Here is a 461,373-nt window from a genome sequence, read left to right on the forward strand (position 1 = left end):
TCAAAGACTGCTTGGACTTGGTCTTGAGACAAGTCTTGACGGTTTGAGATTTGTAGGAATATTTCTTTCATATCTGTTTTCCTTTTAAAAACTGTTCAATGTTTTCTGATGCACGCGAGAGATTTTGAGCGTAGAAAAATCTAGTCCAAAGACTGTCCAACTAGCCTGCAACAATTTTTACGAAATTTTCAACCATCTTAAGCCCATCTGGACTTCCGATACTTTCTGGGTGATATTGCAAACCGTAAATAGGTAGCTCCTTATGTTGAATGGCCATGATTTCTTGATCATCAGTTGTGATAGCTGTCACATCAAAGCCCTCTGGCATTTGATCAACAACAATGGAATGATAACGCATGATTGGGACATCATTGTCGATATCCTTGAAAATAGGCGATGGCGTTTCAAAAGTGATGTTACTTTGTTTTCCATGCATGACATTTTTAGCCAAGCCGAGCTTACCGCCAAAAGTTTCCGCAATAGCCTGATGCCCCAAGCAAATTCCCATCATCGGTTTTTTACCAGCGAAATCCTTAATCAAGGCTTCCATTTTACCCGCATCAGCTGGCCAACCTGGACCCGGTGAAAAGACTAGCCCATCAGCTTTTTCCGCCTCTTCATAGAGGTTCTCATCATCGTTACGCAAGACCTTTACCTCTGTAAATGTCCCTAGGTATTGTGCCAAATTATAGGTAAAAGAGTCATAGTTATCAACTAATAAAATCATTGGGCATCTCCTATTCTTGTCATAGCTTTCGCCTTGTTAATCGTTTCGTAAAATTCATTTTCAGGAACACTATCGTAAACAACACCTGCACCTGCTTGAACATAAGCTTTTTGATTTTTGAGAATCATAGTACGGATAGCAATGGCAAAGTCCATATCTCCTGTCGCAGACAGATAACCAATAGCTCCCGCATAAATACCACGTTTTTCCTGCTCAAGCTCATAGATACGACGCATGGCACGAATCTTAGGTGCTCCTGACACGGTTCCAGCTGGAAGGGTTGATTTTAGCGCATCTAGTGCTGTCAATTCCGGCAAGAGTTGTCCCTTAACCACACTAGTAAGGTGCATCACATAGCGGAAATACTCAACCTCCATATACTTGGTCACCTTGACCGTACCATTTTTAGCAATCTTACCAATATCATTACGTCCTAAGTCAACCAACATACGGTGTTCCGCAGTTTCTTTGACATCATGTGAGAGTTCATCTGCCAAAGCAGCGTCTTCCGCCTCATTAGTACCACGAGGGCGAGTTCCAGCAATCGGATTGGTTACCACTTCTCCATTTTTCACTGAAACCAAGCTCTCTGGGCTGGCACCAATTACCTGATAATCTCCAAAATCGTAGAAATAAAGATAGTTTGATGGGTTGGTCACACGCAAGTTACGGTAGTAATCCAAAGGATCTCCCTCAAAGTCCGCCGAAAAGCGTTGGCTAAGCACACATTGGAACATATCTCCCTCACGAATAAGTTTCTTGGCCTTAGCCACCATATCCATGAAGACTTCTTTTTCGATATGATTTGAAAATTGCAAGGCTTGCAAGGCCTGAGGTGTAAACTCGTTTGGCGCCTGAGTCTGGAGATTGGTTACCACCTGACCAAGAGCTTGACGCACCGCATCGTTGTCACGACCAGAGTAGATATTGTCCTCAACCACATAGACCTTTTCTTTCTTGTGGTCAAAAATCAAATAAGACTCATAGATGAAGAAATGCATATCAGGTGTACCAATCGTATCTTCAGGAATCTCACCGATATTTTCATAGAGACCAATCATGTCATAGCCTGCAAACCCGATAGCACCACCTGCGAAAGGTAGGTCAGACTTGATGCCCTTGACTGTTACTTGGTCCAAGTATTCGAAAGGATCTTGATCAATCGCCTTACCATTTTCATAAAGAACACCATCCTTGAAGGTTACTTCAAAGACTGGATTGTAGGCAACAATAGAAAAACGTGCATTTTCCTTCTCACGAGGAATAGATTCAAGGATAACCTTGTGTTCCCCCTGAACACGCATATAAGCCAAGATTGGTGTTAAGGTATCGGCTGGTAAAATTTTTCTCATAATATTTCCTTTCAAACTGGTTTATCGAGAGTAATAAGACTGATGCAAGGCTCCTTTATAGGAGGTATTGGCACCATATTATTCTTTGTTCACTTTCTCTTCCAAAGCAATAAATGCTTTAATCATGCTTCTCCAAACACTTTCAGCCACATCTGGCGATAAGCCAAGCTCTAGTGCCTCCTTACGACGGTTTGCTATCACTTGGGCAACACGATCACTAGCCTGGACAGCAACCTTGTCTCCCTTGGGCTTAAGCCGTCCTGCCTTTTCCACAAGTATTTGACGTTGGGCCAGTAGTCGAAGCAACTGTCTATCAATATTATCAATATCAATTCGAATATCGCTTAATGCATCCATAAATACCCAACCTTTCATTGAATAATGAAATAATACTTCTTTAAAGATAAAAGTAAACAAAAAACCTCACAGAGAAAAACTCTGTGAGGGCATTAAATCTAGTTTAACACGGTACCACCTCAGTTAATGGTCTCCAAAAAAACGACCATCATCTCTATCTCCTCTAACAAGGAGTTGCACGGTAAGGGGTGCCAACCGAGAAGAATATGTATTACCTTCTCATTATCATCCAATCAGCCCAATGTTCGCTCATCTCGATTACCTACTCACAATCACCGCAGGCTCCCTGAAAATCTAAGACCAGTTACTTTCTGATTTACTAACTATTGTACTCCTTTTTAGAGGGATGTCAAGAATTTTCTGTTAATTTTGACAATTCCTCCCTTATAAGATTCGTCTATACCTAATTCAGAGAGTGAGATAGTCTTGTCACCACACTTTACAAAATAAAAAAGCCCCAAAAGGGACTTCTCGGTATGATAAACAACGGCAGGGTGACAGTCCTGCATCTCTTTCAGACCCGAAGGTGCGGCGGCTGCCTCTTCCGCCCTCGTTGTTATTTGTTATCTATATTATATCACATTTTCTTAACTCTACCAGCATTTAGATAATTTTTCAACTTAGAATCTTTAATTACAAACATGGTACGGACATTAAGTTTATCGCATAATCTGACCGCTACCAGAACATTACCATCAATACGTTTGATGTATTCCAAGGACTGGCCATTAGGATGGCGACCGATATAGTCCGGATGAGCAATAATCTCTGGAATACGTTCATAGGTGGCATCAAAATCACTGAATTCCTGGCGATGTTTTTCCATATGCTTCTTACGTTGTGCAGACAGCGTGATTTCTTCACCAGGCTTGTAGTCCAAATCAAAAGCTTTAATGACTTTTGGCGTCAAGTACCCTACTGTTTTCATGCCTCTATTGTACCACACCTCATGTATATCAAGGCTTTTCCTACTGTTGAGGTATCACAAAAAACTCAAGCCTGTTACCAAGCTCAAGTTTTGACTTATTCTTTTTGGAAAGCACCTTGTTTGTAGCTGATCCAGAAGAAAAGCGGTGTACAAATAGCCATTGCTACCAGATAGATTGGTAAGGTGTAGCTATTAAGTGTCGAAATTTCAATCACATCTCGAAGATAGTAAGAGCTGATTAAGAAACCAAAGACTGAGTAAATAATCAAGGCCACACGTCCCTTATTCAACGGGATACAAGCACGAATAACAGCAAGGACACCCGTTGATCCCATCATATAGTAAGACAGCGTCAGCATGTCCGTATTGCTCATACCAAGATAGACCTGAGATAGATGGAAAATAAGAACACTGATAACCAACATCAAGGCATTAGGAATAGACAACTGGAGCGAACGTCTGAGGAAATGTTTCTCAACAGGTCGAATATTACGTTCGAAGGTCAAAATAAATGGTGGAAGACCCTCGATAAATTGCCCCGCTAAAGTCATCTGAACCTGAATGAATGGGAAGACCAAGAGGTACTCTGCCTTTCCAAAAACAATACTGGCAATACAGATAAGTCCCAAAAGGAAGGAATAGACCGTTTTAATGAGGAAAATAGGTGCAATGTGGGCAATATTATTAACCACACGACGTCCCTCAAATAGAATTTCAGGAATATCCTTAAACTCGGAATCCATAAGCACCAAGTTGGCAATCTGACGCGTAGCGGGATCCCCTTCAGCCATAACAATCGAACAGTCCGCTTCACGTAGTGCCAAGATATCGTTGACACCGTCACCAGTCATAGCTGTGGTATGCCCATTGGCATTAAGCGTTTGGATTAACAACTTCTTCTGATGCGGAGATACGCGACCAAAGATTGCCGTATCTTCAGCCAAAGCCTCTAACTCCTCATCACTGACCTTAGAACAGTCAATATAGCTTTGATAATCCGCAAAACCAGCCTGGTGGGCAATATGAGAAACCGTCACAGGATTGTCACCAGAAATAATCTTAAGCGTCACATCTTCTGAACGTAGGTATTCCAAAGTTTCTGCAGCATCCTCACGAATCGGATCGGCAATTTCGAGCAAGGCCAAGCCTTCAACATCATTCGGCAAACTCATAGTCTCTGTATCAACCGCTGACTGACTCCATGCCAAAATCAAAACACGAGAACCACGAGCCTGCGCCTGATCGACTGCTTTTGGATTTTCCTCAAGAAGCATCTCAGGCGCTCCCAAAAAGAGAGTTCCGACTCCATCAATGCTCATAGCACCCCATTTACGATCACTTGAAAATGGAATAATATCCCCTACCTGATAGTGATGCTCCAGACCTTCATAGGCATTTCGAATTGCCTGAGCCGTTGCATTGTTATCCTTGCTATGCTCCATATAAGCCGCAAGCAGGCGCTCCAACTCCTCTTTAGTGAAACGCTCTGACAGTAGTTTCAGACCCTTAACGGTCATCTTTCCTTGCGTAATTGTCCCTGTCTTATCTAAACAAAGCACATCGACACGCGCCAAGGTTTCGACAGAGTACATCTCCTGCACCAGGATATGTTTCATTCCAAGCTTAATAACGGCTGTTAAAAGAGAGGTAATTGTCAGAAGGGCAATCCCCTTAGGCAACATTCCCAGAAGGGCTGTCGAACTGGTAACTACCGACTCTTGAAGAGAGAGCTGTTTAATCAAGTAAGCCTCAAAAAAGAGTGCAAGCCCAAACGGTATCACAATCTTGCCCGTAAACTTAGCAATCTTATCCATATTATAGAGGATACGTGACACGATTGGCTTATGCGTCTTGGCCTCTAGCATGAGCTTATTGGCATAATTGTCCTCGGCTACGTTAATAACCTTAGCATAAACCTGACCACTCACAAGATAAGACCCCGAGAGCAACTCCTTCCCATCCTTCTTGAGAATAAGGTCACTCTCACCCGTCAGCATAGCCTCATTGAGCTCAGCCATCCCATCAACAACCACGGCATCACTAGGCACCTGTTCACCCGCAGACAAGAGCATGATATCATCCAAGACAATGTCCTGAGGATTAATAGAAGTAACCTCGCCATCACGCACCACACGGATCTGATCCTTATTCATGAGATTGAGCTTATCAATCATGCGACGGGCACGCAACTCTGTCATCATCCCCGTAAAGGCATTAAGCACAATGATTCCGAAGAAAAAGAGATTCGACCAAGCCTGAACAGCAATCAAGGCCACAAAAATAGCAAAATTGAGCATATTAAAGGAGTTAAAGACATTACGCCTAAAAATCTCCCAGTTGCTGGAGCCAGTTTTTGCTTTAAAATGATTTGTTTTACCGGCATCTATCCGCCGCTTGACCTCCACCTGCGTCAAGCCTTGTAACTGTTTTTTCATAACTTTCATAGTAGCATAAAAATGAGGTGTTTTCAAAGGTTAGCCGTCATGGATAGCCAGGAAATAGACCTATTATATCGAACCACTCTCCCAACTATTTCACTCAACCTAAACTACTTTCAAATAGTAAAGGCAAGAGTCCCTACAAAACACTTCTATGCTATCCTTTTCTCTAGTTAAACCTACTTTGATAAATTAAATTAAACAGCCACTGAAGATTGATCAAGGGTTTTGTTTGAGCATCAATCACAGGTTGAACGGTCTCTCTAATTTCTTTTATGACTTTTCGTTGATTATATTTAATCTTGTGATAACGTTTGTCAAAAGCATGTTGGATAGAAAAATGACGATTAAGAAGATACATATCATCTGACTCCGAATGAAAAAATAGAGTATCACCTGTAAGATCTAATACAGACGTTTTAGTTCCTTTTTCTCTAGTTATAGCATACGACCCATCATCATCATAACTAATACCATCTATTTCCGGTGTATAAGCCCAACCCATATTCTCCATCAGCATAATGATGTCCGGCTCTGTCCCCTCCTTATGAGGAATATGCTGAGCATAATAAACAGAGTTAAATTTTATATTAATAAAGGTAAATAGGCTCATCCCCAAGACTGTATACAGCCCTATAACTAGTCCTACAAGAATCCCTAAAATATTGCTTTTTTTCATTGTCATCTTCTCTTTCCTTTTCTCTAATTAAACCTACTTTGATAAAGTAAATTAAACAACCACTGAAGATTGATTAATGGTTTTGGTTGAACCTTCATAATTGGGGAAAAATCTTTCCTGATCTCTCGTTTAATTTTTGATTCATTAACTTTAGTTCTTTTTGCTTCTTCTGAAAAATAACTGACGTCCTCAAATCTAAACGTACTGTCAAAACCGATAGTCATATTATCTTTATCATATAAAAAACTTCCTGAACTTTTTGTTAAAAAAGATTTGCTTTTAGTATTTATAATAGCATTTGTTCCATCATCGACGTATCGAATACCATCAATCTCCGGTGTATAAATCCATCCCATATTCTCTACCAACATAACGATATCTGGCTCTGTCCCTTCCTTATGAGGAATATGCTGAGCATAATAAACAGAGTGGTATTTTAAATTAAAAAAAGTAAATAGGCTCATTCCCAAGACTGTATACAGCCCTATAATTAATCCTACAAAGAGCCCCAAAATATTTCTTTTTCGCATTCTTGCCTTCTCTTTCTTTTTCTATCTCCAATCAATTTTTGACTGGATTGACAATAAACCATTGTACCGTATTTATCATAAGTCTTACAATTTAATGATTTGTAATTGCTCTAACATTTGTTATGAATAAAAAAAAATCAAGTCTTTACAAATTTCTCCAACGCCTCTCCCCACTTTGTCAATCAAGCTAAACATGGTATAATAGTTAAGATTTTTATACTACTCATTTCTGGGCAGAAGTGGGCAGTAAAATTTAAGAAACAGGGGCTAAACCCCTTGATATGAAAGGAATCTAGAAAATATTATGATGAACATGCAGAACATGATGAAGCAAGCTCAAAAGCTTCAGAAACAAATGGAAAAAAGCCAAGCTGAATTGGCTGCTACAACCTTCACTGGAAAATCAGCACAAGACTTGGTTGTTGCTGAATTAACTGGTGACAAAAAAGTGGTTAACATCACTTTCGCTGATGCTGTCGTGGATCCTGATGATGTGGAAACACTTCAAGATATGACTGTTCAAGCACTTAACGATGCTCTTGGACAAATTGACGAAGCGACTAAAAAATCAATGGGTGCCTTTGCCGGTAAATTGCCATTCTAAAAAATGAAAAGGAATCTCGCGGTTCCTTTTTTCTATTAACAATTCAGTCATAACATACAAAAGACTTGGACAAGAAATCCAAGTCTTTTTGTGATAGTCATTTAAAAATTTTATTCTTCAACCAAAGCAAGACCTGACTGTGCGTCTTCTTCGTTGGCCAATTTATAGCGATTCTTTTGACCTAAGTAGATGCTCGCTGAATTTAATGAACTTTCTAAAGTAGGGTAATTCACATCTTCGTTCGCTGTTTGGGTAGGTACAGGTCCTGAAATTAATAGCTCATCATCATTCTTGACATAAATCTGGTATTCCCCAACTTCGCTAGTTTGAGCTAAAATCTCATTCAACAAGTTTGGGTCGAGCGTTTGAGCGACGCCATCAACCACTTGATTAGAGTCCTGCTTATGCTCCGACGAATCCACTACTTCAGTGATAACGATGTAATCAGGAGTTTCCTCATCTGAAGTCTTAGATCCTTCAGTTTCTGGCTGTTTTTGTCCAGATGTATCTTGTTTCTTCGTATCTTGAACTTGCCCATCATGAGTCTTCAATTCCTCATCACTAACGGTTTGAACCTTAGTTTGATTGGCATCTAAATCAAGTTTTGGCGCTTCTTTAACGTCAGCTGAAGCTCCACTGGTACCCATGAATAGAGCTAGAGTCCCCAAAGTAGTAATCAAGCTGATTATTGCTTTGCCGATAAAACCATTATTTTTTTTCTTAATCATAAATCCCTCACTATTTGTTTGGTTAGCTCTAACTGGCTAACAACCGAGTCCAATTTGCTGCTGTAGAAGGTAAAAGGTTGATTGAGCTGTTTGACCATCCCTTCACCCAGATAACAATCTTAGCATGCAAAACCCTTGATTTCAAGCATTTCTTTAATTTTTAAGCATTTTAAATAAATGACAACTTCATGTCTTAAAATTGATGACAATCTATTATCAGATTAGCTTTTTTAAGCTATGCAAATGGTAATTTCTTTAAGTAGTACTTAGGGAAACAATACTTGTTTTTTAGACAGATTCTTCAAAAACCACTTTTGCTGACTCATCTCCCCAAAAATTTTATCGGATAGCAAAATTCTGTCCAAACACTTTCAATGTAACTATAAAATAGAATTCTTGTGTCAGGAAGTGGAGTTTTCAATATCCTAAAATAAGATTAGAAACTAAAACTCCTCAATTAGTTCAAAGAAAGCTAGAACAAAAGGATTTATAAACAACTTTATAAAACACATCCCAATAAACAACTCATTCTAAAGATAAACACCTCTCATTTAGATAGCTATTTTTAAGGTATTTACAACTTCTTAAAAATAACTAACACACAAAAAATGATTACAAAAAGGCCGCTATTTCCCCATGAATAAATTAACCCATATAGAAAATGTAGCCTCCAAATTCAAAAAAAATGGTGGTATTCTGGATAGATCCATGCTTGAAACTATGAAAAAATCTTTATCCATCATCAACTCTGACGCAAAAAGCAGATCCCCTATGACTACCCTATAATGAAACATTTACCGACCTAAACTCTCCGACAATGATGGAAATTTGGAAAAACAGTAAATCTACTCAGTAAAAGACTAAAAATAACCTAACTTTATAACTATTTCACCAAATTTTCACCTCACTCAAAGCTCATCTAGAATAGTTTTTTCTCATGTGTAAACGCTTCGCTCAAATTTCTGTCACATGTAAGAAAATCTTATCGTCTTTTAAACCTTTTTTTGCTTCAAAACCTAGATATTCCAAGGAAAATCCGTTACAATAGAGTACGGAAAGATAGGTAATTATCAGCATCATTATTTTCGTATGAAAGGGAAATTCATGGCTTATATTCAAATGAAGCATAGCTATAAACGCTATAAAACCGGTGATCTGGAAATTATCGCAAACAACGACGTAAGCTTTGATATTGAAAAAGGGGAGCTTGTCGTCATTCTCGGTGCCTCTGGTGCAGGGAAATCAACCGTTCTTAACATCTTGGGTGGTATGGACACCAATGACGAAGGCCGCGTCATTATTGATGGTAAGGATATCTCTGAATACACAGCTAAAGAACTGACAACATATCGTCGTGAGGACGTTGGCTTTGTGTTCCAATTTTACAACTTAGTTTCAAACCTTACGGCCAGGGAAAACGTCGAACTAGCATCTGAAATCGTTCCAAACGCTAAAGATGCTACTCAAACACTCGTCGAAGTCGGTTTGGGAGGCCGCTTAGACAATTTCCCATCACAACTATCTGGTGGGGAGCAACAACGTGTCGCTATTGCACGCGCCGTTGCCAAAAATCCAAAGATTCTTCTTTGTGATGAGCCAACAGGGGCTCTGGATTATCAAACAGGGAAACAAATCCTGACCCTCCTTCAAGAAATGGCTCGCAAACAGGGAACAACTGTTATTATCGTGACCCATAATGCTTCTCTAGCTCCAATTGCCGATCGTGTCATTCGAATGCACGATGCCAAGATTAAGAGTGTGGAACTTAATCCTAATCCACAAAAAATCGAGGACTTGGAATACTAGAAAGGAGCACCGTCATGAAAAAAACAACTTATTGGAAAGATGTTTGGCGAACCTTTGTAGCTTCTAAAGGGCGTATGCTCTCTATTGCCTTACTTATGGCACTGGGATCCTTTGCCTTGATTGGTCTTAAAGTAACTTCTCCTAATATGAAAAAAACTGGGGAACACTTCTTCAAGACGCATCAAACAGCTGACTTGAGCTTAATCAGCACTTACAGTATCAACCAAACCGATCAGGACCTTCTCAATTCGATTAAGAAAAAGAATGTAGACATCGAGTATGGTTATTTCAAAGATGCTGTCATCAAGGGGACGAATACGGCATTTCGTATTTTCTCTAAACCTAAGAAAATCTCTACTTACGACCTTATTGAGGGGAAACTTCCTACTAAGGACGGGGAAATCGCTCTTTCCTCAACTTATAAAGAAGAATATAGCGTCGGAGATAAGATTAACTTTTCTGAGCCAGTAGATAGCTCAGGGCAAAAACAGTTAAAGGAACAAACATATACCATTACTGGTTTTGTTAATTCCTCTGAACTTCTCTCTAGGAACCGCCTTGGTAACGCCAGCGCTGGTACGGGGAAACTGGATGGCTATGCCATTGTTCCAGAGACGGACTTCACCTCTAATGATTACATGATTGCCCGCATCCGCTACAAGGATTTGGAAAACGTTAGTCCTTTTAGTGAGGAGTACGCAAATAAGATTTCTGAACGAAAGGCTGAACTCAAGGAACTCTTTAAAGACGAACCTGAGAAACGCCTCGCTGAAATCAAGTCACAGTCTAAAGCTCAAATTACTCAAGCTAAACAAGAACTTGAAACAGCACTCGCACAGACCCAGCAAATGGCTACAAGCAACCCATCCGAAGCCGCTAGCGTTAAAGAAGCTACTACCAAAATTGAAGCCAAGCAAAAAGAACTCGAAGAAAGTCAAGCAATGGTTGATAATTTACCAGCGCCTAGCTATCAATTCTACTCTCGTCGAGAGATTCCGGGTTCTGAGGGATATGTTGCTTATGAAAGTAATATTAACATCATTCACGATGTGAGTAACATCTTCCCTGTCGCTCTCTACTTTATGGCAGCTTTGGTTACCTTTGTAACCATGGGACGCTTTGTTGAAGAGGAACGTGGTAAGGCTGGTATTTTCAACGCCCTAGGCTATAGTAATTCGCGAATTATCCATAAATTCGTCATTTATGGTTTGATAACGAGTATTACTGGTACAACTGCAGGTGTTATTACCGGTCATACACTACTTCCGATTCTAATCCACAATACTTATAAGAGCGATTTGCAGCTTCCTGCTTTCGAATTGCACTTCTACCTAGGACTTACTCTTGTGGCCTTCCTTTTAGGTCTCTTATCTGCTGTGCTACCTGCCTTTGCGGTTGCCAAGAAAGAGCTCTGGGAAAAACCTTCCCAACTCCTCCTTCCAAAACCACCTCGTGCAGGAGCTAAGATTGTCCTAGAGCGCATCACACCTCTTTGGAAACGTCTCAGCTTTACGGAAAAAGTTACCATGCGTAATATTTTCCGCTATAAGCAACGGATGTTTATGACCCTCTTTGGTGTCGCAGGTTCTATCGCACTGCTCTTCGCAGGTTTAGGAATTCGATCTTCTGTATCTAACCTTAACCAGCAACAGTTTGAAGACATCATTCACTATGATATGATTGTTGCCAAGCAACCAAATACGTCAAGTGCTTTGGATGAGGAACTCACTAAACTCCTCGATAGCAAAGACGTTAAAGAATACTTGAATGTCCATTTTGAAACCTTGCAAAAAATTGCCGGTAGCAACAAGGACACTCAAGAAATCTCAACCCTTGTCTTTAACGACCGTGACGATAAACTCGTTGATAGTTACGTTAGCTTGCATGACCGAGACCGTAATAAGACTCTCAAGCTATCTAATGACGGAGCTATTATCTCTGAAAAAATGGCAAAACTCCTAAACCTAAAGGTTGGAGATACCATTACTGTGCAAAACAGTCAGGATGAATCTGTCAAGATTAAGATAGCTGGTATCACTGAAATGTACATGGGGCATTTCCTCTTTATGAATGCTAGCTACTACCAAAAAGCTTTTGGGACACCTTCAGTGAATAATGCCAACCTTGTTACTCTCGCTGAACCAACAAAGCAAAATGTTGAAAATATGGCAGCCAAATTCATCAACTTACCAAATGTTTATGGTGTTGTTCAAAACAACAGCCTTAAACTGCAAATCAGCACTATGGTCAATTCATTGACACAGGTTATTGGTATCTTGATTACGGTTTCCATTCTCCTTGCTGTGGTTGTTCTCCATAACCTCACTAACATCAACGTTTCAGAACGTATCCACGAACTTTCAACCGTTAAGGTTCTTGGTTTCTACAATAACGAAGTATCCCTCTACATCTATCGTGAAACCATTTACCTTTCAATCATCGGTATCTTCGTAGGGTTCGGTCTTGGACAGGCACTTCACCATTATATGGTAAGCATCATTCCGCCAGATCGTATCATGTTTGATCCATCTCTCGGATTGGCTACCTACCTTTTACCAGCTGTTCTTATCGGCATAATCCTTATTATTCTTGGCTTCGTCGTCAACAAACGTCTTGCCAAACTTAACATGCTTGAAGCCCTAAGCTCAGTTGAATAAGCTAAAAACGCCTGAGAAGTAATTCTCAAGCGTTTTTTATGTTCGATAACCTATTTTGTTTTAGTCTTAGCCAACTCTAGACAGTAGGACTTCACATGACAATGAGGACAAGTCAGCTTACGAGTCCTAGGTGTATGACCTGCAAGAGCAAACTCTTTAGAACTAGGATCAAAGGTCCTATGACAATTAGGACAGAGGTAGTCGAACTGCTTTCTATAGTGAAACACCACTAAATTCATTACTAAAATATAAGCAGGACAGACAATAAAGATACCTCTGGGATCCTTAAAATAATAAATGACAACCAGTAGGCTCATCAGATAAAGCAGAAAGATTAGAATGCCACTCCCATACATTCTCAACTGCAAATGACGCCATGATTTTTGATTTTCCATAAGACGTGAAATGTCTGACAAATCTTCCAACGAAAGTTGACGCCACTTAGCAGTTGCTTTTTGCAAGTGACGGGCACGTTTTAGTTTGACCTCTATTTCCTTCGAAGACTTTTCCAAGCTTTCAATTTGGTCTGTCAACAACAGCTCTAAAACCTGCTCCCTATTCTCTTCTTGCAAGAGTTTTTGGATTTGTTTGATTGAGAAATCCAAATCTCTTAAGAAACAAATGACTTGCAGTCGTTCCAAGTCTGATTCGTGATAGATTCTCCGACCACCCTCTGTGACTTCAGATGGCGTCAAGATCCCTCGTTGATCATAGTACTGGACAGTCCTAACAGACACTTCTGCTGCTTTAGCCAACTCTCCTGTTGAAAACTGCGACATCTCAGTCACCTCCTTTTAAGATTTTCTATCAAAGAAGGTCTTTCACCACCTTTGATACCTAGATTCTACCTTATAACGCAAGGTAATATGCAAGCCCTAACCCTAGAGGATTTTCTTTTCTTACAGAAAAAGTTAGCTATCACTCTTTACAACCTTTACAGCTCTTGTAAAGCTTTAGTCGAAAAGGCCACCCAAACCTAAGGCAGCAAAAGGATTGTTACTGACTTCCTCCTGTTGCTCCAAAAGTTTGGCATTCTCATCTAATTCGAGAAACTTCTCGTAAATTTGGGCGGTCATCCGAGCATCATCCAAGCTGTTGTGACCATGTCCCTTAATTCCAAAGAAATCTGCCACACTAGTCAACTTAAGGTTAACAATACCGTTCAAATCAGAAGCACGACGGTCAAAGGCCTCATCAAAAACATCTAAAGCATATTGCTCTTCCAAGTCCAAACCATTTTCCGACAAAATAGGCAAGTCCGACTTAAGGGCATTGTAACCGATAAGTGGAGTGTCACCAACAAATGATTTAAAATCCGTCAGAACGGACTCTAGCTTTGGTGCCTTGGCAATCTTGTCCGCTGTAATCCCCGTCAAACCATTGATAAAGGACTGTAAAGGAACGTCCGAATAGACAAAAGAGTCAAACTGATCCACTTCCTCATGCTGATCCATCTTAATGGCCGATACTTGGATAATATGACTAACCCCATCCACCGTGTTAAACTCCAAATCAAAGGCAATATAAGTTTCTAAATTTTCCATTTTATCTCCTATAATAGTTAAAGCTGAGACTGAGTCCCAGCTTCTTTTTTATTTTCCAAATAGACGTCCAAAGAAACTTTTTTTTGAAGCTTCTTCTTGTTTGGTCTGGATTTCTTCCACTTGGGCCTTGGCTTCATCAACCTCAACCTTAGCCTCATCGAGTTCCAGTTTAAGCTCTTCCTTGTCCTTCATCGCAGTCAAGGTCAATTGCTGCTGTTGATCGATTTGCTTATCCTTTTCAGCGATTTGAACGTCTTTGACACGCAATTGATCATCCATGTTAGACAACTGCTCATCCTTAGCCTTCAACTGAGCATAAAGACGGGCAATCTCAGAGTTTTTCTCGTCTACAAGAATCTCTAACAACTCACGTTGCTTTGTTTCTTCATCGATTGGCTCATCGTCAAAGATGGTTTTCTTGTAGATTTCCTCCAACTTAATCAAGCCACTGCGTTTAACGACAGTAACCCCTTTAGCATTTTTTTCTAGATCTTCTTCTGGAAGTTGTTTGACACGATTATTGACCGCTTGACGACTAACGCCAAGGATTTCAGCAATCTCGCTGACTGTCTTTTCAATACTCATAATAGCCTCATTTTCTCTTGAAATGTCTTACTATGAGAATATCACAATCACTCCTTTCTGTCAATTTGACTAGTTATTCTGGATACCTGAAGGGCTCTTTTTAAGTCACTTTTTCCTTTCACTCTTCAAACAATTTACTTGATAGGAAGCTAAGCTTTTGGTAAACTATGTGTGGGTATAAATGTATATAGAAGGAAAGTCTTTGACTTAAACAATCGGTACTTCCAAATTGGCTTTGGTCGGTATCAGATCTGTTGTATCTAGGAATGGTGGGAACAATTCCACAAGGTTTGGGATTTTCATTCTTGCTCCAATTATGGGTGGCATTCGAGCAACTTTGGTTGCAAAACTGCTTAATATTGAAGCATAAATCACATTATCTTCAACGGTTTGACTGTTGGAGTTTTTTTATTGTCAATCCACTCGCTCACTATAGTCTCATATTGCCATCCGAGATTGAAAAAAGCCCTAAATTGTGCCATAATAAACAAAAGCAAAATAGAAAGAATGAGTCCTATGAAAAACTTCCGTGATGATATTAAGGTCAATGATTTGGCCCAGCCCTTCTTAGAGCCAATCGTTGAACAAATGACCACTGTATTCGACCCTGAGATTGAGCTAGATATTTACAACCTTGGTTTGATTTATGAAATCACCGTCGATGAAAATGGCCACTGCTACTTCCTTATGACCTTTACTGATACTGGGTGTGGCTGTGAAGAGACTATGCCTTATGAAATCGCTGAAAAGCTAAAATCCATTGACGGCATTAACTCTGTCAAGGTGGAAACCACTTATTCACCAGTCTGGAAGATGACACGTATTAGTCGTTATGGACGTATTGCCCTTGGTATCTCACCTCGAGGCGGAAAATAAAAGGAAAACCGATTGGACATTTCCAACCGGTTTTTTATATTGAGCTAACAGCAGATAGACGATCACTTGTCATAATGCTGCCATCAACCGTCTCAGGACTTAACATCAAAAAATCACATCGCACATATGTCCGGTGTGATTTCTTTTATATTAGTAAATTAGGCTTTACCTGATTTATCCATGTTCCAAAAGTCGGTAACTGCACCACGAGATGCTGAAGAAACGATGTGAGCATACTTACCGAGGACACCACGGCTATAAAGTGGTGGCAACTCAGTTTTAGCTTTACGTTTCGCCAACTCTTCGTCTGAAACGTGCATAGTAATTTCTTTGGTATCTTGGTCAACTGTAACCATATCACCTGTACGGAGGTAGGCAATAGGTCCACCAACCTGAGCTTCAGGAGCAATGTGACCAACAACGAGTCCGTAAGTACCGCCTGAGAAACGTCCGTCTGTCAAGAGGGCAACCTTGTCCCCTTGCCCCTTACCAACAATCATTGATGACAATGACAACATTTCTGGCATACCAGGACCACCCTTAGGACCTACAAAACGTACAACAACTACGTCGCCATCAACGATTTCATCAGAAAGAACGGCTTCGATGGCATCTTCTTCTGAGTCAAATACTTTAGCAGGACCAGTAATGTTACGAACTTTAACCCCTGATACTTTGGCAACCGCACCTTCTGGAGCCAAGTTACCTTTCAAGATAATCAATGGACCATCAGCACGTTTAGGATTTTCAAGCGGCATGATGACTTTTTGACCTGGTGTCAAATCATCGAAGGCCTCCAAGTTTTCTGCAACAGTCTTACCAGTACATGTGATACGATCACCGTGAAGGAAACCATTCTTAAGAAGGTATTTCATAACGGCTGGCACACCACCGACGTTGTAAAGGTCTTGGAAGACATATTGACCTGAAGGTTTCAAGTCAGCCAAGTGAGGTACACGCTCTTGGAAATCGTTGAAATCTTCAAGTGTCAAATCAACATTAGCAGCGTGAGCAATAGCGAGCAAGTGAAGTGTCGCATTGGTTGAACCACCAAGTGCCATTGTGACAGTGATGGCATCTTCAAAGGCTTCACGTGTCAAGATATCTGATGGTTTAAGACCTAGTTCAAGCATCTTAACAACTGCACGACCTGCTTCTTCGATATCTGCTTTTTTCTCAGCTGATTCTGCAGGGTGAGATGATGATCCTGGAAGACTCATCCCCATTACTTCGATGGCTGTCGCCATTGTGTTGGCAGTATACATACCACCACAACCACCAGGGCCAGGGCAGGCATTACATTCAAGTTCTTTAACCTCTTCAGCGGTCATATCACCGTGGTTCCATTTACCGATACCTTCGAAAACAGAAACCAAGTCGATATCCTTACCGTTAAGATTACCTGGTGCAATGGTACCACCATAGGCAAAAATCGCTGGAATATCCATGTTAGCAATGGCAATCATAGAACCAGGCATGTTCTTATCACAACCACCGATTGCAACAAAGGCATCGACGTTGTGACCACCCATAGCTGCTTCGATTGAGTCAGCAATGATATCACGAGATGTCAATGAGAAACGCATCCCTGGTGTCCCCATGGCAATACCATCGGCAACGGTAATCGTACCAAATTGAACCGGCCAAGCACCCGCGTCTTTAACACCCTCTTTGGCAATTTGACCAAAACCGTGCAAGTGGATATTACATGGTGTGTTCTCAGCCCAAGTTGAGATAACCCCAACAATAGGCTTTTCAAAACTATCATCCGTCATCCCAGTCGCACGAAGCATGGCACGGTTAGGTGATTTAACCATGCTATCGTAGACAGATGAACGGTGTTTCATGTTATTTTCAGACACGATATTTTCCTCCATAGTTAATAACTATTCTAATTTAAACTTCTACTCCTATTCTAACATAAATTGTCTAAAAAAACTGACCATTTACCAACTATTCTCCCTTTTTAAATTATGCTAAAATAAAGGCATGAAACATTTTGATACTATCGTTATTGGTGGAGGGCCTGCTGGCATGATGGCAACCATTGCCTCAGCCTTCTATGGCCAACAAACCCTCCTAATTGAAAAAAACAAACGTCTCGGAAAGAAGCTGTCTGGTACTGGTGGTGGACGTTGTAATGTTACTAACAACGGGACTTTAGACGACCTTCTAGCAGGCATTCCTGGTAATGGACGTTTCCTCTATAGCGTCTTTTCACAATTTGATAACCACGATATCATTGCTTTTTTCGAGGACAATGGTGTCAAACTCAAGGTTGAGGATCACGGACGTGTCTTCCCTAAGACAGATAAATCACGGACCATCATCCAAGCTCTGGAAAATAAAATTCAAGAACTGGGCGCTAGTATCCTTACCAATACAGAAGTTGTCTCCGTCAAAAAAGTTGATAAGCAATTCCAAGTTAAGTCTTCAGACCAGACTTTTACCAGTGATAAACTCATCGTCACAACTGGAGGAAAATCCTACCCATCGACTGGTTCAACTGGTTTTGGACATGATATTGCCCGCCATTTTAAGCTCCATGTCACTGAACTTGAAGCTGCGGAAAGTCCACTCCTAACCGACTTTCCTCACAAGGCTTTACAGGGAATTTCTCTTGACGATGTCACTCTGTCCTATGGCAAACACAAGATTACTCACGACCTTCTCTTCACCCATTTTGGCCTATCTGGACCAGCCGCCCTACGTCTTTCTAGCTTTGTTAAGGGTGGTGAGATTGCCCATCTGGACTTTCTTCCCAACCAAAGCCAAGAAAATCTCAAGACTTACTTTGAGGAGAATCGCGAAAAATCTGTCAAAAACACCCTCAAAGCGCTTGTGCCTGAGCGTGTTGCTGAATTCCTAGCAGAAGATAAGGCTGACAGCAAGGTTAAACAACTACGCCCCAAGGACTTGGAAAACATTATCAGTCAGCTTAAGGACATGGAAATCCCAATCACAGGTAAAATGTCACTTGCCAAATCCTTTGTGACTAAAGGTGGCGTTGACCTTAAGGAAATTAATCCCAAGACCCTAGAAAGTAAAAAAGTCCCTCACCTACACTTTGCAGGAGAGGTCCTTGACATCAATGCCCATACCGGCGGTTTTAACATCACTAGCGCCCTCTGTACTGGTTGGGTAGCAGGTATCCAGAGCCCTTGGGATTAGAAAGATTTTTCAATTAAGGACAACAAAAAGTTCCCTTCTGTCATAGAAGGGATTTTTTGTCTATTTCTCAAAGGAGAGGAGGGGATTCGAACCCCCGAGCCCCGTTAAGGACTACACGCTTTCCAAGCGTGCGCACTCGGCCTCTATGCGACCTCTCCACATCAAACGATTAGCCTATTAATGGCTAATCGTTATTTTTAATCAAGTTTTCAAGAGTTAATCTTTAAACTGGGCCTCTACTCGATAGATGACCTGACCTTTTTCTGAGAACTTACGCTCGTATTCAGTCATGACGTTGCCTTCATAATCACTGGCATGAAGGTCCAACCAAACTTTGTTGAGAACCATTCCATACTGTGAAAAGCTCGCCAAACTGTATTCAAAAAGTCCACGATTGTCTGTCTTAAAGTGAATCTCTCCATTTTCAGGCAAAATTTGCTTATAAGTATCTAGGAAAGTCTTGTATGTCAAACGACGTTTCTCGTGGCGACTCTTAGGCCATGGATCTGAGAAATTCAGATACATCATATCCACTTCGCCATCTTCAAAATAATTGGTCAAGGCTGAACCATCCACGCGCAAGAGTTTGACATTTTCAGCACCCGAAGCCAAAACCTTATCCAAGGCATAGCTCAATACAGACAGCTGAATATCAATACCAATGTAGTTGATGTCAGGGTTTTGTTGGGCCATACCAGTAATGAAGGCCCCTTTACCAGATCCTACCTCGATATGGATAGGATTGTCATTACCAAAAAGCTCATGCCACTTACCTTTAGCAGCCTCCGGCTCAAGGATAACGTACTGAGGATGGTTAGCTAGGTGTTCCTCTGCACCTTTACGTTTTCTAACTCGCATGTCTACTTTCTAATATCTGTGCAAGGTCTCTCTGAATTTACGAAGTTCATAAATTTCTCGGTTGGCATGTTCCATATCACGACTATCAAAGAATTTTGAAATCTGTGTCAAATATGAAAACTGCCCATACCAATAAATCTTGTCCATCACAAGGTCGTTGTTCTTATAGCCATAGTATGACAACCACTGTGGCCAATGTGCCAATGGAATGTAATGGCTGAGGATCTGCGCCACATCATACATACGATCTGTTAGACGTACAGAATCCCAATCAACCAAATAAATCAATCCTGAGGTTGTGATGACAAAGTTACTATGACGAGCATCTCCGTGAACAATTGTTGCAATTTCCGCACGAAACTCTGGAAGATGACGTTTCAAATCTCTAACAACGTCTTGAAGGAAGCCATTTTCACGCAATTGGTAAGCGGCATTTTCCTCCCACTCGTGTAGAAGATCGAAAGGATTTTCAATATGATAATCCAACTGCAAGAGTTGATTAACCAAGTGTTTAGAGCGGTGCAAATTACCAAGAATTTGGATAATCTGTTTACTGTTCATGTCATGTTTGGTCAAAATACGACCATCAAGCCACTCCTGTGCACTCATCATGTCACCATTTCCCAGACGCTTAGCCCACAAGAGCTGTGGTGCAATCTGTTCCTTGGCAAGAGCTGCCAAGATTGGTGTTGTATTCATCTTCACAAAGACGCGATCTCCGTTTGGGTAAGTTCCCATATAGGCCTTACCACTATTTCCTTTGAGAGGAGTCAGGCTCAAATCTTTATCTGTTGATGTCACCTAGGCATCTCCTTTTTCTTTAGTCATTCGTTTCTATTTTAACTTATTTAATAGGTGTTAGTCAATCATCTTCTTAAGCTTGGCTGGTAGGTAAACAAGGCTCAGAACTAGCATCATTCCAACCAAAATCAGGCTAAACTTAAGGTCGAAGAGACAAATAGCCTGTACCAGAGTCATCCCAAGTACAATCTGGCTAATCAAGCGCTTAAGATTGCTTACCTGCATGTCTTTTCCAACTGGCATAAGGTTAGCCATTCTCTGATAAGCAAAGTGCGATTTAAGTGCCGTGAGCTGAAAGAGCAAGAGGTAATCAAAAACAACCACAAGCACCATAGCCAACCATTTTTCAGGAACCAAAAAGATAACTAGAAGTGTTAGGGCAAACAGGCGTAAACTAAGGGCAAAGTAATCCCCAGAACGCAAGAAGGCTCTTAGGTAAAGATTGTACCAAGTATGTTCCTTGTCTTTCTTTGTACGTTTGAGAATACCATCCAAATAAGCACGGCGTTTAACACTCGACGTAATCCCTTTAACATTGGTAAAGAGTGAAAAGAACTTCAGAATCGATTGTTGACGCTTATTTTCCGCTGCAATAGCCTCAGTCCAATTCAGTCCAGACTGCTTATAAAAAGGTTGAGCCTTTTTCTGAAAAATGAAGTACTTAAGAATAGCCATAGCCACAGCTACAAGGATAACTCCCCAAACTGGAAGTCCCAAGGCTAAAAAGAGCGGAATAACCAAAATAAAAATCAGGGTTTGTACTATTACCCAAAATCTAAAAGCACGCCCTGTTGCCTTCTTAACATGGTCTAGCACCTCTTCTTCCTTAACCAAAAGGTAGTGCTTGTCCGCAGGTTCTAGATAAGTCGCAATATTCCCCCAGAAAGGTAATAACAGACAAAGCACAAGCAAGCCAAGAATGATTGCCCACGGATTTTTTGGAAAATGCTTCAGCAACTGGCTATACTGAACCAAGACAAAGCCTAGCAGAAAGAGAAGAACCAAGATAAAATGATCATTAAAAACGTAGCGACTATACTTAGCACAGCGGGCATTAAATCGCTTGCTACGCTCCTTAAATAGCTTAGCTATCATGACAATTCTCCCTTAGTTAACTGCATGTAGATATCGTTAAGACTAGCACTATCGTCGCCAAAAGTCTGACGGAGCTCCTCGAGAGTCCCCTGTGCTAAGACTTGACCGTGATGCAAGATCACAAAGCGATCACACATCTTCTCAGCTGAATCCAAAACGTGGGTAGACATGAGAATCGCCTTACCCTTAGCTTTTTCCTCAGCTAAAAGCTCAATTAGGTCGGAGATTGCCAAGGGATCCAAACCCAAGAAGGGTTCATCAACAATGAAAAGACTGGGGTTAACAATAAAGGCACAGATAATCATAACCTTCTGCTTCATTCCCTTTGAAAACTGAGTCGGGAACCAGTCCAATTTTTCATCTAATCGAAAGATTTTGAGGTACTTGTCCGCACGTGCCATCCCCTCAGTCACATCAAGACCATAGGCCATCAACACCGTTTCCAAATGTTCACGAAGCGTCAACTCTTCATAGAGACTTGGCGTTTCAGGAATATAGCCAATCTTCTGACGATAGCTAGCTGGATCTTGTTGAATAGTTAACCCATCAATGGCAATCTGTCCCCCATAAGGTGTTAAGAGACCAATAATCTCGTTAATTGTTGTTGATTTCCCAGCACCATTAAGACCAATGAGACCAACCAATTCACCATCAGCCACCTCAAAAGTCACATCTTTTAGGACGGGAATATTAGCGTAACCACCCGTCACCTTTTCTAATTTAAGCATTATCTTTTCTCTCTTTGGTATGATATAATCTATTATAACAAAAACTCATGGAAAGGTCGTTATTATGGATAATTGTATTTTCTGTAAAATTATATCTGGAGAAATCCCTTCATCAAAAGTCTACGAGGACGACAAGGTTCTAGCCTTCCTCGATATTTCACAAGCTACAAAAGGACATACCTTGGTTATTCCTAAAGAGCACGTTCGTAACATCTTAGAAATGTCTGCTGAGACTGCTGAGACTGTCTTTAGCCGTGTTCCAAAAATTGCTCGTGCCGTGCAAAAAGCAACAAAAGCTATCGGCATGAATATCCTTAATAACAACGAAGAAGTTGCTGGACAAACCGTCTTCCACGCTCATATTCATCTCGTTCCTCGTTACGGTGCAGACGATGGTATCCACATGGGATTTGACGAACACGAACCAGACTTCGCTGCCCTGGCCGACCTTGCTGACAGCATCGCTAAAGAGGTAACAGAATGAAAATCGGACGCTTTCTAGCTCTTGGAACTCTTGCCTACGGTGCCTACTACGCCTATAAACGACGTGAAGACATCAAAGAGGAAATCCTAGACCTCAACCAATCACGAGAAAATATCTCTCACGATCTGGACAATATCAAACGCAACCTTGACATCATCAAGGAACAAAACCTTGTTCTCGCTGACATCAAACAAGACCTCAACTATAAAACACGCGTCTTCAAAAAAGACCTCGAACCCCGACTCAACATCATCCAAGAACGCTTGAAAAAATATCAGGGTGATGATAAAGAATAAAGGGCTCTTTTCTACCATTTGTCAAGTCTATCAAGGCTTTAAGTAAAAAAAGAGATAAGACAGTAGCTATTCTGAGGTTACTGTCTTATTTTTAACCCTTTTTTATCCATAAATGGGCATGCTAAAAAAACACCTCATCTGGTATTTTTTGAAACAAGGTGTTACAATAATACGGCATAGACAGCCTTATCGATTTTGGGTCAAAGAGTAATCGTAAAGTTTGTTATGCGTAATGAGGTAATACATTGTTCGAATGAGACGATGTATAGAGGCAATCGTATGTGGCTTAGTTGAAGCTATTGTCGATTGTCTTTTTCGTTTCTCATAAAAGTCAGCGATATGGCAGGGATTGGTATGACTAGCTGAAGCGATGTTGTGAATGCACTTGAACAAGATTTTTCTGGCATAGGGATTACCTCGTTTAGTGATGTGTTCCTTGGCGAGAAAGTTCCCAGATTCGTAGTGTTTCAGGTCAATGCCAATAAAAGCGTTGATTTGATTGGTAGACTGAAAGCGACGAATATTTCCCAACTCGCCAATGATAGATGTCGCTGTGGTTTCTGCGATGCCAGGAATTGACCGTAAGATGTCATACTCTGGTAAAGGCTGAGCTAGAGCTACCATGTCGCTTAAGACAACTTGTCTGCGTTCAGAAAGACGAAGCAATTCTTGAGCATAGTAACGAACCTCTTCAAGCATTGGAGAGGTTTTCTTGACCGCACAATAAGACTGATTAGCTAGTTTTATAAGCTTATCTACTAAGTAAGTTACACGTTTTTCAGAGATGCGTTTTGATGTAGACTGACGGATAATCTCACACAAGTTACTTTGAGATAGGCTTAATACAAACTCTTTGCATGGAAAAGCCATCACTAAGTTCCAATATTGCTCTCCAGTAGGTGTGGATAATAGATTTTCCAATTCAGGAAAGGTGACTTGTAGAACCTTGTGCAGACGGTTTTTAGTTCGAACAAGATCTTCTGTCATATTTTGATAGAAACGGCTTAAATCACGCAGGTGTTGATAAACTTCTTCCTGCACGTAAGTTGGTTTACGATTGTGCACAAGCTGAGATTTAGCCAACTTTTCAGCGTCAATTTTATCTGTTTTACGAACTCGCAGACTGTCCAATTGCTTCTTAGCTTCCAGTGGATTTAGCCGTGTGTAAGCGTAACTATATTCCTCAAGAAAGGCTTGAAGACGTCGAGAATAGACACCTGTAGCCTCAAATATAATCTCAGGGTTATGAACAGTTTTCAAGTCGCCCAACAGGCGATTGAATCCAATGGCATCATTGAGTATGGTGTAGCCATGAACCTTCTCACCGTTGACTAAAATGGCCACCTCAGAACTTGTTTTACTGACATCAATTCCAAATACTGCACGCATGACATTACCTCTTTTGTCTTGAATAATTCCATGTTTTAGTGATTTTATTTTCAATACGCGACGTTTAGCGTCCTACATACTTTGATCAAACTCCACCTAAAACAAGGTGTCTTGCCAGTTTGTCAAGCGACGTCTAGCGCCATAGAGCCCTACGACTTTACAAGACACCACTACTTTAACATAAAGAAAAAGTAGTGAGTACTCTCTCCCGTCGGAGATTTCTTCACTACTAATCTTAGTATGTTTGTCAACTGTAGTGGGTGACGAAAAGCTAACATCTAGAGAGGACCGGATAGGTCCTCTTTTTATGTATGTTCAGAGTGATGAAGACACGCTTCTTAAAGTTGATGAAGTTTCTGAAATCAAATCCTAGACGTTTGATGTCTTTGATCAACTTATTAGTCGCTTCGAGTTTTGCGTTTGAATAGTCCGTTTCTAGGGCGTTTTTGATGTATTGCTTGTGTCTAAGAAAAGTCCTAAAGACAGTTTGAAAATCATGATTGACGACATTTAAGTTTTCTTGAATGAGCTCAAAAAACTCATCTACTCTTTTCTCCTGAAAGTGAAAAAGTAAAAGCTGGTAAAGAGTATAGTAGTTGGTGAGTTCTTCTGAGAAAATCAATGTCTTCTCAACAACTTCATGTGGTGCTAAAGTTTGGCGGAAAGTCTTTGAATAGAAAGAGTTGAGAGATAACTTACGGCTGTCCTTTTGGAAGAGTCGCCAGTGATTTTTCAAGGCTCGATAGGGTAGTGACTTCTTATCAAACTGGTTCATAATCGCAATTCTTGTCTTTAAAAAGGCACGTCCAAGGTGCTGGATAATGTGGAAACGATCAAGAACGATTTTGGCGTTTGGAAAGAGTCTGCGGGCTAGTGGGATGTAGGCTCCAGACATATCCATTGTGATAAACTGCACCTGTTGTCGTACTTTCAATGGATACTTCAAAAAATAGTTTCGTATAAAGGTTTGGCGACGATTATCAAGGATGGTTATGAGTTCGTTTGTCTCATAGTTCTGTGCCACAAAAGCCAATTCACCTTTCTTGAACCCAAACTCATCCCAGGACATAATAGCTGGGAGTTTGTCATAATGTTCCTTGAAAGTAAACTGATCAAGCTTACGATAGACAGTGGACGTTGACACACGAAGCCTTCTGGCAATATCAGTTAGTGACACCTTCTCAGTTAGGAGTTGTGTAACCTTTTGTCGGACTAGATTGGAGATTTGGCAGTTTTTCTCAACGATAGATGTCTCAGCTACCGTGACTCTCCTACAATTTTTACACTGGAAACGACGTTTTTTCAGACGTAGTAGAGTTGGAGTTCCAGCTTGCTCGAGAAGAGGGATTTTAGAGGTTTTTTGAAAGTCATATTTGATCATCTTTCCTTGGCAGTGAGGACATGATGGTGCAGGATAATCAAGTTTTGCTTGAATCTCGATATGAGTGTCAGATTCAAAAACAAGTGAAATCTTGATATTTTGGTCTTTAATTCCGATTAATTCTGTGGTATTCTTAATAAGTCTCATAAGTTCTTCCTAATGATGGTTTGGTCACTTTTCATTATAGTTCTTATGGGACTTTTTGTGTACACTCAAAAAGCTCTATAATCTCTACAGTGGTTTTACCCACTACAGAAATTATAGAGCCGAATAAAGGTAAGTAGTTTGTGCTACTTACCTTTTTTACTGATGAAAAATAGACAACTACTTGTACTCTGTAAAAATCAATTTAGCATCGTCAGCCTTTGTTGACTCGTCATATCCACTATAATTAATACTTAAAACTTGATTTTTCTTTAATTTAACAACAACATCTGTATTGCCTGGATTATATTCTTGGCTTTTTGAAGTATTTGAATCTAAATCTTCAATAGTGAGACTCCAACCAAGATTACTAAATTCTGGATTAAGATTAACGTTAGTACTTAATTTGTAGGTTCCTTCCTTAATATCTCTACCTACAATAAATTCTCCCTGACCAAGTTCATTACTTGGCTCAACTTCCTTAGGTACCGCATTAAATTTTACTTTAGAAATATTTTGTAATTGAAGAGTATCTCCATCAAATAAAATAAGTCTAATCTTTGAAGCATCATTTGTAATATTCCCAACTGCACCTGCAACAAAGTTTATAAAAAGACCATCTTCAGACTTTCTTGTTCCTAAAATATTCCCTGAACCACCCGTAACTTCAATATCATAGATTCCCGGCTCAACATCACCTTTTTTGCCTACAGTAATATCATCAGTAACATAAATTTCATCTGTAGATTTAGAGCTATCAATAAGTTTTTGGAAAGGATCTGATTTAGCAGTATGAACCTTTGATTGTTTTACCTTTGGATTTCCCTCTGACTTTTTACTATCATTTTGGCATCCCACTAATCCGATACCAACGAACATCAAAAGAACAAATGTGATTAACTTTTTCATAATCTTTTCTCCTAAAATTTATTTTTTACTTTGAACTGTTACTGTTGCTTCAGAATCGATTGATTTGATCAGCGAAGTATAATATTTTTCTGCTGACTCCTCTATTATACTTCTGTGCTCGTTTAAATAAGATTCCTGTTCCTTATTAGAAAATCCTTCTGCTACTGCCTTACCAGTATCAATATTAGGGGTTGAGGCACTCAATATACCCCCACTAGTGTCATATAATTGATATGGATTATCTTTATCTAGTCCTACACCAATGGATTCAAACTTAGACAAAGTCACGAGATAATGGTGTTCACCTTCTTTACTAATAGAAACACCTTTTTTGATACCGAATTTTGCAGTATAGTTGAGAATAATAATCGCTCTCTTTTCAGAACCAGGAATCACAAATTTAGTACCAAATAACTTTGTATTATCTTTAATTGTCTTAACTTTCTGTATACCAACATTTAACAAAACCACTTCTTGAACTTTTTCAATTTTTTTGATTGTTGAGTATGTATTTGTAGTTTGGTTCGATTCACTATTGGCTTTAGAAAAACTAATATATAATCCTAAAACTAAACCCAGTAAAGCAATAAGTCCAATACCTACTACTTTCCAAAGTAAAATCTTTGTTTTAAAAAATCTTTTTACTAATTTCATTTACATTCTCCTATACTCCTACTTTTTAAAAAATAACTGAACTAACAGTGCTAAAATTACAATACCAGCTGCAATTAGGGGGTTCAACATTGCTATTCCTACAAGAAGTAGAATAGCCAAAATCCACAAAACTACTTTTAACATTATTTCTCCTTATCAAATAACAAAAGATTGTAATATTAAACCCAAGAAATCACTAACTAAAATTTAATTTTACACAAAAATTATATAGCGATATGAATGCGTTGTCAACGCTTTCTTGAAAATAGAATATATTTTTAACTATTTATCATATTATCATAATTTAAACAATTTTATCTCATCTTATATTTAAGAATAAATATGCAAGTCACAGCTATACACAATACAAGACTTTCCGCTGTGCTAAAAGTGAGAGAAGCAATAATGTTTCCCTCACTCGGAAGATTTGAGACCCAGGCTCAAATCTTAGGAATGGAATCCGCTAGGAAGTCACTTCCGTCCCTAGCACCCAAGGAAAGTCTAAAAAATTTATAAAAAGAAAAGCAGAGACGTTTAACATCTCTGCTTCATAAATAGGATTAGGAGGCTTTATGCTTTTTATTTAGCATCTTTTTCTTTGATAACCAAGACACCATCTTCCATATCAGCTTCTAGGTGTTTAGCATCAAGGTTATCCAAGTGGAAGTCTGTGACTTTGTCACGGATTTGTTGTTCAACCACACGGCGGAGTGGACGAACACCCATGACTTCGTCGTAGCCTTCTTCAGTCATGTATTCTTTAGCAGCTTCGCTAACTGCCAAGTCAATGTCTTTCTTAGAAAGCGTCTTGTTAACTTCAACCAACATAAGGTCTACAATCTTAGAAAGATCTTCTTTGCTCAAGTGTGAGAATTCGATGACAGCATTGAAACGGTTAAGGAATTCTGGACGGAAGTAAGGTTTCAAACGATCCATAAGTTCTGGTTTATCAGCATCTTCTGTCAAGTTAGCTTCGTAACCAAAGCCAGCGTTTGAAGTTGCGATAATCACAGTATTCTTGAAGTTTACAGTGTTACCTTGACCATCTGTCAAACGACCATCATCCAAAACTTGGAGGAGAAGGGTGATGACTTGAGGGTCAGCCTTTTCAATTTCGTCGAGAAGGACGATTGAGTATGGGTTACGGCGAACACGTTCTGTCAAAGTATTGCTATTGTCATCATAACCAACATAACCAGCTGTTGTACCAATCAATTTAGAAACGGCTGTGCGGTCGCTGTATTCTGACATGTCCAAACGGATGATAGCATCTTTTGTTCCGAACATATCAAGAGCCAATTGTTTAGCCAACTCAGTTTTACCAACACCAGTAGGTCCTACAAAGAGGAAGCTACCAATTGGACGGTTACCTTCGTCAAATCCTGCACGGTTACGACGGATAGCACGTGCCACTGCTTCAACGGCTTTATCTTGACCGATAACTTTAGTTTGCAAACGGTGGCCCATATCTTTCAAACGTTCGATATCAGTTGCTCCCATTTGCGATACTGGGATACCAGTCATACGTTCTACAGATTCAGCCACATCGTTAACAGTTGCAGTGACTTTAAGGTCTGCTGTATGGTTAGCAATTTTCTTTTCAAGTTCTTCAATACGAACCTTAGCGTTTAGAGCTGCTTCGTAGTCTTCTTTGGCAGCTGCAGCTTCTTGTTTAGCTTTTTCTTCTTCAATTTCATGTTCAACAGCATTCACATCAGTCACTGGGTGTTGAGCAGCCAAGTGAGCAGCTGTTACATCGACAAGGTCGATAGCCTTATCTGGCAAGCTACGTTGTGGAATGTATTGTACAGAGAAATCTACCGCTGCCTTCAAAACATCATCTGGCAAGATAACATTGTGGTGTTTTTCATAAAGATCACGGATACCTTGGAGAATCTTGAAAGTATCTTCAGCAGAAGGAGCATTGACCTTAACTTCGTTGAAACGACGAGCTAGGGCAGCGTTCTTCAAGATAGTGTTACGATATTCATCTTGAGTTGTTGCACCAATCACTGTCAATTCACCACGTGAAAGAGCTGGTTTCAAGATATCAGCAAGACCTTTAGACCCTTGACCATCACCAGTGCTTCCGGCACCAAGAATTTGGTGGATTTCATCGAAGAAGAGGATAATGTTTCCAGCTTCTTTGACTTCGTTTACCAAGTTTTGAATGTTTTCTTCAAAGCTACCACGGTATTGAGTACCAGCTTCAAGTCCAGAAATATCAATTGAAATGATTTCTTTATTCTTGATAGCAGCTGGGACATCACCATTGACGATGGCTTGAGCCAAACCTTCAACTACGGCTGTTTTACCAACCCCAGCATCCCCGACAAGGACTGGGTTATTCTTGGTACGACGAGCCAAGATTTCGCAAGCTTCTTGGATTTCTTTGTTACGTCCGATAACAGGATCCAATTTACCTTCACGAGCTTCTTCAGTCAAGTTACGACCAAGTTTAGCAATAATACCATCTTGTTTAGGTCCTTTACCTTGATGTTGAGTTGGGTTCACTGCTTCACCTTCATTACCAGGCAATTGACCTGTTTGACGGTAGATAGCAAATTCTTCAGGTGTCACTTCACGACCGTTAATCATGTAGCGACGGTTTTCTGAACGGTAACCACCCATGTTACCCATCAATTGATTGAAAAGATCATCCATATTGTTAAAGTTGTTGTTCATATAATTACCTCGTTTTGTGTTTTCTTGTGAAATTTTTTAAGTGTTATTTTTATGTTAATGTGTTTTTTTGACTTTTACTGACCAAAATCCTAAAAATTTTTAGTAGCTTTAACTACTCTTCTAATAATTTCAGGTTTTGCTCTTGGTAGGAGACTGAGAACTTTCACAGTCTTAAATAAATTGTCATTTAGCATAAGAGCCACCTTCTTTCTGTGAATCTCTCAATATAGCTAACTCCCAAGCCTCTTTCAAAACTATGAAGAGTTTCGACGAAAGAAACTTGTACATTAAGGAATCCTTTTTCCTTATAGTTTTATCATATACCTTTCATTTGATCAGGTCAAGAATTTAGTTTTGACTTTTACTGACCTTTCAGATGAAAATTTTTGCAGACTAGCTGCAATCCTTTTTTATTGGTATATGGGCTATTTACACAGCCTTCATAAGGATTTCATTTCCTTATGTTTATATTGTACAACATTGGTCAGTAATAGTCAATAGTTTTTTTGACTTTTTTTGACCTTTGTTATCATTTTTTTGTAGCCAAACCAAAATAACTTTATGACAAGTATTTAGGCTAGCACTACAAGATTTATAAGGAAGATAAATCCTTATGTGACTATCATACACTATTAGTCAGTAAAGGTCAATGGTTTTGTTTGATCTTTTTTGACCTTGTTGAGAATATTTTCCGAAAAGTAAAAAAGCCTACCAAGGGTAGACCTTCTATAAAACTATTTTACTCTATGCGGTATGCGTCCGAAGTTTTGTTCGGAAAGCTCGAGATTACCTAATTGATAAACATTATCCGCTTGTTGTGTAAGCATATCCCAAGGCTCCCTTCCAATCCGAGCCACTATATCCACAGACTTTTTCACAGATTTGAGATGAGCCTGCCCTTTTTGAGAAAATCCAAGCACATGAATAGATTCAGGTAAAGGATTTTCCACAGCTCCAACCAGGATATAGGTCAAAATACGACGTACCCGTGCTTTTGTATAGCGTTTAGTCGCCACCTTATCCACTAGTTCCTCCACAGAAGAAACCTCACGAATAGCAGCTTTTAAACGACTGGCAATCTCTTCATTCACCTGGAAAACGCTAGTCAAATCAGGGTTTGTAAGAATCTGATAAACCAACAATTGGAAATAATTATCCCAAGAGACCTGTGGAGAAGTCTGAAAAAGTTTGCTATTGGGCATGAACTTATCCACAAAATCACTATCTTGCTTGTGGAGACGTAGACTGGTCGCTGAGGCGAAAGATACTTTCTTGTCTGAGGAATGATAGCCAGCTCCTTGTCTCTGAATAGGAGTCAACTTAATACCCTTACCAGCACAAGCTTTGGCATAGGCTAAGCCTAGGATATGGTTGGGTGTGTTGCCAGTAAAGTCCACACCAGCAAACTTTTCCCACATTTTTTGAGTCTTCTGTGGATAAGACAAATCACTAGCCAAACTTTCCACAAAGTCTTCCATTTCCTCTGACTTTTCAGCATAGACATCTGCTATCGCCTGGTAGTCTAGGACTTCTTCCGTACCAAAAGTAAGGCTATCAATTCCCAGTCGGGACAAGATTTCGACGGCTCCAGCCGCAAAATAATCGGCAGACTGGACTGATGTCAAGAAAGGCAACTCCACCACGAGGTCTGCCCCATTTTCCAAAGCCATCTGAGCTCTAGTCCACTTATCCACAATAGCTGGTTCACCTCGCTGAACAAAGTTCCCAGACATGGCAACGATTTTTACGCCTTCGGCATGATCTAGGAGATACTTGTGGCCGTTATGAAAAGGATTGAACTCAGCAATAATACCTATAACTGTCATTTTATACCCTTTGTCTGTTAAATTGAATCTATTATATTCTGTAGACTCCGTTTTTGAGTGGTTGTTTCCTCAACGAATTTAATTGACCATTCTTTTAAGTAATTGTGTCTACTAAAATACCAGCCATTTACCCACTTATTTATCAAACATTTTTCATCATCTGTCAACATGTTATAATTTTTTCTTTCACCTATCTTCCAATTAGATACTATACTAGCCTCTAATTTTTTTATACTTTCAAAATCACTTATTGACAAAATATTTACGCCTATGTTATCAAATATTAAAAATTGCAAAGTGAAGTAGAAGTAAACTTCATTTGTTAGTGAAAATCCTAATACAGATTTACTTCCTCTGCTGCCTTTGTCACAGATAAAGTATTTAAAACATGTACTAATTCTCTCTGCGATATCTCCCATTCTCCTATACTTTTCATCTATACTTTCTATAATTGGAATACATAAATTTTTGAAAGTTCTTTCTTTCTGTATCGTGAAAAGTGCATTCATAAAAGTTCTGTGGGAACTAATATTATTTCTATCTGCTTCAGACCACTTAACTAATATCTGTCTTTGAAGTTTATCATCTAGTTGATTAATACCTACTGCAGCAAAGTATTCTTGGAAAGAACGATGAGAGAACTTTAAACTAACACCTTCTTGAAGCATCATGCAAGCACTGTGAGTCGCATCATAAACTATATCATTCGTCTTTAATTCAAAGTTATTTTTTAAACAATATTTAGTAATTATATCATCAAGTGTAGTTCTATCGAAATCTACTTTCCCATCAAAGAATGTTTTCAAACCAATGTATGCTAATATATTTCGAAATTCCTCAGGGGTTAATTTTGCTTTTAGTTCTCTTTTGTATCCTGATTTAGATGCATCATGTCTTTGGTACAATGTATAAAAGGCCTGATTGTAAAAATCAGTTAAATTATTTGGAATAGAAGCCCCAGCTTCATAAGTCATTAACATAATCGTTAACAGGAGTGGGATAGAGGCAAAAGATTTATGAGTATCATATAAATGACCATTTAATTCTTTATGAAAACGTTTTTTTACTTTTTCATCATACTTAAGTTTATTGATTAAAGCTAGTGCCTGCACCTTATCCATTTTACTAATTTCATACTCAATAAATTGATTCCATCCTATAAATTCCTCAGACGGTCTTGAAGATAAAACATACCGATTTTCATTGTATAAAGTTACAAACTCTTTAATCTCTCTATCTAACCACGAACGTTTTGACGGATTTACTTCATCTAATCCGTCAAAAATTATTGTATATCTTCCAGCATTTAAAGTCACCTCAAAATATTGCTTTTCTAAATCTAAATGATGGCTTCGAATCTCATGATAAATAAAATCAATTAACCTGTTGTCCAAAAACTCAAAATCATTAAGAGATTTTAACTCAATAAAAATTGGAATTGATGTAGCTTGTTGTATTTGGTCGATAAAAATATGTTTTACAAGCATTGATTTACCAATCCCACCAGTTCCTGTCAAAATAATATTAGACGACTTATTAAAAATCTGCTCAGTATTATCAGTTTCTAGCTTTTCTAAATCAGCGCTATTCAAATAAACATGTTCATAGAAATCATATATAAACTTACCTTCGTTTTTATAAAGCAATGTTTTAACTTTAGAATATTTATCATAAGTAAATTTTAAATAATTCTGATAAACAACACCTAACTCCTCTTCTGTTTTAAACTGTAAGTCCTTATAAATTTGCTTTAACTTTTGATAAATTTTGGGTATATTGGTAATCACTTCTTTTTCAATAATTTCACCAAATGGTACTGGTATACTCATTTTTCCTTACCTCCTAAGCATAAGATTAACAATATTTTATTTACTTCTGTGCCACAAAGAACCAACGTGCACTAGTTTCAGTAGGTTCCTTATCCTCGAAATCGGCGTAAAGCTTGAAGGATTTGAAGCCAGCCTGCTCCAGCAAGATATCATAAGTCAAGACCTCATAGGTACGCTCCTCATGCACCTCATCATGACGGCTAAAGCTCCCATCTTCCTCTTGAACAAAGAAGGTCAATTCATGGACGATAGAATGCGGAGCCGCATCCTCGTAAGTATCCCAAAGCATAGCAAAGTCTTCTGCATTTTCATGATAGGAATAGCCAGGGAAAACCTCATCTGTCTGGTAGGTCGAATGCACATCAAAGATAAAGACACCATCTTCATTAAGTGCATTGTAAACCTCTTTGAAGACGTCCCCAACCTCTACTTCGTCTTGCATATAGCAGATTGAGTCTGAATAACAGGTCACAAAATCATACTTGCCAGCTTGTGATAAATCCAGCATGTTGCCTTCAATAAAATCGATTTTCTGCTTGGCAGAAGACGCACGCTTCTCCGCAATCTTCAACATATCAGCACTCAAATCAAGTCCAGTGACATCAAAACCAGCTTGAGAAAAACGTACCGATTGAATCCCTGTTCCACAAGCCAATTCAAGCAATTTCTTTTTGTCCTTAGTCTTTGGCAAATGACGGAGGGAAAAATCCGTCCACAAATCGTAAAGACTGTCATCCATAACAGCGTCATAGACCGCCGCAAAAGTTTCATAAGTAGCCATAAATCAAGATACAAAGAGCGTCAAAAGCACAGAGAAAATAGGAAAATTTCTGCCGTATCGCCAGTACAAAGAAAGTTTATCTTTATCTCACAGCTTTTAGCTCGTGTTCAGTTGACAAATTAACTAAACACGAGGCCCTATCCTTTCTTTCCATTAGATTTTCAATTAAGCAACAAAACCCAGTTGTCGCCAACTGAGTTCAATTTCTTATGCCAAATAAGCTGACACATCCACCATTGGTGCTTCATGCCAGAGTTTTTCGAGGTTATAGTGTGCACGCTCATCTTCTGTAAAGATGTGAACAACGACGTCGTTAAGATCCAAAAGAATCCAACCACCCTTATTGTCACCTTCCATGTGACTAGCGTCCACACCAGCTTCTTTAACTTTCTCACGAATGTTGTCCGCAATAGCTTCCAACTGACGGCTATTCATGGCACTCAAAATAACAAAGTAATCTGTTAGGCTAGTAAGACCATACAAATCTAGGGCAACGATGTCTTCAGCTCGCTTTTCATCAGCAGCTTTGACAACCAATTCAAGTAATTCTTCTTTCATTTAATCCTCTTTCATTAAAAAATCGTTTTGTAATCTAAGACATCCGCAAAACGCTCATCCCAAATGTTCTCATAAAATTCATTAATTGTTTCTGCCGGAATGTCATCTCCATCAAAGGTTGTAACAGCACCTTCAGGAATTACTAGCTTGTAGCCGTGTTCAAAAGCAACTTTAACGGATGTATCGACACAATATTCTGTTTGCATACCACACAAGACTAGTTGTTTAATTCCTTGTTGCTCCAAGTATTCTTTTAAACCTGTCTCTTTAAACATACTATTGTATTGCTTCTGAAACACCTTTTCATCAGGTTGTCTCTTTAATAGTGGCGATAATTGCCAATCTTCAGAGGTTAGAGCCTCATTTGTTTCAATATGTTGAATGTAGATGATTTCAATCTGCTGTTTTCTAGCCTGATCTTGTAAATAAGAGATTTTCTCTAACAGCTTTTTTGTTTCAAAACCTGTTTCTACTAAGATATTTTGTACATCAATAATGATAAAAGCAGTTTTCACTCATTGATCCTCTTTCAAGTACTTCACAAAAGCATTATAGGTTTCCAAGGTTTGCGGGAAAATCGGTAAGGCCTGATGAGCCAAGTGTTCCACGGTATGAACTGTCTCAAAAGCAACGGCCTTATCCAAGGATTGCTCTGCTACTTGTCTAGCTTCCTCTACCAAAGGGAAATTACGGTTATGCTCAATATAATCAGCCACATAAACTATCTTATCTAGGGTTGACATTTCATGGCTTCCGACGGTATGAATTTCAACACTGCGTAGAATTTCGGGATCAGTCAATCCCAAATCTTCTTGGATTTTGTAAATCCCAACCATGCCATGCCAGACATTGTTTCCCCATTTTTTCAATGCAGGATCAAGCTTATATTTATCAATAAGCCCCAAGAATTCCTGATCTGGAAGTTCCTTGGCATAATCATGAAGCAAACCAGCCAATCCGGCTTTCTCAGTATCATATCCGTACTTTTCAGCAAGAGCAATAGCAGCTCGCTCAACACCCAGGACATGATTAAAGCGTTTAGGGCTCATGACCGCTCGAATCTTTTCAAGAAGTTCTTCACGAGAATAGTCTAGATATTTTTCATAGGTCATTTATAGAGCCCCGCTTTCTTGATGTAGGCAAGTACAGACTGTGGCACCATAAAGTTAGGTGTGCGATCCTTCTTAATGTAAGCTCTAACTGCACTCGAACTAATATCCATAAGGGGCACATCCACCCAAATAACTGGGTAAGAGGTTCCAGCCTTATACTTAGGACGCTGAACACCAACAAATTGTACCATCTCGATAAGTTCATCAATACGATGCCACTTAGGTAGGTATTCGACCATATCCGCTCCAATAATAAAGTAATAATCCGTATCAGGATTAGCCTCTGTCAAGAGCTTCATGGTGTCATAAGTATAGCTAATTCCCTTACGTTCCAACTCAATGGTTTCGATGTCCAATCCTTCGATACCGTTAATAGCCAACATAAGCATATTAAGTCGGTGTTTTTCATCAATGGTTTCTTTTTTATCTACATGAGGTGGCTCATATTCAGGCATGAGAAGAACTTCATCGAGACCTAATTGCTGACGCACCTGGTCAGCAACAACCAAGTGGGCATTGTGGACAGGATTGAAATTTCCACCTAATATTCCTACTTGCTTACGACCTGTATCCTTGATTTCTTCCTCTAGTTGAACCTTTGTAAATGGGGTTACGAGATCTAGTGCCATGTACGCCTCCTCTTTCTCAAGCATTATACAACTGACTTAAGGCTAGCTTTAATGCTTCAAAAGTGTTCCTATACCTTAGTTTGTCCTTCACCAAGCAAAGTCAGCAACTATTTTTGGATAGCCTTGACCTTTGGTGACAACTTGCGATTTTCTTTTTTAGCTGATTCTTTATAGAGAATCAAGATACGTCCAATCTTAAGGACTGTATCACAGCCAATTTCTTCTTCCAAGATTTCAGCAACCTCATGAATATCTTCCATAGTATTTTGGAGTAGGGTTACTTTGATCAATTCACGGGCATCAAGGGCGTTGCGAACGCTAGTTTTGATATGGTCGTTAAGACCGTTTTTCCCGATTTGTACAATAGGTTTAAGTGTGTGTGCTTCCGATTTGAGGAAGGCACGTTGTTTTGATGTTAATGACATGTTTATTCCTTTTAACTACTTAATTAAGTTTAAATAATCGCTTTTCGTACGACAACGCCAACTCCTTCTGGTGCCCAAGCAGCAACGATGGTTGGTTGGTCTGCTTTTCCTTGGACACGGATCCATCCTAGTCCCGAGAAGACAATGTCTGTCTTATCTTTGACAGTGAACTCGTGACGAACAAGTTTTGGAAAATCGGCAAGATCCTTTGGCCCAGGAGGCATGAGGAGACTTCCAACATGCTTATCATAGAAGGCATCTGCGCCTTCTAGTTTGGTACGATGAAGCTTTAGATTATTGTCAAAGAAGGCTGTAAATCCTTGTTTATCACCATCAATAAAGTCAAAACGTCCTAGTCCACCTAGGAATAGGGTTTGGCCTGCATTTAACTGATAAGTCTTCGGTTTGATTTCCTTCTTAGGACTAACGTACTTGAGGTCCTTAGCTGACAAATAGTGCGCCATCTGGTGTCGGTGAATAATTCCTGGTGTATCAAAAATATAGCTACCGTCATCCAATGGGATTTCAATCTTATCAAGGGTCGTTCCTGGAAAACGAGAGGTTGTGATAACATCTTTATCACCAGTAATTTCTTTGATAATGGCATTGATTAAGGTTGATTTACCAACATTCGTCACACCAACAACATAGACATCACGACCCTTACGGAGGTTTTCAATACGTTGGATTAGCTCTTTAATGGCATGGTGATTTTGGGCAGACGTCAACATGACATCCACCGGACGCATGCCTTCTTCGTGGGCACGTTCTGTCAACCATTGGGTTACCTTACCATCTTTAACAGATTTAGGCAGGATATCCTTTTTATTTCCAACCAAGAGCACATCATTACCCGAAACAAAGCGTGATAAGCCTGGTATGATTGATCCATTAAAATCAAAAATATCAACGACATTGACAACGAGGGCATCACTATCACCAACTTCATGAAGCAATTTTAAAAATTCATCATCTGTGATGTGGACATCCACAATCTCATTGTAATGACGAAGACGGAAACAGCGTTGGCAGTATAACTCACCTGTTTCTTCGGCCTTTTTAATAGAGCTAGCAGGTGTGAAACCTGCTTTTTCTTTATCTTCTGTTTGAATTTGGGCTCCACACCCAATACAAAATAATTCTTCCATTAAATTCCTTTGTTGAAGGTCATTGGACCATATGCTTTTTCAATCTTTTTCCACATGCGACGTTCACGCCAACGGTTAAACTTGGTTACCCAAGCATCTGATTTCACCAAAGGCTTGACCAAAATCGATCGAATTCCAGCTCTGTGGCTAGCTCTGATGTCAGTCATTAGCTGGTCCCCCACCATAACGACCTCGTCTCGGTTAAAGTGGTAACGCTCAATCGCTTCATTAATGCCTTTAGTGAAAGGCTTCATGGCACGACTCACGAAATCCACATGGAAATTGGCAACCGCACGTTCAACACGTTCATATTTATTGTTAGAGACCACAACTACCGGAATATCAGCCTCTGTCATCTCATCCAACCAAGCACGTAGCTCAGGAGTCCCATCAGGGTTGTTCCAAGCAATCAAGGTATTGTCCAAATCGACCAAGACGGCACGAATACCGTGTTCACGTAGCTGGTCAGGTTTCAAATCATAAACAGCCTCCACCATAAAATGGGGCCTATAATCGTCTATAGTCATTTTCTCTCCAAAATGTTAGTTTACCTCTTATTTTACCATATTTTTAAGGTTTATGTGTGAGACTTAAGTCCTATTTTTTAAGAACATCCTTTACAGAACAATAAAGAAAAGAGCCACGATCACTCAGGCTCCAATCTTATCTTTGAATTTTTTCTTGTTTTTTAAGTGCAACTAAATTCTTAAGCGATATGATGATAACAGCAAGAACAATTAAAAACATTCCAACCACATCAATGGCAAAGAAGCGGTCCCCCATAATTAATACGGTCAAAATGACCGATGCTATAGGTTCTACCGAAGCCAAGAGACTCCCTTTGACAGCTCCAACCATGGTTGTCCCCTTAAGAAAAACGGTGTAAGCAAAGACTGTCCCAATGAAGATCAAACCAAAAAGCGCTAAGAGATTTCCCCCAGTCAAAGAAAGCTTATACTTCCAGGCTTGGATAACAATCGGAAAGATTAAACCACCGATCAACAGACCTAAACCAATGACAATCAAACTACCCCATTTTTCAATAGCCTTAGCAGGCAGTAAGATATAAAGTGCATAGGTCACCGCCGAAAAGAGACCCCAGAACAAGCCCAGAGGTGTAATCGCCAGCTCCCTTATCTGACCATGCGTTGCGATGGTAAAGGTTCCCACAATAGCCATGATAATCGCCACTAGCTCTGCTGCTGTTGGGAACCTACGATATTTTGCACATACAAAAGCCAGGATGATAACTGGGGTGACATACTGCAAGACCGTCGCTGTCCCAGCATTAGTGTATTGAATAGCACTAAGATAGGCGTACTGATTTAGTACCAGACCAAAGAGAGCAAATAAGGCGATACTTACTAAGGTTTTTCTATCTTTAATAGCTTGTACTAATTTGTCTCGCTGCCTAAAAAAGACCGAAGCCGTTAGTAAAATACCAGACAGAAGCAAACGTAAACTCGTCAAAAGATTGACATTAACACCATGAGCCATTAGGTATTGACCAGAAACTCCTGAAAATCCCCAGGCAATTCCTGCAGTTATGACCATCAGACTACCTTTTAGCGTCTTTGACATAGTCGCCTCCCAAATCTATTTGTTTCTGTTATTGTAACACAAAAAGGTCGAAACAAAACGGTTTCGACCTTTATCTATTCATTCGACCTTTATAAGCTTATTCTGGTTCAACTAAGATCTTAATTTGAGATTTATCTTGGGTCAATTCAACAAATCCTTCTTCAACGATATTCTCCAATTTAATTTTCTTAGTAACCAATTTATCAGCAGGGAAGTAGCCTTGTTCCATCAATTCCAAAACTTTAGGGAAGATGTGACGGTAGGCAATAATTCCTTTGAGAGATTTTTCTTGGATGGCGAATTCATTTGGATTGATGCTGGCTTCACGTTCCCAGATAGATACGACCATACATTCCCCAGCTTTATGAACAGCTGCAAGGGCTTGGCCTAAAACAACCGGAACCCCAGTAACTTCGTAAGAAACATCTGCTCCACCGCCTGTCAAACGATGGATAGCCTCTACGACTGTTTCCCCTTCTTCTGGGCGAACAACAATTGCTCCCAATTCTTCTGCTTTCGCTTGGCGTTCAGGAGACAATTCAACCGCATAGATTTTTGATGCGCCTGCTGCACGAAGGGCTTCAACGATCAAAAGACCAATTGGACCCAAGCCAAAGATAACAGCTGTATCCCCAGCTTTCAAAGCAGATTGACGGACTGCATACACAGCTACAGCAGCAGGTTCTGTAAGAGCAGCTTGTTCATAGCTCAAGCTATCTGGAATCACATGGACAAGATCACCATCAAGGACACAGTATTTCGCAAAACCACCATCTGCAGCGAGGCCGACGAAGTTCAAGTTTGGATCAAGGTTATAATCACCAATCAAGTTGTGCTCTGCAAGAATTGGTTCGATGGTTACACGATCGCCAACTTTGACACGAGTCACATTACTTCCGACTTCTACAATCTCACCAGAGAATTCATGCCCCAAAGTAACCGGTGCTTTTTGACCAGAATACACATGTTCTTCTGTTGGAATGAAGATTGGTCCATCCAAATATTCATGCAAATCTGTACCACAGATTCCTGTGAACTTGACTGCCACTTTTACTTGATGAGGCTGTACTTCAGGTACTTCCACTTCTTCGATACGAACGTCTTTCGCTGCATGCCAGCGAGCTGCTTTCATAGTAGCCATATGATGATCTCCTTGTTTTCACAATTTTTGGTTTTCTTTTCAGGAAACTTTATACATCAAATTGTAAACGTTTTCTTTTTACTTGTCAAGGAAAAACTGGACAAAAGAGATTAGGGAAGCACCCCATAAGATACTTCCCTAATCTCAACTTGATTTGTGTTATTTCTTTTTGATTCGAGACACCTCTAGCCACCAACCGACAATCCAGCCAAGGACTAAAAGATAATTTTCAAGAGCTCCTATGGCGTTGACTGAGTGATGATATTGAAGATAGCTAAGGAAATGATTGGTCCCAATCCCGAGGCCTCCAATAATCAAAGCTATCAGTACAGCTCTCAGATAAAACCAATCGTACTTGAAGTTTACGGCAATCAGGATGACAAGGACTGCCACATTCCAGATACCAATCTCCCTCTGCCAGCCAACTGAAATACCGTACCCCGAATGACCTCCCATATAAGTTGGGAAGAACAGCTGAAAAATAATAGCACCAGTCATGGCAAGGATAACGAGGATAAATAGGACTCTTAAGAATTTGTTCATGGGGTTGCTCCTAAACTCTTTTTTTAATGTTCCCAACTAGTCTAACACAAATATTGCAGATAAAAAACCAACCTTTCGGCTGGTTCTTTATCTATTATTCTTCTTTCAACTTCGCCAATTCTTGGGCAAGTAGCTTGAGGGCTACTTGTGGGTTGGCTTGGCCTTTGGTTGCTTTCATGAGGAAGCCTGTAAAGGCCTTGTCAGCATTCCGTTTCCCTGACTTGAAGTCGGCTACGGCTGCTTCATTATCTGCAAAGACTTGGTGGATGATTGGGATCAAGACTTCAGGGTCTGAAATCTGTACCAATCCAGCTTTTTCGACGTATTCACGCGCACCGCCACCGTTTTTCGCCAAATGAACGAAGACTTTCTTGGCAATCTTAGAGGAGATGGTTCCATCTTCAATGATGGCAATCATTTCTACCAAGTTTTCTGGTGTCAACTTGATTTCTTCAAGCGTTTTACCTTCTGCATTCAAGAATTGCGCTACTTCACCTTGGAGCCAGTTAGACACTTGTTTGGCATCGCCACCAAGGGCTACGGCTGCTTCAAAGAAGTCAGAAGTAACTTTCGTCGCTGTCAATTGGTTGGCATCATAGTCAGACAAGCCAAGCTCTGCCACATAGCGAGCACGGCGGTCTTTTGGAAACTCAGGCAATGATGTACGCATTTCCTCAATCCACTCATCTGAGATTTCAAACAAGGGAAGGTCTGGTTCTGGGAAGTAACGGTAATCCGCTGCTCCTTCTTTGACACGCATAAGAATCGTGCTCTTGTTGGCTTCATCGTAACGGCGTGTTTCTTGACGAATGACACCACCCGAACGCAAGATTTTCGCTTGACGCTCCACTTCGTATTCAAGACCTTTACGGACGTTTGAGAAAGAGTTCAAGTTTTTCAACTCCGTCTTGGTACCAAATTCCTCTTGACCGTAGGGGCGAAGGGAAATGTTGGCATCGACCCGCATCGATCCTTCTTCCATCTTGACGTCTGAAATACCTGTGTATTGGATGACTTCTTTCAAAGCTGTCAAATAAGCATAGGCTTCTTCCGGAGAACGCATATCTGCTTCAGATACAATCTCGATCAATGGCACCCCCTGACGGTTGAGGTCTACATAAGAGAAACCGTCTGTTCCGTGGGTGTTCTTACCGGCATCTTCTTCCAAGTGGGCACGTTCAATCCCGATTTTCTTGGTTGAGCCGTCTTCCAATTGCACTTCAATCCAACCGTTGTAACCAATTGGCTCGTCAAATTGTGAGATTTGGTAGGCCTTTGGATTATCAGGGTAGAAATAGTTCTTACGGTCAAAGTGCATGTGCTGATGGATATCCATATTCAGGGCCAAAGCAGCCTTAATACCAGCGTTCACAACACCCTTGTTCAAAACAGGAAGCACCCCTGGGAAAGACCAGTCGATCACATTAGTATTGGCATTTTGCTCGTTCCCAAAGTGGGCAGAGGTTGGTGAGAAAATTTTTGAGTTTGTATTCAATTCAACGTGGACTTCAAGTCCGATGACTGTTTCAAAGTTCATTAATTGTCACCTCCGAAAATAAGGGGTTGTTGCTTATGGTAATCCGTTGTTGCTTCAAAGGCCGCTGCAGCTTGGTAGATGGTTTCTTCCGAATACTTAGGACCGATCAACTGCAAACCAACTGGAAGTCCTTGCGCAAAACCTGCAGGAATCGAAATCCCTGGAAGACCTGCCAAGTTAACTGGAATGGTCAAGAGGTCCGCCAAGTACATGGCAACCGGATTATGGTTGAGCGAATCCAAATCAAAGGCTACACTTGGAGCTGTTGGACCAAGGATAAGGTCGTAATCCGCAAAGACTTTTTCGAAGTCTTGGATAATGAGGGTACGAACTTGACCAGCTTTCTTGTAGTAAGCATCGTAGTAACCAGATGACAAACTAAAGGTACCAAGCATGATACGGCGTTTGACCTCATCACCAAAGCCTTGACTACGAGTGTTCACATAGATGTCATCCAAGTTTTTAGCATCGTCTGCACGGAAACCATAGCGAATACCGTCGAAACGTTGCAAGTTTGAAGAGGCTTCAGATGAAGCGATGATGTAGTATACGGCAACCCCGTATTTAGAATGAGGCAGGCTAACTTCTTCGACCGTTGCTCCCAATTTTTCAAAGTGTTTAGCAGCGTTAAGGATAGTTTCCTTGACTTCTGGGTCAATCCCTTCACCGAGGTATTCCTTAGGGAGGGCAATCTTCATGCCTTTGATGTCTTGACCAATCTTAGAAGTGAAGTCTGCTACACGAACAGGTGCAGAAGTTGAATCCTTGGCATCTTCACTGGCAATGACATTGAGTAATTGGGCATTTTCCTTAACCGTCGGTGAGAAAGTACCAATTTGGTCAAGTGAGCTACCAAAGGCAATAAGACCGAAACGAGAAACCGTTCCGTAAGTTGGTTTGAGACCTACGATTCCGTTGAAGGCAGCTGGTTGGCGGATAGAACCACCTGTATCTGAACCAAGTGACAAGCGGACTTGTCCTGAAGCGACAGAAGCTGCTGAACCACTAGAAGATCCACCAGGAACCTTACTGTGGTCCCAAGCGTTTTTAGTCGCACCATAGTATGAAGTTTCACCAGATCCACCCATGGCGAACTCGTCCATATTGGTCTTCCCGATGACAATCATATCCTTGGCTTTAGCATTGGCAACAGCTGTCGCATCAAAGATTGGCTCGTAGTTATAGAGCATTTTTGAAGCCGCAGTGGTCAAGATGCCATCTGTTGAGATATTGTCTTTGACAGCGAGTGGAATCCCTGACAGGAGGTTGTCTGCATCGATTCCTTTTTCATCAATGGCCCTAGCTTGAGCGAGGGCAGCTTCTTCGGCCACCGTTACAAAGGCATTGACTGCTTCTTCACGCGCCTTGATATCGTCAAGCGTCGCTTGTGTCAATTCCGTTGCCGAGATTTCCTTAGAGACAAGGAGGTCGTGCAACTCTTCAATGGTTTTATTGTTGAATGACATTAGGCATCTCCTCCATCTTCTAGGATAGCTGGTACCTTGATGTAATAGTTATCTTTTTCAGGTACGTTTTTAAACAAGCGGTCACGGTCAGTCCCTTTTTCAGCAACATCCGGACGTAATACGGTCTTGCGGTCAGCCATGGTCGTTGTTGGGGCAACACCTGTTGTGTCCACTTCTTCCAACAATTCCACCATGTCGACAATTTTAGACAAGGTTGTCGCAAACTCAGCTGTCTCTTCTGGAGAGAATTTCAATTTTGAAAGATTGGCAACGTGGGTTACCTCTTCTTGCGTAATTTTCATCTTGCTTCCTTTCGTGAAATGATGATTTTTCAATACGTTCTATTTTACCATAATTAGGCCTATTTTGCTTGGAGGATAAAAAAACTGTAGTAACTTTTTTGTTACTACAGTTTACAGAGATAGAGCTTTTTCAAAACACTTATCGTATGGCTATCAAGAGCTTTCTCCAAGCCTCTAGGATTTCTGGTTTCAAATACTGTTTTGCCAGGTCATATGAGACTTGGTGCATAGACTCAAGATCACTTTCTAAGGCAAATACAATCTTGTCGGCCATCTGAGAAACAAGTAAGTTCTCATCCATAGTTTCGCTATAAGGAACCAGAAAGCCGTTTTTACCATCTTTGATGAAAGTTGGATTGCCATAACGGGCGTCAAAACCAACCAAGGCTAGACCTGCTCCCACCGCTTCCATCAGAGTCAAGCCAAAGGTCTCCCACTGAGAGGTGGTGACATAAAGTTCATACTGTGGGTAAACTTCACGCAAATCCGCATGACCCCGAAGTTGGATGAAGTCACCTGCCCCAAGAGTATCAATCAGATCTTGTAGATTCTCTTGCTCGCCACCTTTGCCGTAGATGTCAAAGTGAAGATTTGGCTCTTTTTCATGAGCAAGGGCGACTGCTCTTATAGCTAAATCCAAGCGTTTACGTGGGTCCAATCGCGAAGCCGTCATCAAACTAAGAGGCTTCCTCTGCTCCTCTGGAAAACTAAGGTTATCCAAATGTCCCACTGCTAGGTCATGAATACTAGCATCTGTTACACCTTGCTTTTTCAAGGTATTCTCTAAAACAGCCTTTTGTGCCTCCGTAGCTGTAATGAAGAAATCAAAACGTTGGGCGTACTTAAAGATGTAATAATACTCATAGTAGAGGTCGCCATTTTCAAACTCATGCTCTGAATGAAAAACGAAGCCTAACTTTGTAGGTGTATCCAATTCATAAATCGGTCGCATAAACTCCATCAAAGAGGCCCTATCCAGCAACAAGGTATCCGCAGTTGTCAGTGGAAGTCTTGCTAGAAAACGACGCATGACCTCTGTTTTTGTTACTAAAATCTCAGTTCCCAACCTATATAACCAGCTGGTCCCTTGCTTGAGTTCTTCAAAGGCGATGCGACCATCTTTATTGTGATAACTTCTCCTGATGATAATGCCTTTTTCAAAGTATTCTGTGACTAATTTACTTGTTCCATACCACTCACGTTTTAAAAGCATACCATTGACGTGGTAATCCACATACCGCACACAACCTTTTTGGTAGGAATCCATCTTGAAGACTAAAGAAGTGCCATCAGAACAGACATAAACAGAGTCTGTTTCGCTTTGACTTTTCAAATCTAGACGTGTCAACTTAAATTTTTGCTGCAAGGCCCCCACTGTCAAGGATGGGATATGACTGTCTTGATCTGTAAAGCTAAGATAGGCATGGAGGAGTTCCTCGTAGCGATGCCCTAAAGAAAGATAATAGTCTAATTTATAGGGTTGTGGCCAGGTCGTAAAGACAAACTTAGCAGGCTCATTTAATTCACGTAGCATCAAAGCTCTCGACGCCTGGGCCACGTCCACACCATTAGGCTCAAAGCCCACCAATAGGTTAAAGGTGTAAATTGTCATCTTCTTCCCCCTTCAATCTAGTAAAGAAAGCTAAGATTTCTTCTCTCTCGGCGAGTTTCAAAACCTCTTTCTGACTTTCAAGAGCCTTAGGGTAAAACTCTGGTTGCTGTAAGAGTTGTCGGAAATCTTGCTCTAGTTCCTCTAAGGAAGTATAGACCGTTGGTAAGTCCTTATAGTAGTGACGATGAACCGTTGATTCTAAGCCATAAAGTAGTTGCCCATTTTCAATCGCATCCAATGTTGCATCAGATACTTCACTTCCATAATTCAAGTCTAAATAAATGAAACATTTCCTTAGTAGCTCTTGGTATTTCTCCTGACGAATCCCTGGGTAAAGATGGACATTTCCCTTATCTTCGAGACAAGTCAATTTAGGTCCCATACTAGTTTGGGCTCCGATGTGAAAGTCAATATCCGGAAAAGCATCAACCAAGTCAGCTAGTCCCTCAATATTTTCAGAAGCAGTCATCACCATGGCTTGAGGCACAAAAGTCTGAGAACCCTCTTGTTTAGCACCAGCTAAATAAATCATGCCTGACCAACGTTCCTCTTGTGGATAATAATTAGTAATCAAAACATGATTCACTTGACTTTGAATAAACTCAAGACCATCATGACTGTCGGAGCAATAGACCAGACGATTAGCATTCAAGGTCTGCAAAATCGGGATTAGATTGGAATCCATACAGATGATAGCTTCGTCTGACTTTAGGATTTGATTCAAAACAACCTTAGTTAATTCTTCCCTACCCGAGAAAATCCTATCTCTTCCTTCAGATCCCTGATCAATCAAGTACCCATCTTGAATATAGTGAAGCAAGACCTCTTCTTGATTACGATTAAAGTAAGTATCCATAATGCCTTGTCCCTGATCATCCAGAAGACGCTGTTTGGTACGCCAGCCATAGCGATTATAGTCGTCTATCGCAACAACTTTCTCCCCTTGTCCAAACCATTGGACTTGTTTGACCGTACGTTCCTTTAGATTGTCACGAAAAATGACACTAGCACGACGGTCTTGACCATCAAAAATGTAGGTCGTAATCCCCAAAGTCCACAATTCCCAATATAGAGGAACTGACAAATCGTTAAAAAAGAGTGGTTTCCCTTGATAATCTTCCTCAGAGGAATAAATAAATGACGATGCTAAACTAATAGTGTCCTTATCAATATCCGTTTCAAAATTCGTGTAAAACACACGCGACTGAATACCAAAAGAGTCTAGTAATCTTCTCAGTTTTTCCGTTGCCTGACTGGGTTCTTGTGCAATAATGAGCATAGTTATCCTTTCTGACTAATCCAAGCTATAATAGCTTAACCCTCGACCTTTATTGCTCCAAAAATCTCAAGTTAACCTGCGCCGTCTTATAGGTCTCAGTATCTTGAAGATTAGCTTCTTCCATTTTTTCAATCGCCCGTTTTAGACGCGTCTTATAAATATAACGGTGCCAGGTCAAATCATAGCCCAACATACCTAGCAAAGCTAGTTTTTCATTCTTAGCTTCCATCTCATCTAAAACACGCTTCTCAGTCCAGACCTGTGACAGCGTATCCTTACGACCCACTCGGTACCAGTAGATACATTTCTCAGTATGAACCACACGATTGGCCTTTAACAAGAGTTTGTACATCAGGAAATTATCTTCAACATTTTTACCGACAGGAAAACGAAGATCCTCGAATAAGGAAATCTTGTAGAGTTTCATCATGGCACATGCCCAAGCCATATCTCGTGTCTCTTGAATGGCATCCTGATCTATGATGTCTCTTCCTTCATAGAGGGTTTCAGAAAAATCGTTCTCCGTCACCTTAATCAAAAACTTACTTGTACTCTCATTGAACAAGTTATAGTTGGCAATAGAAACATCTGCTTCATACTTTTTAAGCTGAGTGTATAAGGTCTCCACATAATCCTCTGTTACCCAGTCATCTGGGTCTACAAAAGTGATGTAATCACCTGTGGCTAGGTCAATCCCTGTATTTCGAGCTGCTGATAAGCCCCCATTTACCTGTCGCACATAGCGAATACGCGAATCTCTCTTGAAAAATTCCTTGCAAATCTCCTCTGAAGTGTCAGGAGAACCATCATTGACAAGAATGATTTCAAGGTTTGGATAAGTCTGATTCACTATCGTTTCCAAACACTGCTTCAGGTAAGCTTCCACATTATAAATGGGAATCACAATACTAACTACTTCTTTATTTTCCATGGTCTATCTCTCAATCGTATCTATATAGTCTCGAACTGCCTCTACCATTTGGTCTACTTGGTCATTCTTGAACACTTGATTTTTCCCAGTCTGGTCATGATTGGTCCCTTCAAAAGAGAAAATTGGAAGACCCAACTGATGAATCGTTTCTGTGATATGATCAACCTCGTCAAATGGGTTGATATCCAAATAAAAATCTATTTTTTCCAAAACCTTTCGACTGGTCAATGGATCAAAGGACGGATAGAGAATAAGGTTTGGATACTGCTCCAATTTCACCAAATTAAACCCGAAATGAGAATGAGCCAAAACATGAAAAGCTACATCTGGAAGAGCCTGCAGTAAATGTTCCAATTCAAAGATGTCTGCCGTATTAGTATAAATAGCCGTATGGTAAGGAAAATCACCGACCATATCACTAAAGCTAAGCTTTAAGGATGGCTTTCTCAATAAGATGTCTTCCCAAGATAGGGCATAATAAAACCACCAAATATCTCTGAAACGATTGAAACGCTTAGAGGTCCAAGGTTTATTGTGAGAGGTGTAATGAATAACCGCTGGCACCCCTTTAAAAACATCATACCAATCCAAGTCCCCATATCTGTACTGATCCTTGTCAGAGCCTACTTGGAGATTATAAGTCCATGGAAGTTGGTGCCAGGCGTCTTTAAAATAAAGATTCAAAATCCCTTGATCCCCATAAACATTTTGGTGATGTTCCTTAGTTAATTCAAAAAGAGACTCTGTCACCTTGTGTTGTCGCCACCAATCGATGTCAATAACCATCAAACCAGCATTAAAACCTTCTGTCGTCGTCGGACGATCCACTACCGCTCCAATACCAAATCCGCCCAGATCCACTTCAAAAAGTGGTGACAAATCCTGCGTAAAAATCATATCACAGTCTAAATAGAGAACACGATCTTCTTGAACAAACTCAGGAATCGCATAACGGAAAAAAGTCGCATAATGAATATGCGCACTTGGAAGCGAAAATTGTTTAAAGCTTTCTGCAGACACACGACAATTGAGAATTTCAGAATCAATAGCTTCTAAACGACGATTCATCAGCGTAAACCATTCTGTTGGTAAATTCTCATTTAGCACATAAATTTTCCACTGCCCTTTATGTGCACACAAAGATTTAAGAGCTACCTCTAACTTTTCCATATAGGATAGCTCAGCTACAAATACAACCGATTTTTTACCCATGTTTTCTTCCTCTCAAACTCTAACAAGAATATCATTTTTTAGAAAACATTACAATTTCTATCCCTTACAAAAAAAGCCAACCCTAAGGCTGACTTTAAATGGAGATCAATTTTCTCTTAGTGCTCCTTATATGCGTAAAACAGGATTCAGACTAGCACATGGCTTAGAACACCCAACACCTCTCAACTCATAGATGTCATTAGTCGAGAACTCACACCCTATTCTACAGAGGCACCGTTACTTGCGATAACTTCTTTGTACCAGTTAAATGATTTCTTCTTAGAGCGTTTAAGGCTACCATTACCATCGTTGTCACGGTCCACATAGATAAAGCCATAACGTTTCTTCATTTCACCAGTTCCAGCAGAAACAAGGTCGATACAACCCCATGTTGTGTAGCCCCAAAGCTCTACACCATCTTCATTGATAGCATCACGCATGGCCTTGATGTGGGCTGCCAAGTAGTCGATACGATAATCATCTTCGACATAACCATTTTCATCTGGTGTATCCACAGCACCGAGACCATTTTCAACAATAAACATCGGTTTTTGGTAACGATCCCAAATGGCGTTAAGGGTAATACGAAGACCTAGTGGGTCAATTTGCCAACCCCACTCTGAAGCTTCCAAATATGGATTTTTAATAGAGGCAAAGATATTTCCAGCGGTCTTTTCATTAACTTCTGGATCACCTGAAGCCACACGACTTGCATAGTAAGAGAAAGAAATAAAATCAACAGTATGCTCTTTAAGAAGGGCCAAATCTTCTTCAGTCATCTCAAGCTCAATGCCATCACGTTCCCACTGTTTCTTAGCATAATTTGGATACTCTCCACGAGCTTGAACATCAATAAAGAAATAACTACTACGGTCTTCTTGCATGGCTGCCCAGTAGTCGCGTGGGTGGGCTGTATTTGGATAATACTGACCTGCTGCCAACATACAACCGACCTTATTTTCAGGGTCAATCTCATGGGCCAACTTGGTCGCCATAGCTGAAGCTACCAACTCATGGTGAGCTGCTTGGTATTTAACCTGTTCCTCATTCTCACCCTCTTCAAAGCAGAGTCCTGCTCCCATAAATGGTGCATGGAGAATCATATTGATTTCATTGAAAGTGAGCCAGTACTTAACCAAACCTTTATAACGTGTGAAAAGGGTACGGCAAAGATTTTCATAGAAGCCAAGCATCTTACGGTTACGCCAGCCGCCATACTCGGTAATCAAGTGCATGGGACAATCAAAGTGTGTAATCGTTACCAAAGGTTCAATACCATACTTGTGACATTCCTTGAAGAGGTCCTCATAAAAGGCAAGCCCAGCTTCATTTGGCTCAGCCTCATCCCCCTTAGGAAAAATACGTGACCAAGCAATAGAAAGACGATAGGTCTTAAATCCCATTTCACCAAAAAGAGCAATATCTTCCTTGTAACGATGGTACATGTCGATACTTTCCTTAGCTGGATAGAAATAGCCATCCTCAAAATCAAACATCTTACGACGTCCAGTGATAATAGAAAGGCGATCCTCACCAATTGGCACCACGTCAACATTGGCTAGACCACGCCCATCAGCATCATAGGCCCCCTCACATTGGTTGGCCGCTGTCGCCCCACCCCACAAAAATCCGTCAGGGAAAGTCATTTTTTTAGTCATTCTTCTACCTCTTATGATTCAAGATTATTTCAGTAATAGTATATAGTAATCTGGAATCGTTTTCTTATAGTAAACTACGAAAAACTGATACTATCCTATGATTTTTGACAAAAAACAAGAGTAGGACAGATTCCCACTCTCGATTATAATTCTTATTACTCCACAATTGTTGCTCCAAGAACATTCTTAAAATGCCCGATAGCAAAGTCATGAGCTTCAGGCGTCAAGGAAGCTGTTGCACTCGCTACAACCTCGATATCATAGCCCAAATTATAGGCATCAATGGCTGTATGTAGGACACAAATATCCGTTAAAACTCCTGTCAAAACAACTGTCGTCACACGACGCTCACGCAAACGAATATCTAAATCCGTTCCCGAAAAGGCTGAATAGTGTCGCTTGTCCATCCAAAAGACACGATTATCATCCTTGATGGCATCATATACACCAGCTAACTTTCCATAAAGTTCTCGCCCAGATGTCCCTGCAATATTGTGCGGTGGAAAGAGCTTAGTTTCAGGATGGAAGGTATCTCCTTCATCATGTCGGTCCATAGCAACGAAGATATAATCCCCATTATCATAGGCCTCTTGAGTTACCTGGGCAATGCGGTCTTCAATGGCTTGGGCAGGCTTTCCAGCCGTCAACTTCCCATCATCTGCCACAAAATCATAAGAGTAATCAATTGATATCAATGCCTTTGTCATATTACTTTCTCCTTTTAAAAAAAGTGGGGCAGGTTCCTCCTACCTCACTTTCCTTCAGTATTCTTCTTATTCGTATTCTTTCAATTTATCGTAGATACCTTCGTTAAGGACTTTAAGATAAGTCCCTTTCATACCGAGTGAACGGCTCTCAATAATACCAGCTGATTCCAACTTACGAAGGGCATTAACGATAACTGAACGTGTGATTCCAATACGGTCAGCGATAACAGACGCTGTCAAGCGGCCTTCCAAACCGTCCAACTCATTCAAGATAGCTGAAACTGCCTTGATTTCCGAGTAAGACAAGGTATTAATAGCCATGTTAATAGCTGTCTGTTTACGAATTGTTTCTTCCAAGTTCTCTGTTTGAAGATTCAACAACTGCAACCCAACTACTGTAGAGGCAATCTCAACCAAGATAAGATCTTCATCTACAAAGTCATGATCGTTACGCCAAATGATGAAAGAACCAAGACGCATACCACCACCATAGATAGGGGCAATTGTAGTCAAACCATCTGGGAAGTCGTCTTTTGATTCCACAGGGAAAATGGTCAAGTCACTGTCAATACCAATGTTTTCTTGAGTGTCATAAACACGGCTGATACCACGTGTATACTCTTCTGGAAGCTGTTTGGCTTCAAAAAACTCTTCTACACGATCATTGTTGGTTTTGTACTTCATGGCAAAACCAAGGAGAGCACCACCACCATTAACGATAGCAGCGTTACAATCAATGATATCTGCCAATTGAGCAGCCATATTGTTGTATGGAAGATCTCCTTCCAAGCTGTCTACTGAGCGTTGCAAGATAGATGTAATTTTACGTGTTTTAGCCAGCAAATTTGCCATATTTATTGTCTTCACTTTCTATTGTAATCATAATAATATCAAGCCTTGTACTAATCTTCTGCGTCAAGACCTACTAGCCCTATCATTATAGCACACTTAACCCAGAAATTGCAAACAATTGTCTGAAAATTATTTATTATTTTACTATTCATTATATTATGTATATTATGGCATTTTTAGGAAAAATGTTCGGATCTTGCTCAAATACTTCCTCTTTTTAGAGACAATAGAAACTGGACAAGCCTTTTTGTCCAGTTTTTCAAGAAATTAGCGCTTGTAATATGACAAGACTCGTTCGATTTTGTTACCGAGATCAGCCAACTCTTCCACACGAGGAAGGTAGACAATACGGAAGTGATCTGGTTCATTCCAGTTAAAGCCTTTACCTGGAACTAGGAGAACCTTCTCTTTCTTCAAGAGACGAAGACAGAATTCTTCATCATCTTCAATATCATACATGTTACGGTCAATCTTAGGGAAGATGTAAAGCCCTGCATCTGGCTTAACAGCTGATAGTCCTGGAATAGCGTTTACGGTATTCGTGATAAACTCACGTTGTTCATAGATACGACCGCCAGGAATCAAGAGCTCATCCACAGATTGGTAACCACCAAGTGAAGTTTGAATAACGTGCTGAGAGAGCACATTAGCACAAAGACGCATGTTGGCCAACATATTAAGCCCTTCAATATAGCCTTTGACATTCTTTTTAGGTCCAGAGAGAACCATCCAACCTACACGGAAACCACAGATACGGTGAGACTTAGAAAGACCATTCATAGACACACAGAAAACATCTGGTGCAAGACTAGCAATCGCAGTATGCTTTTTACCATCCATAACCAAGCGGTCATAAATCTCATCCGCAAAGATAATCAAATCATTTTGTCGAGCAATATCCACAATCTGTTCAAGAACATCCTTAGGATAGAGCGAACCTGTAGGATTATTGGGATTGATGACTACAATTGCCTTAGTATTTGACGTAATCTTTGATTTGATATCATCAATATCTGGATACCAGTTAGATTTTTCATCACAGACATAGTGTACGGCATTACCGCCAGCTAGACTGACACAAGCTGTCCAAAGAGGATAGTCTGGCATTGGGACCAAGACCTCATCTCCATCATCAAGCAAGGCCTGCATAGACATGGAAATCATTTCTGAAACACCATTACCAATATAAATATCATCAATATCTACATTTGGGAATCCCTTTAGCTGGCAGTACTGCATAATCGCCTTACGAGCTGAGAAAATCCCCTTACTATCCGAATACCCTTCACTGTTACGAACATTCATAATTAAATCACGAATGACTTCATCCGGTGCTGTAAAGCCAAATTCCGCAGGATTTCCTGTATTAAGACGAAGAATCTTTTCACCATTGGCAATCATACGGTTGGCTTCATCCAAAACTGGTCCACGAATATCATAGGCAACGTGATCCAACTTTGATGATTTATCAAATGTTTTCATAAGTTAATCCTTTCAAAAGATACTAAAAGTAGATACATCTAGCAGAAAATAAGAAAATTCAACACCTGATGGGGATTTCCACTTTTATTGACACCAACTTTAGGCTTGGCCATTTGGTATCATTTCTGAAGACTTGTCTTCCTCTTTTTTAATTATCATGTTTCTTACGAAGCTAATAACAGATTGTATTATACCTCTTTTTCAAGCAATCTTCAATTTTTAGATAATACTGAAATCTTCACATTACCAAGAGCATCCTAAAGTAAGCAGTCAAAAAAAGATTTCAGAAAATCTATAACAACGCTTTCATTTTTTAGATTAAAGGAGTATAATAAAGCTAAAGATAGGAGGTAGAGCTTATGTCTCAACAATATGAACGTATTATGGTAGCTATCGACGGTTCTTACGAATCAGAACTGGCCTTTATTAAAGGTGTGCACGTTGCAAAACGTAATAATGCTCAGTTACTATTGGTACACGTTATCGATACACGCGCCCTTCAAAGCGTTGCGACTTTCGACTCTTACATCTATGAAAAACTAGAAGACGAAGCTAAAGCTGTTTTGGCTGACTTTGAACGCCAAGCCAGAGAAGCTGGTTTAACCAAGATTCGCAAAGTTATTGAGTTCGGTAATCCTAAGAGCCTCTTGGCTGTTGATATCCCTGATAAGGAAAATGTTGACCTTATTATGGTTGGTGCCACAGGTCTCAATACTTTTGAACGCTTGCTTATTGGTTCATCTTCTGAATACATTCTCCGTCACGCAAAAGTTGACTTGCTCATCGTTCGTGACTCTGAAAAAACACTTTAGTCACCTCTCACAAGCACCTCTGGTGCTTTTCTCATATGAAAAAGAACCGAGATCCTAAATCTCAGTTCTTTTTTTGTTCTATTTTTCAGACTTTGCTGATTCAGACATTACTTCTGACTCTGAAGTTGACTGGCTTTCTTCGGCCAAGTCTTCACTAGCAGATTGACTTGAGGCACCTGCTTGCTCCAAAGCAAGACTAGTTGAAAGGCTCTCACGCTCTGCTTCCTGACTAAGGCTAGCTTCAACAATCATGAGTTCCTTTTGACGTTCTGTTTCACGAAGATATTCACGTTCTTCAAGTTCTTCCTGACGACGTCTTTCCTGCTCACGTCTTTGGGCCTTTTGACGCTCACGCTTAGCATGACGTTTTTGCGTCTCATCAATCAAGACCTTAGTGTTGTCTTTAATATGCATCCACTTAATAAGACGAACCAAGAGTCTCCATAGGAAAACAATAATTGACTCTGCAAAGAGAAGAATCTCAACCAGAATAACTCCCAACAAGCTCCAAGCCATGAAGAGTGTAATCAATAATTGCGTGAAAATCTTCTTCAAGTCACCCAAATGATTATTGTGAATATTAAGGGTTTCAAGGAAAAGATCTAAAATCCCTTGCAAGAGGTGTGATTTAACAGATTTGTCTCCCTCTAGGCTCAAGTCCGTTTGAACTTCTGCCGGAGTAACAACTGTCAAGTCCCCATCTTGGTAGACATCTATACGGTCTCCTAATTTTATGTCAAAATCAAAAAGCGTGCGATCTATTTTCTTAAGTCGCCCGTCAGGATGACTGAGATAAACAAAGTCATCATCAAATTTTAAAATACGAAACATAATTTACCTACTCTTTATTGCTCCCTAAATAATAGCAAAGTTAAAAAGCTCTTGTCAAGAGCTTCTTTTTCAATCCAAGGTTTTAACACCGATACGATTTTTATACTCTTGATACGTTTCAGTGTGCATGAGAGCTTTGGCATTTTTAACCCGATCTGCCGTTGGTGGTTTGACCCCTTCCAAAGGATATGGAATACCGAGCTCACGCCATTTGAACTCACCCATTGTATGATAGGGAAGAATTTCAAATTTATCGACATTTTTCAAGGTCTTTACAAACTCACCAAGCTTAACCAAGTGTTCGTCAAAGTCTGTCAAACCAGGTACCAAAACATGGCGAATCCAGACTGGAACTTGTTTATCAGACAGATATTGAGCAAATTCCAAAATATTCTTATTAGGTTGACGGGTCACAAACTTGTGTTGTTCAGGATCAATCTCTTTGATGTCAAGTAGGACCAAGTCAGTAACAGCCAAAAGTTTGTCAACGACTTCATGATACTCAGGAGTATTGCGGTAAGCAAACCCACAAGTATCAAGCGTACAGTGAATTCCTAGCTTCTTAGCCTCTGTAAAGAGGGCAGTGACAAAATCAATCTGAAGCATAGCCTCACCACCTGATACAGTAATACCACCATGCTCACCCCAGAAATGACGGAAACGAAGAGCCTCATCTAAGACATCTTCAACTGTACGTTCAACAGCCTTATTTGACTCCATAGCCCAAGTATCTGGGTTATGACAATATTGGCAACGCATCTTACAGCCTTGCATGAAAACAATAAAACGGATACCCGGACCATCTACGGATCCAAAACTTTCGGTTGAATGAACAAGTCCAGTCACCTGACTGTAATCAATTTCTGCCATGGCAGCCTCCTTGAAAACGCTTTTTACATGTTTTTATTATACCTCTTTTATCAGAAACATGCTCCATATCTGCCTGAATTCAAGCAAAGGTTATACTATAATACATCTGAAATTAAGGGAAATCTATACTATACCAGAAGAAAAACAAAAAAACTGGAAAAATCCAGTCTTTTATCATCTATATTATTAGGCACGTTTCTTAAGACCCAAAAAGGCTGCAGCAACAAGGAAGAATGTTCCTGCCATTGTCAAGATTACTGTTGATGCTTCACCAGTCTTAGGAAGTGTAACTTCCTTACCTTTAGCATCTTTACCAGTCAATGTACCGTCAGCGTTCACTTTGAATCCTACTGTTTCAGGAGCAACAACACTTGTTGTACCGTCAGTGTTAGCGATGACAATTTGGCTATTTTGTGTAGACACAATTGTTTGGCCAGCTGCAGTGATAACTGGAGCTGTTGGTGTTACAGTAACAACAGGTTGTCCATTAACATTCACTGCTGGAATTTCAGGGTTTTGAGGTGCTTCGCTTGTCCCTTTATCAGTTGCTGAAGCTGGGTCTTCTGGCTTATCGACTGGTTTCTCAGTTGGTTTATCAGCTGGTTTTGTTGATGAATCAGCTGTTGGAGCCGGTGTCGCAGGTGTTTCTGGAGTTGCTGGTGTTGTTGGCTCAGCTGGTACTTCAGGAACTGTAGGTGTTGGTGTTGTTGGCGTTGCCACACCAGTGTTTGAATCATTGCTACGAGCCAAGTCACCATCACTTGGGGCTGTTGAAGGACCAGTTACTGCACGATCTGTCGTTGGTTGTGTAAGAACAGCATCATTTGTCGCAATACCATCGTCCGCAAAAGAAGTTACTGGTACAAAAGCTCCTAGGGTAAAGGTGAGTAAAAGCAAGCTACTATATATAGATTTTTTAGAAGCCATTAAGATTCTCCTTTTTTCATTTATCAGTTAATTTATATTCTACCATAAAAAAGTAATAAAAGACTGTTTTAATTAAAATCTTATTTATTTTTATTCTGAATCTATCAATACGCTAAAATATGTTAGAACATCTCCAAAATTATGGTTGTTTTCCTGACAAAGTCTGGCAGTTTTGATAGGTTAAAAAGGCTTTATGACGTGTTTTATAGACGTTTTCTAATCGTATTATTTTGATAAGCTGATATTCCAAGATAGATAAGAAAAAGCACTTTCACTCATAATGAGAGAAAGTGCCTAATTAGTAAATAGTCGCTTTTAAGTTCCAATATTTTCTAATAAAAACATGTAGAAAACTATTCTTCTGCCTCTTCTGGAGCTGCCGTGATGATTACCTTAAGTTTGGTTACACGACCATCCTTAACCTTATCATTGATAAATTCGAGGTGTTTGTCCTTGTTGATAACTGCATAGTGTTCCTTGACTTCTTGAGTTGGAATGGCTCCCACACCAGTCAAATAATAACCTGCGATAGTATCAACGTCATCACTCTCAAGTTCTGTATCAAAATGTTCATTGAAGTCGTTAAGAGTCATAGCTCCCTCGACAATATAGGTATTCTCACCAATTTCACGAACTTCCACACTAGATTTATCTGTTTCGTCGTCAATCTCACCAACGATTTCTTCCAAAAGGTCCTCGAAGGTAACAAGACCAGCAACGCCACCGTATTCATCAAGCAAGATAGCCATCTGATTATTGGTGTTACGAAAGGCTGCCAAGAGATCATCTACGAAGATAGTCTCAGGAACAAAGAGTGGTTCATTCATGATTCGACGAAGTTTGATATTTTCAAAACCAAGTTCAAAACCTGCTTTTAGAAGGTTTTTAGTATGAATGACACCGATAATCTTATCCTTGTCATCTTCGTAAACAGGAATACGAGAGAAACTTTCCTTGAGAATAGCTTGGATATTTTCTTGAGTGTTGTCTTCAATATCAATCATGAAGGCATCTGTACGAGGAACCATAACCTCACGCGCCATCAATTCATCAAGAGAGAATACCCCTTGGAGCATTTCAATTTCTTCAGCCTCAAGTGTATCCTCACTCTTTGTCAACATGTACTCAATCTCATCACGTGTCATCTGTTCATCTGCATCATCAAAGGTCGCAGGTGTCAAACGAGACAAAAGATTGGTTGACGCCGAAAGAATCCAAACAAAGGGACTAACAATCTTACCTGTAACAATAATGACAGGTGCCGAGTAGATGGCTAGATTTTCCTTGAGATTCATAGCGATACGTTTTGGATAAAGTTCCCCAAAAACGATAGAGATATAGGTCAAGACAACCAAAGAAATCATGCTACCCGCTGTCTTAGCCCAAGCCACATGACCAAACCAAGTCGCTATCACTGCACCTAGTGACGCAGAGAGACTGGCCCCCTGTAAGAGGCTAATAAAGGTAATACCAACTTGGATAGTTGATAGGAAGTTGTTTGGATTTTCAAGAACCTTGAGTAGGCGAATAAATTTCTTATCACCTTCTTCTGCCTTTTGCTCTACACGTGAGCGGTTAAGTGATACGAGAGCCATCTCAGATGCTGAGAAAAAGGCTGTAAGCAAGGTTAAAATTAGTAGTAAAATAGATTGAAATAATAAGGACTGACCACTCGAGTCTTCCATTTTTTCTTCTCCTCTAAAAAAAAATTCTGACTTTCATTATACCATAATTTCCCAATAAAGGTGTCTATTTTATGCTATAATTAGAGTAATTTATCATCAAAGGAGAGACTTATGTCACTTATACGATTAGAAAATGTCAGTTTGGCCCGCCAAGGAAAAACACTTTTGTCTGGCCTTAACTGGACAGTTGAAAAAGGTCAAACTTGGGCTATTCTGGGACTTAACGGTGCTGGAAAATCAACCCTCCTACGTTTGTTGACAGCTGAATTCTTTCCTTCTGAGGGAAAGGCTGAGATACTAGGCTACACCTTTGGGAATGGAGACATCACAGGTCTTCGTCAACATATCGGTATCGTCAGCTCCTTCATCACTGAGCGTCTTCCTCAACATATGACAGCTGAAAAAATCGTCCTTACAGGTAAATACAAGAGCTCAATCCTCTACAAAGCCTATGGAGACAAAGAGCTACAAGAAGCCAAGGATATGCTGACTTCACTTGGTGCTGGTGATTTGATTGGTCGTAAATACCGTGGTCTCTCTCAGGGAGAAAAGCAAATCTGTTTAATTGCTCGTAGTCTGATGGAAGATCCCGACATCATCATCCTTGACGAAGCAACTGTTGGCTTGGATCTGTTTGCCCGCGAAAAGCTCTTACGTCAGATTGACCGTATCACCTCGCTTCCTCACGCACCACTGGTCCTTTACGTCACCCACCATGCTGAAGAAATCACTGAAAAAATGGACCACATCCTCCTACTCCGTCAAGGAAAAATCGTGGCACAAGGACCAAAAAATGATATCATCACACCGGAAGTTTTAGCTGACTTCTACCAAAATCCTGTTCAAATTATTCCAATTGATGACCATCGTTTTTACATTAATCCTCTTCTATAAAAATCACTCAAAGAAACAAGTCCCCCAGATAATGTCTAGGGGACTTGTTCTTTTATCACTACTCCTCTTTTATTTTCGATACGCCATACAAAATTAAGGCTGGAACGACAAGCTGTTCTATAAAAATATATGAACAAGAAGCCAAAATTTTTCTTGGCTTCTTTTTGTGATAACATTCATTGCTTAAGCTCGACCTCGAGCCAGATTAATCATATCATAGGTTAACGTGTTGCTAGTTTCTTTGAGAGAGTAATCCTCCAAAGTATTGACTTCCTTACGAAGCTGCTTGGCATAACGGCTAGAAATAAGTTCAGCCTGCTCGTACTCGTTGATAACCTTACGTTCCAAATAGTAGCCACGCAACATTTCATCAATATTGTCTGGATGAAGATGGGTGATAACCCGCTCAACAAAGGCACCTGATTGAATAATCTCAGCCTCTTGAAGGCGACTGCGTTTCAGATAAGACAAGAGATCTGAATGATAAACACCTTCCAGATTACTCAGGGCTTCCAAAATCTGCTCAGTATTTGTCAAATAGAGCTCAGTCATATGGTCGCGGTTTTCTTCCGTCAACCTAGGACCTCTTCTCGTTTCATCCTGATCAATATGAAACTTGAAAGTAAGAGCTAAGTGTAACAATCTACGAAGGCCACGCACAAAGACAGCTAGGGCGTAAGAAAGGCTAGAGACAAAACCACGGTTGATACGACGTTCCAAGCCCTTGATATAACGTTGGTAGAGATTGTATTCGAGTTCTGAAATCTTACCCTTCTTGTAGGCATATTCCAGACCCTCACTCTCAATTTCCATAATCATTACTCGGATATTGGCCAACTCTTCTTTGACATCATTTGATTCCTGCTCCAAGATTAAATCTTCCAAGCGTTGATTGTAGTTGTCAATAGTAGCATAGACAGCCCCTTGATTGGTAGACTGTTTTAGATCTTTTTCCAACTCATCGACCACATCATTGAGAATGGCAATCTGCATATAATGGTTGGTCGTGTGCGCTGGTCCAGTCGCTAGCTTAGGTAGGACTAAAATCCCTGTTAAGAAGCTCAGCAAGGTCACACCCGCTACCGTAAAAAGCAAAAGACTATGTTCCAGAGCAGTCATATTGGCAACTGGAAGCAAAAGGATGGTTGCAATGGAAACCGTTCCTTTAACACCTGAAAAGGTTAACAGAGTAGCACCCTTCCAGATTTTTTTTAGTGATCGTTTGGCCCTCCAAGCTCTTTGAGCAAATACTGCACTAATCATAACAAAACGAATACCAAACATGGTCGCTGTTAGAAGGATGATAGCAAGAAGCATCCAGAGATTATCGTAAGTACTGCTACGCAGTACTGGGGCTGCTAGGGTTGGAAGTTCTGTTCCCAAGAGGAAAAAGACCATGCCATTAAGCATGAAGGTAATGGTTCCCCAAATCGTATGAGAAACACTATCCAACTTAGCATCAAAAACGGTGATTTTTTTGAAACGACTGGCAAGCGAAATCCCTGCTACGACAACAGCAATAATTCCAGAAGCATGAATTTCCTCGGCTACAAAGTAAGAGGAAATCGGTAGTACCAACTCTAGTAAGAGAGCACCTGTGACATCAGCAGCATCCATATTGTCCAAAATGGTTAAAAAGAGACGATTAAATAAGGCTGTAATCAAGCCAACTAAAAAACCACCAAGCACAGAAATAACCAAATTCCAGCTCGCCCCAAGGAGAGAGAAGGTACCTGTGGTCAATGCAGTCACCGCCACCTGAAAGGCGACCAAGCCAGAGGCGTCGTTCAGAAGACCTTCCCCCTGCAAAATGTAGCTAATCCACTTTGGAAAACTGAAACGTTTAGAAATAGCTGAATAGGCCACTAAATCCGTTGGCCCAAGAGCCGCCCCAATGGCTAGGCAGGCAGACAAAGGCACAGCAGCAGGCAAGACGGCCTTAGCAAGATAACCGATTCCCAAGGTAGACACAAAGATAACTGGAAAAATCAAAAATAGAATAAGTTTCCAGTTACGTAGAATACTGGTGATATCACTTTCTTCACCCTCCCGAAACAGCAAGGGAGCAATAATGAAAGCTAGGAAAAGTTCTGTTTCAAGCTCGAAAGCGCGTCCCTTCAAAAGAAAACCAATACCCACTCCAAAAATAATTTGAATCAAAGGTAGGGGAAGACGTGGAAAGACACGATTGATAACATTCGATAAAATCAAGCTAAAAAGAAGAACAAGCAAAGCTAATGATAAATGCATAGCTCCTCCTACCCTTCCTTATGACAACAGTTTGAGAATAGTTCTTTTTGCTTACTAATTTTTTTATCAATGGCAGTGACATCTTCTTTGGCCAAAAGTTTATGGCAACGTTCAACCTCAAGACTAGCTAACTTTTTCTTAATTTTAGCCGTTTTACGATTATCAACCTTTTTTAAAGTATCCTCGGCACTTTGCTTATCTATATATTTGGCCTGCATATCTGCAAGCTTCTCTTTAATATCTGTAATCATTGTAATTTCTCCAACATCACCAAAAATGGTGGGGTATTAATTTGATTAAGGGGTTGGTAAAGCATGGCTGTAAAATCACGCTGGTCCAAACCGATAACGTACTCAAGCACAGCATCCTTCTCCATATCGCCGCCATCATGACCATAGTAAATCATAATAGCTAAACGACCACCCACCTCTAAGCGGTCAAGAATTTTCTCAATGGCCTCAAGAGTCGTGTGGGGTTTGGTGATAACACTCTTATCTGCAGATGGCAGATAGCCCAGATTGAAAATAGCTGCACGAATCGGTTCCGTGACATAACGGTCCAGATTTTCATGACCATCTAAAATGAGTTCCGCATTTTCAATTTCCAAGTCCGACAAGCGTTGACGAGTCTTTTCGAGCGCCTGCTCCTGCACGTCAAAGGCATAAACCTTCTTGGCAAGACCAGCCAGAAAGGCTGTGTCATTACCGTTTCCCATGGTTGCATCGACAGCAACACTCTCATCATCCAGCACTTCTGCTAGAAAGTCATGAGACAGATGAATTGGTCGTTTAATCATGCTTTTTCCTCCTTCTCGTTAGCTACTTTGCACCCTTGCCATGAGTCACGACGTTCCATCTCTTTGTCAATGGCATTGAGGACTTCCCATTTGTTGAGACTCCACATAGGACCAATCAACATATCTCGCGGTGCATCACCTGTGATTCGATGAATGACGATATCCTCAGGGATGATTTCCAACTGGTCACAGATGATGGACACATACTCTTCCTGACTCAGCAATTTAAGACGACCCTCGTGGTAGTCCCTTTGCATACGCGTATTGGTCATCAGGTGGAGGAGGTGGAGTTTAATCCCCTGAATGTCATTGTCCGTCACACAACGGCGAACATTCTCCACCATCATCTCGTGGGTTTCCCCTGGCAGCCCATTAATCAGATGCGACACAATCTCAGCCTTTGGCGCACGCTCACGCACACGCTTAACCGTCTCCACATAAAGATCATAGCTGTGTGCTCGGTTAATGAGTTCTGACGTTTCTTCATAAGTCGTCTGCAAGCCAAGTTCAACGGTCACATGCATACGTTCTGTGAGTTCTGCCAGATAATCAATCACATCATCTGGCAAACAGTCTGGGCGGGTACCGATATTGATACCAACAACACCAGGCTCATTGATAGCCTGTTCGTAGCGTTCCTTGATAACTTCAAGCGGCGCGTGGGTATTGGTAAAGTTTTGAAAATAAACCAGATATTTCTGAACTTCTGGCCACTTGCGGTGCATGAAGTCAATCTCATGGTAAAACTGCTCACGAATCGGTGCCTCAGGAGCTACAATGGCGTCCCCAGACCCCGATACCGTACAAAAGGTACAGCCACCATGAGCCACTGTGCCATCACGGTTGGGACAATCAAAACCCGCATCTATTGGTAGTTTGAAAATCTTTTCGCCAAAAATTTCACGATAGTAATCATTGACTGTTCTATAACGTTTTTTCATAAAGACTATTATAACACTTTGACCTAAAAAAGAGAGTAAGACTCAGACAAAAATCATGGATTTCTGCCTGCCCTACTCTCTCTTCTTATTTAGTCTTTTTCAAATAATCAATGGCTTCTTGAGCTGTTTTAACAGGGACGATTTTCATCTTGGTTCCCAGTTTCTTGGCAGCTTCCTTGGCCTCTTGATAGTTGGTTTTGGCATCCGGATCAGCCTTTTTCATTTCCTTGGTTACCGGATTATTTGGTACAAAGAAAATGTCTGCACCACTATCAGCCGCTGATTTCACCTTAAGGTAGGCACCACCGATATCACCGACAGAACCATCCTTTTCAATGGTTCCTGTTCCAGCAATCTTACGACCAGCCTTAAGATTTTGACCAGACACCTGATCGTAAATAGCTAAGGTAAACATAAGACCCGCACTTGGGCCGCCAACACCATCAAGTTTAAACTTCACATTTTCAGGACTTTTGACCTCGGTATGATCTGTCAAACCGATACCAATACCATTTTTACCATTGGCAATCTTGATAATCTTACCAGTGGCAGTCTTTTCTTTGTCATCTGTCGTATAAGTGACCTTGACTTTTGAACCCAGCTTAAGTCCTTGAACGTATTTAATCAAGTCAGCAGAATTATCAAAGGTCTTGCCATTGACAGCTGTCACCGTATCCGCAATATTGAGGACACCCTTGAAGCTAGAATCATCAGCCACCTGAAGCACATAGACACCCATATACTCCAAGCTAGCCTCCTTACCGGCCAGAGTCAAGCCCTGATAAATCGCTTGGTTTTGGGAAGTCTCCATGTAAAATTGGTTGATACGCATGAAATCTTCATCAGAGTAATTTCCAGTTGCCTCTTCAGCTGTTTGAAGCTTTGCAAAATCATTAAGCTGAGCATAGAGCATCAAGGCCAAAGTCGCCTTGGTTTGAGCCACTGCCACAAAATTGTAGGATCCTTTTGAATCATCAGCTTTCTTATCTACAGTCAAGACTTCCTTGGTATCAAAAGCACCACCCGGAAGCTCAACATAATAATTATTTAGCGGGAAAAAGAGGGCAAATAGGAGGAAAAGTACCGTAAAAATACTTAACAACCACCACTTAATCCGCCAAAGTTTCCCTAATAGTGATTTAGATTCGTTCTTGTTTGCCACGCTTGGCCTCCACTTCCTTAACAACTGCTTGAGGAACATAAGAACTAATGTCTCCCTCAAAATAAATCAACTCACGCACACGACTTGAAGAGACTGGTGTTACCTCATGACTGGCAATCAAATAAACTGTTTCTAACTCAGGTGCCAACCCCTTATTGAAATAATCCATATTGGCTTCATAGTCGAAATCTGTCGCATTACGAAGGCCTCGAACCAAATAAGTCACCCCAAGATCTCTAGCTACATCTACAGCCAGACTATCGTGGGCCGTTATAATCTTGACATTGGGAAGATCTGCCACAACCTCTTCCAGGATACGCTTGCGAGTCTCCACATCCCAGAAGCCCTGCTTATTTTTATTATAAAAGAGACCGATATAAAGCTCATCAAAGAGCTTGCTGGCTCTGGCAATAATATCCATATGCCCATTAGTAATCGGATCAAAAGACCCCGTAAACATAGCAATCTTTGTCATAGCATTCCTTTCTACAACTTCCCTATAAAAGGCTAACGCACGTAAACGGTCACCTTACTGATACCATAGGTTTTCTGTTTCCAAATCCCAAAGTTTGAAATTTCTTCAGGCAGGTCCACAGCCTTATCAGTTTCACAAACCAACATAACTTCCTCAGCCAAGAGTCCTTGCTCCTCTAACTGAGTAATATTGGCCACAATCTGCTCTTTGGCATAAGGTGGATCTAAAAGCACCAAGTCAAACTTTCCTGTCAATTGTGTCAGCGCACGTACTGCATCCATCTTCAAAAGCTGGAACTGTTTCTCACTCTTTGTCATCTTAATATTTTCCTGGATAACAGCCTGTGCCCGACGATCCTTTTCCACGAGGACAGCAAAAGACATGCCACGACTAATTGCCTCAATGGCCAGACTACCGCTCCCCGAGAACAAATCCAAAACACGTCCTCCATCAAAGAAAGGACCAATCATATTGAAAATGGCACCCTTGACCTTGTCCGTTGTTGGACGAGTCGTTTTGCCTTCTAACGTTTTAAGCGGACGCCCGCCAAATTCACCTGCTACAACACGCAAGTCGGTCACCTCGTTTTTACTGATTTTTAGTAAGACTTTTCTATTATAACAAAAAATCACACTTAGATGTTGGTCCAAAGGGGACTAGACAAGCTAAATCCCCCCAAGAGAACACAAAAAACTCGAGAAGCTCCCGAGTTTTCATTCATTTTACTTATCACCAAGTGCAGTCACGTAGTTATAAGCTTCGATACCAGCTGTGGCACCATCACCTACGGCTGTTGTAATTTGGCGAAGGTCTTTCTGACGGACATCCCCAATGGCAAAGATACCAGGAATACGTGTCGCCATCTTATCATCTGTAATTACCCAACCGTCCTGGTCAGTGATGTCGAGACCTGTCAAGTAATCTGAAACAGGATCAAGTCCCACATAAACGAAGACACCGCCAAATTCGTGGTTAGTCACCTCACCAGTTTTGACATTCTTGATATCAACACTGCGAACCTTGATGTCATCACCCTTGATTTCTTCAACGACTGAGTCCCAGATAAACTTAACCTTTTCATTGGCGAAGGCGCGGTCTTGAAGAACCTTTTGGGCACGCAATTCATCACGACGGTGAACAATGGTCACGCTATTAGCAAAGCGTGTCAAATAAATTCCTTCTTCAACGGCAGAGTCTCCACCACCAACAACCAAGAGGTCTTGATTACGGAAGAAGGCACCATCACAGACCGCACAGTAAGACACCCCACGGCTGTTATACTCTTCTTCGCCAGCAACACCAATGTGGCGGTGTTTGGCACCAGTCGCAATGATAACTGTCTTGGTTTGGTACTCTTCATCACCAGTTTTGACAACTTTATAGTCACCCTTGTCTTCGATACCAGACACGATACCATAAAGATTTTCAACGCCCAATTTTTCCAAAGGTTCGAACATCTTCATTGACAATTCTGGACCAGAAATACTTTCAAAACCAGGGTAATTTTCAATATCAGACGTATTATTCATCTGTCCACCAGGAGCACCTTGCTCCAAAGTTGCCACTTTAAGGTTGGCACGTGCTGCATAGAGTGCTGCAGTCATCCCCGCAGGACCAGCTCCAATAACAATTGTATCGTACATGAGTAACTCCTTATATGATTTTCTTGTAGAGATATCTTACACCTAATGTGCCAACAAAGCTAGAATTATGCATTCAGCACGATAAGAATCGCCATAAAAGCAAATGCCAAAACGGGAATCGAAACCATCGACATCATAATAGCATCATAGAGGGCACCTTGACGCTCCTTCACAGTTTTGTCCGCACGACGTAAAGCACGCCATCCAAGCCAAATGGCACCAATCACCAAGCACACAAAGAAAGCAATCACAAGGCCTAAGAGGTAAAATTTAAAAATATTTAATAACATAAATCATCCTAAAGTGAGAAATAGAAAAGGCTGAGATAACATTCTCCAACCTCTAAATTCGACTAGTAATAACTGCACGATGCAGTCTCTGATTGGACACTTAGTCGCCTTTGAAACATTCAAAAGTTCCTAATCATCCTTGTGGGACTTTGACTATGGACTAAAGTATCGTCCACTCCCACTACCTTTTCTATTGTAACAAAAATCCCATCTTAAAGATATTGTTTTGAATAAGAAGCGAAAAATTCTTTTGTTCGTTCTTCTTTTGGATGGTTAAAGATTTCATCAGGTGTTCCCTGTTCAAGGATACGACCTTTTTCAAGGAAGAGCACCTTGTCAGCCACTTGATAAACAAAGTTCATGTCGTGACTGACCAAAATCATGGTTTGACCTGACTTAGCCGCATCAGCGATTGATTTTTCAACCTCACCAACCAACTCAGGGTCAAGAGCAGATGTTGGTTCGTCAAGCAAGAGCACATCAGGCTTCATTGCAAGGGCACGGGCCAAGGCCACACGTTGTTTTTGACCACCCGACAAGTGACGTGGGTAGTGATTTTCACGATTAGAAAGCCCAACCTTAGCGAGCTCTTCTTTGGCAATCTTGGTAGCTTCTTCGTCAGAAAGTTTCTTAACAATCTTAAGACCTTCCTTAACATTATCCAAGGCTGTACGACGTTCAAAGAGGTTGAACTGTTGGAACACCATGGCCAACTTACGACGAAGAGTAAGGATTTGTTCTTTGGTAATTGTTTCAAAATCTACCTTGAAATCATCAATGATAATGGTACCAGAATCAGGTTGTTCCAAATAGTTTAAGCTGCGAAGAATTGTTGATTTCCCTGCACCAGAGGCACCAACAAGAGCTACAACTTCACCCTTTTCAATGTCGATATCAATACCATCGAGAACCTTTTGACCTGAAAATTCCTTGGTCAAATTTTTGATACTAATCATTAGCGGTCACCTCCAATTCCAGAAATGTCAGTCACTTCAGGCGCCTTAATGGCCATGTGATTTTCAACTGAACGACCAATGTACTCAATCAAGATTGAGATTACCCAGTATACAAGGGCAACTGAGATATAACGTTCAAAGTAACGGTAGTCGGCACCACCCAAGATTTGAGCCTGTGCATACATTTCGACGATACCAGCACTAAAGGCAAGTGATGTTCCCTTAGTCAAACCAATCAAACTGTTAATCAAACTTGGAGTTGCAATAACTGCCGCATTTGGGATAATGACACGACGGTAAACCTGTGCTGATGTCATCCCAAGAGAACGGGCAGCTTCGATTTCCCCAGCATCAACAGCCTGAATCGCTGCACGAATGGTTTCACTCATGTAGGCTGCTTCGTTAAAGGCAAAGGCTGTAATGGCGAAAATAGCTGGTGGAATCTCATTAATATTCCAATCCAAACCAAATTCACCATTCAAATAACGAAGGAAGAGTGGAATACCATAGTAAGTCAACATGAGTTGTACAAGGATTGGTGTCCCACGCAAGAAGCTCACAAAAACTGCTTGAATTGGATAAAGGATACGTACTCGATTGATCTTAACGACCGCAAAGACAAGGGCCAAAATCAAACCGAAGAAAGCACCTGCAATGGTCAATCCCAAAGTCAAAGGCAAGCGTTCCACAATCTTAGGAACAGCATCAAAGACTGCCTTCCATGAGAAGAGCTTACCAGCTGGCATCCAAGATGAGATCCACTTGAAGACAATCGTAACCAGTTGCAAAACATAGCCCCAAAGAATTTCTACTAGCCAAGACAGGGGAATGGCTAAAGCAACTGCTACTGCCAAACCAACCAAACCAATGATAACTTGGAGATACCAAGGTGACCGATTAAATGCTTCTATACTCTTTTTCACAATGTCGCCCTTTCTTTCTAAAAAAGTAGGTTAGCCTAGTGCTAACCGTTCAAATATCTTATCATAATTTTATAGTATTCATTTTAGCACGACTCAGAAAGTCTGTGAAATAGTCTTTTCTTATCATAGTGATAAGAAAATCGTATCACTGATAATAATACCTTGTTAAGACCAAAAAGATTTGAACTCATTCCTTATTTTACGAACAAAGTGAGCATAAACCGAGGCTTTCCGGCGTGAGAAAAACACCTGAAACTTTAAAGTTTCAGGTGTTCGGAAGTTTTGAGACCTTAGGCTCAAAACTTAGTCATGGAGCTTCGACGAAGGTCGCTGACGTCCGTCATCACCTCAGGAAAGCCTCAAAAGAAAGCTTTGTGTTAAATCCAAAGCTGGGACAGCAGTCTCAACTTTTAACAGTCTTATTTCAAATCACTGACGTAATCGCCACCGAAGTATTCCTTGCTGAGTTTTGCAAGGGTTCCATCCTTCTTAAGCTCTTTGATACGTTTATTGACAAAGGTCTTGAGTTCCTTACCTTGCTTATCATTTGAGAATAGAAGATATTCAAGACCATCAGTCTTCATACCGATATCGTCTTTAATCTTGTTTACAGCTAGCTTATAGCCTTGATCTTTGACAATGTACTCAGATGAAATGGCATCGTAAAGGATAAAATCAATTTTTCCTTCTTGAATGTGTTGAATACGTGTTGAAAGACCAGTTGAGCTAGAAGCATAGTTGATAGTAATTGGTGTCTTGTCCGCATTGGCATGGTTCCAATTTTCAAGCAACTGAGCATAGTTAGAGCCAGGAAGCACCTCTGTTGTCTTACCAGACAAATCATCTAGGCTAGTATACTTGGTACCCTCAGCACTAGTGATGGCATAGTTAGAACGTGAAATCGGATCTGAGAAACCATATTTCTGCGCACGTTCTTCATTGTAGTTGAAGTCGTTAGCCGCAATCTGATAACGTCCAGAATCCACCCCTGTCAAGATGGAATCAAAAGGTGTCGTCACAAACTTGACCTCATACTTGTCCGAATCCTTGAAAATAGCCTTGACCAAATCAATATCATAACCCTTGAAGTCGTCGCCTTTTTTGAAAGTGAAAGGCGCCGTATCAGAGTCTGTCGCAACAGTAATCGTCTGCTTTTCACCAGATGCCTTACTGTCACTCTTGTTCCCACAAGCAGCCAAAGTCAAAACCGACAAGCCAAGAATCCCTAAACCTGCAAGCCATTTTTTCATATCTATAATCCTCGATACTTTCATTAATAGTTAGTGATAACAGTTTATCATCTTCCTACAAACTCGTCTAATAATAAAATCCTAAGAGGTGATAGATAAAGGTTATAGGGGAATCGATACAACGAACAATAAGAAAAGAGCTGCCACTGGTGTGACAACTCTTCTCGCCCAAAAAAGCTTTCCGTACATGTTTAACATCAAATGCAATAAAACTCTATTTTTCCTTACTTGATGACTTACTGCTTGAATCGCTACTGTCTTCAGGTTGATAATCTGATAAATTCTTATGGATGCGTTCAGCGTAAACAGCTCTGCTTCCTGATTCATCATGATCGACCAAAGCTTCGGCAAGCTCTTTATAATCTTCTATAGAAATAGTCCAGTTGCCTCCATCATCTTTGGTTAGCTTGAAGGTCTTTTCTAGATCATCAGCACCGGTCAAAGGTGTATAGGCCATTTCTTTATCAATATCCTTAAATTGTGTCAAATCTCCGTTAAAGTTTTCACCATAAAGGAATTTCGTTGTGAGATCTTTGGCTTTACCTTTTTCCACATCGTTGTTATCAGCTTGATTCCATTGTTTCAACTTGTCAATGTCGTTGTCATAGAGACTCATAAGGAGAGTACGAACAGCAGCTGCAGCTCCATAGGCACTCACAGAACGTGAAGTAAAGGTAACTGTCGCATCATTTCCCTTAACTTTGACATCCTTCAGCTTATAGTCCTGAATCTTACCAATCATATTACGACGAACCTTAAGGAACTTAGAAAGTACTTGAGTTGGTGTCTTGGCATCATAGCCTTCAATGTATTTAAACGTATACTTTTCTTCCGGTGTATACCCCTTCTCTTCAATAGTGTCTGCAACCTGTTTTTCAAAGACATTCGTTTCAGTCCATGTTTCGTAATTTTCTCCGTAGAGTTTTGAAAAACCGTTACTTGATTTTCCAAGCATGGTGTCAATCAAAATCGTCGCATCAGCCTTGGCACGTTCTGTCGGTGTTGGTGTGGCCTTTTTCTTTTCCGCTGGCTTGTTTGACGCACAGGCTACGAGAATCAGACAAGCTGCTAGGACGAGTCCTAAGTAAGTAAACAGTTTTTTCATTAAGATTATTCCCTCATTTCTATTGGTTACTATTTAAGATAGCATAGGTCTGATGATTCTTCAAGGTCACTTTTCAGGGTATGAAGCAAAACTCTACCTATTATATTGTTTTTAAATCATGACTCCAAATCATCCAAATCTAACTGCCTGCCCTCTTGGTCTTCCAAACCTGTCAGGGTAACACCTAAGAGACGAACACCACTGCTATTTTCCTCCAGCTGGTCGAAAATGGTGTGAGCAATCCTTTCGATGGTGTCGAAATCCTGGGTCGATTTGTCCAAGGTCATACGCTTGGTTAAGGTTGAGAAATCCGAATAACGGACCTTGATGACAATAATTCGACCGACTTTTTTAGTTTTCTGAGCACTTTCAGCCACCCGTCTAGCATTCTTAGTCAACTCAGCCTTGATATCATCTTCATTATAAAGAAGTTTGCCATAGGTTCGCTCACTTCCGATAGATTTACGGACGCGATTGGGCCTAACAGGACTATTGGAAATCCCTCTAGCCTTACGAAAGAGATCAAATCCGAAGCGTCCAAAACGATCAATCAGCGTCATCTCAGGAATCTTCAGAAGATCGGCACCGGTGTATATTTCCATGTCATGAAGACGTTCAACTGACTTTTTACCTACCCCATGAAACTTTTCAATAGGTAGCTTTTCCAAAAATTCCTGAGCCTCCTCTGGAAGCACCACCGTCAAACCAGCAGGCTTTTGAAAATCAGAGGCTAGTTTGGCGATAAATTTATTGTAGGAAACGCCTGCTGAACAAGTCAGGTGAAGTTCCTGCCAAATATCATACTGGATAAGTTTGGCTATCTTAACCGCCGATTTGATACCAAGTTTATTTATCGTCACATCAAGATAGGCTTCGTCGATAGACATAGGCTCTACCAAGTCGGTATAGCGTTTAAAAATCTCACGAATCTGCATTCCTACCTCTCTGTAATGACTATAATTTCCTGAGATAAAGACAGCATTAGGACAACGTTCATAGGCTTCCTTAGAAGACATGGCCGAATGGACACCATATTTTCTAGCCTCGTAATTACAGGTTGATACCACACCACGACCCCCTGTTTTTCTAGGATCGTGACCGATAATAACCGGTTTGTCCTTAAGACTGGGGTCATCCCTCATCTCGACCTGAGCAAAAAAGGCGTCCATGTCAATATGGATGATTTTCCGACTGGTATCATTTATTAGAGGAAACTCTAACATGGCTCCCTGCCTCCTTTCTCAGATTTATCTCATTGTAAAGCTTTTCACATAAAACTTTGGGACTACAAAGCATTCTCCCCTTATGATACCAAAATCTACCAAAAAACAGAAATTTATAATACAGATTTGTCGTTTTCAAAACTGTATTATAAAAGAATGTCTCTAAAAACACAGTTTTAAAGTTGTGTAAGCGGTTACTGTGTGATAGAATACTTCTAGAGAATGTAACAGATAATTTTGTTACTAGAATTATAGGAGATTCAAACTATGGCAACGGTTAAAACCAACACAGATGTTTTTGAAAAAGCGTGGGAAGGCTTTAAAGGAACTGACTGGAAAGAAAAAGCTAGCGTTTCACGTTTCGTTCAAGCAAACTACACACCTTATGATGGTGACGAAAGCTTCCTTGCAGGACCAACTGAACGCTCTCTAAAAATTAAAAAAATCGTAGATGAAACTAAAGCAGGCTATGAAGCTGAAGGACGCTTCCCAATGGATACTCGTCCAACTTCAATCGCTGACATTGACGCAGGATACATTTCAAAAGAAGATGAACTTATCTATGGTATCCAAAATGATGAGCTCTTTAAATTGAACTTCATGCCTAAAGGTGGTATCCGTATGGCGGAAACTGCTTTGAAAGAACACGGTTATGAACCAGACCCAGCTGTACACGAAATTTTCACAAAATACGTGACTACAGTTAACGATGGTATCTTCCGTGCTTACACTTCAAACATCCGTCGTGCACGTCACGCTCACACAGTTACTGGTCTTCCAGATGCTTACTCACGTGGACGTATCATCGGGGTTTACGCTCGTCTTGCCCTCTACGGTGCTGACTACTTGATGCAAGAAAAAGTTAACGACTGGAATGCTATCAAAGAAATCGACGAAGAAACTATCCGTCTTCGTGAAGAAGTTAACCTTCAATACCAAGCACTTCAAGACGTTGTTCGCCTTGGTGACCTTTATGGTGTAGATGTTCGTCGTCCAGCCTTCGATACTAAAGAAGCTATCCAATGGACAAACATTGCTTTCATGGCAGTATGTCGTGTAATCAACGGTGCCGCTACTTCACTTGGTCGTGTGCCAATCGTCCTTGACGTATACGCAGAACGTGACCTTGCTCGTGGTACTTACACTGAATCAGAAATCCAAGAATTCGTTGATGATTTCGTTATGAAACTTCGTACAGTTAAGTTTGCTCGTACAAAAGCTTACGACCAATTGTACTCAGGTGACCCAACATTCATCACAACTTCTATGGCTGGTATGGGTGCTGACGGACGTCACCGTGTTACTAAGATGGACTACCGTTTCTTGAACACTCTTGATAACATCGGTAACTCTCCAGAACCAAACTTGACAGTTCTTTGGACTGACAAATTGCCTTACTCATTCCGTCGCTACTGTATGCACATGAGCCACAAACACTCTTCTATCCAATACGAAGGTGTAACTACTATGGCTAAAGACGGATACGGTGAAATGAGCTGTATCTCATGTTGTGTATCACCACTTGACCCAGAAAACGAAGAACAACGTCACAACATCCAATACTTCGGTGCTCGTGTTAACGTACTTAAAGCCCTTCTTACTGGTTTGAACGGTGGTTACGACGATGTTCATAAAGACTACAAAGTATTTGATATCGATCCAATCCGTGATGAAGTTCTTGACTTTGACACTGTTAAAGCTAACTTCGAAAAATCTCTTGACTGGTTGACTGACACTTACGTAGATGCCCTTAACATCATCCACTACATGACTGATAAGTACAACTATGAAGCTGTTCAAATGGCCTTCTTGCCAACTAAACAACGTGCTAACATGGGATTCGGTATCTGTGGTTTCGCAAATACTGTTGATACATTGTCAGCAATCAAATACGCTACAGTTAAACCAATCCGTGACGAAGATGGCTACATCTACGACTACGAAACAATCGGTGAATACCCACGTTGGGGTGAAGATGACCCACGTTCAAACGAATTGGCAGAATGGTTGATTGAAGCTTACACTACTCGTCTTCGTAGCCACAAACTCTACAAAGATGCAGAAGCTACAGTTTCACTTCTTACAATCACTTCTAACGTTGCTTACTCTAAACAAACTGGTAACTCTCCAGTTCACAAAGGGGTATACCTCAACGAAGATGGTTCAGTGAACTTGTCTAAATTGGAATTCTTCTCACCAGGTGCTAACCCATCTAACAAAGCTAAAGGTGGATGGTTGCAAAACTTGAACTCACTTGCAAGCCTTGACTTCGGTTATGCAGCTGACGGTATCTCACTTACTACTCAAGTATCGCCTCGTGCCCTTGGTAAGACTCACGACGAACAAGTTGACAACCTCGTAACTATCCTTGACGGATACTTCGAAAACGGTGGACAACACGTTAACTTGAACGTTATGGACTTGTCAGACGTTTACGAAAAGATTATGAGCGGTGAAGATGTTATCGTACGTATCTCTGGATACTGTGTAAACACTAAATACCTCACTCCAGAACAAAAAACTGAATTGACACAACGTGTCTTCCACGAAGTTCTTTCAATGGACGACGCTTTGGGATAAAATAACTAAAGAGCTCGCAATAGCGGGTTCTTTTATTTTTGCCAAAAACTAGTTTTCATTATATTTTTCTAAATCTGCTATCATTTACATTTGACTTTTCATCAGATTAGCTATAAAAATAGAGCGTTTCCGTTTGGTATCTCCAAACGCTTCCTTCTCAGAAGCACCTTAGAGAAACGATACTCAATGACTGTTAAACGGATGGTTTCTAATAACACGTAGACTATCATTGTTATAAGATTAAAGAGTATAAGGAGGACAAATGAATAAGAAAAGTTTTAAGATAATTGGATTAGTCTCTCTCGTAGCAAGCACTGTCCTACTCGTAGCCTGCCAGTCTGATACAAAAAACGAATCCTCAAAGTCCAAGGACGTTCAATGGGGTTATACTGGTGCTACTGGTCCAGACCATTGGGATGACCTTTCTAAAGATTATGAACTCAGCAAAAATGGTAAAGAACAATCTCCGATCAATATCACCGGAGCTGAGGACGTTGATCTTCCAGAACTAAACCTTAATAATCAAGAATCAGAAGCTCAAGTTGAAAATAACGGGCATACGATTGAAGTCAGTTTTAAAAATCCAAAGAATACCCTAACGATTGGTGATGATGTCTATAAATTACAGCAGTTTCATTTTCACGCACCTAGTGAGAATGAAATTGATGGTCAGACTTATCCTCTAGAGGGGCACTTCGTCTATAAGACAGATAATGGAAAAATCACAGTTATCTCAGTTCTCTATAATTATGGCGATGAAAATCAAGCCTTAAAACAAATCTGGGATAAAATGCCTCAGGCGGCCAATACAGAAACCGAGCTTCCTCAGGCTATATCACTAGACGATTTCTATCCTGAAGACAAGGACTACTACAACTTCGAAGGTTCCTTGACAACACCTCCATGTACTGAGGGTGTTAACTGGATTGTCTTCAAGAATCAAGAAACCGTTAGCAAAGAACAAGTGGAAAAATTCACCCAAACCCTTGGATTTGAAAATAACCGCCCTATCCAAGATACAAACGGTCGAAAAATTAAAGAATAAAACAAGATCAAAAGCTTGATGATACCTCCTCGCATCGAGCTTTTTTTCATTGACAACTAACTATAGACTTTGTTACACTTGCCCTATGATTATCAAACATACAAGAGACACACTCTCAGAAACTTACCTCGATGCCGTAGCCATCCGAAACACTGTTTTTGTAAAGGGTCAAGGCGTTCCTCGCTCCATCGAGATTGATGCGAATGAAGCCTACTGCATCCACTTTGTTCTATATGATGACAAAGGCAAGGCTGCAGCAACCGTACGCCTACTACCGAATAAAGACTTGACTCAGGTCACCCTTCAACGTATGGCGGTGCTCGATGCCTACCAAGGTCAAGGTCTAGGGAGCATTCTCCTAAAAGAAGTTGAAGATTTTGCACAAGAACAAGGCTTCCAGACTATTTCTCTCCATGCTCAACTCGGTGCACTTAAGTTCTACCTCAATAATGGCTATCAAGAAGTCGGTAACATCTTTGAAGAAGCTGGTATCCAACACATTACTGTTGAAAAATCCTTAATAAGTAAAAAAGCTTAAGCAGTTGACCTACTGCTTAAGCTTCTTCTTTTGTCGCAAATATAGGATAACCATGCTCGACAGCTAGAACTGTCACATTTTTTCTAGCTTTTAATGTCTCTGTGATTTTTTTCCAGCTACGATTTCCCATAATGATAACGATCATCGTTACCATATAAACTAAAAAAGCAGGATATCTAGCAAAGTCGGTAAATGTCAATTTTAAGGACTCCAGAATTTTCCTGAGTATAAAGGCGTAACCAATCACAATATGAGTGAGTCCACAAAAGTACCCTAAACCTATAAGCAAATACTCTATTTGAAGCTTCTTGGAACGCCTCTTGTAGAGCAACTTATAGTCTTGACCATACTTTTCAAACACAGGAAAATGAATATCAAACCCTCTTCTCATACGAAGGACTTTTAAATCGGGTTGGGCACGATACCCAAGGCAATGAATCAGTTTGTATAGTAGTTCTCTTATCAAAATATAAAAAGAAATAATAGGGTTAGATAACAAGCTAATAAATACCAAAACTACAAAAGAGTCTACATCTCTATCGGTCGTCAAAAAAATGATCACCACTGTAAAACACATACCACAGACAAAGAGACTACTCCCGTTAAGCATGCAAAAGAGCAGACTCAGAAACCAGGAGACAAATCTACTTTGTTTAGGTGGCTTAAGCGACCGTTGCATTATGAACTCCTTCTTCATGATTCCAATCAAAACATGGTAATTTTTGATTAACTTGGTGAGCCCTTCGTATAAGCTTCACTTTAGTCTTTATTTCTTTAGAAAAATAGGGTAAAAATACTCCTCTGAGATAACTTTTAAGTTAAAATAACGGACAAAGTGACTTTTCAGATGTATGAGCCATCTTACAGAAAAAATCAAAACACCACATAAGAGCAAGAAGAGTATATAGCCAACTTTTCCTAAGGTGAAGCTATAACCGATTAGAACGACTAAGATGATTAAGAGATAGAGTCTACCAAGAGTCGCTAGGAAATAAAGAAATTGATGTCTAAGAGAGCGCTTATCATATAGTATTTTGTAGGCATCTGTCGTTTTTTCAAAAAATACTATATATGACGTTCTACCTCGGTAATCCTCTTCTCCAAAGGGGCGGGCATGGTAACCACAGAAATGAAAAAGTTTAAATAAGATGCCATTCCACATCCTATAAAATGTCACAACCAAAAGTATGACAGCAATAACTTTTGGAATATCCACCTCTTGCCCGACCTGACCAACACCAAATAGATGCTTCAGCCATACAAATGTCACATAAGAAAAGACTATCAAACATATCTTCAAAAAGATAAACAATTGTGTCGCCCCGACACTAATCTCACCTTCTAGAGGATTAAAAGATGCCCCTCTTCTATTTTTATTTGTCAGAATGTACCAACTCCTTCTTCATTATCTCAATTAAAACATCTCTGTCCTTAATCCATTGAGCTCTCTCATCCTTGTAGTAAGTACGATTACTGAGGAAGATCGCCGCACGTTGAGCTGGGATATTGATAAGCACAAAGGTACCTGTATAACCAGTATGAAGAATCCACTCTCCTTGAAGGTCCCAAGCGACACTGCGTTCCTTATTGGATTGGCTGATATTTTGCGTCAGATTTTTAGCAAAATCGTCCGCCAAATAATGGTTAACAAAAATCTCTAAGTCTTTTAGGGTTGAAAAGAGACCTGCCGAACCCGTATGTTCTTTGAGAACTCGAGCCTTGGGATCATGAACAGTCCCACCCGGAACCCCCTCAACCGTTGGAACAGCAACCTCAACTGGTCCAAACCCTGTTTCAGACATACCAAACGGTTGGAAAATTTCGGAGTCAAAAAGCTTATCCAGTGTTTGTCCAGAGACTTTCTCAAGCATCAAGCCTAGGAGAATAAAATTAATATCTGTATACAAGAAAGGTTTATCAGCCTTAACTTTGATGGCATTAATAGCAGCAATCAAGCCAGCTTGGTCTAAGTCATCACGATTTGGAATAAAAGGATCAATTCCGCTACTGTGAGAAAGAAGCTGACGAAGGGTCAGCGTCTTATCCACCACTTCAGGATAATAGGTCGATAGTTTCTCATCCAAGTCCAATTTTCCCGCTTGTAAGTAGAATAGACAGAGAGTCCCAACTCCGACTACCTTGGAAACACTAGCCAGATCATAGGTCAGTCCTGGAACTACCGGAATAGTTCCATCCTGAGTTCCTAGATAATGCTCCTGCCAATCTTGTCCATCATAAAGTGCAAGGCTGGCACCCGGAAAGATGTCAGCCTTGATGTAGTCTGTAATTGTTGACAATGTTTGTTGAAAATTAGTCATTACTTTGTAAACCAAACCTCAATATTGCTCATGTCAGTGAGTGCGAGCAAGTTTCCTTTGCTGTCTAGGTAACTAGAGAACTGTTCTTTTTCAAGTTTATCATGCAAGGCAACTAAGTCATAGTCTTCTGCCACCTTAAACTCTAGAATTTCCAAATCCCAAGTCTGGTCTGGACTCACTTGGAGGTCAGGACCTTCTGCTTTTTCAAAGTGGATAGACAAAGGCAATTCTTCGCCAAAAAGATTATCGTAGAAGAAAGCTGCTTGAGCTGTATCAACAACGTTCAAGGTCAAAGACTCAACCGTAAAGTCTGACACTCCTTTGAAATCTTCTTTTTCTTCAACATCTGCGTATTCAACTGTCTTAAGAGTAGACAAGTCATCTTCAGCATGCATCAAAATAAGACCATTCTCAGGTGAGATTGTTTCAAAGGCATAGCCCTTTTCCCCTTGGAAAATAGCCTTGGCTTGGTGATCATCACGCGCCAAAAGGTACTCAATTTCAAGTGGATTTGAAACTTTAATGACCACTTTATTAATTTTCTTAGGACCTTCAACAGCGCGACAACGATAAGCTGGTGACTCCTCAATCACAAAAAGTGAGTTACGGTCTGTCCAATCTGTGAAGACCGCAAGGGCATTTTCCTCAGTCAAAAGCTTAAATCCTAATGTATTTTGGTAAAAATCAATATTTTCCTGTCTATTATTCACACGAAAGATTGGTGTGTGAAACTTAAAATTCCCTGATTGCGTCATGACAACCTCCATTCTTCTCTATTTTATCCGAAAAGAGCTTGTGTGACAAGGATTTTCCTAAGAAAAAACAGTATTGTAATTTTTTCACTTTCTTTCACACAAATTATGAAAATCATTACATTATCTTTACTTTGGGGCTAGCATTTTCCTCATTTTAGAGTATAATAGAGTCTATGAAAACTCTTGTCAATAATCTGGCATTTAGACATGCCTATCAGGGATTTTTTTTACTGCTGATGATAGCTATCCCAAACATCACCTTAGGTATGACAACCTTATATAACAATCAGACTGGATTGACTTTTACGAAGCTTGAAAGCTGGGGAGTCATCGCTATCAATCTCATCATTTTTTACCTTACCTATCTCTGGGCAAAGAGTGAAGGATTGATGACTCGTTTTAGACTAGACCTCAAGGATGCTAAAGCAATTATCTGGGGCTTTCTCACTATCTTCTTGATGGGAGTCATTGGCAGTAATCTTATGCTACTAACCCATACCAACTACCATGCAGAACTTCAAAAGACGCTCACAACAACGCCTATCCTTCCAGTAGCCATTGGTATGATTTCGGCAGCCTTCCTCCAAGAAATCCTCTTTCGCAAGTGGATTTTCACCTGGTTAGCTCCTTATTCGAAAACAGCTGTGCTAGTCAGCACTGGGCTCTTTTGTCTCTTTCATATGCCAACTAATCTTGCCTACCTCACTCTTTATATCGGAATGGGCTTGGCTCTCTCTATGGTCTACCAAAAAAGAGAAAACTTATCTGCAAGTATCACACTTCATGTTTTATGGAATCTTTACACCTTAGGTGCTACCATTCTAGTAATGACTAATCCAATGTGACTGAGAATATTTTCTCAGTTTTTTATTACTTTCAAAATTTTAAGCATAAAAAAATCTGAAGCACTAACTTCAGATTTTTTGTATTGATTAAAGGTAGAGGAACTTGAACAAAGCTATAGCTAAAACTCCTGCTAAGATTGGAGCCACAACTGGAACCCATGCATACCACCATTTAGAATCACCTTTGTGCTCACCAAGAACTGTTGTTGGCAAAATGTGGTGGAGAAGACGTGGCATCAAGTCACGGGCTGGGTTAAGAGCTGGACCTGTTGCACCACCAAACGAAATAACCAAGGCTGCAACCAAGAAACCAACACCGATGTGGGCAACCGCAAGTGCACCATTAGCCATTTGACCTGTTACAGCTTCTTTATCATACCCATATTGAACTGCTTGTGAGACTAATTTGTGACCAAAGTAGTTGTTAGTCAAGGCAAGAGCACCAAAGAAGAGAAGGAATGAACCCGCAAACTCATTGGCAAAACCATTAAGCCAAGCACGTTTGTGATTTTCCTCTGAGTCTGAGTTATCATCAACAGCAGAGATTGTAGAGAAGGTACCGAGGATGTTGTTTGGATTCTCAGTTTGAAGATAATAAGGTTGGTGAACCCAAACCACGATAGCTTGTCCTAAGAAAGCACCGAGAAGTTGAGCAATCAAGTAACCTGGAACGGCTACCCATGAGAACAAGCCAGATGCAGCAAGTCCAAGTGTGAAGGCTGGGTTGATGTGGTTACCAGAAACATCACCAAACATAAGTGCTGGCATCATTACCGCAAAACCATAACCAAAACCAATAACAAGCCATCCAGACTTACTACCCTTAGTCCCTTTAAGCTCAACATTGGCAACCGAACCATTACCAAGTGCAACCATCAAAGCTGTCCCAATAAACTCAGTAATGTACTTCATAATCCAATCATGACTGAGCGCTTCTTTTAGAAAATCATTCATTTGTCTCTTTATTTCCTTTCACATTTTACAATAATTTAGACATCTATCATTTTATCAAGTATAATGTCTGATGTAAAGATATTTCTGAAATGTTTATGTATTCTTTTTGAGGTTTTTAAATATGAAATTTAACCAGTTTAGTTACATCCCTGTTAGTCCTGAAATTGCTTGTCAGGAACTTCGTTCTTTAGGCTTTGAAGTCTCTCTAGATGCCAGTGCCAAAGCCAATTTTGAGGCTTTTGTTCGCAAGCACTTCCTTTTCTTTGAAGATACTGATTTGGCTTTGAAAAATTGGATCGCTGATACAGAGACTGATCTCCTAACCTTCTTCCAATCAGACCGTCCTTTGACTGCTGACGTCTTTGGTTTGGTAGCTCTTCAAATGCTAGGATTTGTCCCTAATGTGGACTTTACAGACAGTGCTGCTTTCCTAGAGGAAATGGCTTTTCCAATTACTTTTGATGGTAGCCTTAATAACCTCCATCAATTGCTAGCAACACGCACACAGTCTGGCAATACCTTAATTGATCAGTTAGTAGCTCAGGATTTGATTCCTGTAAGTAATAACTACGTCTTCTTTAATGGTAAGAGCTTGGCAACATTTGACACTAATCAGCTTCACCGTGAGGTGGTTTATGTCGAAACACCTGTAGATACCGATCAAGATGGACAGTTAGATTTGGTCAAGGTAACTATCTTACGTCCTGATGTGGACTTCCCAGTTCCAGCCATGATGACCGCAAGTCCTTATCAACAAGGGACTAACGAGCCTGCTTCAGACAAGCTTACCCACAAGATGGAAGGTGATTTGCTCGTCAAACCAACAGGTGAAATCTCCCTTAGCCAACCAGAAATCAAGACACCAGAGGCAGACCTTACGCCTATCAATCCTGTCACGAAGGCTCAGGAGCGTTTTGCTCACACAGATACCTACACGCTTAACGATTACATGTTGGCTCGTGGTGTGGCTTCTATCTATGTGTCGGGTGTCGGTACCTTCAATTCTGAAGGCTTCATGACCTCTGGAGACTATCAGCAAGTTCTGGCCTATAAAGCTGTCATCGACTGGCTCAATGGTCGTGCACGCGCCTTTACTAGCCGTAGCAGACAGCATACCATCACTGCAGATTGGGCATCTGGTAAGGTGACTACTACTGGACTTTCATACTTGGGTACCATGTCCAACGCCCTTGCTACAACTGGTGTTGACGGTTTGGAGATGGTTATCGCTGAAGCAGGTATTTCTTCTTGGTACGACTACTATCGTGAAAATGGACTCCTCGTCAGTCCTGGAGGCTATCCTGGTGAAGATCTCGACACCTTGACTGAATTTACCTATTCTCGTGCCCTATTAGCTGGAGAATACCTACGCCACCAAAAAGACTACCAAGCCTACCTCAAAGAGCTAAGCACAGCCATTGATCGTAAGCATGGTGATTATAGCCAGTTCTGGCATGACCGTAACTATGTGCAGTTCGCAGACCGTGTTAAAGCTACTGTTGTCTTTACACATGGTAGCCAAGATTGGAATGTCAAACCGATTAACGTCTATCAAATGTTCAATGCTCTTCCAGACTCTCTTGAAAAACACCTCTTCTTCCACAATGGTGCCCACGTTTACATGAATGCTTGGCAGTCTATTGACTTCCGAGAAAGCATGAACGCCTTGATTTGTCAGAAACTCCTTGGTTTGGAGAATGGCTACACACTGCCTACTGTTATCTGGCAAAACAACCAGTCTGAACAGACCTGGGAAGTTCTCGATAACTTTGGACACGACAATGGTAAAAGCATTCAGCTTGGTGAGACTGAAGCCAGCATCGCTAACCATTATAAAGAGGAAACCTTCACCAAATACGGTAAAGCATACCAAAGCTTCAAGGATGCCCTCTTTGCAGACAAAGCCAATGCCATTACCTTGGACTTTGAACTGGACCAAGACATCCAGATTAATGGCCGTGTCCATCTAGAGCTCAAAGTCAAATCTAGCACAAACCGTGGTCTCATTTCGGCCCAAGTTCTGGAAATGGGTGACAAGAAGTATCTCGCACCTATTCCCGCACTCAAACGCATGAATTTAGATAATGGCCGTCTCTTCAAGGAAGAAGCCTTACGTGAATTGCCATTCAAGCAGGCAAAATACCGTGTCATTACCAAGGGACACCTTAACCTGCAAAATCGTAAAGACCTCCTCACCATTGAGGATGTCACTCCAAATGAATGGATGACTATCGGTTTGGATTTGCAACCAACCATCTACAAACTCAACAAGGGCGACAAACTCCGACTTGTTCTCTATACCACAGACTTTGAGCACACCATTCGTGACAATAGTGACTACGAATTAACTGTGGACCTAAGCCAAAGTCAGATGACATTGCCTTATTAGTCTTTATCGCAAAAATCCCATAGGATGAGAACTCCCATGGGATTTTTTTATTGTGTGGAAATAAACAAGATTTAGTCTTCAATTTTTACGATTCATTTTAATGTTATTTAAACAAATGATGTAGCCAAGACAGTGGAACAACACAAAGATATGCCAGTAAAAATAAAGCATAAAGCTATCAGATTTAGTCAGCGTATAAAAAAGTAAAATGGCAACTAACAAAATGGAGAGCCACAGCGTCTTCTTAAAGAATAAAAAGTATTGATGCCATATCTCTTTATCGCCCAAAGTAACTTTAGATTTTTTGATTAGGAAAAGATGCATCAAAATCTCTGCTAGACTGCTAAGTACTGTTAAAACCAGAATCTTACTTAGAGGAATACCTAAAAAGAATCCCATCCACTCAATAAGCAATTGGGACAAAACAATGGCCGTAATGGCACGTAGATTTTTTGACATAAAACTTAAACCTCACAGTTCTCTCAAACAGAAAGTTTTCACAACACCTAGAAAGTTACCAAAGCATAGATAAGAACTTACAGCATCGCAATTTTTATAGGCGTGTCTATCATAAACTGAATTCTAGCCTCGTTCACTTTGTTTAATAACTTTAAGCACTCTAGGTGTCAGAAAAGCTAGCAAACAAATATCCAAAACAATCACAACAATAATGATTAGACGCCATTCGGCATCTCTCACCGTCAGCAAACGATAAATACCAGCTAAAATTATAGCCAAATGCGCCAAGCCCATACCAGCGTAAATTTGTTTAAGAGTAAACTGTCGTTCTTCAAGTGGACGACGGTCAAGCTCTTGCTTAATCAACAGGGGCAACACAAGTAAAAAGATTGATAGCAATGCCAGAGGTAGCCAAATCCAGATTGGATGCTGACTAGATAGAGTATTTAAAGCTATATTCCCAATGACTACTCCTAGGATTGCTGATACGACACGTAACGAACGTAACACAGCAGAACTAAATTTTTGTAATATCACCATTTTAACTCCTTTTTTACTAGGACTATTTAAACAAATTATAAGGTATTATCATAGAAATGATTGGCTATTATTTCTGAATCTAGAATAGCTAAAACCTCGTAAATATCACATTAATCGTGACAGATTAGAGTAACGACATCACTTCTCATTTCTACAAATCAGCTGACTAAGATCATCAGAGAGCGATGAAGAAACATAAAGTGACAAGGTATAAAATAAAAATGTTCTTTCTTGATGCCAGAAAAATGTTATCACACATTGAATACAGACAGCCAAAATAACTTGCACGATAAATTTAATATATTTTCTAGAAATAACAAATTGTTCCAATAGTAATCCTCCTTTCATGACATTTTTTGAAGACCCAGACCCTGCAAGTTTTGTCTATACGATAGAAGAATATCCTTCAAACATTGGAAATTCACTCTAATTTTCACATGTTTCATTAATCACTTTCTTATTATAACACTTTTATGCAACGTAAATTGAATAATGTCACAAACGGTTACTATATTTTCTGAATGGTGGGGTTAGAGTGAGCTTTAGAGTCTTTTCCTCTCAAGATAGTGACAAAACACAAGTAATCGGATTATCTAGGACTCAACATTATTTCTTAAATTGTGTCCATTTTTTAAAAAGCAGACTATAAAGAAGCAAGGTTAGCCCCAACAAGTTAATGGTATGGTGGACTGCATCCAAACTTCTAAATAGATTAGCGAGGCCCATTCCGATGAGAATGGTAGCCAGTAAATACGGTTTTGAGTTTTTGAACATACTTTTCTCCTTAAAGTGTTTTTAGCTTTCTGTGCAAAGCTATGATTTTTATTATAGATTGGAAGCCGATAAAAAAGTAGTGACATAAATGTCACTACTTGTCTGACCTTATATCCTTGATAATCGTACACATAAGAAAGAGAAAAAGACATAACCCAATAATATTTAGGCATTGAAGTCCAAAATTCAGTTTTTCTCCCAAGTTATGTAAGGCAACAAGGATGAAGCCCATAGACATCATTAGAGATACTAGGTGTTTTTTAGTCATGATTATAGATACCTTTTATCTTTTAAAATATTTTTTGACTTGCAAATAAGCTAGAAAATCACAGAGGATTAACAAAAGCATTAATACGGCTAGTACTATACGGTCTGTGGTATCACTGAATGTAAGTAATGTGTAAAACTCTACACAAAGCACTAGAAATGAGATGACCAGAAAGACAATGAAGGACTGCCGTATTGTTAACGGATTCACTGAATCTGGACGCTTCTTAAGAATATGGTAGAGCAGCCCATTTACAAAAATGACTACTAAAGCTAGTGCTCCGACTGCTAACCAAATCTCTGGAGAGGTCTTGCTTTTGTAGAGAGAAATACTGGTACTTATAAGGAAAACTGCCAGTACAGCAGTGACGACCCTAGAAAATCGCAATACTCTCGAACTAACATTCTTTAACTTCATGATAAAACACCTAAATTATGAATAACCTCAGTCAGTCTTGTAAACTGAATAAGCTATTACATTAAACTCTATTCCTTTCTGTATTTTTTTATACTGCTGTAAGATCTCAAAAAAGACCTTAGCGATTACATTCTACTGGAGATGTAATACAGTAGCGTCATTAGTACTGATACTTTAAATAGGCGAATATACATATCTTTGTTTTTTCTATTACTAAGATATGCAATCAAATATAATATAATCTCCGCTATTATCAGCAAGAATAATTTTACTTCGGGAACATCAAAAATAAGCATTTGCAAGCCCCGAAGTAGCACATATCATAGTATAACCCCCTGCGGAAACAGGTCCTGCTGCCCATGCCATGAGCATACCACCTAGACAGCCACCAATTACTGCTCCAACTTTCCCACCACCAGAAATAATTTCTAGCTCAGCATCGCACATCTTATTATACTTAGTCACATTCATTTTTTAACCTCTCTAAAAGCTCGCTCCGATACATGCTAGCCCACCAGCAACTGCTCCAACATGTGCTCCTACAAATGCTCCTGGAAATGCTGTAACACCAAATGCTGCCATACCACCTGTAAATCCAGCACCTGCGCCAGTTAAAGCTCCTCCAAAGATTAAATCTTTACATCTATTTCCACCTTCAACGTTTGCAAGTGCCTCGAGATCGAGTGTTTCAAAATTGTTCATTGTTTGTGTTGTCATTCTAACAACCTCCTAAAATATTATTTTTTAGCTTTTTCTCTTAAGCTATGGTTTTATTATAGGTTGCAAGCCAACAAAAAAGTAGTGACATGTATGTCACCACTCGATTTTGATTTTTAAGAAATCTTTTCGAATATAGAATCTATGGTCTAGATTAGCTTACTCTCCTTCCATTGCACCTGCTTGTAGGCTGTACATCTTGTGGTAGGTGCCGCCGAGGGCTAGGAGCTCCTCATGGCTACCGTGTTCGATGATGCGGCCCTTGTCTAAGACATAGATGCAGTTGGCATCTTGGATTGTCGATAGGCGGTGGGCAATGGCAATGGTTGTGCGTCCTTGACGCATTTTTGCTAGAGAATTTTGGACAATAGCCTCTGTCTCCGAATCAATATTGGCTGTCGCTTCATCCAGAATCAAAATCTTAGGCTGGCTAGCAACGGTCCTAGCAAAGGCTAGAAGTTGGCGTTGGCCAGTTGAAAAACTTGAACCTCGTTCAGAAACTGGAGCATCGTAGCCTTCTGGAAGTTTGTCGATAAAATGATTGGCATCCACAAACTCAGCGGCTGCTTTAATCTCTTCATCAGTTAAATCCTGATACATGGCAATATTGGATTTAACCGTGCCATGATAGAGAAAGGGTTCCTGAAGAACAAGACCAATGTTCTTACGCAGCTCTGCCTGACTATAATCGCGAATATCCACACCGTCAAGAAGAACTCGGCCTGATTGGAACTCATAGAAACGCATAAACACGTTGATAATAGAGGATTTCCCGGAACCTGTAGAACCGACAAAAGCGATGGTTTCTCCTTTATTGACAGAGAAGGAAATATTATCCAAAATCTGGTGCTTGCCATCATAGGAGAAGGAGACATTTTCAAAGCGAATATTCCCCTCAGTAACCTTGGCATCTGTGCCTCTCTGCTCAGGTTCATAGGTGCGCTCGTCGATCAAGGCGAAGACCCGACCTGCTGAGACCATCGAGGTTTGCAAGGTTGAGAAGTTTTGTGTCACTTCAATCAAGGGATCAAAGAGGCGGTTAATGTACTGGATAAAGGCATACATGGTCCCCGCTGTGATGCCCAAATAGATACCTCGGTAGCCAAAGTAGGCCATGAGAACAGCATAGCCCAGGAGCTTCAGTAAACTCATGGCTGGGCGTAGAAAGAGAGAATCCAGTGACATGGAACGGCTGGCGTAAATCAGGTGTTCCTCATTAATGGCATCAAACTCTTTTTTGAGGCGTTTCTCTTGGTTAAAGGCCTGAATGATGCGAATCCCTTCGATACTCTCTGACAGTTTGGCATTTATATCTGAAAGCAAGGCTCTGGTCTTTTCAATGATGACCACTGATTTTTTGCGGTAGAGATTAACCAAAAGAACAATCAGAGGAAGAAAGAGCACAATAAGCCCGGTCAGACGAATGTCCAAGATCATCATGGTGTAAAGGGTGGTAACAAATATAAAGATAGCCGAAATAAAGCTAGACAGAATCCCTGAGAACATCTCACTAATAGTCTCTGTATCATTGGTCAAGCGGGAAACGATAGAGCCTGCTGGAGTTTTGTCAAAGTAAGACATGCCTAGTTTCTCCATATTGGCAAAGGCATCTCGGCGAATATCCCTGACAATGCTGTAGGACACACGCGCAAAAAAGAGATTTCCCAAATACTGAACTAGTGTCTGCAAAAGATAAAGACCATAGTAACCAATCAGAATTAAACTTGCCGCCTGATTCATATCATGAAGATAGTGGTCAATAAAATAAGAGGCCACAAGGGGAATAATACTCTTGATAACCGTTGTGGACAAGAGGAAGGCTAAAGCTAGAAAGGTCAAGAATTTGTAAGGCTTGAGATAGGTCAAGAGACGCTTAAACACAGACCATTGGTTTTGATTAGGCATCATCTTCTTCTCCTCCTTCCATTTCTAACTGTTGAGACTCATAGGTCTTGGCATACCAACCACCCTTAGCTAGCAAATCCTCATGACGGCCACGTTCAATGATACGACCATCCTGCATGACTAAGATAAGGTCAGCGTGCACCACCGCACTCAGACGATGGGCGGTAATGATAGTTGTCTTGTCCTTGCGGGTATGTTTGAGATTGTCAATAATAGCATATTCTGTCTTGGCATCAACCGCAGATAGGGAGTCGTCCAAAATCAAAATATCTGGATCCAAAATCATGGCCCGACTCATGGCCAGACGTTGTTTTTGACCGCCTGATAGGCTGACACCCTTTTCACCAATGATTGTTTCAAAGCCTTCAGGCATATCCTTGATGTCATCATAAACTTGAGCTAACTTAGTCGCTTCTTCTACCTTGTCAAAGGAGAGATCCGGATTACCAAAGCAGATATTGTCTAAAATGGAGCTGGCAAAGAGAAACTGGTCTTGAGGAACATAGCCCATCAAGCTACGCAAGTCTGATAGGCGATAATCTCGGATGTTATGACCATTCAAATAGATGGCTCCTTGATTAACATCGTGCTCCCGCAAGAGCAACTTGACAAGGGCCGTCTTTCCTGAGCCAGTCTGTCCAACCAAACCAAGGGTTTGCCCCTTGTCCAAGGTGAAATGAATATCTCTCAAAGTATCCTCATCCTCAAAGGCAAAGCGGTCAATCGCATATTCTAAGCGACCATTTTCAATACTTGGGAGAGGGTGCGCAGGATCTTGAACATCTGATTCCTGCTCCAGAAGATTTTCAATACGTTGGTAGGACACATTTCCTCTCTGTGTGATATTAAAGAGGAAGCCAATGGCCATTAGAGGCCAAACCAGCATGTCCAAATAGGTAATGAAGGTTACCAAATTTCCGACCGTTATCTGACCAGCCTGAATCATAAAGGCACCGACAAGAAGGGTCAAAACATAGGATGAGCCAACAAAGAGTAAGACCAAAGGATCAAAAAGGCTATCATACTTCATGGTATGCATATTCTTTTTAAAGGTCATCTTATTGGTCTCTTGGAAGGACTGAAGCTCAGCCTCCTGATAGCCAAAAGACTTGGTTACCTTGATACCTGATACCGACTCTTGGACCTTATTATTAAGTTCTGAAAAGGCTGCCTGGGATTCTCCAAAAGCTTTATGGGTCTTGCGTCCTAAACGACTTGTCGCAAAAGCCATGAAGGGGAGGGGTAAGACAGCCACCAGTGTCATCTGCCAGGAAATGCTGAAAAACATGGTGATTAGGGTTACCAAGGCTGTGATAGAGGCATCCACGGCTGACATGACGCCCCCGCCAGCCAAGCGGGTTAAAGAGTTGATATCATTGGTTGCATGGGCCATGAGGTCCCCAGTTCGGTACTTTTGATAAAAAGAAGGCGACATCTTAGTAAAATGCTCAAAAAGGCGTGAACGCATAATCTGGCCTAAGCGATAAGAAGTCGCCAAGATATACATGCGCCAAACATAGCGCAAATAGTACATCCCCAGAGCTGCCAAAAGCAAATATACGAGATTCAGAAGCAAGATCTGATTGGTCAATTTTCCCGATGTGATAGCATCAATGACCCGCCCCATAACCATAGGAGGAATCAGATTGAGAACCGAAACCAGACTCAGTGCCAAAATCCCGACAATATACCGGCGTTTTTCTAACTTGAAAAACCACCAAAGTTTTGCAATGATTGATTCTTTAAAAGACAAGTTACTCCTCCTATCCTTACAAATGGTTAATAATAGACCTCGTATAAGTCTCGTATGATAAGGTTACTTCCAATAGCGATAGATTGTGCCATCTTCTAACTGAAAGTGACCAATATAAGATAACTTCCCAAAATCAGTAGACTCTGGCAATTGATAAGCAAAGGAATCAAAATTATAGACCTTGTGCCCATCATCCATAGAGTAGCTATCCTTATCATGGATAACGGATTCATCTTTCTTAGGGTTCCAAATGCGTCTGATTTCATCAGATGTCTTATACTCTCTGACAAAATTGTACAATTCAAAGTTAGTTGCCTCACTGAGATAGCGACCATCGGTGTTGTAGTTAGCTAATTGAGGCTCTCTCTTAGCCTCAGAATAATTCCAAACCTGTCCTCTTTCTCGCATGATATCGGCATCACGGCCACTTTGATAGGTATCTGCCTTAACCATCGTCATTGTTACTCCTAACGTTAATACGGTGACTACTGTCATCATTAAATGTTTCATTATTTCTCCAAACGTGTTTATTCATTTTTCCCTCTTTTGAATGTGTTGTATTTGTATGATAGAAAATAAGTGAAACCTGAGACGCGTAAGCTCCCAGGTTTTTTACTCTTTAAAATGCGTTTGAATCAGTTTCACAAGGAGGCGGTAGGCAGCTAATGCCAGCAAACCTCCTAAAGTATTGGTCCATAAATCATCTAACTCAAAGACACGATTAGCATCAATGAGAAGGTCTAGAATGACTTGTCCAACCTCAATCGTCAAAGACATGACAAAGGTCGCTAAAAGGACCTTTTTCCAAGACCTGAATCTGGGGTACAAGGCTAAAAGCCCTAAAATCAGCGGACTCAGTAAGAAAATGTTGGTCACATTTTGCCCAAGGACAAAGACAATCTCCTTAAGACTATCCAGCTGATAAAAGTTGGTCAAACTATTGAATGGGGTTAATAGGACCACAACACGACCAAAATGTTGAATACCAGGGGTGTCAACACCTTCAACTAGCCCGTACTGGGGTGTCCAACACAGGAGCACTAAACAAAGGAGATAAGTATAGACCAAAACTCGGCTTAGCTTTCTTCCTTTTGGTGTTAGTTCTCCATCCTTATCTACCCAAGTCTTAAGCTGAAACATCTTACTTACCTTCTGATTTACCAGAAGCTTCTGCTACAGCCTTTTGACGGTCGCGTTTCATAGTGTTTGAACGCAATTGTCCACAAGCAGCATCGATATCTGTACCGTGCTCTTGACGAACCACGCAGTTAACCCCATTTTTCTTGAGCACATCGTAGAAGGCCGCCACACGTTCTTTCGTTGAACGACTATATTGGTCGTGCTCTGATACTGGGTTATATGGAATCAAGTTGATGTATGACAACTTACGGATTTTCTTAGTCAAATCAGCCAACTCTTGAGCGTTTTCAGGGTGGTCATTGACCTCATTAAGCATGATATACTCAAAAGTTACACGACGGTTGGTTGTTTGGATGTAATACTCGATAGCTTCAAAGAGTTTTTCAAGTGGGAATGAGCGGTTGATACGCATAATGCTTGAACGAAGGTCATTGTTAGGCGCGTGAAGTGATACGGCAAGGTTAACTTGAACACCTTCGTTAGCAAATTCCTTGATTTTTGGTGCCAAACCAGATGTTGATACGGTAATGTGACGCGCTCCAATGGCAAGACCATTATCATTGTTAATGGTACGCAAGAAACGAAGCACATTGTCATAGTTATCAAATGGCTCACCGATACCCATAACAACCACGTGGCTGACACGTTCACCGTCGCCACGATCGTCAAAGTATTTTTGTACCAACATGATTTGCGCCACAATCTCACCAGCCGTCAAATCACGTTGTTTCTTAATCAAACCACTGGCACAGAAAGTACAACCGATGTTACATCCAACCTGAGTTGTCACACAGACAGACAAACCATAGTGTTGACGCATCAAAACCGTCTCAATCAACATACCATCTGGCAATTCAAAAAGATATTTAACAGTACCATCTTTAGATTCTTGAACGATACGTTGTTTCAATGGGTTCACACAGAAATTCTCATTCAATTTAGCAATGAAATCCTTAGAAATGTTGGTCATTTCTTCGAAAGATTGCACACGCTTCTTGTAAAGCCAATCCCAAATTTGAGTAGCACGGAATTTCTTTTCACCGTGTTCCATAGCCCAATCAATCAACTCGTCACGAGTAAGACCATAAATAGAAGGTTTGTAGCCTTCCATATCCTCTAACTTCTGACGTTTACGACGTTCTGGTTTTGCTTGTGTTGTTACTTCTGACATAGTTTAATTTCCTTTTTTTCTGATTGTAAAATGCTGACCATCTGACTTGGTCTGACTTTGTTTCTTCGATGAGGTGTTTTGACCTTTAGATTTTGGAGCTTGCTTCTGACTCTTCTTGAAGTTAGGCTTACGCTCACGACCACCGTCCTCGGATCTAGATTTGAACTTAGGGCGACGCTTGATTTTCTCAAAGCTTGGACCCTCTTGATCCCTATCTCTTCGTTTGGACTTGTCTGGCTTTTGCTTAGCAGAAGCTTTTTGCCCCTTATTCTTTTGAGAAGCATTGCGCTCTCTATCTCTAGATTCCTGAGAAGAATTACGACGATTATTAGAACGACGGCGCTTGCGACGAGGCTCCGTCTCCTCTTCAAAGACGATTAATTGCGGCTCTTCATTTTTCAAAATAAAGTAGGCGCAACCAAAGGCACAGTATTCACGCAAATACTCTGACAATCGGCTAATGCGGTCTGTCTTACGCGTATTAGGGCGCTCGTCCTCGTAAAATCCCTTAAGACGAAGCTGATCATTAGACCAGTCCCCAACGATATAATCATACTTGAGCATGATTTCAGAAAAACGTTGCCCAAAGCGGGTAGCGTCTAAAGCATCCTTGTGATTTTCAAGAACTGTAAACTGACAGGCATCTGATTTCAGAAGATCAGCCACATACACAAAGTCTGGCCCTGGATATTTATTATAATTAAACATTTCTGGCAAGATTTCTTTACGCATGTGCCATCCTTTCTGCTCTCTCTTATTTTCTATCCTGATGCTGTAATAATGTCTCTATATCTTATCCCAATTGGCACCATTTTTTCCTAAATACTTGGCCACAAGTTCCCTTAACAAATCTGGAAAAAGAAGAGTAACTTCCTTTTCCTTAATTGTAGGGAAATAAGAAGCAAAGTAGTACTGGTCCACAAGGACCAAACTAAACTTCTCATTGGAATCTACAACCCTTCTATTATACAACAAATTACCGTTTTTGTAAGCAAAATTCCCTGTGATTACTTCACCAAATGTCTTCCCTCTGAATCCCATACCTTTAATAGCTTGATTTTTAAGGAGTTCAGCCTTAGTAAAAACTTCCTGACAGATTTCTTTGAGTTCTTGTCCTGTCACGACTAGACGTGCCATCCGCATCTGGTGAGGAAGGGCTTCTTGCAGGTCTGCCATGGTCACTTGAGGACCTAGTGTTTTCATGATAAGTCCAGTATTTAAAAGCGTTAATTGGCTATCGGTCTCCTGACAAACAGCCTGTAAAACCAATTGACAGGTCTCATCAAAATCTAGTTCTCGACCTAGATTAGCTACTTTTTTCTGAGCTAAACGACGATGGCCTTCCTCACGCATAGCCTTGATAAAGGTTTCGTCCTCCTTGTCTAAATCCAAGATGTAGGACTTGGTGGGGATAGCCTCAATCTGACATTCTATCAATCGCCCATTTTCCACAGTAAGGTCAATACAGCCAAGATAATAGCCATATCTGTCAGCAGCTGCCAAATAGGTTTCATTGACTAATTTCCCCTCTTCAAAAAGGTGATGCGTGTGGCTCCCGATGACAAGGTTTACCTGTGGATAAGTCTCTGCAATCTGCTCATCATAACGTACACCTAGGTGGCTAAGAACGACGACTATATCTGCATCCTTTACCTCAGGACGAGCCAAATCCTCTTCCAACCTAGCCATAGGCTCTAACACCTGCCAACCATTGGGAGCATAGGTGATGTAATATGGGAAGGTATAGGCTAAGAAAGCAATGTTTGTACCTGCTTTAGTTTTGTGGATAAGATAGGGCTTAGCCCATTCAGGTTGTCTCCCCTCATCCTTGAGATTTCCTATGATTGGCTGAAACTTAGCCTGCTCATAAAGACAGTCTAGCTCCTCCTTGGCCAGACCAATCCCCTCATTATTTCCAATAGTCGCATAGTCTATCCCCAACTCATTCATCAGGGCTACATTAAAACGCCCGGCTGTCGCATCAGATAAGGGATGGGACTTATCCACATTGTCCCCAAGATCTACCTTGATCAACTCTCTATCCGTCTGACTCAAATCATCCACAGCTCGCTTGAGTTGTGGATACTGTTCAAAATGAGAGTGTAAATCATTGATATGAAGAATTCGAATCGTGTCTTTCATGACTCCTATTGTAGCACTTTTGCTATAAAAAAACTTGACAATCATTCTGCCAAGTTTTTACATGCTATTTTTCAAACAGGAACGTATTCCTAGTTAACTTTCTTTTTAACATATTCTTCTGCGAGATGATAGACGTCATCTGCTAGGGATATACTGACATAGATGCACACAATTGAGAAAATTTCTCCTCTAAAGTGTTGCCAAGCAAAGAATATAAGCCCATAAATTAGTAGCGCAAGTACTATTTGGCCAAAAAATTGACTCAGTAATCGCCTAATAACGACAAATAAGGCCATAAGTAATCCCATCTTTAATACCATAACCAATACCCTTTAAGGCTGCACCTTGCCAAGTACCTGTTTGAATACCACCTTTAATGGCTCCTCCAACAGCCCCGACGCCTACGGCAGCTGTAGCTCCCCAAAAACTACATGCTCCACCCTTAACAGTAGAAAGATCTTCGGAATTAAGTGAGTTAAAATTGTTAATGATTTGTGTTGTCATTAAAACAACCTCCTTTAAAATATTTTTTAGCCTTTTCTCAAAAGCTATGATTGTATTATAGATAGAAAGTCAACAAAAAAGTAGTGACATAAATGTCACTACCTGATTTTGAGAGTTGACTCAACTAATAACCTCAAACTTACACATTATTTTACTTTAAACGGAAAGCTTCTTAAAAATGGCTGTGATAAAACTATTTAAAATCTGTCATAGTTTCAGTTCTTAAGACAGCCAATTATTTTGCGAGTGTAGTGAGCATATACTGAGACTTGTCGCTGTGATAATGACGACTAAGACTTTGTAGTCATAAGCGTTGGGAAGTTTTGAGACCTTAGGCTCAAAAGAAAAATATATCTTCAAACTAAATAAGGTCTTTTGAGTTTCCAAAAAGTTTGATAATAATCAAAAAAGCTGAAACACTTTGGTTTCAACCTCTTGAATTTTTAAATTAAAATTTGCTCTCACCTAGAAGCCAATGCTTAGAAGCTTTGCTTCTTAGCTTTACGCTCAGCACGCCCCTTAGCACGATTAGCCGCACGACGCTCACGTTTGCGTTTTTCGTCAACCTTCCACTGAATTTTCTTCTTATAGCCAGGCTTGATTTTTTTCTTTTTCTTCTTAACCAAACCGATCATTTCCGTATCAAGTTTTTGATAGGCTTTTTCACGGTTGGCACGACGGTCACGGTCATAGGTATCTTGAAACTCGCCGTCCTTATAGACTTTAGGGTCAAAGGTAATCCCCATCTTTTCAAGCTCACGAATATCGGAGTCGTCACTTGGTTGATAGAGGGTGATGGCTGTTCCTGACAAACCATTACGTCCTGTACGCCCTACACGGTGAACAAAGAAGGACAAATCTTGAGGGATGGCATCATTGATAACATGGCTAACCCCTTCAATATCAATTCCACGCGCTGCAAGGTCAGTCGCTACAATGTACTCAAAATCAAGCTTCTTGACTTGATTCATGATACGCTTACGTTCACGTGGTGGAATACCTCCATGAATTTTGGCAACCTTAAGACCATTTGACACTAGGTAGCTGTGCAAATCGTCAGCACGTTCCTTGGTATTAACGAAAATCATTGCCAGGTATGGTTGCATCCCCTTAAGCATCTCAAGAATCTGTTCATTCTTGTTGCGCCCCTTGGTAGATACCAACCAGTTATCAATGGTATCTGCAATAACTGTTGAAGTTTTGATTTGTTCCATGACTGGATTGGTCAAATACTTCTTCAAGAATGGTTGCAATTTTTGAGGAATGGTTGCTGAGAAGACCAAAATTTGCACTTCTTTAGGAAGACTTGCCGCAATCTTATCCACAGTATCCAAGAATCCCATGTCCATGGTCATATCAGCTTCGTCAACAACAAAGGTATGGGCCTTGTGGATAGCCAAGTCACCAGACTTAACTAGGTCATAAATACGACCTGGTGTTCCGATAACAATATGGGGTTGGGCTACCTTGAGCTTCTCAATCTGACGTTGCTTGTCTGTACCACCCACATAGTTGACCACACGAATTTCAGTCTCAGAGTGTTTGGCAATTTGTTTTGTCGCTTGGTAAATTTGTGTCGCCAATTCACGTGATGGTGCTGTAATAACAACCTGAACATCACCACTCTTTGGATTGAGTTTCTCAAAAATTGGCAAGAGGAAGGTATGTGTCTTCCCTGAACCCGTCTTTGATTCACCAACCAAATCACGACCTGAACGGACTACAGGAATCAATTTCTGTTGAACAGGTGTTGGCTCCTTAAACTTAATCTCGTCAAGAGCCTCCTGAATAAATGTTTTAAAATTAAAATCTTTAAATGACATGTTTACTTCTTCTTTTCTATCTAGTCTATCCCTATCATTATAACAGAAAAAGAGCATTTCTGCTCTCTTCATTTATTTCATAACGTTTCCAAGAACTATCCAAAGGGTAATGGCACTTGCAAGTGCTCCAACTGTCCAAAGGAAAACATCAACCTTCCACTCTGACCATTTGTCACCCTTACCTGAAAGACCACCCAACTCGAGGTGATGGTGGAATGGTGTCATACGGAAAATACGACGACCTTCACCATACTTACGCTTAGTGTATTTGAAATAGCTGACCTGTAGCATGACAGAAGCTGTCTCAAAGACATAAACCACACCAATCAAGAGTAGGGTCCACTCTACACGTAGGGCAATAGAGATAACCGCAAGCATAGCTCCAAGTGACAAGGAACCGACATCTCCCATAAAGACCTTGGCTGGCTTGTGGTTAAAGACGAAGAAGCCAAGAAGTGCCCCAATCATAGTGATAATGATAGTCAAGATAGCGAACTCACCCTTGACAAAAGCGATAATCCCATAGGCAATCAAGCTGATAACCACAGAGATAGAAGCTAAACCATCAATACCGTCTGTCAAGTTCACAGCATTTGAGAAACCGACAATCCAGAATAAAACAAATAGAACATAAAAGACACCGAGATGAATGGTTAATCCACCAATAGCTAGGCTATCTGTCCCACTAGGGAGTACGTGAATAAAGTAGAAAAGCAAACCCGCAATAATCTGCAAGGCCATCTTTTGCCAAGGTTTAAGTCCCTCATTGATTTGACGAAAAATCTTAAGGAAATCATCAAGGAAGCCGATAATTCCATAAATCAAAATTACAAAGAGAATCCCTACTGTAGCACCATAGGCTTGGTGGCCCTCGCTAAAGACGTGGAAGTTAAAAATCAAGCTAACCAAGATGGCAACCACTAGGAAGACTGTCCCTCCCATAGTTGGTGTTCCAGCCTTAGCCAAATGCTGCTTCACATCTTCATGCATTTGTTGGCCACCGATTTTCTTGATTTTGTAGTAAGTAATAAAGTGAGGCATGGCGAGCACCGTCAACACAAAGGCGGCCACACCTGCTATCAGACTCATAGTCATCTTAGTCTCCTAAAGTAATGGTAATCTTCTTGGTTTTAGACAGGGCTTTTCCTGCCGCAACACTTTGTTTGGTAACAGTCCCTGACTTGCCACCCTTATAAGTAACTTTAATGCCTTTCCATTTGGCAAAGGTTTCAACGTTCTTCTTGGTCCAACCATACATGTCTGGAAGTTCTGTGAAATCATTGGTCATGATAAGAATCTGTTCATTAGCCTTGATATTGGCTTTGGCATCTACAGAAACCTTCTCAATCTTATCACCAACACCCAGAACAATCGGATGAATCAAGTTTTGACGAAGGGTGTTAGCTGTCTCGCCCGGACTCTTACCGATAATATCGCCGGTTTGATAGCTCGTTTCCTCGGTCTTTTCACTACCTTCAGACACAGAAGTATCTAGGGTGTCTCCCATAGACATGGCTTCTTCCAAAATCGGGTTAACCACAGTTGCATAAAAATTATTATCCCAAGTCTTAGGCTCCAGCACAGTCACATACATGATATATTCTGGATCATCTGAAGGCACCATGGCAACAACTGAGTTGAGCGTTTCATTGGAACCAACCTTATACGTTCCAGTCTTTTCATCGGCAACTTGGGCCGTACCAGACTTAACCGCTACATCATAGTTACCAACCTTGATAATAGGTGCCCCTTCAGATTTATTGTAAAGGGTACCGAACTCTGGATCCGTACCAACGGAAATCATATAGTTACGCGTTTCAGAGGCAGCTTGCTTAGAAACTGGCTTACCGATAACTTCCTTCTTAGCTGTACGAGCTGTACCTTGGTTAACATCGGCAACTTGTTTGATAAATTGAGGTTCCAACATTATACCGTTGTTTGAAATGGCGGTAAAGGCTCGAAGCATTTGGACCTGAGTCACTGAAATCCCTTGTCCGAAGGATGATTGAGCTATATTAACAGAGTTTCGAGAGACAACCCCTGAAGACTCACCAACCATCCCAAAACGGGTTGGAAGACCAAATTTGTAAAGAGATAAGTAGTTAGACCAAACTTTATCTCCCATCTCTTGTTCCAACATGGTCATACCAACGTTACTTGAATAAGAGAACCCTTGGGCAAATGACATGGTACGACCTGTTGAGATACCTTCATTGATTGACCAGTCATTAATTTCAACGTCGTCAACCTTAATACCATTAGCATTACTGTAGGTCGCATTCGGGTTGAAGCTTCCATTGTTAATAGCAGCTGACAAGAGCATGACCTTCATGGTCGATCCAGGCTCATACTGGGCTTCGTAAAGACGGTTAACCCAATCATAGTTCTTCTTAGCCTGTCCCTCAAGGGTATCAGAATTATAGGTCGGACGTTGTGTCGTCGCAAGAATCTCACCTGTCTTAGCATTAACAACTGTCGCTGAAGCATTTACCCCTTGCGTCTGCTCCATAAAGGTATCCATCTGCGTTTCTAGGAAGGTTTGAAGAGGTGCTGACAAGGTTGTATAGATGTTCTTACCATCAATAGCTTCCTTGGTAATGGTTTCCGTACCTAGAAGCGTGTTACCGTTTTTATCCTTCTCATAGATGGCCTCACCATCTGTCCCAGTCAAGAGGCTATTGAGCGAGCGCTCCAAACCAGTTTGACCAATCAAAGAATATGAGCCGTCTTTTTTATTTTCAACAGCTTCGGCACGACCAAGAAACTCTGACGCGAAGGTCCCATTAGGGTACATACGTGACGTTGTTGCTTCAAAGGCCATCCCCTTAATTCCCGCATCTTTAAAGGCTTTCTCTAGTTCTTCTTTAACAGAGTAGGTAATTCCCTTCCCCTTTAGTCCAAAGGAAACCTGATAGGCACCCTTGGTACGTAATTGGGCCAAGGCATCACTCTTTTCAATTCCTAGCTTATCCTTTAAAATATCGGCAACCTTGTCAAACTGACTATCTTGGACATAGAGTTTTTCTTGAGTTGCTGACACATAGCTGGTCGACACAATAGCGTAAATGGCATAACTGGTTGAATCCTCAGCCAAAACATTTCCATTTCGATCGTAAATCGTTCCACGCTTGGCAGCCACTGTGGTCTTAGTGTTATAAGACTTAGCAGCCTGGGTCGACAAATCGACACCAAACTTACTGTCTGTTCCGATAATCACGACAAAGTTGATAATAAAGACAAAAAAGATAAAGATACTGAGAACCATAAGGTTCTGACCAACGTGCTGTCGGTTCTGGGCTGGCTTTCGCCTATCCCTAACGACATAGTTTAGAAATAAATGTTTAAGTTTTCTTAATCTGTTCATTGGCTATTTCACACTCTTAATACTATCGTTATTAATAGACAGGCCTGCCTTATTAGCAATCTCTTTAATACGGTCAGAGTTAGTCAACTCATTAACCGCCTGCTTAGCATTGTTAAGCTCTGTTTTTTCATCACTAATCTTGCTATTAAGGTCTGTGATTTGTTGCTTGATAGCCTGATTACGCCCTTGTAAAAATACAACAGCGATACTCATCACAATAGCTGTCAAAACAATTGCCGAATAGAAGGCCTTTTCCATACGCGTCATAAAACGAATATGGTTTCTAATGGCTCTATTAACAATCTGATGTTCCTTATTTTCCATAATTATTTCCTGATTTTTTTAGCCACACGCAATTTAGCAGAATGCGAGCGGTTATTAGCTTCTAATTCTTCCTGACTAGGTAGGATTGGCTTACGATTAACTAAGGCTACCTTAGGTTGGAGGTCTTCAGGAATAAAAGGTAGACCTTTAGGCACATCTACCGTACTGGCTTCCTTGAAAAGCTGTTTAGTCAATCGATCCTCCAAAGAATGGAAGGTAATGACCGAAATACGACCATCTACAGCAAGTAAATCCAAGGCCTCTTGAATAGACTCATCCGCAGCACCAAGCTCATCGTTCACTTCGATACGAATAGCCTGGAAAATTTGCTTGGCTGGATGGCCCTTCTTCTTCAATTCCTTAGCAGGCTTAGCCGATTTAATGATTTCCGCCAGTTCCGTCGTGGTCTCAATTGGTTTAACCTGACGAGCCTGTTCAATTTTACGTGCAATTTGTTTAGAGAACTTGTCCTCACCATACTTGAAGAAAATACGCACCAAATCATTGTAAGGGTAGGTATTGACCACATCATAAGCGGTAAGACTCGCTTCCTCATTCATGCGCATATCTAGCTTAGCATCCTGTTTATAGGAGAAACCACGCTCACGCTCATCCAACTGTGGGCTAGAGACACCCAAGTCATAGAGAATACCATCAATTTCAGACACCCCTAAGGCTTCAAGGTTGGACTTGAGATTACGGAAATTATCCTTGATGAAAGTCACCATGCCCTTATCAATATAATCCTTGAGACGCACTTGAGCATTATCAATAGCCTTTTGGTCCTGATCAAAGCAGTACAAATGGCCCTTTTCAGATAATTGCGACAAAAGATAAGACGAATGTCCTGCGCCACCCAAGGTCGCATCAACATAGATACCATCGGGCTTGATATCAAGTATATCAACAGTTTCGTGTAAAAGAACGGTTACATGGTGAAATTCATTAGTCATAACTTTTATTATAGCACAAGAATAGAGAAATTGTCTCGTTCTGTAAGTTGACAGAATAGTAAAAGAGCCAGACCCGAGGCCTAACTCTTTAGTTACTATATCATCTGATAAGATTAATCCACTCTGTAAAAATAGCTTTCCTCAGATGGCACTCCATTCGTCGCTAGAATACGGTCCTTACTGTTATCTCCCGCATCACTTGCATCACTAACTCCCTTAGGACAAAGCTGAATTGGAGTATTCCCAACTGGACTAGAATCAACATAAGTTAAGGTATATATACCAGACACATACTGATTCGGTGAGACTTTGTCGATAGGATAAGTATAGCCCCAGAAATCCAACTGTCCATCCGAAGTAATGGTGATGGTCTTTCCATTTGAAGACTTCCATGTTCCTACGGCTGACTTATAGTTACCATTTTTCAATTCATCAGCGTTAAGTGAGGTTGAGCTTGTTTTATCTTCCGACGATGTTTTAGAACTACTATTACTTGAAGCACTACTCAAGTCCTTCCAATCCCAACTAGAAAGGTCCGCTTTCTCAGCACCCGAATCACTGTCATCTTTTACAAGAGACTGGCCATCCCTACTAAAGTGGTAGCCAGAACCTCCACCAGCCATAGCACCAGCACTACCATAGTAGCTAAAGGTGTTATCCATGAGGTAGGCCAATGTCATACGCTCACCCAGCATGCCCAGTTGTGGACCTTCTGTCAGACGAATGACCTGACCACTATCCTTAGAGATAGTGTAAATATCCGTAATCATATGCTCTTTAAAAAGTTTCCCCGGCTTAAAAGCAAGAATCAACTCATCAACACCATTACCATCCAAATCACGATAAGTATAGACCGTTGAGGCAGGACTTGTTTGAGAATTAGCATAGGTCACAATAAGAGAATTAATTGAGGCATCCGTTTGGTTGTTGGCCACAGCCGTTTGGTACTTACTAATGATGCTATCATAGGCAGAGGTATCTACCTTTTTCTCTTGACTAGAGCTTGAACTTGTACTTATGCTAGAGCTTTCACTACTACTTGATTGTGACTGCTCTACTGATGAAGATGAAGTCGTCGAAGTCAACCCATTTTGCTGGTTTGAACAAGCTGCTAACAGGACTAAACTAGACAAAGCCGTCACTAACACTAAAACTTTACTTTTCATTTTTAGTCTAACTTTCCTTCTCTTTGACTCTTACTCTGCTGTCCCAGAGCTGACATCTGCACTGTAGGCAGGAGCTGTGTAACTTGGAGCCTCACTATGTGACTCGGTATAAGTTGTTGGTGGCACATAGTTATACTGAGGAGCTTGATAAGTCTCTTGTGCTGAAGAAGGCGTTGGAGCCGATGCTACCGCAGGAGTTGAGCTTGCTTCTGTCTGACTAGCTGCTTCTACCGTTGAGCTTGATGACGACGATTCGCTTGAAGACTCACTTGAAGTTGAAGAAGATGATGACGAACTTGAGCTCGATGACTTGGATGAAGCTTTGGGTTTGCTTGATGATGATTGCTTAGTCCCCACCTTAACTTGGACCTTAGCATGATTCTGCGCAGGTTGCAAAAAGACAATAGCCAATGCCAAAAGAATAGCCGGTAGGGTAAATGCCAAAATAAGGTAACGTTTTTCTTTTAAATGACAAAGTAGTTTCATAGTGTGTTCACATTTCTTAAATTATATTTTAGTATTGATTAGTCTCAGATAAGATTATATCAGAAATATTAAAATGTTCAACATTAACATAAAACTTTTTTGACATCAGAAAAACCAACTCAAAGAGTTGGTTGATTGTCATTATTGCTGTGGGTTATCGACGTTGTTCAATGGCACTTCTACTTCTGTTGGTTGACATAGTAGAAAAATAAGGATAAAAATACCGACAAATGGAATTAAAGGAATAATAATATACGGCCAATTATAGCCAGCATCACGTAAACGACGAACCGTTAGAGCAATACCAGGTAAAACCGCAGCAACACCATAGGCAAAAAAGATAAGTAGGAAAATCACTTCATTAGTAAGTAAGGATATTTCATCTACCGCCATTCTTTGAAACACTGCTAGGAGCAAATAAGAAGCAAAGAAAATCAATACATGTGCCGAATATGCAAGCCAGTAATCCGAGGGTGTTGAACGGCCCTTAAAATCAACATAGCCCTTCCAAAATTTTTTGTAGGCTTCAATCATAATAAAATCCCCCTTTTTTATGTTACTCCCAGTATAACAAGAGAAGAGAAGCTTGACAAATCAACTAAAAAACAGCCTAGCTAGGCTGTTAAGTCATTATTATTGCTGTGGATTATTGAAGTTGTTAAATGGATACTCAACTTTAGTTGGTTTACATAGTAAAACAATGAAGATAATAGGACCTACAAATGGAATAAATGTAACAAAAATATACGGCCAATTGTAGCCAGCATCACGTAAACGGCGAACTGTTACAGCAATACCAGGTAAGATGGCAGCAACACCAAAGGCAAAAAAGATAAATAGGATGATGAATGAAATAACAGCTAAAAAGCTTGATTCTGTAGCACCTGCAATGCCTCCAAAGATTGCCAGCAACACATAAAAAGCAATAACTGTTAACATATTTGCCAAATATGCAAACCAGTAATCTGAACGTGTTGAACGTCCCTCAAAATCTACGTAGCCCTTCCAAAACTTCTTATAAGCTTCGATCATAATAAAATCTCCTCATTTTTTGATACTTATACTATACCAAAAGACTGGTCTTCTGGCAAATCAACTAAAAAACAGCCTAAGGAGGCTGTTAAGTAACTATCATTGCTGAAGATTATTAAAATTGTTGAAAGGAAATTCTACTTTTGTTGGTTGACAAAACAAAACCAACAGAACGATATCGCCTATAACAAAGGCAAAACGTAAAAAAATCAAGGCCCAATGATAGCCCGCATCACGCAAGCGACGGACCTGAATAGCAATAGATGGGATAAAGCTAGCAGGAAAATAGGTCATTACAAGCAGATACAGTATGTTGAGAATAATATGGTAAGGACTATCGGGACTATCAAAAACAATTACAACTATAAGTATGCTAAATAAAATGATAGTTACGATAGTATTTGCTAGAACTGCCAACCAATAATCTGAGCGACTTGAACGTCCCGTGAAATCGACATAGCCCATCCAATACTTTTTATAAGCTCTAAACATCACAAAAGCTCCTCATTTTTGATACCCCCAGTATATCAGAAGACCCTTGGTCTAGCAAACAGACAAAAAAGCCCCATGAGGAGCTTTTTGTTTATTCTCTAACTTGACCTCGGCCGTTGATATAGAACTTAGTTGAGGTTAGGGCCTCAAGTCCCATTGGGCCACGGGCGTGCATTTTTTGGGTTGAGATTCCGATTTCAGCCCCCAATCCAAAGACGAAGCCGTCTGTGAAGCGGGTTGAGGCATTGACATAGACAGCTGCAGCGTCTACGTCGTCTTGGAATTGCTCAGCACGACTGATATCCTGAGTCACGATAGCCTCTGAATGCGATGTCGTGTAAGTATTAATCCAACCAATAGCCTCGTCAAGGCTGTCTACCACTTTAACTGACATGATATAATCAAGAAACTCTGTCGCAAAATCTTCAGGTGAAGCGGGTACAGCTTTTTCCATAAGTTTCAAAGCCCTTTCATCCGTACGGAACTCAACAGACTGAATTTTTGAAATAGCTTTTTCCAAGTTAGGCAAGAACTCTTCTGCAATATCAGCATGAACGACGAGAGATTCTGCAGCATTACAAACGCTTGGTCGCTGTGTTTTGGCATTGATAACAATCTGTGTCGCCATATCTAAGTCAGCATATTTATCCACATAAATATGACAGTTGCCAACACCCGTTTCGATGACAGGAACCTTGGCTTTTTCTTTAACCGTTTGAATGAGACGGGCTCCGCCACGAGGGATGAGCAAGTCTACATACTTAGTCGCCGCCATAAGTTCTTCTGCTACCTCATGAGAGGTATCTTCAACCAGCTGAACGGCATCTGCTGTGATACCCGCATTTTCCAAAGCCTTACGAGCTACCGTAACCAAGGCCTTGTTGGAATTGATGGCATCACGTCCTCCACGAAGAATGATAGCATTATTGGTTTTAAAGGCAAGGCTAAAGGCATCGATTGAGACATTGGGACGGCTCTCAAAAATCATAGCGATAACACCCATAGGAACACGCTTTTGAACGATTTTGAGACCATCTAGATTCGTATAGCCACGAACTACTTGACCGATTGGGTCCTGAAGATCTGCCACCTGACGGACACCCTCAGCAATCCCTGCGATACGGTCTTCCGTTAAGAGCAAGCGGTCTTGCATAATCTCTGAAATACCATTTTCCTTGGCATTGGCCATATCCTTAGCATTTTCAGTGATAATATAGGCACTCTCAGCTACTAGAGCTTTAGCTACCTGATTTAAAAGGTCGTTTTTAGCTGCTGTTGATAATTTAGCAATCTGACGACCTGCCACCTTGGCCTGTTGACCTAGTGTATCGATATATGTCATCTTAGTCCTCCTGTTTAAAGAGTGTACCAATCTTGGCTCCTTCTAGGACACGAAGGATGTCACGTGGATTTTCACCATTCATCAAAACCATTTGGCTTTGATTTTCAAAAACCATCTGAGCTGACTTAATCTTACTCATCATACCACCTGTACCAAATTTACTACCGGCACCACCAGCTGATGCTATAATTTCCTCTGTAATCTCTGGGACATAGCTACGAAGGGTGGCATCCTCATAGACATTTGGGTTCTTATCGAAGAGCCCATCAATATCTGACAACATAATGAGTAGGTCAGCACCAACAATCTTAGCTACGATAGCTGACAAGCGGTCGTTGTCCCCAAACTTAGTCGCATGGTCCATTTCATCTACGCTGACAGCATCATTTTCATTAACAACTGGAACAACTCCAAGCTTGAAGAGGCTCTCGAAGGCATTGATGGCATTGGCCAAACTCTCAGGATACTCGACCACATCACGGGTCAAAAGAAGCTGAGATACCTTAGTTTGGTAATGTGAAAAGACCTGAGAATAGAGGCTCATCATGGCTACCTGCCCTACACTTGAGACGGCTTGTTGCTTACCGACTTCAGCCGGTCGCTTGTCTAGGTCTAGGACATTGAGCCCGAAGCCCATGGCACCAGAGGATACGAGGACAACCTCAATCCCTTTATTATGCAGGCTAGAAATGACAAAAGCTAATTGATCGATTTTTTCAAGATTAATTTTTCCTGATGGTAAAACCAGAGAGCTAGTCCCGATTTTGATAACCAGGCGTTTTACTGAGTCAAAATTTCGTTTCATGTTTATGATTATACACTAAATTCAGGTTTTTTAACATATATAATGCATAAGTTTACATATTAAAGATTTTCAGTAAAAAAGAATCCCTCCAATCGGAGAGACTCTTTAAACAGTTTGTTCTAGGCAAAAAACATGGCTCTAATACGTTTCCAACGTCTGCGATCAACAAAGAGATAAACGATTAGGACAACTAAAGCTATAAGCCCAGATACTATGGCATTGACTACTAGGGCAATCCAGAACTTACTTGCAAAGAAGACAATACCTCCTAGCAAGGCAGCGATGAAAATTGTAAGAATAAAGATACCCATATAGAGCCACTGTCCTCCACCTCGATTGAAGAGCTGGGTAACTTCCTGCCAATTCACTTCCAACAATTTAAGGTCACGTTCAAAGTAATAGCCACCTACAAGATAGGTTGTTACGAGAAAACCAAGAGTGAAACTTGCTACCAAAATAGGATGGAGATGAGCCAAGAATATTAAACCAAGTCCTCCTAATAAGAGGGAAACACCGACTTGCAAGCTATAGAAAAGCCAGAACTTTTGACGAAGATAGTCACCCGTATTGATTGGTAGGCTACGAATAAAGTCAAAGTTTGTCCCCTCTAAGGATGTTGCTACACCAAGAAAACTTGTTGGTTGAGCTGAAAAGAAACCAAAGGCAATTCCGACCAAAAGCAGGAGTCCGAAATAGTCTGGACCTAGATCTTTCAAAAAGACCGCACCCCCACCTAACATGATCATATAGAAGACCGGCACCACATAGGTATTGATAATGAGGGTTGAATTCCCCAAAGTAGATAAATGATGGCGGACCAAGACCTGTCTTTGGCTTCGAGTAACAGCTTTGGCCTGAGGCTTTCTAGCCTTTTGGTTATAAATGGCTTCGTGGAAATAACGAGGCATTCTGACTTTATAAAACCAATAGCCCAAGATAAGCACTACGAAAAGAGGAAGATAGAAATTTAGTAGAGCCTCCGGAGATAGAGGGGCAGCTACGACATCATAGTAACCTCTTAGATAAGGAAGCAAGGGAAAATCGGCATGTCCAGCACCATCAACATAGCCTTTAATAAAACCAACCATCATAATAGGCAACATAATCAATAGGGTTGACAGGGTCATCAAAATGGTTGAATAGAGCTTTTTATGAGAACTGCGAACAATCAGCGTTCCAATACTATTAGACAGAATCACTGAAAAAACGAGATTGATAAAGAGAGAAACGATAAAGGTCAGAAGTCCAACGACTATCCCCAGTGGGCCAATAAATTGCCAGTAAGCTAGAATGAGAAGACTAAGGATAGGTACCATGAAGGTCATCCCAACCATAGAACCTGACAAGGTCTTGGCCAAAAAAACTTCCTCTGGCTTCAAGGGAAGAGGCAGATAAGCCTTGCTATCCTTACTGTCATAAAAGGTACTATAGAGAGCCGTAAAGGTCTGGAGAAGCCCCATTATTGAAAATGTCAAGAGATATAGGGTTAAGACTCCAGGATTAGCCTTATAATCGACACCTACAAAAAGATAGCTATAGACAACCGTAAAAACAACTAGAATCAAGAGTTGTTGTCTAAGCATGGCATTAACGATGGAGAAATTGGCTTTTTTCTTTTTCTCCTGACGTTTCTGTAGGTTAGTTACTGCTTGAGGATTAGCGTAGAGGAGATTAATTTTAAAAAGCTCCCAAACATGATTCCAGTTCATGACTATACCTCCTCAATCTTACGTCCAGCCATTTCCAGATAAATAGTTTCCAAATCCTTGTCAGGGTACTGAGCTTTCAGTTCAGCTAGAGACCCTTGGAAGATAAGTTTTCCTTTCTTCAAAATAGCAATCCGATCACAGAGCTGCTCAGCTACACTTAGAACGTGGGTTGAGAAAAGAACACTATTACCTTCCTTGGCATGATGACGCATGGCTTCCTTCAAGTCAAACGATGCCTGTGGATCCAAACCAGTCAGAGGCTCATCCAAAACCCAAATCTGTGGATTAACCAAAAGGGCACCGATAACAACAACTTTCTGACGCATACCGTGAGAAAAGGAAGAAATGAGGTTATAACGACTCTCCGTCAAGTCAAAGGTAGCCATGAGATTAGTCAAACGTTCCTCAACCTGACTAGCTTCCAAATCATAGATACGTGTCAAGAAGTACCAATAGTCATTGGCCGTCAAATTTAGGAATAGGTCCGGTGAATCTGGCACATAAGCGATTTTTTTCTTGATGGCATCACGATGTTGACTGAGGGCCATATCATCAACGTAAACTTCACCGTAGCTAGCTTCAATGATAGACGTCAAAATGGAAATGGTCGTGGTCTTACCAGCTCCATTGTGACCAATCAGCCCAAAAATCTCACCATCTCGAATATCGAGGTTAAGATCTGAGAGAGCATCTTTATCTTCATAACGTTTCGTTACGTGTTCAAAACGAATCATCTTTTATCCTTTCTTGAGAATCTATTTAACAATAGTCTCATTTTACACTTTATATTAAATTATAAATTAGAATTATTGCTATGTTTTTTATGAACAATACTCTAATAATGTCGACAATAGGTTTAGATAAGGCTATTTCGTTGTCTTCTCATTTATTGTATCATTTCAAAGGTACAATTTCAAGAAAACGTTTGTAAAAACGGGACAATTTTGCATTCGGTCTTTGATAATGCTAAACTTATAGTATTTAGAACAATAGGAGGAAAATCACTGGTGCCAACTGGAATTATCATCAACTCGCTATCTATTATCTTAGGAGGAATCGCTGGAGGACTCTTTGGGGATTATCTCAGAGACGATTTCAAGGACAATCTTAACCTTATCTTCGGCCTAGCCTCTATGGTTATGGGGATTAGTGCTATTATGAATATGGTTAATATGCCTGCAGTTATCTTTGCAGTAGTTATCGGTACCATTATTGGACTGGCCCTAAAGTTTGGAAACCTCATCAACAAGGGAGCTGGACTTATGGAAAAAGGCTTGTCTAAGATTACGCCAAGCAAACAAACAGGATTAGCTCACGATGAGTTTTATGCACAGCTCTTGACAGTTATCGTCCTTTTTTGTGCGAGTGGTACAGGAATTTACGGGAGTCTTGAGTCTGGGATGACAGGCGATGCTTCCATCTTGATTTCCAAATCTATCCTAGATTTCTTTACGGCCATGATTTTCTCTTGTAGTCTAGGCTACATCGTCTCCATGATTGCCATTCCACAATTTATCGTTTTCTTCCTCCTCTTTGTGAGTGCTGGTTTCATTCTTCCTCTAACAACAAAAGCTATGATTGGTGACTTTAAGGCTTGTGGGGGCTTTCTCATGATTGCGACTGGTTTTCGTATTATGAGACTTCGCCAATTTCCAACCGCAGATATGATTCCAGCCATGATTCTGGTTATGCCGATTTCCTGGGCCTGGGTCAATTGGGTGGTGCCTTTGATTAGTTGATATTAGGATTAAAATAAACTAAAACCGTCAGTCTAATGTTGGCGGTTTATGTCTTTCTTTTATTACTATGGTGCCCTTCAACTATTAGAAAATAGTAGTATTTATTGTGTACATTTCTAATTTTTCTAACCTTGTTTAGATTAAGATGAGTCTGTTATAATAGCCCTTGTAGGCCTAAGCAACCTACAAGATACTTTTTTTCATAACTATTTCCATCCTCTAATATTTTAACGAACTTACAATACTGATGGAAATCTATCGAAAAAGGCTGGTGTGTGCACACCAGTCTTTTTTGATAGGTTTTGAACGCAAAAACCACTCTTTCACTGTGAAAGAATGGTTATGCTATAGCTTATACTTCTACGACTTCCAAGTCTTTTCCACCTAGGAGAATAAGGTATTTGTCTACCTTATCCATTTGATAGGCTTGACTGAGCGCTTTAGCATAGAGACTCATTTGTCCTTTGTAACGCTCCTTAAGCTCACTAGGATGGGTGAAGCGGTCGGTCTTGTAGTCAAAGAGGACGATACGATCTTCAAGAAGTAGGTAGCCATCGATGATACCACGGACGACAAACTCTTCCTTACTAGTTGGATCTTCTGCCAACATAGCAAACGGTGCTTCACGGCGCAACTTATCACGGTTGGCTAGAATGAGCTTCCCAAGATCTGTATCAAAGAATCCTAACAGCTTTTCCAACTGCACACGCGCCTTGACTTGATCATCAGCTGAAACCCGACTCAAGGCCTGTGTCAAATCTTGGAGGGTCACCTTGTCAGAGAGAATCAAGCGTTGCATGAGTTCATGAGTGGCTGAACCAACTGCTGCTCCTGTGACCTTGGTTTTTTGCCCAAAGTCTGGAAGCTCAAAGCTAGTGGTAGTCTCAAGAGGTTGAACCTCCTCTTTCTTGTCCATGATATCCACACCCTCTGTATCCATGACAGGTTCGTAGAAGGCTTTGAGCTGGCTCGGCGTACGCACAGATGGCAGGTCAATCGCTGGTGCATAAAGTTGGTTGAGCTTTTCAACACTTTCTAAGACAGTTAGGGCACGTTTAATGTCTTCCGTCTGACGATTGTTAGATAGATCATCAGCATCTACTGCCGCTTGAACTTCAACCCGACCAATAGCCTCTGGGATCAAGTCCTCAGCCTCAACAAAGCGAACAGTAAACTTGAGATCCTTTCTCATAAAGGCGGTATCCAAAGCCATAACCCAATCCTGATAAGTAGCGATTTGGTCACGTAGAGCTACTGGTAGGCGATTATTTTCAACATCCGTGCCAAATTGCTGGGTCAATTTCTCCTTACTGCCCTTACCAACTAGGTAGAGTTTTTTCTCTGCACGGGTCATTGCAACATAGAGCAGACGCATCTCTTCTGAGATACTTGCTCGACGCTCTTCCCTACGATTTTCCTGGAAGGTTAAGGTCTCGAGAACAACATTTAACTTAGGCAAATTGGTGTTTATCTGGTCTTTGAGGTCAGCTAGATACTTAATGCCTAGTCCTTTTTCACGGTTAATGATGTACTTACCACTTAGTCCGTCCTTACTGTGACCAATGAACTTGCGATTCATCTGCAAGACAAAGACATACTTGAACTCTAGTCCCTTGGACTTGTGAATGGTCATGAGGCTAACAGCATTTTTGGGAACCAAGTCTGTTACTTCCTCTAGGTCGTTACCGCTAGAAATGATCTTATCAATCATGCCAATAAAACGGGAAAGTCCCTTAAAGCCAGTCTTTTCATAGGCATTGGCACGCAAGGCAAGGGCGTAGAGATTGGCCTGACGTTGCTCAGCTCGTGGAAGACTGCCAACATAATCATAATAGAAACGATCGTCGTAAATCTTCCAGATGAGGTCATAGAGCGAGTGCCACTTACTGTAAGCACGCCAATCTGCCAGAGTTTCAATGAAGAGAGTCAACTTTGCCTCAAGTCCTTGGGTGACAACTTCTGGATGAAGTCCTGATTTAGTATGAGATGCAAGAAGCTTGTCATAGAATTGTCCTTTGTCAGCCTGAACAGCAATCCGAGCCAGGTCGTCCTCGTTGAAGTTAAACATAGGTGAACGAAGGAGGGCAACCAAGGCGTAGTCATTGAGAGGATTATTGATGGCACGAAGGGTGTCCAACATAATCATAACTTCTAGTGACTCTAGGTAGCTTGACTTGTACTCATCAGGAACCAAGGGAATTCCGTGCTCCTCAAAGCTTGCCATCAAGTCCAGATAGGTGTTGCGAGTTGGTGCTAGGAGGGTAATATCCTCAAAACGTACACCCTGCTCGTGAAGTTTGATGATTTCTTTGATAACCAAGGAAATCTCGCCGCTACTAATAGGTTGATCAGCACCTTCTTCGTCAGGAGTCACACTCGCTTCATCACTATTGTAAATCAGAACCTCTGTCTCATTTTCAGGATGGGGTTCTTTTTGCTTCTGGCTACCCGCTACCAGCATGTGAGTCTTGTCATAGAGGATATCCCCGATTTCCTGGTCCATGAGGTGGCTGAAAACACCATTAGTCGCATCAAGAACTTCAGATTGACTACGAAAATTCTCTTTAAGGAGAATCAGCTTACCTGCATCTGGATTTTCAAGGAAAAGCTGGAACTTACCATTAAAAATCTGAGGGTCTGCCTGACGGAAACGATAGATGGATTGCTTGATATCTCCCACCATGAATCGGTTGTGGCCATTAGAGAGGAGCTCCAACATGCGTTCTTGGGTATGGCTATTGTCCTGATACTCATCTACCATCACTTCATGGTAACGGTCACGGTAGCTAGCTGCCACCTCTGGATTATCCTCCAAAATACGGATAGCAAAATGGGCAATATCCGAGAATTCAAAGGCATTTTCCTGAATCTTAGCCTGTAAATACTGGTCCGAAAAATCAAGTACAAAGGCCTGAAGCAACTCCAACAGAGGTAGGATGTCATCATTATGCTTGGTCAAAACCTCGAGGACCGTTAGCTGGGTATCAACCTCTCGCAACTGGGCCACAAACTCATTTTTGGTCTTGTTGTAAGCTTCCTTGTAGGCCTTGAGTTCCTCGTCTTTAGGACGGGTCATATTGGTCAAACCAGTCCCTCCTGACAAAGTCAAGAGTTGTTTGAGCAAGTCCTCCATATCCGTTTGGTCATTGGCCAAGGCTCCCTCAAGAAGGCTAATGGCATCTGACACATTATTTAGATATTTGGCCTTGGCAAATTCACGCTGAGCTAGACCTAGATGGTCTCTTAAGAAGTCTAAGAAATCAGCCAACAAGCCATCTTTGAGACCCTCTAAAAGCTCAGCTTTAGCCTTGTCTGGATTGGCCTCTGCCTGCCCTTTTAAAAGATTTTGACGTAGCCATTTTTCAGGACCTGCAGTAGCCTGAGAAAAGTTATAGACATCGTAAACTAAATCACGAAAAGCCTTACTAGTCTTGCCATTTCCTACGAAGTTGCGGACCAATTTTTGGAAAAGTTGGGCATCCTTTCCTTGCATATAATCGTTAAAGAGATCAGCATAAACCTCATTTTTCATGAGTGTCTGCTCGGCAGGATCTGTCATAATGCGGAAAATAGGTGACACACCCAGAAGATAGCCATACTGATTGACCAATTTCTGGGTGAAGGCATCCATAGTTCCAATATCAGCCGTCCCAATCTTGGCAATCTGATCTGAAAGAAAGGCACGCTCTTCATCCGTCTCAACTTGTCCAAGTTGCTCTGTCAGACGCTTTTCCAGACGCTCTTTTAACTCACCTGCTGCCTTTACCGTAAAGGTTGAGATAAAGAGTTGGTCAATGCCAACACCACGTCCAATCATATCAAGGATACGCTCAACCATAACAAAGGTTTTTCCTGATCCAGCCGAAGCTGACACAAGAATATTAGTACCATTACTGTAAATGGCCTCAATCTGCTCAGGTGTTAACTTGCGTTCCTTGTCAGAAGCTGCTTCTTGGGCAATACGTTCCTTAATCTCTGTTGGACTTAAAAAAGCTTTAGTCAACATGGTTGTCCTCCTGGTCTTTTTTGTCTGCTGTCACAGCTTGATCAGTGACTGGAAAGGGGACGATAGTTTCAGCAACTTGCATCTCATTATCGTCCTCATCTTTTGCCATCAGCTCCAAATAGGCTTCCTTCTTGCCCTTACTTGGTAAACGCAGGAGCTTTCGAGCCTGTCCCATGTGGCGGTCAGCCTCAAAATGAGTAATAGCCTTGATTTGATCCCCTTGAACAGACTTGCCATCCTCAGTATAAGGATTGACCGCAAAATTCCCGCTTCGAATAACTTCAGCAGCACTTGTAAAGAGCTTAATATTGTAATCGAGCAAGGTTTCTAGGTCCTCCTTGTCATAGGTGACAGTCTTTTGTAAATCATAGTTTCCACCAGCCAGATGCTCCGTTTCTGAAGCCACAAAAAGTCCCTTATAGGTCAATTCCTTATGAGCCTGAGCTGCTAGTTTATCCAAACCAAACTGAGCTAAGTTAAGCTGTGGGTCCTGCATGTGAAGATACATGGCACCAAAAAGCTGATCAGCATCGACTTTATAGGTCTGGCGAAGGGCTTCTAGATAGGTTACCAACTGCGGACTGAGGCCATTGTAGAATTTTTGAATGTCAAAGACATTTTTACCTGACTTGTAGTCAACGACACCCAGAGCCCCATCCGTTAAACGGTCCACACGGTCAATAATCCCTGTAATCTTGATGCTATTTGCTAAAAGCAAATCAAACTTGGCTTCCTCACGCTCAACCTTAACAGCCGCATTGTCACGCAAAACACTGGCAGTTGAACGGGCGATATCTTCCAAGATCTGACGAGACAAGCGACTCTCTTGGTCCTCGGTATAGAGAATTTCAAAGGGTTGTTCCTGATTGGTCTGAGCAATAGCCTTTTCCAATTTATCATCGAAGTTTTCTGACGAAGAATCACCCATCACACGCTCAAAGACACGGTGTAAATAAGTCCCGTGGTGTCGGGCATCTGGATGGATGGACTCCAACTCTTCAAGTCCCAAAACATAACGCAAGAAATAAAGATATTGGTTGTTATAGAAGGTCGTCAGAGCCGAAGCTGATAATTTTAGTGGTTCTTCCCCCGGAAAGACCAGCTGCATGACCTGATTATCCACCTTGGTCGTCGTCACATCGTCAATCACATTTGGAATCAAGACTTGGTCCTTATCAAGTCGCTTACGGAGATAACGCACAGCAACTGACCAAAACGTCTGCGTTTCCTTGTCCAAATCAGCATCTAGATGGCTGCTGTTAAGAGCAATGACAGTCGATAGGAGGTCCTTGTAGTTCCCAATCTGGTCACCCTTAGCCTCGAAACGATTACGTCCCTTTTCAACCAAAGGAAGACCAAGGTCAAGAAGTTCCTTCAAATAAACCGACATGTCATCCTGCGTCTCATTGAGAATTTGTGGCTGACTAAGCACCAATTGTTCACTAGCCGCATTGAAAAGCGACATGGCCACAAAATGCCCCCGCTGACTATTGCTCTGCGTGACAATATCCAAACTTCTATGCTCATCCGTCGCCTCATTGATACGACTGCGTTCCTCGTCAGACAGGAGACTCTTATTTTGCCCTACCTTTGGAAAATGTGACTGGGTCATTCCCAAGGCAAAAACATAAGGAGCTGAATGTGGTTGAATCAAATCGTATTTCTTCACATTGACCACATCAACAGTGGCTGGAACCGTACGGTAATCACAGGCCAACATTCCCGAACGCAAAATGGACAAAAAGTCGTCCACTGACAGCGTTTCTTCTCCAAAAATAGTCTCAACCTGCTCCAAGAGTTGGGTGAAAGACTTCCAGACCTGTTCATTCTGCTCTTTTTCAGCTTCACTGGCCTTGACAGTCAAAGCAGCCATCTGATTTGGCACTTGTACAGCCCCTAAAAAGACCGCAAGTTTCTTAAGCAGACTAGAACCCTTTTGTTTGCGACTGTTAAGCAACTTGTCCAAAGGCTCTACCAGTTGTGAGCGCAAGGCATTAAGCTGGTCTAAATCATACTTATCACGACTATTGGCCGTAAAATCAGACAAGAACTTGTGACGCCCCTTGATGTCTGCAAAATTGACATAATACTCAAAAAGGTCTAAGTCCTCTTGAGTAAAACCGCCATAGAGACCTGATTTTACGAGATTAAGCAAATCCTCAGCACGATAATTATAGCGCTTGATACGCTCTAGCGAATCCACAAACTGCACCAAAGGATGGCTAGACATGGTTTCTTCCTTACCGAAATAATAGGGAATATCAAATTTTCGGAAAATCTGACCCACCTGAAGCTTATAACTCTCCTCATCACCAAGCAGGACCAAGATATCCTTGTAGCGCTTACCATCCGCCAGCAACTGACGAATACTCTTGGCAACCTGAGCCACCTCTTCCTTTTGGTTGACCACTTCCCAGACCTGCAAGGCTTGCTTGTCTTGATCAGTAACCTTCTCATCTACCGTACTAAAATCATGACGGCTCTCCAAAAGACGACTAATACGTGCAAAAGAAGGATTGCCCTCTTTGTCTGTCGTCACGTAGTCAGGTGTCACCTTATAGGTCTGAGCCAAAGTCCTCAAAAAATCCACTGAGGCCTGATAAACATTGCCATAAACAAAGTTAGCCTTATAAGCTTTTTGACTGGCATAGGTCCCAATGACAATCTGGTGGCACTTATCATTCAAAAGACCAACCAGCGCCTCCTCCTCGGCAGAGAAACGCGTAAAGCCATCAATGACCAAAACCGTGTTACTCAAGGCCTTATCTAGGTGGCCTGAGGTAATCTCCTTGAAGAAGGTACTGAGTTTTGATTGATTGTCGAAATCTCCCGCCAACAAGAGATCCTGAGCCGCACTGAAAATCCTTACCAAATCCTCTTGTTTCTCCGCCTGATCCAAATGCTGCAAATCCAGAACTGTCATATTAGCCTGCTGCAACTCTTTGTAAAGGTCCACCAATTGATTAATAAAGTTACTATCCTTGCGTAAACGACCATAAACCTTGAGCTCATCATCGTCCATATGTGACAAGACCTTATAAAAAATCATGGCCAGACCAGTATCATCCAACTGAGTTTTTGGGTTACTCGTATTGAGAATAAAGTACCTAGCCATCTGAGTAAAACGCGTCACCGTAATCTCAAAGGACGCTGACTGAGGCAGGTATTCCAAGACCTTACGCTCCTTCTCAAATGATAGGGCATTAGGGGCAATATAAAAGACCCTCTTTCCCTTTTGAGCATAGCTAGTCGCCTGCTCCGTCAGAATTTCTGTTAAATCCTGAGACATATCCGTATAAAGTAATTTCATAAGACGTCCCTTTCTTGTCTCTACACCAGTCGTTAGGCTAAGCAAGTCGTCATTCACTTAGCGCTAAGAACCACTAATCCTTGCTATTATAACACAGAATGAAGCAACAATCAGACTCCTCCCTCACCCCTTCCTCCTCCGATGTCCTAAGCTTCGGACATAAGCATAAGCTCAACAGCAAAGAGCCCTACTTTATGGATCTGTAACGAAAAAAAGAGCCAAATCCTTTGATTTAGCTCTATATATTTATTTAAAAATCAATTCCTGTTTGAAGAGGTAATCACCACTGCTTGTAATCAGATTGGCATCACTATACTTCCTAAGAATATCCTTGGCTGAGTGAAGGTTAAGACCAGAGGTCTTCTTCTGATTTTCTTCCTGCATAATGGCATCAAGGTCAACTTTTTCTTCTTGCGTCCTATTTTCCATGACGAAATGGTAACTCCCATCCTTATCATGACGATAAAAACTAAAATTGATTTGACTGGCAGGCACCTGCTTACTCTCATCAATCGCATTACTAAAGAAAATGGACACCAGCAAGGTCAAGTCAACCACGTTCATGGTAAAGCCTGAAATCTCCTCAGGAATATCACAAGTCACTGGAATATTACTACGTTTAGCCTCCATCATACGAGCCGAAAGAAGACTACGTAAGGGCAAGGATTGAATATTTTCTAGCTTAGGATTATCAATGACACGGAAACGTTCAAACTCCTTGGCACTCTCTCTAAGAACATTCTGATACACCTGTTCAGCAAGAGCCTCTTCCTGGTCACGCACTTCCTCTGAAAATTGTTCCACAACCGTCTGATAAGACTGTCTGTATTGTAACAATTCATTGTAGAGAAGATCAATCTTTTGGTTGGCCTTGGTCAAACTATTCAAATGCCGTTTTTCCTCCATGGCCAAACTCTCTTCCAAATACTGCCTAGACAGTTGATTAAGATGAGCAATTAGGAAAATGAAGGCCACTGCAGACAAGAGAACCCAAAGCATCCGAAATCTCAACTCCACCTCTGAAGAATAGCCAGGGAACCAACTGTCTAAGTTCACACTGAGATAGATTCCCAATAAATAAATGGCCATTGCTAGAGCAACCCTTCTAGAAATCTGGAGATTATGAAAAGAGTCATCGCTATAGACCTTCCAACGCTTCAAATCCAAGCCCAAGAAACGGTCAAATACAAAATAAAGTGGCAAAATCAAACCGTAAGATAAGAGATAGAAAAGAGCATTGGACCCTACCTCAGCGACAGGGAGATTTAAGAGGAGGGGAATAAAGAAGAGTCCCAATAAGCGATAAAGTAAATCTGACGTCACCACTGGAAACAAAGTATGAAAAGCATACTGGGTCACCGACCAGGTCTTCCCTTTAGCAAGAAAGGCCAAAATCATCAGGATCAAGACATCAAAAACCATAATCATGTTAGTAATATTATACTGAATGACTACATCTAACAGGGCTAAGGTCAAGAAGACCGTCCAGGAGATACGAATGTCTGTCATTCGTTTGAAAATGGCACAATTTATCGTCAGAGTTAAAATAAGCTGAATGGCTAGAAAGGCATCTGTATCATAGAGATTTAAAAAATTTATTCCCAAAAACGATTCAAACATCGAATCTCCTTTCTATATATTTTTTTACAAGTTTTTAGTATTCAAATTGCTGTCTATAGATCAACTTATCATTCTTAAAGCTAAGTTTAGACTGAGGGTAACGCTCCATAATATCTTCGAGCTGCTCATTGATTGATAAGTGACTCTCATACGCCTCGTGGGGCGCCTCGGCACTATCTTGCGAAAGGGTTGTCTCTACAGAGAGGACCTGGACCTCACCTCTTTGGTAATAAGACATACGAACTAAACTATTTTCTTGACCATGAGCTCTCAACAAGGCATTGTCCAAGAAGGTCGTTAGAACAGCTGATAAATCCACCACATCGATATGAACTGGGGATATAGGGTCTGGAACCTCCATGATAAAATCAACGCCAACAGCATGAAACTCCATATACTTACTCTCAATGACGGAACGTAACAATTGAGAAAGCAGGTTAGAAATATCTGGCATAACCTTGCTGAAGGGAACCTCTTCATCAGATAGGTTCTGAGTGTCTCCCTCTTGACTAGTAGCCAGAACGGTTTTAGCCTTCTTAGGTACGACTACCTTAGGCACTCCATCACGGTATAGCTCCTGATAAAGATGGAGGATATGCCTACTAGATTCCTGTAAGCTCTGGAAATGACGCTCCTGCTCCTCTTTCAACTCCAGAAAAAGTTCATCCTTAATCCACTGGTTAGCATAGGAAACAACAATGAAGAAGGCTCCTGTTGCTAATAGAACGATCAACTTGGCATAATTGTTAACCACTTCCACAGGCCAGATACTAGCAAAGTAAGGCATGAAATCATTTAGAAGCCCGTATGAAAGAAAGGCAAAGCTAACCCCAATAACAATAGGGGTGAAGTGAATGCGTAAGCGCTCCTTTTCCTCGACCTGCAAATATTCATAACCAATAAAACGGTGAACCAAAAGGTAAAGAGGATAGGTAACTACCACACATATAAACTCCGTTAAAGATTCTGGAATACGGCTCATCAAGTCGGCTCCCAAAAGTAAAGGAAAGACGATTAATGACAAGCCTCGTATAATGATATTGGTTGTCCCCCAGGCATAAAAACTATTAAATACCGGCTCTATCCATGGCAAGTCTGGACGTTTGTAATAACTAAAACAAAATAAAATAAGAGGATTAAGTAAAAACTTGAATCCCATAGGAAGAAGAGGAGTCACAACAACTGACAAAAGACCACCTAATAAAAGTAGCCACCAAGAAATCTTGACCCTACCAGCTGCATGAAACATCAGATAATTGACAAAGAAAATCAAGAGCGTGTCTATAGATACCAGCCAATGAAAATCTTTAAAAACAGCAAGTAGCGATTCAATAATAGAAGTCATTCTTTTCCCCCTCTCCCTCTAATCTGATTTAAGAAACTTCCTCAAAAATCCCCTAGGAAGCCCTTTTTACAACACTACTCATTATATAGCTTTTTGTAAGTTTTCACAATAATTAATTTTCTAATAAAGTCTATAATACCTCTAAGAATCCATTTATTTATAGAAGATAGACTAACTATTAAATTAAAGTTACAAATGTAACATAAAAAGTTGAGACAATTTTATCTCAACTTTTTCATTAAAGACATATTCTTTTAGAAACTTTCTTTAGGTGACTAGGGACCTCTGCGACCTTCATAGAAGTTCCAAGACTTATTTTTAAACCTAAGATCTAGTCAGCCTTGTAGTAGAATTGTTTGGCGTCAGATTGTGCATCCCCTGATTGGGTCACTAGGATACGGTCTTTAGTATTATCTGAAGCATCAGGATTATTTCCTGACACATTCGGTAATGTCGTACCTTTCGGGATGAAATAGATTATTGCGCCATACATTCCTGTTCTTAGGCTCGCTCTCAGGTAGCCATTTTCAAGACTGGAATTAGCATTTTGAACCTCATAATCTGTTGGTGCAGTTACTTGATTCTTAGAAAATGTCAAACTACTACCATTCCCATTCTTCCAAGTCCCTTCGAGGCTTTGGAAGTTATTATCTTTGATAGCATTAACATCCATGCCTGTTTGCTCGGTCTTGGTTTCCGTTTTTGATTCTGTCTTAGCTTCTGATGAGCTTGATGATGACTCTGATGATTGTGAAGAACTTGAAGATTCTGAGCTTTCAGATGTGCTAGCACTAGAGTAATGCTTGAGCAACTCTTGGTAAGCCTCTTGCATGTCATCTGGTGCTACCTTATAGGTCTGAACAGCCTTCTTATCGTAATTACCCTTCCAGTAGTTCGTCACATAATAAACGGTACCGTTGGAGCCTAGAACGATTTGGTAAGAATCCTTATCTTGGTCAACCAAATCCTTATAGAGCTTGTTGTAGCCATTATAATTGCCACCAGTTTTGTCATCAGCTGAGAAGTCCTTAAAGAGGGCTTTTTGTTCAGCAGCATCGTCTTCATACATAGCATGTTTCTTATCCTTCAAGGTATAAAGACGGAAGGATGATCTTGGACTATAGTCTGCGGTCTTACCACTATTGTCATTAATCCCTAAAGCAAAGGAATCAACCGTGTTTTTATAATCCTTGAAATCATAGTTTGAGACTTCCTTGCCATTGATGATACCACTCGGAACACCAGTAATATGTTCATAGCCATCCGCATTGATGAGATTAGCAAGGATGGTAATCGTTTGGCTGCTACCTTTTTCCTTAGGTGCCTTAAATGACAGGAAGGTTGGACTACCATCATTGACCTTGGTGATACTGTCAAAGCTGCTTTGAACTAAAACAGCATCCTTGGCATAATCAGACTGATAGAGCCATTTCCCAAAAGCTTCTGTGATAGACTTAATGTCTTCGGTCGAATAGTCTGCAATATAAGTGGTTTCCTTATCACCATTGACATCAGTCTTCGTCTTGATATCTGCATTTGGCTTATTTGGATCGTTAGAAGAAGATTCTGAGCTTGCATCGCTACCAGAGGACGAGCTACTTGATTCCAAAATATCCTTAATAATGCTTTTAACTTGGCTACTTGAAGAACTAGACGAAGCCTCGCTAGACTCAACGACTTCAGAGCCTCCCTCAACCTGAGTATAGGTATCTGATTCAGTCATTTCAACCTTCGCATCTCCTCCAGGTACCATACTTGGTGTGATACGGATAGTACCGTCTGAGCTACCGTTAGTTCCAGGCAACTTAAAGCTCAAAGAACGGTCTTCCCCGGATTGAGCATTAGCCTGATAAGTATCCCCGGTCTCCGTATTTTTGACTTCGTATTTGTCTCCCTTGATCTTACGAACTTCAAAACGCACCTTGTTCCCGGTATTCTTATCGACAACGGTTGTGGCATAAACTCTTGAAGACGATGTAAAAGCCGTGCTCTGAGTGTATTTTCCAAGTACCATGAAGACCAAAAAGACAATCAAGGCTAAACCGATAAACTTTTTATGTTTAAACTGTTTCATGAGGTCCTCCTAGATAAATAGATAGCCAACAACATAACCAAAAAGAGCAATACAAATCAAGAGCAAAATTTCCAAAACTAAAAACCAGCTAAACTTGAGATCACCCAAACCAACCTTAGACAAAACTTGTCTGAATTTAGAATTTTTCTGTCTGCTCAAGCCACTAGAAAGAGCAAAACCAGTCTTAGCAGCTTCTGCGACTTCCTTATCACTTGGCTTGCGGCCATGCTGCACTTGGAAGTCAATCAGCCATTCATCATATTGTTGCATTTATTTCTCCTTCTTCTGAAGTGTGACGAAAAAGAGTAGGGCATAAACGAGGCAATGAAGCACCAAGGCCCACCATTGTCCCCAGAATTCGCCTGTAGACCCTTGAAAGGCCTCTAACTGGCTCTTAGGGACAGGAACATGGTACTTAGCCAAACTAGATGGCAAGTCTGACAAGTCACTAGAAATCCCAAAAAGCTTGTGGCCATAACCTAGATAGACAAATTTTTGTACCCAATCAATGGCTTTTGGCAAAGACAGGATAGTTCCTGATAACGAAAATTGCATGATACCCACAACGACTGCTAGGATAACAGAGGTAATCTCAGATTTGCCAACCAAGGCTGAGATAAAGAGGGCAATAAAATGCGACGCCAAGAAAACCAGGAGCACTGTAATCCCAACTTCCCAACGGTAGGAACCAAAAATATGACCAGCATCTGGAAATTCCTTGTCAAAGAACTTACTAAAGACAGAGTAAGATAGGATAAAGACAATGGTTTCCAAAACGGCAAAGAAGGCGTGAATCCCCATACTAGCCAAGGCGAAGGCTGAACGACTCAAACCTGAGAAAAAGTCACGGTTGAGGACCGAGCGTTCCTTAGAAATATAAATACTGTTTTGAACCACAATCAAGAGACTGGTTGAGAAAAGCAAGAGAAAGAGGGTCATTCGAGTTGTTTCGAAATCTTTCAAAAATCCCTTGTCTTGGATATAGAGAATTAAGCCTTCAAAAGCGACAATGCCCAGAAGAACCTTCACAAAATCCATGTAGTGGTGTTTAAATTTATACCAACTTAATCGTAATGCTGCGTTCATAAATCTCCCTAAATCTTGTAAATACGTGTTGAAGCATTGAGCTCTTGGTAGACATCTGCGATATTCATATCCATATATTTACGAATCATATAAGGATCGCTAGTCTTGTATTCCAAAAGCAACTCTTCATAGGTTCCTGCAAATGTCGGACGTCCCTTAGATAAGAAGATAATCTTGTCAAAAATAGCCAAGTTTTCTGTATTGTGAGTAATAACCACAATAGACTTGTTAGCTGATTTAGCCAAGATTTTCAAGGTACGTAAGAGATTTCGGTCACTAAGGGCATCCAAACCTGAAGACGGCTCATCAAGGATAAAGTAGGGACTAGGGCTAAGAAGCTCGATACCAATAGAGACACGACGTTTTTGCCCACCAGAAAGCTCTGAGATCTTCTTATTGGCAAATTCCGTCAACCCTAAATCATCCATGATGCCTGCAATGCGATGCTTTTTAGTCAGCTTACCACTCCCTTTCAGATGGTGGTCCGCATAAAAATCAAAGGTCTCAGATACCTTGAGGTACTCACGTAGGAGATTTTGTTGGGGCACATAGGACCAAGAGCGTGAACCCGCAGTCACAGGTTTGCCATTTTCTAAAATACGAAATTGTTGGCAAGTCGGTTTAAGCTGGCCTAGGAGAATCTCTGTTAAAGTTGTTTTCCCTGAACCAGAAGCACCCAAGATACCGACAACTTGACCAGTCTCCATAGTAACATCCAAATCTGTAAAGAGCTGGTTATCATTTCCCTTATATTTGAAACAGATATGTTCAAATGTTAATTGATTGGTTTCCATTAATATCTCCTAAGACATAAGTAACATCAAAGCCACAATTAGAATGGCTCCGATAATAAGAACGATGACATTGATATTGAAGAAGAGAATCAAACTTAGTAGAACCACAAAGGCGAAGGCCGCAAAGAGGTAATTTTTAAGAGGTGACTCTTTGGTCTGAGTCACCGCAACAGGTTCAAAAGGGATTTCCTTTTTACCTGATACATTGCTAGCATCAGTAGTCGTCCCTTTCTCAACTTCCAAAGCCTTTCTCTGAGCCTGCCTAAGTTTTCGGTCATATTGTAACTTCTCATGGTCTGAGAAAAAGATTGAGCGAATCGTGTAGAGCTCACTGCGCAAACGCTCCCCTTCTTTATCCAAGGTACCATTTGTCCAGAGCTCCTCCAGCTCCTCACGTAAAAAGGAAAGGGCCACGAAACAATCTTGAGCCGACATCTCTGGAGAGATACGGTTACTGACCTCTCTTAAATAGGGCACTGCCTGTCCTGTCTCTGTATCAATTGCTTTGTAGTAGTCTATCATGAGATGAATTTAGCAAAAATAGCTTGAAGTTCTGACAAATCTTCCTTAACCACTTCTTGGGTTTGGTTGACTTGTGCATTGACTGAAAAGCGTGCCACAACAGTATTGCTTCGAGGGTCCGACACTGTCACAGTAACAATTTGTTCTGAGTCAAAGGCATAGGTGACTTGCGCCAAGAGCTCGCCTTTCTGACGAGGTTGTGGCACTTGCCCTTCCACTTGTCCTAAAATCTTCACAGCAAATGGATTCTCGTAATTTCCTTCTGTGATACGAAGCTTGAACTTGCTCTGTCCATCCACGACCGCAAAGAGATCCTTGGTAACAGCCAAAGGCAAGACCGAGTTACGTGGGACCACGACACTATTATAGTAGTCACCCACAAAGCTGTAGTTCTTGTTTGGATTTTTCTTGAAGAGCAGACCGATTCCCTGAGAGGTCACATCCTTGACAACCACTCTATCTGTCTCAGTTGTCTTACCATCCTGGTGCTCAGAGAAGCTAACCTCATTATTGACGATAAGGTCAGCCAAAATAGAAGCCCCTTGTGCCACGATAGTGTCTGGATTAAGGTCAAACTTAGGTTCCAAACCACTCATCAGGCGAATCATCTGACGAATCATTGGCATACGTGTTGATCCACCCACAAGGAGAATATGGTCAATCTCTTCCCATTTTAAGCCAGATGCTTGAAGAGTAGATTGCACCTTGATTTCAGTATCTTTGAGGAGGTCCAAGGTAATTTCATTGAAAATCGCTTGAGTAATCAAGACACCGTAACCTTGACCATTGACATAGTGCTCATAGAGAGCTTGGTCATTCACAGATAGACTAGTCTTAATCTGTTCAGCCTTATATTGAAGTTGAATTTTTTCCTTCTCGGAAAGGTTAGTCATATTGACCCCTTGTTTTTCCAACTCCTGCATGATGTAGCCCACAAGACGCTTATCAAAGTCAATCCCACCAAGGCGTGAATTCCCATCAGTTGCCAAAATATCATAGGCATGATCAGCCACGCGCATGATGGTAACGTCAAAAGTTCCTCCACCAAGGTCGAAGACCAAGACATTTCCTTGAGCATTTTTAGTGTGGGCATAGGCAATGGCCGCAGCTGTAGGCTCATTGATAATACGCAAGACATTAAATCCTGCAATACGACCAGCATTCTTAGTTGCCGCACGTTGATCTGACGTAAAGTAGGCAGGCACTGTGATAACAGCATCCTTGATACCATCTGCTTGACCCATCTCCTGACCAACGATATAGGCACGCTTACGGAATTCGTTCAAAACCAAGGCAGAAAGAATAATAGAATTGACACGTGTGTGGTCTGGTGTATCACTGGCAATTGGACGCCCAATATCACGTTTAAAGTCAAATTTAAAGTTTTCTGTACTTCCGATTTCTGTCCCACGCTCAATGGCTTCCTTACCAAAAGATACATGGTTTTGGCCACTAATATTTGAGAAATAAACCGCTGAACGTAAGACCTGATCGTCATTCGTCCCCATCGGAATAATCTCTGGCACATCTTCACGAACAACAGCCATAACGGAATTCGTTGTTCCTAAATCAATACCAATCGCTTTTTTTCTCATAACAATTTCCCTTCTAGCCTCATTTTGAGTTTACTTGACTATCACTCCAAGCGGGTATCCGCTTAGATTGTCTCCATGCATCGCTGTCACATAAAACTCCAAAAGAGTAAAGTTATTCCAGTCTAGTTTTTTCACTATACTATATTATCACAAAAAAAGAGACTATAAAATAGGAAAAAAGGGAGTAGGACCGAACAACTTTTTAAAAATTGTTCCTTGTCCCACTCCCTTGAGTATTAGTTGATTTGAAAGACTTGATGAACTTAGAGATCCCAGAGCTATTGCCCTCCTAAATTGTCATGTTTATAGCAACTTCTCTCCTAACTTAATCAATTGAACTCTCACCAACATAGATAATTTCTAAATTACCCAAGGAAACATCTCCTTTGATGTAGAAGTCCTTGCTGGTCAAATTGCTAGGATTTTCCTCATGCTGTACAGCTGAGAGAGAATTATCCACATTCACATGTACTCGCCAATCACTGGGCACATAGAGGCTAAGACTTCCAAGAGAAACGTCCACATCAAACTGGGCAGATGGCCCCTCAATACGGCAATTATCAAAATAGACGGAAGCCTGTCCTAAACTAACATCTGCACTCCCATGCGTAAATTGCTTGTCATTGAGATATTTGGTCACTGCTGAAAAAGTGACATCAATATCATTTCCACCATTATTAGCGTCTGAACCAGTTTCACCCAATCCAAAACGATTCTTTGTTTTACTAGAAGAATGGAAGAGAATGTTCAAGCCAATAACCGCAAGAATGGAAGAAAAAATAAGGACCGAATTAGATACTGGAAGAAAATGGAACTGTCCATTGAGTGAGAAAAGAGCCACAATACCATAGGCGAAACCAAGACCAAAATGTCGCTTCAAAAGACTAGAAAGGGATAAAATAGCTAATAAGACCACCCAGGCCAACATCCAAATACTAATTTCCCATTTTATAAAGTAGTCCTGTACAATTACCAAAGCTGCCAAAAGGATTAAGAGGATCCCAATTAATTTCTTTCTCATTATCTTACCTCATTTCGTTTAGTCGTTCTTTTAAAACTTGATAGTAGCGTCTTGATACATGGACCTGCTTGTGGGTCTGATAGAAATTCACCGTGCTGGTCCCTGAAAAAGACTTTTCCAAAGAATAAATCTGCTTAGCATTAACAATCGTCGATTTGGAAATCCGACAAAAGGCAATCGGAAGCAATTCCTCCAATTCGTAAAGCTTTTGCTTCACCTCATAGGCCTCATCCTTAGTATGACCATAAATTTTCTCCCCGTCTGTTTCAAAAAAGAGAATATCTGCCAAATCCAGAAAATATTCGCTGCGATCCTTATAAAAGGCTAAAGGAACTAACTTTTGCTTTAGAATAGACTCTTGGAGCTGTGATAATTCCTGTGTTAACCGAGGAGCTCGAATCAAGATTTCAGGCTCATCCATGGATGGGTCTAATTCGATTCTAACTTTCATAATACTCCTTTCCTGTCCTTTTGATGCTTCCATTATAACAAGTGCTTTACACAAAACAAGGCCTTTTAGGTAAGTGGCACAGTTTAGCCCCTAAGAGGTAAAAACGGGCAAACAAAAGAACCTGGCAATTACCAGGCTCTCATTTTTAGTGTGGAGGTCTAGCCTCCTATTTGTAATCTGTTCAATGTTAACCAACTGAGAAAGTAACTGTTATTTCACAGTATTTTCACGGCTCACATTTTGCGATTCACCAGCCTTGCCGTTGATACGATAGTTGCTGTAGTCAGAACTGCTACTGCTAGAATCGCTATCATCATCTCCAACGTATTCCACATTACATGACCAAGAGATTTTATCTTTGATATCTCCTGATGACTTGAATTTCGAATCATAACCATAATAGAAATCATAAACTGCTGTAAAGGTCACCTTGAAGGTCTTCTCACCAGTTTGAACGACTTCTGTGACGTCAACATCTGAGAAAGAAATACTATCAGCGGCACGGTTTTTAGCACCTGTAGTATTTTTGTCAATATCAGCCGTTACATCCTTGTACATGGTATCATCAGTACCATTAAGGAAAATGTCAGATACACCATCTGGTGTCGTGTTATGATTAGAAGCGTAGCTACCAAATTTACCGTAGGCAGCGGTCAAGAGACGATCTGCCGTATCACGATCAAGAACACCATCAGCATCTAGAGTAACCGTTTGACCTTCAGAGATTTTCTTAATAGACAGTGTCTCTGTCTTGATAGAGCTACCATCTTCGAAATTCTTCTTGACATAAACGGCTGATGAACCAGCTACTGCTACCTTGTTAACGTCTAGTTTCCCTGAGTTAAGGGTTCCAATCTTGGTACCACCAACGTAGAGGTCTCCATCCTTAAGATTAGACTTAACAGTAAAGCTGAGATACTCTACAGAAAGGTTGACTTCTGTTTTAGAGGTCACATTTTCCTCAGATGAGACAGTGATATCTTGATCATTGACCTTACCAGAAGCCACAAAATTGTAGGTTCCTGGATAGAGATGATTCAATTTAGCCGTGTAGTTATTGCCATCTGTGGTCGCGTAAGAAACCCCGTTAATGGTCACATTCAAATCAGCTGTATTAACAGTCAAATCAACCGTTCCAGGATCTACCACGACTCGCCACTTAGGAAAAATAAGGAACTGACGTCCAACCTTTTGCATACGTTCGCCAGACAGGAGTTGGCTCTTGCTATAGGCTTGTGTACTTTTAGTGTCTGTGTACTTGACTTCAGATGTTTTAATTTCCTTTTTAGTATCAGACCATACTTGGTATTCCAAGCTATCTTTAAAGCTCTTCTTGGCTGCTGCTTCATAACGTTCTGCTACTTGACCACGTGAGTAGTAATAAGAACCAAAGCCGTAACCAGCAAGTGCTAAGACTGCTGCAACAACACCAGCAATAATCAGGATTTTCTTTCCTTTAGTCATAGCTGGCTTGGCTGGTTTCGCAGCCTTACCATCTGAGATAAATTGATGGATGGTTGACACATCATAACCTGAAGACTTACCAAGTAGGAATTCCTCAGGAAGAGGTTGACGCCCAACATAGGTTTTAAAAGCCTTCATCCAGATAGCTTGTGCTTCTTTAGAAGCGGCTTCGGAATTTTCTTCAGCTTGACCTTGATCAGCTTGAGATACTGGTGCAAGCTCCTCTGTTTCTAAAGGAGTCGTTTCCTCTTCGTCACCAAGCGGTACATCTTCAAATACTTCCTCGGCAACGTCATACTCATCCACTTCTTCTGTTGGTTCAGAAGGAGTGGCTTCTTGGTCCAAGCCCATTGCCGCAATGCCTTTAATAGCCTTTAAGTCAAAGTCTGCTTTCTGGCCTTCTTCAATCTCCAAAGCATGGGGCGGACGACCAACTGCCTTTTCAAATAAATCAATCCACTTTTCTTTTGTTGCCATAAAGACTCCTATAAACTTACTTTTTCAAAAAATGCTAGAGGTTTACTTAGAATAAAAGACCTATTAAAAATGATGACATGATAGCAAATACGATTGCAAACAAAATTACCAAAATCACACCATTCAACAGTGCTGCCAAGATCAATTGATAGAACTTATCAGCCTTCCAAGCCGTTTTTACAGGTACAATTGTAAAGATGTTAGCCAGTACAAACAAAACACTAACGATATTAAACAAGAAGCTAGGGAAGCCAACAAGTCCAATAGCTCCGAACAAGATTGTTACGAGCAAGATTGGCAAGGCCAATGATGTCAAGCGACCAAAACGGTCAAAGCTATTCAAAAAAGTAGTCTCAGGATCACGGAAGATGGCCTTACGTGTCACAAATCCTGCCAAGATAAAGGCAAAGATGAAGAGGAAGGCAGCTAGGATACTTGCGAAGAAAGCTCCAAAACCAATGCTAGACGTATGACTTGAAATTGAAGATGAATAACTATCTGTTCCATAAGAACCAAACAGACTAGACAATGCGTTTGTTGTTGATACAACTGAGCTAACAAGTTTACGTGCCATAGCGCTCAAAATTGCAAATGATGCAAATCCAGTGAAAAGTGACAAGAAGATATAGTTAAGCCAACCATTGTGTTTACCATAATCTGTCATGTCAGCTGGACGACGCCATGCATTAAGCAACCATGTCCAGTAGTTTTTGAAAGTTGTCGCAAATGCTGATGGTTGTGCTGGAACAACTACGGCTTGTCCATTGATAAATTGAACGTTTTGACCTGGTTGAAGAGGTTGACCGTTAGCAAAAGCTGCTTGTTGACCAGCTTGTGGTTGCGCCGCTTGATTTGGTACTCCTTGTACTGGAGCAGCTTGAGCACCCGCAAAGGTTGGTTGTGGTTGTGCTGCCTGAGCATTTGCAAAAGGAGCTTGCGGTTGTGCGTCTTGTGCACTCGCAAAAGTCGGTTGTTGTTGCGCTTCTTGGGCACCAGCGAAAGTTGGCTGTGGTTGCGCTTCTTGGGCACCAGCGAAAGTTGGCTGTGGTTGCGCCTCTTGGGCTGGTGTTTCTTGAACATTAGCGAAAGCTGGTTGCGCTGGCGCTTCTTGTGTTGGGGCAGTTTCTACTGCTGGTGCGTCATCTTGGAACTCACCAGCTGCAAGTGCTGCTGCAATTTCTTCTTCAGTCGCTGAACGACCATTGATGGCTTCAAAAAAGTCTAACCAATCTGCTTTAGTCATAATAATCTCCTTAAAAATACATAGAATGTCTTTATTTTATCACAAATAAATACATTAATAAATGTCATTTTTATTAGAAAAAGGCTTGGAGCAAACTGTCCAAACCTTTATATCTTCTTACTTATTTCTTTGTAGAGATTTTTGAATCTGACGATCCAGCTCTCGTTTAATGTGTGGTTCTGGTGCAAATCGCTCTTCCCAGTCACTTGGTTTAAGAATTTTGTGGGTCACGGGATCAAAGTGAGCCTTGCCATCGGGGAAAATTTTCCCCATATTAGCCTCATGAACTGTATCAAAGAAAGGTTTAGGATCCACCCCCATAAGAACAAATGAACCATAGGTCAAGTAAAGCAAGTCAGTCAAAGCATCCACCTGACCAACCATCGTTGACTCTGAGTGCTCTTTAGAACTAACTTTGAGAGCTGCCTTATCAAGAGCAGCATGCAAATCCAGAACAGCCTGACCAAAGACACGCTTGTCCCCACCTGATGAAGCATAAAGAAATTCGACGATTTCTTCCAACTTGAAGTCCGCACGGTGACCAGCTTCCTCGATACCGTAAACACGAGGCATGTCGTTAGTTGAGCCATCCATCAAATGGTGGAAATCCTTAACCTTGTTGAAGTTGCCATCATCACTGGTAAATGAATTTTCTGTCTCAAAATGAATCAAACCGTAGTGTGACAAGGCTTTGGCAATCCCATTCTGGTTATTAGTATCAGTGACATGGGTAGCCTGGTCTTTCAGCTCGTCTTCACCATTACCCATGGCAACACCAATGCCGACGCCAGACAGCATTTCTAGGTCATTTTCCGAATCCCCGAAGGCCATAACCTCACTGAGTTCGAAACCAAAAACCTCACCTAGATGAGCGATACCTTTCAACTTAGATTGGTCCGCTGAAATAATATCGGCTGAATAAGGGCTTGAACGGGTAATCTTCACATGAGGAAACTTTTCTTCAATATCTTCTGTTTCCCCCACCGTCGCTACCATAACCACCTGATAAATAGGCTCACGCATGATAGTCTTAAGAGTCTCAATACTTTGTGGCTTGAAACGACGAATCAAAGACTTGAAACTACGTTCCACCATCTTAGCCCAGGACTTAGGGACAATACGGCTGACGATTTGTCCAAACTTACTCGTTCCCATACTAATAATATTGGAACCAACTAGACCTGTGCTAGTCCCTAGAGAAATCTCTCTACGGTGCTTGGTGGCATAGCGAATCAAGTTGTAGACTGTTGATTTAGGGAGCTGATTTTGATACAGGACCTTGTCATGAGTCAAAATATATTGACCATTATAAGTGACTGCAAAATCCAGACCCAGATTGTCCATGAAAGGCTGAACAAATCCTGGACCACGACCTGTTGCCAAACCAACCAAGATACCATCTTCCTTCATTTGACTGATAGCTTTTTTGGTTGAACTTGACACACGTTTTCGGTCATTTAGAAAAGTCCCATCAATATCAAAAAAGACTGCTTTAATGGCCACAGAGCTCCCCTCCTTCTAACATATTATGCTAAAATAAATTATAACATATAATATAATGGTGAGTAATATAAATGACAAAAAAAATCCTAGTCCTTCACACTGGAGGAACAATTTCCATGTCAGCGGATAATGATGGCAAGGTCAGTCAAAACGATGATAATCCTATGAACCATGTGGGACTTGATTTAGACAATTTAGAACTAACCGTTCTCGATTTTCTTAATATCCCTAGCCCACATATCACACCCTACCACATGCTGGATATTTACAAAAAAATCAAGGAAACAGCTGGTCAATATGATGGTGTGGTCATCACTCATGGGACAGATACCTTGGAAGAAACAGCCTACTTCCTAGATACCATGGCCGTCCCTGAGATTCCAATCGTTCTAACTGGTGCCATGCGTTCGTCAAACGAGCTAGGAAGCGACGGGGTCTACAACTATCTATCAGCCCTACGTGTTGCCAGTGATGACAAGGCCGCTGACAAAGGAATCCTCGTCGTGATGAATGATGAAATCCATGCAGCCAAGTATGTGACTAAGACCCATACCACAAACGTGGCAACCTTCCACACACCAACCCATGGTCCACTAGGTATCATCATGAAGCATGATATCCTCTGGTTCAAAACTGCTGAGCCTCGTGTTCGCTTTGATTTGGAACAAATTACAGGAACAGTACCAATCATAAAAGCCTATGCAGGGATGGGTATTGGAGATGGTATCATCAGTCTCCTGGATCCTGAGAAGATTGACGGTGTCGTCATCGAAGCCCTGGGTGCTGGAAACCTCCCACCACTAGCTGCAGGAGAAATCACAAAGCTTATGGAAAAAGGTGTCCCTGTTGTGCTCGTTTCCCGCTGCTTCAACGGTATCGCCGAACCTGTCTACGCCTATGAAGGAGGTGGGGGCAAACTCCAAGAAGCTGGCGTAATGTTTGTTAAAGAACTCAATGCACCAAAAGCTCGCCTCAAACTCCTCATCGCACTCAGTGCCGGACTCAAAGGTCAAGAATTGAAAGACTATATCGAGGGATAAGACATGAAACTTAGTATTGAAGCAACCGATAAATTGGAAAATAAAGATTTCCACTATGAACTAACCATCTCAAAAACACATATCGCCATGGTCTGTGGTACCGTGCTAGCCAGTCTAGCCCTGGTCGCATGGTTGAAGAAAAAATAAAAAGCTTGAAGCATGGTCACCAGAAAGGTGACTGAAATGCTTCAGGCTTTTAGTTTTCTTCGTCAGGTCTATATTCAAGAATATCTCCTGGTTGGCAATCTAACTCTTTACAAATAGCGTCCAGTGTTGTAAAACGGATTGCCTTGGCCTTGCCTGTCTTAAGAACCGAGAGATTGGCTGGGGTAATACCAATCCGTTCTGCCAGCTCACCCGAGCGCATCTTCTTCTTGGCAAGTTCAACGTCCAAATTGACAATAATCATAAGCCCCTCCTAAATCGTATACTCATTTTCCTCAGCAATGGCATTAGCCTTAGTCAAAATCATAGCAACAGCATAGAGGACAAAGCTAACTAGCAAATAACTGATATTAAAGAAACTATAACTCTGGTTGCCTGTTCCAAATGTAAAGATACCATTATTGATAAAAGCCCCAAGAACTAGCAAATGCGCTGACCAACGAACCAACTTGGCATTTTTAGCGATGAAAATATCAGAACGATAAAGGTTAATCAGAAAGGCACGTAGGCACAACAAGAAACCTATGTTGACTACCATACGAAGGAAATCAATGGTTGCTGCAAAAAGCGTCAGACTAGGACCCTTGCTTTTCACGGTAACTCCCGACCCAAGAAGCATACGCAAACCTTGTTGTAAGAGTCCTTCATGACCAGTCAGAATAAAGGCGTCATTAAGAATGGTAATAACAAGACTTAAAAAGCCCGCAAAAAGGAGGACATTAACGAACAAGAGAACACTACGAAGTCGTTTTTGTTCTTGCGTTTCCTGACGATTTTTAGCACTTTTAGCCGATTTCCAACCATAATAACTAGAGCCAGCCAAGGCTAGGACGATTAAAAAATAGAATAAGATAGTTGTCATGTGTTACCTCGATTGTAAATACATTTTGATTTTTTGGGAGTATAGACTAGAAAAAGCCAAGGTGCCTCTAGGAGTCCTTAACCTTATACTAAATCAGCAGCTAACTATTAACAGTATCAATTATATCGAATATCAATATAAAATACTAGTTTATAGATAAGATTTTACTACTTTTCAAATAAGATTCCTTCAATTATTTGACAGCTGTTTGTCCCTTACGAAGACGAACAGCATCACAAGCTAGAGAGACCAAGAGGAGCCAGACTGATGTGCTGAAGTCCACTACAAGGTGATTAGTCGTTCCCAACTGTAAGAAGATATTCAAGGCTGATGGCACAAAGGTTAGAAGAGCAGCCTTTTTCAAGAAGAGAGAAAAATCTTCTGTCCAAAATGCCTTCCAAGTAAAGTCTTTAAACTCTTTACGAAGGAGACAAATCAAGGCAAGATAGAAGGCAAATTGTAACTCTGATACAAGCCAGTAACCCCATCCAGAAAGGTAATGAACCTCAGCACCTGGGAAAAGATTAGTCACATCAACAAAAGGAAGGATAAGTAAAGCAAGCATTGCAAGACCGTAGATTGCCATAAGAAGAATAAGAACTGCGTTGATGATTGATTTAAGTGTTTTCATGATAAGTATTTCCTTTATTAAATAGTTTTTGGTATATAATTTCTCTTTTTCGCGAATAAGATTATCTTTATCGAAAACTTATTATCGTTTATCGATAATTATATATTACACTCTTTATTTCTCCTTGTCAACACATTTTTATCGTTTTTCGATATTTTTTATCTAAAATTCAAAAAATAAAAACCAGTCAAGAAAATCTCAACTGGTTAGCTTACTTATGTTAATCGCCTAGACTGGTCATGCTTCCGTCTAGACTTTTTATGAGTTTAAGAAGAGGGATTCTACGTTATGAAAAAAAGGAAAAAAGGGATTTTGGAAAATGAGGGATGAAAGTTGTAGAATATGGGTAAATTTAGCCTCTTCCTAGCATCAATACTAGTTTTGATAAACCTTAAAGTCTTGAGGATGCTTCTGGAAATTTCGGTTGTAGGTTACTTTAATTTTTACTGTCATTGTTTTGTCCTCCTTCGTAGGAATGGTTTGGCTAAGCCAAAACGTTTTATTATCAAAACCTATCTCGTTTTGATGGTTTTATTATAGGTGTCCTAACTTAAAGAAAGCTTGTAATAAGCTTGAAGGAAACTTAAAACTCTCAGTAAGTTTACTGAGAGTTTTTCTGTCTAAAGCATGGATAAAAGATTCCCCAAGACCAGAGCCACCCAAACGGCATAGCGAATTGTCGCATGATAGCGGTAACTTTCAATAACCTTGGGTAGCTTTGTAAAGAGATAGGCAATGTAAGCAACTATGGAAAGAAAATACCCTTTAAAATTCCAGGACGAGCCTAAGATACTAAAATCTTCGAATAGGGGCACAAGCATCAGTACAGCCGTAAGCATACACCAGACCGGCAAAAGCGTCCTTTCCTTTTGATGCTGTATATGTATAATCAGCTGAGCTATAAAACCCGCGACGTACATAATCAGTAATATCGAACAAGCTAGAGAGATAAGAAGTGAATAAAAATATAGGGTATGAAAGTCCGTCTTTCCTTCTATCAGCTTTGCCAATTCGGTAATAAACCAAATCAAGATGAAGGCGAAAAAATAAAACAGGAGACCTAACATCATAAGAAATAAGGGATGCAAGATAGCAAAAAAATCGATTTTTAACCGTTTCTTTTTCATGGGTTCCCTCCTCAATCAAACTCGCCTTGGCTTCTCAAATGAGCTCCTAGCACCTGCCAATCAGGATTCTCGCGCCAGTTAGGGTCAGATACAATTTGGCTGGCCACACGCCTTGCTTCTTCTAGGATATTATAGTCTTCCACAATATCAGCCACTTGAAATTCAGGAATTCCTGACTGACGTGTTCCAAAGATTTCTCCTGAACCACGCATTTTAAGGTCCTCTTCTGCTAGAACAAAACCATCCGTAGTCTCACACATGGCCTGCATGCGTTTTTTCCCGGTATCATTTTTAGGATTAGCCACTAAAACACAGTAGGACTGCTTATGGCCACGACCTACACGTCCACGAAGTTGGTGAAGCTGGCTAAGTCCAAAGCGGTCGGCATCCATAATGACCATAACCGTAGCATTTGGCACGTTAACCCCCACTTCGATAACTGTAGTTGATACTAAAATCTGAGATTTTTTATCCTTGAAATCTTGCATAATTTGGTCTTTTTCATCATTTTTCATGCGACCGTGCATCAGAGCTACTGTAGCTGAATCACCAAAGAAATCTGTGAGTTCCTGATGAAGGGCCACCGCATTTTTCAAATCGAGAGCCTCAGACTCTTCAATCAGAGGTGAAATAAAATAGACCTGAGCATCTTTGTCCAACTCGCCCTTGATCCAAGTCAGTACGGTATCTAGTTGCTCATGTTTAACCCAACGGGTAATAATGGGCTTACGTCCAGCCGGCATCTGGTCAATGATTGACACATCCATCTCTCCAAAGGCAGTGATCGCCAAGGTCCTAGGGATAGGTGTCGCTGTCATCATAAGGACATCAGGATTGTCACCTTTCTCACGGAAAATACGACGTTGATTAACCCCAAAACGGTGCTGCTCATCAGTAATTACTAGCCCAAGCCTGTGATAAGTCACAGCATCCTGAATCAGTGAGTGAGTCCCCACGATCATCTGAGCCTCCCCAGATTCGATTTTGGAAAGAGCTACTTTTTTGTCCGCCGCCTTCATCCCAGAAGTTAGGAGCACTACCTCTAGCTCAGGAAAAAGCCCCTGTAAACTTTGATAGTGCTGCTCTGCTAAGATTTCCGTCGGTACCATGAGGGCAGACTGCAAGCCTGCCGTATAGGCTCCATACATGGCAAGGCTAGCGATAACTGTTTTCCCTGAGCCCACATCTCCTTGTAAGAGACGGTTCATATGAGCCCCAGATTTCATATCAGCTAGGATTTCCGATAAACTGCGCTGTTGGGCTTCTGTCAAGGGAAATGGTAATTCTGCAATTTTGTCTTTGATTTTAGCTTCATCGTAAGCAATTGCTAGACCATTGGTTTCGGACTTATTCTCAGCCTTCAGTACCTGTAAATTCATCTGGAAATAAAAGAGCTCCTCAAACTTTGTCCTACGTAGAGCCTGCTTATATTCAGCCAAATCTTTCGGAAAATGCATGGCACGCACAGCCTCTTGGCGTCCCATGAGACGATACTTGTCCATAAGCACCTGTGGGAGACTCTCCTCCAACAAATTCAAGGCCCCACTATCAAAAGCTGCCTTTATAGCCTTTATCAGCTGGGCCTGACTAACACCCTGGGCCACATGATAGACTGGCTGCATATCGTCCTCAACTTGAGCCAAGACTTTCATGCCAGTCACTGCAGACTTCTTCTGGTCCCATTTGCCAAAAATAGCCACTTCTGCCCCCATCTCAATCTTGTCTACAAGATAAGGCTGGTTGAAGAAACTAATGGCAATCACTGCTTCTCCTTGCTTGATTTTAAAACTCAGACGATTACGTTTAAAGCCATAATATTGCACATTAGCAGGGGTCACCACCGTTCCCGTAATAACAGCCTTTTCGCCATCCATCAGTTCAAAGATAGACTTACTCTTAAAATCTTCATATCGGAAAGGAAAATAAAGCAAGAGGTCCCCAACCGTGTGCAAATCTAATTTGGTAAATTTTTCAGCGGACTTAGGACCAAAACCTTTCAAATCCGCAATTGGTGAATCTAGTCGAATCATATCCTCTATCATTTCTATCGTGTTCTTCTCCTCGTGAAAGAGGAAGCCTTATCAGCTATTATAACACATGAAAATGGTCTTCACTAAAATCAAAAAATCCAGTATCAAACTGGATTTCTCTTTATTTATATTAGTCATAGCTACGAGGTACACGATCACTAAGCAAACAAAGGACTTCGTAGTTGATAGTGCCACGTTTTTCAGCCACCTCTGTCGCAGTGATGCTTGCTCCCCCATTTTCCCCCATAAGAGTGACAGGAGTTCCTAGGGGATAAACCTTAGGAAGTCGAACAGTGATCTGGTCCATAGACACACGCCCAACAATAGGACAAAGCTGGCCATCCACAACAACGTGGAAACCTTGTAAATCTCTGGTCCAACCATCCGCATAGCCAATCGGAATGGTTCCAATAACCTCATCAGCTGTCGTCGTATACGTTGCACCATAACCCACATCTTGACCTGCTGGCAGGGTCTTAACATGAACAAGTGCTGTCTCCAAGCTTAAAGCAGGACGAATGTTATAGGGAAGGTCTAAAGCACTGCCACTAGGATTGAGACCATAGATGACGACACCTAGACGTACCGCATTAAAGACTGTTTCTGCATGCCAGATACTTGTCGCAGAGTTGCTAGCATGTACCAAGCGAGGGCGGTCCACCAAGTTATTAACCAAATCCGTGAAGAAGGCCAATTGACGCTTGAATTTACTATCATCTGCCTCATCAGCTGTTGCAAAATGGGTAAAAATACCTTCGACATCCGCACCAAGTGACTTCAGACCAGCAATCAAACTATCTGCATCTCCTTGGCTACGCACCCCAATGCGTCCCATACCTGAATCAATCTTAATATGACAGGTCAAACCAGTCAAATCAAGCCCTTGCTTCTTAGCTATTTCCAACCACTCAAGCGAAGCTACCGTCAGAGTGATGTTTTCTTGAATAGCCAAAGGAACCTCGTCTGGCAAGACGACTCCTAAAATAAGTATCGGTTGCTCTAAGCCAGCCTGACGGAGTTCAAGTGCCTCGTCTAGGTTGGAAACACAAAAACCATCTACCTGTTTAGACAAATGCTTGGCCACCGCAACAGCCCCATGACCATAAGCGTTGGCCTTAACAACTGCAAAAGTCTGCACCTTTTTAGGAATGTGACTAACCACTTGTTCAATATTTTCTGAAATTGCTGATAGATCAACCTTTGCCAAGGTTGGTCGATGTAAACTTGAAATCATAAGCTATCCTCTTCCAACATCTATCTCTTAGTTTTTTTCTAAAATGACACTTGCCTGAACAAAATCACCGCTATGAGAAATCGAGATGAAGACATTGCCTTCAAAAGGCGACTGGGTCACCACTGGCGCGCCCTTGTCATTGGTCAAAATTTCAATATCCTTAAAGCCGACTGCTCCAATACCTGTACCCCAGGCCTTTGAAAATGCTTCCTTACCGGCCCAGCGACCTGCTAAATAGGATATCTGACGATTGCCAGAAAGGGATTCAAAACGCTCCCACTCTTTTGGTGTCAATACCTTTTTTGCAAAACGTGGATTGCGGTCATAAGCCTTTTTAACAGCTGAAATTTCCTGCAAGTCTATACCATGTCCAAAAATCATAATTGTTACGAAAGTCGATTGTGGATTTCACGAATAAGACTATCTGTCTTATCCCAACCAAGACATGGATCTGTGATTGATTTACCGTAAACTTCAGGTGTGTCTTGACGACCATCCTCAAGGTAAGACTCAATCATAAAGCCACGCACGGTATCCGCGATACGCTCATCCCACTCACGGTTAAGAAGGACTTCACGCACAATGCGAACTTGTTCCATGAAGTTTTTACCAGAGTTATCATGGTTTGTATCAACAAGAATAAATGGGTTTTCCAAATTAAATGCACTATACTTGTCCAAAGCCTTAACCAAGTCTTCGAAATGGTAGTTGACAATGTTCTGACTATTTTCATTGTTGGCACCACGCAAGATAGCGTGAGCGAGTGGGTTACCATCTGTTTTAACTTCAGCGCCATTGTAAAGGAAATGCTGTTGGTTCTGCGCAGCATAGATACCATTAAACATGACATTCAAATTCCCTGACGTTGGGTTCTTCAAACCAATTGGCACATCAATACCTGAAGCTACAAAGCGGTGTTCTTGGTCCTCAACCGAACGTGCTCCAACAGCGTGGTAGCTAAGCAAATCATCAAAGAAGGAAAGATTTGACGGATAAAGCATCTCATCAGCGATTGGGAGGCCTGTTTCAGTAATAATACGTGACTGAAGGTGGCGAACCGCCTTAACCCCAGCAAGAAGGTCTACATCACCCTCTGCATCTGGCTGGTGGATAAGCCCCTTATAACCGTCCCCATTAGTACGTGGTTTAGCTGTATAAACACGCATAACAATAAAGATTTTGTCCTTCACTTCTTCCTGAAGTTTGGCCAAACGGTGAGCATAGTCAAGAACGGCTTCTTCATTATCAGATGAACATGGACCAATAACCAAGAGAATACGTTTGTCCTCACCCTTGATAATTTTTGCCAAGGCCTCATCATTAGCCTGTTTAGTTACTAGTGCGTCTCCCGTAAGAGCATGCAATTTCCTTACTTCCGCTACATCAATCAGCGGACTATTTTGATGAATTCCCATCTATTTCCCTCTCTTTGTGAAAAGAGAGCGAACCGCTTGGTCATCCAAACGGTTCACTCCCCATATATGGTTTCTGTTACCTTATTATTTTGACAAAGTATCGTGGATTTCACGAATCAATTCTTCTGTCTTATCCCAACCAAGACATGGGTCAGTGATTGATTTACCATAGACATCTGGCGCATCTTGACGGCCATCTTCAAGGTAAGATTCAATCATGAAACCACGTGCCACTTTGTTGATTTTTTCATTCCAATCACGGTTAATCAAGGTTTGACGAACGATACGGATTTGTTCCAAGTAACGTTTACCTGAGTTATCATGGTTTGTATCAATAACGATGAATGGATTTTCAAGGCCCATTTGTTCATAGTGTTCGATTGTTTCAAGAACATCATCATAGTAGAAGTTAGGCACGTTTTTACCATATTCATTCGTTGAACCACGAAGAATAACGTGTGCCAATGCGTTCCCTGGAGTTTCAACTTCTTCACCGTTAAAGAGGAAGTTTTGTTTGTTTTGTGCGGCGTAGATACCATTAAACATGACGTTAAGGTTCCCTGATGTTGGGTTCTTCATACCAGTTGGAACATCAATACCTGACGCAACAAAACGGTGTTGTTGGTCTTCTACAGAACGTGCACCAACGGCAATGTATGACACAAGGTCATCTACCAAAGGAAGGTTTTCTGGGTAAAGCATTTCATCAGCAGTTGTGATACCAGTTTCAGTGATAACACGGTAGTGAAGATTACGCACAGCCTTGATACCGTTAATTAGGTTTGGTTTCCCTTCAGCATCAGGTTGGTGTACAAGTCCTTTATAGCCATCACCATTTGTACGAGGTTTAGCTGTATAGACACGCATAACCATAAAGACTTTATCTTTAACTTCTTCTTGAAGTTTAGCCAAACGGTGAGCATAATCAAGAACAGCTTCTTCATTATCAGATGAACATGGACCGATAACCAAAAGCGTACGGTCATCTTCACCCTTGATGATTGCTTCAAGCTCTTTATCACGAGCTTGTTTCTTGGCAAGGGCTTCACCTGTTAATGTCGTTGATTCTTTAACTGCATCAAAATCAATTTTTTCACTTACTGCTTTAAAAACCATAATAATTACCTATTTTTTCCTAAAATTGTTTACGACCGTGACAATTTTTAAATTTCTTACCAGAGCCACATGGACAGAAGTCATTACGACCAACCTTACTAAAGTCAATTTCTTGACCATTAGCATCTGCTTGGTGGGCCTGAATATTGCCTGTTGCTGTTGTCGAAACACGTTCATTCACATTTTCACGAGATTGTTCATGAATTTGTGCTTTCATCATTGTACGTGTCACATCATATTCAATTGCCCCAATCATATCTTGGAACATCTTGAACCCTTCAGATTGATACTCAACGATTGGGTTGTTTTGTGCATAACCACGCAAACCAACGGCATTACGTAATTGATCTAGAGCATCGATGTGGTCCGTCCACTTGTTATCAACAACCATCAAAATCAAGACTTTTTGGAATTCACGGATAGCTTCCTCTGAACGCAATTTCTTGATTTGACGAGCATAAACATCATCTGCTAACTCATTCAAGTAAACTTTAATAGCGTCATAATTAACACTACGTTTCGTTACCTCTCCCACTTCTTGTAAATCTTCAAGTGAGATGGCATTCTCAGGAACCAAGGCCTGACGAGCAAAGTTCAAGATACCTTTAAGAGCTTCCTCTTGATCATTGCGGCTGTGACCATCTACCGTACGGTTAATCGTACGCTTAATCATAGCCTTAATCTCAGGTTCAAGGTCACGTTCCGCTGTGATAACATCATAACGCTCAGCGTAGATGATTTCACGTTGTTCACGCATAACGTCATCGTACTGAAGGACTTGTTTACGAGTATCGTAGTTATTTCCTTCGACACGTTTTTGAGCCGCTTCCACTTGGCGTGTCAACATACGTGATTTGATAACAATATCTTCATCATCAGCATTCAAACGTTCCAAGACTTGTTTGATACGATCAGAACCGAAACGACGCATCAATTCGTCTTCAAGTGAAAGATAGAATTGAGATTCTCCTGGGTCCCCTTGACGTCCCGCACGACCACGCAACTGGTTATCGATACGACGGCTTTCGTGACGCTCTGTACCAATGACACAGAGTCCACCAAGGTCAAGAACCCCTTCACCAAGTTTGATGTCGGTACCACGACCGGCCATGTTGGTCGCAATTGTAACGGCACCACGTTGACCCGCATTCATGATAATATGCGCTTCTTTTTCGTGGTTCTTGGCATTAAGCACTTCATGAGGAATACCTGCTTCAACCAACATCTTAGAAATCAAGTCAGATGTTTCAACGGCAACCGTACCAACAAGGACTGGCTGTCCCTTTTCATAACGACGTTTAACATCTTGTACCACTGCGCGGAATTTAGCATCCAAGGTAGGGTAAAGAAGGTCATCGTGGTCAATACGTTGAATTGGACGGTTAGTTGGAATCGGAATAATTCGCATGTTGTAAATTTCACGGAATTCATCTTCCTCAGTTTTACCAGTACCAGTCATCCCTGACAATTTCTTGTACATACGGAACATATTTTGGTAAGTGATTGAGGCAGATGTCTTCGTTTCTTCTTGAACTGGCACACCTTCTTTTGCCTCAATGGCTTGGTGGAGCCCATCTGAGAAACGACGTCCTTCCATGGTACGACCTGTAAATTGGTCAACGATAAGAATTTCTTGCTCAGGACTGACCACATAGTCAATATCATGCAACATGATGTAGTTGGCACGAAGGGCGTTGTCAATATAGTGAGTCAAGGCAACATTATCAATATCGTACAAGTTGTCCAAGTTAAAGAATTCTTCAGCCTTGTCAATACCTGAGTCATTCAAACCAATCGTTTTTGTTGGAATATCAATGGCATAATCATCCTCTGTCAAGGTCTTAACAAAGGCATCCGCACGGTGATATAACTGATTAGTTTCTGAACTTACAGGACCTGATACAATCAATGGTGTACGAGCTTCGTCGATAAGAACTGAGTCAACCTCATCGACCAAGGCATAGTTCAATGGACGTTGTACCATGTTTTCCTTACGAACAACCATGTTATCACGAAGATAGTCGAAACCTACCTCTGAGTTGGTTGAGTAAGTGATGTCACAGTTGTAAGCTTCACGTTTTTCAGCTGGTGATTTGGCTGAAAGGTTAATCCCTACTGACAAACCAAGCCAACTATAGAGCTCACCCATTTCAGTCGCATCACGCTCTGAAAGGTATTCGTTAACGGTGATAACGTGTACACCTTCACCTGAAATAGCATTTAGGTAAACAGGCATGGTCGCAGTCAGGGTTTTCCCTTCCCCTGTACGCATCTCTGGTACGTCACCATGGTGAAGAACGATACCACCCATGATTTGCACACGATATGGGAAAAGTCCAAGGACACGTTTTGCCCCTTCACGAACAACTGCAAATGCCTCTGGCAAGAGTTGGTCTAGGCTTTCTCCGTTTTGATATCGTTTTTTAAATTCTTCTGTTTTTGCCTGAAGTTCTTCATCTGAAAGAGCCGCCATTGCATCAGCATAGCTCTCGACTTTCTTGGCAGTTTTTTCTAGTTTCTTAATTTCGCCTTTATCATTTTCAATGATTTTGCGTAATATATTTGCCATCTTTTTTCCTTTCGACAGTCTTTATCTCCATATTTTACCACAAAAGCCCCCTTTAAACAAGAAATCACTCAAGGATTGACAAAGAAAAAAGCCCTAGTTTAAGGGCTTTCACAATGGATTCGCAAATAAAGTAAAACTTTTTTATTAGATTCACTGAAAATATCGACAATAATACTTTAAACCTACTTCTCAGAGTTTTCTTGGCTCTCTAGAATATCCTCAAAATCATGCAAAAGATTTTCAAAAGCCTGCTCAAAGAAAGCATGGTCGGTGCTACTATAGGCCTTCATTATCATAGGACTAGCTTCAAAATCAACGTAGAATTGATAGTCCAAGACACCATTTTTCCAGTAAAATTTGATGCTAGGGGAAGCTGTTTTTTCACCACACATACCAGGAATTGCCCGTTGTAAGCCATAAATGTGGTCGCCATAGTCTTTCAGACGATAATAAGCTCCCTCAAAATAATAGGATTTGTTGATTTCAATACGCTCAAATAGGGCCGCTAAAACTTTTTCATTACTCATACTTAAGCCTCGTTAGGGTGACTGACAATCATCTCCAATTGTCCATCAATTTCCCAATCTGTTACATCATTTGGAAGAATGAAGTGATCGCCTTTTTTTAGACAATAAATGCGTGAATCGATAGTCATGGTCCCATTGCCAGAAAGTACGGAACAAAGCAAATAGGGTGCTGATTGCTTGAAGTCAACCAAGCCACTGAGTTTCCATTTATACACAGTAAAAAAGGAGTTTGATGTCAAACAAGTCGACTCTAATTGCAAGGTCTTAACAGTTGCTGGGACACTATTTTCAGGATTCCCTAGATTCAAGACATCAAGAGATTGTTGAATATGAAGTTCACGTTTATTACCCTGATTATCCCTACGATCAAAATCATATACACGGTAAGTAGTATCACTAGATTGTTGAGTCTCTAAGATAAGGATACCTGGACCAATAGCATGCATGGTACCACTTGGTACAAAGAAAAAGTCACCTTTCTTAACAGGAGTTTTCGACAAAAGTCCATCCCAATCACCTGCTTCAATCAAGGATGCCAGCTCTTCCTTTGTCTTAGCCTTGTGACCATAAATAATTTCTGCACCCTCTTCAGCATCAATAATATACCAACATTCTGTCTTTCCTAGCTCACCTTCATGCTCTAGTCCATAAGCATCATCAGGGTGTACCTGCACTGAGAGCCAGTCATTAGCATCCAAAATCTTGGTCAACAAAGGAAAAACACTAGTCTTGGGGTTCCCAAAAAGTTCTGGATTATCCTTGTAAAGCTCTGCCAGGTGGAAACCAGCATATTTTCCATTTTTGACATAAGATACACCATTAGGATGGGCAGAAATTGCCCAATATTCACCAGTGTGTTCACTGGGAATATCGTAACCAAACTCTGTCTTGAGGCGATCCCCTCCCCAGATTTTCTCATGCATTGGTGAATCTAAAAATAAAGGTTCCATTACTTCCTCCTGTATAGAGCAAAACGCCTTAAGATTATCTCTTAAAGCGACTTTACATATTTTGTTTATTTGTTTGCATGCTTGTCGGCTACGTCCTTAGCAAGTGCGAAGTTACCAAGCGTCGCAGAACCATTACCTGAAACAGCAGGTGTCACAATATACTCATTTACATCTGGTACTGGAAGGTAACCATTCAAAAGAGCTGTGAATTTTTCACGAACACGACGAAGCATGTGTTCTTGCCCCATAACACCGCCACCAAAGACGATAACTTCAGGACGGTAAAGGACTGTTGCTTGGACAGCCGCTTGAGCAATGTAGTAAGCTTGGACATCCCAAACTTCAGAGTGCTGATCAATCAATTCACCACGAATACCTGTACGAGCTTCGAGCGATGGTCCAGCAGCCAAACCTTCCAAACATCCACGGTGGAATGGACAAGTTCCGTTAAATTCATTAGAAACATCATTTGGGTGAAGAGGTACATATACGTGACCAGCTTCAGTATGACCCATACCACCAATGAATTCACCATTTTGAATAGCTCCAGCTCCGATACCTGTTCCGATAGTGTAGTAAACAAGGCTCTTAACACCTTTACGAACAAGTGTCTCACCATAAGCAGATGAGTTAACATCAGTCGTAAAGTAGAAAGGAACATTGAACTCTTTAGCAATCAAACCAAGAAGGTCGACATTTGACCAATGTGGTTTTGGTGTTGAAGTCACAAAACCATATGTTTCAGAGTTTGGATCAACATCAATTGGACCGAATGAACCAATAGCGATTCCAGCCAATTGGTCTTCATAACGTTTGAAAAATTCAATCGTACGATCAATTGTTTCATAAGGTGTAGTTGTTGGGAATTGAGTTTTTTCAACGACTTGGAATTTCTCATCACCGACAGCACAAACAAATTTTGTACCACCAGCTTCCAAGCTTCCGTATAGTTTAGCCATAGGTAAAGCTATCTCCTTTTATGATCAATAATAACTATTTATACTATTATAAAGAAAAGCTAGGCAAAAGACAATCTAAATGAGACCTTGTTTGAGGAGGTACAGACTACTCTGCTTCATACTTTTCTTTATGAGCCATTTAACTAAAAAAGCCGAATTGGCTTCGACTTTTCTAGCTTATTATTTAACTGCGATGAAGTCTGCACCTTCAGCAACTGAACCAGTCGCTACTGATGAAACATCTTCGAAGTCTGCAGTGTTTGTAACGATAACCATAGTTGTATCGTCAAGACCTGCTTCAGTGATTACTGAGCTATCGAAGGTAGCCAAGACATCACCTTTTTTAATACGTTGATTTGCTTGAACTTTAGCATCAAATCCTTTACCGTCAAGTGAGACAGTGTCGATACCGATGTGGATAAGCACTTCAGCACCTTTATCAGATTTAAGACCGTAAGCGTGACCTGTTGGGAAGGCGATTTGCACTTCACCATCAAATGGTGCGACTACTTGGTTACCTGAAGGTTTGATAGCGGCACCTTTACCCATAGCTCCTGATGAGAAGACTGGGTCATTAACATTTTCCAAAGCTACAACTTCACCTTTAAGTGGTGCAGCGATTGTTTCAGCTTGCAATGCAACTGGAGCTGATTCTGCAGATGCAATATCTTCAGCAACAACTTCTTTTTGAGCTTCAACTTCTTCCTCTTTGTAACCGAAAATCCAAGTAAGAACGAAACCAAGAGCAAGAGTGACAAGTACCATAAGAACATATTTAAGTACTTGACCGTTAAGGTAAAGAAGTGTACCAGGAACGATTGTTACACCAAATCCTGTACCAGCAAGGTTAAGGATTGATGCCAACCAACCACCAGCAGCACCGGCGATAAGACCCATGATAAATGGTTTACCGAAACGAAGGTTAACCCCGAAGATAGCTGGTTCAGTGATACCAAGTACCGCTGAAAGAGTTGCAGGGAAAGCAAGTGCTTTCAATTTAGCATCTTTAGTTTTTACACCAACTGCAAGTGTCGCACCAGCTTGTGCAGTCATAGCAGCTGTGATGATTGCGTTAAGTGGGTCTTTACCAGTATTAGCAATAAGGTTAGCTTCAAGCAAGTTGAAGACGTGGTGAACCCCTGTAACGACGATAACTTGGTGAACACCACCAATAACAAGACCAGCAAGACCAAATGGCAAGTTAAGAATCCATTCTGTAGCAGCAAGAACATAGCTTTCAACAGTATGGAAGACAGGACCAATAATAAAGAGGGCCAAAGCTGACATTACAGCGAAGACGATAAGTGGACGCAAGAGTAGGTCAAGAACGTCTGGAACCCATTTACGAACCCATTGCTCAAACTTAGCACCTAGCAAACCTACGAAGAAGGCTGGAAGAACTGAGTTTTGGTAACCTACTACAGGAATAAAATCAAAGAAGTAGATTGGTTTAGCTGCACCTGATGCAACGTCCCAAGCATTTGGAAGGGCGTTATTAACCATCATCAAACCAAGAACCAAACCAAGAAGTGGTGAACCACCAAAGACGTTAAAGGCTGACCAACAAATCAAAGCTGGGAAGAAAGCGAAGGCTGTATCTGTCAATACAACTGTGTAAGTATAGAAATCTGTAGCAGCAAAAGCTTTAGATGTTGTACCGAACAAACCAAGAACTGTATCGTTATTGATTGCTCCACGGATACCCATGAAAAGACCAGTCGCTACGATAGCTGGAAGCAATGGAACGAAAACGTCACCGAATGAACGGATAGCACGTTGGAACCAGTTCCCTTGTTTAGCAGCTTCTGCTTTTTGCTCGTCTTTAGATGCTGTTGGAAGACCTTGAGCAACGACTTCGTCGTAAATCTTGTTAACAGTACCTGTACCAAAAATCATTTGGTATTGACCTGAGTTAAAGAAAGCACCTTGAACTTTTTCAATGTTCTCAGCCTTTTCTTTATTGATTTTGTTTTCATCTTTGACCATCACACGTAGACGAGTCGCACAGTGAGCAACACTGTTGACGTTTTCACGTCCACCGAGGGCATCGATGACTTCTTTTGCAATTTGTTTGTTATCCATTTGCAAAATTCTCCTTAATAAAATTTGGTATGAAAGCGTTTAGCTTTTCTTTACGATAACTATTTTAGCATCTTTCTGCCATATGTCAACCGTTTAGCATATTTTTTTATTTTTTGTTATAAATCGTTGATTTTTATAGGTAAAACGTTTACTATATTATTAACAAATAGATTAGGAGATTACTAAATATGAATCTACCAACAGAAGTTCGTTACCGTCCATACGCAGATTGGACAGACGAAGAAAAAACAAAGATTAGAGAAAATGTCGCTAAATCACCTTGGCGTGCAAGTTACCATATCGAACCAGAAACAGGGCTTCTTAATGATCCAAACGGTTTTTCTTACTTTAATGGTAAGTTCCAACTTTTCTACCAAAGTTGGCCATTTGGAGCTGCTCATGGTTTGAAACAATGGGTGCATACTGAAACTGAAGATTTGGTTCACTTTACAGAAACTGGTGTCAAACTCTTGCCAGACCATGAAAATGATAGCCACGGTGCCTACTCAGGTTCTGCTTATCAAATCGGTGATAAACTCTTTATCTTCTATACTGGGAACGTTCGTGATGAAAACTGGATTCGTGACCCACGTCAAATCGGCGCTTGGATGGATAAAGACGGCAAAATCGAAAAATTCGACAAGGTTCTTATCAAACAACCTGCTGACGCTACTGGGCACTTCCGTGACCCTCAAATCTTCGATTACAAGGGACAATTCTACGCTATCGTAGGTGCTCAAAACCACGATAAACAAGGTTATATCAAACTTTACAAGGCAGTAGACAATGATGTCGAAAACTGGGTTGAGGTTGGTAATCTTGACTTTGGTGGCACTGGGTCAGAGTACATGATTGAGTGTCCTAACCTTGTCTTTGTAGATGGCAAACCTGTTCTTCTTTATAGCCCACAAGGTCTCGATAAAGCTGAACTTGACTACGGTAACATCTACCCTAACACTTATAAGATTTTCCAAGATTTCGACACAGAAAAACCTGCCCTCGTTGATGGCACACCAATTATCAACTTGGACTACGGATTTGAAGCATATGCAACTCAAGGCTTTAATACTCCAGATGGTCGTGCCCTTATTGTCAGCTGGATCGGTCTTCCAGATGTGGACTATCCAACTGACAAATACGACTACCAAGGGGCTATGAGCTTGGTTAAAGAATTGTCTATTAAAGATGGCAAACTCTACCAATATCCAGTCGAAGCCATTACAAGCTTACGTGCTAGCCAAGAAGATTTCTCTGAAAAAACGGCAACAACTAACACTTACGAGCTTGAACTTAACTTTGAAGCTAACACTCAAACAGAACTTGTCCTCTTCGCAGACCAAGAAGGGAATGGCTTGTCACTTACAGTTGATACTGAAAACGGAAAAGTTATCCTTGACCGTTCTAAAGCTGGTGAACAATATGCTACTGACTTTGGAACAAGTCGTGAATGTACACTTGATGCCGGTCATGCTGCAACAGCAAACATCTTTGTAGATAACTCAATCGTTGAAATTTACTTCAACAAAGGTGAGAAAGTCTTCACTAGTCGTGTTTTCCCAAGTGCAGAACAAACTGGTATCAAAGTAACATCAGGAAACGTTTCTGGGCACTACTTCGACTTGAAATACTAAGGTGATTTATGGTCGCAAAGCTTACTGACGTTGCCGAACTGGCTGGTGTGAGCCCAACCACAGTTTCTCGCGTCATAAACAAAAAGGGCTACCTCTCACAGAAGACCATTGACAAAGTTCACGCTGCTATGCAAGAACTCAACTATAAACCAAATAATTTAGCTCGAGGTCTTCAAGGAAAGTCGGCCAAACTCGTTGGCTTGATTTTCCCAAATATTTCCAATATATTTTATGCCGAACTTATTGAACGTCTTGAGGATGAACTCTTTAAGCAAGGCTATAAAACCATTATTTGTAATAGTGAGCATGATCCTAACAAGGAGAGAGACTATTTGGAGATGCTTGCCGCCAACCAATGTGACGGCATCATCTCGTCTAGTCACAATCTTGGTATTGAGGATTATGAGAAGGTTGAAGCTCCCATCGTTGCCTTCGACCGTAATCTCGCTCCAAAGATTCCCATTGTTTCGTCTGACAACTTTGAAGGTGGCAAGTTAGCCGCAAGAGCTATGGTCAAGGCTGGCTGTCAACGCATTGTCATGATTACAGGCTATGATAATTCGGATTCTCCAACAGGACTTCGTCAACTAGGTTTTAATTATGAATTGGACAAGAAAGGTATTATTTGTCCTGTTCCAAACGATTTGTCTCTCATGCGACGAGAATTAGAAATCAAATCTATTATCTCTCGTGAAAAACCAGATGGCATCTTTGTTTCGGACGATTTAACAGCTATCTTGGTTATGAAGATAGCTAGACAATTGGGACTTTCTATCCCAGATGACCTAAAAATCATCGGTTATGACGGTACCGCCTTTATCCGTCACTTCTACCCAGAGTTAGCAACTATCCAACAACCTTTGGATGAAATTGCTAAGCTTTGTGTCGAAATTCTTCTCAAGAAAATTAAAGGCAAAACAGTTAATCGTGATTATGTACTTCCAGTGAGTCTGATTGCTGGTGGCAGTATATAAATGAAAGTCGCAAGAAATCTCCGCTTGCGACTTTTTCTTGTTACATTTGTAGAAAAAAAGAAGTTGAAACAACGTTCAACTTCTTTTGCTTATGCTTCATCTGTCACAAACTGACTAAGTACACCATTAATGAACTTAGCAGATGTTTCATCAGAATATTTTTTAGCGATTTCAATGATTTCGTTAATAGCTACACGTCCTGGTGTTTCTTCAAATGACGTGATTTCATAAAGTCCCAAACGAAGGAGAGTACGATCTGTCACAATCAAACGTGAGAGGCTCCAACCCTCTTTCAACTTTTCTTCAATTTGACTATCAAGTTGGGCCAACTCTTCACGGACACCTGTTACTAGGCTAAGAAGAAAGGCTGGTACATCAACTTCAGTTTCTTCGTCAATTGGCTTGTCATAAGTGTAAGCGAAATGTGCTTGTTCCAGAGCTTCTCCACCAAATTCAAGGGCAAAAAGCGTTTGAAAAGCACGCTCACGAAGGTCACGACGTGAATCTTTAAAGATATTAGTCATTCAAAAAATCCTCGTTAAACAATTCAGCCAAGTCTGGTTTTTGTGACTTTTCAGTAACAATAGATTCAACGTGAACATTGACTTCTGAAATTGCCACTTCTGCCATATCATAGACAGCTGCTTTAACAGCCTTTTGAATTTCAATTGAAACCGCTGGTACGTTAACCCCATACTGAAGTGAGACGTAGATATCAGCATTTACAGTACCATCTTCTTCTGTTCGGAGGTAAACACCACGTCCCAAGCTTGTTTTGCTGAGACTATCCGTAACATTTTTATTTTGAAGGGCGTAAACACCTTCCACTTTAGTTGCAGCGATACCTGTAATCACTTCGAGCACGCGAGGGGCAATTACAATTTCACCGATATTTTCTGTAGTCATCGCATGTTTCCTTTCCGTTAGTTTGGAAAATAAAGCCTTCAAACCAGTGGTTTGAAAGACTTAGTCGGGCTTAGGCACGTGATACGTAAGTACCTTCAGCTGTGTTGATAACCAATTTTTGACCAGCTTCGATAAAGTCTGGAACGTTAACCACAAGACCAGTTTCAAGTGTTGCAGGTTTACCTGAACCTGTAACTGTTGCACCTTTGATTGATGGTTGTGTTTCAGTAACAGTCAATTCAACAGTTGTTGGCACTTGAACACCAATAACTTCTGTTCCGTAGAATTGGATTTTTACATCTGAGTTTTCAAGGATAAATTTCAATTCTTCTTGAACGTTGGCTACTGGGATTTCATATTGGTCATATGTTTCAGTGTTCATGAAGTATGCAGTATCATCCATTTGGTACAAGTATTGCGCTGGTACTGTTTCGATGATTGCTTGTTCAAATTTTTCTTCTGGACGATAGCTAGTATCAAAAGTTGAACCTGAACGAACATCACGCAATTTCATACGCATGATTGTGTTACCTTTACCAGGTTTGTGGTGGCTAGCTTCAAGAACTTTGATCAATTTGCCATCGTTAGTTACGAAAGTCATACCCGCACGGAGTTTACTTGCTTCAATCATTATTAAATACCTCTTTGTAAAAAATTATTATCAGTTTATTTTACCATAAATGATAGCATGGCTCAAATGTTTTATAGATTCAAGCCCAATCCTCAGGCTTTTTTCAAAGAACAAACTAGTCATCCATTCCTAAGTGAACCTCTGGAACATCATGTTGCAAATAAGAAACGCCTTTTTGTTCCATCAATTCAATCGCAAAGGGATGGGGCCTATAATTGGCCTTGTATGTAATCTTAACAATACCAGCTTGCAAGAGAGCTTTGGTACAGTTGATACAAGGAAAATGAGTCACATAAATCTCTGTATTTTTGGTAGAAATCCCCTCTTTGGCACATTGGATAAGGGCATTCATCTCTGCGTGTACCGTACGAATACAATGACCATCTTCCATATAGTGGCCTACTTCGTTACAGTTATCAGTCTCAGAAACTCCGCCGTTATAACCTGTAGCGATAATACGCTTGTCCTTGACTAAAACAGCTCCAACAAAGGCACGGTCACACGTAGAACGCTTAGAAATCAGCTCTGCATTAGCCATAAAATAATCTTGCCAAGATAAACGGTTTGGCATAAAGTATTCCTCCAAATCTTAGAGAACAATCAATTCCTTAGGCGCAAGGGTAATCAATTCACAACCATTTTCTGTGATAATGATGTCATCTTCGATACGAACACCGTATTTATCAGCCAAATAAACACCTGGCTCGTCCGTCAAGACCATACCAGCTTCGATAGTCTCATCAGAGTTACCAAAGTAAGGAATCTCGTGAATGTCAAGACCGATACCATGTCCAATACCATGTGTAAAGTAGTCACCGTACCCCGCTTCGACAATAACATCACGCGCAACCTTATCATAGTCACGACGTGTCATACCAGCCTTAGCTGCGTCAATCAAGGCCTGGTTAGAACGTAGAACGATATCATAAATTTCACGCTCCTCATCAGTGGTGTCACCAATATGGATAGTACGAGTCATATCGCTAACGTAGTGGTTGTAGTAGCAACCAAAGTCCATCGTTAAGGTTTCACCAGATTGGATAACCTTTTCTGAAGCAACCCCATGAGGCATAGCAGAACGGTAACCTGAAGCAATGATAGACTCAAAGGAAACCCCTGAAGCTCCGTACTCACGCATACGGAAATCTAGGAAGTTTGCCACTTGTAGCTCTGTTGTTTGACCGGGTTTAATGAAATCAAGCACATCTGTAAAGGCACGGTCTGAGATAGAACAAGCCTTACGGATAGTTGCCAATTCTTTTTCGTCCTTGATCATACGCAACTCTTCCATGAAGTTGCTTTGTGGTGATAAAGTGTAGCCTTCAAAAATCGCTTGAAGACCTTGATAGTAAGCAAATGATACCTGATTATCAAATCCGATTATTTCCAGTTTATCAGCCTCGATAATTTTAACAATATCCTTAAGCGGATCCTTACTTTCGATAATATCAAAGCCATGCACAGATTGTTTGGCAATGAGGGTATAACGTGAATCCGTTAAGAAGAGGCGACGATTCTTAGTAATGAAGACAGTCGCATTTGTCCCCCAGAAATCTGTTAAATAATAGATATTTTTTTGTCCTGTCACCAACAAGGCATCAAGGCCTGATTGGGCAAGTTTGGCATCAAATCGTTCAAGTCTAAGTTGCATTATGAATTACTCCTTTGGTATTTTAGGTTAATTATACCAAATTTTCAGACTTTAAAGGATTAAATTGGCATTTTAGAGTGTTTTTTTGATGTCATAAAGAAAAAGCCAGATGAAACTCTGACTTTATTAGCATTATACAAAGGCTCGCTTTTCGTAGATAGTTGGCGCAAAGAAGAGCAAAACCAGAGTCCAAGCAAACAAAACAAGGGCTTCGCGAAGACTGAAGAACTGTTGACCGCTAGTAAAAACTGCTCGCATAAAACTAAATGGCACATAAGTCATCAGCTTAGTCATGGTATCCCCTAAACTAGCCAAATAGAGGGTGAAGAAAGTCATTCCTGTTACTCCAAAATAAGCCGTTACAAAGGCTGTCAAGGTATTTTTTACAAACAAGACAAGCAAAGAGGAAACCATATAAATAAAGGCTCCATAGAGTAGGAAATCAATATAGATGTCTCTGATATAATCCCACAAAGAAAAATCTACATGCTGCACAGAATACTTGTAGAAGGCCAACTCCAAAACCAAAATAGTAGCAGCAACTATAGATAACACAAGGAAACTTAAGAGTTTTCGAAGAATAACCTCGCGTCCAGATAAGGAAGACACCCGAATCATATTAATTGTTCGATTCTGAAATTCTCGTCCAAGACTAGATACTGCTAGATAAGCAAAGACGATATCCACGATAAAGGAATAACTGGCAATAATCGCTGATGGCCCAAGGTAATCTCCCTTATAGCCATCACATAAGATTACAATTGCACCAATCAAGGCTACCAATCCAAGACAAATAAAAACACTCCTCGTCACACATTCCTGCTTTAAAAATACCGTTCTCAATTTACTTTTCATTGAATAGCACCTCACTTAATCCTTCTTTTTCATAAGTAAAAGGAATCCCCTCCCGATCCATAACCTGCTTAACAGCTGCTAATCCTTTGACTAAGATGTCATGCTTTTGTCGTTCAAAAGATAGACCATTTAATTTGAGCAGAGACATCAATGACTTCAAACTTAAATCCTCAGTATAAATCTTGTATTTGACATTATTACTGTCATCTAAGTAAATCAGCTTATGATTCTTCAACAAAAAGTTTTTCGTACAAACCTGTTCAAGGTTAGACAGGATATGACTTGAGATAATAAAGGTTAGGCCATGATTTTTAGCTAACTTTTTAATTAATGTGAGGAGACTGTTGATTCCATTAGGGTCTAGACCATTTGTAGGCTCATCAAGAAGGATGAGTTCATCTGAAGCAACTAAGGCGATAAACAAACCCACACGTTGCTTCATTCCCAAAGACAATTTGGAAGCCTTGCGTTTAAGATAGGCTGCTACCTCCAACTCGTCCTTATAACGGTCAATCAACTCATAATCCTTACTGTACAATTTACAATAAAATTTAAGGTTTGCTTCAACAGTCATGTTAGGATATAGGGCTGGAGCTTCAATCAAGGCTCCTACAGTTCTTGTTTTTAAGTCAATAATATCCTTGGGTCCTGCCAAAATACCTGAAACTAGTTTCATCAGGGTTGTCTTCCCTGCACCATTATTACCAATCAAACCGGCAATATCCCCCTTCTCTAACGTGAACGAGATATTATCCAAAACGGTTTGCTTTCCAAAACTATAGGTTAAGCCTTTCACCGCTAGCACTGTCATGTATTTACCTTTCTTTGTTTAAATATATTTCTAATATAAATCTTTAACATCCAAGTGAATAGTTCACTTGGACGATGAAAACTTATAACGCTTATTCTTTTTAACTCTCATGAAAATAAGAGTTATTTAATAATCTGCTATCTTATTTTTCTCAGTTTTAAAATCTCAACTGCAATATAACTTACTTGTCCAACTCCATAACCAATGTCATATGCTACATTTCCCCCAACAATTTCAGAAAGCTTATCAAAGGTTAAAGAATCAAATTTATCCATCATCATTGTATCCATATACATTTTCCCTTAACCTCTAAATCCATCTACAAATCCACGACCAAAATCATAAACCGTGTGAGTAACTACTCCGACTCCATATCCTACAGATGAGTAAATACTTCCACCAACTACAATTGCTAAATCTTTAATATCAATTTTTTGAAATGTATTTTTCATGTTCTCTCCTATTCTTTATTTCATTGACTTCGACTACCTACCACGCTTGACGAAAACCTTTTACAAATTCGTTAATAACGTACTTACCATATTTAACTGGATTGAAACCACCACTGATTTGTTCTAAATCATCATTGGACAACACCGTAAATAATTGTTTTTCTTCTAACATTACAAAGCTCCTTTCTAAATAAAATTCTAAAGTTAGCTTTCTCACCAGCTCTTAGCTACTAAGTCCAAGCTATGACTTCATTATAAGAGCTTAACAAGATAAAAAATAGTGACATAAATGTCACCATTCCATAGAATTAAAGACAAAAAGAAAAGGCTAAGCAAAGAAACTCAACCTAAGACTATAACAATTAGCAGAGAAAATCATTTCTCCTTATCCTTACCCGCTACCCTAAGCGCAAACAAAGAAAAAGCTAGCGAAAGTGTTGACCAGACGAGACAATGGTCAATAAAGGCAACGCCTTCGGTGAGACTTAGCGTAGCATTTATGATCACAATAAATAGCCAGACAATCACGATAACAATGCTTAAACTTCTAATAAGATTATTCTTCTGTTTATCCATATTTCTCTTTCCCATATTTGGTACTCATGGTAACTTCTAATCGCCATAAGGAGGTCTTCTTTTCAACCACCATTTGTTCCAACCCAATCGTTCAGGTAAGGTTTGAGGTCTAGATACAAAATCACCCCCTGTGACATTTTCTAACGTTTCAGCAGTGAGCTCTTCGCCATATGCCTTAGTTCGCATTCTTATTTCTCCTTTCTTGTCAAAAATAAATACAGCAATAACCACTTGGACTATTCAAAAACTAATTGTCTTGATAACCTAGTGGGTTTGGCTATAAGGTCATTATAGGTTCTCTCTTTTCAAAAAAATAGTGACATAAATGTCACTATCACTCAACACAAAAATCCAGGCCTTTATAAGACCTGTTCCAAAACTTGTTTATTTCTACGGTGTTTCAGAATAAGATAAATAATAACCTCAAAAAGGAGAAAACTAAAATAAAGTCCTAAAACGTAAAGCAAAGTCTCCCATTTATCTGTTGCTGATTGAAAATGGCCGTGATGATCCACTGTACGGATGCTAATCAAAAGACAAACATCTAGAAATAGGGCTAGAAGAATACCATTAAAGCCTATAAAAAAACGCTTTTTAACCATAGTCTGACTCCTGTATGTTTTTTCTTAACCATAGAATAGCAAGCTCAACTTAAACCAGCCTAAAGCAAAAAAAGACTCAAAGAGTCTTTTTACTTTATGTCAATTTTTCTTTCAAATATTGTCCTGTGTAGCTTTCTGGAACGGCTACTACCTCTTCTGGAGTCCCTGTAGCTACGATAGTACCTCCACCGACACCACCTTCAGGACCCAAATCAATAATATGGTCTGCGGTCTTAATAACATCCAAATTGTGCTCAATCACGAGAACCGTGTTACCATCGTCCGCAAAACGCTGAAGTACCTTCAAGAGACGAGCAATGTCATCTGTATGGAGACCAGTCGTAGGTTCATCGAGAATGTAGAAAGACTTCCCAGTAGAGCGTTTGTGAAGCTCACTAGCCAGTTTCATACGCTGAGCCTCACCGCCTGATAGGGTTGTGGCTGGTTGCCCCAGGGTCACATACCCGAGCCCCACGTCCTTGATGGTCTGCACCTTACGAGCAATCTTAGGGATAGCCGCAAAGAAATCAACCGCATCATCAACTGTCATATCCAGAATTTCAGCAATATTCTTCCCCTTATAACGAACTTCTAAGGTCTCAGAATTATAGCGTGTGCCATGACAAACCTCACAAGGTACATAAACATCGGGCAAGAAATGCATCTCAATCTTAATAATCCCATCACCAGAGCAGGCTTCACAACGGCCACCCTTGACATTGAAAGAGAAACGCCCCTTCTTGTAACCGCGAATCTTGGCCTCATTGGTTTGAGCAAAAAGATCACGAATATCGTCGAAGACGCCTGTATAGGTTGCAGGGTTGGAACGTGGAGTACGCCCGATTGGACTTTGGTCAATATCAATCAAACGTTCGATATGCTCGATTCCAGTCACCGATTTATGTTTCCCAGGTTTCTCGCTGTTTCGATTAAGCTCTTGGGCAATCTTTTTCTTGAGAATACCGTTAACCAAAGTTGACTTCCCAGAACCAGAAACACCTGTCACTGCGATTAATTTCCCAAGTGGAAATTTGACAGACACATTCTTAAGGTTATTTTCACTGGCTCCTTTAACCTCAATAAAACGACCATTCCCTACACGGCGTTCCAGAGGAACAGGAATTGATTTAGCACCTGACAGGTACTGACCAGTAATTGATTTTTTGTTTTTAGCCACTTCCTCTGGGGTTCCCGAGGCCATGATTTGCCCACCAAAGGCACCAGCACCAGGTCCCACATCAATAAGCCAGTCAGCCTCACGCATGGTATCTTCATCATGCTCCACCACAATCAAAGTATTGCCCAAGTCACGCATCTTTTTAAGACTTGAAATCAAGCGATCATTGTCACGCTGATGAAGCCCAATAGAAGGCTCATCCAACACATATAGGACTCCAGAAAGGTTAGAGCCAATCTGTGTCGCCAAACGGATACGCTGACTCTCACCACCTGAAAGGGTTCCAGCCATACGAGAGAGAGTCAAATAATTAAGGCCTACATTATTTAAGAAAGTCAAGCGATCCTTGATTTCCTTAACAATTGGACGAGCGATCACTCCCTCGTTTTCACCTAATTCAAGGTTATCGATTTCCTTAAGATGATCTGAAATAGACAAATCAGAGATTTGACCAATATTGAGGCCATTCTCACCACCAACACGAACCGAGAGTGCTGCTTCGTTAAGACGATAGCCATGACAAGTTGGACATGACAGCTCATTCATATAACCTCGCATGACATTGCGAGTGAAATCACTATTGGTCTCGTGATAGCGACGATTGATATTAGTCACAACCCCTTCAAAAGGAATGTCAATATCACGCACCCCACCAAAATCATTAACATAATGGAAATGGAATTCACGATCCCCAGATCCGTAGAGAATCAAATCTTGTTCTTCTTTTTTAAGATCTTCAAATGGCGTATCCATATCCACGCCGAACTGCTCCATAGCCTGCTCAAGCATGGCTGGATAGTAGTTGGACGAAATAGGATTCCAAGGCGCCAGAGCACCTTCACGTAAGGTCTTACTAGCATCAGGGATAACCAAATCCATATCAACTTCCAGTTTATTACCCAAACCATCACAGGTCGGACAAGAGCCGAATGGCGCATTGAATGAAAAGAGACGAGGTTCTAACTCTGGCACTGTGAAGCCACAAACCGGACAAGAATAATGTTCTGAGTAAAGCAGCTCATTATCATCCATGGTATCCACAATCAAGTAGCCATCTGCTAAACGTAGGGCCGCCTCAACCGAATCAAAGAGACGACTACGGATACCATCCTTATTCACCAAGCGGTCCACAACCACTTCGATATTATGCATCTTAGACTTAGACAACTCTGGCACTTCTGTGACATCGTAAATCTCACCATCTACACGAACACGAACATAACCGTCCTTTTGTACACGCTCAAAAACGGCCTTGTGTTGCCCTTTTCTACGACGAACAATCGGCGCTAAAATCTGCATACGCGTACGCTCAGGAAGAGCTAGAACCTCGTCCACAATCTGTTCCACAGAGGACGACTGAATGGCTCCATGACCATTAGGACAATAAGGGACACCCACACGCGCATACAGAAGACGAAGATAGTCATTAATCTCTGTTGCCGTTCCGACCGTCGAACGAGGGTTTTTGCTTGTTGTTTTCTGGTCAATGGAGATGGCAGGACTCAAACCATCAATCGAGTCCACATCAGGTTTCTCCATATTTCCCAAAAACTGGCGGGCATAGGCTGAGAGACTTTCCACATAACGACGTTGCCCCTCTGCATAGATGGTATCAAAGGCCAAGGAAGACTTACCAGAACCTGACAAGCCCGTCACCACCACCAGTTTATCACGCGGAATCTCCACATCGATATTTTTTAAATTGTGAGCTCTTGCTCCATGAATCACTAACTTATCTTGCATATTTTTAAGAGGCCCTAGCCCAAAAGCTACTGCCGCTCCTTTCTACAGACGGATGGAAAATCCATCCCGACTTTCTCTCATAATTATAACAAAATTTCAATTTATCCAGCCCAAAAATGTTTCAAATGTAGTATAATGGTGGAGTGTCTAAAAAAGGCAAGGAACATCATCCCAAGCCTCTTTTGACAGCACTAAAAAAGTTAAGAGCAGTGTTAATTGGACTTAAAAGCGATTCTACAAATCCTTTTATAATCAAGACGCTAGCGCTTACTTAATGACGAAGGAGGGGTTCCCATTGAAACAGATGTTCTTATCCACCGGAAAAGAATTCAATGAAATTGAAACATTCGAGCCTGGTGCTTGGATTCATTTGGTGAACCCTTCCCAAGAAGAAGCCATGAAGGTCGCAGAACGGTTTAACATTGATATTCAAGACCTCCGTGCCCCTCTGGACGTGGAAGAAACTTCACGTATCGATGTCGAAGATGACTACACCCTAATTCTGGTCGACGTTCCAACCCATGAAGAGCGTAATAACAAAAGCTACTACGTCACTATTCCATTGGGTATCATCGTTACCGATGAGGTGGTTGTTACTACTTGTCTTGAGGACATTAGTCTCATGGATAACTTCCTCAACCACCGTGTACGTAACTTCTACACCTTCATGAAGACCCGTTTTGTCTTTCAGATTCTCTATCGCAATGCTCAACTTTACCTAACTGCCCTACGCTCTATCGACCGTCAGAGTGATAAATTGGAAGCTCAGTTGGAAAATGCGACTAAAAACGAGCACTTGATTGACATGATGGAATTGGAAAAATCCATTGTCTATCTAAAAGCCTCACTTAAGATGAATGAGCGAATTGTCAAAAAGCTAACAGGTAACGCCTCTAGCTTGAAAAAATATATCGAGGACGAGGATCTCTTGGAAGATACACTGGTCGAAACCCAACAGGCCATTGAGATGGCAGGCATCTATGAAAATGTCTTGAATGCCATGGCTGAAACCTCTGCCTCTATTATCGGCAATAACCAGAACACAATCATGAAAACACTCGCTCTCATGACTATGGCTCTGGACATCCCAACCGTTATCTTCTCCGCCTACGGTATGAACTTTAAAAACAATTCTATGCCTCTAAACGATTTAGATAACGCCTTTTGGGTCATCTTCTTCATGGCAGCCTTCGGGTCATCCTGCGTTGTTATCTACTTTATCAGGAAAAAATGGTTCTAACATAGAGCCTCTTCTTTTCCCTAAACTACAAAACTAAAAAAATAATACTATTTATCGAAAGGTCATCTCATGGACATCCAAAAACTCACCAAGAAAAACCAAGAATTTATCCACATCGCAACTAACCAACTCATCAAAGATGGTAAATCAGACCAAGAAATCAAAGACATTCTTGGCAATGTCATTCCTGAACTTATCGAAAATCAAAAAAAAGGAATTACAGGACGTGGACTCCTTGGTGCTCCAACTGTTTGGGCTGCTAGTTTCTCTCCTGAAAAACACCATAAACCTGAAACTGGTAAGCCTAACAAAGAAGTGCCAGAAACAGATAAAACACCTTGGAAGATGTGGCTTGATACCTCACTCTTCCTTCTAGCCATCGTTGCTATCATGAACGCAATCTTTGGTTTCTCAGGTACACAAACTAGCTACGGTCTCACAACCCTTCTTTCAGTGTCATTCATTGGAGGCCTTGCTATGTATACCCCTTATCACTACATCTACCGTCACAATAACAAACCAAAAGAAGAACGTCCAAAATGGTGGTTCAGCATGACCGTCATCACACTCTCTTTTATTGCATGGTTTGCTCTCTTTAGTCTTACAGCCCTTCTTCCAAGCTACCTTAACCCTGGTCTTTCACCAATTGTGATCCTTATCATTGGTGTCATCGCTGGTGTTGCCAAATACTTCTTCAAACGTCACTACAACGTTCAAAGTACTTACGCACCTGCATCTTAATCATTCTCAACCTCAAGCACCTTTATGGGTGCTTTTTTACGTCAGAAATCTTGACACAGTTGGCTATTCTATACTAAAATGTTAAAGTTAATAGACAAAAGAAAGAATTCCAATAGATGCGTATCAAATTCCCTCTACTAATCATTGCTTGCTGCCTACTACTTATGGCTTGTGGCCACAAGAATACTCAGAAAAACTATCAAGCTTACTATAGTTTTAACAATGTGACGACTTCTACTCAGGAAAAACAGCTAGCAAAAGCCTTAAAAAGCAAGGGCATTCCGACAAAAGACTGGGACAATCTAGCCCCTTATATTAGTCGTTACAATCAGGAAAATACAAACCTCCAACCTGTTGTCAAAAAATGGACCCAAAGTAAAATCGGCAAGGATCAAAATCAATTTGTCACCTTCCTTAATGAAAAAACTTTCGAAGATAACAAATCACATTTTACTGATGACTTAAACTGCCGACGAACATCGTTCCTCCTTCTTCATGATCTTATTACAAGTTCAGAGGACCTCACCAAATTGGACCTCCCCCTTCAAAACGAATTTATAGATCTTAAGTCACGCCACAAAGAGCTAACTGCCAAGGATCAAGCTCTCTATAGTCTCCTCTTTGGGGATAATATCAGCTATCAGTCTACGGATGACCTCCTTAAAGCTTGGAAAAAAGCTGGACTCAAGTTCCCAAAAAAGGTTAAACTCCTCTCAGTCTTTCAAAGTAGCCCTGGTGATGTCAGCAATTTCCACACGGCTATAGCTTATGAAAAAGATGGCAGTATCTATGTCTTTGAAAAACAGGACCCTACACTTCCTTACAGGTGGAGCCGCTTCAATAATTGGACGGATATCAAAACACACTGGTTATCAAACCGCTTCAAGGTCTTCAAAGATAATGTCGATATCCTCGTTAACGACCAAAAATTTGATGATTTCTTAGAAAACACACTCTATATACCACAAACCAACCAACTAGCTCCTCAAGATAAATGAGAAGACCAGTTGGTTTTTCTTTTTCCCTAAAGTATAAAATAAAACTCTCCACTGTCAGCCCTAGAAATAACAAAAGCCTACAAAATCAAGGCAGAAAAAAACACCCTCAGTCGAGGGCATTATTTTTAGTCTTCGTTTACGTAAGGCATAAGTGCCATAACGCGAGCGCGTTTAATCGCTGTTGTTACTTTACGTTGGTTTTTAGCTGAAGTTCCTGTTACACGACGTGGAAGAATTTTACCACGTTCTGAAACGAAACGGCTAAGAAGCTCAGTATCTTTGTAATCAACATATTCGATTTTGTTAGCTGCGATGTAATCAACTTTTTTACGGCGTTTGAATCCGCCACGACGTTGTTGAGCCATGTTTATTTCTCCTTTATATATTTAATTCGTTTTGTCCATTCTTAGAATGGGAGATCGTCATCTGAAATATCCATTGGATTTGAATTACCAAATGGACTCTCATCACGACCGAAGTTTGGTGTAGATTGTGCAGGTTGTGATCCACCAAATGAACCACCAGTTGAAGCTCCTCCACCGAATGAATTTGAATTATCAAATCCTCCAGCGTTGTAAGAACCACCACTGTGACCTTCACGTGCCGCACGGCTTTCCAACATTTGGAAATTATCAGCGACAACTTCAGTTACGTAAACACGTTGACCTTGTTGATTTTCATAGTTACGAGTCTGAATACGACCTGTAATTCCAATCAATGCGCCTTTCTTAGCCCAGTTAGCCAAATTTTCAGCTTGCTGGCGCCAGATAACACAGTTAATAAAGTCAGTTTCACGTTCACCATTAGCACCCTTGAAGTTACGATTAACTGCAAGACTGAATGTAGCAACTGCAACATTACTTGGTGTATAACGAAGTTCCGCATCACGGGTCATGCGACCAACGAGTACGACATTATTAATCATAATCTACCTTCTTACGCGTCAAGTTTAACGATCATGTGACGAAGAATGTCACCGTTGATTTTTGAAAGACGGTCAAACTCGTTAAGAGCAAAATCGTTATCAGATTCAACGTTAACAACGTGGTAAAGTCCTTCACGGAAATCTTGGATTTCGTATGCAAGACGACGTTTTTCCCAATCTTTTGATTCAACAACAGTTGCACCGTTGTCAGTCAAGATAGAATCGAAACGTGCTACCAAAGCGTTTTTAGCTTCTTCTTCAATGTTTGGACGAATGATATAAAGAATTTCGTATTTAGCCATTGATATTTTCCTCCTCTTTTGGTCTAATGACTCATGGTCTTTCTCCACGAGTAAGTGAGGTGCACTCACAAGATATGATTTTACCAAAGAATAGGAGATATTGCAAGGAAAAACTTATTAACGTATGTGTCTTGTTTTGGGAGAAATTAAAATCACCAAGAGAACATAAAAGAAAGACCGAAAAAGTGTAGCGTTTTCACTCATTTCAGTCTTGACTTTACTGTTATCTTGATGATACAATAATTCTAAACTGATTAAGCAAAGCTGCCCTTTGTTTAATCGGTAAGGCGGCAGGTGCGCGAACACCTTCCGTCTTTTTCTCGTGTTTTATCTATAAGATTATTATACCACAATTAGAGCATATTGCAAGTGTTTTTGCTAAATAAAGTTTCTTAAAAGCCTATAATATCAAGGGTTCTTTTAATTTTCTATTATCATAATTTCCTAATCATAGGAGTCAAACCATCACGTGCAACTCTTGCTCCAGGGATCAAATGCTCACTTTTATTTTCTCCCCTAACTAGATCAAAATGATCTAGTTTTTTTATTTTTTTGTATTCTTTTCTCCAACTACCAAAAAATATATCCCGTAAATCTCCTGAATAATACAACAAAATTATTTGAGCCATAGCAACAGCACCTTCTTCTGACCAATACATACCACGTTTTTTCATTCGATATGTCATTTTTCTGTGTTGTGACTCCATCACACCAATGGTTAAATCCCCTAGACCTCTATCCTTTGGTGATGCCGTATAGCTAAAGTCATTGATGATACGTTTCTTGAAGGCCTGAAATGACTCTATCTTAGCATCTGTCTCTAATAGCGACTCTGCTGTATCTAAGATTACCTTTAGGCCTGTCCTGTCTCTTTTCCTAATTTTCTTGACTGCAGCATCAGCTAAATCGCAAGAAATAGGAGTAAGATTTTTCTTGATACCCTCACTAACATGGTAGGGGTCCCAAAAGTGAATATGCTCACCCTTGGAACAAAATTTAACAAATTCACGGAATGATGACGGGGTGTAGCCTTTTCCTCCATCTGAGTTTGTGATGATAGTTGTTCCTGGTGCTAGCTCAAAATTAGTTGTTATATAATCAAGCAGTGTATCTTTAGCTTTTTTCACTTTTAAGTTAATAACTTCAAATTTATTTTGCAGTTTCTTTCTACAGCTACTATCAGAACCCGTGTGTACGACAAAATGGCTTAATTCTATGGAGGATCGTTCCGACTTTCTCACCCAAACACCATCACCTTCAATATAAATTATGTCGGTCTGGATTTTTTCCTTTCGTTCGATACTTTCTGATAAAGCCCAAGAATCGTACTCTTCTTTTTGCTTGATGAGATTACCTGCTTCAGACACAGCCCTATGAACGACATTCTTTGAAATACCAATATCTTGTAATAAATCAAATACCTCAACGACTTTACGGTAAGGCATAAAAGAGGCCAAAATAGTCACCAAGTATAGAAACTCTTGTGAAAAGCGTTGCCGTGGTATAAGCCCTAATTTTTCGTCTAAAGGGACTCTAATAATATCTCCTTTTTTCCACCGACTTCTTGAAAAAGTCATGGTGCCAAAAGAGAACGTCACTGTCCGTTCTTTTTGATTAATTCTCTTAAAGCCTTGAGCCCTCATGCTTGCTGCTATCGTCTTCTCATAAGAAGCTACCATCTTAAGGAAAAATTGCTGATTATTTTCCCTCAATTTTTGATGAAACTCTAATTCACTAAATGATGCTGTCATTTTCCCTCCAATGTATTAAAAAAGACCTACTTTTAATAGGTCAACATAATTATATTTATATTTATGTTTATAAGTTCTTAAAGTAGTCATTTAGAAATGATGAAGCCGAACGATAACCATTCTCCTTTGCTAGTAAAGCAATTTTTTCACGCACGGAAGGTTGCAGCGTGAATTGGAACTGCTTTGTTCTTTCAAAATCTTCTACAACCCTCACTACTTCTTGTTTTGTTTCTTTTTCTTCAGTAGCCTTCAACATTTCACTAATATTTTTATTGTTTTTATCAAATGCCATTAGATATCCCTTTCCTAGAAATAATTATATTTGTGTTTATGTTTATATTTATGTTTATATTTATAGTTTAGCAGTAATTTCTTCAAAAGTCACGTCAAGATCATCAAAGAATTTTTTATTATGTTGATAAATCACCTTATCTTCTTTCATCTCAGGAAGGGAAACCTTATCCATCGTTGAACGGTTAAAAAGTTCTTTTTGTGGAATAAATCCAATAACATCATCTTCTTCAGCTAGTGCTTCTATCAACTCCTTAGAAGATTTTGTGTTGTGTTTAATCATGTTGCCGACAAAGAATAGGTTAGCTGTCACAAAACTTTCTCTGGTTTTAAAATCAAAAGTCTCAGCCTTCAGCTCTTCCATACGCTCCTTGAGATTAAACTTAGCATGATAACCGTGTTCAGAAGGAATAACAGGACTTATAACCGCATGACTAACAATTACCGCATTTCTAGTTGCTGTCGAAAAGTCAGGGTGACAATCAATTATAATATAATCGTATTGTCCTAAATTCTTACTTTCATAGTTATCCTCTAACCACATGTAAAGTAGCATATCTTTATAAGACTTTGTTTCAAGATCTTTTTCAATATTATCCAGACGAATATAACCAGGGATAAGGTCTACATTATTTTTAATATGATGAATGGTCACGTCACCCTTTTGTCTGAAGATATTTGCGACGGTACCTTCAGACTCAAAAGTATTATAGGTTTGAGTTAAATTACATTGATGATCGAGATCAATAAAAAGAACAGATTTTCCTTTCCTAGCTAGATCCTCTCCCCAATTATAAGCCAAAGTAGTTTTCCCTACACCACCTTTAATAGCAGCTAATGTCACGATTTTCATTTGGATACTCCTTTTAATTCGATTAACTATACTATTATTATATCATTATAAATATATTTGTCAACATAAATATATTTATAATTATGTTGATTATTAGTTATTCTAATATATATAAAAAAACGCAGGATAACTCCTGCGCTCTACTACGTTACGTTGAAATTCCATAACGTTTCCATGAACCGATTGAGGTACATGGAACAAGTAATTCTGATACTGTTATTATACTAAAACCTTAGTAATTTGTCAACAAAATATAAATATAATTATGTATATAAATATATTTATATTTGCTTGTTGTTCTAATAAACTCTTACGCTTTCCGTTATTCATGTCTGGAACAGTTCCATTCTTCCCCTCTTTTCGTTTTCAGTTTACCACGCAAGCGTGGTTTATCACTGACGAAAAGGAGGTGATAGCATGGAACAAGTAATTCTGATTTTAGTCCTCATGTATTTGTTAATACATGAAAATAGCGACTAACGGAAAGCATAACCCCCAAGCTCACGAGCTTGGGGGTTCCTAAAGGGATAGCAAGACGATTATATTTCTTTTACTGCTAGAAAATAGAAACGCAACTTATAGAAAAATTATCTTACTATGTTGTACTTCTCTCTGTATCTTCTGAAGGTTCTTTCATTGATCCCAGTCATAGATGCTACATCTTTATCTGAATAGCCCGACAAGTACAAATCAAATGCGTGCTTAAGTCGTTCATCATCTTCCGTAAATAATGCTTTTCTACCCGTGTACTTTCCTTGAGCTTTTGCTAGAGCAATTCCCTGGGCTTGACGTTCCTTAATACGTTCTCTTTCTGCCTGTGCCTGGTATTTGTATATTTCCAAGATCAGGTTGTTAAGCAGCCTTCTTAAATTGTCATCCTCAATCCCTCTAAGAGTTGGAAGGTTTAAAACTTCCAGAGTTGCCCCCTTCTCTTGAATATAGTTCATTATAAACGTTAGATCCTTGTTATTACGGCCTAGTCTTTCCAACTCAGTTACAACAACAATATCACCTTCACGAATAAAATCTAGTAAGGTTTTAAGCTGCGGACGTTCTTTATTCGCTCCACTTGCAGCCTCTTTAAATATCTTTTCTGTATCTTTCAGTTGTTCAAGCTGTCGGTCTAAATTCTGATCGATTGTACTTACTCTAGCGTAACCAATTCTTGCCATTTTGTCCTCCTTGTTTTGCCTAACCCTATTGTCCGTTTATCAAAGCCTATCATAGCAATAAAATAAAAAAAGGACAATAGGCTACAGCCTACTGTCCTTCTATTTTTTGTTGTGACCCCATATATCTAACCTTTACCTGATAATAGTCATAACCGTCTTTATAAAAGTGAGGAGTGTTTTCTTTTTTTAAAGGGTCTATCCGAAATTCTGATAATATTGTCAACTTTCGTCTATTCCTTTCAAACATATCACCATAAGACAACATCAACTCAATAAAGATAGTATTATAGTCTTCATCTTTTTTCAAAAATAAAAATTTTGGGAAAGTCACAATTATATCAACTCGATCATCTACTAAGAGTTCATCACCTAAGGAAAGCGGCAAACTTGTGCCAATATATAAATGACTTTCCTCATCCCAACTAACGTCCTCTATTTTTGCTGAGTCTAGGGAAACTGCCGTTGCCTCCCCTCTACCCTTATTTTTTATAATCATATGAAATTCTGTGTTTTCATTGTATTGATAATAGTACGGATCCTTCAAATCTCCTTGATCAAATTCATTTATTGAATAACTAGGTGGAAACAGAATAGGAACTTCTCGCCTCCCAATAAAATCCTTACATTCCGTTGGAACAGAATCAATTTTCAGGATAGGCTTATATTTGATCTCGTCATCACTCATTGATTGTCGTGTTTGATAATTCAAGGTCATAACAACACCTACTAAGGTTATTAGTGTTCCAAAAATTGATGCATAAAACGACAACAATTCTCCTAAAGATAGTCCTCCAAGAAAAGTATCTAAAAGTAAGGGGGTAATAAACGAAAACACAGTCAATAAAGCAATCAAAACAATCGTTTTTTTCAAATTTGTATTATTCATTATGTTATTATACCCCATTCAGTTTTCAATTCCTATTGAATGATATATTTTAAAGCTGTTGTTTCTTCTCTTTGTTTTGATGCTGCTGTTTCTCTTGCTCAATTGTTTTGTATTTGGTTAAGTTAGCTACTACCGTATCACGTTTTTCTTTAAGAGCAGCTCTTTCTAACTGTACTTCTTCCAAGACTTTCTTCATTTGATAAGGGTCTGTATTCTTATCAATATGGTTTTTCTCAAGTATCTCTTCAGCAACCTCTACATTAGCCAACTGGCCTTGATAAGTTGATAAAGCTCCAATAATTTTGTTAGCTTCTGAAAGACGGTCATCTAAACGGTCCAACTCAAAGTCGGTTTCTTCTAATTGTTCCAGGAGTTTATTTTCCAGGTCTTCGTATTGTTGTGAGTTAGTGACATTGTTATCTGATAAAAAGTTCAATTCATCCACCAGGCGGTCCAACTTAGAAATGTATTTGTTTTTCTTAAGCAAGAGGTCACCACTCTTTTGTGAGAGTTGCTTCATAACAGTTCCACCTGTGATATAGCGGTTTTGACTTGAGTGGTCAGGATTGAGAAAGTAAAAGAAATCTTTTTGTTTAACGTAAGCTGTGAAAGTTCCGTCTTCGTTCTGATCTAGCATCCGTGCAGGTATTTTGATTTGACCTTTTTGGTCAATACCAAAATCAACTGTTACAAAGATACCTTGTGAGGTCACTTCATCAACTTGCCACTCTTCGATATCTAACTTATACTCAAAGTCTTCCTCTTTTTGTTCTTGCTCTTCCTGGTACATTGCAGCAACATCTTCTTTGGAATAAACAACTTCATTCTTTGCTAAAGCCTTCTTAATCTCCTCTAAAGAATATTTTCCTTTTTTGGAAAGTGTACGATCACGGGTAAACTTTTGTTGCCCCTTGTCATCTAAACGATACTTAACATACTTACCTGAGAAATCAACGGTTACATTTAGTTTCTTTGCTTTTTCCTTGAAATCTTCCAGGGAAAGAGAGTGCCTCAATAAAAAGTCAAGACGTTCTTTTATTTCAACCTTATAGACGTTTTGTCTTCTCCAGGCAGAATATTTTGTATAGCTATTATTTAGTTTTGGTTCAATAACTTTAGCACCTGCAATCTCTGCATACTTATCTGAAATTGCTGCTAAAGTTTGTTTTGTATTTTTCTTCCATTGGAATTTTTTCAGGGTAACGGTATTGGTAGTGTTTAAAATAATATGGTTGTGTAAGTGTCCTTTATCCAAGTGTGTTGCAATAACAAACTGATACTGTCCACCCGTCAATTCCATAACAGTTTTGCGACCTATCTCATGAACCTCTTCTGGGGTTAAATTATCCTCAGGTGAAAAAGATTGAATAATATGGTGTGCTAAAACTTTTTTAGGGTCATGTAGATCAGATTGATAGGCGTTCAATCCAGAACGGCCATTAAAAATATCTGCACTTTCTTTCATCAAAACAAAGTCGTCAAATATATTTTCTGCATCAGACTCATCAGTAAGATTGTGACCACTGACTAGACGTTTACACAAAGTCCCGTCAATAAGCTCCATAGGAAATGAATCTTGTTCTAAAGTGTTTGTCTCTGCTTTCAACGTCTTTGCATCTTGTGTGATATAGTTGATAGACCTCTTTAGGTTCTCAGTCTTTTTGATTTGGAGTACTTTCGTAATTGGCATTTTCTTTCAATAAATTCCCTTCTCTAAACTCAGTCATGATAACCTTGTTCATTTCTTTTATCTCTTGACGTAACATCTCAAAGGCTTCGGGTTCAACTGTTCCTGTTTCATGAATGTATCTAACAATTTGGTTGACGTTACGCCCAATAGCATTAACTTCTTGACGTAGTTGCATAAGTTCGGAATAGTCATAGTTATTAACTTCCCCATTAAGTGCTAACTCTAATAGAAATTGTTGGCGACTTTTTCTTGATTGATCTACACGTTTTTTTAATTCTTTAACCTCTTTAGGGTTTAGTCGTAGTTTGCATTCTATGTATCTTTCACGCTTTACCATTTGTTACATCCTTTCATGTTTGCCTATTTTTTTAGCTAGTATTTTGTGACTTAAACCTAAATAAAACCATTCTTCATTATTTGCTTATTGTAAAAATAATCCAATTTTTTCTACTTTGGTTATGCCGAATCTATGGATATAGAGTGCTGGACAAACCCCATGATATAGGGGTATACTTTCTATCTGGCAAGCATAGTATGTGGGGCCCCACATACTGAAATAAAAAAGAAATCGCTCGAACCAGGCCTCTATTTTAGGCCCTGTTTTTGCGATACTTTTTTAATCTTGGGGAAGACCCCAAACCCCTGATTTTGTCGCTTGCGCTCTCTTTAATGAGTGACACTTTTCCAAACTGTACTCTCTTTTTAAGTGTGCAGTTTTACAACTTGCACACTTTGACAATATGGACATCTTTTTAAGATGACCATTTAAAATATATTTCCCATTTAAGAACCAGGTTCAAACTCAAGGATATCTTGCTTGAGTTTGGTATATTCATCATCGGTCATATTTTCAAGAGCTGTTATAGTTAGTGTAAGATTTTCGGCGAAATCTTCACCCCCATCTTCAAAGCCGTTTTGTTTAAAATCGTCTAGGTCAGCTTGTATGATTTTAACTAGTGCTGCTTTAGGTCTACGAACATTCATAGCATTAAGTGTCTTTTGACCTTGGATAAAATCTTCCATATCAAGAAGATAATCCATTAGTGTCATTTCAACAGTTGTTTCTTGTTCTTTAGTAATCGTCATCTTTCTCTTCCTCTCTTCTTTCAATTTGTGTCAGTGTTTTTGTTCTGTCCCTTCTTGTTAAGGAATTCTTGCGGGACATTACATTTGAATTCCTTGTGATTTTTTTGGGGCTTCGTCTTCTTCTGCAGTTTTTCCGTTAGTGCGCTTTTTTGCTTGTGCTAGGCTATCATAGAAGGTATTTTCTTTAGTTGATACCTTATCACGGCTAACAACCTTATCTTCTGATAATTTTTGGTATTTGGTCATAGCGTGATCAATACGCTCAATCAAACTAGCGCTTTCTTTTTGAACAATCTCTAGTTGAGCAGTCAAACTTTCCAAACCACCTTCGGCAACAGCCCATGAAGCTAGATAACCAAAACTTCGCTCTATACCCATATCAATACCTAGGTGTCTTGAAACGACATAGGCAACTGACTCAGCTTGTAATTCACCAGTCGAATATTTAAGGTCAGGATAATTTTCAGCAATCGTTTTGTCATTGTGTAATTCTGAGTGAGCCATTTCATGAATGAGTGTTCCTATAACTTGTGCAGGTTGTCGTTTTGCCTGGTTAGAAATAACAATCTCATTTCTTTTTGTATCATAAAAGCCACCTACACCTGGTTCTGTTTGGTCAAAACGAATTGGAACACCATTGCTTTGTGAGATTTCTTTCAGACTACGATACATATTGTTATAGTCTTCTTTGCTGAGTGGTGTTGTAGCATCCCCACTCATGCTTGGAATATCTAATGTTTTTCCTTCTTGTGGTGTTACTTGAGACACATCAAATACAGGGACACTTTTAAAAATCAATCGCTTAAGTTCTTCACCTGTTTCAGGATCAATTTTAGGGTTCCCGTATATATCTTTGATTGTTACTTTAACAGGTGCCTGAATATAAATAGCCTTTTGTCCTTTAACAGAACCACCACGCTTCTTCCATTGATTGAAAGAGGCAACCAATGTTGCTTGAGGAAGTTGTGCTTTTATTAGTTGGATATTTCTAGGAGAATAATTGTTAAAGTCGGCCATACCGTTGAGGAATTCTTTGTAATTGTCCGAATTAAAATAGGACTTAATTCCTTCTTTCAAATGCTCGTTAAGAGCCTTGATATCATTATTCTTAATCATGTTGGTTACAGTCATATCACGTTGCTGCTTAGTGTAGCTATTATCAGAAGCGCTAAGTGGGTCAGTGCCTTCTGCGACCTCTTGACCATCAGGTACTCCATCACCATCTGAGTCAGGAGAATAAGGGTTAGTACCTCTTGCAATTTCTACTTCATCACTTAAACCGTCACCATCTGAGTCGAGTGTTGCTAATGATTGTTCTCGCTTAATTGCTTGTGATTTAGACTGTATCGGACTAAAATCATTGTTATTCATGATATCTAACATCTCTTTACCACCATCCTTGATATAATGCTTGTTAATAGAAAGCGTATCAATTTGTTCTCCTTTCTTACGATAAACCCCCAAAATAGCCCTCTCTTCAGCTATTTCATCCATTTGTAAATTTAGGGTTTTACCAGGCTTCATCAAAGAAGCAGGGAACGTTTCGCCATCATCTGTCCTAAATGCAAGTACCAAATCGCTATCTTCTGTACGGATTGCCTTTGATACATCCAACCTATGGAACTTTTCAATATCACTTACATCATTGAAATAGAAAGAACTTGAGTCAATTATAGCTTTAAGGTCAGGCATAATTTGAAGTTTTGAGAATGCAGCCCCTTTATTAGCAAGATAGATATTGTCAAAGTGTCCTTGACCTTGAACAATATTGTCTAGGGCTATGCTAGAGGTGATACCTTGCTTGATAAGATAAATACCTGTTAAGTGCATAAAATGCTCTTTTTCAAAGGTGATCTCAATAGACTTAACTTCATCCTTATCTTTGACAAAATAAGTTACTTTACTTCCTGCAAGTGTTTCATCATACCACTTGGCCACTTCTTGAAGCTGTTGTGCATAGCGGTTTAATTTACGTAATTCCTTGCTACTAATAGGGTGATAGTGTGGTTTATAAATTGACTTTGGTTCTTCAGGTATGGTAAAATTAAGTAAAGGTTGAGACTGAGTTTGAGTCGGTGACGACTCATTCAACGGTTGCGGTTCATCCGCTTCAGGTAGAGGTGCTGCCTCCTGGTTTCCAGGTAAATCCCCGAATGCGTTCTCAGCCTTTTTTGTATGCTCCTGAGTCTTCTCAGGGGCTTTTTTATCGAGTTGGATAAGTCCTTTTTCAGCTTTTAGATAGTCGTTCCAGTCGTTTTTCTTTTGCCCCTCTGCAAGTGGGGGAATATCGACTTTAACAGGAATATTCATATCTTGAAATTTTTCTTTTATAAATTTTCGGCCTGCTTCGTCATTATCTACGGCTAGAGTGATTAAACCATCTTCCAAGCGTTTAGAAACGTTATCAAGCATATACAGACGATCAATAAGCTGTCCTAGCTCCCTTCTGTTGTCCTTTAGGACTTGTGACGGGCGATTGGGTCCAGTTGGGTCAGAAGATGCCATATCAGCCACATAACGGCTCACAGTGGCCTTTTTAAGCCCATCCATAGCAACAAGTCTGACATCTTTCAGACTTTCCTTGTGGACCTCGTAATAGCTCATAAGGTCAATAGGAGCTTCTGCAAAGACCAAGCGTTTAGGTTGGCCAATATCAAGTGTTAAACCCATCATCCCGTCAGAGTGAGTCATGATTTTTTTCAAGCGCCCTCGTTCGTGAATATCGGGATGATTTTCAATTCCCTGGAGTGTTGCTCCTTTAAGCGAACCATCTACATCAAGAGACTTAAAAACTATTACAGGCTCAATCAAATCTCCTGTCTTATGATTAGCTTGAGCCAAGACTCCTGCTTTTAAAAAGAGGTCTATCGTTTCATCTGATAGCCCTCTTTCATTTTTTAGATAATCACGTCCCAGGTCAAAGTTTTTTGACTCAAAACGCTTAAGATAATAGTTAAATGGTTCTCTTTCTGGTAGAGGTTCGACTTCAATTGTTTCAAACTCTCCTGTAATTAGGTAGTTGACAGCTTCTTTGAAATTTGGACGTTTTCCAGTGTTTAATTCTTGAATAACTTGTACCAGGTTAATAGTGTCACCACCTGTTTCTTGAGACCACCATCTAAAAGTGTTTCGATCTGGATAGAGCTTCAAAGAGTCGTGCTCTTCCCAATGATAGACGTTTCCACGTTCTGGAATAAGTTTCATTCCAAGACCTTCAGCAACAGCTAGAATATCTTTAGCCTTCGCTTCGTCACGTTGTTTGTTTGATAATAGGTTTGATAGTGCTTGTCCTCGTTCTGCTGCATTTGACATAGGTTAATTTCCTTTCTATCCGATTTCTTTCCCTCGTTCAATTTGTTTTGTTATGGCCAGTCTCACTTTGGCCACAAAGTCCTCTTTTTTCATTTTCCCTTCACCTATCTTGGCCAGTGCTGTTTCCCATTTACCAGTTGTTTCAGGATTGGTATAAGCTATATTGAGCTTATCCAAATAATGAATTAGCAATATTCCTCGGTCAGTTGGGAATAATTGACCACTCTTTTTGTCCTTTGTGATATACCCTTTATCCTGGACAGACTTAATCATGGCATCCCGTGTGGCAGGTGTTCCCAAACTGTACTTAGGTAGCCATTTTTTCAAAAGGCTGTTTTCAGTGATACGTTGAGGAGGTTTTGTTGCATCTTCCTTCAATTGACGTTCTACGGCAATTTCTTGTCCCTCCTGGTATGGAGGTAAAACCTGTTCCTTACTTTGACTAGGAAGATAGACCTGCCAGCCTTTAGATAGAGTCACAGAGCCAGTCGTTTTAAACTCCTGTCCGTTATTATCTAGGGTAATACTTGTTGACGTGTACTCATAATCTGGCGCAAACATCAATAATGTTCTGAAGGTCACCATCTGATAAATTAGACGTTCTTCTTTTTCTAGTTCTTCCATATCTGGGATAATCTCAGTAGGAATAATAGCATAGTGTTCCACCACTTTTTTATCATTGACAAAAGACTTTCTAGGGCTTCTGTTTGGCGTTTCTATGGTTTTACCAATAGCTGCTTGATAGTCGTCAATATGTTCTACTAGGTAATCAAATTCATTAGTTGTGATAAGATTTGAGTTTGTCCGTGGATAGGACATATAACCTTTTTGATAGAGACTTTGGATGATGCTTTTTGTTCTATCAGCATCAAATTTATAGAGTTTAGACATTTCAGCTTGAATATCTGTAAGGTTATAGAGTTTAGGAGCTGTCTTTGATTTTTTCTCAGAAGATACCTGGGTAATTGTTGCCCTATCTGACAATAATTCTAGGGCTTTTACAGCTTCTGCTTCAGTTTCAAACTTGGCTTCATGAGAGAAAGCGACCTGGTTTGTCTGGTCAAATAATCGGAGTTGCCAAAATGGTTTTGAAACAAAATTCTCTATTTCCTCGTTATTTTTAACAATTAGCGAAACAATAGGGGTCTGTACTCGTCCGACCGTCATACCTTTGGACTTTTCAGGAATTAGTTCATGATCTCGCATCATAAGAGTTGTAAATGGACTCAAATTAAAACCTACTAGCCAGTCGGCTTCCCCTCGTGCTTCTGCTTCATGGTAATAGTTGACTGTTTCTTCAGGTCTTCTTAAGTTTCTAAATGCCATATCTAGCCCTTTTTGAGTTAGTGAGTTAGCCCATAAACGATAACTAACCTTTTTCAAACTACCTGGTATCTTGTTGAGAATATAATAGGCAATGGCTTCTCCTTCACGGTCTGGGTCCGTTCCAATCATAATACTGTCAACGGTCTTAATAGCATTCTTGATGGCGTTAAAATTCTTCTTGGTATTTTTTTTGATTTCAAAATCAAAATGGTCGGGGAACATTGGAAGTCGTTCTACGCTTTCCCAATTTTCAAAATTAGTCCAGGGGTTAGACCGTTCAACCAAGTGTCCAACTGCAGGACGGACAAGGACTTGGGCAGATAGTTGCTCGGAATAAACATCCCAACCAGTATCAGTCTTCTTTGGGGTTCCCAAAGCATTAGCATATTTTTTTGCCTGATCGGGCTTTTCTGCTAAGAGTAGTATTGTTCGCATCTTATTATTCCTTTCTAAATATATGTTATGCTAATAAGGTAAATTGGTTTGTCACCTTACTGAATCTTTTATAATTTTCCTTTATGATATAGCTATGTTATTTTTTTTATAAAAAAACAACATAATAAAGATATAATAATTAAACTACTAGAAAGAGGTAAATATCATGTCATATGAAAAAGCGTATAGCTTAGAAGCTAATATTGATTTAACACCCTTGGAGGCACACAGACGATCCATATTACCAACGGGAGATTTTAATAAACTATATGATAAGCGTGCCTTCCAGTGTGGCAGATTGTGCCCTTTTAAACTGACTTTGACTAATTTCGGTTTAGAGGATTATAACAAGACTCCTCATTTTACACCTGGAGCAAGAAATCAAGTTCACGATTGTCAAAACTGCGATGTAATCGTAAAAAATTACGAATTAAGGGAACTTGAAACTGAAAAGGAAAACCATGGATCATTTTACCGTGATAAGAATAAGATTATTATTGATGTCGATCTTGTCAAAGGAGATTTAGCTGTTATTTCACAACCTAGACAGAAAGAAAAAGAGCCCCAAATGTCTGGCTCCTTATCTAACTCCAAAACAAAGTCTAGAGAGTCCAAATATATTGATGACAAAACCTTTAAAATGCACATTAAGCAGCTGAAAGACCTAGTTCAATATTACTTGGATGAACAGGCAGGCGAACGATACACGTTTTTCAATAAAAATAATGAAGAGATAAACTTATCAAAGTATTTCATTGATCTAGCAGAAGCAGGACAAAGAAATATCAATCTTGAAGACGTCCATATCTACTTTGATAATGCTTCCGTACGATATATCAATTTTGAGGACAAACCTGAAAATGACTATTTCCTAGTGCAGTTCAAAAGTAAATGTACTTTGAATAATGTAACCGCCACTCCTACAATCACGATTAACAAAAAATCAGCTAGTCATCGTGGTGTTAAATATAAACTCGATATTTTAGAAAAAGCAGCTAAGGATGGACAACCATTAAGATTATTTTTCTTTGGTAGGTTCAAGAAACACCCCACAAAAGATTACATCAATCCTGCTGTTAAACATGTAGATATTCTAGATTATTTAGTTATCAGTTAAAATTTCAAAGTCCAACAATTCTTCATAAGTAAGTTCAATGATTTTGTATGAACCTATAAACCCAAAAGTTTGTAAAAAGTGACTCTCAACTACACTTTTAGCTTCTTCATAGCTAAAAAATGGTTGCGTATCGCAAAACTCATTTGACCAAGCTAAACTTCCGTTATCTTGTGGGACTAGCCAAACAGAGTTGCCCATATGAACTAGCATAAGTACAGCATAATATTTTTTATCTACTTTCTCGTTGGTTACTTGTGTTGACATCTTACTTCTCCTTAAATATTCCGCCCTTGTTTCTTTTTAGGACTATCTTGTAATTTTGCGCTTTGTTTCTCAAGAGTATCTGCAAGTTTTAACAAATACTTGTCTACCTCCCTTTCTTTAGCCATTGTAAGAAAGCTCGCTCCAGGGGTACGTTCTTGAGCTAATGACGTAACCCCTCTGCTTGATGCAATATAGTGATCGTATAGGCGCTTTTCAAATAATTCGCCAAGACGTCCTAGAGCTCTTGTAGTCTCTATGTCAGCTTTAGAAGCCCTTAATCCGCCAGAAGGATGATTATGACTAACAATAAAGCCCTTATTTTGGTCTTTATTGACTTGATCCATGACAAAAGCAAGGTCAACGACGGTATTACTATAGGCACCCATAAACATATCCTTAACACTGTTAATGTTCAATTGGTCATCATAAGTGATAACTGTGAAAACCTCCTGTCTATTCATAGTAGCTTTCATACATAATAACGACTCAATTTTTTGTTCATCATAATAAACATTTAAGCCCTCAAGTTCTTTTGCTACATAGTAGCCAACAAAATCACTTAGTTCGGATGCTGCTGTTAGCTCTTCAGGCAAGTCATAAATGCTATCATTTCCGATAATAAATTCTTTATAATCAGCAGTATGATCATAACCCATAAAATCAACAGTTTCATATTCCTCGGCTTCATGCGAATACATTCTTAGCGGAAGTATGCCTTCTTCACCATAAATTGATATTCTATCAAGACAGTTCCTAGCGGTATTTCCATAAACCCCTCTAATCAACCCAATATTACAATCAATATCTCTAATTACACCATCTTGATCTTGAGAAAAGATATTTGGGTGATCTACAATAGCGTAAGACTTAATGTCTGCCTTAAATGCAATATTAAGAACCTCTTTCTCAGACATGTCCCCAGAAATTTTTGCATAATATGTCGGGCTCCGTTGAGTCGAAAAACCAATAATATAGGCTTCATTCTCCCTTGGAATCAATTGCTCACTATTCACAAGTTTAAATAGAGCCTCATAATTAAAAACTTTTGGTGACTCATAGCTAATTTCTTGTTTCGCATAAGTCAGGAAATTCTGAAGGTCATCAACTCGTGGGTCATCGTTCGTTATCAGGTCATAAAGTTCTTGGGGGTTTGCAACGCCAAAGTAATCATATAAGCTCATTTATTATTCCTTCCATTTTTATGTAATAGAAAAAGCCAAGTCTTAATTGACCTGGCTTTTATCTTTAGTTAGACTAATAAAATTTATTTAAAAGTTCTTCCAACTCCTGGACAAGTGGATCAGTTGGATTGTTTTGCATATAGTCAATAAGTTCATCAAAGGTACTTACCCCTAAATCTTCCATCAGGCCCTTAAAACCTCGTGGTTTTTGTTTGATATCTTCAGTCATATAATCACCTCCGTTTCTTGTATTATATCACTATCAATCTTCATCCCATGCAAAAGGCAGAACATCTTCAGTTTCTTCTAGGTCGTCTTCTACGACTTTTTCATGATGAATTGGTAAGACGGTTTCTTGAAATGCACTCTCAGAGGCAATCTCAGCATTATCTTCAGAGGTCATTGCAGCTTGAGCTTGGTTAGTCTCTACTTCTTCGTTGCTTGCTTGAGCTTCATTTTTAGCAATTTCAGCTTCTAGTTCAGCAGTCAAATCAACGACTGTTTCATATTCGATAGTGGCCAAAAATTCTTCAATATCAGACCCATAGCGGATATAATCATACCAGTTTTTATCAGAAGGGCTATCTGCAAGCCAGTCTTTCATTGGGTGTAGATTTACACTTGTCTTCTTATCACGACAAACATTCTGCTTAGCAATAAAGACTAGGGCTTCATCAATACCGATACGTGCAACCTCGTCAGGTGTCATCAAATCACGGCCTTGGCGCTGGTGAGACGTGCTACTTGAGCCACCACGTCCACGGCTTTCAGAATAGTTCTGAATATCAATTGTTTGTTTCCCTGCACGCATTGAGAAATACTTCATGGTGTCTTCATCATTGGTACCTAGATAAAGCAGAGTCGCACAGTTATTTAAGATTGTTTTCCAGTCATCCTTATACAAGGCCTTTAGTTGGTTAATGGCTTGTAAAATAATCTTAATGGACATTTCACGGCTTCGCACAGAGGCCAAGACTTCATTGAAATTAGGAATACGGCCAATGTTGGCAAATTCGTCAATAATAAATTGAACATGAAGAAGGTCCTCATAGCTGTAACCTTCACGTCTTCCCTGGATAATTGCATCAGCACCGTGGGTTAATTCCTCAAACATGATTGCAAAGAATGTTGAAGCTAAGAAGTTGAAAGCCTTGTTTGTTTCTGGAATTGCAATGAAGACGGCCGTCTTTTGAGTATTCCATGTGTCGATATCCATTGAGTCGGTCTTAATCATATCAGTCACGGCTTGGTGGTCAAATACACTGTATTGTGCAGACATCACAGCAAGCACTGAGTTTCTTGTTTCTGCTTGAAAGTTTGCATTAAAAAGGTCCCATTGACGACAAGCATAGTTGCCAGGGAGTGCTTCTTCCAGCTCTTCAAACATTAGTTCTACAGGAGCAGGAACATCCTCCTCTTTGCGCTGCAAGTTACGCAAGAGATCCCCAATCATAGATAAGTTAGGTTCATATCCTCTAACCTGACTATCAAAATAGAGATAACCAATTAAGGCCCTGGTTAAAAGCAAGTTGGCTTGTACCCAGAAGTTTTCCCCCTGGGAATCTGATTTTTTAGTTCCTTCAATGATAGCTTCAGTTACTCGGTCTATATCTAGTTCTGAGTGCATATACTTGAAAGGGTTAAACGTATTTGAATTTGATAAAGTTACCAGGTCAAACACTTTAACTTGATAACCATGTTCTTCCAACATTGTACCCACTTCATGCACTAGCAACCCTTTAGGGTCAGTAACGACATAAGAACCGTTCATCTGCATCAGGTTAGGTTTAACATAAGTAAAGGTTTTACCATCACCAGGAAGACCACAAGCAAGAACATTCTTGTTTAGTTGCCACTCAAAGGGTAGGCGCTTGTTGTAAAGCCCCATCTTCACATTCTGAGTGAAAAGCATGTTATTTTCAGGCTCTTTGTCCTGAAACCCCTGAAGTTCTCTTGGAGTCGCAAAGCGGGCCGACCCTGCTTCTTCTCCTGATCTTAGATTTTTTGTGGTACTCATTTTACTATAAAGAACAAGAGCAATAAAGAAACCTATAGCCATTGCAGCAAACCCTAAAGGCTTGGAACTAAAGAGAAAATAAGGAGAGTTGAAATAGTTTGTTACTGTATACTCATAAGGCATAAATAAGTGTTCTGCCGTTACAGGTGGAGACATAGAAAAAAGTGTGTAGCCACGGTTTAAAGCTAGAGCAAAGATAAGCCCTAATACTGCAAATGGCCAGAATTTAGGTTTTTTATTTTGCATAAGCCCCTCCTAAACTGACTTCGTAGGCTTCTTAATTTTAGTTCCTACTGATTGTTTTGGCGCTGCTGCCTTATGTTTAGCAATTTGTTCTTGAGGTTTTAAGTCTTTAGGAGTCTTCTGAAGAGATTTAATTTGTTTTTTGTCGTTAATAATATCTTCTTTTACTCTTTCAAGAGCTGCTTGAAATTGTTTTTGATCTTTCGATTTAAACCAGTAGTTATAATTGCCATTTGCTAACTCTTCTGCATGAAATTGAATGCCATATTCTTTCAAATAGGCTTTTAACTTATCTAGGTTCATTTCATTATTTGAGAATTGCTTGTAATCTAATGTATCGCCTCTCTTCTTTAGGGCGTCTATAGATTTTTTCTCCCCAGGCATTGTCTCAATTTTTGATGAAACCATCTTGCGTATATCAGCAGCTCTATCTGCTAATGATTTTGCTAGAACGCAACTGATATTGTATAGGAGTCTGGCACTCATCCCCCCTTGATTTTTGAATTCTCTAATGACAGCTTCTTGATCTACAACCATTTTTCTTCTCCTTTATCCTGGATAATCTGACTCTTTTGGCAACTTAGTTACCTCATAGCCATACATAGCCTTTTTGGCTTTTTTTACAGTAAATTTGAAACGTGATGATTTAGTCTTATCATCTTTGTTATAACTAACAACGTAAGTCATTTCATAAGTCTGCTTATCTTTGGTTTGTGCCTTTTCAAGCAGGACCGCTGTTGTAGTCACCTTGTCAAAAGGTTTGTTAGAAACCTTTGAGCTAATGAAATTATCAAGGTCACTATTTGTAAGATATGCTCCAATAAAGTAGCGACTAAAAACATCTACTTCATGTTCATCTGACATATCACTAACAGTTGAAGTTTGTTTTGGTGTAGACTGTGTTGTTTTAATTGCTCCCGTTTTAAGACCTACTGCAATAGTGTGTGAAACACCTGCTCCATAGAGGGCTAAGAAGAGAACAACCAACCAAGCCACAATTTTACCAAAACTTACAATGTTAAGTTTGCTTCCTGTATAAGATGATGAAGGAACAACATTATTGCTAGTAGGAAGATTTGTTTTTGTGTCTGAAATAGGTGACACTTGTTCCACTTCATCGATATTCACTGGGTTACTCTCTTCTGGTTCTGATACTGATTGAGGAGGAACCTTTAGGGCTTGTTTAGGTTTCCGACGACTAAACAAGCCTCCTCCTTCAGCGGCTAAACCAAAGTCTTTCAGAGATTGTTCAAGATCGCCTTCCGTTGGGGGAATTTCTACAGTCTTCTCTTCTAGGACTTCATTTGTTTTAGCGTTTAAATGAGTTAATTTATAGCGCCCCATAGTGTTTGTGGCCAGGTGTCTTGTTTCAATTTGCTCCATTTCATAAAGAAATTGAGCACGATTTGCAAATTCACTAATTTTGTTTGTATTTAGGTTTGTAACTTGAAATGTCATTATCAATCACCCTCCTTGTAATTCTTAAGAGCAGCATCTAATTCTTCAGGACTCATATCATAACGCTTGATTACTTCAAGACGTGCTTCAACTTGGAGCTCTTCAACTTGCTTATTATAACCATCTAGGCGCTTCTGAATGTCAGCAAGCTGTTTCTCCGTCTTTGCTTTCAATTCTAAAGCCCTATCTAAGCGTTCTTGAATTGTTTTCTTTTTGCGTTTAGGTTTTTGTTCAGTTTGTTCTTCTTGTAGTTTTTCTTGATAGTCGTTCATTGTTTATATTTCCTTTCATTGTTTACGTTCAAGCATGATATTGCAGTTAGCAAAAACAGGATCATCAGCTAGTCCTTCTGGGTGAACATACTTATTATTAAATAAAAACTCATCGGCATCATAGTTTAATAAAACTGCACCGCCTTCATCTACATCTACTAGCAAACATTCAAGTTGATCGCAAGCCTGTTTTAGCCTGTTAGCTGTTCGTGGTTTTAACAAGCCACTGTTAGAAATGAGTACGCTCATCCTAATCACTGTGTTGTTTTCACTAAATTCCAATTTTGGTTCATTGTAGTCCAGATTATTGTCCTCCCACGCCTCTATAATGTAATCATAAAGACGTTCTAGCACTTTCTGCCCCTTAACAACCATATAAAGATTTGGACACTCACCTAGATACATCTCAAATTGGATATAACCAGTACCATAAGGAATTAAAGCCTGTACTCCTTCCCTGTTCTCATCCCTATACTGTTTCGGTAACGTTCTGGATAATTCATCAAGCCTTTGTTTAAAATCTTTAAATTCCATCTGATTATTCCTCGCTGTTTAAAGAGTCTGTAGAAGTTGGTGAAGTAGCGTTTCCGCTTCCGCTAGTACCAGTAGAAGCAGAGGCATTACTTCCAGAGCTTGAAGCACTCTCTAGTGTGCCATAGCTATTAGTAGTGTCTGTAACATTTGCTGAGTCTGTGACAATAAGGTAGCTCATGTTATTGACCTTAAACTTTTTACCATCTTTAGTAAATGTTAGGCGCAATGTATTTTTACTAGCAACATTCTTCTGAGCATCTTTATAGTCACCCTTATTTTTTAGGAGTGTATTTGTGTAGTTGATTGTGGCAATGGCCGTATTGTTCTTTTCATCAATAAAGATATCGGCTGATTTGAAAGCCTGGTCAACCACATAACCTTTATAAGTTTGATTAACGGGTTCGTTCTCCATATTGACAACAGACGTATATAGACCATCAGTCATAAAAGGTTTATAACGAGAACGGTTCTCCTCCAGGTCCTTCTTCGTATAATAAGCAATCAAGAATTTCCTGATATAGTCCTGGGTCAATTCTGTTCCTTCAGCAACTTTTTTTGTTTTAGGAGCTGACACTTTCTGTGTTGACTTTCCAATATGTCCAACACCGAACCCAATAACGAAGATCAGAACCACCACAATAGCAATTCCTACTCCTTTTAAAATTTTAACTTTGAATGTATCAATCATAATAGACCTTTCTTTCATTGTATTTTACTGTCCAGGAGGCATAGCGAAACTATAATAATTTGCATTATTGACAACCCTCCAGTGGACCTTATCTTGGACAAAAGTATAGTTAAGCTCAGAAATCAAGAATGAACCATCATCATTAACGTGCTCAACAAACATTACATGCCCATAGATACCTAAAGTACCGTCAAAGCCACCAGCAGTTGAACATACGGCCCCAACTTGAGGGGTTGAGGTAGTATGCCAACCGTTTTGAGCTACAAGGTTAGCAACCCAATCTTGACCGTTCCCAAGTTGTGGAGCTACATCAAGTCCCCAAGTTTCGTGGACTCGGTTCCAAACATAGAAGGTACACTGTCCTGCAGGGTAATTGTTTCCTGGGTAACCTGTCACAGTGTTGCTAGACGGTTGACCCCATTTTAGTTTTCCTTCATATTCACTAGGGAAGTCCCAAGAAGAGGCCTTAGTACCTCCTGGTCCTGAACCTGTTCCTGAGCTCTTAGGTGTTTGATGAAACCAGGTCAAAGCCTGTTTCGCAATCTTTTGACGTTCGCTGATTTTATCGCCTGGAACACCTTCCCATTGAGATAGAAAGCGACTTGTCAGGGTATCTACGTCATCATTGCTTGTCAATACGCTTTTTAGAATATTGATATAGTAAGGGTTATCTCCTTCAAGCATGAAACGGACTTGAGCATCAAGCGTGTACCATTTTTTGTCAATCTTCTTAGCATATTCAAGTAAGAGTGTGTGGCGTGTTGCGCCATCTGCTGTGTCTGTCCACTGACCTAGACCAAGTCCACGGTGAAGAATGTTTGGGAAACCTCCACCATAAATAGCAGGGCCTCCCATATTCAACCATTCCTCATTTTCCCATGAGTCAGCAGAAGCTCCGACAGGAGGGGAGAGATAGTCTCCTTCAGCACGTTTAGGCTCAATTTGAGACTCTACACCAAAGCACCCTGCCATTGCAGCAATTCCGTTGTCGGTTGCTTCAGGAAGGGACTTCTTGACTAAATCATAAAGTTGTTTTGCTCGTCCACTCATTTCACCTGCTGTCTCTGTCGTTGTCACTTGGGTATGTTGGCTGTAAGCAACAAAGGGAAAGTAAAAACCAGGATTGACGATTTGCCATTTATCAATCTTCTTCCCTTTTTTATCTACGTTACGGGTGAAGGTTCTGGCATCCTCATTATCTTCATCACGTTTCTCAAGATATTTGGCTTCGTCATAATACCGTTTGTCAGACTTATCACTGCTATCCAAAGTCTCTTTGCGTTTAGCATAGGCAATTTCTTGCCCATTACCTTGAACAGCCCCTAATTCAGTCCCCTCTTCAATCTTGTCTCCAGACTTAACACGAGCTCCTGAAACGTTATAGAAAATAAACTCTGCATCATCTGTATAGATAATGATATTAGTCTTCTGTTTCTTTTCTTCGCTTTCCTTCTTATCCTTTGGAAGGTTCGTTTTAAAGGTCTTTAGTGTAGATTTTCCAACCTCAATTTTTCCGTCCATAGGCGCATAAAGTTTTTGACCTGAAGAGGCCTTAATAGTCGTGTTATAGCTAAACTTATCTTTTGCTGTATAACCATAACGTTTTTCTATCATGACTCCTTCAGACTGACTTTTATCATCAGCAGCATTATACAGAGGGTTTTGAAGTTCTTGCATTCCAGGATATTTCCCTGACTCTTTTGCGTTTTCAAGAATTTCTTCATATTCTTCCCGATCAGACTTACTGAGTTTTGTCCACTCCTTACCGTTTGAGTAGACATCTTTCATTGTCTTCAGGTTGTTTGGGTCGTCGTTTTCCTGCTTCCAAATATCATCAAGAGCATCTGAGAAATGGTTTAGGCCAAATTTCCCTGCCCATTTGCCACCATTACCATCTTCCCACTTGGCAGATGGTTCCCATTCTCCTCCGTAACGGTAATTCATATATAGCAGAATTTCATCAATATCTGTGTAGTATTCAACCTTATCATTCGATTTTTTACGGTCTGTCTTAGATAATTGAACCCAAGAGTCATTTAAACTGAAATCTGTTTGTTGAACAATATTTGACGAGAATACACCAGTGACCATGACCACAAGTAACATTAAAGCTAGAATTACAGCAACCACCCAACCAACTGGGGTCGCAAAGAAAGCAATCGCTCCGTTGACAGCAGCAGCAGCAGCCTTAATAGCTAGCTGAGCCACTTGCAAGGCTCTTCTGGCTCCTTTGACACTTGCCTGAGCAGCACGCCTAGCATTCTTAGCAGTCCTTTTTGCGACTCTTCCCGCTGATTTCGTTGAACGTTTGGCAAAACGAGAGCCCTTAACAACACCTCTACCTGTTGCTTTAGATACTCTTCCGATACCTCTAGCACCTTTTTTGGCACTGCGAAGGGCATTTTTTGACGTTCTCGTATGCTTTACAATTTCTTCTAAATCTTCGTCTTGACTTAGACCTGATGAAATATAAGAAGTGACAGCACTTGTACCTGTGTGAGCAACAGCTCTTGTAATCTTCTTGGTATTTGTCGGGTTTGTCTTTTTAACTATCTTCTTTGTTTTACGAGCAATCCTTAAGTTTTCTTTACTCTTCTTCTTGAGTTTGAGAGCTTCAGCTCCCCCTCCTTCACGATAGTTCTTAGCAGCTTCCCGATAAGCGACCTTAGCTTTTTTATACTCTTTATTCGCACCTCGCTGTGCAATTCGGCCTCTATTGTTATTATGCCTTTGGACAGCCTGACTGATTTCTTGTTTTCTTTGAGAGTATCTACTTTTTGACGATTGATTATTACTCAAGAAATAATCACCCCTTTCTATTTAGATATGAAAAAAGAGGTGATTATCTATCACCTCTATGCACCTGCTTCAGAATAAGCATCTGTTGCAATTAGTTTAAATAATTTCGTAGTGCTTGGGATTGGGTTTTCAAAAGGAACCACTGTTCCGCCTGCAATAATAAGACCTGTTCCCTTTGCTTTAGGTTTCGTTACGTATCTTAATTGACTTTCTGTCAATTCATACATAGCTGCCAACTCACGAGCATCAGACCCTTTTTGTTTCAAAAGTACAACAAATTCTGAGTTGTTTAACAGCTTACGTCCTTCAGTACGAACAAGCAACGTTTCCACGTTCTGAGTAATTCCCGTAGGAATTGCCCCATATTTACGGACACGGGCGTACAGGTTAGTGAAAAATAGTGCCTGATTATCAGTTTGAAATTGGTTTTGCATTTCATCAAAGTAAATACGTGTAGTGAATTTTCCTTGATTATTAACAACCATATTCCAAATATAGTCTTGAATAACCATCAGTGCGAAAGGCTTCAATTTCCCATCAAGTTTTTTCAAATTGAAGATAACAAAGCGGTCATTGATATCCACATTTGTTTCATAAGAGAAAATATCCTGAGAACCTTTAGCATAGGTTTCAGAAGCAATTGCCATATCTCTAGCTTCTTGTTCTGGTTGATCCAACATAATATCATGCCAATCTTTAAGGGTTGGCATACGTCCTTTATCTTGGAAACGTTCGTAAGTTAAGTGAGTTACACGGTCAATAATAGACACTTGAGCATCTGTAACTTCTGTAAGTACGTTTTCAAAGAAACCAATCAACAATGAAGATTTTTGAGCAATTGGATCTCCATCTTCAGCATCCAGTTTATCCATATCAGGCAAATCTAGTAGGTTAAGGTGAGTCTGAGAACCTGGGTAAATATCTATCATCTGCGCTCCAAATTCTCGTCCGATATCACTATATTCGTCTTCAGGGTCTACTATGATGACTCTATCATATATGTTTTTCAATAATGTTGGAATTACTTCCATTGATTTAACTGTTACCGACTTACCACTGCCTGAGCTCCCAAGAATAACACCTGAAGGTGTATTCAAATCACGTTGACGATCAAGGGTAATCGAATTATGACTTAATTGGTTTTGCCCATAATAGACTGCCCAGGGGCTCTTACTTTGAAGGTCAACGTTCGTGAAAGGGACCTGTGTCACAATATTAGAGGTTGTCATGTCACGCATATAATTTTGTTTCACTTCAAGGAACGGAATCCCAATCGGTAAAGTTGAATTAAGACCATTTTCTTGTTGGTAAGAGGCTACATCAAATTCTGCGCCATGCTTACGTCCAGCAGCCTTAACTCGACTTGTAAAGTCTTCTAGCTCTTCTTCGCTATCCGCTTTAAAGAAGACTGTGAAAATGCCTGAATAAATTTTTTGGTCATTATCCTGTATTTCAGACTTCCAAACTTCGGCTTCTTCAGCAAGCTCCGCAGCAACCCCACCAGTAGCAAGTTCCTGTGAAATACCATCACGAGCCCCTGCTTTTTGACTTTTGACCATATCCATTTTGATAGCCGCCTCTGCATTATTGATTTTTTTCAAGGACTCACCTACATCATAAGGACGTGCTAAAACATTGATAACTAATTCAATACCAACATCTACGAGCGACTTAATCAAACGATCATTAAGGAAATTCGGGTAATTTCTGACAAACATTACACGTCCAAATTGATTATCAATCTTCATCATTTTAGGTTGGAACCAAATTGAACCAGGTGCAATAAATGACTTGGTACCAAGACCACTTCGGATAAGGTCACGGTAATCAAGGTTCAAGTATGGATTACCTCTAAGAATATCAGAGAAGATATTTAATCGCTCTGAGCCATTTAATACCTTGAAATCAACATCTACCGCTTGAAATTGAGCTGTGAAGTTATTTTCGACATCATTAAGTCTACGATAGGCCATTTTCCTGTCTTCAGCTACTGTAGACACTGTAACGAATTTTTTAACCTCAAAGTTATTTTGTTCCTTGTCAAAACGATCTTTAATTATTTTATTGTATTCATCCCGATAATCATTGAAACCATCATTTACTCTGTCATAAGAAATTTGCTCTACAGCATTATCAGGTAAAGGACGGTTAATGACCGTGAGTTGATAGGTATTATCACTGTCTAAGACATTTAAAGCATCAGCATAATAATCTATAATATCTGATTTTTCGTCATCGCTTGCGGTAATGTAGTTAGCATCACCCAAGGCATAGGTCCGTGAAAACTCACGACCTGTAATGTGCATGAGTCCATCTTCAAAAAGACTCGTGTACTTAATTGTATTTTGAGTTGATTTTTTTAATGCTTTTTGTAGCTGTTTCCCACGTTCTAGCTCCTCTTGTGTAAGAGGTGGCTTAATTCCATTCGTGGACATCTTTTGCTTGCGAAAAGGCAGAATTGCCATAAGTTACCTCCTTATTATTTCCAAATGCTGTGAAATCATCATCAGTTTGATAGCTTCTTTCTTGAATTGTTAAGATAAATAGCATTCGTTCTTTAACAATCCCGTCCAACTTAAGCCCATAGACGATAAAAGGTGGTGTTCCTAGAACAACCACCATATACATATATAGGTCAGGAAAAGACCAAAAAACTGTTGGTAAGACACCAATCATAACGACAGCTCCTACACCTAAGACCATTATAAAAATGCGGGCCGTCATACCGCCTACTACCGACCTTTCATACTGGTCAATTTCTTTTAGGAAAATCGACCCTAATTTACTTTTATTCAACTATATACCTCCATTTAGTTAGCTTGGAGAAGTGATCTTGCCATCCGTTGTGAACCTAAGAGCAACCAAACAAATAAAATGCACTTTCCAATATAAGAAAAACCTGATGCAAATGTTTTTATCCAATCTGCATTAGCTAGGTCAATATCGGTTTGCACTCCGAAGGCATGCCAAATAACCAATAGAATGACAATCAAAAGTCCTTGGAGGGCAGCTGCGGTAGTCTTTCTCAATAAATTAGTCGCAATGCTTCTTGTGTCATCAGACATCCAAAAAGCAACGATTAAAGGTGATACGGCTCTGTAGAGATAAAGTTCAATAAATCTCATAAATACTAGGATATTTGTTAGCATCAAGGCTGTGGCACCGCAAAGATATGCTAGTGCATTTACAACCGCCCTAATGACCCAATTTCCTTTTTTAAGAGCTGTAAATTCAAAAAGATCATTCGATACGTTAGCTCCAACCATACGTATCAATAGACTAGTAACCTGCATAATAGCAACAACAATTTGGCTTGACAGGGCTACTAGAAAGTATGCAATAAGATACTTTAAAGCAACTTCTAACATGAGACGATAAGTCAGTTCTCCGCCTTGTTGCTTAAGATACTTGTACCAGGACATCATTTCTACTAACAAAAAGAAACTAACAATAATATAACCTACTACAACAAAACTTTTATTAATACCAATAACAGCTTGGTTTGCAGCGCTATTATATTGCCTTAAACTTTTTGTCATGTTTTTTATAAGTTCGTCCATAGTCCTCCCTTCATACTTTAAGGATAAAAAAAGAAGTGTCTGAAACACTTCATGATAAATATTAACGTGATAAGAGAAAAACAAAACCTATGATACGTACAAAAAAGAAGAAAATGGTCAAAATAATATTAACTATAAATAAAGCAAGTGAGAAAGCAAGTTTTACCAACCCCCATAAAACACTGAAGATAAATGTCAGTGCATTCCAAAGGCTTCTCCAGGCTGATTTTTTGCGATAGTTAGGACTATGATTTGAAATATAATCCTGACTTTCGACAGTTAAAGGAGTAGATGACTCAGAAATTACAAAAATATCACCATTTTTTTCGGCTTCATAAACCTCTGAAATAGATGGTTTATGACCATTGATACTTTCGTAATAGTCAATCCATTCTTCTCTATTCATAATCATCAACCTCTTTCCTAATCTTTTTCTTATTGTATCATAATTATTAACGCTTTGGTATCTCTCTAAATATCTTTTAATATTGAATTGCGTTGATCGCAGCAACAATTGCAGCTGCAATACCTGATGCTACAGCAGCTAGTCCGCCACCATAAACCATACTTGCCATTCCATTATCTGTTTGTTGTGGGTTTTGGTTCTTTTTTCCTTGGAAAAAGTCAATTGCACCAACAAAACACCATCCTAGTCCGCCAATAGCAACTAGACCACCCATAATAGTAATAATTTTTGTAACAACTTCCATTTTTTAATTTCTCCTTTGTTTCGCAAAAAAGAGGCATCAACCTCTAGTTAGTCTTCTTCAATAATCACACAAGGTTCATCTTCTAGTAAGATGACTTGTGGAGCTTCTTGTTTATATTCAATCATGATAGAACCTCCATCTATACAAAGGACAGTTAGATTTCATAGACAGTTTATTGACTTATCTAGGTCAATATTCAAACAAATAACGAGCCAGGGAATCGAACCCCGTTACGCTCCTAAAAGCACTCGCTACTAACCAATGTCTTATCTTAGTTTTTGGTTAAATGAAATCTAACTGGCTTGTATTTTAATGATTAGGTTTATTTATTTTCTGACATTATTATGCTATAATGTCGATGTAAGTTTTAAATTTTTATAAATTTTTAACTAACCCCGATGGCCGTCGGGTTTTTTTTGTGTAGAGGTTGCTGAAGACCTCTTCTTTAAGACGGGTTTATCAAGCCATTCAAACCGTCCTGATAATTTTTTAAAATTTGTAATATAACGGCCGATTAAAATGTATAGCATATTAAGACCAGTTAAAATTACAAATGATAAAAGAATTCCTAAAATTGGTTTTAGGTAATCCATCTAGTCCTTCTTACGTTTTGGCAAGAAACCAAGTCCTGCTGCAATAAGAAATGCGCCTAGGCTTGTAAGGCTTACTGTACGGGCAGTGTCATCATCACCAGTGTGTGGTAACGCCTCTGTTTCGGTGGCTGCTGCTTGTTTCTCAGTTGACGGTTTAGCTTCAGGAGCTTTATCCGTTACCTTATTTGGATCAGGAATTTGACTGTTAGAAGCGGTTGTTTTTGACTTCACCTTCTCAGAAGTAGATGGCTTTTCCTCAGTCTTTGGTGTTGTTGGAGGAGCTGGTGTCACAGGTGTGGTAGGTGCTGTAACACCAGAAGTCCCGTCTGATACATGACTAGCGCTCGTATCAGGAGCCTTGTCTGTTGACTTATCTGTTGGAACAGTAGGAGTCACCGTCTCAGAAGTGGATGGCTTTTCCTCAGTCTTTGGTGTTGTCGAAGGAGTTGGTGTCACAGGTGTGGTAGGTGCTGTAACACCAGAAGTCCCGTCTGATACATGACTAGCGCTCGTATCAGGAGCCTTGTCTGTTGACTTATCTGTTGGAACAGTAGGAGTCACCGTCTCAGAAGTGGATGGCTTTTCCTCAGTCTTTGGTGTTGTCGAAGGAGTTGGTGTCACAGGTGTGGTAGGTGCTGTAACACCAGAAGTCCCGTCTGATACATGACTAGCGCTCGTATCAGGAGCCTTGTCTGTTGACTTGTCTGTTGGAACAGGAGCAGTCACGCTAACCGTTGGGCTAGTTGACCCGTCACTGACAGGAGTTGTTTCATCAGCGAAAACCCCTGATGATGCAGTTGCAAGCACTGCTGTTGAGATAAGTGAAATAAATTTTGCTTTATTCAAAGTCTCATACCTCTCTTTTCTTTTCCTTGCGGTGATAACCAACACCGCTTAAGCGAAGGAAGGATTGGTTGTTTTGCACAAATTTTCTTGCAATAACTAAATTATTCCGTTTAACGACTGATATTGCTTGAAATATAGTTGCAAAAGGCACAATCTCTTCCACGTTTACAAGTCGTCCATTTTTTCGCTCTTTTTTTTGAATTGCTGCGAACTTTGGCCGACATTTGGCAACGGTACCGTCTTGAAGATATAGCAGTACACCACCTTCAAGACCGAGTTGCCTGAGATCAGATAATCTCAAAAGAGTATCATTCATTTCGAACTCCTTTTTTTGCTTTTGTTTAACCCCAAAATAGTTAAATCTGCATTTTGACGTAAGGTTTATAGCTTTGTTCACCTCGAACTCATTAAGGCTGGTAGCCACGGCCCGCTTGACCAACCACACAATTTAAACTATGGGTCCTACCTCGTTAGCACTTACTTCCTGTAAGCGTGCCTTTGTTATACTTGATACCAGGCGCTAGATATACTTCTACTAGCTACGCTTTCGCCCCCATTTCTTTATTTTATGCCTTAAGTATCACTAATCAGGACGAAAGATTATTATTCAGTTTTCAAGGAACACCAAGCAGTTTTAAGACCTGCTAAGGTCAAAGCTAAAGCAGCTTGTTACATACCAGTTGAAATCCAAGGGCCAACGCTGTCATAGACCCATCCAACGCCATTAGCATAGCCTTTTAGGACACTACGGTAATAGAGTCTTCCACGAATTCGGCGGTACTCATAGTAACGTCTTACTGGAGTGTCTGCGTGTGCGACATTATCACCTGTCTTGTGCTGAACAGCACTGATTGTTGCACCACCCACTCCAAGAAGAGCGACTGCAAGCATAGCTTTAGCGGTAAGTTTGTTAGCAAATTTCATTTTGCTACCTCCTAAAAAACATTTGTGACAGTTTAACGACTTATCCAGGTCATGCTTTCAAGAAGGTACTTACTTATATTTGCCAGGTCATCCATTAGCATTTTCTTGTTTTCGTTTCTCTTGATTGAAAACAGCTAGGATGCCATTAAAAACGAACTCTGCGACTTTCTCTGTCGAGGCTGCATAACGCATATTATCAAGAGCATATTGATAACGTTCATCAAAATGACGCATTACAAAGTCTGCTGAAGCTTTTGAGAACCTCTCTTGTCTTAGACGTTCATATACAAGTCCCCAAATATAATCTCTATCGTACTGTGTCGCTTCATCAACTTTTCGGTTTAGCGTGTTTTGATATTTATCATCTTGACTAGAGTAAGCTATCTCCTCGTCATCGTCAGAAGGAATGTCAGTGTCGCTAATATTAGTATCACTGTTATCAGTATCATTAGTGTCTGAATCTGACACCCCCCTAGTCTGAATCTGGTACCCCTCTAGTCCAAATCTGACACCCCCCTGGTCTAAATCTGACACCGGGGGGGTGTCTGGTTCAGAAAAGTCGGTGTTTACAAGGGTTCTAGTAGATTTGTCGTCAATTAATTGACCTAGGTATATTCTATTTGCGAGGGTACCTTTTTGACTATTTGACTGCTTAACTTCATAAATCAAGCCGTACTCAGTCAATTGCTTTTTAATTCTTAGAAGTGTTGATTTTGAACAATTCAAAATTTCCATCAAATTAGCATTTGAATAAACTAGATAAATATATCCTGCTTCGTCAATCCAGTTATTTTTCAGGGAAAGACTCAAGCGATCTTTTAGAATTGCGTAAGCAACTTTAGTATCAATCCGCATTTGTTTATAGCGGTCACTTTCAAAAAGAATTTTGGGCAATGCATAGAAACGTTCTGACGTTTGAAATTCGTCTGCTGTAATCATCTGAATTTTTGTCATTACTTATACCTCTTTCAGTCTGAAATCACCGTTGGAAGCAAAACCGACTAAGCCAAAAGCTTCAAGTTCTTCAATACTGGTGACTGTTTCCTGACGTGATAACCCTGTTTGTTCCATCAAAAAAGAAATAATAGCTTCTCGTGAATTTTGCTCGCTAGGTGTCATCCCTAACCTCCAAATTAGATTTTTTTAACAAATAAAAGAGAACGCTCTTAACGCTCTCTTTGTAATTTTTTTATTCTTCCAAATCGGGACACATAGCTTATTAACTTTATCTTCCAAATAGTAAAAAGTTTAAATGACCAAGAAAAGAGCTAGACCTCATCAGTTATCTTTTCTCTGACTAAACTTCATGCTAAAATAAGAGAATGCTTTATCATAAAAAGAAATTAGGGGAAAAACTAGGACTTCCAACCTTTAACCACTACTACAATATTCCTATTACTACCCTAGAATATGATTTTAAAAACTTAGGTCCAAGTGATACCTACATTATCACTTTTAAACAGGACAATAACCTCTTTGTTGTTGACATAAGACATCAGCTTGGTCATACCAGTCATTTTGATACCGTCTCCCTCTTTGAACAAGATAATCTCTTATCAGGTATCGCTGCTGTCCCTTTAGCCTCTGTTCCTAGCATACAAATCTTGTCTTTTCCAGACAAGTTACACTCTCTGAACCCTAGTCAGCGTCTAAAAAATCTCGTCGCTCTTTACTACAAGGATGAAGAAATCATGCGTTACCTCAAGACGAATAAAAATATCGGTGATCAGGTGACAAGATATCAATTAGAGGCTGATCGACTAGAAAGACAAGGTAAGAGTTTTGACTTCTTCAAGTACACCAGTCGTGGCAAAGTACGAGAAGAAGACGGTCTATCGGAAGTGTCTAGCAAGGACTACGACTTCATTCCTGATTTTCATCCCTTCTTAACCTCACCAAGAAGCCAGCAGGTTTTAAGCGTCCCAGTAACCTACTGTGATGACAAAACGAAACAGACCGCTAAAATAGACATCATGGGGTGGTATATCAAGGACCAGCAACTTAAGATTCGTTGGAAACCCAAGTACATGCGCAAACGGCGATGGCGCTCATCACGTATCTCAATTGATATCGTGACCGACAACTACTTCTTCCAAGGACAAATCTATAGAGATAGTAGTGCTCCCATATTTCTGAACAACCTAAGCTTTGATAGCAAGATTCCTAAGAGCTTCCTGCCGCATCTTAAAAATCAATACCAAATCTTTATGGCTCTAGTCGAAGAACAAAAAAGACTGGCTCTCCTACGAAAGGTCCAGTTAAACAATAAGGATTAAGTACCTTTCAGCAAAATTCAACATATCAAAAAGCTCATTCTTACACGCTAGAATGAGCTTTTAAGATTCTTCAATTGTCATTAGAACATCCTTTTGGAATTTTGTAAAAAATATTTTCATAAGGAGGAGTCATTGTGTGTCACCATTTTTATACCTAGCAATCATAGATTACCTCCATCAACTTACAAATAACTTTTTTGTATTGTAAATTTTCTATTACATTGGTATCACTCCCTAAGCTATTTTATGCAATAACTTGAAGTGTCTCCATTTTTATAACGTCCTAAATTCATCATCATAGTAATCACCTCTGATTCGTATGATTTGAGACCTATCTCCCCATTGACCACTCAATGAGATTTACTTGTCGCCGTTCTTATAACGACTTACATCAAACATCAACATAAGCGTCACCTCGGTACTTTTTTACAAGATTTAAGCATTTAACTTTTGTCGATAGTTTACTCATTTGGCATCGGTATCACTCCTTAAGCTATTTTACGCAACAGCTTAAGTGTCTCCATTTTTATACCTACTAACATTTCTCATGAGCTTTACCTCACTTTTTGACGTTAATCTTGAGTTTAGCTTTCAATTTCTGGTGGTATCACTCCCTTGTAGCTATTTTATGCAACATTTTTAATCGCCGTTTTTATACCTACTGATATTTTTCATGAACTCACCTCGTTCATCTTAAGAATATAGGATTTACGTTTCGTGTGGCATGGGTATCACTCCTTAGGCTATTTTACGCAACAACCTAAGTGTCTCCATTTTTATACCTACTAACATTTCTCATGAGCTTTACCTCACTTCTTCTTAAGTTAACAGATTTGAGTTTAGCTTTCGACTTCTGGTGGTATCACTCCCTTGTAGCTATTTTATGCGACTGAATTAATCTCCGTTCTTGTAACGTCCTACTGTCATGTGGTCACGCTCCTCAGAGATGAATGGTAAAGTTATTTGTTTTGCCTACTGTTTTGTTTAGAGATTTTAGTCTCCGTTTTTGTACCTTGAAATATTGACTCTCACCATGGCTTTTACCTCCTTGATGAATCCTTATCTTCTTTACACTCTTAGTATAATGTAAACGCTTACTTTTGTCAATCTTTTTAACAGAAAAACGCATGATTTTTTGAAAAAAGATTTCTTTGCTACAATAGAGACATGTTAGATTTAAAAGAATACGGCATTATCATGTGGGATGCTGAGAAAATCGCCTCTTTTCGTCGTACCCTCCTGGACTGGTACGATCGAGAGAAACGAGACCTCCCATGGCGTAGGACTAAGAATCCCTACTATATCTGGATTAGCGAAATTATGCTACAACAAACCCAGGTTCAAACTGTCATTCCCTATTACGAGCGCTTTTTAGACTGGTTCCCAACAGTTAAGGATCTGGCTGAGGCTCCAGAAGAGAAACTTCTCAAGGCTTGGGAGGGGTTAGGTTACTATTCACGTGTCCGCAACATGCAAAAGGCTGCACAACAAATCATGGATGACTTTGATGGCCAGTTCCCAGATACTTATGAAAATATTGCCAAACTTAAGGGCATCGGTCCCTATACTGCTGGTGCTATTTCTAGTATCGCCTTTGGACTCCCCGAACCTGCTGTTGATGGTAATGTTATGCGAGTTATGGCTCGTCTCTTTGAGGTTAACTATGATATCGGAGACGCCAAAAATCGTAAGATTTTCCAAGCGATTATGGAAATCTTGATTGACCCTGACCGTCCAGGTGATTTTAATCAGGCGCTTATGGACCTTGGAACCGATATCGAATCAGCTAAAAATCCGAGACCAGACGAAAGTCCAATTCGCTTTTTCTGTGCAGCCTATCTTAACGGAACTTATGACAAGTACCCTATCAAATTGCCTAAGAAAAAGCCTAAACCTATGCAAATTCAGGCTTTTATTATCAAAAATGAAAAGGGAGAATTTTTGCTCGAAAAAAATGTCGAGGGACGCCTACTAGGTGGTCTCTGGTCCTTCCCTATCATGGAAACGGACTTTATTGGTCAACAACTTAGTCTTTTTGAAAAGGACGATTGTATTCTCGAGACAGTCTCTCAAAAGGCTATTTTTGAGGAAAATTATGCCCTCAAACCAGAGTGGACGAATAATAGTTTTACACCCGTAAAGCATACTTTCAGCCACCAAAAATGGACCATCGAGATGGTGGAAGGTAGCGTTAATGACGATAAAGTCACTACCGATAAGGAGCTATGCTGGGTAGCGGCTGAAGACTTCGACCAGTTTCCAATGGCCACACCACAGAAGAAAATGATTAAAACTTATGAAGACAGCAAAAAAGGATAGCGTTGAGTGCTACCCTTTTTCTTATGCATCAACTTTATTGTGCTTCCGGCTACGCAAAGCAAGGTATACTTTTGAAAGAACTACTCCCCAAAAGATATAAAACAACTCCAAATAAGTCACATTTTTTGACATCAAAAACTCAATCATAATACGACACTCCTTTTTATTAAGAACTCCTGCCACTGTTCTTAGTTGTGCTTCTATTATAGGTAAGATGGCCAATAAAAAATAGTGACATAAATGTCACTATAGAGAACAAAAAGCCGAAACGTTCAAGTTTCAGCTTGAGAATTATTAATCTACTTTGTAGAAGAAGTAACTGTCGTCTGTGGTGCCATAAAGCGACTGCCCACCCCAGATACGATCCTTACTTTTATCTGACTGATCGTCTACTTTCTCATTAGGTGATGATGTTATCTCCCCAGTCAGAGATATTCCTTTAGGTAAGAATGCCATTGCTCCTCCAGCAGCACCAACACCAGATTTAGGACTAGTACCTGATTTAAGGTAGCCATCCGTAACCTTTGAATATTCAATCCCTATCCTTTCTGTGTCACTAACCAACCCATTCTTGTCAAAAGTCAGTGTCATCCCTTTACCATTCTTCCAAGTTCCAGCAATACTAGAGAAATCACCATTTTGGATGGCATTGATATCCATACCAGTCTCTTGGTTGGACTTGCTATCGCTACTGCTTGCATCTGTCTCGTCGCTACTTGAGTCGTCAAAGTCATACCAATCTTCGGAAGATAAATCCAAAGTCTGTTCGTTACCTAAGCCAACCTTACTGGCACCGTCAGTTGTCTCAGACATACTGAAATCAACCGATTGAAGTTGATTAAAGACTCCATCCTTGATTTCATAGGTCTCAGCCTTTGCTTCAGGCTTCATTCTATGAAATAACTGAGAATAAATAATCCCATTTTTATAAAAATGCAGTGTATTCAAGTAACCACCCTTGGCAAAGGTTCCAGCACTTATAGCAAAAACAGGCTTATCATCATTATCAAGATAATATAGCGCATGAACACTATCAGGAGTCCCAATCAAAAACTCAGCTGAGCCATCATCGTTGATGTCTACATAGCTATATTGAACGTTTTCTCCTGCTCTTTTAGCATCAAAAATGGTGCTAGTTGCATAAGCTTCCTCAGTTGAGAGGTTGCTTGGAACAGCTGATGTATCACTATTTAGAGCAATGGGACGATAGAGGTCCAAGACCGAAGCGTAGAGCTCATCGTAGCTCACTTCCTCAGTCTCAGATGAATCCCCACTCACTTGCTCAGACTTAGAGGTGCTGTCCCCTGAACCTGAGATGTCCGTATTTGTTGCGTTACAAGCCGTCAGCAAGAACAAACTTGATAAGAGCGCAAATCCTGTTAATTTCTTTTTCATAACTATCCTTTCATAAGAAATGATCTAACGTTAACATTAAATCATTTAAATCTCTCTGACATTATATTAACAATTGCATGATTATTAAGTCAAGTATTTTTTGAAAAATTAATTTATGTTTATTTAGCAAGAACACATATATAATCAGAGCTTCCACTATTATCCAACAATTCCATCCTCAATTAAATTAGAGTTTTAATTAAAATATCTAGATATTAATTAGTGATTCTTTTTACAATTACAAGTATACGCATCAAAAAAAGCCGGACCTCAGTCCAGCTTTCATCTGTCTATTTCTACTTGGTCATAAAGTAGGTGATGATTACCAATACTGCCACGATAGCTAGGACAACGGCCAGAAATCCTAGCATGTAGCGCAAGAGAAAGTAGGTAAATGGAAAATTTTCTTTCATGTTTTACTTTGCCTCATACCATGTGCGACCGTCATTCTCATCTGCGATGAGAGGGACAGCGAGTTCGACTGCAGCTTCCATGGTTTCTTTGACCAAGGCTTTCATCGCTACAAGTTCGTTGTTTGGCACCTCAAGGACGATTTCATCGTGCACCTGGAGGAGCATCTTAGTTTTATAGCCACCTTCTACCAGAGCCTTATCTAGGTTAATCATAGCAATCTTGAGGATATCAGCGGCACTTCCTTGGATAGGCGAGTTGATGGCTGTACGCTCTGCGAAATTGCGGACGTTAAAGTTACGAGAATTGATATCTGGCAACTCACGACGGCGGTGGAAGAGAGTTTCTACGTAGCCCTTATCCTTGGCTTCACGAACCACATTATCCATATAAGCCTTAATACCAGGATAACGCTCAAAGTAAGTGTCGATATACTCCTTGGCCTTCTTACGACTAATGCCAAGGTTGTTGGATAGACCAAAGTCAGAAATACCATAAACGATACCGAAGTTAACAGCCTTGGCGTTACGACGATCGTTAGGTGTGACATCCTCTGGCTTTTCAATGCCAAAGACACGCATGGCTGTAGAGGTATGGATATCTGCCCCCTCTTTAAAGGCTGCAATCAAATGCTCATCTCCCGAAATATGGGCAAGCACGCGCAACTCAATCTGTGAGTAATCCGAGCTTAAAAGCACTGCATCCTCAGTCGATGGGACAAAGGCCTTACGAATGAGACGACCTTGCTCCAAGCGAACGGGGATATTTTGCAGGTTGGGATCCACTGATGACAGACGTCCTGTCTGAGTTAGATCCTGCACATAACGGGTATGGATTTTGCCATCCTCAAGGATATAATCCTGAAGCCCCAAGACATAGGTAGACTGAAGCTTAGTAATTTGGCGGTACTCCAAAATCTTAGCTACGATTGGAGCAATCGGTGCTAATCGTTCAAGGACATCCACAGCTGTTGAGTAACCGGTCTTGGTTTTCTTAGTGTATTCCAAAGGTAGCCCCATCTTTTCAAAAAGGATAACACCCAACTGTTTAGGCGAGTTAATATTGAACTCCTCGCCCGCCATTTCGTAGATTTCTTGGGTCAATTTATCGATAACTACTTGGTTTTCCACTGCCATCTCGTTAAGGGTTTGTCCCTTAACCTTAATACCAGCGATTTCCATCTTGGCTAGTACATTTGCCAGTGGTAATTCCATATCAAAGAGGAGCTCTGATTGAACGTGTTCAGCCAATTTTTCGAGCATGACCGGTTTGGCAACCTGAAGGACTTTGACTTTCTTAGCCAGGTGGCTGAGTAAGACCTCTTTTTCAGGAACCGCACGCTTAGCTCCCTTGCCATAGACCACTTCATCTGTTTCCAACGGTAGGTCCGTATAGAGGCGGGCAATGGTTGACAATTCATTGTCTTCAACGGTTGAGAGCAGATACTTGGCCAGACGGGCATCAAAATTAGCCGTCGGCAAGTCAATACCTAGATGGCTCAAAAGGACCTTACTACGCTTGAAATCGTAGATATTAACAGCTTTTGAAAGAGCTGCCTGGAATGCCTCTGATTTAAGTAGGTCTGTATCTGTAGACGCATAAATCTGCTTGTCATTCCCCCAAGCAAAACCGATGATAGGTTCTGTGTGATAATTGTCACCGAGAATTTCAAAATAGAAGAAATCATCAGAGCTAAAGTGATCCGCTGTCACTTGGCTAGGCTCAGTATAGGCCACATCAAAATCCTGCGGCACAGCCTCTCCACCAAGGGCATTTTTGAACTGAACAAAGCCCATCTCGTCATAAAAGGCTGCCAATTTTTCAAGGTCAGGTCCCGTAAAGGCTGTATCATCTAGGCCAATTTCAATAGGAGACTGGGTATCAATGGTCGCCAGTGTTTTAGAGAGGAAGGCTTGTTCCTTGTCATTGATAAGATTTTCCTTCATTTTGGACTTCTTCATCTCATCAATATGCTCATAGATACCTTCAAGAGAACCGTGTTCCAAGAGGAGCTTGAGACCAGTCTTTTCACCAATCTTAGTAACTCCTGGAATATTATCGGACTTATCACCCATGAGAGCCTTGAGGTCGATGAATTGCGCTGGGGTAATCCCCATTTTCTCCATGAGGTAGTCGGGTGTGAAGGCCTCAAACTCAGCCACACCTTTCTTCGAAATCTCAACGACTGTGTTTTCGTCAGTCAGCTGAATCAAGTCTTTATCCCCAGAGACAACAGTAATTTGATAGTCCTCACTGGTATTTTCAGCCATCTTAGCCAAGGTACCGATAATGTCGTCTGCCTCATACTGAGCCAGGTCATAATAGGCAATACCACGTGCAGCCAACATCTCACGGATATAAGGAAACTGCTCACGGAATTCCTCTGGAGTCTTGGCACGACCAGCCTTATAGTCCGCAAACATCTCTGTACGGAAAGTTGTTTTACCCGCATCAAAGGCTACCAAGACATGAGTCGGTTGGATACGCTCAAGCAGGTTGTCCAACATGAGGTGGAAGCCATAAATGGCATTGGTATGAAGGCCACTATTGTTACGAAAACGGTCAATTTGATTATAAAGTGCGAAAAAGGCACGAAAGGCAACGGATGAACCGTCAATTAGGAGTAATTTTTTCTGATTAGTCATAGGTTTATTATAGCATAGATGAGAGCATTGGTTTTAATTGAAAACCTCTTATTTTAGGGAGACTCTTTTGTAAAAATAGCTAGTCAACATCTGATGACAAGAGTCCGCTCATAAAACGACCTCAGGCATTTCCCACCTCCACGCCCCATAGGCAAATGTGCTATAATAGAAGCTATGAACACAAAGATTTTAGACCAATTAGAATTTAACAAGGTCAAGGACCAGTTCACAGAATACCTGCAGACCGAACAGGCTCAGGCGGAGTTACGTGACTTGGTGCCTATGACCAATCCAGAGAGAATTCAAAATCAATTTACAGAAATCCAAGAAATGGCAGAGATTCTCGTAGAACACCACGGCTTTGCCATTGGTAGCTTGCGAGATATTTCTGAACCCTTGCGTCGCTTGGAATTGGATGCTGACCTCAACATTCAGGAGCTTATTGCCATCAAGAAGGTGCTGCAAGCTTCAGCTGACCTTGGTCGCTTCTACGCTGACCTTGAAAATGTTGAGCTCGTCGCTCTAAAACGTCTTTTCGAAAAGATTGAGGCCTTCCCAAGTCTACAAGGCAGTCTTCAAAGCATCAATGACGGTGGTTTCATTGAGCATTTTGCTAGCCCTGAGTTGCAAAATATCCGTCGTCAACTCAAATCTTGTGATGATGCCATTCGCCAGACCTTGCAAGACATTCTCAAGAAATCTGGCCACATGTTGGCTGAGAGTTTGATTGCTAGTCGTAATGGTCGTTCAGTGCTGCCTGTCAAAAATACCTACCGTAACCGTATTGCTGGGGTTGTGCATGACATCTCAAGCTCTGGAAACACAGTGTATATCGAGCCACGCGCCGTTATACAGCTTAACGAAGAAATTACACAATTACGTGCAGACGAACGTCATGAGATGGCTCGTATCCTGCATGAATTGTCTGATCAACTCCGTCCACAAGCCGCTGCGATTGCCAACAACGCTTGGATTTTGGGCCACATAGACTTCATTCGAGGAAAATACCTCTATCTCCAAGATAAGAAGGCGGTTATTCCAAAGATTAGTGACAACCAAACACTTCAACTGCTTAACGTTCGTCACCCTCTCTTGGTCAACCCAGTAGCCAACGATTTACGCTTTGATGAGGACCTCACAGCCATTGTCATTACAGGTCCCAATACCGGTGGTAAAACGGTCATGCTTAAAACTCTAGGACTAGCACAGCTAATGGCTCAATCTGGTCTTCCAATCTTAGCCGATAAGGGCAGCCGTGTGGCCATTTTCCAAGAGATTTTTGCGGACATCGGAGATGAACAGTCCATTGAACAGAGTTTGTCAACATTCTCTAGTCACATGACCCACATTGTCGAGATTCTGGACGCTGCCGACAGCAACAGTCTTGTCTTGGTCGATGAGCTTGGGGCTGGTACCGACCCTCAGGAAGGGGCTAGTCTAGCCATGGCAATCCTAGAGCACCTCCGTTTGAGCCAGATTAAAACCATGGCTACTACTCACTATCCTGAGCTTAAGGCCTATGGGATTGAGACGCAACATGTGGAAAATGCCAGCATGGAGTTTGACACAGCGACTTTAAGTCCTACCTATCGTTTTATGCAGGGGGTTCCTGGTCGTTCTAATGCCTTTGAGATTGCTCGCCGCCTCGGTTTGAATGAGATTATTGTCAAGGAAGCAGAAAACCTCACAGATACTGATAGTGATGTCAACCGTATCATCGAGCAACTTGAAGCCCAAACTGTGGAAACACAAAAACGTCTGGAACACATCAAGGACGTTGAGCAAGAGAACCTTAAATTCAATCGTGCGGTCAAGAAACTCTATAATGAATTCTCCCATGAGTACGACAAGGAACTCGAAAAGGCTCAAAAAGAAATTCAAGAGATGGTGGATACAGCCTTGGCTGAGAGCGATAGTATTCTCAAAAATCTCCACGATAAGAGTCAACTCAAGCCTCACGAAGTTATCGACGCCAAAGGAAAACTCAAGAAACTTGCCCCACAGGTGGAACTCTCTAAGAATAAAGTCCTTCGTAAGGCCAAGAAAGAAAAGGCTGCGCGTGCCCCTCGTATCGGAGATGATATCATTGTTACCGCCTATGGTCAACGTGGTACCCTTACCAATCAAGCCAAAAATGGTAACTGGGAAGCCCAGGTAGGTCTCATCAAGATGACACTCAAGGCGGATGAATTCACTCTTGTTCGTGCCCAAGCGGAAGCCCAACAACCTAAGAAGAAACAGATTAACGTGGTTAAAAAAGCCAAAAAGTTATCTGGCGGTCCTCGTGCCCGTCTAGACCTTCGTGGGAAACGTTACGAAGAAGCCATGCAAGAGCTTGATGCCTTTATTGACCAAGCCCTACTTAATAACATGAGTCAGGTGGACATCATCCACGGTATTGGTACAGGTGTCATCCGTGATGCTGTTACCAAATATCTCCGCCGTCATCGCCATGTTAAAAGTTTTGAATATGCCCCACAAAGTGCCGGTGGTTCCGGATGTACCATTGCAACCTTAGGGTAAAAATAGTTAAGAAAGACTGAGACCTTGTGTCCGGTCTTTTTCATATCCTACCAAAACAATGAACAAAAAAAGTCTCCCTTAATCAAGGAAGACTTCTATTTTCTATATCACACTTGTCCACAAATGCTGGATAATCTGACTAACTGGAAAATAACCATTAATCAAGATACGTAAAACCCAGCTCGATGACAAGAGCGTTTGAATGTTGTTCATAGGAACAGTCGCAAGAATATTCCCCAACATAGTCAAAGGCACAAGACTCACTAAGGTGGCCAAGACACCACCTACCACTTGGTAACGTCTCTGATCAAGTCGCTCAATTCTCACAAAATGGAAGAAAATACCAAGAAAGCGTAAGCCATAATAGGTTATACAGTAGATAGCAAAATAAGCAACACCCGCATAATAGACACGGTCAAGTGAAAAGATGTTCTGATCTTTAAAGAAAGCTATACTAGCATCCTTGGTTGGATTGGTATAAGGTACCCAAAGATTGATAGCCTCTCCTAGCGACCGGTAGAAATAGGCCGCCACACACATGGCGATAATGACTGAAACCAAGTAATAAGCTTGCATAAAGAGGCCTCGACGGTAGCCAATGTAGAAATTCCAAGCCATAATGGCTAAGACAAGGAGTCCAATCATGCGTCATCCTCATCGTCATTTGTAGCTGTCGCCTTAACCTTGAGTTGCTCAAGTTGCTTAGCTCTCAACGTTTCCAACTCTTTTTCCATATCTTCAACTTGAATTTCGCGTTCCAACTGAGTCGACAAAGAATTGATAGCCATTAGGATAGCGATTGTTTCATTGTCAGCATTTTTCATCTGCTCTTTGATAATTTTATATTTCTCGTGGGCAACACGCTCAACCTCTTCCATGAAAAGGTTGTCCTTATCAGTTGTTAGCGTGAGGTTCTTCTCTCCAAAATGAAATTTGTAACGGTTCTTATTTGCCATTTGCTTGTTAGCTGCCAATCAATAGTGGTCACGGATTCGCCACTGCAGCTTCTCCTTATTTTATTGCTTTTATATCGCCATTTGTTAGCAAGATTCAGACACTTACTCTGAGGCGTATTCGATACTTAAATGCCAACCCATTTTCTCTAATTGTGGAAAAAAAAGCATGGTTAGGCATTCTCTTTCTAATCATTATATCCTAAATTTTAACTTTCGTAAATTTTAGACTTTGCACTTCTCTAGAAAAATAATTTTCAGGGATTTCGAGTCTGTAAAATATCTACCAATTCTCCTTTTTTGTGCTAAAATAGATTCCATGGGCACAATCGTATTAAAAATGACAGCAGAGCAGATTTCGACACTCCAGAAGGACCTGGCAAGCTATGCGACTGCGACTAAAAATCCTTATGCAAGTTTTTCAGCCAAAGTCGATGGAGTAAGTGTCATCGCCTATACTTCAGGAAAGGTAACTTTCCAAGGAGCTAAGCCAGAAGTCTTGGCTAGCCGTTTTGGATACCAAGCTGAACCTAATCATTCACCTGATGGGCAAAACTTAGCCCTAATTGGTTCAGACGAAGTCGGAAATGGCTCCTATTTTGGTGGTCTAGCTGTTGTAGCTAGTCTAGTTACCCCAGCTGACCATGCCTTTTTGAAATCTCTTGGGGTCGATGATTCTAAAAATCTTAATGATATCAAGATTCGTCAGATTGCACCTATATTGGAGGAGAAAATTCCTCACAAGGCACTTCTTCTTTCGCCTAGAAAGTACAATGAAGTGGTCGGAGACGGTAAGAGTCATAATGCTGTGTCCGTTAAAGTAGCCCTCCACAATCAGGCTATCTTCCTATTGTTACAAACAGGTGCTAAACCAGATAAGATTGTCATTGATGCCTTCACCAGTGAGAAAAATTATCAGAAATACCTCAAGAATGAACGCAATCGCTTTGACTTTCCTATCACTTTAGAAGAAAAGGCTGAAGGGAAATACTTAGCTGTCGCGGTGAGCTCTATCATCGCTCGCAATCTCTTCCTGGAAAATCTTGACAAACTCAGCCAAGAGGTTGGCTACACCCTTCCTTCAGGTGCTGGCGCTAAATCTGACCAGGTCGCAGCTAAGCTTCTTCAAGCCTACGGAGATCAGGCTCTCCAAGCTACTGCTAAATATCATTTCGCCAATACCAAAAAAGCCTACCAACGCTTAAAATAACCCTGAAAGGCCTTAACTATGAAAAACAAATGGACCCAATACTTCCTCATTTTACTTCGTGAATGGGGACTCTTTATCCTCTTTATCACATTTTTCCTTTTGACTCGCCTCTTCCTTTGGCTCCCTGTCCAGGTTGACGGCCACTCAATGGATCCTACTCTAGCCAATAATCAACGTGTTATCGTTTTGAAACACACATCCATTGAACGCTTCGATATTGTCGTTGCCAAGGAAGTCGAAGACGGTAAGACGAAACAAATCGTCAAACGTATCATCGGTATGCCAGGTGATACCATTACCTATCAAAACGATAAACTTACTGTCAACGGTAAAGAAGTCAAGGAAGAATACCTCAAAGAATTCCAAGCTGCCTTTGCCAAGGATAAGCTACAAAAAGAATATGCTTACAACGATGACAAGAGCAAGAGTGGCTACTTCCAACAACTGGCTAAGGATGCCAAGGCCTTTACAACCAATGCTGACGGTAACACGACCTTCTCTGTTACTGTTCCTGAAGGTAAATATTTCCTACTTGGAGACAACCGTATTGTTTCCAAAGATAGTCGAGTAGTTGGTTACTTTGACAAGAGTGCTCTTGTAGGGGAAGTTAAATTCCGCTTCTGGCCACTTAATAAAATTGGTACCGTTGAGGATAACTAAAAACACTAAATAAGATAAGGTTGGGGAAACCCAGCCTTATTATGTATCTAGGAAAAACACATGCAAGAATTTTATTTTTCAGGAACTATCGAACGCGTCATTTTCGAAAACGCTAGTAATTTTTTCCGTATTCTACTCTTAGAAATTGACGAAACAGACAGTGATTTTGAGGACTATGAAATCATTGTTACAGGAACCATGGGAGATGTCATGGAAGGTGAAGATTATACCTTCTGGGGTCAGCTAACCAATCATCCCAAATATGGTGAACAACTCCAAATGACGCGCTACGAACGGTCAAAACCTTCTGCTAGCGGTCTTATCAAGTATTTCGCTAGCGACAATTTTAAGGGGATTGGTAAGAAAACAGCTGAGCGTATTGTCGAGATTTATGGCGAAGACCCAATTGACCAGATTCTCGAGGATCCTAGCAAGTTAGAACAGATTCCTAACCTTTCAAAGGTAAACCGAGAAGCCTTCGTTGCAAAGTTAAAAATCAACTATGGAACCGAGCAAATCTTGTCCAAACTTTCCAACTATGGACTCACACCAAAAGCTGCCTCACAAATTTTCAACCAATATAAGGAAGAATCGCTCAACCTTATCGAAGAACACCCTTATCTCTTGGTAGAGGAAGTTCAAGGAATCGGATTTAAAATAGCTGACCAACTAGCCGAACGCTTAGGAATTGCTAGTGATGCTCCTGAACGTTTACGAGCTGCCTTGATTCATTGTCTGCTAGAAGCCAGTATGGAAGAAGGCGACACCTACATCGAAGCCAAAGCTTTGCTCGAACGAACTATCATCCTTTTGGAAAGTGCTCGTCAGATTGAACTTGACCCTGCCTTGGTCGCTAAGGAATTAACCAATCTCATCCAAGAGGATAAAGTGCAAAATATAGAAACTAAAATCTTTGATAATACCCTATATTTTGCGGAACAGGGTATCTATACCCACCTAACTCGTATCATAAAAGACCAACCTGACATCAGTGCAGAGGACAAAATCCAAGCAAGTCTTGAAGAGGTGGAAGAGGAGCTTGGTATTACTTATGATAAGGTTCAAAAAGATGCCATTATCAAAGCCCTACAAAGCAAGGTCTTCATCCTGACAGGTGGTCCCGGGACAGGTAAAACCACCGTTATTAACGGAATCATTAAAACTTATGCCGACCTTCATGGTCTAGATCTCAAGAAGTCTGATTTGCCTATTATTTTAGCGGCACCAACAGGTCGGGCTGCTCGTCGGATGAACGAACTCACCCAACTCCCTAGCGCCACTATCCATAGACATTTGGGACTCAATAGCGAAGACGATTTCAAGACCTTAGAGGACTATCTCGATTGCGACTTGATTATCATCGATGAGTTTTCTATGGTTGATACTTGGTTGGCCAATCAACTCTTTGAAAGTATCTCTGATTCAACCCAAGTCATCATTGTGGGTGACCAAGACCAACTGCCTTCCGTAGGTCCTGGCCAGGTCTTGGCTGACCTTTTGCAGATTGATGACTTGCCTAAGGTTTCTCTGACCAAAATTTTCAGACAATCCGAGGATTCCACCATCGTTACTTTAGCTAGTCAGATGCGCCAAGGCCAACTCCCCGCTGATTTCACAGAGAAAAAGGCTGACCGCTCTTACTTTGAGGCCAATGCCAACCATATTCCACAGATGGTTCCTAAAATTGTCTCTGCCGCTATAAAGAGCGGGATTTCTGCTCAGGATGTTCAGATTCTAGCTCCCATGTACCGAGGACAGGCTGGTATTAACAATCTCAACACCATTATGCAGGACCTACTTAATCCTCAAGAAAAGGCCAATCAGTTTGCCTTTAATGACATTTTCTTCCGTAAGAACGACAAAATTCTCCATCTGGTCAACGATACCGAACTCAATGTCTTCAATGGCGACATCGGCATCATTACTGATCTCATCCCTGGTAAATATACTGAAAGCAAGCAGGACGAAATTTACATGTCCTTCGATGGCAATGAGGTTATCTATCCTCGTAACGAATGGAATAAGATTACTCTGGCCTATGCCATGTCAATCCACAAATCCCAAGGGAGTGAGTTCCCAGTCGTTATCCTTCCCATCACACGACAAAGTGGACGTATGCTACAACGTAACCTCATCTACACCGCCATCACACGTGCCAAGAGTAAGCTAGTCATGTTAGGAGAAATCGCAGCCTTTGATTATGCCGTTCGCAACGAGGGGGCTAAACGAAATACTTTTCTCATCCAACGTTTTGAACAAACTTATACACAAGCTGTTGATAAGTCTGTCGAAAAGATTGTTAAAAACGAGGCAACAGGCGCCTCCAATCAAACAAAAACGAAAAACAACGGCCCCTCAGAAACCCTTGAAAACAAAGACTTTTCGGAAAATATCAATCCATCCCAAGATCTTGTTAACACTTATTCACAGCCTGTGGATAAGTCTGTTAACAAACCTGTGCAAACAGAAGAAAACTATCGTTTAACTGAAGAAAATTGGGCAACTATAGATCCAATGATTGGTCTCAGTGAAGACGATATTGCTGCCTTTTTTAACAACAACTAAAAAAGACTTGGAAAACGACTCACTAAGAGCAACTCCAAGTCTTTTCATTTGCTAAAATACGAAACGAATCAGGGCCATAGATATTATACCAACGATTACTGCATAGAGCAGATTTTTGCTCTTAAAGGCTACAATTACCGTTGGCACAGTAGCCAGGATTTCCATCCACTTAAACTGTGGCAAGTGACCAATCTTCTCAGTCGTGAGACTAGAGAGAATCAGAGCAAAGAGGATAGAAACTGGTAAATAGTGCAAAAATCGAACAACGATATCTGGAAGCCCCTTGTATTTCACTAAAACAAAGGGAAGCACACGAGGAACCCAGCTGACCACAAACCCAAGTAGAATAGCAATGAGAATAAACTTATTGACGGCCATCACACATCACCCCCACACTACATCCAACCAAAGTAGCCACTAAAACAGCCAAAGATTCCGACAAGATGACACTAAAGCTCAGATAAGCCACAGCAATAGATAGTAAAATCAAGAGTAGCTTACGCACTCCTTCCCCTAACAAGACATCAATCTGACTACTTAACAAACCAATAAACATGGCAATCAAAGCAAAATCCAAACCAAATAGCTCAGGATTAGGAATCATGGAACCAATCAAACAACCAACAACTGATGATACAATCCAAACCAGATAGCTAAAAATATTGTTACCATGCATCCAGTTAGCAGGAATATCTTTATGATGCACATATTCTCCCAACAAGACACCATAACTTTCATCCGTAATCAGACTACCAATTCCCAGCTGATTCCAAAGGCTTGTTTTTGTAAAAATCGTCGTTGCATGTAAACTCATCAACATGTTACGCAAATTAACCAAGAAAACAGTCAAGGTTAACTCACCTAGACCAGCTCCTGCAACTACTAAGGCACACATGGCAAACTGGGCCGAGCCACCATATACTAAGGCACACATGAGGCCAACCTCAAGGGCTGATAGACCCGAAGCTGCTGCTACAACACCAAAGGCTAGACCAATAGCTACATAGCCTAAAGCTGTCGGTACCGCGGCTTTTACACCTAAACGAAAGTCAGACACACTCAATTCCTTTCTAAAGGAACCTCTTACCAAACTAGTAAGAGGTTCTTCTTATTCTTCAAATCCTGCAAAGGCTAGACTTGGTTTTGCATTCAAGTCCAACTCAGCAAAATGTTTTTGATCACATTCAATAGCGGCTGCTAGAGCAATCATGCCAGCATTGTCACCACAAAGACGTAAAGGCGGAATAACCACATCTACATCTGTGATTTCTTCAGCCAAACGTTCACGTAAGCCTTGATTAGCTGCCACACCACCTGCAACAACAAGTGTCTTGACAGGATAACGCTCCAAGGCTTTCTTAGTCTTAGCTAGGAGAATATCCAACACAGCAGCTTGGAAAGAAGCACAAAGGTCTTCTTTAATTAGGACGTCACCCTTTTGCTCTGCATTATGGTGCAAATTAATGAAGGCTGACTTCAAGCCTGAAAATGAAAACTCCAAGTGGTCTTCCTTAATCATAGCACGTGGAAAATCATAAACATCTTTCCCTTTATGAGCTAACTCATCAATTTCACGCCCGGCTGGGTAGGTCAACCCCATCACACGCCCGACCTTGTCATAGGCCTCACCAACTGCATCATCACGTGTCTCACCAACAATCTTGTAATTCCCCGGTTCTGACACATAAACCAACTCTGTGTGTCCCCCAGACACCAAAAGTGCTAAGAGGGGATATTCCAATTCTTGAACCTCACGCGCTGCCATAAGATGCCCAGCCATATGGTTAACTGGAATCAAAGGCAACCCATGTGCCCAAGCGAAGGCCTTAGCCGCTGCCATCCCGACCAAGAGCGCCCCGACCAAACCAGGACCATAGGTTACTGCTACAGCATCTAGTTGTTCAGCAGTAATTCCCGCCTCAGAAAGGGCATCTTTAATGCAAAGAGTCACCACTTCCACATGGTGACGACTAGCCACCTCAGGAACAACACCACCAAAACGTTTATGGCTTTCCACCTGACTGGCAATAATATTACTTAAAAGTTCTTTCTCATTTTTCAAAACGGCAACTGAAGTCTCATCACATGAGCTCTCCACTGCCAAAATATATCTATCTGCCATTAGACTTCCTCTCGCCTCATGATAACTGCATCTTCTTGAGGCTCATGATAATAATTTTTCCGAATTCCTAGACTTTCAAAACCAAATTTTCTATAAAGTGCCTGAGCGACTTGATTTGAAGCCCTCACTTCTAGGAATATAGGTTCACTACGCTCTTCCAAATGCTTCATCAGCTGACTAGCATAACCACGCCCCTGGTAAGCTTTTAAAATGGCGATATTGGTCACCTCAAGCTCACCCACCAAATTTTGAAGGGCTAAAAAACCAACAACTTCTTCCTGATTATAAACATAGAAATACTCCGTAGTATCCAAAGCCAAGTCTGCTACCACTTGTTCTATCGTCCACGGAGATTTGTCATAAACATCCGACAAAATCTGATAAATCAGTTGAGCTTGCTCTTGGCTACTCAATCTAGACACGCTTGATGTAGTTGTCACGGTTAGTCTCCTCATGTGTCTTAAGCCAATTCTCTTCCGCCTCAACCCGCTTCAAGTAATGTGGAACAAAAGCATCCACATCAACAGAAGGCAAGGACAATCCTAAACGACCAATTAACTGGGCTGACGGAAGACTTGACAAGATAGTTGCTTCTGGAAGGCTTTCTTTAATCTGATCCACAAAATTAGCCACTTCACCGACAAATGTCACCTTTTCAAAAGTTTTAGCTTGCTCCAGAACATCTACAAAAGCTGCATGGCAATCTGGGACGAGGGCCTGACCATTTTCATAAAAACCAACGTAAACATTATTACGACGAGCATCCATGATAGGAATCACAACACCGTCAACTGTAAGGTCTGTCAGTGCCTGTAGACTTGAAACTCCCACCAAATCAATGTCGAGGGCATAGGCTAAAGTCTTAGCTGTTGCGACAGCCACACGAAGCCCTGTGTAAGAACCAGGACCCTGTGCAACCACAATACGTTCTAAATCAGACGGTTGCCAGCCTGCCTGAGCAACTAAAAAATCAATGGTTGGCATTAGACTAATACTGTGGTTCTTTTTTACTGTGACAGTTGACTCTGCCACTAGTTTCTCATCTTCTAACAAGGCTACTGATAAAGCTGTGCTAGAAGTATCAAATGCTAATATTTTCATCTTTTTTCCTTGTTTCCTTTTATGCTTTTCTATTATAACACAAGTCACTGTTTCCCAGAAACGAACATTTTCCAACTTTTTCCGCCATTTTCTTTATCTAGCCCTTATCTTATGGTACAATAATAGTAATTGTTAAACGAATCAAGGCTACTAGCTATTACTCATAAAGTGAATATCATAACGTCAAGTAAATCATAGAAAGATTAACTTGACCGGTTTTTTTATAGAATGGCAGAGCCTTTTGGAAAGAAAGGAAAACCATGATTTATAAAGTCTTTTACCAAGAAACTAAAGAGCGTAATCCACGCCGTGAACAGACAAAATCACTCTACCTAGATATCGATGCAGAAACTGAACTTGAGGGACGTATCCAAGCTCGTCAAATCATCGAAAAAAACACTGCCTATAACATCGAATTCATCGAGCTCCTCTCAGAAAAAGCCCTTGAATACGAAAAAGAAACAGGCGTTTTTGAAGTAACGGAGTTCTAAGACCATGGCATCAAAAATCAATCTAAAACCTGAAGAAGTTGGGGTTTATGCGATTGGTGGTTTGGGGGAAATCGGTAAAAATACCTATGGTATTGAATACCAAGATGAGATTATCATCGTCGATGCGGGTATTAAATTCCCCGAGGATGATCTTCTCGGAATCGACTATGTTATCCCGGACTATTCTTACATCGTTGAAAACGTTGATCGTGTAAAGGCACTTGTCATTACCCACGGTCACGAAGACCATATTGGTGGGATCCCCTTCCTTCTTAAACAGGCAAATATCCCAATTTATGCAGGACCACTTGCTCTTGCTCTTATCAAAGGAAAATTGGAAGAACACGGACTACTTCGTGACGCACAACTCTATGAAATTAATGCTAATACAGAGCTTACTTTCAAAAATATGAGCGTGACCTTCTTCCGCACTACTCACTCAATTCCAGAACCTCTCGGTATTGTCATCCATACACCTCAAGGTAAAATTGTGTGTACCGGTGACTTTAAGTTTGACTTCACCCCAGTAGGTGAGCCAGCAGACCTTCACCGTATGGCTGCACTTGGTGAAGAAGGCGTTCTTTGCCTCCTCTCAGACTCAACCAATGCTGAAGTACCAACTTTCACAAATTCCGAGAAGGTCGTTGGTCAATCCATCATGAAAATTATTGAAGGCATCCACGGACGTATTATCTTCGCCTCATTTGCCTCAAATATTTTCCGTCTGCAACAAGCTGCCGAAGCCGCTGTAAAAACTGGCCGTAAGATTGTTGTCTTCGGACGTTCTATGGAAAAAGCCATCGTCAATGGGGTTGAACTAGGTTACATCAAAGTTCCAAAAGGAACTATCATTGACCCTAGTGAGATGAAAAACTACCATGCCAGTGAAATTCTTATCATGTGTACCGGTTCTCAAGGAGAGCCTATGGCAGCCCTTGCACGTATCGCTAACGGGATGCACCGCCAAGTGACACTGCAACCTGGTGACACTGTTATCTTCTCATCTAGCCCTATCCCAGGAAACACAACTAGCGTTAACCGCTTGATTAATACTATTCAAGAAGCTGGGGTCGATGTTATACACGGTAAAATCAACAATATCCATACCTCTGGACACGGTGGTCAACAAGAGCAAAAACTCATGCTTCGTTTGATCAAACCAAAATTCTTTATGCCTGTTCACGGTGAATACCGCATGCAGAAAGTCCACGCAGGTCTTGCTGTTGATTGTGGTGTTCCAAAAGATAATATCTTCATTATGGAAAATGGTGATGTCTTAGCCCTAACAAAAGACTCTGCGCGTCGTGCAGGTCACTTCAATGCTCAAGATATCTATGTTGATGGTAATGGTATTGGGGATATCGGAGCTGCCGTTCTTCGTGACCGTCGTGATCTTTCTGAAGATGGTGTCGTACTTGCCGTAGCAACTGTCGACTTCAAGTCTAAGATGATTCTAGCCGGTCCAGACATCCTCAGTCGTGGCTTCATCTACATGCGTGAATCTGGCGATCTTATCCGCGAAAGCCAACGCATTCTATTCAATGCTATTCGTATCGCTCTTAAGAATAAGGATGCTAGCATCCAATCTGTTAATGGAGCAATCGTCAATGCTTTACGCCCATTCTTATATGAAAAAACAGAACGTGAACCAATCATTATTCCAATGATTCTCACACCTGATAAATAAAAAAATAGTAGCTAGATGGCTACCATTTTTTTTTAAGTTTAAATCCAATCTGGAGCACAACCCTTCCAACAAGTAAAAAAAAGCGCTTATAACGCTTTTTTCATTTTATGCACCTGGATAAATGTAAGATACTGAACCTGGTGTAGTTGAGTTTTGTGGGTCAAACCAACCACGATAGTTGTTGATTTGTTGCTGGTTGTTATAGTTTGACTCCAAGATCTGAATTTGACCATCTTGACCAACTTCTGTTACATAACCAACGTGACCATAACCACCATCAGTCCAACATACAATTGATCCTGTCACAGGTGTTGAACCTACAGCGTAACCTTGGCTAGCAGCGCTTCCTGCCCAATCGCCACCATTACCCCACCAGTTACTTGCCCATGGAGCGACTTCCTTAACACCCCATGTACATTGACCAACTGGATAACGATTCCAAGTAGCATCTGAATCAGTAGTTGTTACCTCAGAAGAAGAAGCTTCTGTTGTTTCCTCAACTGCTGTCGTAGCACCTGAAACTTCCAAGCTTCCACCAGGAACAATTGTTGACCAAATAGTCATGCCATTTTCAGCTGCCAATTGATAAGGATCTACCCCATACTGACTAGCAATTCCGAAGAATGAATCGCCATTTTGAACTGTATAAGTATCAGCATTAACTGTTTGTGCGACTGTAAGACCGAGCAATAATGCACTTGAGGCTGCTGCCAAAGCAGCTTTTTTTGTAGTTTTCATATTTCCCCCTGAATAAGATTAATATAAAATTAGTTTAACACTCGCATATTTTAATGCGATTAAGGGAGAATAAAGAAATATGACAAAAGAAAACAGCTCAGTTAAAACTACGTAATTTGTCCAAGAACTTAATGAATTTAAAAGAAAAAGAAAATCAGGTTATACCTGATTTTCAAATTTAATTTCTTAATAAATGTCCAAGTAGTTATCAATTTCCCATTGTGAAACAAAGGTAGCATAGCTTGCCCATTCCATACGTTTCGCATCAAGGAAGTTTGTATAGATATGATTACCCAAAGCTTGACGAACCACTTCATCTGTTTCCAATGCTTTAAGAGCGTTACGAAGTGTTGATGGCAAATCAATAATACCAGCTTCTTTACGTTCTTCAGGAGACATTGAGTAGATATTTGTTTCAACTGGATCTGGAGCATCAATCTTGTTGATAATACCATCAAGACCTGCTTCCAAAAGTACAGCAAGTGCCAAGTATGGGTTTGCCATTGGGTCTACTGAACGCAATTCCAAACGTGTACCCATACCACGAGACGCAGGAACGCGGATTAATGGTGAACGGTTGCTACCTGCCCATGCAATATATACAGGAGCTTCGTATCCAGGAACCAAACGTTTGTAAGAGTTAACTGTTGGGTTAATAATTGCAGTATAGTTGTATGCATGTTTCATCAAACCACCAAGGAAGTAGTAAGCATCTTGAGACAATTGCATACCACGTGGATCCTCTGGATCAAAGAATGCATTTCCTTCTTCAGTGAAGAGAGACATGTTACAGTGCATACCGCTACCAGCAATACCATATTTAGGTTTCGCCATAAATGTAGCATAAAGACCATGTTTACGAGCGATTGTCTTAACAACCAATTTGAAAATTTGGATATTATCACAAGCCTTCAAAACATCTGTATACTTGAAGTCGATTTCATGTTGACCAACAGCCACTTCGTGGTGAGATGCTTCAACATCAAATCCCATTTCTGTCAAGACATTAACGATTTCACGACGTGTGTTATCTGCAAGGTCAGTTGGTGCAAGGTCAAAATAACCACCTTTATCGTTAACTTCAAGTGTAGGATTACCTTGTTCATCTAATTTGAAAAGGAAGAATTCTGGTTCTGGTCCAAGGTTAAATGATTTATAACCAACTTCTTCCATATGACGCAAAGCCTTTTTCAAGTTACCACGAGGGTCACCAGCAAATGGTTCACCTGCAGAGGTATAGATATCACAAATAAGACCAGCTACTGCACCATTTTCATCACCCCAAGGGAAAACTGTCCACGTATCAAGATCTGGGTAAAGATACATATCAGATTCGTTGATACGAACAAATCCCTCGATCGATGAACCATCAAACATAGCTTTATTTGAAAGTACCTTATCCAACTGTTCATCTGTCGCAGGAATTTCAACGTTCTTCATAACACCAAGAATATCAGAGAACATTAAACGCAAGAAAGTAACATTCTTCTCTTTGACTTCGCGACGAATATCAGCTGCTGTGATTGCCATAATAGGGGTCTCCTTTATAAAAACCAAAAATAAAAGTTCAAAGCGTAATTAGATACGCAAGTTACCAAATTGTTGTGACGGGGTCGTAAAACGGCCTTGCTGAAGGAGTTCATCATGCAAGATACGTCGAACGTCCGCATCTGTTAAAGCCGCTTGTTTTTGTTGGGCACGAACTTCACGCTCTTCGTACTCATGCTTAATCGCTGCAATATTGTAACCATCATCCAAAAAATCTTTGATTTCCAATAAACGATCCATATCATTTAATGAGTACATACGACGATTTCCAGCTGTACGTTCAGGTTGAATTAAACCTTGATCTTCATAGTAACGAATTTGACGAGCAGTTAAATCCGTCAATTTCATAACTGTTCCAATCGGAAAAACAGCTAGAGAACGCCTTAATTCTTTCTCTCTTGCCATGATCATCCTCCTTTCCTAACAATTATATTCTGAATATTTCTACATGTCAACAGTTTATGTTACTTTTTCTTACACAATGAGCAATTCCCGAACATTATATTGTGTATTCGCTCTAATTTAAGGATTTTATCAAAAAAACATAAAAAATAGAGTTCAATAGAACCCTATCATTCTTATTTTAAGTGTTTAAGTAACCAATCATAATCATAATTGACAAGGATTGCTATAAAGACTCCACAGAAAGTTTCAAAGACTCGAGCAATAACATAAGTGAAGGTATTATCAGGTGGAATAGACAAGGTAATAATCAGAAGTGCAGCCACCCCTCCAATAACACCAGATGCATTATTAAAAGACACATTAATGACAATCGTCAGCATGGTCAAAATTGGAACCAATAGCAAAGTCACCCAAACTGAATGATTAAACCACATATTCACAAAATAAAATAATAGCGACAAAAGCCCTCCAACCGTATTCGCAAAAATACGTGATTTACCAAACTGAATACTTCTATCAAAGTTTTCTCGAAGGCTAAAGACTGCTGTCAAACAACCAATCTGAAGCCCTTCCCAGCCTAAAGCAGAAAAAAGACCTAAAACTAGAAAGACAGCAATCCCCGTCTTAAGTGTACGCATACCAAATTTAAATTTTTTCGGTTCAAATTTCAATCCCATTTTACTATTTTAACATGATTATGAAACTTTTGGCTACTTCTACAGTATTATGCCGCAAAGTTCAAACTAATAATCGCAATTTTTTGAGAGAAATTTACTTCCCAATAATAGTTTTAGCCTCTATCAAATATTCAAAGAGATGACACAAAAAAGAGTTGGGAAACCAACTCTTTTCATTCTAATAGACTTATTTATCAGTAAGTGCAGCCAATCCTGGAAGTTCTTTACCTTCAAGAAGTTCCATAGAAGCACCACCACCAGTAGAGATCCATGAGAATTTATCTGCACGTCCAAGGTTGATTGCTGCGGCAGCTGAGTCACCACCACCGATGATTGATTTAACGCCTGGTTGTTTCACGATAGCGTCCATCACACCGATTGTACCAGCTTGGAAGTCAGGGTTTTCAAATACACCCATAGGACCATTCCATACAACTGTTTTCGCACCAGTCAAGGCTTTATCGAATTCAGCAATTGATTTAGGACCGATATCCAAACCAAGGAAACCTGGGTCTACTGCTTCACCTTCAGTGTCTTTCACTTCAGTGTAGTCAGCAAATGCATTAGCTTCTTTTGAGTCAACTGGCAAGATCAATTTACCGTTTGATTTTTCAAGAAGAGCTTTAGCAACATCAAGTTTATCTTCTTCTACAAGTGAGTTACCGATTTCGATACCTTGTGCTTTGTAGAATGTGTAAGTCATACCACCACCGATAAGAACTTTATCAGCTTTTGCAAGAAGGTTTTCGATAACACCAATCTTATCAGATACTTTAGAACCGCCAAGGATAGCTACGAATGGACGTTCTGGAGTTTCAACTGCTTCTTTGATGTAAGCAATTTCGTTTTCAAGAAGGAAACCAGCAACAGCTTTATCAACGTTTGCTGAGATACCAACGTTAGATGCGTGTGCACGGTGAGCTGTACCGAATGCATCGTTTACGAAGATACCATCTCCAAGTGATGCCCAGTATTTACCAAGTTCAGGATCATTTTTAGATTCTTTCTTGCCATCAACATCTTCAAAACGAGTGTTTTCAACCAAGAGAACTTGTCCATCTTCAAGAGCGTTAACAGCTGCTTCCAATTCAGCACCACGTGTAACACCTGGGATAAATTTAACGTCTTGACCCAATTTAGCAGCCAAGTCAGCAGCTACAGGAGCAAGTGATTTGCCTTCTTTATCAGCTTCTTCTTTTACACGTCCAAGGTGAGAGAAGAGGATTGCACGTCCACCTTGTTCAAGAATGTACTTGATAGTTGGAAGAGCAGCAGTGATACGGTTATCGTTAGTGATCACGCCATCTTTTACAGGTACGTTGAAGTCAACACGAACGAGAACTTTTTTCCCTTTCAAGTCAACATCTTTAACAGTCAATTTAGCCATTTGATCAGACTCCTTAATTTTTTAATACGTTTTCATTATATCACAAAATGCATAAAAGAGATAGCAAAATCAGAAGGATTTCTAGCTTATTGCGAGTATAAGACATTTAGCATATAATCTAAATAGAAAGGTCGAATATCCATGAAAAAACAGCTAAACAAGAAGCAGAAACAAGCTGACCATGATCTAAATGTAATCCTTATTCTTACCCTTGTTCCTCTGCTCCTCTTTCTTACTCTTAAACCAACTCTTTTGTCCTACACTAACCAAACTTCAGTACCGCTATGGCTACGATTAATCTTATTAGCTAGTTGTCAATTTGCCATCGCAGGCTTAGGAACCAGCACTGTTATGCTTTATCGCAAAGAATCTTTCAGACACTTTGGATTAATCACCAAAAATCTAGTTACCACCCTTTTTCAATCTCTTCTTGTAGCCCTACCACTTATCATATTTAAAGGACTTACTCATCAGATTCATTCCTATCTACCTCTTCAATCAATACAATTAACAAAAGAAGTAATGAGCCAATCATTTCCTAGTAATATCCTGGCATACCTATTCATCTGTCTTATTTGGGGATTCTGGGAAGGATTTAACTATGTAGTCATCGCTGAAAAGATACGCATACGTTTTCCATCTCCTTACTCTTGGTTAGATAGTGGAGCAATAACTTGTGCGATTTTTTGCCTCCTTATCCATGGAATTATTGGTTTTGATATCTATACCCTATTTGAATCACTTACCGTTTTTATACTTATTTATGGTATGCTAGCTATACAAAAACATAATAAAAACTCCTGGGGTTGTGTCATGCTCTTTCTACTCATTTGGAATGCCTTCTAGCTTATTCATAAATCACAATCCTACTGAGATTATAACAGCCTATTTATACGGCTGTTATATTATTTTGGAAATAAAAAAAGAGCCGAAGCTCTTCTTTTTATACAATTGAATTATTTAGCGATTTTCGCGAAGTATTCAAGAGTACGTACAAGTTGTGAAGTGTAAGACATTTCGTTGTCATACCATGAAACAACTTTAACCAATTGTTTACCGTCAACGTCAAGAACTTTAGTTTGAGTTGCGTCAAACAATGAACCGAATGACATACCTACGATATCAGAAGATACGATTGGATCTTCAGTGTATCCGTATGATTCGTTAGAAGCTTCTTTCATAGCTGCGTTTACTTCATCAACAGTAACGTTCTTGTCAAGAACTGCTACCAATTCAGTTACTGAACCAGTTGGAACAGGAACACGTTGAGCAGCTCCGTCCAATTTACCGTTCAATTCAGGGATAACCAAACCGATTGCTTTAGCAGCACCAGTTGAGTTAGGAACGATGTTAGCTGCAGCAGCACGAGCACGGCGAAGGTCACCTTTACGGTGTGGTCCGTCAAGAACCATTTGGTCACCAGTGTAACCGTGGATAGTAGTCATCAAACCTTCAACGATACCGAAGTTGTCATGAAGAGCTTTAGCCATTGGAGCCAAACAGTTTGTAGTACATGAAGCACCTGAGATAACTGTTTCAGTACCATCAAGAATATCGTGGTTAGTGTTAAATACGACTGTTTTAACATCTGATCCACCAGGAGCAGTGATAACAACTTTCTTAGCACCACCAGCATGCAAGTGTTTTTCAGCAGCTGCTTTAGTAGCAAAGAAACCAGTTGCTTCAAGAACGATTTCTACACCGTCGTTAGCCCAGTCAATTTGTTCTGGGTCACGTTCAGCAGAAACTTTAACGAATTTACCGTTAACTTCAAATCCACCATCTTTAACTTCAACAGTACCGTCGAAACGACCTTGAGTTGTGTCGTATTTCAACAAGTGTGCAAGCATAACTGGATCTGTAAGGTCGTTGATGCGTGTAACTTCAACACCTTCTACGTTTTGGATACGACGGAAAGCAAGACGACCGATACGACCGAAACCGTTAATACCAACTTTAACTACCATTAGTGATTTCCTCCTTATGAAAATCAAATAAATATAATTTTGAGAGCAAGCTCTCCCTATTGTGAAAAGATTAACTTGAACGCTTTCAATTCAACCTTTCAACAGTCATATTATATAATTTTTTTCAAAAAATTGCAAATAGAAAAGGCACTTACTTTCATAAGTACCTTAACTTTATAAGTTCTAATTAAGCTTCACCAGAATTTTTCTTGATGATTTCTTCTTGAACTGATTTAGGAACATCTTCATAGTGGTCAAATACCATCATGAATGTACCACGACCTTGAGTTGCAGAACGAAGTGTTGTTGCATAACCGAACATTTCAGCAAGTGGAACATATGCACGAACGATTTGGCTGTTACCGTGTGCTTCCATACCATCAACACGTCCACGACGAGCTGTAACGTGACCCATAACATCACCAAGGTTTTCTTCAGGAACAGTGATTGTTACAAGCATCATTGGTTCAAGGATAGTTGGTTGTGCAGTCTTAGCAGCTTCTTTAAGTGCAAGAGACGCAGCGATCTTGAAGGCAGTTTCAGATGAATCGACATCGTGGTATGAACCATCGTAAAGCTTAGCTTTGATGTCAACCATTGGGTATCCAGCAAGGACACCGTTAGCCATAGATTCTTCCAATCCTTTTTCTACTGCAGGGATGAATTCACGTGGAACCACACCACCGACGATAGCATTTTCGAATTCGAATCCTTTACCTTCTTCGTTTGGAGTAAATTCAATCCAAACATCACCAAACTGACCTTTACCACCAGATTGACGTTTGAAGAATCCACGTGCTTGTGTTCCAGCACGGAATGTTTCACGGTAAGATACTTGTGGAGCACCAACGTTTGCTTCAACTTTGTGTTCACGTTTCAAACGGTCAACAAGGACATCAAGGTGAAGTTCACCCATACCAGAGATAACTGTTTCACCAGTTTCAGGGTTAGTTTCAACACGGAATGTTGGATCTTCTTCAGCAAGTTTTTGAAGACCGATACCCATCTTATCTTGGTCAGCTTTAGTCTTAGGCTCAACCATCAATTGGATAACTGGTTCTGGAACTTCGATTGACTCAAGAATAACTTTAGCTTTTTCATCAGTCAATGAGTCACCAGTTGTAGTATCTTTCAAACCGATAGCAGCAGCGATATCACCAGCGTATACTTGTTCAATTTCTTGACGGCTGTTAGCGTGCATTTGAAGGATACGTCCGATACGTTCACGTTTACCTTTAGATGTGTTCATTACATATGAACCTGATTGAAGGATACCTGAGTAAACACGGATAAATGTCAAACGACCTACAAATGGGTCAGTCATAATCTTGAAGGCAAGAGCTGCAAATGGCTCATCATCAGATGCTGGACGAGTTTCTTCTTCGTCTGTATCTGGGTTGATACCTTTGATTGCAGGGATATCAAGTGGGCTTGGAAGGTAATCGATAACCGCATCAAGCATCAATTGAACACCTTTGTTCTTGAAGGCAGAACCACAAAGAACTGGGAAGAATTCAACGTTGATTGTTGCACGACGGATAGCTGCTTTCAATTCCTCGTTAGTGATTTCTTCACCTTCAAGGTATTTCATCATCAAATCTTCGTCAGTTTCAGCAACTGCTTCGATCAATTTTTCACGGTATTCGTTTGCTTGATCAACGTAATCAGCTGGAATATCTTCTTCAAGAATATCTGTACCAAGGTCATTAGTATAGATTTCAGCTTTCATTTTAATCAAGTCAATGATACCACGGAAATCATCTTCAGCACCGATTGGCAATTGGATTGGGTGTGCGTTTGCTTGAAGACGATCGTGAAGTGTGCTTACTGAGTAAAGGAAGTCTGCACCGATTTTATCCATTTTGTTGGCAAATACGATACGTGGAACACCATACTCAGTTGCTTGACGCCAAACTGTTTCAGTTTGAGGTTCTACACCTGATTGTGAGTCAAGAACGGTTACGGCACCATCCAATACACGGAGTGAACGTTGTACTTCGATTGTGAAGTCCACGTGTCCTGGTGTATCGATGATGTTAACGCGGTGACCATCCCATTGTGCTGTTGTAGCGGCAGATGTGATTGTGATACCACGCTCTTGTTCTTGCTCCATCCAGTCCATTTGTGATGCACCTTCGTGAGTTTCACCGATTTTGTGGATTTTACCAGTGTAGTAAAGGATACGCTCTGTTGTAGTTGTTTTACCGGCATCGACGTGGGCCATGATACCGATATTACGAGTTTTTGCAAGTGAAAATTCGCGTGCCATTAGGTTTATTCTCCTATAAATATTTTAGTTTACTTATTTATTATAACATTATTGTCAAAAAACGGATAGGCAGGACCTACCCGTTTTTTCACTAATATTTAACTGGTTTTCAAATGATATGAATAATATTATTTGAATTCAGAGTCAGCCTATTACAAATCCATAATCTTAGCTTATGAATATATGACTGTAATTCAGCTTGAAGCTTATGATTACCAGCGGAAGTGTGCAAAGGCACGGTTTGCTTCAGCCATTTTGTGAGTATCTTCACGTTTCTTAACTGATGCACCAGTGTTGTTTGCAGCGTCCATGATTTCTTTTGCAAGACGATCTTTCATAGTGTGTTCACCACGCGCACGTGATGCGTTAACCAACCAACGAAGACCAAGAGTTGTACGACGTTCTGGACGAACTTCAACTGGGACTTGGTAGTTTGAACCACCGACACGACGTGCACGTACTTCAAGTACAGGCATGATGTTGTCCATAGCTGTTTCAAATACTTCAAGAGCATCGTTTCCAGTTGCTTCTTTGATTTGCTCGAAAGCATCGTATACGATTGTTGCAGCAGTACCACGTTTACCGTCAAGCATTACACGGTTGATAAGACGTGTAACGATTTTTGAATTGTACAATGGATCTGCCAATACTTCGCGTTTAGGCGCTCTATTTTTACGACTCATTTTATCTTATCTCCCTTCTTATCCTTTAGGACGTTTAGCACCGTATTTAGAACGGCTTTGTTTACGATCAGCTACACCTGCAGTATCAAGTGCACCACGGACGATGTGGTAACGTACCCCTGGAAGGTCTTTTACACGTCCACCACGGATAAGAACAACGCTGTGTTCTTGGAGGTTGTGTCCGATACCTGGGATGTAAGCAGTAACTTCGATAAGGTTGCTCAAACGTACACGAGCGAATTTACGAAGGGCTGAGTTAGGTTTCTTAGGTGTCATTGTTCCAACACGTGTTGCAACACCACGTTTTTGTGGTGAAGATACGTTAGTTTGAACTTTTTTGTGGCTGTTGTAACCAACGTTCAAAGCTGGTGATTTAGATTTAACAACTTTTGATTGACGTGGTTTACGAACCAATTGGTTAATTGTAGGCATCTACATTCTCCTGTGTTTTTTTATTTTTGGTTGATATGGCACTTGGTGACAGCCCATATCTGTGTGTACTTTTGCAACTTATGTCAGCACGTCTCTGTACACTTTTGAGAGACCAAAAGTAAAAAGTACCGTCTAATATAGTATCATTTTTTGATAATTATTGTCAAGACTTTCTTGTTAAAAAGAAAAATTCCTAATCGTTAAATTAGGAATACTATCGTAGATTAATTATTTGTCAAAAATATTACCGACTTCAACTTCTACCTTCTGTGCTTTTACATCGATGTCAGAAACAGTAAGTAATGATTTATATTCATGGATATCACGATCACCTTTAGCATTTTCTGCGAATACAGCTACACCTACTAACTCACTATCAAATTCTGAAAGCAAGCTAATCATACCCGTAATGGTACCACCACCTTTAAGAAAATCATCAACAATAAGGACGCGGCTATTTGGTTTCAAACTACGTTTTGAAAGAAACATCTTTTCAATACGATCACTTGAACCACTAACATAGTTTACCGATACGGTTGAACCTTCTGTAATTTTCAAGTCACGACGAACGATAACAAATGGAATGTTCAAGACATCTGCTACTGCATTTGCTAAAGGAACTCCCTTAGTTGCAACAGTCATAACGGCATCAATTTTTTGTCCTTTAAAGGCACTAGCAATGATACGACCAACATTTTTCAAAATAGACGGTGTACTCAGTAAATCAGATAGGTAGAGATAACCACCTGGTAAGATACGATCACTCTCGGAAAGACGTTTACAAAGATCTTCAACCAGACTTCTTGCATCTTCATCAGAAATAGTTGGTGTAAACATAACGCCACCAGATGCACCCGTTACTGTTTCGATTTCTCCTATTTGACTTTCCTCAAAAGCTTTTTTAATGATAGCAACATCTTCTGAGATTGAAGACTTTGCAGCTTCATAACGTTCTGCAAAGGTGTTGAGGCTTGTCAATTGATAAGGATTATTAATCAGGTAGTTTGAAATCACTACCATGCGCTCACTTCGTTTTAATTTCATATGTTACCTATATTTTCTGTACTTTTTAACTATTATACCATAATACAGCAAAAAACGAACATTTTCATATGAAATGCTCGCTTAATTTCGATTTTAATCAAATTTTGGCTTGTAGAAAGAACGATTATCCATAGCAAAGAGACGATTTGTCATTTCTCCTGGACCTACTAGGTTAAGGGCTGTCGTCATCATCATCATACTGGCATCAAGATTATCAATCATATGAATAATTTCTGCTTCCATAATACGAGGTCGCACTGGGCTACCATACTCTAGTTGTCCGTGGTGGCTGAGAATAACATGACGCAAAACAACGACATCCTCACGCGTATCATCAATATTGAGCTCCATGAGCACCTTAGTGATTTCTTCATCAATCAAAGCAATATGACCAATCAAGTTTCCACGAACCGTATACTCAGTATTTTCAGGACCAGTAAGTTCAATAACCTTAGCTAAATCATGAAGCATAATTCCGGCAAAGAGTAGACTCTTATTGAGCTCTGGATAAATATCTCCAATGCTGTCCGCTAAGCGAACCATAGTAGCTGTATGATAGGCTAGTCCACTTTCAAAGGCATGATGATTTGTTTTAGCAGCTGGAAAAGTGAAAAACTCTTTATTATACTTTCGATAAAGGGCACGAACAACACGCTGCCAAGTTGCTTCCTCAATCTTGAAAATCATTTGCTCTAGGTATTCGCGTACTTCGGAAGGATTTACTGGTGGTTTCTCTTTGAAATCAGCTGGATCATTTGGCTCACCAAATGTAGGCAAGCGTAAGGTAATTTGGTTTACCTGAGGAGTATTATTATAAACCTCTCGACGTCCCTCCATATGCACTACTTTACCTGCGGTAAATTCTTCGACATTATAAGGTTGAGCATCCCATAGGTTGCCTGAAATCTCTCCAGTATCATCCTGGAATGTAAAGGCAATGTAATCCTTTCCTGCTCTTGTCTTACGTACCTCTGCACGCTTAATCAGATAAAAACCTTCAAAATACTCGTCTTTTTTCATTTGATTAATCTTCATGCTTGTCCTCGTTTTCTAATCGTGGTAAATCCAACAAACTTTGTGTCGCACTGTCTTGATAGGTTTCAATTGTATCAAGAGCTCTAACAATTGCCCTACTCCTTGTGTTAAGAAGACTATCGACGGTTTTACTTGCTGTATTCAATTGTTTCTGAGCTTTAGCTAACATATCTCCAAACCTGCCAAACTCTAGTTTGACGTTGCCTAAAATCTTACTAATATCATCCGCATTCTTTTGAATATTCAAAGTTCTAAATCCTACAGACAATGAATTCAAGAGTGCTGATAAGGTTGACGGACCTGCGATAACAATATTCTCCTCGCGACGAAGGGCGTCAAAGAAGGCCGGTTGACGTACTACCTCAGCATAAAGTCCTTCCGTCGGTAAAAATAATATACCAAAATTTGTAGTTTCAGGTGGGTTAAGATACTTCTTGTTAATATTCTTTGCAAATCGCTTAATACTAGTCAGAAGTGACTTACGGTGATTCTCAATCTCCTCTTTATTACCAGACTCATAAGCATCTTCCAGACGATAGTAATCTTCCAAAGGAAACTTAGAATCAATGGGAAGGTAGATATATTCATCTTTATGGTTTCCTGGCATTTTGATTGCATATTCAACTCGTTCACTTGAACCTGATACCGTAGGAAATTCTCGCTCGTACTGATTAACAGTCAATATGTCTTCAATAATTTGCCCTAATTGAAGCTCTCCCAAAATACCTCGTGTTTTTGTATTTGAAAGGACCTTGTTAAGACTTCCAACATCCTTGGCTACATTTTTCATTTCCCCCAAGCCCTGGTTAACCGACTCTAATTGTCTTGAAACCGTCTCAAAAGAGGCTTGTAAACGTGTTTGTAAGGTTTGCTCAAGTTTCTCTTCAACTGTCTGACGCATTTGTTCCAAACGTTTCTCATTGGAATCCTGCATATCTTTAACAGCTTTGGTTAAGCTTTGGTTTATTTGCTCAAGACGTTGGTCAGAACGGTCTCGATTATCAGACAAATTTTGATGTAAAACCTCTCGGATATCTGTCAACTGTTGATATAGTTCCATCTGCAATTGATTCAATTGCTTTGTTGTTTCCAGTTGGTTTGTCTTAGCAAAACTTTCCAATTGAAACGAAACTTGATCTGAAAGATTATCTGCATTTTCTTCCAAACTCTTATTAATCTGTTCTTTTAACTCCATATTCTTCAAGAAAAGAACAATAAGAATCCCCAAGCTTAATAAAGTTAAAAGTGAAAGTAGATAGATCATACTAACTCCTATCTTTAGTCTGGATGACAATCACATATCCATTTGGCACAAGCACTTGAATCGGACCATCAACGAATTCATTGCTAGAATAGATTTTCTTCTGGAAATAATTCATACTAGTTAATTCGTATTTTGCTCCCAAAATCGTCAGTTCTCCATCACCTTCATGTAAAAAAGAAACATATGTCATTCCGGGTTCTGGTAAAACTTTATGACTTCCTTCTGGATAATAAGTAATCTTATTTTGCTTATCTCGCAAACAGATACGCCTCATAAAAGGAGCTAATTCAGGATCGCTGACCAAAAATATATTTGATAACATATGATCAATTCTGCCACCAAAAGCACCGAAAATAGTTACTTCCGCCTCAGGATATAACTGAAATATAATTTTTAAGGCTAACTCTGTATCCGTATCATCCTTTTCAGCTGGAGCAATCATACAATCTTTGGCAGCTGATTGAATCATCTTTAACTCTGACCGAGATACTGAATCAAAGTCTCCGACAGCCAAATCAATAGGTAAACCTAACTCCAACAAACGTAAGCATGCGCGATCCACCCCAACAAAATAATCAAAATCGGTAGTGAACCACTCTAGCTCACCACCGACAAATAAAGCTATTTTAGGCATCGATAGCATCACGAAGCGTTTGAACTTGCGCTGTCAAATCAGGATTTTTGAAGAGGTAAGAGCCCGCTACAAAAACATTAGCCCCCGCCTTGGCACATGCTGCAATAGTGTTGTTATCTACACCACCATCAACTTCAATATCGAATGAATAGCCACCTTTTTCACGAAGCTCCACAACACGCTCTACTTTAGACATCATTTCTGGAATGAACGCCTGACCACCAAAACCTGGATTTACAGTCATGATAAGTACTTGATCCACTAAATCAAGTACAGGAATAAGTGCCTCAACTGGGGTTCCAGGATTAATCACAACACCTGCTTTCATACCAGCAGCTTTGATTTTCTGGAGGGCACCATGGATATGCTTAGTGGCTTCAACATGAATGGTCATGATATCTGCACCAGCTTGTGCATAGGCATCCACATAACGCTCAGGATTAACAACCATAAGGTGGCAGTCAAAAACTAACTTGCTGTGTTTACGCATGCTAGCAACCACATCTGCTCCCCAACTGATATTAGGAACAAATTGACCATCCATAATATCAATGTGAACATATTCCGCACCTGATGCATCAATACGAGCTAGTTCTGAAGCAAAATTAGCGTAATCAGCAGCTAGGATAGAAGGAGCAATTTTATATGACATGAGAGACCTACTTTCTTTTTACAGTTTTTTTATATGTTTCACGACGATTTTCAATTTCACTTAAGAATTGAAGGTAATTATCATAACGGACTTGCCAGATTTGGCCATTTTCAACCTCATCCTTAACAGCACAAGAAGGCTCATGGGTATGAGTACAAGAACGGAATTTACAGCCATGACTAGCTTGACGGATTTCCGGAAAAGCTTCACTCAAGTCCTCTGCATTATCCACTTCATAATCTAGCGAAGAGAATCCTGGTGTGTCAGCAATCTTCCCACCATGAACGTCATAAAGACTTACAGCCCTTGTAGTATGACGTCCACGACCTAGACTGTCTGAAATCTCACCTGTTTCCAACTTCAACTCTGGGGCAATACGGTTCAACAAGGTTGATTTTCCAACACCCGTCTGTCCCATAAAGACTGTTATTTTATCAGTCAAGAGCGGCAATAGTTCTTCCAAACTGAAGATAAAATCAAAACCAATTTTTTGATACTGTTTTTGAATGGCTTTCATTTCTGAATCATCTTCAACCAAGTCCATCTTAGAAATATAGATTACAGGCTTTATATTTTTATGCTCTAGTAAAACCAAAAAACGGTCCAAAAGATTACTGTTAAAATCCGGTTCCTTAGCAGACATAATAACCACAGCCTGATCTATATTGACAATGGGTGGACGCACTAAACTATTGATTCGTTGACCAATTTTTAGGATATAACCTTCTGAATTTTCCTCTGCTGAAAATTCAACAAAATCTCCAACATAAGGTGTTTGTCCTTTTTTTCTAAAATTTCCTCGTGCACGCGTCTGGTATACAACACCATCATGCTCTACATAATAGAAACCTGCCAGTGCTTTGATAATTCTTCCTTGCAAGTGAACTCCTCATTCGTTTAATAGCCCTATTATATCACAAATTAGAAAGCTTTTCTGGAACAAAAAAACTGATCTTCCATTTCCCATGGACCTCCTTGCATTTTCAATAGATTGAAGTATAATAGGCATATCATCTGAGGAGGTGGTGGAATGGCAGACACGCATGCTTCAGGCGCATGTGCTTTTTCAAGCGTGAGGGTTCAAATCCCTTTCTCCGCATAGCTAAAAATCCCACTGAGATTCAGTGGGATTTTTGAATTATAGGCCTGCTTCTCTCAAAGCATCTGATAAGTATGCAAAATCAGAAATAGATAAAGCCTCTCCACGAATAGAAGGTTTTATATCTGCAATTTCCAAAGCCTTCTCAAGTTTGGATTTTACTTCTTCAGATTTACCAAAATGATTTGTTAAATTATTCCACAATGTCTTACGACGATGGACAAAGCTAGCCTTAGCCACTCGGAAAAGGAAATCCTCATCTTTAACTTCAACCAACGGTTGTTCACGACGCGTCATCTTCAAAATGGCTGAGTCAACATTAGGGGCTGGTACAAAGACTGTACGAGGGACAATGAATGCCACTTTAGCAGTCATATAATACTGAACGGCAATTGATAGAGAACCATAAGCCTTGCTATTAGGCTCTGCAGAAATGCGGTCAGCGACTTCTTTTTGCATCATAACGACAAATTCTGCAAAAGGAATCTTACTCTCAATCAAATGCATCAAGATTGGCGTCGTAATATAATATGGCAAATTGGCTACGACCTTAATTGGTAGTTCTGGATTTTTAAATTCTTTTACCCGTGTCTGTAAATCTGCCTTGAGAACATCTTCATTAATCACGTTAACATTATCATGATCACGTAATGTATCCTCCAAAATCGGAACCAATCGATCATCAATTTCAAAAGCCATAACTTCCGCAGCATTTTCAGCCAAGAATTCTGTTAATGCTCCGATACCAGGTCCAATTTCAATCACATTGACATTTTTATCAATCTCTGCCGTATCAACTATTTTTTGTAAAATATTTGTATCTGTTAAGAAGTTCTGTCCGAAAGACTTCTTAAAGGTAAAGCCATGGCGCTCAAGGACAGCCTTGGTCACGCTATAATCTGCAATTCTCATTTATTCTCTTTTCTTATTAATTTCACGATTTTTATATTTGGACACAAAACAAGTCCAAATTCTTAATTATCCCAACCTCTATAATAAACTACTTAATAGCGATTTGATTTTAAGATTACTGGTAGTCTAATAATTTGACATAGCCTCTTCTAGCTCCTCTAGAGTAATTCCAAACAATTCCAAACGTTTTAGAAGCTGCTTTCCATTGCAATAACCAATACGAAGCGCCTCGCCCAAATATTCTCGACGCTTTCGACTATCTGCTCCCATTAGTAGTCCTAACTTCATAAGATTTGATTTACTAATATCAAACTGATTATCATCATCGTAACTACCTAGAACTCCAGATAAGGCCTTTTGAAGATCCTCAAAACTCGCATGCTCAACACCCAATGAACGACCTTTAGTCTTAGATTTTGGTGTTGCTTCCCCACGGTTTAAAAAAGCATGCTTTGCTGTCGGAACAGCTTCCATGATGATTTTACGGATACGTTCACCATTATAGTCTGGATCAGTAAAAACAATCACTCCGCGTAAGTCATTAAGCTTATCAATACGCTCTAAGTCGTCTTCATTGATAGCAGAGCCTCTAGTCTCATAGGTATCCACCTCATAAAAACGTCTCAAATTTGCCGTATCATCCTTACCTTCTACCACGATGACTTCTTGAATTTTTATTTTATTCATCCAGCCCAAAAATCCTCATCGCATTATCATAGGTAGCCCTAGCAACCTCTGCACTTGTTAAACCACGAAGCTCAGCAATCTTATCTACTACGTAACGCGTATAGCCTGTACGATTCTCGCGACCACGTTTGGGAACGGGTGCCAAATACGGTGCATCCGTTTCAACCAGAATCTTATCTAAAGGTAACTTCTGAGCAGCTTCTTGGACATCCAAAGCCTTCTTAAAAGTTACAACACCTGAAAACGAAATCATCATTCCAAGATCAACAAATTTTTGAGCCATTTCTAGGGATCCTGAGTATGAGTGCATAATCCCCCCACGAGGACCGACACCAACTTCTTTAATAATAGCGTAAGTATCCTCAAGTGCATCACGTGTATGGACAACAAAAGGTAAATTGTGTTCCTTTGACAAAGCTATTTGACGCTTAAAGACATCAATCTGAATCTCTTTAGGATCTTCCATCCAATAATAATCCAAACCAATTTCCCCAAGTGCCACTACTTTCGGATTATCCAATTGTGATACAATCATATCCTCAATTTCCTGAGAATAGGACCCTGCTTCCGTAGGATGCCATCCAATCGTACTATATAGTTGATCATACTTCTCTGATAGTGCTAAAGATTTATCAATTGTTGGCTTATCAAAACCAACAATATTCATTTTTATAACACCTAGTTCAGCTGCAAAATCTATTTCTTCTTGTTCTTTTCCTGCAAAATTATCCACATTAAGGTGGGTATGCGTATCAAAAATTTCAATCATAGGTCTATTATAACAAAAACGAGCGAGCATAGCTCACTCACCTTTTCATTTTATTAAACAAAGAGTCGCATATATTCTATCTTTGTACAACGATTCATTACAATATCCTGTCTATTCGCTTGACGAAGAATAGTCTCAGCCTCCTCATTCTCAAGACCAATTTGACTCCAAAAAACTTTTGCATCCGTCTCAAGAAAATCATAAGCAACATCTGGTAAAAACTCACTTCGTCTAAATATATCAACAATATCAATCGAAAATGGGATATCTTTAAGATAAGCATAAACATGCTCTCCTAGAAGCTCCTGACCTTCTAGTTTGGGATTTACTGGTATGATACGATAACCAGCAGCTTGTAGAAAATGAGCAACCTGATAAGATGCTGCCTCCTTACGATGAGATAAACCAACAATTGCAATCGTCTTTGCTGATTTTAAATAAGATTCTATAACCTCAGCACTAGGATTTTGAAATGAATAAGACATAAGACTCTCCTCGTCGTTCGAATAAATTAAAAATAAAAATCCCTAAACGGGACTGTGAAGATTAGTTAGCTAAGCTCTGCAACGATAGCTTTAATTTGTTCTTTTGTATGTACACCTGCAACTTGCTTAACAACCTCACCATCTTTTTTGAAGAGTAAAGTTGGAATAGACATGATTCCAAACTTCTGAGCTGTTTCTGGGTTCTCATCAACATCAATTTTAACAATCTTAAGTTCATCCTCTGAAATCTCTTCAGAAAGTTGCTCAAGAATTGGTGCTTGCATCAAGCAAGGCCCACACCAAGTTGCCCAAAAATCAATCAAAACGAGTCCTTCAGCTGTTTCTTGTTCAAATGTAGCATCTGTTACTACTTGTGTCATATATTCATCCTCCTAGACATTATAAAACTTTTGTAGACCTATTCTATATGATTCTAAAGGCCATTGCAAGAATTTGATACATACATAAAAAATTCTTATCAAATATTAGTCATTGCCTATCATAGACATTACTTGCTCACAGCCTATCTTGGGAGTATAATAATAAAAAAACTATAAAAATAGAAATGAGTAAATATGGATAAAGATGCAATGATTACCTATCTCATAGGTGAACTCAAAAAAGAAAATCTAGAATTACATGATTTGATTATCCCAGAAGAACTCGAAGAAAAGCAAAAGCTTCTCAGAGCGCTCTTTAATACACGTAAACCAATGGCAGCATCAACACAATTCTTGACAATACAAGACCTTTACCTACAAGTTAGGAAAGGGGAACGTGGATTTGTACAACTCAGTTCACTCCAGCCTATCCCACAAGATGATCGAATCTACCTCTGGAAGGGGGATATTACAAGACTTGAAGTAGACGCAATCGTAAATGCAGCCAATAAAACCTTACTAGGATGTATGAAACCACTTCATGATTGTGTAGATAATGCTATTCATACATATGCAGGCGTTCAGTTACGCCAAGCTTGTTTCGAACTCATCTTAGAACAAGGATATGAAGAACCTGTTGGCATGGCTAAAATAACCCCAGCTTACAATCTTCCTTCTGCTTTTGTCATTCATACAGTAGGTCCGAAAATAGTAGACCAACCGACACAAATTGATGAGGATCTTTTAGCAAAAAGCTATCTCTCAGTATTAGCACTAGCCGAGAAAAATAACATTGAATCAATAGCTATTCCATGTCTATCAACTGGAGATTTCAATTTTCCAAAACAAAAAGCTGCCAAAATCGCCATTCAAACAGTCAAAACCTTTATTGATGAATCAAGTATAATAAAAAAAGTTATATTTAACGTATTTGATGATGAAAATTTAGCAATTTATCAAAAACTGCTTGCTGAATAAAAAAAGAAGAAAATCAAAATGATTTTCTTCTTTTTTTATTGCATAACTGAATGCTCTTTTAAAAGATTAAAAAATGAGGGATAATCTCTTTTAAGATTAACAAAACCACCATCCTTAGATAAGAAACTATGTTCAGAAGCAGCTGTACAAACAAGAACACCATTCTGATTTACCATATGGTATACAAAAGAAAGTCTAGCAGATTTAACACTTTTAACAATAATCTCAATAGAAATCTCATCTGCAAAAGTAGAAGTAGCTTTATAGTCACAGGAAATTGAAGTAACAGGAGAGATAATTCCCTCCTCTTCAATTTTTTCATAAGGCCAACCTATCTCTCTTAGAAAAAAAGTTCTAGCCTCTTCCATCCATCGTACATAATTGGAATGATGAGTAATACCCATTCGATCTGTTTCATAATACTGGACCTCGTGTTTACAAATAAACATAAGAACCTCCAAAAAGATTAAGAAATAAAATCTAAAATGTCATCCTCAGAAAGAGAAGAGTCACAAACAACCTTAGCAGTTCCATTTTCTGAAACAAAGAGAGCTGGGACGGTAGCAATACCATATCTTTTACGTAAAGCTTGAATATCTTCAAGTTCTTCACTATTTTCACTATTAATATAGAAAATAGTAAGATTTGAATTACGTGCAACATTAGATAATTTAGGTTCAAAAAGTTGACAATATGGACAAGAAGGACGGCCAATAAATAAAATAAACTTATCTGTAGAAGAAATTTTATCTTTAGCAGTAGAAATAGAAATAGGTGTAAACTCTGATGCAAAATTCGACATAATAATACCTCTCAAATAAAATATAATCATATCATATCTGAAATTAAGAGTTTTAACAAGTAAATAACTTAACAAAAAAAGCTAGACCTACGTCCAGCAATGAAACCTATACTCCGCCAGTAGGACTCGAACCTACGACATCATGATTAACAGTCATGCGCTACTACCAACTGAGCTATGGCGGATAAACGCTAAGCGACTACCGTATCTAACAGGGGGCAACCCCCAACTACATCAGGCGTACTAGGGCTTAACTTCTGTGTTCGGCATGGGAACAGGTGTATCTCCTAGGCTATCGTCACTTAACTCTGAGTATTCTCAACTCAAAATTGAATATCTATACTATATCAAGAAACCAAATCGTTGTCAATATGTCTCAGTTACTTTCTTTGGATAAGTCCTCGAGCTATTAGTATTAGTCCGCTACATGTGTCACCACACTTCCACTTCTAACCTATCAACCTGATCATCTCTCAGGGCTCTTACTGATATAAAATCATGGGAAATCTCATCTTGAGGTGGGCTTCACACTTAGATGCTTTCAGCGTTTATCCCTTCCCTACATAGCTACCCAGCGATGCTCTTGGCAGAACAACTGGTACACCAGCGGTAAGTCCACTCTGGTCCTCTCGTACTAGGAGCAGATCCTCTCAAATTTCCTACGCCCGCGACGGATAGGGACCGAACTGTCTCACGACGTTCTGAACCCAGCTCGCGTGCCGCTTTAATGGGCGAACAGCCCAACCCTTGGGACCGACTACAGCCCCAGGATGCGACGAGCCGACATCGAGGTGCCAAACCTCCCCGTCGATGTGAACTCTTGGGGGAGATAAGCCTGTTATCCCCAGGGTAGCTTTTATCCGTTGAGCGATGGCCCTTCCATGCGGAACCACCGGATCACTAAGCCCGACTTTCGTCCCTGCTCGAGTTGTAGCTCTCGCAGTCAAGCTCCCTTATACCTTTACACTCTGCGAATGATTTCCAACCATTCTGAGGGAACCTTTGGGCGCCTCCGTTACCTTTTAGGAGGCGACCGCCCCAGTCAAACTGCCCGTCAGACACTGTCTCCGATAGGGATAACCTATCTGGGTTAGAGTAGCCATAACACAAGGGTAGTATCCCAACAACGCCTCACTCGAAACTGGCGTCCCGAGGTCATAGGCTCCTACCTATCCTGTACATGTGGTACAGATACTCAATATCAAACTGCAGTAAAGCTCCATGGGGTCTTTCCGTCCTGTCGCGGGTAACCTGCATCTTCACAGGTACTAAAATTTCACCGAGTCTCTCGTTGAGACAGTGCCCAAATCATTACGCCTTTCGTGCGGGTCGGAACTTACCCGACAAGGAATTTCGCTACCTTAGGACCGTTATAGTTACGGCCGCCGTTTACTGGGGCTTCAATTCATACCTTCGCTATTGCTAAGCACTCCTCTTAACCTTCCAGCACCGGGCAGGCGTCACCCCCTATACATCATCTTACGATTTAGCAGAGAGCTGTGTTTTTGATAAACAGTTGCTTGGGCCTATTCACTGCGGCTGACCATAAGTCAGCGCCCCTTCTCCCGAAGTTACGGGGCCATTTTGCCGAGTTCCTTAACGAGAGTTCTCTCGCTCACCTGAGGCTACTCGCCTCGACTACCTGTGTCGGTTTGCGGTACGGGTAGAGTATAATTAACGCTAGAAGCTTTTCTCGGCAGTGTGACATCACTAACTTCGCTACTAAACTTCGCTCCCCATCACAGCTCAATGTTATAGATATAAGCATTTGACTCATATCACACCTCACTGCTTGGCCAGACACTTCCAATCGTCTGGTTTAGTTAGCCTACTGCGTCCCTCCATCACTATATACTCTAGTACAGGAATATCAACCTGTTGTCCATCGGATACACCTTTCGGTCTCTCCTTAGGTCCCGACTAACCCAGGGCGGACGAGCCTTCCCCTGGAAACCTTAGTCTTACGGTGGACAGGATTCTCACCTGTCTTTCGCTACTCATACCGGCATTCTCACTTCTATGCGCTCCAGCACTCCTCACGGTACACCTTCTTCGCACATAGAACGCTCTCCTACCATACCTATAAAGGTATCCACAGCTTCGGTAATATGTTTTAGCCCCGGTACATTTTCGGCGCAGGGTCACTCGACTAGTGAGCTATTACGCACTCTTTGAATGAATAGCTGCTTCTAAGCTAACATCCTAGTTGTCTGTGCAACCCCACATCCTTTTCCACTTAACATATATTTTGGGACCTTAGCTGGTGGTCTGGGCTGTTTCCCTTTCGACTACGGATCTTAGCACTCGCAGTCTGACTGCCGATTATATCTCGTTGGCATTCGGAGTTTATCTGAGATTGGTAATCCGGGATGGACCCCTCACCCAAACAGTGCTCTACCTCCAAGAGACTTAACATCGACGCTAGCCCTAAAGCTATTTCGGAGAGAACCAGCTATCTCCAAGTTCGTTTGGAATTTCTCCGCTACCCACAAGTCATCCAAGCACTTTTCAACGTGCCCTGGTTCGGTCCTCCAGTGAGTTTTACCTCACCTTCAACCTGCTCATGGGTAGGTCACATGGTTTCGGGTCTACGACATGATACTAATGCGCCCTATTAAGACTCGGTTTCCCTACGGCTCCGTCTCTTCAACTTAACCTCGCATCATATCGTAACTCGCCGGTTCATTCTACAAAAGGCACGCTCTCACCCATTAACGGGCTCGAACTTGTTGTAGGCACACGGTTTCAGGTTCTATTTCACTCCCCTCCCGGGGTGCTTTTCACCTTTCCCTCACGGTACTGGTTCACTATCGGTCACTAGAGAGTATTTAGGGTTGGGAGATGGTCCTCCCAGATTCCGACGAGATTTCTCGTGTCTCGCCGTACTCAGGATACTGCTAGGTATAAAGACTATTTCGAATACGAGGCTATTACTCTCTTTGGCCTACCTTCCCAGGTAGTTCTTCTATAATCTTTAAGTCCACGTTGCAGTCCTACAACCCCGAAGAGTAAACTCTTCGGTTTGCCCTCTTGCCGTTTCGCTCGCCGCTACTAAGGCAATCGCTTTTGCTTTCTCTTCCTGCAGCTACTTAGATGTTTCAGTTCACTGCGTCTTCCTCTACATTACCTTAACAGTAATGAGTGACAGGCATTACCTGCCGGGTTCCCCCATTCGGACATCTCTGGATCATTGCTCACTTACAGCTCCCCAAAGCATTTCGTCGTTAGTCACGTCCTTCATCGGCTTCTAGTGCCAAGGCATCCACCGTGCGCCCTTATTAACTTAACCTTATTTTGGTCTTTCGACCTAACTCATTAAATATTCACAGCGTTTCGGTTTATTTTCTTGTTACTATCTATATGTATTTAATTACATATGGAATTTGATATAGATATTCAATTTTCAATGGACAATACTTGAATCTTTCGATTCAATGGAGCCTAGCGGGATCGAACCGCTGACCTCCTGCGTGCAAAGCAGGCGCTCTCCCAGCTGAGCTAAGGCCCCACAAGACCTCTCAAAACTAAATAAGAAACTCAAGTACATTCCGTTTTTCCTTAGAAAGGAGGTGATCCAGCCGCACCTTCCGATACGGCTACCTTGTTACGACTTCACCCCAATCATCTATCCCACCTTAGGCGGCTGGCTCCAAAAGGTTACCTCACCGACTTCGGGTGTTACAAACTCTCGTGGTGTGACGGGCGGTGTGTACAAGGCCCGGGAACGTATTCACCGCGGCGTGCTGATCCGCGATTACTAGCGATTCCGACTTCATGTAGGCGAGTTGCAGCCTACAATCCGAACTGAGATTGGCTTTAAGAGATTAGCTTGCCGTCACCGACTCGCAACTCGTTGTACCAACCATTGTAGCACGTGTGTAGCCCAGGTCATAAGGGGCATGATGATTTGACGTCATCCCCACCTTCCTCCGGTTTATTACCGGCAGTCTCGCTAGAGTGCCCAACTGAATGATGGCAACTAACAATAGGGGTTGCGCTCGTTGCGGGACTTAACCCAACATCTCACGACACGAGCTGACGACAACCATGCACCACCTGTCACCGATGTACCGAAGTAACTTTCTATCTCTAGAAATAGCATCGGGATGTCAAGACCTGGTAAGGTTCTTCGCGTTGCTTCGAATTAAACCACATGCTCCACCGCTTGTGCGGGCCCCCGTCAATTCCTTTGAGTTTCAACCTTGCGGTCGTACTCCCCAGGCGGAGTGCTTAATGCGTTAGCTGCGGCACTGAATCCCGGAAAGGATCCAACACCTAGCACTCATCGTTTACGGCGTGGACTACCAGGGTATCTAATCCTGTTCGCTCCCCACGCTTTCGAGCCTCAGCGTCAGTTACAGACCAGAGAGCCGCTTTCGCCACCGGTGTTCCTCCATATATCTACGCATTTCACCGCTACACATGGAATTCCACTCTCCCCTTCTGCACTCAAGTTTGACAGTTTCCAAAGCGAACTATGGTTGAGCCACAGCCTTTAACTTCAGACTTATCAAACCGCCTGCGCTCGCTTTACGCCCAATAAATCCGGACAACGCTCGGGACCTACGTATTACCGCGGCTGCTGGCACGTAGTTAGCCGTCCCTTTCTGGTAAGCTACCGTCACAGTGTGAACTTTCCACTCTCACACTCGTTCTTGACTTACAACAGAGCTTTACGATCCGAAAACCTTCTTCACTCACGCGGCGTTGCTCGGTCAGGGTTGCCCCCATTGCCGAAGATTCCCTACTGCTGCCTCCCGTAGGAGTCTGGGCCGTGTCTCAGTCCCAGTGTGGCCGATCACCCTCTCAGGTCGGCTATGTATCGTCGCCTAGGTGAGCCGTTACCTCACCTACTAGCTAATACAACGCAGGTCCATCTTGTAGTGGAGCAATTGCCCCTTTCAAATAAATGACATGTGTCACCCATTGTTATGCGGTATTAGCTATCGTTTCCAATAGTTATCCCCCGCTACAAGGCAGGTTACCTACGCGTTACTCACCCGTTCGCAACTCATCCAAGAAGAGCAAGCTCCTCTCTTCAGCGTTCTACTTGCATGTATTAGGCACGCCGCCAGCGTTCGTCCTGAGCCAGGATCAAACTCTCATTAAAAAATTTAATAATTGTTCGAGCGTTAACTCATTACCGTCGTCTGACGATTTATTCTTGTAAATTGACAGGTTATAATTCTTCTATCATAACCCTGCACTTGGTTTCTTATTCAGTTCTCAAAGGTCTAAATCGGGAAGACAGGATTCGAACCTGCGACCCCTTGGTCCCAAACCAAGTGCTCTACCAAGCTGAGCTACTTCCCGATAAAATGCACCCTAGAGGAGTCGAACCTCTAACCGCCTGATTCGTAGTCAGGTACTCTATCCAGTTGAGCTAAGGGTGCTCATTATTATATTATGCCGAGGACCGGGATCGAACCGGTACGAAAGTTTCCTTTCGCAGGATTTTAAGTCCTGTGCGTCTGCCAGTTCCGCCACCCCGGCTCCTCAAGCGAACGACGGGATTCGAACCCGCGACCCCCACCTTGGCAAGGTGGTGTTCTACCACTGAACTACGTTCGCATTTTATGCCGGCTACATGACTTGAACACGCGACCCTCTGATTACAAATCAGATGCTCTACCAACTGAGCTAAGCCGGCTAACTTTTCTAATGCGGGTGAAGGGACTTGAACCCCCACGCCGTTAAGCGCCAGATCCTAAATCTGGTGCGTCTGCCAATTCCGCCACACCCGCATATATGACCCGTACTGGGCTCGAACCAGTGACCCATTGATTAAAAGTCAATTGCTCTACCAACTGAGCTAACGAGTCTCAAATATTTCTACTTGACGGTCCCGACGGGAATCGAACCCGCGATCTTCGCCGTGACAGGGCGACGTGATAACCGCTACACCACGGGACCTATGGGAGTTAACGGGATCGAACCGCTGACCCTCTGCTTGTAAGGCAGATGCTCTCCCAGCTGAGCTAAACTCCCTATGCGCTAAGCGACTACCGTATCTAACAGGGGGCAACCCCCAACTACATCAGGCGTACTAGGGCTTAACTTCTGTGTTCGGCATGGGAACAGGTGTATCTCCTAGGCTATCGTCACTTAACTCTGAGTATTCTCAACTCAAAATTGAATATCTATACTGTATCAAGAAACCAAATCGTTGTCAATATGTCTCAGTTACTTTCTTTGGATAAGTCCTCGAGCTATTAGTATTAGTCCGCTACATGTGTCACCACACTTCCACTTCTAACCTATCAACCTGATCATCTCTCAGGGCTCTTACTGATATAAAATCATGGGAAATCTCATCTTGAGGTGGGCTTCACACTTAGATGCTTTCAGCGTTTATCCCTTCCCTACATAGCTACCCAGCGATGCTCTTGGCAGAACAACTGGTACACCAGCGGTAAGTCCACTCTGGTCCTCTCGTACTAGGAGCAGATCCTCTCAAATTTCCTACGCCCGCGACGGATAGGGACCGAACTGTCTCACGACGTTCTGAACCCAGCTCGCGTGCCGCTTTAATGGGCGAACAGCCCAACCCTTGGGACCGACTACAGCCCCAGGATGCGACGAGCCGACATCGAGGTGCCAAACCTCCCCGTCGATGTGAACTCTTGGGGGAGATAAGCCTGTTATCCCCAGGGTAGCTTTTATCCGTTGAGCGATGGCCCTTCCATGCGGAACCACCGGATCACTAAGCCCGACTTTCGTCCCTGCTCGAGTTGTAGCTCTCGCAGTCAAGCTCCCTTATACCTTTACACTCTGCGAATGATTTCCAACCATTCTGAGGGAACCTTTGGGCGCCTCCGTTACCTTTTAGGAGGCGACCGCCCCAGTCAAACTGCCCGTCAGACACTGTCTCCGATAGGGATAACCTATCTGGGTTAGAGTAGCCATAACACAAGGGTAGTATCCCAACAACGCCTCACTCGAAACTGGCGTCCCGAGGTCATAGGCTCCTACCTATCCTGTACATGTGGTACAGATACTCAATATCAAACTGCAGTAAAGCTCCATGGGGTCTTTCCGTCCTGTCGCGGGTAACCTGCATCTTCACAGGTACTAAAATTTCACCGAGTCTCTCGTTGAGACAGTGCCCAAATCATTACGCCTTTCGTGCGGGTCGGAACTTACCCGACAAGGAATTTCGCTACCTTAGGACCGTTATAGTTACGGCCGCCGTTTACTGGGGCTTCAATTCATACCTTCGCTATTGCTAAGCACTCCTCTTAACCTTCCAGCACCGGGCAGGCGTCACCCCCTATACATCATCTTACGATTTAGCAGAGAGCTGTGTTTTTGATAAACAGTTGCTTGGGCCTATTCACTGCGGCTGACCATAAGTCAGCGCCCCTTCTCCCGAAGTTACGGGGCCATTTTGCCGAGTTCCTTAACGAGAGTTCTCTCGCTCACCTGAGGCTACTCGCCTCGACTACCTGTGTCGGTTTGCGGTACGGGTAGAGTATAATTAACGCTAGAAGCTTTTCTCGGCAGTGTGACATCACTAACTTCGCTACTAAACTTCGCTCCCCATCACAGCTCAATGTTATAGATATAAGCATTTGACTCATATCACACCTCACTGCTTGGCCAGACACTTCCAATCGTCTGGTTTAGTTAGCCTACTGCGTCCCTCCATCACTATATACTCTAGTACAGGAATATCAACCTGTTGTCCATCGGATACACCTTTCGGTCTCTCCTTAGGTCCCGACTAACCCAGGGCGGACGAGCCTTCCCCTGGAAACCTTAGTCTTACGGTGGACAGGATTCTCACCTGTCTTTCGCTACTCATACCGGCATTCTCACTTCTATGCGCTCCAGCACTCCTCACGGTACACCTTCTTCGCACATAGAACGCTCTCCTACCATACCTATAAAGGTATCCACAGCTTCGGTAATATGTTTTAGCCCCGGTACATTTTCGGCGCAGGGTCACTCGACTAGTGAGCTATTACGCACTCTTTGAATGAATAGCTGCTTCTAAGCTAACATCCTAGTTGTCTGTGCAACCCCACATCCTTTTCCACTTAACATATATTTTGGGACCTTAGCTGGTGGTCTGGGCTGTTTCCCTTTCGACTACGGATCTTAGCACTCGCAGTCTGACTGCCGATTATATCTCGTTGGCATTCGGAGTTTATCTGAGATTGGTAATCCGGGATGGACCCCTCACCCAAACAGTGCTCTACCTCCAAGAGACTTAACATCGACGCTAGCCCTAAAGCTATTTCGGAGAGAACCAGCTATCTCCAAGTTCGTTTGGAATTTCTCCGCTACCCACAAGTCATCCAAGCACTTTTCAACGTGCCCTGGTTCGGTCCTCCAGTGAGTTTTACCTCACCTTCAACCTGCTCATGGGTAGGTCACATGGTTTCGGGTCTACGACATGATACTAATGCGCCCTATTAAGACTCGGTTTCCCTACGGCTCCGTCTCTTCAACTTAACCTCGCATCATATCGTAACTCGCCGGTTCATTCTACAAAAGGCACGCTCTCACCCATTAACGGGCTCGAACTTGTTGTAGGCACACGGTTTCAGGTTCTATTTCACTCCCCTCCCGGGGTGCTTTTCACCTTTCCCTCACGGTACTGGTTCACTATCGGTCACTAGAGAGTATTTAGGGTTGGGAGATGGTCCTCCCAGATTCCGACGAGATTTCTCGTGTCTCGCCGTACTCAGGATACTGCTAGGTATAAAGACTATTTCGAATACGAGGCTATTACTCTCTTTGGCCTACCTTCCCAGGTAGTTCTTCTATAATCTTTAAGTCCACGTTGCAGTCCTACAACCCCGAAGAGTAAACTCTTCGGTTTGCCCTCTTGCCGTTTCGCTCGCCGCTACTAAGGCAATCGCTTTTGCTTTCTCTTCCTGCAGCTACTTAGATGTTTCAGTTCACTGCGTCTTCCTCTACATTACCTTAACAGTAATGAGTGACAGGCATTACCTGCCGGGTTCCCCCATTCGGACATCTCTGGATCATTGCTCACTTACAGCTCCCCAAAGCATTTCGTCGTTAGTCACGTCCTTCATCGGCTTCTAGTGCCAAGGCATCCACCGTGCGCCCTTATTAACTTAACCTTATTTTGGTCTTTCGACCTAACTCATTAAATATTCACAGCGTTTCGGTTTATTTTCTTGTTACTATCTATATGTATTTAATTACATATGGAATTTGATATAGATATTCAATTTTCAATGGACAATACTTGAATCTTTCGATTCAATGGAGCCTAGCGGGATCGAACCGCTGACCTCCTGCGTGCAAAGCAGGCGCTCTCCCAGCTGAGCTAAGGCCCCACAAGACCTCTCAAAACTAAATAAGAAACTCAAGTACATTCCGTTTTTCCTTAGAAAGGAGGTGATCCAGCCGCACCTTCCGATACGGCTACCTTGTTACGACTTCACCCCAATCATCTATCCCACCTTAGGCGGCTGGCTCCAAAAGGTTACCTCACCGACTTCGGGTGTTACAAACTCTCGTGGTGTGACGGGCGGTGTGTACAAGGCCCGGGAACGTATTCACCGCGGCGTGCTGATCCGCGATTACTAGCGATTCCGACTTCATGTAGGCGAGTTGCAGCCTACAATCCGAACTGAGATTGGCTTTAAGAGATTAGCTTGCCGTCACCGACTCGCAACTCGTTGTACCAACCATTGTAGCACGTGTGTAGCCCAGGTCATAAGGGGCATGATGATTTGACGTCATCCCCACCTTCCTCCGGTTTATTACCGGCAGTCTCGCTAGAGTGCCCAACTGAATGATGGCAACTAACAATAGGGGTTGCGCTCGTTGCGGGACTTAACCCAACATCTCACGACACGAGCTGACGACAACCATGCACCACCTGTCACCGATGTACCGAAGTAACTTTCTATCTCTAGAAATAGCATCGGGATGTCAAGACCTGGTAAGGTTCTTCGCGTTGCTTCGAATTAAACCACATGCTCCACCGCTTGTGCGGGCCCCCGTCAATTCCTTTGAGTTTCAACCTTGCGGTCGTACTCCCCAGGCGGAGTGCTTAATGCGTTAGCTGCGGCACTGAATCCCGGAAAGGATCCAACACCTAGCACTCATCGTTTACGGCGTGGACTACCAGGGTATCTAATCCTGTTCGCTCCCCACGCTTTCGAGCCTCAGCGTCAGTTACAGACCAGAGAGCCGCTTTCGCCACCGGTGTTCCTCCATATATCTACGCATTTCACCGCTACACATGGAATTCCACTCTCCCCTTCTGCACTCAAGTTTGACAGTTTCCAAAGCGAACTATGGTTGAGCCACAGCCTTTAACTTCAGACTTATCAAACCGCCTGCGCTCGCTTTACGCCCAATAAATCCGGACAACGCTCGGGACCTACGTATTACCGCGGCTGCTGGCACGTAGTTAGCCGTCCCTTTCTGGTAAGCTACCGTCACAGTGTGAACTTTCCACTCTCACACTCGTTCTTGACTTACAACAGAGCTTTACGATCCGAAAACCTTCTTCACTCACGCGGCGTTGCTCGGTCAGGGTTGCCCCCATTGCCGAAGATTCCCTACTGCTGCCTCCCGTAGGAGTCTGGGCCGTGTCTCAGTCCCAGTGTGGCCGATCACCCTCTCAGGTCGGCTATGTATCGTCGCCTAGGTGAGCCGTTACCTCACCTACTAGCTAATACAACGCAGGTCCATCTTGTAGTGGAGCAATTGCCCCTTTCAAATAAATGACATGTGTCACCCATTGTTATGCGGTATTAGCTATCGTTTCCAATAGTTATCCCCCGCTACAAGGCAGGTTACCTACGCGTTACTCACCCGTTCGCAACTCATCCAAGAAGAGCAAGCTCCTCTCTTCAGCGTTCTACTTGCATGTATTAGGCACGCCGCCAGCGTTCGTCCTGAGCCAGGATCAAACTCTCATTAAAAAATTTAATAATTGTTCGAGCGTTAACTCATTACCGTCGTCTGACGATTTATTCTTGTAAATTGACAGGTTATAATTCTTCTATCATAACCCTGCACTTGGTTTCTTATTCAGTTCTCAAAGGTCTTTGTCTCTCTTAAGACAACTTCTATATTCTAGCAAATCTAGAATACCTTGTCAACACTTTTTTGAAGTTTTTTTACTTCTCGTGTCTGCTATCTCTCGCGAAACAGCTTATTTATAATATCATCTCTAGCTTGTCTTGTCAATAACTTTTTTAAAGTTTTGGAACCTTTTCAAGTTTGTGGCAAGTCAGTTAAGACAACTTTTATATCTTAACACCCAAATAAATTCTTGTCAATAGGTTTTTTGAAAAAAATAAAGCAGTACAATCATGTACTGCTAAATAAATTATTTAAAAATTTCTTTTACTTGACTTGTAACCATACTTTTCTATAAAGTCTTGGCGAAACTCAAGTAAATTGTCATCTACAATAGCTTGTCGGACCTTGACCATTAAATTTACCAAGAAGTAGAGATTATGATAACTTGTCAGGCGAATTCCAAACGTTTCATCTGCTTTCAACAAATGTCTCACATAAGCACGTGTGTAATTCTTACATGTATAACAATCACATTCAGGATCTATAGGGCTAAAATCTTCTGCATACGCTGCATTTTTAACCACGAGACGCCCTTGACTCGTCATACAAGTTCCGTTACGAGCAATTCGTGTTGGGAGAACACAATCATACATGTCAACGCCACGAATAACACCGTCGATCAAACTATCTGGTGCCCCTACCCCCATAAGATAACGTGGTTTATTCTCAGGAAGTAAAGGTACAGTAAAGTCTAGAACTGCATTCATCTCTTCATGAGTTTCTCCTACTGCAAGACCTCCAATTGAATAACCTGGAAAATCCATGGAAACCAAATCCTGTGCAGATTGTCTACGAAGATCTTCAAAACCTGCTCCCTGTACGATTCCAAAAAGACCTTGGTCATGTGGACGACGATGTGCTTTTAGCCCTCGTTCTGCCCAACGACTTGTACGTTCAATAGAATTTTTCACATAATCGTATGGTTGGTAAAATTGAGGGCATTCATCAAAACTCATCATAATATCCGAACCGAGATTGTTCTGAATCGAGATCGCTTTTTCAGGAGATAAAAACATCTTACTTCCATTAAGGTGATTTTTAAAAGTTACACCTTCTTCCGAGATATTTCGTTTTTCGGCCAATGAATATACTTGGAAACCACCGCTATCTGTAAGAATCGCTTGGTCCCAATTCATGAATTTATGGAGTCCTCCAGCTTTGGCAACGAGCTCATCACCAGGTCTTAGCCATAAATGATAGGTATTGGCCAAAATAATTCCTGAACCCATCTGTTTTAATTCTTCAGGAGATTGCGTTTTTACTGTAGCTTGGGTACCTACAGGCATAAACATCGGTGTTGGAAAAGTTCCATGAGGCGTGATAATTTCCCCCAGGCGTGCTCCTGTGTGTTTTTCTTTCTTTATAAGACGATATTTAATAGGAAAATCAGTCATTTATACTCCTTACATTAGGAAAAACAGTCCTAAGTATTTTTTAGTAAGTGGTCATTATCCACAACCGCTTTAGTTTATCAAAAATTATAAGAATTGTCAGCTCTATATTTTCAAAGTTTCTATGAATAACATCAAACATCAACACTATCATTTATAGCAAAAACAAAAAGCAACAGTCTCGAGCACTGTTGCTTTCAATAATGTCTTAAGCTGAAAGAACTTTACGTCCTTTACGACGACGAGCTGCAAGAACACGACGTCCGTTTTTAGTTGACATACGGTGACGGAATCCGTGTTTACGTTGACGACGGATTTTACTTGGTTGATAAGTACGTTTCACGTTGAATACCTCCTGATAGATTTTCGTATTCGTTTAGCCGGCTATTTTTGATCAGTTACTAAACATACCATACTATTTTATAGCAATAGCTTAATCTTGTCAAGAATTACTTAGATATTAATTTCATTATATCTTCGATACCCTAAGGCTAGTGATAACTGTAAACTACAATGCCGTTCCTATATCATCGCTTGCTCATAACCTTCTTGCTAGTTTAGCTATTTTCTTGAGTACCTCTTTTCGCTTATGGTCACTCATATACTCAACAGGTGAAACCTGGGTAACTTTGACCGGTTTAATACCGCAAGGTTTTAGGACTTGAAATTTTAGGACTTTGCTATAATCTTGAACTAAAGGTAGAACAATCTTTGGTGTATTGTGGGTTGTAATAATCCAAGCTTTCCCAGTCAATTTACCATCCAATCCACGGGGTGTATTTTCATAGGCAAAACCAGTAACAAAAACGCGTTCAATAAATCCTTTCAAGATAGCTGGCATTCCACTCCACCAAGTTGGAAAAATAAAAATCAACTGATCTGCCCAAGTTATTAAATCTCGATAGTCTTTCATAGCTACATCGTGCGCTAAGTCTCTTCTCCTATGTGTTGTATCAAAACGTAAAACAGGATCGAACTTCTCTTTATACAAATCTAGAATCTTTAACTCATGTTTAGACGATAAATTTTCTTTAACAGTCTCTAGTATAGAGGCATTGTAGCTCTTATCGTTTGGATGGGCGTAGATAATTAAGGTTTTCATTGTTTAGCTCCTTTAACATAGATGTCTAACATAGTACTAACAGTCTCTTCAATAGTGTTACTATTGAAATTATCACCAATAGGACTCCTTACCAAAACGGCTAATCCAGTAATAAAACTCCAGATATGAACTAATATTTCTGCCTCACTACCCGAAATATTCATGTTACTTTGCAGCTTCAGAACCACACTCTTAAAGTGCTCAAACCCTGGTAAATGGGCATTAACAGAGATACTGTCCCGAGTGAGCTCCATATAATTGAAAGGAAACTTAATAAACAAGGCCTCAAAACTATTTGTCTCTTTTTGAGCAAATTCCACAAAATTACAGCCCATTAATACTAATTGACCTCTTACATCAAGCGAAGAGTCTACCCCTTTTGTCAGATACTTCAAAAAGATCTCAGATAGATGCTCCAAAACTACCTGAAGATATACATCCTTATTTTCAAAGTGCTTATAGGGTGCCCCATGGGTGACCCCACATCTTTGAGCCACCGTTCGGATAGATAGTTGATCGACACCTCTTGTTCTTATCTCCTCGACTCCAGTTGCGATTAACTTTTCCTTCAATTCAGCAGTATTACGTTTCATTTTGACTCCTATTTCCATCTAAGTAGACAGCGACTACCTTTTAAATAAAGTATACGCCGTCTACTTTTTGTTGTCAAAAAAACTAGTCTTCAAATAAGACTAGTTTCTGTAAGCAATAAACGCTATTGTAATCATACTTTTGTCACAACAACGTAACGATTAGGATCGTCCCCTTCCGAGTGACTTTCAACACCTTCAATTTGAGAAAGTGCCTTATGGATAATTTTTCGTTCGCTATTCGTCATTGGATCCATAACGTACTCTCGACCCGTTTCTTTTACTTTAGCCGCCGTTTTTTCTGCTAGATCAATCAAAGTCTCTGTGCGTTGCTCCAAATAATCACGAACATTAAGAACAACACTAAAACGTTTAGAATGACGATCGTGCAAATAATTTTGCGCTAAAAGTTGCAAAGACTTGAGAACCTTGCCATGATAACCGATAACACGACCAGGTTGGTCTGTTTCAATCTGAATGATAATATTGCGACGATTGTGACTAACCTCTAGACTAGCATCAACATCCATTTCATAGATAATTTTTTCGAGGTAAGATAAAACATCATCTGCAGCCCCTTGAATATCTTCTAAATTATTTTCAGAAGACTCATCTGAACTAAACTCAGAGGACACTAAAGAACTGAAAGCCCCTTCAGAAGTCTCCGAAGTTTGAACTTGAGTAACCGGTTCTAGTTGGGGTTCAAGCGAATTTGCCATAGATTCTGTCGCACCCTCTTCTGATAACTCACGTTTAACAGATAGCGGAATAATTGTTGCCTTTGGTTGCTCCTGTTTCTTATCTGGCAACTCTTCATCAAGAGTCTCTGTAGAAACTGGTTGCTTTAAGTCTTCATGTGCAATTTCCTTATTATCTGAAACCGCAACAAGTTTTGTCACTTTATTGAAAGCAATCGTTTCGTCTTTTGGACTTGCGACAGAATCGTCTAATTGTTTTATAGCATCAGGAGCCACTTTAACGGTGTTTTGATCTGCTTCATGAGCTATCTTTTCATTTATTGGTTCAACACTAACTCGAGCTGGCTTCTTTCCGAACCCTAGAAAACCTTTTTTCTCACGAGAAATCACCTTAATATGAGCCTTCATACGGGGTAAATTAAGATCTTTCAAACCTTTTTCGATAGCTTGTTCGACTGTTCGTCCAGAATAGACAACCATAATAAGCCTCCTTATTTACGTTTATGCGCCTTTTTCTTGGCACGACGAATCTTAGCTTTGCGTTCTTTTTCTTCCGCTTCCAAACGATTACGTTCTTCAATGATTTTAAACGGATTATTAAAAACCAAAATCTGAACAACTTGGAAGGCGTTCGAAACTGCCCAGTAAAGTGCTACCCCTGAAGAAATCTGAGTTCCAAACCAGAAAATAAAGATTGGAAGCATGATATTCATAACAAGAAGCATTGCACTACGATCTTTAGCTGCCTTATTTGTCAACCAAGTTGAAAGGAAGGTGAAAGCAGCCGCCAAAATCGGAAGAATAAAGTAAGGATCTTTCTGACCTAGGTCAACCCAGAGGAATGTTCCTTCTCGCAACTCTGGCACTCGTGTGAGCGCTCCATAAAGAGCCATCAAAATAGGAAATTGGATCAAGAGAGGAACGAAGCTTGCGTAAGGATTTACACCATGCTCTTTATAAAGATCTTGTTGTGCATAAGCAAGAGCTTCACGATTCTCGCGTCCAGGATACTCACTCTGCAAGCGACGTAACTCTGGCTGCAACTCTTGTAGTTCACGGCTTGACTTAATTTGGCGATTATAAAGAGGAATCATTACCGCACGAATTAAAATCGTGAAAATAATAATACCTAATCCAATAGAACCACCAAATGAGAGCCCTTGAATAGCCTTCCCAAACATTAAAATAAGACGTTCCCAAAGGCCTATAGAGTGACTTGTAACATCACTTCGTCCACACGCGGACAAAAGCAAGAGAGCTCCTGCACCTAAAACAGATATATTAAGTTTTTTCTTCACTAAAAACTCCTTTTTAATACGATAAAGAACTGCTTCGCTTCCATTCATTAAGAGTATCTCAAAAATCAGGAGTGATCTTAGTTTATCCTACAATGTAAAGAAGCAAAATAATCTACTAGTCCTTATATAACTTTGCTATTTTTAAGACATGAACGAGATTGCTATAAATGTCTTGATAACTTAAGTCTTCGACACCTTTACGAGCAATAACGACAAAATCTTGATGTTCTAACTGAGATGACATGTCCATCAGTGCATGTCGTAGACGACGTTTTACCCGATTCCGAGTAACCGCATTACCAAGACGCTTACTGACTGACAAACCTACTCTAAAATGAGGTAGATCACGATCCAGACAGTAGACAACAAATTTTCGATTAGCAACACTGTGTCCTGCATCAAATAATGCTTTAAAGTCTTTCTCTTTCTTAACGCGATAAGATTTTTTCAAAATGCGACTCCAAACTCAAAATTAGTACTATTATATCATAAATAGCAAAAAAGCCCAAAACCTTATGGTTAGAGCCTTAGAGACTTATTTTTTTAGAGCTTTTTGAGCTTCTTTGATTTGCCATTTAACCTGGTCAAAACCAGTTCCACCAAGGGAATGACGACGTTCAACAGCTGTATGAGATTTAAGTGTCTCATAGATGTCCTCTTCAATTAGGTCTGAAACTTCTTGATAACGTTCGAGAGGAACATCCTGAAGGTAATAACCAGCTTTGGTACACTCAAGGACAAGTTTTCCAACAATCTCATGTGCTTCACGGAATGGTAGGCCTTTAGATGCAAGATAATCAGCCAACTCTGTAGCATTTGAAAAATCTTTCTCTGTTGACTCTGCCATATGTTTGTCGTTAACAGTCATTGTATTGAGCATGCCTGCGAGAATATCAATAGCGACAGTAATCGTTTCTACCGTATCAAACATACCCTCTTTATCTTCTTGGAGATCTTTATTGTAGGCCAAAGGTAATGACTTCATCACGGTCAACAATCCAATCAAGTTGCCATAGACACGACCTGATTTCCCACGAATTAGTTCTGCCATATCTGGGTTTTTCTTTTGAGGCATAATGGAAGAGCCTGTTGAAAAAGTATCAGATAGAGTTACAAACTTAAACTCGTTAGAACACCAGTTAATGATTTCTTCACAAATACGTGTCATATGCATCATGAGAATACTTGAGTTTGACAAGAATTCGAGAATAAAGTCACGATCGGAAACAGCATCCAAGGAATTGCTATATGGTTTTGCAAAGCCCATTAAGTCAGATGTCATATTACGATCAATTGGGAAAGTTGTTCCGGCTAGAGCAGCAGCTCCGAGTGGAGAAATATCCGTATGCTTGATATTAAATTCAAAACGTTCGGCATCACGTGTAAACATGTTGTAATAAGCCATCAAGTGGTGACCAAAAGAAATCGGTTGTGCATGCTGCAAGTGGGTGTAGCCTGGCATAATTGTGTAGGTGTGTTTATCTGCTAGATTGACCAAAGTACCACGTAAATTATCAAGCTTTTCAATAACTTCCACTAGTTTGGCTTTTAGATACAAGTGCATATCCGTTGCCACTTGGTCATTACGTGAACGTGCTGTATGAAGTTTTCCTGCTACTGGTCCAATTTTAGCTGTTAAAAGACTCTCCATATTCATATGGATATCTTCATTAGAAACATCAAATTCTAGTTTACCAGCCTTGTACTCCTCAAGCAGTTCTTCCAAGCCCTGTTTAATTTGCAATGCTTCCTCTTTGGTAATAATCCCTGTCTCACCGAGCATAGTAACATGAGCAATAGATCCTTTAAGATCAAACTCTGCCATCTTTTGGTCAAAGGAGATTGAAGCACCGAATTCTTCTACCCATTTTTCAAGACTAGCTTCGAACCGACCGCCCCATAGTTTATGATTTTCTGCCATAGTTTTATTTTGAAGATTTCCCCTCACTGGGATAATCTTCCATCCTTTCTTAATACTTATAACAAGCAACGACCTCTTTGGTCACAATAACTTAAATGAAAAAAGCTAGATAGTATTTGTCTAGCTTAATTTGTCTCTCTGGACACTTGTTTTCCTAAAACCCGATCTCTGTCGTAGTTTATTTAGGCTCGTGACGCCTCTCAGAACGTCTTAACGATAATAATATAAGTTATAAGAAAAGAGTATCAGATGTGGCTCTCTGTCCACTTTTATCTGATAAGAAGCGTTTTTCTTCTACTATCCTACTTTTCTTATGCAATCTGTCATTAATTGTCAAATGGATGGTTAACTTGTGAATTAACCTGAGTTGGAAGACCCCAAAGCTTGATAAATCCAATCGCAGCATCCTGATCAAAGCTGTCAGCTGATGTGTAAGTAGCCAAGTTTTCATCATACAATGAATTAGCTGATTGACGTGCTACTACTTGAGCATGCCCTTTGTAAAGTTTAACTTTAGCGATACCATTAACAACTTTTTGTGTTTCCTTAATATAAGCAATGATAGCTTGTGTTGCTGGGCTAAACCACAAAGCATTGTAGATAAGGTTTGACAATTCATTTTCAAGAATTGGTTTAAAATGAGAAACTTCACGTACCAAAGTTAAGTCCTCAATTTCTTTATGAGCTGTCAAAAGGGCGATAGCTCCTGGACATTCATAAATTTCACGAGATTTGATACCTACAAGACGGTTCTCAACGTGGTCGATACGTCCAACACCATGCTTACCAGCAATAACATTCATTTCTTGGATAAGGTCAGCCAATTTCATTTCTTTACCGTTAAGAGCAACTGGTTTCCCTTCTTTGAAAGTAACATCGACATATTCAGCTTCATCTGGCGCAGACTCTGGTGAATTGGTGATCCCAAAAGCTTCTTCTGGAGCTTGATTCCAAGGATTTTCAAGAACACCACACTCGTTTGCACGTCCCCAAAGGTTTTGATCGACTGAGTAAGGATTATCAAGATCTGCTGGAACTGGAACACCATTAGCCTTAGCATACTCAATTTCTTCCTCACGAGACCATTTCCATTCACGCACCGGCGCCACTACTTTAAGACTTGGGTCTAGGGCAGCAATGGCAACTTCGAAACGAACTTGGTCATTACCTTTACCAGTACAACCGTGAGCGATAGTCGTTGCTCCTGTTTTATGAGCAATCTCAACCAATTTTTTAGCAATGATTGGACGACTAAGTGCTGAAACCAAAGGATATTTTTGTTCATAGTAAGCGTGAGCTTGAAGTGCTGGAAGTACATAATCTTCAGCAAACTCATCTTTAACATCAAGCACGTATGACTCGACAGCTCCAACTGTCAAAGCCTTGTCATGGATAAACTCAAGATCTTTACCTTCACCGACATCCATACAAACGGCGATAACATCGTAATCTTTTTTAAGCCATGTAATAGCGACTGAGGTATCAAGACCTCCCGAATAGGCAAGAATAACTTTCTCTTTTGACATAATATTTTTCTCTTTTCTTATATTTTCTTGTGGTTGCTATCTCTATCAACCTTACGAGATTAATTATATTGCATATTTATTCACTTGTCAACACTTTTTTGTTATTTTTTTATATTTATTTCATTTTTATTTGTTTTTATTTATTCTTTTGACCTAAAAAGCGCTCAATTCTTAATTTTTATTCAATTTTATGCAAAAGGTGATGAAAAATAAAAAACACTTTTGAAACTATACCAATAGATTCAAAAGCATCTTTAACTATTTATCTTATAAAATGCCAAAAGGCCTGTACAAAGTACAGACCTTTTGAACAACAGCATCATCGGTAGAGAACACAACAGCAATTTTAGATAGAATGAATGAGGGAAATTATTATGTTTAAGGGACTAACTTAAACCATACATTCTTCTTGCTCTCTAACCTTGATTACATTATAGCATGCAATCCCCAAATGTATATCTTCATTTCCTAAAATGTCGAATTTCACTCACAGAATGTATTTTTTTATCCTAATCTGCACTAATGCCCTTAAAAACAAAAAAACGGCTTGATTTCTCAAGCCTATTAATTTCTATAAAAAAGATATGTAATTGGACGAGCGGCCAATAAAAAATGGGGATTAGGAAAAAGTTATATAAAAGTACATTATTTATTTTCATAAAGTGTATGTAGATTTCAATAAGATTGACGATGTCTCATTTCCGAATCACATATCTTGATTATATAATAGCTTTTTTCAATTTAATTGTCTATACGATTTCATAGAATGTCGTTTTTTCATCCTGAACTGCATTTTTTTAAGATATTTTTTTATAAATCTCTAAATTTCATCACTAAAGGACATCTATTTTGTGTTTTTACAGAATTTGTTCACTCATAAGATAATCAATCACCTATGAAATAAACACATGCTTTTTTAGACTAAAAAGAACATTAGTCATCGACTAATGTTCTTTTACCTCTGACCATTTTTTAAGCAGAGCCTTCATTTTCAAACGTGAAACTGGACAAGAATCACCATTTTCAAAATAAATCATCAACTGAGTCTTATCAATACGAGATATGTTATCCAAATTAACTAAAAAGGAGCGATGACAAGAAAAGAGTTTTTTATTTACCGAAGTAATATCTCCAAGATTGGCATAAAACTCCAAACGCTCTGTTTTAGTAATCAGCATCACCTTATGAGGTGTCACAGCAGTCGCAAAATAATAAATCTCTCTCATAGGGACTTGGATTCGAGACTGCGCTGTTTCAAACACAAATATCTCATCATCATCCACATCTCCAACTTTTTGGTTCACAAAAGTCAATGTTTGTTTTAGTTGCTGTTTGAACTCTGCATTAGAAACTGTCTTATCAATGAAATCTAGTGCAGAAACCTTGTATTTAAAACTGATCGGTGCAAACTCTGAGTGAGTTGTTACAAAAATAATAACTGCATTAGCATCTTGTTGACGAATTTCTGAGGCAACTTCTAGCCCCTTCTTTCGCTCACCATCAATATCGATATCTAAAAGGAAAACCTGATGGTTGCCCTTTTCATTGATACTGGACAATAGTTTGTGAGGTTTAGAAAAAACTTCAAGTTTTCGTACGGAAAACGTGCCCTCTGAAACCAATTCTCTGATGATGTCACTAATACGTGTTTGCTGCATTAAGTCATCTTCTAAAATGTATATATTCATATTAGGGCCTCATTTCTAGTATTTGCATCATTTTATGATTCTGACTACGGACAGAGAAGGACGTGTTCGGATAACGTTCCAAGATATCTTGAACAGCATTAACACCTATACCACCCTCAGGATGAGGAAGCTGGGTACTCATCATTGAAAGTGGCACTTGCTCTTCTGCAATTGTACTTTCAATAATAAAACTCTGGCAGTCCTCTTCATCAAAATAGGCCAGACTAATAAAACCTTCACTAGCTTTACGAGCACCATCAATAGCATTATCCATGAGGTGACCCAAAACAACAGCTAAATCTAAATCAGTTAGATAGTTATGAATCACTGGATCTGGAATCTCTGCATGAATATTGAGGCGATGCATCTGAGCTTCATGATATTTTGATGAAAGTAGACTATGAATACTTGGATTTTGGATATTATCCAAATCTGTGACCTGAGTTGAAAAACTATGCTGATCTCGATTGACATAAAGATCAACCAAATCTTTTTTATAAGAACGAATATCTCCTGTTCTTTCAATATCTCTCAGATTATTAAGTAGGAAATTATAGTTAGAACGAACATGCATCAAGTCTCTATACAAACCTTCTACCCTAGTATTCTCACGCTTCAAATCATCAAGATAGTTAGCCTGCTTCATCGCTAAATCCTGCTCTATTTTCTCCTTAGCAAACTGGTTTACAGCACCAAGTACAAAGAGGAGTAAGTAGAGATATCCCATTACTAATGGCAACCTAAATCTACTCTCAAGATGTAACTCTGGAAAATAAGTATCAAATGTCGACACTAAAAAGATAACTAAATAATAAAGCAAAAGAAGCATGTTGACCAAACCCAGACGGTTCTTTTTTTCTTGTTGGGCAGCAACTTTCAAGATATCTGTAAAATCTAGACGTAAAATAAAATCTACTATTCTGACCGTCAACATGACGAAGGAAAGTGGTACCATAGACCACCAAATATTAGTGTTTAAAGTATCAACAGTTATGCCAAGTATCGGTGGAAAGAAGAAAGTAGCCAAAAAACGTCTTGCCAAATCGACTAGTACCACTGGGTAAAAACCTAGAAAAAAGCGCTCTACGGAGGTGACACTTTTATTCAATTGGTAACTAAATGTCAATGTTACAATGGCTACTAAGGGAGGTACTATGCCTATATAGCGTCCAATGAGTTGTCCCCAAATGCATAGAGCAACATCAAATAACAAATAAAGTATACGATTTTTAAGATTAGTGTTTTGTCCACCAATACGTAAGTAGATATCCCAAATAATGATAAACATCAAAATTTGAAATAGGATGTTACCCAGCATAGTTATCCCTCTCCTTTCTACGATTATAGTCCTACCGTGACAATTTGATAGGTTTTAAATAATTCTTTTTTATTTGTTAAACCGATACCGTTTGACCAGCAAAACTGGGCAAAATCACGACTAATAGCCAGACTACCATCGAGTTTCGGATCAGCTTCCTGATTGGTATTCTCAAGAATAAAGCTGAGATTACCATGCTCATTCTGTTGAATAAGGAAACCAATATCTGTCTCCGGCTCCTTGGCCCAAAGTTTTTCAGCTAAATTCATGCAACGTTCTAAAACTCCAATAAGAACTGCAATATTTAAATTGTTAGGATAAGCATCAACATTGACATCCAGCCTAACGGTGATACCTTTTTGTTCCAAAGGAATGATTTGGTTTACAATCCAACTTCTTAATACCGGATAAGGAATCTCAAACAGAGGAGCCAACTTATCATTTAAGTCCAAATTATCAAGTTTAAGATGATTCAAATGCTCATGATAAACGGATAAAACTTCTGATAATTGATTTTTAGCCAATGGGGTCTCAAGAGCTACCAAAAGACTCTCAAAATCTTTTTCAATAGGTTTTACTTTTGTAAAAAGATCCTCAATATGCTTATTATAGACTTCCAAGTTATAGACATAAGTCTCCACAGCTTCCTTACTACGTTCTCTGACAAATTTATGAGAATAGCGGTTCAAGGTTGTTACCATTAGGAGATAAACTGCCATCGCAATAAAAATTGGCCCTCCCACATCACTACCTGTTGATACCAAAAGAGTACTACAAATAATGTAGAGTGCAAAGGTCAGATCAACGGCTATCAACAGACGTTCACGACCACGTGAATAAATCAATTCCTTGACCTTATCAACATCTGAACTGGAAAGATAATTGATATAGAGAAAGAATGGGTAAATCATCACATAAGATAACAATTTAAGCAAGAAGTTTTCTTGAATCTCACCCAAGGTCATATTTGTGAACAGATTATTGAATACATAAAATGGGGTAAAAGTCGCAAATAAATCTGTAAAAAGAACCGAGAAGGCTCCAAAAAAGAGGCTTGCCCAGAGCGTCAAACGATGTTCCCGCCGTTCCTTTAAGGCCAAAGCTAAAAAGATAACAACTTGATAATAGAAGCCATCACCTTTACCAAGTGATACCACTATACCTAAGAGACTTAAACAAAATACTTTCCAGTAAGCTAATGTGCTCCTTGTTAGTTTTTTATAAATAAACCAGGTAATATGAAAACTAATAATCTGAATAATACTATTTTCAAGGGATACCATGGTCCAAAGCTGTAAGTTCATGATAATATTTCCTGTTTATACTCAAGAGACATTTTCGTCATCTTCTTCAATGAGTTCTTGACCTGCCTTTTTCAAAATATCCTGATAGGTTTGTTCAATAAGGTCAAAATCCCCACTATCAATACTTGTCTGCATACTAATGAGTATGTTTTCATAATCATGTTTAAACGAACGTACACTCTTATAGGCAGTTTCGATTTTTTCATTATAAGCTTCCAGACTCCTCAAGTGCTCCTCTTGTTCTCTGAGAATTTTGCTATCACGTACGTCTTTACCGTAGGAAACAAAACGAACAAGAATATACATGTGTATAAGGAAACCAACCCAAATATAAATTTGAGGGTAACCTGGGAGATAGGTCTGACTCAGAAGCAAGGAGAATATCTCCTGCTTAAAGAGGATAAGAAGATAACTGATAATTAAAATATAATCAACTTGCAAGAGCATGCTCTTATATTTATCCTGCAAGTCCTGATAGGGTTCCTGGAAAAAGCTATCTAAACCGAACATTTTTTGCAAGCCTAGGAAGAAAGGAAGAACAACACTATCTACAGCCAGGATTCCTAAATGGTTTGGAACCAACTCGACCGGCTTATTAAAGAAAACTCGGAAAAGATAAAAACTAAAGAAACTTGTAATCAGAGTCCAAAAGACAGGGGCAAAGAAAGCATAAAAATACTTTTCTTCTCGTAGAGCCTGAGGTTTTTCAAGAAAAATAAAGACTAGGAGATAAATTGCATCTGGAATATCAATCTGCCATAGCACCTTGGCTAACCACTTAACGGCAGTTACTACGATTACATAAGGAATGTAACGGTAAGTAAAAACATCTAGATAAGCCATTCTAGCTAAAATCACAAGATGTGAAACGACAACAACCAAAGCAATAAGGCCATCAATCGCAAGTTGCATATGCTTTTCCCCTTTCTATTCCCTTATCCTATCCCCCACAAATAGTATCTTTGATTTATCAATTATCCTGAAAAGAGAGGACCTGTGTAAAATGATGGTCACAACTACGAGTCTCAAGATTTACTTTTGGATAGCGATTAAGTATATCTGCGACCTTAGACAAACCAAGCCCTCGGCCTTCACCTTTACTAGAAACCCCTTCATCAAAAATCCTTGACACAGGAATACGTTCTTCTCTGGTTGTATTGTCAATAACCAAGATAAGATAACCTTGATTTTTAAAGAAAGATATCGTTAAAGTAGGATCTTCAGAATCCACCGCCGACTCAATAGCATTATTTAAGAAGACAGAAGAAATCACAACCAAATCTAAGGCCTCTATCTGAGTTGACGATATGACATCTGGCAACTCCAAGTTAACCTTAATTCCTAAGTTCTCTGCCTCAAGCACTTTAGCAGAAAAAAGACTCTTGAGAGACGTGATTTCTAAGTTGATCAAACGTGATAATTCATAATTTGACAACGTTAAGCTATTACCAGATTTCTCTAAAAGTTCTGCATACTCTTGTTTCAAAGTAGGTAAGTCTCGACGTTGGATACTAACCTCCATTGTCTTAAGCCCTTCGAGATAATCCTTCTTCACCTGAGAAATATCATTATAGAGTTTTTCTAAACGGTGACTATATTCTTCTAAACTTTCCTCGTGTCTAGCCATTTCTTCAGCCAACTGATCCTTCACTCTTCTCTTAGAATAGATATTAAGCTGAGCAAAGAGCAAAATAAAGAGGATGGAGTAGACAACCGTAATACTGCCTGCTAAATAAATAAAGAGGCCTGTGTAAGGAAAAATGTTACTGGCATAGAAAATAATTAAAGATAAAATAATATAAGCCAGAGTCACCCCAACCAATAGGCGTTGTCTAACTTGGTAAGTATGGTTATTTCCCATAACATTGAGAGCACCAAAGTCAATAAAGAACACTTTGACAATCAGATGAAAAATTGGGTAAATCAAGAGATAAGACAAAGCAATGAGTACTGGGGTGTCTTTGACCTGTAAATAATTAATTTGAAAAATCCATGGGAAAAAATAAAGTTGAAGCAGTTTCGAGGTGACTTCAACAAAAACCCACGGCAAAAAGGTGAAAAGAAAAGAATTCTTTTCACTACTTGATATTTTATTTAAGAAAAGATAGCAGAACAAAAGTGCTAAGAGCGACCCTGTAATGCCTCCAACAAATAGAGAGAGCAAGAGACTCCCTGCGATAAACCAGCATTTACTCTTCCAAGTTTTGAGCAAACCTGACATATCGTGACTAACAATTAAAATAGCCAATAGACGTAGAACCGTAAATAAAACGATCATCTCTAGACTCCCCCCCTTCCTTTCAAAAATCAACCTACTTTATTGTAACATAAATATATAATTTAGCGTCACTCCTATTAGAAAAAGCTAAAAATATAAAGCTATTTTTTCCTGATTAAGAACAATCTAACATCAGACGATTCCACATGTCCCCTACTTTTCATAAACATAAAAAAGAGCTTAGAAAAACTAAGCTCTTTAACTGACTCATTACCTCTTTTTATGGGTACATGCCAATAACGTAGTAGAAATACCAACCAAATCTTCTCATAATGCTCACTCCTCCCTAATTTTTATTACCAATCTATTATAAAACTAATTTAAAGTTTTTAAAATGATGATATGGTTACGAAATATCATCATTATATTACAAAATAGGTTTAGCAATTATCATATAATCATTGACATATCGCTTATGTGCATTCGAAAACCCAACAATTGTTGGGTTTGTTTTTATAGTGTTGCAAGAACTTGATCAATATGTTTGATTGACTTTTCACGTCCGAGCAAGAAAATAGTATCTGGCAATTCTGGACCGTGCATTTCTCCTGAAACAGCAATACGGATTGGCATGAAGAGATTTTTCCCTTTGATTCCTGTTTCTTTTTGAACAGCCTTAATTTGTGGGAAAATGTTTTCAACAACAAACTCATCATCAGACATAGCTTCGAGTTTGGCTTTAAAGGCTTTAAGTACTGTTGGTACTGTTTCACCAGCCATAACCTCTTTTTCAGCCTCTGTCAATTCTGGGAAATCTTCAAAGAAGAGATCTGTAAGAGGGACAATTTCTTCTGCTGCTGTCATTTGTGGTTTGTAGAGTTCCACTAATTTTTCAGCTTTATCTGTCAAACGACCAGCTTCTTCCAAGAAAGGTTTGCAAAGAGCAAAGACCTTATCGAAATCTGCATTCTTAATGTAGTCGTTACTCATCCAGTCCAATTTCTTCTGGTCAAAGGCCGCTGGTGACTTGCTTAGACGGTTTTCATCAAAAAGTTTAATGAGTTCTTCACGAGAAAAGATTTCGTCTTCACCGCCAGGATTCCAACCAAGAAGAGCAATGAAGTTAAAGACTGCTTCTGGAAGGTAACCTTTTTTACGGTAATCTTCGATAAATTGAAGGGTATTAGTGTCACGTTTAGACAACTTCTTACCAGTTTCAGAATTGATGATAAGGGTCATGTGTCCAAACTCAGGTGCTTCCCAACCAAGAGCTTCATAAACCATGAGTTGTTTTGGTGTATTAGCAATATGGTCATCTCCACGGATAACGTGTGAAATTTGCATATCGTGGTCGTCAACAACTACCGCAAAGTTGTAAGTTGGGTATCCATCTTTCTTCTGGATAACCCAATCACCACCGATATTACCACCTTCAAATTCGATATCTCCCTTAACGATATCATGCCATTTATAAATCCCTGACTCATTAACCGCCAAACGAACTGTAGGTACAATACCTGCCGCTTCACGTTCTGCGATGTAGGCAGCTTTTTCTTCTTCAGTCATGCCAAGGAACTCGTTAATGTAACGAGGAGTTTCACCAGCTGCTTCTTGACGTTCGCGCTCTGCAGCCAACTCTTCTTCAGTTACATATGACTTATAGGCTTTACCTTCTGCCAAAAGTTGATCAATATATTTTTGGTAAAGCGGTAAACGTTCTGATTGACGATAGTTTTCATGTGTTTCAGGACTTTCATCCCAGTCAATTCCTAACCAACGCAAGTTATCAAGCTGTGAACGCTCACCATCTTCAACGTGACGTTTACGGTCAGTATCTTCAATACGGATAATGAAAGTGCCACCATGATGACGTGCATAAAGGTAGTTAAACAATGCTGTACGAGCATTACCAATGTGTAGAAGCCCTGTTGGACTTGGTGCGTAACGAACGCGGATATCTTTAGCCAAGATAAATCTCCTTTTTATGTTTCATTCTTCAGTCTTTGGATACCTATTAAGCCTAAAGTCCCTTTCTTAGGACTAACTTAAGATGATAAGTACCAGTAGGCACCTCTATCCCCCAAACTTTCCAAATAAAAATCTAGAAGCGAGTACCAATCTTTCTTATTATATCACAATATAGGGGTGGTTCGAGAAATTTTGTTAAAAAAACGACTACCTAAAGGTAGACGTTTTCAATAGATTACTTAACGTGTTTGGCAAGATCTTTTTGAGCTTTGTCATTAGATTTCGCTCTTTCTTTAAGCCAATCTTTATAAGCTGAGTCGTATTGTTTCTTAGTTACAATATCATCTTGAGATTTAAGATACTTGAAGTAGTATGTAGAACCTTTATCACCAGCTTGAGCATAAGCTCCTGAGAATGGCTTAATACGAGAAACTACAGCGGCTGCACCGTTATAAGTAGTCGTTGGGATATAAAGTGCACTATCCGTCAACCATGCCTGAGCTTTTGCATATTTTTCATAACGAGCCGTCAAGTCTGTTGTTTCCTTAGAAGCATCATCAACCAATTGGTCATATTCTTTAAGACCTACTTTTTCAACCGCTTGACTATTTGGATCGTCATAACCCATGAAGGATTTAGTATTTTCGCTACTTGTCGTTTTCAAGACATCAAGATAAGTTGAAGGATCAAGGTAATCAGGGTCCCAAGCCACACCCACTGACAAGTCCCAATCTTCTGCAGCTGCATTTGGTGCAGAGTAAGTGATGTTGTTAAAATCATCAGCTGACAATTGGTGGATATCAAGCACAACATTGTCTTTTCCAAGAGCAGATTCAACAGACTGTTTAATTGATTGTACCTGATTCACAGTAATTTTACTTGATTGATTAACAGGGACATCCAAATGAATTGGGAACTGAACTCCTTCTGCTTGAAGAGCTTCTTTGGCTTTAGCAAATTCAGCCTTAGCTTTTTCTGGGTTATAAAGACCATCTTGACTATCTGCAAGATTCACACCAGACCACTCATCACCATAAGCTGGAAGTTGATCCATTACCATTGTTCCGAAGTCCTTACCATCTGCTTGAACAAAGTCTGGTTTAACAAAGATATTACGGACGGCAGTACTTCCACCTTCCTTACCATTAAGTTGTGCGGCGTAATTTGTACGGTCAATGGCAAAACCTAATGATTGACGGAAATCCTTATTGAGAAGAGCTGTCTTAGTTGATGTCTTTTGCTGGTCATTTTCTTTAGATGTATGACCATAAGTTTGACGGTCAATATTAATACCAACACCTTCTACAGCTGATCCAGGTTGCGTATAGAAAATATTATCTTTGTACTGTTTTTCAACTTTGGAATAGTTAGAACTTGTTGGGAATAGACGTGCTAAGTTGTATACACCATCTGTAAAGTTGCGTTCCAAAGACTCTTGGTCTGATCCATCATCATAAGTCAATTTGATATTATCAAAATAGACGTGATCCTTATCCCAATAGTTTTCATTCTTGGTGAACTCAATAGATGACTTCGTTGTCAAAGCCTTAAGAAGGTATGGACCGTTATAAAGAATAGATGTTGGGTCTGTTGACTTACCAAAATCTTTACCTTTAGATTTCAAGAAGTCTCCATTAACAGGCCAAGTAACAGAGTAAGTCAATTTTGAATTCCAGTAAGGTTCTGGTTGACTAAGTGTATATTGCAAGGTGTAATCATCAACAGCCTTGATACCTACATTTGAAAAGTCCTTGTTGGCACCTGAAAGGTAATCATTCAAGCCCTTAACTGAGTTTTGTAGCAAATAAATCGCTTCAGAATTTGTATCCGCAGCATGCTTAAGACCTGTTACAAAGTCCTTAGCTGTTACATTGGCATATTCTTCGCCATCTGAAGTGTACCATTTAAGTCCCTTACGAATCTTGTAAGTATAGGTCAAACCATCTTGAGAAACAGACCAGTCTTCAGCGACAGAAGGTTTTAAATTCCCATATTGGTCATTTTCAAACAAACCATCAACACCGTTACTAACAGCTGTAGTCATATTTTTCTTGTTTGTAGCAAGATAGTCCAAGGTTGCAGGGTCACTACCATAGACATAATTATAAGTCTTACCAGACGTCTTACTTGATGACGAGCAAGCCGTTAAAACACCTACAGATAATAGGCCTACGGCTGCTAGTAAAAATACCTTACTCTTTTTCATTCATTGCCTCCTTAATTCGCAACGTAAAAAGTTCAAAATCAATAATTATGTGTATACGCTTAAATTATACCATAAATTCGAAAAAGCAACACTACTTTCTGAATATTTTTTATTTTCTACTCAAATTTCGTGTCCAGAGTAAGAAAAAAACCTATCCGAAGATAGGTTTTTTAGGCTCTATAATTTCTGTAGTGGGTAAAACCACTGTAGAGATTATAGAGCTTTTTGAGTGTACACAAAAAGTCCCATAAGAACTATAATGAAAAGCGACCAAACTATCATTAGGAAGAACTTATGAGACTTATTAAGAATACCACAGAATTAATCGGAATTAAAGACCAAAATATCAAGATTTCACTTGTTTTTGAAACTAACACTCATATCGAGATTCAAGCAAAACTTGATTACCCTGCACCATCATGTCCTCATTGCCATGGAAAGATGATCAAGTACGACTTTCAAAAGCCTTCTAAAATCCCTCTTCTCGAGCAAGCAGGAACTTCAACACTACTACGTCTGAAGAAACGTCGCTTCCAGTGTAAAAATTGTAGGAGAGTCACGGTAGCTAAGACATCAATCGTTGAGAAAAACTGCCAAATCTCCAATCTAGTCCGGCAAAAAGTTGCACAGCTCCTTACTGAAAAGGTGTCACTAACAGATATTGCCAGAATACTTCGTGTGTCGACATCCACTGTCTATCGTAAGCTTGACCAGTTTACTTTCAAGGAGCATTATGACAAGCTCCCAGCTGTTATGTCTTGGGATGAGTTTGGGTTCAAGAAAGGTGAACTCGCTTTTGTGGCGCAAAACTATGAGACCAACAAACTCATAACCATCCTTGATAATCGCCGTCAAACCACGATTCGAAACCACTTTTTGAAGTACCCATTGAAAGTTCGACAAAAGGTACAGTTTATTACAATGGATATGTCAGGAGCCTATATCCCACTAGCTCGCAGACTTTTCCCAAACGCCGAAATCATTATTGATCGTTTCCACATCATCCAGCACCTTGGTCGAGCCTTTTTAAAGACAAGAATTGCCATTATGAACCAGTTTGATAAGAAATCACTCCCCTACCGAGCCTTGAAAAATCACTGGCGACTCTTCCAAAAGGACAGCCGTAAGTTATCTTGTAAATCATTTCACTCGAAGACCTTTGGTCAAACCTTAAGTCCACATGAAGTCGTTAGGAAGACACTAGACTTTTCAGAAGAACTCGCTAATTATTATAACCTCTATCAGCTGTTGCTGTTTCACTTTCAAGAGAAGAGGGTAGATGAGTTTTTTGAGCTCATAGAGGAGAATATAAGCAAGGTCAATCATTACTTCAAAACTGTCTTTAGGACCTTCCTTAGACACAAACCATACATCAAAAACGCACTAGAAACACATTACTCAAATGCAAAATTGGAGGGGACCAATAAGCTTATCAAAGACATCAAACGTCTGGGCTTCGGTTTTAGAAACTTTATTAACTTTAGGAAGCGTGTTTTCATCACTCTGAACATACAAAAAGAGAAAACCTATCAGGTTCTCTCTAGATGTTAGCTTTTCGTCACCCACTACAGTTGACAAAGAGCCATTTTTTACTACTCTTACAATGAGTTAGGATCAACTTTGATACCAGCACCTTGTGTAGTAGTGATTGAAAGGTTTGTGATGTAAGTACCTTTCGCTGTAGCTGGTTTAGCTTTTTGGATTGCATCGTTAAATGCTTTGAAGTTTTCAACCAATTTTTCAGTTTCGAATGAAACTTTACCGATGATAGCTTGTACGTTACCTGCTTTATCAGCACGGTAAGTGATTTTACCACCTTTAGACTCTTCAACTGCTTTAGCAACGTCCATAGTTACTGTACCAGTTTTAGGGTTTGGCATCAAGTTACGTGGTCCAAGGACACGTCCAAGACGACCAACGATTGCCATCATATCTGGTGTTGCAACAACAACGTCAAAGTCAAGCCATCCACCGTTGATTTTAGCAACGAGTTCGTCTTCACCAACGAAGTCAGCACCTGCTGCTTTAGCTTCTTCAGCTTTAGCACCACGAGCAAATACAAGAACGCGTTGAGTTTTACCAGTACCGTTTGGCAATACCATTGCTCCACGGATTTGTTGGTCAGCTTTCTTAACGTCGATGTTAAGGTTGTATGATACTTCAACAGTAGCATCGAATTTTGCGAAGTTAGTTTCTTGTGCAAGAGCTACAGCTTCTTCTACGCTGTAAGCTTTTGTGCTGTCGATTTTCTCAAGAGCAGCACGCATTTGTTTGCTTTTTTTAGCCATGTTAATTATTTCTCCTTGTGTAATGTGGTCATAACGACTTTCATCTTCCACGTCACTCAGCGAAGTGAGACGACGTCTGTGGTTTTCTTGTTAACTGAATTAGTCAGTAACAGTGAATCCCATTGAACGTGCAGTACCTTCGATCATACGCATAGCTGATTCGATGTTTGCAGCGTTCAAGTCAGGCATTTTTGTTTCAGCAATTTCTTGTACTTGTGCACGAGTTACTGAAGCAACTTTAACTGAGTTTGGAGTACCTGAACCTTTTTCAACACCTGCAGCTTTTTTCAAAAGAACAGCAGCTGGTGGTGTTTTAGTGATGAAATCAAATGATTTATCTTCATACACAGAGATAACAACTGGGATGATCATACCAGCTTGGTCAGCTGTACGAGCGTTAAACTCTTTAGTAAATCCCATGATGTTGATTCCGGCTTGACCAAGAGCTGGTCCAACTGGTGGAGCTGGAGTCGCTTTACCAGCAGGAATCTGAAGTTTTACGATGTTTTCGACTTTTTTAGCCATTTTGTAATTTCCTCCTATTGTGGTTTTGGCGGTAAGTAAGTTTTGTTACCTCCCACAAGTATGTTTTTACATACCTTGTCTATTATACAGAAATTCTTTTTAGATGCAAGAATTTCTTATTAAGTTTAGGAAAAAATTTACATAAAGGCCTTTTCGAGGTAAAATAGACTTATGATTCTATATAAATTCTTTGCTATAGCATTTTTGATTTTAACACCTATCTTTGCTTTTATTATCCACCGATTCTTTAGTTTAAAATACCTCGGGCTTAATTTTGCTGACCTTACCTTCCCACTTTATTTTATTGAGGTGGTTGCTGTGTCAGCCCGTTTCTTTACCCATAGCTTTTTGCCATACATCACCATCTTATTATCCTTGGCGGCTATAATTATCACGATTCAGATGCTAAGAAAAACACAATCTTTCAAGTTTAAACGTTTTCTTAAGTTGTTCTGGCGTATAAGCTTTTTTATCACTAGTCTTTTCTATTTGGGGACCGTGATTCTCATTTTTATCATTTCTTAAAAACTAGATTAACTCAGCAGATTTATTGTGTGCTGAGTTTTTTATATCAAACCATGAAAAAAGCAGGCAATCATGCCTGCTTAACTTTTCGGTATTAGGGATGAACTTGAGTCATTCGACCAGTATCTACATCATAAACCGCACCGGAGATGATAACATCCTCAGGGATAAGCGGTGACTGACGAAGAATAGCCATATCTTCACGAACACTCTCTTCTACATCTGTGAATGGAAGAAAATCTTGATCAGACACATCAACACCAAGTTCCTTATTGAGATAGGCGGTAAACTCATCGTTCTTAAAGGTCTGAGCACCACAATCTGTATGGTGAAGAACTACGATTTCTCGTGTCCCCATCTGTTGTTGAGAAATGACCAAAGAACGAATCATATCTTCCGTTACACGACCACCCGCATTACGCAAAATATGAGCGTCACCTAGGGCCAACCCCAAGGCCTGGGCAACGTGAAGGCGTGAATCCATACAAGTCACAATAGCCACCTTAGTCTTTGGTCTCAAGGGAAGATGGGCTGTCCCGTGGAGGTCAACATAGGCTTTGTTGGCATTGAGAAAGTTTTCAAAATAAGACATAATAACTCACTTTCTAATGAAGAAAATAATTTGACTATCAAATTATTTACACACTATCTTATCATCTTTTTACTAACTTGTCAGCTATTGAGTTCGCAACATAAAAAAGGAGAATAAATGCTAACAAGCATCCATCCTCCTTCAATTAATATTAAGAACGTTTTGGCAAGTATCTATTAAGCAAGCCTGCAAAGGTTTGAAGATTGAGACTTTGAACATAAATTTCACCTGTTCCTCTAAAGGTATTAACAACACCCTCTCCTGTCCCAATAGATTGCCAGAAACCATTTTCCAAATGAATATTGTAATCAAGTGTTTGACTCCAGGCAACGACATGGGCATTATCAATAGTCACTTCTTGATTGTTAAGCTCAAGCTTTTTAATAGAACCATAGGCATTGGCTAAAAGTGTCCCTTGACCTTGGGTTGTCATCACAAAGAAACCACCCTGACCACCAAAAATAGCCTTACCAACTGACTGGAGCTCCATTGTATAGTAAGCTGTGCCATCAAGTGCTAGAAAGGCACCGTCATTTAGTCGGTACTGTTTTTCACCTAAATAAAGTGGAATCACTTGACCAGGAGAATCAGGGGCCAAGGCTATATAACCGTTATTGGACTGTGAGACAACCTGAGTAATAAAGCTACTTTCGCCCGAAACCATTGAACGCCCAACGGCTTTTACAAAGCGACCTAGACCTGATCCACTGGCATTCAATTTGGTACTCAGTGTCACATTTGGTGTGTGATATACCATACTGCCACGCTGGATAAAGACTGTTTCACCTTGATTGAGAGATAACTCTACTAAAGGGAATTGCATGTTGCTGTCTGTGAAAAATTGCATAATAAATACCTCCCTATCCTTATGAAAAGTATAGCATTGGAGGCATGGTTTTGCAAGCGTTTCCAAAAAGTGGATTTTTGTTACTTCTTAAGAAAAAACTTTTTTGAGTACTTCTCCCACTGTCGTAACGCCAACCACCTGGATACCTTCTGGAATTTTCATGCCATGAAGAGAATTCTTCGGAGCATAGATCTTAGTGAAGCCTAATTTAGCAGCTTCATTAATACGCTGTTCAATGCGAGTTACTCGGCGAATCTCTCCAGTCAAGCCAATTTCTCCTATAAAGGCTTCTTGTGGATTGGTTGGAAGCTCCTTATAACTAGAAGCAATGGCAACGGCAACAGCAAGGTCAATAGCCGGCTCGTCCAATTTGACACCACCAGCTGATTTTAAATAAGCATCTTGATTTTGGAGAAGAAGGCCACAACGTCTCTCTAAAACAGCCATAATGAGGCTGACGCGGTTAAAATCCAGTCCCGTTGTTGTCCGCTTAGCATTACCAAAGACGGTTGGGGTCACCAAGGCTTGAACTTCAGCTAAGATAGGTCTGCTACCTTCCATTGTCACAACAATGGCAGAACCTGTGGCTCCGTCTAGACGTTCCTCTAAGAAAACCTGGCTAGGATTTAGCACTTCTACCAAACCACCAGACTGCATCTCAAAAATCCCAATCTCATTGGTTGAACCAAAACGGTTTTTGACTGCTCGTAAAATACGGAAGGTGTGATGACGTTCCCCCTCAAAATAGAGAACCGTGTCCACCATGTGTTCCAACATACGTGGTCCAGCCAGCTGTCCCTCCTTGGTCACATGCCCAACAATAAATGTGGCGATGTTATTGGTTTTGGCAATCTGCATAAGTTCAGCAGTGACTTCACGAACCTGAGATACAGAACCTTGAACGCCAGAAATCTCTGGACTCATGATGGTCTGAATAGAGTCGATAATGAGAAAATCGGGTTTTATAGCCTCTACTTGGCTGCGAACGGCTTGCATATTAGTCTCAGCATAAAGATAAAATTCGTTATCAATATCACCTAAACGTTCGCTCCGCAATTTGATTTGCTCGGCAGATTCTTCCCCAGATACATAGAGGACAGTTCCCTTGTTAGCTAACTGTGTTGACACCTGTAAGAGGAGAGTCGATTTCCCTATACCTGGATCTCCTCCAATAAGAACCAGGCTACCCGGAACCACACCGCCACCTAGAACACGGTTAAACTCGTCCATGTCAGTCTTTATGCGGGCATAATTAATTGAAGAGACTTCTTTTAATTTAGTAGGTTTGGACTTTTCACCCGTCAAACTGACACGAGCATTTTTCACCTCCTGCACCTCAACTTCTTCCTCAAAAGAGGACCAAGAAGAACAGTTGGGGCAACGCCCTAGATATTTGGGTGAATTGTAGCCACATTCTCGACAAACAAAAGTTGATTTTTTCTTAGCTATGATAATTCTCCTTCTACGCTTACTCTAGCAGAGTGCCACTTATGCAATGTTTTTTGAAATTTCTTCTGGTTGGCAACTCCGACAGCGGACAAATCTACGGAAACCTGATAGTTCTCCTTGATAGCCGCCAAAACGGAAGCCTTAACACAGCCATTGCCATCTACCCCTATAAACTCTATGCTTTTAGTACCATTCCCCTCTAAAAAATCTTTTAAATCTGGATTAGTAAAGCAAGAAGCCCGACGCTTCTCAAAGATACGAGAAGATACAAGCAGCAAGCCGGTCGCAAATTTCTTCTTTCTATCTTTTCTCTCCCAGAAAAAACGATTGAGAATATAGATAACTCGGTCGCTGGGATAGCTAGCAATTTTGTCATTTACAGCTGCAATCAGTTCTTCATGATATGCTTTTCCTACAGTAACATAATCTGACTGCATATCGATTACTAACAAATAATCTGCCACTTTGCTCCCTCTACTGTCCAGTCGATCCGAAACCACCTGTACGAATACCATCAGCTTCGTCTCCATCTACAATCAAGAAGGGCATAAAGACACCTTGAACGATGCGTTCGCCAACTTCAAGAGTCACGGGCTGATTAGTAATATTTTTCATCTGGGCGAAGATGTGACCTTCATTTCCTGGATTTCCATAGTAATCGCCGTCAATAACGCCAACTGAGTTGATCAAAACCAGGCCTTTTTTGCGAGGGTTTGACGAACGGTCATAGAGATAGAGGACCTCACCAGGTTGCATGTAAGCCTTAACACCTGTTGGGACGAGAACAATTTCCCCAGGAGCAATGACAGTGTTCTCTGCCACCTTTAAGTCATAACCTGCAGCATGAGCTGTCTCACGTTTTGGAAGCAATTCCTGATTGTTATACGTTGATACGAGTTCAAATCCACGAATTTTTGTCATTATTTTTTCCTTTCGATACATCTATTGACTAGTATTTGTATAAACTAGCCATGCTAGCTTCAGACTTTTAAATCTATCCTATTATAATCTATTCGAAATAAGATGACAAAGGTAATAGTCTAATCACTTTCTCATTAAACGAAGATTGACTTTTAACTAGGAAAACGCTAACATAGTACTAGATATAATACTTTTAAGGAGAATTGTCATGAAATTCATCGGACTTGTTGGTACGAATTCAAAACGTTCAACTAATAGACAATTATTGCAATATATTCAGAAACATTTTGCAGATAAGGCAGACATCGAACTTGTTGAAATCAAAGACCTTCCTATCTTTAACAAACCCGCTAACAAGCAATTGCCAGAAAGTGTCCTTGAAATCGTTAAAAAAATCGATGAGGCTGATGGTGTTATTATTGGAACACCTGAGTATGACCACTCAATTCCTGCCGTTCTCATGAACGCTTTAGCTTGGGTTTCATACGGTGTTTTCCCTCTTTTGAATAAGCCAGTTATGATTACAGGGGCATCTTACGGAACACTCGGGGCTTCTCGTGCACAGTTACAACTTCGTCAAATCTTGAATGCTCCAGAAATCAAAGCTAATGTGCTTCCAGACGAATTCTTACTTTCACATTCTCTACAAGCTTTTGATGGCAATGGTGACTTAGTCGACCTTGATGTCATCAAAAAACTAGATGCTATTTTCGATGACTTCCGTCTCTACGTCAAAATTACTGGTAAACTCTCACATGCTACAGAGTTGCTACATAAAGAAGCTGAAGACTTCGACTGGGAAAGCCTATAGGACAGGAGAATAGAAACTATGAAATTTGTTGGACTCGTTGGAGCAAATTATGACCAATCATATAACCGTAAACTGCTCGAATTTATCAGAAGACATTTTAAAATAAAATTTGAACTTGAAGTTTTGGAAATTGATGAAGTTCCTATGTTTAACCAAGATGAAAAATGGGATGAAAGCTTCCAACTTCGCTTACTTAATAACAAAATTACACGCGCTGACGGTGTTATCATCGCAACACCTGAACATAACCACACTATCTCTGCAGCACTTAAGTCAGTTTTGGAGTGGCTCTCATTTGAAGTGCACCCATTTGAAAACAAGCCTGTAATGATTGTTGGTGCTTCATACTACGACCAAGGGACTTCTCGTGCCCAAGTGCATTTGCGTAAAATCCTTGAAGCACCTGGTGTCAATGCCTATACACTTCCAGGTAATGAATTCTTGCTTGGAAAGGCTAAAGAAGCCTTTGACCTTGAGGGGAACATTACTAACGAAGGTACTATTAACTTCCTTGAACAATGCTTAGACAATTTCATCCAATATGTAGGAGTGGTTTCTAAATTGAAAAAACCAAAACCAATTGAACCTGAAGACTTGGATTGTAACAACCCAATCGCTACAACTGTTACTGAGGTTGACCCTGATGATCCTGAATGGGTAGAAAAAGTAGCTGAAATCACTGGTGCGGTATCAGGTGATACCTACGTGAAATTGGATCACGGTATTTTGACAGTTAATCAAATTGACATGTTCCTCAAGGCTATGCCGTTTGAATTGACCTATGCCGATGATAATAACCAGTTCCTCTACTACAATAACGCCCATCAAGATCCTGACACTATGTTTGCTAAACGTGTGCCACCTCAATCTGGTAGCCGTATGTCAACTGTTCACGGCTCACTTCCACCAGCTCGTATGAAAAATGTAGAATGGGTTATCGGTACACTTCGTAATGGTAACCAAGAATACGTTCGTACGATTGTTCCAGGGTCACCTGAAGGAGTTATCAATACGCATAACTATCAGGCTATGTACTATGATGATGGTTCTTATGCAGGAATCAATGAAATCGTCTTTAACTTTAAACCATGGCTTGACTGGTATCTCGAAACAACTGGTCAACGCCTTGTCGGAGGAAGCGGTCCTTTTGCACCAGCTGCAGCTAGTCATGGCGGTAGCGACGCCACATCTGGTGCATCAGATGCGGGTGGTCATGGTGGCGACGCAGCCCCAGCCGCAGATGCAACATCTGGAGCATCCTCATATTAAGACTTGGAAAAGTTGGGACAACTGTCCTGACTTTTTTTCATGGTCATCTTAGATTCATTTTCACTCGAGTTTGCGCATTTGCCATGCTCCAAGCCACACATTTTAGAGGTAAACCTATGTCTCAATTTCAAGAAAAAGTATTCGCTGCTTGTGCTAAAAAAGAAGCTCTCTTTGACGAAAGTCTGGGGCGCTATGCCTTGCGCTCTATGCTCGCTGGAGCTTATCTTACTATGTCAACTGCTGTAGGAGTTATTGGTGCTGATGTTATCGCTACAGGTATTCCAGCCCTTTCTCGTTTTGTCTTTGCCTTTATCTTTGCCATCGGACTGGTCTTCGTTCTCATTTTCAATGGAGAGTTGGCTACTTCAAACATGATGTTCCTGACCAGTGGTGCCTATTATGGTAAAATCAAATGGAGCAAGATGTGTACCATCCTCCTCTACTGTACCTTCTTTAATTTTGTCGGTGCCCTTATCTTGGCCTGGTTCTTCAACCAATCCTTCTCTTTCCAACATTTGACTGACAAGAGTTTCTTAGTTACTGCTGTCTCAACCAAGCTTGGAAAAACAGATTGGATGAACTTTACAGAAGGTATTACAGCTAATATGTTCGTTAATATTGCCATCTTGGGCTACATGCTCCTCAAAGAAGAATCTGCTAAAATTTTCATTGCTCTATCAGCAATCTTTATGTTTGTCTTCTTGATTAACGAACACTTGATTGCTAACTTTGCCTCTTTCATGTTGCTCGGTTTCAACGGTGTGCGTGATGCTGTGGATAATTTCACTTTGGCAAATATTCTACGTCAGTGGATAGTCGTTTTCTTCGGTAACTGGATTGGCGGAGGTATTTTCATTGGTTTGGCATACTCTTGGCTCAATAAAACTAAAACACCTCACATTGATTAGGAGACCACATGCGTCAAAAGACATTCATCAAACAAACCAGCCTAGCTATTCTACTCTATTTTATTTGCCTAGCCCTTGCAGTTGCTATTGATTTAATCTTTTTCAAAGTCAAAAATATGTATCATACGCCTGCCTTAGCGGCTATCTTTGCAGGCTGGGTCTACTTGGGGCTTATCAGAAAGACAAAACAATTTGGAGCGATTACCTGTCTGGGTATCTTTATATCCCTCTTCTTCTTTGCCTCTGGGCACTTTGTTCTAGCCTTTCTTCCTAGCTTTCTGGCTGGCCTTGTCGCTGACTTTCTAGCTAAGAAAGGGAACTATGAGAATAGTAAACTTAATTTACTTTCCTATATGATCTTTTCCCTAGGGAACTTAGCACCCATTATCACCATGTGGCTTGCGCCCAAAGCTTATATCGCACAGCTCCTAGCCAAAGGGAAAACTCAAGATTATGTAAATCAAGTTATGGTTCCCTTTACAGCCAGTCATGTCTTAATCCTGATTGGAGGAACGCTCATGGCTGCTCTCATTGGGGGCTACATTGCCCAAAATTGGCTGAAAAAATAAATAGCCATCAGCCCTCCTAACAGAGAGTACAAGACAAACATGCTTTTCTTATGTTATAATGAGAAAGAATACAGTCTTTTTCTACTTTGTTAGAAAGGACCTAAAGGGAGACCTAATGATGAAAAAACAAAAAATCGCTGTCTTGGGCCCTGGTTCATGGGGAACTGCCCTTGCTCAGGTACTCAACGACAACGGACACGAGGTCCGTATTTGGGGAAACATCCCTGAACAAATTGATGAAATTAACGAGAAACACACCAATACCCGCTACTTCAAGGATGTGGTTTTGGATGAAAACATTAAAGCCTACAAAGAGCTATCTGAAGCCCTAGATAGTGTCGACGCTGTTCTCTTTGTTGTTCCAACCAAGGTTACTCGCTTAGTTGCTAAGCAAGTTGCTGAACTTTTGGACCACGAAGTTGTTGTCATGCATGCTTCAAAAGGTTTGGAACCTGGAACACACGAACGCCTTTCAACAATCCTTGAAGAAGAGATTCCTAAGGAACTTCGTAGTGAGATTGTTGTCGTATCTGGTCCAAGCCATGCTGAAGAAACTATCGTTCGCGATATCACTTTGATTACAGCAGCATCTAAGGATCTTGAAGCGGCACGCTATGTCCAAGGTATTTTCAGCAATAGCTACTTCCGCCTCTACACCAATTCAGATGTGATTGGTGTTGAAACAGCTGGTGCTCTTAAAAACATTATCGCGGTAGGTGCTGGTGCCCTCCACGGTATGGGTTATGGGGACAATGCCAAGGCAGCCGTTATTACTCGTGGACTTGCGGAAATTACTCGTCTTGGTGTGAAACTTGGGGCTGATCCTTTGACTTACAGCGGTCTATCTGGGGTTGGTGACCTTATTGTTACAGGAACCTCTATCCATTCACGTAACTGGCGTGCTGGGGATGCGCTCGGTCGTGGAGAAAAGCTAGAAGACATTGAACGTAACATGGGAATGGTTATCGAGGGTATTTCAACTACAAAGGTTGCCTACGAAATCGCCCAAGAACTCGGCGTCTACATGCCAATTACAACAGCAATCTACAAATCTATCTATGAGGGTGCTGATATCAAGGAATCTATTCTCAATATGATGTCCAATGAATTGCGCTCTGAAAATGAATGGGATAAAAAATAAAAATCTAAGGAGTTCTCATGAAGAATCAAAAAGTTAGAAAAGCTATCATCCCCGCTGCAGGACTCGGAACACGCTTTTTACCAGCTACTAAGGCCTTGGCCAAAGAAATGTTGCCAATCGTTGACAAACCAACCATCCAATTTATCGTTGAAGAAGCCCTCAAATCAGGTATCGAAGATATCTTGGTGGTTACTGGTAAGTCAAAACGTTCTATCGAAGACCACTTTGATTCAAACTTCGAGTTAGAATACAACCTGGAACAAAAAGGTAAGACAGACCTGTTGAAATTGGTTAATGACACCACTGCTATTAACCTCCACTTTATCCGCCAAAGCCACCCACGTGGCCTTGGAGATGCTGTTCTTCAAGCCAAAGCATTTGTCGGAAATGAGCCATTCGTTGTCATGCTTGGTGACGACCTCATGGATATCACTAATGACAAAGCAGTACCTTTGACTAAGCAGCTCATTAACGATTATGAGGAAACACACGCATCAACCATTGCAGTTATGCCTGTACCTCACGAAGAAGTTTCTTCTTATGGTGTCATCGCCCCTCAAGGCAAAGGTGAAAATGGACGTTATAGCGTTGAAACTTTCGTTGAAAAACCAAATCCAGAGGATGCACCAAGTGATCTTGCTATCATCGGGCGTTACCTTCTAACACCTGAAATTTTCGGTATTTTGGAAACTCAAGAACCAGGTGCTGGAAATGAAGTCCAATTGACTGATGCTATCGATAAACTTAACAAGACACAACGCGTCTTTGCTCGCGAATTTACTGGAGACCGTTATGATGTCGGTGACAAATTCGGATTCATGAAAACGTCTATCGATTACGCACTTAAACATCCTCAAGTTAAAGATGACCTCAAGCAATACCTCATTGACTTGGGACACAAACTTGAAGGCAAAGCAGCTAAAAAAGACTAATATAAAAACCATCGAACATGACATTCGATGGTTTTTTCATATGACTTAAAGATAGGTAAACCCTAGAAGAATCAGCAATAGTAACATGTAGGTTAAAAGGGCTGTAGAACGCCAACCTTTACTAAATAAGCGACTTTCAACCTTGTTAGCCAAAAAGATAGCTGCAAGAGCACCACCAACTAAACCACCGAGATGGCCTGTAATCCCAACACTAGGTGTAAAAAGGTTGAAAATTAAGTTAATGATAATCAAAGCCAAGTAATTGCGACCTAACTGATTAAGTAAAGGACTATGACTATAATAGCCAAGAATCACAACAGCCGCAAAAAGCCCAAACAAGGATGTCGAAGCACCAGCCGCAATAACATTAGGCGTAAAAAGTAAGGTAAAGGCATTTCCCATAACACCAGCTAACAAATAGAGCCCTAGAAAACGTAGAGTCCCAAAAATCTGCTCAGCCATTTTCCCCATAAAGTAAAGGGCAAGCATATTAAATAGAAAATGCTCAACACCTATATGCACAAAAATTGGTGTTACAAGACGCCAGAGGTTCAGTGGGCTGTACTGAACAAAAGCACCGTACATAGCCCCCATCTTAAAGAGGCTCAAAGGCGAGGTCGCTTGAAAGCCATTTAAGAGATATTGACAGATGAAAGTCAGCGTCGTAAGCCCCAACAATAGATAGGTTGCTGGGTATTTCTTCCACTCATTTATTTGCATGTGACGACCTCCTTAACAGGTATATCATAGTTGTCTGGTTGAAAATCATGTTTCTGGCAAGGATAAACCGTACTAACGGTCTCCCCTTCAAAATCAGACAAATAGCGGTCATAGTAACCTGCTCCGTAACCAATGCGATAGCCTTCATCATTAAAAACTACTCCTGGCACATGAATCAAATCAATCTCTGATTTTTCCACAGCCAAATCAGACGCAGGTTCCATCAAGCCAAAAGAGGTTGCAACAAGATTATCTGGATCATAATCCACAAAAATCATTCGACCTTGTTTATATGTTTTAGGAATCAACAGTCGTTTACCATCCTTTAAAGCCTGATTGATTAAAAGACTGGTATCATATTCATGAGGAAAAGACAAATAAGTCGCAATCACCTGGGCATCTTTATAAGCAGGTAAGGCAATCAATTGCTCCAAAAGATGTTTATCTATCTTAGCCTTAGTCTCAGGTTCTTGTGAAGTTAACTGAGCCAAGACTGTTTTTCTAAGTTCATTTTTCATAGGTTTATCATATCAAAAAAGCTACCAAAAGTCAGACTTGGTAGATTTTTTAGTTGTATCAACTATGGTTAGGCTTCTGCCTTGTGTTTAAGGAATTTTCCAATTTCAGCCACTGCAAAAGCGAGAGCATCTTCATTTGGACTCATCTTAGGATGGTGAAGTGCATATGGCGTGTCAATTCCCAACCAGAACATGACACCAGGAACCTTACTAAGCAAATAACCGAAATCCTCTCCAGTCATAGCTGGTGGACAATCAATCAGGTTGACCTCTGGGCTAGCATCAAAGAAGCTCATTAACTCTTTAGCCAAGGCTGGATTATTTTCCACAGGAAGATAACCACCTTGTTTCAACATGATATCCACTTCCATACCAAAGCTAGCTGCTACACCCTCTGCAATCTGGCGCACGCGCTTCTGGATAAGGAGACTCATTTCCTGAGTAAGGGTACGAATAGTTCCATAAACCTCTGCAGTTTCAGCGATAACATTGTTAGTAGTTCCTGCATGGAAAGAACCAAAGGTAACTACCCCACCCTGGATAGGGTCAACATTACGACTGACAATCGTTTGCACCTGAGTAATAAAGTAAGAAGCTGCTACAAGGGCATCATTGGCCTCATGTGGAAAGGCCGCATGTCCACCTTTCCCCTTGAAAGTAACGAGGACTTCACAAGTCCCAGCAAAAAGGGTGCTTGTGTTAGTCGCAATATCACCTACCTTGAAATCTGGACGGACGTGGAGACCATAAAACTCATCTGGCAACCAATCTCCAAAGGCACCATCTTCATATATAAGCATACCACCAGCTTCATTTTCTTCGGCTGGTTGGAAGAGGAAGAGCATGTTATTTTTAGGCTGTACTTGAAGCATCTGGTCCAAAAGACCAAGTGCTGTGGTCATGTGCATATCGTGTCCACAAGCATGCATACGACCTTCATGAGTAGACTTGAAGTCAAGACCGGTTTCCTCTACGATTGGGAGACCATCAATATCTGTACGCCAACCAATAGTTTTTTCAGGAGCATGCCCGTGAAGATAGACAAGAATTCCTGTACGCCAAGTACGTTGCTCCACAAAATCCTTACCTTCAGTCATTTCAGCAATACGCTCTAAGAGATAAGCCTGAGTTTTAAATTCTTCCAAACCAATTTCAGGAATTTGGTGAAGGTCTCGTCTGATTTTAATTAAATCAAGTGTCATGTTTTTATCCTTTTTATTTGTCTTATTTTATAGAGAATCTAGAAATAGAGGCCCTACAGGCCTCTACTATCAATATGTTACAAGTTACGCAAAGCGTCTTCAAGTGCTGTTTTTTGTTGTGTTTTTTCATCGATTTCCTTGATGATACGAGCTGGAACACCAGCTACAACCACATTTTCAGGAACATCTTGAGTAACGATAGCTCCAGCAGCAACGACTGAACCGTTACCAACTTGAACACCTTCAATAACAACAGCATTAGCACCAACAAGAACGTTGTCACCGATACGAACTGGGTCTGCTGAAGCTGGTTCAATCACACCAGCAAGGACAGCACCCGCACCAATGTGGCTGTTTTTACCAACAGTAGCACGACCACCAAGGATAGCACCCATATCAATCATAGTACCAGCACCAATTTCAGCACCGATATTGATTACAGCACCCATCATAACGACAGCATTGTCTTCGATAGTTACTTGGTCACGGATGATAGCGCCTGGTTCGATACGTGCATTAAGGTGACGTTTATCAAGCAATGGAACAGCTGAGTTACGGCCATCTTGTTCCACAACATAGTCCTTGTTTTCAGTCAAGTTAGCAAGAAGTGGTTCAATATCTTTCCAGTCTCCGAAAAGAACGTTACCAAGTTTAGTGACAGAAGCTGGAACAGCAGTTGCCAATTCCCCTTCAAAAGTTACTTTAACATTCGTTTTCTTTTCAGCATTACCGATAAAAGCGATAATTTCTTGTGCAGACATTTTTTGTGCAGTCATGAGATTCTCCATTCACATAAAGTTAGGAATTATTATACCAAAAATTCTGATAATTGTCTTTGCTTTTGCCAAATAGAGTGTATTTTTATGTAAAATTGGTCTTTAGAGCCTCTATATCAGTAATCACTAGGTCTGACTTAATTGGAGAATTCTCCAGTTCTCGACGAGAATAAGGGAAGGTATTCAGCAAGATACCATCGATCCCAACTGCTTCAGCCACAGCAATATCAGTCGTCAAGTCATTTCCAACCATGACAGTCTCAGACGGGTTTAACCCATGATCATCCAAAACTTGCTTTAAAAATTCAGGTTGGGGCTTACAGATACCGGCATCCGAAGACAAGTAAATAGCATCAAAATAAGGTCTTAACGCCATTAGATCAATCTCAGCGTTAGTAAAGGCTGCTTGAGCATTAGACAAGAGATAAATCCGACATCCCTGCTCTTTTAGAAAGGCTAGAACCTCCTTAGTATGAGGATAAGCCGTCAAATGTTTGCGAGATAAGACGCGAAAGACCATGGCTATCAAATTTCCCCAATCGTCCGGCTGATTAGAGTTACTAGACTGAGGCCGAGCATCTACATAAAGCTGGTTAAAAATGTGGGCTAAATCAATTTCTGGATAAGCAACTCCTTTGAGCTCCATTAACTCCTTACGGGCCTGATCCACGCGCTTAGCATAAGCCTTTTTAAGAACATCACCTTCATAAGCCGCTCCATAAGCTTGATATAGCTGGCCTAGTTTATCCCATAACACAGGATCCTTCTCATCGGTTAGGATATCAACCAAGGTACCATAAAAATCAAAAATGTAGTTCTTATAGGCTCTACTTTTCATCGCTTTTTACCCATTACTGAAACTTTCTTACTTATTGCTCTCATCATACACCTTTTAGGAAGACCAAACAAGCTAACTGAGACATTTTCCCATCAAAAAAATCCCAACGACTGTTAGGATTGCGGCTCTATAATTTCTGTAGTGGGTAAAACCACTGTAGAGATTATAGAGCTTTTTAAGTGTACACAAAAAGTCCCATAAGAACTATAATGAAAAGCGACCAAACCATCATTAGGAAGAACTTATGAGACTTATTAAGAATACCACAGAATTAATCGGAATTAAAGACCAAAATATCAAGATTTCACTTGTTTTTGAAACTGACACTCATATAGAGATTCAAGCAAAACTTGATTACCCTGCACCATCATGTCCTCACTGCCAAGGAAAGATGATCAAATATGACTTTCAAAAGCCTTCTAAAATCCCTCTTCTCGAGCAAACGGGAACTCCAACACTACTACGTCTGAAGAAACGTCGCTTTCAGTGTAAAAGTTGTAGACGAGTCACGGTAGCTGAGACATCAATCGTTGAGAAAAACTGCCAAATCTCCAATCTAGTCCGACAAAAGGTTGCACAACTCCTAACTGAGAAGGTCTCACTAACTGATATTGCCAGAAGACTTCGTGTGTCGACGTCCACTGTCTATCGTAAGCTTGACCAGTTCACTTTCAAAGAACATTATGACAAACTTCCAGCTGTTATGTCCTGGGATGAGTTTGGGTTCAAGAAAGGGGAATTGGCTTTTGTGGCGCAGAATTATGAGACAAACGAACTCATAACCATCCTTGATAATCGTCGCCAAACCTCTATACGAAACTACTTTTTAAAGTATCCATTAAAAGCTCGCCAACAGGTGCAGTTTATCACGATGGATATGTCTGGAGCTTATATTCCACTTGCCAAAAGACTTTTTCCAAACGCTAAAATCGTTCTTGATCGTTTCCACATTATCCAGCACCTTGGTCGTGCCTTTTTAAAGACAAGAATTGCGATTATGAACCAGTTCGATAAGAAGTCACTACCCTATCGAGCCTTGAAAAATCATTGGCGACTCTTCCAAAAGGACAGCCGTAAGTTATCTCTCAACTCTTTTTATTCAAAGACATTCCACCAAACCTTAAGTCCACATGAAGTTGTTGGGAAAACACTAGACTTTTCAGAAGAGCTTACCGACTACTATACACTTTATCAGATCTTACTTTTTCATTTTCAGGAGAAGAGAGTAGCTGAGTTCTTTGAGCTGATAGAGGAAAATAGGAGCAAGGTTAATCATTATTTTCAAACTGTCTTTAGGACTTTTCTTAGACACAAGCAATACATCAAAAACGCACTAGAAACGGACTATTCAAATGCAAAACTTGAAGCGACTAACAAGTTGATCAAAGACATCAAACGTCTAGGATTTGGTTTTAGAAACTTCATCAACTTTAGGAAGCGGATCTTAATCACTCTGAACATAAAAAAAGAGAAGACCTATCAGGTCCTCTCTAGATGTTAGCTTTTCGTCACCCACTACAGTTGACAAAGAGCCAGGATTGCTTATCATCTCTAATACGGCCAATCAGCAGTTCTCCCGCAACGGTTAATTGCGTCACTGAAGTCAAGTCCAAAGTCTCCTTATTGGCATGGAAGAAAAGAGGTGTCATCTCGGCAAATGTTTGAACATGCTCTGATGGCATAGACCAAGTCTTAGCAATCGTCACACGCTCCAAAAGGTCACAGGACTCTTGAAAATGTTCCAGAACATCCTGGTTCGAATAAGCCTGCGCCTCCGGTAACAATTGGCGAAACTCTTTAAGATGATCCTCATGAGGAATAACCTTAAAAATCAAGCCATGATCAGACAAAAGTCGTCCAAATTCTTGATAATTAGCTGGTGAAAAAATATCTAAAATCACATCAATACTGTTTTCACGTAAAGGCAATTGAGCCAAATCGCCAACAAACCAAGCTACGTTTTTCTGAGGATTTTGACGAGCCGCAAGAAGGATAGAATCCTTAGACAAATCAAAGGCCATGAAATCCTTGTCAAACTCTTGAGCCAACTGACGGCTATAATAGCCCTCACCACAGGCAACATCTAGAACGTGCGAGTGTCCAGGAAGGTCACGCAAGCGCTCTGAAATCACCTCCAGGATAGAATCGTAATAGCCTGCTGCAAGAATCTGACTCCTCTTTTCAAAAGAAGCCATATCATAGTGCTTATCTCCCTTAGTCTGTCTCAAAAAATTAACAAAGCCCTGCTTGGCGATATTAAAGGTATGCCTATTCTGACAAACCAAGCTAGACAAATCCAAATGCATTGGCGCTTGACAGATAGGACAAGCAAAAAGACTCTCTTGATCTTTAAAAACACTAAATTTGGCCATAAATCCTCCTTAACACAAAAAAAGAGCACACACCTGAAATCGCTTAGGGCTGCTGGATTCCTCCCCTGACCCGCTTCACGCACAGATGTTGCTCCGAAAAATATTATACCATAAATCGAAGTGATTGCAAGTAGAGAACTTAAGATAAGACTAGCTAGATCTATCCCCTATCAGTCCCTATTATTTCCTTCGATCAGTCTAAACTTCGATAAAGCATAAGACTTACCATGGTGACATTTATGTCACTACTTTTTTATTTCTCGACACCTTATAATAAATCCATAGCTTGAGGAAAGCACCAAAAGCTAGTGACATGGCTGACTTTATTTAAAGGAGAAGTCATGTTTAACATATCTCTTAACTCGTGGTGAGAGGGTATGAGATTTAAAAACTCACCTAAAATAAAAAAGGAGAATGACAATGATTAACAAAGAAATGAAGGCAGCTGACCTAGTCTCAGTAACAGGAGGAGGATGGAAGACTAACCTTGCCATTGGAGGGCTCTGCCTAGCTTCAGGACCTATTGGAACTATGGTATGCCTTGGAGCCTACAATGGCTACATGGACTCTGCGCGATAAAAGAAAGGACATATGAACAATGACTAAGACCATTAACAATCGTAAAAACATGACTACTCAAGAACTTGAAGCTGTATCAGGTGGAGTGGTTCCTTGGGCCGCTATTTCTGTTGGCATTGCTGCTGCAAAACTGACTTATGACCTTAGCTATGCTGCAGGTAAGTCTTTCTATAACCTCACCCACTAACTAACAGAACTCAGCTGACATCTCAAAGATTTTGAGGATGATAATTCATGAAACATACAAAAAATCAAACAAATGATACTACTGCTAATCAATCACCTAAAACGAATAACTATTTACTCGTAAAAATAGCTTTAGCTGGAATTATCGGTAGCCTACTTTTGATACTCCTAATCAACCTTATCTTTCATGTACGATTAGGAACACCAATTATTGATACTAATTTGAAGTCCGCTTTTGGTACTCTAATCCTCTTTATGCCTATTTTTCTTTTAACAAGAGAAAAAGAAAAAAAATCATAGAAAGAGTGACCTAAACTGCCTTCAGGAAAACAAAAATACTCTTCTTCCATTAAAAAGTGCAAGTCCCTTTGGACTTGCACTTTTGTTTACATATCTTGCCTTGTTTCCAATTTAGCCAATCGTTTGGCTTCTTTTTTACGTTCACGACTCTGACGGAAAAAGTCTTGCATAATCTTAGCACACTCTTCCTCCATGACACCAGTCTCTACTTCTACGCGATGGTTGAGACGCTCATCTCTTAGGATATCGTAAAGGCTACCCGCACCACCAAACTTTTGATTGCTTGCTCCATAGATAACTTTAGGAATACGAGCCAAGCCAATTGCCCCACTACACATGACACAGGGTTCGATGGTTACAAAGAGGGTACAATCTAACAAACGCCAATTGCCCACAGTCCTATTAGCCTCCTGAATAGCCATGACCTCCGCATGCATGATAGCTTGATTGAGCTCCTCACGTGCATTGTGCCCACGACCTATGACTTCGCCATCTTTAACGATGACACAACCAATTGGAATCTCTGCTTTATCTAGAGATTTTTCGGCCTCCTTAAGAGCTTCAGACATAAAAAAGTCTTTCTCTTCTTGGGTAAAGTCAAGCATTAGTGTCACTCCCGTTCCAAGATTTGCGAGACAATATCTCACTTAGTCCTTCTATTATAGCATAAGAAAAGAAATACCGAAGACCTCCATTTTAAAGGACACAAAAAAAGCTAAGACGAATCATCCTAGCTTCAAACACATTAGTCTGGTGAGTCTTAGGAATCACACCAATGTGTTCCCCCAAGGCTAGACGAAAAGTCAACGACCGCTTAACATCCTAATTCATATGTCAGTCGGAGTGTCATAGTCAATTGTCTGTGAAATCATTATATAGGCCTAAGGCCTCACAACGATAAACAAAAATGCAACTGTCTCAAACAATTGCAAGGATAGCGTTATAGTTGTGATATTTCACACTTTCCTTCCAAACAAATAATGCCTACTATAAAAGTAACTTTTATAGCTTTTTCCTTACCCACCTATAGTTTATCATGAAACCTCTATCATTTAATTTAAAAATCGGTAATAAAACAATGATATACATTAGAAACAACTGTTAATTGTATGCATTCTTTTGAATATTTTGCTTAACATTTAAAAGGTTGATATATCAACCTTTTAGAGCTTCATAAACTATTTTTTCTAGTCTATCTACACTATTAAACACCTATCATCCTAAGTCTTATCTAATTTTACTGTTTATTAGTCTAACAAGTGTTTAATATTTTATCTCCAACAATTCTTTAAAACAAGGTATGGAACAAGATAATGATTTTTTAGAGAGGTTGCTTCAAAGATAGGAGACCTAGATAGCTAGTCAAAGGATAAACTAGAAGGGAAGTTCTTCTTCCAAGACGAGGTCAGCCAAGTCATTATCAGGATTATTTTCCCTAACAGCACGCTGAGCACGACTCTCCAGAAGTTGGAAAGAGGAACAAAGCACTTCAGTAACGTAATGGGTTTGACCATCCTTATCGTACTTACGGGTACGAAGCTCCCCATCAAGAGAAATTAAACTCCCCTTGCTAGCATAAGATACTAAGGTCTCAGCCAAACGCCCCCAGACAACCACTGTAATAAAGTCAGCCTCACGCTCACCATTTTGCGTCTTATAGCGACGATTAACCGCAACTGTAACACGTGTAAAAGACCTATCGCTAGCAGTCTTAACCATTTCAGGAGTCGCCGTCAAACGTCCAATTAAAATAACTTTGTTATACATTTTTTTACCTCCACCTATCTATTCGTAAGCGGAAGTAAAAAAAGTGACAGATTTTGAAAAAGCAAGAATAAAAATAAGATATATATATCACATTATTGACTTCAATTAAATAGAAAAAAGTAAAATCTATTCGGGTGAAAAGCAGGATGAGTTCTTCAATAAATGTACTTGTCACTAAATATTAGACATCTGAAGATGAGCTGAGCTACTAGCAAAGGAAGTAGGAAGCTTGGTATGAGCTGTCGATTCAAAGAACAGTTATCGCCATACAAACTTGTCATTAGTTTACTTACTCAAATCATCCTCTGCTGACCCAGAGTTACCACTTAAAATAATTTTAACACTCCGTTTTGAAGTTCTTCTATTGATAGAAGAGAGACGAGAGTCCTTTGCCTTTTTCTTTGTAAGCTGAAATAGTTTGGAATTCACTTATTGCATACTACCAATGACCAATACTATAAAAGATAAAATATTTCCTAGCACATGAACCATCAAGGGATAGTAAATATTTCCCTTTTCATTCACATAAATAATTGAAAGGGCTACTCCGCCACCTAAGTAACCAACTGCACTGACCCACTCTGCTAAAGACAAACTGTGCATATGGGTCAAGGCGAAAACAAATCCTACCACACAAATGCTTAGCCAGCTTGGCAAATGTCTCTGTAAACAATGCAATAAAATTTGACGGAAAAAGAGTTCTTCCACCAAAGGTCCAATGATACAGGCGAAAACTGCTATCAGTAGTGGTTGTTCTTTAAAGGTACTTTGTATATTAGCCTCGTTTAGTCCTTGTTCACTTAGTCCCAAAACCTGCCTCAATATTGCCGATAGTAGTCCAAAGAAAATGGTCACCAGGACAAGTAAGAGCCAGCCTTTTAAAACCCCCAAGAAAAATTTTCTTTTAGAACTTCTGACCTCTTCCCACTTTTTGAGCAATTCAGACTTAAATAAGAAGCAACCATACAAAAACATGATGGTATAAACTAAATAGGTCGTTAAAGAAGAAGGTAAGGGAGCATCAAATACTCGTATACCGTCAAAAACAAAGAGGACTGTATAGAGAATCATAAAAACAAGGACTCCCTTATGTTTGTTGTAAACCATTGAACTTTCCTTTCTTTTATAATCATCACCAAATCTGACTCTGACAGATAAATAAAACACAACTTGATTAATAACCTTGAAGCCACATTTTTTAGATAGTTGCTCGGATAAAGTTATTTTGGCAAATAATAGAGATTGAAAGCAATACTATTATATTTTGATGATGAACTTGGTAAGCATAAAGAGGTTCTCGAAATTTTGAACCATTTACCAAGACGAGCTCTCCTAAAAAAAAGCGGTATATACTTACCGCCCCTTTTACTATTTACCCTTTCCAGTGTTTGGCTGGATCAAAAGCCTCTCCGACTACTGCTGAATCATCAAGTTCAATAATACCACGTTTTTGTGGGGCATTTGGAAGTGCCAACTCACGTGGGGCACACATCATACCATAACTATCTTCACCACGAAGTTTTCCTGGGAAGATAAGGGCACCACTAGGCATCATAGCACCAGGAAGGGCTACGATAGTTTTAAGCCCAAGCGCTGCGTTTGGTGCTCCTGCAACGATTTGGACCTTCTTATCACCGATGTTCACTTGGCAGATGTTAAGGTGGTCACTGTCTGGATGTGCAACCATTTCATCAATTTGTCCAACCACAAAGACTGGACCTTGTGTGTTTTCCAAACGCTCTTCAAAGCCCTCTTTAGCCAATTCCTCGTTCAAAACAGCTACATCTTGGTCTGACAAGAAAACTTGACCGTTACCTTCAATATCAATGAGGCTTGACGCTTCAAAAATATTCCAAGCAAGAGTCTTGCCTGTTTCATCAGCTGTGACACGCGCCACTTTACCTTTACGTTCTACGCTACGTTTGATGTCCTTAGTATCTTCCAAGATAACCAACAAAACGTCACCAACTTGTTCCTTATTGTATGCAAAAATCATGGGTTCTCCTTCAATAGTTCTTTTATAGATTTTAAAATCGACTGACATGCCAAGAATCGTCATTACTACCATAGCGATAACTAATCTTGTCAATTTTCCAGTCACTCTCTGTTAATTTTACGATAAATTGTTTATGGTACCAAAAGTCATTCCCATAAGAAAATTCGAGAAACATCTTAGCCTTACTCTTCATAATAAACTTAACTCGACAGGGCTCTAACACAAAATCATAGGTGCCTGGAGAACCAAAAGAAGCTGAAAAACCTCTTTTATAACAGTTATCAGTCAAGTGTTTTTGAGCTAAAGGAGTTAACTTCTCTTTAAATTCATCAAATAACTCCATTTCCCCAGGAATAGTTTGATGTGTAGGAAGATTATTTTCCTTTTTGTAGGTGTTTATTTCTTGGTGTTTTAGGAAGATATCACTTTCAATTTTGGAATGCTCTACTAAAATTTGGCATAATTCTTCGATGATCTCCTCATTTTTTTCTGTCAGATACTTTTCTTTAGTTTCTGAAATATCAAGAGAGATATTAGGAAAGTGATTGATTTTCATCTTTTAAATCTCCGACAAAAAGGCATTGATTTCTTCTTTGGTTTTACGAGCTTTATTGACCAAGCGTCCCAATTCCTGACCTTTCTGAGTCACGACAAAACTTGGGATACCAAAAATATTCCAAGTTTGCGCCAAAGCCATATAATCATCACGGTTGACACGCACAAAGGTCATATCTGGATGGAGGGCTTCAATTTCAGGCATAACGGGATAGATAAACTGGCAGTCTGGACACCAATCAGCAGTGAAAAAGAAAACCACCTTTTGATCACTTTCAACATAGCTTGCCAGTTCTTCAAGATTCTTAGGAATAATCATGCCTGCTCCTCCTCATAGGTCAAGATATACTCTGCATAAACAAAGCTATAGGCACGTCCATCCTCTAAGACGATACCTCCTGTAAGCCCTGGATTTTCCTTATCAGTGGGATTTGTATAAAGGACTGCGATAGTCCCCAAGTGAGATAATTCTTGTCTAATATCTTGGATTAATGCAGCTTTCTTCATTTCTGCACGTGACTGTCTATACTTCTCTGCCATTGCCAAGAGACCTAAAGCTCCTACGCCTCCAGCAAACAAGGCCAATGTTTTACGTTTCATAAGAAACATTTTACCATAATTTTAGACGAATGGGGAGAGGCTACCTATCTCTTGAGAATCGTGCTAAAATAGTAGCAAGTACTACTCAAGGAGGATTTTATGACTACCCTATTTGACAAAATTAAAGAAGTAACCGAACTCAGTGCTACTTCAGGCTTTGAAGCTCCTGTACGCGACTACCTTCGCAACAACATCACCCCACTTGTAGATGAGGTCCAAACAGATGGTCTCGGTGGTATTTTCGGTATCAAGCATAGCCAAGCAGAAAATGCCCCTAAGGTGCTTGTGGCTGCCCACATGGATGAAGTTGGGTTTATGATTAAGGAAATCAAGGTAGACGGGACTTTCCGTGTCGTCGAACTTGGTGGTTGGAACCCACTTGTTGTCAGCTCACAACGCTTCACCCTACACACTCGTGACGGTCGTATCTATCCTGTCATCTCAGGTTCAGTTCCACCTCATTTCTTACGTGCTAGTGGCGGAGCTTCAAGTCTTCCTAGTGTTTCTGATATCGTCTTTGATGCTGGTTTTGCCAACCAAGAAGAGGCTAATGCCTACGGCGTTTTTCCAGGTGATGTCATCATTCCTGAATCAGAAACAATTCTCACAGCCAATCAAAAGAATGTCATTTCTAAAGCTTGGGATAACCGTTATGGTGTTCTCATGATTCGTGAACTCTTGGAAAACGTTAAGGATCAAGAACTCAACAATATTCTAATTGCTGGTGCCAATGTTCAAGAAGAAGTTGGTTTACGTGGTGCCCATGTCTCTACCACTAAATTTGATCCTGAAGTTTTCTTTGCAGTGGACTGTTCTCCTGCAGGGGATATCTATGGTAATCAAGGTAAGGTAGGCGATGGTACCCTTATTCGTTTCTTCGATCCAGGTCACATCATGTTGCCCAATATGAAAGATTTCCTTTTAACTACTGCTGAAGAAGCTGGTATCAAATACCAATACTACTGTGCTGCGGGCGGAACGGATGCTGGTGCCGCTCACTTGCAGAATGCTGGTGTTCCATCAACAACTATCGGTGTTTGTGCCCGCTACATTCACTCACACCAAACCCTTTATGCGATGGATGACTTCCTAGAAGCACAGGCCTTCTTACAAGCTATTGTTAAGAAGTTGGATCGCTCGACAGTAGATTTAATTAAAAACTACTAAGACAAGGAGTAACCCATGATTATAGGTTTTATCGGTGTCGGAAAAATGGCAACAGCCATTATCAACGGCCTAAATACAAGCTCACATCGTATCATTATTTCAGGGTCTTCCTTGGCTCGTTCACGCCAGATTGCAGAGGAACTAGAGGTTGAAGCGGCTGCTTCCCATCAGGAATTGTTGGATAATGCTGACCTGGTCATCCTTGGTATCAAACCTCAAATGTTTGATAAGGTACTAGCCGATCTCAATTTCCATCAACCTATCATAAGTATGGCTGCTGGAGTGACCTTAGAACGCCTCGCTTCCCTCACCAGTCCAGACCTTCCTCTTATTCGTATCATGCCGAACCTTAATGCTCAAATTCTCAAAAGCACTACTGGTCTTTGCACTAATGATAAGGTATCCGAGGACCTTTTGGCAGTTGCCAAGGAAATCACAGACAGTTTTGGAACCACTGTTGAATTGGCTGAGAAGGACTTTGATACCTTTACTGCCTTAGCAGGTTCTAGCCCTGCCTACATCGCCCTCTTTATCGAGGCTCTAGCCAAGGCTGGTGTCAAAAACGGCCTAAGTAAGCAGGTCGCTCTGACCATTGCCACACAGACGGTTCTAGCTACTGCTGAAAATCTCAGTCTTGGTAGCGACAGTCCACATGACCTTATTGACAAGGTCTGTAGCCCTGGTGGGACTACTATCGCCGGTCTCATGGACCTTGAGCGTACAGGCCTCACCCATAGTGTGGTTTCAAGTATTGATACCACTATTGCTAAAGCTAAAAAACTATAAGAAAAAAGCTCGGAAGATTCCGAGCTTTATTTGATATATGGTGCCAACAATTGCAAGAGTAACATCGCTGAAACTGCAATACTATTGTTAACGATATGGGCCATGATACAGTACTCTAACTTTTGAAATTTACGATATGCTATCCCAAGGGCAAACCCCATACCTGCATATACAATCCAAACACCGATACTATTCGGCATATGAACAAGGCCAAAAAGTAAGCTACTAACAATCAAGCCAACAATAGAATCTGAATTAAAGACGCGTCCCATGAGGAGCCCTCGAAAAACCAACTCTTCCACAATCGGTGCCATAATTACTGTCAACGTTATGAGAAGGAAGGGATTCATATGGGCATTTTCTATGGCTGCCTGATTGGTGCTATTACTAACACCTTCCATCATCATGACCATAGAACCAATCCTAGTAACGATATAAATACCTAGGTAGGTCAAGCCAATCATCCCCCAGGCCTTCAGAGAAGAAAGGGTCTTAAAGCCTTCGAAAAGCCCAAGACGTTTTCCTAAGAAAAGAGCTCCCGCGCTTATGAGAAGTGAGACAAAAACTAAGAGACAGACTAGCCTTGTATCTTTGACACCTAAATAGATAGTTGGAATTTGTTCAATATAGAAAATTAGGAAAGCTAGTAAAAAATAAAGAAAGCGTTTGATAATTGACTCTTTGTTCATGAGAAGCCACCTCTTTTCATCATTTATTTGTATCTTTATTATAATACAACAAAACTTATTTGACAAGACAAAAAGAGAACGAGAGGTGAATTTTTCAAGATAATATAGGCTCTTATCTTATTTTAGATAGGATGAGACGAATAAGAGAAAATCCCAATACTAAGCCATAGAGCAAGACTGATAAGACTGTAACATATGGCAACTGAATATTGACAAAGGCATATAGAGCAATCAAAGCAAAGATAAGCAAAAACTCTAGAATCAGAGTTGCGACTGCTGATGCCATTAAAATCTGTTTATTTCGCTCATCATAGGCAGCAATATACATCTGGTGAAGACGTTTAGGATGAGTAAGCGTCGCAAAATAATAGATTGACAAAACATAAACCCCAATGGTAAGTCCTAAAACTAAGCCTAGAGCATAATCACTAAGACTGTTAGAGCGAATAACAAACAAACCCAAAACACCCAAGAAAAAAAGAGAACATGCTACTCGTGTAATGTATTTCTTAAACTCGACCTCTGTTTTTCTCTTTCCTAATAACATTTTTATTAACATATCTTAACACTCCCTTTATTATCCTTTATAAGAGCAATATAACTTTTTTCACTGATAACTTTAAACACTTATTCACCTTAAACGAAAAGACTGAGTAGTACACTTATGCTATTGTTTAAGATATGAACACCCATACTGTACTCGATACGCTTAGTCTTATAATATGTTATCGCAAGACCAGCTGACATAATACCATAGATGACAATTGTCTGAAGCGTAAATGCTGAGTGACCAGCCATAAAGAGAAGACTGGAAATAACAAGACCCGTCTTAAAGTATTTTCCAAAGAGCACCTTGGCTAAGAGTCCCCTAAAAATGATTTCTTCCATAATCGGAATAATAAAACCGGCGACTACTAGGTGAAGATAGAATGGTACGTGGGCAAAGATATCATTTAAAGCATCTTGATTTTCCATAGTCGCATTGTGTGTTAACTGACCAATAAAATACCCTAGAAGATCACCTAGGAAAAAGATGACGAGATTGAGAGAAGCAATCGCAACGAGACGTCTCCAATTAATCTCTTTAAGCGATAAGAGTTTAAATCTATAAGCAATCACGATAAAAATAGCCAAACTCCCTAATGCCCAAATACCGTAACCTATTTGCTCCACAAGTGAAAACTTACCATCCTGAGTAAGTAGCGGGAAAGCACCTAATAGTGTTAAATCTAAGATTAGTAGAGTGAGCGCTAAAACAATAACACCAATTTTCTTCATGACTTGTTTAAACATATCTTTTCTCCTTAATCTTCCTCAAAAATAAAGACTTCTTCAATAGTCTTTCCAAAATATCTAGCAATTTTAAAAGCCAGTTCCAACGACGCATTATAGCGACCTTTTTCGAGTGAAATGATGGTCTGTCTCGTGACCCCCATTTCATCTGCTAACTCTGCCTGACTAATCTTATTAGCCTTGCGAAGTTCCTGAATTTTTGTTTCCATGTAGTACCTCAACCTTATCGTTTATTCTCAAATAGTTAAACTCCTTACTTTTATTTGTTAAGTTAACTTTACATTTATAGTATAGTCTACTTTACATATTTTGTAAAGTTTTCTTTACTTATTGAATTACACATATATAGACATCGACAAATGATGCTTTCAGAGCATTCAAAAAAGCTAGCCAATCACTCGGCCAACTTTTCTGGTCTTATCAAATTTTTGATAACTTATTTAGTTTTAAGGCGCTCAACATCACGCGCAATCACCAACTCTTCATCTGTTGGGATAACAAATACTTTAACAGCTGACTCTGCTGTTGTAATATCGCCTACATGTCCAAAGACATTCTTTTCAGGATCCACTTCAATACCAAACCAAGTGAGACCATCCAAAACTGAAGCACGAACTTCTGCAGAGTTTTCACCAATACCTGCTGTAAAGACGATAGCATCCGCTCCGTTCAACACACCGAAATATTGAGCGATGTATTTACGCAAACGATCCACATAAAGATCATAGGCCAAGGCACATTTTTCATCACCAGCATTCTTACCAGCAATGATATCACGCATATCACTTGATTTTTCAGAAATGCCAAGAAGACCTGATTCCTTATTAAAGACGTGACGGATACGCTCAGCATCTGCCATTTCAGGCTCACGATCAATAACAAATGGAATAATCGCAGGGTCAAGGTCCCCAGTACGTGTTCCCATCATAACGCCACCAAGTGGTGTCAACCCCATTGACGTGTCTACTGATTTACCACCATCAACGGCAGTAATAGAAACACCATTTCCCACATGGGCTGTGATAATCTTAGTTTCTTCAATTGGCTTACCTAACAACTTAGCTGCTTCTTGAGAAACATATTGGTGGCTAGTTCCGTGTGCTCCATACTTACGGACTTGGTAGTCTGTATAGTAACGATTAGGCACTGGATAACGGTAGGCCACTTCCGGCATAGATGTATGGAAGGCTGTATCAAAAACAGCAACACTTGTAATATCTGGGAGGAGCTCCTTAAAGGCACGAATCCCTGAAGCTGCACCTGGATTGTGTAAAGGCGCTAAGGCTGACAATTCTTCAATCTTAGCCAAGGCATCTTCATCCACCAAGCTTGATTCTTTGAAATATTCTCCACCAGCAACCACACGGTGACCAACACCTGTAATTTCATCATAGCTCTTGATAATATCAAAACGAATCAAATCATCAAGCAAGATTTTTACTGCCTGAACATGGTCAGCAATATCTAGAGTTTGCGATTCTGAACGGTCATCAAATTTTACTGTTGAAACAGAATCTTTCAAGCCGATACGTTCAATCAAACCCTTAGCAAGAACAACTTCATCTGGCATCTCATATAGTTGCCATTTCAAGCTTGAGCTTCCTGCATTAATTGCTATTGTTTTTGTCATAAGCCACCTCTTTGTAAAACGCTTTCAATAATATAGTCCTATTCTAACATGTTTTGCTAGAAAATGGAATTATCTGATTTCCATTTTTGAAAATTCTCTGTAAAATCTTTGAGGACCTCTGGGTTTTGCAAATCGCTAAGTGGATAAACAAAGGTCTCAGGAGCATTTTCAGTTTGTTTTTTAAGCACAAAGATAGACTTCATGTTATGTTTATTGCCAAAAGCTGCTTCTGGAAGAGTGATAACGGCAATAATATCAGCATAGCCTGATAGCCATTTCTTAAGCAAATCACTTTGTGGGCTTGTCAAAAGATTAGTTGGTGCCAAAAGAATAGCAATACCATCTTTCTTCAAGTACTTGAGTGATTGCTCCATAAGAAGGTGATGGGCATAGGTGTGTTCACCAGTTGCTGCAACCTTGAAACGACTCGCAATCTCATCATTAGGGTAGTAACCAACAGGTAGGTCACTAATAATAACATCACTCTCTTTGAGAATGTGTGGTCGAACAGCATCTTCTTGGATGTAAACTGCACTTGAATTCACCACATCAGCAATACTAGCTGACAAATCGATAAGGAGATCGTCAACTTCCATTCCCATATAATTAAGGTTTTTCTGACTATTATTTAGAAGAGTTTCAGCCAAGTTTCCTGTCCCCGAACCAATCTCCAAAACATCTAATTGGTCGTCCTTGGTCAAACCTTCAAGTAGGTAGAGGATGATAAATCCAATAGCATCAGGTGTAAATTGGTGATTGGCTTGTAAGGCTTCCAATTGCCCTAGCTTGATAAACAAGAACTGAAAAGCACGACGCCACTCCTCTTTACTTAGATTAAGGGAACGTAATTTCTCGTTGTTTTTGATGATGACTTCATTAGCTACCTCAGCCCCCAAATAATAGGAATTTTGCTCGATAAGGGCATCGTAAGCATGGGTTCCAAGATCATTTTCAATGGTTTGGACATTTTCTAACAACAGCTCAAAGGCTGTCTCAATTGCTTCAAAATTCATGATTTCCTCCGTCCTTCTATCATATCAAAAAGGAAAGAGAATTTCTATTTCTGCTCCTGCTTCTTCACATAACGATAGGTCTTGATTTGGCCTTTACTGGCAACTCTAACAATCACTTGTTTGTCCTTAACCTCATAAGTCGTAGTTCCCTGAGAGAAACTAAAAGCACCTGCTTCCTTGTCCGCCAAGTCCATGGTCATCTCTGCCATGAGACGACTCTGACTGGAGATCATTTGCGCTTGGTTCTGTCTAGAGCTAGCAACCACCCGCTCCAGATAAACATGCAGAAGAAGTGTGAAAATGCCAGCCATAAAAAGAGCGTAGAGAAGAACGCCTCCCCTAACCTGTTTTTTCAAAAGCATAAACAAAACTCCTTTGTAGCCCATTTTTAAGAGTCACTTGGATGGTGACTATCTGGTTATTTTGACTAATTGTACTAGCTTTTACATTGAAAAGCATTGGTTGGTAGCCTCGACCGTCAGCATTTGTTTTTCGAAAATCAGTAGCACTTGATAGTCCAAAAGCTAAGTCTTGATTATCCTGCTTGACATAGAGTTTGTTCCCCTCTACCTTTACCAACTGACAACCTTCTAATTCTGCCTCCATTTGTTGAACAAATAGAAGCCAGTCTTGGCTTTCTTGTTGCTTGACCTGCTTAACATTGCTCACCAATACTGTGGTCAGACCTTGATAAACTTGAACTGAACCAGCAATCACCAACAAGGCCACTAGACATTCCAAGAGGGTAAAAGCACGAACCTTGCTATTGAGAGACATGAATAATCTCCTTTCCTGATTCATAAACCGCGATACCTTGCTGGCTACGTTTTACCGTCACTGTGATGCCATTTAAGGTCAACTGATCCTGTTTGGTCTGAACTGCCATGGTTGCCACACTCAAGACCTCCTGTTGGTGGAGATTCCTAGCCATTAGCCTACGATTGGTATTGATCTGATCCAAGATAAGACCACTGACGAGTACTAAGACAGCCATTGCTACCAAGCTTTCGATAAGAATATAGCCTCTAAGAGACCGTCTTTTTATATTTACCGCTGCCCATGTTAAGCTGATAGGTCACCACCTCCTTATCACTTGAAAAACGAATCTTTGTGAGGCTAGAGTTGCCTCCTTTGGCATCAAACACTAGCGTCTGCCCCTTATCCAGATGTATATTTTTAGGAATCACCAGACTTGATTTTCCGTTACTGATTTTATCCTTGGACAACTGCAATTCAACATTGGACCCTTCCGCCGCTGCCAAGCGCTGACTATCTCGGTATAGGTACTCAAAGCGCAGATAAAAAAGATTAGTTTCAACCTGCTGAAAAATACCTGTGACTGAGCCTGATAAACTCAGAGTGAGAAAGGTAACAACTGCTAGAGTCACCAGACTCTCCAACAAGGTAAAGGCTCTAATTGGCCACTGAGCGGCTTTCGCCACCATGTTTCGCATAGTAATCATTGTATGAATCTGCCTGTTTTTGCGTGATTTGACCTTCTGAAACAAGAGCGGCTAAGCTAGCTGTCTTGTTATTCTTCATTTCATAAAGTTCTGCTTGAGAATCTACGACCTTGACCACAGCCGCATTTCCAGTCTCTTTAACAGAATCCTTCTGCTTGCTCAAGTTAGGTACAAAGAGCAAAAGGAGAATACTGATAATGAGAAGCACGACCAGCATTTCAATCAGTGTAAAAGCTCGTAATTTAACGGCATTCAATTTTTTCAACATCATTTTCATGACATCATTCCTTCCATATTTTGATACATTGGTAATAGCATGGCTGCATAGATCATTACAATCACGACAGCAACAATAACAAAAATGAGAGGTTGCACAAAGGTTGTTGCCTTATTAAGACGGTTAAAGAAAGCCTGCCAAACCTCTTCAGCATAGACTTCTAACTCATAGCCCAACCTAGCATTAGCCTCTCCATAAGCAATAATTAAGGATAGTTCCTTAGTGAAGAAAGGGTGACTAGCAATACGGTCAGGAAAACTCTGTCCTAGCATCAAGCCTTCTTCTAAATCAGCCCCCAGCTCACGAAAGAGCTTTGATTTTTGCTCTTTCATTAGGGCAACTAAGTCTAGCAAGTCAATACCTTGCCCTAAGAGATTTCCCCATTCCCTAGCATAATAGGCGGTCATATATAGTCTGACAGTTTGGCCTATAAAAGGGATTTTTGCCATTCGTCGATAAAAGACAAGGGCTGGCTGGCGTTTCACCCATAGATAGAGAATTAAGCTTAATACAAGCAGTCCGCACAAAGTCACAAAAAAGAGCTTGGGAAAAATCTGAACCAACTGTACAGCCCAATTCTCCTTACCATCTCCCTCTAACAGTTGAGGTAAAAGATAATTTTTGAGCCCCAACATAATCAGAATCAGGAAACCCAGAAGTAGAATAGGGTAGGTCGCTACCTCCATGAGTTTCTTACGAACCTTGGTCATACGAAGCATATAGGTTTCAATCTTGGTTAAACTCCCTAGAAGGTTACCGTGCTTATCAGCAAGGGCAATCTGAGTAACAATATTGTCCGAAAAACCTACTGACGCAAACATCTGGTCCAACCTGTCGCCTCGCATTAAACTCGCTTTCATAAGAGACAATGACGATTCTTTCAACAAGTGACTTCGCTCCAAAAAGGCTACGATTTCAGTCAAGGTAAACCCTGCCTTTAAAAGTTGTTTGAAGAGCTGAATAACCTTAAATTGCTGATTAATCTTTAATTTTTTCCCCTTGGATATCCCCTTCAGTGAGATATCCTTGTTTAACCAAGCCTTCCAACTGTTGGTTCCAGCTGATTGACGAATGGCTTTGGAAATTTTCACTGGCAAAATCAATCACACCTCCTCCCTTAATCAGACGCATGTAGGCAATCCCTTGAAGGGCATTATCCAACTCAGACTTATCTACACCAAGGTCCAGAAGACGCTCATAAACACCTGCCACACTCTTTGCGTGAATAGTTGAAAGAACAGTCACTCCCGTCAGACTAGCTCTAATAACCGCTCGAGCAGTCTCCTTATCTCGAATCTCTCCAATAATCAAAACATCCGGGCGGTGACGTAATGATAGCTTAATCAAATTATCATAGGTCATGTCAATTGCTTGATTCACCTGGAGTTGCAAAACATTATCCTGTTTAATTTCCACAGGGTCCTCAATCGAAATCACCTGCTGTCCCTTAAAACGCTCCTGAACCAACTCATGCATAAGCGTAGTCTTTCCAGAACCAACGGGACCTGCAAAGAGATATAAGCCACGATAATCCAAAGCATCCATAATAGGCTGGATTCCTTGATTCCAGTACACTAATTCTCGACGTTCGGAATGTAGAACACGAATAACTAAACTTTCTAAGCCACGATAATCCCCAACGGTAGACAAACGCAGAGAAACCCTTTGACCATCACCACAATCATAGTCACAGGAACCTAGTTGACTCCTACGCTTCTCACCCACCATCATTCCCGCCACAAATTTAAAGTGACCAATAAGACTAGCCATGAAATCAGGCCGATATACATCAATTAATCTCCTCTCCTGGCCAACTCGCATATAGAGCTCGTAAGTATCCTGACGTGGAATGACATAGATGTCTTGAGCCCCACAACTATCAGCATTTTTGATCATTTCCTTAGCAAATTCTGTTACCATAAGGACCTCCTCATAGTCCTATTCGTAAAAAGTTTAAGAAAATGAAAAAAAGCTCGAAATTTTCGAGCTTCTGGATTATTTAACGTTTAATTTTACAGTGGGCATGATTTGGAAGGTCATTTCGCTTTTCATATCCCGGACGGTATTTTTCCTCAGGAATTTCCTGCCAATCATCCAAAAGAGCAATCGATTGATAGACCTGCAGGTATTCGTCACACTCCTCACACCAGTGCTTATCCTCTTGATCCCAAAAAGCAGTCATGACACTACTACGGCTGATATAACTTGGCAAGGTTTCTTCCATCGCAAACCAAAGTTTTTTATAGTACTTGAGGGCATCGTAAAAATTTTCAAATTCCTTAGTACTGATGATATCCTCTTGCCAGCCTTCTAGGAACCACCACGGTTCCAAATCCCCTTTCATTTCAACTACTTGGTACATTTTTCTTTCTCACTTCATCTTTGGTGTTCTTATTATACAAAATTTTCTGGAAAAGATAAAAAAAATGGTCTTATATTTTATATTTATCAAAAATAGAGGAAATTCTAGTCATATAAATACGAAAAGAACCCACAATTCATTGTGAGTTCTTTTGCTTTCATTTTAGTCTTCAGATGATTCCACAATTGCTTCGTCAACAGCAATGTTTTCAATAACTTCAACTTCGTTAACTGAAAGTGGTTCAATGTTACGGTAACGAGCCATACCTGTACCAGCAGGGATAGTCTTACCAATGATAACATTTTCTTTAAGACCAAGGAGATGGTCTTTCTTACCACGGATAGCTGCATCTGTAAGGACACGTGTTGTTTCTTGGAAGGAAGCCGCTGACAAGAATGAATTTGTTTCAAGTGAGGCTTTCGTAATACCAAGAAGGACTGGACGAGATGTTGCAGGAACACCACCAGAGATAACAATATCCTTGTTAGCATCTGTGAAGTCAGAAATGTCCATAAGTGTACCTGGAAGGAGATCTGTATCACCTGGATCCATAACACGTACTTTACGAAGCATTTGACGAACCATTACTTCGACGTGTTTGTCACCGATTTCTACCCCTTGGCTACGGTAAACTTTTTGTACTTCTGCAAGAAGATAAGTTTCAACTGACAAGGTATCACGTACTTCAAGGAGACGTTTAGGTTGGATTGAACCTTCTGTCAAGGCCGCACCACGGTGTACTTCGTCACCCACTTCAACTTTCATACGAGCTGTAAATGGAACAACATATTCACCCATTCCAGTCTTACCTTGAACAAAGACTTTCTTAGTACGTGTTGCAGCATCTTCTTCGATTTCAATAACAGTACCCTTAACTTCAGTGATAACCGCTTCCCCTTTAGGGTTACGTGCTTCAAAGATTTCCTGGATACGTGGAAGACCCTGTGTGATATCGGTGTTTGAGGCTACCCCACCGGTGTGGAAGGTACGCATGGTAAGCTGTGTACCAGGTTCCCCGATAGATTGAGCGGCGATAGTACCAACTGCTTCACCAACTTCAACGGCATCACCTGTTGCCAAGTTGATACCGTAACAGTGACGGCAGACACCGTGACGTGTGTTACATGTAAAGACTGAACGGATAGTTACTTCTTCAACACCAGCATTGACAATAGCAGCAGCCATGTCTTCAGTAATCAAAGTATCTGGACCTACGATTACTTCACCTGTTGTAGGATTCTTAACTGATTTCTTAGTGTAACGACCTTGAAGACGTTCTTCAAGTGTTTCCGTAACTTCTTTACCATCAGTAATCGCACGGATAAGAAGACCACGGTCTGTTCCACAGTCATCTTCACGAATGATAACATCTTGGGCAACGTCAACCAAACGACGAGTAAGGTAACCTGAGTCGGCTGTCTTAAGGGCCGTATCGGTCATACCTTTACGCGCACCGTGAGTAGAGAAGAACATTTCCAAAACGCTCAAACCTTCACGGAAGTTTGAAAGGATAGGCAATTCCATGATACGTCCGTTAGGAGCGGCCATCAAACCACGCATACCGGCAAGTTGAGAGAAGTTAGAGATGTTACCACGAGCTCCTGAGTCCATCATCATAACGATTGGGTTCTTAGGATCTTGTGTTTCAATCAGACGTTTTTCAAGGGCTTCTTTCGCTTCACGCCATGTTGTTGTAACAGCAACATAACGGTCATCATCTGTCATCAAACCACGACGGAAGGCCTTGTTAATTTCTTCAACACGGTGGTGAGCAGCATCGATAATTTCTTGTTTGTTATCGATAACTGGGATATCGGCGATACCCACTGTCAAACCAGCAAGTGTTGAGTGGTAGTAACCAAGGTCTTTCAAACGGTCAAGGAAGGCTGATGTTTCAGTCGTACGAAGACGTTTGAAGGTTTCAGCGATGATGTTACCAAGATTTTTCTTCTTGAATGGTGCATTAATTTCCAAACTATCAATAACTGTTTGGATATCTTGACCTGGTTCAAGGAAGTACTTATCTGGTGTGCTATCTGTCAAGTTCTCATTTGTTGTTTCTTGAAGATATGGAATTTCCGCTGGAATGATTGAGTTAAAGAGAATCTTACCAACAGTTGTAACCAAAATCTTGTGAAGTTGGTTTTCTTTCCAAGGTTTATCAGGCATGCTGTCTACTGCGATACCGACACGGCTATGCAAGTGAACATAACCATTACGATAAGCCATAACTGCCTCATCAATATCCTTGAAGACCATACCTTCACCCTCACGGCCTTCTTCTTCCATAGTCAAGTAGTAGTTACCAAGAACCATATCCTGAGATGGCGTTACGACCGGTTTACCGTCTTTAGGGTTAAGGATGTGTTCAGCCGCAAGAAGGAGCAAACGTGCTTCAGCTTGAGCTTCTTCAGACAATGGAACATGGATGGCCATTTGGTCACCGTCAAAGTCGGCATTGTAGGCCTCACATACCAATGGGTGAAGACGAAGGGCCTTACCATCAATCAAGACAGGTTCAAAGGCCTGGATACCCAAACGGTGGAGGGTAGGTGCGCGGTTAAGAAGTACTGGGTGTTCCTTGATAACATCTTCAAGAATATCCCAAATACGTTCATCGCCACGTTCAACCATACGTTTAGCGGCTTTCACGTTACCTGCGTATTCACGCGCAACGATTTCACGCATCACAAATGGTTTGAAAAGTTCGATGGCCATCAAACGTGGCACACCACATTGGTACATTTTAAGTGTTGGACCAACGGCGATAACGGAACGTCCAGAGAAGTCAACACGTTTACCAAGCAAGTTTTGACGGAAACGACCTTGTTTACCTTTAAGCATGTGGCTCAAAGATTTAAGTGGACGACTACCTGGTCCAGTAATTGGACGACCACGACGTCCATTATCGATAAGGGCATCTACCGCTTCTTGCAACATACGTTTTTCGTTTTGCACGATGATACCTGGAGCATTCAATTCAAGCAAACGAGCCAAACGGTTGTTACGGTTGATAACACGACGATAAAGATCGTTCAAGTCTGATGCCGCAAAACGTCCACCATCCAATTGAACCATTGGACGAAGGTCTGGTGGCAATACTGGCAAAATGTTAAGAACCATCCATTCTGGTTTGTTACCAGACTTATAGAAGGCATCAAGAACGTCCAAACGACGAACAGCCTTAACACGTTTTTGACCAGTTGCTGTCTTCAACTCTTCTTTGAGTTCAGCAATTTCAGCTTCCAAATCCACTTGTTTCAAGAGATCTTGGATAGCTTCTGCACCCATTTTAGCGACAAATGAACCATGTCCATACTCTTGCAATTTTTCACGATATTCACGTTCTGTCAAGAGAGATTTTGGTTCAAGTGGTGTTTCCTTTGGATCGATAACCACGTAAGCTGCGAAGTAGATAACTTCTTCAAGCGCACGAGGGCTCATGTCCAAAGTCAATCCCATACGAGAAGGGATTCCCTTGAAGTACCAGATGTGTGATACTGGTGCTTTCAACTCGATGTGACCCATACGTTCACGGCGAACCTTAGCACGTGTTACTTCAACACCACAGCGGTCACAAACGATACCTTTATAACGGATACGTTTGTATTTTCCACACGCACATTCCCAGTCTTTAGTAGGACCAAAGATCACTTCGTCGAAGAGACCTTCGCGTTCTGGTTTGAGCGTACGGTAGTTGATTGTTTCAGGTTTCTTAACTTCACCATAAGACCATGAACGGACCTTAGTTGGTGAAGCTAGTGTGATTTGCATACTTTTAAATCGATTTACGTCAACCACTAGTATTACCTTTCTTTTGTTCTATTGACAATAGCAGCGCTATTCTCACCTTTATCAGCTACCTTAGCAGAGAGAGTGAACTCCCTCTCTAAAGCTTATTTATTCTGTTTTATCTGAAGCTTCTTCTTTAGCTTTTTCTAATTCAGCAGCTTCTTTGGCTTGTTGTACACGTGCTTTTTCAAGATCATCAACGTGCATGACATCGTCGTCTTCACCTTCATCAAGATCACGCAATTCAACTTCGTAGTCATCCTCATCAAGGACACGCATATCGAGACCAAGTGATTGCAATTCTTTAACAAGTACTCGGAATGATTCTGGTACACCTGGTTTTGGAATTGGTTTACCTTTAGTGATAGCTTCATAGGCTTTCAAACGTCCGTTAACGTCATCTGACTTGTAAGTCAAGATTTCTTGAAGGATATTTGATGCACCATAAGCTTCAAGGGCCCAAACCTCCATCTCACCGAAACGTTGTCCACCAAATTGTGCTTTACCACCAAGAGGTTGTTGGGTAACGAGTGAGTAAGGACCTACTGAACGAGCGTGAAGTTTATCATCAACCATGTGGTGAAGTTTGATCATGTACATGACACCAACTGATACACGGTTATCAAATGGTTCACCTGTACGTCCATCGTAAAGGATTGTCTTAGCATCACTATCCATACCAGCTTCTTTCACGGTATCCCAGAGGTCTTCTGAGCTTGCTCCGTCAAAGACTGGTGTTGCGATGTGGATACCCAAGTTACGAGCAGCCATACCAAGGTGAAGTTCCATAACCTGACCGATGTTCATACGTGATGGCACCCCAAGAGGGTTCAACATGATATCAACTGGTGTACCGTCTGGAAGGTAAGGCATGTCTTCAACAGGAACAATACGAGAAACAACCCCTTTGTTACCGTGACGACCGGCCATCTTATCTCCGACCTTGATCTTACGTTTTTGAGCGATGTAAACACGAACAAGCATGTTAACACCTGATTGCAATTCATCACCGTTTGCACGGGTGAAGATTTTAACATCACGAACGACACCATCACCACCGTGAGGAACACGAAGTGACGTATCACGTACTTCACGAGATTTATCACCAAAGATAGCGTGGAGAAGACGTTCTTCAGCTGAAAGGTCTTTTTCACCCTTAGGTGTTACCTTACCAACAAGAATGTCACCTTCTTTAACCTCAGCACCGATACGGATAATACCCATTTCGTCAAGGTCTTTGAGGGCTTCTTCACCAACGTTTGGCAATTCACGTGTGATTTCTTCAGGCCCAAGCTTTGTATCGCGTGTTTCTGATTCGAATTCTTCCAAGTGAACAGAGGTATAAACGTCATCTTTCACAAGACGCTCACTCATGATAACGGCATCCTCGAAGTTGTAACCTTCCCATGTCATGTATGCGACGATAGGGTTTTGACCGAGGGCCATTTCTCCACCTTCCATAGATGGACCGTCAGCGATAAAGTCACCTTTTTCAACAATATCGCCAACCTTAACCAAAGTACGTTGGTTATAAGCAGTACCTGAGTTTGAACGACGGAATTTTTGAATAGTATAAACATCAAGAGAACCATCTTCACGACGAACTTCAACTTTATCAGCATCAGAGTAGACAACTTTACCATCGTGTTGAGCGATAACTGCAGCTCCTGAATCGTGGGCAGCTTGATATTCCATACCAGTACCAACATAAGGTGCTTTAGGATCAATCAAAGGCACAGCCTGACGTTGCATGTTGGCACCCATGAGGGCACGGTTAGAGTCATCGTTTTCCAAGAAAGGAATACATGCTGTCGCAACGGCAACTACCTGTTTAGGAGAAACATCCACGAAATCTACAAGGTGTGATGGGTACTCTTGGTTATTACCTTGATGACGACCCATAACGATTTCTTCTGCAAATGTTCCATCTTCGTTCAATTTAGAGTTAGCCTGAGCAACTGTGTACTCATCTTCTTCGTCGGCAGTCAACCAAACTACTTCGTTGGTTACTTTACCAGTTGCACGGTCAACCTTACGATATGGTGTTTGAATGAAACCATACTTGTTAAGGTGTCCGTATGAAGACAAGTTATTAATCAAACCGATGTTAGGTCCTTCAGGTGTTTCAATTGGACACATACGACCATAGTGCGTGTAGTGTACGTCACGAACTTCATATCCGGCACGGTCACGTGTCAAACCACCAGGTCCCAAGGCTGACAAACGACGTTTGTGTGATAACTCTGACAATGGGTTGTGTTGGTCCATGAACTGTGACAACTGTGAAGAACCGAAGAATTCTTTAACAGCTGCAGTTACAGGGCGAATATTGATGATTTGTTGTGGTGTCAAGACTTCGTTATCTTGGACTGACATACGCTCACGTACGTTACGTTCCATACGAGCCAAACCAATACGGAATTGGTTAGCAAGCAATTCACCAACAGCACGGATACGACGGTTACCAAGATGGTCGATATCGTCTACTTTACCGATACCTTCAGCAAGGTTGAGGAAGTAGCTCATTTCAGCCAAAATATCAGCTGTTGTCAAAGCACGAACTTTGTCATCTGGGTTGGCATTACCAACAATTGTAACCACACGATCTGGATCGTTTGGTGCAACAACCTTGAATTTTTGAAGAACAACAGGTTCTGTAACCACCGCATAATCGTTTGGTGTGTATACAAATTTGTTCAAATCACCATCCAAGTATTCTGCGATTGAATCAATCACATCACGTGTCATTTCAGTACCAGCTTCAACAAGGATTTCACCTGTTTCAGGATCTACCAAGTTTTCAGCAATTGTTTGTCCCAAAAGACGTGTCTTGATGTTAAGTTTTTTGTTGACTTTGTAACGACCAACAGCAGCCAAGTCATAACGACGTGGATCAAAGAAACGAGCTACAAGCAAGCTACGTGAGCTGTCGGCAGTTTTTGGTTCACCTGGACGAAGACGTTCATAAATTTCTTTAAGCGCTTCATCAGTACGTGAATCTGCCGGGTTTTTGTGGATATCTTTTTCAATGGTGTTACGAACCAATTCGCTATCACCAAAGATATCAACAATTTCGTCATCACCTGAGAATCCAAGCGCACGCACAAGCGTTGTGAATGGAATCTTACGTGTACGGTCGATACGAGTGTAGGCGATGTCTTTTGAATCTGTTTCAAGCTCAAGCCATGCCCCACGGTTAGGGATAACTGTTGATCCATAACCCACTTTACCGTTTTTATCAACCTTATCGTTAAAGTAAACACCAGGTGAGCGCACCAACTGAGAAACGATAATACGTTCACCACCATTGATGATGAAAGTACCCATCTCAGTCATAATAGGGAAATCTCCGAAGAAGACTTCCTGAGTTTTGATTTCACCAGTTTCTTTGTTAATAAGACGGAAAGTCACAAAGATAGGTGCTGAGTATGATGCATCGTGGATACGAGCTTCTTCAAGTGTATACTTAGGCTCTTTCAATTCGTAACCAACGAATTCCAATTCCATAGTGTCTGTGAAGTTTGAGATAGGAAGTACATCCTCAAAAACCTCTTTAAGACCAGTATCCAAGAATTCTTTGAATGAATCCGTTTGGATTTCAATCAAGTTTGGTAAATCAAGAACTTCTTTGATTCTTGAAAAACTACGACGGGTACGATGTTTCCCGTATTGAACGTCATGTCCTGCCAAGTCTTCTACTCCTTTTCTACATTCGAGACCTGCTTTGCAAGTCGTGCACTTTAAATATTTGTCTTCTGCCTTTTTCAGTTGCTTGTCCCATTGACAAGTGATCAAACACCAAGATCCACTTAGCTGATTAATGATAAGCGAAAAACTTAATCTGTGAATTTTTAGAACCTTTAAATATGCGTTACAACACTTGAAAATCCTAAAAATAAGCACAAAAATAGCAGCTAAATCTGACCGAAAAAACGTTGATTTAACTGCTGTATCTCTTGATTGGACAATATTTCAACCAAGTAAGACGACAAATAGTTGTCTATATTATACCTAATTTTTTACTTTTTTGCAAGTTTTCTTGGCAATTCTTAATGCCCTCCAAGAATGCTAGACCAGGCTTTTTGATAGTCACTGTCAGTTCCACCAATAGCAAACTTGTAAGTCGTATCTCCAGGTCCATTTTTGGCCCAGTAAGTATCAACCATTTCACCACTTACCGAAACATTACGACCATTGACAGATACTGTTGCTGGTTTAAGACCTGTTGATTTGAGCACACTTGCCTTAATGGCACTCGAATCCATATTAAACTTATCTCCCGTTTTAAAAATACCTGGATTGGCATTATAGATAGCGGAAGTCAAACGAGCCATATATTGCGCATTATAGGTGTAACCTGTTTTAGAATTAGTTGGCGTGTTATTATCATAACCAGCCCAACCACCAAGAGTAATACCTGGTGTTGACACAATCAACCAAGCATCCGCAAAGTTATCTGTCGTTCCTGTTTTACCCATCCAGTCAGCTGAGGCTGCTGCACCATTGACATTTTTCAATTCAGAATGAAATTGAGTTGTCGCTCCTTTAACTACCACTTCTTTGAGCAGATTATCCATGATACTAGCCGTAGCTCTTGAAAAGACTTGCACCCCTTCAGATTTATGTTGATAGATAACTTCGCCAGTCCGGTCAGTAATACTATCAATCATATAGCCCTTCTCGTAGACGCCACCATTTGAAAGCATTTGATAGGCATTTACCTGTTGGGCAACCGTGGTTTCAATCCCTCCACCAAGAGGTAAACTCTCGATATTGTAATTAGCAATCTTATACCCCATCTTGGTCATGTAACCCTCAACATCAACATCATGACGTTGAAGCATTTGGTAAGTCCAAAAGGCTGGAATGTTCCACGAGGTATTGAGTGCCTCTTGGAGGTTCATCATAGCTGTACCCTTATCACCATCATGGAGAATAGGCGTTCCACCCGTAAAATTAGTTGGGTAGTTAGAAAGGATACTTGAGCTACCCATCAAACCTTGATCAATAGCAATTCCATAAGCGATAATAGGCTTAATAGATGAGCCTGGGGAGCGTGCCGTATCAAAGGCATGGTTATTTTGGTTATTTTCGTAACTACGACCACCAACAAATCCTAGAATTGCTCCAGTCGCATTATCCATGAGCACATTTCCGACTTCAACTCCACTATTACCTCCTTGGTCGAGGAGGCCACCATATTGACTCGCAGCATCTTGCATCGCATTATAAACTGCATTATCAATAGTTGTCTTAACGCTGTAGCCACCGGTTTGGAGCTCTTGAAGGGCTCTCTCACGATAGCTTTCCTTTGTCTTATCATTTTTCAAATCTTGACTCGATACCTTGTCACGTTTAACGAGGTAATCATACATGACATCCTGAGCCTCAGACATGACAGAATAGTACAAATAGTCATGACTTACAGCATCAGACTTCTCACCAGCCTTGAAATCTTTAGTGATATCATAACTCTTATAGCTTTCGTACTGCGACTTATCAAGATAGCCGCCACGATAAAGATTGTAGAGTACATCTTGTTGACGTGCCAAGCCATAAGCAAGATCCTCTGCGTTTTTTAATTGACCGTCAGCTGTATAAGGTGAGTAGACAATTGGGCTCTGTGGTAAACCTGCCAGATAGGCAGCCTGAGGAACTGTCAAATCCGCTGCAGATACGCCAAAGATACCTTGAGCAGCCTCCTCAATACCAGCAATATTTTTCCCCTTGTTATTACGTCCAAAAGGAGAAACATTCAGATAATCGGTTAAAATTTCATTTTTAGAAACACGACGCTCCAATTGTAAGGCATAGATAATCTCTGCCGCCTTACGTTTAAAGGTTGGCGCATCCCCTGTTACCTGTTGCTTGATTAACTGCTGCGTTAGCGTCGAACCTCCACTTGAAGAGCCAACTCCCAAAACTGATGACACCAAAGCCCTAAATACTGCCTTTGGCACAACACCCTTATGCTTCTTAAAATTTTCATCCTCAGTCGCAATGATGGCATTCTTGACATTGTTAGAAATCGCATCACTCTCAATAGGTGTTCTCAGCAAGTCAGTGTCGATATCCGCAATCTTCTTAGAATCGGAATAGCTCATAGAAGATACCAAACTAACCTCACTAATCTGATTCAACAAGGTTTTGTCCTTAATCGACGGAACAGACTCAATTTGACTCCCCAAATAACCCAAACCAATTCCTGCACCGAACAAGGTAAGGACGATAATAACCACATAAAAGAAATCAGACAAAAGCTTTAAGGTTTTTAAGAAAACATCACCCATGTCTAAGAGTGTCATCCGGTCCTCAGGCGACTTTCTCCCTTGCTTACGATTCCACTTAGAATCAGTCGTAGCTTTCCTTTCATTAAAAGATTTATCCCCTCTTTTAGACCCAGAACCAGCAAACTTTGTGCGAATAGCCTGCCCTAGTCGTCTAAAATAATTTATTATTTTTTCAAAATTCATAGAAATACCTCAAAGCCTATTATAACAAACTTTGACAAAGCTTGCATAGGCCTACTTTCTTTTGGTATAATGGTGCAGAATATACTTTACTGGAGAATATCATGACAATTTTTGAAGAACTAAAAGCACGTGGCTTGATTTTTCAAACCACTGATGAAGAAGCCCTTGTAAAAGCCTTTGAAGAGGGACCAGTCTCATACTACACTGGTTATGACCCAACAGCAGACAGTCTCCACCTTGGACACCTTGTCGCTATCCTTACAAGTCGCCGACTTCAATTGGCTGGACACAAACCTTACGCCCTCGTTGGTGGCGCGACAGGTTTGATTGGTGACCCATCATTTAAAGATGCTGAACGTAGCCTCCAAACCAAAGAAACCGTTGAAGGTTGGGTTGAAAAAATCCAAGGACAACTCTCTCGTTTCCTTGATTTTGAAAATGGCGACAACAAAGCCGTTATGGTTAACAACTATGATTGGTTTGGTTCAGTCAGCTTCATCGATTTCTTGCGTGACGTGGGTAAATACTTCACGGTTAACTACATGATGAGTAAGGAATCTGTTAAGAAACGTATCGAAACAGGTATCTCTTACACTGAGTTTGCCTACCAAATCATGCAAGGTTACGATTTCTATGAACTCAACGATAAGTACGGCGTAACCCTCCAAATTGGTGGTTCTGACCAATGGGGTAACATGACAGCAGGTACTGAGCTCTTGCGTCGTAAAGCAGATAAATCTGGACATGTCATCACTGTACCACTTATAACAGATTCAACTGGTAAAAAATTCGGTAAATCAGAAGGTAACGCTGTCTGGCTTGATGCTACTAAAACAACACCTTACGAAATGTACCAATTCTGGCTCAACGTTATGGATGACGATGCTGTTCGCTTCTTGAAGATTTTCACTTTCTTGTCACTTGAAGAGATCGAAGAGATCGGTAAAGAATTTGACCAAGCTCGTCATCAACGTTTGGCACAAAAGGTTTTGGCTCGTGAGGTTGTTACTTTGGTTCACGGTAAAGAAGCTTACGAACAAGCTGTTCATATCACTGAACAACTCTTCGCTGGTAACCTTAAAGCTCTCTCAGCACGAGACCTTAAAGTTGCCCTTAACGGTGTCCCAACTTATGAAATTTCAGCAGATGAAAATCTGAACATCGTTGAACTTCTCGTCAATGCAAAAATTTCACCATCTAAACGTCAAGCACGTGAAGACGTGCAAAACGGTGCTATCTATATCAACGGTGAACGTGTGCAAGACTTGGATTACACTCTTTCAGATACCGATAAGATTGATAATGAAATTACTGTTATCCGTCGTGGTAAGAAGAAAAACTTTGTTTTGACTTACTAATTTATGGCTATTCTCACTCCTTAATGGAGTGAGTTTTTTTATTGCACTATATTTTACAATTTATCTACCAAAAAAGAGCAGTAGGATTGATTCCCAACTACTCTCTTCAGAACACAAAAAACCAGCACTAGGCCGGTTTTCGAGACTATCACATTAGTTATAGATTTTGAATGCGTCGTCGTCGTTTTGACCAACGAATGGCATTGCTTTACGCAATTCAGCACCAACTTTTTCGATTTCAAGGTTAGCAGCTTCTTCACGGTAAGCAGTAAGTTTTGGACGTCCAGCCTTGTAGTCGTTAACGAAGTCGTTAGCGAATTTACCATTTTGGATGTCAGCAAGAACTGCTTTCATATTTTCTTTCACTTGTTCAGTGATAACACGTGGACCTGATACGTAGTCACCGAATTCAGCAGTGTTTGAAATTGATTGACGCATTTTCTTGAATCCACCTTCGTAGATCAAGTCAACGATCAATTTCATTTCGTGAAGCACTTCAAAGTAAGCCAATTCTGGAGCATATCCAGCTTCAGTCAAGACTTCAAAACCAGCTTCGATAAGGGCAGTCAAACCACCACAAAGAACTGCTTGTTCACCAAACAAATCTTCTTCAGTTTCTTCTTTGTATGTTGTTTCAAGAAGACCAACACGTGCTGCACCAACACCTTTACACCAGTCCATAGCGATGTCTTTAGCGTTACCTGTAGCATCTTGGTATACTGCGTAAAGTGCAGGAACACCAAAACCTTCTTCAAATGTACGACGTACCAAGTGACCAGGTCCTTTAGGAGCACACATGAAGACATCAACATCTTTAGGAACTTTGATGAATTCGAAGTGGATGTTAAATCCGTGTGCGAAACCAACAGCATTACCAGCTTCAAGGTTTGGAGCAATTTCTGCTTCGTAAAGTTCTTGTTGGATTTCGTCTGGAGCCAAGATCATGATAACATCAGCCAATTTAGTTGCTTCTGCTACTGTGTAAGTATCAAAACCATCTTCCTTAGCTTTATCAAATGATTTACCTGGACGAACACCGATGATCACATCGTGACCTGTATCACGCAAGTTTTGTGCATGCGCATGACCTTGTGAACCGTAACCGATAACGGCGATTTTTTTACCGTCAAGTGCTGCTACTTTTACGTCTTTTTCATATTCCATTTGAACTGCCATAGTAATATGTCTCTTTTCTAAAAAAATAATTTATTGCCTTTTTAAGGCTGGGTTAACAAATTTAAGTTGGATTTTTTAATCACGGGTAAATCCAGTAGCACCCGTACGAGCGATATTTTTGATTCCGTAAGGACGAATAACTCGTAGAAGCGCCTCGCTCTTTTCAGCATCACCAGTCATCTGGATAGTGATAGAGCTTGGTGCCACATCAACCACCGAAGCACGGAAAGGTTGAATAATCGCCAAGATTTCAGCACGTTTAGAGGTTGGTGCTGATACCTTAACTAGGATAACTTCACGTTCCAAGTGTGGCTGATCCGTGATATCACGGATGCGAATCACATCAATCTGACGATTAAGCTGTTTGATGATTTGTTCCACTTCATTTTGAGTATTCACATCAATAATAATCGTAATACGTGAAACGTTAGGATCCTCAGAAGCCCCTACAGAGATACTTTCAATGTTAACTTGACGTCGTGAAAGAACACCTGTGAAGCGGTTAAGGACACCTGAACGGTTCTGAAGTTTAGCTGTTAACATTCTACGCATTGAACTTCACCCCCAACATTTCGTGATTACTCTTACCAGCCGGAACGATTGGCAAGACATGCTCTTTACGAGAGATATCCACCTCGATGAACATTGGCACGTCTTCCTTGATAACTTCCAAATCCTGATCAATTGTCTCTGGATTATCAAACTTGTAAGACTTAATGCCGTAAGCTTGAGCCATCAATTGGAAATCTGGAAGGGTATCAAAGACAGACTCTGATGTACGCCCTTCGTAGAAAGACTCTTGCCATTGACGTACCATACCAAGTGAGTGGTTATTCAACATAACAACCTTGATTGGCACCTTGTAAACATTTAAGATAGCCAATTCTTGATTCGTCATTTGGAAACCACCATCACCAACAAAGAGGATAACTTCTTTATCAGGATTAGCAATTTTAGCACCAATTGCTGCTGGAACACCGAACCCCATTGTTCCAAGACCACCTGAGGTCACCAATTGACGCTCATTTTGGTATGGATAATACTGAGCTGTCCACATTTGATGTTGACCAACGTCAGTAACAACAACCGCGTCACCCTTAGTCAATTCACCGATACGCTCGATAACTGCCTGAGGCTGTACCATACGTTCTTTCTTATCGTAAGAACGTACACGCTCTTTGTCTTTTGTAACTTTTTCAATCCATTTTTCAGTGTTATTCTTAACCACTGGTTCTGCTAAGAGCATTTCAAGAGCTTGCTTAGCATCACCAACAACTGGAAGGTCCACTGCAATAATTTTACCAATCTCAGCTGGATCTACATCAATATGGACAACCTTGGCATTCTTAGCAAATGTTTTAGGATTACCTGTCAAACGGTCATCAAAACGACAGCCAATGGCAATCATAAAGTCAGCATCGGTCATAGCAATGTTAGCTGCATATGAACCGTGCATACCACCCATACCCAAGAAGAGGGGGTGACTAGTAGCAATTGTCCCTTGACCTAAAAGACTTGTAACAACTGGGATTTGGTAGCGTTCTGCAAAAGCAACTAGCTCCTTAGCAGATTCAGAATAAGACACCCCACCTCCAGCTACAATAACCGGCTTCTTAGCTTTACCCAACTGCTTCAAGATTTTCTTGATTTGCATTTCGTTTGGCCTTAGCGTCGGTTGGTAACTTGGAAGATTAATTTCAGGATCGTTGATGAAGGCTGTTTCCTTAGCCACGACATCTTTAGGGAGATCGATAACAACTGGACCAGGTCGGCCAGTTGTTGCAATATGAACCGCTTCCCTAATAATACGAGGAATATCAGCTGTATCGCGAATCTGATAATTGTATTTTGTAATCGGCATGGTAATTCCGACAATGTCAGCCTCTTGGAAGGCATCCTTACCAATACCTGGTGTTGCGACCTGACCAGTAAAGACTAGGAGAGGTACGCTATCACTCATAGCATCTGCAATCCCTGTAATAGCATTAGTGGCACCAGGACCACTCGTTACAAGAGCAACACCGAGTTTACCAGTTGATTTGGCATAACCTTCAGCTTCGTGCAGACTTCCTTGCTCATGACGAGATAAGATATGATTAATCTTGTCATTTTTGTAAATAGCATCATACAAAGGAAGAACCGCTCCGCCAGGATATCCAAAGATAGTTGAAATCCCAAGTTCAAGAAGTGTATCTAGAATTAAATCAGCACCAGAGCGTGCTTCTTCAAGTTCAATTTTCTTCACATGGACCTCCTTTAGTAGTTGTTTTTTTCGAATTGTCTAAAAATTCAAAACCTTGTATACTATGATAACATTTTTAACCAAATTTGCAAGGGTTTCGGAGAAAAATATCACAAACTCTTCGGAAAGAATGTTCTTAGTTTTTTTCTTGTGCTTGACGTTCTGCTTTACGTTCTTCGAATTCTTCGTCACTCATCAAAGTTCCGCCAACATTGGCTGATTTAGCAAAGGCTGTATAGCGACGCAACCAACCACTTGAAATTTTTGATTTGAAAGGTTTCAAATGTTTGCGACGTTCTTCAAGGGTTGCATCATCGACAAGCAGATCAAGGGTACGATTTGGTAGGTCAATCACGATTTCATCGCCATCTTCGATTAGAGCGATATTACCACCTTCTGCTGCTTCTGGAGAAACGTGACCAATCGCAATACCACGAGTAGCTCCTGAGAAACGACCATCCGTAATCAGAGCCACATCCTTACCAAGACCGCGTCCGACAATCTTAGAAGTTGGTGCCAACATTTCTGGCATACCAGGTCCACCCTGAGGACCTTCGTAACGAATGACAACGACATGGCCCTTCTTAACTATTCCATTATCAATCAACTCAAGGGCCTGATTTTGTGAATCACAACAAATAGCTTTACCACGGAAAGTTTTAACAGATGGATCTACACCACCGACCTTGATAACAGCTCCATCCTGAGCAATATTTCCGTAAAGGATAGACAAACCACCAACTGGTGAGATAGGATGCTCAATTGGATGGATAATTTCTTCATTTTTGATTTCAGCACCAGCTACGTTTTCTTTCAAAGTCTTACCAGTAACTGTAATACGATCACCTTTAATGGCTCCTTTTTTAATCAACTGATTAATAATGGCTGGAACTCCACCAGCTTCATGGACATCATGCATAGTGTAAACACTTGAAGGTGCAATTTTAGAGAGATAAGGTGTCTTCTTGGCAATCTCGTTAATGTCTTTAAGATCATAGTCAATACCGGCCTCACGCGCAATAGCAAGCGTATGAAGAACAGTATTGGTTGAACCACCCATGGCCATATCTAGAGCAAACGCATCATCGATGGCTTCTTTGGTCACAATATCACGTGGGCGAACATTATTTTTGATGTTATCCATCAATTTTGTGGCTGCTTGACGAACCAATTCACGACGTTCATCTGAAACAGCTAGGATAGTACCGTTACCTGGAAGGGCAAGGCCTAAAACTTCCATCAAACAGTTCATTGAGTTAGCGGTAAACATTCCTGAGCATGAACCACAAGTTGGACAAGCATTTTTCTCCAAATAATCGAGCTCTTCCTTGCTCATATCTCCAGCCTGATAGGTACCTACAGCTTCAAACAAACTTGATAGCGTCGCTTGATGACCAGTCATGTCAACGCCACCCTTCATAGGGCCACCAGAACAAAATACTGCTGGCACATTAGTACGCATGGCCGCCAAAATCATCCCTGGTGTAATCTTATCACAGTTAGGAATGTAGAAAACCCCGTCAAACCAGTGGGCATTAATAACTGTTTCTGCAGAATCGGCAATCAATTCACGAGATGGAAGACTGTAACGCATCCCAATATGCCCCATGGCAATCCCATCATCCACACCAATGGTATTAAACTCAAAAGGAATACCGCCAGCCTCGCGGATGGCTTCCTTGGCAATATCTGCTAATTCACGCAAGTGAACATGCCCTGGAACAATATCAATATAAGAGTTACAAATAGCAATGAAGGGCTTTTGCATATCCTTGGCAGATTTAACTTGCCCAGTCGCATACAAAAGTCCGCGTGCTGGTGCCTTATCAACACCAACTTTGATCATATCACTTCTCATGATGTTACCTTCAATCTATAAAATTTCTTACAACATATGTTACCACTTTGGAAAGTAATGTCAAGGAATTTTCAGAATATTTTTGTAATTCCGAAAAGATATCCCCGCTATATCAAAACTGACAAAACAAAAAGGAAGCCCTAAGACTTCCTAAATGATTATTCAAAATTATTCAACACTGAAGAGGTATGGATAAACTGGTTGGTCTCCTTGGAAGATTTCAACTTCGATATCTTCGTGAGCCTCTTCCAATTTTTCCGCAAGTGCTTGAGCTTGTTCTTGATTACCTTCTTCGCCGACGTAAATCATAACAATTTCACTGTCTTCGTCAATCATCTTGTCAAAGATGTCAAGAAGGGCTTGGTCCATATCTGGTGTAGACACAAGGATCTTACCATCCACCATACCAAGGATATCATTTTCATGAATCTCAAGACCATCGATAGTTGTATCACGTACCGCCAATGTCACGCTACCACTTGTTACATCTGAAAGACTAGCTGTCATAGCTTCAACATTGGCTTCGATACTTTGGCTAGGATCAAAAGCAAGCAAACTTGTAAATCCTTGTGGAACTGTACGTGTTTCAACAACAGCCGCATTGACATCTACTACTTCAGCAGCTGATTGCGCTGCCATAAAGATGTTTTTATTGTTTGGCAAGATGATTACATTCTTAGCATTGACCTGTTCAATAGCCTTAACAATATCTTCTGTTGATGGGTTCATTGTTTGACCACCTGAAATCACATAGTCAACACCTTGTGATTTGAAGATATCTGCAAGTCCATCTCCAGCAACAACTGCAATAAGGGCAAAGTCTTTAGGAGCAGAAGGTGCTGCTTGGATAGCTTCTTCTTTTTGAACTTGTGCATCGTGTTGGTTACGCATGTTGTCAACCTTAACTTTAACAAGAGCCCCATATTTAAGACCTTCTTGCATGACAAGACCTGGATCCTCTGTATGGACGTGAACTTTTACAATTTCATCGTCGTTAACCACAAGAAGAGAATCCCCAAGGTTACTCAAGTAATTTTGGAACTCTTCATAGTCAAAGTCTTTCACATAAGTCGGACCTTGTTTGAGACCAATCATGATTTCCGTACAGTAACCGAAGGTAATGTCTTCTGTTGCAACATGACCAGCAACTGACTTATGGTGTTCTGCATTAATCATCTCTGTCATCGTAGCAGGTGTCGCTTGGAAGTCCTCTGAAGCGATATACTCACCTGTGAGGGCTGACAAGAAACCTTCATAAATGAAGACCAAACCTTGACCACCTGAGTCTACCACACCAACTTCTTTCAAAACTGGAAGCATCTCTGGTGTCTTAGCCAAAGCAGCTTTAGCTCCATCGAGAGCTGCACGCATAACCTCAACAGCATCATTTGTAGATTCAGCTTTCTTAATCGCTGCTGAAGCTGCACCACGTGATACTGTAAGGATTGTTCCTTCGACAGGTTTCATAACTGCTTTATAAGCAACTTCAACACCTGCTTGGAAGGCATGAGCTAAATCTTGGCCGTCAAGTTCCGTTTTATCCTTGATACTTTGACCAAATCCACGGAACAATTGTGACGTGATAACACCCGAGTTACCACGGGCACCCATCAAAAGACCTTTAGATAAAATCTGACCAACTTCACCAACTGTTGAAGCTGATTGATCTGCGACAGCTTTGGCTCCGTTATCCATAGTCATTCCCATGTTTGTTCCAGTATCTCCATCTGGTACTGGGAAGACATTGAGTGAATTCACATATTCTGCTTGCTTACCTAAACGTGTTGCTGCCGCTTGGACCATCTCCTGAAGCAAGCTTGTTGTAATTTTAGACACTAGTTTTCTCCTACGACTTTAATATTTTGAACGTAAACATTTACTGTTTCAGCCTTGATACCGAGTTGATTCTCAAGATTAAATTTCACACGTTCTTGAATATTTTTTGAAACCTCACTAATCTTAACACCGTAACTCATAACAGTGTAAACATCCACAGTGATACCTGCATCAGTAGATTTCACGACAACTCCTTTTGCGTAGTTTTCCTTTCCAAGAAGTGCTTGAAAATTATCTCGGATAGCACTCTTACTTGCCATACCGACAACGCCAAAAATTTCTGTTGCTGAACCGCCAACTACTGTTGCGATGACATCATCTGACAATTCGATTTGACCATCTTTTGTATTGATTTTTACAGTCATAATTACTACCTCAAAAAGTTTTTATCAGCTTATTTTACCATATTCGAGCCTACTTGTAAAAAATAAGAAGAAGATACCCTTTGAATAAGAGTATCTCCTCAGTATTTATCATTAAAACTTTCTCTTTACGAGATAACGACGGTACATCACGTAAAGGAAGATTGCACGCCATACATTATCAACAACGGTTGCAATCCAGACACCAGCAAGACCCATTCCCAGACTCACCCCAAGGAAATATCCTGAGAAAATTCGGATAATCCACATCCCAATAGTTGTTGCATAGAAAGGCATCTTAGCCTTACCAAGACCTTGCCAAACTGCTGTGTAGACTAGAGTCCCCGAGGTCACAGGATTCCCAAGGAAAGAATAAAGAATAACTACCTGGCTAGCCGCAATAGCTGCTTTATTATCTGTAAAGAGACCTGATAAGCCTTGTCCAAAAAGCAAGATGCTCCCTGAAACCAGAACCATCAAAAAGGTTGAAATCCAATAAGACTCTCGTATAATACGCTTCATCTGAGCCTTATCCCCTCGACCCAAACTATTGGCAACCAAGATAACCGTAGCCGTTGCGACTCCCATACCAGGCATATAGTTAAACTGAGTAAGGTTTTCACCGATGGCGTTACCACCGACAACGGCTGTACCAAAGGTAACAATAATAGCCACAATGACCACATCTCCAGCACGCATCATCAGTCGTTCACCTGCTGCTGGCAGAGCAATCCCCAACAACTCCCTGTTGAAAGGTTTGGTAACTTCAAGCTGCTTCACATCCAGTTTCATCGCTTGCCACAGTATCACTGTCCCAACCAGACGAGAAAAAACCGTAGCCGTTGCGACCCCAATAATCCCCCAATGTCCCACAAAGATGGCTAAAGAAGATAAAATAGCATTAAGAACATTGGTCAAAAGACTGACGACCATGGAAATACGAGGCCGTCCCTTGGCCCGTAGGATGTTACCAAAAGTAGTCATCAAGGCTAGGAAGACCACTCCTCCACCGACAAGAGCAAGGTAGAGACTACCAGCCTGAGTCACAGATTGCTCAGTACCTAAAAGATTAAGAATGGCCCCACCACCAAAAATGGAAAGTAGACCAAGAATGAGACTAAGAGCAAAGGTAATAATAATAGCATCCCAGGTGTCTCGGTTAGTCGCTTTAACATCTCCCTTCCCTAAACTTCTAGCAATGACACTGGCACTTGAGGCTCCTAGAGCAATGAAGATAGCTTGGTAAATCGTGATTATATTATTGGCTACGGAAACCCCTGATATGGCGACAATACCAACCTGAGCCACTAGGTAAGAATCGACAACCCCCATCAACATTTGTAGAAGGTTTTCGGCCATAGCAGGCAAGGCTATGTTTAGAATTTTCTTTGTTTCTGTCATAATATTCTCTTCTATATTGATAAAAATAGGGCTGATTTCTCAGCTCCTATTTTTTTATTCTTATACACCAAGATATCTTTCAACTGCTTTTTGCATATCAGCTGCCGCAACAACTGTTTTATGGCGAACTTCCGCATGTTCAAGTCCATCTACAGCAGCTGGGATAGCTACACCTGAAAGTTGGTGCAAATCTTCTACTGCTTTGAAATCATCCCCACTGTCTTTACCAGTGACAGCTGAAATAGCCACACGTGGGAATTTGTATGGGCTAGCTGTTGAAGCGATAACTGTAGGGGTGTGGTCATCTGTCTTTTGAACATATGCTTCGTAAACAGCTGAGGCAACCGCTGTATGAGGATCTTCGATATACTTGTTTTCATCATAGACACGTTTGATTTCAGCAGCTGTTTCATCCTCAGTTGCAAAACCTGCTACAAACAAATCAAGAATATCTTTATCTGCACCAGCCAAAGTATACTCGCCCTTAGTCACAAGTGCATCCATGAGCTCTTTAGTCTTAGCAGCATCATTACCAAGAAGGTGGAAAATCAAGCGTTCCAAGTTAGAAGATACCAAGATATCCATAGAAGGACTTGTCGTTACCTTGAAGTCACGTTTCTTGTCATAAGTACCCGTTGCGAAGAAGTCTGTGAGGACGTTATTTTCATTAGAGGCACAGATTAATTTGCCAACCGGAACACCAATCTGACGTGCATAATAAGCCGCCAAGATATTACCAAAGTTTCCTGTTGGTACTGTGAAGTTAACCTTATCTCCGTTTTGGATATGACCTGCCTTAACCAACTGCGCATAGGCATATACATAGTAAACCACTTGTGGTACCAAACGACCGACGTTCATTGAGTTAGCTGATGAGAATTGCGTATGATGAGCCAACAATTTCTCACGCAAGTCAACATCATTAAACATACGTTTCACATCGGTTTGGGCATCATCAAAGTTACCATCAATGGCAATAACGTGAGTGTTAGCTCCTGTTTGAGTGGTCATTTGCAATTCTTGGATTTTTGAAACACCGTCTTTTGGATAAAAGACAATAATTTCAGTTCCAGGAACATCTGCAAAACCAGCCATAGCAGCCTTACCAGTATCACCTGATGTCGCTGTCAAGATAACAATCTTATTATCAACACCTTGCTTTTTAGCTGATGTTGTTAGCAAGTAAGGCAAGATTGAAAGGGCCATATCTTTGAAAGCGATAGTAGAACCATGGAAAAGTTCAAGGTTGTAGTGGTTCTTAAGTTTAACTACTGGTGCAATAGCAGCTGTATCAAACTTGTCGTCATAAGCATTTGTGATACAGTAATCTAATTCCTCTTCCGTAAAATCATCCAAGAAAGCTGACAAGACCAATTTAGCAACTTCTTGGTAAGAAGCGTCTTTCAATTGATCAAAATCCAAAGCAACCTCAGGTGTTGACAATGGTGTGAACAAGCCACCATCTGTTGCCAAACCTTGAAGAATAGCTTGACTAGCAGTTACTTTATTATTTTCGTCACGTGTTGATTGGTATACAAGTGTCATGGTAAATCCTCTTTTTAGATAGTGTGTGGCTCTATTGTAGCATAATTGTCAGAATATTTCTACACGTATTGTGACTTGTGAGAAAATCATTCGGATATCACCTTATTCTCTTCCCTCAACGACATGAAAAAATCCGGAATAGCGATTCCGGATGTCATTTTAAAATTTATCTTTGGTGTCATTCTTAGTTGAGAAAGTAATATCTTTTGATTTACCATCACCACTAAGCGTTACTTTCTTGTCTTTTTTAGTAACTTTTAGCTCTTGACCTTTTTTAACATTGAGACCATCGATATCAACATCTTTGTTGACAGAAGTAACAGTCATCTTATGCCCCAAGCGACTAACCTTCCCTTTGAAAAGGGTTGTTGTTGTTTCGCCTGTCTTCGAATCATACTTTTGACCATTATCTTTCGCAGCTTTTTCAAGAGCTTCATCAAGTTCTTTTTCTATGGTTTCCTCACTATAATAGTTTTCAAAGGAATCTCCATAGAAGGCTTTAAATAAATCTCCAAAGGCTGAGAAGGACTTCTGAACCCTCTCACGATAGTCCTTGATATAGGTTTTCTTATCAAAAGTATAGCTAGCAGTCACCTTGGCATTGCTACCCTTTACTTTCATGGTTACAGCAGTATCTTTAAAGTACTTTTCAAGCTCCTTACTATCCAAGTCTGTCAAACTTTCAGACATGCTTGAGCTATACTCTCTACCTAGAGAACTACTGTACCATTTGCCATCAATATTACCTGTCACATAACGGTAAGTCATAAAGCCACCGATACATAAGAAGACAAGGACTACTGCTGACAAAACTGAGACTAGGATGCGTTTTTTCTTTTTGGGATCCATTGGTTTTTTAGGAGCCAAATTTGCCATAGCTGCTTGTCCTTCTGGAAAAGGAACTGTAGAAGGTGCAGTTGCTGTTACTACTGGTGCCGTTTCAGTTGGTAGAGGACTAGTACTTGTCTCGACGATTTCTGCCTCAACCTTAATAGGTTCAGTAGTAACTGTATCTTCAGTTTTAGCCGGTGCTTCATTAACAAACTCCCCAGCTTTCAAAGCATCCGCCATTTCCTGAACACTCGGCTTACGTCCGTTTACCGTTTCAAAATAGTCCAACCATTCTGCTCTTGTCATTTATCTTCCCCTTTAATTTCCTTTTTTATTTATTTTTTGTAAAGCTAATGTCACCAAATTCACTGTGTGCCTTGATAGTAAAACCTTCATTGTTAGGCGTATAATCTAAGACATCACCTTTTTTAAAAGCATCTGAATCTCCAGCCTTATCCACAGTGATTGTTTGCTCCCAACGGTTAATATCACCCGCGAAAGCAGTTGTTGTGACACGACCGGTTTTGGCATCATAGGTATAACTCTTTGGAAGTTCTTTCTTCACTGTCTCATCAAACTGTTTATAGTAGTCTTTTTCTGACAATGAATAACTATCAAAAACCTCCGAGAACTCCTCACCGTACTGACCTTTCAATTCAGTAACTCTACTTTTGTAAGCCTGATAAAGACCTTTACGATTGTAAACAAAGCTCACTTTTAAGTGAGCCTTATTGTCAGTAATGCTCATTGCTGTATTGATATCGGTGATAAGATCTTGACCTTGTGGTAAAGCATTACTAACTTTATTCTTAGTAGTAGCAGTGTCTTTCAGAGTGGCTAACATTTTCTCACTAAAGGTTGGGCTTGTCCAATCGCCCTCAATGCTTGCAGCTCGATAACGGTATCCCATCACGAGACAAACAATCAAAAGTATGGTGAGTATCGCTGCAATCACACCTGATACCATCCCCACAATATTCTTCGAGGTTACTGGCTCCTTTGATTCTTTTACTTGTTGACTAGGATTGAATTGAACACTCACCATCCTATCAGCATTAAACTCTTTAAACTTATTAGTCGCTCTATTCCCTGCTGTAGAAGCCATTGGTGGCCTCAATTCATGAGGCTTGAGAGGATGTGCTGTTTCACCCAAACTAAGCCCTTCTTCTTTTGTCATAGGAATCTCCTTATCTTGCTGTAAGGTTATTATAACAATTCTTAAAGCGTTTTTCTATCTTATTCGGGAAAGTCCTTTATTTTTAATTTGGATAAACACTCTAATATAGAGGATTTCTAGCAAAAAAAGTAGCCCTTATAGAGCTACTTTTGTCTATCGCTTACCCTTTGTAATCAAAGGCAATTTCGATAATTTCTTTCAATTCTGAAATAAGTGGTTCTTTCGGATTAGCTGTTGTACATTGGTCTTCATAAGCGTGTTCGGCCAAAGTATAGGCAGTGTCTTGAAGAAGTTTCTTAGTGACACCTTGTCCCTTCCAGTTCATGTCAATACCAACGGCAACACCCAATTCGTATACTTTTTGTGCCAAAACTTCAACCAATTCAGCATCTGATTGTTTGTCAGTACCCCATCCCATGAAACGAGCGATATCTGCGTAATCTTTGTCTGCACGGAAGTAGTCATATTTAGGGAACATAGCGTGTTTTTGAGGATCACGACCATTGTAACGGATAACGTGAGGCATCAAAATCGCATTAGTACGTCCGTGTGGAATGTCAAACATAGGGCCAACCTTGTGAGCGAGTGAGTGGTTGATACCAAGGAAGGCGTTGGCAAAGGCCATACCAGCCATTGTTGATGCATTATGCATTTTTTCACGTGATTCTTCATCACCAAAGCGGTAAGAATGTTCGAGATTTTCAAAAACAAGTTTAATCGCTTGAAGTGAAAGTCCACGTGTATAGTCGCTAGCCATGACTGATACATAAGATTCAATGGCGTGAGTCAAAACGTCCATACCTGTATCAGCTGTAACGCTAGCAGGCACACTCATAACCAAAGCAGGGTCAACGATAGCAATGTCCGGAGTCAAAGCATAATCTGCCAATGGGTACTTGATATGAGTTTCACTATCAGTGATAACCGCGAATGACGTTACCTCTGAACCCGTACCTGAAGTTGTTGGGATACAGATAAATGTTGTCTTCTGAGCGTAAGGAATCTTGTAAGTACGTTTACGGATATCCAAGAATTTTTGTTTAGCGCCGAAGAAGCTTACATCTGGGTGTTCAAAGAACATCCACATAGCCTTAGCAGCATCCATTGCAGAACCACCACCAAGAGCGATGATAACATCTGGTTGGAAGTCTACAAAGCGTTCCAAACCTTTGTAAACCGTATTCGTAGATGGGTTTGGCTCAACATCTGAGAAAACATCTACTGCTAGTCTGTGGCGGTTAAGTTCCAATTGGCGTTTAACCAAGTCAGCGTAACCAAACTGAACCATACCAGGGTCACAAACCAACATCACGCGCTCAGCTTCAATGTGACGCAAGTAAGTTATTGAATCTTTTTCGAAGAAGATTTTTGGTGGGACGCGAAACCATTGCATGTTATTGCGACGCTTTGACAATGTTTTGACATTCAAGAGATCAAATGAGCTAACATTGTGTGACACTGAGTTATGACCGTGTGAACCACAACCAAGAGTCAATGATGGAATCATGTTATTGTAGATATTACCGATACCACCTTCAGCTGATGGGCTATTTACCAAGACACGGCAGGCTTTCATGCGGATACCATATTGGAGTTGGAGCTCTTCATTTTCAGTGTGGATAACAGCTGTGTGTCCAAGACCACCCAAATTGAGCATGCCTTCTGCTTTTTTGAAACCATCTTCAACGCCGTCAGATTTGATAAGAGCAAGTACTGGAGACAATTTTTCCAAGGCAAGTGGGTGTTCCATTGTTGCATCTGGAATTTCTGCCAAAAGCAATTTTGTACCTGCAGGAACTTTAAGACCAGCTTTTTCAGCAATTTCAATAGCTGAGTGACCTACAATGGCACCATTTACAGCTGTACGCGCTTCATTAAGAACGACTTTTTCCAATTTAGCAATGTCAGCTTTTTTAGAAATGATGACACATTGATGTGCTTCAAATTCAGCCTTAACTTCGTCATAGATAGCTGCATCAACGATAGCTGCTTGTTCAGAAGCACAAATCATACCATTATCAAAAGTCTTTGAAACGATGATATCGTTGACAGCACGTTTAACCTTAGCATCAGCAGCAATATAAGATGGGACGTTTCCGGCTCCTACACCAAGCGCTGGTTTACCAGTTGAATAAGCAGCCTTAACCATACCAGGTCCACCAGTCGCAAGTACTGTGGCGATCTTAGGATGGTTCATCAAAAGACCAGTTGCTTCGATAGATGGCTCTTCAATCCACTGGATGCAGTCCTTAGGTGCACCTGCTTCAATAGCTGCATCACGGACGATACGAGCTGCCTCTGCAGATGATTTCTGAGCTGATGGGTGGAAGGCAAAAATGATAGAGTTACGTGTCTTAAGAGCAATAAGTGCTTTGAAAATGGTTGTTGAAGTTGGGTTAGTTGTTGGTGTAACCCCACAGATAACACCGACCGGCTCAGCAATAGAAACCAAGCCTTGTTCTTTATCTTCAGCAATAACGCCTACAGTTTTGTCATATTTAATACTATTCCAAATGTATTCAGAAGCATACATGTTCTTGATGGCTTTATCTTCATAAATACCGCGCCCTGTTTCATCAACGGCCAATTTAGCCAAATACATGTGTTTATCTAGGGCAGCAATCGCAGCTTGGTGAACAATATGGTCCACTTGCTCCTGCGTAAAGTTAGCCATAGCATCAAGGGCTTCAACACCCTTTGTTGCCAATTCATCAATTACTGTTTGAACATCTTTAGTTTGTTTAGTCATATGAAACTCCTTTGAATACTTGTTAAAAACTTCACAAGCTTTAACACAAGTATATTATAGCGTTTTCTAGTCGTTATGTAAACCCTTACAACGACAAAAATAAAGAAATCCATCCATTTTTGGACAGATTTCATCATTATTACCAAATAATCACACGATCTTCTGGGGCACGCCACATGCCATCGCCTTCTTTGACATCAAATTCCTTGTGGAATTCGTCGAAGTTGCTCACGATAACATTGGTGCGCCATTTAGCTGGAGCATGCACATCCACGCTAGCTAACATTTGCATGTATTCTTCACGTGCTTTCATACGCCAGATTGTCGCAAAATTAACAAAGAACTCACGAACTGAAAAATCCTTATCTCGTTTAGCGGCCTCTAAGGCACAGGCTACACCACCGAGGTCAGCAACATTCTCAGAAACAGTCAATTTACCATTGACCTTGGCACCATAAGAGTCCAAGCCCTCAAACTGATCCACAATCTTGTCAGTACGTTCCTTAAAGGCTGCATAGTCTTCTTCAGTCCACCAGTTCTTAAGACTACCATTCTCATCAAAGGAAGCTCCGTTTGTATCAAAGGCATGGGAAATCTCGTGAGCAATGACAGCACCAATACCACCGTAGTTGGCTGATGACGATTGGTGAAGGTCATAGAAAGGTGCTTGAAGGATAGCTGCTGGGAAAACAATTTGGTTCTGCTGTGGATCATAGTAAGCATTAACCATGTGGGCAGGCATATGCCACTCACTACGATCAACAGGTTGATTCCACTTGCTCCAACTATGTGCAACTGAAATTTCGACTAACTTCTGTGCATTCTCAACAAGTGACAAGTTCTCATCAATAATCTTCTTATCATATGTCTCAGGTAGTTTTTCTGGATAACCGATATGAGGTGTGATGACATTGAGTTTCGTAATAGCCTTTTCACGTGTCTCAGGAGCCAACCAATCTGCTGTTTGAAGGCGTGATTTATAAACATCAATCATAGTTGCCACCTTCGCTTCAACATCTGCTTTTGCTTCTGGAGAGAATTTTTCACCTGCATACCAAAGTCCAAGAGCCTGATTGTAAGGTCCTTGTGCCAAATAGTAGGCTCCTTTTTTCTTGTCCCAGGCTTGTGGTGTTCCTGAAAGCGCACGACCATATTTTCCAAATAGAACACGAAGTTCGTCTGTCAAATAGGCATTCCAAATTGTCGTAGCATCGATAAGTAGGCTCGCCTTAAGTAGCTCCCAATTATCTTCTGAATAATATTCTGCCGCAAATTCTGTCCAGAAGCGCTCTTCAGGAACGATAACTTTATCAGGAACTTGTCCCAAGATTTCTGTGAAGATGTTATCAAGTGGGAGTTCCGGTGCTAGCTTGGTAAAGTCTTCCCAATCATATGGGTGGTAGAGTTCCACATACTCGGAAGATTCTTCACTCGAAAGGACATACTTAGCCAACTTAGCATCAAGGGCGATAACCTTGTCCAAGATATCTTTGATTTCTTCAGCTGTAAAGCCATATTTCTCAAGGAGTTCTTCTTCCATTTCACGCCAAATTCCTAAAAGCTCCTTGCCCTTCTCATTATCCTCAGTGTAATAGGTTGTATCAGGTAAAATAATACTTGGCGCTGCTGCCCAGAGGACATTTAATTGAGCATTCATAAAGTCTGGAGATACACCGAATGGGAACGCATTAGGTTTACCAGACATCTCGTACTCAGCAATTTTCGAAGCAAATTCTGAGAATGAGGAAAGCTTCTTGTATTCTTCAATCCAAGGTTTAACAGGCTCGATACCCAATGCCTCACGTTTGTCAAAGTCCGCAGCCATACGGTGAAACTTAATGAAGTTTTGTAGAATAGCATTGTCTGGAATATTCTCTCCTGCCAACCACTGATCCGTCGTTTCAAGCATAAGGTCTTCAATTTCATCTGCTAAATCTGAGAAACCACCTGTACGTGGCTTATCATCGGGAATCACTGCTGTTTTTTCCCACTCACCATTAATCGCATGGTAAAAATCATCTTGTAAGCGTGTCATTACACTTCCTCCATCAACATTAAAAGTGCTTTCATTATAACAAAATTCCCCAGCAAAAGCATTTACTGAGGAAAGTTTGGCTTATTTTACTAAGATTGCTAGGGTTTGATAAGGCTTAAAACTTACCTTTTCAGCAAGCTCTGCATCGTCATAGTTTGACAAGAGCACGCACCCTGACTGGTATTCTGCTGGAATCTCCACTTCAGCTTCGCTTCCATAGAAATTATTGAGTACCAAGAGTTTTTGACCGTCTAAATGACGCTCAAAGGCGTAGACTTCTTGACTATCTTCAAGTGCTGGCTGATAGCTGCCTTCTGAAATAATTGGCATTTCTTTACGCAAGCGAATCAATTCTTTATAGAATTTAAAGATTGGTCCGTCGATTTCATTTTCAACGTTGATGTCTTTGTAAGATTTACCAGCTTTCAACCATGGAGTGCCTGTTGAAAAACCTGCATTTTCAGAAGCATCCCATTGCATTGGTGTACGAGAATTATCGCGTGATTTGGCTTGGATAATCTTAAAGGCTTGCTCCGGTGACTTGCCTTGATCCAAAAGCATCTGGTAGGCATTGATGGATTCGACATCCACATAATCTGCCATCGAATCATAGTCTGGATCAATCATGCCAATCTCTTCGCCCATGTAGATATACGGAGTTCCACGTGACAAGTGAATGCTAGCTGCTAGCATGGTCGCTCCTTCATTACGGAAGTTCTTGATATCTACAAAGCGATTCAAGGCACGAGGTTGGTCATGGTTATTCCAGAAAAGGGCACTCCAACCACCACGTTCACTCATTTCCTTGCCCCAAGTATGATAGAGACGTTTGAGCTCTTCAAAATCAAATGGAGTAATGGTCCATTTTTGACCATCTTCATAGTCGACTTTAAGATGATGGAAGTTAAAGGCCATAGACAACTCGTGGCGCTCCGGTGCTGAATAGAGAACACAGTTATCAATCGTTGTCGATGACATCTCTCCAACTGTCATAAAACTATCGTCAGCGCCAAAAGTCGCTTCATTCATCATGTGAAGATAGTCATGGACAATAGGTTTATCTGTATAAGCTGGTTTCCCTTCATTTTCAGGGCAATCCACCAAGACTTCATCTTTCCCAATCAAATTAATCACATCGAAACGGAAGCCTTTGACGCCCTTGTCCCGCCAGAAGTTGACCACCTTAAACAACTCCTTACGGACATTGGGATTACGCCAATTGAGGTCTGCCTGTGTTTCATCAAAGAGGTGAAGATAGTATTTCCCTGTATCTCCAAAAGGAGCCCAGGCAGAACCACCAAATTTAGATAACCAATCGGTTGGTTGGTCCTGAATGAAGAAGAAATCTTGGTAATACTTATCCCCAGCCAATGCTTTTTGGAACCACTCATGCTCCGTTGAGCAATGGTTAAGCACCATGTCTAGCATGAAGTCAATCTTGTGCTCTTTCCCGACACGTACCATTTCTTCAAAGTCAGCCATATCCCCAAAGACAGGGTTGACAGCTGTGTAGTCTGAAATATCGTAGCCATTGTCACGTTGTGGGCTTGGATAGAAAGGATTGAGCCAAACCATATCCACGCCCAACTCTGCTAGATAAGGAATCTTTTCGATGATGCCTTTGAAATCACCGATCCCATTCCCTGTTGTATCCTTATATGATTTTGGATAAATTTGGTAAACAACCTTTGTTTTATCTAATGCCATTTGTTTAACCTCTTTTTTATCAAAGGGCGGACCGTAACGTCTCCACACCCTTCACTTATTTTGTTCGATGAGCAATCATGAGAACATCGCCACGTTTGATATCACGTGGAAGATCCCCTTCTACATCTGCTTGGAAATCATCTTGATTGGTCACGATGACAGGTGTTTCTGTCACTAGACCAGCTTCTTTGATAACATCCATATCAAAGCTAATCAATTGCTGACCAACAACAACTTTATCACCTTGGACAACATGAGCTTCAAAACCTTGCCCATCAAGACTAACCGTATCCATACCGATGTGCATTAGCATTTCAACACCTTCTTCAGAAACGATACCTACGGCGTGCTTAGTTGGGAAGAGTACTGTCACTGTACCATTCACTGGTGAAACCAATTCGCCTTGACTTGGTTCGATGACAACACCTTGTCCCATTACACCTGATGAAAAGACTGGGTCTGTGGCTTGGCTAAGTGGTTTAACTTGGCCAGCAAGTGGACTAACAACCTCTGCTGATTCAACAAGAACCGTTGGTTGTACCAAACCTTCTGAAGCTTCTTTAAGAGCTTCTTGTGCGTGCCCATCTTCCTCTGTTTTCGTTAAAAATCCAGTTTTGTGGAAGAGGAATGTCAATACCATAGCAACTACAATATCGACAATCATGATAATCGCAAAGATTGCCCAATATTGAGGTTTAATTGAGAGGATTGCTGGAAGACCACCGATACCAATAGAGTTTGCTTGAACTCCAAAAACCGCTGAAAGCAAGCCTGACAAGGCAGACGCAGACATACCTGCTACTAATGGATAGACATACTTAACGTTAACACCAAAAAGTGCTGGTTCAGTAACACCAAGATAAGCTGAAATAGTTGCCGGAAGTGAAATTTGTGCTTCACGTTCATCGTGACGTTTAATAAAGTAGTAAGCAAATACTGCTGAACCCTGTGCAATGTTAGAGAGAGCAATCATTGGCCATAAACCAGTACCACCAGCAGTACGCACCAACTCAAGGTCAATCGCATTAGTCATATGGTGAAGACCAGTGATAACAAATGGTGCATAGATGGCACCAAAGATTGCACCGAAGAGCCATTTAACAGGACCAGTCAAACCGGCCAATACCACACCTGAGATAAGGCCTCCAAGCCACCAACCAATTGGACCAAGAACAGCGTAAGAAAGGATAACTGCTGGAACCAATGACAAGAGTGGTACAAAAATCATTGAGATAACTTCTGGAATGTATTTACGCCAGAAAATTTCAAGGTAAGCAAGTGTTAAACCAGCCAAGAGGGCAGGAATAACTTGTCCTTGGTAACCAACTTTTTCAAAACCAAGGATAAAGTGTGGAATATCTCCTGCAGCCTTGTGAGCCGCATATTCATAGGCACTAAGCAAGCTAGGATGAACCAAGCAAATCCCAAGTACAATACCAAGAATTTGACTTGTCCCCATCTTACGAGAGACAGACCATGTGATACCTACTGGCAAGAAACCAAAGATAGCACCACTGATGACTGAAACAATTTCATTAACACCTTCCCAGAATTTCGAGACCTCAACAATTGTTTTACCACCTAGATTACTGAATTGGATACTACCCAAGACATTTTGCAGACCAAGAAGAAGCCCCCCAACAATCAAAGCTGGAATAATAGGCGTAAAGATCTCCGCTAAGGTTGTCATAACACGCTGAACTGGATTTTGGTTGCTCTTAGCAGCTGATTTAGCAGCTTCTTTAGAAACACCTTCAATCCCTGATACGGCAGTGAAATCGTTATAAAAGATTGGTACATCATTACCAATGATAACTTGAAATTGACCTGCATTGGTGAAAGTCCCCTTAACAGCAAGAATGGCTTCGATTGTTTTCACATCTGCCTTCTTGTCATCACCAAGAACGAAACGCATACGCGTCGCACAGTGAGTAACAGCAGTCACATTTTCTTTACCACCGATTGCAGCAAGCAGATCTTTGGCTTCTTGTTCAAATTTACCCATTTGAATCTCCTTTTCTTTTTTGACAATATCTGATTGACTTGATAAACTGATTGTAAACGATTGCAAATTTGTCTGTAAGTGTTCTGGTGTTTTTTTAACATATTTTTGTAAAAAAACATCGGTTGTATGTTTTTTTACCTACAAATGAGGAGAAAGATGAAAAAATATCAGATTATTTATAAGGATTTAGAAAAAGCTATCCATGAGCAAAAGTATCAAGTGGGAGACTTTCTCCCCACCGAGCAAGAACTGGTTCAATCTTACCAGGTTAGTCGAGACACTATACGAAAAGCATTAACCTTACTCGTTGAAGAAGGATTGGTCAAAAAGATTCATGGCTCTGGCTCTCAGGTTATTAACCAGGAACAAATCAACTTTCCTGTGTCTGACCTCACTAGTTACCAGGAGCTAATAGAACAACAAGGCCTTAATTCGCAAACCAACGTTATTTCTCTGGATAAAATCATTGTTGATTCAAAACTCTCAGAAAGAACTGGTTTTTCTAATAGCCGACAGGTTTGGCGTGTTGTTCGTCAAAGAGTCGTTGATAGCTGTGCCTCTGTTATAGATATTGATTACCTAGATGCAAGCCTTGTTCCTCAACTAAACCGTAGCATTGCTGAATACTCTATTTACGACTACATTGAGAATCTGCTCAACCTTAGCATTTCCCACGCCTTTAAAGAAATCACTATCGATAATGCTACCGATCAGGATAAGATTCTTATCGACCTAGGTAAGGACCAGCACGTTGTCTGTGTCCGTTCAAAAGTTTATTTAAACAATGGAAAACAGTTCCAATTTACGGAAAGTCGCCACAAACTTGAAAAATTCAAATTTGTTGATTATGCCAAGCGCCATCATTAAAACGAAAAGCCCAGCTAACAGAAAAAGTATCGGACATTCTTGTCCGATACTTTTTAGTTTTTACGGATAGGATCTGCTAGATACTCTGCACGAGCTCCACCAATTAATTTAGGACGACTCGCCAAAGCAGTCACATGAGCACCACCTAATTCTGGAGTAATAGGACGAAGAGGAACTTGGACCCTCTTCACATGCATACCAATAGATGTATCCCCAATATCAATACCAGCCTGAGCGACAATTTCCTCCACCTCAACAGGATCCTTCATATAGTCGAAAGCAGCCAGCTGACCACTTCCCCCAGCGTGCAAGGTTGGAAGAACATTCACAATTTCCAAATCTTTAGCCATGGCAAGCTCACGCTCAACAACCAAAGCACGATTCAAATGTTCACAGCCCTGAACAGCCAAGTAAATCCCTTTAGCTTCCAAAACCTCAAGAATAGTTTTCACAATTCGTTGACCAATTTCACGGCTAGAGGCTTTTCCGATAGTCCCACCAGCAACCTCACTGGAAGATAACCCCAAAACAAAGATAGCTCCTCGCCCAATAGCGGAACGTTCAACAATATCTTCTACAAGCACACGTGTCTTCTCTTCTAAATCTAGCAACATCACAACAGCCCCCCTTTAGACAACAGCTGTATTCAGGATTCGCACAATAAGATAGTACAGAATCACAAAAAAGATAAGGAAAAATGCCCCTAATAATAATAACTGCCTACGGCGTTTCTTACTTAGATCCCAGGAGAAACCAAATCCCATCAAAAAAGGACCAACACTATAACTTAGCATAAACCATAAATCTACGCGTGCTATATGCCAAAAAGAAGAAATAAAGGCCACCAAACCAATTAAGGATAAAATCCAAGAAAAGTCCCAACGATCTGGTTTAGCAAAAGCCAAGCCTATTAAGAAGCAGCCCAAGGCAGGCATGATAATAAATGATAGGGTCATAAAATAAAACATGCCATTATTATAGCATGTTTTACAGATTCATGTTAGTGGCGGTTAATAACACCATAAGCAATAGTGAATGCAATAGCAGCAATACCTACAACGATTGCCATGACAGCCCAGAAAATAGTCATCGCACGGCGTCCCTTGCGATTGTTGAAAGGAAGTCCCCAACCAATCATGATAACACCTAGCAATCCAAGCCAAATTTTATAAGTGATAACAATCGCCGCATCAAAATAGGCAAAAGCAACCAAACCTAAACCTAGCAAAGAAATCAAATAAGACCACTTACCCTTCAAAAATGAAGGCAAGGCCCAACCAAATAACACTAAACCTAGTAGAGCAAGAGCTCCACCACCAAAAAATACAGGTACAATATAATTATCAAACATATTCATATTATAGCATATCTTAAAAAGTTAGGAAATAGAATCTATCAACCAAAGCCATATCCACTCTTTAAAATTTGTTTACTCTCAATCATAGATTAATTGGCAGATACTAACTATTTATTTTGGTACAAAAAAACAAGACCCAGAAAGGACCTTGTTTTAATAAGCTAATTAAGCTTTGTTTGCGCTACTTCTATAATCAAAACGAACTGAAATTTAGAAATCGGGGGCAAAACATAAGAAAAAGGCTTGCCCACATTGGACAAACCCTTTATTTTCAAGCTTATATAGTCTAATTAAGCTTTGTTTGCTGAACCGAATACGTCGATACGTTCTTCAACAGCTTCTGTAATAGCTTCGAAACCTGGTTTCAAGAATTTACGTGGGTCGAAGAGTTTCTTCTTGTCGTATTCTGCTTCATTTGCTTCGTATTCAGCAACAAATTTACGTGTTGCGTTAGCAAATGCGATTTGACATTCAGTGTTAACGTTAACTTTAGCAACACCAAGTTTGATAGCTTCTTGGATTTGATCATCAGGAATACCTGATCCACCGTGCAATACGATTGGGAAGTTAGGAACAGCTTCTGTCAATTTTTGCAAGTGGTCAAGGTGAAGTCCGCTCCAGTTTTCTGGGTAAGGACCGTGGATGTTACCGATACCTGCTGCAAGGAAGTCGATACCAGTTGCAACCATAGCTTTAGCATCTTCGATTGGTGCCAATTCACCATCACCGATGATACCATCTTCTTCACCACCGATTGTACCAACTTCAGCTTCAACTGATACACCGTTAGCGTGTGCAAATTCAACAACTTTAGCTGCTTTTTCAAGGTTTTCTTCAACTGGAAGGTGTGAACCGTCAAACATAACTGAAGTGTAACCTACACGGATACATTCCAAAGCATCATCGTAGTGACCGTGGTCAAGGTGAATAGCAACTGGTACAGTGATACCCATTGATTCAACCAATTCTTCGATAAGAACTTTACACAATTTGTAACCACCCATGTACTTAGCTGCACCCATAGAAGTTTGGATAAGTACTGGAGCTTGTTTAGCTTCTGCTGCACGCAAGATAGCTTGAGTCCACTCAAGGTTGTTTGTGTTAAATCCACCAACTGCGTAACCATTATCACGAGCTGCTTGGACAAATTTTTCTGCTGAAACGATTGCCATTATAAAGGCCTCCTATATTTTTTTGGGTTTGAACCCGTTTACAAGTTTATTCTATCACAATTAGACTCAAAAAACTAGCTTTTCTACAATTTGTAAGCGTTTTGATTTTTTAATACAAAAAAACCAGTCATCTGACTGGTTACTCTGCGGAAAGAGGGACTTGAACCCTCACGACCTAAAGCGGTCACAGGATCCTTAGTCCTGCGCGTCTGCCAATTCCGCCATTTCCGCTAACAACATTAGTTATTATATCAAGATTGACAACTCGTGTCAATAGTTTTTTTGAAAGTTTTTTATAACTTTCTCTTGTCTCTTTCGAAACAACTACTATATAATACCATTTATTGTTTACTGACGTCAATACTTTTTTGCCTTTTTTTAAATTTTTTAGCAAAAGTTATCTATTATATCTTTTATCAAATGTTAAGCTAAACTCTTATTCAGTTTATCTAATTTCTCTCTAAGGGGAGCTAAGTAAACTTCTTCTCCAAAACCACGCGATTTTAAGCCATCCTCAGCACAAGCCAATAACGATTCTGTCAAAGGTAAAATCATTTTGAGGCCTGTAGCAGAAATATCTTTTTTCGAAAATAAACGACGAATTCTAGGAAAATCATAGTCAAATGCTTCAAAAAAAGGTGAGTCATTCAAAATATTTTCCAGCTTTTCCAAATTGACTAAAAGACCAAGGTGAAAGGCTGCTGGTGCAAAGGTTGATGAGAAAGGTTGAGTACAAACACTGCGAAACTCAATCGTCCCTCGCGTCGTTAAATCTTGGAATTGATAAGAACGGTGAGTCTTAAAATCTTCCTCACTTGGCTCAATAGTGACTACTTCGCCATGAATAGAGTGTGCTTTGACAGATGACGTACTTAGATAGTCTTTAGCACGTATTGGTTCAAAATAGTAGGTTTCATCACCACGCTTAGCAGTAAAAATGGCTGTCTCAGACAAGTAAGAAAAATAGTCATCTTCGCTCTTAAACACCTTGGGAAATACCCCTGCATTTTCCTCAAACACACCATGCATGGAATTCTCCCAGAAAACATCACGAGAAAGCGCTAAATCCCAATCAGAACCCCAAAATTCAGAGTTTGCCAATAATACTGCCTTGGGTCCCTCTATTTGATTAAAAGCATTTAAAACCCTTAAATAGGACGTTTTTGAAACATCTAACTGTACCTGACTCCCACAGATGAAAGAACCATATTCTGGATAATCATGAAAGAAAGGATCCTTCTTTGCTTTAGATAGCTCGAGAAAATCCATAAGCATCTCATAACGAGGAGATTTAACAGGTCTGTTGTCATTTTTTTCCCAGTTTGGATTCACTCCCCAACCTTGCAACTCATGATTATGATTCTGAAGATAAGGTTGGATTATACCGAGGTAAGTATCCAAACGTTCCTCTACCTCAGAGATTCTTTCAGCCTTTGCAAAAGCAAACTCAATCGTATTGTAAGAGACCTCAAAAAGAATCATATCTCCAGAAGCTTTATCAATAAGCTGAATAGGATTGTTATCAGAATCATACTTATCAGCTTGAAAATCAAAATTATCCATGAGATAGACTAGTAACTGTTTTGTAAGAGAGACATCTGTCGCATTACCACTCAAATTAACGACAGGGTATTCCAACTCAATCCCCACAAATAATTCAGGTTGCTCCTTAATTGGCTCATAGTACCTTTGCTTAAGCAGTTCCTTGGCTGTTGTCAAAATAATGTCCCCCTTTTTGAAATAAGCTTATTCCATTATATCAAAATATTCAGACGATTTATAGCCCAAAAAAACGCCTGCTTACGAAAAATAACAGTATTACCTTTCGTAAACAAGCGTTACATGCTTATTTATTCCCATTTTTATGATGAGTGTTCCCGCTAGGCTTTTGCCCAGCGGTAGACCAGAGCTAGACTAAGAAAAGCTAAGCTATTCCATCATCATAACACTCAACAAAATTGATAAAAATTAAACAAGTTCGATGATTGCCATTGGGGCAGCATCGCCACGACGTGGTTCTGTTTTAAGGATACGAGTGTATCCACCGTTACGTTCAGCATAACGAGGTGCGATTTCTGAGAAAAGTTTTTGAAGAGCAGTTGTTGATGTATATTTATCAGTTGCTTCATCATAGCTTTCAGATGCAATTTCGTTACGTACAAATGCAGCTGCTTGACGACGTGCGTGCAAATCACCACGTTTACCAAGAGTGATCATTTTTTCAACTGTTTTACGGATTTCTTTAGCACGTGCTTCAGTTGTAACGATTGCTTCGTTAATGATAAGATCTGTAGTCAAATCACGAAGAACCGCTTTACGTTGTGAGCTTGTGCGTCCAAGTTTACGGTAAGCCATGTTATCCTCCTATATTATTATTTATCGTTTTTGAGTCCAAGTCCAAGATCAGCCAACTTAACTTTGACTTCTTCAAGAGATTTACGACCTAGGTTACGGACTTTCATCATTTCAGGCTCAGTTTTTTCTGTCAAATCATGAACGGTATTAATACCGGCACGTTTCAAACAGTTATATGAGCGTACAGACAAATCAAGTTCTTCGATGGTACGGTCAAGCACCTTTTCATCGTTCACTTTTTCAGTTTCTTTCATTACATCAGTAGCTTTAGCAACATCAGTAAGGTCAGTAAACAAGTTCAAGTGTTCAATCAAAACGCGAGCCGAGAGACCGAGGGCATCTTCAGGGATGATTGTTCCGTTTGTCATGATTTCGATTGTCAATTTATCAAAACCATCGTTGCTACCTACACGGGCAGGTTCAACTTGATAATTGACTTTTTTCACTGGTGTGTAGATTGAATCTACAGCCAATGTTCCCACTGGTGCATCATCTTTCTTGTTTTCATCTGCTGGAACATAACCACGGTTTGTAGCTACTGTCATAGTCGCTTTCAAAGAAGCTCCTTCAGCGATAGTGAAAAGATAATGATCAGGGTTAACAATTTCAATGTCGCTATCAGTCAAGATATCTCCAGCAGTAACTTCAGCTGGACCTTGAACATCAAGTTCAATTGTTTTTTCGTCTTCGACGTAAGATTTTACAGCAAGTCCTTTAATATTAAGGATGATTTGCATCACGTCTTCACGGACGCCTGGTACGGTATCAAATTCGTGGAGTACTCCATCAATCTTAATTGATGTTACGGCAGCACCTGGAAGTGATGACAAAAGTACACGACGAAGAGAGTTACCCAAAGTTGTACCATAACCACGTTCTAGTGGTTCGATGACAAATTTGCCGTAATCTTTATTTTCATCAATTTTTGTTATTATTGGTTTTTCAAACTCAATCATTTATTATACTCCCTCGAAACGAACCTTGTGTACTATTGTTATTAAAGATTACACACGACGACGTTTTGGAGGACGACAACCATTATGTGGTACAGGTGTTACATCACGGATTGCTGTTACTTCAAGACCTGCAGCAGCAAGAGCACGGATAGCAGACTCACGACCTGAACCAGGACCTTTAACAGTTACTTCAACTGTTTTAAGACCATGTTCTTGTGCAGATTTAGCAGCAGCTTCTGAAGCCATTTGTGCAGCAAATGGTGTAGATTTACGAGAACCTTTGAAACCAAGAGCACCAGCTGATGACCATGCTACAGCGTTACCATGCACATCTGTAATCATAACAATAGTGTTATTGAAAGTAGCGTGAATGTGAGCAATACCAGATTCGATATTCTTTTTCACACGACGTTTACGTGTTGGTTTAGCCAATGTTTTTACCTCCTATTTTATTTTAATTATTTTTTCTTACCTGCAATCGCAACAGCTTTACCTTTACGAGTGCGGGCATTGTTTTTAGTGTTTTGTCCACGGACAGGAAGTCCACGACGGTGACGGATACCACGGTATGAACCGATTTCCATCAAACGTTTGATGTTAAGGTTAACTTCACGACGAAGGTCACCTTCAACTTTGATTGCATCCACTTCGCGACGGATAGCGTCTTCTTGATCGTTTGTCAAATCTTTAACGCGGATGTCTTCAGAAACACCTGCAGCAGCCAAGATTTTCTTAGATGTTGCAAGTCCGATACCGTATACGTAAGTAAGTGAAATTACTACACGTTTATCGTTTGGAATGTCAACTCCAGCAATACGAGCCATGATTTCTCCTTTCTATATTATCCTTGACGTTGTTTGTGTTTTGGATTTGTTGGACAAATTACCATAACACGACCGTTACGACGAATAACTTTACAGTATTCGCAAATTGGTTTAACCGATGGTCTTACCTTCATGTTTCAATCCCTCCAATTATTTCGATTATTTAAAGCGGTATGTGATGCGTCCACGTGTCAAATCATAAGGACTCATTTCAACAGTCACACGGTCACCGACCAAAATACGAATGTAGTTTTTACGGATTTTACCAGAAACTGTCGCCAAAATTTGGTGTCCATTTTCCAATTCAACAGTAAACATAGCATTAGGCATAGTTTCTACAACTTTACCTTCAATTTCAATCACGTCTTCTTTTGCCACGCAAAAGTACCCCCTAAAATTTCGATTTGATTTCCTCTGAGCACAGAGGTAACAATTATAAGTCAGACTAAAGTATTATAACATGCTTAAGTCTGATACGCAAGTAAGATTATATAATTATTTAATTGCTGCAATCGCTTTTTTAACATCAGCGAATACATCGTCGATATCTTGGTTACCTTGAATATCAGATACAAGACCAAGCTCACGGTAATGTGCAATAATTGGCTCACCTTGAGCAATATTCACATCCAAGCGGCGTTTCACTGTTTCTGGTTTGTCATCTTCACGTTGGTAATAGTCTTCTTCCTTGTAGTCAGCTGGTGGGTTGAATACTTTATGGTAAGTTTCACCTGTTTCGCGGTGAATAATACGACCACTCAAGCGTTCAAGAAGGCAAGATGGATCCACTTCGATATTGATTACTCCATCAAGCTCCAAACCAAGATCAACCAAGATTTGATCCAAGGCATGAGCTTGTTCGATTGTGCGAGGAAAACCATCCAAAAGGAATCCTTTTTCCTTAATGTCGTCTTGAGCCAAACGCTCTTTAACGATTCCGTTTGTTACTTCATCTGGTACCAATTCACCTTTATCGATGAATGATTTGGCCAAAACACCCATTTCAGTTTGGTTAGCCATAGCAGCACGGAACATATCACCAGTTGAGATGTGAGCTACACCAAATTCTTCAACAATTTTTGCAGCTTGAGTCCCTTTACCAGCACCTGGTAGACCCATAATTAAAAGATTCATCTTACGAACTCCTTATTTTTGTTTTCAAATAACTCTATCAAAGTTTAAAAACATTGGTAGAGTTATCAAAAAACAAAAGAGAAGGGACAGAAAGTAACCTTTCTTTCCCTCTCAATTGTTCATGAGAAGACTTAGTCTTCAAGATTCATAAATCCAACGTACTGACGTTTCAATAGGTAACCTTCGAGTTGTTTCATACCTTCGATACCAGTTGAAATCAAGATCAAGAGAGATGTACCACCAAGCGCGATTGAGCTTGTAAGGTGCATAAATTGTTGAGCCGCAATTGGAGCCAATGAAATAAACGCGAGAAATACAGCCCCGATTGTTGCCAATCTCTTAAGCAATGAAGACATGTACTTTTCAGTCTCACGACCTGGACGAACACTAGGAATGTAAGACCCATTCTTTTGAAGATTTTCAGCAGTTTTTTCAGGATTTACTTGGACAAATGTGTAGAAGAATGAGAACAAGATAATCAATATCGCGTAAGTAATCATTCCACTAGGTGTATTATACGAGAGTAGTCCTTGTAAGTGTGATAACCATGTAACCTTCGAGAAGAATGGAAGAATAGTACTAGGAATTGTTGTAATCGAGCTAGCAAAGATAACGGGAATAACACCAGCTGGATTAACTTTCAATGGAAGGTAAGAACTCGTTGGAGCTCCTTGAACCAATTTAGTATATTGAATTGGAATTTGATATTCTGCCTGTTGAACAAATGTCGTAAAGAAGACAATCGCCAAACCTACCACAATTAGCAAAGCAACTATGATATATGAACGAGTCAATTCTCCTGAACGAACGTTGACAAAGAAATCCTCGTAAATTGTTGAGAACATTTTTGGAATAGAAGCAATGATCCCTGAAAAGATAATCATTGACACACCATTACCAAAACCTTTATCTGTGATTTGTTCACCAAGCCATGTCACAATTATGCTACCAGCAGTTAGAATTGTCCCAATCAATAGGTAGGTTGAAACATTTGGTGTTTTAACCAATGAAATTGATGAGAGAGTATTAAAACTTGCTGTAATACCAATCGATTGAACAAAGGCTAAAACAAGAGTGATGTAGCGAGTCGCTTGGTTCAATTTACGACGACCAACTTCCCCTTGTTTGCCCCACTCTACAAATTTTGGATAAATATCCATCTGCAAAAGTTGGACAATGATTGATGCTGTAATGTAAGGACTAACCCCCATCGAGAAGATAGAGAAGTTATTCATGGCATTACCAGACACCAAGTTAAGCATGTTCAAGAAAGGTAAATCACTTAATTGTTTCAAACTTTCCGCATTGATACCAGGAACTGTTACATGAGTCCCTACACGAAAAACGAAAATAATGAAGATTGTAAATAAAATCTTATTACGAACGTTTTTGACTTTCAATGCGTCTTTTAATAGTTTAAAGAACATAATGAGTTACCCCTCATTAGATGACTTCGATTGAACCACCTTTAGCAGTGATAGCTGCTTCAGCAGATTTTGAGAATTTAGCTGCTTTAACAGTCAATTTCTTAGTCAATTCGCCGTTACCAAGAACTTTAACGCCTGATTTTTCAGCACGAACGATTCCAGCTTCTTTAAGAACTGCTGGAGTTACTTCTGTACCATCTTCAAAGACGTTCAATTGATCAAGGTTTACAAGTGCGTATTCTTTAGCGTTGATGTTAGTGAATCCACGTTTTGGAAGACGACGGAACAATGGAGTTTGTCCACCTTCAAATCCTGGACGTACGCCACCACCGCTACGAGCTTTTTGACCTTTTTGACCACGGCCTGAAGTTTTACCGTTACCAGATGAAGTACCACGACCTACACGGTTACGGACTTTACGAGAACCTTCAGCAGGTTTCAATTCATGAAGTTTCATTATTATTTTCTCCTCTTTTTGTAAAATGCTAGCGCCTCTAACCAAGTAAGGTAGCTCAATTAGAAACTCGCCTATACATGAAATTCAGTTTAAGTCGCAAGGGAACCCTCACGACTTAAATCAATTTTTATTTAACGTCTTCCACAGTTACCAAGTGAGATACTGCGTTGACCATACCACGGATAGCAGCGTTGTCTTCTTTAACAACTGAGCTATTCAATTTACCAAGTCCAAGAGCAACAACTGTTTTACGTTGTTCTGGTTTGCGTCCGATTGGAGACTTAGTCAAAGTAATTTTAATTTGAGCCATTGTTATCTCCTTTCTTATGCCAAGTCAGATACTGAGATGCCACGAAGAGCCGCAACTTCTTCAGCACGTTTAAGTTGTTTCAATCCTTCAACAGTCGCACGAACGATGTTGATTGGAGTGTTTGAACCGAGTGATTTAGATGTTACATCAGCAACACCCGCCAATTCGATGACGGCACGAACTGCACCACCAGCGGCAACCCCAGCCCCTTCAACAGCTGGTTTCAACAATACTTTCGCTCCACCAAATTCTGAACGAACTTCGTGAGGAATAGTTGTACCAACCATAGGAACTTCGATAAGGTTTTTCTTAGCTGCTTCAACTGCTTTACGGATAGCTTCTGGAACCTCTTGAGATTTACCAGTACCAAATCCTACGCGACCATTACGGTCACCAACAACAACAAGAGCAGCAAAACGCATGTTGCGTCCACCTTTTACAACTTTAGTAACACGGTTGATAGCAACTACGCGTTCTTCAAGTTCTACTGCATTATCTTTAAATGCCATTATTAAGTGTCCTCCCTATTAGAATTTCAATCCGTTTTCACGAGCTGAGTCAGCCAAAGCTTTAACACGTCCGTGATAGAGATATCCACCGCGGTCAAACACCACTTCAGAAATACCTTTAGCTACTGCGCGTTCAGCAACAAGTTTACCGACAACAACGGCTTGTTCTGTTTTAGTTCCTTTAGAAACTTCTTTATCAAGAGTTGATGCACTTGCGAGCGTTACACCCGCTACGTCATCAATAACTTGAGCGTAGATGCCTGTATTAGAACGGAAAATGTTCAAACGTGGGCGATCAGCAGTTCCAGAGAGTTTTCCGCGAACGCGACGGTGGCGTTTTTGGCGGAGTTTGTTTTTATCTGGTTTCGAAATCACAATTTTCACCTCTTAATTATAATGCTTGCTCATGAGAGCTTTTGGTAAAGAGACAATCCAAAAAGAATTGCCAAAAGGATAAAATCCTATTATTTACCAGTTTTACCTTCTTTACGACGTACGTATTCACCAACGTAACGGATACCTTTACCTTTGTAAGGTTCTGGTGAACGAAGGCTACGGATGTAAGCAGCTGTTTGACCAACAACTTCTTTGTTAATACCACTTACAACGATTGAAGTTGCAGATGGTACTTCAAAAGTAATACCTTCTGGAGCTTCAACTTCGTCTTGGTGAGATTTACCAACTGAAAGAACAAGTTTTGTTCCTTGGAGTTGCGCACGATATCCGACACCGCGCATTTCAAGTTCTTTTTTGAAACCTTCAGAAACACCAACAACCATGTTGTTCAAGTTTGCACGTGAAGTACCGTGGATTGTTTTGTTTTCTTTTGAGTCGTTTGGACGGTGAAGTGTAACTTCGTTGCCTTCAACTTTGATTTCAATGTTTTTGTTAAACTCACGAGTGAGTTCGCCTTTAGGTCCTTTAACAGTAACAACGTTATCGTTGTTTGTTACTTCAACACCAGCAGGCAAAGTAATAACTTTATTACCAATACGTGACATAGTATTTAATTCTCCTGTTAGATTATCAAGCCACAAAGTGACTAGTTTTCACGGGGATGAGTTTCATTGAATATAATCAACGAAACTCGCACAAATCATTTGAGATAAGTGCTTAGTATCAGCTTCTTACCAAACGTAAGCGATAACTTCTCCACCAACGTTCTTTTGACGAGCTTCTTTGTCAGTCAAAAGACCTTCTGAAGTAGAGATGATCGCGATTCCAAGTCCGTTAAGAACTTTAGGAACATCTTCACGTTTAGAGTAAACACGAAGACCTGGTTTTGAGATACGTTTCAAGTTAGTGATAACACGTTCACCGTTTTGTCCGTATTTCAAGAATACGCGGATGATACCTTGTTTGTCATCTTCGATAACTTCAACGTTTTTTACGAAACCTTCACGTTTAAGGATGTCAGCGATACCTTTTTTAATGTTTGATGCAGGTACTTCAAGTACTTCGTGTTTAGCTTGGTTAGCGTTACGAATACGTGTCAAGAAATCTGCAATTGGGTCAGTCATAACCATTTTATATTTTCTCCTCTTACTAGTAGTTTGAATAATTCACTTGCTAGTTAATGATTGAGCTAGGCTCAGATTGTGTTTAATACAATCAAATTAGGTAAAACTAAATTGATTGTACCATGTTTTTACCAAGAAGCTTTGGTAACACCTGGAATTTGACCTTTGTAAGCCAATTCACGGAAGCAAACACGGCAAAGTTTAAATTTGCGATAAACTGAGTGTGGACGTCCACAACGTTCGCAACGAGTGTAAGCTTGCGTAGAGAACTTCGCAGGGCGTTTGTTCTTAGCAATCATTGATTTTTTAGCCAATTTATTTACCTCCTAGATTATTTTGCAAAAGGCATTCCAAGGCCTTTAAGCAATTCACGACCTTCTTCGTCAGTGTTAGCAGTAGTTACGATAACGATATCCATACCACGTACTTTATCAACATCGTCGAAGTTGATTTCTGGGAAGATAAGTTGTTCTTTAACACCAAGTGTGTAGTTACCACGTCCATCAAATGATTTAGTTGGAACACCATGGAAGTCACGAACACGTGGAAGTGATACTGATACCAATTTATCCAAGAATTCGTACATGCGTTCACCACGAAGGGTAACTTTAGCACCGATCGCTACACCTTCACGAAGACGGAAGCCAGCGATTGATTTCTTAGCTTTAGTAATCAATGGTTTTTGACCTGAAATAAGTGCCAACTCAGCAGCAGCTTTTTCAAGAGTTTTAGCGTTGTTTACAGCTTCACCAACACCCATGTTGATAACGATTTTATCAACTTTTGGCACAGCCATAACTGAAGAATAGTTAAATTTTTCAGTCAAAGCTGGAATTACTTCGTTAGTGTATTTTTCTTTAAGACGGTTAGCCATTTAATACTTTCTCCTTTCCTTCGTGATTAGTCAAGCACTTCGCCTGATTTTTTGTTGTAACGAACTTTTTTGCCGTCAACAACTTTGTAACCTACACGTCCAGCTACACCGTTCTTGTCAAGAACTTGAACGTTTGAAGCATGGATTGGTGCTTCTTTTTCCACGATAGCACCTTGAGGGTTTTCAGCTGATGGTTTTTGGTGTTTTTTGATGATTGCAACACCTTCAACAACAACTTTGTTTACTTTTGGAAGAGCTTTAAGAACTACTGCTTCAGTTCCTTTGTCTTTACCAGCAATAACGCGAACTTTATCGCCTTTTTTTACAAACATTTGAGTATTTCTCCTATTATTTCTTACGCCCTAATGGGCACCCTGAATATATCAGGGGACTAAGTTTGTGTTAATTCAGATTAAAGTACTTCTGGCGCCAAAGATACGATACGCATGTATCCACCTTCACGCAATTCACGTGCAACAGGGCCAAAGATACGAGTTCCACGAGGAGTTTTGTCATCGCGGATGATTACTGCAGCGTTGTCATCAAACTTGATGTATGAACCGTCTGGACGGCGAGCACCAGTTTTTGTACGAACGATAACAGCTTTAACAACATCACCTTTTTTAACAGCTCCACCTGGTGTAGCTTGTTTTACAGTTGCAACGATAACGTCGCCGATGTTAGCGAATTTACGTCCTGAACCACCAAGAACTTTGATAGTCAAGATTTCACGAGCACCGCTATTATCAGCAACTTTTAAGCGACTTTCTTGTTGAATCATTTCAATTGTCTCCTTTTAGTTTTATTAGATAATAACAGCTTCTTCCACAACTTCTACAAGACGGAAGCGTTTTGTAGCTGAAAGTGGGCGAGTTTCCATGATACGAACGATATCGCCTTCTTTAGCAACGTTGTTTTCATCATGTGCTTTGTATTTTTTAGAATAGTTGATACGTTTACCATAGACTGGGTGGTTACGTTTAGTTTCAACTACAACTGTGATTGTTTTATCCATCTTGTCAGATACTACGCGTCCAACAAGGGTTTTACGTTGATTACGTTCCATTATTAGAATTGCTCCTTTCCCAATCTATTATTTGATTTCAGATTGCACAGTTTTAACACGTGCAATTTGTTTTTTCACTTCGTTCAAACGGGCAGTTTGATCAAGTTGACCTGCTGCAGCTTGGAAACGAAGGTCGAAAAGTTCTTTCTTAAGTTCGTTTTCTTTTTTAGCAAGCTCTTCTTGAGACAAGCCACGAAGCTCAGCAACAAACTTTTTGATTTCTTCAAGTTTCATGTCTTCTCCTTATTCTGCTTCACGTTTCACGAATTTACATTTAACTGGCAATTTATGGCTAGCAAGACGAAGCGCTTCACGTGCAACTTCTTCAGAAACACCTGCGATTTCGAACATTACTTTACCACGTTTAACTGGTGCTACCCAACCTTCAGGTGCCCCTTTACCAGAACCCATACGTACACCGATAGCTTTAGCAGTGTATGATTTGTGTGGGAAGATCTTGATCCAAACCTTACCACCACGTTTCATGTAACGAGTCATGGCAATACGAGCAGCCTCGATTTGACGGTTTGTGATCCAGTGGCTAGTTGTAGCTTGAAGACCGTATTCACCGAATGATACTTCTTTACCACCTTTAGCCTCACCGCGCATTTTTCCACGGAATTCACGACGGTGTTTAACACGTTTAGGTACTAACATTTGTTATTTGCCTCCTTTAGTGTTTTTACGAGCTGGAAGAACTTCTCCACGGTAGATCCAAACTTTAACACCAAGTTTACCGTAAGTTGTGTCAGCTTCTTCCCAAGCGTAATCGATATCAGCGCGAAGTGTGTGAAGCGGAACTGTACCTTCAGAGTATCCTTCTGCACGGGCGATATCTGCACCGTTCAAACGACCTGATACTTGAGTTTTGATTCCTTTAGCTCCAGCACGCATTGCACGTTGGATAGCTTGTTTTTGTGCACGACGGAAAGCAACACGTTGCTCAAGTTGGCGAGCAATTGTTTCACCAACAAGGTGAGCGTCCAAATCAGGTTTCTTGATTTCAACGATGTTGATGTGTACTTGTTTTCCAGTCAATTTGTTAAGTTGAGCGCGAAGAGCGTCAACGTTTGATCCACCTTTACCGATAACCATACCTGGTTTAGCAGTGTGAAGTGAAACAATAACTTTGTTTACAGCACGTTCAATTTCAATAGTTGAAACTGAAGCGTCTGCAAGTTCTTTTTGAATGAATTTGCGGATTGCCAAATCTTCGTGAAGGTAATCTGCGTATTCTTTTTCAGCATACCATTTCGCATCCCAGTCACGGATGATCCCGACACGCATACCAATTGGATGTACTTTTTGACCCACGAGTTTACCTCCTTATTTTTCTGACACAACTACTGTTACGTGAGTTGTGCGTTTGTTGATTGGTGAAGCTGAACCTTTCGCACGTGGACGGAAACGTTTCATTGTTGGTCCTTCGTTTGCGAATGTTTCAGATACTACCAAGTTAGCTTTTTCCAAACCAAAGTTGTTTTCTGCGTTAGCGATAGCAGAGTTAAGAGTTTTCTCAACAATGCGTGCTGCTTTGTTTGGAGTGAATTTCAAGATTGCGATTGCATCAGCAACGTTCTTACCACGGATAAGATCAAGAACAAGACGTGTTTTACGAGGTGAAACACGCACTGTACGAGCCATTGCTTTAGCTGAAGTAATTTCTGCCATTGTGTCCTCCTCCTATTAACGACGTGTTTTCTTATCGTCAGCTGCGTGACCTTTGTAAGTACGAGTTGGTGCAAATTCACCAAGTTTGTGACCTACCATGTCTTCTTGGATGTAAACAGGAACGTGTTTACGTCCATCATAAACTGCGATAGTATATCCGATGAAACTTGGGAAAATCGTTGAACGACGTGACCAAGTTTTAATTACTTTTTTCTTTTCGTCATTTGCTTGAGCTTCAACTTTTTTCATCAAATGCTCATCGACGAAAGGTCCTTTTTTAAGACTACGTCCCATTTTGTAGTTTTCTCCTTTAAATTGAATGTACCACAGCGGCTTGCACTAAGAAGTGCTACCGAGTTGGCGGATGTTATGTGCTAAGCGACTAAATTATTTTTCGTTACGACGACGAACGATAAGTTTGTCAGATTTAGCTTTCTTGTTACGAGTTTTAAGACCAAGCGCAGGTTTACCCCATGGAGTAGATGGCGCTTTACGTCCAACTGGTGCTTTACCTTCACCACCACCGTGTGGGTGATCGTTAGGGTTCATTACAGAACCACGAACTGTTGGGCGAATACCTTTCCAGCGATTACGGCCGGCTTTACCAAGGTTGATAAGTGATTGTTGTTCGTTACCTACAGTACCGATAGTTGCACGACATGTACCAAGAACCATACGAACTTCGCCTGATTGAAGACGAACAAGTACGTATTTACCTTCTTGACCCAAAACTTGAGCAGATGCACCAGCAGCACGGATAAGTTCAGCACCTTTACCTGGTTGAAGCTCAATGTTGTGGATAACTGTACCAACTGGGATGTTTGCAAGTGGAAGAGCGTTACCAACTTTGATATCCGCATCTGGACCTGAAACGATACGTTGACCTACTTCAAGACCTTTAGGTGCGATGATGTAAGCTTTAACCCCGTCAGTGTAGTGTACAAGAGCGATGTTTGCAGTACGGTTTGGATCATACTCAATTGTTTTAACAACTGCTTCAACGCCATCTTTGTTACGTTTGAAGTCAATCAAACGGTAGTGACGTTTGTGTCCGCCACCTTGGTGACGTACAGTGATACGACCGTTGTTGTTACGACCAGCTTTGTTCTTAAGAGAAACAAGCAATGATTTTTCAGGAGTGCTTGTAGTGATTTCTGCGAAATCCAAAGAAGTCATGTTACGACGGCCATTTGTCGTTGGTTTATAAACTTTAATACCCACGTTAATTTCTCCTTTGATTATTCAGCTTCAGCTGCAAACAACTCGATTGCTTTAGAATCAGCTGTAAGAGTGATGATAGCTTTTTTAGTTTTTGAAGTGAAACCAGTGTAACGTCCAACACGTTTTTGTTTTGGTTTAACAGTTACAGTGTTCACGCTAGCAACTTTAACACCTTCAAATGCAGCTTCAACTGCTTGTTTGATCAAGAGTTTGTGTGCACGTGTATCAACTTCGAAAGTGTATTTTCCTGCTTCAAGAGCAACCATAGATTTCTCAGTGATAACAGGTTTTTTGATTACGTCATACAAATTCATTATGCAAGAACCTCCTCGATTGATGAGATAGCTTCTTTAGTAACAAGAAGTTTATCTGCGTTTACGATGTCAAGTACACTTGCAGTTGCAGGAGTTGCAACAGTTACGTTTGCAAGGTTACGTGCTGAAAGTTCAGCGAATTTGTTTCCTTCTTCAACGATAACAAGTACTTTAGAATCGATGCTAAGAGCTGAAAGAACGTTTGCGAATTCAGCAGTTTTTGGAGCTGCAAATGAAAGAGCTTCAACTGCTACAAATTTATCTTCTGCAACTTTAGCTGAGTAAACAGATTTCAATGCAAGGCGACGAACTTTTTGTGGAAGTTTGTATCCGTATGAACGTGGAGTTGGTCCGAAGACAACACCACCACCACGCCATTGTGGTGAGCGGATAGAACCTTGACGAGCACGTCCAGTTCCTTTTTGACGCCATGGTTTACGTCCACCACCTGATACTGCTGAACGGTTTTTAACCGCGTGAGTACCTTGGCGAAGGCTAGCACGTTGGCTGATTACGACATCAAATACTACTGATTCGTTTGGTTCGATACCGAAGATAGCGTCGTTAAGTTCAACTGTGCTAACTTCTTTACCAGTTTGGTCAAATAGTTTTACGTTTGCCATTTTTAACTGATTTCTCCTTTCTTATTATTTAGCAGCTTTAACTGCTGATTTGATAGTGATAAGAGATTTCTTAGCACCTGGTACGTTACCTTTGATAAGGATAACGTTTTTCTCTGGGATAACTTGTACAACTTCAAGGTTTTGAATTGTCACACGGTTGCCACCCATACGTCCTGCCAAGTGTTTGTTTTTGAAAACACGGTTAGGCGCAACAGGTCCCATTGAACCTGGACGACGGTGGTAACGAGAACCGTGAGCCATAGGTCCGCGTGATTGACCGTGGCGTTTGATAACACCTTGGAAACCTTTACCTTTTGAAGTACCAGTTACGTCAACAACATCTCCAGCTTCGAATGTGTCAACAGTGATTTCTGATCCAACTTCCAAGCCTTCAATGTTTTTGAATTCACGAATGAAGCGCTTAGGAGCTGTGTTAGCTTTCGCTACGTGGCCTTTGGCAGGTTTGTTGCTCAATACTTCGCGTTTGTCGTCAAAACCAACTTGAACTGCTTCGTAACCGTCTGTTTCAACAGTCTTAACTTGAAGCACAACGTTTGGAGTAGCTTCGATGACAGTAACAGGGATAAATTCACCTGCTTCAGTGAAGATTTGAGTCATTCCCACTTTTTTCCCTAAGATTCCTTTTGTCATGAGAAAATATTTCCTTTACTTTATTGTTTTTTCAAAAAGTTTTTTATGAGCGTTTTTTATGCTCAAAAAAGTTTTTAACGAGCGTTTTTTATGCTCAATGAATCAAGCTTTTAATTAAAGTTTGATTTCTACGTTCACACCACTTGGAAGATCAAGTTTCATCAAAGCGTCAACTGTTTTTTGAGTTGGGTTGATGATGTCGATAAGACGTTTGTGTGTACGCATTTCAAATTGTTCGCGAGAATCTTTATATTTGTGAGTCGCACGAATAATTGTGTAGAGACTACGTTCAGTTGGAAGTGGAACTGGCCCAGCAACTGTCGCACCTGTGCGAGTTGCAGTTTCTACGATTTTTTCAGCCGCTGTATCAAGCGTACGGTGTTCGTAAGCTTTCAAACGGATACGAATTTTTTTGTTTGCCATTTTTTCTCCTCTTTCGTCTATTTAAGATAATAGGCTAGCTCCTCAAGAAAACCAACACGGATTGCGTGGCAGTGCAACCAGGCGTGTCGCAACCTCTTGTATCATAGCTAAGCGCTGTATTTACAGCACCATAATATAATAACAAAAGAACCTACTCATTGCAAGGGATTTTTTAAGTTTTTTTCTTTTTCTTTATTTTATTTTTTGCCTAAACAAAAAAATCCATCTTCGATGGATTTTTTATCAACTTTCTTGAGTGTAGTCGTACCCCATATGTTCATAGGCTTTAACCGTTGCAACACGACCTGTTCGTGTACGCATAATGAATCCTTTTTGAATTAGGTAGGGTTCATACATATCTTCTACCGTTTCTCGCTCTTCTGCAATATTCACCGACAAGGTACCTAGACCAACCGGTCCCCCACCATACATTTCAATCATGGTGCGGAGAATTTTTTGGTCGACATAATCTAGTCCTTCATGGTCCACATCCAACATAGTCAACGCCTTGTCTGCAATCTTATCATCAATGATGCCATCACCCATAATTTGTGCATAGTCTCTCACGCGCTTAAGTAGGCGGTTAGCAATACGAGGCGTCCCACGGCTACGACGTGCTAGCTCTAGAGCAGCTTCAGGTGTTATAGTCATGTCAAAGATTTCTGAAGTACGTTCAATAATTTCCTTCAAATCTGGTAGCTCATAATATTCCATATGACCATTAATCCCAAAGCGAGCCCTCAATGGATTTGACAACATACCTGCTCGAGTAGTTGCACCTACTAATGTGAAAGGTGGTAACTCTAGATGGACACTACGACTTGTTTCGCCTGCACCAATCATGATATCAATGTAGTAATCTTCCATAGCACTATAAAGAACTTCTTCCACTGCCATTGGCATCCGGTGAATCTCATCAATAAATAAGATATCACCTGGCTCCAAGTCATTGAGTATAGCCACTAAATCACCAGCCTTTTCAATTGCTGGCCCAGACGTCTGCTTTAAATTGACGCCCATCTCATTAGCTATCACAAAAGCCATAGTTGTTTTCCCCAAACCTGGAGGACCAAACAAAAGAGTATGATCTAGTGCTTCATCACGAAGTTTAGCTGCCTCTATAAAAATCTTTAATTGGTCTTTAACCTTATCTTGACCAATGTATTCCTTAAAGTACTGAGGACGAAGGGTACGCTCAACATACTCCTCATCTCCTAGTAAATCATTATCTAATATTCTTGCCATAGGCTTATTTTAGCACAAAACAAAAAATGCAGTCAAAATTTGTCCATAAAAAAGAAGACAAGACTTGCCTTCTCTTTTAATTATTTCTTACCACCCTTAACTGGTGCCTTATCAGCTTTCTCTATAGCTTCTTTAATTGTCTTAGTATAGAGTTTAGCTCCACGGTTAATTGAGTCGCTATCAGATCCAAAGTGAACCCCATCTGTACCATTCCAGATAGAAATATTTTCTTTAGCCACTTGATACCAGTCAGCAACTGTCACAAAGTCATATTTCTCCGCCATCTCTAACTCATACTTACGTAACTGAAGCAAAGATTGAGCCTCGTTACCAGATTTACTTCCATTATATGGTGTTACAAAGATAATATGGTGACCCTTAGGTAAATTCTTGATGATTTTATTAATAACGCCTTTATAGTCGTCAATCTCATTAACACCACCAGCAATGACAACATCCTTAGCAAGAGCATTACTATCCGCGTAATCTTTAAGCAAATCGTTGATTGTTGATAGGTTACGACTGACTACTGCATCTATAGCGACATTATCAATACTTGATTCCAGCTGATCTTTTGATCTAAGAGCTACGGAGTCCCCTAAAATTGTCACTCCCTTATTCACACCAAATGAAGTAGCCTGACTGTTCTCCGCATTTGTACGCGTCAATTTCATCTTAGTTTGAGCTTGCGACAAACCATTAGCTTCTAAATCTTTCTCAAAGTTCCCTACAGCCGGCGCAAAGAGAGAAATAAGCACTGTAATTAAGGTGAGACCACTAAATACATAAAGCACAATATGTCGGTAAGGTGTCAAATCCAAATCTATTCCAAAGAGACTGGCTTTTCTTCCTGCAATAAATGGCTCTATTATATAGTAGGAAAGTGTCGCAAAAACAATTGACAGAATCGTTGTCAGAATGACTGCAATAATATTATTGGTCAATTGACTAAAGATAATATATAGTGGCCAGTGAAAAAGATAGACACTATAACTGATTTCTGCCAGATAACTAATAAGAGCAGGCTCTGATTTTCCAGGCAATTTCTCATGGAGGACACGGGCAGAGTAGATCATAACAGCCGTGAACAAACTAGCCAAAACAAAACCAAATAGATAGGTGATGCGTTCCTCAAAATGAAGGACTAAGCCCAACAATACGAGCAAGGCAAAACTCCCTACCATATAAAGGACTGTCTTTTTCAGAGTCCAAAGACGTATATTTTTCTTGAACCTAGCGGTCGTTTCATACACACCCGAAAGTGTCGCAAAGAGCGAGCCTAGGAAGAATGGATAGGCATGCGTAATTGATGAGAAATATAAGCGAGAAAAACTATCAACAAAGAAAGCACTAATAAACATTGATAGGAAGCTCACCATAAAGCAGGCAAGAGATACCATAAAGACTAGGCCTCTAAATTGATTTTGATGTTTGACACGCTTAGCTAGGAACCAAAGCAAGGCACCCCAAAGAATATAATAGTGAACCTCAATAGCCAGACTCCATGTATGGAGGTAAATATGCTGGTTAAACTGGTTCTCGTAATTTCCTCCAGTCAGAATCTCATAATAGTTAGTTACAAAACCGATAACAGAGGTAATTTGACGTCCAATACCTGCAATAAAATCATTTCGAACCAAGAGTGCCAAAGGGGTACAGATAAGCACCATCAACACAAGTGGTGGCACGATCCGGTAGAAACGTCGTCGCATAAAACCAAGGTAATCAATGCGATGCGTCCGAGATACCTCATCAATCAAAAGTGCTGTAATCAAATACCCTGAGAAGGTAAAGAAGACATCAACACCGATGAAGCCCCCTGGAAGAATACTTGGGAAGAAATGATAGATCAGAACCAAAAAAAGTCCTGTCACACGAATATAAGAAAACCAGTTAATTCTCATCCTTTAAAAATCCCCTGTTTAAATTTTCCTTTGTAGGTAACCTTATTTTCAGTAGTCAATTTTCCTTGGCCATCAGCTTGACCAGACTTGAACTCACCTTGATAAATCCATCCCTCATGAGATTTGAAGGTTCCTTGACCATTAAAGGAACCATTCTTAAATTCTCCTGTGTAGGTATCACCATTGTCATAGGTCAGAGTCCCTTGACCATTCAAACGGTGGTTCTGCATCTGACCTTTATAGGTAATCTTAGTCCCATCAATCTTGATAGAATGTTGCGTTTTTATAGTCACCAAAAACAAGGACAGGGCGCATAAAATAATAACCCCTACTGTGATACGTTCAAATTGATTTCGGTCAATATCAATATTTTTAAAATCAAAATCCTTTAGTTGTTTAAAATTCATTGTCTATCCTTAATCCACTGTAACCAGTCTCGACAACCTGCAGTTACCAATTTATATGTTTCTTCGAAGTCACCTGTGTACCATGGGTCCGGCACTCCACCAGGTCTGAAAAGCTTGATTTTATCGTCATAACGCCCTGCAGATATCTGTAGAAGATCCTCAACATTTGACTCATCCATTCCCACAACTAGATCAAAAAACTCAAAATCAGCCTGACTAATCTGTTGGGAGCCCTTGGAAGAGTCAAAAGAAATAGCATATTTCCTTAAAATCTTTTGGGTACCTTGATGAACTGGATTTCCATGCTCCCATGAAGATGTCGCGCGACTTTCGATATGCAAAGACTCTCCTTTGTCCAGCTCTTTCATCACAAATTCTGCCATTGGGCTACGACAAATATTCCCCAGACAAACAAATACAATCTTCTTCATTATTCACCTCTTGCCCAAAGCTATTAAGAGATATGCTCACTTATTTTCTTTGTCAAAATTACGAACACACTTTTAAATCATGAAAGTAGGTTCTCATTAATTTTCATTTAATCAATCCATATTATACCGAAAAACTAATCAAATAGAAAGGTTTCTTTCCTAATCATATCGAAAAATTAGTAACCTTTTTTAACAGTTGCAACATTCATATTAATCTATAAGTTTAAGGCGTGAGAAAAGAGAACCTAGTTTCCTAGATTCTCCTTTTATTGGCTTTAGATATTTGACCAAACACTTTCAAGAATGTTTGTTTGTTCACGTCCTGGTCCTACAGAGAAAGTAGAGATACGTACACCTACCAACTCACCAACACGTCGAACATAATTACGAGCATTTTCAGGAAGCTCATCTAAACTACGGCAACCTGTGATGTCTTCTTCCCAACCTGGCAATTCTTCATAGATTGGTTTACAGCGTTTCAATTGCTCAAGACTAGCTGGGTAGTAATCAATACGCTCACCATCAAGGTCGTAAGCTACACAAATTTTTACAGTGTCAAGACCTGAAAGAACATCGATACAGTTCAAGCTGAGGTTTGTGATACCTGATACACGACGGCTATGGCGCATCACCACTGAGTCAAACCATCCTACACGACGTGGACGTCCAGTTGTTGTTCCATATTCATGACCAACTTCACGGATGCGTTCACCCACTTCATCAAATAACTCAGTTGGGAAAGGACCATCACCAACACGACTCGTATAGGCCTTACATACACCAACGACCTTGTTGATTTTAGATGGACCAACACCTGAACCGATTGTAACACCACCCGCAACTGGGTTTGATGACGTTACAAATGGGTAAGTACCTTGGTCAATATCAAGCATAACCCCTTGAGCTCCTTCAAAGAGGACACGTTTGCCTGCATCAAGAGCGTCGTTCAAGATTACAGATGTATCTGTGACATATTGCTTAATTTGTTGTCCATAAGCATAGTACTCTTCAAAAATCTCTTCGAATGATAATTCTTCAGATTCATACATCTTACTGAAAAGACGGTTTTTCTCAGCTAAGTTTGTTTTCAAACGATCAGCAAAGATTTCTTTGTCCAAAAGGTCTGCAATACGGATACCTACACGCGCAGCCTTATCCATATAGGCAGGACCAATACCTTTGTTAGTTGTACCAATCTTATTATCACCTTTAGCAGCTTCTTGCAGTTGATCAAGTTTAATATGGTACGGCAAGATAACGTGCGCACGGTCAGAAATACGAAGGCTTTCTGTTGACACACCTTCGGCATGAAGATATTCCAACTCTTTGACAAGTGATTTAGGATTGACCACTACACCATTTCCGATAACAGAGATTTTCTCTGGGAAGAAAATACCTGATGGAATCAAGTGCAATTTAAATTTCTTACCATCGATAACAATCGTGTGACCTGCATTGTCTCCACCTTGATAACGTGCGATCACTTCGGCGTCTTGACTTAGGAAATCTGTAATTTTTCCTTTACCTTCATCACCCCACTGGGTACCCACAACAACTACTGATGTCATATTATTTTGATAACGGACAGCTCCACCTTTACGAGGCTGTCCCCACCTTTCTTGAAAAACTTCACGGTGGGAATTTCACCCACAAGTTTCGCGTTACAGTTTATTATAGCAGAAAAAAGGCTATTTGTTCAACGTTGAAAGCACTTCTTACAAAATATTCTGACAGTTATAGCTAAGATTGCAACTCGTTATTTACGATCTCTTTTTTATCCTTACATCTTATATAGAACTACCAGCTATTTTATGATTAAATAATTCTACTAGCTATTTAACCTGCCTCATATAATGATTTAACTGCCTTTGATTCTTTAAAACAGTCGTCTTGTCAGAATAATTTTTAACAACTGTATGATATTGCTCGACATATTTTTTGGAACGTCCGTCTAATAAAATCCATTTCACAAATGCAAAATCAAATTTTTCATTACAGTCTTCTGCCATGCTAGGACGTGTCTTTCCCCTATATGTTAAATAGCGCCTAAATGCCCGATAGAGACAATTAACTCTGTTAAAGTTGAAATAGACAATACAGTCAGCTTCCCTCATCCGTTCTTCATAAAGACAGGCCGAGTAATTCCCTTCAATAATCCAATCACGTTGTAGCATAAATGTTGATATATCGTCAGTCATTTCATCAACTGTTCGCTCTTGCCAATTTGATGTGAAATGAATTTTATCTAAATGAAGTACCTCACAATTGTAGTGTTGACCTAAAAAATTTGCCAAAGTCGACTTTCCAGAGCCGCTATAGCCAATGATTGCAATTTTCAACACATGTCTCCTTTTTCAATTCTGTTTCCTGACTAATATCATAACACAAAGCATATATCTTAGAAGGAATTATCATTTGGAACAACTCTCGTTTGGACAAACAAGCACGTAAAGTTCTGTTTAAAGTGAGTTCTTTCTTAGAAAAATAAAAAAAGAGACCTACAATCAAGTCTCTTTTCGATATTAAACTGCCCCCTACATGGATTTGGAAAGGATTTTCATATTGAGAGTAATTAAAAATATTGAAATATAAGTGATTTTAGGGAAGTACTTTTAGGTATTTCCAATGTCATGATTTAAAAATGGGGCAAAAGTGGGGCAAAAACGAATGACTCTCATTTGGTTTGAAAACCTATAATATCTAATGATTATGCTATACTAGAAATATAGTGTTGTTATCAATAAATATCAGTGCGAGACTAATCGGAGGATAAAATGGAAAAACAAATTAATGAAAAAATTATCGAAATGGATAGGGAATATCCCTTTTTATTTTGCTTTAAATCAGATTTTTGGATGGAATAGTAGATGATAAGACAAAATATCTTTGAAGATACAAAAAGACAAACGCCAAAAATGACGTTTGTCTACGTTCTGAGGTAGCCTTTAGGCTCCCTTTTTTCTTAGAAAATACCGATGAGTAATTGCATGCCAAGACTAGTCAGGATGATAGCGATCCAGCAAAGGGCTCCAAGAAGAATGGATTTTCCACTGGATTTGATCATAGCAACGAGGTTAGTTTTGAGACCAATAGCACTCATAGCCATGATGATGAGGAATTTGGAGAGCTGTTTGAGAGGTGAAAAGAAGCTATTGCTAACACCAAAAGAAGTAAGGACGGTAGTTAGCAGAGAAGCTAGGATGAAGTAGAGAATGAAAACGGGGAAGATTTTTTTAAGCTTTACTCCTTGGTTGTTGTCTTGTTGACGGCTTTGCCAATAGGAGAGGAAGAGAGTAATAGGGATAATAGCTAAGGTACGAGTCAGTTTGACAATGGTTGCAGATTCTAGAGTATTGGTATGATACAGACTATCCCAGGAGCTAGCTGTGGCTGTTACAGAGGAAGTATCGTTGACCGCAGTACCCGCAAAGAGAGCAAAACCTTCGTTGGAGAGATGGAGCCAAGAACCTAGAGTTGGAAAGATAAGAGCTGCCAAGACATTGAAGAAAAAGATAACAGAAATGGCTTGGGCTACTTCTTTTTCCTTGGCGTGAATAACAGGAGCAGTCGCTGCAATGGCAGAACCGCCACAGATAGAAGAGCCTACCCCAATCAAGGTAGCTAGCTTTGTATCCATGTTAAAAAATCGTTGGAAAAAGAAAGCAATAATTAAAGCGATAGAAATAGTCGAAAGGATGACAGGAAGGGAAGATTTTCCAACTGCGAAAACTTGAGAGATATTGAGTCCAAAACCAAGTAAGATAACAGCATACTGAAGCAATTTTTTGGAGCTATAAGTCAAACCAGCATCCAGTTGTTTATAGGGAGTGAGAAAGGGGTAGAGAATCATTCCGATAAAAATGGCGAAAACAGGTGCTCCCACAACAGGCAGAAAGCCTCCTAAAACCCAAGAGATGATAGAAATGATCAGACAGACTAACAGTCCTGCCCAATTTTTTGATAGAAATGACATAAAAACCTCCGAAAATAAATACTCCTTATTATAATCTTACCTGTCAGAAAAGTAAAATAGAAAGTAGGAATAAGGTTGTAAATTAACGGAATTTTGCGGTCAGAGAGCTTTTGTAGTTTAATAGATATATGTTCTTTGATCAATAAGGATGCAAATGTGGCATATGTTATTGAAAAAAATGAATTTGATGAGCCTGGATATGTGAAGTAATTATGTGAGATAAGAAAATAAATAAGAGAGTTGAAAATGTACTGCACCCCAAAAGTTAGACAGAAAAAATCTAACTTTTGGGATCAGTACATATCCTCGCTTTTTTTAATCTAATAGGTTCTTATTTTCAATTAAGAGTTCTAGTGGGGATTTATCTCTTGCTACAATAAAACCAGGTTCATATTGGTTATGAAATGTTCTTTTCTGAGAAGTTGGATCAATATACAACTCATCTCCATCTTCTGTGTATAGCTGGTTGCCTCTTGTTAGGTAAAGTAAATCCTCTAAGTACTGTCCATCAGTTTGTAGAAAATGTTCGATGTATTTGACAGCCTTTAAGATCTCACTTACTTTATCAGAGTATTCATTCGATTCAAAAACACTCTTTTCTAATTCAATCTCCTTACTCGTTCCAAAAAGTTGAGTTGGAGTTGCATTAAAATATTCTGCTATCTTATCTAAATTTGCAAAGGTAGGGTAGCTTTTTTGTTTTTCGTAGTCAGAGATGGATTGTTTACCGATTCCTAAATCTTCCGCAAGTTGAGTTTGACTCACTCCTTTTTCTATGCGTAGTCGTGCCAAATTGGGTCCAAAATTTTGAATAATAAAGGTCATGATGAACTCCTGTTTTTTTATTTTAAACTTATTCTATCACCTATAAACTTACAAATCAAGTTTTTAATTGACTTCCAAAAATATTTTTTGTAAAATATATTTATAACTTAAAAATAAGTTATAAATAATACAAAATAGTTCATCTGTTTAGGAATAGTGAGTGAGGAGGAAGTTGAAGACGAGACTATGACTTATGACTATTCGAAGCCTTGGAGCTAGAAATTGTGTGGACAAGGACAAGGGACGAGCCTGACGGGAAGTCAGGCGAAGTCCTGCAGACTGCCGTCCAGACAATTTCTAGCCAAGCAAAAACTGGCTATTCTAACAGCCAGCAAAAAGGTACACTTAGGACAACGTCCAAAGAACGACGGAACGGGCAAACGTTGATTTGACGGTGTTTCTGAGACCTAAAAAATCTAAAAGAAGGGGGGACAATTTTGTTGGTTTCTATACAAGATTTAAGAAGCATTCAAGAACGATGTGAAATAGGAGAATTAGTACAGAGGTTAGATGTCAGTATTGATAGACTAACGGTTATCTGGGATACAGATACTGGTTCCCTAAGGCGGATTTTCAAAAATCTGAAACAGGCAATAAGTACAAGAGTTGATTCATTTGAAATATATGATAATGTTCGAGATGATGTCTTTACTTTAGCTAAAGATTTTAATGAGTATGATTCAATCAATATTATATTTTTTCAATTATCCACTTATGGAGGTGAACAATTGATTCGGATTGATTTCAATCCTAACACTTTAAAAGAATTTGATGGAATGAAAGTATGGAGGCAATTAATGTACTTTGCCAGATTGAATTCATTGACGGTACGTTTGTCTCGTTTTGATTTGGCATTTGACATTTTCAACAGGCCTGAGATCGTTAATTTGCAACATATTAAAGGTGGTGTTACCCATAAGGTCTTCTATGGTCGAGGGGGCGAATTAGAGACGAAATATTGGGGTTCTAGCGGTAGTAATGTACAAGTTAGGTTATATGATAAGAATAAAGAAATCATTGCTCACAGGCGCCAAGAAAAGCTAGATTTAGATGATAAACCGTTTTGGTGGAGATTAGAGTTTCAACTCAGAACGAAAGCGATTGGTGAGGTGATGGTCCAAGATATTATGAATCGACTTAATAATTTCGGATTTTACCAGTTAGATCATATTCGAGTGGACCAAAGAGCTTTTACAATTATCTTTCTCAACAACCCTGAACTATTATCGTTGGCTTTTCCAAATTTAAAATTAGACAGTATCAAAAAGAAAAAAACTAGAGCCCGTAAATTGTTGAGAAAAGAAACTAACCAATTTGCCGAAGAACTAAAAGAAGTATTAATACAGAATCTTCCTAAATTAAATGCAGAGTTGAAACTGTTGGTAGGTGAGTTTCTGTTTTTAGAAGATAAATAGGAGGATGAGAATGCATAACAATTTGATTAGTAATAAAGAATTAATTGAAATGGGCTATCGCCCTCACACAGCAAATGATATCATCCATCAGGCAAGAGAATTACTTGTATCACGAGGCTATACATTTTATAATCGCAAACGTTTGATGGTTGTTCCAAAAAGTGTTGTAAATGAGATTCTAGGAACAGAGGTGGCGTAATATGGCAAGTGTTCGTTATCGAAAGCGAGGAGATAGTAACTTATGGACCTATGAAATTCGTAACGAAGGAAAAACTGTTGCTCATAATAGCGGTTTTAAAACAAAAAAACTTGCAGAGTCAGAAGCTGAGCCGATTCTGCAAGAACTTCGTTTAGGGAAAAGAATTTCTAGAGATATTTCTCTTGTCGATCTATATCAAGAATGGCTTGAACTAAAAATTCTACCGAGTAGTAGGTCGGAAGAGACAAAGAAAAAATATCTTCTCCGTAAAAACACAATTGAAAGATTATTTGGAAATAAAAAAGTCACTCAAATTCGTGCGAGTGAATACCAAAGAATAATGAATAAGTATGGTCAAACAGTTGGTAGAAATTTTCTTGGTAGATTGAATACTGGAATTCATCAGAGCATCCAAATGGCAATTGCTGACAAAGTTCTAATAGATGATTTTACACAACATGTCGAGTTGTTTTCATCCAAAGAACAACAGATGACAGAAGAGAAATATTTACATACAGAAAAGGACTATCTGGATTTACTTTTAGCAGTAAAGAGAAAATTCGATTACCAACGTTCAATTGTTCCTTATATCGTCTATTTTCTATTAAAAACAGGCATGAGGTTTGGAGAGTTAGTAGCGTTAACTTGGAATGAGGTTGATTTTGACAGAGGATTGTTAAAAACATACAGGAGGTATAATACTCTCTCTCATAAGTTTGTTCCACCAAAAAATAAAACGTCTATTCGGATGGTTCCAATAGACGAAGAGTGTATCAAAATTTTGCGCCTTTTACAAACGGAGCAAGAAAGATCAAACATGGAGTTAGGAATCAAAAATCGATATCGAATGATCTTTCAACATTTTGGATATATTCATTCAGTTCCAGATATTGCAAGCGTCAATAAAGCTTTGAGTGTTCTCTTAAATGAGTTGGACATTTATCCAATTATCACGACAAAAGGAGCACGTCACACCTATGGAAGCTACCTCTGGCACAAAGGTTTTGACCTTGGAGTTATTGCAAAAATTCTAGGACATAGAGATATTTCAATGTTAGTAGAAGTATATGGACACACTTTAGAAGAGAAAATTTTTGAGGAATTTAATCAAATCAGAGATATCTGGAGAGATTGCTCATAAAAAAATGTGGGGCAAATGATGGGGCAAATGCTCTTAAGACAAGCAAAAAAGCCTTGGTTATCAAGGCTTTTACTGTTGAAGTTTGATGCCCCCTACAGGGCTCGAACCTGTGACCCATGGATTAAGAGTCCACTGCTCTACCAACTGAGCTAAGGAGGCTGGATGCTGTATTGGTACCGATGATCCACCGTTTGTATTGAACCCGCGACGTAAAAAAGCAGGTGGGCGACTCGCTACTAACTTCAGTTGCTTCTGGGTGAGCCAGCCTGCACACTGTTAATAGACCTCTGTCTCCCGATAATACAAAAATTAGTCGGTCAACACTTATATGTGGATTCGTATACCACAGCAATTTCTATGTTTTTATAATACCACTTTTGAAAATTATTGCAAGAGGAAAAATCAATTTTTTTGCAATCGTTTTCGTTGATTCCTCTCGTATTACCTAGATAACTTATCGATCCGTTCTTTATTAGCTCCAAGAGCTCTTTCATATTTCCCGGTTTCATTGGGTTGGAAATAATTCACACCTCTTAATTTATCCGGAAGATATTGTTGTTTGACCCACTTTTCAGGATAAGCATGGGGATACTTGTAATCTTGTGCATTGCCCAGTTCCTTGCTTCCAGCATAGTGTCCATCTCTCAAATGACGAGGAATAGGTAAATTCCCTGATTTTCTAAGGTCTGCCAAGGCAGCATCCATAGCCATATAAGCCGAATTCGACTTAGGAGATAAAGCTAAGTCAACAACTACATTGGCAATCAAAATTCGCGCCTCTGGGAAACCTACTTTCTGTGCAGCTTCCAAAGCTGTAACCGTGTGAACTTGCGCATCAGGATTAGCTAAACCAATATCCTCGTACGCAATCACAGTCAAGCGTCGTGCTAGACTAGGGAGATCTCCTGCTTCAACCAAACGTGCTGCATAGTGAAGACTGGCATTAACATCAGAGCCTCGAATAGATTTTTGCAAAGCAGAAAGTACATCATAGTGTCCATCACCGTCTTTATCCATGGTGATATAGCTACGTTGTAAACTATTTTCCACTGTATCTAAAGTAATATGGCGAAGCCCATCTTCTGAAGCTGGCGTCGACATGACAGCTAAATCTAAGGAATTATAAGCCGAACGTAAATCACCATTAGTAGCCGTAGCAATAAAATCTAGAGCATCCTCATCTAACTGGACATCAAAGTCAAAGCCACGCTCCTTATCCTCTAGAACCCCTAGGATAGCTTCCTTAATATCCTCATTAGAGAGTGGTTCCAACTCAAATATTTGTACACGACTACGGATGGCTGGTGTGACAGAAAAAAACGGATTCTCCGTTGTAGCCCCAATCATGATAATATTGCCATTCTCTAAGAGTGGCAATAAAAAGTCTTGTTTAGCTTTATCCAAACGATGAATCTCATCTAGAAGCAGAACTAAGCCACCTGAAAATTTAGCCTCTTCCGCAATTTCCTGCAGGCGTTTCTTGCTATCAACAGTAGCATTAAAGGTTCTAAAAGCAAATTTTGTTGTTCCTGCAATAGCACTAGCTATTGAGGTCTTCCCAATACCTGGTGGCCCGTAGAGAATCATTGACGACAGCATATTCGCTTCTACCATACGGCGAATAATTTTACCTTCACCAACCAAATGCTTCTGACCAATCACCTCTGAAATTGTACGTGGACGCATGCGTAGAGCAAGATTATCTGGCATCTTCTCTCCTTTTTTAACTGATTTTTTTCTTATTATAATAAGCATATACTATTTTGTTATAAAAAGAAATTATAAATAGTTCTTGTCAAACCTAAATTCTTATGATAGAATGTTTTGGTATGTGGTGCTAGCACATCCGTAATAAATTCTACCTAGGAGGAAAACACGAAATGGCTAAAGTATGTTACTTTACAGGACGTAAAACTGTTTCTGGAAACAACCGTTCACACGCTATGAACAAAACTAAACGTGCCGTTAAACCTAACCTTCAAAAAGTTACTATCCTTGTTGATGGTAAACCTAAAAAAGTTTGGGCTTCAGCTCGTGCGCTTAAATCTGGTAAAGTTGAACGCGTTTAATCTTATTGGATATTAAGAGAGATGACTAAAGTCATCTCTTTTTTTGTTCATCGTCTTTCCCTTTTGGCTATACTTATGTTATAATAAAGAACTAACAGATAATTCTTATAGAAAGAAGGTGTCAGTATGGGATTTACAGATGAAACTGTTCGTTTCAACCTAGACGACGGTAGCAAAGATGAAATCAGTAATACTTTGACAAATGTTTACCGTTCGTTGGCTGAGAAAGGTTACAATCCTATCAACCAAATCGTCGGTTATGTTCTGAGCGGTGACCCTGCTTATGTTCCGCGTTATAATGACGCCCGTAACCAGATTCGTAAATACGAACGTGATGAAATCGTTGAAGAACTCGTTCGCTATTATCTTAAAGGAAATGGAATTGACCTCTAATGCGAGTAATGGGACTTGATGTTGGCTCAAAAACAGTAGGAGTTGCGATTAGTGATCCCCTCGGTTTTACAGCCCAAGGCGTTGAAATTATCAAAATTGACGAGGAGGCTGAAGAGTTTGGTTTCGACCGACTAGGCGAGCTCGTTAAAGAATATAAGGTAGAAAAATTTGTTGTTGGTCTTCCTAAAAATATGAATAACACTGAAGGACCACGTGTTGAGGCAAGCAAAGCCTATGGTGACAAAATCAAGGAAATCTTTGGAATTCCTGTAGATTACCAAGACGAACGCTTGACAACTGTTCAAGCCGAGCGTATGTTGGTTGAACAAGCAGATGTCAGCCGTGGTAAACGTAAAAAAGTTATTGATAAATTAGCTGCCCAACTTATTCTACAAAACTACCTCGATCGAATGTTTTAAGAAAGTGTAATAGAGACCTAATAGTCAAGTGACAATCTAGTGAACTGCCAAGCAAATATACTAGATTTCCTCACTATTCAGTGCTCTCTACAAAAAGGAGAACAATATGTCACACAATCACGACCACAACCATGATCATGAAGTCATCACTTTAGTAGACGAACAAGGAAATGAAACACTTTTTGAAATCTTGTTGACTATTGATGGACGCGAAGAATTTGGTAAAAACTATGTTCTTTTGGTACCAGCTGGTGCTGAAGAAGATGCTAATGGAGAAATTGAAATCCAAGCATACTCATTCACTGAAAATGAAGACGGTACTGAAGGCGACCTTCAACCAATCCCTGAAGATTCAGATGCTGAATGGGATATGATTGAAGAAGTTTTCAATAGCTTCATCGACGAAAACTAAAAAATAATCAATGCCATAGGCAAAGAAATGACTTGTTAAAAAGAGATTGGGATATTGTATCTCAGTCTCTTTTTTAGATATTTTTTTCTTAAATGTAAGAAATTAGAGGAAAATTGACTAAATGGTATTATCTGATATACTTTAAATAAGACAATTAGGGGATAAGACCCTTTTATTTATAACTTTCCAAATGTCAACAAAGGAGTTTAATTGTGAGTCCATATAACGAAGACAATACTTTAGATTCAAGTGGCTACCAAGGTTATCATCGAAGCCACCATCGCTCTCATACACAAGATAATCAATCCGAAAAGATTGAAGTGACAATTCAGGGACATACAGAAGAATCCAATTCGTCTCAAATAGAGAAAAAAACTAAGATTTCACTTCCATGGAAGCATAAAGGCCATATCCTGATTCTCAGTTTGATTTTGAGTATTTTTAGTATATCAGTTCCCTGCTTTACAGACTTTGCCAATAATATACAGTCTCAAAACCTTTACATTGCAAAAATGTTTGCCAATGGTAGCTTACCCTACTCTGACTTTTTTGCGACAGGTGGCTTCTTTTATTACTTACTAGTTTCTCTGGCTTTCCGTTTAGGATCAACTCTTTGGCTGATTCCTATTCAATTCCTTACCTACTATCTTTCTGGTAGTTACCTTTACAAGACTGTCATGCACATGACAAATAAGAAGGAAATTGCCACTCTAATTAGTATTATTTTCTATGTCACTAATGGAACACTTGGTTTTGGTGGGCTCTACCCTATCCAATTTGCTATGCCTTTTGTCCTAGGTGCTATCTTCTTCTTAACTCGTTACTTTGCGGGTCACAGTCGTGATGAAGCCTTTATTCTTTACGGCTTCGCTGGCACTGCGGGAGCTCTTTTTGAAGCTCGAACTCTTATTTTCTGGATATTGTCACTTGTGACAATATTCGTTTACAACCTTGTCAACAAGCACTTTGCTCGTGGTTTTTATCAAGTTCTTTGTATTATTTTTGGTAACATTCTAGTATTGTATCTATGTCTTTACTTTATCCTAAATTTACAAATTACATCGGACTATATTAACCAAGTTTTGGTTTACAACTTTACACAACTTGCTGTAGAAAAAAATGACTTTCTACTTACGTTAGCTTACCAAAGTTTTGCTGTCATCGGCTCTGGATTACTTATTGGTGCACTGACTACAAGCAACCACCTTCTTGGCGATGCTAAAGATAAGAGCATCAAGTGGGTACTACTCCTTAGTTTTATCTTTACAGTAGTTTACAGCTTGTTCTCTCAAAGTTTTGGACTTTACAGTATTCTCAACATCGTACCTTATGGTCTAGTGTTGACAGCACTTTCTTTAGATGATGCTATTAAAAAGAGAGCAGAGCGAACTTCTCACCGACGTCGTAATGGTAACCAGATTCACACACTTAAAGTTTTTGGTATCTTCCTTAGTCGTAATTACTTCTTACCTATTGCAGTCTTTGCATTTGCTTTCGCGATGCCAATCATTATGTTCCTATTTAATTTAGGAAATAATACTGAACGTAGTACTGTTGCAAATTACCTCGCTAAAAATACCAAAAAAGATGAAACTATCTACGTTTACGATTCATCAGCAAAAATTTATTTGGAAAGCGGTCGTAAAGCAGCCTCACAATTTGTTCTTCCAGATCTTAACACAGCTAAATCTAGTCATCAGAAAGCTCTCTCAGATACTATTATCCAAGATTCTGCACAATATATCGTTGTTCAACAGGATACACAACTACCTTCTGATGTTAAATCTACACTTTCAAAAAACTATAAAAAAGCCCCTGTAAAAGGCGTTGAACGATACACTGTTTACGTCCTAAAATAGGTCAAAAAATCAATATATAGTGGTTGAGATAAAAATATACCACAATATATTGATTTTTTTTTGCCTAGTGCTATAATTAGTAACGAGGTGATTTTTAGATGATTACATTAGAAAAAGAAAAGGTTACAATCAACCCTGATATCAAAGTCATCAAACGTGATGGTCGTATGGTTGTCTTTGATTCAAGTAAAATATATGAGGCTATCCTAAAAGCAAGTGAGGCTATTACACCTATCACACCCTTGATTGAAGCAAAGTTGGAGGGAATTGCCAACCGTATTGTTGCTGAAATTAATGATCGCTTCACTCAAAATATCAAAATATATGAAATCCAAAGCATAGTAGAGCACGAGTTACTCGAAGCTAACGAATATGCTATCGCTCAAGAATATATCAACTATCGTACCCAACGTGATTTTGAGCGTTCTCAGGCTACTGACATCAATTTCACCATCAGTAAACTTGTTAATAAAGATCAAGCTGTTGTTCATGAAAATGCTAATAAAGATAGCGACCTTTACAATACACAACGTGATTTAACTGCAGGAATTGTCGGAAAGTCTGTAGGACTTAAGATGCTTCCTCCACACGTGGCAAATGCTCATCAAAAGGGAGATATCCATTTCCACGATTTAGACTACAGCCCTTACACACCTATGACCAACTGTTGTTTGATTGACTTCAAAGGCATGTTGGCAAATGGTTTTAAAATTGGTAACGCTGAAGTTGAAAGTCCTAAATCCATTCAAACTGCAACAGCACAAATTTCACAAATCATCGCAAATGTTGCCTCTAGTCAATATGGTGGCTGTACTGCAGACCGTATCGATGAGTTTTTAGCTCCTTACGCAGAACTTAACTACAAAAAACACTTAGCTGATGCTAAAGAGTGGGTAGCTGAAGAAAAACGTGAAGACTATGCACGCGCCAAAACGCGTAAAGATATCTACGATGCTATGCAATCTCTTGAATACGAGATTAATACGCTTTTCACTTCGAACGGACAAACTCCCTTTACCTCTCTCGGTTTCGGTTTAGGGACAAACTGGTTTGAGCGTGAAATCCAAAAGGCTATCCTACAAGTTCGTATTTTAGGACTTGGCTCCGAACACCGTACAGCCATTTTCCCTAAACTCATTTTTACCTTAAAACGTGGACTTAACTTAGAGCCTAGCTCACCTAACTACGATATTAAGCAACTAGCTCTTGAATGTGCAACAAAGCGTATGTATCCAGATGTCTTATCATATGACAAAATCGTTGAATTGACAGGTTCCTTTAAGGCTCCTATGGGATGTCGTTCCTTCCTACAAGGGTGGAAGGATGAAGATGGTGTTGAAGTTAATTCTGGACGAATGAATCTGGGTGTTGTAACCCTTAATCTTCCTCGAATTGCCCTAGAATCTAAGGGAGACCAAGATAAATTTTGGGAAATTTTTGAAGAAAGAATGGGAATTGCCAAAGATGCACTCGTCTACCGAGTTGAACGTGTCAAAGAAGCTACACCTGCTAATGCACCTATTCTTTATCAGTACGGGGCCTTTGGCCAACGTCTAGGTAAATTCGATAATGTAGATCAACTCTTCAAACATCGTCGTGCAACTGTATCACTTGGTTATATTGGGCTTTATGAAGTAGCATCCGTTTTTTATGGTAGTGACTGGGAGACTAATCCAGAAGCCAAAGCGTTCACGTTAGATATCGTTAAATCTATGAAAAATGCTTGTGAAAGTTGGTCTGACGAATATGATTATCATTTCTCTGTTTATTCAACACCATCAGAGAGTTTGACGGATCGTTTCTGTCGTTTGGATACTGAAAAGTTCGGTGTCGTGACTGATATCACAGATAAAGAGTATTACACCAACTCTTTCCACTACGATGTTCGTAAAAATCCAACACCATTTGAAAAATTAGAATTCGAAAAAGCATACCCAGAAGCTGGCGCAACTGGTGGATTCATCCATTACTGCGAATATCCAGTCCTCCAGCAAAATCCAAAGGCACTCGAAGCTGTCTGGGACTTTGCTTATGACCGTGTCGGTTACCTCGGAACGAATACTCCAATTGATAAATGCTACAAGTGTGATTTTGAAGGGGACTTCACCCCAACAGAACGTGGATTCATGTGCCCTAACTGTGGCAACACAGATCCTAAAACAGTTGATGTTGTCAAACGTACTTGCGGCTATCTAGGAAACCCACAGGCACGCCCAATGGTTAAAGGACGCCACAAAGAAATCTCTGCTCGGGTCAAACACATGAACGGTTCAACCATAAAATATGAAGGTAAACACCTTTAATAAGACCTAGAATACATTATAATAAACTAGAAGCAGCTGGATGATACCTTCCAACTGCTTTGCTTATTTCATTTTTAGAAAGGAATATAATGGGAAAATATCAATTAGATTATAAAGGTATGCAACAAGTGGAACGTTACCACGAAAAAAATGCAACCGTCAAAAACGATAAAAAAGCACATGTCCAAGCCCTTTTGAAAAAAGCTGGAAAGAAGAAATAATATGATCTTACGCCGACCGAGTCAAATAGATAAAGAAGCTATCTTAGAGATGATGGCTGAATTTGAAAGGGAGCAATCTGCTCATGACGGTGGATTTTGGAACCCCGACAATTTTGTTTATGAAGAGTGGCTAGAAGAAAATATTCAAGCGGAAGCGGGACTCAATATTCCTGAAAACTGGGTTCCTGCTATCCAGCTGGTTAGTTTTGACGAAGCGGATCATGCTCTTGGTTTTCTCAACCTTCGTCTCCGATTAAATGACTACTTACTAGAAAAAGGGGGCCATATTGGCTACTCTATCCGTCCATCCGAACGAGGAAAGGGTTATGCGAAAGAATCACTCCGTCAAGGCTTACAAGTAGCTAAAGACAAGAATATTCATCGTGCTCTGGTCACTTGTAGTATCAAGAATCCTGCTAGTCGAGCTGTTATATTAGCCAATGGTGGCCAGTTGGAGGACATTCGCCATGAAACTGAGCGCTATTGGATAGATTTGGAGTAGAATCATGACATGGAATACACCAAAACCACAGGAATGGAAGTCTGAAGAACTTAGCCAAGGACGTATTATTGACTACAAAGCTTTTAATTTCGTTGATGGTGAAGGCGTGCGTAACTCCCTTTACGTCTCTGGTTGCATGTTTCATTGCGAGGGATGCTATAACGCTGCCACCTGGTCCTTTAAGGCAGGAATTCCCTATACTAAAGAACTTGAAGAACAAATCATGAGGGATCTAGCTCAACCTTACGTACAAGGTCTTACGCTACTTGGTGGTGAACCCTTCCTAAACACAGGAATTCTCATTCCCCTAGTCAAACGCATTCGTGAGGAACTCCCGGAAAAAGATATCTGGTCTTGGACTGGTTATACTTGGGAGGAGTTGATGCTTGAAACTCCTGATAAACTAGAACTTCTTCAACTCGTTGACATTCTCGTTGACGGCCGCTTTGACATCACTAAAAAGAACCTTATGCTCCAGTTTCGAGGATCATCTAATCAACGTATTATTGATGTCAAAAAATCTCTTAATCAAGGAGAAGTCGTTATTTGGGACAAGCTAAATGACGGTCAAACGAACTATGAACAAGTCGATCGTAAAGATATGCTATAAAAAAAGTCTGAGCTTATAACTCAGACTTTTTTATGCAATTTTAACAAAAACTAGCTCATTATTAGAGGATAAATCCTCACGATAATTAAACTCATCAAAAGACAATTTTCGTAAATCATTAACCGTTTGACAATTCTCCTCCATAACAGCTGTCAAAAAAGCCCCTCTTGCCTTTTTGGAAATCGTAGAGTGAGTCTTAAGAACCCCATTGCGGTCTTCCATAAAACTAACCGGGAATAACTGCTTACGAAGAGTTGGACTAAAAACATCCTCGAATTCACTCGAAAGCAAAGAAACAACTGGAACTTGACTCTCCTCTAAAAATTGGTCATATTCGGCACGCCAATAGTTTTTTAAGGACTGACCATCAACCTTTATCTTCGTATGAAAGTCATGACGATGTTCTTGGATCGGGTAAAAAGCGGGAATGATTCCATAAAAAGAAGATGTGATAAACACTTGTTGACCTAAGAAATCTTTTTCACATGTGGATAAGTCACTACGTTTGATGTGACGATACATCAGACCATTAAAAAGCTCGACAGCCGGATAGCTCTTCGCTTCTCCCGACAAAATCGCAGCCCAGCGCTGCTTTTCTTTCTCAGCCTGCTCAGGCTTTATTTTATAAGCTGTGGATAATTCATCTGTAGACAATTTTGACATTTCAGTTAGGATAGCCGCACTCTTTTCGGATAATTTTTGAGACGAAACTTCCTTACTGGCCTTCATTTCTTTTGCGGTTGGAATTAAAAATCTAATCATATTGATATTGTAAAGTCAAGCAGGCATTTCGTCAAGAATTCTCTCCAACAAAAAAGAAGCTAACATTCGTCAACTTCCTTTTTTGTTAGTCATCTAAATCAACAAAACGACCTAGAATATGTACATTTTCTGCGATGGAGACAAAGGCTTTGGGATCTGCCTTTCTCATATAATGCTTGAAGTCAGTATACTCTTCACGCGTAATAATCGCCAGTAATACTGCTTTCTTTTCGTGATTATAAGTCCCTTCCGCATCATTAATCATCGTTACTCCACGGTGGAGTTTTTTCTGAATCATCCTTACAACTGGGTCGGGATTACTTGTGACAATCATAGCCTGCATTTTCTTTTGTTTCGTGAAAATCGCATCTGTAACTCGACTAGAAACAAAAATAGTCACCATTGAATAAAGAGCATATTTCCAACCAAAAAGAATGCCCGCAAAAACCATGATAATCCCATTGACAATCAAGGAGATATTCCCAACATCACGGCCTGTTTTCTTACGAATAGTGAGGCTAACGATATCCGTCCCTCCACTAGAGATACGTGATTTTAAACCGAAACCAATTCCCGTTCCCATGACCAAACCACCAAAGATAGCATTGATCAAAGGATCCTCTGTCAAGGTTACATGTGGCATCACCTGAATAAAAAGGGAGCTCATCGTTACTGTAATGAAAGTAAAGATTGTAAATTTATGGCCAATCTTATACCAAGCCAGAATCAAGAGAGGGATATTAATTGCATAGAAAGTCAATGATACTGGTATCTCAAAGCCTAAAGTTCTAACACTCAATGCCGATAAAACCTGTGCCAAACCTGTTGCTCCACTGGAGTAAACATGTCCAGGTTGAAAAAAGAAATTAACGGCGATTGACGATAAGAGCCCGTAAAGTAAAGAAGCTGAAACTTTTTCAGTATATTTTTCACGGGAAATACTACGTGCAGCCTGCAAAACGCCCATTTTCTTCGCAGACTTTTTCGCTACAAATTTAACATGTTTATGAAGAGGTGCTTTATTCATTTTCTAAATCTACATGAAGGGCAAGTTCTTCCAACTGTTTATCAGCCACAAGACTTGGAGCCTGAGTCATAGGATCTGATGCCTTATTATTTTTAGGGAAGGCAATCACTTCACGGATATTATCTTTACCTGCAAGAAGCATAACAAAACGGTCAAGACCGATAGCCAAACCACCATGTGGTGGGAAACCATAGTCCATAGCTTCAAGAAGGAATCCAAATTGCTCATAGGCTGATTCTTCAGAGAAACCAAGGGCTTTCAACATACGTTCCTGTAGTTCTTTATGATTGATACGTAGACTACCCCCACCAAGCTCATAACCATTCAAGACAATATCATAAGCTACAGCACGTACCTTGGAAAGATCTCCTTCAAGCTCTGCTGCAGAATCTTCTGTTGGCAAAGTAAATGGGTGGTGAGCAGACATATAGCGTCCCTCTTCTTCAGACCACTCAAACATTGGCCAATCGACAACCCAAAGGAAGTTGAACTTAGTGTTGTCAATCATGTCAAGTTCTTTAGCAATTTGATTACGCAAAGCACCAAGTGTGTTATTAGCGATTTCAAGTGTATCTGCTACAAAAAGAACTAGATCATTCTCTTCAAGGTGTAAAGCATCTGTCAACTTATCTTCAATACTTGTCAAGAATTTAGCAACTGGACCTGCTAGAGCTCCGTCAGTCATCTTAACCCAAGCAAGACCTTTAGCGCCAAATTGTTTGGCAAACTCTGTCAACTTGTCAATACTTTTACGTGAGTATTTGTCTGCATTTCCTTTGACAACAATTGCCTTAACAGCTGGTGCCTCAGCAAACACTTTGAAGTCTACACCCTTGACAACCTCTGTCAAGTCTTGTAAAAGCATGTCAAAGCGTGTATCTGGCTTGTCAGAACCATAGTTATTCATGGCATCATCATAAGACATGCGTGGGAATGGTAATGTAACTTCAATCCCTTTAGTTTCTTTCATAACCTTAGCAATCAATCCCTCTGTAATATCTTGGATTTCTTGCTCATTAAGGAAAGAGGTTTCCAAGTCAACTTGTGTAAACTCAGGTTGACGGTCTCCACGCAAATCTTCATCACGGAAACACTTAACAATTTGATAATAACGGTCAAAACCAGCATTCATCAATAATTGTTTAGTGATTTGAGGACTTTGCGGAAGAGCATAAAAGTGACCTTGGCTAACACGGCTTGGAACCAAGTAATCACGAGCACCTTCTGGTGTAGATTTTGTCAACATTGGTGTTTCAACATCGATAAATTCCAAGTCATCAAGATAATTTCGGATGGCGTGAGTTACCTTTGCACGGAGCTTAAAGTTTTCCAACATCTCTGGACGACGAAGATCCAAGTAGCGGTAACGCATACGTGTATCATCACTAGCCTCAACACCATCTTTAATTTCAAATGGCGTTGTTTTGGCAGTATTAAGGACTTTAAGATTTTCAACTTTAAGTTCGACAGCACCTGTAGGCAAGTTATCATTAGCTTGTTCACGCGCTTCAACAATTCCTGTTACTTCAATAACAAATTCGCTACGCAAGCTTTCAGCTGTTTCAACAACATTAGCATCCGCATTTTCAGGGTTAACAACCAACTGCATCAAACCTTCACGGTCACGAAGATCGATGAAAATCAAACCTCCGAGGTTACGACGGCGAGATACCCAACCTTTCAAAGTAATAGTAGTTCCGATGTGTTCACTACGAACACGTCCGGCATACATAGAACGTTCCATAAATACACTTCTTTCGTTAATTTTTTAGTCTTAACTATTATAGCAAAAAGCCCATCAAAACCCCACCCATTTCAGGTTAGAATTTTAATAGACTTTCTTTTTTATAAAACTATTTGCCAAATTGTTTCAACAAATCACTAGTATCCACGTAATCTTCAGCAAACTCTTCAAAATCTTCAAAACGATAATCAGCTGTTTCTAAGTCAAGTAAACTATTCCAACGGAATCCGTAAACATCTTCAATGATAACACTAAGTTCATCAGTTTCCTCGTCTACCTGCCATCCCAAATAACGTTCCTGTGTTTCAAAACTCAAGACCACATCTTGACAATCTTGACGCCAAACCTGACCAAGTAATTGCTGACACATCGCATGATCACTTGCAGGCTCATCATTGAACCAAGTAATGTCATGTTTATCAAGAAAGGTAATCAACTGCCAAAACTGTTGCTGGAAACGAATTGGCATATTACGATCAAAAGCCAAACTGAACTTTTCACTCCGTTTGAGCATATCAACTATACTAACCATATGCCCCCTACTTTTCTAACTGTTTGAGGACTGCTGCAAAGTTGTTAGTTAGCTCTTCGAAACTTACAGTAACTTCCTCACGAGTAGCATTATTTTTGACATTAACCTGACCTGACTCCACTTCACTCTCACCTAATGTGATAACCGTCTTGGCCTTGAAGGTATCTGCTGACTTAAATTGTGCCTTAATCTTACGTCCAAGGTAATCACGTTCAGCCTTAAATCCTTGATAGCGGATAGCTTGAACTAACTCAAGAGCTTTGCCATTGGCACCTGAACCAAGTACTGCAATGTAAACATCCAGATTTTCTTCCACTGGAAGCTCAATACCTTGTTTATCAAGAACCAAAAGCAAGCGTTCTAAACCAAGTCCAAAACCAAAACCAGCTGTTTCTGGACCACCGAAGTATTCAACCAAACTATCGTAACGACCGCCTGCACAAATTGTCAATTCAGACTTATCAATAGTGGTAATAAATTCAAAAATCGTGTGATTATAGTAATCAAGACCACGTACCATATTAGTATCAATCACGTAAGGAATGTTAAGACTATCGAGCATGGTACGTACTTCGTCAAAGTGCGCTTGACTTTCTTCATCTAAATAATCAAGGATAGAGGGAGCATTTTCAACTGCAACCTTATCTTCTTTTTCTTTTGAATCGAGTACTCGCAAAGGATTTTCATCCAAACGGCGTTGACTATCTTTTGACAAACTTTCACGCATCGGTGTCAAGTAGTCAATCAAGGCCTGACGATAAGCCAGACGACTCTCAGTATTTCCAAGGCTATTCAAATGAAGGGTAACATCCTTAATGCCAAGCGTATTAAAGAGTTGGTAGGCCATAGCAATGGTTTCAACATCTGTTGCAGGATTTTTTGATCCAAAGCACTCTACACCTAGTTGGTGGAACTCGCGCAAGCGTCCTGCTTGAGGACGTTCATAACGGAACATTGATCCAATATAATAAACTTTAACAGGTTTTTGGACCTCTGGCGCAAAGAGTTTGTTTTCTACATAAGAGCGTACAACCGGTGCTGTTCCTTCTGGACGAAGTGTAATATGACGGTCTCCCTTATCATGAAAATCATACATTTCCTTAGTAACGATGTCAGTTGTATCACCTACTGAACGTGAAATGACCTCGTAATGTTCAAACATAGGTGTACGAATTTCACCATAATTGTATTTCTTAAATGTTTCACGTGCAACATTTTCTACGTACTGCCATTTGGCACTATCCGCAGGTAAAATATCCTGCGTTCCCTTAGGTTTTTGAAGTTTCATAATGATGATACAGGCCTCAGATAGACCTGCCCTCCTTTTCCGTTATTACAGATATAATCACTCTATTCTATCATAATTTATATAGCTTTTGGGAAATGGTGGAGGATTTTTCAACGTAAGAAAGAAACAGACCTCTCGGCCTGCCACAATCATTAATCTTCCTTATAAAGAATGAAGGTCACAATGAAAGATACCACAACAGAAATTACAAGACCTGCAATAGCTGTGTAAAAATATTTAAGTATATCTTCACCAATATACGCAGCAATCGTCAAGATACCCGGGGAACCACCCGCAAAATTTCTCGCACCTAAAATACCAAGGAAGAAGCCACCTACTCCCCCTGCAACAATAGATCCTATAAGGGCTGCTTTATTTTGCAAAGTTACCCCATAAAGAGCCGGTTCCGTAATCCCACAAATCGCAGTAATCCCAGCAGATGAAGCTAGAGCTTTTTATTGGTATCCTTAGTTTTTAAAGCAATAGCAAGAGCTGCTCCACCCTGAGCCACATTTGAAGCCAAAGCACCTGGCTGTGCAATCGTATCATAACCAATAGTCATACGGTTATTGATTCCAATGGATACTAAGCCATAGTGAGTTCCTGTTGTAACCATTAACGGGAAGGTTGCTCCTACAATTGTCGGAACAACCCATGGGCCAAAGTTTTCCAACCACTTAAAGAAGTCACCCAACCAGTTACCAATGACAGCACCAATTGGACCTAAAATCAAAAGTGTTACGATTGCAGTAATTAAGGTCGTAATCATAGGAACCAAGAAAAACTTCACAGCCTTTGGTGAAATTTTAATCGCAAAGCGCTCCACGTCACTCATAAACCAAACTGCCAAAATAACAGGGATAACCGTTGATGAGTAAGAAGTTAATGTAAGAGGAATACTAAAGAAAGAGACGCCATGACCTGATTCCTTGGCAGTTGTCACAATCTGAGTAAAAGTTGGGTGTAATAAAATAGCACCAATCAACATCCCCAATTGAGCATTCGTCTTAAACTGTCGAGCTGCTGAGGCACCTAAAAATACAGGTAAGAAATAAAATCCAGCATCGCCAATAAAATTAAGAACTTGATAATTAACATCATCTACAGCTACTACCTTAAAGACAACCAAAAGGGACAAAACGGCCTTGATCATCCCTGCTGCTGTAATTACTGTAAGATTGGGGTGAAAATCCCAGAAATAAGAGCTAAAAAGCTTTGAAGAGGAGTTCTATCTTGTTTTTCCGATGATTCCTTAGATATTTCATCCAGATTCAATAAACCTTCTAAAGCGCGGTATACATTTGGTACATCACTCCCAACAACAACTTGATACTGGCCACCACTCTTAGCCAAACTCACCACACCATCGATAGCTTTAACAGCCTCATCATCAGCTTTAGAATCATCTGCTAAGGTAAAGCGTAAACGTGTCGCACAATGGGTTAGATTCTGAACGTTCTCCTTTCCTCCTACAGCTTCTAAAATTTTCTGTCCTATCTCTTTATAATCCATGACACATCCTTTCTATATTCATAAAAATAGAGAACAAGCTGAGCCTGTCCTCTGCATTTTTTCTATTATGACCAAACTTTATCAGTAATTGTTTTAATCAATTGCAATTTATTCCACTCATCTTGCTCAGTCAAGATATTACCTTCTTCAGTTGAGGCAAAACCACATTGAGTTGAGATACCAAGGTTCTTAAGTGGTACAAGTTCAGCCGCTTCATGGATACGAGCAATGACAGCATCTACATCTTCCAAAGCTGGATCCTTAGAAGTAATCACACCAAGTACCAATTCAACATGATCACGGTTATTCCAAATCGTTGGAAGTGGTGCGAAGCTACCTGAACGCGCATCATCGTATTCCAAGAAGAAGATATCATAGTTCAATTGACCAAGATATTTAGCGACTGAATCATAGCCACCTTCAAAAAGATAAGTTGACTTAAAGTTCCCACGACAAATGTGAGTAGCCAAAGTCAAATCTTCTGGAAGACCTTCCAAAGCTTTATTGATAGTGTATACATCATCCTCAGCAATTTTTGCCAACTCAGCTGTTTTCTCAGGATTATTTTTTTCATTCTCAAACTGTTGAATCAAATAACCCCAAGTCGTATCATCCAATTGTACATAACGTGCACCCAAATCGTAGAAATGTTGGATGGTATCATGGTAAGCTTTAGCCAAATCATCAAGGAAATCTGTCCATGAATCATAGTAATCAGCATAAAGATCACTACGGTGGTCACGGTTAATGATGAGTGATGGACTTGGAATAGTTACTTTTGGAGTAATTCCTTCAGGAGTCACTGATTTAAGATATTCAAAGTCACGATAGAAAGGATGATTAGGATTTTCAGCAATTTTACCATTGATACGAACGTTAGTTGTACGTGTCTTAGCTCCATGGAATTTATATGAATCCTCTTGTTGGTAAGCTTCAAAACCAGTTAGGTTCCATAGGAAGTCAAGGTGCCACCAAGAACGACCAAATTCACCATCAGAAACGACTTGAAGGCCATTTTCTACCTCATGATGAACCAATTCCTTAACCAATTCATCTTGTACTTTCAACAATTCCTCTTGCGAAATCTCACCATTGGCAAATTTTTCACGTGCTTCTTTTAAAGCTTGTGGACGAAGGTAAGAACCAACATGATCAAAATGATAATGAACTTTACTCATAGTTATTTACTCCTTTTTATTCTTTCATTTAATGTAATAATAAGCCTATTCTAGCACTTGCTGTTATAGCTGTGAAATATGTATTTACTATCACATTGTATAGTTTTTAACTATATATTTTCTTGAGAAGTTTTTTGTCAAGTAACTTTACTTTACAAAAAAGATATGTTATTCTGTTATAGTTGATTTAAAATCAAGAACATAAATATTAATTCGGAGGAAATAAAGAAATGGCAGTACCTGCACGTCACACTTCAAAAGCGAAGAAAAACAAACGTCGTACACACTACAAATTGACTGCTCCATCAGTACAATTTGACGAAACAACTGGAGATTACTCACGTTCACACCGTGTATCACTTAAAGGATACTACAAAGGACGTAAAATCGCTAAAGCTAACGCAGCTAAATAATAGAAGGGAGATACCATGCGCGTAAATATTACACTTGAACACAAAGAATCTGGTGAACGCTTGTACCTTACTTCAAAAAACAAACGTAACACTCCAGACCGTCTTCAATTGAAAAAATACTCACCAAAATTGCGTAAACACGTAATCTTTACTGAGGTGAAATAAGGATTCACTACACGTCACTAGACGGTAGAAACCTTGATTTAAAGCGATTCTTGATTTTCTAAATTTCACTACATCGCAATATAAATCAACCGAATCACTACCTTTTTCACTACCTTTTTTTGAAATAAGAATACTGATTCGGACAATTAAAAGCAGAGGAGCTTCATCATGAGGCTCCTCTTTTTCTGTATTTGCATTCCTAAAAATTTTTGAAATAACGTAGTATTTTCCAAAATTTGTGGAATACAAAACGTAGGCTTGGTTAAGCCTGCGTTTTTATTTTTTACGAAATAAAAGGGGGGCTAGCATCTCTCTATAATTAGATTACCTTTTTACTTTCTATCGCCCCATATCCTAGTGTTTAGTTTTTCTTTTATTTTACTCAGTTACAGATTCGGCATCTTCTATTATTTCAACATCAATAATTGCTTCATCTACCATTTGTTTGTAATGTTCAACACTTGCTAATTCATTCGAAGCTAGATACTCTCTAAGTTTTTCCGCCATTAGATTATAGGTAATAAATGTTACCCCTCCAGAAATTGCAGCACCTACAAAAGGAACTACTTTTGCAACTCCTTTTGAGAAAATTTGTTTTGTCATTCGAACGCCCAACAAAGCAGCAACTCGCTTTACTATTGGATACACAGTTCCTTTTGTTAATGCCTTTTGTGGAAGCTTTTTTGCGACTTGTTTGGCAACTTGAGTAGCTACCTTATTGACCGCATTAACAGACCCATTTACTCCAAACATTATTCCAACAAATAGTATAAGTAAATTCTTTGTTTCTTGATTCATTTCTGTGGAATCAAGATTTAATTCTTTCCAACCATAAAGATAGATTAATTCTTGAACAATTCGTAAAATATGAGCAAAATATTGAGTAAAATCTGCCGGTACTGTTCCTATCAAAGCAAATCCACCAGGAATTCCTGCTACCGCAGATATCGCAGTCACTCTAGTGGTTTCTGCGGTTATACAACTTTTAGCAATTCTGTTTATTTCTTCTACACTTATGCCTGCATACGCCGGACTATATCGAATTGCTTTTTCTACAACTTCTGGGTTATATCTACCCTTTAATTCTTTCCTAAGAAATAATTCTCGGTCAATTTTAACCATAGGAAGTTTTGAACTCTCTACAAGCACTGTTTCAAAATCTATTTTCTCCATATTACCTTCCTTTCACTGAAGAAAAATTTACCTACACAGCTCTAATCTTCTCATTTATCAATTCAATAAATGCTGTCACAAATTCCATATCATAGGAAGTCAGCCACTTTTCAACTTCACGTTGGATTTTTACTTCTTTACTCTGCTTCGTTGCCATTGGTTAAACTTTCTAATATATCCATTAAGTTAGCTCGCTTAATAGCCCAATGAGTATTCTCCAACTCAAATGGGGCAATCATAAGTTCATCTTTATGTATGTTCACCCAATCTACAGGTACGCTTTTCGTCGTTTTAAAATGAAATACTGGGTCCCCATACTTAGGTATGTTTATTTCTTCTAAAGAGCCTAAGTAACCAGATGAAATATTTTCATTATCCTTATACTCAGGAAGAAACAAAGCAGGAAGACTTTTTATTTCCTCGACATCTTCAAATGAAAACTTAGAGAACTTAGCACTAATCTGTTCTGTTGTCCAATTAAGAATTCTTTTTCTTGGTATTGTAAAACAAGTTCCCTCATATTTCTCATCGTATTTTACAAATAGATTGTAAAAACCATCTGTGGGTAGCATTGTTCGAGGAGGAACGTAATTGACTATATTATTAACATTATTAGCTTTCTCAATATTATAAATATTTTCTGCAGTTTGTTGTAGTGTTGATTGGGGAAATTCTGTCGGTAAATTTTCCTGACTTTTAAGTTGGTTTGTCAATGTCCTCTCCTTAATTTAAATTTTCTACATGTCCTATATTATAAATATTATTAGCATGCTGATTTATAATTTTGGGATTATTAAACACCTGTTTTGTTATTGTGTTATCACTTTCAGTATTAAAATTATACTCTTCCTCGTTCTCAGTATCTGATTCTTCAACATGCTCTTGTTCCTCAAACTCTTCCACACTTGGATTATATCGAGTTATTTCTAAGTCATTCATATGTTGCCCAAGGTCTGCATTAGTGAGTTTCCAATGGGTCCGTTCTCCGCTTTGAAAATACCATGCTTCAAATGTTGGCTTACCAAGAGTATTATCTAATTTGTTGACAAAAATATATCTCATTACATCTAATAAGAATGACTCAATCTCAATTAATTTAACATCTAATAATACTTGCTTACTTTTCGACTCATTGAGGGAAATTTTAAACGTCTCCGAATCGTCGATTGTTTCATCATCACAGATAGTTTCTATAATAGCCGAAACAAACCATTTCATTTTTTGCTCTGAAAACTTATCACTGATAAACGCAGACATACGTTCAAGTGTGTCTTTTTTATTTTGTTCAACTGAAGTTTCAAAAGACTCAATAGATGTTTGGTCGTCAAATGTCAAATATGATGTGGCAGATACCACACATTTTTTATAGTCAGACACATTCTTTCTAAACGTTCCCCCTCCCGGTTTAAAAAAAGATTCCCCTGTAACAATTTTGATGAACGATACCATCATATCATCTTCATTTAAACCGTCACTTTTATCTGTTTCAACACCATTTAGTTTGGTACTACGTAATCTTTTTCTAGGTTTCCTAGCTTCAAGAATGAGCCCAAACAGTATCCCTCCTGTTAAGCGTGGAACATTATCAGACATTTTTCAACTCCTCTTACTTTATTTAGTAACCTTATCTACCTTATAAACCCTATCCACTATTGCAAATAACACTATCTACTTCATACTTAATAGTAAAGATAAGACATAACATATTTTCTATTAAGTATATCAAAATTGTGTGTCTTTTTCTTCAAATAATTTAACAGTCCAAACTGGTGGCCACCAAATGGACGGATTGAAACGAATATGAAAACTATGACGATAACGGTCAAGTTCCGCATATATCTGTTTATCCGTTTATTTGGTGTGCCTTTTTACACCTATCGGTATCCAGTGAGCTCATAAAAGTTTCTTTCCGTCCAATTCTAGGACTTAGAAAGAAGCGAATTATGACCGTAACAGATAAACGAAACAAAAAGATTGACGAAGCAGTTAGCAACAATGACTGGAATGAAGTACTACGCTTAATGGACCAACCTCTTCAAAATGCAGAACGACGAGACCGATACCATTCAAAGCAAAGTTTGGATAAAAATATTTCAAAAAATGCTCGGAGAACAGAACTGTATGAAATCATTACCAACGTGCCATCTTCTGAAACGCAATTATTAGAAAAAGAACTTATCATGCACTGTGATTCAGCATTGCAACAACTAAGCTTCGTAGACCGAACAATTGTATTAGGACGTATAGCAGAAAAACCATTATCATTTGTTGAACTAGGACGACAAGTGGGGCTAACCGATAAAACAGTAAAATCACATTACCTAAAAGCACTAGAACAGCTAGAAGAATATCTAAGTGATTACTATTACAGCTAACAAATCTTTATTAAACTAGTATCTTCTGATACTGGTTTTTTTTGAAAAAACTCCGAATTCTTCTACCTGAATCTCCTATAGATAAGAAAGGAAATTATCAACAAGTCCAGCTCATGACCTCAAACCGAGCATATTGCGCTACACTAACCAAAAAATAAATAAAATACACGAGGTATTTCAATATGAGAATGAAACCCCAATACCGCAAAGGCGGTTACACAAACCAAACAGCAGAACAATATGTTAATCTTCAAGCACCTATCTACTTATTTAGTGATGAGCTTGAACCCCAACAAAAGTTCGAAGATGGCAAACCAACTGGCGAAATTATCGCCTACAAAACTTGGTTTGGACAAAAAGGACTTCCACCATTCCAAGTGAAATTTCTTGAAAAGCCTGAACTTCCTGAATATCTTTCCCTTGTTGCTTTTGATAACTTACAGGCATGTGAGGTGAACTATAATGTTTACTTCAAAGCGGATAGCTTGAAGGAGGTGAAGTAATGGTTCATTCTCTCACAAAAAAAGAGTTAGAACAATACTTGTTACAGAGCTTAAACATGGCTCTGGGCTCTATTTTACAGGGTGAAACATCGTATACTAACTCTTTTGATATTTCTGTTCAAGAAAATGGATTTGTCTTTATTCCTCGTCTTCCATCAGGTTTTATTATTGATGACGACTTATATCAAAAGATTTTCTTAATCGCTAATGCGTCACTCTACCCTCAATACACACTGTTAAAGCAAAATTCCGCTTACTTTGTCGCATTAAAAACAGATGATATTCATGTTCAACGAGGACTATTCTTCCCGTGGAAAAAAGGGATTTCTGAACGTCTTATCATTTCAGACCTTGAGCAATTCACCTCTTCTTTAAAAAGTAATGATATTCCTATCATGAAAAATTTAGCTATTAACTATGATAAAGTGACTTCTATCGCTATTGCTGGCAATTCAGGAAGTGGGAAAAGCTATGCTCTGACATATCTATTAAGCATACTTAAAAACATCTCTGACTTGATTATCGTTGACCCAAAATTCGATACCCCTTCACGTTGGGCAAGGCAACATCAAATTGCCGTCATTCACCCTCAAGAAAACCGCTCTAAGTCTGATTTCGTATCCGAAATTAACGAAAGGTTGAGTCAATGCTTAACCATCATTCATAAACGCCAAGGGATTCTCTTTGAAAATCCACGTCATGAGTTTAAACATTTGACTATCGTCATCGATGAAGTCCTTGCTCTATCCGAGGCTGTTAATAAAAACATCAAGGATTCATTCTTTTCCTTACTGTCACAAATTGCACTTCTAGGGCGTGCTACAAAAGTTCATTTGCTTCTAGTCAGTCAACGCTTTGACCACAATACGATTCCCGTTTCTGTTCGAGAACAACTCAATGTACTCATTCAAGTCGGTAACATCAATAAGAAAACTACGCAATTTTTGTTTCCAGACCTTGACCCAGAAGGCATTGTCATTCCTGTTGGTAAAGGGACTGGGCTCGTCCAGATTATTGATAATGAACACCCGTATCAAGTTCTGCCCTTGCTATGTCCAACGTACTACACAAAGAAAGGTATTCTATAGCCTATGAAAAGAAATTACTATCAAAAGATGTTCAATGTCTGTACTTTGTTATTTATTTTAAGCCTTCTTAGCGCTATCGGCTTTATTCTAACAAACATCGGTATGAACGCTTTGCAAAGTATTACTTATCTATCGTTCTTTTACCAACTTGTAAGCATGGTCTATACTATTAGCTTATTTGTTACTCTTATATCTACTTTCTCTTTCCTAGTGTTGATTTATTATGAAACCAATTCACGGGCAAAAGAAGATAGTCTAAAAAACCTATGGCAATCTATTTGGCAGACATTCTCCATGCGTAGGTTCTTGGTGCAAAGTGAACATTCTGATACTGTAACAACTATCGAAAAAGCGAAGGTTACACGATATAACCCTGTTAACAAATACTTTAACCAAGCCGTTCGACAGGCAATTGTAGATATTCGAGAGAATAAAGTTACACTACTAATTCATATTCCTAAAACCCAACAAGCAACAAGGATTTTAAAAGAAATGGAAACACTTATCAGCGAAGAAATTTCAAGTCGAAACTCAGACTATTACTTTTCGCCCCCTGAACGACATGGAAAATGGCTGTATTTTATCGGAACTAAACGATAATGTCAAAAGGAACGGTGCTGTGGCTCACGAAGTGAAAGCCAGACAGCACCGTTCTATGCTTTATGATTTAACGGGGGTTACTACGACCCCCGTTAAATCAATAATCAGTAATCGCACAATTCAAATAAATTCAAAAGAGGTACTTGCTTATGGCAAAAGAACAACGTTCCAATAAGTGGGCTTTCCTATTCTATAAAGAAAGTGCACCAGATAACTATTTAGATATACTTGAAGAAATTCATGTCCCTTTTGTACTTTCACCGTGGCATGATAAAGATATAAATAAGAAAACTGGAGAGTTTAAAAAAGCTCATAAACATGGTGCATTCTATTTCGATTCTCTTAAAAGTTATTCTCAGGTCTCGGAACTTATCAAGGATAAATTAAACGGTCCTGCTCATGTCGAACCTGTAATATCTCCAAAGGGAATGTATGACTATTTTATCCATGCAGAAAATCCTGATAAAAGTCCTTACAATATTGAGGATATTGAAAGCGGTTGTGGTTTTGAACTAGATAAATTTCTAGTGCAACAAAATTCTGATGACTTTACAACCGAGGTCATTGATACGATTGAACAAAATGACTTCACAGAATTTGAAGAACTAGTCTGGTACGCACGAGATAATAACACCGCTTTACTAGGACTAATCATTGAACGCACTTACTTTTTCGCTCGTTATCTGGATTCACGTCGGCACAATCCGAAACGGCTAGAAAAAGTTATGGAAGAACACGGAGGAACAACCGATGGACACGATTAAACTAAACCAAATTGAAGAGTTGCTAAACACACTTATTACAGTTATTCAGAAAGAACTACAAAATACTGGTTCTTATGGAATTGTAACGCAAAAAGAACTTCTAAAAATTTTACAGATTTCTCCTAACACCTTGAAAACATGGGAAAATAAAGGTTTGAAACGCCTTGAACCTCCAATTGAAGGAACACGTACTGTCTATTATAAAATGGAAGACGTCATTGATTTTTTAACTATTTAACTTCCAAATATGCTAGAATGTAATTATCAAACAAAGAATGTGAGGGTTCTATTCTAGCCTTTTGATTGTCCGAAGAAAGAGGCTCTATGAGTAAAGAAATCATTCAACACAATAACAAAAAGATAACAAAAATCACCAAACAAAATGGTGATGTCAGCTATTCAATCAAAGGGGTTTACATTGGAACTGATGTAAAAACTGGAAAACGAATCACAAAAACCATTACTGCTAAAACATTAAAATCTTTGGATAGAAAAATTGTTGAAGCTAAAATTGAGTTTGAAAAAGCTGGCTCTACTATTAAAGAAACTACCCAAATTGATAACTTTGAAAGTCTAGCTGAGGTATGGTTTAGCAACTTCAAAACTTGGGTATCTTCACAAAATACCATTAATCGAGTTAGAGGGTATCTTGATACCTATATTATTCCTTACTTTGGGGACTATAAACCTGACCAGATTGAGCCTGCTGATATTCAACTTTGGGTCAACAAGTTAGCTGAAAAAGCTAAAAAATCCGTTGATTCTGGCGTAAAGCGTGCCCCAAAAGGTAGTGCAAAGGATTTTGGAGCTATGGCTCACAAAGTCAGTGATATTTTTGATTTTGGTATTACAAACTGTGGGCTGACTACTAACCCAGCTAAATCAATCAAAATCCCTCCAAAACCTAAGGCGAGCAAAGAACGTATCATGGTACTACATGATGACGGCTTGAGGCACTGGTTATCCTACCTTGAAAACTTGCCCAACACAAGAGCAAATAGACGCTTTAAGGTCATTTGCCACACACTATTAGCATCTGCATTGCGAATAAATGAGTTATTGGCATTAGAAATATCTGACCTAGATTTTGAAACTAATGAAATTCTTGTTAGCAAAACACTGATGTGGAAAAGTGCAAACAAGAAACTAGGTCTCAAAGGAGAGATGGTTTGTAAGCAAGCTCCTAAAACTGACTCTGGAAATCGCAGAGTTGCCGTTCCACTTTCAGTCATGGAAAATCTCAAAGAGTTTCATGAAGAAATGACTGTCTATTTTGAAGAACATGGTTTACCAACATCTCCACTCATTTTTCCAACCATATACGGTAACTATATGTGTGATAGGAACGAACGAGCAACCCTTAAAAAGCGATTATCAGCTCTTGGTTTACCTGACTATGGCTTCCACCTCTTCCGCCATACACACGCTTCTATGATGTTAAATGCTGGTATGAATTGGAAAGAGTTACAACATAGAATGGGGCACAAATCCATATCAACAACTATGGATACCTATGCTGAATTAGCTCCTAAAAAGAAGTTTGAAGCAGTGGATATTTTCCTAAATAAAATGGAAGAACTGGCAAGTTGATTTCATCACTACCTTTATCACTACCTTTTTACTTCAAAAGCCTATAACCCTTGATATTAAAAGGTTTATAGCATAGTTATTTAACCCTTACTGAGGTAAAATAAGGATTCAATACGAATCAATACAAAAGAAAAACGCTGATTTCAAGCGTTTTTTCTTTTTGTCAATTGCAGTTTATTGCACTGTATTTCAATTCAAACTCTACCTTTTTCTCTACCTTTTTATCGTAAAATCTGATTGGACACGGTTTGTGTCCAAGTGATTTATAAATAGCTTTATATCAACCTTTAGCAAGGTTGTACAACTTATTCATAAAAAATAAATAAATAGATCTGATTGAATGAGATCTTTCATTTTTCTGTCAATTAAGCAAATTAAATTGACCAAATAAATTGTTGATATATAAAAAATTAAGTAAGTGTATTACAAAGATAGTCTTCTTTATTTATAGTGCTATAATGAATCTATTAGCTTATTTATGATAGAGGTATCGTTATTGATCAATCTAGAATTTTACAAAACACTTGCAAAAATATTCTGTGGGGATGAAACAGAATTATTTACCTATAAAACTGGCCCACAGTTAGTAGACTTTTTTAATAGCTATTTCGGTTTTAGTGATGTTTACCGTCAAGGGTTCCCAACAAGATGGGTTTATGTAAATGATAAATTACTAAGTTTCTCTGAAACTGGTAAACTTGATCTTTTTTTCAGCATTATATTGAGCAAACAATATCTTTTAACAGAACGTCAAAAAGGTGAAGTTGATTCTTTAGAATACCAACAAAAGGTTTTAACGGAATTAAATAAAGTCTGCTCAATTTATTCATTGTATTTGTCAAAAAAAGGCAATGAATTCTTCTTAGTAGAAACCGATCAAGATTTAGTAGCAATCGGAAAAGGTGGATTTGCAGATATTTTTCTACAAAAATCTACAGGATTAGTATTAAAAAAATTAAATGAAGACTCGGTTAGACATGAATCGCTAAGAAGTCGATTTCGTAGAGAGTTTGAAATTACAAAATCATGTTCAGATATTGAAAGTATTATAAATGTATATGACTTTAATATCGATAATTATTCCTACACAATGGAAAAAGCGGATTTTACTTTAGCTAATTATATTAAAGAAAGCGAATTACCAGATGAATCAAAATTTAATATTTTACGGCAAATACTTCACACTATATCTCTAGTGCATAAACGAGGAATTTTGCACAGGGATCTAAGCCCTACTAATATTTTCTTCATAAACGGAATAATAAAAGTAGCGGATTTTGGTTTAGGAAAAAATATTAACATCTTAACCTCGCATCAAACTATAGATACCGCATCTTTTGGACAGCTTTTTTATTGTGCACCAGAACAACTAACTCTTCTAAAAGAGGCTGACAAAAGTAGTGATGTATACTCTCTCGGGAGAATTATCAATTTTGTTATGACTGGAGATCCTAATAATTTTTCGCATACCCTGCGTTCAATCAGTACAAAAGCTACCAATATCGATCCTAATTATAGGTATGAAAATGCAACAGATATGTTGAACGGGTTGAATTCATGGTTAAGAATAAGAAGTCATGAATCTTTTAAAGAAAAAATCTGGGAAAAAATTAATCAAGGTATTTTTGATAACGACATAGAAAACTATATTTATGAAATGTCAGAAAAAGATCTCTGCCTATCTTGTATCAATAAAGGAACTCGCTTTACCGAATGCTTACTTAGCTTTATGAATTTGGATGACTCTCACGCAACTTATATAATTCAGAAGATTGATTCTAACTATGTGCAATATATCAAACGATTTGAAGATGCAGACCCTTTTGCTAGCCTAGCTTATGAAATTTTAAAAGGACATTTTTCTTATAATGTTAACGAAGTGGCTGCTTATATATTAAAATACGTAGCTTATGACATTAATCGTTTCAATGCACAACATAAGATAGAAAGGTTAATTAACAAAGGGGTAGAACCATTAATCGAGACAATACTAGAAAGATAAAAAATGTCAGAATAAAGTGTAACTGTCCGAAAAATATGTCTTTTCCCGAAAGTTTATTATTTGCTGTTATAATAGACATGCAAAACTTGTTCCAAGAATTTTTTAGGCTTGTTATCATCATAAATACTGATTTTAAGGGATTTAACTACTAGTAAACTTAACAACTTTTATATATTTTACACAATATAGGACAGTAAATGGACAGTGACAGCATAATTGAAGAGTGAACAAAAAGAGGTATAAAAATACCTCTTTCAGATTGAAGACAAAGTCCTCAGAAGTTATACTTCTGGGGACTTTTCTTGCTTCGAAGGAGTATAATAAAAGAAAAGGTATTTGATGAGGTACTCCTATGTTTCACAAAAATAATCCTGAATACAATCGTCGTCAAGTAGGTTTATATACTCTTGATGAACTTGTGCCTAAAGACCATTTTTTAAGAAAAGTTGAAGAAACGATTGATTTTACTTTTATTTATGATCTTGTCGAAGATAGTTATTCCTCCGATAATGGTCGTCCTAGTCTAGACCCTGTCCTGTTAGTTAAGATTCCTTTGATTCAATGTTTTTATGGCATTCGTTCTATGCGCCAAACCATCAAGGACATCGAGGTGAATACGGCTTATCGTTGGTTTCTTGGCTTATCTCTGGACGATAAGGTGCCACATTTTACAACTTACGGTAAGAACTATAGCCGACGCTTTCAAAATAAAGAATTATTAGCACACATTTTTAGTCATGTGCTTCATCAAGTTTTGGAGGTTGGGCTTATTGATCCCTCAGAAATCTTCATCGATGGGACACATATCAAGGCAGCTGCTAATAATCATAAGTACAAAAATGTTGTCGTTAATCAAAAAGCTAAATTCATGAGTGAACAACTGGACATTGAAATTAATTTAGACAGGAAGAAACATGCAAAAAAGGCGAGGCTAAACCTAAGAAACAATCAACGACAGACCCAGATAGTGGTTGGTTTCACAAGGGAGAACACAAGGAAGTCTTCGCTTATAATGCTCAGGTAGCCTGTGATAAACATGGTTGGGCCTTGGCTTATACAGTTGAAGCAGGTAACATCCATGATAGTCAGGCCTTCCCTGCTCTGTTTGCCAAGTTAGAACCCTTCTCCCCTGAATTCATTATTGCGGATTCAGGCTACAAAACACCTAGTATTGCCAAGTTTCTTTTAGAAAAAGGTATTACGCCAGTATTTCCTTACACTAGGCCAAGAGGTAAGAGAGGCTTTCTACGTCCTAGAGACTTTGTCTATGACGAGCATTTTGACTGCTATCTTTGTCCAGAGAACCAGGTATTAACTTACCGTACAACGACACGTGAAGGTTATAGAGAATATAAAAGTAATCCCGAAATTTGTAAGACCTGTCCCTTGTTAGCGATTTGTACTGAAAGTCGCCAGCACCAAAAAGTTGTTGTGCGTCATATTTGGAAAGATGCCTTAGAAATCTGTGAAGATATCCGTCATCAAAGTGGGATGATGGAACGGTACCAACACCGGAAAGAAACGATAGAACGTTTATTCGGAACAGCTAAAGAATATCATAACTTGCGTTATACCAGAGAAAAAGGAAAGTCCAAAATGGAAGATAAGGTTGGGCTTACTTTGGCATGTCTAAATATCAAAAAATTGGTAAAAATGATGGTAGGGAAGACCTGTTATTTTATCCAAATACCTCAATATTATTGGATTATGGGAGAATTAAGTGTGAATATAAAAAAAGACAAACATCAAAAACGATGTTTGTCTTCATTCTGAATCAGAATTTTAATAGGAATTCTGATTTTTTTATGCAAATCCATTTAAAAGCCAAAGGGTGTTTAATTATTATTTATTAAAATATAGATAAATATCATTTGATTAGTATTTGTTAAGTAGGAGTGCTTAATTCAAACGACCTCATTATAATGCTTATCACATACATTAAAATAATAAAAAATTGAAAGAAGGTTGAAAAATAAAAATAACATGCTATAATTATAGCGTCTATATGAATAGGGAACATGGGTAGTAGTAACTCGAAGCCAACCTGTTTGTAATATTTTGACTCTTTTGGGGAGAGTTGAATGATTACTTGTTGGTACTTGGTGCTATGTGATATGGTATTGGGATAGGGTTATCATACCGATGTTTTGATTTGTAAGATGGGGATAGAGCGTAAGTAAAGGGGACGCTCTTTAAAATGGGGAGAAGTTTTTATGAAATATATGTAAATTAGCAATACTGCTGGATTCAAAAACACTTTTATTAGCAAAGCGTTTTTTCTCCTGCAGTTTTTTTATTTATTAAATAGTGTATTTTTAAATTCGGGGGAGAAGACTAGAAAATCTCAAAACAATTGATATCCTTGGATGATATGACTTAGTTTTCTTGTCTTACTTCTTGAATTTTATACGTAATGATAGTCTTTTTATTGAGACCTTTTTCTTTATCTACTTTACATCATTTGCAAAACAAGACCAATAGCGAGGGCATTCCCTTTAATGCTTTTGGAGAAAGGATAACTCATTTTCCTTTTTATTGGGGATAATAAAGTGATAATGTAGAGTCTTATTTGTCAATATTATATTGATTTCGTATAGGTCATAGGGGGGATCTTATGGGAAAATTAAATATTATGGTTGTCTTTGGGACAAGACCAGAGGCAATTAAGATGGCGCCGTTAATTCTTTAGTTGAAAAAACATCAAGAAACCATTAATACTATTACAGTAGTCACAGCTCAACACCGTCAAATGCTTGACCAGGTTTTGGAGACTTTTGAAATAGTTCCTGATTATGATTTGGATATCATGGGAAAAAAATCAATCACTTCAGGAAATTACTTCTAAAATTTTGGCTAATTTTGATCCAGTTGTTAAGAAAGAACAACCTGATTTGGTTTTAGTTCATGGTGATACTACAACAACTTTTGCTGCTGGATTGGTTGCATTTTACAATAAAGTAAGTATTGGTCACGTTGAGGCTGGGCTTAGAACTTATGACAAATATTCACCATATCCAGAGGAAATGAATCGTCAGGTGACGGTTGTGACTAATTCTATCCATCATGCTGTTAAGCTGGTAGATCTCGGTATTAGTACTAGGATTATTGGTGGTAAGGTTAAACATTCAACAGATACCTCTATTGGAAGTACAGCTCTGGAACAAATCAGACAACTGAATTTTGATTGTGCTTTCATTGGTGCTAATGGAGTTGATGCCAATTATTTCACAATGCCAGATATGGAAGAGGCGGTCATTAAACGAACAGTGATAGCTAATGCGCAAAAAGCCTATGTTCTAGCTGATGCTTCTAAACTTGGTCAGGTTACCTATGCTAAGGTAGCCGAGGTTGAGAAAGTAACCATAATCACAAATGCTTCGGAAGAAGGGCTCCTTAAATAATTAAAAGAGAAAACGAGGGTTATTGAAGTATGATTTATACTGTGACGCTAAACCCATCAATCGACTTCATTGTTCGTATCGACAAGGTAGAGATTGGTGAAGTTAACCGTATAGAGAGTGATGATAAATTCGCTGGCGGTAAGGGTATTAATGTCAGCCGTATTCTACAACGTTTAGGAATTGACAATACTGCTACGGGCTTCATCGGTGGTTTTACAGGACGTTTTGTTACAGACAGTTTGGATGCTGAAGGTATTAAAACTACTTAGAATGGTGAAGCTGTAATGGTATTAGGAAAAGTAAGTGATTTTTTAATCAAGCATCAAAGATTGTTAACGTACTTAAGTATTTTTGCTGCGTTAATGTTATTAATGCGCTTAGTGTATGATGATGTTTTGATTGATCATGATAATCCCATCGTTTTAGCAATCTTTATAGGAATACTAGTTCTTTGGACCCTAGCATCTTACCTTAATCGAAGACAGCATATGCTATCCCACTTTATCTTACAGAGTTCGAAACTTATTAACGTCTATGCTGTAGACTTAGATTATCGTTTTATTGCGGTTAATAAGAATGATATTCGGCTCATGGAAGAAATCTTTTATTTCACTCCCAAAATTGGTGACTTTCCAATGAATTATCTTAATAGTGAAGATGCTGCGCGTTTAAAAGCAAATGTTGATCGTGCGAAAAAGGGTGAAACATTTATATTTATGGATACTATTAAGACAGGCGACAAAACGCTTTACTGGCAAAATATGTATTCTCCCATTTATAACAATCGCCAAAAAGTGATTGGTGTTTTTTGTTTTGTTCTTGATGTTACAGAGCAGAGACTTCATGAACTTGAAATACAGAGGATGGCATACGAAGATGTTTTAACACGGGTTCATAATCGACGATATATTGAGCTTGCTTTTGAGGAATGTCTGACACGTAAAGAAGAACAAATTACGGTTATTATATCTGATTTGGATAAATTCAAGGAAGCAAATGATACCTTTGGACATGCTACGGGAGATAAGATTCTAATTGAATTTGGTGATATTTTAACGAAGATAATGCCTGAAAGTGCTGTAATAGCAAGGTTAGGTGGAGATGAATTTGCGGTTTTACTCCCTGGAGTTTCTGAAAATCAAGCTGAATTTTTAATAAAACTTGTTCAAGCAGAAATGACTCTCAAAGATATGGGGATTACAGCATCTTTAGGTGCTTATACGGACTCTTATCAATCACATAAAAACTTCGTTGATTTTTTTGCAATAGCTGATAAGAAAATGTACGAAAATAAAAGTCAGAAAGGAAAATCAAATGTTTGACATTATTCTAGTCGATGACGGTAGTGGAGCTGATTTTGCACCGTTATTTGCAATAGCTGATAAGAAAATGTACGAAAATAAAAGTCAGAAAGGAGAACGTCGATGATGTTTCAAGATGTTGTTATTGTCATTCCTGCCTATGAACCTGATGACCGTTTGTTGGAACTTTTGAAAAATATTCGGGATAAGGAAAATCAAATGTTTGACATTATTCTAGTCGATGACGGTAGTGGAGCTGATTTTGCACCGTTATTTGCAATAGCGCAGAGTAACTATGCTTGTCATTTGCAAAGACACGCTGATAATAAAGGAAAAGGTCGTGCTTTAAAAACGGCTATTTCATATATTTTGGACAATTTTCCTAATGCCAAAGGAATTGTGACGATTGATTCTGATGGTCAACATACCTACGAAGACATGATGAAATGTTTGGCTGAATTTTTGCAACATCCTGATAGTTTGGTGCTGGGTGTTAGAAGATTTGAAAAATCTGTTCCTTTACGTAGTAAATTTGGAAATTTATTGACAAGAGACGTCTTGGGGGCTATGACAGGTATGAACGTTTCTGATACGCAAACGGGGCTTCGTGTGATTCCTATGTCATGGTTGCCAAAACTCTTAACCGTGGAGGGTGAACGGTATGAATTTGAGATGAATATGTTACTTGAGGCAAAAGAGGACAATATTCTGATTTGTGAAGTTGGCATTGCAACGATTTATTTGGATGAAAATCAGTCGTCGCATTTTGATGCGATTCGTGACTCGATTAGAATTTACAAGGTTTTCTTCAAGTACATTTTTTCAGCATTGTTTTCCTTCTTGGTTGATATTGTTGCTTTTACGATTTTAATTTCTTTGTTTAATGGATTGAGTTTTAGTGCGGTGACGTTAGCTTCGATTTTAGCGCGTGCGATATCATCTGTTGTTAATTTCACCTTGAATCATAAGGTGGTCTTTAAACGAGGTCAATCAAATAGTGCGATAAAATACTTCACTTTGGTGGTAGTACAGATTGTTTTGTCAAGTTTATTGGTAACAGTTCTAGGAAATGCCTTGACGACGCTGCCAATTTCATTGGTGAAGATTTTAGTTGACGGTACACTTTTCTTTGTCAGTTATTTTGTGCAAAAACATTTGATTTTTAGTGGAGGCGAGAATGAAGGCTAATAAGAGGATACTCTATTTCGTTGCATTTGTAACGACTGCCTTTTATTTAACTTGGCGTTTGGTGGCGACTATTCCGTGGCATGATTCATGGTTTGCGCTGATCTTTGGGATTTTATTGTGGGGAAGTGAGGTAGTTTCAGCCATTACAGGCTACATTCTCATTTGGAATAAGCAAAAGGACTTTGAACTTGAAAAGCCTGAGATTGCTAAGGAGCGTTACCCAGATGTGGATGTTTTGATTGCAACGCATAATGAGGATCCAGAGTTGCTTTATAAGACGATTAATGCCTGTACTTTTATGGAATATCCTGATAAGTCTAAGGTGCATATCTACGTCTGTGATGATACCAATCGTCTAGAAGTTGCCAAATTGGCTGATGAGCTTGGTGTTGGTTATTTTGGTTTGGCGGATAATAAAGATGCCAAATCAGGAAACTACAATAATGCTTTACGTCAGACGTCATCACCTTTGGTGGCGACATTTGATGCGGATATGATTCCTTATCGGGAATTCCTGTTGGAAACTGTGCCTTATTTTGTTGAACAAGTTGAGGCTTATGAAAATGGTGACGATTATGATAAGTCAAAAGTTGGTTTGATTCAAACGCCACAAAGTTTTTACAATGCTGATATTTTCCAATTTAACTTGTTTTCAGAATCAACCTTACCAAACGAACAAGATTTCTTTTCCAAAGAAATTAATGTTTGCAATAATTCGCACGGTGCAGCGGTTTATACGGGGTCTAATACGGTTATTTTCCGCAAGGCGATTGAAGATGTTGGTGGTTTTCCGACAGATACCATTACGGAGGATTTCGAGCTAGGTGTTCGGATGAATGCGGCTGGTTATGTAAATTATTCGACGAAAAGTCCAATGGCTAGCGGGTTAACGCCAACAGATTTGAAGAGTGTCATCAAACAGCGCGCGCGCTGGGGACGTGGCGTTATTCGCAGTAGCTACAATATGAATATCTTCTTTAATCCCAAATTGACAAAGGGGCAAAGAATTGTTTATATTAATGGCTATCTTTATTGGTGGTCTTTCTTTAGACGGTTATTGTATATCTTGGCACCGATTTTATATACGGTTTTCCATGTGCGTGTGGTGGTGTCAAATATCTGGCTACTGTTCCTATTCTGGTTGCCAAGTTACGCATTGACACACTTGTCAATGCGAGAAGTCTCAAAACAATACCGAACACAGGTTTGGGGAGAAATTGTGGAAACGATTTTTGCTCCGTATTTGTTTATTCCCATGATGTTGGAGTCCTTTGGCATTAGCGAAAAAAAATTTAAGGTGACACGTAAGGGAAATGATACGTCGTGGACGTTGTACCTTTATGCGCTTCCTTATCTTGTTTTATGGGGATTAGCCGTTTATGGGTTGGTGACTTTTAACTATGGAAAATTTGGTTCAGAGCTTTTTTATGGAAGTATTATCAGTTTTTGGTTGATTTATCATATCATCAATTTGACCTTTGCGATTTTCTGTGCGCTTGGTCGTCCGATTTATCGCTCAAGTGAGCGTTTTACTGTTGATGAAGCTATGGTTATTGAGGTTGATGATGATTCTTACCAAGTGAGAGTCTGTGATATTTCAGAAACGGGGATTTCATTCTATACGGATTTACCATTGTATTTGCCGAAAGAAAAAGAACTGACGCTTAATTTGCAATCACGTGATTACCATGCGAGGGTAAAAGGTCATGTTGTTCGTGTTTTTGCGATTGATAATGGTTGGCGCTACGGCGTTCAATTTTCAGAAATTCCTGAAGCTGATAAGCGCGAATTTTATCAGTACATTTATGACCGCATTAATCACAATCTTCCGAAGGAAAAAGACCCTTGGATGACAACATGGGATGATTTATTTGAGAACTTTAGTCAACGTTTCCAAAATAATGAACGTCCTGTTTCAGCCTATGACCAAGTAGCTTTTCCGAAAGTTCGTGTTAATGAAGAGGTTCAGGTTGCTGGAAAAAAATGCCAGCTTAGAAAGACAGATTATTATTACATGACATTTTCTGGAAAATTGACAAATCCTAAAAAAGGACCGAATGTCGCATTTACCTACAAAGATTTGCCAATTCAGTTGACTTTTGTGTCCTATGATATTGATAGAGACGAATCGCTTTATCGAGTTACCAATTTAGCGGATTTGGATAGCTTACCTGCTTTTAAAGCCTTAGCAAATGAATGGAGAGGGAGAGTATGATTAGTATTGCTAGATTACTGTTGTTCTTTGTGATTACCATGGGGTACAATGCCTTTTTCCGTAATACTGTGAAGATGAATCGCAGTCTGACATGGGTGTTTACATTTTCAGTCATTACATTGGTATTGTACCTTGGTAGTTTGTTAGGCTTTATGTTGCAGACCGTGTATGTCATTTCTGTTTTGGGCTGTCTTTTGAGTCTTTATTATCTTTGGGCGGTATGGAAAAAGAAATATCGCTTTGGGAGACTTGATTATATTGCGCTTGGAATGATGGCTTATTTGCTTTTGTTTGGAATAACGCTCTGGCATTCACCGCTTTTACATTATGATAATTTTACGCATTGGGCAACGATTGTAAAATTTTTCCATATCAATAATGCTTTGCCAACACAGCAGGATACGATTATTAGTTATTATACCTATCCTGTTGGAAGTTCACTTTTCATTTATTTTTTCACGACTATCGTAGGCTTTTCAGAAGGTAGTATGTTGGTCGGGCAATTCTTCTTGATTGCTTCCAGTCTTTATGCCATGTTTGCGGCACTTCGTGATGATCGACGTGTCTTAATGGTTAGCATGATTTTTGCTTCGTTTGCTGTTTTTAATACGTTCAACGTTGCTATTCGATTAAATAATTTGCTGGTTGATTTTCTGCTTCCGGCCTTGGCCTTGGCAGCCATAGCAGGTTGTTTTGTCTATCGTAATCGTTTCTGGTTTTTGTCGCTAAATACGGCGGTAATTCTTGGATTATTAAGTATCGTCAAAGTAAGTGGACTTTTCTTTGTCGCTCTCGTTTTAGTAGTTTATGTGGTTTGTATTGTGCGTTTACTTGTTCGTAAAAGAGCACGTTTAAAAGCACTAGTGCTGCTCATAATGACCTTGCTAGTCAGCTGTCTTCCTTTTGTTATTTGGCAAAAGCATGTGACGGATAATTTCCCAAATGCCTCAAGTGCCAAGCATGCGGTGTCCATGTCAGAACTTGGTCAGGTATTGACTGGAAATCTGTCAGGCGACCCACAAAAAATTATCACTCTTTTTGTCAAATCGGTGTTTACGTTTGACAGTTTGGCAAGCAATGGAATTTTGATAATCAATCTGATTATGCTGATTGCCTTTATTGTGATTGGCATTCGTTTGAAATATAAGAAATTTGTCTTGTTGACTTGGGGATTTGTTGATATTTCGATTGTGACTTACTATATTGGCATTTTACTCATGTATCTGACAGCAATGCCGACTGATGAAGCGTTAGAATTAGCAGGATTTGAGCGCTATGCTTCGAGCATCGTTATCTTTGCTTTTGGTTGTTTGACCATGGCTTTAGCATGGGTAATGGACAAGTGTCTGTATGAAAAAATCATTAGTAAACGTAATGCTAGGTCTTACAAGAGCTTATTTAATAAACACTTGTACCAATACGCGAGCCTTGTTTTGACAGTTTATGCCATTGGAATGTTCTTGTCAGAAAATAATAGCATTGTTTACAATAACAATCAGGAAACAAACGAGGTCGTAAAAGAAATTCATCAGTTTACTGGAAGTCAGAGTAATTCGTCAACGGATAGAATTTTGGTTGTAACAGCAGATAAGGAGAATGTAGATAATTATTTTGTCCAATATGCTAGTCGTTATTATCTGTGGGATGTCAATGTTGATGCCAGAGAAAATTTTGTGACGGCTGACCAAGAATTTTTAGATTTAATGGCATCATACAGCGACAGCGCAACAAGTTATTACCTCGGCAATGAAAATATCGATACTAGAGATGGTTCCAATTTAACAGACGATGACTTTATTGCACTCTTAAAAACGTATGACGAAGTCTTGATTTTAGATGACCATTATACGTTTAATGCCTTGACGAAAAAACTATTTGGTCGGACATATTCCCCAGGATTGTATAAAGTATCAGATATTCTTGCTGGAAAAGGGTAAGTTTTCTAGCTTTATCAAGCATAAGTCTTGATATTTCAAATAAAATATTCTATTATAACAAAAAATATGTAGAAGGAGGCGGAGTTTGTGACTTCGCCTCTTGTAGTGCTCAAAAGACTTTCTTGAACATTGGAGAGGAAGCTAAGATAAGTCCGTTTGAATTATCTGCTCTACTCATCACACAAAGCGAGGTCCTTAAAAGATACAATCCACGTTCCACACACTCAACACTAGCATAGAAAAATCTCATATCTACAAAAGCAATATCAGATTTTGGTTCTCGTGAACAATCAAAATAGCCCTTTATCTATCTCTTTTATAGTTGTTTTCCCAATATTCCCTTTCACCTTTTCCTATGCCTTCTGGTAGTTGCTTCAAACATTGTCCATACTTTGATATTTAACAATTTCAGTTATTTCAGCCAAAGAAAGTCGATGGGATGCTCTGCTAAAGTCCGTATCGAAGTAATCAACCTCTTCTATTTCAACTAAAATCTCATAATTTTGACCAAGATAATATTTAATTTCAGACGGTACTAACTTCTCTGATTCTTACTGAAGTAAAATAATTGAATTAAAAACCATGAAAATAAGATTTTCATGGTTTTTCTATTACTCAAAGAGGATCTCCTATGACAAAAATAGAAACATTTAGATGGCGTATGTGGCATGTTTATCTCCTTATTTTTATAACCATTCTACTTACAGGTACATTCGTTCGCTATGGTTATAGACTTCAAGCCGATTATTCTTTAGACGATAGACTTTACGACTATACTAACAAAAAAGTTACTGTAACATCCTTTCAAAACGTCAAAATTGGAAACTTTAACGTTTTAGGTGTTAAGTTTGGAAATGAAAAAGCACTGGAGAGAAGTCAATTAGCCGTCGGTCGCACCTATCTAGCCTTCCAAGAATCTAGGTATAAAGCATCTAAACACAAGAAGGACTCTAAAAATTATGATATTATCCACTATTATCAGCTTGGTAAAGATACTGGAAAAGGATACACTATTAATGTACTAGACCTTGCTAAGAAACTAGGATATGATGATCCCGGTTCCATGGATAATACCATGTTCTCCGATGGTAGGAATGAGTTTGTGAAATTTTCATCCTATGACAACGAAAAAGTATTCTATGTCAATTTACGCACCCATAAGGCAACAAAACCAAACCAGCAAAAGTCAGTCAATACTACGAATTTGCTAAACCTTACCGCTATCTCCTTTCAAAGGATAATTTTTCTATAGGTCATAAAGAGGATCCCCTCATTATCAACTCCATGCCCCTTATCTGGACCAAAGAAAGAAATTTTGCTGATTACAAAGATCAAGACAATAACGAATACAGTGACCAATCGCTCAAAAAAAGATTCAGCCTAATTATCGTAACAACTGATTCACTTAATTTGGATGATGACATTAAACTCCAAAAGGAGTTAACACCAAATAAGGAGGGTATCTATTGGTATTTTACAAGTACTGATACAACGACTGGACACCTCGAGGAAGTTAAAAGTCAAAAAGATTACAACCTACTAGTTAAGGAGAGTCATAACTAATATGGTAAAAATAACTTCAAATACCTTAAAATTACTATGCCCTTGATTTTATTATTGACCATGATTGCTATCTTTTTCTATTACAATGCTCAAGAAAATATTAGAGGTTTTTATAAAACTCGTGGATTTCAAGGAAAGGTGCAGATAACTGGTATCGGATGGGCAGATAAAATTACTTATCGTATGAATAAAGAAGATGAGGTTAAACATTACCTGATTTTCCATATTGATTATCAAGAGACCATTAATAACAAAAAAGAACATGTAAATACTCAACTTCCTCTCCATATTCAAGATTTACTCTATCTTTACATTGCCAGCCCAACAGAAAGCGACTCAGATTTTAATCGCCAAAATAGTGAATATAAGATTTTACCTGATGAAAGAGAATATGGGGACGACTTTATTAAAAAGTCTATTAAAATCAACCCTAGAAATCAAAAATTTATCAATGATATCTCTAAAGCTTTAAGTACCGAGAAAGATTTAAAAAATATTATTGTTTAGATAGAACCTGTACCATACACGACGCTCTATACTTATGAGAGGGGACATTCTAAAGCGCTAGGTGGCTATTATGATTTTTCACTTAAAGATGCTCTACGAAACAAACAACTTACTGTCCAATTGAGTTTTCCTTCTGGTTCCACGACTAAAGAAATTGACTTACATTCTCAATTAGAACAGGTACTTAAAAACTCTGAACTACCAGATGGATGGTATATCTTAAATCAAAATAACGACTTTCCAAAAGAGGTACATATTGATGACAATCAAATTAGAATTAACTGAAGAAAGAACTCAGAGAGAATTATCTGAGGAAGAATGGGCTTTCCCTATTTGGAGATGGGCGGCTTTCTCATTATTTGACACCCTAATCCTAGTTAGTCCCTTGACAAGAGAATTGATTTATCCTGGGGGAAGTGATTCTCGGTTTTACCTAGGTAAATCATTGGGTAACTTGATGCTAGATGATACACAACGCTTCATCTTTATTATTATCATTCTAACTCTTTTGCTACCTGCTTTTGCCTTAATCATAGAAAGCCTATTATTTTCAAAAGGATATCCTCTACTTTCAATAATATGTAGCTGTCTAATTTTTGTTAGTGCAACAGTCCTATTTGTCTACAGTCTCAGTATTGTCCCAGATTTTTGGAGCTTTACTATTTATAGTTATATGCTTTACCTTCTCTTCAACATAGGTAACTCCCTCAGAAAAATCAATAGAATCATCAATCTTAGGCAGAATAACACCAAAGCATAACAGCCTCTATCTACATAATACTCCCCTTTTAGTATAGGAATGACACAAATGAAACAAAAAAATCTTGTCTACTCTGAAGTTGACCACCTAGCTAAAAGCTTCCATATTAATTTTGAAAATCATTTTAGGAATACTCTAGACCCCTGTCTCAGAAATAAATTTCACTCCTTTTGTAGCAAATAAACAATTTAATTAATAGTAAAAAAATCAACATATTACCGTTGATCTTTTATTTTTACTCTAAATCTTTCAGAATATCTGTAAATCTGTGTGTAAACATAGCTGTCATCCCCCATATATTTTCTGTCAAGTTTCTGTAAAAAGGAATATGACGTTCACTATACCCAAAATTGTATTTTTCTCTGTTTTTTACCAAGAAAAATGGGAAATCTTTCGCATCACTCAAGGTAGAAATCACTTTATAATAAATCGGATTCTCTGTCAACAACGTGTCAACATAGATTGTAAACAACCGTTTCACCTCTTCATTTGGATGAATATCCTCCCAATTTTCTATATTTATCTTTCCAACAAAGCAATGGATGGTTCTCCCCTGATGAATCAGATAATCAATCTCTCCCCAAATGTCAATTTGATCAGGAAATAAGTTTAATTCCTCACAAGTTTCTCGTATAGCAGCTTCTTGAAAAGTCTCACCTTCTTCGACACGGCCACCAGGAAAAGAAACCTCACCTGGTTGAGAAATATGCTCACTTCGTACTTGGTAAAGGATTTGATACTTATCAGTTTTTACATCATATATCAAGGGTAAAAGCACTGCATAGCGTCCTTTCTCCCCTAGTGGCTTTGGCTCGTAATGAGCTAGTTTATCTTTAATAGTCATAAGAACTCCTTGACTTCATATTATCATAAAAAATAAGTTATCCCTATTATATAAATTTTTTATATATAAAATATTGACATATCTTTCTAAAAGAGATACACTCAATGTGTAAAATAATTATATATAATTTTTATACATATCCTAAAAGCAAAGGAGCACATTATGTATTTTCCAACATCGTCAATCCTGATAGAGTTCCTAATACTAGCTATTATAGATAGAGAAGACTCTTATGGCTATGAAATTAGTCAAACCATTAAGCTTGTGGCTAATATCAAGGAGTCAACACTTTATCCTATTCTAAAAAAGCTTGAAAAAGCAGGCTATATGACCACTTATAGCCAAGCATATCAAGGGCGTAAACGTAAATATTACAGTATTACCCAAGAGGGAAAAAATCATCTTCAATTTCTTAATGAAGAATGGTTAACCTATAAAGAAACCCTCGATGGTATTGTAGAAGGGAGATTAAGACATGACAAGGACTGAATATATAGCCAAATTAACAAAATATCTACGAAAATTACCACAAAAGGACTATGAAGAGGCTCTCGAATATTTCATGGAATATTTTGAAGAGGCTGGACCTGAAAATGAAGCTCAGGTTATTGCAGAATTGGGTACACCTAAGGAAGCAGCACATGAAGTCATTAGTCGTCTTCTAGACGAAAAGATTATTGAGGAAAAGAGTAGCTTACGTAATAAAACAACTATCCTCTGGATTGCGATTCTAGCTGTTTTAGCCAGTCCAGTCGCCTTACCAATTCTACTATTCTTCCTAGCTATGCTATTGACACTTCTTGTGGTTATTTTTGCAGTTATAGTGACTGCCTTAGCTCTTACTTTTGCCTTACTCATTAGTGGTATTTACACTTTCTTTACAAGCTTCTCTCTCTTAAATGTTTCACTAGCTTCAACACTGTTTGGAGTGGGTCTAGGTCTATTGATGTTTGGAGGAGCACTCTTACTGCTTTTGATTTCATTTGAAATCTGTAAACTTATTGTAAAGCTAATTACCCTATTGATTAAATGGCTCATCAAGAAAGGAAGAAAATCATGAAAACTTGGAAAAAGATTGTCCTCGGAGTGTCTCTTATCTCTCTATTTTTAGGAGGAGGATTAGTAGCTTGGGGTTATAGCCAAGGTGGCTTAACAGATTTACAAAATAAAACTATAAGTGAGCAAGATTATGTCAAGAAAGAAGTTAAGGACTTCAATAAAATTGATATTAAAAGTAGTAGCTACAATGTGCTTATAAAAAATGGTGAAGTTGACAAAGCAACGCTTTCTTACTACCAAAAAACAAAAAATCCAATTGACACATCTGTAAAGGATGGTCAATTGACTATCAATGATAACAACTCTGAATTAGATTCGACTTCTAACAAACATATTAACTTTTTCGGATTAAAAGATTTAGTAAGGCTTTCTACTCTCAACAAGGAAGTCAGAAATAAAACCATTGTCATTACACTCCCTAAAAAACAAACGATTGATTCTTTAAAGGTTGATTTAGCAACTGGAAATCTAGATTTAAGTAATAGCACCATCAAACAAGCAGACATCAATCTAAATGTAGGGGACCTAACTTTTACTAAAATGATTGTCAGCAACCTAAAAGCTAATCTTGATGTTGGTAGTGTTGATAGTGATCATACACTTTTTACTAACTCAGATTTATCTATTGCAATGGGAGATTACTCTGGAGATAACCTGATTTTCAATGGTCACAATAAACTTGATGTTACATCCGGTGATATTGAAATAGTTCTTAAAGATTACACGCTCAATGTTCAAGCCGATAGTCATTCAGGAGAGGTGGACATCACAAATAACCTTAAGATTTCAAAGGATAACACACTAACTATTACCTCAGACCTCGGTGATATAACTGTTGAATAACATAAAAAGCCAGCTCACATTAGAGCCGGCCTTTAGTTTATTCATTTTCAGACTTTGGTCTATAAATAATAATACCTACAACTACAAAAATAAGTAAGAAAATGAATAACATACGTACTTGATCTGAGATCTGTCCTGTCATTGAAATAGTTTGACGAAGACCTGATACGGAGTAGGACATTGGTAAGAATGGTTGGACGACCTTAAAGAACTTAGGACTAAGTTCAATTGGATAAGTTCCTGCACTAGAACCTAGCTGCAAAAGGAGCATAATCATAGAAGCAAATGCACCATATCTATCATCCCAACCCACAAGAGCTGTAACGAGCGCCATTAAAGTCCATGCTGCAAGGAGAATCATACCAAATGTAGCTAATGGATGATTTGGTTCAACTCCCACAAATCGAATGGCAATATAAAGGGCAATTGCAGCCATAGTCGTAATGATACCATTGATAAAGAACTTATTCTTAGCCCAATCAAAACGGCTCGTAAAGTTTCTTCCTGTCAAGCTCTTAGCAAATATAACATTAGTTGAAAGAGCGACAACCATAAGAGAAACAGAAATCATATATGGAGCCATCCCCACACCATTAGTGTCAACCTTATCCTTATCAGTTTTCTTCTCTTTAAGCGGAGCACTAACCATTTTTGCATTGTCTGAGTTTACAGAAACAAGAGATAGTTGCTGATTAGCCTTATTTAATGAATCAGACAATGTGGAAAGGTTAGTTGACAAACTTGTCAACCCATTTGTTAAGGTATTTCCTCCAGTTGCTAATTGTTGAGCTCCTGTATTGAGAGCATTTGTACCACTCTGAAGAGTAGCAAAACCAGTCATTAAACTACTACTGTTAGCATCTAGAGTTTGAGCACCACTGGCAATCGTTGACACAGCACCAGTATAAGTTGACAAACCATTTGAAAGTGCGCTTGCACCTGTTGCTAGAGTACTTTGAGCGGTTGACACACCTGATGCCACTTGAGTTGCTCCTGGTGATAATTGATTAACAAGTACTGAATTGACATTAGCAATATTAGCTTGCATTGATGATACCGTTGATGAAGCTACAGGGAGAAGAGCATTCGCCGAACTTGCAATGCCTGAAATAGACGTTTGTAGAGAAGCCAAACTACTTGAATCGCCGCTACTAGTTGTTGTCGTACCTGTCAAGCTAGATAAAGCAGTTGACATACTTGACACATCAGATGCAATAGTTGAAGCGTAACTACTAGCTGTAGATCCTGCATTACTAATTGCCGATGTAATCTCTGCTTGTTGATCTGCAGTCAAGCTTTGATAAGCAGCTGTTCCTTGTACCGCAGCCAAATCATTTGCTTTATCAGTTGCACTAGCTGTAGCTATAGAGCTAGCTGCAGAAGAAATATTTGAAAGATAAGTCGCTATTGAACTTGTATCTACTGATGTTGTTGATGTTCCACTTGGTAATGATGTGTTACTTACCGCTGTATTAAGATTTTGAATTGCTGTATTTAAATCAGTTAAATTAGTTGATAGGGTTGACAACTGTGCTTGCTGTTCTTCGGATAAACTTGTTGCTGTGGCCATTTGACTGAGCGCTGTTGACAACGAATCTGCACCTGTAACTAAGGTATTCATGGCCTCTGCTCCTGATACAAATTGACCTGCAGCAGAATTAACAGCCTCAGAGTTCGCATTTAACTGTGACAAAGCGCCTGACAAAGTTGACACACCTGAAGTATAGGCAGACGCGCCTGAACTCAAGGTATCAACACCTGTAGCCAATGTTTGTGTAGATCCAGCAAGAGTTCCTAAGCCATTTGATAAGGTCTGACTCCCAGACTGAAGTGCGCCTGCACCTGCATATAATTGACTAGCCCCATTCGCTGCAGTTCCCATACCACCCTGAAGTTGAGACATACTCCTAAAGACAGCTCCAACATAAGTTGATGTAATATTTTTAGAAACAGTATCCTTCAACTTAGACATGGCAGAATCGCTCATTTTTGAAGAAACGAAGCTATGTCCTGCTGTTGTTTGATAAGAAATTTCCAGTTTCTTGGGATCATTTGTCAAAAGACTTGCTGCATTACTTGAGAGGTTTTCTGGAAAAGTGATTACCATATAGTAATCACCATCCTCAATCCCTTTTTGGGCTTCATTTTCAGTCACAAAGTGATAGTCTAGATTTTTGTTTTTAGACATATTGTCTACCATATCATGACCAATATTCAGAGTCTTATTCTGGAAACTAGCACTCTTATCTTTGTTCACTACTGCCACTGGTAAGTGTTTGACATTACCATAAGGATTCCACATAGAAGACAAAAAGATTAGATTATATAAAGCAGGTATCAATGAGACACCAATAATAGTTATCCAGAGCTTTGGACTTTTAAGAAGAGCCTTTAATTCTGCTAACATATTTCTCCTTTTTAGACATTGTGTTTATTTTTATGATATAATCAATTATAAACTCATTTACCTGAAAATCAATGTTAAACAATCGCTTTTTGGACACATAGTCTAAAAGTGTATAAAAGGAGATTTGTATGTCAAAAGATCAAAGACGCGCGCAAACAAAAAAAGCTCTTTTAGATGCTTTAGTAATATGTCTTGAAGACCAAGATTTCAATGATATTACTACCATTCGTCTGGTTCAAACAGCAGGGATTAGCCGTTCGAGTTTTTATACCCACTACAAAGATAAGTATGAAATGATTGATAGTTATCAGAAAGAGCTTTTCCACAAGCTAGAGTATATCTTCGATAAATATGAAGGAAAGAAAGAGGGAGCCTTTCTCGAAATCTTTGAATTTCTCACTCGTGAAAAGCTCCTATCAGCTCTATTGTCTACCAATGGATCAAAAGAAATTCAAGATTTTCTGATACATAAACTTCAGCGTATGATAGCTGAGGACTTCATTAATCCCACTGCTGAAGAAAGAGCTCTCAAAGGATTCGAGAAAGACTATGCCAGTATTTATTTTGCGCATGCTATTTTTGGCGCTGGTCAAGCCTGGATAAATAAAGGTAAAAAAGAATCACCTCAAGAAATGACAGACTTTCTTCTACGATTTATTCCACAATAAAATCACTTCAAAAGCATAAAAAAGCTGCAAACCATTTCAATAGTTAAAGCAGCTTTTTTCTTTTACAATAAAATCCTTAAAATAAGGAAATGATAAGTGAAAGCAAGGTCAAAATTGCGGGTCCGCCTTGCGTTAAAATAATTTTCTTATTGGCAGTTATAGCACCATAAATAGCAGCAAAGAAAACATTGAGTACAAAAACAGTTACAAGTAGCTGACTATTTGTAAAAATCCCATACAAGAGGAATACAGCAATCAAACCATTGTAAATTCCTTGATTTTTAAATAAGTTTGTAACAGAATCACGTTGAAGTTCTTCTTTGCTCATATTGAAAACACGACTAGTCGTATCTGAATGTGTCGCAAAAGTTTCCAAATACATGATATAGAGATGCTCCAAAGCAACAATCCCAGCTAAAATTAGTGTAATAATAGACATAGTGGCCTCCTTCTTAAGTAACTTTGACAGTATATCAAAAGTAAACCTTTAAAACAACATGCATGCTTCATACAATTCGAAATATGGTAAAATAAAGAATGAAAGAGAGGTTCTTATGACAAAGACAGAAGTAATCCAACGTCTCCAAAGAGATCTGGGAATTCCCAGATTTCAGGCTTATATAGAGGATAAAGATTACTCCGAAGAGGAGTACGACCAACTAAAAAAAGATTTTGAAGCCTATTTCACCAACTACGTTTCAAATGTTTCAGCAGATTTTGAAGGAGGATTGGATAATAAATAATTTATACCTCAAAATCATCTATCATCATATTACGAATCCCCAGTCACTTGTACTAGACTAGGGACTTTTTTTATTAGAAAACAAAAAAGCCGTCTCATTCTATGAGATGGCCATGGAATCAATCTAGCAAATATCTAAGCAAACCCAGAAATCAACGATTTAAGATAAACAAAAAGCCCATAACAACGGGCTTTTTGCAAAATGAATCTTAAAATTAAAGCATTTTGTTGTAGAATTCAACGACAAGTGCTTCGTTGATTTCTGGGTTGATTTCATCACGTTCTGGAAGACGTGTCAATGAACCTTCAAGTTTTTCAGCATCGAATGATACAAATGCTGGACGTCCGATAGTAGCTTCTACTGCTTCAAGGATAGCAGGAACTTTAGCTGATTTTTCACGAACTGAGATTACTTGACCAACTTCAACGCGGTATGATGGGATATCAACACGTTTACCGTCAACAAGGATGTGACCGTGGTTTACGAATTGACGTGCTTGACGACGAGTAGTTGCAAGACCGAGACGGTAAACAACGTTGTCAAGACGACGTTCCAAAAGAACCATAAAGTTGAAACCAAGTGTTCCACCTTTAACTTTAGTAGCTTGTACGAACAAGTTACGGAATTGTTTTTCACCCAAACCGTATGAGAAACGAAGTTTTTGTTTCTCAGCCAATTGCAAACCGTACTCTGAAAGTTTTGAACGGTTGTTTGGACCGTGTTGACCTGGTACGTAGTTACGACGTGCCAATTCTTTACCTGTGCCTGTAAGTGAGAAACCAAGGCGACGTGATTGTTTCCATGATGGACCTGTATAACGTGACATTAATAATGTCCTCCTATAAAAAAATATTTTTAGGAAATAACGTTTTAGATAAACCTGATTCGTTCAGAAAGACTTCGCCCAAACAGCAAAGGTTACTTTTCTAGCCGACTTCCTGTTGACGAGCTTCATTTTATCCTGCTATTATTTCACATACTTTAACATTTTACCACGAAAAAAAGCCCAAGTAAAGGCTTTTTCTTATTTATTTTCGATTTCAGCTTGTTCCTCAGGACTCAAATAACGAATGAGAGTCTTCTCAGTCAAAATATCTGAATAAGTGTAAGATTCAACATAACTATTATTAATAGCTCCTGCTTGAGAACTGAAGTCTTGATATTCAACAATAAACAATGATGGATAAACTTCTGTCAATCGACCAATTTTATTCTTTTCACGTTTACGTCCATTCTCTAGGGTCAATTCTACTAGCTGACCTTCATGTGACTTAATAGCTTCCTTGATGTTTTTCATCTTAGCAACATCTGCAAATGCATCACTCATATATATCTCCTTAAATCTGAAAATTATGATTCCTCAAACTGAGCAATCGATGAAAATTTATTGTATTCTTTTTGGAATAGTAACTTGACTGTTCCACGCGCACCAGCACGGTTTTTTTCTAGGATAACTTCGATGGTATTATCTTCAATCGCATTCTCTGGTTCTTCACCCTCTTTTCGGTAGTAATCATCACGATATAAGAAGGCTACAATATCGGCATCCTGCTCGATAGATCCTGACTCACGAATATCAGACAAGACTGGACGTTTATCCTGACGTTGTTCGACCCCGCGAGATAACTGACTCAAGGCAATTACAGGAACTTTAAGCTCCTTGGCCAGGATTTTTAACTGTCTTGAAATATCTGAAACCTCTTGTTGGCGATTTTCTGGTCGCGTCCCTGTAATCAACTGCAAATAGTCAATCACAATGAGACCGAGACCACCCTCTACTTCTTGTGACAATTTACGGGACCGTGCACGAATCTCAGTAATCTTTATACCAGGGGTATCATCTATATAAATAGGTGCCTCAGCCAATGCCCCTTGAGCAATCATCACATTATTCCAATCTTGCTCTGTCAATTGACCTGTACGTAAAGCATGGGAATCAATCATCCCTTCAGCTGCCAACATACGATCAACCAAGCTTTCTGCCCCCATCTCTAGTGAAAAGACTGCAACAGCTTTATTTTGCTTGGTGCCAACATTCTGAGCAATGTTCAACACAAAGGCCGTTTTACCAACTGCGGGACGAGCTGCTAAAATAATTAATTGATCAGGGTGTAAACCTGTTGTAATCTTGTCAAGGTCACGGAAACCTGTTGGTAACCCAGTAACATCTGATGTTTGCTGTGAACGCATCTCCAAAGTATTAAAATTGACATCAAGAACTTCAGATATTTTGCGGAAACCACTACGATTGCTATGCTCTGAGACATCAACTAAGGCTTTCTCAGCATTCGCAATAATTTCATCAGATTCAGTTGCACCCTCATATGCTTGGTTGACAGTCTCTGTCAATCTATTTATAATACGGCGAAGCATGGCTTTCTCAGCCACAATCTTAGCATAATACTCAGCATTTGCAGATGTTGGGACACTATTGACCAAATCTACAAGATAAGAAATACCCCCTATATTTTGGAGGTCATCTTGGTCATCTAGAATGGTGCGTACTGTCGTGGCATCAATGGCATCATTTCGATCCGACAGCGTTACCATTGCTTTAAAAATGACACGATGGGAATACTTGTAAAAGTCGTCTGCTTCGATAAACTCTCGAACTGTAATCAACTTTTCCGGGTTAATGAAAATAGCCCCTAGAACAGACTGTTCCGCTACTAAATCATGAGGTTGCACTCGTAATTCTTGAGCTTCTGCCACAATTATTCCCTCCTTTACAAGATTTACTTATAGTGTCAACGAATTACTCAGCACTATTTTTGATGTTAAGTTTAATTTGTGCACTCACTTCTTTATGAAGCTTTACAGGAACCTCAATTAGACCAATCGCACGAATAGGATGTTCAAGTTCAATATGGCGTTTATCAACTTTAATACCAAATTGTTTTTGAAGTCCTTCTGCAATCTTTTTGGCTGTAATTGAACCAAAAGTACGTCCGTCTGGTCCGACCTTCTCAGTAAATTGAAGTCGATTTTCTTCTTTTTCAAGTTGCTCTTTAACTTGCTTCGCTTCAGCCAACAACTCTGCTGCATGTTTTTCTTCAGATTTTTGCTTACCTTTCAACTCACCGATAGCTTGGTTTGTCGCTTCCTTGGCAAGATTCTTTTTAATCAAAAAGTTTTGAGCGTAACCTGATGGTACTTCTTTAATTTCGCCTTTTTTACCTTTACCTTTAACGTCTTGTAAGAAAATAACTTTCATTTTAGTCCTCCTTGGGAGCCAATTCTCCCATAATAGTTTCAATCAATTTATTTTTTGCTTGAGCAACACTACAGTCTCGCAATTGGCAAGCCGCTAAGTTGAAATGGCCTCCACCACCCATTTTCTCCATAATACGTTGTACATTAATCGTTTTATGGCTTCGAGCAGATATATTCACAGTAGAATCGCTTGTCCTAGCGACAACAAAAGTTGCTTCGATACCTGCCATGGCAAGCATCGTATCTGCTGCCTTAGAAATCACAACATTATTATAACATTTAGGATTATCACCTGAGGCAACAATGATATCATCTGTAATACGTTCACCTGCTAGAATTAGCTCATTGATACGTCGATACTCTTCAAAATCAGTAGCAGAAATCGTTTGGATTTCTCCACTATCACTTCCTAAACTACGTAGATAAGAGGCGACATCAAAGGTTCGACTAGTCACACGAGTTGAGAAATTTTTAGTATCCAACATGATACCTGCCATAAGGATAGAGGCTTGGATTTTACTCAAACGTTCTGGGGCACCTTGGAATTGCAATAACTCCGTAACCAATTCACAGGCTGAGCTCGCCCCACTTTCAATAAAGGTCAAAACAGCATTTTCAGGAAAATCATCATCTCGACGGTGATGGTCTACAACAATAACTTCATTAAATCGATCATAAAAATCCTTAGATAGGGTTAAATTGATCTTAGAATGGTCAACCATAATTAACAACGAATGTTGGTTGACTAACTCTTCGGCCTCTGAAAGTGTAATAAGAGGTGACTGACCATCTTCTTTTAGCCGTTCGACTGCACGCTCAATATCTGCATTCATAGCCGTATCATCGTAAACAGCATAGCTTTTTCGAACAATTTGACTGGCAAAATGAGCCATACCGACAGTTGCCCCTAGAGCATCCATATCGAGATTCTTATGTCCGACAACAAACACTTTTTCGACTGTTTTCAACTTATCAGAGATTGCAGTCATCATAGCCCTTGTTCTTGTACGAGAACGTTTTACTGTTGAAACAGAACCTCCTCCAAAATAAAGAAGTTCCTTGTGATCATCGTTTTCCTTGACAACAGCTTGATCTCCACCTCGAACTAGTGCGATGTTCAGATTCTGCAAAGCAACCTGACCAATTTGATCATGCTTAAGCGTACCAAATGAAATTCCCATGCTCAAAGTCAGTGGTAAACCACGCTCCTGAGCCTGCTGACGGAAATCATCCAAGACAGAAAACTTTTGATCCATGAATTCTGTCAAAACACTGTAGTTGGTGAAGAAGTAAAAACGATCACCTTCAATACGTCGATAATGAATATGCTTGGCCTTAGCAAACTCAGAAATAAACCCTGCCACGAATGTGTTGATTTTTGAAACATCGGCATCGGGTAAACTTCCCGTCACATCGTCATAGTTATCAACTGAAATAATCCCGATAACAGGACGAGTCATATTTGGATCAGCATTTTCATCTTGATCATAAACATTGTCAATAAAATATGTCAACTTATTGTCAAAATCCACAAAAGCGGCATATTTATTATCACCAACGGTTATCACATTCGAAGGTGACCCCTTTCGTTTCTGGGAAATAAAATCCGCAATCAACTGCTTATTAAAATTTCCATTTTCATCCGAAAGTACTAGCTTCGCATAGGGGTTGAACCATTCAATATGATCGTTCTCATCAAAAGTAATAACCCCAACAGGCATCTTTCCGAGAAGGGTCTTCAAAGAATCTTCAACATCCTGATTCAGTTCATCTAATTGCTCTATTTCTAAGGACTCATATGTTGTCTTTTGGTAATGCAATAAGGCAACAACTACTACCATAATAATAAAAAGCGCAAAAATGAGTGCAGACTCCGATTTTAGTACGCGAACAAAAATAGTAGCAATTCCAAAAAGAATTAGCCCAATCATTACAAGATGAATCGTTGCAAAGTGAAATCTTTTCATATAAAACCTCTTAATCTAACAATTATAACATAAAAAAGCCTTAATTAAAAGGCTTTTAAACGTGTTAGCACCGTTAGTCTACTTTCCTGCGGGCCTTATTATTACCTTCAAGATAAACCATCAGAATTGAGATATCTGCTGGGTTGACCCCTGAAATACGACTCGCTTGACCAATGGTCTCAGGATTGATTTTCTTAAATTTTTGACGAGCTTCGGTAGCGATGGAATCAATAGCATCCCAATCAATATTTTTTGGAATCCTCTTTTCTTCCATACGCTTCATCTTAGCTACTTGATCCAAAGCTTTATTAATATAACCTTCATACTTGATTTCGGTCTCAAGCAACTCTACTATCTTCGCGTCCAAATCTTCTGCAGCTGGACCTACAAACTGAGTAGCTGTGGCGTAATCAATCTCTGGTCTACGCATAAACTCTTTAGCTGTCATGGCATCTGTCAATGGCTTAAAGCCCAGAGCTTGAATTTTTTCATTCGTTTCTTTAATAGGTTTTAACTTTTCTTTTGACAAACGTGTCAACTCGCTGTCAAACTGATTTTTCTTAATTTCAAAGATACGCCAACGTTCATCGTCAACCAAACCAACTTCTCGACCAATAGGTGTCAAGCGCATGTCAGCATTATCATGACGTAATATGAGACGATACTCTGCGCGTGATGTCAATAAACGATATGGCTCCAAAGTTCCTTTCGTGACAAGATCGTCAATCATTACACCAATATAGGCATCACTACGTTTGAGAATAAGCTCAGGTTTACCTTGAACTTTAAGAGCCGCATTGATACCAGCAACTAGACCTTGAGCTGCTGCCTCCTCGTATCCAGAAGTTCCGTTGGTCTGTCCTGCTGTAAAGAGACCTGAAATCAACTTCGTCTCAAGTGTTGCACGTAGTTGATGAGGGAGCACGATATCATATTCAATCGCATAACCAGTTCGCATCATCTCTGCCTTTTCGAGACCTTTAATTGAGTGAATCAACTCTTTTTGAACATCTTCTGGCAGACTAGTTGACAGGCCTTGCACATAGACTTCTTCAGTCTCTCTTCCTTCAGGTTCAAGGAAAAGTTGATGGCGATTCTTATCAGCAAATCGGACAATTTTATCTTCGATTGATGGACAATAACGAGGTCCTACCCCCTTGACAATACCTGAAAACATTGGGGCACGGTGCAAATTATTATTGATAATATCGTGGCTCTCTTGATTCGTATAAGTTAGCCAACAAGGAATTTGATCCTGAAGATAATCTTCATCCTTCGACAAGAATGAAAAATGATTAGGCTTTTCGTCACCTGGTTGAATTTCAGTTTCTTCATAATTAATTGATGATGCCTTGACACGAGGAGGGGTACCTGTTTTAAATCTTCCTATTTCAAGGCCAAGATCCCTCAAGTTATCTGCCAATGTAACAGATGCAAGACTGTTATTAGGACCTGAAGAATATTTGAGCTCACCTAGGATAATTTCACCACGCAAAGCTGTTCCTGTTGTGACAACAACCGCTTTAGCTCCATATTTTTGATTTGTGGCTGTTCTTACACCAACTACCTTACCATCTTCAACAAGAATTTCATCAACCATGGACTGACGGAGAGTCAGGTTTTCCTGACGCTCAACTGTATGCTTCATTGTCATAGCATACAAGGCTTTATCGGCTTGTGCACGTAAAGCTCTGACAGCAGGTCCCTTACCGGTATTCAACATTTTCATCTGAATATAAGTTTTATCAATATTTTTACCCATCTCTCCACCAAGGGCATCAATCTCACGGACAACAATTCCCTTGGCCGATCCCCCAATGGAAGGATTACATGGCATAAAAGCCAGCATCTCTAGGTTAATAGTCGCTAATAAAACCTTACATCCCATGCGGGCTGCAGCTAAGCTAGCTTCCACACCAGCGTGACCAGCACCAACAACAATTACATCAAAATTTTCATCAAACTCGTAAGACATTTTTTAGATTTATGCAGTGATTTACAATCAACTGCCCATCCTTTCTTTGTTTTTTTCCTACAAAAATAGCCAAAACTCCAGAAAACTGTACGCAAAAACGCACAATTCTCATGAGCTTTGACCATCATGACTATTGTTAAAGTTATTTTATCAAATCAAATCGTTTTGTCAATGAAAATCACTATTTAATCAAGGTCTGCACACTGACGATAATCATCTGTATACCTATTGAGAATAGTAAAAGTCCCATCATTTTCGTGATAATTTTCATCAAATTTTCTCCCAAGAAGCCTGCAATTTGTTTTGCACTTCTTAACAGGAGATAAGTGATGACACATAGTAGAGCAAAAGCAACTACGGTTATCAGTTGATTCTGCAAACCTCCATTAGCCAGACTTAAAGCAGTTGTAATTGTACCTGGTCCCGCAAAAAGTGGCATTGCAAGAGGAGAAATAGCAATAGACATTGGATCTGAATTTACTGCTTGCTGCTCCATTCCTTTATAGCTGGGTGAATGATTACCATTAATCATATGATAACCGATAACGGCCACTAATATTCCACCAGCAATTCTGAAAGAAACAATTGTAATTCCAAATACTTTAAAAATGAAATCTCCTGAAAAGATAAAAACAGTTATAATAACAAAGGCAATCAAAAGACTCCTAAAAGCAATTTTTCGTGAAATTTTTTGACTATCATCTGCTACTAAAGCCATGTAAGCAGGAAGATTTGAAATTGGGTTCATTATAGCGAAAAATGCCATAAATGCATAAAAAAATTGAGAACTCATCGTTTTTACTTAACTCCAGTTAGATATACTGACAAACTTTTCCGTCTTTATACGCTTGGTCAATAATACCGCCGCCCAAACATTCCTGACCATCATAGAAAACAACGGCTTGACCTGGTGTAATAGCACGCTGAGGTTCAGCAAAAATCACCTCTGCTTTATCACCTTTAACCTTTACAGTAACTTTACTATCAGGTTGACGATAACGGAATTTTGCTGTACATTCCATTTCAAATTCTTCTGGCATATCTCGAGTAAAGTGAATCATTGAAGCGTCAAGAGAAGTTGACATCAAGGACTCATGGTGGAAACCTTGACCCACGTAAAGAATATTTTTAGAAAGATCTTTTCCTACTACAAACCAAGGAGCATTATCTCCACCTTTTTGGCCACCAATACCCATACCACCACGTTGACCAATGGTATAATACATGAGTCCATTGTGTTCACCCATATCACGACCATCGACAGTCATCATACGACCTTTTTGAGCTGGTAAGTATTGACTAAGAAACTCTTTAAAGTTTTTCTCACCAATAAAACATATTCCTGTTGAATCTTTTTTATTGGCTGTTGCAAGACCTGCACGTTCAGCAATCTCACGAACTTCTGGTTTTTGTAGATGTCCTAAAGGAAACATCGTTTTCTGCAACTGCTCTTGCGAAAGTTGACTAAGGAAGTAGGTTTGATCTTTATTGTTATCTGCACCACGCAACATATGGAAAATGCCATCTTCATCGCGAACAACTTGAGCGTAATGTCCTGTAGCCACATAATCCGCTCCCAATGTCATCGCATAATCTAAGAAAGCCTTAAACTTGATTTCCTTATTACACATAACGTCTGGATTAGGGGTACGGCCTGCACGGTACTCTGCTAAGAAATACTCAAATACACGATCCCAGTACTCTTTTTCAAAGTTGACAGAGTAATAGGGGATACCAATCTGATCAGCTACTGCTGCTACATCTTTATAATCTTCGGTTGCTGTACACACACCAAATTCATCTGTGTCATCCCAGTTTTTCATGAAAACACCGATTACATCATAACCTTGCTCTTTTAAAAGTAAGGATGTTACTGATGAATCAACGCCACCACTCATACCGACAACAACACGTGTTTTTGAATTATCAGTCATAGATAACTCCTCCCATCAAATAAAAATTAACATAGACTTGAAGGGTCTAGTTATTCAAATATCGATTTGAAGGTCGATTTTGAAGCGTAAAAGCACGCAAGCTTAATTATATCATGATTAAAGAATAATGCAAAAAGGTTACCACTAGGCAACCTTTTTGATACTTATTTTCGTGTAAAGCCACTGTAAACCTATTACTCCCAAGACTATTATTGGAATCAATAACGCTACAAATAGCCATCCTGGCTCCTTATAACTTAACACAAGTTTATTCTGTCCTTCTTGTGATGAAACGGTCGGTGTACCAATCGTTGACAAGCTATAGTCATCCTTGTCTAGTTCTTTACCATTTAGTGTCAAGATAGAATCTTTATAGACAACTATCGGTAGATTCTGTTTCTCCCCTTCAGCAGCCTGCCAAGTTAATACAAGATAACCATCTTCGAGTAGCTTTTCTGCCTTCTGATTCGTAACGATATTTTCGTAATAAAGATCATAAGTGTTCTGCTTACCTATTGTCCCATAAATAGGTACGTAATCTGGTGTGGGTTTGACAACTAAATTTAAAAACTGTGACAAGTCACTGTCATTCATGGTAAGACTTATCGTCTGATAATCTCCTTCAACGTAAGTATGTTTAACAATGGAAATAAGTTCACCATCTTGTGCCGCAGTTTTTACACGATCGGTAGTATCCATCATATTCTGAATGAGACCAACACCCGCAAAGGCAAAGAGTAAAACAGCAATACTTTTTCGCCAGTTTACAAATCGCGTGACCGTTAACCCCGTAATTGCTAAAAGTAAAATGGTAGCAGGAACAAAGAACCTAAATGGAAATTGGATCAGTTCAGCAAATGTATTTCCATTTTCTACTAGATACTGCCACGGAAAAAGACCTGTCGACAAGAAGAAAAAGACAAAATAAATAAAATGCAGTATTTTTTTCCATCTAGCAAATTTCTTCCAATTCAAAACAGCGTAAAGAAACTGTAAAATGAGTAACACCATTAATGAAATTGGGGTATATAGCCAGTATCTTGCTGTCCCATCTATCCCATTCTTACCAATTTCTCTATTTATAAATGGATCTAGGAGATGATTAGTCCCTCTCAAATATAGGAGTACTAACCAGACATTGACAGTCAGTAAGAGGAACAGAATGACTGCTATAAGGACTTGTACGAAGGTTTCCTTTTTCTTAGCTATAGGAGACTTTACAAAAGTGTAAAGATAAAAAGGAAGATACATCATCACTAATATCAAAGCACTGAGTACGTGAACCTGAAAAATCAATGCCATAGATAAGGCAAGTCTAATTGGTTCTACTTTTTGATAAAAGACATAGTGAATTGCTGGAATAAAACAAAAAGGTAGTAAAGCTGCTCCCCAACTAGAGAAACCCTGTCGCATCGTCCAGTATTGGATAGAGAATGTTGTCGCATAGAGTAAACCTAGTGACAAGGAAATTGTTGTCTTAACTTTACACTGCTTGAGCAAGGCATACATTGAGGACTCGGCTAGTATATGTAGTAATACCCTTGACACAATCTGATAACGAAACCAAGTGCCACTTATTAAAATAAGCCCTCCTTGTAAATAGGCAAAAAAAGGACCGTAAAGAGCATTGACAATGCGGCCTGACTGTTGGAATCCATATAAAGATAAAAAGTAAGAAAGGTTACCATTTTTTAGTTGCATAGCAGCTTCATAGAACCTGTTATAGTGAAAGATGGAATCTGAACCTAAAATGACTTTTCTTGTAAATAGTTGTGGTGTAACCAATAACACAGCAAAAGCTATAATAATAAGAGAAACCCACAACTTTTCTCTTAATTTAAAAATTTGTTTCATTGCTATACCTTTCATTCCTATTATAACAAAAAGGCCATGCCCTACCTAGTAATAACAAAAGCTCTATAAAACAGATTTCCTACATCCAAATTAAAAAGCTGAGAGTATGCTCCCAACTTCTATTAATATTTAATATTAGTAATTCCAAGCTGACAAACCTTGTGCATTATAGGCATTCAAGGCTGATTGAATTTGATCCTCAACTGTTGCAGTAGAGCCCCATCCAGGCATTGTTTGAAAAAGACCTGATGCACCTGAACCATTTGCTGCAGTATGATCACCATTTGACTCACGCGCAATAATAGACTCCCAAGTTGACTGAGGAACACCAGTAGCTGCTGCCATCTGTGCCGCCGCATAAGAACCAACTTCTCCTGCAGTGTTCCCATTTGAGAGAACAACTGACCCGCTACCAGTTGCAGCAACCGAAGGAGCTGTTCCAGTATTTTGAGTCGACGTAGTATCAGTATTTGTTGAAGCAGCGCTTGTAGTAGCAGTATCTGACTGAGACTTTTCAGCTGCCTCTACCGATTCTCCTGTTGTTTCTGACTGAGGCTTACTTTCTTCAACCTTTTCTTTATTAGCTTTATTCTCTTTACTTGAGCTAATTTCTGTTGATTTAACTAAATCTGCTGTCGATTCTGACGTTGTTGATGCTGTTGAAGGTGCTGGGGTAACAGAATCTGAAAATGCATTAACCAACCCTTTATTAATTAGTGTAGACAGTGATACTGCCAAAATGACAATAAAACTTGTTACAATTGCCACTGGTACCGCCAATGATTTCTTCGCTGCTAATTTGATACGGCGTCCCTTATAACTTTTTTTAAACATAAATCCCTCCTAGTTAATTCTAGTTACATTCATCATAACTTAGTAATATTACTGCCGATTATTTGTATTATGTCTAATGTTACAATGATTTATCATTTTAATAAAAAAATGCCAAAAATCTGGCATTTTTCCCTTATTTGTATGAGGTTTGACTAGTTTTCCTCATAAGTCAGTAATAATGATTTAGTACCAACCATTAGCATTCCAGAAAGCAAGAGCTGCTGTCCATGAACCATAACGGCTTGCGACATAATTATCTGCTACCTTCTCTTGATTTTCAGGAGATAAGTCTCCGTTCAAATATGATGATGCTAATTGGTAACGTCCATAATATTGCCCATTTTGAGCTGTATAGCTACCGCTTGACTCACGTTGAGCGATTTCTTCTTTGGCAGCTGCCTCTGAAGAAGAAAGATTTGTATTGGTTGCTTGAGTATCTTCACTTTGTGTAGACTCTGTTGATTGTGTTGATTCAACAGCTGCTTCTGTTGTAGCTGAAGGTTCTGTAGTCTCTTCAGTTGTTTCATTAATTGTTAAGTTTTGACCAATAGAAATCTTATTGGCGTCTTGAATACCGTTTTTTGAAACGATTTCATCTACGGTCGTACCATTCTTCTTAGCAATAGCTGAAAGAGTATCGCCTTTTTGAACCGTGTAAGTTTCTGCATTAGCTAAAGCTGTTGCTCCAAGTGTCGCTACTGTAACAAGTCCAAAAAGACCTAATTTTTTAGTGTTAGATGTATTCTTTTTTTGCATGATGATGCTCCTTTATCTATTTATAGTCCAATCCATATTAGTCAAAGATTTTAAGTTATTTTATTGTTTATGACTAATGGGTAAATCAACTGGCTTATTCTATATAGGGATTTTTCAATCCAGATTAAGCTGAAGAACTATAACCATGTATCTATGATACCTTGGAAATATAACATCCCCTTGTTAGGGATATTAAAAATATTACAAGTAGGTTGGGATTAGACGAAAAAAGAACGCCTACGTGGGCGTCCATCTAAAACTTCTAGGTCTTAAGACCTAGTTTTTATTTATCTCAACGAATTAACTCTTAAGATAAAAAAGCATTAATCCTAAAGATAAAATAGCAATAATTGATAAGGTATCTCGACCATTCCATGAAAGTCGACGATATTTTATTCGTCCTTCACCACCTTGATAGCCTCGTGCTTCCATAGCAATCGCCAGAGCATCTGCTCGTTTAAAGCTTGATGCAAACAAAGGAATTAAAATAGGTATTATTGATCGTACTTTTTGAATAATATTTCCTTCACCAAAGTCAACACCACGCGCCTTTTGAGCATTCATAATACGAGTTGTATCATCCATCAAAGTTGGTACAAAACGTAGACTCAAAGATAGCATTAAACCAATTTCATGTGCTGGCACTTTGAAAACAGTAAGAGGTTTTAAAAGTGATTCAACTGCATCAGATAAACTTAAAGGTGTTGTCGTTAGAGTAAGTAGGGTGGAAAAACTAATAATGAGGATAAATCTAAGGAATATCATCCAACCTTGATTTAAACCGACTTCCGTAATCTTTAAAAAGCCGATAGACCAAAGCACACTCCCTTTTGTATTGAAGAAAACTTGAAATAGGGTAGAAAATAAAATAATCCAAATCATTGGTTTGATTCCACCTAAAAAGAAACCAAGTTTTATTTTAGACAAGAAAACCAAGAAAAGTGTAAATAAAGTTATTACAGCATAAGTTAAAGGATTATTAGCCCAAAAGATAATAACAATATAAATCAGCATGGCTAATAATTTACTTCTAGGGTCTAATCGGTGTATAAAAGAGTCCCCAACAATATAACGTCCAATAATTAACTTATCCATGCGACACCACCTCTACGAATTCCTCGATTGTAATAGGGAGACTTTCAAATTGATAACCTTTTTCTTGTAGCTGTAACGCAAACTCTGTGATTTTAGGAACACCTAACTGCTTTTCTTTAAGAAAAGTAACCTTTTGAAAAACATCTTTAGGAGCTCCCGACAACACTAGTTGCCCTTTTTCCATAACATTCACAGCTGTCGCATAATCGGCAACATCATCCATCAAGTGAGTTACTAAAACAATCGTCATTCCAGAAAGATGTAACTCCTTAAAGAGAGACATCAATTCCTTCCGGCCCTGTGGATCTAGACCGGCAGTCGGTTCATCCAGCACTAGAATATCTGGTTGCATAGCTAGAATCCCTGCGATGGCAACACGTCGCATTTGTCCCCCTGATAAATCAAAAGGATTCTGTCCATGAAACTCTTCCGGGAGTCCAACTAATTTTAGACTTTCAATAGCACGTTGTTCTGCTTCTTCCTTAGAAACTCCGAAATTTTGAGGTCCAAAGGCAACATCTTCTAAAACAGTTTCTGCAAATAACTGACTTTCTGGAAATTGAAAAACTAAACCTACCTTCTTACGAACTGGTTTTATGTCCTTATTCTTTGATTGACTGGTTATGATCGTATCATCAACTTGAACCTGACCACTAGTGGGTAAATAAAGGCCATTCAAGAGCTGCATAATAGTAGATTTACCACTTCCTGTATGTCCAATAAAGGCCGTATATGAACCATCTTTTATCGTCGTCGTCATATCAAAAAGGGCACGCCCCTCAAAAGGAGTACCCGCTTGATAGATATAACTTACATTTTCGAGAGAGATTCCCATAGTTGTTCTACCAATTCCTTTTCTGTCAGATAGTCTTCGCAGTCTATCAGACCTTTATTTCTTAGCTTTTGAGTTAATAATGCACTAAAAGGGATATCTAAACCTAAGTCAACTAACTCTGAGCCTCTACTAAATAGTTCACGAGGACTTGAAACAGACTCCACTTTACCTTTTTTCAAAACCAAAACACGGTCACTCAAAGCGACCTCATCGAGATCATGAGTAATTGATAAAACAGTCATTCCGTATTCTTTACGAATAGCTTTAATAGATTGAATCAATTCCTGGCGACCTTCTGGGTCAAGCATGCTAGTTGCCTCATCCAAAATCAAAATAGATGGTCTCATAGCTACAATACCTGCGATAGCCACACGTTGTTTTTGGCCTCCAGATAATCTAGCTGGCTCTCTATCCTTAAATTCTGACATTCCCACAAATTCCAGAGCCTCTTGAACCCTTAAAGCCATTTCTTCATAGGGAACACCTTTATTTTCAAGACCAAAAGCAACATCATCTTCAACAGTTGCCCCAACAAATTGATTATCTGGATTTTGAAAGACCATACCAATCTTATCACGGATATCCCAGACATTGTCTTCTGTTAATTCTTGACTATCAACAATAATCTGCCCAGACTCTGCCACTAATAGTCCGTCAATAAGACGTGCTGTCGTGGATTTTCCAGAACCATTATGCCCTACAATGGATAACCATTCCCCACGTTTCACGTGAAACGATACATCATCAAGAATATAGGATGGTTGATCTTGATGATATTTAAACTTTAAATTTTTTATTTCAATCATTGATTTATCGTACTATTTGAAAGTATCCTTAAATAAGAAACCTGCACCTTTGAAATAATCATAGCCTGAGTAAATTGTAAAGAACAAAGCAATATAAAGCATAATTGTTCCTACAAAATGCAGATGACACAATAATAGAATGATAGCTAACATCTGAGTCACTGTCTTAATCTTACCAGGCATAGCTGCAGCGAGAACTGTACCACCGTTCTCCACTAATAAAAGACGAAGACCTGTGACTGCAAGCTCACGACAGATAATAACTGAAACCACCCAGGCTGGCGCTTGATTAATACCGACTAACATAATAAATGCTGACATCACTAGCATCTTATCTGCCAATGGATCTGCAAATTTCCCGAAATTAGTAACAACATGCCATTTTCGTGCCAAATAGCCATCTAAATAATCTGTAATACTGGCAATAGCGAAGACAACCGCCGCAGCAATATGCATGACATTACTTGACGCAAGTGATGTCATCAGTAAAAAGATAGGAATCAAAACAATTCTAGCAAGTGTCAATAAATTAGGTAAATTTTCTTTTTTAAACATTTCTTCTCGATTCTATTGGATTCTTAATGTGAGGTAGCTAGGTGTATTTTTATCTAATTGAGATAAATCAAGTGACTCCCCATTTACCTTTAGAGTTACTTTTGAAGATTGAGCAATAATAATTTGAGTTGGTTTAGTTTTATCAGAAAAATCTAAAGAGTATTTTGAATTTTTCGTTTTTGAAAGGAGGTAACTCTCTGAAGTATCTGAGTTATCTACTGAAAACCATGTGTCATCGCTATCTTTTGATAACTCCACATCTAAAACTACTGAAGAATTTACATTGGAGAAATCAACCATTAGTTGATTGCCTTGAGTTGTCGTTGTAACATTTGCCCCCGAAACGGTAACCTCAGAAATGCTTCGTGACGATTTAGCCCTACTAGCCGTTGACTGATGATTAACTGTAGAGATAGTATTTGGTTTTATCACCTGAGGTTGATTAGAAAGATGTCTAATAATAATATAACCTACTGAGCAGATGATAAGTAACGAAACCGCACTAAGCATTAGTAAAGGTAGATAGTTAGACTTTCTTTTTTCTTCACGTTTATGCTTTAAAAAGCGTGACATGGGAGCTTTAGCAGCTAAGGTATCTTCCTTACGTTCAACTGGTTTCTTCTCTTTTTTTAGTTTTTGCTCATTCTGTTTCTGCTCCTCAAACAGACGTTTTCCATCTAAACCAACCGAATTGGCATACTTTTCAAGCGCCTCTTGCTGAATGTCCTCTGGCAAAGCTTTAAGTTGATCCATTTCCATAGCCAGAAGAAACTGGGCTTCGACTCCAGAAATTTTTTCTACATCATACAAACTTAACTCTTTCTTTATACGCGCTGCACGTAATTGCTCACCTAGAGAGTGTAACTTCATTTTTCTCCTTTCTAATATTCTTCTTTGTTTTCGTGTCTCTATTATAACAAATAATCACTTATTTAGGGAAGACAACAAAATCGGTAATCTCCATATTTGAGAGATAGTGATTCAAAAAATCCTTCAACTCCTTGGAAGTAATGCTCATCAGTTCCTGACCAAAATCAAAGTATGTTTTATCATTCTCAAAATAAGCTAAATATTGGCTTCCTAAATTCTGGATATTGTCTAGACTACGTAAAAATTCACCATACAAGGCTTTCTTTTGTAGATCCAATGCTTCTTCCGTCAACAATCGTTTTTTATCTGCCGATGTCATCACTTGACGAATTAAACTTGACATACGGATAGGCTCTGCAGTGTCCATAGTCATAATGACAAATGAATATCGATTAGATACCTCGTATTCAATTGACACAGACTCGTCTATTTTTCCTTCAGCATACCAATTTTGATAATAAGGAGACGTCCAGCCAAACAGTAAATTGAACAATAACTGTACCAGTATGTTTTCTCTCATACGATTATCAGTAAAAGGAACACTCTTAAAACCAATGGCTAGTTTTGAGATGAATATCTCCATTTGAAGACTATCTAATTTTTGGATATTTGACTCAATAGGGCTTTTTTCTTTTTCGACTATTCTCTCAGGTGCTGTAAACTTAATTTGCTTTTCGTTGACAAAGTTGTAAATTCTTTCAACATCAAAATCGCCCACTAAGACGAGATGACGGTTTGCTGGCCTGTAAAAGCAATCAAAATTATCTTTTAAGTCCTTTACAGTAATTTCTTCAATGCTATCAACGCTTCCAGCAATGTCTTGTCCTAATATAGTATTAGGATACAAACTTTGTAAACAACCTAGATAAACTCTGTAGTCAGGATCATCCTGATACATATTTATTTCTTGTTCAATAATTCTTTTTTCATGGTTGACAGCATCTTCAGAACTTGTAAAGCTCGATGTAAAGTTTAATAAAAGCTCTAAAGACTCCTCAAAGTTATCTAGGGTAGAAAAATAATATGTTGTCTTCTCCAAGGTTGTAAAAGCATTGACATCAGCTCCAAGCTTGACAAAATCCAACGTCACATCCCTTCCCTGCTCATCCTCAAATAGCTTATGTTCAAGAAAATGAGCAATACCTGCAGGGTAAGATTGTAACTCACCATCAATATAGAAGTGATTATCTAGCGCCCCAAAATTTGTTGACAAAAGGGCGGCTTTTTCTACAAATCCTTTTTTCTTAATGATTGATAAAGACATACCACTATCTAAAATTGCTGAATAAACTTCTTCATCAATTTTTTGATAATAACGTTTCTTCAAAGCAGCCATTCTAAGACACTCCTTCTAAAAAGAACAAACTCTGTAGCTTAACTTGACGCGCTACACGGCAAACATCTTTTTTAGTAACCTTCTCAATCTCATCTAACCAATTCTCCAATGAAAGACTTTTATCGCCAAAAATCACCTTATTAAAACGTTGTTCCACTAATGTTAAGGCATGATCTTCAGAGAGTAGGGCATTCATTCGTATGATTTTTTTGGTTTGATTCAGGAGAGAACTTGAAAAACGTCCTAATTTAATGTAATTCAATTCTCTACTAATTCCTCGCATAGCCTGATTTCTATTAGATTTTTCAATTCCAGCGTAAACTTCCAGTAAACCTGTAAAGATATCAAATTGGCTACTAATTGAATAAGCTAAGCCTTCCTTTTCTCTAAGTGTTGTAAATAAAGCTGAATGGGCAAATTCACCAAACATGGCATTGAATACAATTAAAGCAAAGTAATCTTTATCTCCATATTGACACTGAAATTGGTACCCTAGCTGTAAAATAGATTGACTACTCTGTCTCGGTTCTATCTTTTCTCTCACAACATTGACATAACGTTGACTATAGCTAAACTGTAAATCAACTTGACGTCCCTCCAAAGGAAAACGATGTAAAGCTTGGAGTACTTGATAATCATCAAATTCTCCAACCATAAAGATATCAATACGATCTCTTGTCAACATGCTTTGAAATTCTTGATAAGCTGTAAACGAGGTTTCTGCTTCAACAAGTTCTACTTGACCATATTTGGGAACTTTCAATCCCTCGTTTACAAAATAAAGCTCTCTTCCCTTAACTTCACTGTAATAGTAATTATTCTCTGTGTCAACATCCAGGTAGGTCATTAAATTTTGTTTTTCTATGTCAAATACTTTATTTTGGTATTGAGCTACTCTTGACAGCGGCTTGTAAAGACACTCTTTCAAAAATCCTAGCACTTCCAAAAACAATCCATCATTCGTAGGGATAAAGGCATCTTTCAGATATGTCAACTCGATGTCAACACTATGTGTCAATCCTTTAGTTGACACTCTAGTTGACAACTGTGTTCCATAAAGAAAAGCTAGTCTCTCTTTAAAAGACTGTACTGTTGGATACGTCTGATTGGCTGTAGCTAACATTTGTGAAACTAGGGCTCGTTTAGCAATTGTTTGTTTATTCAAAGAACCTGTCATTCGAAAAACAATACGATTAGTTTTATATTTTTGTGTTGGAATGAAGTGTACATAGACACCATCAGCAATTTTCATTGATAACCTCTAAAAAGTTTATGCTTCCAATTATACCATTTTTATGCTATCTTATCTCAAGAGAAAGTTGAGGTACTATGGAATATAAATTATTTGATGAATACATCACACTGCAGGCACTTTTAAAAGAATTAAGTATCATTCATAGTGGCGGAGCTATAAAAGGTTTCTTGGCTAAGAATACCGTTTTATTCAACGGTGAGGATGAACAACGTCGTGGAAAAAAACTTCGTTATGGAGATGTTATTACCATTCCGTCTGAGGAAATTGAAATAACGATTGTAGCTCCAACGACAAATGAAATTGAAGAACATCAAAAAGAAGTCGCTGAAAAAGCACGTGTTGCTGCCATTGTTAAAAAAATGAATCAGGATAATAAAAAGAAACAAAAAGCACATCCGTCAAAAGAAAGCAATAAAACTAAACGAAAACCCGTTCGTTTCCCAGGAACCTAACTATGTGGCTCGAAAAAATTGATATTCAACACTTTAGAAATTATACTGAAGCCTCTGTGAGCTTCTCACCTCATCTCAATATTTTTCTTGGTCGCAATGCCCAAGGAAAAACAAATATTCTTGAGGCCATCTATTTTCTAGCATTGACACGTAGTCATCGGACCCGTTCAGATAAAGAACTGATTCAATTTCAACAAAATACTCTCAAACTGAACGGCATCGTGCATCGTCATAGTGGGAAGCTACCTCTGGAAATCAGTTTATCTAATAAAGGACGCATAACAAAGGTTAACCACCTCAAACAAGCTAAATTATCCGATTATATCGGTCACATGACTGTGGTGCTATTTGCTCCTGAGGATTTACAACTTGTAAAAGGATCTCCAAGCCTGAGACGTAAATTTATAGATATTGATTTAGGACAGATTAAGCCTGTTTATCTCTCAGACTTATCAAGTTATAATCATGTACTCAAACAACGTAATGCCTATCTCAAATCTACTGACAATGTAGACATTAATTTCCTCTCAGTGTTAGATGAACAGCTTTCCGATTTTGGAGCACGAGTTATCGAACATAGACTAGAATTTATCAAGCAATTAGAGGAGGAGGCAGATAGACATCATAGTAACCTCTCAAATCAGATAGAGTGCCTTAAAATCTCCTACGAATCTAATATCCCACTGGAAAATAACAAAGTTATTCGCGAATCATTTTTAACCACGTTAAAGCAAAATCACAAAAGAGATATCTTCAAAAAGAACACTGGTGTTGGTCCACATAGGGATGATTTGACATTTTACATCAATGACATGAACGCATCTTTCGGCAGTCAGGGGCAGCAACGTAGCCTCATTCTTTCTTTAAAAATGGCTGAGATTGCTCTGATAAAAAAAGTAACAGGTGAATTTCCTATTCTTCTCCTCGATGATGTCATGAGTGAGCTTGACAACCACCGTCAACTTAAACTGTTAGAAAGTATTGACGAAGAGGTTCAAACCTTCATGACGACAACTTCACTTGATCATCTGAGTAACCTACCACCTGATTTAAAGACCTTCTTAGTCAAGAATGGTAATATTTATGAAAAACAAGTCGATTAAATGACTTGTTTTTCTTTTTTTGGTAATTGACAGATGTGACAAGTATCATCCAATAAGTTGTAAATCCTTTCAACATAAATCCTTTATTAACAACTATACTCACGTAAATACGTTGTAAACTTATTGTAAATATCTCTGTAAACAAAAAGTACTTATCTGAGATAAGTACTTTTATGTTTATTAATGAGCTGAGTAGTTAGGCGCCTCGTTGGTAATTTGAACATCGTGAGGGTGACTTTCAATAAGTCCTGCACCTGACATTTCAACAAATTGAGCTTTGTCATGTAAAGCCTGGATATCTTCTGCACCTGTATAACCCATACCTGCACGGATACCGCCAATCAATTGGAATACGATATCAGCAGCAGAACCTTTATAAGCTACACGGCCTTCAATTCCTTCTGGAACAAGTTTATTCGCTTCATTAACTGCACCTTGGAAGTAACGATCGCTTGATCCCTTCTTCATCGCTGCAATTGATCCCATACCACGATATGATTTATATTTACGACCTTGGAAAATCTCAGTTTCACCTGGTGCTTCATCAGTACCAGCAAACATAGAACCAAGCATTACAGCATTACCACCTGCTGCAAGAGCTTTTACAATATCACCTGAGTATTTGATACCACCATCAGCAATGATTGTTTTTCCGTATTCACGCGCAACACTTGCAGCATCGTAAATAGCAGTGACTTGAGGAACACCTACACCCGCAACCACACGTGTTGTACAAATAGAACCTGGTCCGATACCTACTTTAACGACATCAACACCTGCTTCATAAAGTGCACGCGCACCTTCAGCTGTTGCAATATTTCCTGCAATCAAAGTACGATCTGGGAAGTGGGCACGAATTTCAGCAATTTTACGAAGAACACCTGCTGAATGACCATGTGCAGTATCAATGACAATAGCATCTGCGCCTGCTTCAAAGAGAGCTTCTGCACGTTCAAAGGTATCAGAAGTAACCCCTACAGCACCTGCTACCAAAAGACGACCGAATTCATCCTTAGCTGCATTAGGAAACTCGATAACTTTTTCGATATCCTTAATAGTAATGAGTCCTGACAAACGACCTTCTTCATCAACTAGAGGTAGCTTTTCAATACGATGCTCATGAAGAATACTTTCAGCTGTTTCAAGATCTGTTCCAACTGGAGCAGTGACCAATTTTTCAGAAGTCATGTGTTCTGAAATTGGAGTATCGTAATTAGAGATAAAACGCATATCACGGTTTGTGATAATACCAACCAATTTACGATTTTCAAGTGTCTCAACAATTGGAACCCCTGAAATACGGTAACGTTGCATCAACTCTTCAGCTTCAGCAACTTTATTTTCAGGCGTTAAGAAGAATGGATCAATAATGACACCATTTTCAGAGCGTTTTACTTTTCGAACTTCTTCAGCTTGTTCCGCAATAGACATATTTTTGTGAATGACACCCAAACCACCTGCACGAGCAATTGAGATAGCCATCTTACTATCTGTGACCGTATCCATGGCTGCAGTGATAATTGGGATATTTAATGTCAAATTTTTAGCCAATTTCGTCTTCAAGTTGACGTTGTTTGGTAGAACATGACTTTCCGCAGGAATAAGCAATACGTCATCAAAAGTGTAACCTTTTTTCAAGAATTTAGTGTCCCAATTTGACATTATAATCGTCCTCTTTTCTCAAAGTTTGGAGGTACAGAAACCCCAGTCTATTTTTTAATTGATAATATCATATCATGCTAAAATGATTTGTCAACAGATTTCGCATAAGATTCTAAGAAAACCTTTTTCCAAATAAAAATAGGGCTCCAGATTATCTTGAGTCCCTACTTTTTATTTCTTAGAAATAATTAATTCCCATTGCTTCTTTTACTTCTGCCAATGTTTGTCCAGCAACTTCACGCGCTGCTTGACTACCTTTTTCAAGCATACGGAAAACTTCTCCCATATCCTTGGCATACTCTAAACGACGTTCACGAATTGGAGCTAACTCACGTTCTAAGATTTCTAGAAGATAACGTTTTGTCTTCACATCTCCTAAACCACCTCGTTGATAATGTTCTTTCATTTCAGCAATTGTAGTAGCATCCTCTTCGCGACCAAAGATATCAAGATAATGGAAAACCATATTACCTTCAATTTGGCCTGGATCTTCCACACGAATATGATTTGGATCCGTATACATGCTCATGACTTTTTTACGAACAGTGTCCTCATCATCTGAAAGGAAGATACCATTACCCAAGGATTTAGACATCTTAGCATTACCGTCTAGACCTGGAAGGCGTCCTGCAGCTTCATTTTCAGGGTAGATCCCCTCTGGCTCAACCAAAATATCACAATTATAAGTATGATTGAAGCTACGTGCAATTTCACGTGTCTGCTCAATCATTGGCTTTTGGTCATTACCTACAGGAACATAATTTGCTTTAAAGGCCGTGATATCAGCTGCCTGAGAAATTGGATAAACTAGAAATCCTGTTGGAATCGATTCTCCGAAGCCTTTTTGAGCAATTTCCGTCTTAACCGTTGGGTTACGCTCTAAACGTGCCAATGAAACTAGGTTCATGTAATACATAGTCAACTCAGCCAACTCAGGAATCTGACTTTGAATGAAAATAGTTGACTTCGCTGGATCCAAACCTACAGAGAGATAATCTAAAGCAACATTCCCAATTGATTCTTTGATGATCTCTGACTCTTTTGCGTGATCCGTAAGAGCTTGCTGATCAGCCAAGAAGACAAACATGTTATATTTATCTTCGTTTTGTAAAAGAACACGATTTTTTAAACTACCAACATAGTGTCCTAGATGAAGTTTCCCTGTTGGACGGTCTCCCGTCAAAATAATAGGTTTCGTCATATAATTACCTCTCTAATACAAAAAAATCCCCACGCAAAAACATGCGTGAGGGCGTTAATCACTTTTGATACGCGGTACCACCTCAGTTGATAACTCTTTCTGCAGCTATCATCTCAAACCTTCTCAACAAAGAAGTTGCACGATAAGGGGTGCCAAACCTAACGTTTATGTGTTCACGTTAATCGTCAATTCTCTTCAGCCCATTCATTCCACCTTCATACTGGTTTGCAGCTACCACCAGCTCTCTATAAAAAAGGTAAGAATTACTCTTCTGATGACTATTATTCTACATTGTTTTATCTATTTTTGTCAAGGTTATGTTTCCAGTTTCACGTGAAACACAACCTCATATTCAACCAAAATAGTCATTACTTGACGGAAACTTAAAAAGACTTGATAATAAGAATATCATATCTAGGAGATAATATATGAAACGTCGAATAATAGACATACTTTTAGTTACAATCGGTTCTTTTATAGCTGCTGTCGGCTATAACTCACTTTTAGTTAAGAATAATATTGCTTCAGGTGGTGTCGGAGGGCTAGCCATTAGTTTAAATGCCCTTTTTGGCTGGAATAATGCTAACTTCGTCTTAGCAACAACCATCCCTTTGTTAATTTTATGTTGGTTCTTTCTTGGCCGCGAAGTTCTCCTAAAAACCTTCTATGGGTCTCTTGTCTTCCCAATGTTTATTAAATTAACTGAGGGCTTACCGACACTCACCAAACAACCTTTGTTGGCTGCTATTTTTGGTGGGATTGTATTAGGGCTAGGACTAGGAATAGTCTTCTATGGAAATTCCTCAACTGGAGGAACTGGAATTATCACACAAATTCTCAACAAATATACGCCACTCCCACTAGGAATGGTACTACTTATTGTCGATGGAATCATTGTCGCAATCAGTGCTATTGCCTTTCCTCCTGATACTGTTATGTATTCCATTCTCTCACTTGGAGTTGTTTCTCTTACAATTGATAAAATGATGGTCGGACTCAATTCATCACGAAATCTTCTAATCATTTCGCAAAATAGTGAACAAATCCTAAACTACATCACTAGAGTGGCTGATCGAGGAGCAACAAAAATCCCAGTTCTTGGTGGACATACCGGACATGCACAAAATATGATTATGACTACCTTGTCAACTCATGAGGTTCCAAAAGTTCAAGAAGAAATCCAAAAAATAGATGAAACTGCCTTTATCGTCATTGTTCCTGCTTCTACAGTTATGGGACGTGGATTTAGCCTCCAAAAAGATTACCAAAGAGTTCCAAATGACTTTATCAATCCCTTGTAAAATCAATTGAAATAAAGTCTAATTTCTCGTAAAATAGTAGTTAAGAATAAAAATAAAGGATATTATATGCTTACTGTATCAGATGTATCGCTTCGTTTTAGCGATCGTAAACTTTTTGATGATGTTAACATTGCCTTCACGCCAGGTAATACTTATGGTCTTATCGGTGCTAATGGTGCTGGTAAATCCACTTTTTTGAAAATTTTAGCTGGTGATATCGAACCAACGACAGGACACATCTCTCTTGGTCCTGATGAACGTCTTTCTGTCCTTCGTCAGAACCACTTTGACTATGAAGAAGAACGCGTTATCGATGTTGTTATCATGGGTAATGAACGCCTCTACGATATCATGAAAGAAAAAGATGCCATCTACATGAAAGAAGATTTTTCAGATGAAGATGGTGTCCGTGCTGCTGAATTAGAGGGACTCTTTGCTGAATTAGGTGGTTGGGAAGCTGAAAGCGAAGCCTCACAATTGCTTCAGAATCTAAATATCCCAGAAGACCTTCACTATCAAAACATGAGTGAATTGGCTAATGGTGACAAGGTCAAGGTTCTCCTTGCAAAAGCACTCTTTGGTAAACCTGATGTACTTCTTCTTGACGAACCTACCAATGGTCTTGATATCCAGTCAATCTCTTGGCTTGAAGATTTCTTGATTGATTTTGAAAATACGGTCATTGTCGTATCCCATGACCGTCACTTCTTGAATAAGGTATGTACGCATATGGCCGACCTTGACTTTGGTAAAATCAAACTCTATGTCGGTAACTATGACTTCTGGAAACAATCTTCAGAATTGGCTGCACGCTTGCAGGCTGACCGTAATGCCAAAGCAGAAGAAAAAATTAAGGAACTTCAAGAATTCGTTGCTCGTTTCTCTGCCAACGCTTCAAAATCTAAACAAGCGACTTCTCGTAAGAAAATGCTTGATAAAATTGAGCTAGAAGAAATCGTCCCATCAAGTCGTAAATACCCATTCATCAATTTCAAAGCAGAGCGTGAAATCGGTAATGACCTTCTAACAGTTGAAAATCTCACTGTTAAGATGGATGGTGAGACTATTCTTGACAACATTAGTTTCATCTTGCGACCAGGAGATAAGACTGCCATCATCGGTCAAAACGATATTCAAACAACTGCATTGATTCGTGCTCTTGCCGGTGATATTGACTACGAAGGTACAATCAAATGGGGTGTTACTACTAGCCGTTCTTACCTTCCAAAAGATAATTCTAAAGACTTTGCATCCGGTGAATCAATTCTCGAATGGCTCCGTCAATTTGCCGAAAAAGGTGAAGATGACGATACCTTCTTGCGTGGATTCCTTGGGCGTATGCTCTTCTCAGGGGATGAGGTTAATAAATCTGTTAGTGTTCTCTCAGGGGGAGAAAAGGTACGTGTCATGCTTTCTAAACTCATGCTTTTGAAATCTAACGTCCTTCTTCTAGATGATCCTACTAATCACTTGGATTTGGAATCAATCTCAAGTCTGAATGATGGCGTCCGTGACTTCAAAGAGTCTGTTATCTTTGCCAGTCATGACCATGAATTTATTCAAACAATAGCGAACCACATCGTAGTTGTTTCTAAAAATGGGGTTATTGACCGTATTGATGAAACTTATGATGAGTTCCTTGAAAATGAAGAAGTGCAAGCTAAAGTCAAAGCACTATGGGCTGATTAAACTATAAAAAGATGCAGGTTGGGATATCCCAACCTGTCTTAGTATCATTATGACAAATAAAAAATACCATACGACTTTATTATTTTATCTGGCTGCTTTTTTCTTGCCAGTACTAATCATGATAGGGGTGCTGTATAGCCAAAAAATCTATCCTGCTAGTGAGCGGACTATTTTAACAAGTGATGGTTTTCATCAGTATGTGATTTTTGCAACTGGACTTCGGAATATACTTCATGGAGATGGGAGCCTCTTTTACACATTTACAAGTGGTCTAGGGCTTAATTTCTATGCTCTAACAAGCTATTACCTAGGTTCCTTCTTGTCTCCACTTTACTATTTCTTTACTGTCAACCAAATGGCCGATGCTTTTTATTATATAACACTCCTTAAATTCGGGCTTATTGGGTTATCAGGAGCTTTTAGTTTTAAGCGGCTCTTTACAAAAGTGTCAAGAAGTTTCATCCTATGTCTTTCTACAGGATTTGCTTTGATGAGCTTCGCTACTAGTCAGTTAGAAATTAATACCTGGCTAGATGCCTTTATTCTAGCACCTCTAATCATATTAGGTTTACATCTCTTACTAAGATTCAATAAACGGGGCTTATACTTTTTTAGCCTAACCTGCCTTTTTATCCAAAATTACTATTTTGGTTATATGATGGCTATTTTCCTAACCCTTTACACCATAGTACAATTGATAACTATCAAGGGATGGAAGAGTAAGATTCTTCATTTCATAGACTTTGGAATTGTTTCTATACTTGCTGGTTTAAGTAGTGCTGTCATGTTACTGCCTACACTACTTGACTTGACCACACATGGTGAAAAGTTTACAGGTGCGTCAAGTTTGTTGACAGAGTCCACCTATTATTTTGACTTCTTTGCGAAAAATCTCGTTGGAGTTTACGATACTACTAAATTTGGATCAATCCCTATGATCTATGTGGGAATCTTACCTTTGATTCTTTTTCTACTTTTCTTTATTAGTAGGGAAGTCAAGCTATCATTACGTATAGGTTATCTCCTATTAGTAGCTTTCTTTATCGCTAGCTTCTACTTACAGCCTCTTGATTTGTTTTGGCAAGGCATGCATGCACCCAACATGTTTCTCCATCGCTATTCTTGGCTACTATCTCTCCTAATTGTTCTTTTGGCAGGAGAAACACTCAACCGAATTAAAAACTTTTCTTTTAAAAGACTCCTCCTATCTTTCTTAGGATTGAGTACCGCTTACTTACTAACTTGGATTTTCCAATCTCACTATAGCTTCGTTGAATCAGTCTCCTGGCTATTAAGCCTAGCATTTCTTCTAGCCTATGCCATTCTATTTATTAGCTATTTTAGACAGCAAATTCCTGGGAGTGTTTTTCGCTGTTTCACCTTCTTATTCTGCATTTTTGAGCTTGCATTAAGTACTTACTATGTTGTTGGAGCTCTGGGAAATGAGTGGGTATTCCCAACTCGTGAAGGCTATCTACGAAATATGTCTGCCATTACAAAACTAGTTTCAGATACTAAGCAAGCGAATAAGACTTTTTACCGTACTGAAAGGTTAGAGGCTCAAACTGGTAACGACAGTATGAAATTCAACTATAATGGTATTTCTCAGTTTTCATCCATTCGAAATACTGCTTCAAGCTCAACACTCGATAGGTTAGGCTTCAAATCTGAAGGGACTAATTTAAACCTACGTTACCAAAATAACACCATTATCGCTGATAGTCTCTTCGGAATAAAATATAATTTATCGAACTTTGACCTTAATAAGTATGGTTTTAATCACGTAACTTCTGAAAAAACAATGGGGCTTTATCAAAATAATAATGCAAGCCAGCTTGCTATCTTAACTGATGGCATTTACAAGAATATTGACTTCACTGTCAATACGCTTGACAATCAAACTAACTTGCTAAATGCTCTATCTGGACTTAACTTAACCTATTTTAAACGAGCTCCATCTCAACTTTTTGATCAAGATGCTAAGTCTTTGAATCAGCGCGTGGCTAAAAACGTTAGTAACTCGAATAAAGATTTTGTAACAATCACCTATCGAGTCATCGCTCCACCACATAGTCAACTCTATGTTAGTGTTCCTAATATTTCTTGGTCCGATGACAATAACCACTCTCTGTCAATTACTGTAAATGGTGTGACAAGGAATCAAGTTACTGACAATACCTTTGATTTCTTCGATCTTGGCTACTTTGAAACAGAATCAATGGTTACCATCAAACTTAGTTTTCCTGGCAATAAAGCAATATCCTTTGATAATCCTAGTTTTTATGCCCTTGATACTCAAAACTATCAGATAGCTATGGATACTATTAATGAACGTGATAGTAAGGTTACGACGTCAAATAATAAAGTGTTCGTTGATTATAGTAGTAAAACGAACGCCTCACTATTCTTCACCATTCCATACGATAAGGGGTGGACAGCGACTATAAACCATAAAAAAGTTAAGATTCAACGAGCCCAAAAGGGGTTCATGAAAGTTGATGTCCCTAGTGGGAAAGGTGAAGTTGTTCTAACCTTCATTCCCTATGGTCTTAAGACAGGTTTAGTGATTAGTCTATTGGCAAGTATCATATTTTGTTGCTACGCTTATTTCATCAGAAAAATAACCGTTATTCAAAAACGCTGATCATCTTAAATTAAATAGGTCTGGAACAATTGTTCCAGACCTATTTATCTTTGGGTACAAAAAAACTCAAGCTATACAACTTGAGGTGTCTTATCACTCCGCCAGTAGGACTCGAACCTACGACATCATGATTAACAGTCATGCGCTACTACCAACTGAGCTATGGCGGATAAAACTGCTAAGTAGCAAAAATAGTCCGTACGGGATTCGAACCCGTGTTACCGCCGTGAAAAGGCGGTGTCTTAACCCCTTGACCAACGGACCAAGTTCTGAGATTTTTATCTCGTTAACACTCTTATTATTATATCAGAGTATTCGATTTTGTCTATACTTTTTTTCAAAAAAAATATTAAATTTTGCTAAATTTATTCGAATTTTACGTTAGTTTTTATCTTGCTTTTACAAAGTATTGACATGTTGCTATATATTTTGTAAACTAATAGAGTTATTGGTCCCATAGCTCAGCTGGATAGAGCATTCGCCTTCTAAGCGAACGGTCGCAGGTTCGAATCCTGCTGGGATCAGATAAAAAACGCAATCTAGAATCTCTAGTTGCGTTTTTCTTTTGCCTCGATAAATAGGAAATAATTTAAAACAAGCAAGGGAAGCAAAGTCGTATATAGGCTGTATTCATGTAAATATTGAGCAAACCAAGTTGAGGCTGCAACTCCTACCATAAATGTAAAGATGATAATAGTAGTGTAAGAAGCTTGTTTAAGTACTTTGGGATCTCCCTCGTCAATAGCCCTGGCAACGGTTAAAGAGGTATTCGTAATATTACCAGTCATCATGAAGGAAGCATAATTTACCCCTCTGACGCGCTTAAAAATCCCTACCTGAAGAGAGGCAAAAAATGCCAAGCCTGCAATCGTAATAGTAGAATCAACGTAAGGTGTAATAATGGCGAGAATAGTCATCAAGAGAAAGGCAAGTCTAATCGCTTGCAAATGCCATCCCCATTTATGGTTAATGAGCCACTTCTTAACAAAAAAAACAAAAAACTGACCTAAAACAAAGAAAAAAATAGGTATCACATAGCTGAAAGCTCTTGCAATATGCCCCTCAACAAGATGAATAACCAAATAAAGGAGATTACCTGTCTGAATACTTGCAAATCGTCCGTCTTGAGTATTGTAAGTATAGGCATCAATGAAGCCCCCTATATAACTTACTAGAGTTGCTACCCGTAATCCTTCAAAAACACGATAGGAGCGTTTTTTCATTCTGAACATGTCTGTTTCCTTCTTCTACTTATGGTAAGGACTTCCCTGCTGAATCATGAATGCGCGATAAATTTGCTCTACTAATACAAGGCGCATAAGCTGATGAGGGAACGTTAAGAGACCAAAACTCATTAATTGATTAGCCCTCTTTTTCACTGTAGGAGAGAGTCCCAAACTTCCCCCTATAATAAAAGTAATATCTGAATAGCCTCTAAGAGTCGCTTGCTCTAACTCTTTAGCAAATTGCTCCGAGGGAAATTGTTTTCCTTCAATAGCTAAGACAATGACATAATCACGATCACCTACCTTAGCCAAGATACGCTGCCCCTCTTTGTCTAGGATAGCTTTATTTTCAGCTTCGCTTGCATTATCTGGCGTCTTTTCATCCGTTAATTCTATAGACTCAAATTTTGTAAAGCGTCCTAGTCGTTTGACATACTCCGCAATGCCATCTTTCAAATATTTTTCTTTCAATTTTCCAACGGTAATCAATTTAACTTTCATAGGCTTATTATAGCACATATCCACAATCTTTTAACACCTTATCCACACCTTTTTACTGTTAAGAATCTTTAGTTATCCCTATAAAATAGCTTCTTATCTACACTTTTTGAAACTTATCCACAGACTGTTGATAACTGTTCTTTAAAATCACTTTATGATATAATTAAGCTTACTTTGATATGTTTATCAAAAAGGAGGACTAAACGTGAAAAAATTTAACTGGAAAAAAATAGTAGCGCCAATTGCAATGCTTGTTATTGGCTTGCTAGGTGGTTTACTAGGTGCCTTTATCCTACTAACAGCAGCAGGGGTATCTTTTACCAATTCAACAGATACAGGTGTTAAAACAGCTAAGACCGTATACAATAATACAACAGATACAACTAAAGCTGTTAAGAAAGTACAAAATGCCGTTGTTTCTGTCATCAATTACCAAGAAGGGTCATCTTCAGATTCTCTAAATGAACTTTATGGCCGTATCTTTGGTGGAGATGATAGTTCTGACTCTAGCCAAGACAAATCAAAAGATTCTGATGGGTTGCAAGTCGCTGGTGAAGGTTCTGGAGTCATCTATAAAAAAGATGGGAAAGAGGCCTACATCGTAACCAACAACCACGTTGTCGATGGCGCTAAAAAACTTGAAATCATGCTTTCAGATGGATCAAAAATTACTGGTGAACTCGTTGGTAAAGATACTTACTCTGACCTAGCAGTTGTCAAAGTTTCTTCAGATAAAATTAAAACCGTAGCAGAATTTGCAGACTCAAACTCTCTCACAGTCGGCGAGAAGGCAATTGCTATCGGTAGCCCACTTGGTACCGAATATGCCAACTCAGTAACAGAGGGTATCGTTTCTAGCCTTAGCCGTACTGTAACTATGCAAAACGACAATGGTGAAACTGTTTCAACAAATGCTATTCAAACAGATGCTGCCATTAACCCTGGTAACTCAGGTGGTGCCTTAGTCAATATCGAAGGACAAGTTATCGGTATTAACTCAAGTAAAATTTCATCAACGTCAGCAGTCGCTGGTAGCGCCGTTGAAGGTATGGGATTTGCCATTCCATCAAACGATGTTGTCGAGATTATCAATCAATTGGAAAAAGACGGTAAAGTTACACGACCAGCCCTAGGAATCTCAATGGCCGATCTTAATAGCCTTTCTAGCAGTGCAACTTCTAAATTAGATTTACCAGATGATGTGAAAGCTGGAGTTGTAGTCGGCAGCGTTCAAAAAGGTATGCCAGCTGACGGTAAACTTCAAGAAAATGATGTTATCACTGAAATTGACGGTAAGGAAATCAGCTCAAAAACTGATATTCAAACCAATCTTTACAGCCATAGTATTGGAGATACAATCAAGGTAACCTTCTATCGTGGTAAAGAGAAGAAAACTGAAGAACTTAAATTAACAAAATCTACAGAAGACTTGTCTGACTAAGTCATTGACAAATCTGTCAAAAGACCTTTACAATAATGTAAAGGTCTTTTTTGGAAAGGAATAACATGCAAGAACAACTCAAAGCTTTACCTATTAGTGACATCTATCCCAATCCTTTTCAACCTCGTATAGAGTTCTCTGATGAAGAATTAGCGGAGCTAAGCCAATCGATTGCAGAAAATGGACTAATACAGCCAATCATTGTCCGAAAATCGGATATTATTGGTTATGAACTAATTGCTGGGGAAAGACGTTTACGTGCCTGTAAACGTCTAGGAATGACAGAAATCCCTGCAGTTGTAAAGGAAGTTACAGATCAAGAGAGTCGTAAACAAGCTATTATTGAAAATTTACAACGATCGAATCTCAATCCCATTGAAGAAGCAAAGGCCTATCGTAGTTTAATTAATGAGCTAGCTTATAGTCACGAGGAACTGGCGAAAGCTATGGGGAAATCCAGACCTTATATCAGTAACGCTCTCAGACTCCTCCAACTTCCCCAAGAGATACAGACGAGTATCGAAAATGGCAAACTGAGTCAAGGACATGCTAGAGCACTTTTAGCTGTTGAGGATACAAAAAAGCAATTAACTATCTATCATCAGGTCCTTACTGAAAAATGGTCAGTTCGTACCCTGGAAAAAAGACTTCAAGAACTTCCAAAAAAACAAAAATCAAAAAAAGATATTCATATAAAAGATAAAGAAAAAGAACTGGAAAAATCACTTGGTCTCCCCGTTACTCTTCGTTATCACAAAAATCACTCTGGAACTATTCAGATCCACTTTTCGACGGAAGAAGATTTTAACAGAATTATCAACAAGCTTATTTGACCTGTGAATTGAGGAGAAAAAAGAAACAAACTTATCCACATCATAAAATGGTTGCCCTCCCTTTATTTGAGAGGGTTTCTTTTTTTATTCACAACTTGTGGATAACTCTTGTGCACAATGTGAATTGTCTTTTTTTCCTTGTGGATAACTTAGGGAACTTTTATCTTCGGACCTGTGGAAAACTTTTTTGTTTTATGATAGAATCAGAGAACAAGAATAAAGAAGGAGAATTGATGGAATGACCGAAAAAGAGCATTTTTTTTGGAATAAGCTCTTAGAGCTGGCCAAAGAGGAACTAACACAAGCCACTTTTGATTATTATGTCCTAGATACCAAGCTCATCAAAGTTCAAGATAACGTTGCTACAATTCTGCTTGAGGAAGTCAAAAAGCTATTCTGGGAAAAGAATATGCAATCTTTCATTTTGATGGCTGGTTTTGAAGCCTATAATAGTGAAATCAAAGTTGAGTACGTCTTTGACGAAGCACTCTTAAACGAGGCAAATTCAACTGTAACAAACAATGACTTTGGCAATAAAAAGGAACAGCAAACACCTGCTCTTCCTACATTGGACTCTGACTTGAATAGTAAGTACACCTTTGATAATTTTATTCAGGGGGATGAAAACCGTTGGTCAGTTGCTGCATCTTTAGCTGTAGCTGATTCACCAGGAGCTACGTATAACCCTCTATTTATTTATGGAGGACCTGGTCTCGGAAAAACTCACTTACTCAATGCCATTGGTAACAAGGTCTTACATGATAATCCTCAAGCACGTATCAAATACATTACTGCAGAGAATTTCATTAATGAATTTGTTGTCCATATCCGTTTAGATAAAATGGATGAACTAAAACTTAAATACCGTCATCTGGACGTTCTCTTAATTGATGATATTCAATCATTGGCTAAAAAATCAACGCAAGCCACTCAAGAGGAATTTTTCAATACTTTCAATGTCCTTCACAATAATAATAAACAAATTGTCCTGACCAGCGACCGTAATCCAGATCAATTGAACGAGATGGAAGAGCGTCTTGTCACGCGCTTTAAATGGGGGTTAACCGTTAATATCACACCACCCGACTTTGAAACGCGAGTGGCCATTCTTACTAATAAGATTATGGACTATGATTATCATTTTCCTCCTGAAACAATTGAGTATTTAGCTGGCCAATTTGATTCAAATGTCCGTGACTTAGAAGGGGCCTTAAAAGATATTAGCTTAGTTGCCAATGTTCGCCAGTTAGATACTATCACAGTTGAAGTAGCTGCCGAAGCCATTCGCGCACGTAAAATGGATGGTCCTAAATTAACTCTTATTCCGATTGAGGATATCCAAACTGAGGTAGGAAAATTTTATAATGTCACTGTAAAAGAGATCAAGGCAACTAAACGAACACAAAATATTGTCTTGGCACGTCAGGTAGCCATGTATCTTGCGCGTGAAATGACTGATAACTCCCTTCCAAAAATTGGAAAAGAATTTGGCGGAAGAGATCACTCAACTGTCTTACATGCATACAATAAAATCAAAAATATGATTGCTCAAGATGACAGTTTACGCATTGAAATTGATACCATCAAAAACAAGATAAAATGACACTTGTGGATAACTATTAAAAATTATCCAAACTTTTCCACAGGCTGTGCACAAGTTTAAAGCCTTGATAAAACTATGTTTTGTAGACTTATGCACAGTGTCCACAAGACCTACTACTACTACTAAAATAATACTAATAAAATAAAGGAGCATCATGATTCAATTTGCGATTAATAAAGCTTATTTCTTACAAGCACTTCATACAACTCGCCGTGCTATTTCTTCTAAAAATGCTATCCCAATTCTATCAACGATTAAAATCGAAGTTACCAAAGATGGTATCTATTTGACAGGATCAAATGGGCAAATCTCAATTGAAAATAGTATCTCAGTTTCAGAAGAAAATGCAGGCCTATTAATTACGCAGCCAGGTAGTATCCTTTTGGAAGCAAACTTTTTCATTAATGTTGTCTCAAGCTTGCCTGATGTTACCCTTACTTTTGAAGAAATCGAACAATACCAAGTTTTACTGAAAAGTGGTAAATCAGAAATTACCTTGAAAGGGAAAGATGTCGAACAATATCCCCGTATTCAGGAAGTTGATAGCTTGACGCCATTACTCATGGACACAAAAGTGTTAAAATCTATCATTGCTGAAACTTCATTCGCAGCAAGCACACAAGAAAGTCGTCCAATTTTAACCGGGGTTCACTTCGTTCTTTCAAATCATAAAGATCTCAAAGCTGTAGCAACGGACTCTCACCGTATGAGCCAACGCCAACTTGTTTTGGAGCATTCTGCAGATAACTTTGATGTTGTAATCCCAAGTCGCTCACTTAAAGAATTATCGGCAGTCTTTAGCGATGATATTGAAAACATAGAGGTTTTCTTCTCAGCAAATCAAATTCTATTCCGTAGTGAAACAATTTCTTTCTATACACGTTTACTTGAAGGAAATTATCCAGACACGAATCGTCTCTTGTCTGATTCATTTGAAACAGAAGTTGTTTTCGAGACAGCTAGCCTTCGTTCTGCTATGGAACGTTCATATTTGATCTCTAATGCTAGTCAAAGTGGTACCGTCAAACTCGAAATCATCAATGGCAGTGTCAGTGCCCATGTTAATTCACCAGAAGTCGGAAAGGTGAATGAGGATATTGATGTGCAAGATGTTTCTGGTAGTGATTTGGTCATTAGTTTCAACCCAACCTACCTAATAGATGCTTTGAAAGCTCTTAAGAGTGAGACTGTCCGTGTACGTTTCATTTCACCGGTGCGTCCATTTACTTTGACGCCAGCTGATGACAGTGAGAATTTTATTCAATTGATTACACCTGTAAGAACAAACTAAAATCGAAAAAGTTATCCACTGTGGATAACTTTTTTACTAGAGAGGAAGTTTATGTACCAAATTGGAAGTTTAGTTGAAATGAAAAAACCACATGCTTGTACCATCAAAGCAACAGGAAAAAAAGCTAATGAATGGGAAGTGATCCGTCTTGGAGCTGACATTAAGATTCGTTGTACGAATTGTGATCATGTGGTTATGATGAGTCGTCATGATTTCGAAAAGAAACTTAAGAAGGTTTTATAACAGACATTGGGGAGTCTAGATAAGGAGGTTCTTATGTAAAGAAAATTAGTTTACTAGCAATATAAAAACTTTCTAGAGTCCCCAATCATCTTCTTTATAGCATTTTTTACCTTGCTTCCCTTTTTCTGATTCTCAAAGGGAAGTTGCCTATTTTTAACAATTTTTGTGTTATAATTAACTGAATTACTTTTTTATGGAGAAATAAATTAATGGCTTTAACAGCAGGTATCGTTGGTTTGCCAAACGTTGGTAAATCAACTCTTTTCAATGCAATTACAAAAGCGGGTGCGGAAGCTGCTAACTATCCTTTCGCGACAATTGATCCAAACGTCGGAATGGTTGAGGTACCAGACGAGCGTTTGACGAAACTGACTGAACTTATTACCCCTAAAAAGACAGTTCCAACCACATTTGAGTTCACAGATATTGCGGGTATCGTAAAAGGAGCATCAAAGGGTGAAGGTCTTGGAAATAAGTTCTTGGCGAACATTCGTGAAGTAGATGCGATTGTCCATGTGGTTCGTGCTTTCGATGATGAAAATGTTATGCGTGAACAAGGGCGTGAGGATGCCTTTGTAGATCCTATGGCTGATATCGATACAATCAACCTAGAATTGATTTTGGCTGACCTTGAATCAATTAACAAACGTTATGCGCGTGTTGAAAAAATTGCGCGTACACAAAAAGATAAAGATTCTGTGGCAGAGTTTAATATCCTTCAAAAGATTAAACCTGTTCTAGAAGATGGTAAGTCTGCACGTACGATTGATTTTACTGAAGAAGAGCAAAAAATTGTTAAGGGACTTTTCCTCTTGACAACAAAACCAGTACTTTACGTGGCTAACGTTGATGAAGACCAAGTCGCAAATCCTGATGATATTGATTATGTCAAACAAATTCGTGAGTTTGCAGCGACTGAAAATGCAGAAGTAGTTGTTATCTCGGCACGTGTTGAGGAAGAAATTTCTGAATTGGATGATGAAGACAAAGAAATGTTCTTGGAAGACCTTGGTTTGACAGAATCAGGAGTTGATAAACTGACACGCGCAGCCTATCACTTGCTTGGTCTAGGAACTTACTTTACTGCTGGTGAGAAAGAAGTGCGTGCTTGGACCTTTAAACGCGGCATCAAGGCTCCACAAGCAGCAGGAATTATCCACTCTGACTTCGAGAAAGGCTTTATCCGTGCCGTAACCATGTCTTACGATGATCTCATTAAATATGGTTCTGAGAAAGCTGTTAAGGAAGCTGGTCGCCTTCGTGAAGAAGGAAAAGAATATGTTGTCCAAGATGGCGATATTATGGAATTCCGTTTCAACGTTTAGAAAATAAAAAATAGTGCACAAGGCTGAAAAGTATTTTTCAGTCCTTTTGCTGTTTATCAAAGAGGAGAAATAATGACAAAATTAGTAGTTGGCTTGGGAAATCCTGGTTCAAAATACCATGAGACACGTCACAATGTTGGGTTTATGGCTATTGACCTAATGGCTAAGGAACTGGGATTAACCTTTTCTGAAGAAAAGACCTTTAAGGCTGAAGTGGCTTCGACCTTTTTAAACGGTGAAAAGGTTTATTTTGTGAAACCAACGACCTTTATGAATCTATCTGGTCTAGCTGTTAGAGCATTGCTAGCTTATTACAATATTCCCATGGAGGATTTTATCGTTATTTACGATGACTTAGATATGGAAGTTGGGAAATTGCGCTTTCGTCAAAAAGGTTCAGCAGGTGGTCATAATGGGATTAAATCTATCATTGCTGAAACTGGCACTCAAGAATTTGACCGTATAAAAATTGGTATTGGCCGCCCACAGAAAGGAATGACGGTCGTTAATCATGTCCTTGGAAAATTTAGTGAAGATGATTATGCCACAATTTTACTGACTTTAGACAAGGTAGAGACGGCCCTCAATCATTACCTTAAAACCAATGATTTCGAAGACACTATGAGGCGTTATAATGGCTAATACCCTATTAGATCTTTTTGAGAAGAATCCTCAATTGCTTGAGTGGCGTAATAAAGTAACTTTATTGAGTAGGCAGTTGGTTATGGGATTTTCTGGTTCCAGCAAGGCAGTTGTCATGGCATCTTCCCTTTCTGAGCAGGTTCCTAAGATTCTAATCGTTACTTCAACACAAAATGAAGCTGAGCAACTAACAGGAGATTTGTCAGCTATCTTAGGCGAGGATAAGGTTTATTCTTTTTTTGCAGATGATGTAGTAGCTGCAGAGTTTATCTTCGCTTCTCCAGAAAAGACCCATTCTCGTCTCGAAAGTCTTAATTTTTTAATAGATAAAGAGGCCAGTGGGGTTTTGGTCACGAGTTTAGTTGGGACTAAGTTACATTTGCCTAACCCTAAGGTTTATAAAGACTCTCGTATTGACTTAACACTAGGGGAGGAACATGATTTAGAGGCTCTCAGTAAGCATCTGACTCATATTGGATACCAAAGAGTAGAGCAGGTTCTCTCCCCTGGTGAGTTCAGTCGTAGGGGCGATATTTTAGATATTTATGAACTGACTGCAGAACTCCCCTACCGTTTAGAATTTTTTGGAGATGAGATTGATGGTATTCGTCAGTTTGATAGCGATAGTCAAAAATCTTTAGACAATTTAGAGCATGTTATCGTATCTCCGGCAGATGATATTATCTTAACAAGAGAAGATTACCAACGTGCTGAGAAGGCCCTAGAAAGTGCGGTCTCGAAGGCAGAAGGTCCTCATAAAGCTTACCTTGAGGAAGTTCTGTCAGTTACGATTGATGGTTACCGTCATAAAGATTTACGTAAGTTTTTGTCTCTCTTTTATGATAAAGCTTACACCTTATTTGACTACCTTCCAAAGGGAACTCCTGTATTCATTGATGATTTTCAAAAGATAGTGGACCGCCATGGACGTCTTGAGTTGGAAGTGGCTAATCTTTTAACTGAGGATCTTCATCAGGGCAAGTCTCTGAGTCATCTAAATTACTTAGTGGATTCATTTAAGACTTTACGTAACTATCAGCCAGCTAGTTTCTTTTCGAATTTTCATAAGGGATTGGGAAATCTTAAATTTGATAAGTTGTATCAATTCACGCAATACCCTATGCAAGAGTTCTTTAACCAGTTCCCACTTCTAGTTGATGAAATACATCGCTATACCAAGAATAAGGCAACAGTTATTTTACAAGTGGGGTCTGAGAAGCAGCTCAAATCTTTGAAGGAAACCTTGGAAGAATATGATTTAGATTTACCCCTTAGTAGTTTTGGAGATTTGATCCCTCATAAGCCTCAGTTAGTCTTAGGAAACTTATCCAATGGTTTTTACTTTGCGGATGAAAAGCTTGTTCTTGTCACTGAACGTGAGATTTTTCATAAAAAAGTAAAACGTCGTGCGCGTGCCAGTCACGTTTCCAATGCAGAGCGTCTCAAAGATTACAATGAACTTGAAAAAGGTGATTATGTTGTACACCAGACTCATGGTATCGGTCAATTTAAAGGTATTGAGACTATTGAGATTAAAGGGGTGCATCGTGACTACTTGACCATCCAATATCAGGATGCTGCAACAATTTCTCTACCTGTTGAGCAGATTGAGAGTCTCTCTAAGTATGTATCAGCGGACGGAAAAGAGCCTAAAATTAATAAACTCAATGATGGGCGTTTTCAAAAGACTAAACAAAAAGTAAGCAAGCAAGTAGAGGATATTGCCGATGATCTCTTAAAACTTTATGCTGAGCGTAGTCAACTTAAAGGTTTTGCTTTTTCACCAGATGATGATAACCAAAGGGATTTCGAAGATGATTTTACCTATGCTGAGACAGAGGATCAATTGCGTTCTATCAAGGAAATTAAGGCAGACATGGAGTCAGACAAACCCATGGATCGTCTCTTGGTTGGTGATGTTGGTTTTGGTAAGACAGAGGTAGCTATGCGTGCTGCCTTCAAGGCGGTCAATGATGGAAAGCAAGTTGCTATCCTAGTTCCTACAACAGTTCTTGCCCACCAGCATTATTTGAATTTTAAAGAACGTTTTGAAAATCATGCTGTTGAGGTAGATGAACTCAGTCGTTTTAGAAGTAAAAAAGAGCAAAATGAGACTATTGAAAATTTAGCTAAAGGGCGTATTGATATTATTATCGGTACCCACCGCCTGCTGTCCAAAGATGTTAAGTTTTCTGACTTAGGCTTGCTAGTAATTGATGAAGAACAACGTTTTGGCGTGAAGCATAAAGAGAAACTTAAGGAGTTGAAGGCTAGGGTTGATGTACTTACGCTAACTGCGACACCTATTCCTCGTACGCTTCATATGTCTATGTTAGGTATTCGTGATTTGTCGATTATTGAGACAGCACCTACCAACCGTTATCCAGTTCAAACTTATGTTATGGAAACCAATCCTGGTCTTATTCGAGAAGCGATATTAAGAGAGATGGACCGAGGCGGCCAGATTTTTTATGTTTATAATCGTGTTGAAACCATTGATCAAAAAGTTTCTGAACTACATGAGCTAGTCCCTGAAGCACGTATCGGATTTGTTCATGGTCAGATGAGTGAGGTTATGTTGGAGAATACCCTCTTGGATTTCTTGAATGGTGATTACGATGTTTTGGTAGCAACGACCATTATCGAGACAGGGATTGATATCTCCAACGTTAATACGCTCTTTATTGAGAATGCAGATCATATGGGCTTATCTACTCTTTATCAGTTGAGAGGTCGTGTGGGGCGTAGTAATCGAATTGCTTATGCCTATCTCATGTATCGTCCTGACAAAGTGTTGACGGAAGTTTCTGAGAAGCGATTGGATGCTATTAAGGGATTTACAGAACTGGGATCAGGTTTCAAAATTGCCATGCGTGATTTATCAATTCGTGGTGCCGGGAACATTCTTGGTGCTTCTCAAAGTGGTTTCATCGACTCAGTCGGATTCGAAATGTACTCGCAACTCTTGGAAGAGGCTATCAATAAACGTCAAGGTAAAACTCAAGTTCGCCGTAAAGGAAATGCAGAGTTCAATCTTCAGATTGATGCTTACCTCCCTTCTGACTATATTTCTGACGAGCGCCAAAAAATTGAAATTTATAAGCGTATTCGAGAAATTGAGAATCAGAAAGACTATCAAGACCTTCAAGATGAGCTTATTGACCGCTTTGGAGAATATCCAGACCAAGTTGCCTATCTCATTGAGATTGGTCTGGTTAAGGCCTATTTGGATGCTGCCTTTGCAGAATTAGTCGAGCGTAAGAACGATACTATTATTGTTCGTTTCGAAAAAGCCTCTCTTAAATTCTTCTTGACTCAAGACTATTTCGAAGCCATCTCTAAAACGCATTTAAAAGCAAAAATCAGTGATAACCAAGGGAAAGTAGAGATTACTTTTGATGTTCGTAACAAGAAAGACTATGAGATTCTTGAAGAATTAAAAATTTTTGGACAGACATTTATGGAAATCAAAGAACGTAAAGAAAAAAAAGAAGCTTAAGGAAAGTTTAAGTAAGTCTCTCTATACTATAAAATATCCTAAAACTTTTCTTTTTCATAAATCTCCTGAGAGGGTCGACTAGTGTCGATTCTCTTATTTTTGTACTTGAAAAGGCTTTAGTCACCTATTTTCTCAAAAAAATGCTATCATAGAAGAGATATCCTAACGAAAAGGAAACAGTAACATTGAGATTAGACAAATATTTAAAAGTATCACGAATTATCAAACGCCGTCCAGTTGCTAAAGAAGTAGCTGATAAAGGACGTATAAAAGTAAATGGAGTACTCGCTAAGTCATCTACAGATTTAAAAATTGGTGACCAAGTGGAAGTTCGTTTTGGAAATAAACTTTTAACTGTCCGTGTTTTAGAAATGAAAGACAGTACTAAAAAAGAAGATGCGGCAAAAATGTACGAGATTATAAGTGAAACAAGGATTGAAGCAGATGAGCAAGAAGCCTAATATTGTACAGCTTACGAACGATTACATTGATAATGCCAATCAAGAGCAACGATTAGAGCGTGCCGAACACGAACAAAGGAATCGCTTTATGGGGTGGATTCTTTTTGTGGTTGTTTTACTCTTTATCTTGCCAACCTATAATCTGGTTGAGACCTATATGAATATCAAACAGCAAGAGAAGGAAGTCTTGTCGCTTCAGAAAGACTATGATAAATTGTCGGATCAGACAAAGGAACGAAAGGATTTGGCTAAGAAACTTAAGGATGATGCTTTCGCCGAGAAATATGCGCGTGCTAAGTACTATTATTCACGTGAAGGAGAGTCAATCTATCCTGTACCAAGCTTATTACCCTAATGAAAGATTTACTAAAAACTGTAGAAACTTTTTTAACCTATTCAGAAGCCAAGTTAGAGGAACTATCAGAAAAAAATCAGCAACTTAAAATGGAATTACCGAGGAAAGAGGAGGTGAAGAAGCAAGCATGAAAAAGCTCTTAATAGCTGCAACTGTTGTGCTTGTATCTTCTAGCCCCCTAGTCTTACTTCCTATGGAGAAGGAGCTAACTCTGACCCAAAAACAGGTCCAAAAATTGACTCAAAATACTACAGCTAGTTTGGCTCAATTTAAACAGATTCCTAAAAATCCAAGAACGATAACAACTATCCTAACTTATAAGAACAAGGATTTAACAGAATTTAAAACCAGTATCCAAGCGGATACCAAACTATCAATTTCTGCTATTTTTTGGAATGCTAAAGGTGAGCCTGTTTTCCAACTTCAAGATGGTGATTATGTAGCCGCTAGTCAGAAATCAATTGTAGACGACAGTATCTATAATGAAAAACCAGTAGATATGACCTTATGGACTAAAGATGGTTTAACGGTATACAAAGAACC

The 461,373-nt window shown here is 39.7% G+C and carries 454 protein-coding genes, 19 tRNA genes, 6 rRNA genes, 2 other RNA genes, 5 pseudogenes and 1 other annotated feature (2 of these 487 only partly in view); of the genes and pseudogenes, 108 read left to right on the top strand and 378 right to left on the bottom strand.

Features of this window, described 5'->3' with window-relative positions:
• The 8 genes from trpD to A6J31_RS07140 form a co-directional block, all read right to left on the bottom strand.
• Positions 1–71 carry the 5' end (the start) of an anthranilate phosphoribosyltransferase gene (gene trpD, locus A6J31_RS07105; RefSeq protein ID WP_080610800.1) on the bottom strand. Its footprint begins 934 nt before the window's first position, so 71 of the gene's 1,005 nt are visible here — the first part of the coding sequence; the start codon lies at positions 69–71; its stop codon lies beyond the left edge, outside the window.
• An 89-nt stretch (positions 72–160) separates the two neighbouring features.
• Entirely contained in the window at positions 161–727 is a 567-nt protein-coding gene (locus A6J31_RS07110; protein ID WP_002884711.1) for an aminodeoxychorismate/anthranilate synthase component II, read from the bottom strand.
• Positions 724–2,079 (bottom strand): anthranilate synthase component I, encoded by a 1,356-nt coding sequence (gene trpE / locus A6J31_RS07115; RefSeq protein ID WP_002884468.1) that lies wholly within the window; start codon positions 2,077–2,079, stop codon positions 724–726. Before trpE ends, A6J31_RS07110 begins: the two co-directional genes overlap by 4 nt.
• Before the next feature lie 78 nt (positions 2,080–2,157).
• Positions 2,158–2,436, bottom strand: a complete 279-nt coding sequence (locus tag A6J31_RS07120; RefSeq protein WP_004183228.1) for a chorismate mutase — start codon at positions 2,434–2,436, stop codon at positions 2,158–2,160.
• Positions 2,437–3,013: 577 nt separating this feature from the next.
• On the bottom strand, positions 3,014–3,364 hold the full coding sequence (locus tag A6J31_RS07125; RefSeq protein ID WP_021143725.1) for a PBECR2 nuclease fold domain-containing protein: 351 nt from the start codon (positions 3,362–3,364) through the stop codon (positions 3,014–3,016).
• 95 nt (positions 3,365–3,459) lie between these two features.
• Positions 3,460–5,808: a cation-translocating P-type ATPase gene (locus tag A6J31_RS07130; RefSeq protein ID WP_021147403.1), complete on the bottom strand. Its 2,349-nt coding sequence runs from the start codon at positions 5,806–5,808 to the stop codon at positions 3,460–3,462.
• A 163-nt stretch (positions 5,809–5,971) separates the two neighbouring features.
• Positions 5,972–6,481: a hypothetical protein gene (locus A6J31_RS07135; RefSeq protein WP_014634925.1), complete on the bottom strand. Its 510-nt coding sequence runs from the start codon at positions 6,479–6,481 to the stop codon at positions 5,972–5,974.
• Positions 6,482–6,504: 23 nt separating this feature from the next.
• Positions 6,505–7,011: a hypothetical protein gene (locus A6J31_RS07140; RefSeq protein ID WP_014634926.1), complete on the bottom strand. Its 507-nt coding sequence runs from the start codon at positions 7,009–7,011 to the stop codon at positions 6,505–6,507.
• 304 nt (positions 7,012–7,315) lie between these two features.
• On the opposite strand from A6J31_RS07140, the gene A6J31_RS07145 reads away from it, so the two are divergent.
• Entirely contained in the window at positions 7,316–7,615 is a 300-nt protein-coding gene (locus A6J31_RS07145; RefSeq protein ID WP_002884818.1) for a YbaB/EbfC family nucleoid-associated protein, read from the top strand.
• A 110-nt stretch (positions 7,616–7,725) separates the two neighbouring features.
• Here the strand turns inward: A6J31_RS07145 and A6J31_RS07150 are convergent, their stop codons facing one another.
• Positions 7,726–8,343, bottom strand: coding sequence for a hypothetical protein (locus A6J31_RS07150; RefSeq protein ID WP_080610801.1), 618 nt, complete (start codon positions 8,341–8,343; stop codon positions 7,726–7,728).
• Between the two features lie 1,104 nt (positions 8,344–9,447).
• On the opposite strand from A6J31_RS07150, the gene A6J31_RS07155 reads away from it, so the two are divergent.
• Together A6J31_RS07155 and A6J31_RS07160 are read left to right on the top strand one after the other, a co-directional pair.
• Complete coding sequence (locus A6J31_RS07155; RefSeq protein ID WP_080610802.1) at positions 9,448–10,149, top strand: ABC transporter ATP-binding protein; 702 nt, start codon at positions 9,448–9,450, stop codon at positions 10,147–10,149.
• A 14-nt stretch (positions 10,150–10,163) separates the two neighbouring features.
• A complete protein-coding gene (locus tag A6J31_RS07160) occupies positions 10,164–12,806 on the top strand; it encodes an FtsX-like permease family protein (RefSeq protein WP_080610803.1) in 2,643 nt (880 codons plus the stop codon).
• Positions 12,807–12,856: 50 nt separating this feature from the next.
• Here A6J31_RS07160 and A6J31_RS07165 read toward each other — a convergent pair whose 3' ends face one another.
• From A6J31_RS07165 to A6J31_RS07175, 3 genes are all read right to left on the bottom strand, one after another.
• Entirely contained in the window at positions 12,857–13,585 is a 729-nt protein-coding gene (locus tag A6J31_RS07165; RefSeq protein WP_080610804.1) for a MerR family transcriptional regulator, read from the bottom strand.
• 174 nt (positions 13,586–13,759) lie between these two features.
• Complete coding sequence (locus A6J31_RS07170; protein ID WP_014634930.1) at positions 13,760–14,350, bottom strand: 3'-5' exonuclease; 591 nt, start codon at positions 14,348–14,350, stop codon at positions 13,760–13,762.
• A gap of 48 nt (positions 14,351–14,398) precedes the next feature.
• Positions 14,399–14,935: a DUF536 domain-containing protein gene (locus A6J31_RS07175; RefSeq protein ID WP_014634931.1), complete on the bottom strand. Its 537-nt coding sequence runs from the start codon at positions 14,933–14,935 to the stop codon at positions 14,399–14,401.
• Between the two features lie 516 nt (positions 14,936–15,451).
• On the opposite strand from A6J31_RS07175, the gene A6J31_RS07180 reads away from it, so the two are divergent.
• Positions 15,452–15,811, top strand: coding sequence for a metal-sulfur cluster assembly factor (locus A6J31_RS07180; protein ID WP_037598415.1), 360 nt, complete (start codon positions 15,452–15,454; stop codon positions 15,809–15,811).
• A 158-nt stretch (positions 15,812–15,969) separates the two neighbouring features.
• Here the strand turns inward: A6J31_RS07180 and ilvD (A6J31_RS07185) are convergent, their stop codons facing one another.
• Positions 15,970–17,688 (bottom strand): dihydroxy-acid dehydratase, encoded by a 1,719-nt coding sequence (gene ilvD, locus A6J31_RS07185; RefSeq protein WP_021143714.1) that lies wholly within the window; start codon positions 17,686–17,688, stop codon positions 15,970–15,972.
• A 112-nt stretch (positions 17,689–17,800) separates the two neighbouring features.
• Between ilvD (A6J31_RS07185) and A6J31_RS07190 the strand changes: the two genes are divergently transcribed.
• Complete coding sequence (locus A6J31_RS07190; RefSeq protein ID WP_014634936.1) at positions 17,801–18,982, top strand: NAD(P)/FAD-dependent oxidoreductase; 1,182 nt, start codon at positions 17,801–17,803, stop codon at positions 18,980–18,982.
• Positions 18,983–19,053: 71 nt separating this feature from the next.
• Here A6J31_RS07190 and A6J31_RS07195 read toward each other — a convergent pair.
• The 5 genes from A6J31_RS07195 to A6J31_RS07215 all read right to left on the bottom strand — a co-directional run bounded on the left by A6J31_RS07195 (position 19,054) and on the right by A6J31_RS07215 (position 22,464).
• Positions 19,054–19,140 (bottom strand) — tRNA-Ser (locus tag A6J31_RS07195).
• A gap of 58 nt (positions 19,141–19,198) precedes the next feature.
• Positions 19,199–19,840 carry a tRNA (guanosine(46)-N7)-methyltransferase TrmB gene (trmB, locus tag A6J31_RS07200; RefSeq protein ID WP_003096317.1) on the bottom strand — a complete coding sequence of 214 codons (642 nt, stop codon included), beginning with the start codon at positions 19,838–19,840 and terminating at the stop codon, positions 19,199–19,201.
• Between the two features lie 9 nt (positions 19,841–19,849).
• Positions 19,850–20,641, bottom strand: a complete 792-nt coding sequence (gene ccrZ, locus A6J31_RS07205) for a cell cycle regulator CcrZ (protein WP_002884270.1) — start codon at positions 20,639–20,641, stop codon at positions 19,850–19,852.
• A 57-nt stretch (positions 20,642–20,698) separates the two neighbouring features.
• Positions 20,699–21,733 carry an ABC transporter permease gene (locus tag A6J31_RS07210; protein ID WP_413081395.1) on the bottom strand — a complete coding sequence of 345 codons (1,035 nt, stop codon included), beginning with the start codon at positions 21,731–21,733 and terminating at the stop codon, positions 20,699–20,701.
• Positions 21,733–22,464 (bottom strand): ABC transporter ATP-binding protein, encoded by a 732-nt coding sequence (locus A6J31_RS07215; RefSeq protein ID WP_080610806.1) that lies wholly within the window; start codon positions 22,462–22,464, stop codon positions 21,733–21,735. The genes A6J31_RS07210 and A6J31_RS07215 overlap by 1 nt, the downstream gene beginning before the upstream one ends.
• A 64-nt stretch (positions 22,465–22,528) precedes the next feature.
• On the opposite strand from A6J31_RS07215, the gene A6J31_RS07220 reads away from it, so the two are divergent.
• Together A6J31_RS07220 and A6J31_RS07225 are read left to right on the top strand one after the other, a co-directional pair.
• Positions 22,529–22,948, top strand: coding sequence for an HIT family protein (locus A6J31_RS07220; protein WP_004183267.1), 420 nt, complete (start codon positions 22,529–22,531; stop codon positions 22,946–22,948).
• Positions 22,945–23,244: a hypothetical protein gene (locus A6J31_RS07225; protein ID WP_080610807.1), complete on the top strand. Its 300-nt coding sequence runs from the start codon at positions 22,945–22,947 to the stop codon at positions 23,242–23,244. The genes A6J31_RS07220 and A6J31_RS07225 overlap by 4 nt, the downstream gene beginning before the upstream one ends.
• Positions 23,245–23,430: 186 nt before the next feature.
• Here A6J31_RS07225 and A6J31_RS07230 read toward each other — a convergent pair whose 3' ends face one another.
• The 30 genes and pseudogenes from A6J31_RS07230 to A6J31_RS07375 all read right to left on the bottom strand — a co-directional run bounded on the left by A6J31_RS07230 (position 23,431) and on the right by A6J31_RS07375 (position 55,017).
• On the bottom strand, positions 23,431–24,633 hold the full coding sequence (locus tag A6J31_RS07230; RefSeq protein WP_080610199.1) for an IS110 family transposase: 1,203 nt from the start codon (positions 24,631–24,633) through the stop codon (positions 23,431–23,433).
• Positions 24,634–24,911: 278 nt separating this feature from the next.
• Positions 24,912–26,161, bottom strand: a pseudogene (locus tag A6J31_RS07240) (ISL3 family transposase).
• A gap of 177 nt (positions 26,162–26,338) precedes the next feature.
• Positions 26,339–27,067, bottom strand: coding sequence for a hypothetical protein (locus A6J31_RS07245; protein WP_080610809.1), 729 nt, complete (start codon positions 27,065–27,067; stop codon positions 26,339–26,341).
• An 18-nt stretch (positions 27,068–27,085) separates the two neighbouring features.
• The gene (locus A6J31_RS07250) at positions 27,086–27,721 is read right to left on the bottom strand and encodes a DUF4230 domain-containing protein (RefSeq protein ID WP_080610810.1); all 636 of its coding nucleotides are present in this window, start codon (positions 27,719–27,721) and stop codon (positions 27,086–27,088) included.
• 18 nt (positions 27,722–27,739) lie between these two features.
• Positions 27,740–27,865 carry a hypothetical protein gene (locus A6J31_RS11780; RefSeq protein ID WP_263969678.1) on the bottom strand — a complete coding sequence of 42 codons (126 nt, stop codon included), beginning with the start codon at positions 27,863–27,865 and terminating at the stop codon, positions 27,740–27,742.
• Positions 27,866–28,300: 435 nt separating this feature from the next.
• On the bottom strand, positions 28,301–30,406 hold the full coding sequence (locus A6J31_RS07255) for an AAA family ATPase (RefSeq protein ID WP_080610811.1): 2,106 nt from the start codon (positions 30,404–30,406) through the stop codon (positions 28,301–28,303).
• A gap of 734 nt (positions 30,407–31,140) precedes the next feature.
• Positions 31,141–32,232, bottom strand: coding sequence for a nucleotidyltransferase (locus tag A6J31_RS07260; RefSeq protein ID WP_080610812.1), 1,092 nt, complete (start codon positions 32,230–32,232; stop codon positions 31,141–31,143).
• A gap of 17 nt (positions 32,233–32,249) precedes the next feature.
• The gene (locus A6J31_RS07265) at positions 32,250–34,061 is read right to left on the bottom strand and encodes an NACHT domain-containing protein (protein ID WP_060972578.1); all 1,812 of its coding nucleotides are present in this window, start codon (positions 34,059–34,061) and stop codon (positions 32,250–32,252) included.
• A 40-nt stretch (positions 34,062–34,101) separates the two neighbouring features.
• Positions 34,102–34,842, bottom strand: a complete 741-nt coding sequence (locus tag A6J31_RS07270) for a class I SAM-dependent DNA methyltransferase (RefSeq protein ID WP_013991077.1) — start codon at positions 34,840–34,842, stop codon at positions 34,102–34,104.
• Positions 34,843–35,049: 207 nt separating this feature from the next.
• Positions 35,050–35,400 (bottom strand): ribosome silencing factor, encoded by a 351-nt coding sequence (gene rsfS, locus A6J31_RS07275; RefSeq protein ID WP_080610813.1) that lies wholly within the window; start codon positions 35,398–35,400, stop codon positions 35,050–35,052.
• A gap of 14 nt (positions 35,401–35,414) precedes the next feature.
• Positions 35,415–35,915, bottom strand: a complete 501-nt coding sequence (locus A6J31_RS07280; protein WP_080610814.1) for a cysteine hydrolase family protein — start codon at positions 35,913–35,915, stop codon at positions 35,415–35,417.
• Complete coding sequence (yqeK, locus tag A6J31_RS07285; RefSeq protein ID WP_080610815.1) at positions 35,916–36,512, bottom strand: bis(5'-nucleosyl)-tetraphosphatase (symmetrical) YqeK; 597 nt, start codon at positions 36,510–36,512, stop codon at positions 35,916–35,918.
• The gene (locus tag A6J31_RS07290; RefSeq protein WP_002884372.1) at positions 36,509–37,141 is read right to left on the bottom strand and encodes a nicotinate-nucleotide adenylyltransferase; all 633 of its coding nucleotides are present in this window, start codon (positions 37,139–37,141) and stop codon (positions 36,509–36,511) included. Before A6J31_RS07290 ends, yqeK begins: the two co-directional genes overlap by 4 nt.
• 107 nt (positions 37,142–37,248) lie before the next feature.
• Entirely contained in the window at positions 37,249–37,566 is a 318-nt protein-coding gene (yhbY, locus tag A6J31_RS07295; protein WP_002884193.1) for a ribosome assembly RNA-binding protein YhbY, read from the bottom strand.
• A gap of 29 nt (positions 37,567–37,595) precedes the next feature.
• The gene (gene yqeH / locus A6J31_RS07300; protein ID WP_080610816.1) at positions 37,596–38,714 is read right to left on the bottom strand and encodes a ribosome biogenesis GTPase YqeH; all 1,119 of its coding nucleotides are present in this window, start codon (positions 38,712–38,714) and stop codon (positions 37,596–37,598) included.
• A complete protein-coding gene (locus A6J31_RS07305) occupies positions 38,714–39,241 on the bottom strand; it encodes a YqeG family HAD IIIA-type phosphatase (protein ID WP_002891674.1) in 528 nt (175 codons plus the stop codon). The genes yqeH and A6J31_RS07305 overlap by 1 nt, the downstream gene beginning before the upstream one ends.
• Before the next feature lie 136 nt (positions 39,242–39,377).
• On the bottom strand, positions 39,378–40,295 hold the full coding sequence (locus A6J31_RS07310) for a DMT family transporter (protein ID WP_080610817.1): 918 nt from the start codon (positions 40,293–40,295) through the stop codon (positions 39,378–39,380).
• 97 nt (positions 40,296–40,392) lie between these two features.
• Complete coding sequence (locus A6J31_RS07315; RefSeq protein WP_060971912.1) at positions 40,393–41,436, bottom strand: 2,3-butanediol dehydrogenase; 1,044 nt, start codon at positions 41,434–41,436, stop codon at positions 40,393–40,395.
• 159 nt (positions 41,437–41,595) lie between these two features.
• A complete protein-coding gene (locus A6J31_RS07320) occupies positions 41,596–41,979 on the bottom strand; it encodes a hypothetical protein (protein ID WP_080610818.1) in 384 nt (127 codons plus the stop codon).
• 94 nt (positions 41,980–42,073) lie between these two features.
• Positions 42,074–43,516 (bottom strand): Asp-tRNA(Asn)/Glu-tRNA(Gln) amidotransferase subunit GatB, encoded by a 1,443-nt coding sequence (gene gatB, locus A6J31_RS07325; protein WP_080610820.1) that lies wholly within the window; start codon positions 43,514–43,516, stop codon positions 42,074–42,076.
• Entirely contained in the window at positions 43,516–44,982 is a 1,467-nt protein-coding gene (gatA, locus tag A6J31_RS07330) for an Asp-tRNA(Asn)/Glu-tRNA(Gln) amidotransferase subunit GatA (protein ID WP_080610822.1), read from the bottom strand. Before gatA ends, gatB begins: the two co-directional genes overlap by 1 nt.
• Complete coding sequence (gene gatC, locus A6J31_RS07335) at positions 44,982–45,284, bottom strand: Asp-tRNA(Asn)/Glu-tRNA(Gln) amidotransferase subunit GatC (RefSeq protein WP_002884769.1); 303 nt, start codon at positions 45,282–45,284, stop codon at positions 44,982–44,984. Before gatC ends, gatA begins: the two co-directional genes overlap by 1 nt.
• Before the next feature lie 139 nt (positions 45,285–45,423).
• Entirely contained in the window at positions 45,424–46,896 is a 1,473-nt protein-coding gene (locus A6J31_RS07340; RefSeq protein WP_080610824.1) for a glycosyltransferase, read from the bottom strand.
• Positions 46,877–48,175, bottom strand: a complete 1,299-nt coding sequence (locus A6J31_RS07345) for an accessory Sec system glycosyltransferase GtfB (protein ID WP_080610826.1) — start codon at positions 48,173–48,175, stop codon at positions 46,877–46,879. The genes A6J31_RS07340 and A6J31_RS07345 overlap by 20 nt, the downstream gene beginning before the upstream one ends.
• A 49-nt stretch (positions 48,176–48,224) precedes the next feature.
• The gene (locus A6J31_RS07350) at positions 48,225–49,106 is read right to left on the bottom strand and encodes a glycosyltransferase family 2 protein (RefSeq protein ID WP_080610828.1); all 882 of its coding nucleotides are present in this window, start codon (positions 49,104–49,106) and stop codon (positions 48,225–48,227) included.
• A 3-nt stretch (positions 49,107–49,109) separates the two neighbouring features.
• Complete coding sequence (locus A6J31_RS07355; protein ID WP_080610829.1) at positions 49,110–50,318, bottom strand: glycosyltransferase; 1,209 nt, start codon at positions 50,316–50,318, stop codon at positions 49,110–49,112.
• Positions 50,319–50,536: 218 nt separating this feature from the next.
• Complete coding sequence (locus tag A6J31_RS07360; RefSeq protein WP_070476170.1) at positions 50,537–51,976, bottom strand: 6-phospho-beta-glucosidase; 1,440 nt, start codon at positions 51,974–51,976, stop codon at positions 50,537–50,539.
• Positions 51,977–52,131: 155 nt separating this feature from the next.
• On the bottom strand, positions 52,132–52,683 hold the full coding sequence (locus tag A6J31_RS07365; protein ID WP_004183314.1) for a cysteine hydrolase family protein: 552 nt from the start codon (positions 52,681–52,683) through the stop codon (positions 52,132–52,134).
• A gap of 66 nt (positions 52,684–52,749) precedes the next feature.
• Positions 52,750–53,535 (bottom strand): GTP-sensing pleiotropic transcriptional regulator CodY, encoded by a 786-nt coding sequence (codY, locus tag A6J31_RS07370; RefSeq protein ID WP_002884784.1) that lies wholly within the window; start codon positions 53,533–53,535, stop codon positions 52,750–52,752.
• Between the two features lie 267 nt (positions 53,536–53,802).
• A complete protein-coding gene (locus tag A6J31_RS07375; protein WP_002884715.1) occupies positions 53,803–55,017 on the bottom strand; it encodes a pyridoxal phosphate-dependent aminotransferase in 1,215 nt (404 codons plus the stop codon).
• 359 nt (positions 55,018–55,376) lie between these two features.
• Between A6J31_RS07375 and A6J31_RS07380 the strand changes: the two genes are divergently transcribed.
• Positions 55,377–55,829 (top strand): universal stress protein, encoded by a 453-nt coding sequence (locus tag A6J31_RS07380; RefSeq protein WP_002891687.1) that lies wholly within the window; start codon positions 55,377–55,379, stop codon positions 55,827–55,829.
• 78 nt (positions 55,830–55,907) lie between these two features.
• Here A6J31_RS07380 and A6J31_RS07385 read toward each other — a convergent pair whose 3' ends face one another.
• From A6J31_RS07385 to A6J31_RS07400, 4 genes are all read right to left on the bottom strand, one after another.
• The gene (locus A6J31_RS07385) at positions 55,908–56,660 is read right to left on the bottom strand and encodes a hypothetical protein (RefSeq protein ID WP_014634961.1); all 753 of its coding nucleotides are present in this window, start codon (positions 56,658–56,660) and stop codon (positions 55,908–55,910) included.
• A gap of 69 nt (positions 56,661–56,729) precedes the next feature.
• Positions 56,730–57,530, bottom strand: coding sequence for a pyruvate formate-lyase-activating protein (gene pflA / locus A6J31_RS07390; RefSeq protein WP_021143691.1), 801 nt, complete (start codon positions 57,528–57,530; stop codon positions 56,730–56,732).
• 186 nt (positions 57,531–57,716) lie between these two features.
• A complete protein-coding gene (locus A6J31_RS07395) occupies positions 57,717–58,457 on the bottom strand; it encodes an LPXTG cell wall anchor domain-containing protein (RefSeq protein ID WP_064520562.1) in 741 nt (246 codons plus the stop codon).
• A gap of 353 nt (positions 58,458–58,810) precedes the next feature.
• On the bottom strand, positions 58,811–60,142 hold the full coding sequence (locus A6J31_RS07400) for a hemolysin family protein (protein ID WP_037602475.1): 1,332 nt from the start codon (positions 60,140–60,142) through the stop codon (positions 58,811–58,813).
• 111 nt (positions 60,143–60,253) lie between these two features.
• Between A6J31_RS07400 and A6J31_RS07405 the strand changes: the two genes are divergently transcribed.
• Positions 60,254–61,036: an ABC transporter ATP-binding protein gene (locus tag A6J31_RS07405; RefSeq protein WP_014634965.1), complete on the top strand. Its 783-nt coding sequence runs from the start codon at positions 60,254–60,256 to the stop codon at positions 61,034–61,036.
• A gap of 183 nt (positions 61,037–61,219) precedes the next feature.
• Here A6J31_RS07405 and A6J31_RS07410 read toward each other — a convergent pair whose 3' ends face one another.
• The 14 genes from A6J31_RS07410 to dinB all read right to left on the bottom strand — a co-directional run bounded on the left by A6J31_RS07410 (position 61,220) and on the right by dinB (position 74,050).
• Positions 61,220–63,286 (bottom strand): cation:proton antiporter, encoded by a 2,067-nt coding sequence (locus tag A6J31_RS07410; protein WP_048790211.1) that lies wholly within the window; start codon positions 63,284–63,286, stop codon positions 61,220–61,222.
• Positions 63,287–63,294: 8 nt separating this feature from the next.
• On the bottom strand, positions 63,295–63,537 hold the full coding sequence (locus A6J31_RS07415; protein WP_014634967.1) for a hypothetical protein: 243 nt from the start codon (positions 63,535–63,537) through the stop codon (positions 63,295–63,297).
• Positions 63,534–64,082, bottom strand: coding sequence for a tRNA (mnm(5)s(2)U34)-methyltransferase (locus A6J31_RS07420; protein WP_014634968.1), 549 nt, complete (start codon positions 64,080–64,082; stop codon positions 63,534–63,536). Before A6J31_RS07420 ends, A6J31_RS07415 begins: the two co-directional genes overlap by 4 nt.
• Positions 64,079–65,023: a TIGR01212 family radical SAM protein gene (locus tag A6J31_RS07425; RefSeq protein ID WP_004183328.1), complete on the bottom strand. Its 945-nt coding sequence runs from the start codon at positions 65,021–65,023 to the stop codon at positions 64,079–64,081. Before A6J31_RS07425 ends, A6J31_RS07420 begins: the two co-directional genes overlap by 4 nt.
• Positions 65,024–65,108: 85 nt before the next feature.
• Positions 65,109–66,185: a SepM family pheromone-processing serine protease gene (locus A6J31_RS07430; RefSeq protein WP_048674793.1), complete on the bottom strand. Its 1,077-nt coding sequence runs from the start codon at positions 66,183–66,185 to the stop codon at positions 65,109–65,111.
• Positions 66,163–66,660, bottom strand: a complete 498-nt coding sequence (gene coaD, locus A6J31_RS07435) for a pantetheine-phosphate adenylyltransferase (RefSeq protein WP_048674796.1) — start codon at positions 66,658–66,660, stop codon at positions 66,163–66,165. The genes A6J31_RS07430 and coaD overlap by 23 nt, the downstream gene beginning before the upstream one ends.
• 32 nt (positions 66,661–66,692) lie before the next feature.
• Positions 66,693–67,241 (bottom strand): 16S rRNA (guanine(966)-N(2))-methyltransferase RsmD, encoded by a 549-nt coding sequence (gene rsmD, locus A6J31_RS07440; RefSeq protein WP_230578921.1) that lies wholly within the window; start codon positions 67,239–67,241, stop codon positions 66,693–66,695.
• Between the two features lie 141 nt (positions 67,242–67,382).
• Positions 67,383–68,303 (bottom strand): thioredoxin-disulfide reductase, encoded by a 921-nt coding sequence (gene trxB, locus A6J31_RS07445; RefSeq protein WP_002884706.1) that lies wholly within the window; start codon positions 68,301–68,303, stop codon positions 67,383–67,385.
• A gap of 65 nt (positions 68,304–68,368) precedes the next feature.
• Positions 68,369–68,593: a DUF4059 family protein gene (locus tag A6J31_RS07450; protein ID WP_002884393.1), complete on the bottom strand. Its 225-nt coding sequence runs from the start codon at positions 68,591–68,593 to the stop codon at positions 68,369–68,371.
• Between the two features lie 212 nt (positions 68,594–68,805).
• On the bottom strand, positions 68,806–69,549 hold the full coding sequence (locus A6J31_RS07455; RefSeq protein ID WP_037602492.1) for an amino acid ABC transporter ATP-binding protein: 744 nt from the start codon (positions 69,547–69,549) through the stop codon (positions 68,806–68,808).
• Entirely contained in the window at positions 69,549–70,295 is a 747-nt protein-coding gene (locus tag A6J31_RS07460; protein ID WP_096832659.1) for an amino acid ABC transporter permease, read from the bottom strand. Before A6J31_RS07460 ends, A6J31_RS07455 begins: the two co-directional genes overlap by 1 nt.
• A 596-nt stretch (positions 70,296–70,891) precedes the next feature.
• On the bottom strand, positions 70,892–71,722 hold the full coding sequence (locus A6J31_RS07465) for a transporter substrate-binding domain-containing protein (RefSeq protein ID WP_048674808.1): 831 nt from the start codon (positions 71,720–71,722) through the stop codon (positions 70,892–70,894).
• 214 nt (positions 71,723–71,936) lie between these two features.
• Positions 71,937–72,827, bottom strand: a complete 891-nt coding sequence (locus A6J31_RS07470) for a peptidase (RefSeq protein ID WP_080610831.1) — start codon at positions 72,825–72,827, stop codon at positions 71,937–71,939.
• Between the two features lie 116 nt (positions 72,828–72,943).
• The gene (dinB, locus tag A6J31_RS07475) at positions 72,944–74,050 is read right to left on the bottom strand and encodes a DNA polymerase IV (protein ID WP_080610833.1); all 1,107 of its coding nucleotides are present in this window, start codon (positions 74,048–74,050) and stop codon (positions 72,944–72,946) included.
• A 267-nt stretch (positions 74,051–74,317) separates the two neighbouring features.
• Between dinB and pflB the strand changes: the two genes are divergently transcribed.
• From pflB to A6J31_RS07490, 3 genes are all read left to right on the top strand, one after another.
• Positions 74,318–76,630: a formate C-acetyltransferase gene (gene pflB, locus A6J31_RS07480; protein WP_002891716.1), complete on the top strand. Its 2,313-nt coding sequence runs from the start codon at positions 74,318–74,320 to the stop codon at positions 76,628–76,630.
• Positions 76,631–76,892: 262 nt separating this feature from the next.
• Complete coding sequence (locus tag A6J31_RS07485) at positions 76,893–77,675, top strand: carbonic anhydrase (RefSeq protein ID WP_038676691.1); 783 nt, start codon at positions 76,893–76,895, stop codon at positions 77,673–77,675.
• An 85-nt stretch (positions 77,676–77,760) separates the two neighbouring features.
• Positions 77,761–78,213: a GNAT family N-acetyltransferase gene (locus A6J31_RS07490; RefSeq protein WP_080610835.1), complete on the top strand. Its 453-nt coding sequence runs from the start codon at positions 77,761–77,763 to the stop codon at positions 78,211–78,213.
• A 16-nt stretch (positions 78,214–78,229) separates the two neighbouring features.
• Here A6J31_RS07490 and A6J31_RS11525 read toward each other — a convergent pair whose 3' ends face one another.
• The 4 genes from A6J31_RS11525 to A6J31_RS07505 all read right to left on the bottom strand — a co-directional run bounded on the left by A6J31_RS11525 (position 78,230) and on the right by A6J31_RS07505 (position 81,286).
• Entirely contained in the window at positions 78,230–78,892 is a 663-nt protein-coding gene (locus tag A6J31_RS11525; RefSeq protein WP_080610836.1) for a hypothetical protein, read from the bottom strand.
• 87 nt (positions 78,893–78,979) lie between these two features.
• Complete coding sequence (locus A6J31_RS07495) at positions 78,980–79,483, bottom strand: hypothetical protein (protein WP_142390725.1); 504 nt, start codon at positions 79,481–79,483, stop codon at positions 78,980–78,982.
• A 103-nt stretch (positions 79,484–79,586) separates the two neighbouring features.
• The gene (locus A6J31_RS07500) at positions 79,587–80,531 is read right to left on the bottom strand and encodes a serine hydrolase domain-containing protein (RefSeq protein WP_080610839.1); all 945 of its coding nucleotides are present in this window, start codon (positions 80,529–80,531) and stop codon (positions 79,587–79,589) included.
• A complete protein-coding gene (locus A6J31_RS07505; protein ID WP_004183351.1) occupies positions 80,531–81,286 on the bottom strand; it encodes a CppA family protein in 756 nt (251 codons plus the stop codon). The genes A6J31_RS07500 and A6J31_RS07505 overlap by 1 nt, the downstream gene beginning before the upstream one ends.
• Positions 81,287–81,552: 266 nt before the next feature.
• Here A6J31_RS07505 and A6J31_RS07510 point away from each other — a divergent pair, with 266 nt between their 5' ends.
• Entirely contained in the window at positions 81,553–82,131 is a 579-nt protein-coding gene (locus A6J31_RS07510) for a CPBP family intramembrane glutamic endopeptidase (RefSeq protein WP_225791564.1), read from the top strand.
• An 87-nt stretch (positions 82,132–82,218) separates the two neighbouring features.
• Here A6J31_RS07510 and gla read toward each other — a convergent pair whose 3' ends face one another.
• Positions 82,219–83,085, bottom strand: a complete 867-nt coding sequence (gla, locus tag A6J31_RS07515; protein WP_021143668.1) for an aquaglyceroporin Gla — start codon at positions 83,083–83,085, stop codon at positions 82,219–82,221.
• A gap of 121 nt (positions 83,086–83,206) precedes the next feature.
• Between gla and A6J31_RS07520 the strand changes: the two genes are divergently transcribed.
• The gene (locus A6J31_RS07520; RefSeq protein ID WP_048674839.1) at positions 83,207–85,474 is read left to right on the top strand and encodes a Xaa-Pro dipeptidyl-peptidase; all 2,268 of its coding nucleotides are present in this window, start codon (positions 83,207–83,209) and stop codon (positions 85,472–85,474) included.
• A 78-nt stretch (positions 85,475–85,552) separates the two neighbouring features.
• Here A6J31_RS07520 and A6J31_RS07525 read toward each other — a convergent pair whose 3' ends face one another.
• The 28 genes from A6J31_RS07525 to A6J31_RS07660 form a co-directional block, all read right to left on the bottom strand.
• Positions 85,553–85,933 (bottom strand): hypothetical protein, encoded by a 381-nt coding sequence (locus A6J31_RS07525; protein WP_048674841.1) that lies wholly within the window; start codon positions 85,931–85,933, stop codon positions 85,553–85,555.
• A gap of 123 nt (positions 85,934–86,056) precedes the next feature.
• Positions 86,057–86,473 (bottom strand): hypothetical protein, encoded by a 417-nt coding sequence (locus tag A6J31_RS07530; RefSeq protein WP_048674843.1) that lies wholly within the window; start codon positions 86,471–86,473, stop codon positions 86,057–86,059.
• Positions 86,474–87,079: 606 nt separating this feature from the next.
• Positions 87,080–87,247, bottom strand: a complete 168-nt coding sequence (locus A6J31_RS11530) for a hypothetical protein (RefSeq protein WP_048674846.1) — start codon at positions 87,245–87,247, stop codon at positions 87,080–87,082.
• Between the two features lie 283 nt (positions 87,248–87,530).
• A complete protein-coding gene (locus A6J31_RS11805; protein WP_048674851.1) occupies positions 87,531–87,932 on the bottom strand; it encodes a hypothetical protein in 402 nt (133 codons plus the stop codon).
• A gap of 282 nt (positions 87,933–88,214) precedes the next feature.
• Positions 88,215–88,379, bottom strand: coding sequence for a class IIb bacteriocin, lactobin A/cerein 7B family (locus A6J31_RS07540; protein WP_225791565.1), 165 nt, complete (start codon positions 88,377–88,379; stop codon positions 88,215–88,217).
• A gap of 36 nt (positions 88,380–88,415) precedes the next feature.
• Positions 88,416–88,649, bottom strand: a complete 234-nt coding sequence (locus A6J31_RS07545) for a Blp family class II bacteriocin (protein ID WP_048674859.1) — start codon at positions 88,647–88,649, stop codon at positions 88,416–88,418.
• Positions 88,650–88,808: 159 nt separating this feature from the next.
• Complete coding sequence (locus A6J31_RS07550) at positions 88,809–90,557, bottom strand: ABC transporter ATP-binding protein (protein WP_398584218.1); 1,749 nt, start codon at positions 90,555–90,557, stop codon at positions 88,809–88,811.
• Positions 90,547–92,307 (bottom strand): ABC transporter ATP-binding protein, encoded by a 1,761-nt coding sequence (locus A6J31_RS07555; RefSeq protein WP_060971665.1) that lies wholly within the window; start codon positions 92,305–92,307, stop codon positions 90,547–90,549. Before A6J31_RS07555 ends, A6J31_RS07550 begins: the two co-directional genes overlap by 11 nt.
• 63 nt (positions 92,308–92,370) lie before the next feature.
• The gene (locus A6J31_RS07560; RefSeq protein ID WP_002891741.1) at positions 92,371–92,817 is read right to left on the bottom strand and encodes a hypothetical protein; all 447 of its coding nucleotides are present in this window, start codon (positions 92,815–92,817) and stop codon (positions 92,371–92,373) included.
• Positions 92,818–92,919: 102 nt separating this feature from the next.
• Positions 92,920–93,447 carry a VanZ family protein gene (locus A6J31_RS07565; protein ID WP_080610841.1) on the bottom strand — a complete coding sequence of 176 codons (528 nt, stop codon included), beginning with the start codon at positions 93,445–93,447 and terminating at the stop codon, positions 92,920–92,922.
• Position 93,448: 1 nt separating this feature from the next.
• The gene (gene rlmN, locus A6J31_RS07570; protein ID WP_096832658.1) at positions 93,449–94,558 is read right to left on the bottom strand and encodes a 23S rRNA (adenine(2503)-C(2))-methyltransferase RlmN; all 1,110 of its coding nucleotides are present in this window, start codon (positions 94,556–94,558) and stop codon (positions 93,449–93,451) included.
• A gap of 63 nt (positions 94,559–94,621) precedes the next feature.
• A complete protein-coding gene (locus A6J31_RS07575) occupies positions 94,622–95,350 on the bottom strand; it encodes a YutD family protein (protein ID WP_080610843.1) in 729 nt (242 codons plus the stop codon).
• Positions 95,351–95,404: 54 nt separating this feature from the next.
• Entirely contained in the window at positions 95,405–96,760 is a 1,356-nt protein-coding gene (locus tag A6J31_RS07580) for a bifunctional metallophosphatase/5'-nucleotidase (protein ID WP_080610845.1), read from the bottom strand.
• Between the two features lie 273 nt (positions 96,761–97,033).
• On the bottom strand, positions 97,034–97,264 hold the full coding sequence (locus A6J31_RS07590; RefSeq protein ID WP_002884558.1) for a Blp family class II bacteriocin: 231 nt from the start codon (positions 97,262–97,264) through the stop codon (positions 97,034–97,036).
• Between the two features lie 479 nt (positions 97,265–97,743).
• A complete protein-coding gene (locus tag A6J31_RS07595) occupies positions 97,744–99,087 on the bottom strand; it encodes a DEAD/DEAH box helicase (protein WP_014634998.1) in 1,344 nt (447 codons plus the stop codon).
• 72 nt (positions 99,088–99,159) lie between these two features.
• Positions 99,160–100,182 carry a phospho-N-acetylmuramoyl-pentapeptide-transferase gene (mraY, locus tag A6J31_RS07600; protein ID WP_080610847.1) on the bottom strand — a complete coding sequence of 341 codons (1,023 nt, stop codon included), beginning with the start codon at positions 100,180–100,182 and terminating at the stop codon, positions 99,160–99,162.
• Position 100,183: 1 nt separating this feature from the next.
• The gene (pbp2X, locus tag A6J31_RS07605; RefSeq protein ID WP_080610849.1) at positions 100,184–102,451 is read right to left on the bottom strand and encodes a penicillin-binding protein PBP2X; all 2,268 of its coding nucleotides are present in this window, start codon (positions 102,449–102,451) and stop codon (positions 100,184–100,186) included.
• Positions 102,452–102,454: 3 nt separating this feature from the next.
• Positions 102,455–102,775 carry a cell division protein FtsL gene (ftsL, locus tag A6J31_RS07610; protein ID WP_002891750.1) on the bottom strand — a complete coding sequence of 107 codons (321 nt, stop codon included), beginning with the start codon at positions 102,773–102,775 and terminating at the stop codon, positions 102,455–102,457.
• 2 nt (positions 102,776–102,777) lie between these two features.
• Positions 102,778–103,728 carry a 16S rRNA (cytosine(1402)-N(4))-methyltransferase RsmH gene (rsmH, locus tag A6J31_RS07615; RefSeq protein WP_080610851.1) on the bottom strand — a complete coding sequence of 317 codons (951 nt, stop codon included), beginning with the start codon at positions 103,726–103,728 and terminating at the stop codon, positions 102,778–102,780.
• A 113-nt stretch (positions 103,729–103,841) separates the two neighbouring features.
• Positions 103,842–104,894 (bottom strand): DUF6287 domain-containing protein, encoded by a 1,053-nt coding sequence (locus A6J31_RS07620; protein ID WP_048674877.1) that lies wholly within the window; start codon positions 104,892–104,894, stop codon positions 103,842–103,844.
• Between the two features lie 30 nt (positions 104,895–104,924).
• Positions 104,925–105,380, bottom strand: a complete 456-nt coding sequence (locus A6J31_RS07625) for a Wzz/FepE/Etk N-terminal domain-containing protein (RefSeq protein WP_070437897.1) — start codon at positions 105,378–105,380, stop codon at positions 104,925–104,927.
• 141 nt (positions 105,381–105,521) lie between these two features.
• The gene (locus A6J31_RS07630; RefSeq protein ID WP_048674880.1) at positions 105,522–105,914 is read right to left on the bottom strand and encodes a DUF805 domain-containing protein; all 393 of its coding nucleotides are present in this window, start codon (positions 105,912–105,914) and stop codon (positions 105,522–105,524) included.
• Positions 105,915–106,013: 99 nt separating this feature from the next.
• Positions 106,014–106,412 (bottom strand): DUF805 domain-containing protein, encoded by a 399-nt coding sequence (locus tag A6J31_RS07635; protein WP_022495876.1) that lies wholly within the window; start codon positions 106,410–106,412, stop codon positions 106,014–106,016.
• A 99-nt stretch (positions 106,413–106,511) separates the two neighbouring features.
• Positions 106,512–106,904 (bottom strand): DUF805 domain-containing protein, encoded by a 393-nt coding sequence (locus A6J31_RS07640; RefSeq protein WP_022495875.1) that lies wholly within the window; start codon positions 106,902–106,904, stop codon positions 106,512–106,514.
• A gap of 91 nt (positions 106,905–106,995) precedes the next feature.
• Complete coding sequence (locus A6J31_RS07645; RefSeq protein WP_080610855.1) at positions 106,996–108,246, bottom strand: glutamate-5-semialdehyde dehydrogenase; 1,251 nt, start codon at positions 108,244–108,246, stop codon at positions 106,996–106,998.
• 1 nt (position 108,247) lies between these two features.
• Positions 108,248–109,051, bottom strand: coding sequence for a glutamate 5-kinase (gene proB / locus A6J31_RS07650; RefSeq protein ID WP_022495873.1), 804 nt, complete (start codon positions 109,049–109,051; stop codon positions 108,248–108,250).
• Between the two features lie 119 nt (positions 109,052–109,170).
• Positions 109,171–110,760, bottom strand: coding sequence for a hypothetical protein (locus tag A6J31_RS07655; protein WP_048674884.1), 1,590 nt, complete (start codon positions 110,758–110,760; stop codon positions 109,171–109,173).
• 2 nt (positions 110,761–110,762) lie between these two features.
• The gene (locus tag A6J31_RS07660) at positions 110,763–111,494 is read right to left on the bottom strand and encodes an ABC transporter ATP-binding protein (protein ID WP_048674887.1); all 732 of its coding nucleotides are present in this window, start codon (positions 111,492–111,494) and stop codon (positions 110,763–110,765) included.
• A 273-nt stretch (positions 111,495–111,767) separates the two neighbouring features.
• On the opposite strand from A6J31_RS07660, the gene A6J31_RS07665 reads away from it, so the two are divergent.
• Entirely contained in the window at positions 111,768–112,499 is a 732-nt protein-coding gene (locus A6J31_RS07665; RefSeq protein ID WP_048674888.1) for a DUF554 domain-containing protein, read from the top strand.
• 352 nt (positions 112,500–112,851) lie between these two features.
• On the opposite strand, the gene addA is transcribed toward A6J31_RS07665, so the two are convergent.
• From addA to A6J31_RS07740, 15 genes are all read right to left on the bottom strand, one after another.
• Positions 112,852–116,505: a helicase-exonuclease AddAB subunit AddA gene (gene addA, locus A6J31_RS07670; RefSeq protein ID WP_080610857.1), complete on the bottom strand. Its 3,654-nt coding sequence runs from the start codon at positions 116,503–116,505 to the stop codon at positions 112,852–112,854.
• A complete protein-coding gene (gene rexB, locus A6J31_RS07675; RefSeq protein WP_080610859.1) occupies positions 116,495–119,815 on the bottom strand; it encodes an ATP-dependent nuclease subunit B in 3,321 nt (1,106 codons plus the stop codon). The genes addA and rexB overlap by 11 nt, the downstream gene beginning before the upstream one ends.
• Positions 119,816–120,061: 246 nt before the next feature.
• Positions 120,062–121,435: a GHKL domain-containing protein gene (locus tag A6J31_RS07680; RefSeq protein WP_080610861.1), complete on the bottom strand. Its 1,374-nt coding sequence runs from the start codon at positions 121,433–121,435 to the stop codon at positions 120,062–120,064.
• A 34-nt stretch (positions 121,436–121,469) separates the two neighbouring features.
• Entirely contained in the window at positions 121,470–122,780 is a 1,311-nt protein-coding gene (locus tag A6J31_RS07685) for a hypothetical protein (protein WP_080610863.1), read from the bottom strand.
• A gap of 331 nt (positions 122,781–123,111) precedes the next feature.
• Complete coding sequence (locus tag A6J31_RS07690; RefSeq protein WP_064521358.1) at positions 123,112–124,854, bottom strand: DUF6287 domain-containing protein; 1,743 nt, start codon at positions 124,852–124,854, stop codon at positions 123,112–123,114.
• Between the two features lie 9 nt (positions 124,855–124,863).
• The gene (locus A6J31_RS07695; protein ID WP_002884593.1) at positions 124,864–125,124 is read right to left on the bottom strand and encodes a hypothetical protein; all 261 of its coding nucleotides are present in this window, start codon (positions 125,122–125,124) and stop codon (positions 124,864–124,866) included.
• A complete protein-coding gene (locus A6J31_RS07700; protein WP_014635018.1) occupies positions 125,125–125,940 on the bottom strand; it encodes an ABC transporter permease in 816 nt (271 codons plus the stop codon).
• A gap of 8 nt (positions 125,941–125,948) precedes the next feature.
• Complete coding sequence (locus tag A6J31_RS07705) at positions 125,949–126,734, bottom strand: ATP-binding cassette domain-containing protein (protein ID WP_002891779.1); 786 nt, start codon at positions 126,732–126,734, stop codon at positions 125,949–125,951.
• A gap of 9 nt (positions 126,735–126,743) precedes the next feature.
• A complete protein-coding gene (locus A6J31_RS07710; protein WP_080610865.1) occupies positions 126,744–127,256 on the bottom strand; it encodes a hypothetical protein in 513 nt (170 codons plus the stop codon).
• A complete protein-coding gene (locus tag A6J31_RS07715; RefSeq protein WP_080610867.1) occupies positions 127,253–128,851 on the bottom strand; it encodes an Hsp70 family protein in 1,599 nt (532 codons plus the stop codon). Before A6J31_RS07715 ends, A6J31_RS07710 begins: the two co-directional genes overlap by 4 nt.
• 325 nt (positions 128,852–129,176) lie before the next feature.
• A complete protein-coding gene (locus A6J31_RS07720) occupies positions 129,177–129,872 on the bottom strand; it encodes a hypothetical protein (protein WP_064521357.1) in 696 nt (231 codons plus the stop codon).
• Positions 129,873–129,876: 4 nt separating this feature from the next.
• Positions 129,877–130,323: a LytTR family DNA-binding domain-containing protein gene (locus A6J31_RS07725; RefSeq protein ID WP_064521356.1), complete on the bottom strand. Its 447-nt coding sequence runs from the start codon at positions 130,321–130,323 to the stop codon at positions 129,877–129,879.
• A 210-nt stretch (positions 130,324–130,533) separates the two neighbouring features.
• A complete protein-coding gene (locus A6J31_RS07730; protein ID WP_080610869.1) occupies positions 130,534–132,264 on the bottom strand; it encodes a zinc ribbon domain-containing protein in 1,731 nt (576 codons plus the stop codon).
• 46 nt (positions 132,265–132,310) lie between these two features.
• Positions 132,311–133,507 carry a DUF6574 domain-containing protein gene (locus A6J31_RS07735; RefSeq protein ID WP_080610872.1) on the bottom strand — a complete coding sequence of 399 codons (1,197 nt, stop codon included), beginning with the start codon at positions 133,505–133,507 and terminating at the stop codon, positions 132,311–132,313.
• A 117-nt stretch (positions 133,508–133,624) separates the two neighbouring features.
• Positions 133,625–135,010 carry a Cof-type HAD-IIB family hydrolase gene (locus A6J31_RS07740; protein ID WP_080610874.1) on the bottom strand — a complete coding sequence of 462 codons (1,386 nt, stop codon included), beginning with the start codon at positions 135,008–135,010 and terminating at the stop codon, positions 133,625–133,627.
• Positions 135,011–135,081: 71 nt separating this feature from the next.
• Between A6J31_RS07740 and A6J31_RS07745 the strand changes: the two genes are divergently transcribed.
• Positions 135,082–136,050 carry an asparaginase gene (locus tag A6J31_RS07745; protein WP_080610876.1) on the top strand — a complete coding sequence of 323 codons (969 nt, stop codon included), beginning with the start codon at positions 135,082–135,084 and terminating at the stop codon, positions 136,048–136,050.
• Between the two features lie 3 nt (positions 136,051–136,053).
• Positions 136,054–136,197: a hypothetical protein gene (locus A6J31_RS11535; protein ID WP_171966960.1), complete on the top strand. Its 144-nt coding sequence runs from the start codon at positions 136,054–136,056 to the stop codon at positions 136,195–136,197.
• Positions 136,198–136,246: 49 nt separating this feature from the next.
• Here the strand turns inward: A6J31_RS11535 and A6J31_RS07750 are convergent, their stop codons facing one another.
• The 14 genes from A6J31_RS07750 to A6J31_RS07815 form a co-directional block, all read right to left on the bottom strand.
• Positions 136,247–136,459 (bottom strand): helix-turn-helix domain-containing protein, encoded by a 213-nt coding sequence (locus tag A6J31_RS07750; protein WP_002884695.1) that lies wholly within the window; start codon positions 136,457–136,459, stop codon positions 136,247–136,249.
• 9 nt (positions 136,460–136,468) lie between these two features.
• Positions 136,469–137,077 (bottom strand): DUF2975 domain-containing protein, encoded by a 609-nt coding sequence (locus A6J31_RS07755; RefSeq protein WP_080610878.1) that lies wholly within the window; start codon positions 137,075–137,077, stop codon positions 136,469–136,471.
• Between the two features lie 193 nt (positions 137,078–137,270).
• On the bottom strand, positions 137,271–137,708 hold the full coding sequence (locus A6J31_RS07760) for a hypothetical protein (RefSeq protein WP_060971687.1): 438 nt from the start codon (positions 137,706–137,708) through the stop codon (positions 137,271–137,273).
• Between the two features lie 620 nt (positions 137,709–138,328).
• Positions 138,329–138,835 carry a hypothetical protein gene (locus A6J31_RS07765; protein WP_080610880.1) on the bottom strand — a complete coding sequence of 169 codons (507 nt, stop codon included), beginning with the start codon at positions 138,833–138,835 and terminating at the stop codon, positions 138,329–138,331.
• Between the two features lie 11 nt (positions 138,836–138,846).
• Positions 138,847–140,865, bottom strand: a complete 2,019-nt coding sequence (recG, locus tag A6J31_RS07770) for an ATP-dependent DNA helicase RecG (protein WP_080611244.1) — start codon at positions 140,863–140,865, stop codon at positions 138,847–138,849.
• A 130-nt stretch (positions 140,866–140,995) separates the two neighbouring features.
• Positions 140,996–142,099 carry an alanine racemase gene (alr, locus tag A6J31_RS07775; protein ID WP_080610882.1) on the bottom strand — a complete coding sequence of 368 codons (1,104 nt, stop codon included), beginning with the start codon at positions 142,097–142,099 and terminating at the stop codon, positions 140,996–140,998.
• Positions 142,100–142,126: 27 nt separating this feature from the next.
• Positions 142,127–142,480: a holo-ACP synthase gene (gene acpS, locus A6J31_RS07780; RefSeq protein WP_014635032.1), complete on the bottom strand. Its 354-nt coding sequence runs from the start codon at positions 142,478–142,480 to the stop codon at positions 142,127–142,129.
• A gap of 5 nt (positions 142,481–142,485) precedes the next feature.
• Positions 142,486–143,514 (bottom strand): 3-deoxy-7-phosphoheptulonate synthase, encoded by a 1,029-nt coding sequence (locus A6J31_RS07785; protein ID WP_080610884.1) that lies wholly within the window; start codon positions 143,512–143,514, stop codon positions 142,486–142,488.
• An 84-nt stretch (positions 143,515–143,598) separates the two neighbouring features.
• Positions 143,599–144,630, bottom strand: a complete 1,032-nt coding sequence (locus tag A6J31_RS07790) for a 3-deoxy-7-phosphoheptulonate synthase (RefSeq protein WP_070437947.1) — start codon at positions 144,628–144,630, stop codon at positions 143,599–143,601.
• A gap of 19 nt (positions 144,631–144,649) precedes the next feature.
• Complete coding sequence (gene secA, locus A6J31_RS07795) at positions 144,650–147,199, bottom strand: preprotein translocase subunit SecA (protein ID WP_070575338.1); 2,550 nt, start codon at positions 147,197–147,199, stop codon at positions 144,650–144,652.
• A gap of 182 nt (positions 147,200–147,381) precedes the next feature.
• On the bottom strand, positions 147,382–147,726 hold the full coding sequence (locus tag A6J31_RS07800) for a hypothetical protein (RefSeq protein ID WP_014632612.1): 345 nt from the start codon (positions 147,724–147,726) through the stop codon (positions 147,382–147,384).
• Between the two features lie 2 nt (positions 147,727–147,728).
• Positions 147,729–148,676, bottom strand: coding sequence for a mannose-6-phosphate isomerase, class I (manA, locus tag A6J31_RS07805; protein WP_080610886.1), 948 nt, complete (start codon positions 148,674–148,676; stop codon positions 147,729–147,731).
• A 65-nt stretch (positions 148,677–148,741) separates the two neighbouring features.
• Entirely contained in the window at positions 148,742–149,635 is an 894-nt protein-coding gene (scrK, locus tag A6J31_RS07810; protein ID WP_002884717.1) for a fructokinase ScrK, read from the bottom strand.
• A gap of 180 nt (positions 149,636–149,815) precedes the next feature.
• Positions 149,816–151,717, bottom strand: coding sequence for a sucrose-specific PTS transporter subunit IIBC (locus tag A6J31_RS07815; RefSeq protein WP_014635038.1), 1,902 nt, complete (start codon positions 151,715–151,717; stop codon positions 149,816–149,818).
• Between the two features lie 188 nt (positions 151,718–151,905).
• Between A6J31_RS07815 and A6J31_RS07820 the strand changes: the two genes are divergently transcribed.
• Together A6J31_RS07820 and A6J31_RS07825 are read left to right on the top strand one after the other, a co-directional pair.
• Positions 151,906–153,348: a sucrose-6-phosphate hydrolase gene (locus tag A6J31_RS07820; protein ID WP_105291383.1), complete on the top strand. Its 1,443-nt coding sequence runs from the start codon at positions 151,906–151,908 to the stop codon at positions 153,346–153,348.
• An 8-nt stretch (positions 153,349–153,356) separates the two neighbouring features.
• Positions 153,357–154,322 carry a LacI family DNA-binding transcriptional regulator gene (locus tag A6J31_RS07825; RefSeq protein ID WP_013991172.1) on the top strand — a complete coding sequence of 322 codons (966 nt, stop codon included), beginning with the start codon at positions 153,357–153,359 and terminating at the stop codon, positions 154,320–154,322.
• An 89-nt stretch (positions 154,323–154,411) separates the two neighbouring features.
• On the opposite strand, the gene nusB is transcribed toward A6J31_RS07825, so the two are convergent.
• The 14 genes from nusB to uvrA all read right to left on the bottom strand — a co-directional run bounded on the left by nusB (position 154,412) and on the right by uvrA (position 163,726).
• Positions 154,412–154,846, bottom strand: coding sequence for a transcription antitermination factor NusB (gene nusB / locus A6J31_RS07830; RefSeq protein ID WP_002884506.1), 435 nt, complete (start codon positions 154,844–154,846; stop codon positions 154,412–154,414).
• A complete protein-coding gene (locus A6J31_RS07835; protein WP_002884704.1) occupies positions 154,839–155,228 on the bottom strand; it encodes an Asp23/Gls24 family envelope stress response protein in 390 nt (129 codons plus the stop codon). Before A6J31_RS07835 ends, nusB begins: the two co-directional genes overlap by 8 nt.
• A 70-nt stretch (positions 155,229–155,298) precedes the next feature.
• Positions 155,299–155,859, bottom strand: coding sequence for an elongation factor P (gene efp, locus A6J31_RS07840; protein WP_002891830.1), 561 nt, complete (start codon positions 155,857–155,859; stop codon positions 155,299–155,301).
• Positions 155,860–155,974: 115 nt separating this feature from the next.
• Positions 155,975–156,430, bottom strand: coding sequence for a deoxycytidylate deaminase (locus A6J31_RS07845; protein ID WP_002884736.1), 456 nt, complete (start codon positions 156,428–156,430; stop codon positions 155,975–155,977).
• A gap of 18 nt (positions 156,431–156,448) precedes the next feature.
• On the bottom strand, positions 156,449–157,510 hold the full coding sequence (locus tag A6J31_RS07850; protein WP_013991173.1) for a M24 family metallopeptidase: 1,062 nt from the start codon (positions 157,508–157,510) through the stop codon (positions 156,449–156,451).
• 132 nt (positions 157,511–157,642) lie between these two features.
• Entirely contained in the window at positions 157,643–158,365 is a 723-nt protein-coding gene (locus tag A6J31_RS07855; RefSeq protein ID WP_225791566.1) for a hypothetical protein, read from the bottom strand.
• A complete protein-coding gene (locus tag A6J31_RS11540; RefSeq protein ID WP_064523077.1) occupies positions 158,355–159,176 on the bottom strand; it encodes an ABC transporter ATP-binding protein in 822 nt (273 codons plus the stop codon). The genes A6J31_RS07855 and A6J31_RS11540 overlap by 11 nt, the downstream gene beginning before the upstream one ends.
• Positions 159,177–159,313: 137 nt before the next feature.
• Positions 159,314–159,466: a hypothetical protein gene (locus A6J31_RS11545; RefSeq protein WP_164555397.1), complete on the bottom strand. Its 153-nt coding sequence runs from the start codon at positions 159,464–159,466 to the stop codon at positions 159,314–159,316.
• Between the two features lie 12 nt (positions 159,467–159,478).
• The gene (locus A6J31_RS11550) at positions 159,479–159,628 is read right to left on the bottom strand and encodes a hypothetical protein (RefSeq protein ID WP_021152571.1); all 150 of its coding nucleotides are present in this window, start codon (positions 159,626–159,628) and stop codon (positions 159,479–159,481) included.
• Between the two features lie 37 nt (positions 159,629–159,665).
• On the bottom strand, positions 159,666–159,800 hold the full coding sequence (locus A6J31_RS07865) for a bacteriocin (protein WP_037599086.1): 135 nt from the start codon (positions 159,798–159,800) through the stop codon (positions 159,666–159,668).
• A gap of 203 nt (positions 159,801–160,003) precedes the next feature.
• Entirely contained in the window at positions 160,004–160,204 is a 201-nt protein-coding gene (locus tag A6J31_RS07870) for a hypothetical protein (RefSeq protein ID WP_064523080.1), read from the bottom strand.
• Between the two features lie 36 nt (positions 160,205–160,240).
• Positions 160,241–160,390: a hypothetical protein gene (locus A6J31_RS11555; RefSeq protein WP_014632605.1), complete on the bottom strand. Its 150-nt coding sequence runs from the start codon at positions 160,388–160,390 to the stop codon at positions 160,241–160,243.
• Positions 160,391–160,563: 173 nt separating this feature from the next.
• The gene (locus A6J31_RS07875; RefSeq protein ID WP_080610888.1) at positions 160,564–160,806 is read right to left on the bottom strand and encodes a DUF3923 family protein; all 243 of its coding nucleotides are present in this window, start codon (positions 160,804–160,806) and stop codon (positions 160,564–160,566) included.
• A 94-nt stretch (positions 160,807–160,900) separates the two neighbouring features.
• Positions 160,901–163,726 carry an excinuclease ABC subunit UvrA gene (gene uvrA, locus A6J31_RS07880; protein WP_064523086.1) on the bottom strand — a complete coding sequence of 942 codons (2,826 nt, stop codon included), beginning with the start codon at positions 163,724–163,726 and terminating at the stop codon, positions 160,901–160,903.
• A gap of 295 nt (positions 163,727–164,021) precedes the next feature.
• Between uvrA and A6J31_RS07885 the strand changes: the two genes are divergently transcribed.
• The 3 genes from A6J31_RS07885 to A6J31_RS07895 all read left to right on the top strand — a co-directional run bounded on the left by A6J31_RS07885 (position 164,022) and on the right by A6J31_RS07895 (position 166,705).
• The gene (locus tag A6J31_RS07885) at positions 164,022–164,966 is read left to right on the top strand and encodes a magnesium transporter CorA family protein (protein WP_064523089.1); all 945 of its coding nucleotides are present in this window, start codon (positions 164,022–164,024) and stop codon (positions 164,964–164,966) included.
• A gap of 69 nt (positions 164,967–165,035) precedes the next feature.
• On the top strand, positions 165,036–165,707 hold the full coding sequence (locus tag A6J31_RS07890; protein ID WP_014635046.1) for a DUF1129 domain-containing protein: 672 nt from the start codon (positions 165,036–165,038) through the stop codon (positions 165,705–165,707).
• Positions 165,708–165,823: 116 nt separating this feature from the next.
• Positions 165,824–166,705, top strand: a complete 882-nt coding sequence (locus tag A6J31_RS07895) for a DUF4300 family protein (protein ID WP_080610891.1) — start codon at positions 165,824–165,826, stop codon at positions 166,703–166,705.
• A gap of 125 nt (positions 166,706–166,830) precedes the next feature.
• Here A6J31_RS07895 and rpsR read toward each other — a convergent pair whose 3' ends face one another.
• From rpsR to A6J31_RS07960, 13 genes are all read right to left on the bottom strand, one after another.
• Positions 166,831–167,070, bottom strand: coding sequence for a 30S ribosomal protein S18 (rpsR, locus tag A6J31_RS07900; protein WP_000068665.1), 240 nt, complete (start codon positions 167,068–167,070; stop codon positions 166,831–166,833).
• A 41-nt stretch (positions 167,071–167,111) separates the two neighbouring features.
• A complete protein-coding gene (locus A6J31_RS07905) occupies positions 167,112–167,630 on the bottom strand; it encodes a single-stranded DNA-binding protein (RefSeq protein WP_002891844.1) in 519 nt (172 codons plus the stop codon).
• A gap of 11 nt (positions 167,631–167,641) precedes the next feature.
• Entirely contained in the window at positions 167,642–167,932 is a 291-nt protein-coding gene (gene rpsF / locus A6J31_RS07910; RefSeq protein WP_002884188.1) for a 30S ribosomal protein S6, read from the bottom strand.
• A 434-nt stretch (positions 167,933–168,366) separates the two neighbouring features.
• A complete protein-coding gene (locus tag A6J31_RS07915) occupies positions 168,367–169,683 on the bottom strand; it encodes an ISLre2 family transposase (protein WP_080610893.1) in 1,317 nt (438 codons plus the stop codon).
• Between the two features lie 67 nt (positions 169,684–169,750).
• Entirely contained in the window at positions 169,751–169,939 is a 189-nt protein-coding gene (locus A6J31_RS07920) for a hypothetical protein (RefSeq protein WP_371596158.1), read from the bottom strand.
• A gap of 96 nt (positions 169,940–170,035) precedes the next feature.
• The gene (locus tag A6J31_RS07925) at positions 170,036–170,827 is read right to left on the bottom strand and encodes a ParA family protein (RefSeq protein WP_073949510.1); all 792 of its coding nucleotides are present in this window, start codon (positions 170,825–170,827) and stop codon (positions 170,036–170,038) included.
• A 587-nt stretch (positions 170,828–171,414) separates the two neighbouring features.
• A complete protein-coding gene (locus A6J31_RS07930) occupies positions 171,415–171,999 on the bottom strand; it encodes a recombinase family protein (RefSeq protein WP_080610894.1) in 585 nt (194 codons plus the stop codon).
• An 88-nt stretch (positions 172,000–172,087) separates the two neighbouring features.
• Positions 172,088–172,885 (bottom strand): hypothetical protein, encoded by a 798-nt coding sequence (locus tag A6J31_RS07935; protein WP_142390726.1) that lies wholly within the window; start codon positions 172,883–172,885, stop codon positions 172,088–172,090.
• Between the two features lie 49 nt (positions 172,886–172,934).
• Entirely contained in the window at positions 172,935–174,575 is a 1,641-nt protein-coding gene (locus A6J31_RS07940; protein ID WP_080610898.1) for a helical hairpin domain-containing protein, read from the bottom strand.
• Positions 174,538–174,912: a plasmid mobilization protein gene (locus tag A6J31_RS07945; protein WP_080610900.1), complete on the bottom strand. Its 375-nt coding sequence runs from the start codon at positions 174,910–174,912 to the stop codon at positions 174,538–174,540. Before A6J31_RS07945 ends, A6J31_RS07940 begins: the two co-directional genes overlap by 38 nt.
• Positions 174,913–175,358: 446 nt before the next feature.
• Complete coding sequence (locus A6J31_RS07950) at positions 175,359–175,661, bottom strand: hypothetical protein (RefSeq protein WP_080610902.1); 303 nt, start codon at positions 175,659–175,661, stop codon at positions 175,359–175,361.
• Between the two features lie 78 nt (positions 175,662–175,739).
• Entirely contained in the window at positions 175,740–178,973 is a 3,234-nt protein-coding gene (locus A6J31_RS07955) for a PBECR4 domain-containing protein (protein WP_080610904.1), read from the bottom strand.
• A gap of 15 nt (positions 178,974–178,988) precedes the next feature.
• Entirely contained in the window at positions 178,989–180,734 is a 1,746-nt protein-coding gene (locus A6J31_RS07960; RefSeq protein WP_080610906.1) for a DNA topoisomerase, read from the bottom strand.
• Between the two features lie 166 nt (positions 180,735–180,900).
• Here A6J31_RS07960 and A6J31_RS07965 point away from each other — a divergent pair, with 166 nt between their 5' ends.
• Entirely contained in the window at positions 180,901–181,851 is a 951-nt protein-coding gene (locus A6J31_RS07965) for a hypothetical protein (RefSeq protein ID WP_080610908.1), read from the top strand.
• Here A6J31_RS07965 and A6J31_RS07970 read toward each other — a convergent pair.
• The 20 genes from A6J31_RS07970 to A6J31_RS11565 all read right to left on the bottom strand — a co-directional run bounded on the left by A6J31_RS07970 (position 181,837) and on the right by A6J31_RS11565 (position 199,059).
• Complete coding sequence (locus tag A6J31_RS07970; RefSeq protein WP_080610910.1) at positions 181,837–182,115, bottom strand: hypothetical protein; 279 nt, start codon at positions 182,113–182,115, stop codon at positions 181,837–181,839. The two genes, A6J31_RS07965 and A6J31_RS07970, sit on opposite strands and share 15 nt — an antisense overlap.
• A gap of 11 nt (positions 182,116–182,126) precedes the next feature.
• Positions 182,127–183,296, bottom strand: a complete 1,170-nt coding sequence (locus A6J31_RS07975; protein WP_080610912.1) for a JAB domain-containing protein — start codon at positions 183,294–183,296, stop codon at positions 182,127–182,129.
• A 73-nt stretch (positions 183,297–183,369) separates the two neighbouring features.
• Positions 183,370–183,525 (bottom strand): hypothetical protein, encoded by a 156-nt coding sequence (locus A6J31_RS11560; protein WP_156921844.1) that lies wholly within the window; start codon positions 183,523–183,525, stop codon positions 183,370–183,372.
• A gap of 33 nt (positions 183,526–183,558) precedes the next feature.
• A complete protein-coding gene (locus tag A6J31_RS07980) occupies positions 183,559–185,559 on the bottom strand; it encodes a VirD4-like conjugal transfer protein, CD1115 family (protein WP_080610914.1) in 2,001 nt (666 codons plus the stop codon).
• Positions 185,560–185,568: 9 nt separating this feature from the next.
• Positions 185,569–186,093: a DUF3801 domain-containing protein gene (locus A6J31_RS07985; RefSeq protein WP_080610916.1), complete on the bottom strand. Its 525-nt coding sequence runs from the start codon at positions 186,091–186,093 to the stop codon at positions 185,569–185,571.
• Between the two features lie 12 nt (positions 186,094–186,105).
• Positions 186,106–187,014: a hypothetical protein gene (locus A6J31_RS07990; RefSeq protein WP_080610918.1), complete on the bottom strand. Its 909-nt coding sequence runs from the start codon at positions 187,012–187,014 to the stop codon at positions 186,106–186,108.
• Positions 187,015–187,016: 2 nt separating this feature from the next.
• Positions 187,017–187,286, bottom strand: coding sequence for a hypothetical protein (locus tag A6J31_RS07995; RefSeq protein WP_080610920.1), 270 nt, complete (start codon positions 187,284–187,286; stop codon positions 187,017–187,019).
• A 15-nt stretch (positions 187,287–187,301) separates the two neighbouring features.
• Positions 187,302–187,820: a hypothetical protein gene (locus A6J31_RS08000; RefSeq protein WP_080610923.1), complete on the bottom strand. Its 519-nt coding sequence runs from the start codon at positions 187,818–187,820 to the stop codon at positions 187,302–187,304.
• A gap of 4 nt (positions 187,821–187,824) precedes the next feature.
• Positions 187,825–188,508, bottom strand: coding sequence for a hypothetical protein (locus A6J31_RS08005; protein ID WP_048788334.1), 684 nt, complete (start codon positions 188,506–188,508; stop codon positions 187,825–187,827).
• A gap of 24 nt (positions 188,509–188,532) precedes the next feature.
• Positions 188,533–191,307, bottom strand: a complete 2,775-nt coding sequence (locus A6J31_RS08010; protein ID WP_080610925.1) for a phage tail tip lysozyme — start codon at positions 191,305–191,307, stop codon at positions 188,533–188,535.
• Between the two features lie 56 nt (positions 191,308–191,363).
• Positions 191,364–193,742, bottom strand: a complete 2,379-nt coding sequence (locus A6J31_RS08015) for a VirB4-like conjugal transfer ATPase, CD1110 family (protein ID WP_080611246.1) — start codon at positions 193,740–193,742, stop codon at positions 191,364–191,366.
• Complete coding sequence (locus tag A6J31_RS08020; protein WP_080610927.1) at positions 193,723–194,103, bottom strand: PrgI family protein; 381 nt, start codon at positions 194,101–194,103, stop codon at positions 193,723–193,725. Before A6J31_RS08020 ends, A6J31_RS08015 begins: the two co-directional genes overlap by 20 nt.
• 14 nt (positions 194,104–194,117) lie before the next feature.
• Positions 194,118–194,867, bottom strand: coding sequence for a hypothetical protein (locus A6J31_RS08025; protein ID WP_037599298.1), 750 nt, complete (start codon positions 194,865–194,867; stop codon positions 194,118–194,120).
• A gap of 61 nt (positions 194,868–194,928) precedes the next feature.
• Complete coding sequence (locus tag A6J31_RS08030; protein WP_142390727.1) at positions 194,929–195,273, bottom strand: hypothetical protein; 345 nt, start codon at positions 195,271–195,273, stop codon at positions 194,929–194,931.
• A gap of 76 nt (positions 195,274–195,349) precedes the next feature.
• Positions 195,350–195,577 (bottom strand): hypothetical protein, encoded by a 228-nt coding sequence (locus A6J31_RS08035; RefSeq protein ID WP_080610932.1) that lies wholly within the window; start codon positions 195,575–195,577, stop codon positions 195,350–195,352.
• A 593-nt stretch (positions 195,578–196,170) separates the two neighbouring features.
• On the bottom strand, positions 196,171–197,016 hold the full coding sequence (locus tag A6J31_RS08045) for a hypothetical protein (RefSeq protein WP_080610938.1): 846 nt from the start codon (positions 197,014–197,016) through the stop codon (positions 196,171–196,173).
• Between the two features lie 4 nt (positions 197,017–197,020).
• Positions 197,021–197,332 carry a hypothetical protein gene (locus tag A6J31_RS08050; RefSeq protein WP_049545419.1) on the bottom strand — a complete coding sequence of 104 codons (312 nt, stop codon included), beginning with the start codon at positions 197,330–197,332 and terminating at the stop codon, positions 197,021–197,023.
• A 353-nt stretch (positions 197,333–197,685) separates the two neighbouring features.
• A complete protein-coding gene (locus A6J31_RS08055) occupies positions 197,686–197,940 on the bottom strand; it encodes a hypothetical protein (protein ID WP_053090567.1) in 255 nt (84 codons plus the stop codon).
• An 87-nt stretch (positions 197,941–198,027) separates the two neighbouring features.
• Entirely contained in the window at positions 198,028–198,894 is an 867-nt protein-coding gene (locus A6J31_RS08060) for a replication initiator protein A (protein ID WP_192573925.1), read from the bottom strand.
• Between the two features lie 3 nt (positions 198,895–198,897).
• Entirely contained in the window at positions 198,898–199,059 is a 162-nt protein-coding gene (locus tag A6J31_RS11565) for a hypothetical protein (protein ID WP_171963550.1), read from the bottom strand.
• Positions 199,060–199,262: 203 nt separating this feature from the next.
• Between A6J31_RS11565 and A6J31_RS08065 the strand changes: the two genes are divergently transcribed.
• Together A6J31_RS08065 and mutY are read left to right on the top strand one after the other, a co-directional pair.
• The gene (locus A6J31_RS08065) at positions 199,263–200,216 is read left to right on the top strand and encodes a hypothetical protein (protein WP_014635048.1); all 954 of its coding nucleotides are present in this window, start codon (positions 199,263–199,265) and stop codon (positions 200,214–200,216) included.
• A gap of 1,167 nt (positions 200,217–201,383) precedes the next feature.
• A complete protein-coding gene (gene mutY, locus A6J31_RS08075) occupies positions 201,384–202,535 on the top strand; it encodes an A/G-specific adenine glycosylase (protein WP_080610940.1) in 1,152 nt (383 codons plus the stop codon).
• 294 nt (positions 202,536–202,829) lie between these two features.
• Here mutY and A6J31_RS08080 read toward each other — a convergent pair whose 3' ends face one another.
• Together A6J31_RS08080 and polA are read right to left on the bottom strand one after the other, a co-directional pair.
• Positions 202,830–203,930, bottom strand: coding sequence for a DUF6287 domain-containing protein (locus A6J31_RS08080; RefSeq protein ID WP_225791568.1), 1,101 nt, complete (start codon positions 203,928–203,930; stop codon positions 202,830–202,832).
• Between the two features lie 416 nt (positions 203,931–204,346).
• Positions 204,347–206,986, bottom strand: coding sequence for a DNA polymerase I (polA, locus tag A6J31_RS08085; protein ID WP_080610941.1), 2,640 nt, complete (start codon positions 206,984–206,986; stop codon positions 204,347–204,349).
• A 174-nt stretch (positions 206,987–207,160) separates the two neighbouring features.
• Here polA and A6J31_RS08090 point away from each other — a divergent pair, with 174 nt between their 5' ends.
• Positions 207,161–209,509: an endonuclease MutS2 gene (locus A6J31_RS08090; RefSeq protein WP_080610943.1), complete on the top strand. Its 2,349-nt coding sequence runs from the start codon at positions 207,161–207,163 to the stop codon at positions 209,507–209,509.
• A 102-nt stretch (positions 209,510–209,611) separates the two neighbouring features.
• On the opposite strand, the gene A6J31_RS08095 is transcribed toward A6J31_RS08090, so the two are convergent.
• A complete protein-coding gene (locus tag A6J31_RS08095) occupies positions 209,612–210,154 on the bottom strand; it encodes a CvpA family protein (protein ID WP_080610945.1) in 543 nt (180 codons plus the stop codon).
• Complete coding sequence (gene zapA, locus A6J31_RS08100) at positions 210,151–210,465, bottom strand: cell division protein ZapA (RefSeq protein ID WP_004183554.1); 315 nt, start codon at positions 210,463–210,465, stop codon at positions 210,151–210,153. The genes A6J31_RS08095 and zapA overlap by 4 nt, the downstream gene beginning before the upstream one ends.
• A 316-nt stretch (positions 210,466–210,781) precedes the next feature.
• Here zapA and rnhC point away from each other — a divergent pair, with 316 nt between their 5' ends.
• The 3 genes from rnhC to A6J31_RS08115 are packed head-to-tail and all read left to right on the top strand — an operon-like array spanning position 210,782 to position 214,897.
• Complete coding sequence (gene rnhC, locus A6J31_RS08105; protein WP_080610948.1) at positions 210,782–211,672, top strand: ribonuclease HIII; 891 nt, start codon at positions 210,782–210,784, stop codon at positions 211,670–211,672.
• Between the two features lie 18 nt (positions 211,673–211,690).
• On the top strand, positions 211,691–212,332 hold the full coding sequence (gene lepB, locus A6J31_RS08110; RefSeq protein WP_002884233.1) for a signal peptidase I: 642 nt from the start codon (positions 211,691–211,693) through the stop codon (positions 212,330–212,332).
• A 60-nt stretch (positions 212,333–212,392) separates the two neighbouring features.
• The gene (locus A6J31_RS08115; RefSeq protein ID WP_080610950.1) at positions 212,393–214,897 is read left to right on the top strand and encodes an ATP-dependent RecD-like DNA helicase; all 2,505 of its coding nucleotides are present in this window, start codon (positions 212,393–212,395) and stop codon (positions 214,895–214,897) included.
• Between the two features lie 51 nt (positions 214,898–214,948).
• Here A6J31_RS08115 and A6J31_RS08120 read toward each other — a convergent pair whose 3' ends face one another.
• The 5 genes from A6J31_RS08120 to tsaB are packed head-to-tail and all read right to left on the bottom strand — an operon-like array spanning position 214,949 to position 218,120.
• Positions 214,949–215,275: an AzlD domain-containing protein gene (locus A6J31_RS08120; RefSeq protein ID WP_014635057.1), complete on the bottom strand. Its 327-nt coding sequence runs from the start codon at positions 215,273–215,275 to the stop codon at positions 214,949–214,951.
• A complete protein-coding gene (locus A6J31_RS08125) occupies positions 215,262–215,954 on the bottom strand; it encodes an AzlC family ABC transporter permease (RefSeq protein ID WP_048790108.1) in 693 nt (230 codons plus the stop codon). The genes A6J31_RS08120 and A6J31_RS08125 overlap by 14 nt, the downstream gene beginning before the upstream one ends.
• Positions 215,955–216,005: 51 nt before the next feature.
• Entirely contained in the window at positions 216,006–217,019 is a 1,014-nt protein-coding gene (gene tsaD, locus A6J31_RS08130; protein WP_014635059.1) for a tRNA (adenosine(37)-N6)-threonylcarbamoyltransferase complex transferase subunit TsaD, read from the bottom strand.
• The gene (gene rimI, locus A6J31_RS08135; protein ID WP_048790109.1) at positions 217,019–217,474 is read right to left on the bottom strand and encodes a ribosomal protein S18-alanine N-acetyltransferase; all 456 of its coding nucleotides are present in this window, start codon (positions 217,472–217,474) and stop codon (positions 217,019–217,021) included. Before rimI ends, tsaD begins: the two co-directional genes overlap by 1 nt.
• Positions 217,434–218,120, bottom strand: a complete 687-nt coding sequence (gene tsaB / locus A6J31_RS08140) for a tRNA (adenosine(37)-N6)-threonylcarbamoyltransferase complex dimerization subunit type 1 TsaB (RefSeq protein ID WP_048790110.1) — start codon at positions 218,118–218,120, stop codon at positions 217,434–217,436. Before tsaB ends, rimI begins: the two co-directional genes overlap by 41 nt.
• A gap of 260 nt (positions 218,121–218,380) precedes the next feature.
• Here tsaB and A6J31_RS08145 point away from each other — a divergent pair, with 260 nt between their 5' ends.
• Positions 218,381–218,611 carry a DNA-dependent RNA polymerase subunit epsilon gene (locus A6J31_RS08145; RefSeq protein WP_002884752.1) on the top strand — a complete coding sequence of 77 codons (231 nt, stop codon included), beginning with the start codon at positions 218,381–218,383 and terminating at the stop codon, positions 218,609–218,611.
• A 4-nt stretch (positions 218,612–218,615) separates the two neighbouring features.
• Positions 218,616–220,298 carry a ribonuclease J1 gene (gene rnjA / locus A6J31_RS08150; RefSeq protein WP_002884294.1) on the top strand — a complete coding sequence of 561 codons (1,683 nt, stop codon included), beginning with the start codon at positions 218,616–218,618 and terminating at the stop codon, positions 220,296–220,298.
• Positions 220,299–220,403: 105 nt separating this feature from the next.
• Here the strand turns inward: rnjA and A6J31_RS08155 are convergent, their stop codons facing one another.
• The 5 genes from A6J31_RS08155 to A6J31_RS08175 form a co-directional block, all read right to left on the bottom strand.
• The gene (locus tag A6J31_RS08155) at positions 220,404–221,036 is read right to left on the bottom strand and encodes a CHAP domain-containing protein (RefSeq protein WP_048790111.1); all 633 of its coding nucleotides are present in this window, start codon (positions 221,034–221,036) and stop codon (positions 220,404–220,406) included.
• 186 nt (positions 221,037–221,222) lie between these two features.
• Entirely contained in the window at positions 221,223–222,566 is a 1,344-nt protein-coding gene (glnA, locus tag A6J31_RS08160; protein ID WP_002884322.1) for a type I glutamate--ammonia ligase, read from the bottom strand.
• 48 nt (positions 222,567–222,614) lie between these two features.
• Positions 222,615–222,989: a MerR family transcriptional regulator gene (locus tag A6J31_RS08165; RefSeq protein ID WP_004183576.1), complete on the bottom strand. Its 375-nt coding sequence runs from the start codon at positions 222,987–222,989 to the stop codon at positions 222,615–222,617.
• Positions 222,990–223,162: 173 nt separating this feature from the next.
• Positions 223,163–223,666: an FUSC family protein gene (locus A6J31_RS08170; protein ID WP_002884568.1), complete on the bottom strand. Its 504-nt coding sequence runs from the start codon at positions 223,664–223,666 to the stop codon at positions 223,163–223,165.
• A gap of 187 nt (positions 223,667–223,853) precedes the next feature.
• Positions 223,854–225,053 (bottom strand): phosphoglycerate kinase, encoded by a 1,200-nt coding sequence (locus A6J31_RS08175; protein WP_002884739.1) that lies wholly within the window; start codon positions 225,051–225,053, stop codon positions 223,854–223,856.
• A gap of 141 nt (positions 225,054–225,194) precedes the next feature.
• On the opposite strand from A6J31_RS08175, the gene A6J31_RS08180 reads away from it, so the two are divergent.
• Complete coding sequence (locus tag A6J31_RS08180; RefSeq protein ID WP_080610952.1) at positions 225,195–225,899, top strand: hypothetical protein; 705 nt, start codon at positions 225,195–225,197, stop codon at positions 225,897–225,899.
• 110 nt (positions 225,900–226,009) lie between these two features.
• On the opposite strand, the gene gap is transcribed toward A6J31_RS08180, so the two are convergent.
• The 10 genes from gap to rsgA form a co-directional block, all read right to left on the bottom strand.
• Positions 226,010–227,020: a type I glyceraldehyde-3-phosphate dehydrogenase gene (gene gap, locus A6J31_RS08185; RefSeq protein WP_014635067.1), complete on the bottom strand. Its 1,011-nt coding sequence runs from the start codon at positions 227,018–227,020 to the stop codon at positions 226,010–226,012.
• Positions 227,021–227,207: 187 nt separating this feature from the next.
• Positions 227,208–229,289, bottom strand: coding sequence for an elongation factor G (gene fusA / locus A6J31_RS08190; protein ID WP_002884537.1), 2,082 nt, complete (start codon positions 229,287–229,289; stop codon positions 227,208–227,210).
• A gap of 212 nt (positions 229,290–229,501) precedes the next feature.
• Entirely contained in the window at positions 229,502–229,972 is a 471-nt protein-coding gene (gene rpsG / locus A6J31_RS08195) for a 30S ribosomal protein S7 (protein ID WP_002884746.1), read from the bottom strand.
• 18 nt (positions 229,973–229,990) lie between these two features.
• Positions 229,991–230,404 (bottom strand): 30S ribosomal protein S12, encoded by a 414-nt coding sequence (gene rpsL, locus A6J31_RS08200; RefSeq protein WP_002884809.1) that lies wholly within the window; start codon positions 230,402–230,404, stop codon positions 229,991–229,993.
• Between the two features lie 228 nt (positions 230,405–230,632).
• Positions 230,633–231,448, bottom strand: coding sequence for a pur operon repressor (gene purR, locus A6J31_RS08205; protein WP_002891918.1), 816 nt, complete (start codon positions 231,446–231,448; stop codon positions 230,633–230,635).
• A 93-nt stretch (positions 231,449–231,541) separates the two neighbouring features.
• Positions 231,542–232,483, bottom strand: coding sequence for a 3'-5' exoribonuclease YhaM family protein (locus A6J31_RS08210; RefSeq protein ID WP_002884679.1), 942 nt, complete (start codon positions 232,481–232,483; stop codon positions 231,542–231,544).
• Complete coding sequence (locus tag A6J31_RS08215; RefSeq protein ID WP_060971715.1) at positions 232,473–233,747, bottom strand: DNA recombination protein RmuC; 1,275 nt, start codon at positions 233,745–233,747, stop codon at positions 232,473–232,475. The genes A6J31_RS08210 and A6J31_RS08215 overlap by 11 nt, the downstream gene beginning before the upstream one ends.
• A gap of 1 nt (position 233,748) precedes the next feature.
• The gene (locus A6J31_RS08220) at positions 233,749–234,381 is read right to left on the bottom strand and encodes a thiamine diphosphokinase (protein ID WP_060971716.1); all 633 of its coding nucleotides are present in this window, start codon (positions 234,379–234,381) and stop codon (positions 233,749–233,751) included.
• The gene (gene rpe, locus A6J31_RS08225) at positions 234,374–235,033 is read right to left on the bottom strand and encodes a ribulose-phosphate 3-epimerase (RefSeq protein ID WP_014635070.1); all 660 of its coding nucleotides are present in this window, start codon (positions 235,031–235,033) and stop codon (positions 234,374–234,376) included. The genes A6J31_RS08220 and rpe overlap by 8 nt, the downstream gene beginning before the upstream one ends.
• A 7-nt stretch (positions 235,034–235,040) precedes the next feature.
• On the bottom strand, positions 235,041–235,913 hold the full coding sequence (gene rsgA / locus A6J31_RS08230; protein ID WP_014635071.1) for a ribosome small subunit-dependent GTPase A: 873 nt from the start codon (positions 235,911–235,913) through the stop codon (positions 235,041–235,043).
• A 138-nt stretch (positions 235,914–236,051) separates the two neighbouring features.
• On the opposite strand from rsgA, the gene A6J31_RS08235 reads away from it, so the two are divergent.
• Positions 236,052–236,132: transfer RNA gene (locus A6J31_RS08235), tRNA-Leu, on the top strand.
• A gap of 39 nt (positions 236,133–236,171) precedes the next feature.
• Here the strand turns inward: A6J31_RS08235 and rsmA are convergent.
• The 5 genes from rsmA to trxA all read right to left on the bottom strand — a co-directional run bounded on the left by rsmA (position 236,172) and on the right by trxA (position 239,365).
• Positions 236,172–237,044, bottom strand: a complete 873-nt coding sequence (rsmA, locus tag A6J31_RS08240; RefSeq protein ID WP_060971717.1) for a 16S rRNA (adenine(1518)-N(6)/adenine(1519)-N(6))-dimethyltransferase RsmA — start codon at positions 237,042–237,044, stop codon at positions 236,172–236,174.
• A gap of 126 nt (positions 237,045–237,170) precedes the next feature.
• Positions 237,171–237,731 carry a ribonuclease M5 gene (gene rnmV / locus A6J31_RS08245; RefSeq protein ID WP_021143590.1) on the bottom strand — a complete coding sequence of 187 codons (561 nt, stop codon included), beginning with the start codon at positions 237,729–237,731 and terminating at the stop codon, positions 237,171–237,173.
• Positions 237,724–238,500 carry a TatD family hydrolase gene (locus tag A6J31_RS08250; protein ID WP_037620485.1) on the bottom strand — a complete coding sequence of 259 codons (777 nt, stop codon included), beginning with the start codon at positions 238,498–238,500 and terminating at the stop codon, positions 237,724–237,726. Before A6J31_RS08250 ends, rnmV begins: the two co-directional genes overlap by 8 nt.
• 53 nt (positions 238,501–238,553) lie before the next feature.
• A complete protein-coding gene (locus tag A6J31_RS08255; protein ID WP_021143588.1) occupies positions 238,554–238,985 on the bottom strand; it encodes a CoA-binding protein in 432 nt (143 codons plus the stop codon).
• A 65-nt stretch (positions 238,986–239,050) separates the two neighbouring features.
• Positions 239,051–239,365: a thioredoxin gene (trxA, locus tag A6J31_RS08260; RefSeq protein WP_002884315.1), complete on the bottom strand. Its 315-nt coding sequence runs from the start codon at positions 239,363–239,365 to the stop codon at positions 239,051–239,053.
• A gap of 195 nt (positions 239,366–239,560) precedes the next feature.
• Between trxA and A6J31_RS08265 the strand changes: the two genes are divergently transcribed.
• A complete protein-coding gene (locus A6J31_RS08265) occupies positions 239,561–240,343 on the top strand; it encodes a protein-ADP-ribose hydrolase (protein WP_021143587.1) in 783 nt (260 codons plus the stop codon).
• Between the two features lie 35 nt (positions 240,344–240,378).
• Here A6J31_RS08265 and A6J31_RS08270 read toward each other — a convergent pair whose 3' ends face one another.
• The 36 genes from A6J31_RS08270 to A6J31_RS08445 form a co-directional block, all read right to left on the bottom strand.
• Positions 240,379–240,792, bottom strand: a complete 414-nt coding sequence (locus A6J31_RS08270; protein ID WP_002884641.1) for an acyl-CoA thioesterase — start codon at positions 240,790–240,792, stop codon at positions 240,379–240,381.
• A gap of 17 nt (positions 240,793–240,809) precedes the next feature.
• Positions 240,810–241,145: a conjugal transfer protein TraF gene (gene traF, locus A6J31_RS08275; protein ID WP_048790120.1), complete on the bottom strand. Its 336-nt coding sequence runs from the start codon at positions 241,143–241,145 to the stop codon at positions 240,810–240,812.
• 111 nt (positions 241,146–241,256) lie between these two features.
• Positions 241,257–241,330, bottom strand: a tRNA-Asn gene (locus tag A6J31_RS08280).
• A gap of 5 nt (positions 241,331–241,335) precedes the next feature.
• Positions 241,336–241,451, bottom strand: a 5S ribosomal RNA gene (rrf, locus tag A6J31_RS08285).
• 83 nt (positions 241,452–241,534) lie between these two features.
• Positions 241,535–244,434, bottom strand: a 23S ribosomal RNA gene (locus A6J31_RS08290).
• 146 nt (positions 244,435–244,580) lie between these two features.
• Positions 244,581–244,653: transfer RNA gene (locus A6J31_RS08295), tRNA-Ala, on the bottom strand.
• A gap of 54 nt (positions 244,654–244,707) precedes the next feature.
• Positions 244,708–246,255: ribosomal RNA gene (locus tag A6J31_RS08300) — 16S ribosomal RNA — on the bottom strand.
• Positions 246,256–246,384: 129 nt separating this feature from the next.
• Positions 246,385–246,458, bottom strand: a tRNA-Pro gene (locus A6J31_RS08305).
• A 6-nt stretch (positions 246,459–246,464) separates the two neighbouring features.
• Positions 246,465–246,538: transfer RNA gene (locus tag A6J31_RS08310), tRNA-Arg, on the bottom strand.
• A gap of 14 nt (positions 246,539–246,552) precedes the next feature.
• Positions 246,553–246,638, bottom strand: a tRNA-Leu gene (locus A6J31_RS08315).
• Positions 246,639–246,644: 6 nt separating this feature from the next.
• Positions 246,645–246,716, bottom strand: a tRNA-Gly gene (locus tag A6J31_RS08320).
• A gap of 6 nt (positions 246,717–246,722) precedes the next feature.
• Positions 246,723–246,795: transfer RNA gene (locus A6J31_RS08325), tRNA-Thr, on the bottom strand.
• Between the two features lie 12 nt (positions 246,796–246,807).
• A tRNA-Leu gene (locus tag A6J31_RS08330) sits at positions 246,808–246,889 on the bottom strand.
• 5 nt (positions 246,890–246,894) lie between these two features.
• A tRNA-Lys gene (locus A6J31_RS08335) sits at positions 246,895–246,967 on the bottom strand.
• An 18-nt stretch (positions 246,968–246,985) separates the two neighbouring features.
• A tRNA-Asp gene (locus A6J31_RS08340) sits at positions 246,986–247,058 on the bottom strand.
• Between the two features lie 2 nt (positions 247,059–247,060).
• A tRNA-Val gene (locus A6J31_RS08345) sits at positions 247,061–247,133 on the bottom strand.
• A gap of 5 nt (positions 247,134–247,138) precedes the next feature.
• Positions 247,139–247,254: ribosomal RNA gene (gene rrf / locus A6J31_RS08350) — 5S ribosomal RNA — on the bottom strand.
• 83 nt (positions 247,255–247,337) lie between these two features.
• A 23S ribosomal RNA gene (locus A6J31_RS08355) occupies positions 247,338–250,237 on the bottom strand.
• Between the two features lie 146 nt (positions 250,238–250,383).
• A tRNA-Ala gene (locus A6J31_RS08360) sits at positions 250,384–250,456 on the bottom strand.
• A gap of 54 nt (positions 250,457–250,510) precedes the next feature.
• A 16S ribosomal RNA gene (locus A6J31_RS08365) occupies positions 250,511–252,058 on the bottom strand.
• Together the 16S, 23S and 5S rRNA genes with 12 tRNA genes alongside form the textbook arrangement of a ribosomal RNA operon.
• A 414-nt stretch (positions 252,059–252,472) precedes the next feature.
• Positions 252,473–253,615: a tRNA guanosine(34) transglycosylase Tgt gene (gene tgt, locus A6J31_RS08370; protein WP_002885761.1), complete on the bottom strand. Its 1,143-nt coding sequence runs from the start codon at positions 253,613–253,615 to the stop codon at positions 252,473–252,475.
• A 205-nt stretch (positions 253,616–253,820) separates the two neighbouring features.
• Entirely contained in the window at positions 253,821–253,955 is a 135-nt protein-coding gene (gene rpmH / locus A6J31_RS08375; RefSeq protein ID WP_002885866.1) for a 50S ribosomal protein L34, read from the bottom strand.
• Between the two features lie 195 nt (positions 253,956–254,150).
• Positions 254,151–254,714 carry an NAD(P)H-dependent oxidoreductase gene (locus A6J31_RS08380; protein ID WP_021144657.1) on the bottom strand — a complete coding sequence of 188 codons (564 nt, stop codon included), beginning with the start codon at positions 254,712–254,714 and terminating at the stop codon, positions 254,151–254,153.
• Entirely contained in the window at positions 254,711–255,307 is a 597-nt protein-coding gene (locus tag A6J31_RS08385) for a TetR/AcrR family transcriptional regulator (protein ID WP_021144658.1), read from the bottom strand. The genes A6J31_RS08380 and A6J31_RS08385 overlap by 4 nt, the downstream gene beginning before the upstream one ends.
• Before the next feature lie 131 nt (positions 255,308–255,438).
• Positions 255,439–256,482: an RNA-binding cell elongation regulator Jag/EloR gene (gene jag / locus A6J31_RS08390; RefSeq protein ID WP_021144659.1), complete on the bottom strand. Its 1,044-nt coding sequence runs from the start codon at positions 256,480–256,482 to the stop codon at positions 255,439–255,441.
• An 11-nt stretch (positions 256,483–256,493) separates the two neighbouring features.
• The gene (locus A6J31_RS08395) at positions 256,494–257,300 is read right to left on the bottom strand and encodes a membrane protein insertase YidC (protein ID WP_080610953.1); all 807 of its coding nucleotides are present in this window, start codon (positions 257,298–257,300) and stop codon (positions 256,494–256,496) included.
• Positions 257,301–257,415: 115 nt separating this feature from the next.
• Positions 257,416–257,751 (bottom strand): ribonuclease P protein component, encoded by a 336-nt coding sequence (gene rnpA, locus A6J31_RS08400; RefSeq protein ID WP_002891957.1) that lies wholly within the window; start codon positions 257,749–257,751, stop codon positions 257,416–257,418.
• Between the two features lie 84 nt (positions 257,752–257,835).
• The gene (gene argH, locus A6J31_RS08405) at positions 257,836–259,221 is read right to left on the bottom strand and encodes an argininosuccinate lyase (protein WP_037601513.1); all 1,386 of its coding nucleotides are present in this window, start codon (positions 259,219–259,221) and stop codon (positions 257,836–257,838) included.
• Between the two features lie 326 nt (positions 259,222–259,547).
• Positions 259,548–260,747, bottom strand: a complete 1,200-nt coding sequence (locus A6J31_RS08410; protein WP_002885646.1) for an argininosuccinate synthase — start codon at positions 260,745–260,747, stop codon at positions 259,548–259,550.
• Positions 260,748–261,691: 944 nt separating this feature from the next.
• On the bottom strand, positions 261,692–262,435 hold the full coding sequence (locus tag A6J31_RS08415; protein WP_070655754.1) for a response regulator transcription factor: 744 nt from the start codon (positions 262,433–262,435) through the stop codon (positions 261,692–261,694).
• A 1-nt stretch (position 262,436) separates the two neighbouring features.
• Positions 262,437–263,753 (bottom strand): GHKL domain-containing protein, encoded by a 1,317-nt coding sequence (locus tag A6J31_RS08420; protein WP_073950618.1) that lies wholly within the window; start codon positions 263,751–263,753, stop codon positions 262,437–262,439.
• A gap of 23 nt (positions 263,754–263,776) precedes the next feature.
• Positions 263,777–265,057 (bottom strand): hypothetical protein, encoded by a 1,281-nt coding sequence (locus A6J31_RS08425; protein WP_073950620.1) that lies wholly within the window; start codon positions 265,055–265,057, stop codon positions 263,777–263,779.
• A gap of 21 nt (positions 265,058–265,078) precedes the next feature.
• The gene (locus A6J31_RS08430; RefSeq protein ID WP_038676823.1) at positions 265,079–265,969 is read right to left on the bottom strand and encodes a hypothetical protein; all 891 of its coding nucleotides are present in this window, start codon (positions 265,967–265,969) and stop codon (positions 265,079–265,081) included.
• Positions 265,970–266,027: 58 nt separating this feature from the next.
• Positions 266,028–267,335, bottom strand: a complete 1,308-nt coding sequence (locus tag A6J31_RS08435; RefSeq protein ID WP_064523444.1) for a GHKL domain-containing protein — start codon at positions 267,333–267,335, stop codon at positions 266,028–266,030.
• A gap of 453 nt (positions 267,336–267,788) precedes the next feature.
• A complete protein-coding gene (gene gltX, locus A6J31_RS08440) occupies positions 267,789–269,243 on the bottom strand; it encodes a glutamate--tRNA ligase (RefSeq protein ID WP_037611119.1) in 1,455 nt (484 codons plus the stop codon).
• A 235-nt stretch (positions 269,244–269,478) separates the two neighbouring features.
• Positions 269,479–271,449, bottom strand: a complete 1,971-nt coding sequence (locus A6J31_RS08445; protein WP_080610955.1) for a peptide ABC transporter substrate-binding protein — start codon at positions 271,447–271,449, stop codon at positions 269,479–269,481.
• 294 nt (positions 271,450–271,743) lie between these two features.
• Between A6J31_RS08445 and A6J31_RS08450 the strand changes: the two are divergent.
• A pseudogene (locus tag A6J31_RS08450) lies at positions 271,744–272,993 on the top strand (ISL3 family transposase).
• 54 nt (positions 272,994–273,047) lie between these two features.
• Here the strand turns inward: A6J31_RS08450 and rplA are convergent.
• Both rplA and rplK read right to left on the bottom strand, forming a co-directional pair.
• On the bottom strand, positions 273,048–273,737 hold the full coding sequence (rplA, locus tag A6J31_RS08455) for a 50S ribosomal protein L1 (protein ID WP_002885800.1): 690 nt from the start codon (positions 273,735–273,737) through the stop codon (positions 273,048–273,050).
• 99 nt (positions 273,738–273,836) lie between these two features.
• Positions 273,837–274,262 (bottom strand): 50S ribosomal protein L11, encoded by a 426-nt coding sequence (gene rplK / locus A6J31_RS08460; RefSeq protein WP_002885648.1) that lies wholly within the window; start codon positions 274,260–274,262, stop codon positions 273,837–273,839.
• A gap of 171 nt (positions 274,263–274,433) precedes the next feature.
• On the opposite strand from rplK, the gene A6J31_RS08465 reads away from it, so the two are divergent.
• Positions 274,434–274,787 carry a DUF3397 domain-containing protein gene (locus A6J31_RS08465; protein WP_070655743.1) on the top strand — a complete coding sequence of 118 codons (354 nt, stop codon included), beginning with the start codon at positions 274,434–274,436 and terminating at the stop codon, positions 274,785–274,787.
• 94 nt (positions 274,788–274,881) lie between these two features.
• Here the strand turns inward: A6J31_RS08465 and A6J31_RS08470 are convergent, their stop codons facing one another.
• The 5 genes from A6J31_RS08470 to A6J31_RS08490 form a co-directional block, all read right to left on the bottom strand.
• Positions 274,882–275,379 (bottom strand): beta-class carbonic anhydrase, encoded by a 498-nt coding sequence (locus A6J31_RS08470; protein ID WP_048790870.1) that lies wholly within the window; start codon positions 275,377–275,379, stop codon positions 274,882–274,884.
• Positions 275,380–275,530: 151 nt separating this feature from the next.
• Entirely contained in the window at positions 275,531–276,226 is a 696-nt protein-coding gene (locus tag A6J31_RS08475) for a TIGR00266 family protein (protein WP_048790869.1), read from the bottom strand.
• A gap of 87 nt (positions 276,227–276,313) precedes the next feature.
• Positions 276,314–277,675 carry a DNA repair protein RadA gene (radA, locus tag A6J31_RS08480; RefSeq protein ID WP_080610958.1) on the bottom strand — a complete coding sequence of 454 codons (1,362 nt, stop codon included), beginning with the start codon at positions 277,673–277,675 and terminating at the stop codon, positions 276,314–276,316.
• Complete coding sequence (locus A6J31_RS08485) at positions 277,672–278,139, bottom strand: isochorismatase family cysteine hydrolase (RefSeq protein ID WP_048790876.1); 468 nt, start codon at positions 278,137–278,139, stop codon at positions 277,672–277,674. Before A6J31_RS08485 ends, radA begins: the two co-directional genes overlap by 4 nt.
• A gap of 10 nt (positions 278,140–278,149) precedes the next feature.
• Complete coding sequence (locus A6J31_RS08490; RefSeq protein WP_048790867.1) at positions 278,150–278,596, bottom strand: dUTP diphosphatase; 447 nt, start codon at positions 278,594–278,596, stop codon at positions 278,150–278,152.
• A gap of 208 nt (positions 278,597–278,804) precedes the next feature.
• On the opposite strand from A6J31_RS08490, the gene A6J31_RS08495 reads away from it, so the two are divergent.
• The 6 genes from A6J31_RS08495 to galU all read left to right on the top strand — a co-directional run bounded on the left by A6J31_RS08495 (position 278,805) and on the right by galU (position 284,226).
• Positions 278,805–279,407 (top strand): NADPH-dependent FMN reductase, encoded by a 603-nt coding sequence (locus A6J31_RS08495; RefSeq protein ID WP_080610959.1) that lies wholly within the window; start codon positions 278,805–278,807, stop codon positions 279,405–279,407.
• 18 nt (positions 279,408–279,425) lie between these two features.
• Positions 279,426–280,676 carry an NAD(P)H-dependent oxidoreductase gene (locus A6J31_RS08500; protein WP_002885631.1) on the top strand — a complete coding sequence of 417 codons (1,251 nt, stop codon included), beginning with the start codon at positions 279,426–279,428 and terminating at the stop codon, positions 280,674–280,676.
• Between the two features lie 116 nt (positions 280,677–280,792).
• The gene (locus A6J31_RS08505; RefSeq protein WP_080610961.1) at positions 280,793–281,584 is read left to right on the top strand and encodes a formate/nitrite transporter family protein; all 792 of its coding nucleotides are present in this window, start codon (positions 280,793–280,795) and stop codon (positions 281,582–281,584) included.
• A gap of 8 nt (positions 281,585–281,592) precedes the next feature.
• On the top strand, positions 281,593–282,153 hold the full coding sequence (locus tag A6J31_RS08510) for an MptD family putative ECF transporter S component (RefSeq protein WP_002885657.1): 561 nt from the start codon (positions 281,593–281,595) through the stop codon (positions 282,151–282,153).
• 118 nt (positions 282,154–282,271) lie between these two features.
• Positions 282,272–283,294, top strand: a complete 1,023-nt coding sequence (locus A6J31_RS08515) for an NAD(P)H-dependent glycerol-3-phosphate dehydrogenase (RefSeq protein WP_022496721.1) — start codon at positions 282,272–282,274, stop codon at positions 283,292–283,294.
• 17 nt (positions 283,295–283,311) lie between these two features.
• Complete coding sequence (galU, locus tag A6J31_RS08520; protein ID WP_003091906.1) at positions 283,312–284,226, top strand: UTP--glucose-1-phosphate uridylyltransferase GalU; 915 nt, start codon at positions 283,312–283,314, stop codon at positions 284,224–284,226.
• A 45-nt stretch (positions 284,227–284,271) separates the two neighbouring features.
• On the opposite strand, the gene A6J31_RS08525 is transcribed toward galU, so the two are convergent.
• The 5 genes from A6J31_RS08525 to A6J31_RS08545 all read right to left on the bottom strand — a co-directional run bounded on the left by A6J31_RS08525 (position 284,272) and on the right by A6J31_RS08545 (position 288,280).
• The gene (locus A6J31_RS08525; RefSeq protein ID WP_003092058.1) at positions 284,272–284,946 is read right to left on the bottom strand and encodes a rhomboid family intramembrane serine protease; all 675 of its coding nucleotides are present in this window, start codon (positions 284,944–284,946) and stop codon (positions 284,272–284,274) included.
• Entirely contained in the window at positions 284,937–285,464 is a 528-nt protein-coding gene (locus A6J31_RS08530; protein WP_003092039.1) for a 5-formyltetrahydrofolate cyclo-ligase, read from the bottom strand. Before A6J31_RS08530 ends, A6J31_RS08525 begins: the two co-directional genes overlap by 10 nt.
• A 68-nt stretch (positions 285,465–285,532) precedes the next feature.
• Positions 285,533–286,666, bottom strand: coding sequence for an N-acetyldiaminopimelate deacetylase (locus tag A6J31_RS08535; RefSeq protein ID WP_021144675.1), 1,134 nt, complete (start codon positions 286,664–286,666; stop codon positions 285,533–285,535).
• A 77-nt stretch (positions 286,667–286,743) separates the two neighbouring features.
• Positions 286,744–287,442 (bottom strand): 2,3,4,5-tetrahydropyridine-2,6-dicarboxylate N-acetyltransferase, encoded by a 699-nt coding sequence (gene dapD, locus A6J31_RS08540; protein WP_002886999.1) that lies wholly within the window; start codon positions 287,440–287,442, stop codon positions 286,744–286,746.
• A gap of 85 nt (positions 287,443–287,527) precedes the next feature.
• The gene (locus A6J31_RS08545; RefSeq protein WP_003092016.1) at positions 287,528–288,280 is read right to left on the bottom strand and encodes an HAD family hydrolase; all 753 of its coding nucleotides are present in this window, start codon (positions 288,278–288,280) and stop codon (positions 287,528–287,530) included.
• A 244-nt stretch (positions 288,281–288,524) separates the two neighbouring features.
• Here A6J31_RS08545 and A6J31_RS08550 point away from each other — a divergent pair.
• Positions 288,525–289,774: pseudogene (locus tag A6J31_RS08550) on the top strand (ISL3 family transposase).
• A gap of 14 nt (positions 289,775–289,788) precedes the next feature.
• On the opposite strand, the gene A6J31_RS08555 reads toward A6J31_RS08550, so the two are convergent.
• Positions 289,789–290,652, bottom strand: a complete 864-nt coding sequence (locus tag A6J31_RS08555) for a methyltransferase domain-containing protein (protein ID WP_080610962.1) — start codon at positions 290,650–290,652, stop codon at positions 289,789–289,791.
• Positions 290,653–290,666: 14 nt separating this feature from the next.
• Positions 290,667–290,752: signal recognition particle sRNA small type (gene ffs, locus A6J31_RS08560), an RNA gene on the bottom strand.
• 320 nt (positions 290,753–291,072) lie between these two features.
• On the opposite strand from ffs, the gene A6J31_RS08565 reads away from it, so the two are divergent.
• The 3 genes from A6J31_RS08565 to A6J31_RS08575 are packed head-to-tail and all read left to right on the top strand — an operon-like array spanning position 291,073 to position 291,717.
• The gene (locus tag A6J31_RS08565; RefSeq protein WP_080610964.1) at positions 291,073–291,231 is read left to right on the top strand and encodes a class IIb bacteriocin, lactobin A/cerein 7B family; all 159 of its coding nucleotides are present in this window, start codon (positions 291,073–291,075) and stop codon (positions 291,229–291,231) included.
• Between the two features lie 19 nt (positions 291,232–291,250).
• On the top strand, positions 291,251–291,418 hold the full coding sequence (locus A6J31_RS08570) for a class IIb bacteriocin, lactobin A/cerein 7B family (protein ID WP_002885883.1): 168 nt from the start codon (positions 291,251–291,253) through the stop codon (positions 291,416–291,418).
• Between the two features lie 47 nt (positions 291,419–291,465).
• Entirely contained in the window at positions 291,466–291,717 is a 252-nt protein-coding gene (locus A6J31_RS08575) for a hypothetical protein (protein ID WP_014635104.1), read from the top strand.
• 86 nt (positions 291,718–291,803) lie between these two features.
• On the opposite strand, the gene tadA is transcribed toward A6J31_RS08575, so the two are convergent.
• From tadA to A6J31_RS08610, 7 genes are all read right to left on the bottom strand, one after another.
• Positions 291,804–292,322: a tRNA adenosine(34) deaminase TadA gene (gene tadA / locus A6J31_RS08580; RefSeq protein WP_014635105.1), complete on the bottom strand. Its 519-nt coding sequence runs from the start codon at positions 292,320–292,322 to the stop codon at positions 291,804–291,806.
• Positions 292,323–293,091: 769 nt separating this feature from the next.
• On the bottom strand, positions 293,092–293,484 hold the full coding sequence (locus A6J31_RS08585; RefSeq protein WP_037601494.1) for a single-stranded DNA-binding protein: 393 nt from the start codon (positions 293,482–293,484) through the stop codon (positions 293,092–293,094).
• Positions 293,485–293,913: 429 nt separating this feature from the next.
• Positions 293,914–294,591 carry a CPBP family intramembrane glutamic endopeptidase gene (locus A6J31_RS08590; RefSeq protein ID WP_080610966.1) on the bottom strand — a complete coding sequence of 226 codons (678 nt, stop codon included), beginning with the start codon at positions 294,589–294,591 and terminating at the stop codon, positions 293,914–293,916.
• 265 nt (positions 294,592–294,856) lie between these two features.
• Positions 294,857–295,480 carry a YtpR family tRNA-binding protein gene (gene ytpR, locus A6J31_RS08595; protein WP_002885779.1) on the bottom strand — a complete coding sequence of 208 codons (624 nt, stop codon included), beginning with the start codon at positions 295,478–295,480 and terminating at the stop codon, positions 294,857–294,859.
• A gap of 31 nt (positions 295,481–295,511) precedes the next feature.
• Complete coding sequence (locus A6J31_RS08600; protein WP_002885713.1) at positions 295,512–296,036, bottom strand: hypothetical protein; 525 nt, start codon at positions 296,034–296,036, stop codon at positions 295,512–295,514.
• A 3-nt stretch (positions 296,037–296,039) separates the two neighbouring features.
• The gene (locus A6J31_RS08605; RefSeq protein ID WP_002887006.1) at positions 296,040–296,354 is read right to left on the bottom strand and encodes a thioredoxin family protein; all 315 of its coding nucleotides are present in this window, start codon (positions 296,352–296,354) and stop codon (positions 296,040–296,042) included.
• Positions 296,351–296,635 (bottom strand): DUF4651 domain-containing protein, encoded by a 285-nt coding sequence (locus A6J31_RS08610; protein WP_037598523.1) that lies wholly within the window; start codon positions 296,633–296,635, stop codon positions 296,351–296,353. Before A6J31_RS08610 ends, A6J31_RS08605 begins: the two co-directional genes overlap by 4 nt.
• Before the next feature lie 99 nt (positions 296,636–296,734).
• Here A6J31_RS08610 and pepA point away from each other — a divergent pair, with 99 nt between their 5' ends.
• Positions 296,735–297,802: a glutamyl aminopeptidase gene (gene pepA / locus A6J31_RS08615; RefSeq protein WP_080610967.1), complete on the top strand. Its 1,068-nt coding sequence runs from the start codon at positions 296,735–296,737 to the stop codon at positions 297,800–297,802.
• Positions 297,803–297,817: 15 nt separating this feature from the next.
• Positions 297,818–298,588 carry a pyrroline-5-carboxylate reductase gene (proC, locus tag A6J31_RS08620; protein WP_013991257.1) on the top strand — a complete coding sequence of 257 codons (771 nt, stop codon included), beginning with the start codon at positions 297,818–297,820 and terminating at the stop codon, positions 298,586–298,588.
• Between the two features lie 26 nt (positions 298,589–298,614).
• Here the strand turns inward: proC and A6J31_RS08625 are convergent, their stop codons facing one another.
• The 17 genes from A6J31_RS08625 to pbp1b all read right to left on the bottom strand — a co-directional run bounded on the left by A6J31_RS08625 (position 298,615) and on the right by pbp1b (position 317,580).
• Entirely contained in the window at positions 298,615–299,277 is a 663-nt protein-coding gene (locus A6J31_RS08625) for a CPBP family intramembrane glutamic endopeptidase (protein ID WP_080610969.1), read from the bottom strand.
• Positions 299,278–299,389: 112 nt separating this feature from the next.
• Positions 299,390–299,836: a CAAX protease gene (locus A6J31_RS08630; protein WP_080610970.1), complete on the bottom strand. Its 447-nt coding sequence runs from the start codon at positions 299,834–299,836 to the stop codon at positions 299,390–299,392.
• A gap of 77 nt (positions 299,837–299,913) precedes the next feature.
• Positions 299,914–300,570, bottom strand: coding sequence for a CPBP family intramembrane glutamic endopeptidase (locus A6J31_RS08635; protein ID WP_014632546.1), 657 nt, complete (start codon positions 300,568–300,570; stop codon positions 299,914–299,916).
• An 11-nt stretch (positions 300,571–300,581) separates the two neighbouring features.
• Entirely contained in the window at positions 300,582–300,779 is a 198-nt protein-coding gene (locus A6J31_RS08640; RefSeq protein WP_002885716.1) for a helix-turn-helix transcriptional regulator, read from the bottom strand.
• A gap of 227 nt (positions 300,780–301,006) precedes the next feature.
• Complete coding sequence (locus A6J31_RS08645; protein ID WP_002885831.1) at positions 301,007–302,200, bottom strand: acetate kinase; 1,194 nt, start codon at positions 302,198–302,200, stop codon at positions 301,007–301,009.
• Between the two features lie 56 nt (positions 302,201–302,256).
• The gene (locus A6J31_RS08650) at positions 302,257–303,213 is read right to left on the bottom strand and encodes a class I SAM-dependent methyltransferase (RefSeq protein ID WP_080610972.1); all 957 of its coding nucleotides are present in this window, start codon (positions 303,211–303,213) and stop codon (positions 302,257–302,259) included.
• 44 nt (positions 303,214–303,257) lie between these two features.
• Positions 303,258–303,575: a competence type IV pilus minor pilin ComGG gene (gene comGG, locus A6J31_RS08655; RefSeq protein ID WP_021144683.1), complete on the bottom strand. Its 318-nt coding sequence runs from the start codon at positions 303,573–303,575 to the stop codon at positions 303,258–303,260.
• Positions 303,553–303,990, bottom strand: coding sequence for a competence type IV pilus minor pilin ComGF (gene comGF, locus A6J31_RS08660; RefSeq protein ID WP_002887014.1), 438 nt, complete (start codon positions 303,988–303,990; stop codon positions 303,553–303,555). Before comGF ends, comGG begins: the two co-directional genes overlap by 23 nt.
• On the bottom strand, positions 303,977–304,207 hold the full coding sequence (gene comGE, locus A6J31_RS08665; protein WP_002887015.1) for a competence type IV pilus minor pilin ComGE: 231 nt from the start codon (positions 304,205–304,207) through the stop codon (positions 303,977–303,979). Before comGE ends, comGF begins: the two co-directional genes overlap by 14 nt.
• Positions 304,208–304,238: 31 nt before the next feature.
• Positions 304,239–304,667: a competence type IV pilus minor pilin ComGD gene (comGD, locus tag A6J31_RS08670; protein ID WP_263970040.1), complete on the bottom strand. Its 429-nt coding sequence runs from the start codon at positions 304,665–304,667 to the stop codon at positions 304,239–304,241.
• Entirely contained in the window at positions 304,627–304,941 is a 315-nt protein-coding gene (comGC, locus tag A6J31_RS08675) for a competence type IV pilus major pilin ComGC (protein ID WP_037611125.1), read from the bottom strand. Before comGC ends, comGD begins: the two co-directional genes overlap by 41 nt.
• Positions 304,942–304,949: 8 nt before the next feature.
• A complete protein-coding gene (gene comGB / locus A6J31_RS08680) occupies positions 304,950–306,050 on the bottom strand; it encodes a competence type IV pilus assembly protein ComGB (RefSeq protein ID WP_142390728.1) in 1,101 nt (366 codons plus the stop codon).
• Positions 305,932–306,873 (bottom strand): competence type IV pilus ATPase ComGA, encoded by a 942-nt coding sequence (comGA, locus tag A6J31_RS08685; RefSeq protein WP_080610975.1) that lies wholly within the window; start codon positions 306,871–306,873, stop codon positions 305,932–305,934. The genes comGB and comGA overlap by 119 nt, the downstream gene beginning before the upstream one ends.
• Before the next feature lie 79 nt (positions 306,874–306,952).
• The gene (locus A6J31_RS08690) at positions 306,953–307,315 is read right to left on the bottom strand and encodes a DUF1033 family protein (RefSeq protein ID WP_002887019.1); all 363 of its coding nucleotides are present in this window, start codon (positions 307,313–307,315) and stop codon (positions 306,953–306,955) included.
• A 162-nt stretch (positions 307,316–307,477) separates the two neighbouring features.
• A complete protein-coding gene (rpoC, locus tag A6J31_RS08695; RefSeq protein WP_002887020.1) occupies positions 307,478–311,116 on the bottom strand; it encodes a DNA-directed RNA polymerase subunit beta' in 3,639 nt (1,212 codons plus the stop codon).
• 99 nt (positions 311,117–311,215) lie between these two features.
• Entirely contained in the window at positions 311,216–314,797 is a 3,582-nt protein-coding gene (gene rpoB / locus A6J31_RS08700; RefSeq protein ID WP_014635122.1) for a DNA-directed RNA polymerase subunit beta, read from the bottom strand.
• A gap of 359 nt (positions 314,798–315,156) precedes the next feature.
• Positions 315,157–317,580 carry a penicillin-binding protein PBP1B gene (pbp1b, locus tag A6J31_RS08705; RefSeq protein ID WP_080610977.1) on the bottom strand — a complete coding sequence of 808 codons (2,424 nt, stop codon included), beginning with the start codon at positions 317,578–317,580 and terminating at the stop codon, positions 315,157–315,159.
• 101 nt (positions 317,581–317,681) lie between these two features.
• On the opposite strand from pbp1b, the gene tyrS reads away from it, so the two are divergent.
• Positions 317,682–318,938 carry a tyrosine--tRNA ligase gene (gene tyrS, locus A6J31_RS08710; RefSeq protein ID WP_003092098.1) on the top strand — a complete coding sequence of 419 codons (1,257 nt, stop codon included), beginning with the start codon at positions 317,682–317,684 and terminating at the stop codon, positions 318,936–318,938.
• A gap of 153 nt (positions 318,939–319,091) precedes the next feature.
• Here tyrS and ilvC read toward each other — a convergent pair whose 3' ends face one another.
• The 14 genes from ilvC to treP all read right to left on the bottom strand — a co-directional run bounded on the left by ilvC (position 319,092) and on the right by treP (position 339,862).
• Complete coding sequence (ilvC, locus tag A6J31_RS08715; RefSeq protein ID WP_002885764.1) at positions 319,092–320,114, bottom strand: ketol-acid reductoisomerase; 1,023 nt, start codon at positions 320,112–320,114, stop codon at positions 319,092–319,094.
• A 75-nt stretch (positions 320,115–320,189) separates the two neighbouring features.
• Complete coding sequence (gene ilvN, locus A6J31_RS08720) at positions 320,190–320,666, bottom strand: acetolactate synthase small subunit (RefSeq protein ID WP_002892046.1); 477 nt, start codon at positions 320,664–320,666, stop codon at positions 320,190–320,192.
• Complete coding sequence (locus tag A6J31_RS08725; RefSeq protein WP_080610978.1) at positions 320,659–322,359, bottom strand: acetolactate synthase large subunit; 1,701 nt, start codon at positions 322,357–322,359, stop codon at positions 320,659–320,661. Before A6J31_RS08725 ends, ilvN begins: the two co-directional genes overlap by 8 nt.
• A 133-nt stretch (positions 322,360–322,492) precedes the next feature.
• Positions 322,493–324,214: a dihydroxy-acid dehydratase gene (gene ilvD, locus A6J31_RS08730; RefSeq protein ID WP_080610980.1), complete on the bottom strand. Its 1,722-nt coding sequence runs from the start codon at positions 324,212–324,214 to the stop codon at positions 322,493–322,495.
• A gap of 168 nt (positions 324,215–324,382) precedes the next feature.
• Positions 324,383–326,050: a DAK2 domain-containing protein gene (locus A6J31_RS08735; protein WP_080610981.1), complete on the bottom strand. Its 1,668-nt coding sequence runs from the start codon at positions 326,048–326,050 to the stop codon at positions 324,383–324,385.
• Complete coding sequence (locus tag A6J31_RS08740; protein ID WP_002885694.1) at positions 326,050–326,415, bottom strand: Asp23/Gls24 family envelope stress response protein; 366 nt, start codon at positions 326,413–326,415, stop codon at positions 326,050–326,052. The genes A6J31_RS08735 and A6J31_RS08740 overlap by 1 nt, the downstream gene beginning before the upstream one ends.
• A 111-nt stretch (positions 326,416–326,526) precedes the next feature.
• Positions 326,527–327,813, bottom strand: a complete 1,287-nt coding sequence (locus A6J31_RS08745) for an MATE family efflux transporter (protein ID WP_080610983.1) — start codon at positions 327,811–327,813, stop codon at positions 326,527–326,529.
• A gap of 60 nt (positions 327,814–327,873) precedes the next feature.
• Entirely contained in the window at positions 327,874–329,358 is a 1,485-nt protein-coding gene (gene thrC, locus A6J31_RS08750; RefSeq protein WP_080610985.1) for a threonine synthase, read from the bottom strand.
• Positions 329,359–329,517: 159 nt separating this feature from the next.
• Positions 329,518–330,495: a hypothetical protein gene (locus A6J31_RS08755; protein ID WP_080610986.1), complete on the bottom strand. Its 978-nt coding sequence runs from the start codon at positions 330,493–330,495 to the stop codon at positions 329,518–329,520.
• A gap of 25 nt (positions 330,496–330,520) precedes the next feature.
• Complete coding sequence (locus A6J31_RS08760; protein ID WP_080610987.1) at positions 330,521–331,366, bottom strand: hypothetical protein; 846 nt, start codon at positions 331,364–331,366, stop codon at positions 330,521–330,523.
• Between the two features lie 160 nt (positions 331,367–331,526).
• Complete coding sequence (gene adhE / locus A6J31_RS08765; protein WP_080610989.1) at positions 331,527–334,115, bottom strand: bifunctional acetaldehyde-CoA/alcohol dehydrogenase; 2,589 nt, start codon at positions 334,113–334,115, stop codon at positions 331,527–331,529.
• Between the two features lie 139 nt (positions 334,116–334,254).
• Positions 334,255–336,150 carry a M13 family metallopeptidase gene (locus tag A6J31_RS08770; protein WP_080610991.1) on the bottom strand — a complete coding sequence of 632 codons (1,896 nt, stop codon included), beginning with the start codon at positions 336,148–336,150 and terminating at the stop codon, positions 334,255–334,257.
• An 81-nt stretch (positions 336,151–336,231) separates the two neighbouring features.
• Positions 336,232–337,857 (bottom strand): alpha,alpha-phosphotrehalase, encoded by a 1,626-nt coding sequence (treC, locus tag A6J31_RS08775; RefSeq protein ID WP_080610993.1) that lies wholly within the window; start codon positions 337,855–337,857, stop codon positions 336,232–336,234.
• Between the two features lie 55 nt (positions 337,858–337,912).
• Entirely contained in the window at positions 337,913–339,862 is a 1,950-nt protein-coding gene (treP, locus tag A6J31_RS08780; protein WP_080610995.1) for a PTS system trehalose-specific EIIBC component, read from the bottom strand.
• Positions 339,863–340,018: 156 nt separating this feature from the next.
• Between treP and treR the strand changes: the two genes are divergently transcribed.
• Positions 340,019–340,729 (top strand): trehalose operon repressor, encoded by a 711-nt coding sequence (treR, locus tag A6J31_RS08785; RefSeq protein WP_080610997.1) that lies wholly within the window; start codon positions 340,019–340,021, stop codon positions 340,727–340,729.
• Between the two features lie 53 nt (positions 340,730–340,782).
• Here treR and A6J31_RS08790 read toward each other — a convergent pair whose 3' ends face one another.
• The 43 genes from A6J31_RS08790 to A6J31_RS09000 form a co-directional block, all read right to left on the bottom strand.
• Positions 340,783–341,343: a TIGR01440 family protein gene (locus tag A6J31_RS08790; protein WP_014635136.1), complete on the bottom strand. Its 561-nt coding sequence runs from the start codon at positions 341,341–341,343 to the stop codon at positions 340,783–340,785.
• A 15-nt stretch (positions 341,344–341,358) separates the two neighbouring features.
• Positions 341,359–341,697: a hypothetical protein gene (locus A6J31_RS08795; protein ID WP_080610999.1), complete on the bottom strand. Its 339-nt coding sequence runs from the start codon at positions 341,695–341,697 to the stop codon at positions 341,359–341,361.
• Positions 341,698–341,729: 32 nt separating this feature from the next.
• Positions 341,730–342,086 carry a hypothetical protein gene (locus A6J31_RS08800; protein ID WP_002892073.1) on the bottom strand — a complete coding sequence of 119 codons (357 nt, stop codon included), beginning with the start codon at positions 342,084–342,086 and terminating at the stop codon, positions 341,730–341,732.
• Positions 342,087–342,376: 290 nt separating this feature from the next.
• The gene (locus tag A6J31_RS08805) at positions 342,377–343,258 is read right to left on the bottom strand and encodes a class II fructose-bisphosphate aldolase (protein ID WP_080611001.1); all 882 of its coding nucleotides are present in this window, start codon (positions 343,256–343,258) and stop codon (positions 342,377–342,379) included.
• 145 nt (positions 343,259–343,403) lie between these two features.
• Positions 343,404–343,489, bottom strand: a tRNA-Leu gene (locus A6J31_RS08810).
• Between the two features lie 192 nt (positions 343,490–343,681).
• Positions 343,682–344,977, bottom strand: coding sequence for a gamma-glutamylcysteine synthetase (locus A6J31_RS08815; protein ID WP_080611003.1), 1,296 nt, complete (start codon positions 344,975–344,977; stop codon positions 343,682–343,684).
• A gap of 249 nt (positions 344,978–345,226) precedes the next feature.
• Positions 345,227–345,613, bottom strand: coding sequence for a 50S ribosomal protein L17 (rplQ, locus tag A6J31_RS08820; protein WP_002885709.1), 387 nt, complete (start codon positions 345,611–345,613; stop codon positions 345,227–345,229).
• A gap of 17 nt (positions 345,614–345,630) precedes the next feature.
• Positions 345,631–346,569, bottom strand: coding sequence for a DNA-directed RNA polymerase subunit alpha (locus tag A6J31_RS08825; protein ID WP_002887046.1), 939 nt, complete (start codon positions 346,567–346,569; stop codon positions 345,631–345,633).
• Between the two features lie 48 nt (positions 346,570–346,617).
• Positions 346,618–347,001 (bottom strand): 30S ribosomal protein S11, encoded by a 384-nt coding sequence (rpsK, locus tag A6J31_RS08830; protein WP_002885718.1) that lies wholly within the window; start codon positions 346,999–347,001, stop codon positions 346,618–346,620.
• A gap of 26 nt (positions 347,002–347,027) precedes the next feature.
• Entirely contained in the window at positions 347,028–347,393 is a 366-nt protein-coding gene (gene rpsM, locus A6J31_RS08835) for a 30S ribosomal protein S13 (RefSeq protein WP_002885820.1), read from the bottom strand.
• Between the two features lie 17 nt (positions 347,394–347,410).
• Entirely contained in the window at positions 347,411–347,527 is a 117-nt protein-coding gene (gene rpmJ, locus A6J31_RS08840) for a 50S ribosomal protein L36 (RefSeq protein ID WP_000868345.1), read from the bottom strand.
• Positions 347,528–347,552: 25 nt separating this feature from the next.
• Positions 347,553–347,771: a translation initiation factor IF-1 gene (infA, locus tag A6J31_RS08845; RefSeq protein ID WP_001040189.1), complete on the bottom strand. Its 219-nt coding sequence runs from the start codon at positions 347,769–347,771 to the stop codon at positions 347,553–347,555.
• Positions 347,772–347,888: 117 nt separating this feature from the next.
• The gene (locus A6J31_RS08850; protein WP_021144709.1) at positions 347,889–348,527 is read right to left on the bottom strand and encodes an adenylate kinase; all 639 of its coding nucleotides are present in this window, start codon (positions 348,525–348,527) and stop codon (positions 347,889–347,891) included.
• A 131-nt stretch (positions 348,528–348,658) separates the two neighbouring features.
• Entirely contained in the window at positions 348,659–349,954 is a 1,296-nt protein-coding gene (secY, locus tag A6J31_RS08855) for a preprotein translocase subunit SecY (protein ID WP_002892081.1), read from the bottom strand.
• Between the two features lie 16 nt (positions 349,955–349,970).
• Entirely contained in the window at positions 349,971–350,411 is a 441-nt protein-coding gene (gene rplO / locus A6J31_RS08860) for a 50S ribosomal protein L15 (protein ID WP_002885849.1), read from the bottom strand.
• A 127-nt stretch (positions 350,412–350,538) separates the two neighbouring features.
• Positions 350,539–350,721 (bottom strand): 50S ribosomal protein L30, encoded by a 183-nt coding sequence (rpmD, locus tag A6J31_RS08865; protein WP_002885773.1) that lies wholly within the window; start codon positions 350,719–350,721, stop codon positions 350,539–350,541.
• 14 nt (positions 350,722–350,735) lie between these two features.
• Entirely contained in the window at positions 350,736–351,230 is a 495-nt protein-coding gene (gene rpsE / locus A6J31_RS08870) for a 30S ribosomal protein S5 (RefSeq protein WP_002885626.1), read from the bottom strand.
• A gap of 18 nt (positions 351,231–351,248) precedes the next feature.
• Positions 351,249–351,605, bottom strand: a complete 357-nt coding sequence (rplR, locus tag A6J31_RS08875; RefSeq protein ID WP_002885810.1) for a 50S ribosomal protein L18 — start codon at positions 351,603–351,605, stop codon at positions 351,249–351,251.
• 89 nt (positions 351,606–351,694) lie between these two features.
• The gene (rplF, locus tag A6J31_RS08880) at positions 351,695–352,231 is read right to left on the bottom strand and encodes a 50S ribosomal protein L6 (protein ID WP_002887056.1); all 537 of its coding nucleotides are present in this window, start codon (positions 352,229–352,231) and stop codon (positions 351,695–351,697) included.
• Positions 352,232–352,357: 126 nt separating this feature from the next.
• Entirely contained in the window at positions 352,358–352,756 is a 399-nt protein-coding gene (gene rpsH / locus A6J31_RS08885; protein WP_002887509.1) for a 30S ribosomal protein S8, read from the bottom strand.
• 122 nt (positions 352,757–352,878) lie between these two features.
• A complete protein-coding gene (locus A6J31_RS08890; protein ID WP_001085699.1) occupies positions 352,879–353,064 on the bottom strand; it encodes a type Z 30S ribosomal protein S14 in 186 nt (61 codons plus the stop codon).
• Between the two features lie 17 nt (positions 353,065–353,081).
• A complete protein-coding gene (gene rplE / locus A6J31_RS08895) occupies positions 353,082–353,624 on the bottom strand; it encodes a 50S ribosomal protein L5 (RefSeq protein WP_002887058.1) in 543 nt (180 codons plus the stop codon).
• Positions 353,625–353,650: 26 nt separating this feature from the next.
• On the bottom strand, positions 353,651–353,956 hold the full coding sequence (rplX, locus tag A6J31_RS08900) for a 50S ribosomal protein L24 (RefSeq protein WP_002885874.1): 306 nt from the start codon (positions 353,954–353,956) through the stop codon (positions 353,651–353,653).
• A gap of 80 nt (positions 353,957–354,036) precedes the next feature.
• Positions 354,037–354,405: a 50S ribosomal protein L14 gene (gene rplN / locus A6J31_RS08905; RefSeq protein ID WP_002885711.1), complete on the bottom strand. Its 369-nt coding sequence runs from the start codon at positions 354,403–354,405 to the stop codon at positions 354,037–354,039.
• Between the two features lie 24 nt (positions 354,406–354,429).
• Positions 354,430–354,690, bottom strand: coding sequence for a 30S ribosomal protein S17 (gene rpsQ / locus A6J31_RS08910; RefSeq protein ID WP_002885836.1), 261 nt, complete (start codon positions 354,688–354,690; stop codon positions 354,430–354,432).
• Positions 354,691–354,717: 27 nt separating this feature from the next.
• Complete coding sequence (gene rpmC, locus A6J31_RS08915) at positions 354,718–354,924, bottom strand: 50S ribosomal protein L29 (RefSeq protein ID WP_002885754.1); 207 nt, start codon at positions 354,922–354,924, stop codon at positions 354,718–354,720.
• A gap of 9 nt (positions 354,925–354,933) precedes the next feature.
• Positions 354,934–355,347 (bottom strand): 50S ribosomal protein L16, encoded by a 414-nt coding sequence (gene rplP / locus A6J31_RS08920; RefSeq protein WP_000960950.1) that lies wholly within the window; start codon positions 355,345–355,347, stop codon positions 354,934–354,936.
• A 3-nt stretch (positions 355,348–355,350) separates the two neighbouring features.
• Entirely contained in the window at positions 355,351–356,004 is a 654-nt protein-coding gene (rpsC, locus tag A6J31_RS08925) for a 30S ribosomal protein S3 (protein ID WP_002885727.1), read from the bottom strand.
• 12 nt (positions 356,005–356,016) lie between these two features.
• Positions 356,017–356,361: a 50S ribosomal protein L22 gene (rplV, locus tag A6J31_RS08930; protein ID WP_002887063.1), complete on the bottom strand. Its 345-nt coding sequence runs from the start codon at positions 356,359–356,361 to the stop codon at positions 356,017–356,019.
• Positions 356,362–356,376: 15 nt separating this feature from the next.
• Positions 356,377–356,655: a 30S ribosomal protein S19 gene (gene rpsS / locus A6J31_RS08935; RefSeq protein WP_000533765.1), complete on the bottom strand. Its 279-nt coding sequence runs from the start codon at positions 356,653–356,655 to the stop codon at positions 356,377–356,379.
• A 93-nt stretch (positions 356,656–356,748) separates the two neighbouring features.
• Positions 356,749–357,582: a 50S ribosomal protein L2 gene (gene rplB, locus A6J31_RS08940; RefSeq protein ID WP_064520872.1), complete on the bottom strand. Its 834-nt coding sequence runs from the start codon at positions 357,580–357,582 to the stop codon at positions 356,749–356,751.
• 17 nt (positions 357,583–357,599) lie between these two features.
• Positions 357,600–357,896, bottom strand: a complete 297-nt coding sequence (locus A6J31_RS08945; RefSeq protein ID WP_002885771.1) for a 50S ribosomal protein L23 — start codon at positions 357,894–357,896, stop codon at positions 357,600–357,602.
• Positions 357,896–358,519, bottom strand: coding sequence for a 50S ribosomal protein L4 (gene rplD, locus A6J31_RS08950; RefSeq protein ID WP_002885795.1), 624 nt, complete (start codon positions 358,517–358,519; stop codon positions 357,896–357,898). The genes A6J31_RS08945 and rplD overlap by 1 nt, the downstream gene beginning before the upstream one ends.
• Before the next feature lie 24 nt (positions 358,520–358,543).
• Positions 358,544–359,170, bottom strand: a complete 627-nt coding sequence (rplC, locus tag A6J31_RS08955) for a 50S ribosomal protein L3 (RefSeq protein ID WP_002885755.1) — start codon at positions 359,168–359,170, stop codon at positions 358,544–358,546.
• A 114-nt stretch (positions 359,171–359,284) separates the two neighbouring features.
• A complete protein-coding gene (rpsJ, locus tag A6J31_RS08960; protein ID WP_002885653.1) occupies positions 359,285–359,593 on the bottom strand; it encodes a 30S ribosomal protein S10 in 309 nt (102 codons plus the stop codon).
• A 243-nt stretch (positions 359,594–359,836) separates the two neighbouring features.
• Positions 359,837–360,838 (bottom strand): Holliday junction branch migration DNA helicase RuvB, encoded by a 1,002-nt coding sequence (gene ruvB, locus A6J31_RS08965; protein WP_002887068.1) that lies wholly within the window; start codon positions 360,836–360,838, stop codon positions 359,837–359,839.
• A gap of 80 nt (positions 360,839–360,918) precedes the next feature.
• Positions 360,919–362,742: an acyltransferase family protein gene (locus tag A6J31_RS08970; RefSeq protein ID WP_080611005.1), complete on the bottom strand. Its 1,824-nt coding sequence runs from the start codon at positions 362,740–362,742 to the stop codon at positions 360,919–360,921.
• Positions 362,739–363,149 (bottom strand): membrane protein, encoded by a 411-nt coding sequence (locus A6J31_RS08975; RefSeq protein ID WP_002885750.1) that lies wholly within the window; start codon positions 363,147–363,149, stop codon positions 362,739–362,741. The genes A6J31_RS08970 and A6J31_RS08975 overlap by 4 nt, the downstream gene beginning before the upstream one ends.
• Positions 363,146–363,580 carry a low molecular weight protein-tyrosine-phosphatase gene (locus A6J31_RS08980; RefSeq protein ID WP_080611007.1) on the bottom strand — a complete coding sequence of 145 codons (435 nt, stop codon included), beginning with the start codon at positions 363,578–363,580 and terminating at the stop codon, positions 363,146–363,148. Before A6J31_RS08980 ends, A6J31_RS08975 begins: the two co-directional genes overlap by 4 nt.
• Positions 363,581–363,855: 275 nt before the next feature.
• Positions 363,856–365,148, bottom strand: coding sequence for an adenylosuccinate synthase (locus tag A6J31_RS08985; RefSeq protein WP_037601293.1), 1,293 nt, complete (start codon positions 365,146–365,148; stop codon positions 363,856–363,858).
• 264 nt (positions 365,149–365,412) lie between these two features.
• Entirely contained in the window at positions 365,413–365,919 is a 507-nt protein-coding gene (locus tag A6J31_RS08990) for a DNA topology modulation protein (RefSeq protein WP_073687835.1), read from the bottom strand.
• 623 nt (positions 365,920–366,542) lie between these two features.
• On the bottom strand, positions 366,543–367,553 hold the full coding sequence (locus A6J31_RS08995; RefSeq protein WP_002885799.1) for a YeiH family protein: 1,011 nt from the start codon (positions 367,551–367,553) through the stop codon (positions 366,543–366,545).
• Positions 367,554–367,868: 315 nt separating this feature from the next.
• Complete coding sequence (locus tag A6J31_RS09000) at positions 367,869–368,378, bottom strand: helix-turn-helix domain-containing protein (RefSeq protein WP_080611009.1); 510 nt, start codon at positions 368,376–368,378, stop codon at positions 367,869–367,871.
• A gap of 209 nt (positions 368,379–368,587) precedes the next feature.
• Here A6J31_RS09000 and A6J31_RS11810 point away from each other — a divergent pair, with 209 nt between their 5' ends.
• The 4 genes from A6J31_RS11810 to A6J31_RS09015 are packed head-to-tail and all read left to right on the top strand — an operon-like array spanning position 368,588 to position 371,133.
• Positions 368,588–368,770, top strand: a complete 183-nt coding sequence (locus tag A6J31_RS11810) for a hypothetical protein (RefSeq protein WP_073686738.1) — start codon at positions 368,588–368,590, stop codon at positions 368,768–368,770.
• A 45-nt stretch (positions 368,771–368,815) separates the two neighbouring features.
• Positions 368,816–369,793, top strand: coding sequence for a replication initiation protein (locus tag A6J31_RS09005; RefSeq protein WP_080611011.1), 978 nt, complete (start codon positions 368,816–368,818; stop codon positions 369,791–369,793).
• Between the two features lie 10 nt (positions 369,794–369,803).
• Positions 369,804–369,992, top strand: a complete 189-nt coding sequence (locus tag A6J31_RS09010) for a DUF3173 domain-containing protein (RefSeq protein WP_080611013.1) — start codon at positions 369,804–369,806, stop codon at positions 369,990–369,992.
• 1 nt (position 369,993) lies between these two features.
• A complete protein-coding gene (locus A6J31_RS09015) occupies positions 369,994–371,133 on the top strand; it encodes a site-specific integrase (protein WP_060973088.1) in 1,140 nt (379 codons plus the stop codon).
• A gap of 86 nt (positions 371,134–371,219) precedes the next feature.
• Here A6J31_RS09015 and A6J31_RS09020 read toward each other — a convergent pair.
• The 3 genes from A6J31_RS09020 to A6J31_RS09030 all read right to left on the bottom strand — a co-directional run bounded on the left by A6J31_RS09020 (position 371,220) and on the right by A6J31_RS09030 (position 372,843).
• Positions 371,220–371,292, bottom strand: a tRNA-Lys gene (locus A6J31_RS09020).
• A non-coding RNA gene (gene ssrS, locus A6J31_RS09025) (6S RNA) lies at positions 371,293–371,488 on the bottom strand.
• An 86-nt stretch (positions 371,489–371,574) separates the two neighbouring features.
• Entirely contained in the window at positions 371,575–372,843 is a 1,269-nt protein-coding gene (locus A6J31_RS09030) for a replication-associated recombination protein A (protein WP_002885641.1), read from the bottom strand.
• 170 nt (positions 372,844–373,013) lie between these two features.
• Here A6J31_RS09030 and rpmB point away from each other — a divergent pair, with 170 nt between their 5' ends.
• The 9 genes from rpmB to nrdG all read left to right on the top strand — a co-directional run bounded on the left by rpmB (position 373,014) and on the right by nrdG (position 379,921).
• Entirely contained in the window at positions 373,014–373,202 is a 189-nt protein-coding gene (gene rpmB, locus A6J31_RS09035; protein WP_002885786.1) for a 50S ribosomal protein L28, read from the top strand.
• A 126-nt stretch (positions 373,203–373,328) separates the two neighbouring features.
• Positions 373,329–373,595 (top strand): IreB family regulatory phosphoprotein, encoded by a 267-nt coding sequence (locus A6J31_RS09040; protein WP_002885737.1) that lies wholly within the window; start codon positions 373,329–373,331, stop codon positions 373,593–373,595.
• Positions 373,595–374,014, top strand: coding sequence for a Holliday junction resolvase RuvX (ruvX, locus tag A6J31_RS09045; protein WP_002887078.1), 420 nt, complete (start codon positions 373,595–373,597; stop codon positions 374,012–374,014). Before A6J31_RS09040 ends, ruvX begins: the two co-directional genes overlap by 1 nt.
• A gap of 106 nt (positions 374,015–374,120) precedes the next feature.
• Positions 374,121–374,426: a DUF1292 domain-containing protein gene (locus A6J31_RS09050; RefSeq protein ID WP_002887079.1), complete on the top strand. Its 306-nt coding sequence runs from the start codon at positions 374,121–374,123 to the stop codon at positions 374,424–374,426.
• Positions 374,427–374,638: 212 nt separating this feature from the next.
• Positions 374,639–376,285: a hypothetical protein gene (locus A6J31_RS09055; RefSeq protein ID WP_080611014.1), complete on the top strand. Its 1,647-nt coding sequence runs from the start codon at positions 374,639–374,641 to the stop codon at positions 376,283–376,285.
• Between the two features lie 98 nt (positions 376,286–376,383).
• Positions 376,384–378,588, top strand: coding sequence for an anaerobic ribonucleoside-triphosphate reductase (gene nrdD / locus A6J31_RS09060; RefSeq protein ID WP_080611016.1), 2,205 nt, complete (start codon positions 376,384–376,386; stop codon positions 378,586–378,588).
• A gap of 89 nt (positions 378,589–378,677) precedes the next feature.
• Positions 378,678–378,809 carry a hypothetical protein gene (locus tag A6J31_RS11785; RefSeq protein WP_014635155.1) on the top strand — a complete coding sequence of 44 codons (132 nt, stop codon included), beginning with the start codon at positions 378,678–378,680 and terminating at the stop codon, positions 378,807–378,809.
• Between the two features lies 1 nt (position 378,810).
• Positions 378,811–379,311: a GNAT family N-acetyltransferase gene (locus A6J31_RS09070; RefSeq protein ID WP_049553534.1), complete on the top strand. Its 501-nt coding sequence runs from the start codon at positions 378,811–378,813 to the stop codon at positions 379,309–379,311.
• A 4-nt stretch (positions 379,312–379,315) separates the two neighbouring features.
• Positions 379,316–379,921: an anaerobic ribonucleoside-triphosphate reductase activating protein gene (gene nrdG, locus A6J31_RS09075; RefSeq protein ID WP_002885801.1), complete on the top strand. Its 606-nt coding sequence runs from the start codon at positions 379,316–379,318 to the stop codon at positions 379,919–379,921.
• A gap of 30 nt (positions 379,922–379,951) precedes the next feature.
• Here nrdG and yaaA (A6J31_RS09080) read toward each other — a convergent pair whose 3' ends face one another.
• The 9 genes from yaaA (A6J31_RS09080) to A6J31_RS09115 form a co-directional block, all read right to left on the bottom strand.
• Entirely contained in the window at positions 379,952–380,683 is a 732-nt protein-coding gene (gene yaaA / locus A6J31_RS09080) for a peroxide stress protein YaaA (RefSeq protein WP_080611017.1), read from the bottom strand.
• An 85-nt stretch (positions 380,684–380,768) separates the two neighbouring features.
• On the bottom strand, positions 380,769–381,710 hold the full coding sequence (locus tag A6J31_RS09085) for a YitT family protein (protein WP_070475392.1): 942 nt from the start codon (positions 381,708–381,710) through the stop codon (positions 380,769–380,771).
• Complete coding sequence (aspS, locus tag A6J31_RS09090) at positions 381,703–383,454, bottom strand: aspartate--tRNA ligase (RefSeq protein WP_080611019.1); 1,752 nt, start codon at positions 383,452–383,454, stop codon at positions 381,703–381,705. Before aspS ends, A6J31_RS09085 begins: the two co-directional genes overlap by 8 nt.
• 109 nt (positions 383,455–383,563) lie before the next feature.
• A complete protein-coding gene (locus tag A6J31_RS09100; protein WP_080611021.1) occupies positions 383,564–383,986 on the bottom strand; it encodes a hypothetical protein in 423 nt (140 codons plus the stop codon).
• Between the two features lie 7 nt (positions 383,987–383,993).
• Complete coding sequence (hisS, locus tag A6J31_RS09105) at positions 383,994–385,274, bottom strand: histidine--tRNA ligase (protein ID WP_080611022.1); 1,281 nt, start codon at positions 385,272–385,274, stop codon at positions 383,994–383,996.
• A 152-nt stretch (positions 385,275–385,426) separates the two neighbouring features.
• Positions 385,427–385,657, bottom strand: a complete 231-nt coding sequence (locus tag A6J31_RS11740; protein WP_080611024.1) for a hypothetical protein — start codon at positions 385,655–385,657, stop codon at positions 385,427–385,429.
• Between the two features lie 62 nt (positions 385,658–385,719).
• Positions 385,720–386,427 carry a PTS transporter subunit EIIC gene (locus A6J31_RS11745; RefSeq protein ID WP_241673328.1) on the bottom strand — a complete coding sequence of 236 codons (708 nt, stop codon included), beginning with the start codon at positions 386,425–386,427 and terminating at the stop codon, positions 385,720–385,722.
• A gap of 14 nt (positions 386,428–386,441) precedes the next feature.
• Positions 386,442–386,786 (bottom strand): PTS transporter subunit EIIB, encoded by a 345-nt coding sequence (locus tag A6J31_RS11750; RefSeq protein ID WP_225791569.1) that lies wholly within the window; start codon positions 386,784–386,786, stop codon positions 386,442–386,444.
• A gap of 65 nt (positions 386,787–386,851) precedes the next feature.
• A complete protein-coding gene (locus A6J31_RS09115; RefSeq protein WP_002885813.1) occupies positions 386,852–387,964 on the bottom strand; it encodes a vitamin B12 independent methionine synthase in 1,113 nt (370 codons plus the stop codon).
• A gap of 230 nt (positions 387,965–388,194) precedes the next feature.
• On the opposite strand from A6J31_RS09115, the gene rpmF reads away from it, so the two are divergent.
• Both rpmF and rpmG read left to right on the top strand, forming a co-directional pair.
• Positions 388,195–388,377 carry a 50S ribosomal protein L32 gene (rpmF, locus tag A6J31_RS09120; RefSeq protein ID WP_002885630.1) on the top strand — a complete coding sequence of 61 codons (183 nt, stop codon included), beginning with the start codon at positions 388,195–388,197 and terminating at the stop codon, positions 388,375–388,377.
• Between the two features lie 15 nt (positions 388,378–388,392).
• Positions 388,393–388,542 (top strand): 50S ribosomal protein L33, encoded by a 150-nt coding sequence (rpmG, locus tag A6J31_RS09125; protein WP_002262412.1) that lies wholly within the window; start codon positions 388,393–388,395, stop codon positions 388,540–388,542.
• A 378-nt stretch (positions 388,543–388,920) separates the two neighbouring features.
• Here the strand turns inward: rpmG and A6J31_RS09130 are convergent, their stop codons facing one another.
• The 4 genes from A6J31_RS09130 to A6J31_RS09140 are packed head-to-tail and all read right to left on the bottom strand — an operon-like array spanning position 388,921 to position 391,308.
• Positions 388,921–389,715 carry a hypothetical protein gene (locus A6J31_RS09130; RefSeq protein WP_045772045.1) on the bottom strand — a complete coding sequence of 265 codons (795 nt, stop codon included), beginning with the start codon at positions 389,713–389,715 and terminating at the stop codon, positions 388,921–388,923.
• Positions 389,716–389,746: 31 nt separating this feature from the next.
• Positions 389,747–389,872 (bottom strand): hypothetical protein, encoded by a 126-nt coding sequence (locus A6J31_RS11790; protein WP_259666657.1) that lies wholly within the window; start codon positions 389,870–389,872, stop codon positions 389,747–389,749.
• Positions 389,853–390,428, bottom strand: a complete 576-nt coding sequence (locus A6J31_RS09135; protein ID WP_045772046.1) for a hypothetical protein — start codon at positions 390,426–390,428, stop codon at positions 389,853–389,855. The genes A6J31_RS11790 and A6J31_RS09135 overlap by 20 nt, the downstream gene beginning before the upstream one ends.
• A gap of 10 nt (positions 390,429–390,438) precedes the next feature.
• Positions 390,439–391,308, bottom strand: coding sequence for a hypothetical protein (locus A6J31_RS09140; RefSeq protein ID WP_045772047.1), 870 nt, complete (start codon positions 391,306–391,308; stop codon positions 390,439–390,441).
• 350 nt (positions 391,309–391,658) lie between these two features.
• Here A6J31_RS09140 and A6J31_RS09145 point away from each other — a divergent pair, with 350 nt between their 5' ends.
• From A6J31_RS09145 to A6J31_RS09235, 20 genes and pseudogenes are all read left to right on the top strand, one after another.
• On the top strand, positions 391,659–392,090 hold the full coding sequence (locus tag A6J31_RS09145; RefSeq protein ID WP_045772048.1) for an RNA polymerase sigma factor: 432 nt from the start codon (positions 391,659–391,661) through the stop codon (positions 392,088–392,090).
• A 188-nt stretch (positions 392,091–392,278) separates the two neighbouring features.
• Positions 392,279–392,593 carry a hypothetical protein gene (locus A6J31_RS09150; protein WP_045772063.1) on the top strand — a complete coding sequence of 105 codons (315 nt, stop codon included), beginning with the start codon at positions 392,279–392,281 and terminating at the stop codon, positions 392,591–392,593.
• Positions 392,593–393,681 (top strand): cell division protein FtsK, encoded by a 1,089-nt coding sequence (locus A6J31_RS09155; protein ID WP_045772049.1) that lies wholly within the window; start codon positions 392,593–392,595, stop codon positions 393,679–393,681. Before A6J31_RS09150 ends, A6J31_RS09155 begins: the two co-directional genes overlap by 1 nt.
• Before the next feature lie 3 nt (positions 393,682–393,684).
• Positions 393,685–394,281 carry a hypothetical protein gene (locus A6J31_RS09160; RefSeq protein ID WP_045772050.1) on the top strand — a complete coding sequence of 199 codons (597 nt, stop codon included), beginning with the start codon at positions 393,685–393,687 and terminating at the stop codon, positions 394,279–394,281.
• A 149-nt stretch (positions 394,282–394,430) separates the two neighbouring features.
• Positions 394,431–395,045, top strand: coding sequence for a replication protein (locus tag A6J31_RS09165; protein WP_045772051.1), 615 nt, complete (start codon positions 394,431–394,433; stop codon positions 395,043–395,045).
• Positions 395,032–395,283, top strand: coding sequence for a MerR family transcriptional regulator (locus A6J31_RS09170; RefSeq protein WP_045772052.1), 252 nt, complete (start codon positions 395,032–395,034; stop codon positions 395,281–395,283). Before A6J31_RS09165 ends, A6J31_RS09170 begins: the two co-directional genes overlap by 14 nt.
• A gap of 86 nt (positions 395,284–395,369) precedes the next feature.
• Positions 395,370–396,635, top strand: a complete 1,266-nt coding sequence (locus tag A6J31_RS09175) for a tyrosine-type recombinase/integrase (protein ID WP_045772053.1) — start codon at positions 395,370–395,372, stop codon at positions 396,633–396,635.
• 496 nt (positions 396,636–397,131) lie between these two features.
• On the top strand, positions 397,132–398,637 hold the full coding sequence (locus A6J31_RS09180) for a serine/threonine-protein kinase (RefSeq protein ID WP_048790906.1): 1,506 nt from the start codon (positions 397,132–397,134) through the stop codon (positions 398,635–398,637).
• Between the two features lie 352 nt (positions 398,638–398,989).
• Positions 398,990–400,423: pseudogene (locus A6J31_RS09185) on the top strand (IS1182 family transposase).
• Positions 400,424–401,326: 903 nt separating this feature from the next.
• On the top strand, positions 401,327–401,482 hold the full coding sequence (locus A6J31_RS11570) for a hypothetical protein (protein ID WP_014635174.1): 156 nt from the start codon (positions 401,327–401,329) through the stop codon (positions 401,480–401,482).
• A complete protein-coding gene (locus A6J31_RS09190; RefSeq protein WP_225791570.1) occupies positions 401,430–402,038 on the top strand; it encodes a UDP-N-acetylglucosamine 2-epimerase in 609 nt (202 codons plus the stop codon). Before A6J31_RS11570 ends, A6J31_RS09190 begins: the two co-directional genes overlap by 53 nt.
• Positions 402,039–402,067: 29 nt before the next feature.
• Positions 402,068–402,301 (top strand): annotated as a pseudogene (locus tag A6J31_RS09195) (PfkB family carbohydrate kinase); the annotation flags it as partial.
• A gap of 21 nt (positions 402,302–402,322) precedes the next feature.
• Positions 402,323–403,360 (top strand): GGDEF domain-containing protein, encoded by a 1,038-nt coding sequence (locus A6J31_RS09200; RefSeq protein WP_014635176.1) that lies wholly within the window; start codon positions 402,323–402,325, stop codon positions 403,358–403,360.
• 102 nt (positions 403,361–403,462) lie between these two features.
• A complete protein-coding gene (locus A6J31_RS09205) occupies positions 403,463–404,527 on the top strand; it encodes a bifunctional glycosyltransferase family 2/GtrA family protein (RefSeq protein ID WP_014635177.1) in 1,065 nt (354 codons plus the stop codon).
• A complete protein-coding gene (locus tag A6J31_RS09210) occupies positions 404,517–406,742 on the top strand; it encodes a glycosyltransferase family 2 protein (RefSeq protein ID WP_064520819.1) in 2,226 nt (741 codons plus the stop codon). The genes A6J31_RS09205 and A6J31_RS09210 overlap by 11 nt, the downstream gene beginning before the upstream one ends.
• Positions 406,739–408,679 (top strand): hypothetical protein, encoded by a 1,941-nt coding sequence (locus A6J31_RS09215; RefSeq protein WP_064520820.1) that lies wholly within the window; start codon positions 406,739–406,741, stop codon positions 408,677–408,679. The genes A6J31_RS09210 and A6J31_RS09215 overlap by 4 nt, the downstream gene beginning before the upstream one ends.
• Before the next feature lie 631 nt (positions 408,680–409,310).
• The gene (locus A6J31_RS09225; protein ID WP_014635180.1) at positions 409,311–409,931 is read left to right on the top strand and encodes a hypothetical protein; all 621 of its coding nucleotides are present in this window, start codon (positions 409,311–409,313) and stop codon (positions 409,929–409,931) included.
• A 32-nt stretch (positions 409,932–409,963) separates the two neighbouring features.
• Positions 409,964–410,242, top strand: coding sequence for a hypothetical protein (locus A6J31_RS11755; RefSeq protein WP_225791571.1), 279 nt, complete (start codon positions 409,964–409,966; stop codon positions 410,240–410,242).
• 60 nt (positions 410,243–410,302) lie between these two features.
• Entirely contained in the window at positions 410,303–410,749 is a 447-nt protein-coding gene (locus tag A6J31_RS11760; protein ID WP_225791572.1) for a hypothetical protein, read from the top strand.
• A gap of 259 nt (positions 410,750–411,008) precedes the next feature.
• Positions 411,009–411,509 (top strand): hypothetical protein, encoded by a 501-nt coding sequence (locus A6J31_RS09235; RefSeq protein ID WP_014635183.1) that lies wholly within the window; start codon positions 411,009–411,011, stop codon positions 411,507–411,509.
• 235 nt (positions 411,510–411,744) lie between these two features.
• Here A6J31_RS09235 and A6J31_RS09240 read toward each other — a convergent pair whose 3' ends face one another.
• The gene (locus A6J31_RS09240) at positions 411,745–412,353 is read right to left on the bottom strand and encodes an NUDIX hydrolase (protein WP_014635184.1); all 609 of its coding nucleotides are present in this window, start codon (positions 412,351–412,353) and stop codon (positions 411,745–411,747) included.
• Between the two features lie 162 nt (positions 412,354–412,515).
• Here A6J31_RS09240 and A6J31_RS09245 point away from each other — a divergent pair, with 162 nt between their 5' ends.
• Genes A6J31_RS09245 through A6J31_RS09255 form a run of 3 tightly spaced genes read left to right on the top strand, consistent with a single transcriptional unit; the run spans position 412,516 to position 414,255 of the window.
• Positions 412,516–412,842, top strand: a complete 327-nt coding sequence (locus A6J31_RS09245; protein ID WP_014632494.1) for a PadR family transcriptional regulator — start codon at positions 412,516–412,518, stop codon at positions 412,840–412,842.
• A complete protein-coding gene (locus A6J31_RS09250; RefSeq protein WP_014635185.1) occupies positions 412,829–413,413 on the top strand; it encodes a DUF1700 domain-containing protein in 585 nt (194 codons plus the stop codon). The genes A6J31_RS09245 and A6J31_RS09250 overlap by 14 nt, the downstream gene beginning before the upstream one ends.
• Positions 413,410–414,255 (top strand): DUF4097 family beta strand repeat-containing protein, encoded by an 846-nt coding sequence (locus A6J31_RS09255; RefSeq protein WP_080611030.1) that lies wholly within the window; start codon positions 413,410–413,412, stop codon positions 414,253–414,255. Before A6J31_RS09250 ends, A6J31_RS09255 begins: the two co-directional genes overlap by 4 nt.
• A 37-nt stretch (positions 414,256–414,292) precedes the next feature.
• Here A6J31_RS09255 and A6J31_RS09260 read toward each other — a convergent pair whose 3' ends face one another.
• A complete protein-coding gene (locus A6J31_RS09260; protein WP_014635187.1) occupies positions 414,293–416,662 on the bottom strand; it encodes a YhgE/Pip domain-containing protein in 2,370 nt (789 codons plus the stop codon).
• 128 nt (positions 416,663–416,790) lie between these two features.
• Between A6J31_RS09260 and A6J31_RS09265 the strand changes: the two genes are divergently transcribed.
• The gene (locus A6J31_RS09265) at positions 416,791–417,330 is read left to right on the top strand and encodes a TetR/AcrR family transcriptional regulator (RefSeq protein ID WP_014635188.1); all 540 of its coding nucleotides are present in this window, start codon (positions 416,791–416,793) and stop codon (positions 417,328–417,330) included.
• A gap of 76 nt (positions 417,331–417,406) precedes the next feature.
• Here A6J31_RS09265 and A6J31_RS09270 read toward each other — a convergent pair whose 3' ends face one another.
• Positions 417,407–417,769 (bottom strand): DUF1304 domain-containing protein, encoded by a 363-nt coding sequence (locus A6J31_RS09270; protein ID WP_014635189.1) that lies wholly within the window; start codon positions 417,767–417,769, stop codon positions 417,407–417,409.
• Positions 417,770–417,884: 115 nt separating this feature from the next.
• On the opposite strand from A6J31_RS09270, the gene A6J31_RS09275 reads away from it, so the two are divergent.
• Entirely contained in the window at positions 417,885–418,073 is a 189-nt protein-coding gene (locus A6J31_RS09275; RefSeq protein ID WP_014635190.1) for a hypothetical protein, read from the top strand.
• A 214-nt stretch (positions 418,074–418,287) separates the two neighbouring features.
• On the opposite strand, the gene rpsD is transcribed toward A6J31_RS09275, so the two are convergent.
• From rpsD to yfmF, 18 genes are all read right to left on the bottom strand, one after another.
• On the bottom strand, positions 418,288–418,899 hold the full coding sequence (rpsD, locus tag A6J31_RS09280; protein WP_002885833.1) for a 30S ribosomal protein S4: 612 nt from the start codon (positions 418,897–418,899) through the stop codon (positions 418,288–418,290).
• A 198-nt stretch (positions 418,900–419,097) separates the two neighbouring features.
• A complete protein-coding gene (locus tag A6J31_RS09285) occupies positions 419,098–419,400 on the bottom strand; it encodes a Veg family protein (RefSeq protein ID WP_002885699.1) in 303 nt (100 codons plus the stop codon).
• A 23-nt stretch (positions 419,401–419,423) separates the two neighbouring features.
• The gene (gene dnaB, locus A6J31_RS09290) at positions 419,424–420,785 is read right to left on the bottom strand and encodes a replicative DNA helicase (protein WP_002885809.1); all 1,362 of its coding nucleotides are present in this window, start codon (positions 420,783–420,785) and stop codon (positions 419,424–419,426) included.
• Between the two features lie 43 nt (positions 420,786–420,828).
• Complete coding sequence (rplI, locus tag A6J31_RS09295; RefSeq protein WP_002885729.1) at positions 420,829–421,287, bottom strand: 50S ribosomal protein L9; 459 nt, start codon at positions 421,285–421,287, stop codon at positions 420,829–420,831.
• A 1-nt stretch (position 421,288) separates the two neighbouring features.
• On the bottom strand, positions 421,289–423,253 hold the full coding sequence (locus A6J31_RS09300; RefSeq protein ID WP_013991330.1) for a DHH family phosphoesterase: 1,965 nt from the start codon (positions 423,251–423,253) through the stop codon (positions 421,289–421,291).
• Positions 423,254–423,326: 73 nt separating this feature from the next.
• A complete protein-coding gene (gene mnmG, locus A6J31_RS09305; protein ID WP_021144747.1) occupies positions 423,327–425,228 on the bottom strand; it encodes a tRNA uridine-5-carboxymethylaminomethyl(34) synthesis enzyme MnmG in 1,902 nt (633 codons plus the stop codon).
• A gap of 181 nt (positions 425,229–425,409) precedes the next feature.
• On the bottom strand, positions 425,410–426,021 hold the full coding sequence (locus A6J31_RS09310; protein ID WP_021144748.1) for a MarC family protein: 612 nt from the start codon (positions 426,019–426,021) through the stop codon (positions 425,410–425,412).
• Positions 426,022–426,040: 19 nt separating this feature from the next.
• Complete coding sequence (mnmA, locus tag A6J31_RS09315) at positions 426,041–427,162, bottom strand: tRNA 2-thiouridine(34) synthase MnmA (protein WP_080611032.1); 1,122 nt, start codon at positions 427,160–427,162, stop codon at positions 426,041–426,043.
• A 144-nt stretch (positions 427,163–427,306) separates the two neighbouring features.
• The gene (locus tag A6J31_RS09320; RefSeq protein ID WP_048790839.1) at positions 427,307–429,016 is read right to left on the bottom strand and encodes a membrane protein; all 1,710 of its coding nucleotides are present in this window, start codon (positions 429,014–429,016) and stop codon (positions 427,307–427,309) included.
• Between the two features lie 135 nt (positions 429,017–429,151).
• Complete coding sequence (locus tag A6J31_RS09325) at positions 429,152–429,850, bottom strand: transglycosylase SLT domain-containing protein (RefSeq protein WP_021144751.1); 699 nt, start codon at positions 429,848–429,850, stop codon at positions 429,152–429,154.
• A gap of 183 nt (positions 429,851–430,033) precedes the next feature.
• Positions 430,034–430,606, bottom strand: coding sequence for a LysM peptidoglycan-binding domain-containing protein (locus A6J31_RS09330; RefSeq protein ID WP_021144752.1), 573 nt, complete (start codon positions 430,604–430,606; stop codon positions 430,034–430,036).
• Between the two features lie 300 nt (positions 430,607–430,906).
• A complete protein-coding gene (locus tag A6J31_RS09335; RefSeq protein ID WP_048790840.1) occupies positions 430,907–431,701 on the bottom strand; it encodes an energy-coupling factor transporter transmembrane component T family protein in 795 nt (264 codons plus the stop codon).
• Positions 431,694–432,536, bottom strand: a complete 843-nt coding sequence (locus A6J31_RS09340) for an energy-coupling factor transporter ATPase (RefSeq protein WP_021144754.1) — start codon at positions 432,534–432,536, stop codon at positions 431,694–431,696. Before A6J31_RS09340 ends, A6J31_RS09335 begins: the two co-directional genes overlap by 8 nt.
• The gene (locus tag A6J31_RS09345; RefSeq protein WP_080611034.1) at positions 432,512–433,342 is read right to left on the bottom strand and encodes an energy-coupling factor ABC transporter ATP-binding protein; all 831 of its coding nucleotides are present in this window, start codon (positions 433,340–433,342) and stop codon (positions 432,512–432,514) included. The genes A6J31_RS09340 and A6J31_RS09345 overlap by 25 nt, the downstream gene beginning before the upstream one ends.
• Before the next feature lie 12 nt (positions 433,343–433,354).
• Complete coding sequence (pgsA, locus tag A6J31_RS09350; protein ID WP_021144756.1) at positions 433,355–433,897, bottom strand: CDP-diacylglycerol--glycerol-3-phosphate 3-phosphatidyltransferase; 543 nt, start codon at positions 433,895–433,897, stop codon at positions 433,355–433,357.
• Positions 433,898–433,909: 12 nt separating this feature from the next.
• A complete protein-coding gene (locus A6J31_RS09355) occupies positions 433,910–434,767 on the bottom strand; it encodes a helix-turn-helix domain-containing protein (RefSeq protein ID WP_048790842.1) in 858 nt (285 codons plus the stop codon).
• Positions 434,768–434,825: 58 nt separating this feature from the next.
• Positions 434,826–436,103, bottom strand: a complete 1,278-nt coding sequence (gene yfmH, locus A6J31_RS09360) for an EF-P 5-aminopentanol modification-associated protein YfmH (RefSeq protein ID WP_080611036.1) — start codon at positions 436,101–436,103, stop codon at positions 434,826–434,828.
• Position 436,104: 1 nt separating this feature from the next.
• Positions 436,105–437,355 (bottom strand): EF-P 5-aminopentanol modification-associated protein YfmF, encoded by a 1,251-nt coding sequence (gene yfmF / locus A6J31_RS09365; RefSeq protein ID WP_021144760.1) that lies wholly within the window; start codon positions 437,353–437,355, stop codon positions 436,105–436,107.
• 77 nt (positions 437,356–437,432) lie between these two features.
• Here yfmF and yaaA (A6J31_RS09370) point away from each other — a divergent pair, with 77 nt between their 5' ends.
• Both yaaA (A6J31_RS09370) and recF read left to right on the top strand, forming a co-directional pair.
• Positions 437,433–437,810, top strand: coding sequence for a S4 domain-containing protein YaaA (gene yaaA, locus A6J31_RS09370; RefSeq protein WP_021144761.1), 378 nt, complete (start codon positions 437,433–437,435; stop codon positions 437,808–437,810).
• 2 nt (positions 437,811–437,812) lie between these two features.
• Positions 437,813–438,913, top strand: a complete 1,101-nt coding sequence (recF, locus tag A6J31_RS09375; RefSeq protein ID WP_048790844.1) for a DNA replication/repair protein RecF — start codon at positions 437,813–437,815, stop codon at positions 438,911–438,913.
• Positions 438,914–439,093: 180 nt separating this feature from the next.
• Here the strand turns inward: recF and guaB are convergent, their stop codons facing one another.
• Both guaB and trpS read right to left on the bottom strand, forming a co-directional pair.
• Complete coding sequence (guaB, locus tag A6J31_RS09380; RefSeq protein WP_013991341.1) at positions 439,094–440,575, bottom strand: IMP dehydrogenase; 1,482 nt, start codon at positions 440,573–440,575, stop codon at positions 439,094–439,096.
• A gap of 178 nt (positions 440,576–440,753) precedes the next feature.
• Positions 440,754–441,776, bottom strand: coding sequence for a tryptophan--tRNA ligase (gene trpS, locus A6J31_RS09385; RefSeq protein WP_002883969.1), 1,023 nt, complete (start codon positions 441,774–441,776; stop codon positions 440,754–440,756).
• A 44-nt stretch (positions 441,777–441,820) separates the two neighbouring features.
• Positions 441,821–442,060, bottom strand: a binding site (T-box leader).
• A 144-nt stretch (positions 442,061–442,204) separates the two neighbouring features.
• Between trpS and A6J31_RS09390 the strand changes: the two genes are divergently transcribed.
• The 3 genes from A6J31_RS09390 to A6J31_RS09400 all read left to right on the top strand — a co-directional run bounded on the left by A6J31_RS09390 (position 442,205) and on the right by A6J31_RS09400 (position 447,410).
• On the top strand, positions 442,205–443,077 hold the full coding sequence (locus A6J31_RS09390) for a YitT family protein (RefSeq protein ID WP_013991342.1): 873 nt from the start codon (positions 442,205–442,207) through the stop codon (positions 443,075–443,077).
• 66 nt (positions 443,078–443,143) lie between these two features.
• Positions 443,144–444,766: an ABC-F family ATP-binding cassette domain-containing protein gene (locus A6J31_RS09395; RefSeq protein ID WP_014635203.1), complete on the top strand. Its 1,623-nt coding sequence runs from the start codon at positions 443,144–443,146 to the stop codon at positions 444,764–444,766.
• Positions 444,767–444,815: 49 nt separating this feature from the next.
• Positions 444,816–447,410 (top strand): YfhO family protein, encoded by a 2,595-nt coding sequence (locus tag A6J31_RS09400; protein ID WP_080611038.1) that lies wholly within the window; start codon positions 444,816–444,818, stop codon positions 447,408–447,410.
• A 96-nt stretch (positions 447,411–447,506) separates the two neighbouring features.
• Here A6J31_RS09400 and A6J31_RS09405 read toward each other — a convergent pair.
• Together A6J31_RS09405 and A6J31_RS09410 are read right to left on the bottom strand one after the other, a co-directional pair.
• Positions 447,507–447,580, bottom strand: a tRNA-Asn gene (locus tag A6J31_RS09405).
• Positions 447,581–447,602: 22 nt separating this feature from the next.
• Positions 447,603–447,674, bottom strand: a tRNA-Glu gene (locus A6J31_RS09410).
• 186 nt (positions 447,675–447,860) lie between these two features.
• On the opposite strand from A6J31_RS09410, the gene A6J31_RS09415 reads away from it, so the two are divergent.
• A tRNA-Arg gene (locus tag A6J31_RS09415) sits at positions 447,861–447,934 on the top strand.
• 24 nt (positions 447,935–447,958) lie between these two features.
• Here A6J31_RS09415 and A6J31_RS09420 read toward each other — a convergent pair.
• On the bottom strand, positions 447,959–448,642 hold the full coding sequence (locus tag A6J31_RS09420) for a YoaK family protein (protein WP_002883977.1): 684 nt from the start codon (positions 448,640–448,642) through the stop codon (positions 447,959–447,961).
• 15 nt (positions 448,643–448,657) lie between these two features.
• Positions 448,658–449,137 (bottom strand): 23S rRNA (pseudouridine(1915)-N(3))-methyltransferase RlmH, encoded by a 480-nt coding sequence (gene rlmH / locus A6J31_RS09425; protein WP_080611040.1) that lies wholly within the window; start codon positions 449,135–449,137, stop codon positions 448,658–448,660.
• A gap of 205 nt (positions 449,138–449,342) precedes the next feature.
• Here rlmH and A6J31_RS09430 point away from each other — a divergent pair, with 205 nt between their 5' ends.
• The 12 genes from A6J31_RS09430 to A6J31_RS09490 all read left to right on the top strand — a co-directional run.
• Entirely contained in the window at positions 449,343–450,578 is a 1,236-nt protein-coding gene (locus A6J31_RS09430; protein WP_013991347.1) for a S1C family serine protease, read from the top strand.
• Positions 450,579–450,643: 65 nt separating this feature from the next.
• On the top strand, positions 450,644–451,411 hold the full coding sequence (locus A6J31_RS09435) for a ParB/RepB/Spo0J family partition protein (RefSeq protein ID WP_014635206.1): 768 nt from the start codon (positions 450,644–450,646) through the stop codon (positions 451,409–451,411).
• Between the two features lie 238 nt (positions 451,412–451,649).
• Positions 451,650–453,014 carry a chromosomal replication initiator protein DnaA gene (gene dnaA, locus A6J31_RS09445; protein ID WP_049553505.1) on the top strand — a complete coding sequence of 455 codons (1,365 nt, stop codon included), beginning with the start codon at positions 451,650–451,652 and terminating at the stop codon, positions 453,012–453,014.
• 154 nt (positions 453,015–453,168) lie between these two features.
• The gene (gene dnaN / locus A6J31_RS09450) at positions 453,169–454,305 is read left to right on the top strand and encodes a DNA polymerase III subunit beta (protein ID WP_080611042.1); all 1,137 of its coding nucleotides are present in this window, start codon (positions 453,169–453,171) and stop codon (positions 454,303–454,305) included.
• 51 nt (positions 454,306–454,356) lie between these two features.
• Complete coding sequence (locus A6J31_RS09455) at positions 454,357–454,548, top strand: DUF951 domain-containing protein (RefSeq protein WP_037599384.1); 192 nt, start codon at positions 454,357–454,359, stop codon at positions 454,546–454,548.
• Positions 454,549–454,757: 209 nt separating this feature from the next.
• A complete protein-coding gene (gene ychF / locus A6J31_RS09460) occupies positions 454,758–455,873 on the top strand; it encodes a redox-regulated ATPase YchF (protein WP_002883967.1) in 1,116 nt (371 codons plus the stop codon).
• Positions 455,874–455,945: 72 nt separating this feature from the next.
• Complete coding sequence (gene pth, locus A6J31_RS09465) at positions 455,946–456,515, top strand: aminoacyl-tRNA hydrolase (protein WP_013989873.1); 570 nt, start codon at positions 455,946–455,948, stop codon at positions 456,513–456,515.
• Entirely contained in the window at positions 456,508–460,014 is a 3,507-nt protein-coding gene (gene mfd / locus A6J31_RS09470; RefSeq protein WP_080611044.1) for a transcription-repair coupling factor, read from the top strand. Before pth ends, mfd begins: the two co-directional genes overlap by 8 nt.
• Positions 460,015–460,199: 185 nt before the next feature.
• On the top strand, positions 460,200–460,475 hold the full coding sequence (locus A6J31_RS09475) for an RNA-binding S4 domain-containing protein (RefSeq protein ID WP_002883975.1): 276 nt from the start codon (positions 460,200–460,202) through the stop codon (positions 460,473–460,475).
• The gene (locus tag A6J31_RS09480) at positions 460,459–460,830 is read left to right on the top strand and encodes an FtsB family cell division protein (RefSeq protein ID WP_002886276.1); all 372 of its coding nucleotides are present in this window, start codon (positions 460,459–460,461) and stop codon (positions 460,828–460,830) included. The genes A6J31_RS09475 and A6J31_RS09480 overlap by 17 nt, the downstream gene beginning before the upstream one ends.
• Complete coding sequence (locus A6J31_RS09485; protein ID WP_021144772.1) at positions 460,830–460,961, top strand: SP_0009 family protein; 132 nt, start codon at positions 460,830–460,832, stop codon at positions 460,959–460,961. Before A6J31_RS09480 ends, A6J31_RS09485 begins: the two co-directional genes overlap by 1 nt.
• Positions 460,958–461,373, top strand: partial view of a serine hydrolase gene (locus A6J31_RS09490; protein ID WP_021144773.1) — the beginning only. The gene runs 877 nt beyond the window's last position; only the first 416 of its 1,293 coding nucleotides appear in the window; the start codon lies at positions 460,958–460,960; its stop codon lies off the right edge, out of view. Before A6J31_RS09485 ends, A6J31_RS09490 begins: the two co-directional genes overlap by 4 nt.

The sequence above is a fragment of the Streptococcus sp. FDAARGOS_192 genome, assembly GCF_002073815.2.
In the GTDB taxonomy this organism is placed as follows: Bacteria; Bacillota; Bacilli; order Lactobacillales; family Streptococcaceae; genus Streptococcus; species Streptococcus salivarius_H.

Excerpts from the sequence above, each read along its gene's own strand:
- A6J31_RS07110 (WP_002884711.1), bottom strand. The coding sequence starts at position 727 with ATGATTTTATTAGTTGATAACTATGACTCTTTTACCTATAATTTGGCA.
- trpE (WP_002884468.1), bottom strand. The coding sequence starts at position 2,079 with ATGAGAAAAATTTTACCAGCCGATACCTTAACACCAATCTTGGCTTAT.
- A6J31_RS07120 (WP_004183228.1), bottom strand. The coding sequence starts at position 2,436 with ATGGATGCATTAAGCGATATTCGAATTGATATTGATAATATTGATAGA.
- A6J31_RS07125 (WP_021143725.1), bottom strand. The coding sequence starts at position 3,364 with ATGAAAACAGTAGGGTACTTGACGCCAAAAGTCATTAAAGCTTTTGAT.
- A6J31_RS07130 (WP_021147403.1), bottom strand. The coding sequence starts at position 5,808 with ATGAAAGTTATGAAAAAACAGTTACAAGGCTTGACGCAGGTGGAGGTC.
- A6J31_RS07135 (WP_014634925.1), bottom strand. The coding sequence starts at position 6,481 with ATGAAAAAAAGCAATATTTTAGGGATTCTTGTAGGACTAGTTATAGGG.
- A6J31_RS07140 (WP_014634926.1), bottom strand. The coding sequence starts at position 7,011 with ATGCGAAAAAGAAATATTTTGGGGCTCTTTGTAGGATTAATTATAGGG.
- A6J31_RS07145 (WP_002884818.1), top strand. The coding sequence starts at position 7,316 with ATGATGAACATGCAGAACATGATGAAGCAAGCTCAAAAGCTTCAGAAA.
- A6J31_RS07150 (WP_080610801.1), bottom strand. The coding sequence starts at position 8,343 with ATGATTAAGAAAAAAAATAATGGTTTTATCGGCAAAGCAATAATCAGC.
- A6J31_RS07155 (WP_080610802.1), top strand. The coding sequence starts at position 9,448 with ATGGCTTATATTCAAATGAAGCATAGCTATAAACGCTATAAAACCGGT.
- A6J31_RS07160 (WP_080610803.1), top strand. The coding sequence starts at position 10,164 with ATGAAAAAAACAACTTATTGGAAAGATGTTTGGCGAACCTTTGTAGCT.
- A6J31_RS07165 (WP_080610804.1), bottom strand. The coding sequence starts at position 13,585 with ATGTCGCAGTTTTCAACAGGAGAGTTGGCTAAAGCAGCAGAAGTGTCT.
- A6J31_RS07170 (WP_014634930.1), bottom strand. The coding sequence starts at position 14,350 with ATGGAAAATTTAGAAACTTATATTGCCTTTGATTTGGAGTTTAACACG.
- A6J31_RS07175 (WP_014634931.1), bottom strand. The coding sequence starts at position 14,935 with ATGAGTATTGAAAAGACAGTCAGCGAGATTGCTGAAATCCTTGGCGTT.
- A6J31_RS07180 (WP_037598415.1), top strand. The coding sequence starts at position 15,452 with ATGAAAAACTTCCGTGATGATATTAAGGTCAATGATTTGGCCCAGCCC.
- ilvD (WP_021143714.1), bottom strand. The coding sequence starts at position 17,688 with ATGGAGGAAAATATCGTGTCTGAAAATAACATGAAACACCGTTCATCT.
- A6J31_RS07190 (WP_014634936.1), top strand. The coding sequence starts at position 17,801 with ATGAAACATTTTGATACTATCGTTATTGGTGGAGGGCCTGCTGGCATG.
- trmB (WP_003096317.1), bottom strand. The coding sequence starts at position 19,840 with ATGCGAGTTAGAAAACGTAAAGGTGCAGAGGAACACCTAGCTAACCAT.
- A6J31_RS07215 (WP_080610806.1), bottom strand. The coding sequence starts at position 22,464 with ATGCTTAAATTAGAAAAGGTGACGGGTGGTTACGCTAATATTCCCGTC.
- A6J31_RS07220 (WP_004183267.1), top strand. The coding sequence starts at position 22,529 with ATGGATAATTGTATTTTCTGTAAAATTATATCTGGAGAAATCCCTTCA.
- A6J31_RS07225 (WP_080610807.1), top strand. The coding sequence starts at position 22,945 with ATGAAAATCGGACGCTTTCTAGCTCTTGGAACTCTTGCCTACGGTGCC.
- A6J31_RS07230 (WP_080610199.1), bottom strand. The coding sequence starts at position 24,633 with ATGCGTGCAGTATTTGGAATTGATGTCAGTAAAACAAGTTCTGAGGTG.
- A6J31_RS07245 (WP_080610809.1), bottom strand. The coding sequence starts at position 27,067 with ATGAAAAAGTTAATCACATTTGTTCTTTTGATGTTCGTTGGTATCGGA.
- A6J31_RS07250 (WP_080610810.1), bottom strand. The coding sequence starts at position 27,721 with ATGAAATTAGTAAAAAGATTTTTTAAAACAAAGATTTTACTTTGGAAA.
- A6J31_RS11780 (WP_263969678.1), bottom strand. The coding sequence starts at position 27,865 with ATGTTAAAAGTAGTTTTGTGGATTTTGGCTATTCTACTTCTTGTAGGA.
- A6J31_RS07255 (WP_080610811.1), bottom strand. The coding sequence starts at position 30,406 with ATGAACAACAACTTTAACAATATGGATGATCTTTTCAATCAATTGATG.
- A6J31_RS07260 (WP_080610812.1), bottom strand. The coding sequence starts at position 32,232 with ATGACAGTTATAGGTATTATTGCTGAGTTCAATCCTTTTCATAACGGC.
- A6J31_RS07265 (WP_060972578.1), bottom strand. The coding sequence starts at position 34,061 with ATGAGTATACCAGTACCATTTGGTGAAATTATTGAAAAAGAAGTGATT.
- A6J31_RS07270 (WP_013991077.1), bottom strand. The coding sequence starts at position 34,842 with ATGGCTACTTATGAAACTTTTGCGGCGGTCTATGACGCTGTTATGGAT.
- rsfS (WP_080610813.1), bottom strand. The coding sequence starts at position 35,400 with ATGAAAGAAGAATTACTTGAATTGGTTGTCAAAGCTGCTGATGAAAAG.
- yqeK (WP_080610815.1), bottom strand. The coding sequence starts at position 36,512 with ATGACCTATGAAAAATATCTAGACTATTCTCGTGAAGAACTTCTTGAA.
- A6J31_RS07290 (WP_002884372.1), bottom strand. The coding sequence starts at position 37,141 with ATGGCACTAGATCTCGTAACCCCATTTACAAAGGTTCAACTAGAGGAA.
- yhbY (WP_002884193.1), bottom strand. The coding sequence starts at position 37,566 with ATGTCATTAACATCAAAACAACGTGCCTTCCTCAAATCGGAAGCACAC.
- yqeH (WP_080610816.1), bottom strand. The coding sequence starts at position 38,714 with ATGGAAGAATTATTTTGTATTGGGTGTGGAGCCCAAATTCAAACAGAA.
- A6J31_RS07305 (WP_002891674.1), bottom strand. The coding sequence starts at position 39,241 with ATGACTATAGACGATTATAGGCCCCATTTTATGGTGGAGGCTGTTTAT.
- A6J31_RS07310 (WP_080610817.1), bottom strand. The coding sequence starts at position 40,295 with ATGTCAAAGACGCTAAAAGGTAGTCTGATGGTCATAACTGCAGGAATT.
- A6J31_RS07315 (WP_060971912.1), bottom strand. The coding sequence starts at position 41,436 with ATGGCTACTATGAAAGCAGCTCGCTGGCATGCAGCGAAAGACGTTCGT.
- A6J31_RS07320 (WP_080610818.1), bottom strand. The coding sequence starts at position 41,979 with ATGAACAAATTCTTAAGAGTCCTATTTATCCTCGTTATCCTTGCCATG.
- gatB (WP_080610820.1), bottom strand. The coding sequence starts at position 43,516 with ATGAACTTTGAAACAGTCATCGGACTTGAAGTCCACGTTGAATTGAAT.
- gatA (WP_080610822.1), bottom strand. The coding sequence starts at position 44,982 with ATGTCATTCAACAATAAAACCATTGAAGAGTTGCACGACCTCCTTGTC.
- gatC (WP_002884769.1), bottom strand. The coding sequence starts at position 45,284 with ATGAAAATTACGCAAGAAGAGGTAACCCACGTTGCCAATCTTTCAAAA.
- A6J31_RS07340 (WP_080610824.1), bottom strand. The coding sequence starts at position 46,896 with ATGACAATTTACACCTTTAACCTATTGGTGGGCTTTGAGCCTAATGGT.
- A6J31_RS07345 (WP_080610826.1), bottom strand. The coding sequence starts at position 48,175 with ATGCTCATTATTGCACAAGAACCCAGTCAGGCAACGGAAAAACTGAGA.
- A6J31_RS07350 (WP_080610828.1), bottom strand. The coding sequence starts at position 49,106 with ATGGAAAATAAAGAAGTAGTTAGTATTGTGATTCCCATTTATAATGTG.
- A6J31_RS07355 (WP_080610829.1), bottom strand. The coding sequence starts at position 50,318 with ATGGGTAAAAAATCGGTTGTATTTGTAGCTGAGCTATCCTATATGGAA.
- A6J31_RS07360 (WP_070476170.1), bottom strand. The coding sequence starts at position 51,976 with ATGACTAAAAAAATGACTTTCCCTGACGGATTTTTGTGGGGTGGGGCG.
- A6J31_RS07365 (WP_004183314.1), bottom strand. The coding sequence starts at position 52,683 with ATGACAAAGGCATTGATATCAATTGATTACTCTTATGATTTTGTGGCA.
- codY (WP_002884784.1), bottom strand. The coding sequence starts at position 53,535 with ATGGCAAATTTGCTGGCTAAAACACGTAAAATTACATCTATCTTGCAA.
- A6J31_RS07375 (WP_002884715.1), bottom strand. The coding sequence starts at position 55,017 with ATGAAAACATTTGATAAATCATCAAAGTTGGATCACGTTGCCTATGAT.
- A6J31_RS07380 (WP_002891687.1), top strand. The coding sequence starts at position 55,377 with ATGTCTCAACAATATGAACGTATTATGGTAGCTATCGACGGTTCTTAC.
- A6J31_RS07385 (WP_014634961.1), bottom strand. The coding sequence starts at position 56,660 with ATGTTTCGTATTTTAAAATTTGATGATGACTTTGTTTATCTCAGTCAT.
- pflA (WP_021143691.1), bottom strand. The coding sequence starts at position 57,530 with ATGGCAGAAATTGATTACAGTCAGGTGACTGGACTTGTTCATTCAACC.
- A6J31_RS07395 (WP_064520562.1), bottom strand. The coding sequence starts at position 58,457 with ATGGCTTCTAAAAAATCTATATATAGTAGCTTGCTTTTACTCACCTTT.
- A6J31_RS07400 (WP_037602475.1), bottom strand. The coding sequence starts at position 60,142 with ATGGAAGACTCGAGTGGTCAGTCCTTATTATTTCAATCTATTTTACTA.
- A6J31_RS07405 (WP_014634965.1), top strand. The coding sequence starts at position 60,254 with ATGTCACTTATACGATTAGAAAATGTCAGTTTGGCCCGCCAAGGAAAA.
- A6J31_RS07410 (WP_048790211.1), bottom strand. The coding sequence starts at position 63,286 with ATGCATTTATCATTAGCTTTGCTTGTTCTTCTTTTTAGCTTGATTTTA.
- A6J31_RS07415 (WP_014634967.1), bottom strand. The coding sequence starts at position 63,537 with ATGATTACAGATATTAAAGAGAAGCTTGCAGATATGCAGGCCAAATAT.
- A6J31_RS07420 (WP_014634968.1), bottom strand. The coding sequence starts at position 64,082 with ATGATTAAACGACCAATTCATCTGTCTCATGACTTTCTAGCAGAAGTG.
- A6J31_RS07425 (WP_004183328.1), bottom strand. The coding sequence starts at position 65,023 with ATGAAAAAACGTTATAGAACAGTCAATGATTACTATCGTGAAATTTTT.
- coaD (WP_048674796.1), bottom strand. The coding sequence starts at position 66,660 with ATGACAAAGATTGCTATGTTTACGGGGTCTTTTGATCCGATTACTAAT.
- trxB (WP_002884706.1), bottom strand. The coding sequence starts at position 68,303 with ATGTACGATACAATTGTTATTGGAGCTGGTCCTGCGGGGATGACTGCA.
- A6J31_RS07450 (WP_002884393.1), bottom strand. The coding sequence starts at position 68,593 with ATGTTATTAAATATTTTTAAATTTTACCTCTTAGGCCTTGTGATTGCT.
- A6J31_RS07455 (WP_037602492.1), bottom strand. The coding sequence starts at position 69,549 with ATGATTAGTATCAAAAATTTGACCAAGGAATTTTCAGGTCAAAAGGTT.
- A6J31_RS07460 (WP_096832659.1), bottom strand. The coding sequence starts at position 70,295 with ATGCCAGCTGGTAAGCTCTTCTCATGGAAGGCAGTCTTTGATGCTGTT.
- A6J31_RS07465 (WP_048674808.1), bottom strand. The coding sequence starts at position 71,722 with ATGAAAAAATGGCTTGCAGGTTTAGGGATTCTTGGCTTGTCGGTTTTG.
- A6J31_RS07470 (WP_080610831.1), bottom strand. The coding sequence starts at position 72,827 with ATGAAAAAACTGTTTACTTACTTAGGACTCGTCCTAGCAGCTTGTCTG.
- dinB (WP_080610833.1), bottom strand. The coding sequence starts at position 74,050 with ATGTTAGAGTTTCCTCTAATAAATGATACCAGTCGGAAAATCATCCAT.
- pflB (WP_002891716.1), top strand. The coding sequence starts at position 74,318 with ATGGCAACGGTTAAAACCAACACAGATGTTTTTGAAAAAGCGTGGGAA.
- A6J31_RS07485 (WP_038676691.1), top strand. The coding sequence starts at position 76,893 with ATGAATAAGAAAAGTTTTAAGATAATTGGATTAGTCTCTCTCGTAGCA.
- A6J31_RS07490 (WP_080610835.1), top strand. The coding sequence starts at position 77,761 with ATGATTATCAAACATACAAGAGACACACTCTCAGAAACTTACCTCGAT.
- A6J31_RS11525 (WP_080610836.1), bottom strand. The coding sequence starts at position 78,892 with ATGCAACGGTCGCTTAAGCCACCTAAACAAAGTAGATTTGTCTCCTGG.
- A6J31_RS07500 (WP_080610839.1), bottom strand. The coding sequence starts at position 80,531 with ATGACTAATTTTCAACAAACATTGTCAACAATTACAGACTACATCAAG.
- A6J31_RS07505 (WP_004183351.1), bottom strand. The coding sequence starts at position 81,286 with ATGACGCAATCAGGGAATTTTAAGTTTCACACACCAATCTTTCGTGTG.
- A6J31_RS07510 (WP_225791564.1), top strand. The coding sequence starts at position 81,553 with ATGACAACCTTATATAACAATCAGACTGGATTGACTTTTACGAAGCTT.
- gla (WP_021143668.1), bottom strand. The coding sequence starts at position 83,085 with ATGAATGATTTTCTAAAAGAAGCGCTCAGTCATGATTGGATTATGAAG.
- A6J31_RS07520 (WP_048674839.1), top strand. The coding sequence starts at position 83,207 with ATGAAATTTAACCAGTTTAGTTACATCCCTGTTAGTCCTGAAATTGCT.
- A6J31_RS07525 (WP_048674841.1), bottom strand. The coding sequence starts at position 85,933 with ATGTCAAAAAATCTACGTGCCATTACGGCCATTGTTTTGTCCCAATTG.
- A6J31_RS07530 (WP_048674843.1), bottom strand. The coding sequence starts at position 86,473 with ATGGTGATATTACAAAAATTTAGTTCTGCTGTGTTACGTTCGTTACGT.
- A6J31_RS11530 (WP_048674846.1), bottom strand. The coding sequence starts at position 87,247 with ATGTTCAAAAACTCAAAACCGTATTTACTGGCTACCATTCTCATCGGA.
- A6J31_RS11805 (WP_048674851.1), bottom strand. The coding sequence starts at position 87,932 with ATGAAGTTAAAGAATGTTAGTTCGAGAGTATTGCGATTTTCTAGGGTC.
- A6J31_RS07540 (WP_225791565.1), bottom strand. The coding sequence starts at position 88,379 with ATGTGCGATGCTGAGCTAGAAATTATTTCTGGTGGTGGGAAAGTTGGA.
- A6J31_RS07545 (WP_048674859.1), bottom strand. The coding sequence starts at position 88,649 with ATGACAACACAAACAATGAACAATTTTGAAACACTCGATCTCGAGGCA.
- A6J31_RS07550 (WP_398584218.1), bottom strand. The coding sequence starts at position 90,557 with ATGATGCCTAATCAAAACCAATGGTCTGTGTTTAAGCGTCTCTTGACC.
- A6J31_RS07560 (WP_002891741.1), bottom strand. The coding sequence starts at position 92,817 with ATGAAACATTTAATGATGACAGTAGTCACCGTATTAACGTTAGGAGTA.
- A6J31_RS07565 (WP_080610841.1), bottom strand. The coding sequence starts at position 93,447 with ATGTTTCAGCTTAAGACTTGGGTAGATAAGGATGGAGAACTAACACCA.
- rlmN (WP_096832658.1), bottom strand. The coding sequence starts at position 94,558 with ATGGAAGGCTACAAACCTTCTATTTATGGTCTTACTCGTGACGAGTTG.
- A6J31_RS07575 (WP_080610843.1), bottom strand. The coding sequence starts at position 95,350 with ATGCGTAAAGAAATCTTGCCAGAAATGTTTAATTATAATAAATATCCA.
- A6J31_RS07580 (WP_080610845.1), bottom strand. The coding sequence starts at position 96,760 with ATGAAAGACACGATTCGAATTCTTCATATCAATGATTTACACTCTCAT.
- A6J31_RS07590 (WP_002884558.1), bottom strand. The coding sequence starts at position 97,264 with ATGACAACACAAATCATTAACAATTTTAACTCACTTAATTCCGAAGAT.
- A6J31_RS07595 (WP_014634998.1), bottom strand. The coding sequence starts at position 99,087 with ATGTCATTTAAAGATTTTAATTTTAAAACATTTATTCAGGAGGCTCTT.
- mraY (WP_080610847.1), bottom strand. The coding sequence starts at position 100,182 with ATGACTATGAGTCTGATAGCAGGTGTGGCCGCCTTTGTGTTGACGGTG.
- pbp2X (WP_080610849.1), bottom strand. The coding sequence starts at position 102,451 with ATGAACAGATTAAGAAAACTTAAACATTTATTTCTAAACTATGTCGTT.
- ftsL (WP_002891750.1), bottom strand. The coding sequence starts at position 102,775 with ATGGAAAATAAGGAACATCAGATTGTTAATAGAGCCATTAGAAACCAT.
- rsmH (WP_080610851.1), bottom strand. The coding sequence starts at position 103,728 with ATGACTAATGAATTTCACCATGTAACCGTTCTTTTACACGAAACTGTT.
- A6J31_RS07620 (WP_048674877.1), bottom strand. The coding sequence starts at position 104,894 with ATGAAAAGTAAAGTTTTAGTGTTAGTGACGGCTTTGTCTAGTTTAGTC.
- A6J31_RS07625 (WP_070437897.1), bottom strand. The coding sequence starts at position 105,380 with ATGAAACTACTTTGTCATTTAAAAGAAAAACGTTACCTTATTTTGGCA.
- A6J31_RS07630 (WP_048674880.1), bottom strand. The coding sequence starts at position 105,914 with ATGATTGAAGCCTACAAAAAATTTTGGAAGGGCTATGTTGATTTTAAG.
- A6J31_RS07635 (WP_022495876.1), bottom strand. The coding sequence starts at position 106,412 with ATGATCGAAGCTTATAAGAAGTTTTGGAAGGGCTACGTAGATTTTGAG.
- A6J31_RS07640 (WP_022495875.1), bottom strand. The coding sequence starts at position 106,904 with ATGTTTAGAGCTTATAAAAAGTATTGGATGGGCTATGTCGATTTCACG.
- A6J31_RS07645 (WP_080610855.1), bottom strand. The coding sequence starts at position 108,246 with ATGACATATATCGATACACTAGGTCAACAGGCCAAGGTGGCAGGTCGT.
- proB (WP_022495873.1), bottom strand. The coding sequence starts at position 109,051 with ATGAAACGAAATTTTGACTCAGTAAAACGCCTGGTTATCAAAATCGGG.
- A6J31_RS07655 (WP_048674884.1), bottom strand. The coding sequence starts at position 110,760 with ATGAACTGGAATCATGTTTGGGAGCTTTTTAAAATTAATCTCCTCTAC.
- A6J31_RS07660 (WP_048674887.1), bottom strand. The coding sequence starts at position 111,494 with ATGATTCGTTTTGAACACGTAACGAAACGTTATGAAGATAAAGATGCT.
- addA (WP_080610857.1), bottom strand. The coding sequence starts at position 116,505 with ATGTTGACTAAAGCTTTTTTAAGTCCAACAGAGATTAAGGAACGTATT.
- rexB (WP_080610859.1), bottom strand. The coding sequence starts at position 119,815 with ATGAAATTACTTTATACGGATATGTCTCAGGATTTAACAGAAATTCTG.
- A6J31_RS07680 (WP_080610861.1), bottom strand. The coding sequence starts at position 121,435 with ATGTTTGAATCGTTTTTGGGAATAAATTTTTTAAATCTCTATGATACA.
- A6J31_RS07685 (WP_080610863.1), bottom strand. The coding sequence starts at position 122,780 with ATGACTTCTATTATTGAATCGCTACTTGCTGTTTTTAAAGATTTTCAT.
- A6J31_RS07690 (WP_064521358.1), bottom strand. The coding sequence starts at position 124,854 with ATGAAACAGTTTAAACATAAAAAGTTTATCGGTTTAGCCTTGATTGTC.
- A6J31_RS07695 (WP_002884593.1), bottom strand. The coding sequence starts at position 125,124 with ATGCAACAATATGATGAATGGCTGATTGACTTCCAAGTGCAGCATGGC.
- A6J31_RS07700 (WP_014635018.1), bottom strand. The coding sequence starts at position 125,940 with ATGAACGCAGCATTACGATTAAGTTGGTATAAATTTAAACACCACTAC.
- A6J31_RS07705 (WP_002891779.1), bottom strand. The coding sequence starts at position 126,734 with ATGGAAACCAATCAATTAACATTTGAACATATCTGTTTCAAATATAAG.
- A6J31_RS07710 (WP_080610865.1), bottom strand. The coding sequence starts at position 127,256 with ATGATAGACTACTACAAAGCAATTGATACAGAGACAGGACAGGCAGTG.
- A6J31_RS07715 (WP_080610867.1), bottom strand. The coding sequence starts at position 128,851 with ATGAGAAAAAAAGCGATTGGTATTGATTTAGGAACAACGAATTCCGTT.
- A6J31_RS07720 (WP_064521357.1), bottom strand. The coding sequence starts at position 129,872 with ATGAGAAAGAAATTAATTGGGATCCTCTTAATCCTTTTGGCAGCTTTG.
- A6J31_RS07725 (WP_064521356.1), bottom strand. The coding sequence starts at position 130,323 with ATGAAAGTTAGAATCGAATTAGACCCATCCATGGATGAGCCTGAAATC.
- A6J31_RS07730 (WP_080610869.1), bottom strand. The coding sequence starts at position 132,264 with ATGGCAACAAAAGAAAAGTGGATTGATTTATTTGAAAAGGCAGTTGGT.
- A6J31_RS07735 (WP_080610872.1), bottom strand. The coding sequence starts at position 133,507 with ATGACTAAAGCAGATTGGTTAGACTTTTTTGAAGCCATCAATGGTCGT.
- A6J31_RS07745 (WP_080610876.1), top strand. The coding sequence starts at position 135,082 with ATGACAAAAAAAATCCTAGTCCTTCACACTGGAGGAACAATTTCCATG.
- A6J31_RS11535 (WP_171966960.1), top strand. The coding sequence starts at position 136,054 with ATGAAACTTAGTATTGAAGCAACCGATAAATTGGAAAATAAAGATTTC.
- A6J31_RS07750 (WP_002884695.1), bottom strand. The coding sequence starts at position 136,459 with ATGATTATTGTCAATTTGGACGTTGAACTTGCCAAGAAGAAGATGCGC.
- A6J31_RS07755 (WP_080610878.1), bottom strand. The coding sequence starts at position 137,077 with ATGACAACTATCTTATTCTATTTTTTAATCGTCCTAGCCTTGGCTGGC.
- A6J31_RS07760 (WP_060971687.1), bottom strand. The coding sequence starts at position 137,708 with ATGAAAACACTTAAATCAATCATCAACGCAGTTCTTATTCTTCTTATG.
- A6J31_RS07765 (WP_080610880.1), bottom strand. The coding sequence starts at position 138,835 with ATGAAAAAGAAACGGTTAAAAATCGATTTTTTTGCTATCTTGCATCCC.
- recG (WP_080611244.1), bottom strand. The coding sequence starts at position 140,865 with ATGATTCGACTAGATTCACCAATTGCGGATTTGAAAGGTTTTGGTCCT.
- alr (WP_080610882.1), bottom strand. The coding sequence starts at position 142,099 with ATGATTTCAAGTTTACATCGACCAACCTTGGCAAAGGTTGATCTATCA.
- acpS (WP_014635032.1), bottom strand. The coding sequence starts at position 142,480 with ATGATTTTTGGACATGGTATAGACTTGCAGGAAATTTCAGCTGTTAAA.
- A6J31_RS07785 (WP_080610884.1), bottom strand. The coding sequence starts at position 143,514 with ATGGGAATTCATCAAAATAGTCCGCTGATTGATGTAGCGGAAGTAAGG.
- A6J31_RS07790 (WP_070437947.1), bottom strand. The coding sequence starts at position 144,630 with ATGGTTTTTAAAGCAGTAAGTGAAAAAATTGATTTTGATGCAGTTAAA.
- secA (WP_070575338.1), bottom strand. The coding sequence starts at position 147,199 with ATGGCAAATATATTACGCAAAATCATTGAAAATGATAAAGGCGAAATT.
- A6J31_RS07800 (WP_014632612.1), bottom strand. The coding sequence starts at position 147,726 with ATGAGTAATGAAAAAGTTTTAGCGGCCCTATTTGAGCGTATTGAAATC.
- manA (WP_080610886.1), bottom strand. The coding sequence starts at position 148,676 with ATGGAACCTTTATTTTTAGATTCACCAATGCATGAGAAAATCTGGGGA.
- scrK (WP_002884717.1), bottom strand. The coding sequence starts at position 149,635 with ATGGCTAAACTATACGGAAGCTTGGAAGCTGGTGGTACAAAATTTGTT.
- A6J31_RS07815 (WP_014635038.1), bottom strand. The coding sequence starts at position 151,717 with ATGGATAACAAACAAATTGCAAAAGAAGTCATCGATGCCCTCGGTGGA.
- A6J31_RS07820 (WP_105291383.1), top strand. The coding sequence starts at position 151,906 with ATGAATCTACCAACAGAAGTTCGTTACCGTCCATACGCAGATTGGACA.
- A6J31_RS07825 (WP_013991172.1), top strand. The coding sequence starts at position 153,357 with ATGGTCGCAAAGCTTACTGACGTTGCCGAACTGGCTGGTGTGAGCCCA.
- nusB (WP_002884506.1), bottom strand. The coding sequence starts at position 154,846 with ATGACTAATATCTTTAAAGATTCACGTCGTGACCTTCGTGAGCGTGCT.
- A6J31_RS07835 (WP_002884704.1), bottom strand. The coding sequence starts at position 155,228 with ATGACTACAGAAAATATCGGTGAAATTGTAATTGCCCCTCGCGTGCTC.
- efp (WP_002891830.1), bottom strand. The coding sequence starts at position 155,859 with ATGATTGAAGCAAGTAAACTCCGTGCGGGTATGACTTTCGTAACTAAC.
- A6J31_RS07845 (WP_002884736.1), bottom strand. The coding sequence starts at position 156,430 with ATGCCAAACCGTTTATCTTGGCAAGATTATTTTATGGCTAATGCAGAG.
- A6J31_RS07850 (WP_013991173.1), bottom strand. The coding sequence starts at position 157,510 with ATGCAACTTAGACTTGAACGATTTGATGCCAAACTTGCCCAATCAGGC.
- A6J31_RS07855 (WP_225791566.1), bottom strand. The coding sequence starts at position 158,365 with ATGAAAAGTAAATTGAGAACGGTATTTTTAAAGCAGGAATGTGTGACG.
- A6J31_RS11540 (WP_064523077.1), bottom strand. The coding sequence starts at position 159,176 with ATGACAGTGCTAGCGGTGAAAGGCTTAACCTATAGTTTTGGAAAGCAA.
- A6J31_RS11545 (WP_164555397.1), bottom strand. The coding sequence starts at position 159,466 with ATGGATACAATGATGATGGATAAATTTGATTCTTTAACCTTTGATAAG.
- A6J31_RS11550 (WP_021152571.1), bottom strand. The coding sequence starts at position 159,628 with ATGAAAAATACATTTCAAAAAATTGATATTAAAGATTTAGCAATTGTA.
- A6J31_RS07865 (WP_037599086.1), bottom strand. The coding sequence starts at position 159,800 with ATGTTAGAAGAAAAACAATTATTTACGGTGTTGTCCAATGATGATTTA.
- A6J31_RS07870 (WP_064523080.1), bottom strand. The coding sequence starts at position 160,204 with ATGGATAAACAGAAGAATAATCTTATTAGAAGTTTAAGCATTGTTATC.
- A6J31_RS11555 (WP_014632605.1), bottom strand. The coding sequence starts at position 160,390 with ATGCGAACTAAGGCATATGGCGAAGAGCTCACTGCTGAAACGTTAGAA.
- A6J31_RS07875 (WP_080610888.1), bottom strand. The coding sequence starts at position 160,806 with ATGGTTAAAAAGCGTTTTTTTATAGGCTTTAATGGTATTCTTCTAGCC.
- uvrA (WP_064523086.1), bottom strand. The coding sequence starts at position 163,726 with ATGCAAGATAAGTTAGTGATTCATGGAGCAAGAGCTCACAATTTAAAA.
- A6J31_RS07890 (WP_014635046.1), top strand. The coding sequence starts at position 165,036 with ATGGACATCCAAAAACTCACCAAGAAAAACCAAGAATTTATCCACATC.
- A6J31_RS07895 (WP_080610891.1), top strand. The coding sequence starts at position 165,824 with ATGCGTATCAAATTCCCTCTACTAATCATTGCTTGCTGCCTACTACTT.
- rpsR (WP_000068665.1), bottom strand. The coding sequence starts at position 167,070 with ATGGCTCAACAACGTCGTGGCGGATTCAAACGCCGTAAAAAAGTTGAT.
- A6J31_RS07905 (WP_002891844.1), bottom strand. The coding sequence starts at position 167,630 with ATGATTAATAATGTCGTACTCGTTGGTCGCATGACCCGTGATGCGGAA.
- rpsF (WP_002884188.1), bottom strand. The coding sequence starts at position 167,932 with ATGGCTAAATACGAAATTCTTTATATCATTCGTCCAAACATTGAAGAA.
- A6J31_RS07915 (WP_080610893.1), bottom strand. The coding sequence starts at position 169,683 with ATGACAGCATCATTTAGTGAATTAGAGTTTCATCAAAAATTGAGGGAA.
- A6J31_RS07920 (WP_371596158.1), bottom strand. The coding sequence starts at position 169,939 with ATGTTGAAGGCTACTGAAGAAAAAGAAACAAAACAAGAAGTAGTGAGG.
- A6J31_RS07925 (WP_073949510.1), bottom strand. The coding sequence starts at position 170,827 with ATGAAAATCGTGACATTAGCTGCTATTAAAGGTGGTGTAGGGAAAACT.
- A6J31_RS07930 (WP_080610894.1), bottom strand. The coding sequence starts at position 171,999 with ATGGCAAGAATTGGTTACGCTAGAGTAAGTACAATCGATCAGAATTTA.
- A6J31_RS07935 (WP_142390726.1), bottom strand. The coding sequence starts at position 172,885 with ATGAATAATACAAATTTGAAAAAAACGATTGTTTTGATTGCTTTATTG.
- A6J31_RS07940 (WP_080610898.1), bottom strand. The coding sequence starts at position 174,575 with ATGCCAATTACGAAAGTACTCCAAATCAAAAAGACTGAGAACCTAAAG.
- A6J31_RS07945 (WP_080610900.1), bottom strand. The coding sequence starts at position 174,912 with ATGGTAAAGCGTGAAAGATACATAGAATGCAAACTACGACTAAACCCT.
- A6J31_RS07950 (WP_080610902.1), bottom strand. The coding sequence starts at position 175,661 with ATGACGATTACTAAAGAACAAGAAACAACTGTTGAAATGACACTAATG.
- A6J31_RS07955 (WP_080610904.1), bottom strand. The coding sequence starts at position 178,973 with ATGTCAAATGCAGCAGAACGAGGACAAGCACTATCAAACCTATTATCA.
- A6J31_RS07960 (WP_080610906.1), bottom strand. The coding sequence starts at position 180,734 with ATGCGAACAATACTACTCTTAGCAGAAAAGCCCGATCAGGCAAAAAAA.
- A6J31_RS07965 (WP_080610908.1), top strand. The coding sequence starts at position 180,901 with ATGTCATATGAAAAAGCGTATAGCTTAGAAGCTAATATTGATTTAACA.
- A6J31_RS07970 (WP_080610910.1), bottom strand. The coding sequence starts at position 182,115 with ATGTCAACACAAGTAACCAACGAGAAAGTAGATAAAAAATATTATGCT.
- A6J31_RS07975 (WP_080610912.1), bottom strand. The coding sequence starts at position 183,296 with ATGAGCTTATATGATTACTTTGGCGTTGCAAACCCCCAAGAACTTTAT.
- A6J31_RS11560 (WP_156921844.1), bottom strand. The coding sequence starts at position 183,525 with ATGACTGAAGATATCAAACAAAAACCACGAGGTTTTAAGGGCCTGATG.
- A6J31_RS07980 (WP_080610914.1), bottom strand. The coding sequence starts at position 185,559 with ATGCAAAATAAAAAACCTAAATTCTGGCCATTTGCAGTATTAGGGCTT.
- A6J31_RS07985 (WP_080610916.1), bottom strand. The coding sequence starts at position 186,093 with ATGGTTGTAGATCAAGAAGCTGTCATTAGAGAATTCAAAAATCAAGGG.
- A6J31_RS07990 (WP_080610918.1), bottom strand. The coding sequence starts at position 187,014 with ATGACATTTCAAGTTACAAACCTAAATACAAACAAAATTAGTGAATTT.
- A6J31_RS07995 (WP_080610920.1), bottom strand. The coding sequence starts at position 187,286 with ATGAACGACTATCAAGAAAAACTACAAGAAGAACAAACTGAACAAAAA.
- A6J31_RS08000 (WP_080610923.1), bottom strand. The coding sequence starts at position 187,820 with ATGGAATTTAAAGATTTTAAACAAAGGCTTGATGAATTATCCAGAACG.
- A6J31_RS08005 (WP_048788334.1), bottom strand. The coding sequence starts at position 188,508 with ATGATTGATACATTCAAAGTTAAAATTTTAAAAGGAGTAGGAATTGCT.
- A6J31_RS08015 (WP_080611246.1), bottom strand. The coding sequence starts at position 193,742 with ATGTCCACGAATGGAATTAAGCCACCTCTTACACAAGAGGAGCTAGAA.
- A6J31_RS08025 (WP_037599298.1), bottom strand. The coding sequence starts at position 194,867 with ATGGACGAACTTATAAAAAACATGACAAAAAGTTTAAGGCAATATAAT.
- A6J31_RS08030 (WP_142390727.1), bottom strand. The coding sequence starts at position 195,273 with ATGAATAGAGAAGAATGGATTGACTATTACGAAAGTATCAATGGTCAT.
- A6J31_RS08035 (WP_080610932.1), bottom strand. The coding sequence starts at position 195,577 with ATGGAAGTTGTTACAAAAATTATTACTATTATGGGTGGTCTAGTTGCT.
- A6J31_RS08050 (WP_049545419.1), bottom strand. The coding sequence starts at position 197,332 with ATGAATGATACTCTTTTGAGATTATCTGATCTCAGGCAACTCGGTCTT.
- A6J31_RS08055 (WP_053090567.1), bottom strand. The coding sequence starts at position 197,940 with ATGAAATTTGCTAACAAACTTACCGCTAAAGCTATGCTTGCAGTCGCT.
- A6J31_RS08060 (WP_192573925.1), bottom strand. The coding sequence starts at position 198,894 with ATGACAAAAATTCAGATGATTACAGCAGACGAATTTCAAACGTCAGAA.
- A6J31_RS11565 (WP_171963550.1), bottom strand. The coding sequence starts at position 199,059 with ATGACACCTAGCGAGCAAAATTCACGAGAAGCTATTATTTCTTTTTTG.
- A6J31_RS08065 (WP_014635048.1), top strand. The coding sequence starts at position 199,263 with ATGCTTTATCATAAAAAGAAATTAGGGGAAAAACTAGGACTTCCAACC.
- mutY (WP_080610940.1), top strand. The coding sequence starts at position 201,384 with ATGTTAGATTTAAAAGAATACGGCATTATCATGTGGGATGCTGAGAAA.
- A6J31_RS08080 (WP_225791568.1), bottom strand. The coding sequence starts at position 203,930 with ATGAAAAAGAAATTAACAGGATTTGCGCTCTTATCAAGTTTGTTCTTG.
- polA (WP_080610941.1), bottom strand. The coding sequence starts at position 206,986 with ATGACTAATCAGAAAAAATTACTCCTAATTGACGGTTCATCCGTTGCC.
- A6J31_RS08090 (WP_080610943.1), top strand. The coding sequence starts at position 207,161 with ATGAACACAAAGATTTTAGACCAATTAGAATTTAACAAGGTCAAGGAC.
- A6J31_RS08095 (WP_080610945.1), bottom strand. The coding sequence starts at position 210,154 with ATGATTGGACTCCTTGTCTTAGCCATTATGGCTTGGAATTTCTACATT.
- zapA (WP_004183554.1), bottom strand. The coding sequence starts at position 210,465 with ATGGCAAATAAGAACCGTTACAAATTTCATTTTGGAGAGAAGAACCTC.
- rnhC (WP_080610948.1), top strand. The coding sequence starts at position 210,782 with ATGGGCACAATCGTATTAAAAATGACAGCAGAGCAGATTTCGACACTC.
- lepB (WP_002884233.1), top strand. The coding sequence starts at position 211,691 with ATGAAAAACAAATGGACCCAATACTTCCTCATTTTACTTCGTGAATGG.
- A6J31_RS08115 (WP_080610950.1), top strand. The coding sequence starts at position 212,393 with ATGCAAGAATTTTATTTTTCAGGAACTATCGAACGCGTCATTTTCGAA.
- A6J31_RS08120 (WP_014635057.1), bottom strand. The coding sequence starts at position 215,275 with ATGGCCGTCAATAAGTTTATTCTCATTGCTATTCTACTTGGGTTTGTG.
- tsaD (WP_014635059.1), bottom strand. The coding sequence starts at position 217,019 with ATGGCAGATAGATATATTTTGGCAGTGGAGAGCTCATGTGATGAGACT.
- rimI (WP_048790109.1), bottom strand. The coding sequence starts at position 217,474 with ATGAGGAGACTAACCGTGACAACTACATCAAGCGTGTCTAGATTGAGT.
- tsaB (WP_048790110.1), bottom strand. The coding sequence starts at position 218,120 with ATGAAAATATTAGCATTTGATACTTCTAGCACAGCTTTATCAGTAGCC.
- A6J31_RS08145 (WP_002884752.1), top strand. The coding sequence starts at position 218,381 with ATGATTTATAAAGTCTTTTACCAAGAAACTAAAGAGCGTAATCCACGC.
- rnjA (WP_002884294.1), top strand. The coding sequence starts at position 218,616 with ATGGCATCAAAAATCAATCTAAAACCTGAAGAAGTTGGGGTTTATGCG.
- A6J31_RS08155 (WP_048790111.1), bottom strand. The coding sequence starts at position 221,036 with ATGAAAACTACAAAAAAAGCTGCTTTGGCAGCAGCCTCAAGTGCATTA.
- glnA (WP_002884322.1), bottom strand. The coding sequence starts at position 222,566 with ATGGCAATCACAGCAGCTGATATTCGTCGCGAAGTCAAAGAGAAGAAT.
- A6J31_RS08165 (WP_004183576.1), bottom strand. The coding sequence starts at position 222,989 with ATGGCAAGAGAGAAAGAATTAAGGCGTTCTCTAGCTGTTTTTCCGATT.
- A6J31_RS08170 (WP_002884568.1), bottom strand. The coding sequence starts at position 223,666 with ATGGGATTGAAATTTGAACCGAAAAAATTTAAATTTGGTATGCGTACA.
- A6J31_RS08175 (WP_002884739.1), bottom strand. The coding sequence starts at position 225,053 with ATGGCTAAATTGACTGTTAAAGATGTTGACTTGAAAGGGAAAAAAGTT.
- A6J31_RS08180 (WP_080610952.1), top strand. The coding sequence starts at position 225,195 with ATGAAAAAACAGCTAAACAAGAAGCAGAAACAAGCTGACCATGATCTA.
- gap (WP_014635067.1), bottom strand. The coding sequence starts at position 227,020 with ATGGTAGTTAAAGTTGGTATTAACGGTTTCGGTCGTATCGGTCGTCTT.
- fusA (WP_002884537.1), bottom strand. The coding sequence starts at position 229,289 with ATGGCACGCGAATTTTCACTTGCAAAAACTCGTAATATCGGTATCATG.
- rpsG (WP_002884746.1), bottom strand. The coding sequence starts at position 229,972 with ATGAGTCGTAAAAATAGAGCGCCTAAACGCGAAGTATTGGCAGATCCA.
- rpsL (WP_002884809.1), bottom strand. The coding sequence starts at position 230,404 with ATGCCTACAATTAACCAATTGGTTCGTAAACCACGTCAATCAAAAGTT.
- purR (WP_002891918.1), bottom strand. The coding sequence starts at position 231,448 with ATGAAATTAAAACGAAGTGAGCGCATGGTAGTGATTTCAAACTACCTG.
- A6J31_RS08210 (WP_002884679.1), bottom strand. The coding sequence starts at position 232,483 with ATGAAGATTAATCAAATGAAAAAAGACGAGTATTTTGAAGGTTTTTAT.
- A6J31_RS08215 (WP_060971715.1), bottom strand. The coding sequence starts at position 233,747 with ATGATCTATCTACTTTCACTTTTAACTTTATTAAGCTTGGGGATTCTT.
- A6J31_RS08220 (WP_060971716.1), bottom strand. The coding sequence starts at position 234,381 with ATGCCTAAAATAGCTTTATTTGTCGGTGGTGAGCTAGAGTGGTTCACT.
- rpe (WP_014635070.1), bottom strand. The coding sequence starts at position 235,033 with ATGTCATATAAAATTGCTCCTTCTATCCTAGCTGCTGATTACGCTAAT.
- rsmA (WP_060971717.1), bottom strand. The coding sequence starts at position 237,044 with ATGAGAATTGCAGATTATAGCGTGACCAAGGCTGTCCTTGAGCGCCAT.
- rnmV (WP_021143590.1), bottom strand. The coding sequence starts at position 237,731 with ATGAATAAAATAAAAATTCAAGAAGTCATCGTGGTAGAAGGTAAGGAT.
- A6J31_RS08250 (WP_037620485.1), bottom strand. The coding sequence starts at position 238,500 with ATGATTGAAATTTTTGATACGCATACCCACCTTAATGTGGATAATTTT.
- A6J31_RS08255 (WP_021143588.1), bottom strand. The coding sequence starts at position 238,985 with ATGTCTTATTCATTTCAAAATCCTAGTGCTGAGGTTATAGAATCTTAT.
- trxA (WP_002884315.1), bottom strand. The coding sequence starts at position 239,365 with ATGACACAAGTAGTAACAGATGCTACATTTGAACAAGAAACAGCTGAA.
- A6J31_RS08265 (WP_021143587.1), top strand. The coding sequence starts at position 239,561 with ATGGATAAAGATGCAATGATTACCTATCTCATAGGTGAACTCAAAAAA.
- A6J31_RS08270 (WP_002884641.1), bottom strand. The coding sequence starts at position 240,792 with ATGTTTATTTGTAAACACGAGGTCCAGTATTATGAAACAGATCGAATG.
- traF (WP_048790120.1), bottom strand. The coding sequence starts at position 241,145 with ATGTCGAATTTTGCATCAGAGTTTACACCTATTTCTATTTCTACTGCT.
- tgt (WP_002885761.1), bottom strand. The coding sequence starts at position 253,615 with ATGACTGATTTTCCTATTAAATATCGTCTTATAAAGAAAGAAAAACAC.
- A6J31_RS08380 (WP_021144657.1), bottom strand. The coding sequence starts at position 254,714 with ATGAAAACCTTAATTATCTACGCCCATCCAAACGATAAGAGCTACAAT.
- A6J31_RS08385 (WP_021144658.1), bottom strand. The coding sequence starts at position 255,307 with ATGAAACGTAATACTGCTGAATTGAAGGAAAAGTTAATCGCAACTGGA.
- jag (WP_021144659.1), bottom strand. The coding sequence starts at position 256,482 with ATGGTTGTCTATTCTGGACGAACAGTCGAACAAGCTATCGAAAAAGGT.
- argH (WP_037601513.1), bottom strand. The coding sequence starts at position 259,221 with ATGGCAGAAAATCATAAACTATGGGGCGGTCGGTTCGAAGCTAGTCTT.
- A6J31_RS08410 (WP_002885646.1), bottom strand. The coding sequence starts at position 260,747 with ATGTCAAAAGAGAAAGTTATTCTTGCCTATTCGGGAGGTCTTGATACC.
- A6J31_RS08415 (WP_070655754.1), bottom strand. The coding sequence starts at position 262,435 with ATGAATATATACATTTTAGAAGATGACTTAATGCAGCAAACACGTATT.
- A6J31_RS08420 (WP_073950618.1), bottom strand. The coding sequence starts at position 263,753 with ATGCTGGGTAACATCCTATTTCAAATTTTGATGTTTATCATTATTTGG.
- A6J31_RS08425 (WP_073950620.1), bottom strand. The coding sequence starts at position 265,057 with ATGAACTTACAGCTTTGGACCATGGTATCCCTTGAAAATAGTATTATT.
- A6J31_RS08430 (WP_038676823.1), bottom strand. The coding sequence starts at position 265,969 with ATGCAACTTGCGATTGATGGCCTTATTGCTTTGGTTGTTGTCGTTTCA.
- A6J31_RS08435 (WP_064523444.1), bottom strand. The coding sequence starts at position 267,335 with ATGATCGTTTTATTTACGGTTCTACGTCTATTGGCTATTTTAATTGTT.
- A6J31_RS08445 (WP_080610955.1), bottom strand. The coding sequence starts at position 271,449 with ATGAAAAAGAGTAAGGTATTTTTACTAGCAGCCGTAGGCCTATTATCT.
- rplA (WP_002885800.1), bottom strand. The coding sequence starts at position 273,737 with ATGGCTAAAAAAAGCAAACAAATGCGTGCTGCTCTTGAGAAAATCGAC.
- rplK (WP_002885648.1), bottom strand. The coding sequence starts at position 274,262 with ATGGCTAAAAAAGTCGAAAACATCGTAAAACTTCAGATTCCTGCTGGT.
- A6J31_RS08465 (WP_070655743.1), top strand. The coding sequence starts at position 274,434 with ATGATTCTATATAAATTCTTTGCTATAGCATTTTTGATTTTAACACCT.
- A6J31_RS08470 (WP_048790870.1), bottom strand. The coding sequence starts at position 275,379 with ATGTCTTATTTTGAAAACTTTCTCAATGCCAACAAAGCCTATGTTGAC.
- A6J31_RS08475 (WP_048790869.1), bottom strand. The coding sequence starts at position 276,226 with ATGCAATTTTTCACAGACAGCAACATGCAATTCCCTTTAGTAGAGTTA.
- A6J31_RS08490 (WP_048790867.1), bottom strand. The coding sequence starts at position 278,596 with ATGACAAAAATTCGTGGATTTGAACTCGTATCAACGTATAACAATCAG.
- A6J31_RS08495 (WP_080610959.1), top strand. The coding sequence starts at position 278,805 with ATGAAATTCATCGGACTTGTTGGTACGAATTCAAAACGTTCAACTAAT.
- A6J31_RS08500 (WP_002885631.1), top strand. The coding sequence starts at position 279,426 with ATGAAATTTGTTGGACTCGTTGGAGCAAATTATGACCAATCATATAAC.
- A6J31_RS08505 (WP_080610961.1), top strand. The coding sequence starts at position 280,793 with ATGTCTCAATTTCAAGAAAAAGTATTCGCTGCTTGTGCTAAAAAAGAA.
- A6J31_RS08510 (WP_002885657.1), top strand. The coding sequence starts at position 281,593 with ATGCGTCAAAAGACATTCATCAAACAAACCAGCCTAGCTATTCTACTC.
- A6J31_RS08515 (WP_022496721.1), top strand. The coding sequence starts at position 282,272 with ATGAAAAAACAAAAAATCGCTGTCTTGGGCCCTGGTTCATGGGGAACT.
- galU (WP_003091906.1), top strand. The coding sequence starts at position 283,312 with ATGAAGAATCAAAAAGTTAGAAAAGCTATCATCCCCGCTGCAGGACTC.
- A6J31_RS08525 (WP_003092058.1), bottom strand. The coding sequence starts at position 284,946 with ATGCAAATAAATGAGTGGAAGAAATACCCAGCAACCTATCTATTGTTG.
- A6J31_RS08530 (WP_003092039.1), bottom strand. The coding sequence starts at position 285,464 with ATGAAAAATGAACTTAGAAAAACAGTCTTGGCTCAGTTAACTTCACAA.
- A6J31_RS08535 (WP_021144675.1), bottom strand. The coding sequence starts at position 286,666 with ATGACACTTGATTTAATTAAAATCAGACGAGACCTTCACCAAATTCCT.
- dapD (WP_002886999.1), bottom strand. The coding sequence starts at position 287,442 with ATGACTGCACAAAAAATGTCTGCACAAGAAATTATCGCTTTTATCGGT.
- A6J31_RS08545 (WP_003092016.1), bottom strand. The coding sequence starts at position 288,280 with ATGAAAAGTAGAGCCTATAAGAACTACATTTTTGATTTTTATGGTACC.
- A6J31_RS08555 (WP_080610962.1), bottom strand. The coding sequence starts at position 290,652 with ATGGCCAAATTTAGTGTTTTTAAAGATCAAGAGAGTCTTTTTGCTTGT.
- A6J31_RS08565 (WP_080610964.1), top strand. The coding sequence starts at position 291,073 with ATGATTAACAAAGAAATGAAGGCAGCTGACCTAGTCTCAGTAACAGGA.
- A6J31_RS08570 (WP_002885883.1), top strand. The coding sequence starts at position 291,251 with ATGACTAAGACCATTAACAATCGTAAAAACATGACTACTCAAGAACTT.
- A6J31_RS08575 (WP_014635104.1), top strand. The coding sequence starts at position 291,466 with ATGAAACATACAAAAAATCAAACAAATGATACTACTGCTAATCAATCA.
- tadA (WP_014635105.1), bottom strand. The coding sequence starts at position 292,322 with ATGCTTGACTTTACCCAAGAAGAGAAAGACTTTTTTATGTCTGAAGCT.
- A6J31_RS08585 (WP_037601494.1), bottom strand. The coding sequence starts at position 293,484 with ATGTATAACAAAGTTATTTTAATTGGACGTTTGACGGCGACTCCTGAA.
- A6J31_RS08590 (WP_080610966.1), bottom strand. The coding sequence starts at position 294,591 with ATGGTTTACAACAAACATAAGGGAGTCCTTGTTTTTATGATTCTCTAT.
- ytpR (WP_002885779.1), bottom strand. The coding sequence starts at position 295,480 with ATGATTTTTGCATACAATAAGGAACAAGTTGGTGACGTTTTGTTGGTT.
- A6J31_RS08600 (WP_002885713.1), bottom strand. The coding sequence starts at position 296,036 with ATGAAAATCAATCACTTTCCTAATATCTCTCTTGATATTTCAGAAACT.
- A6J31_RS08605 (WP_002887006.1), bottom strand. The coding sequence starts at position 296,354 with ATGATTATTCCTAAGAATCTTGAAGAACTGGCAAGCTATGTTGAAAGT.
- A6J31_RS08610 (WP_037598523.1), bottom strand. The coding sequence starts at position 296,635 with ATGAAACGTAAAACATTGGCCTTGTTTGCTGGAGGCGTAGGAGCTTTA.
- pepA (WP_080610967.1), top strand. The coding sequence starts at position 296,735 with ATGACTACCCTATTTGACAAAATTAAAGAAGTAACCGAACTCAGTGCT.
- proC (WP_013991257.1), top strand. The coding sequence starts at position 297,818 with ATGATTATAGGTTTTATCGGTGTCGGAAAAATGGCAACAGCCATTATC.
- A6J31_RS08625 (WP_080610969.1), bottom strand. The coding sequence starts at position 299,277 with ATGAACAAAGAGTCAATTATCAAACGCTTTCTTTATTTTTTACTAGCT.
- A6J31_RS08630 (WP_080610970.1), bottom strand. The coding sequence starts at position 299,836 with ATGTTAATAAAAATGTTATTAGGAAAGAGAAAAACAGAGGTCGAGTTT.
- A6J31_RS08635 (WP_014632546.1), bottom strand. The coding sequence starts at position 300,570 with ATGTTTAAACAAGTCATGAAGAAAATTGGTGTTATTGTTTTAGCGCTC.
- A6J31_RS08640 (WP_002885716.1), bottom strand. The coding sequence starts at position 300,779 with ATGGAAACAAAAATTCAGGAACTTCGCAAGGCTAATAAGATTAGTCAG.
- A6J31_RS08645 (WP_002885831.1), bottom strand. The coding sequence starts at position 302,200 with ATGACAAAAACAATAGCAATTAATGCAGGAAGCTCAAGCTTGAAATGG.
- A6J31_RS08650 (WP_080610972.1), bottom strand. The coding sequence starts at position 303,213 with ATGAATTTTGAAGCAATTGAGACAGCCTTTGAGCTGTTGTTAGAAAAT.
- comGG (WP_021144683.1), bottom strand. The coding sequence starts at position 303,575 with ATGCTTTTGAAAAAACAGGTTAGGGGAGGCGTTCTTCTCTACGCTCTT.
- comGF (WP_002887014.1), bottom strand. The coding sequence starts at position 303,990 with ATGTCTCTCAATAGCAAGGTTCGTGCTTTTACCCTCTTGGAATGTCTA.
- comGE (WP_002887015.1), bottom strand. The coding sequence starts at position 304,207 with ATGGCTGTCTTAGTACTCGTCAGTGGTCTTATCTTGGATCAGATCAAT.
- comGD (WP_263970040.1), bottom strand. The coding sequence starts at position 304,667 with ATGCGAAACATGGTGGCGAAAGCCGCTCAGTGGCCAATTAGAGCCTTT.
- comGA (WP_080610975.1), bottom strand. The coding sequence starts at position 306,873 with ATGGTAACAGAATTTGCTAAGGAAATGATCAAAAATGCTGATAGTTGT.
- A6J31_RS08690 (WP_002887019.1), bottom strand. The coding sequence starts at position 307,315 with ATGTACCAAGTAGTTGAAATGAAAGGGGATTTGGAACCGTGGTGGTTC.
- pbp1b (WP_080610977.1), bottom strand. The coding sequence starts at position 317,580 with ATGAATTTTGAAAAAATAATAAATTATTTTAGACGACTAGGGCAGGCT.
- tyrS (WP_003092098.1), top strand. The coding sequence starts at position 317,682 with ATGACAATTTTTGAAGAACTAAAAGCACGTGGCTTGATTTTTCAAACC.
- ilvC (WP_002885764.1), bottom strand. The coding sequence starts at position 320,114 with ATGGCAGTTCAAATGGAATATGAAAAAGACGTAAAAGTAGCAGCACTT.
- ilvN (WP_002892046.1), bottom strand. The coding sequence starts at position 320,666 with ATGCGTAGAATGTTAACAGCTAAACTTCAGAACCGTTCAGGTGTCCTT.
- ilvD (WP_080610980.1), bottom strand. The coding sequence starts at position 324,214 with ATGAGAAGTGATATGATCAAAGTTGGTGTTGATAAGGCACCAGCACGC.
- A6J31_RS08740 (WP_002885694.1), bottom strand. The coding sequence starts at position 326,415 with ATGACTGTAAAAATCAATACAAAAGATGGTCAAATCGAATTGTCAGAT.
- A6J31_RS08745 (WP_080610983.1), bottom strand. The coding sequence starts at position 327,813 with ATGACAGAAACAAAGAAAATTCTAAACATAGCCTTGCCTGCTATGGCC.
- thrC (WP_080610985.1), bottom strand. The coding sequence starts at position 329,358 with ATGACACTTGTATACCAATCAACACGTGACGAAAATAATAAAGTAACT.
- A6J31_RS08755 (WP_080610986.1), bottom strand. The coding sequence starts at position 330,495 with ATGACAAGAGCAGAATGGTTGGACTATTTTGAAACGGTAAACGGACGT.
- A6J31_RS08760 (WP_080610987.1), bottom strand. The coding sequence starts at position 331,366 with ATGACAAAAGAAGAAGGGCTTAGTTTGGGTGAAACAGCACATCCTCTC.
- adhE (WP_080610989.1), bottom strand. The coding sequence starts at position 334,115 with ATGACTAAACAAACTAAAGATGTTCAAACAGTAATTGATGAATTGGCA.
- A6J31_RS08770 (WP_080610991.1), bottom strand. The coding sequence starts at position 336,150 with ATGACACGCTTACAAGATGATTTTTACCATGCGATTAATGGTGAGTGG.
- treC (WP_080610993.1), bottom strand. The coding sequence starts at position 337,857 with ATGGCATTAGATAAAACAAAGGTTGTTTACCAAATTTATCCAAAATCA.
- treP (WP_080610995.1), bottom strand. The coding sequence starts at position 339,862 with ATGGGTAAATTTGAACAAGAAGCCAAAGATCTGCTTGCTGCAATCGGT.
- treR (WP_080610997.1), top strand. The coding sequence starts at position 340,019 with ATGAAAAAATATCAGATTATTTATAAGGATTTAGAAAAAGCTATCCAT.
- A6J31_RS08790 (WP_014635136.1), bottom strand. The coding sequence starts at position 341,343 with ATGTTGCTAGATTTAGAAGAGAAGACACGTGTGCTTGTAGAAGATATT.
- A6J31_RS08795 (WP_080610999.1), bottom strand. The coding sequence starts at position 341,697 with ATGTTTTATTTTATGACCCTATCATTTATTATCATGCCTGCCTTGGGC.
- A6J31_RS08800 (WP_002892073.1), bottom strand. The coding sequence starts at position 342,086 with ATGAATATGTTTGATAATTATATTGTACCTGTATTTTTTGGTGGTGGA.
- A6J31_RS08805 (WP_080611001.1), bottom strand. The coding sequence starts at position 343,258 with ATGGCAATCGTTTCAGCAGAAAAATTTGTCCAAGCAGCTCGTGATAAT.
- rplQ (WP_002885709.1), bottom strand. The coding sequence starts at position 345,613 with ATGGCTTACCGTAAACTTGGACGCACAAGCTCACAACGTAAAGCGGTT.
- A6J31_RS08825 (WP_002887046.1), bottom strand. The coding sequence starts at position 346,569 with ATGATTGAGTTTGAAAAACCAATAATAACAAAAATTGATGAAAATAAA.
- rpsM (WP_002885820.1), bottom strand. The coding sequence starts at position 347,393 with ATGGCTCGTATTGCTGGAGTTGACATTCCAAACGATAAACGTGTAGTA.
- rpmJ (WP_000868345.1), bottom strand. The coding sequence starts at position 347,527 with ATGAAGGTAAGACCATCGGTTAAACCAATTTGCGAATACTGTAAAGTT.
- A6J31_RS08850 (WP_021144709.1), bottom strand. The coding sequence starts at position 348,527 with ATGAATCTTTTAATTATGGGTCTACCAGGTGCTGGTAAAGGGACTCAA.
- secY (WP_002892081.1), bottom strand. The coding sequence starts at position 349,954 with ATGTTCTTTAAACTATTAAAAGACGCATTGAAAGTCAAAAACGTTCGT.
- rplO (WP_002885849.1), bottom strand. The coding sequence starts at position 350,411 with ATGAAACTTCATGAATTGAAACCTGCTGAAGGTTCTCGTAAAGTCCGT.
- rpmD (WP_002885773.1), bottom strand. The coding sequence starts at position 350,721 with ATGGCTCAAATTAAAATTACTTTGACTAAGTCTCCAATCGGACGCAAA.
- rpsE (WP_002885626.1), bottom strand. The coding sequence starts at position 351,230 with ATGGCATTTAAAGATAATGCAGTAGAACTTGAAGAACGCGTAGTTGCT.
- rplF (WP_002887056.1), bottom strand. The coding sequence starts at position 352,231 with ATGTCACGTATTGGTAATAAAGTTATTACTTTGCCTGCTGGTGTTGAA.
- rpsH (WP_002887509.1), bottom strand. The coding sequence starts at position 352,756 with ATGGTTATGACTGACCCAATTGCAGATTTCTTGACACGTATTCGTAAC.
- rplE (WP_002887058.1), bottom strand. The coding sequence starts at position 353,624 with ATGGCTAACCGTCTTAAAGAAAAATACACTAACGAAGTAATTCCAGCT.
- rplX (WP_002885874.1), bottom strand. The coding sequence starts at position 353,956 with ATGTTTGTAAAAAAAGGCGATAAAGTTCGCGTTATTGCTGGTAAAGAC.
- rplN (WP_002885711.1), bottom strand. The coding sequence starts at position 354,405 with ATGATTCAACAAGAAAGTCGCTTAAAAGTTGCTGATAATAGCGGTGCT.
- rpsQ (WP_002885836.1), bottom strand. The coding sequence starts at position 354,690 with ATGGAACGTAATCAACGTAAAACCCTTGTTGGACGCGTAGTATCTGAC.
- rpmC (WP_002885754.1), bottom strand. The coding sequence starts at position 354,924 with ATGAAACTTGAAGAAATCAAAAAGTTTGTTGCTGAGCTTCGTGGCTTG.
- rplP (WP_000960950.1), bottom strand. The coding sequence starts at position 355,347 with ATGTTAGTACCTAAACGTGTTAAACACCGTCGTGAATTCCGTGGAAAA.
- rplV (WP_002887063.1), bottom strand. The coding sequence starts at position 356,361 with ATGGCAGAAATTACTTCAGCTAAAGCAATGGCTCGTACAGTGCGTGTT.
- rpsS (WP_000533765.1), bottom strand. The coding sequence starts at position 356,655 with ATGGGACGTAGTCTTAAAAAAGGACCTTTCGTCGATGAGCATTTGATG.
- A6J31_RS08945 (WP_002885771.1), bottom strand. The coding sequence starts at position 357,896 with ATGAATTTGTATGACGTAATCAAAAAACCTGTTATCACTGAGAAATCT.
- rplD (WP_002885795.1), bottom strand. The coding sequence starts at position 358,519 with ATGGCAAACGTAAAACTATTTGACCAAACTGGTAAAGAAGTTAGCACA.
- rplC (WP_002885755.1), bottom strand. The coding sequence starts at position 359,170 with ATGACAAAAGGAATCTTAGGGAAAAAAGTGGGAATGACTCAAATCTTC.
- rpsJ (WP_002885653.1), bottom strand. The coding sequence starts at position 359,593 with ATGGCAAACAAAAAAATTCGTATCCGTTTGAAAGCTTACGAACACCGT.
- ruvB (WP_002887068.1), bottom strand. The coding sequence starts at position 360,838 with ATGGCAAGAATATTAGATAATGATTTACTAGGAGATGAGGAGTATGTT.
- A6J31_RS08970 (WP_080611005.1), bottom strand. The coding sequence starts at position 362,742 with ATGAGAATTAACTGGTTTTCTTATATTCGTGTGACAGGACTTTTTTTG.
- A6J31_RS08975 (WP_002885750.1), bottom strand. The coding sequence starts at position 363,149 with ATGAATTTTAAACAACTAAAGGATTTTGATTTTAAAAATATTGATATT.
- A6J31_RS08980 (WP_080611007.1), bottom strand. The coding sequence starts at position 363,580 with ATGAAGAAGATTGTATTTGTTTGTCTGGGGAATATTTGTCGTAGCCCA.
- A6J31_RS08985 (WP_037601293.1), bottom strand. The coding sequence starts at position 365,148 with ATGACATCAGTAGTTGTTGTGGGTACCCAGTGGGGTGATGAAGGTAAA.
- A6J31_RS08995 (WP_002885799.1), bottom strand. The coding sequence starts at position 367,553 with ATGTCATTTCTATCAAAAAATTGGGCAGGACTGTTAGTCTGTCTGATC.
- A6J31_RS09000 (WP_080611009.1), bottom strand. The coding sequence starts at position 368,378 with ATGACCTTTATTATTCAAAATTTTGGACCCAATTTGGCACGACTACGC.
- A6J31_RS09010 (WP_080611013.1), top strand. The coding sequence starts at position 369,804 with ATGCATAACAATTTGATTAGTAATAAAGAATTAATTGAAATGGGCTAT.
- A6J31_RS09015 (WP_060973088.1), top strand. The coding sequence starts at position 369,994 with ATGGCAAGTGTTCGTTATCGAAAGCGAGGAGATAGTAACTTATGGACC.
- A6J31_RS09030 (WP_002885641.1), bottom strand. The coding sequence starts at position 372,843 with ATGCCAGATAATCTTGCTCTACGCATGCGTCCACGTACAATTTCAGAG.
- rpmB (WP_002885786.1), top strand. The coding sequence starts at position 373,014 with ATGGCTAAAGTATGTTACTTTACAGGACGTAAAACTGTTTCTGGAAAC.
- A6J31_RS09040 (WP_002885737.1), top strand. The coding sequence starts at position 373,329 with ATGGGATTTACAGATGAAACTGTTCGTTTCAACCTAGACGACGGTAGC.
- ruvX (WP_002887078.1), top strand. The coding sequence starts at position 373,595 with ATGCGAGTAATGGGACTTGATGTTGGCTCAAAAACAGTAGGAGTTGCG.
- A6J31_RS09050 (WP_002887079.1), top strand. The coding sequence starts at position 374,121 with ATGTCACACAATCACGACCACAACCATGATCATGAAGTCATCACTTTA.
- nrdD (WP_080611016.1), top strand. The coding sequence starts at position 376,384 with ATGATTACATTAGAAAAAGAAAAGGTTACAATCAACCCTGATATCAAA.
- A6J31_RS11785 (WP_014635155.1), top strand. The coding sequence starts at position 378,678 with ATGGGAAAATATCAATTAGATTATAAAGGTATGCAACAAGTGGAACGT.
- A6J31_RS09070 (WP_049553534.1), top strand. The coding sequence starts at position 378,811 with ATGATCTTACGCCGACCGAGTCAAATAGATAAAGAAGCTATCTTAGAG.
- nrdG (WP_002885801.1), top strand. The coding sequence starts at position 379,316 with ATGACATGGAATACACCAAAACCACAGGAATGGAAGTCTGAAGAACTT.
- yaaA (WP_080611017.1), bottom strand. The coding sequence starts at position 380,683 with ATGATTAGATTTTTAATTCCAACCGCAAAAGAAATGAAGGCCAGTAAG.
- A6J31_RS09085 (WP_070475392.1), bottom strand. The coding sequence starts at position 381,710 with ATGAATAAAGCACCTCTTCATAAACATGTTAAATTTGTAGCGAAAAAG.
- aspS (WP_080611019.1), bottom strand. The coding sequence starts at position 383,454 with ATGGAACGTTCTATGTATGCCGGACGTGTTCGTAGTGAACACATCGGA.
- A6J31_RS09100 (WP_080611021.1), bottom strand. The coding sequence starts at position 383,986 with ATGGTTAGTATAGTTGATATGCTCAAACGGAGTGAAAAGTTCAGTTTG.
- hisS (WP_080611022.1), bottom strand. The coding sequence starts at position 385,274 with ATGAAACTTCAAAAACCTAAGGGAACGCAGGATATTTTACCTGCGGAT.
- A6J31_RS11745 (WP_241673328.1), bottom strand. The coding sequence starts at position 386,427 with ATGATCAAGGCCGTTTTGTCCCTTTTGGTTGTCTTTAAGGTAGTAGCT.
- A6J31_RS11750 (WP_225791569.1), bottom strand. The coding sequence starts at position 386,786 with ATGGATTATAAAGAGATAGGACAGAAAATTTTAGAAGCTGTAGGAGGA.
- A6J31_RS09115 (WP_002885813.1), bottom strand. The coding sequence starts at position 387,964 with ATGAGTAAAGTTCATTATCATTTTGATCATGTTGGTTCTTACCTTCGT.
- rpmF (WP_002885630.1), top strand. The coding sequence starts at position 388,195 with ATGGCAGTACCTGCACGTCACACTTCAAAAGCGAAGAAAAACAAACGT.
- rpmG (WP_002262412.1), top strand. The coding sequence starts at position 388,393 with ATGCGCGTAAATATTACACTTGAACACAAAGAATCTGGTGAACGCTTG.
- A6J31_RS09130 (WP_045772045.1), bottom strand. The coding sequence starts at position 389,715 with ATGGAGAAAATAGATTTTGAAACAGTGCTTGTAGAGAGTTCAAAACTT.
- A6J31_RS11790 (WP_259666657.1), bottom strand. The coding sequence starts at position 389,872 with ATGGCAACGAAGCAGAGTAAAGAAGTAAAAATCCAACGTGAAGTTGAA.
- A6J31_RS09140 (WP_045772047.1), bottom strand. The coding sequence starts at position 391,308 with ATGTCTGATAATGTTCCACGCTTAACAGGAGGGATACTGTTTGGGCTC.
- A6J31_RS09145 (WP_045772048.1), top strand. The coding sequence starts at position 391,659 with ATGACCGTAACAGATAAACGAAACAAAAAGATTGACGAAGCAGTTAGC.
- A6J31_RS09150 (WP_045772063.1), top strand. The coding sequence starts at position 392,279 with ATGAAACCCCAATACCGCAAAGGCGGTTACACAAACCAAACAGCAGAA.
- A6J31_RS09155 (WP_045772049.1), top strand. The coding sequence starts at position 392,593 with ATGGTTCATTCTCTCACAAAAAAAGAGTTAGAACAATACTTGTTACAG.
- A6J31_RS09160 (WP_045772050.1), top strand. The coding sequence starts at position 393,685 with ATGAAAAGAAATTACTATCAAAAGATGTTCAATGTCTGTACTTTGTTA.
- A6J31_RS09165 (WP_045772051.1), top strand. The coding sequence starts at position 394,431 with ATGGCAAAAGAACAACGTTCCAATAAGTGGGCTTTCCTATTCTATAAA.
- A6J31_RS09170 (WP_045772052.1), top strand. The coding sequence starts at position 395,032 with ATGGACACGATTAAACTAAACCAAATTGAAGAGTTGCTAAACACACTT.
- A6J31_RS09175 (WP_045772053.1), top strand. The coding sequence starts at position 395,370 with ATGAGTAAAGAAATCATTCAACACAATAACAAAAAGATAACAAAAATC.
- A6J31_RS09190 (WP_225791570.1), top strand. The coding sequence starts at position 401,430 with ATGATTTGGATATCATGGGAAAAAAATCAATCACTTCAGGAAATTACT.
- A6J31_RS09200 (WP_014635176.1), top strand. The coding sequence starts at position 402,323 with ATGGTATTAGGAAAAGTAAGTGATTTTTTAATCAAGCATCAAAGATTG.
- A6J31_RS09205 (WP_014635177.1), top strand. The coding sequence starts at position 403,463 with ATGATGTTTCAAGATGTTGTTATTGTCATTCCTGCCTATGAACCTGAT.
- A6J31_RS09210 (WP_064520819.1), top strand. The coding sequence starts at position 404,517 with ATGAAGGCTAATAAGAGGATACTCTATTTCGTTGCATTTGTAACGACT.
- A6J31_RS09215 (WP_064520820.1), top strand. The coding sequence starts at position 406,739 with ATGATTAGTATTGCTAGATTACTGTTGTTCTTTGTGATTACCATGGGG.
- A6J31_RS09225 (WP_014635180.1), top strand. The coding sequence starts at position 409,311 with ATGACAAAAATAGAAACATTTAGATGGCGTATGTGGCATGTTTATCTC.
- A6J31_RS11755 (WP_225791571.1), top strand. The coding sequence starts at position 409,964 with ATGCCCCTTATCTGGACCAAAGAAAGAAATTTTGCTGATTACAAAGAT.
- A6J31_RS11760 (WP_225791572.1), top strand. The coding sequence starts at position 410,303 with ATGATTGCTATCTTTTTCTATTACAATGCTCAAGAAAATATTAGAGGT.
- A6J31_RS09235 (WP_014635183.1), top strand. The coding sequence starts at position 411,009 with ATGACAATCAAATTAGAATTAACTGAAGAAAGAACTCAGAGAGAATTA.
- A6J31_RS09240 (WP_014635184.1), bottom strand. The coding sequence starts at position 412,353 with ATGACTATTAAAGATAAACTAGCTCATTACGAGCCAAAGCCACTAGGG.
- A6J31_RS09245 (WP_014632494.1), top strand. The coding sequence starts at position 412,516 with ATGTATTTTCCAACATCGTCAATCCTGATAGAGTTCCTAATACTAGCT.
- A6J31_RS09250 (WP_014635185.1), top strand. The coding sequence starts at position 412,829 with ATGACAAGGACTGAATATATAGCCAAATTAACAAAATATCTACGAAAA.
- A6J31_RS09255 (WP_080611030.1), top strand. The coding sequence starts at position 413,410 with ATGAAAACTTGGAAAAAGATTGTCCTCGGAGTGTCTCTTATCTCTCTA.
- A6J31_RS09260 (WP_014635187.1), bottom strand. The coding sequence starts at position 416,662 with ATGTTAGCAGAATTAAAGGCTCTTCTTAAAAGTCCAAAGCTCTGGATA.
- A6J31_RS09265 (WP_014635188.1), top strand. The coding sequence starts at position 416,791 with ATGTCAAAAGATCAAAGACGCGCGCAAACAAAAAAAGCTCTTTTAGAT.
- A6J31_RS09270 (WP_014635189.1), bottom strand. The coding sequence starts at position 417,769 with ATGTCTATTATTACACTAATTTTAGCTGGGATTGTTGCTTTGGAGCAT.
- A6J31_RS09275 (WP_014635190.1), top strand. The coding sequence starts at position 417,885 with ATGACAAAGACAGAAGTAATCCAACGTCTCCAAAGAGATCTGGGAATT.
- rpsD (WP_002885833.1), bottom strand. The coding sequence starts at position 418,899 with ATGTCACGTTATACAGGTCCATCATGGAAACAATCACGTCGCCTTGGT.
- A6J31_RS09285 (WP_002885699.1), bottom strand. The coding sequence starts at position 419,400 with ATGAGTGATGCATTTGCAGATGTTGCTAAGATGAAAAACATCAAGGAA.
- rplI (WP_002885729.1), bottom strand. The coding sequence starts at position 421,287 with ATGAAAGTTATTTTCTTACAAGACGTTAAAGGTAAAGGTAAAAAAGGC.
- A6J31_RS09300 (WP_013991330.1), bottom strand. The coding sequence starts at position 423,253 with ATGAAAAGATTTCACTTTGCAACGATTCATCTTGTAATGATTGGGCTA.
- mnmG (WP_021144747.1), bottom strand. The coding sequence starts at position 425,228 with ATGTCTTACGAGTTTGATGAAAATTTTGATGTAATTGTTGTTGGTGCT.
- A6J31_RS09310 (WP_021144748.1), bottom strand. The coding sequence starts at position 426,021 with ATGAGTTCTCAATTTTTTTATGCATTTATGGCATTTTTCGCTATAATG.
- mnmA (WP_080611032.1), bottom strand. The coding sequence starts at position 427,162 with ATGACTGATAATTCAAAAACACGTGTTGTTGTCGGTATGAGTGGTGGC.
- A6J31_RS09320 (WP_048790839.1), bottom strand. The coding sequence starts at position 429,016 with ATGAAACAAATTTTTAAATTAAGAGAAAAGTTGTGGGTTTCTCTTATT.
- A6J31_RS09325 (WP_021144751.1), bottom strand. The coding sequence starts at position 429,850 with ATGTTTAAAAAAAGTTATAAGGGACGCCGTATCAAATTAGCAGCGAAG.
- A6J31_RS09330 (WP_021144752.1), bottom strand. The coding sequence starts at position 430,606 with ATGCAAAAAAAGAATACATCTAACACTAAAAAATTAGGTCTTTTTGGA.
- A6J31_RS09335 (WP_048790840.1), bottom strand. The coding sequence starts at position 431,701 with ATGGATAAGTTAATTATTGGACGTTATATTGTTGGGGACTCTTTTATA.
- A6J31_RS09340 (WP_021144754.1), bottom strand. The coding sequence starts at position 432,536 with ATGGGAATCTCTCTCGAAAATGTAAGTTATATCTATCAAGCGGGTACT.
- A6J31_RS09345 (WP_080611034.1), bottom strand. The coding sequence starts at position 433,342 with ATGATTGAAATAAAAAATTTAAAGTTTAAATATCATCAAGATCAACCA.
- pgsA (WP_021144756.1), bottom strand. The coding sequence starts at position 433,897 with ATGTTTAAAAAAGAAAATTTACCTAATTTATTGACACTTGCTAGAATT.
- A6J31_RS09355 (WP_048790842.1), bottom strand. The coding sequence starts at position 434,767 with ATGAAGTTACACTCTCTAGGTGAGCAATTACGTGCAGCGCGTATAAAG.
- yfmH (WP_080611036.1), bottom strand. The coding sequence starts at position 436,103 with ATGGCTGCTTTGAAGAAACGTTATTATCAAAAAATTGATGAAGAAGTT.
- yfmF (WP_021144760.1), bottom strand. The coding sequence starts at position 437,355 with ATGAAAATTGCTGATGGTGTCTATGTACACTTCATTCCAACACAAAAA.
- yaaA (WP_021144761.1), top strand. The coding sequence starts at position 437,433 with ATGGAATATAAATTATTTGATGAATACATCACACTGCAGGCACTTTTA.
- recF (WP_048790844.1), top strand. The coding sequence starts at position 437,813 with ATGTGGCTCGAAAAAATTGATATTCAACACTTTAGAAATTATACTGAA.
- guaB (WP_013991341.1), bottom strand. The coding sequence starts at position 440,575 with ATGTCAAATTGGGACACTAAATTCTTGAAAAAAGGTTACACTTTTGAT.
- trpS (WP_002883969.1), bottom strand. The coding sequence starts at position 441,776 with ATGACGAAACCTATTATTTTGACGGGAGACCGTCCAACAGGGAAACTT.
- A6J31_RS09390 (WP_013991342.1), top strand. The coding sequence starts at position 442,205 with ATGAAACGTCGAATAATAGACATACTTTTAGTTACAATCGGTTCTTTT.
- A6J31_RS09395 (WP_014635203.1), top strand. The coding sequence starts at position 443,144 with ATGCTTACTGTATCAGATGTATCGCTTCGTTTTAGCGATCGTAAACTT.
- A6J31_RS09400 (WP_080611038.1), top strand. The coding sequence starts at position 444,816 with ATGACAAATAAAAAATACCATACGACTTTATTATTTTATCTGGCTGCT.
- A6J31_RS09420 (WP_002883977.1), bottom strand. The coding sequence starts at position 448,642 with ATGTTCAGAATGAAAAAACGCTCCTATCGTGTTTTTGAAGGATTACGG.
- rlmH (WP_080611040.1), bottom strand. The coding sequence starts at position 449,137 with ATGAAAGTTAAATTGATTACCGTTGGAAAATTGAAAGAAAAATATTTG.
- A6J31_RS09435 (WP_014635206.1), top strand. The coding sequence starts at position 450,644 with ATGCAAGAACAACTCAAAGCTTTACCTATTAGTGACATCTATCCCAAT.
- dnaA (WP_049553505.1), top strand. The coding sequence starts at position 451,650 with ATGACCGAAAAAGAGCATTTTTTTTGGAATAAGCTCTTAGAGCTGGCC.
- dnaN (WP_080611042.1), top strand. The coding sequence starts at position 453,169 with ATGATTCAATTTGCGATTAATAAAGCTTATTTCTTACAAGCACTTCAT.
- A6J31_RS09455 (WP_037599384.1), top strand. The coding sequence starts at position 454,357 with ATGTACCAAATTGGAAGTTTAGTTGAAATGAAAAAACCACATGCTTGT.
- ychF (WP_002883967.1), top strand. The coding sequence starts at position 454,758 with ATGGCTTTAACAGCAGGTATCGTTGGTTTGCCAAACGTTGGTAAATCA.
- pth (WP_013989873.1), top strand. The coding sequence starts at position 455,946 with ATGACAAAATTAGTAGTTGGCTTGGGAAATCCTGGTTCAAAATACCAT.
- mfd (WP_080611044.1), top strand. The coding sequence starts at position 456,508 with ATGGCTAATACCCTATTAGATCTTTTTGAGAAGAATCCTCAATTGCTT.
- A6J31_RS09480 (WP_002886276.1), top strand. The coding sequence starts at position 460,459 with ATGAGCAAGAAGCCTAATATTGTACAGCTTACGAACGATTACATTGAT.
- A6J31_RS09485 (WP_021144772.1), top strand. The coding sequence starts at position 460,830 with ATGAAAGATTTACTAAAAACTGTAGAAACTTTTTTAACCTATTCAGAA.